This window comes from Plantactinospora sp. WMMB334 (assembly GCF_049179095.1).
Taxonomy (GTDB): domain Bacteria; phylum Actinomycetota; class Actinomycetes; order Mycobacteriales; family Micromonosporaceae; genus Plantactinospora.
On sequence record NZ_JBMHME010000002.1, the window covers coordinates 6,841,214 to 7,302,586 of the forward strand.

Annotated in this window: 392 protein-coding genes, 7 tRNA genes and 9 pseudogenes (1 of these 408 running past the window's edge); 233 read left to right on the forward strand and 175 right to left on the reverse strand. The window is 72.0% G+C overall.

Annotated features, from left to right (window positions below):
- Positions 1 to 381: 381 nt before the first annotated feature.
- From sbnA to ACN27G_RS29700, 11 genes are all read left to right on the forward strand, one after another.
- A complete protein-coding gene (gene sbnA, locus ACN27G_RS29650; RefSeq protein ID WP_421495992.1) occupies positions 382 to 1,365 on the forward strand; it encodes a 2,3-diaminopropionate biosynthesis protein SbnA in 984 nt (327 codons plus the stop codon).
- Between the two features lie 54 nt (positions 1,366 to 1,419).
- Positions 1,420 to 2,436 (forward strand): 2,3-diaminopropionate biosynthesis protein SbnB, encoded by a 1,017-nt coding sequence (gene sbnB, locus ACN27G_RS29655; RefSeq protein ID WP_421495993.1) that lies wholly within the window; start codon positions 1,420 to 1,422, stop codon positions 2,434 to 2,436.
- A gap of 82 nt (positions 2,437 to 2,518) precedes the next feature.
- Complete coding sequence (locus tag ACN27G_RS29660) at positions 2,519 to 3,892, forward strand: XRE family transcriptional regulator (protein ID WP_421495994.1); 1,374 nt, start codon at positions 2,519 to 2,521, stop codon at positions 3,890 to 3,892.
- 1 nt (position 3,893) lies between these two features.
- Positions 3,894 to 4,760, forward strand: a complete 867-nt coding sequence (locus ACN27G_RS29665; protein WP_421495995.1) for an isocitrate lyase/phosphoenolpyruvate mutase family protein — start codon at positions 3,894 to 3,896, stop codon at positions 4,758 to 4,760.
- Positions 4,757 to 5,911 (forward strand): phosphonopyruvate decarboxylase, encoded by a 1,155-nt coding sequence (aepY, locus tag ACN27G_RS29670; protein ID WP_421495996.1) that lies wholly within the window; start codon positions 4,757 to 4,759, stop codon positions 5,909 to 5,911. Before ACN27G_RS29665 ends, aepY begins: the two co-directional genes overlap by 4 nt.
- Entirely contained in the window at positions 5,908 to 6,939 is a 1,032-nt protein-coding gene (locus ACN27G_RS29675; RefSeq protein ID WP_421495997.1) for an NAD(P)-dependent oxidoreductase, read from the forward strand. Before aepY ends, ACN27G_RS29675 begins: the two co-directional genes overlap by 4 nt.
- Positions 6,936 to 8,039, forward strand: coding sequence for a pyridoxal phosphate-dependent aminotransferase (locus ACN27G_RS29680; protein ID WP_421495998.1), 1,104 nt, complete (start codon positions 6,936 to 6,938; stop codon positions 8,037 to 8,039). Before ACN27G_RS29675 ends, ACN27G_RS29680 begins: the two co-directional genes overlap by 4 nt.
- A gap of 83 nt (positions 8,040 to 8,122) precedes the next feature.
- Complete coding sequence (locus ACN27G_RS29685; protein WP_421495999.1) at positions 8,123 to 9,601, forward strand: hypothetical protein; 1,479 nt, start codon at positions 8,123 to 8,125, stop codon at positions 9,599 to 9,601.
- Positions 9,594 to 10,949 (forward strand): hypothetical protein, encoded by a 1,356-nt coding sequence (locus ACN27G_RS29690; RefSeq protein ID WP_421496000.1) that lies wholly within the window; start codon positions 9,594 to 9,596, stop codon positions 10,947 to 10,949. Before ACN27G_RS29685 ends, ACN27G_RS29690 begins: the two co-directional genes overlap by 8 nt.
- A complete protein-coding gene (locus ACN27G_RS29695) occupies positions 10,946 to 11,890 on the forward strand; it encodes a hypothetical protein (RefSeq protein WP_421496001.1) in 945 nt (314 codons plus the stop codon). Before ACN27G_RS29690 ends, ACN27G_RS29695 begins: the two co-directional genes overlap by 4 nt.
- Positions 11,865 to 12,878 carry a hypothetical protein gene (locus ACN27G_RS29700; protein WP_421496002.1) on the forward strand — a complete coding sequence of 338 codons (1,014 nt, stop codon included), beginning with the start codon at positions 11,865 to 11,867 and terminating at the stop codon, positions 12,876 to 12,878. The genes ACN27G_RS29695 and ACN27G_RS29700 overlap by 26 nt, the downstream gene beginning before the upstream one ends.
- On the opposite strand, the gene purD (ACN27G_RS29705) is transcribed toward ACN27G_RS29700, so the two are convergent.
- The 7 genes from purD (ACN27G_RS29705) to ACN27G_RS29735 all read right to left on the reverse strand — a co-directional run bounded on the left by purD (ACN27G_RS29705) (position 12,855) and on the right by ACN27G_RS29735 (position 19,365).
- Complete coding sequence (purD, locus tag ACN27G_RS29705) at positions 12,855 to 14,093, reverse strand: phosphoribosylamine--glycine ligase (protein WP_421497502.1); 1,239 nt, start codon at positions 14,091 to 14,093, stop codon at positions 12,855 to 12,857. The genes ACN27G_RS29700 and purD (ACN27G_RS29705) overlap by 24 nt on opposite strands.
- Before the next feature lie 612 nt (positions 14,094 to 14,705).
- On the reverse strand, positions 14,706 to 15,476 hold the full coding sequence (locus ACN27G_RS29710; protein WP_421495590.1) for a transposase: 771 nt from the start codon (positions 15,474 to 15,476) through the stop codon (positions 14,706 to 14,708).
- 13 nt (positions 15,477 to 15,489) lie between these two features.
- Positions 15,490 to 16,257 (reverse strand): ISL3 family transposase, encoded by a 768-nt coding sequence (locus ACN27G_RS29715; RefSeq protein WP_421497475.1) that lies wholly within the window; start codon positions 16,255 to 16,257, stop codon positions 15,490 to 15,492.
- A 99-nt stretch (positions 16,258 to 16,356) separates the two neighbouring features.
- Positions 16,357 to 17,436: a hypothetical protein gene (locus ACN27G_RS29720; protein ID WP_421496003.1), complete on the reverse strand. Its 1,080-nt coding sequence runs from the start codon at positions 17,434 to 17,436 to the stop codon at positions 16,357 to 16,359.
- A 211-nt stretch (positions 17,437 to 17,647) separates the two neighbouring features.
- The gene (locus tag ACN27G_RS29725) at positions 17,648 to 18,343 is read right to left on the reverse strand and encodes a helix-turn-helix domain-containing protein (RefSeq protein ID WP_421496004.1); all 696 of its coding nucleotides are present in this window, start codon (positions 18,341 to 18,343) and stop codon (positions 17,648 to 17,650) included.
- 636 nt (positions 18,344 to 18,979) lie between these two features.
- Positions 18,980 to 19,225: a hypothetical protein gene (locus ACN27G_RS29730; protein ID WP_421496005.1), complete on the reverse strand. Its 246-nt coding sequence runs from the start codon at positions 19,223 to 19,225 to the stop codon at positions 18,980 to 18,982.
- A complete protein-coding gene (locus tag ACN27G_RS29735; RefSeq protein WP_421496006.1) occupies positions 19,222 to 19,365 on the reverse strand; it encodes a hypothetical protein in 144 nt (47 codons plus the stop codon). Before ACN27G_RS29735 ends, ACN27G_RS29730 begins: the two co-directional genes overlap by 4 nt.
- A 228-nt stretch (positions 19,366 to 19,593) precedes the next feature.
- On the opposite strand from ACN27G_RS29735, the gene ACN27G_RS29740 reads away from it, so the two are divergent.
- From ACN27G_RS29740 to ACN27G_RS29760, 5 genes are all read left to right on the forward strand, one after another.
- Positions 19,594 to 20,457 carry a helix-turn-helix domain-containing protein gene (locus ACN27G_RS29740; RefSeq protein ID WP_421496007.1) on the forward strand — a complete coding sequence of 288 codons (864 nt, stop codon included), beginning with the start codon at positions 19,594 to 19,596 and terminating at the stop codon, positions 20,455 to 20,457.
- Positions 20,454 to 20,657 (forward strand): DUF397 domain-containing protein, encoded by a 204-nt coding sequence (locus ACN27G_RS29745; protein ID WP_421496008.1) that lies wholly within the window; start codon positions 20,454 to 20,456, stop codon positions 20,655 to 20,657. The genes ACN27G_RS29740 and ACN27G_RS29745 overlap by 4 nt, the downstream gene beginning before the upstream one ends.
- A gap of 872 nt (positions 20,658 to 21,529) precedes the next feature.
- Positions 21,530 to 21,593, forward strand: a tRNA-Lys gene (locus tag ACN27G_RS29750).
- Positions 21,594 to 21,706: 113 nt separating this feature from the next.
- Positions 21,707 to 21,961, forward strand: a complete 255-nt coding sequence (locus tag ACN27G_RS29755) for a FitA-like ribbon-helix-helix domain-containing protein (protein WP_092381133.1) — start codon at positions 21,707 to 21,709, stop codon at positions 21,959 to 21,961.
- Positions 21,943 to 22,359 (forward strand): type II toxin-antitoxin system VapC family toxin, encoded by a 417-nt coding sequence (locus ACN27G_RS29760; RefSeq protein ID WP_421496009.1) that lies wholly within the window; start codon positions 21,943 to 21,945, stop codon positions 22,357 to 22,359. Before ACN27G_RS29755 ends, ACN27G_RS29760 begins: the two co-directional genes overlap by 19 nt.
- A 370-nt stretch (positions 22,360 to 22,729) precedes the next feature.
- On the opposite strand, the gene ACN27G_RS29765 is transcribed toward ACN27G_RS29760, so the two are convergent.
- Positions 22,730 to 23,437 carry an SDR family oxidoreductase gene (locus ACN27G_RS29765; RefSeq protein WP_421496010.1) on the reverse strand — a complete coding sequence of 236 codons (708 nt, stop codon included), beginning with the start codon at positions 23,435 to 23,437 and terminating at the stop codon, positions 22,730 to 22,732.
- A gap of 255 nt (positions 23,438 to 23,692) precedes the next feature.
- On the opposite strand from ACN27G_RS29765, the gene ACN27G_RS29770 reads away from it, so the two are divergent.
- Together ACN27G_RS29770 and ACN27G_RS29775 are read left to right on the forward strand one after the other, a co-directional pair.
- Complete coding sequence (locus ACN27G_RS29770; RefSeq protein WP_421496011.1) at positions 23,693 to 24,625, forward strand: LysR family transcriptional regulator; 933 nt, start codon at positions 23,693 to 23,695, stop codon at positions 24,623 to 24,625.
- Positions 24,622 to 25,542 carry a serine hydrolase gene (locus ACN27G_RS29775; protein WP_421496012.1) on the forward strand — a complete coding sequence of 307 codons (921 nt, stop codon included), beginning with the start codon at positions 24,622 to 24,624 and terminating at the stop codon, positions 25,540 to 25,542. The genes ACN27G_RS29770 and ACN27G_RS29775 overlap by 4 nt, the downstream gene beginning before the upstream one ends.
- A gap of 119 nt (positions 25,543 to 25,661) precedes the next feature.
- Here the strand turns inward: ACN27G_RS29775 and bla are convergent, their stop codons facing one another.
- A complete protein-coding gene (gene bla, locus ACN27G_RS29780) occupies positions 25,662 to 26,591 on the reverse strand; it encodes a class A beta-lactamase (protein WP_421496013.1) in 930 nt (309 codons plus the stop codon).
- A gap of 268 nt (positions 26,592 to 26,859) precedes the next feature.
- Here bla and ACN27G_RS29785 point away from each other — a divergent pair, with 268 nt between their 5' ends.
- From ACN27G_RS29785 to ACN27G_RS29810, 6 genes are all read left to right on the forward strand, one after another.
- Positions 26,860 to 27,741 carry an ABC transporter ATP-binding protein gene (locus ACN27G_RS29785; RefSeq protein ID WP_421496014.1) on the forward strand — a complete coding sequence of 294 codons (882 nt, stop codon included), beginning with the start codon at positions 26,860 to 26,862 and terminating at the stop codon, positions 27,739 to 27,741.
- A 56-nt stretch (positions 27,742 to 27,797) separates the two neighbouring features.
- On the forward strand, positions 27,798 to 28,517 hold the full coding sequence (locus ACN27G_RS29790; RefSeq protein WP_421496015.1) for an ABC transporter permease: 720 nt from the start codon (positions 27,798 to 27,800) through the stop codon (positions 28,515 to 28,517).
- A gap of 117 nt (positions 28,518 to 28,634) precedes the next feature.
- Positions 28,635 to 29,525, forward strand: coding sequence for an NAD(P)H-binding protein (locus ACN27G_RS29795; protein ID WP_421496016.1), 891 nt, complete (start codon positions 28,635 to 28,637; stop codon positions 29,523 to 29,525).
- 204 nt (positions 29,526 to 29,729) lie between these two features.
- On the forward strand, positions 29,730 to 30,932 hold the full coding sequence (locus ACN27G_RS29800; protein WP_421496017.1) for a low temperature requirement protein A: 1,203 nt from the start codon (positions 29,730 to 29,732) through the stop codon (positions 30,930 to 30,932).
- A gap of 111 nt (positions 30,933 to 31,043) precedes the next feature.
- Entirely contained in the window at positions 31,044 to 31,649 is a 606-nt protein-coding gene (locus tag ACN27G_RS29805) for a TetR/AcrR family transcriptional regulator (protein ID WP_421496018.1), read from the forward strand.
- Between the two features lie 131 nt (positions 31,650 to 31,780).
- Positions 31,781 to 32,413, forward strand: a complete 633-nt coding sequence (locus ACN27G_RS29810) for a helicase-associated domain-containing protein (protein ID WP_421496019.1) — start codon at positions 31,781 to 31,783, stop codon at positions 32,411 to 32,413.
- A 39-nt stretch (positions 32,414 to 32,452) separates the two neighbouring features.
- On the opposite strand, the gene ACN27G_RS29815 is transcribed toward ACN27G_RS29810, so the two are convergent.
- Positions 32,453 to 33,247, reverse strand: a complete 795-nt coding sequence (locus tag ACN27G_RS29815) for an RNA polymerase sigma factor SigF (protein WP_421496020.1) — start codon at positions 33,245 to 33,247, stop codon at positions 32,453 to 32,455.
- Between the two features lie 361 nt (positions 33,248 to 33,608).
- On the opposite strand from ACN27G_RS29815, the gene ACN27G_RS29820 reads away from it, so the two are divergent.
- Entirely contained in the window at positions 33,609 to 34,802 is a 1,194-nt protein-coding gene (locus tag ACN27G_RS29820; protein WP_421496021.1) for a low temperature requirement protein A, read from the forward strand.
- 49 nt (positions 34,803 to 34,851) lie between these two features.
- Here ACN27G_RS29820 and ACN27G_RS29825 read toward each other — a convergent pair whose 3' ends face one another.
- From ACN27G_RS29825 to ACN27G_RS29865, 9 genes and pseudogenes are all read right to left on the reverse strand, one after another.
- A complete protein-coding gene (locus tag ACN27G_RS29825) occupies positions 34,852 to 35,769 on the reverse strand; it encodes an SMP-30/gluconolactonase/LRE family protein (protein ID WP_421496022.1) in 918 nt (305 codons plus the stop codon).
- A gap of 252 nt (positions 35,770 to 36,021) precedes the next feature.
- A complete protein-coding gene (locus ACN27G_RS29830) occupies positions 36,022 to 36,735 on the reverse strand; it encodes a C39 family peptidase (RefSeq protein WP_421494555.1) in 714 nt (237 codons plus the stop codon).
- 247 nt (positions 36,736 to 36,982) lie between these two features.
- Positions 36,983 to 38,152 (reverse strand): MalY/PatB family protein, encoded by a 1,170-nt coding sequence (locus ACN27G_RS29835; protein ID WP_421496023.1) that lies wholly within the window; start codon positions 38,150 to 38,152, stop codon positions 36,983 to 36,985.
- 153 nt (positions 38,153 to 38,305) lie between these two features.
- Complete coding sequence (locus ACN27G_RS29840) at positions 38,306 to 38,815, reverse strand: hypothetical protein (RefSeq protein WP_421496024.1); 510 nt, start codon at positions 38,813 to 38,815, stop codon at positions 38,306 to 38,308.
- 340 nt (positions 38,816 to 39,155) lie between these two features.
- Positions 39,156 to 41,498 carry an endopeptidase La gene (gene lon / locus ACN27G_RS29845; protein WP_421496025.1) on the reverse strand — a complete coding sequence of 781 codons (2,343 nt, stop codon included), beginning with the start codon at positions 41,496 to 41,498 and terminating at the stop codon, positions 39,156 to 39,158.
- 110 nt (positions 41,499 to 41,608) lie between these two features.
- A complete protein-coding gene (locus tag ACN27G_RS29850; RefSeq protein ID WP_421496026.1) occupies positions 41,609 to 42,697 on the reverse strand; it encodes a hypothetical protein in 1,089 nt (362 codons plus the stop codon).
- On the reverse strand, positions 42,694 to 43,725 hold the full coding sequence (locus ACN27G_RS29855; RefSeq protein ID WP_421496027.1) for a LuxR C-terminal-related transcriptional regulator: 1,032 nt from the start codon (positions 43,723 to 43,725) through the stop codon (positions 42,694 to 42,696). The genes ACN27G_RS29850 and ACN27G_RS29855 overlap by 4 nt, the downstream gene beginning before the upstream one ends.
- Positions 43,726 to 43,902: 177 nt before the next feature.
- The gene (locus ACN27G_RS29860) at positions 43,903 to 44,220 is read right to left on the reverse strand and encodes a hypothetical protein (RefSeq protein WP_421497630.1); all 318 of its coding nucleotides are present in this window, start codon (positions 44,218 to 44,220) and stop codon (positions 43,903 to 43,905) included.
- A 108-nt stretch (positions 44,221 to 44,328) separates the two neighbouring features.
- Positions 44,329 to 44,553, reverse strand: a pseudogene (locus tag ACN27G_RS29865) (Scr1 family TA system antitoxin-like transcriptional regulator); the annotation flags it as partial.
- Between the two features lie 203 nt (positions 44,554 to 44,756).
- Here ACN27G_RS29865 and ACN27G_RS29870 point away from each other — a divergent pair.
- Positions 44,757 to 45,044: a hypothetical protein gene (locus tag ACN27G_RS29870; RefSeq protein ID WP_421496028.1), complete on the forward strand. Its 288-nt coding sequence runs from the start codon at positions 44,757 to 44,759 to the stop codon at positions 45,042 to 45,044.
- Between the two features lie 69 nt (positions 45,045 to 45,113).
- Here the strand turns inward: ACN27G_RS29870 and ACN27G_RS29875 are convergent, their stop codons facing one another.
- Both ACN27G_RS29875 and ACN27G_RS29880 read right to left on the reverse strand, forming a co-directional pair.
- Complete coding sequence (locus ACN27G_RS29875) at positions 45,114 to 45,587, reverse strand: hypothetical protein (protein ID WP_421496029.1); 474 nt, start codon at positions 45,585 to 45,587, stop codon at positions 45,114 to 45,116.
- Positions 45,588 to 45,765: 178 nt separating this feature from the next.
- Entirely contained in the window at positions 45,766 to 46,065 is a 300-nt protein-coding gene (locus ACN27G_RS29880) for a hypothetical protein (protein WP_421496030.1), read from the reverse strand.
- Positions 46,066 to 46,193: 128 nt separating this feature from the next.
- Between ACN27G_RS29880 and ACN27G_RS29885 the strand changes: the two genes are divergently transcribed.
- The 4 genes from ACN27G_RS29885 (at position 46,194) to ACN27G_RS29900 (ending at position 52,313) form a co-directional block, all read left to right on the forward strand.
- Positions 46,194 to 48,440, forward strand: coding sequence for an ATP-dependent RecD-like DNA helicase (locus ACN27G_RS29885; RefSeq protein ID WP_421496031.1), 2,247 nt, complete (start codon positions 46,194 to 46,196; stop codon positions 48,438 to 48,440).
- Between the two features lie 300 nt (positions 48,441 to 48,740).
- Positions 48,741 to 49,709: a trypsin-like serine protease gene (locus tag ACN27G_RS29890; RefSeq protein ID WP_421496032.1), complete on the forward strand. Its 969-nt coding sequence runs from the start codon at positions 48,741 to 48,743 to the stop codon at positions 49,707 to 49,709.
- Positions 49,706 to 51,763, forward strand: coding sequence for a sigma factor-like helix-turn-helix DNA-binding protein (locus ACN27G_RS29895; RefSeq protein WP_421496033.1), 2,058 nt, complete (start codon positions 49,706 to 49,708; stop codon positions 51,761 to 51,763). Before ACN27G_RS29890 ends, ACN27G_RS29895 begins: the two co-directional genes overlap by 4 nt.
- Positions 51,747 to 52,313, forward strand: coding sequence for a CGNR zinc finger domain-containing protein (locus tag ACN27G_RS29900; RefSeq protein WP_421496034.1), 567 nt, complete (start codon positions 51,747 to 51,749; stop codon positions 52,311 to 52,313). The genes ACN27G_RS29895 and ACN27G_RS29900 overlap by 17 nt, the downstream gene beginning before the upstream one ends.
- Positions 52,314 to 52,342: 29 nt before the next feature.
- Here ACN27G_RS29900 and ACN27G_RS29905 read toward each other — a convergent pair whose 3' ends face one another.
- The gene (locus tag ACN27G_RS29905) at positions 52,343 to 52,945 is read right to left on the reverse strand and encodes a class I SAM-dependent methyltransferase (RefSeq protein ID WP_421496035.1); all 603 of its coding nucleotides are present in this window, start codon (positions 52,943 to 52,945) and stop codon (positions 52,343 to 52,345) included.
- 108 nt (positions 52,946 to 53,053) lie between these two features.
- Between ACN27G_RS29905 and ACN27G_RS29910 the strand changes: the two genes are divergently transcribed.
- Complete coding sequence (locus tag ACN27G_RS29910) at positions 53,054 to 53,287, forward strand: cupin domain-containing protein (protein WP_421497503.1); 234 nt, start codon at positions 53,054 to 53,056, stop codon at positions 53,285 to 53,287.
- A gap of 53 nt (positions 53,288 to 53,340) precedes the next feature.
- Here the strand turns inward: ACN27G_RS29910 and ACN27G_RS29915 are convergent, their stop codons facing one another.
- Positions 53,341 to 54,246, reverse strand: coding sequence for a prepilin peptidase (locus ACN27G_RS29915; RefSeq protein ID WP_421496036.1), 906 nt, complete (start codon positions 54,244 to 54,246; stop codon positions 53,341 to 53,343).
- A gap of 536 nt (positions 54,247 to 54,782) precedes the next feature.
- Here ACN27G_RS29915 and ACN27G_RS29920 point away from each other — a divergent pair.
- The 12 genes from ACN27G_RS29920 (at position 54,783) to ACN27G_RS29975 (ending at position 64,664) form a co-directional block, all read left to right on the forward strand.
- The gene (locus ACN27G_RS29920; RefSeq protein WP_421497504.1) at positions 54,783 to 55,343 is read left to right on the forward strand and encodes a hypothetical protein; all 561 of its coding nucleotides are present in this window, start codon (positions 54,783 to 54,785) and stop codon (positions 55,341 to 55,343) included.
- Positions 55,337 to 56,296 (forward strand): hypothetical protein, encoded by a 960-nt coding sequence (locus ACN27G_RS29925; protein ID WP_421496037.1) that lies wholly within the window; start codon positions 55,337 to 55,339, stop codon positions 56,294 to 56,296. The genes ACN27G_RS29920 and ACN27G_RS29925 overlap by 7 nt, the downstream gene beginning before the upstream one ends.
- On the forward strand, positions 56,293 to 56,952 hold the full coding sequence (locus ACN27G_RS29930) for an SAF domain-containing protein (protein WP_421496038.1): 660 nt from the start codon (positions 56,293 to 56,295) through the stop codon (positions 56,950 to 56,952). The genes ACN27G_RS29925 and ACN27G_RS29930 overlap by 4 nt, the downstream gene beginning before the upstream one ends.
- Before the next feature lie 2 nt (positions 56,953 to 56,954).
- Positions 56,955 to 57,758: a ParA family protein gene (locus ACN27G_RS29935; protein ID WP_421496039.1), complete on the forward strand. Its 804-nt coding sequence runs from the start codon at positions 56,955 to 56,957 to the stop codon at positions 57,756 to 57,758.
- Positions 57,748 to 59,592 (forward strand): ATPase, T2SS/T4P/T4SS family, encoded by a 1,845-nt coding sequence (locus ACN27G_RS29940; RefSeq protein WP_421496040.1) that lies wholly within the window; start codon positions 57,748 to 57,750, stop codon positions 59,590 to 59,592. The genes ACN27G_RS29935 and ACN27G_RS29940 overlap by 11 nt, the downstream gene beginning before the upstream one ends.
- Positions 59,589 to 60,491 (forward strand): type II secretion system F family protein, encoded by a 903-nt coding sequence (locus ACN27G_RS29945; RefSeq protein WP_421496041.1) that lies wholly within the window; start codon positions 59,589 to 59,591, stop codon positions 60,489 to 60,491. The genes ACN27G_RS29940 and ACN27G_RS29945 overlap by 4 nt, the downstream gene beginning before the upstream one ends.
- Before the next feature lie 25 nt (positions 60,492 to 60,516).
- The gene (locus ACN27G_RS29950; protein ID WP_421497505.1) at positions 60,517 to 61,386 is read left to right on the forward strand and encodes a type II secretion system F family protein; all 870 of its coding nucleotides are present in this window, start codon (positions 60,517 to 60,519) and stop codon (positions 61,384 to 61,386) included.
- Between the two features lie 33 nt (positions 61,387 to 61,419).
- Positions 61,420 to 61,647: a hypothetical protein gene (locus ACN27G_RS29955; RefSeq protein WP_421496042.1), complete on the forward strand. Its 228-nt coding sequence runs from the start codon at positions 61,420 to 61,422 to the stop codon at positions 61,645 to 61,647.
- Positions 61,648 to 61,651: 4 nt separating this feature from the next.
- The gene (locus tag ACN27G_RS29960) at positions 61,652 to 62,068 is read left to right on the forward strand and encodes a TadE family protein (protein WP_421496043.1); all 417 of its coding nucleotides are present in this window, start codon (positions 61,652 to 61,654) and stop codon (positions 62,066 to 62,068) included.
- Positions 62,065 to 62,634, forward strand: a complete 570-nt coding sequence (locus tag ACN27G_RS29965) for a TadE/TadG family type IV pilus assembly protein (RefSeq protein ID WP_421496044.1) — start codon at positions 62,065 to 62,067, stop codon at positions 62,632 to 62,634. Before ACN27G_RS29960 ends, ACN27G_RS29965 begins: the two co-directional genes overlap by 4 nt.
- A gap of 119 nt (positions 62,635 to 62,753) precedes the next feature.
- Positions 62,754 to 63,155 (forward strand): pilus assembly protein TadG-related protein, encoded by a 402-nt coding sequence (locus ACN27G_RS29970; protein ID WP_421496045.1) that lies wholly within the window; start codon positions 62,754 to 62,756, stop codon positions 63,153 to 63,155.
- Positions 63,156 to 63,170: 15 nt separating this feature from the next.
- Entirely contained in the window at positions 63,171 to 64,664 is a 1,494-nt protein-coding gene (locus tag ACN27G_RS29975; protein ID WP_421496046.1) for a LysM peptidoglycan-binding domain-containing protein, read from the forward strand.
- 31 nt (positions 64,665 to 64,695) lie between these two features.
- On the opposite strand, the gene ACN27G_RS29980 is transcribed toward ACN27G_RS29975, so the two are convergent.
- Positions 64,696 to 65,535, reverse strand: a complete 840-nt coding sequence (locus tag ACN27G_RS29980; RefSeq protein ID WP_421496047.1) for a Rieske 2Fe-2S domain-containing protein — start codon at positions 65,533 to 65,535, stop codon at positions 64,696 to 64,698.
- A 192-nt stretch (positions 65,536 to 65,727) separates the two neighbouring features.
- Here ACN27G_RS29980 and ACN27G_RS29985 point away from each other — a divergent pair, with 192 nt between their 5' ends.
- The 4 genes from ACN27G_RS29985 (at position 65,728) to ACN27G_RS30000 (ending at position 68,669) form a co-directional block, all read left to right on the forward strand.
- Positions 65,728 to 66,789: an NAD-dependent epimerase/dehydratase family protein gene (locus ACN27G_RS29985; protein ID WP_421496048.1), complete on the forward strand. Its 1,062-nt coding sequence runs from the start codon at positions 65,728 to 65,730 to the stop codon at positions 66,787 to 66,789.
- A 72-nt stretch (positions 66,790 to 66,861) separates the two neighbouring features.
- Positions 66,862 to 67,221 carry a nuclear transport factor 2 family protein gene (locus tag ACN27G_RS29990; RefSeq protein WP_421496049.1) on the forward strand — a complete coding sequence of 120 codons (360 nt, stop codon included), beginning with the start codon at positions 66,862 to 66,864 and terminating at the stop codon, positions 67,219 to 67,221.
- A gap of 92 nt (positions 67,222 to 67,313) precedes the next feature.
- Entirely contained in the window at positions 67,314 to 67,835 is a 522-nt protein-coding gene (locus ACN27G_RS29995) for a DUF402 domain-containing protein (protein WP_421496050.1), read from the forward strand.
- Between the two features lie 57 nt (positions 67,836 to 67,892).
- Positions 67,893 to 68,669 carry a crotonase/enoyl-CoA hydratase family protein gene (locus ACN27G_RS30000; protein WP_421496051.1) on the forward strand — a complete coding sequence of 259 codons (777 nt, stop codon included), beginning with the start codon at positions 67,893 to 67,895 and terminating at the stop codon, positions 68,667 to 68,669.
- A 120-nt stretch (positions 68,670 to 68,789) separates the two neighbouring features.
- On the opposite strand, the gene ACN27G_RS30005 is transcribed toward ACN27G_RS30000, so the two are convergent.
- The 4 genes from ACN27G_RS30005 to ACN27G_RS30020 form a co-directional block, all read right to left on the reverse strand.
- Positions 68,790 to 69,374, reverse strand: coding sequence for a pyridoxamine 5'-phosphate oxidase family protein (locus ACN27G_RS30005; protein ID WP_421496052.1), 585 nt, complete (start codon positions 69,372 to 69,374; stop codon positions 68,790 to 68,792).
- Between the two features lie 118 nt (positions 69,375 to 69,492).
- Positions 69,493 to 71,127 carry an alpha-amylase family glycosyl hydrolase gene (locus ACN27G_RS30010; protein WP_421496053.1) on the reverse strand — a complete coding sequence of 545 codons (1,635 nt, stop codon included), beginning with the start codon at positions 71,125 to 71,127 and terminating at the stop codon, positions 69,493 to 69,495.
- A 229-nt stretch (positions 71,128 to 71,356) separates the two neighbouring features.
- The gene (locus ACN27G_RS30015) at positions 71,357 to 72,358 is read right to left on the reverse strand and encodes a LacI family DNA-binding transcriptional regulator (protein WP_421496054.1); all 1,002 of its coding nucleotides are present in this window, start codon (positions 72,356 to 72,358) and stop codon (positions 71,357 to 71,359) included.
- A 199-nt stretch (positions 72,359 to 72,557) separates the two neighbouring features.
- A complete protein-coding gene (locus tag ACN27G_RS30020; RefSeq protein ID WP_421496055.1) occupies positions 72,558 to 74,054 on the reverse strand; it encodes a dihydrolipoyl dehydrogenase family protein in 1,497 nt (498 codons plus the stop codon).
- Between the two features lie 394 nt (positions 74,055 to 74,448).
- Here ACN27G_RS30020 and ACN27G_RS30025 point away from each other — a divergent pair, with 394 nt between their 5' ends.
- From ACN27G_RS30025 to ACN27G_RS30035, 3 genes are all read left to right on the forward strand, one after another.
- Positions 74,449 to 75,825 carry an ABC transporter substrate-binding protein gene (locus ACN27G_RS30025; RefSeq protein ID WP_421496056.1) on the forward strand — a complete coding sequence of 459 codons (1,377 nt, stop codon included), beginning with the start codon at positions 74,449 to 74,451 and terminating at the stop codon, positions 75,823 to 75,825.
- An 85-nt stretch (positions 75,826 to 75,910) separates the two neighbouring features.
- Positions 75,911 to 76,867: a carbohydrate ABC transporter permease gene (locus ACN27G_RS30030; RefSeq protein WP_421496057.1), complete on the forward strand. Its 957-nt coding sequence runs from the start codon at positions 75,911 to 75,913 to the stop codon at positions 76,865 to 76,867.
- A gap of 12 nt (positions 76,868 to 76,879) precedes the next feature.
- Positions 76,880 to 77,767, forward strand: a complete 888-nt coding sequence (locus tag ACN27G_RS30035; protein WP_421496058.1) for a carbohydrate ABC transporter permease — start codon at positions 76,880 to 76,882, stop codon at positions 77,765 to 77,767.
- A gap of 71 nt (positions 77,768 to 77,838) precedes the next feature.
- Here the strand turns inward: ACN27G_RS30035 and ACN27G_RS30040 are convergent, their stop codons facing one another.
- Positions 77,839 to 78,750, reverse strand: coding sequence for a phytoene/squalene synthase family protein (locus tag ACN27G_RS30040; RefSeq protein WP_421496059.1), 912 nt, complete (start codon positions 78,748 to 78,750; stop codon positions 77,839 to 77,841).
- 215 nt (positions 78,751 to 78,965) lie between these two features.
- On the opposite strand from ACN27G_RS30040, the gene crtI reads away from it, so the two are divergent.
- From crtI to ACN27G_RS30075, 7 genes and pseudogenes are all read left to right on the forward strand, one after another.
- Entirely contained in the window at positions 78,966 to 80,456 is a 1,491-nt protein-coding gene (gene crtI / locus ACN27G_RS30045) for a phytoene desaturase family protein (protein WP_421496060.1), read from the forward strand.
- Between the two features lie 110 nt (positions 80,457 to 80,566).
- Positions 80,567 to 81,068 (forward strand): annotated as a pseudogene (idi, locus tag ACN27G_RS30050) (isopentenyl-diphosphate Delta-isomerase); the annotation flags it as partial.
- 267 nt (positions 81,069 to 81,335) lie between these two features.
- On the forward strand, positions 81,336 to 82,262 hold the full coding sequence (locus tag ACN27G_RS30055; RefSeq protein WP_421497506.1) for a MerR family transcriptional regulator: 927 nt from the start codon (positions 81,336 to 81,338) through the stop codon (positions 82,260 to 82,262).
- Positions 82,263 to 82,353: 91 nt separating this feature from the next.
- Positions 82,354 to 83,145, forward strand: coding sequence for a polysaccharide deacetylase family protein (locus ACN27G_RS30060; RefSeq protein WP_421496061.1), 792 nt, complete (start codon positions 82,354 to 82,356; stop codon positions 83,143 to 83,145).
- 138 nt (positions 83,146 to 83,283) lie between these two features.
- A tRNA-Glu gene (locus ACN27G_RS30065) sits at positions 83,284 to 83,356 on the forward strand.
- Positions 83,357 to 83,391: 35 nt separating this feature from the next.
- A tRNA-Asp gene (locus ACN27G_RS30070) sits at positions 83,392 to 83,468 on the forward strand.
- A 104-nt stretch (positions 83,469 to 83,572) separates the two neighbouring features.
- Positions 83,573 to 83,646: transfer RNA gene (locus ACN27G_RS30075), tRNA-Phe, on the forward strand.
- A 142-nt stretch (positions 83,647 to 83,788) separates the two neighbouring features.
- On the opposite strand, the gene ACN27G_RS30080 is transcribed toward ACN27G_RS30075, so the two are convergent.
- Positions 83,789 to 84,286: a hypothetical protein gene (locus tag ACN27G_RS30080; RefSeq protein ID WP_421496062.1), complete on the reverse strand. Its 498-nt coding sequence runs from the start codon at positions 84,284 to 84,286 to the stop codon at positions 83,789 to 83,791.
- Positions 84,287 to 84,478: 192 nt separating this feature from the next.
- Between ACN27G_RS30080 and ACN27G_RS30085 the strand changes: the two genes are divergently transcribed.
- Entirely contained in the window at positions 84,479 to 84,997 is a 519-nt protein-coding gene (locus ACN27G_RS30085) for an SRPBCC family protein (RefSeq protein WP_421496063.1), read from the forward strand.
- A gap of 45 nt (positions 84,998 to 85,042) precedes the next feature.
- On the opposite strand, the gene ACN27G_RS30090 is transcribed toward ACN27G_RS30085, so the two are convergent.
- The 3 genes from ACN27G_RS30090 to ACN27G_RS30100 all read right to left on the reverse strand — a co-directional run bounded on the left by ACN27G_RS30090 (position 85,043) and on the right by ACN27G_RS30100 (position 88,771).
- Positions 85,043 to 87,238 carry an FUSC family protein gene (locus ACN27G_RS30090; RefSeq protein WP_421496064.1) on the reverse strand — a complete coding sequence of 732 codons (2,196 nt, stop codon included), beginning with the start codon at positions 87,236 to 87,238 and terminating at the stop codon, positions 85,043 to 85,045.
- 238 nt (positions 87,239 to 87,476) lie between these two features.
- Positions 87,477 to 88,187 carry a DUF2786 domain-containing protein gene (locus ACN27G_RS30095; RefSeq protein ID WP_421496065.1) on the reverse strand — a complete coding sequence of 237 codons (711 nt, stop codon included), beginning with the start codon at positions 88,185 to 88,187 and terminating at the stop codon, positions 87,477 to 87,479.
- Between the two features lie 194 nt (positions 88,188 to 88,381).
- Positions 88,382 to 88,771 carry a hypothetical protein gene (locus ACN27G_RS30100; RefSeq protein ID WP_421496066.1) on the reverse strand — a complete coding sequence of 130 codons (390 nt, stop codon included), beginning with the start codon at positions 88,769 to 88,771 and terminating at the stop codon, positions 88,382 to 88,384.
- Between the two features lie 171 nt (positions 88,772 to 88,942).
- On the opposite strand from ACN27G_RS30100, the gene ACN27G_RS30105 reads away from it, so the two are divergent.
- From ACN27G_RS30105 to ACN27G_RS30135, 7 genes are all read left to right on the forward strand, one after another.
- Positions 88,943 to 90,304, forward strand: a complete 1,362-nt coding sequence (locus tag ACN27G_RS30105; protein ID WP_421496067.1) for an ABC transporter substrate-binding protein — start codon at positions 88,943 to 88,945, stop codon at positions 90,302 to 90,304.
- A 160-nt stretch (positions 90,305 to 90,464) separates the two neighbouring features.
- The gene (locus tag ACN27G_RS30110; RefSeq protein ID WP_421496068.1) at positions 90,465 to 91,091 is read left to right on the forward strand and encodes a hypothetical protein; all 627 of its coding nucleotides are present in this window, start codon (positions 90,465 to 90,467) and stop codon (positions 91,089 to 91,091) included.
- Positions 91,092 to 91,264: 173 nt separating this feature from the next.
- Positions 91,265 to 91,513 (forward strand): hypothetical protein, encoded by a 249-nt coding sequence (locus ACN27G_RS30115; RefSeq protein ID WP_421496069.1) that lies wholly within the window; start codon positions 91,265 to 91,267, stop codon positions 91,511 to 91,513.
- 321 nt (positions 91,514 to 91,834) lie between these two features.
- Complete coding sequence (locus tag ACN27G_RS30120) at positions 91,835 to 95,038, forward strand: FtsX-like permease family protein (RefSeq protein ID WP_421496070.1); 3,204 nt, start codon at positions 91,835 to 91,837, stop codon at positions 95,036 to 95,038.
- An 83-nt stretch (positions 95,039 to 95,121) separates the two neighbouring features.
- A complete protein-coding gene (locus tag ACN27G_RS30125; protein ID WP_421496071.1) occupies positions 95,122 to 97,809 on the forward strand; it encodes an ABC transporter permease in 2,688 nt (895 codons plus the stop codon).
- A 41-nt stretch (positions 97,810 to 97,850) separates the two neighbouring features.
- On the forward strand, positions 97,851 to 98,852 hold the full coding sequence (locus ACN27G_RS30130; RefSeq protein ID WP_421497507.1) for an ABC transporter ATP-binding protein: 1,002 nt from the start codon (positions 97,851 to 97,853) through the stop codon (positions 98,850 to 98,852).
- An 86-nt stretch (positions 98,853 to 98,938) separates the two neighbouring features.
- On the forward strand, positions 98,939 to 99,667 hold the full coding sequence (locus tag ACN27G_RS30135; protein ID WP_421496072.1) for an ABC transporter ATP-binding protein: 729 nt from the start codon (positions 98,939 to 98,941) through the stop codon (positions 99,665 to 99,667).
- A gap of 77 nt (positions 99,668 to 99,744) precedes the next feature.
- On the opposite strand, the gene ACN27G_RS30140 is transcribed toward ACN27G_RS30135, so the two are convergent.
- Complete coding sequence (locus ACN27G_RS30140) at positions 99,745 to 99,954, reverse strand: BldC family transcriptional regulator (protein WP_007073996.1); 210 nt, start codon at positions 99,952 to 99,954, stop codon at positions 99,745 to 99,747.
- Between the two features lie 265 nt (positions 99,955 to 100,219).
- The gene (locus ACN27G_RS30145; RefSeq protein ID WP_421496073.1) at positions 100,220 to 101,059 is read right to left on the reverse strand and encodes a hypothetical protein; all 840 of its coding nucleotides are present in this window, start codon (positions 101,057 to 101,059) and stop codon (positions 100,220 to 100,222) included.
- 207 nt (positions 101,060 to 101,266) lie between these two features.
- On the opposite strand from ACN27G_RS30145, the gene ACN27G_RS30150 reads away from it, so the two are divergent.
- Together ACN27G_RS30150 and ACN27G_RS30155 are read left to right on the forward strand one after the other, a co-directional pair.
- Positions 101,267 to 102,349: a Glu/Leu/Phe/Val family dehydrogenase gene (locus tag ACN27G_RS30150; RefSeq protein ID WP_421496074.1), complete on the forward strand. Its 1,083-nt coding sequence runs from the start codon at positions 101,267 to 101,269 to the stop codon at positions 102,347 to 102,349.
- 361 nt (positions 102,350 to 102,710) lie between these two features.
- Complete coding sequence (locus tag ACN27G_RS30155; protein ID WP_421496075.1) at positions 102,711 to 102,926, forward strand: DUF3073 domain-containing protein; 216 nt, start codon at positions 102,711 to 102,713, stop codon at positions 102,924 to 102,926.
- A gap of 156 nt (positions 102,927 to 103,082) precedes the next feature.
- On the opposite strand, the gene amcA is transcribed toward ACN27G_RS30155, so the two are convergent.
- From amcA to ACN27G_RS30180, 5 genes are all read right to left on the reverse strand, one after another.
- Positions 103,083 to 103,322: a multiple cyclophane-containing RiPP AmcA gene (amcA, locus tag ACN27G_RS30160; protein ID WP_421496076.1), complete on the reverse strand. Its 240-nt coding sequence runs from the start codon at positions 103,320 to 103,322 to the stop codon at positions 103,083 to 103,085.
- Entirely contained in the window at positions 103,291 to 104,394 is a 1,104-nt protein-coding gene (gene amcB, locus ACN27G_RS30165) for a cyclophane-forming radical SAM peptide maturase AmcB (protein ID WP_421497508.1), read from the reverse strand. Before amcB ends, amcA begins: the two co-directional genes overlap by 32 nt.
- 294 nt (positions 104,395 to 104,688) lie before the next feature.
- The gene (gene purM, locus ACN27G_RS30170; RefSeq protein ID WP_421496077.1) at positions 104,689 to 105,834 is read right to left on the reverse strand and encodes a phosphoribosylformylglycinamidine cyclo-ligase; all 1,146 of its coding nucleotides are present in this window, start codon (positions 105,832 to 105,834) and stop codon (positions 104,689 to 104,691) included.
- Between the two features lie 147 nt (positions 105,835 to 105,981).
- The gene (gene purF / locus ACN27G_RS30175; protein WP_421496078.1) at positions 105,982 to 107,544 is read right to left on the reverse strand and encodes an amidophosphoribosyltransferase; all 1,563 of its coding nucleotides are present in this window, start codon (positions 107,542 to 107,544) and stop codon (positions 105,982 to 105,984) included.
- Between the two features lie 147 nt (positions 107,545 to 107,691).
- Entirely contained in the window at positions 107,692 to 108,045 is a 354-nt protein-coding gene (locus ACN27G_RS30180) for a sterol carrier family protein (RefSeq protein WP_421496079.1), read from the reverse strand.
- Between the two features lie 154 nt (positions 108,046 to 108,199).
- Here ACN27G_RS30180 and ACN27G_RS30185 point away from each other — a divergent pair, with 154 nt between their 5' ends.
- Positions 108,200 to 110,194 carry a carboxypeptidase regulatory-like domain-containing protein gene (locus tag ACN27G_RS30185; RefSeq protein WP_421496080.1) on the forward strand — a complete coding sequence of 665 codons (1,995 nt, stop codon included), beginning with the start codon at positions 108,200 to 108,202 and terminating at the stop codon, positions 110,192 to 110,194.
- Positions 110,195 to 110,355: 161 nt separating this feature from the next.
- Here the strand turns inward: ACN27G_RS30185 and ACN27G_RS30190 are convergent, their stop codons facing one another.
- Both ACN27G_RS30190 and ACN27G_RS30195 read right to left on the reverse strand, forming a co-directional pair.
- A complete protein-coding gene (locus ACN27G_RS30190; protein WP_421496081.1) occupies positions 110,356 to 110,568 on the reverse strand; it encodes a flavin reductase in 213 nt (70 codons plus the stop codon).
- A 75-nt stretch (positions 110,569 to 110,643) separates the two neighbouring features.
- Positions 110,644 to 110,913 (reverse strand): hypothetical protein, encoded by a 270-nt coding sequence (locus ACN27G_RS30195; protein ID WP_421496082.1) that lies wholly within the window; start codon positions 110,911 to 110,913, stop codon positions 110,644 to 110,646.
- Between the two features lie 325 nt (positions 110,914 to 111,238).
- Here ACN27G_RS30195 and ACN27G_RS30200 point away from each other — a divergent pair, with 325 nt between their 5' ends.
- Positions 111,239 to 112,033, forward strand: coding sequence for a helix-turn-helix domain-containing protein (locus tag ACN27G_RS30200; RefSeq protein ID WP_421496083.1), 795 nt, complete (start codon positions 111,239 to 111,241; stop codon positions 112,031 to 112,033).
- Positions 112,017 to 112,196, forward strand: a complete 180-nt coding sequence (locus tag ACN27G_RS30205) for a DUF397 domain-containing protein (protein ID WP_421496084.1) — start codon at positions 112,017 to 112,019, stop codon at positions 112,194 to 112,196. The genes ACN27G_RS30200 and ACN27G_RS30205 overlap by 17 nt, the downstream gene beginning before the upstream one ends.
- A gap of 365 nt (positions 112,197 to 112,561) precedes the next feature.
- Here ACN27G_RS30205 and ACN27G_RS30210 read toward each other — a convergent pair whose 3' ends face one another.
- The 4 genes and pseudogenes from ACN27G_RS30210 to purS form a co-directional block, all read right to left on the reverse strand.
- Complete coding sequence (locus ACN27G_RS30210; protein ID WP_421497509.1) at positions 112,562 to 113,356, reverse strand: 2-phosphosulfolactate phosphatase; 795 nt, start codon at positions 113,354 to 113,356, stop codon at positions 112,562 to 112,564.
- 395 nt (positions 113,357 to 113,751) lie between these two features.
- Positions 113,752 to 116,328: pseudogene (gene purL / locus ACN27G_RS30215) on the reverse strand (phosphoribosylformylglycinamidine synthase subunit PurL); the annotation flags it as partial.
- The gene (purQ, locus tag ACN27G_RS30220; protein WP_421496085.1) at positions 116,325 to 117,008 is read right to left on the reverse strand and encodes a phosphoribosylformylglycinamidine synthase subunit PurQ; all 684 of its coding nucleotides are present in this window, start codon (positions 117,006 to 117,008) and stop codon (positions 116,325 to 116,327) included. The pseudogene purL and the gene purQ, both read right to left, overlap by 4 nt.
- Positions 117,005 to 117,268: a phosphoribosylformylglycinamidine synthase subunit PurS gene (purS, locus tag ACN27G_RS30225; RefSeq protein ID WP_421496086.1), complete on the reverse strand. Its 264-nt coding sequence runs from the start codon at positions 117,266 to 117,268 to the stop codon at positions 117,005 to 117,007. Before purS ends, purQ begins: the two co-directional genes overlap by 4 nt.
- A gap of 378 nt (positions 117,269 to 117,646) precedes the next feature.
- Here purS and ACN27G_RS30230 point away from each other — a divergent pair, with 378 nt between their 5' ends.
- Together ACN27G_RS30230 and ACN27G_RS30235 are read left to right on the forward strand one after the other, a co-directional pair.
- Positions 117,647 to 118,303, forward strand: a complete 657-nt coding sequence (locus tag ACN27G_RS30230) for a S1 family peptidase (RefSeq protein ID WP_421497510.1) — start codon at positions 117,647 to 117,649, stop codon at positions 118,301 to 118,303.
- 171 nt (positions 118,304 to 118,474) lie between these two features.
- Complete coding sequence (locus tag ACN27G_RS30235) at positions 118,475 to 118,984, forward strand: YbjQ family protein (protein WP_421496087.1); 510 nt, start codon at positions 118,475 to 118,477, stop codon at positions 118,982 to 118,984.
- A gap of 122 nt (positions 118,985 to 119,106) precedes the next feature.
- Here the strand turns inward: ACN27G_RS30235 and purB are convergent, their stop codons facing one another.
- The 5 genes from purB to ACN27G_RS30260 all read right to left on the reverse strand — a co-directional run bounded on the left by purB (position 119,107) and on the right by ACN27G_RS30260 (position 126,359).
- A complete protein-coding gene (gene purB, locus ACN27G_RS30240; RefSeq protein WP_421496088.1) occupies positions 119,107 to 120,531 on the reverse strand; it encodes an adenylosuccinate lyase in 1,425 nt (474 codons plus the stop codon).
- Positions 120,532 to 120,806: 275 nt separating this feature from the next.
- The gene (locus ACN27G_RS30245) at positions 120,807 to 122,819 is read right to left on the reverse strand and encodes a sugar ABC transporter permease (RefSeq protein ID WP_421496089.1); all 2,013 of its coding nucleotides are present in this window, start codon (positions 122,817 to 122,819) and stop codon (positions 120,807 to 120,809) included.
- A gap of 129 nt (positions 122,820 to 122,948) precedes the next feature.
- The gene (locus ACN27G_RS30250) at positions 122,949 to 124,274 is read right to left on the reverse strand and encodes an MFS transporter (protein ID WP_421496090.1); all 1,326 of its coding nucleotides are present in this window, start codon (positions 124,272 to 124,274) and stop codon (positions 122,949 to 122,951) included.
- Between the two features lie 5 nt (positions 124,275 to 124,279).
- Positions 124,280 to 124,891, reverse strand: coding sequence for an ArsR/SmtB family transcription factor (locus tag ACN27G_RS30255; RefSeq protein ID WP_421496091.1), 612 nt, complete (start codon positions 124,889 to 124,891; stop codon positions 124,280 to 124,282).
- 175 nt (positions 124,892 to 125,066) lie between these two features.
- Entirely contained in the window at positions 125,067 to 126,359 is a 1,293-nt protein-coding gene (locus tag ACN27G_RS30260; protein ID WP_421496092.1) for an acetyl-CoA C-acetyltransferase, read from the reverse strand.
- A gap of 57 nt (positions 126,360 to 126,416) precedes the next feature.
- Here ACN27G_RS30260 and ACN27G_RS30265 point away from each other — a divergent pair, with 57 nt between their 5' ends.
- The 3 genes from ACN27G_RS30265 to ACN27G_RS30275 all read left to right on the forward strand — a co-directional run bounded on the left by ACN27G_RS30265 (position 126,417) and on the right by ACN27G_RS30275 (position 130,163).
- Positions 126,417 to 127,802: a 3-oxoacyl-ACP reductase gene (locus ACN27G_RS30265; protein WP_421496093.1), complete on the forward strand. Its 1,386-nt coding sequence runs from the start codon at positions 126,417 to 126,419 to the stop codon at positions 127,800 to 127,802.
- Positions 127,802 to 128,845, forward strand: a complete 1,044-nt coding sequence (locus ACN27G_RS30270) for a MaoC/PaaZ C-terminal domain-containing protein (protein ID WP_421496094.1) — start codon at positions 127,802 to 127,804, stop codon at positions 128,843 to 128,845. Before ACN27G_RS30265 ends, ACN27G_RS30270 begins: the two co-directional genes overlap by 1 nt.
- A gap of 445 nt (positions 128,846 to 129,290) precedes the next feature.
- On the forward strand, positions 129,291 to 130,163 hold the full coding sequence (locus ACN27G_RS30275) for a pectate lyase family protein (RefSeq protein ID WP_421497511.1): 873 nt from the start codon (positions 129,291 to 129,293) through the stop codon (positions 130,161 to 130,163).
- A gap of 382 nt (positions 130,164 to 130,545) precedes the next feature.
- On the opposite strand, the gene ACN27G_RS30280 is transcribed toward ACN27G_RS30275, so the two are convergent.
- The gene (locus tag ACN27G_RS30280; protein ID WP_421496095.1) at positions 130,546 to 131,169 is read right to left on the reverse strand and encodes a TetR family transcriptional regulator; all 624 of its coding nucleotides are present in this window, start codon (positions 131,167 to 131,169) and stop codon (positions 130,546 to 130,548) included.
- Between the two features lie 123 nt (positions 131,170 to 131,292).
- Between ACN27G_RS30280 and ACN27G_RS30285 the strand changes: the two genes are divergently transcribed.
- The 3 genes and pseudogenes from ACN27G_RS30285 to ACN27G_RS30295 all read left to right on the forward strand — a co-directional run.
- Positions 131,293 to 131,745 carry an SCP2 sterol-binding domain-containing protein gene (locus ACN27G_RS30285; RefSeq protein WP_421496096.1) on the forward strand — a complete coding sequence of 151 codons (453 nt, stop codon included), beginning with the start codon at positions 131,293 to 131,295 and terminating at the stop codon, positions 131,743 to 131,745.
- A 68-nt stretch (positions 131,746 to 131,813) separates the two neighbouring features.
- Positions 131,814 to 133,028, forward strand: coding sequence for an acyl-CoA dehydrogenase family protein (locus ACN27G_RS30290; RefSeq protein ID WP_421496097.1), 1,215 nt, complete (start codon positions 131,814 to 131,816; stop codon positions 133,026 to 133,028).
- A gap of 281 nt (positions 133,029 to 133,309) precedes the next feature.
- Positions 133,310 to 133,693 (forward strand): annotated as a pseudogene (locus ACN27G_RS30295) (AMP-binding enzyme); the annotation flags it as partial.
- Between the two features lie 51 nt (positions 133,694 to 133,744).
- Here ACN27G_RS30295 and ACN27G_RS30300 read toward each other — a convergent pair.
- The 3 genes from ACN27G_RS30300 to ACN27G_RS30310 all read right to left on the reverse strand — a co-directional run bounded on the left by ACN27G_RS30300 (position 133,745) and on the right by ACN27G_RS30310 (position 137,305).
- Positions 133,745 to 134,377 (reverse strand): hypothetical protein, encoded by a 633-nt coding sequence (locus tag ACN27G_RS30300; RefSeq protein ID WP_421496098.1) that lies wholly within the window; start codon positions 134,375 to 134,377, stop codon positions 133,745 to 133,747.
- Between the two features lie 234 nt (positions 134,378 to 134,611).
- Positions 134,612 to 135,901, reverse strand: coding sequence for a phosphoribosylamine--glycine ligase (purD, locus tag ACN27G_RS30305; protein WP_421496099.1), 1,290 nt, complete (start codon positions 135,899 to 135,901; stop codon positions 134,612 to 134,614).
- A gap of 105 nt (positions 135,902 to 136,006) precedes the next feature.
- Positions 136,007 to 137,305, reverse strand: a complete 1,299-nt coding sequence (locus ACN27G_RS30310) for an adenylosuccinate synthase (protein WP_421496100.1) — start codon at positions 137,303 to 137,305, stop codon at positions 136,007 to 136,009.
- A 127-nt stretch (positions 137,306 to 137,432) separates the two neighbouring features.
- Here ACN27G_RS30310 and ACN27G_RS30315 point away from each other — a divergent pair, with 127 nt between their 5' ends.
- Both ACN27G_RS30315 and ACN27G_RS30320 read left to right on the forward strand, forming a co-directional pair.
- A complete protein-coding gene (locus tag ACN27G_RS30315; RefSeq protein WP_421496101.1) occupies positions 137,433 to 138,464 on the forward strand; it encodes a hypothetical protein in 1,032 nt (343 codons plus the stop codon).
- A gap of 1,057 nt (positions 138,465 to 139,521) precedes the next feature.
- A complete protein-coding gene (locus ACN27G_RS30320) occupies positions 139,522 to 141,261 on the forward strand; it encodes a chromosome partitioning protein (RefSeq protein ID WP_421496102.1) in 1,740 nt (579 codons plus the stop codon).
- Positions 141,262 to 141,273: 12 nt separating this feature from the next.
- Here ACN27G_RS30320 and ACN27G_RS30325 read toward each other — a convergent pair whose 3' ends face one another.
- The gene (locus ACN27G_RS30325; protein ID WP_421496103.1) at positions 141,274 to 141,702 is read right to left on the reverse strand and encodes a DUF3151 domain-containing protein; all 429 of its coding nucleotides are present in this window, start codon (positions 141,700 to 141,702) and stop codon (positions 141,274 to 141,276) included.
- A gap of 295 nt (positions 141,703 to 141,997) precedes the next feature.
- Here ACN27G_RS30325 and ACN27G_RS30330 point away from each other — a divergent pair, with 295 nt between their 5' ends.
- The gene (locus ACN27G_RS30330; protein ID WP_421496104.1) at positions 141,998 to 143,218 is read left to right on the forward strand and encodes a hypothetical protein; all 1,221 of its coding nucleotides are present in this window, start codon (positions 141,998 to 142,000) and stop codon (positions 143,216 to 143,218) included.
- A gap of 64 nt (positions 143,219 to 143,282) precedes the next feature.
- Complete coding sequence (locus tag ACN27G_RS30335; RefSeq protein ID WP_421491308.1) at positions 143,283 to 144,857, forward strand: IS1182 family transposase; 1,575 nt, start codon at positions 143,283 to 143,285, stop codon at positions 144,855 to 144,857.
- A gap of 320 nt (positions 144,858 to 145,177) precedes the next feature.
- Here ACN27G_RS30335 and fbaA read toward each other — a convergent pair whose 3' ends face one another.
- Both fbaA and ACN27G_RS30345 read right to left on the reverse strand, forming a co-directional pair.
- Positions 145,178 to 146,206 carry a class II fructose-bisphosphate aldolase gene (fbaA, locus tag ACN27G_RS30340; RefSeq protein WP_421496105.1) on the reverse strand — a complete coding sequence of 343 codons (1,029 nt, stop codon included), beginning with the start codon at positions 146,204 to 146,206 and terminating at the stop codon, positions 145,178 to 145,180.
- A gap of 132 nt (positions 146,207 to 146,338) precedes the next feature.
- Positions 146,339 to 146,719: a phage holin family protein gene (locus ACN27G_RS30345; protein WP_421496106.1), complete on the reverse strand. Its 381-nt coding sequence runs from the start codon at positions 146,717 to 146,719 to the stop codon at positions 146,339 to 146,341.
- A 137-nt stretch (positions 146,720 to 146,856) separates the two neighbouring features.
- Here ACN27G_RS30345 and ACN27G_RS30350 point away from each other — a divergent pair, with 137 nt between their 5' ends.
- The gene (locus tag ACN27G_RS30350) at positions 146,857 to 147,072 is read left to right on the forward strand and encodes a hypothetical protein (RefSeq protein ID WP_421496107.1); all 216 of its coding nucleotides are present in this window, start codon (positions 146,857 to 146,859) and stop codon (positions 147,070 to 147,072) included.
- Positions 147,073 to 147,082: 10 nt separating this feature from the next.
- Here ACN27G_RS30350 and ACN27G_RS30355 read toward each other — a convergent pair whose 3' ends face one another.
- The 3 genes from ACN27G_RS30355 to ACN27G_RS30365 form a co-directional block, all read right to left on the reverse strand.
- A complete protein-coding gene (locus tag ACN27G_RS30355; protein ID WP_421497512.1) occupies positions 147,083 to 148,681 on the reverse strand; it encodes a glycosyltransferase family 4 protein in 1,599 nt (532 codons plus the stop codon).
- A 224-nt stretch (positions 148,682 to 148,905) separates the two neighbouring features.
- On the reverse strand, positions 148,906 to 150,000 hold the full coding sequence (locus tag ACN27G_RS30360) for an LCP family protein (RefSeq protein ID WP_421496108.1): 1,095 nt from the start codon (positions 149,998 to 150,000) through the stop codon (positions 148,906 to 148,908).
- Positions 149,997 to 150,482 (reverse strand): SigE family RNA polymerase sigma factor, encoded by a 486-nt coding sequence (locus ACN27G_RS30365; RefSeq protein ID WP_421497513.1) that lies wholly within the window; start codon positions 150,480 to 150,482, stop codon positions 149,997 to 149,999. Before ACN27G_RS30365 ends, ACN27G_RS30360 begins: the two co-directional genes overlap by 4 nt.
- Before the next feature lie 115 nt (positions 150,483 to 150,597).
- Here ACN27G_RS30365 and ACN27G_RS30370 point away from each other — a divergent pair, with 115 nt between their 5' ends.
- The 3 genes from ACN27G_RS30370 (at position 150,598) to ACN27G_RS30380 (ending at position 155,744) form a co-directional block, all read left to right on the forward strand.
- A complete protein-coding gene (locus tag ACN27G_RS30370) occupies positions 150,598 to 152,082 on the forward strand; it encodes a 3' terminal RNA ribose 2'-O-methyltransferase Hen1 (RefSeq protein WP_421496109.1) in 1,485 nt (494 codons plus the stop codon).
- The gene (locus tag ACN27G_RS30375) at positions 152,079 to 154,715 is read left to right on the forward strand and encodes a polynucleotide kinase-phosphatase (protein WP_421496110.1); all 2,637 of its coding nucleotides are present in this window, start codon (positions 152,079 to 152,081) and stop codon (positions 154,713 to 154,715) included. Before ACN27G_RS30370 ends, ACN27G_RS30375 begins: the two co-directional genes overlap by 4 nt.
- Positions 154,716 to 154,808: 93 nt before the next feature.
- On the forward strand, positions 154,809 to 155,744 hold the full coding sequence (locus tag ACN27G_RS30380; protein WP_421496111.1) for a DUF368 domain-containing protein: 936 nt from the start codon (positions 154,809 to 154,811) through the stop codon (positions 155,742 to 155,744).
- Positions 155,745 to 155,824: 80 nt separating this feature from the next.
- Here the strand turns inward: ACN27G_RS30380 and ACN27G_RS30385 are convergent, their stop codons facing one another.
- From ACN27G_RS30385 to clpB, 7 genes are all read right to left on the reverse strand, one after another.
- Entirely contained in the window at positions 155,825 to 156,676 is an 852-nt protein-coding gene (locus ACN27G_RS30385; protein WP_421496112.1) for a class II aldolase/adducin family protein, read from the reverse strand.
- A gap of 94 nt (positions 156,677 to 156,770) precedes the next feature.
- The gene (locus ACN27G_RS30390) at positions 156,771 to 157,148 is read right to left on the reverse strand and encodes an ArsR/SmtB family transcription factor (protein WP_007073957.1); all 378 of its coding nucleotides are present in this window, start codon (positions 157,146 to 157,148) and stop codon (positions 156,771 to 156,773) included.
- Between the two features lie 57 nt (positions 157,149 to 157,205).
- Positions 157,206 to 157,745: an orotate phosphoribosyltransferase gene (locus tag ACN27G_RS30395; RefSeq protein WP_421496113.1), complete on the reverse strand. Its 540-nt coding sequence runs from the start codon at positions 157,743 to 157,745 to the stop codon at positions 157,206 to 157,208.
- A gap of 181 nt (positions 157,746 to 157,926) precedes the next feature.
- Positions 157,927 to 158,769 carry an SDR family NAD(P)-dependent oxidoreductase gene (locus ACN27G_RS30400; RefSeq protein ID WP_421496114.1) on the reverse strand — a complete coding sequence of 281 codons (843 nt, stop codon included), beginning with the start codon at positions 158,767 to 158,769 and terminating at the stop codon, positions 157,927 to 157,929.
- A gap of 303 nt (positions 158,770 to 159,072) precedes the next feature.
- A complete protein-coding gene (locus tag ACN27G_RS30405) occupies positions 159,073 to 159,849 on the reverse strand; it encodes a hypothetical protein (protein WP_421496115.1) in 777 nt (258 codons plus the stop codon).
- A 177-nt stretch (positions 159,850 to 160,026) separates the two neighbouring features.
- Complete coding sequence (locus ACN27G_RS30410; protein WP_421496116.1) at positions 160,027 to 160,404, reverse strand: hypothetical protein; 378 nt, start codon at positions 160,402 to 160,404, stop codon at positions 160,027 to 160,029.
- A 215-nt stretch (positions 160,405 to 160,619) separates the two neighbouring features.
- Complete coding sequence (gene clpB, locus ACN27G_RS30415; RefSeq protein ID WP_421496117.1) at positions 160,620 to 163,211, reverse strand: ATP-dependent chaperone ClpB; 2,592 nt, start codon at positions 163,209 to 163,211, stop codon at positions 160,620 to 160,622.
- A gap of 245 nt (positions 163,212 to 163,456) precedes the next feature.
- Here clpB and ACN27G_RS30420 point away from each other — a divergent pair, with 245 nt between their 5' ends.
- From ACN27G_RS30420 to ACN27G_RS30430, 3 genes are all read left to right on the forward strand, one after another.
- A complete protein-coding gene (locus tag ACN27G_RS30420) occupies positions 163,457 to 163,957 on the forward strand; it encodes a cation:proton antiporter regulatory subunit (RefSeq protein ID WP_421496118.1) in 501 nt (166 codons plus the stop codon).
- A 5-nt stretch (positions 163,958 to 163,962) separates the two neighbouring features.
- A complete protein-coding gene (locus ACN27G_RS30425; RefSeq protein WP_421496119.1) occupies positions 163,963 to 165,165 on the forward strand; it encodes a cation:proton antiporter in 1,203 nt (400 codons plus the stop codon).
- A gap of 192 nt (positions 165,166 to 165,357) precedes the next feature.
- A complete protein-coding gene (locus tag ACN27G_RS30430; protein WP_421496120.1) occupies positions 165,358 to 165,789 on the forward strand; it encodes a hypothetical protein in 432 nt (143 codons plus the stop codon).
- Positions 165,790 to 166,210: 421 nt separating this feature from the next.
- Here ACN27G_RS30430 and ACN27G_RS30435 read toward each other — a convergent pair whose 3' ends face one another.
- From ACN27G_RS30435 to dnaK, 7 genes are all read right to left on the reverse strand, one after another.
- Positions 166,211 to 166,849, reverse strand: coding sequence for a DUF4360 domain-containing protein (locus ACN27G_RS30435; protein ID WP_421496121.1), 639 nt, complete (start codon positions 166,847 to 166,849; stop codon positions 166,211 to 166,213).
- 188 nt (positions 166,850 to 167,037) lie between these two features.
- Complete coding sequence (locus tag ACN27G_RS30440) at positions 167,038 to 167,685, reverse strand: DUF4360 domain-containing protein (protein WP_421496122.1); 648 nt, start codon at positions 167,683 to 167,685, stop codon at positions 167,038 to 167,040.
- A gap of 248 nt (positions 167,686 to 167,933) precedes the next feature.
- Positions 167,934 to 168,551 carry a DUF4360 domain-containing protein gene (locus tag ACN27G_RS30445; protein WP_421496123.1) on the reverse strand — a complete coding sequence of 206 codons (618 nt, stop codon included), beginning with the start codon at positions 168,549 to 168,551 and terminating at the stop codon, positions 167,934 to 167,936.
- 576 nt (positions 168,552 to 169,127) lie between these two features.
- Complete coding sequence (locus tag ACN27G_RS30450; protein ID WP_421497514.1) at positions 169,128 to 169,520, reverse strand: heat shock protein transcriptional repressor HspR; 393 nt, start codon at positions 169,518 to 169,520, stop codon at positions 169,128 to 169,130.
- Positions 169,521 to 169,604: 84 nt separating this feature from the next.
- Positions 169,605 to 170,792 carry a molecular chaperone DnaJ gene (dnaJ, locus tag ACN27G_RS30455; protein WP_421496124.1) on the reverse strand — a complete coding sequence of 396 codons (1,188 nt, stop codon included), beginning with the start codon at positions 170,790 to 170,792 and terminating at the stop codon, positions 169,605 to 169,607.
- Positions 170,793 to 170,938: 146 nt separating this feature from the next.
- A complete protein-coding gene (gene grpE / locus ACN27G_RS30460; protein WP_421496125.1) occupies positions 170,939 to 171,919 on the reverse strand; it encodes a nucleotide exchange factor GrpE in 981 nt (326 codons plus the stop codon).
- Between the two features lie 57 nt (positions 171,920 to 171,976).
- Positions 171,977 to 173,869: a molecular chaperone DnaK gene (dnaK, locus tag ACN27G_RS30465; RefSeq protein ID WP_421496126.1), complete on the reverse strand. Its 1,893-nt coding sequence runs from the start codon at positions 173,867 to 173,869 to the stop codon at positions 171,977 to 171,979.
- Positions 173,870 to 174,138: 269 nt separating this feature from the next.
- Between dnaK and ACN27G_RS30470 the strand changes: the two genes are divergently transcribed.
- From ACN27G_RS30470 to ACN27G_RS30480, 3 genes are all read left to right on the forward strand, one after another.
- Positions 174,139 to 175,977: an ABC transporter gene (locus ACN27G_RS30470; protein ID WP_421496127.1), complete on the forward strand. Its 1,839-nt coding sequence runs from the start codon at positions 174,139 to 174,141 to the stop codon at positions 175,975 to 175,977.
- A complete protein-coding gene (locus ACN27G_RS30475) occupies positions 175,974 to 177,689 on the forward strand; it encodes a GTPase (RefSeq protein WP_421496128.1) in 1,716 nt (571 codons plus the stop codon). Before ACN27G_RS30470 ends, ACN27G_RS30475 begins: the two co-directional genes overlap by 4 nt.
- Before the next feature lie 133 nt (positions 177,690 to 177,822).
- Entirely contained in the window at positions 177,823 to 179,052 is a 1,230-nt protein-coding gene (locus ACN27G_RS30480) for a hypothetical protein (RefSeq protein ID WP_421496129.1), read from the forward strand.
- Between the two features lie 137 nt (positions 179,053 to 179,189).
- On the opposite strand, the gene ACN27G_RS30485 is transcribed toward ACN27G_RS30480, so the two are convergent.
- Together ACN27G_RS30485 and ACN27G_RS30490 are read right to left on the reverse strand one after the other, a co-directional pair.
- Positions 179,190 to 179,804, reverse strand: coding sequence for a Uma2 family endonuclease (locus ACN27G_RS30485; RefSeq protein ID WP_421496130.1), 615 nt, complete (start codon positions 179,802 to 179,804; stop codon positions 179,190 to 179,192).
- Between the two features lie 150 nt (positions 179,805 to 179,954).
- Complete coding sequence (locus tag ACN27G_RS30490) at positions 179,955 to 181,490, reverse strand: M28 family metallopeptidase (protein ID WP_421496131.1); 1,536 nt, start codon at positions 181,488 to 181,490, stop codon at positions 179,955 to 179,957.
- 390 nt (positions 181,491 to 181,880) lie between these two features.
- Here ACN27G_RS30490 and ACN27G_RS30495 point away from each other — a divergent pair, with 390 nt between their 5' ends.
- On the forward strand, positions 181,881 to 182,576 hold the full coding sequence (locus ACN27G_RS30495; RefSeq protein WP_421496132.1) for an NUDIX hydrolase: 696 nt from the start codon (positions 181,881 to 181,883) through the stop codon (positions 182,574 to 182,576).
- A 103-nt stretch (positions 182,577 to 182,679) separates the two neighbouring features.
- Here the strand turns inward: ACN27G_RS30495 and ACN27G_RS30500 are convergent, their stop codons facing one another.
- Positions 182,680 to 183,468 (reverse strand): hypothetical protein, encoded by a 789-nt coding sequence (locus tag ACN27G_RS30500; protein ID WP_421496133.1) that lies wholly within the window; start codon positions 183,466 to 183,468, stop codon positions 182,680 to 182,682.
- Positions 183,469 to 183,927: 459 nt separating this feature from the next.
- On the opposite strand from ACN27G_RS30500, the gene pdhA reads away from it, so the two are divergent.
- The 7 genes from pdhA (at position 183,928) to trhA (ending at position 193,927) form a co-directional block, all read left to right on the forward strand.
- A complete protein-coding gene (gene pdhA / locus ACN27G_RS30505; RefSeq protein ID WP_421496134.1) occupies positions 183,928 to 185,112 on the forward strand; it encodes a pyruvate dehydrogenase (acetyl-transferring) E1 component subunit alpha in 1,185 nt (394 codons plus the stop codon).
- Positions 185,112 to 186,101, forward strand: a complete 990-nt coding sequence (locus ACN27G_RS30510; RefSeq protein WP_421496135.1) for an alpha-ketoacid dehydrogenase subunit beta — start codon at positions 185,112 to 185,114, stop codon at positions 186,099 to 186,101. The genes pdhA and ACN27G_RS30510 overlap by 1 nt, the downstream gene beginning before the upstream one ends.
- Before the next feature lie 5 nt (positions 186,102 to 186,106).
- Complete coding sequence (locus tag ACN27G_RS30515; protein ID WP_421497515.1) at positions 186,107 to 187,609, forward strand: 2-oxo acid dehydrogenase subunit E2; 1,503 nt, start codon at positions 186,107 to 186,109, stop codon at positions 187,607 to 187,609.
- 239 nt (positions 187,610 to 187,848) lie between these two features.
- Positions 187,849 to 187,986, forward strand: coding sequence for a hypothetical protein (locus ACN27G_RS30520; protein ID WP_421496136.1), 138 nt, complete (start codon positions 187,849 to 187,851; stop codon positions 187,984 to 187,986).
- Between the two features lie 354 nt (positions 187,987 to 188,340).
- Positions 188,341 to 191,187: a hypothetical protein gene (locus ACN27G_RS30525; RefSeq protein ID WP_421496137.1), complete on the forward strand. Its 2,847-nt coding sequence runs from the start codon at positions 188,341 to 188,343 to the stop codon at positions 191,185 to 191,187.
- A 114-nt stretch (positions 191,188 to 191,301) separates the two neighbouring features.
- Entirely contained in the window at positions 191,302 to 193,140 is a 1,839-nt protein-coding gene (locus ACN27G_RS30530; RefSeq protein ID WP_421496138.1) for an NHL domain-containing thioredoxin family protein, read from the forward strand.
- A 109-nt stretch (positions 193,141 to 193,249) separates the two neighbouring features.
- Positions 193,250 to 193,927 (forward strand): PAQR family membrane homeostasis protein TrhA, encoded by a 678-nt coding sequence (gene trhA, locus ACN27G_RS30535; protein WP_421496139.1) that lies wholly within the window; start codon positions 193,250 to 193,252, stop codon positions 193,925 to 193,927.
- Between the two features lie 154 nt (positions 193,928 to 194,081).
- Here trhA and ACN27G_RS30540 read toward each other — a convergent pair whose 3' ends face one another.
- On the reverse strand, positions 194,082 to 194,348 hold the full coding sequence (locus ACN27G_RS30540) for a DUF6458 family protein (RefSeq protein WP_421496140.1): 267 nt from the start codon (positions 194,346 to 194,348) through the stop codon (positions 194,082 to 194,084).
- 381 nt (positions 194,349 to 194,729) lie between these two features.
- On the opposite strand from ACN27G_RS30540, the gene ACN27G_RS30545 reads away from it, so the two are divergent.
- The gene (locus tag ACN27G_RS30545) at positions 194,730 to 195,293 is read left to right on the forward strand and encodes a SixA phosphatase family protein (RefSeq protein ID WP_421497516.1); all 564 of its coding nucleotides are present in this window, start codon (positions 194,730 to 194,732) and stop codon (positions 195,291 to 195,293) included.
- 32 nt (positions 195,294 to 195,325) lie between these two features.
- On the opposite strand, the gene ACN27G_RS30550 is transcribed toward ACN27G_RS30545, so the two are convergent.
- The 4 genes from ACN27G_RS30550 to ACN27G_RS30565 form a co-directional block, all read right to left on the reverse strand.
- Positions 195,326 to 195,595, reverse strand: a complete 270-nt coding sequence (locus tag ACN27G_RS30550) for a DUF6458 family protein (RefSeq protein ID WP_421496141.1) — start codon at positions 195,593 to 195,595, stop codon at positions 195,326 to 195,328.
- Positions 195,596 to 195,739: 144 nt separating this feature from the next.
- Positions 195,740 to 197,659 (reverse strand): acyl-CoA dehydrogenase, encoded by a 1,920-nt coding sequence (locus tag ACN27G_RS30555; RefSeq protein WP_421496142.1) that lies wholly within the window; start codon positions 197,657 to 197,659, stop codon positions 195,740 to 195,742.
- Between the two features lie 154 nt (positions 197,660 to 197,813).
- Positions 197,814 to 198,941 (reverse strand): PP2C family protein-serine/threonine phosphatase, encoded by a 1,128-nt coding sequence (locus ACN27G_RS30560; RefSeq protein ID WP_421496143.1) that lies wholly within the window; start codon positions 198,939 to 198,941, stop codon positions 197,814 to 197,816.
- Positions 198,942 to 199,140: 199 nt separating this feature from the next.
- Positions 199,141 to 199,779, reverse strand: coding sequence for a septal ring lytic transglycosylase RlpA family protein (locus ACN27G_RS30565; RefSeq protein ID WP_421496144.1), 639 nt, complete (start codon positions 199,777 to 199,779; stop codon positions 199,141 to 199,143).
- A 231-nt stretch (positions 199,780 to 200,010) separates the two neighbouring features.
- Here ACN27G_RS30565 and ACN27G_RS30570 point away from each other — a divergent pair, with 231 nt between their 5' ends.
- From ACN27G_RS30570 to ACN27G_RS30630, 13 genes are all read left to right on the forward strand, one after another.
- Positions 200,011 to 200,559, forward strand: coding sequence for a phosphoribosyltransferase family protein (locus ACN27G_RS30570; RefSeq protein WP_421496145.1), 549 nt, complete (start codon positions 200,011 to 200,013; stop codon positions 200,557 to 200,559).
- A gap of 87 nt (positions 200,560 to 200,646) precedes the next feature.
- Complete coding sequence (locus ACN27G_RS30575; RefSeq protein ID WP_421496146.1) at positions 200,647 to 201,333, forward strand: response regulator; 687 nt, start codon at positions 200,647 to 200,649, stop codon at positions 201,331 to 201,333.
- 29 nt (positions 201,334 to 201,362) lie between these two features.
- Entirely contained in the window at positions 201,363 to 202,451 is a 1,089-nt protein-coding gene (locus tag ACN27G_RS30580) for an ATP-binding protein (protein WP_421497517.1), read from the forward strand.
- A complete protein-coding gene (locus tag ACN27G_RS30585) occupies positions 202,444 to 204,345 on the forward strand; it encodes a DUF4153 domain-containing protein (protein WP_421496147.1) in 1,902 nt (633 codons plus the stop codon). The genes ACN27G_RS30580 and ACN27G_RS30585 overlap by 8 nt, the downstream gene beginning before the upstream one ends.
- 10 nt (positions 204,346 to 204,355) lie before the next feature.
- Positions 204,356 to 204,769 carry a DUF485 domain-containing protein gene (locus tag ACN27G_RS30590; RefSeq protein ID WP_421496148.1) on the forward strand — a complete coding sequence of 138 codons (414 nt, stop codon included), beginning with the start codon at positions 204,356 to 204,358 and terminating at the stop codon, positions 204,767 to 204,769.
- Between the two features lies 1 nt (position 204,770).
- Positions 204,771 to 206,414: a cation acetate symporter gene (locus tag ACN27G_RS30595; RefSeq protein WP_421496149.1), complete on the forward strand. Its 1,644-nt coding sequence runs from the start codon at positions 204,771 to 204,773 to the stop codon at positions 206,412 to 206,414.
- A 216-nt stretch (positions 206,415 to 206,630) separates the two neighbouring features.
- Positions 206,631 to 207,014 carry a DUF485 domain-containing protein gene (locus tag ACN27G_RS30600; protein WP_421496150.1) on the forward strand — a complete coding sequence of 128 codons (384 nt, stop codon included), beginning with the start codon at positions 206,631 to 206,633 and terminating at the stop codon, positions 207,012 to 207,014.
- Positions 207,011 to 208,702: a cation acetate symporter gene (locus tag ACN27G_RS30605; RefSeq protein WP_421496151.1), complete on the forward strand. Its 1,692-nt coding sequence runs from the start codon at positions 207,011 to 207,013 to the stop codon at positions 208,700 to 208,702. The genes ACN27G_RS30600 and ACN27G_RS30605 overlap by 4 nt, the downstream gene beginning before the upstream one ends.
- Positions 208,703 to 208,895: 193 nt before the next feature.
- Positions 208,896 to 209,876, forward strand: a complete 981-nt coding sequence (locus ACN27G_RS30610) for a GDP-mannose 4,6-dehydratase (RefSeq protein ID WP_421496152.1) — start codon at positions 208,896 to 208,898, stop codon at positions 209,874 to 209,876.
- Positions 209,877 to 209,951: 75 nt separating this feature from the next.
- Positions 209,952 to 211,217: an LCP family protein gene (locus ACN27G_RS30615; protein ID WP_421496153.1), complete on the forward strand. Its 1,266-nt coding sequence runs from the start codon at positions 209,952 to 209,954 to the stop codon at positions 211,215 to 211,217.
- 166 nt (positions 211,218 to 211,383) lie between these two features.
- The gene (locus ACN27G_RS30620) at positions 211,384 to 212,682 is read left to right on the forward strand and encodes an LCP family protein (RefSeq protein ID WP_421496154.1); all 1,299 of its coding nucleotides are present in this window, start codon (positions 211,384 to 211,386) and stop codon (positions 212,680 to 212,682) included.
- Between the two features lie 204 nt (positions 212,683 to 212,886).
- Entirely contained in the window at positions 212,887 to 213,834 is a 948-nt protein-coding gene (locus ACN27G_RS30625) for an LCP family protein (protein WP_421497518.1), read from the forward strand.
- 71 nt (positions 213,835 to 213,905) lie between these two features.
- Positions 213,906 to 214,244, forward strand: coding sequence for a rhodanese-like domain-containing protein (locus tag ACN27G_RS30630; protein WP_421496155.1), 339 nt, complete (start codon positions 213,906 to 213,908; stop codon positions 214,242 to 214,244).
- Positions 214,245 to 214,254: 10 nt separating this feature from the next.
- Here the strand turns inward: ACN27G_RS30630 and tnpB are convergent, their stop codons facing one another.
- Together tnpB and ACN27G_RS30640 are read right to left on the reverse strand one after the other, a co-directional pair.
- Positions 214,255 to 215,727, reverse strand: coding sequence for an IS607 family element RNA-guided endonuclease TnpB (gene tnpB / locus ACN27G_RS30635; RefSeq protein WP_421496156.1), 1,473 nt, complete (start codon positions 215,725 to 215,727; stop codon positions 214,255 to 214,257).
- Positions 215,646 to 216,141, reverse strand: a pseudogene (locus ACN27G_RS30640) (IS607 family transposase). The gene tnpB and the pseudogene ACN27G_RS30640 overlap by 82 nt, the downstream one beginning before the upstream one ends.
- A gap of 132 nt (positions 216,142 to 216,273) precedes the next feature.
- On the opposite strand from ACN27G_RS30640, the gene ACN27G_RS30645 reads away from it, so the two are divergent.
- The 3 genes from ACN27G_RS30645 (at position 216,274) to ACN27G_RS30655 (ending at position 219,223) form a co-directional block, all read left to right on the forward strand.
- Positions 216,274 to 217,734, forward strand: a complete 1,461-nt coding sequence (locus ACN27G_RS30645; RefSeq protein WP_421496157.1) for an ATP-binding protein — start codon at positions 216,274 to 216,276, stop codon at positions 217,732 to 217,734.
- A gap of 55 nt (positions 217,735 to 217,789) precedes the next feature.
- Positions 217,790 to 218,233: an ATP-binding protein gene (locus ACN27G_RS30650; RefSeq protein WP_421496158.1), complete on the forward strand. Its 444-nt coding sequence runs from the start codon at positions 217,790 to 217,792 to the stop codon at positions 218,231 to 218,233.
- A gap of 84 nt (positions 218,234 to 218,317) precedes the next feature.
- The gene (locus ACN27G_RS30655; protein ID WP_421496159.1) at positions 218,318 to 219,223 is read left to right on the forward strand and encodes a DUF5926 family protein; all 906 of its coding nucleotides are present in this window, start codon (positions 218,318 to 218,320) and stop codon (positions 219,221 to 219,223) included.
- 89 nt (positions 219,224 to 219,312) lie between these two features.
- Here ACN27G_RS30655 and ACN27G_RS30660 read toward each other — a convergent pair whose 3' ends face one another.
- Together ACN27G_RS30660 and ACN27G_RS30665 are read right to left on the reverse strand one after the other, a co-directional pair.
- Positions 219,313 to 219,831 (reverse strand): cupin domain-containing protein, encoded by a 519-nt coding sequence (locus ACN27G_RS30660; protein WP_421496160.1) that lies wholly within the window; start codon positions 219,829 to 219,831, stop codon positions 219,313 to 219,315.
- 204 nt (positions 219,832 to 220,035) lie between these two features.
- On the reverse strand, positions 220,036 to 221,265 hold the full coding sequence (locus tag ACN27G_RS30665) for an arginine deiminase (protein ID WP_421496161.1): 1,230 nt from the start codon (positions 221,263 to 221,265) through the stop codon (positions 220,036 to 220,038).
- Positions 221,266 to 221,429: 164 nt separating this feature from the next.
- On the opposite strand from ACN27G_RS30665, the gene ACN27G_RS30670 reads away from it, so the two are divergent.
- The 4 genes from ACN27G_RS30670 to pheA all read left to right on the forward strand — a co-directional run bounded on the left by ACN27G_RS30670 (position 221,430) and on the right by pheA (position 224,539).
- Entirely contained in the window at positions 221,430 to 222,167 is a 738-nt protein-coding gene (locus tag ACN27G_RS30670; RefSeq protein ID WP_421496162.1) for a hypothetical protein, read from the forward strand.
- 179 nt (positions 222,168 to 222,346) lie between these two features.
- Positions 222,347 to 222,844 (forward strand): hypothetical protein, encoded by a 498-nt coding sequence (locus ACN27G_RS30675; RefSeq protein WP_421496163.1) that lies wholly within the window; start codon positions 222,347 to 222,349, stop codon positions 222,842 to 222,844.
- A gap of 128 nt (positions 222,845 to 222,972) precedes the next feature.
- Positions 222,973 to 223,572, forward strand: a complete 600-nt coding sequence (locus tag ACN27G_RS30680) for a hypothetical protein (RefSeq protein WP_421496164.1) — start codon at positions 222,973 to 222,975, stop codon at positions 223,570 to 223,572.
- A 10-nt stretch (positions 223,573 to 223,582) separates the two neighbouring features.
- Positions 223,583 to 224,539: a prephenate dehydratase gene (gene pheA / locus ACN27G_RS30685; RefSeq protein ID WP_421496165.1), complete on the forward strand. Its 957-nt coding sequence runs from the start codon at positions 223,583 to 223,585 to the stop codon at positions 224,537 to 224,539.
- 136 nt (positions 224,540 to 224,675) lie between these two features.
- On the opposite strand, the gene ACN27G_RS30690 is transcribed toward pheA, so the two are convergent.
- The 3 genes from ACN27G_RS30690 to ACN27G_RS30700 all read right to left on the reverse strand — a co-directional run bounded on the left by ACN27G_RS30690 (position 224,676) and on the right by ACN27G_RS30700 (position 226,410).
- Positions 224,676 to 225,404 carry an AIM24 family protein gene (locus tag ACN27G_RS30690; protein WP_421496166.1) on the reverse strand — a complete coding sequence of 243 codons (729 nt, stop codon included), beginning with the start codon at positions 225,402 to 225,404 and terminating at the stop codon, positions 224,676 to 224,678.
- Between the two features lie 92 nt (positions 225,405 to 225,496).
- Complete coding sequence (locus ACN27G_RS30695) at positions 225,497 to 225,838, reverse strand: metallopeptidase family protein (RefSeq protein WP_421497519.1); 342 nt, start codon at positions 225,836 to 225,838, stop codon at positions 225,497 to 225,499.
- A 140-nt stretch (positions 225,839 to 225,978) separates the two neighbouring features.
- On the reverse strand, positions 225,979 to 226,410 hold the full coding sequence (locus ACN27G_RS30700; protein WP_421496167.1) for an OsmC family protein: 432 nt from the start codon (positions 226,408 to 226,410) through the stop codon (positions 225,979 to 225,981).
- 174 nt (positions 226,411 to 226,584) lie between these two features.
- Between ACN27G_RS30700 and ACN27G_RS30705 the strand changes: the two genes are divergently transcribed.
- From ACN27G_RS30705 to ACN27G_RS30720, 4 genes are all read left to right on the forward strand, one after another.
- Positions 226,585 to 227,406 carry a hypothetical protein gene (locus tag ACN27G_RS30705; protein ID WP_421496168.1) on the forward strand — a complete coding sequence of 274 codons (822 nt, stop codon included), beginning with the start codon at positions 226,585 to 226,587 and terminating at the stop codon, positions 227,404 to 227,406.
- 50 nt (positions 227,407 to 227,456) lie between these two features.
- On the forward strand, positions 227,457 to 228,713 hold the full coding sequence (gene serS, locus ACN27G_RS30710) for a serine--tRNA ligase (protein ID WP_421496169.1): 1,257 nt from the start codon (positions 227,457 to 227,459) through the stop codon (positions 228,711 to 228,713).
- A 152-nt stretch (positions 228,714 to 228,865) separates the two neighbouring features.
- Positions 228,866 to 229,687: an HAD family hydrolase gene (locus ACN27G_RS30715; protein ID WP_421496170.1), complete on the forward strand. Its 822-nt coding sequence runs from the start codon at positions 228,866 to 228,868 to the stop codon at positions 229,685 to 229,687.
- Positions 229,687 to 230,577, forward strand: coding sequence for an HAD family hydrolase (locus ACN27G_RS30720; protein WP_421496171.1), 891 nt, complete (start codon positions 229,687 to 229,689; stop codon positions 230,575 to 230,577). Before ACN27G_RS30715 ends, ACN27G_RS30720 begins: the two co-directional genes overlap by 1 nt.
- 98 nt (positions 230,578 to 230,675) lie before the next feature.
- On the opposite strand, the gene ACN27G_RS30725 is transcribed toward ACN27G_RS30720, so the two are convergent.
- Positions 230,676 to 231,281 (reverse strand): bacterial proteasome activator family protein, encoded by a 606-nt coding sequence (locus tag ACN27G_RS30725; protein ID WP_421496172.1) that lies wholly within the window; start codon positions 231,279 to 231,281, stop codon positions 230,676 to 230,678.
- A 116-nt stretch (positions 231,282 to 231,397) separates the two neighbouring features.
- Here ACN27G_RS30725 and ACN27G_RS30730 point away from each other — a divergent pair, with 116 nt between their 5' ends.
- Positions 231,398 to 232,327 carry an alpha/beta hydrolase family protein gene (locus ACN27G_RS30730; RefSeq protein WP_421496173.1) on the forward strand — a complete coding sequence of 310 codons (930 nt, stop codon included), beginning with the start codon at positions 231,398 to 231,400 and terminating at the stop codon, positions 232,325 to 232,327.
- Positions 232,328 to 232,374: 47 nt separating this feature from the next.
- Entirely contained in the window at positions 232,375 to 233,586 is a 1,212-nt protein-coding gene (locus tag ACN27G_RS30735) for an ABC transporter substrate-binding protein (protein ID WP_421496174.1), read from the forward strand.
- Positions 233,587 to 233,652: 66 nt separating this feature from the next.
- On the opposite strand, the gene ddaH is transcribed toward ACN27G_RS30735, so the two are convergent.
- Entirely contained in the window at positions 233,653 to 234,438 is a 786-nt protein-coding gene (ddaH, locus tag ACN27G_RS30740) for a dimethylargininase (RefSeq protein ID WP_421497520.1), read from the reverse strand.
- A 106-nt stretch (positions 234,439 to 234,544) separates the two neighbouring features.
- Here ddaH and ACN27G_RS30745 point away from each other — a divergent pair, with 106 nt between their 5' ends.
- Both ACN27G_RS30745 and ACN27G_RS30750 read left to right on the forward strand, forming a co-directional pair.
- Positions 234,545 to 235,003 (forward strand): Lrp/AsnC family transcriptional regulator, encoded by a 459-nt coding sequence (locus ACN27G_RS30745; protein WP_421496175.1) that lies wholly within the window; start codon positions 234,545 to 234,547, stop codon positions 235,001 to 235,003.
- A gap of 82 nt (positions 235,004 to 235,085) precedes the next feature.
- Complete coding sequence (locus ACN27G_RS30750; protein WP_421496176.1) at positions 235,086 to 237,122, forward strand: beta-propeller domain-containing protein; 2,037 nt, start codon at positions 235,086 to 235,088, stop codon at positions 237,120 to 237,122.
- 7 nt (positions 237,123 to 237,129) lie between these two features.
- On the opposite strand, the gene ACN27G_RS30755 is transcribed toward ACN27G_RS30750, so the two are convergent.
- Complete coding sequence (locus ACN27G_RS30755; protein ID WP_421496177.1) at positions 237,130 to 238,236, reverse strand: T3SS (YopN, CesT) and YbjN peptide-binding chaperone 1; 1,107 nt, start codon at positions 238,234 to 238,236, stop codon at positions 237,130 to 237,132.
- Positions 238,237 to 238,388: 152 nt separating this feature from the next.
- Complete coding sequence (locus tag ACN27G_RS30760; RefSeq protein WP_421497521.1) at positions 238,389 to 239,234, reverse strand: alpha/beta hydrolase family esterase; 846 nt, start codon at positions 239,232 to 239,234, stop codon at positions 238,389 to 238,391.
- Between the two features lie 127 nt (positions 239,235 to 239,361).
- Between ACN27G_RS30760 and ACN27G_RS30765 the strand changes: the two genes are divergently transcribed.
- A complete protein-coding gene (locus ACN27G_RS30765) occupies positions 239,362 to 239,973 on the forward strand; it encodes a PadR family transcriptional regulator (RefSeq protein ID WP_421496178.1) in 612 nt (203 codons plus the stop codon).
- A 57-nt stretch (positions 239,974 to 240,030) separates the two neighbouring features.
- On the opposite strand, the gene ACN27G_RS30770 is transcribed toward ACN27G_RS30765, so the two are convergent.
- Both ACN27G_RS30770 and ACN27G_RS30775 read right to left on the reverse strand, forming a co-directional pair.
- Positions 240,031 to 240,285 carry a DUF6457 domain-containing protein gene (locus ACN27G_RS30770; protein ID WP_421496179.1) on the reverse strand — a complete coding sequence of 85 codons (255 nt, stop codon included), beginning with the start codon at positions 240,283 to 240,285 and terminating at the stop codon, positions 240,031 to 240,033.
- Positions 240,282 to 240,893, reverse strand: coding sequence for an NTP transferase domain-containing protein (locus ACN27G_RS30775; RefSeq protein ID WP_421497522.1), 612 nt, complete (start codon positions 240,891 to 240,893; stop codon positions 240,282 to 240,284). The genes ACN27G_RS30770 and ACN27G_RS30775 overlap by 4 nt, the downstream gene beginning before the upstream one ends.
- A gap of 258 nt (positions 240,894 to 241,151) precedes the next feature.
- Between ACN27G_RS30775 and fdhD the strand changes: the two genes are divergently transcribed.
- Positions 241,152 to 242,009 carry a formate dehydrogenase accessory sulfurtransferase FdhD gene (gene fdhD / locus ACN27G_RS30780; RefSeq protein WP_421496180.1) on the forward strand — a complete coding sequence of 286 codons (858 nt, stop codon included), beginning with the start codon at positions 241,152 to 241,154 and terminating at the stop codon, positions 242,007 to 242,009.
- Here the strand turns inward: fdhD and ACN27G_RS30785 are convergent.
- Complete coding sequence (locus ACN27G_RS30785; RefSeq protein WP_421496181.1) at positions 241,999 to 243,039, reverse strand: DUF4192 domain-containing protein; 1,041 nt, start codon at positions 243,037 to 243,039, stop codon at positions 241,999 to 242,001. The genes fdhD and ACN27G_RS30785 overlap by 11 nt on opposite strands.
- A gap of 231 nt (positions 243,040 to 243,270) precedes the next feature.
- Here ACN27G_RS30785 and ACN27G_RS30790 point away from each other — a divergent pair, with 231 nt between their 5' ends.
- Positions 243,271 to 245,097 carry an Hsp70 family protein gene (locus ACN27G_RS30790; protein ID WP_421496182.1) on the forward strand — a complete coding sequence of 609 codons (1,827 nt, stop codon included), beginning with the start codon at positions 243,271 to 243,273 and terminating at the stop codon, positions 245,095 to 245,097.
- 16 nt (positions 245,098 to 245,113) lie between these two features.
- Here ACN27G_RS30790 and ACN27G_RS30795 read toward each other — a convergent pair whose 3' ends face one another.
- Positions 245,114 to 245,623, reverse strand: a complete 510-nt coding sequence (locus tag ACN27G_RS30795; RefSeq protein WP_421496183.1) for a GNAT family N-acetyltransferase — start codon at positions 245,621 to 245,623, stop codon at positions 245,114 to 245,116.
- A gap of 86 nt (positions 245,624 to 245,709) precedes the next feature.
- On the opposite strand from ACN27G_RS30795, the gene ACN27G_RS30800 reads away from it, so the two are divergent.
- The 4 genes from ACN27G_RS30800 to ACN27G_RS30815 are packed head-to-tail and all read left to right on the forward strand — an operon-like array spanning position 245,710 to position 249,348.
- The gene (locus ACN27G_RS30800) at positions 245,710 to 246,600 is read left to right on the forward strand and encodes a fructosamine kinase family protein (protein ID WP_421496184.1); all 891 of its coding nucleotides are present in this window, start codon (positions 245,710 to 245,712) and stop codon (positions 246,598 to 246,600) included.
- A gap of 17 nt (positions 246,601 to 246,617) precedes the next feature.
- On the forward strand, positions 246,618 to 247,706 hold the full coding sequence (gene moaA / locus ACN27G_RS30805; protein WP_421496185.1) for a GTP 3',8-cyclase MoaA: 1,089 nt from the start codon (positions 246,618 to 246,620) through the stop codon (positions 247,704 to 247,706).
- Positions 247,707 to 247,720: 14 nt separating this feature from the next.
- Positions 247,721 to 247,972, forward strand: a complete 252-nt coding sequence (locus tag ACN27G_RS30810) for a MoaD/ThiS family protein (protein WP_421496186.1) — start codon at positions 247,721 to 247,723, stop codon at positions 247,970 to 247,972.
- Between the two features lie 14 nt (positions 247,973 to 247,986).
- Positions 247,987 to 249,348 (forward strand): metallophosphoesterase, encoded by a 1,362-nt coding sequence (locus tag ACN27G_RS30815; protein ID WP_421496187.1) that lies wholly within the window; start codon positions 247,987 to 247,989, stop codon positions 249,346 to 249,348.
- A gap of 145 nt (positions 249,349 to 249,493) precedes the next feature.
- Here the strand turns inward: ACN27G_RS30815 and ACN27G_RS30820 are convergent, their stop codons facing one another.
- Both ACN27G_RS30820 and ACN27G_RS30825 read right to left on the reverse strand, forming a co-directional pair.
- Positions 249,494 to 250,012, reverse strand: a complete 519-nt coding sequence (locus ACN27G_RS30820; protein ID WP_421496188.1) for an SUKH-3 domain-containing protein — start codon at positions 250,010 to 250,012, stop codon at positions 249,494 to 249,496.
- Positions 249,966 to 256,847 (reverse strand): RHS repeat-associated core domain-containing protein, encoded by a 6,882-nt coding sequence (locus ACN27G_RS30825; protein WP_421496189.1) that lies wholly within the window; start codon positions 256,845 to 256,847, stop codon positions 249,966 to 249,968. The genes ACN27G_RS30820 and ACN27G_RS30825 overlap by 47 nt, the downstream gene beginning before the upstream one ends.
- Before the next feature lie 362 nt (positions 256,848 to 257,209).
- Here ACN27G_RS30825 and ACN27G_RS30830 point away from each other — a divergent pair, with 362 nt between their 5' ends.
- Complete coding sequence (locus tag ACN27G_RS30830; RefSeq protein ID WP_421496190.1) at positions 257,210 to 260,494, forward strand: UvrD-helicase domain-containing protein; 3,285 nt, start codon at positions 257,210 to 257,212, stop codon at positions 260,492 to 260,494.
- 74 nt (positions 260,495 to 260,568) lie between these two features.
- On the opposite strand, the gene ACN27G_RS30835 is transcribed toward ACN27G_RS30830, so the two are convergent.
- Complete coding sequence (locus ACN27G_RS30835) at positions 260,569 to 261,348, reverse strand: prepilin peptidase (protein ID WP_421496191.1); 780 nt, start codon at positions 261,346 to 261,348, stop codon at positions 260,569 to 260,571.
- 246 nt (positions 261,349 to 261,594) lie between these two features.
- Here ACN27G_RS30835 and ACN27G_RS30840 point away from each other — a divergent pair, with 246 nt between their 5' ends.
- From ACN27G_RS30840 to ACN27G_RS30850, 3 genes are all read left to right on the forward strand, one after another.
- The gene (locus ACN27G_RS30840) at positions 261,595 to 262,503 is read left to right on the forward strand and encodes an LppU/SCO3897 family protein (protein WP_421496192.1); all 909 of its coding nucleotides are present in this window, start codon (positions 261,595 to 261,597) and stop codon (positions 262,501 to 262,503) included.
- Positions 262,504 to 262,546: 43 nt separating this feature from the next.
- Positions 262,547 to 263,611: an LppU/SCO3897 family protein gene (locus ACN27G_RS30845; RefSeq protein WP_421496193.1), complete on the forward strand. Its 1,065-nt coding sequence runs from the start codon at positions 262,547 to 262,549 to the stop codon at positions 263,609 to 263,611.
- Between the two features lie 207 nt (positions 263,612 to 263,818).
- Complete coding sequence (locus ACN27G_RS30850) at positions 263,819 to 265,090, forward strand: ATP-binding protein (protein WP_421496194.1); 1,272 nt, start codon at positions 263,819 to 263,821, stop codon at positions 265,088 to 265,090.
- A gap of 97 nt (positions 265,091 to 265,187) precedes the next feature.
- On the opposite strand, the gene ACN27G_RS30855 is transcribed toward ACN27G_RS30850, so the two are convergent.
- Positions 265,188 to 265,727 carry a GNAT family N-acetyltransferase gene (locus ACN27G_RS30855; protein ID WP_421496195.1) on the reverse strand — a complete coding sequence of 180 codons (540 nt, stop codon included), beginning with the start codon at positions 265,725 to 265,727 and terminating at the stop codon, positions 265,188 to 265,190.
- Positions 265,728 to 265,810: 83 nt separating this feature from the next.
- Here ACN27G_RS30855 and ACN27G_RS30860 point away from each other — a divergent pair, with 83 nt between their 5' ends.
- On the forward strand, positions 265,811 to 266,356 hold the full coding sequence (locus tag ACN27G_RS30860; protein WP_421496196.1) for a DoxX family protein: 546 nt from the start codon (positions 265,811 to 265,813) through the stop codon (positions 266,354 to 266,356).
- A gap of 434 nt (positions 266,357 to 266,790) precedes the next feature.
- On the forward strand, positions 266,791 to 268,146 hold the full coding sequence (locus ACN27G_RS30865; protein ID WP_421496197.1) for a glycosyltransferase 87 family protein: 1,356 nt from the start codon (positions 266,791 to 266,793) through the stop codon (positions 268,144 to 268,146).
- Between the two features lie 32 nt (positions 268,147 to 268,178).
- Here ACN27G_RS30865 and ACN27G_RS30870 read toward each other — a convergent pair whose 3' ends face one another.
- The 8 genes from ACN27G_RS30870 to ACN27G_RS30905 all read right to left on the reverse strand — a co-directional run bounded on the left by ACN27G_RS30870 (position 268,179) and on the right by ACN27G_RS30905 (position 277,396).
- Positions 268,179 to 268,649 (reverse strand): molybdenum cofactor biosynthesis protein MoaE, encoded by a 471-nt coding sequence (locus ACN27G_RS30870; RefSeq protein ID WP_421496198.1) that lies wholly within the window; start codon positions 268,647 to 268,649, stop codon positions 268,179 to 268,181.
- On the reverse strand, positions 268,646 to 269,905 hold the full coding sequence (locus ACN27G_RS30875) for a molybdopterin molybdotransferase MoeA (RefSeq protein ID WP_421496199.1): 1,260 nt from the start codon (positions 269,903 to 269,905) through the stop codon (positions 268,646 to 268,648). The genes ACN27G_RS30870 and ACN27G_RS30875 overlap by 4 nt, the downstream gene beginning before the upstream one ends.
- A gap of 117 nt (positions 269,906 to 270,022) precedes the next feature.
- The gene (locus tag ACN27G_RS30880) at positions 270,023 to 270,505 is read right to left on the reverse strand and encodes a MogA/MoaB family molybdenum cofactor biosynthesis protein (RefSeq protein ID WP_421496200.1); all 483 of its coding nucleotides are present in this window, start codon (positions 270,503 to 270,505) and stop codon (positions 270,023 to 270,025) included.
- Entirely contained in the window at positions 270,502 to 271,032 is a 531-nt protein-coding gene (moaC, locus tag ACN27G_RS30885) for a cyclic pyranopterin monophosphate synthase MoaC (protein WP_421496201.1), read from the reverse strand. The genes ACN27G_RS30880 and moaC overlap by 4 nt, the downstream gene beginning before the upstream one ends.
- Before the next feature lie 34 nt (positions 271,033 to 271,066).
- Positions 271,067 to 271,681, reverse strand: coding sequence for a hypothetical protein (locus ACN27G_RS30890; RefSeq protein ID WP_421496202.1), 615 nt, complete (start codon positions 271,679 to 271,681; stop codon positions 271,067 to 271,069).
- Positions 271,678 to 272,934 carry a hypothetical protein gene (locus tag ACN27G_RS30895; protein WP_421496203.1) on the reverse strand — a complete coding sequence of 419 codons (1,257 nt, stop codon included), beginning with the start codon at positions 272,932 to 272,934 and terminating at the stop codon, positions 271,678 to 271,680. The genes ACN27G_RS30890 and ACN27G_RS30895 overlap by 4 nt, the downstream gene beginning before the upstream one ends.
- Positions 272,931 to 273,635, reverse strand: a complete 705-nt coding sequence (locus ACN27G_RS30900) for an ATP-binding cassette domain-containing protein (RefSeq protein WP_421496204.1) — start codon at positions 273,633 to 273,635, stop codon at positions 272,931 to 272,933. Before ACN27G_RS30900 ends, ACN27G_RS30895 begins: the two co-directional genes overlap by 4 nt.
- 692 nt (positions 273,636 to 274,327) lie before the next feature.
- The gene (locus ACN27G_RS30905; RefSeq protein WP_421496205.1) at positions 274,328 to 277,396 is read right to left on the reverse strand and encodes an AfsR/SARP family transcriptional regulator; all 3,069 of its coding nucleotides are present in this window, start codon (positions 277,394 to 277,396) and stop codon (positions 274,328 to 274,330) included.
- Positions 277,397 to 278,344: 948 nt separating this feature from the next.
- Here ACN27G_RS30905 and ACN27G_RS30910 point away from each other — a divergent pair.
- From ACN27G_RS30910 to ACN27G_RS30940, 7 genes are all read left to right on the forward strand, one after another.
- Positions 278,345 to 280,624, forward strand: a complete 2,280-nt coding sequence (locus ACN27G_RS30910; protein ID WP_421496206.1) for a putative bifunctional diguanylate cyclase/phosphodiesterase — start codon at positions 278,345 to 278,347, stop codon at positions 280,622 to 280,624.
- Positions 280,625 to 280,726: 102 nt separating this feature from the next.
- Positions 280,727 to 282,166: a glycosyltransferase 87 family protein gene (locus tag ACN27G_RS30915; RefSeq protein WP_421497523.1), complete on the forward strand. Its 1,440-nt coding sequence runs from the start codon at positions 280,727 to 280,729 to the stop codon at positions 282,164 to 282,166.
- A 116-nt stretch (positions 282,167 to 282,282) separates the two neighbouring features.
- A complete protein-coding gene (gene crcB, locus ACN27G_RS30920; RefSeq protein WP_421497524.1) occupies positions 282,283 to 282,687 on the forward strand; it encodes a fluoride efflux transporter CrcB in 405 nt (134 codons plus the stop codon).
- A 126-nt stretch (positions 282,688 to 282,813) separates the two neighbouring features.
- Positions 282,814 to 283,194: a fluoride efflux transporter FluC gene (locus ACN27G_RS30925; protein WP_421496207.1), complete on the forward strand. Its 381-nt coding sequence runs from the start codon at positions 282,814 to 282,816 to the stop codon at positions 283,192 to 283,194.
- Between the two features lie 139 nt (positions 283,195 to 283,333).
- Complete coding sequence (locus tag ACN27G_RS30930) at positions 283,334 to 283,966, forward strand: phosphoribosyltransferase (RefSeq protein ID WP_421496208.1); 633 nt, start codon at positions 283,334 to 283,336, stop codon at positions 283,964 to 283,966.
- Between the two features lie 19 nt (positions 283,967 to 283,985).
- Positions 283,986 to 284,378 carry a zf-TFIIB domain-containing protein gene (locus tag ACN27G_RS30935; RefSeq protein ID WP_421496209.1) on the forward strand — a complete coding sequence of 131 codons (393 nt, stop codon included), beginning with the start codon at positions 283,986 to 283,988 and terminating at the stop codon, positions 284,376 to 284,378.
- Positions 284,379 to 284,635: 257 nt separating this feature from the next.
- A complete protein-coding gene (locus tag ACN27G_RS30940) occupies positions 284,636 to 284,800 on the forward strand; it encodes a hypothetical protein (protein ID WP_421496210.1) in 165 nt (54 codons plus the stop codon).
- Between the two features lie 51 nt (positions 284,801 to 284,851).
- Here ACN27G_RS30940 and ACN27G_RS30945 read toward each other — a convergent pair whose 3' ends face one another.
- Entirely contained in the window at positions 284,852 to 288,544 is a 3,693-nt protein-coding gene (locus ACN27G_RS30945) for a replicative DNA helicase (RefSeq protein WP_421496211.1), read from the reverse strand.
- A gap of 445 nt (positions 288,545 to 288,989) precedes the next feature.
- On the opposite strand from ACN27G_RS30945, the gene ACN27G_RS30950 reads away from it, so the two are divergent.
- Positions 288,990 to 291,563 carry a hypothetical protein gene (locus ACN27G_RS30950; protein WP_421496212.1) on the forward strand — a complete coding sequence of 858 codons (2,574 nt, stop codon included), beginning with the start codon at positions 288,990 to 288,992 and terminating at the stop codon, positions 291,561 to 291,563.
- A 225-nt stretch (positions 291,564 to 291,788) separates the two neighbouring features.
- On the opposite strand, the gene rplI is transcribed toward ACN27G_RS30950, so the two are convergent.
- The 5 genes from rplI to ACN27G_RS30975 all read right to left on the reverse strand — a co-directional run bounded on the left by rplI (position 291,789) and on the right by ACN27G_RS30975 (position 294,292).
- Positions 291,789 to 292,238 carry a 50S ribosomal protein L9 gene (gene rplI / locus ACN27G_RS30955; protein WP_421496213.1) on the reverse strand — a complete coding sequence of 150 codons (450 nt, stop codon included), beginning with the start codon at positions 292,236 to 292,238 and terminating at the stop codon, positions 291,789 to 291,791.
- Between the two features lie 14 nt (positions 292,239 to 292,252).
- Positions 292,253 to 292,492 carry a 30S ribosomal protein S18 gene (gene rpsR, locus ACN27G_RS30960; protein WP_007073789.1) on the reverse strand — a complete coding sequence of 80 codons (240 nt, stop codon included), beginning with the start codon at positions 292,490 to 292,492 and terminating at the stop codon, positions 292,253 to 292,255.
- Positions 292,493 to 292,541: 49 nt separating this feature from the next.
- Complete coding sequence (locus tag ACN27G_RS30965; RefSeq protein WP_421496214.1) at positions 292,542 to 293,093, reverse strand: single-stranded DNA-binding protein; 552 nt, start codon at positions 293,091 to 293,093, stop codon at positions 292,542 to 292,544.
- Positions 293,094 to 293,167: 74 nt separating this feature from the next.
- Complete coding sequence (gene rpsF, locus ACN27G_RS30970; RefSeq protein ID WP_101368798.1) at positions 293,168 to 293,458, reverse strand: 30S ribosomal protein S6; 291 nt, start codon at positions 293,456 to 293,458, stop codon at positions 293,168 to 293,170.
- Between the two features lie 399 nt (positions 293,459 to 293,857).
- Positions 293,858 to 294,292, reverse strand: a complete 435-nt coding sequence (locus ACN27G_RS30975) for a hypothetical protein (protein WP_421496215.1) — start codon at positions 294,290 to 294,292, stop codon at positions 293,858 to 293,860.
- A 192-nt stretch (positions 294,293 to 294,484) separates the two neighbouring features.
- Between ACN27G_RS30975 and ACN27G_RS30980 the strand changes: the two genes are divergently transcribed.
- Together ACN27G_RS30980 and ACN27G_RS30985 are read left to right on the forward strand one after the other, a co-directional pair.
- The gene (locus tag ACN27G_RS30980; RefSeq protein ID WP_421496216.1) at positions 294,485 to 295,264 is read left to right on the forward strand and encodes a deoxyribonuclease IV; all 780 of its coding nucleotides are present in this window, start codon (positions 294,485 to 294,487) and stop codon (positions 295,262 to 295,264) included.
- A gap of 11 nt (positions 295,265 to 295,275) precedes the next feature.
- The gene (locus ACN27G_RS30985; RefSeq protein ID WP_421496217.1) at positions 295,276 to 297,438 is read left to right on the forward strand and encodes a hypothetical protein; all 2,163 of its coding nucleotides are present in this window, start codon (positions 295,276 to 295,278) and stop codon (positions 297,436 to 297,438) included.
- Positions 297,439 to 297,486: 48 nt separating this feature from the next.
- Here ACN27G_RS30985 and ACN27G_RS30990 read toward each other — a convergent pair whose 3' ends face one another.
- The 3 genes from ACN27G_RS30990 to ACN27G_RS31000 form a co-directional block, all read right to left on the reverse strand.
- Positions 297,487 to 298,989: a glycosyltransferase family 87 protein gene (locus ACN27G_RS30990; RefSeq protein ID WP_421496218.1), complete on the reverse strand. Its 1,503-nt coding sequence runs from the start codon at positions 298,987 to 298,989 to the stop codon at positions 297,487 to 297,489.
- A gap of 162 nt (positions 298,990 to 299,151) precedes the next feature.
- Positions 299,152 to 302,064, reverse strand: a complete 2,913-nt coding sequence (locus tag ACN27G_RS30995; protein WP_421496219.1) for a transglycosylase domain-containing protein — start codon at positions 302,062 to 302,064, stop codon at positions 299,152 to 299,154.
- Between the two features lie 200 nt (positions 302,065 to 302,264).
- Positions 302,265 to 302,726 (reverse strand): DUF5318 domain-containing protein, encoded by a 462-nt coding sequence (locus tag ACN27G_RS31000; protein ID WP_421496220.1) that lies wholly within the window; start codon positions 302,724 to 302,726, stop codon positions 302,265 to 302,267.
- Between the two features lie 200 nt (positions 302,727 to 302,926).
- On the opposite strand from ACN27G_RS31000, the gene ACN27G_RS31005 reads away from it, so the two are divergent.
- The gene (locus tag ACN27G_RS31005; RefSeq protein ID WP_421496221.1) at positions 302,927 to 303,559 is read left to right on the forward strand and encodes a PadR family transcriptional regulator; all 633 of its coding nucleotides are present in this window, start codon (positions 302,927 to 302,929) and stop codon (positions 303,557 to 303,559) included.
- Positions 303,560 to 303,594: 35 nt separating this feature from the next.
- The gene (locus tag ACN27G_RS31010) at positions 303,595 to 304,674 is read left to right on the forward strand and encodes an inositol-3-phosphate synthase (RefSeq protein WP_421497525.1); all 1,080 of its coding nucleotides are present in this window, start codon (positions 303,595 to 303,597) and stop codon (positions 304,672 to 304,674) included.
- 64 nt (positions 304,675 to 304,738) lie between these two features.
- Here ACN27G_RS31010 and ACN27G_RS31015 read toward each other — a convergent pair whose 3' ends face one another.
- Positions 304,739 to 305,242, reverse strand: a complete 504-nt coding sequence (locus ACN27G_RS31015; RefSeq protein ID WP_421496222.1) for a methylated-DNA--[protein]-cysteine S-methyltransferase — start codon at positions 305,240 to 305,242, stop codon at positions 304,739 to 304,741.
- Positions 305,243 to 305,494: 252 nt separating this feature from the next.
- Between ACN27G_RS31015 and ACN27G_RS31020 the strand changes: the two genes are divergently transcribed.
- From ACN27G_RS31020 to ACN27G_RS31050, 7 genes are all read left to right on the forward strand, one after another.
- Positions 305,495 to 306,034 (forward strand): TetR/AcrR family transcriptional regulator, encoded by a 540-nt coding sequence (locus ACN27G_RS31020; RefSeq protein WP_421496223.1) that lies wholly within the window; start codon positions 305,495 to 305,497, stop codon positions 306,032 to 306,034.
- Between the two features lie 65 nt (positions 306,035 to 306,099).
- Positions 306,100 to 308,292, forward strand: coding sequence for an MMPL family transporter (locus ACN27G_RS31025; protein ID WP_421496224.1), 2,193 nt, complete (start codon positions 306,100 to 306,102; stop codon positions 308,290 to 308,292).
- Positions 308,293 to 308,370: 78 nt separating this feature from the next.
- Complete coding sequence (locus tag ACN27G_RS31030; RefSeq protein ID WP_421496225.1) at positions 308,371 to 308,895, forward strand: SigE family RNA polymerase sigma factor; 525 nt, start codon at positions 308,371 to 308,373, stop codon at positions 308,893 to 308,895.
- Positions 308,892 to 310,100, forward strand: coding sequence for a hypothetical protein (locus ACN27G_RS31035; protein WP_421496226.1), 1,209 nt, complete (start codon positions 308,892 to 308,894; stop codon positions 310,098 to 310,100). Before ACN27G_RS31030 ends, ACN27G_RS31035 begins: the two co-directional genes overlap by 4 nt.
- 188 nt (positions 310,101 to 310,288) lie before the next feature.
- Positions 310,289 to 311,131, forward strand: coding sequence for a methyltransferase domain-containing protein (locus ACN27G_RS31040; RefSeq protein WP_421496227.1), 843 nt, complete (start codon positions 310,289 to 310,291; stop codon positions 311,129 to 311,131).
- A gap of 124 nt (positions 311,132 to 311,255) precedes the next feature.
- A complete protein-coding gene (locus tag ACN27G_RS31045; RefSeq protein ID WP_421496228.1) occupies positions 311,256 to 311,768 on the forward strand; it encodes a hypothetical protein in 513 nt (170 codons plus the stop codon).
- A gap of 145 nt (positions 311,769 to 311,913) precedes the next feature.
- Positions 311,914 to 313,443, forward strand: a complete 1,530-nt coding sequence (locus ACN27G_RS31050) for a flotillin family protein (RefSeq protein ID WP_421496229.1) — start codon at positions 311,914 to 311,916, stop codon at positions 313,441 to 313,443.
- Between the two features lie 94 nt (positions 313,444 to 313,537).
- Here the strand turns inward: ACN27G_RS31050 and ACN27G_RS31055 are convergent, their stop codons facing one another.
- A complete protein-coding gene (locus ACN27G_RS31055; RefSeq protein WP_421496230.1) occupies positions 313,538 to 314,149 on the reverse strand; it encodes a hypothetical protein in 612 nt (203 codons plus the stop codon).
- Between the two features lie 118 nt (positions 314,150 to 314,267).
- Here ACN27G_RS31055 and ACN27G_RS31060 point away from each other — a divergent pair, with 118 nt between their 5' ends.
- Complete coding sequence (locus ACN27G_RS31060) at positions 314,268 to 314,735, forward strand: Rrf2 family transcriptional regulator (protein ID WP_421496231.1); 468 nt, start codon at positions 314,268 to 314,270, stop codon at positions 314,733 to 314,735.
- On the forward strand, positions 314,732 to 315,472 hold the full coding sequence (locus ACN27G_RS31065; protein WP_421496232.1) for an NIPSNAP family protein: 741 nt from the start codon (positions 314,732 to 314,734) through the stop codon (positions 315,470 to 315,472). The genes ACN27G_RS31060 and ACN27G_RS31065 overlap by 4 nt, the downstream gene beginning before the upstream one ends.
- Before the next feature lie 42 nt (positions 315,473 to 315,514).
- Here the strand turns inward: ACN27G_RS31065 and ACN27G_RS31070 are convergent, their stop codons facing one another.
- On the reverse strand, positions 315,515 to 316,993 hold the full coding sequence (locus ACN27G_RS31070; protein WP_421496233.1) for a CCA tRNA nucleotidyltransferase: 1,479 nt from the start codon (positions 316,991 to 316,993) through the stop codon (positions 315,515 to 315,517).
- A gap of 157 nt (positions 316,994 to 317,150) precedes the next feature.
- Here ACN27G_RS31070 and murJ point away from each other — a divergent pair, with 157 nt between their 5' ends.
- The 7 genes from murJ to ACN27G_RS31105 all read left to right on the forward strand — a co-directional run bounded on the left by murJ (position 317,151) and on the right by ACN27G_RS31105 (position 326,252).
- On the forward strand, positions 317,151 to 318,869 hold the full coding sequence (gene murJ / locus ACN27G_RS31075) for a murein biosynthesis integral membrane protein MurJ (RefSeq protein ID WP_421496234.1): 1,719 nt from the start codon (positions 317,151 to 317,153) through the stop codon (positions 318,867 to 318,869).
- A 595-nt stretch (positions 318,870 to 319,464) separates the two neighbouring features.
- Positions 319,465 to 321,087, forward strand: a complete 1,623-nt coding sequence (locus ACN27G_RS31080) for a protein kinase family protein (RefSeq protein WP_421496235.1) — start codon at positions 319,465 to 319,467, stop codon at positions 321,085 to 321,087.
- 217 nt (positions 321,088 to 321,304) lie between these two features.
- Positions 321,305 to 322,069: an RNA polymerase sigma factor SigM gene (gene sigM, locus ACN27G_RS31085; RefSeq protein WP_421497526.1), complete on the forward strand. Its 765-nt coding sequence runs from the start codon at positions 321,305 to 321,307 to the stop codon at positions 322,067 to 322,069.
- Positions 322,066 to 323,190, forward strand: a complete 1,125-nt coding sequence (locus ACN27G_RS31090) for a hypothetical protein (protein ID WP_421496236.1) — start codon at positions 322,066 to 322,068, stop codon at positions 323,188 to 323,190. The genes sigM and ACN27G_RS31090 overlap by 4 nt, the downstream gene beginning before the upstream one ends.
- Before the next feature lie 183 nt (positions 323,191 to 323,373).
- Positions 323,374 to 324,330 carry a thioredoxin-disulfide reductase gene (trxB, locus tag ACN27G_RS31095; RefSeq protein ID WP_421496237.1) on the forward strand — a complete coding sequence of 319 codons (957 nt, stop codon included), beginning with the start codon at positions 323,374 to 323,376 and terminating at the stop codon, positions 324,328 to 324,330.
- Positions 324,331 to 324,368: 38 nt separating this feature from the next.
- Positions 324,369 to 324,692 carry a thioredoxin gene (trxA, locus tag ACN27G_RS31100; protein WP_421496238.1) on the forward strand — a complete coding sequence of 108 codons (324 nt, stop codon included), beginning with the start codon at positions 324,369 to 324,371 and terminating at the stop codon, positions 324,690 to 324,692.
- 393 nt (positions 324,693 to 325,085) lie between these two features.
- Positions 325,086 to 326,252 (forward strand): N-acetylmuramoyl-L-alanine amidase, encoded by a 1,167-nt coding sequence (locus ACN27G_RS31105; RefSeq protein WP_421496239.1) that lies wholly within the window; start codon positions 325,086 to 325,088, stop codon positions 326,250 to 326,252.
- A 126-nt stretch (positions 326,253 to 326,378) separates the two neighbouring features.
- Here ACN27G_RS31105 and ACN27G_RS31110 read toward each other — a convergent pair whose 3' ends face one another.
- On the reverse strand, positions 326,379 to 327,038 hold the full coding sequence (locus tag ACN27G_RS31110; protein WP_421496240.1) for a GNAT family N-acetyltransferase: 660 nt from the start codon (positions 327,036 to 327,038) through the stop codon (positions 326,379 to 326,381).
- 305 nt (positions 327,039 to 327,343) lie between these two features.
- Between ACN27G_RS31110 and ACN27G_RS31115 the strand changes: the two genes are divergently transcribed.
- Positions 327,344 to 328,660, forward strand: a complete 1,317-nt coding sequence (locus tag ACN27G_RS31115) for a PLP-dependent aminotransferase family protein (RefSeq protein WP_421496241.1) — start codon at positions 327,344 to 327,346, stop codon at positions 328,658 to 328,660.
- Positions 328,661 to 328,668: 8 nt separating this feature from the next.
- On the forward strand, positions 328,669 to 329,697 hold the full coding sequence (locus tag ACN27G_RS31120; RefSeq protein ID WP_421496242.1) for a D-alanine--D-alanine ligase family protein: 1,029 nt from the start codon (positions 328,669 to 328,671) through the stop codon (positions 329,695 to 329,697).
- 252 nt (positions 329,698 to 329,949) lie between these two features.
- Here ACN27G_RS31120 and ACN27G_RS31125 read toward each other — a convergent pair whose 3' ends face one another.
- The 9 genes from ACN27G_RS31125 to rpmH form a co-directional block, all read right to left on the reverse strand.
- Complete coding sequence (locus tag ACN27G_RS31125; protein WP_421496243.1) at positions 329,950 to 330,813, reverse strand: hypothetical protein; 864 nt, start codon at positions 330,811 to 330,813, stop codon at positions 329,950 to 329,952.
- Positions 330,814 to 331,905: 1,092 nt separating this feature from the next.
- The gene (locus ACN27G_RS31130) at positions 331,906 to 332,943 is read right to left on the reverse strand and encodes a ParB/RepB/Spo0J family partition protein (protein ID WP_421496244.1); all 1,038 of its coding nucleotides are present in this window, start codon (positions 332,941 to 332,943) and stop codon (positions 331,906 to 331,908) included.
- Positions 332,944 to 332,970: 27 nt separating this feature from the next.
- On the reverse strand, positions 332,971 to 334,059 hold the full coding sequence (locus ACN27G_RS31135; RefSeq protein ID WP_421496245.1) for an AAA family ATPase: 1,089 nt from the start codon (positions 334,057 to 334,059) through the stop codon (positions 332,971 to 332,973).
- An 837-nt stretch (positions 334,060 to 334,896) separates the two neighbouring features.
- Positions 334,897 to 335,796, reverse strand: coding sequence for a 16S rRNA (guanine(527)-N(7))-methyltransferase RsmG (locus ACN27G_RS31140; RefSeq protein ID WP_421496246.1), 900 nt, complete (start codon positions 335,794 to 335,796; stop codon positions 334,897 to 334,899).
- Positions 335,797 to 335,803: 7 nt separating this feature from the next.
- A complete protein-coding gene (locus tag ACN27G_RS31145) occupies positions 335,804 to 336,484 on the reverse strand; it encodes a protein jag (RefSeq protein ID WP_421496247.1) in 681 nt (226 codons plus the stop codon).
- Between the two features lie 214 nt (positions 336,485 to 336,698).
- Positions 336,699 to 337,751, reverse strand: coding sequence for a membrane protein insertase YidC (gene yidC, locus ACN27G_RS31150; protein WP_421496248.1), 1,053 nt, complete (start codon positions 337,749 to 337,751; stop codon positions 336,699 to 336,701).
- Entirely contained in the window at positions 337,748 to 338,011 is a 264-nt protein-coding gene (gene yidD, locus ACN27G_RS31155; protein ID WP_421496249.1) for a membrane protein insertion efficiency factor YidD, read from the reverse strand. Before yidD ends, yidC begins: the two co-directional genes overlap by 4 nt.
- A gap of 26 nt (positions 338,012 to 338,037) precedes the next feature.
- Positions 338,038 to 338,463: a ribonuclease P protein component gene (gene rnpA / locus ACN27G_RS31160; protein WP_421496250.1), complete on the reverse strand. Its 426-nt coding sequence runs from the start codon at positions 338,461 to 338,463 to the stop codon at positions 338,038 to 338,040.
- A 35-nt stretch (positions 338,464 to 338,498) separates the two neighbouring features.
- The gene (rpmH, locus tag ACN27G_RS31165; protein WP_318399805.1) at positions 338,499 to 338,636 is read right to left on the reverse strand and encodes a 50S ribosomal protein L34; all 138 of its coding nucleotides are present in this window, start codon (positions 338,634 to 338,636) and stop codon (positions 338,499 to 338,501) included.
- 665 nt (positions 338,637 to 339,301) lie between these two features.
- On the opposite strand from rpmH, the gene dnaA reads away from it, so the two are divergent.
- From dnaA to ACN27G_RS31190, 5 genes are all read left to right on the forward strand, one after another.
- Complete coding sequence (gene dnaA, locus ACN27G_RS31170) at positions 339,302 to 341,500, forward strand: chromosomal replication initiator protein DnaA (protein ID WP_421496251.1); 2,199 nt, start codon at positions 339,302 to 339,304, stop codon at positions 341,498 to 341,500.
- Positions 341,501 to 342,241: 741 nt separating this feature from the next.
- Positions 342,242 to 343,375 carry a DNA polymerase III subunit beta gene (dnaN, locus tag ACN27G_RS31175; RefSeq protein ID WP_421496252.1) on the forward strand — a complete coding sequence of 378 codons (1,134 nt, stop codon included), beginning with the start codon at positions 342,242 to 342,244 and terminating at the stop codon, positions 343,373 to 343,375.
- Positions 343,376 to 343,424: 49 nt separating this feature from the next.
- On the forward strand, positions 343,425 to 344,297 hold the full coding sequence (gnd, locus tag ACN27G_RS31180) for a phosphogluconate dehydrogenase (NAD(+)-dependent, decarboxylating) (RefSeq protein ID WP_421496253.1): 873 nt from the start codon (positions 343,425 to 343,427) through the stop codon (positions 344,295 to 344,297).
- 2 nt (positions 344,298 to 344,299) lie between these two features.
- Positions 344,300 to 345,475 carry a DNA replication/repair protein RecF gene (recF, locus tag ACN27G_RS31185; RefSeq protein WP_421496254.1) on the forward strand — a complete coding sequence of 392 codons (1,176 nt, stop codon included), beginning with the start codon at positions 344,300 to 344,302 and terminating at the stop codon, positions 345,473 to 345,475.
- Between the two features lie 109 nt (positions 345,476 to 345,584).
- Entirely contained in the window at positions 345,585 to 346,289 is a 705-nt protein-coding gene (locus ACN27G_RS31190; protein ID WP_421496255.1) for a DUF721 domain-containing protein, read from the forward strand.
- Between the two features lie 67 nt (positions 346,290 to 346,356).
- Here ACN27G_RS31190 and ACN27G_RS31195 read toward each other — a convergent pair whose 3' ends face one another.
- Complete coding sequence (locus ACN27G_RS31195) at positions 346,357 to 346,911, reverse strand: hypothetical protein (RefSeq protein WP_421496256.1); 555 nt, start codon at positions 346,909 to 346,911, stop codon at positions 346,357 to 346,359.
- Positions 346,912 to 347,515: 604 nt separating this feature from the next.
- Between ACN27G_RS31195 and gyrB the strand changes: the two genes are divergently transcribed.
- The 6 genes from gyrB (at position 347,516) to ACN27G_RS31225 (ending at position 355,010) form a co-directional block, all read left to right on the forward strand.
- Positions 347,516 to 349,459, forward strand: a complete 1,944-nt coding sequence (gene gyrB, locus ACN27G_RS31200; RefSeq protein ID WP_421496257.1) for a DNA topoisomerase (ATP-hydrolyzing) subunit B — start codon at positions 347,516 to 347,518, stop codon at positions 349,457 to 349,459.
- A gap of 163 nt (positions 349,460 to 349,622) precedes the next feature.
- Complete coding sequence (gyrA, locus tag ACN27G_RS31205) at positions 349,623 to 353,405, forward strand: intein-containing DNA gyrase subunit A (RefSeq protein WP_421496258.1); 3,783 nt, start codon at positions 349,623 to 349,625, stop codon at positions 353,403 to 353,405.
- A 3-nt stretch (positions 353,406 to 353,408) separates the two neighbouring features.
- Complete coding sequence (locus ACN27G_RS31210; RefSeq protein ID WP_421496259.1) at positions 353,409 to 354,473, forward strand: DUF3566 domain-containing protein; 1,065 nt, start codon at positions 353,409 to 353,411, stop codon at positions 354,471 to 354,473.
- A gap of 173 nt (positions 354,474 to 354,646) precedes the next feature.
- Positions 354,647 to 354,720, forward strand: a tRNA-Ile gene (locus ACN27G_RS31215).
- A gap of 43 nt (positions 354,721 to 354,763) precedes the next feature.
- On the forward strand, positions 354,764 to 354,892 hold the full coding sequence (locus ACN27G_RS31220) for a DLW-39 family protein (protein ID WP_234359542.1): 129 nt from the start codon (positions 354,764 to 354,766) through the stop codon (positions 354,890 to 354,892).
- Between the two features lie 42 nt (positions 354,893 to 354,934).
- Positions 354,935 to 355,010 (forward strand) — tRNA-Ala (locus ACN27G_RS31225).
- A 62-nt stretch (positions 355,011 to 355,072) separates the two neighbouring features.
- Here ACN27G_RS31225 and ACN27G_RS31230 read toward each other — a convergent pair.
- The 4 genes from ACN27G_RS31230 to ACN27G_RS31245 form a co-directional block, all read right to left on the reverse strand.
- Positions 355,073 to 355,441: a tyrosine-type recombinase/integrase gene (locus ACN27G_RS31230; protein ID WP_421496260.1), complete on the reverse strand. Its 369-nt coding sequence runs from the start codon at positions 355,439 to 355,441 to the stop codon at positions 355,073 to 355,075.
- Positions 355,442 to 355,724: 283 nt separating this feature from the next.
- Entirely contained in the window at positions 355,725 to 356,147 is a 423-nt protein-coding gene (locus tag ACN27G_RS31235) for a hypothetical protein (RefSeq protein WP_421496261.1), read from the reverse strand.
- A complete protein-coding gene (locus ACN27G_RS31240; protein ID WP_421496262.1) occupies positions 356,134 to 356,613 on the reverse strand; it encodes a DUF7718 family protein in 480 nt (159 codons plus the stop codon). The genes ACN27G_RS31235 and ACN27G_RS31240 overlap by 14 nt, the downstream gene beginning before the upstream one ends.
- Positions 356,614 to 357,746: 1,133 nt before the next feature.
- Complete coding sequence (locus ACN27G_RS31245) at positions 357,747 to 358,166, reverse strand: hypothetical protein (RefSeq protein ID WP_421496263.1); 420 nt, start codon at positions 358,164 to 358,166, stop codon at positions 357,747 to 357,749.
- 772 nt (positions 358,167 to 358,938) lie between these two features.
- On the opposite strand from ACN27G_RS31245, the gene ACN27G_RS31250 reads away from it, so the two are divergent.
- Positions 358,939 to 359,139 carry a hypothetical protein gene (locus ACN27G_RS31250; RefSeq protein ID WP_421496264.1) on the forward strand — a complete coding sequence of 67 codons (201 nt, stop codon included), beginning with the start codon at positions 358,939 to 358,941 and terminating at the stop codon, positions 359,137 to 359,139.
- A 459-nt stretch (positions 359,140 to 359,598) separates the two neighbouring features.
- Here ACN27G_RS31250 and ACN27G_RS31255 read toward each other — a convergent pair whose 3' ends face one another.
- Positions 359,599 to 359,871 (reverse strand): Txe/YoeB family addiction module toxin, encoded by a 273-nt coding sequence (locus tag ACN27G_RS31255; RefSeq protein ID WP_421496265.1) that lies wholly within the window; start codon positions 359,869 to 359,871, stop codon positions 359,599 to 359,601.
- Entirely contained in the window at positions 359,868 to 360,167 is a 300-nt protein-coding gene (locus ACN27G_RS31260) for a type II toxin-antitoxin system Phd/YefM family antitoxin (protein WP_421496266.1), read from the reverse strand. The genes ACN27G_RS31255 and ACN27G_RS31260 overlap by 4 nt, the downstream gene beginning before the upstream one ends.
- A gap of 947 nt (positions 360,168 to 361,114) precedes the next feature.
- Here ACN27G_RS31260 and ACN27G_RS31265 point away from each other — a divergent pair.
- The gene (locus ACN27G_RS31265) at positions 361,115 to 362,545 is read left to right on the forward strand and encodes an ATP-binding protein (RefSeq protein WP_421496267.1); all 1,431 of its coding nucleotides are present in this window, start codon (positions 361,115 to 361,117) and stop codon (positions 362,543 to 362,545) included.
- Between the two features lie 295 nt (positions 362,546 to 362,840).
- On the opposite strand, the gene ACN27G_RS31270 is transcribed toward ACN27G_RS31265, so the two are convergent.
- Positions 362,841 to 363,251 carry a type II toxin-antitoxin system VapC family toxin gene (locus ACN27G_RS31270; RefSeq protein ID WP_421496268.1) on the reverse strand — a complete coding sequence of 137 codons (411 nt, stop codon included), beginning with the start codon at positions 363,249 to 363,251 and terminating at the stop codon, positions 362,841 to 362,843.
- A complete protein-coding gene (locus ACN27G_RS31275) occupies positions 363,248 to 363,526 on the reverse strand; it encodes a type II toxin-antitoxin system Phd/YefM family antitoxin (protein ID WP_210938980.1) in 279 nt (92 codons plus the stop codon). The genes ACN27G_RS31270 and ACN27G_RS31275 overlap by 4 nt, the downstream gene beginning before the upstream one ends.
- Positions 363,527 to 363,932: 406 nt before the next feature.
- Here ACN27G_RS31275 and ACN27G_RS31280 point away from each other — a divergent pair, with 406 nt between their 5' ends.
- The gene (locus ACN27G_RS31280) at positions 363,933 to 364,238 is read left to right on the forward strand and encodes a helix-turn-helix domain-containing protein (RefSeq protein ID WP_421496269.1); all 306 of its coding nucleotides are present in this window, start codon (positions 363,933 to 363,935) and stop codon (positions 364,236 to 364,238) included.
- A gap of 152 nt (positions 364,239 to 364,390) precedes the next feature.
- Here ACN27G_RS31280 and ACN27G_RS31285 read toward each other — a convergent pair whose 3' ends face one another.
- Positions 364,391 to 365,161 carry a hypothetical protein gene (locus ACN27G_RS31285; RefSeq protein ID WP_421496270.1) on the reverse strand — a complete coding sequence of 257 codons (771 nt, stop codon included), beginning with the start codon at positions 365,159 to 365,161 and terminating at the stop codon, positions 364,391 to 364,393.
- Between the two features lie 295 nt (positions 365,162 to 365,456).
- Here ACN27G_RS31285 and ACN27G_RS31290 point away from each other — a divergent pair, with 295 nt between their 5' ends.
- A complete protein-coding gene (locus tag ACN27G_RS31290) occupies positions 365,457 to 366,494 on the forward strand; it encodes a PIG-L family deacetylase (protein WP_421496271.1) in 1,038 nt (345 codons plus the stop codon).
- A 451-nt stretch (positions 366,495 to 366,945) separates the two neighbouring features.
- Here the strand turns inward: ACN27G_RS31290 and ACN27G_RS31295 are convergent, their stop codons facing one another.
- Positions 366,946 to 367,620 (reverse strand): TetR/AcrR family transcriptional regulator, encoded by a 675-nt coding sequence (locus ACN27G_RS31295; protein WP_421496272.1) that lies wholly within the window; start codon positions 367,618 to 367,620, stop codon positions 366,946 to 366,948.
- A 211-nt stretch (positions 367,621 to 367,831) separates the two neighbouring features.
- On the opposite strand from ACN27G_RS31295, the gene ACN27G_RS31300 reads away from it, so the two are divergent.
- Entirely contained in the window at positions 367,832 to 368,464 is a 633-nt protein-coding gene (locus ACN27G_RS31300) for a DUF4386 family protein (protein WP_421496273.1), read from the forward strand.
- Positions 368,465 to 368,870: 406 nt separating this feature from the next.
- On the opposite strand, the gene ACN27G_RS31305 is transcribed toward ACN27G_RS31300, so the two are convergent.
- Both ACN27G_RS31305 and ACN27G_RS31310 read right to left on the reverse strand, forming a co-directional pair.
- Positions 368,871 to 370,229 (reverse strand): rhodanese-like domain-containing protein, encoded by a 1,359-nt coding sequence (locus ACN27G_RS31305; RefSeq protein ID WP_421496274.1) that lies wholly within the window; start codon positions 370,227 to 370,229, stop codon positions 368,871 to 368,873.
- Between the two features lie 41 nt (positions 370,230 to 370,270).
- Positions 370,271 to 370,588, reverse strand: a complete 318-nt coding sequence (locus tag ACN27G_RS31310) for a rhodanese-like domain-containing protein (RefSeq protein WP_421496275.1) — start codon at positions 370,586 to 370,588, stop codon at positions 370,271 to 370,273.
- 166 nt (positions 370,589 to 370,754) lie between these two features.
- Between ACN27G_RS31310 and ACN27G_RS31315 the strand changes: the two genes are divergently transcribed.
- The 7 genes from ACN27G_RS31315 to katG all read left to right on the forward strand — a co-directional run bounded on the left by ACN27G_RS31315 (position 370,755) and on the right by katG (position 381,106).
- Positions 370,755 to 371,021: a metal-sensitive transcriptional regulator gene (locus ACN27G_RS31315; RefSeq protein ID WP_421496276.1), complete on the forward strand. Its 267-nt coding sequence runs from the start codon at positions 370,755 to 370,757 to the stop codon at positions 371,019 to 371,021.
- Between the two features lie 55 nt (positions 371,022 to 371,076).
- A complete protein-coding gene (gene trxA / locus ACN27G_RS31320) occupies positions 371,077 to 371,460 on the forward strand; it encodes a thioredoxin (protein ID WP_421496277.1) in 384 nt (127 codons plus the stop codon).
- 189 nt (positions 371,461 to 371,649) lie between these two features.
- Positions 371,650 to 371,847 carry a hypothetical protein gene (locus tag ACN27G_RS31325; RefSeq protein WP_421496278.1) on the forward strand — a complete coding sequence of 66 codons (198 nt, stop codon included), beginning with the start codon at positions 371,650 to 371,652 and terminating at the stop codon, positions 371,845 to 371,847.
- 192 nt (positions 371,848 to 372,039) lie between these two features.
- Positions 372,040 to 374,799, forward strand: coding sequence for a cation-transporting P-type ATPase (locus tag ACN27G_RS31330; protein WP_421497527.1), 2,760 nt, complete (start codon positions 372,040 to 372,042; stop codon positions 374,797 to 374,799).
- 91 nt (positions 374,800 to 374,890) lie between these two features.
- The gene (locus tag ACN27G_RS31335; RefSeq protein ID WP_421496279.1) at positions 374,891 to 378,127 is read left to right on the forward strand and encodes an SNF2-related protein; all 3,237 of its coding nucleotides are present in this window, start codon (positions 374,891 to 374,893) and stop codon (positions 378,125 to 378,127) included.
- Positions 378,128 to 378,398: 271 nt separating this feature from the next.
- Positions 378,399 to 378,827 carry a Fur family transcriptional regulator gene (locus ACN27G_RS31340; RefSeq protein WP_421497528.1) on the forward strand — a complete coding sequence of 143 codons (429 nt, stop codon included), beginning with the start codon at positions 378,399 to 378,401 and terminating at the stop codon, positions 378,825 to 378,827.
- Between the two features lie 47 nt (positions 378,828 to 378,874).
- Positions 378,875 to 381,106, forward strand: coding sequence for a catalase/peroxidase HPI (katG, locus tag ACN27G_RS31345; RefSeq protein ID WP_421496280.1), 2,232 nt, complete (start codon positions 378,875 to 378,877; stop codon positions 381,104 to 381,106).
- 57 nt (positions 381,107 to 381,163) lie between these two features.
- On the opposite strand, the gene ACN27G_RS31350 is transcribed toward katG, so the two are convergent.
- From ACN27G_RS31350 to soxR, 4 genes and pseudogenes are all read right to left on the reverse strand, one after another.
- Positions 381,164 to 382,141, reverse strand: a complete 978-nt coding sequence (locus tag ACN27G_RS31350; RefSeq protein WP_421496281.1) for an aldo/keto reductase — start codon at positions 382,139 to 382,141, stop codon at positions 381,164 to 381,166.
- A gap of 214 nt (positions 382,142 to 382,355) precedes the next feature.
- Positions 382,356 to 384,257 carry a PPC domain-containing protein gene (locus tag ACN27G_RS31355; protein WP_421496282.1) on the reverse strand — a complete coding sequence of 634 codons (1,902 nt, stop codon included), beginning with the start codon at positions 384,255 to 384,257 and terminating at the stop codon, positions 382,356 to 382,358.
- A 217-nt stretch (positions 384,258 to 384,474) separates the two neighbouring features.
- Positions 384,475 to 388,956 (reverse strand): HAD-IC family P-type ATPase, encoded by a 4,482-nt coding sequence (locus ACN27G_RS31360; protein ID WP_421496283.1) that lies wholly within the window; start codon positions 388,954 to 388,956, stop codon positions 384,475 to 384,477.
- Positions 388,957 to 389,319: 363 nt separating this feature from the next.
- Positions 389,320 to 389,757, reverse strand: a pseudogene (soxR, locus tag ACN27G_RS31365) (redox-sensitive transcriptional activator SoxR); the annotation flags it as partial.
- Positions 389,758 to 389,888: 131 nt separating this feature from the next.
- On the opposite strand from soxR, the gene ACN27G_RS31370 reads away from it, so the two are divergent.
- Positions 389,889 to 390,083, forward strand: a complete 195-nt coding sequence (locus tag ACN27G_RS31370) for a hypothetical protein (RefSeq protein WP_421496284.1) — start codon at positions 389,889 to 389,891, stop codon at positions 390,081 to 390,083.
- 132 nt (positions 390,084 to 390,215) lie between these two features.
- A pseudogene (locus ACN27G_RS31375) lies at positions 390,216 to 390,464 on the forward strand (YbaK/EbsC family protein); the annotation flags it as partial.
- 243 nt (positions 390,465 to 390,707) lie between these two features.
- On the opposite strand, the gene ACN27G_RS31380 reads toward ACN27G_RS31375, so the two are convergent.
- The gene (locus ACN27G_RS31380) at positions 390,708 to 390,992 is read right to left on the reverse strand and encodes a hypothetical protein (RefSeq protein WP_421496285.1); all 285 of its coding nucleotides are present in this window, start codon (positions 390,990 to 390,992) and stop codon (positions 390,708 to 390,710) included.
- Between the two features lie 424 nt (positions 390,993 to 391,416).
- Between ACN27G_RS31380 and ACN27G_RS31385 the strand changes: the two genes are divergently transcribed.
- Positions 391,417 to 392,499 carry a helix-turn-helix domain-containing protein gene (locus ACN27G_RS31385; RefSeq protein WP_421496286.1) on the forward strand — a complete coding sequence of 361 codons (1,083 nt, stop codon included), beginning with the start codon at positions 391,417 to 391,419 and terminating at the stop codon, positions 392,497 to 392,499.
- Between the two features lie 118 nt (positions 392,500 to 392,617).
- Here ACN27G_RS31385 and ACN27G_RS31390 read toward each other — a convergent pair whose 3' ends face one another.
- Together ACN27G_RS31390 and ACN27G_RS31395 are read right to left on the reverse strand one after the other, a co-directional pair.
- Positions 392,618 to 393,055 carry a SufE family protein gene (locus tag ACN27G_RS31390; RefSeq protein WP_421496287.1) on the reverse strand — a complete coding sequence of 146 codons (438 nt, stop codon included), beginning with the start codon at positions 393,053 to 393,055 and terminating at the stop codon, positions 392,618 to 392,620.
- 118 nt (positions 393,056 to 393,173) lie between these two features.
- Complete coding sequence (locus tag ACN27G_RS31395; protein ID WP_421496288.1) at positions 393,174 to 393,599, reverse strand: CBS domain-containing protein; 426 nt, start codon at positions 393,597 to 393,599, stop codon at positions 393,174 to 393,176.
- Between the two features lie 164 nt (positions 393,600 to 393,763).
- On the opposite strand from ACN27G_RS31395, the gene ACN27G_RS31400 reads away from it, so the two are divergent.
- Both ACN27G_RS31400 and ACN27G_RS31405 read left to right on the forward strand, forming a co-directional pair.
- A complete protein-coding gene (locus ACN27G_RS31400; protein WP_421496289.1) occupies positions 393,764 to 394,393 on the forward strand; it encodes a dTDP-4-dehydrorhamnose 3,5-epimerase family protein in 630 nt (209 codons plus the stop codon).
- A gap of 114 nt (positions 394,394 to 394,507) precedes the next feature.
- Positions 394,508 to 396,358: an Hsp70 family protein gene (locus ACN27G_RS31405; protein WP_421496290.1), complete on the forward strand. Its 1,851-nt coding sequence runs from the start codon at positions 394,508 to 394,510 to the stop codon at positions 396,356 to 396,358.
- A 7-nt stretch (positions 396,359 to 396,365) separates the two neighbouring features.
- Here ACN27G_RS31405 and ACN27G_RS31410 read toward each other — a convergent pair whose 3' ends face one another.
- Positions 396,366 to 398,111, reverse strand: a complete 1,746-nt coding sequence (locus tag ACN27G_RS31410; RefSeq protein WP_421496291.1) for a proline--tRNA ligase — start codon at positions 398,109 to 398,111, stop codon at positions 396,366 to 396,368.
- A 115-nt stretch (positions 398,112 to 398,226) separates the two neighbouring features.
- Between ACN27G_RS31410 and ACN27G_RS31415 the strand changes: the two genes are divergently transcribed.
- A complete protein-coding gene (locus ACN27G_RS31415) occupies positions 398,227 to 399,012 on the forward strand; it encodes an SGNH/GDSL hydrolase family protein (protein WP_421496292.1) in 786 nt (261 codons plus the stop codon).
- 47 nt (positions 399,013 to 399,059) lie between these two features.
- Here the strand turns inward: ACN27G_RS31415 and ACN27G_RS31420 are convergent, their stop codons facing one another.
- Entirely contained in the window at positions 399,060 to 399,671 is a 612-nt protein-coding gene (locus ACN27G_RS31420) for a pentapeptide repeat-containing protein (protein WP_421496293.1), read from the reverse strand.
- A gap of 63 nt (positions 399,672 to 399,734) precedes the next feature.
- On the opposite strand from ACN27G_RS31420, the gene ACN27G_RS31425 reads away from it, so the two are divergent.
- Positions 399,735 to 400,637, forward strand: a complete 903-nt coding sequence (locus ACN27G_RS31425; RefSeq protein ID WP_421496294.1) for a sulfurtransferase — start codon at positions 399,735 to 399,737, stop codon at positions 400,635 to 400,637.
- An 85-nt stretch (positions 400,638 to 400,722) separates the two neighbouring features.
- Here ACN27G_RS31425 and ACN27G_RS31430 read toward each other — a convergent pair whose 3' ends face one another.
- On the reverse strand, positions 400,723 to 402,222 hold the full coding sequence (locus ACN27G_RS31430) for a hypothetical protein (protein ID WP_421496295.1): 1,500 nt from the start codon (positions 402,220 to 402,222) through the stop codon (positions 400,723 to 400,725).
- A gap of 529 nt (positions 402,223 to 402,751) precedes the next feature.
- On the opposite strand from ACN27G_RS31430, the gene ACN27G_RS31435 reads away from it, so the two are divergent.
- Positions 402,752 to 403,729 carry a glycoside hydrolase family 5 protein gene (locus ACN27G_RS31435; RefSeq protein WP_421496296.1) on the forward strand — a complete coding sequence of 326 codons (978 nt, stop codon included), beginning with the start codon at positions 402,752 to 402,754 and terminating at the stop codon, positions 403,727 to 403,729.
- 194 nt (positions 403,730 to 403,923) lie between these two features.
- Here ACN27G_RS31435 and ACN27G_RS31440 read toward each other — a convergent pair whose 3' ends face one another.
- Both ACN27G_RS31440 and ACN27G_RS31445 read right to left on the reverse strand, forming a co-directional pair.
- On the reverse strand, positions 403,924 to 404,511 hold the full coding sequence (locus ACN27G_RS31440; protein WP_421496297.1) for a hypothetical protein: 588 nt from the start codon (positions 404,509 to 404,511) through the stop codon (positions 403,924 to 403,926).
- Between the two features lie 2 nt (positions 404,512 to 404,513).
- Positions 404,514 to 405,776 (reverse strand): MFS transporter, encoded by a 1,263-nt coding sequence (locus tag ACN27G_RS31445; protein WP_421496298.1) that lies wholly within the window; start codon positions 405,774 to 405,776, stop codon positions 404,514 to 404,516.
- Between the two features lie 364 nt (positions 405,777 to 406,140).
- Between ACN27G_RS31445 and ACN27G_RS31450 the strand changes: the two genes are divergently transcribed.
- The 6 genes from ACN27G_RS31450 to ACN27G_RS31475 all read left to right on the forward strand — a co-directional run bounded on the left by ACN27G_RS31450 (position 406,141) and on the right by ACN27G_RS31475 (position 414,855).
- Positions 406,141 to 407,934 carry an HSP90 family protein gene (locus tag ACN27G_RS31450; protein ID WP_421497529.1) on the forward strand — a complete coding sequence of 598 codons (1,794 nt, stop codon included), beginning with the start codon at positions 406,141 to 406,143 and terminating at the stop codon, positions 407,932 to 407,934.
- 4 nt (positions 407,935 to 407,938) lie between these two features.
- A complete protein-coding gene (locus ACN27G_RS31455) occupies positions 407,939 to 411,073 on the forward strand; it encodes a hypothetical protein (protein ID WP_421496299.1) in 3,135 nt (1,044 codons plus the stop codon).
- A 72-nt stretch (positions 411,074 to 411,145) separates the two neighbouring features.
- A complete protein-coding gene (locus ACN27G_RS31460) occupies positions 411,146 to 411,772 on the forward strand; it encodes a TetR/AcrR family transcriptional regulator (protein ID WP_421496300.1) in 627 nt (208 codons plus the stop codon).
- A gap of 90 nt (positions 411,773 to 411,862) precedes the next feature.
- Positions 411,863 to 413,209, forward strand: coding sequence for an acetyl-CoA carboxylase biotin carboxylase subunit (locus ACN27G_RS31465; RefSeq protein WP_421496301.1), 1,347 nt, complete (start codon positions 411,863 to 411,865; stop codon positions 413,207 to 413,209).
- An 8-nt stretch (positions 413,210 to 413,217) separates the two neighbouring features.
- Positions 413,218 to 414,108, forward strand: a complete 891-nt coding sequence (locus ACN27G_RS31470) for a hydroxymethylglutaryl-CoA lyase (protein ID WP_421497530.1) — start codon at positions 413,218 to 413,220, stop codon at positions 414,106 to 414,108.
- A 99-nt stretch (positions 414,109 to 414,207) separates the two neighbouring features.
- Positions 414,208 to 414,855, forward strand: a complete 648-nt coding sequence (locus ACN27G_RS31475; protein ID WP_421496302.1) for an MBL fold metallo-hydrolase — start codon at positions 414,208 to 414,210, stop codon at positions 414,853 to 414,855.
- 81 nt (positions 414,856 to 414,936) lie between these two features.
- Here ACN27G_RS31475 and ACN27G_RS31480 read toward each other — a convergent pair whose 3' ends face one another.
- Entirely contained in the window at positions 414,937 to 415,509 is a 573-nt protein-coding gene (locus ACN27G_RS31480) for a snapalysin family zinc-dependent metalloprotease (protein WP_421496303.1), read from the reverse strand.
- A gap of 214 nt (positions 415,510 to 415,723) precedes the next feature.
- On the opposite strand from ACN27G_RS31480, the gene ACN27G_RS31485 reads away from it, so the two are divergent.
- Together ACN27G_RS31485 and ACN27G_RS31490 are read left to right on the forward strand one after the other, a co-directional pair.
- Positions 415,724 to 417,256 carry an acyl-CoA carboxylase subunit beta gene (locus ACN27G_RS31485; protein ID WP_421496304.1) on the forward strand — a complete coding sequence of 511 codons (1,533 nt, stop codon included), beginning with the start codon at positions 415,724 to 415,726 and terminating at the stop codon, positions 417,254 to 417,256.
- A 47-nt stretch (positions 417,257 to 417,303) separates the two neighbouring features.
- On the forward strand, positions 417,304 to 418,452 hold the full coding sequence (locus ACN27G_RS31490) for an acyl-CoA dehydrogenase family protein (RefSeq protein ID WP_421496305.1): 1,149 nt from the start codon (positions 417,304 to 417,306) through the stop codon (positions 418,450 to 418,452).
- Between the two features lie 29 nt (positions 418,453 to 418,481).
- On the opposite strand, the gene ACN27G_RS31495 is transcribed toward ACN27G_RS31490, so the two are convergent.
- Positions 418,482 to 419,033, reverse strand: a complete 552-nt coding sequence (locus ACN27G_RS31495; RefSeq protein ID WP_421496306.1) for a DUF1697 domain-containing protein — start codon at positions 419,031 to 419,033, stop codon at positions 418,482 to 418,484.
- Between the two features lie 223 nt (positions 419,034 to 419,256).
- A complete protein-coding gene (locus ACN27G_RS31500) occupies positions 419,257 to 420,507 on the reverse strand; it encodes a D-alanyl-D-alanine carboxypeptidase family protein (protein ID WP_421496307.1) in 1,251 nt (416 codons plus the stop codon).
- A gap of 212 nt (positions 420,508 to 420,719) precedes the next feature.
- Between ACN27G_RS31500 and ACN27G_RS31505 the strand changes: the two are divergent.
- Together ACN27G_RS31505 and ACN27G_RS31510 are read left to right on the forward strand one after the other, a co-directional pair.
- A pseudogene (locus ACN27G_RS31505) lies at positions 420,720 to 420,980 on the forward strand (Scr1 family TA system antitoxin-like transcriptional regulator); the annotation flags it as partial.
- Positions 420,981 to 420,993: 13 nt separating this feature from the next.
- Positions 420,994 to 421,116, forward strand: a pseudogene (locus ACN27G_RS31510) (DUF397 domain-containing protein); the annotation flags it as partial.
- Between the two features lie 115 nt (positions 421,117 to 421,231).
- Here the strand turns inward: ACN27G_RS31510 and ACN27G_RS31515 are convergent.
- Positions 421,232 to 422,488 carry a multidrug effflux MFS transporter gene (locus ACN27G_RS31515; RefSeq protein ID WP_421496308.1) on the reverse strand — a complete coding sequence of 419 codons (1,257 nt, stop codon included), beginning with the start codon at positions 422,486 to 422,488 and terminating at the stop codon, positions 421,232 to 421,234.
- Between the two features lie 52 nt (positions 422,489 to 422,540).
- On the opposite strand from ACN27G_RS31515, the gene ACN27G_RS31520 reads away from it, so the two are divergent.
- From ACN27G_RS31520 to ACN27G_RS31530, 3 genes are all read left to right on the forward strand, one after another.
- Positions 422,541 to 423,026, forward strand: a complete 486-nt coding sequence (locus ACN27G_RS31520) for a MarR family winged helix-turn-helix transcriptional regulator (protein WP_421496309.1) — start codon at positions 422,541 to 422,543, stop codon at positions 423,024 to 423,026.
- A gap of 193 nt (positions 423,027 to 423,219) precedes the next feature.
- Positions 423,220 to 425,568 carry an MMPL family transporter gene (locus tag ACN27G_RS31525; protein WP_421496310.1) on the forward strand — a complete coding sequence of 783 codons (2,349 nt, stop codon included), beginning with the start codon at positions 423,220 to 423,222 and terminating at the stop codon, positions 425,566 to 425,568.
- Between the two features lie 228 nt (positions 425,569 to 425,796).
- A complete protein-coding gene (locus ACN27G_RS31530; RefSeq protein ID WP_421496311.1) occupies positions 425,797 to 428,331 on the forward strand; it encodes an ATP-binding protein in 2,535 nt (844 codons plus the stop codon).
- Positions 428,332 to 428,676: 345 nt separating this feature from the next.
- Here ACN27G_RS31530 and ACN27G_RS31535 read toward each other — a convergent pair whose 3' ends face one another.
- A complete protein-coding gene (locus ACN27G_RS31535; RefSeq protein ID WP_421497531.1) occupies positions 428,677 to 429,168 on the reverse strand; it encodes a MarR family winged helix-turn-helix transcriptional regulator in 492 nt (163 codons plus the stop codon).
- A 153-nt stretch (positions 429,169 to 429,321) separates the two neighbouring features.
- Here ACN27G_RS31535 and ACN27G_RS31540 point away from each other — a divergent pair, with 153 nt between their 5' ends.
- Positions 429,322 to 429,906: a YceI family protein gene (locus tag ACN27G_RS31540; RefSeq protein WP_421496312.1), complete on the forward strand. Its 585-nt coding sequence runs from the start codon at positions 429,322 to 429,324 to the stop codon at positions 429,904 to 429,906.
- A gap of 301 nt (positions 429,907 to 430,207) precedes the next feature.
- Positions 430,208 to 431,686: a glutamate-cysteine ligase family protein gene (locus ACN27G_RS31545; RefSeq protein WP_421496313.1), complete on the forward strand. Its 1,479-nt coding sequence runs from the start codon at positions 430,208 to 430,210 to the stop codon at positions 431,684 to 431,686.
- 69 nt (positions 431,687 to 431,755) lie between these two features.
- Here the strand turns inward: ACN27G_RS31545 and ACN27G_RS31550 are convergent, their stop codons facing one another.
- The gene (locus ACN27G_RS31550) at positions 431,756 to 433,216 is read right to left on the reverse strand and encodes a hypothetical protein (RefSeq protein ID WP_421496314.1); all 1,461 of its coding nucleotides are present in this window, start codon (positions 433,214 to 433,216) and stop codon (positions 431,756 to 431,758) included.
- Positions 433,217 to 433,435: 219 nt separating this feature from the next.
- Here ACN27G_RS31550 and ACN27G_RS31555 point away from each other — a divergent pair, with 219 nt between their 5' ends.
- Positions 433,436 to 434,113, forward strand: coding sequence for a PASTA domain-containing protein (locus ACN27G_RS31555; RefSeq protein WP_421496315.1), 678 nt, complete (start codon positions 433,436 to 433,438; stop codon positions 434,111 to 434,113).
- 176 nt (positions 434,114 to 434,289) lie between these two features.
- Complete coding sequence (locus tag ACN27G_RS31560) at positions 434,290 to 435,102, forward strand: PASTA domain-containing protein (protein ID WP_421496316.1); 813 nt, start codon at positions 434,290 to 434,292, stop codon at positions 435,100 to 435,102.
- A 49-nt stretch (positions 435,103 to 435,151) separates the two neighbouring features.
- On the opposite strand, the gene ACN27G_RS31565 is transcribed toward ACN27G_RS31560, so the two are convergent.
- Together ACN27G_RS31565 and ACN27G_RS31570 are read right to left on the reverse strand one after the other, a co-directional pair.
- Positions 435,152 to 435,748: a hypothetical protein gene (locus tag ACN27G_RS31565; protein WP_421496317.1), complete on the reverse strand. Its 597-nt coding sequence runs from the start codon at positions 435,746 to 435,748 to the stop codon at positions 435,152 to 435,154.
- A 119-nt stretch (positions 435,749 to 435,867) separates the two neighbouring features.
- Entirely contained in the window at positions 435,868 to 436,170 is a 303-nt protein-coding gene (locus ACN27G_RS31570; protein ID WP_421496318.1) for a hypothetical protein, read from the reverse strand.
- Between the two features lie 633 nt (positions 436,171 to 436,803).
- Here ACN27G_RS31570 and ACN27G_RS31575 point away from each other — a divergent pair.
- The 3 genes from ACN27G_RS31575 to ACN27G_RS31585 all read left to right on the forward strand — a co-directional run bounded on the left by ACN27G_RS31575 (position 436,804) and on the right by ACN27G_RS31585 (position 438,697).
- Positions 436,804 to 437,685 (forward strand): helix-turn-helix domain-containing protein, encoded by an 882-nt coding sequence (locus tag ACN27G_RS31575; RefSeq protein WP_421496319.1) that lies wholly within the window; start codon positions 436,804 to 436,806, stop codon positions 437,683 to 437,685.
- Positions 437,655 to 437,876, forward strand: a complete 222-nt coding sequence (locus ACN27G_RS31580; protein ID WP_421496320.1) for a DUF397 domain-containing protein — start codon at positions 437,655 to 437,657, stop codon at positions 437,874 to 437,876. Before ACN27G_RS31575 ends, ACN27G_RS31580 begins: the two co-directional genes overlap by 31 nt.
- A 308-nt stretch (positions 437,877 to 438,184) precedes the next feature.
- Positions 438,185 to 438,697, forward strand: a complete 513-nt coding sequence (locus tag ACN27G_RS31585) for a hypothetical protein (protein WP_421496321.1) — start codon at positions 438,185 to 438,187, stop codon at positions 438,695 to 438,697.
- Here ACN27G_RS31585 and ACN27G_RS31590 read toward each other — a convergent pair.
- The gene (locus ACN27G_RS31590; protein ID WP_421496322.1) at positions 438,665 to 439,264 is read right to left on the reverse strand and encodes a hypothetical protein; all 600 of its coding nucleotides are present in this window, start codon (positions 439,262 to 439,264) and stop codon (positions 438,665 to 438,667) included. The genes ACN27G_RS31585 and ACN27G_RS31590 overlap by 33 nt on opposite strands.
- A 254-nt stretch (positions 439,265 to 439,518) precedes the next feature.
- Between ACN27G_RS31590 and ACN27G_RS31595 the strand changes: the two genes are divergently transcribed.
- Complete coding sequence (locus tag ACN27G_RS31595; protein WP_421496323.1) at positions 439,519 to 441,393, forward strand: S8 family peptidase; 1,875 nt, start codon at positions 439,519 to 439,521, stop codon at positions 441,391 to 441,393.
- A gap of 55 nt (positions 441,394 to 441,448) precedes the next feature.
- Here the strand turns inward: ACN27G_RS31595 and ACN27G_RS31600 are convergent, their stop codons facing one another.
- The 5 genes from ACN27G_RS31600 to ACN27G_RS31620 form a co-directional block, all read right to left on the reverse strand.
- A complete protein-coding gene (locus ACN27G_RS31600; RefSeq protein ID WP_421496324.1) occupies positions 441,449 to 442,228 on the reverse strand; it encodes a 3-ketoacyl-ACP reductase in 780 nt (259 codons plus the stop codon).
- On the reverse strand, positions 442,225 to 443,727 hold the full coding sequence (locus ACN27G_RS31605) for a hypothetical protein (RefSeq protein ID WP_421496325.1): 1,503 nt from the start codon (positions 443,725 to 443,727) through the stop codon (positions 442,225 to 442,227). The genes ACN27G_RS31600 and ACN27G_RS31605 overlap by 4 nt, the downstream gene beginning before the upstream one ends.
- Positions 443,728 to 443,804: 77 nt before the next feature.
- The gene (locus tag ACN27G_RS31610; protein WP_421496326.1) at positions 443,805 to 444,611 is read right to left on the reverse strand and encodes a WecB/TagA/CpsF family glycosyltransferase; all 807 of its coding nucleotides are present in this window, start codon (positions 444,609 to 444,611) and stop codon (positions 443,805 to 443,807) included.
- Between the two features lie 22 nt (positions 444,612 to 444,633).
- Positions 444,634 to 445,707, reverse strand: coding sequence for an NAD-dependent epimerase/dehydratase family protein (locus ACN27G_RS31615; RefSeq protein WP_421496327.1), 1,074 nt, complete (start codon positions 445,705 to 445,707; stop codon positions 444,634 to 444,636).
- Between the two features lie 112 nt (positions 445,708 to 445,819).
- Positions 445,820 to 445,902: transfer RNA gene (locus tag ACN27G_RS31620), tRNA-Leu, on the reverse strand.
- A gap of 276 nt (positions 445,903 to 446,178) precedes the next feature.
- Between ACN27G_RS31620 and ACN27G_RS31625 the strand changes: the two genes are divergently transcribed.
- From ACN27G_RS31625 to pknB, 7 genes are all read left to right on the forward strand, one after another.
- Entirely contained in the window at positions 446,179 to 446,964 is a 786-nt protein-coding gene (locus tag ACN27G_RS31625; RefSeq protein WP_421496328.1) for an FhaA domain-containing protein, read from the forward strand.
- A 5-nt stretch (positions 446,965 to 446,969) separates the two neighbouring features.
- Positions 446,970 to 447,452, forward strand: coding sequence for an FHA domain-containing protein FhaB/FipA (locus ACN27G_RS31630; protein WP_421496329.1), 483 nt, complete (start codon positions 446,970 to 446,972; stop codon positions 447,450 to 447,452).
- Complete coding sequence (locus tag ACN27G_RS31635) at positions 447,449 to 448,867, forward strand: PP2C family protein-serine/threonine phosphatase (protein ID WP_421496330.1); 1,419 nt, start codon at positions 447,449 to 447,451, stop codon at positions 448,865 to 448,867. Before ACN27G_RS31630 ends, ACN27G_RS31635 begins: the two co-directional genes overlap by 4 nt.
- 145 nt (positions 448,868 to 449,012) lie before the next feature.
- Positions 449,013 to 450,404 carry an FtsW/RodA/SpoVE family cell cycle protein gene (locus ACN27G_RS31640; RefSeq protein ID WP_421497532.1) on the forward strand — a complete coding sequence of 464 codons (1,392 nt, stop codon included), beginning with the start codon at positions 449,013 to 449,015 and terminating at the stop codon, positions 450,402 to 450,404.
- On the forward strand, positions 450,401 to 451,906 hold the full coding sequence (locus tag ACN27G_RS31645; RefSeq protein WP_421496331.1) for a peptidoglycan D,D-transpeptidase FtsI family protein: 1,506 nt from the start codon (positions 450,401 to 450,403) through the stop codon (positions 451,904 to 451,906). The genes ACN27G_RS31640 and ACN27G_RS31645 overlap by 4 nt, the downstream gene beginning before the upstream one ends.
- Position 451,907: 1 nt before the next feature.
- Positions 451,908 to 453,305 carry a protein kinase domain-containing protein gene (locus ACN27G_RS31650; protein ID WP_421496332.1) on the forward strand — a complete coding sequence of 466 codons (1,398 nt, stop codon included), beginning with the start codon at positions 451,908 to 451,910 and terminating at the stop codon, positions 453,303 to 453,305.
- Positions 453,306 to 453,324: 19 nt separating this feature from the next.
- Positions 453,325 to 455,130: a Stk1 family PASTA domain-containing Ser/Thr kinase gene (gene pknB / locus ACN27G_RS31655; protein WP_421496333.1), complete on the forward strand. Its 1,806-nt coding sequence runs from the start codon at positions 453,325 to 453,327 to the stop codon at positions 455,128 to 455,130.
- Between the two features lie 122 nt (positions 455,131 to 455,252).
- Here the strand turns inward: pknB and ACN27G_RS31660 are convergent, their stop codons facing one another.
- The 4 genes from ACN27G_RS31660 to ACN27G_RS31675 are packed head-to-tail and all read right to left on the reverse strand — an operon-like array spanning position 455,253 to position 458,915.
- Positions 455,253 to 455,903, reverse strand: a complete 651-nt coding sequence (locus ACN27G_RS31660) for an aminodeoxychorismate/anthranilate synthase component II (RefSeq protein WP_421496334.1) — start codon at positions 455,901 to 455,903, stop codon at positions 455,253 to 455,255.
- A gap of 4 nt (positions 455,904 to 455,907) precedes the next feature.
- A complete protein-coding gene (locus tag ACN27G_RS31665; protein WP_421496335.1) occupies positions 455,908 to 456,228 on the reverse strand; it encodes a hypothetical protein in 321 nt (106 codons plus the stop codon).
- Positions 456,229 to 456,234: 6 nt separating this feature from the next.
- Complete coding sequence (locus ACN27G_RS31670; protein WP_421496336.1) at positions 456,235 to 458,109, reverse strand: class E sortase; 1,875 nt, start codon at positions 458,107 to 458,109, stop codon at positions 456,235 to 456,237.
- Positions 458,106 to 458,915: a DUF881 domain-containing protein gene (locus ACN27G_RS31675; protein ID WP_421496337.1), complete on the reverse strand. Its 810-nt coding sequence runs from the start codon at positions 458,913 to 458,915 to the stop codon at positions 458,106 to 458,108. Before ACN27G_RS31675 ends, ACN27G_RS31670 begins: the two co-directional genes overlap by 4 nt.
- Before the next feature lie 226 nt (positions 458,916 to 459,141).
- Here ACN27G_RS31675 and ACN27G_RS31680 point away from each other — a divergent pair, with 226 nt between their 5' ends.
- Complete coding sequence (locus ACN27G_RS31680; protein WP_421496338.1) at positions 459,142 to 459,405, forward strand: cell division protein CrgA; 264 nt, start codon at positions 459,142 to 459,144, stop codon at positions 459,403 to 459,405.
- Positions 459,406 to 459,591: 186 nt separating this feature from the next.
- A protein-coding gene (locus tag ACN27G_RS31685) for a (Fe-S)-binding protein (protein WP_421496339.1) crosses the window boundary here: on the forward strand, positions 459,592 to 461,373 show its 5' portion. Its footprint extends 411 nt past the window's final position; the window shows 1,782 of its 2,193 coding nt (coding positions 1–1,782); the start codon lies at positions 459,592 to 459,594; its stop codon lies off the right edge, out of view.

The following is a 461,373-nucleotide window of genomic DNA, read 5'->3' on the forward strand; positions in this document are numbered from 1 at the left end:
TTCGCGTCCTTCGGCAGCCGCCGGCCACGTCCACAGCCCGGCGTACGAGCGCCTGGCGGGGCCCCACCAGGCCGAACGCGCAACAGACATGGACCGCAACCGACACTGCACTGAATGTCAATGAATTGTCGGAGTCAGCCATGGGGTCTGCCCGACATCGGTTCGCACCCGGTTCGGTGGAGGACGTCAACCACCCAAGCGTCCGCCGCAGGTGAGCCCACCCGCGTATAGGCGCGAACGTGCACCTTCTCCGAAGGAGTTCACCATGGTCCGGGTACCTGACTGTCCCGATCGTCGGTCCGGTGAGGATCCTGCGCCCGCGATAGCCGCCCGCCGGCGCGGAGTGGTCGGCGGGGTCTCGCACGGCGGGTGCGGGCGCAGATGACCGATCCGCTGATCGACCGCATCGAACGGCTCGGTGCGGCGATGCGCCCAACACCGCTGGTCGCGCTGAGGCACGAACGCGTCGATCTGTACCTCAAGCTCGAGTCGAGCAACCCCACCGGCAGCACCAAGGACCGTTCCGCGTACGCGATTCTGTGCGAAGCAGCCCGCGCTGGGCTGATCGCCCCGGGAACCACGGTGGTGGAGTCGTCATCGGGCAACTTCGCCGTGTCGTTGACGACGCCCTGCCGGTACCTCGGGCTGCGGTTCGTCCCGGTCATCGACCCGACGATCAATGTCCCGACGGAGCGATTGCTGCGCCTCGGGTGCGATCGGGTGGAAAAGGTGGTCACCGGCGATGAGCATAGGTTCCTCACCCGCAGGTTGGACGTGGTTCAGCAGTTACGGGCCGAGGATCCCGGCGCCTACTGGCCGAACCAGTACGCCAACCCGGCCGCCGCCTGCGGGCATTTCGAGTTCACGGGCGCCCAGCTGTGCGCGGACCTGCCCACGGTCGACTATGTCTTCGTCGGTGTCGGCACCGGTGCGACCCTCGCCGGGTTTTCCCAGCGCATCAAACGCGACCGCCCGGTAGCGAAGGTGATCGCCGTCGACACTGAAGGCTCGGTGATCTTCGGCGGAGCGGCTGGCCGCCGCCGCATTCCCGGGATCGGGTCGTCGATCCAACCCGGCCTGGTCGAGCAGGCGATCGTCGACGACGTCGTACGCGTCTCGGAACGCGACACCGTCCTGACGTGTCGACGTCTGGTGCGCGACACCGGCCTGTACGTCGGCGGGTCGACCGGCAGTGTGCTCGCCGCCATCGACCAGTACTTCGCCGGATGTCGGGGACGACCCATCGTCGCGTTCCTGTGCGCGGACCACGGCACCGCCTACACCGACACGATCTACGACAAGCGGTGGGTGCGCGACGAACTCGGCCTCGACCTCGCGCCGCAGCTGGCCTCCATATCTTGCTGACCCCGTCCCGCCCAGCCACAGCGAGGAGGACGGCGCGACCAGCGCCGAAACACCATGACAGCAGACTCCGGGGGCGGCCTCACCCTCGTGCGAGGCAACGACATCCTCAGCCAGATCACCGGTCACCGCGCCGACTGCCTGGACGTGATCAGCCGGGCGTACCTCACGCACGCCGATGGCGGCGCCGCGCTTCCGCACAGCGTGTTCGTGCGACCCGACCCGCCCCGACCGGACCGGTTCATCGCCCTGGCCGGGCACTTGGCCGGCGACTTCGGTATCGCCGGCATCAAGTGGATCGCCAGCTTCCCGGACAACGTCGCCGCTGGGCGGGAGCGGACGTCGGCTGTCCTGGTCCTCAACGACACCCGCACCGGCTATCCGATCGCCGTGCTGGAGGGGTCGGTGATCTCCGCGACCCGGACCGCGGCGTCGGCGGTCCTGACTGCGGAGAAGCTCGCCGGCCGCCGCAAGGCCGCCCGGGTCGGGATCGTCGGCACGGGCCTGATCGCCGCCCACGTCTGCCTGTTCCTGACTGAACTGGGCTGGGACATCGGCGGCTACACCCTGCTCGACACCTACCGCGACCGCGCGCAGCAGTTCCGGGCTCGGCTGCTCGAGGGCCGCGCCACGGCGGCGCGGGTGACGACCGACGTCGCGGACCTCTTCGACGAATGCGGCCTGATCGTGCTGACCACGACCGCGAACACGCCGTACCTGCTGGACCCGGCCCTGCTCACGAACTGCCCGCTGGTGCTGCACCTGTCCCTGCGTGACCTCGGGCCGAACCTGATCAGCGTCAGCCAGAACATCACCGACGACCCGGAGCACGCCTTCCGGGAAAACACCTCAGTGCAGGTGGCCGAACGCACGCTCGGCGACCGGGCCTTCCTGTCCGGGACCATCGCCGACGTGCTGACCGGACGGGTCGCCCGCGACGGCCGGCCGGCGATTGTCGCCCCGTTCGGCCTGGGCGTCCTCGACCTTGCTCTCGGTCAGTGGGTCTACCAGCAATGCCAGGACCAGGGTGCGGTCACCACCGTGCCCGGCTTCTTCTCCGACCCGCTCCGCTGACCCCGCAGCCCCATCAATGCCCGACCCAGCGCCGGGACCGCAGTTGCCCCGGCCAGGACCTCAGGAAGGTGGTGTGCCACAGATGCTCGAATCCGACACGCTGCAGGACCCCGGCGTACAGCTGCGCCTGCGCGCGCTGCTGCGCGCGACCGCAAACGACCTGAAACGGCCCGACGAGGTCGCGGACACCGACCTACGGCTACCACCGGGCACCTTCACCCGCCTCGTCGACGGCCACGAGCCGATCACCTGGGAACTGCTCGCCGCCGCCGCTGCGGTCTGGCCGGTCAACGTGCGTGATCTGCTGCCGCTGCACGACGACACGAACCTCGACGTGCGCATCTGCCGGGCCAGCGACTCCACCGCCAGCGAACGCACCATCGCCCGCGGCGGGACCGCCTACTACACCTACCGGGACACCGCGATGTCGCGGCTGGCGTCGTACCGGCCCGAGTGGATCGGCATGCTGTGCACCGTCGGCGACAACTACTGGGACAACCCGGCCGTGCAGTGGAACAGCGGTCACCTGCTCTACCAGTTCACGTACATGGTCGGGAAAGTCAACTACTACTACCGGTGGAACGGCCGCTCCTACTGCATCCCGATGAATACCGGCGACTCGGTGTTCGGGCTGCCGTTCGCACCTCATTCGTTCACCCGCCGTGACGCCGGCGAGCCGGCCCACATCCTCGCCCTCACCTACGGCGGTGACCTTACCGGCGATCCGCAACGGGAACTGGCTGTCCTCGGCGGTGACGCCGCGCAGGCGCTGACCTTCAACGGCGCCGGGCATGGTCAAGCGGCGCTGCTGGCGTCGTTCCTGCAAGCGCGGATGCTCGGCCCCGCCGAGCTGGCTGCCCGCTCCGGCATCGAACCCCTGCGGGTGGACGCCTTGCTGACCGGCAAGGTGACTGCCGCCGTGTCAGAGCTGGCGCCGCTGGCCGCGGCGCTGCGAGTCCACCCGCGCGAGCTGCTGCCCATCACTGCGGACGCGTCCGCCGACGGGGTGGTCGTGCAGCGCGCAGTGGACGCGCGCCGCTGGCAACTCGGCCCGCAGCAGGCACCGGCCTACGACGTCGTGCAACTTGCCGGAGACCGGCTGCACCCGCACACCACGGCCGTCGAGCTGCACCCGCGGTCGGCCGAACCGGACGGGCCGGCGTGGCTGAGCACCTATCAGCACCAGTACGTGTACGTGCTCGGCGACAAAGGCACCCAGATGACCTGGACCAGCGGCGACGGCCAGCATCATGCCGCCCTCGCCCCCGGCGACTCGGTCTACCTCAAACCGCTGGTCCCGGTCGCGTTCTTCCGTGGCGGCCGGCTGCTGGTCCTGCGGATCGGCGGCGCGGTCCGGCCCGACGTGCGGTTCGCGCTCGGTGCCATGGCCGACGACGGCCGGCACCGCTACGTCCGAGACACCCACCTGTGGTACAGCCTCGAAGGGAAACGCTGACGTGAACCGCATCGAGAACAGAGCAGGCACGCTGCGGCAGCTGCTGCAGGGACCGAAGATCGTCCGGCTGGTCGGCGGTCACGACGGGCTGACCGCGAAACTGATCCACCAGGCCGGCTTCGAAGGGGTGTGGGCGTCCAGCTTCGCCGCGTCCGCCAGCCACGGCGTGCCGGACGCGAGCATCCTGTCGATGAGTCAGTTCCTCGACGTCGCGGAGACGATGACCCTCGCCGCCCCGCTGCCGGTCATCGCCGACGGCGACACCGGCTTCGGCGACGCCCGCAACTTCGCCTACGCGGTGCGACGCTACGAAGCGCGCGGCATCGCCGGCATCTGCATCGAGGACAAACAGTTCCCGAAGATCAACAGCTTCGCCGACGCGGCGCAGGACCTGCTGCCGGCCGCGGAGTTCGCCGGCAAGATCCGGGCCGGGAAGCAGGCGCAGACCGGGTCGCAGTTCCTGGTGATCGCCCGCACGGAAGCGCTGATCGCAGGCGGCGACCTCGACGAGGCCGTGGAGCGTGCGCACCTGTACGCGGACGTGGGCGCCGACGCGATCCTCGTGCACAGCAAGAGCGTGCACCCCGACCAGGTGCTGAAGTTCGGCGCCGCCTGGGACCGCGACGTCCCCCTGGTCGCGATCCCCACCACGTACCCGCAGGTCACCGAGGTCGAACTGTTCGACGCCGGCTACCGCATGGTCATCTACGCCAACCACGGCATCCGCGCGACCGTGCGCACCGTCACAGACACGCTCACCGCGCTGCACCGCGCCGGGACGGCCGCGGACCTGGAGGACGGCCTCGCCTCGATGCCGGAAGTGTTCGCGCTGCAGGGAATGCCGGCCGCGTTCAAGGCCACACCGTGACCACCCCGGCAGAGTTCCTCGACGCCCTGGCCGGCGCGGGCGTGCGGCACGTCTCCGGGGTTCCGTGCTCCTACTTCGCCGGGCCGCTGCGGCTCATCGACGATCATCCGGCGCTGACCTACACCCCCGCCGCGAACGAGGGCGGCGCGCTGGCCCTCGCCGTCGGCGCCCAGCTGGCCGGCACACCGAGCGCGGTCCTCGTCCAGAACTCCGGGTTCGGGAACCTGATCAATCCGCTGACGTCGCTGGCCCTGCCCTACCGGGTCCCCGTGCTGGTCATCATGAGCATGCGGGGCTGGCCGCACGCCACGGCAGGCGAACCACAACACCAGATCATGGGCCGGGTCGTCCACGACTGGCTGCACACCCTCGACCTACCGTTCTGGGAGCTCACCGCCGGCGGCGCGGCCTTCGCCGACCTGCTCACCCAGGCCGGCCCCGTACTGGCCGACCACCGGCCAGCGTTCATCCTGGTCGGCAAGGACGCCATCGATACCGGCCGAGCTCCGAAACGGGCCGCCCCACCGGCCGGGATCACCGGGGAGGACCTCGCTCGTGAGATCTGCTCCCAGCTGCCCGGCGGGAATCCGATCCTCGCCACGACCGGCTATCTGTCCCGCGCGCTGCTGGGCACCGGTGACCGGCCCGAGCACTTCTACATGCAGGGCTCGATGGGACACGTCATCAGCGTCGCGCTCGGCGTCGCCCTGCAGAACCCGCACCAGAAGGTCGTCGTCCTCGACGGCGACGGCGCCGCGCTGATGCATCTCGGTGCGCTCGCCGTCGTCGGCGGCGCCCAGCCGCCGAACCTGATCCATGTCGTGTTCGACAACGGCGGCTACGAGTCAACCGGCGGGCAACCGGCACCCGGCCGGGTCGACTTCTGCGCCGTCGCACGGGCCTGCGGCTACCGCACCACGCTCACCGTCGCCGACGAGTCCGACCTGAGCGTCGGCGTCAAACAGGCGCTGACCGCGCCGGGGCCGGTGCTGCTGACCGTGCACGGTGTCACCGGCCGCGCCGGCACCGCGCCACGGGCATCCGAGACCCTCGCCGTTGCCGAGCTTGCCGCCCGGTTCCGGGCCGCCCTGGCGCCCAGCAGGCCGGCCCGAGGCGACCTGTGCCGCCCTGGTGTGGAGGAGGACCGATGACGGTGTTGCCCGCGGTGCTGTACACCGATCCGCCGTGGCTGGTCCCCGACGGGAGACCGGACCCCCACCTGGCCGGGATCGAACGGGCCACGCTCGCCGGCGTGGACCTGCGGTTCGGTCCGCACGACGGCATCCGCTATGCGAACACCGGATCCACCCTGAACGCGGCGGCGACCGGTGTCCAGGTGCTGGTGGTCTACCGGTGCCAGGTGACCCCGGAGCTGCTGGACGCTGCCGGGCCCGGCCTGCAAGCGGTGGTCCGCCAGGGTGTCGGCGTCGACAACCTGCACGCCGAACAGTTGGCCGAACGCGGTATCGCCGCCTACAACATTCCCGACTACTGCGTGGCCGAGGTGGCCGCCCACACCGCCGCGTTCGCCCTCGCGCTCGAGCGGCGCCTGATCCCCCAACACCTCGGCCTGACCAGCGGCACGTTCGACATCTACGCCGGCGGCGTGCCCCGCCGGCTCAGCGACCACACGCTCGGGATCGTCGGATTCGGCCGGATCGGCCGCGCCGTCGCCCGCCTGCTCGGACCGTTCTACGGCCGGACGTTGGTCTACGACCCCTACCTCGGCGCCGACCTGGCCGAAGGGTACGGCGCCAAGGCCGTGCCGACGTTGCTAGACCTGCTGGCCGGCTCGGATCTGGTGACCCTGCACTGCCCCCTCGATGAGACCACCGACGGCATGCTCGACCAGGCCGCGTTCACCGCGATCCGACCCGGCGCGTACCTGGTCAACGCGGCCCGGGGCCGGCTGGTCGACCCGGACGCGCTCGCCGCCGCGCTCGCCGACGGCCAGATCGCCGGTGCGGCTCTCGACGTGTTCAGCCCGGAGAACCCGCACACCGACCCGCGCTGGAAGCCGGTGCTCGAGCACCCGGGCGTGCTGGTCACCAGCCACCGCGCGTTCCTCTCCGCGCAGGCGGAGACGAGCGGCCGGCGCCGGGTCGCGCAGATCGTCCGAGACGTCCTCGACGGCACGCCGGTGCGGGTCGGCACCGTCCAGGCCAGGACCATGCGATGACCGGAGTCGAAATGTCGAGCACCGCCCGCCGGCCGCTGCCGGACGGGGTCGTCGACCTCGCCGCCGGTGACGTCCGGCTGCCGTTCCCGCACCCCGACGGTGTCAGCCGCACCATCGGCCCGGCGGACCAGGCGTACGCGGACACCGCCGGCGACCCGGACCTGCGCAGCCGGATCGCCGCGTACGCGACCGGCACCGCACCGGTGACAGCCGGGCAGGTGCTGGTCACCCCGGGCGCCCGGACCGCGGTGTTCCTCACCCTGCTGCAGGCCACCGGCCGCGACGTGCTGCTGCCGGTCCCGCACTGGGGCAGCTATCCCGCACTCGTCCAGTGCGCCGGCGCTCACCCGGTGGACTACGGCCCGTACCCGGAGGTCACGGCGCTGGAGGCGGCCCGGACCAGCCGCACCGCGATCGTGGTGATCAACAGTCCCCGCAACCCCGACGGCGCGGTGGTGGACGCCGACACCGTCACCGCGGTACTCGGCTGGGCGCACCAGCACGGCATCATCGTGCTGTTCGACCAGGTATATCGCGGGCTGGCCACGCCGACGACACCGTCGCCCCTGGAGCTCACCGACACCCTCGCCCCGCACTGCGTCGTGGTCGACGGGCTCACCAAGAGCCACGCCGCCGCCGGGATCCGGCTCGGCTGGGCGATCACCGGCGACCTGATGCCGGCCCTGACCGCAGTCGCGTCCCATCTGATCGGCGGAGTGTCCACCCGCACCCAGCAGGCCGCTCTCGCCGCCCTGACCGCGCCGGCCGGGACCCGCACCGCCGCCCTGGCCGACCTAGCGGACCAAGTCCGGCAGACCGCCGCCCGGCTGGACGCCATCCCCGGCGTGCGATGCCCGGCCCCGGACGCCGGATTCTTCCTCTTCCCCGACCTGCGCGGCTGGCTGGCGACCATCGCCCCCGGACCCAGGTCCGACGTCACCGCCTGGCTGCGCCACGAGCACGGCGTCGCCGTCGTCGACGGCGCCGCGTTCGGCACCCCAGGCCACATCCGCCTCTCCGCCGCCGTCGACGCGCCGACGCTGGCCACCGGCCTGCAACGGCTCACCGCCGCCCTCACCACCACCTCAGCCGAAACCTGACCCCCGGCCGCCCCCGGCGGCACCCCCGCGCCTTACGGGAAAGGAGAACGGCGTCCGCCTGGCGGCCGACGCCGGCACCTGCCATGACCACACCCACCGCCGTGAAGATCATCACCCGCCCACCGGACCGCAACCAGGCCCTCCTCGCCGAGTTCACCAAGAACCACCTGCGCTACGACGGCGCACCGTTCGCCGGGCTGCTGTCGCCAACCTCCACCCTGATCCCCGCCAGCGCCGCCGCCCGGCTGCCCGAAGACGCCGCTGCCGTGGACCGCTGGTACGAAGGTCTGCTCGACTTGTACCTGGCACTGCTCGACAAGGACCACCCCAGCGACCTGCTCGGCCGAATCGAATGGGGCCTCGACCCCGACATGCGGCGCCTGCAACGCGCATCAGCGCGGCGCCGCGACCGGCCCCGGATCGGCCGGCTCGACTGCGTCGACCTCGGCAGCGACCACTTCGTCACCGAAGTCCAATGGAAAGGCGCCGGGGAAGGCTGGCTCGCCGCCATCGACCGGTCCTACCGCACCGTGTTCCCCCTCGACCCCGCCCATCGCCCGTTCGGGGACCTGGTGAAGGCGTGGGCCGGCGTGTTCGCCGGCGACGGATGCAGTGTCAACACCGGCCGCTGCGGCTGGGGCGACGCCGAACAGTTCCTCAACACCGAACTCGCCCGCCTCGGCACCACCCTCGCCTGGTCGGACTTCGACGCCATCACCACGATGCTGCGCCGCGACGGAGACCAGCTCCTGGTCGACCACGACGGACAGACGCACCCGCTGCACCACCTGTTCCTCGACCGGCTCACCGAAGTGATGCCGGTCGAACTCATCGACGCGCTCGTCACCGCGGCCACCGCTGGAAGGGTCGTGCTCGACACCCCACCGAGCTACCTGTTCAACCAGAAACTGCCGCTCGCGTTGCCGTTCACGCCCGGCTACGAGCAGTACTTCCCCGACACCGTCCGACGAACGCTGATCCCGACGATCATCCTCAACCCCGACCGGCCCGACCTGGAAGCGCTGGTCCCGCACCTGCGGCACGACGACCGCGACACCGTCGCCCACCTCGACTCGTGGGACGCCGTGCTGGACCTGCCCGAGGATCTGCGCGGGCTGCTGGTGCTCAAGTGCGGCTCCATCGACCAGTTCCGCAACCACGGCGGGCAGGGCGTCCACCGGCTCGACGGCAGCCCCGACCAGGCCGCCGCCACCCTGAAGGTGGTCCTCGACCGCGCCGTCGCCCTGGGCGAACCGTGGGTCATCCAGCCCTACCTGGGGCATCGCTGGCAGGTCCCGGCCACGCTGATGTCGCGCCCCGACGAGCTGACCACCCTCGACCTGCACGCCAAGTTCGGCGTCTACCTGCACCTGAGCGAGCAGGCCGGGCCGCCACCGCAGGTCCTCGGCGGTGTCGCCAGCCTCGGCACCACCTGGAAGGTGTCCGGGGCGTCGAAAACCCCCGCATCCGTTGACGACGCCGGCGTCTGGCACGGCGCATTCCGGCACGACATCCGCGTTGAAGCCGGCCCGTCACCGGCAGGAGGGCAGCCCCATGCGTGAAACCCTGTTCCGGGCCGCTCAGCCGACCGGCACCACCGCGTCGGAGGAACTCGTCGGCCAGTTCCAGGACCCTGACCTGACCGCGGCGTGCTGGACGTCGTCGCTGGCCCCGCTTCCTGTCTCCGCCGTTGCCGGGGGTGCCGATCCGGTCCTAATCCTGTGGCCGTACCCGGCAGCGACCGCCGACTGCATCGACCGGGCCAACTGCGCCGACCACTTCGTCCGCGCCCACCCGACCTACCACGTCCTGACCCAGCACAGCCTGGCCGACCCGGCCGCGGCGGCCCTGCTCAAGCACACGAACGTGGTGGTGTTCCTCCCGTTCGAGCAGGCGGTCGCTGACCTTTCCGTCGAGGCCGGCGAGCTGCTGTTCCGCGGTCGCCGCTGCGACGCCGTCATGAGCGAGATGACGCCCGGCTACCTGTGGCGGCACGGGCTGCTCGATCTCGACCCGCAGGACCCGCGATGGCCGGTGCGCACCCCGCTCGTCAACGGGTCCTTGATCGCCGCCCACAAAGCGATCCAGGCGGAGCACTTCGCTAAGTACTGCCGCGGTCACGACGACCTCGTGGCGCTCGACCACCACCGGGCGACCACCGCCGAAGAACTGGCCGGGGCGCTCGAGCAGGTCCTCGCCGAGCACCACAGCGCCGTCATCCGCCCGTTCAGCGCGTCGCAAGGCACCGGCGTCACCTTCACTGCCCGCACGAAGACCCGCCAGCAGGGCACCGCTGCTGTGGCGGACCGGATCCTCGCCGAGATCGGCGCAGCCCTATCCCGCAAGTACGGGGGTACGGATCCGTTCCCGGTCACCGTCAGCCCGTTCGTCACGGCGGCCCGCATCGACGGGTGCGTCACCGACCTGCGCATTTTCGTCGTGTACGACCCGGCCAGCGGCGGTGTGCGCGGCCTGCCCGGCATGGTCCGCCGGGCACAGACTCCGCTGCTCGATGAGGTACCGATCACCGCCGCGTCGGCAATGACGAACCTGAACGCGCCACCAGCCGGCGCCGCGCTGCCAGGCCGGCGGTTCTTCCCCGCCACCTCCCCGCAGATCATGGCCGCGCTCGGCCTCACCCCAGATGCGCTGGTGCAGCTGTGCCAGCACGCCGCCGCGATCTGGGCACACGCGTTCGCCGACGATCACGAGGCGATCGGCGGCGGCGCCGGACCTCAGTTCGCGTACGGCTCGGTCGACTGTGTCATCCGTGAGGAAGACGGCAAGACCGTGCCGATCGAGATGAACGGTGCGAACGTCGGCTCCCACCCGACCGTGCACCCCCGCTGGTGTGACACTTTCGGGGCCGCGACCACGCACGCGCTGACCAACCTGGGACTGGCGCGATGACCACGCCGCTGCTTCGCTCGGCGGGTCTGGGTGTCACCGCCAGCGTGAACACCACCGTCGGCGCGCCCGGACCCACCGCCGTGTTCTCCACCACGCGGCTGCCGGACGCCGCCGGCTGCGAGACGCTGCTGCGCCGCGCCTACCCCCGGCTGCGCCGCCAGAGCGGGTTCAGCAAGGCGATCTTCGTCGCCCCGGGCCCGGACGGTCGGTTCCTCGGCCGGTTCCTGCAGCTCACCGGAGCTGCCGAGACCATGTTCGGGGTCGCCCACGCTGGCCGGGACTGCGTCAACTCCACAGTGGCGGCCTATTCTGCGATCGCCGCCGACGCGACCGCCACGATCGTGAACGCCGATACCGGCCTGGTCGTCGCCGTCAGCCCGTCGCTGTGCTCGGGTTCGGTGGACGTCGAGGTGCGGCCGGCGACGCCGGTGCGGCCCGCCGACGTCGTGCTGGCCACGCCCGGCTGCCCCGGCGTGCTCGCCGTCCGGGTGAACAACCCGTACGTGCTGCTCGACGCTAACGTGGTCGGGTTGAGCGCCCGCGAGCTGCTGGGCCTGACCGGCCCCGCCGACCCCGTACTGCTGCGCCCGGTCACCGACGCCGTCGCCCAGGTCCAGGCCCAGCTCGGCCTCCCCGCCGGCGGTGACCTGCCGAAGCTGGCCGTCCTCGCCGCCGGAGATCGCGACACGATCGCCGCCCGCACCATCTACCACGGCCGCTGGCACCCCGGCCTGCCGCTCACCGGCGCGATCACCTTCCTGACCGCGGCCCTGGTACCGCGGGCGCCGTGGTACCACCGCGACGTGCTCCTGCACGGTTTGCGCCTGCGCACACCGGCCGGCGACATCCGGGTGTCGACCGGCACCGATCAAGGCGCACTGACCAGCTACCACATCCCGGCCCGGGAGGTGACCCGTGACGTCGCCCCGTCCTTCATCTGACCCGGCCAGCACGCCAGCGCTGCACGAGGCGGTCACCGCGGCACACCAGCGGCTCGCCAGCGCCGCGGTGTGCCTGCTCGCCCGCAACGGCACGACGCCGATCGAGGCTGCAGAGCTCACCGGCTTCACCGACACACTGACCCGGCGCGCCGCCACCGTGACGCAGGTGCACTTCGACGACGTGCACGAGCTGTACCTGCCACCGGCCGCCAAGTTGCTGACCAGCTCGGACGTGGTGGTCAAGTTCACTCACGGCCCCTTCAACCGCACCGGCCTGCTCCCGGCGGTCCTCGACTCCCTCGGGGTGCGCCGGGCTGGCCACCCCAGCAGTACCGACCTGCTTTCGCAGCGCAAGAGCCTGGTGAAGCAGCTGATGCTGCGCGACGCAGTGCCCACCCTGCCCTACCTGCTGACGACGGGCGGGACTCGGATCGGCGACCAGCTGGCGCCGCTGCAGGCCGGCGGCGCGACCGAGTTCGTGGTGAAACCGGACGACGGCAACGCCAGCGAGGGAATCCAATGGGTGCCCACCGCCGCAGAAGCCGCCCGCGTGGTCCAGGCCGCGCAGGGCCCGCTGCTCGTCGAGCCGTACACGCGGGGCAGGATCGTCACGGTCGGCTCGGTCACGCTGCTCGGCCGGATCTACACCCTGGCGCCGCTGGAGTACCTCCTCGACGACCGGCCGGTCATGGACGCGGCCTGGAAGAAAGACCCGCAACGCGCCCCGGCCGGACTCGAACACGCAGCCGAGGCCGGGCTCCGCAGGTACGCCGCGACCGTGCATCGCGCGGTCGCCGCGAACGGGCTGTCCCGGACCGACTTCATCCTCGGCGCCGACGGGGCGGTCACCGCGCTGGAGATCAACACGAACGTCGGCCTGGGGCCTGGGCACGATCTGGCGCAGGCGTTCGCCGCGACCGGACTGACCTACGACGACCTGGTTGTCTGCCAGACTGCCGGGAAGCTACCGGGGCCCGGTCAGCGGTGACGGCAGGCCGATGTCGGCCCGCCAGACCGCTCCGTCCAGCGTGACCCGGCCAGCGAGTTCGTACGCCGCGGCCCGGGCCTCATCGAGGGTGTCGCCTGTGGCGGTGCAGCAGATCGCCCGACCGCCGGAGGTCACCAGCCGTCCGTCGCCAGTGAGGCGGGTGCCGGCGTGCAGGTAGCCGGACCCGTCCGCGCCAGTGATGAGGTCACCAGCGCTCGGGCTCTCCGGATAGCCCTTGGAGGCGATCACCACGGTAACGGCGGACTGGTCGTGCCACTGCAGCGGCCCTAGCTCGGCGAGGGTTCCGGTCGCCGCACGGCGGAACAGCTCGGCCGGGCTGGTCTTCAGCAGCGGCAGCAGGACCTGGGCCTCCGGATCCCCGAACCGCGCGTTGAACTCGATGACGCGCGGGCCCTGCGCGGTCAAGCACAACCCGACATACAGCAGCCCGGCGAACGGGGCTTGCCGGTCGGTCATCTCCTTCAACACCGGATACACCACGGTTTGCATCACCTGGGGCACCACATCGTCCGGAACCCAGGTGATCGTGGCGTACGCGCCCATGCCGCCGGTGTTCAGCCCGGTGTCGCCGGTCCCCGCCCGCTTGTAGTCCTGAGCCAGCTTCAACGGCACCGCAGTAGTGCCGTCGGTGACCACGAACAGCGAGATCTCCGGACCGTTGAGGAACTCCTCGACCACCACACGGTCGCACCCAGCGGCATGCGCGACGGCCGTGTCCCGGTCGTCGGTGACAACGACGCCCTTGCCCGCGGCCAGAGAGTCGTTCTTCACCACATACGGCGGCCCGAACTCGTCCAGCGCGGCGGCCACCTCGGCCGCGGTGGTACACGACCGCGAACGGGCGGTCGGTACCCCGGCGGCGGCCATGACCGACTTCGCGAAGGTCTTGGAGCCCTCCAGCTCCGCGGCGCTGCGGGTCGGGCCGAAGCATGCGATGCCGGCGGACTGCACAGCATCGGTGACCCCAGCGACCAGAGCCGCTTCGGGGCCGACGACGACGAGGTCGGCGCGAAACTCCACGGCAGCGCCGGCCACTGCCTCGGCATCCAGCGGGTTCACCGGGAACAGCGGGCCGAGGCTCCCCATGCCGGGATTGCCCGGGGCCGATGCCACAGCGGTGACTCCAGGGTCCGCGGCCAAGGCCGCGGCGAGGGCATGCTCACGGCCGCCAGATCCCACAACGAGAACGCGCATGGCGACATGATAGGGGGCAACCAGAACCGGCAGACGCACCGCGCGGTTGCGGCGGGTGACGACTGCACTCAGTCCGCGCTGATGCTCTGCGCCCCGCCGCGCTCGCCTGCCGCGGCCCGGGGATGAGTTCACCCCGGTCCGGCCGTCGTGGCGCCGGGGCCGCCGGGTCGTGCTCGAAGATCGAGTCTCGTAAGAGTCACATCTACGCTCTGGCGCTGGCGGGAACGGATTCCACCGATCCGGTGAAGCTGTCCGGTGGTTCGACGACGTGCCGGTGCAGAACCGCGACACCGACTGCGCCAGCAGCGGGGAAGGCATCGAGTGTCGCGTCACGGCGGGAACGTCCTGGACATCATCGTGCCGGCAGGAAGAACCGGCTTTGGGTCCGCTTCCTCGCGAGCCGCAGACATCCGTGCCGACGGGTGGGCGCGACGACGCGGGTAGGCCCCCCAGCCGTGGCGTGATGCCGGCGCGACACCGGCCCGCGCTGACTACCTGGTAAGCCGGTCCCGGTCGCGGGCGGCGCGTTGTCGAACCGCGGCCGTGAACGCCTCAGCAGCCTTCGCGCCGAGGGCGTCAAGGAACTCGGTTCTGTCGACGATCTTGTGATGATCAGCGGGCGAGAAGAGCGCGTTTGCGGAGCAGTAAGAGGCCGGCTCGGCCGAACATCTGCCGTTTGATCATCTTGATGCGGTTGATGCTTCCTTCGACGGGTCCCGAGCTGTGCGGCAGGGTCAGGCCGTTGCGGATCGCGTCGATGTCGCGGCGCAGGTTTCGGGCGAATCCGGCCAGCGGTGCCATGGTGTCGTTCTCGGCGGCGGTGATCCAGTCGTCGAGGCGGTCGCCGTGGCGGCTGGTCATCATCACCGCGAAGGCTCGGACATGTTTGACCAGGCGATCCAGGCTCTGGTCGCGATTGCGGATGTCGCGTAGTTTCGCGGCGTCGCGGGAGTCGACCCGGTCGGGGTGGGTCATGATCCATGAAGTGACCTGGCGGACGGTGGGTGGTTTCGGGCCCGGATGTGGGGCGTGCCCGCGACCCTTCCGGAAGCTGCGAAGGTAACGCTGAACAGCGAGTTCGCCGCCTGGGTAGCCTTTCTGCTGAATCTCGCGGAAGAGTTGGGTGGCGTTGCGTTCGCCCTCGTTCCAGCGTTGGTGCAGGTAGCCGGTGAACGGGTCGACCACATGGGTCCGCTGTTCGGTGACCGCGGTGAGGTCTTCGATGCTGCGGGCGTTGGCGAACTTGCGGACGGTGGCCTGGTGTAGGCCGAGCTTGCGTCCGATCGCCGCTTTGGACATGCCCTGAGCGGCTAACTCTTGGACGGCGGTGTAGTTCGCCCGCAGCCGCGTGACGATCTTCTTCTCGGGCAGCGGCTGCACCACTTCTGGTTCGGTGTCACCAGCCGGGCGGCGGTGTTGGCGCTGCGAGTCCAGCCCGGTGGGCGTTGACGGTCTTCTCGATCGCCTGGCCCAGATTCATCCAGAGGTGAAACCGGTCAGCGACCTGCACCGCGTCCGGGGCGCCTTGCCGGGCTCCTTCGCCATAGCCGCCGGCCCGATCCCGGCAGATGACCTCGACCTCCGGATGTTGCCGCAGCCAGGCTGCGAGACTGTCGCCATCGCGGCCGTCGAACATCTCGATCGGGCGGTGGGTGGCCATGTCGATGAGCACGGTGCCGTAGTGGCGGCCTCGCCGGAACGCGAAGTCGTCGACGCCCAGCACTGTCACGGCCCTCGCCGTCGGGTCCGGCAAGGCTTTGACCAGTCGTAACAGTGTGTCTCGTCCGGCCGGCATCCCGAGCACGGCAGCCAGCCGGGCCCCGGCACGGCCTGCCAGTGCCAGACCGATCTCGGTGAGCAACACCCGCAACCCGGGCGTGAAGCGGGCATGCGGGGTGGTCACTCCGTCGACCTGCTCGGCGAAGGTCACCACGGTGCAGGCGACGTTATCGCAGCGGAATCGGCGTACCTGGATCTGAAGGATCACGCCGATCCCGGCGGTCGCAAGATCACGCAGTTGTCGCAGGTAGCGGCCGTGAACACGAGCAGAGGGCTGTTGGCAACCGTGGCATCGCGCGGTCGAGGACAGGACTCGGGTGGAGAGAATGACATCGCCCTCCCTATGCTCAACACCATCGATCAGTAGACCTGACAGATGAGGCAGTAGCTGCTCTACAAGCGAACACGCCCCACATGATCAACGGCTCCCGAATGCTGCCGCCGCAACTGTCCACATCACAAGATCGTCGACAGAACCCGGAACTCATCGTCGAGACCATCCTCGCTTGCGTTGAGGGCATCGTCGCCCCCGCTCGCGGCACCAACGCTGTCGGCGGCCTCCTCCCGGTAGACGAGCAGGCAGGCACGCAGCCCGCTGAGGAAATGCTCGAGCAGGTCTCGGGCCGGACGCTGGGGATCCCAGCGGGGTCACCCTGTCGAGTAACGCAGCGAGTGTCTGCTCGCGGTGGGCGACGTCGATCCGGCGGATCTGCTCGCGGGCGGCGTCGACGCGCTGGAGCAACCCGGCGGGGTCCGGGATACGGCCTTCACGTACCGCGTGGGCCTCGGCGAGCAGGCTGCTCACTGCCTCGCGTGGCGTCGCCGAATCGTCGAGCGTCACACTCACGACGTACGCGGGCACCTCCACCGAGACCGACTCGATGTCGTCGGCGAATGGGAAGACCCCAGCCGGGGCGACGCCGGTCGCGTCGGCGGCTACCTCAGCCGCGGCGACCAGCCAGTGCGCGGCGGCGACGCAGGCCGCTGCGGTGTCGACCGTGGTGAACAGGGCGTCGCTGCCGAGCGGGTGTTCGTGCAGGAGTTGGTCCGCCGCTGTCACCTGGACCGGTGACACGTCCAGACGTTCCAGGGACACCGCCTGTGCCGCCCGGCCGGATAGGTCACCCAGCCCGGCCCGTCCCACGGCGTCGATCTCGGCGCGGACCTCGGTGGTCACCGCCGCCGTCACGCCCGCATCGGCGATCTCGTGGAGCGCGCGGCCGACGGTGTGGGCGTATTCCAGGAGCGGGTCGTAGGACTCGGTCAGTCCACCGTGCGCGTCCGGCAGGTGTGGGGCGCCGATAGCCGCTAATACTCCGCTGAACCCCACGCCACGTTCCTTGTCCAGCAGGTCGCGGATATCGGGGCCGTCGTCGGCATCGATGCGGTGGTAGGTCTCCCACAGCGCCAGCGACAACCCGGTTAGGCCCTCGCACAGCTGCAGCCCAATCGGCTCCATGAGTACGGCCGGCAGCCGGCAGATCGACGTCGCACGGTGGCCGACGCCAGCCGCCCACACCGCCAGCACCGACCCGGACTCCGGATCCAAGGCGTACGTCGTCACCGCACCTCCCGCACCGATTCGCCCATCCTCCCCGGGCACACCGCACTGAATGGTGTTGCAGTGGGGAAGACCAGCGGGCGGATCGGTGCGTCCGACGGATTGCCCTAAAGGATCATGCCCCGTGACGCTGGCGACCGCGTTGGAAACACGCTGCGCCGGGCGGCCGGAAGAGCCCCGATCGAGGACGCCAGGCCCGCAGTTGGACTCAGGTTCAAGACGCGGTACGTGCCCGCTCTGGCCGATGCAACGGGGTAACCGGTGACTCGCTCGCGTCGCTGCACGCGCCGGGTGGGAGGCTGCGCAGGATCAGCGCGAAGCGCGTCTTCGCGTCGGCGTCGGCGTCCTTGAGGGCCTGATCCAACAGCGCCTGGGTTGACAGCCTCGGAGGGGTCGGGGCGTCTCGGTGTTCCCACCCGGAAACGGTCGCGGTGGTCACTCCCAGGTACTTGGCGAATACCCGCACGGTCATTCGCATCGCCTCACGCAGCGCGCGCGTCTCCTGCCCGGTCCACAGGCCCACCGCCAACCCGCATCCACACCCAGTCGCGACGGACGGCGGTGGCGCGTACCGCGGGGTCCGTTGCTCCTCTCGCACCCGAGCAGTCTGCGTCTGAAAGGCCCGGACCACCGCCTCCAGCTGGTCGAACGCCGCCAGCAGGGCACCTGCTGCCCCGCACAGGCGGTCGGCCTGCTGCCAGAACGGGCGGGAAATGTTCTGCCGGCCGATCTCCACGTTGGCGACCGCGCTTCGGGAGTAGCAGGTTCGCCGAGCGAGATCCACCTGTGTCAACTCGGCCGCATCCCGCCAGGCGGCCAGTTGCCGACCAAGGTCCTTGCGCGCCTGGGCCACCTGTGTCCGCGTGATGACTCCTGCTTCCGCAACGAGGGTGCCCCGCTGCGAGGTCACACCCGGCCGCCTCATCCATGCTCCGTCCGCCATGGTCACCGTGCCCTGCGCTCGGCGAGTGAGTAGATTCGTGCACCGTCGGCCACCTGCGGAGTGCTCACCGCGTCCACCGTGGCTGAGGTACGGACGGCCGGGGCTGGGTTGATACCCCAGGCTGCGCGGCGCCCCACCCGGTCAGCACGCGGCACACCTAAATCACCGACGTGACTCCAGCCACCAGCTGGAACTGCCCCTTCGGAAGGTCATACCGCTGCGGGTCGTCCGAGTAGGCCTCGATCACCGACCCGGCGTTACGGCGCCGCCGGCATGGACTCACGTCGCCGCACTGAGCACAAGATCCCGCGCCGTCGTCGCGGTGCTTGCGATACACCAGCACGCACACCGCGTGCACCGACATGCGTAGTGCCACTCGGACGGGCTGCCTGCTGTCCTTGGTTACGACTTCTCCTGCGGGAACAGGGAAAGTCGGCGCATGGCCACGATCCACGGCTATGCCCCTTCCTCTGATCAATGGTCGAGCGGCGGACTTGGGACGCTGCCCGCTTCGTGCCTTGCCGTGACATGGGCGAGGTGCGGTGAGTCGACGTGCGGGCCGCCCACGGACCCAGTCGTGTTCGACTCGTCTGATCGTGGTGATCACCGCCGCGCATTTGGGCCCCGCCAGGCACGCAACGCCGCCACGCGGACCTCGGCATGGCGGGGCTGCGGTTCGACCTGCGGACCGTCCGACCGCAGCTCCAGCCCGTCAAGATCAAGCCATTCGCCATCCGCGGTGTGCTGCCGGTCGCCGATTCTCGGTACCCGCAAGATCAGCGGGCCTGTTCCGTACTTGTAGTCCCGGTCACCGGCCTCGGTCACATCGCCGAGCTTGAGGGTGGTCATTTCGACTGCCCGATCCGCTGACGCGCCAGATCACTCGTCGCGGCGCCGCAATGCGGGCACCATCGATCCTTGGCCTTGAACGACAGCAACCCCGCGAGGTAGCCCACCACCAACGCGGCGATCACGGCGCCGATCAACATGCCGCACCACCTCTGATCTGCTGATCGAACGCCACTGAGGGCATTCGATCTTTGATCGTCAGCCGATGAACCGGCCCCGGTTGCCGGGCACGGTGGCTCGGCGGCTCGGCGCGGGTTGGTCAACTGGCGCCTAACGAATCGCTTACCGACAGAATGGCTTACGCCGGTGGCGTTAGGCAAGTTGTCTGATGCAAGAAGCCGGACGACATTCGCTCGTCAGGGTGTGCCATGCTGTGCGACGTGGCAGCGAGTCCAACGGTCCGACGGCGGCGCTTGGCGCGCGAACTTGTCCGTTTGCGCGAGGCGGCGAACATGACCATCGAGCGGGCCGCCACTTCGGCCGGGATCTCCATGTCGCACCTGTCCCGCGTCGAGCGGGCTCAAGTTGGTGTGCGGCTCCCGGTCGTGAAGATGCTGCTCGCCACGTACGGGGCTGACGCGGAAACCGTCGCCTACCTCACCGAGGTCGCCAAAGCGGCATCACAACGCGGGTGGTGGCACAAGTACGTCGGCTCGATCCCAGAGCAGTACGCCACGTACATCGGCTTCGAAGCCGAGGCGGGCCAGATCTGGAGCTACGACGCCAGCACCATGCCTGGGTTGCTGCAGACCGAGGCATACGCGCGAGCCATGTTCCAGGGCGGCGCGACGCGGTACTCAGACGACGAGATCAGCCGTCGGGTAGAGGTCCGTGTGCAACGTCAGGAGATCTTGACTCGGGATGATCCACCGAAGGTATGGATCGTCCTGGACGAGGCGGTAGTCCGTCGCCAGGTTGGTGGCCCAAGGACGCTGTACGATCAACTGCGCCACATCGCCGAGGTTGCCACGCTCCCGCACGTCGACATCCAGGTCATGCCCTTCGCCGTCGGGGCGCACCCGGGAACGCCGGGTTCCTTCATCGTTCTTCGGTTCGACGAGCCGACCGACCCGCCGGTCGTTTACATCGAGACCATGGCTGGCGACCTGTATCCCGAGAGCCAAGCCGACACCAACAGCGCTATCCTGGCATTTGACCGCCTGCGCGCGATGGCTTTGAGCCCGAATGACTCAACAGCCCTGATCCGCCAGGTGGCAGAGGAGTTGAAATGACCGGTTTCGAGGGCGCCGTGTGGCGCAAGAGCACCCGCTCACAAAACAACGGCGCCTGCCTTGAAGTCGCCCGCGTCGGCGACGTTATCGGCGTGCGCGACTCCAAAAATCCTGATGGCCCCGTCCTGGTCTTCACCCTGCGAGAGTTCGACGCGTTCCTTGACGGCGCGGCCAAGGGCGAGTTCAACGACCTGCTCTAGGCCCAAGCAGCAGCCGCCGCTGCTGAACATGATCACGCGGCCCCACCACGCCGAGGGGCCGTTTTGCGTGTAGGCGGACCTAACGGTGTACGTCGATTCGAAGCCTCATCCGCGAGCGGCACTCCCGAGCGCGGGTGAGGCTTCCAAGTGTGTTCATCTCAAGGCCGCTACGCCCCTCTGACCCGGGTGGCGCCCGGTCGGCCCACCACGGGCGGCGGCGCAGCCTGGCGCTGGGGGCCACCCGCCGGCTGCTATGACCCTGCACGGTCGGCCCGGACTCGACGTCGGTGCCGCACGTGTCCCGAGGCGTCCGACGATCACCTGTCGCCCAGCCAAGGTCACGGTCGCCGCTTGCTGCGATGAGAGCAACCTGCAGTCGTTGTCTCAGGCGGCCGGGGCTGCTGGCAGCAGACTGCGGCCGACGGCTCGCATCAGGTCGCGCATGTTGCCGGCCATCGTCGACGTGGACGCCGCCGCGCCGGGCGTGGAGCCACCCGGACTGAGCCGCCGCCGGGGCGGCCGGGCGCACCTGTCCGCACCACCGCGGTGGCTCAGGCTGCTGCTGTCGCCAACCGACCAGTGCCGAGCTGGCGACCGCACTGCAGCGCCTTGACGCACGTGATGACAAGCGGCTGCGGCATGCCGGCCGGTGGATCGTCACCGACTTCATTCGGCATATGTGAACGTCAGGGCTCGCGGTACCTCGACGGATTTGGTCCCGCTCTCCAGGATTGGCAGAGCGCCTCGCGGACTGATAGCCTGCCCGACAGACGATCACCCCAGGAGCACCCCGCGTCCTATATGGACGCGCACAGGTATCGAACTGGTGAATATCGGCAGGTGACAAGGTTGCCAGGTTGACCTTCTTCTATGTCTCAATGGCAGAGCTGAAGACTTTTAATCCTTAGGTTCGGGGTTCGAGTCCCCGGCGACCCACGGACTTCTCTGAACTGCGGTTCTTGGCCGTGTCGCAGTCGTCATGCGAACCGGTTGATCGAAGCCTCGAGTCTTTCCTGGCGAGCGGGTGATACTGCATGCACAATGAATGCATGGTTGCTCTCCAGATTCGGGACGTGCCGGAAGAAGTACGAGACGCCCTGGCAGCGCAGGCCAAGGCGCGCGGGCAGTCACTCCAGGCGTACCTGCTGGATCTGGTGGAGACCCAGGCTCGCCGGCTGCGCAACACCGCGGCCCTTGATCGCTTCGCCGGCCGATCGGACGGTGCTCGCTCCCTGCCGGGGGAGAGCGCGGCCGAGTTGAATGACCAGCGGGAGCAGCGCGGACCATGGGGAAGCGCCGCATGATCGTCGTGGATGCGTCGGTTCTGGCCGACGCCCTGGTCGACGACGGGCCGGTCGGCGACGCGGCGCGGGCGGAGCTGACCGGAGATCCGCACTGGGCCGCACCGAGCCATCTTCTGGTCGAGGTCATGTCGGTGATCAGAGGCAAGGTCCTCGGTGGGAAGCTCGGCCTTGCCCGGGCTCAGGAGGCGATCGGCACCCTGCCCTCGTTGGTCATCGACGAGGTTGCCATCGCAATGCTGCTCGACCGGATGTGGCAGTTGCGAGGCAGTGTCACGGCGTACGACGCGGTTTACGTCGCGGCGGCGGAGTTGTTGGCCTGCCCACTCGTGACCGGTGATGGTCGGCTCGCCAAGGCCGGCGGCGTCCGCTGCGAGTTCCGACTGCTCGCGGTGTCCTGACGGTGGCCGCCCGAGGATCATCGGCCTGACGCCCTCAGGCCGGACAACCTGAGTGGAAGCGGATCACCTGCGATCGTCGCGGCGTGGTTCGCATGGTGGTACCTCCGGCCCACGCTCGACACGCTGCGCGCCTACGTCGTCGGCCTCGGCGGCCACCTCGACATCGTCGCCCGGATCGGAAACATCCACCTCAACGTGGCATGAATCAGCCCGTCCCTTCGCGGCTTCGCCTAAACGGACGCCACCCAGTTCACCCGATCTACGCTCGCGACCGGGCAGTTCGTAGCGGCAGCGGGTCACCGGCGACCGTCAGCACGGATTTCGCATTCTGATACCGCAGGCCCACCACCTCGGTACAGGGAAATCGCCGTCAGGCAGCGGAGAACTGGGCGTAGAAGTCGCCGGGGTCCCGGACCAGGGCGGCCTTGATGTCGGCACTCCACTTGTCGACGAGGACCTCCGGCGCATCCGAGGCCAGCCCGTCCAGGGTGGCGCGGGCGACGTCGGCCGGGTCGACCTTCGGGCCGTTGTAGCCCGCGCTGAAGTCGGTGTCGACCGCGCCCACGTGGACTCCGGTGACGTGCGTGCCCTGTGCTGCCAGCTCGAGACGGATGCTGTTGGTCATCGACCAGGCCGCCGCCTTCGCGGCCGCGTACGCTCCCTCGCCGGGCCAGGAGAACCAGGACAGGGCCGAGAGGACGTTGACGATCGCGCCGCCTCCGTTGCGGGCCAGCACCGGTGCGAACGCTCGCACCACCGACAGGGTGCCGAAGTAGTTGACCTCCATCTCGCGTCGCACGGTGGCGAGGTCGCCGGCCACCACGTCGACGTGGAAGTCGACGCCGGCGTTGTTGACCAGCAACGTCACGTCCGCGGCGGCCTCGGCCACCGCGCTTACGGAACCGGGATCGGTGATCTCCAGGGGCAACGGTACGGCCCCCGGCACGTCGATCGGCCGGCCGTTGCGCGACGTCGCGTAGACCTTGGCCGCGCCACGTTCGATCAGTTGCTCGACATAGTGCCGCCCGATCCCGCGGTTCGATCCGGTGACGAGAGCGACGGAACCCTCAATCTGCATGACGACCTCCCTGGAGTAGCGGAGCGGCGCCGGTCTGCGCCGCCGGTGAAACGCTAGAACCTGCCATCGGCGTCAGCGTCAAGGCGACGGACAGTGACCCTGGTCACGCACCGACCCGCGCTCGTTCCGGCGCGCCCGGCTGCCGCGAGGTGGCCGGGGGTGTTCCACGCCGGCTCCGTACCGTCGTCGTCGACGATCGATGCTGATCCGTAGTTTCATCGGTTCGGTCATGCGTTTCCGCTATAGGCTCGCCGGGTGGATGTGGTGGCTGCCTGTCGGGCCTTCGTGGCCGTCAGCGGCCACGGCAGTTTCACCTCCGGTGCGGCCGCCGCGGGAATCCCTCAGTCGGTGGCCAGCCGCCGCATCGCCGCCCTGGAGAAACACTTCCGCGCCCGACTGTTCGACCGATCGGCCCGGGCGGTCCGGTTGACGTCGTTCGGGCGGGAGATGCTGCCGACCGCGCGCCGGCTGGTCGACCTCGCCGACGCCATGGCCGACGACGCCGAACGGGCACGGTTGCGCCCGCTCCGGATCGCCGTGCCCGACATCTGCCCGCCGAACCGCCTGGCCGCCCTGGTGGCCGCCGGGCGGCGGCAGCGGATCCATCTGGAGGTACGGCCGGCCGGTCCGGCGGAACGCGAACGACTCTGCCGGACCCTCGAGGTCCGCGGCGGGATCGTCGCGGTTCCGGACGGCACGGCGTCCTGGCGGGTCCCGCTCGGCCTGGCCGCCCGGACCCCCTTCCCGGCGGCGACGGTGTTCCTGGAGACCCTCCGCACCGGCCGGGCCGGTGCACAGGCGCGTCGGCGGATCCTGGTCCAGCCCGAGGACGACGTCGCGCACCTGCGGGATCCGTTGACTCGCGCCGGCCAGTCCGTCGGTCTGGCGCCGGCTCAGGTGACGGTCACGCCGTCCCTCGTCGACGCCGCCGCGCAGGCCCTCAGCTCCCCCGACCTGTTGCTCTGCTCCCGTCAGCAGGCCGAGGACTTCGGGATGCACTGGTGTCCCCTCGCCGCCCCCCGGCTCCACCGCGGATACGACGTCGCCGCCGGCGCCCGCGAGGACCTCGAACAGTTGCGGACGGCCCTCCATCCGGACATCGCGCGATGCCTGGGCGCCTCCGGCGGCCGCCGGAGGTCGGCCGAGGGGCGGACAACGGACAATCCTCCGGCGGGGGAGCCGGGATGAGCGTCTCCGCGGTGGTGCGCGGTGCGCGCGAACTGCTCGACGAGGCGGGGTTGCAGGGGGCGTTCCTGGTCCGCAACCTCGACACCGGCGCCGAGATCGGCTTCGACCCGGACGTCCCGTATCCGGCGGCGTCGCTGGTGAAGGTCCCGCTGGCGGTCGCCGTGCTGGAACGGATCGCGCGGGGGGAGCTCGATCCGGCGACGCCGATCGACATCGTGCCCGGTCGGATCACCACACCCGGGCCAACCGGGCTGAGCCGGTTCCGGCACCCCGCGCGGGTCGCCGTGGAGGACCTGCTCTACCTGAGCACCTCCATCAGCGACGGAGTGGCCGCCGACGCGCTGTTCGACCTCACCCCACCTGCCGCGGTCGCCGCCGAGCTGCGGCGACTGCAGATCGAGGGCATCGCCGTACGGCACCGGATCAGCGACCTCACCGACACGCCGGCGGAACGGCTCGACCCCGACGAGGTGCACCTGGCCCACTCCCTCGCGATCGGCGCCGCGACCCCCGGGCAGGGCCACCCCGTCGCCCAGCTCGACGTCACCCGCGCCAACGCCGGGTCGGCCCGGGCCTTCGTCGACCTGCTGCACGCCCTCTGGCGGCCCTCGGCTATCCACGAGGCCACCGCGGCGCGGGTACGCGGCCTGTTGGCCGGCAACCTGCTGCGGCAGCGGCTCGCGCCCGACTTCACCTCCGACGCCTCCCGCTGGTCCTCCAAGACCGGCACGCTGCTGCACCTGCGGCACGAGGTGGGGGTGGTGGACCACGCCGACGGGCAGTCGTACGCGGTCGCCGCGCTCACCGCCTCCCGGGTGCCCGCCGTCGCACAGCCCGGCAGTGAGGCGACGATGGCGCATGTCGCGCGAACGCTGCACGACCATCTGCGGGCGGGCGCCCTGCCCTGGTGGGGTTAGGCCGACGCGCTGCCCCGGGGACCGGCGGGTTCCCGCCGGTCCGTCCTGGTCCCGCATCCGGTCCGGGCCTTCCCGGCCGCCCCGCGCCGGACCGGCGTGGTCCCGCCACAGCCGACCGGTCACAGGTGGGCGACCACCACCTCCGTCGCCTGTGCGATGAGGGCGTTGTCGTAGCCGGCGTCCTGCTCGTCGCGGCTGGACAGGACGGCGAGGACGATCGGTGCGCGATCCGGCGGCCAGATCACCGCGATGTCGTTGCGGGTGCCGTAGCCGGCGGCCCCGGTCTTGTCGCCGACCACCCAGCCGTCGGGTACGCCGTCCCGGATCAGCCCACCGCCGGTGGTGTTGCCCCGCAGCCAACCGTTGAGAATGTCGCGGTCCGCAGGTTGGAGGGCGTCGGCGACGGCGTACGCCCGCAGGTCTTCGGCCAGGGCCCGCGGAGTACTGGTGTCCCGCTTGTCGCCCGGTGTCGCCTCGTTGAGTTCGGTCTCGTAGCGGGCCACCTCGGTGACCTTGTCACCGATTTCCCGCAGTTCCTTCTCGAACCGCTGTGGACCGCCGAGGTGGCGCAAGAGCAGATTGCCGGCCGTGTTGTCGCTGTACCGGACGGCGGCGTCGGCGAGGGCGCGCAGCGTCATGCCCTCGGCGACGTGCTGCTCGGTGATCGGCGAGTAGGTCACCAGGTCGTCCGCCGAGTACCGGACCACCCGGTTGAGCCCGGCGTCCGTGGTCCCGTCGAGGACCTCGGCGGCGGCCAACGCCTTGTACGTCGAGGCGTACGCGAACCTCTCGTCGGCGCGGTACCGCACCGTCCGGCCCGTGCCGGTGTCGATCGCGTAGATCCCCAGCCGCGCGTCGAACCTGCCCTCCAGCCGGCGGAACTCGCGCTCCCGGTCGGCGGTGGCTGAAGCGGTGGCTGAAGCAGTGGCGGTCACCGCAGGGTCCCCGACCCGCTCCTCTGCCGCGTTGGCGGTGCCACACGCGTTCAGGGTGACCAGTGCCGACGCCGCGGCCACCACCGTCACCAGACGTCGTGTCGGAAAAGCCATCGTCACTCCTCGTCCGTCCCGTAGCGCAGACCGGGGAACCACCGGTCGGCAGGACTCGACCCTGCCAGGAGTACGAAGATGCTGTCGAAGACCGAAGTCGCGATGTTGATGCCGATCCGGCATGGACAGGGGGCGGTGGTGTTCGGCGATCGTGCGGCTTTCCGCTCAGGATCCGCAGGCGCCGGCCATGACCCATGACACCACGTCACATCGACTCGTGACGTGGTTGCACTGACGGGTGGCCGTCTCCGCTGCTGTCATTGGTGGCATGTCCAGCACTCCAGTTATCGAAGTCGAGGGACTGAACGTCACCTTCGGCGACTTCCGTGCGGTAAAGGATCTCTCCTTCGAGGTGCGACGGGGGGAGCTTTACGCGCTCCTCGGCACGAACGGGGCGGGAAAGACCTCGACCCTGGAGACCGTCGAGGGACACCGGACCCCGACCTCGGGCACCGTACGCGTCTTCGGGCACAGCCCACGCGACCGCCAGGTGGTCCGCCCCCGGATGGGTGTGATGCTCCAGGAGAGTGGATTCTCCCCGGATCTCACGGTCGCCGAGTCGGTCCGCCTGATCGGCCGGCTCACCCGCCGCACCGACCGGGTCGACCGGGTACTCGACGTCGTCGACCTCACCGCCAAGGCCGCGACGAAGGTGTCCCAACTCTCCGGCGGGGAGAAACGACGGCTCGACTTCGCCACCGCCGTCTACGGCACCCCAGACCTGATCTTCCTTGACGAACCGACCACCGGCCTCGACGTCCAGTCCCGCGAGGATCTCTGGACGACGGTGGAACGGCTCCGGGAGAACGGCGCGACCATCGTGCTCACCACCCACTACCTCGAAGAGGCGCAGCAGCGCGCCGACCGGATCGGTCTCATGCACCAGGGCACGCTGCGTCGGGAGGGCACGGTCTCCGAACTGACCCGCACCCTGCCAGCCGTCATCCGCTTCTCACTACCCGCGCCGGCACCGGCACTGCCGCTGCAGGCCGTCGTCGACGGCGACGGCAGGGCCGTGATCGAGACCTTCACCCTCCAGCAGGACCTGCACGTCCTGCTCGGCTGGGCACACGAACAGACCGTCGAGCTGCGGGACCTGCAGGCCGGACCCACCCGACTCGACGAGGTCTTCCGCACCATCAGCACCTGAACCGCCGACCGACAGCCGACCACCCGACCACCCGACCACCCGAAGGAAACGCCACCGTGTTCGCCATCGCCCGCAGCGAGCTGATCCAGATCTTCCGCAACCGGCTGGTGCTGGTGACCAGCCTCATCATGCCGGTCGCCGTCAGCGTGTTCTTCGTCCACCGGCACGACGCCTTCACCGCCATCGGCAGCCTCGGCTACATCGCCGCCATCATCGTCTTCACCGTGGCCGCCTTCGGCCTCTACGCCACCACCGTCACCACCCTGGCATCCCGGCGGCAGAACCTCTTCCTCAAACGGCTGCGCTCCACCGCCGCCGGGGACACCGGCATCCTCACCGGCCTGCTGCTGCCCGCCACCGTCCTCGCCCTGGTGCAGGTGACCACTATCCTGACCGCGCTGGCCATGGTCGCCGGTGAACCCGCCGACGCTCTCCTGCTGACCGTCGCCGTCCTCACCACCATGTCCATGATGATCGGCCTTGGCCTGGCCACCGCGGGACTCACGAACTCTCCCGAACACGCCCAGGTCACCACCCTTCCCGTCACCCTCGGCGTGATCTTTATCGCCACCTGGGTGGGCATCACCGGCACCGAGGACCTCACCCTGCTCAAGCGGCTGCTGCCCGGCGGCGCGGCCACCGAACTGACCATGAACGCCTGGAACGGCGGAGTCGCCGTGACCGACTCCCTCCTCCTACTGGCTCCCACACTCTCCTGGGTCGTCGTCGCCGTCGCGCTGGCCACCCGACTCTTCCGCTGGGAACCCCGTCGTTGACCGCCGCACCACGGTCGGCCCGGCCGCCGGTCGTACGCCGGATCGCGGGCGTACACGAAGTATCGGTGCTTCGATGGTCGAGGAAGCTGTGGTGATCAGATCAGAGGGTGGTTCAGGGTGCAGGATCCGAACTCGGCCGGGGTCGACGTGACCCGTGTGCTGGTGACCGGGGTACGCGGCAAGACGGGCAAACCGCTCGCGGAGCTGCTCGTGGCACGGCGCGGCGTCGAGGTGCGCGGTGGCAGCAGCGATCCGTCCACCGTCGGGATCGAGGGCGTCCGCCCCACCGCCTTTTCGTGGGACGAGGCGTCCGGGTGGGCGGCGGCGACCGACGGGGTCGACGCCATCTTCGTGGTCCGGCCGGACCGCGCGGACGCGCCGGAACTCATCGGCGCGTTGCTGGCCGGGACGTCACCCCGGACCCGCGTCGTGCTGCTGTCCGACAAGGACGGTGACCACCCGGGCCCCGACCACCCGGGCTGCGCCGGCTGGGCTCCGCGCGCCGAGCGCACGGTACGCGACAGCGGGCGCCCCTGGACGATCCTGCGGCCGGGCTGGTTCATGCAGGTCCTCACCGACCCGCGCTTCTACCGCGACCAGATTGCCGACACCGGCGAGCTGCCGTTTCCCAGCGGCGGCGCCGCGGTCGCCTGGATCGACGCCCGGGACATCGCGGCCGTCGCCGAGCGGGCGCTGCTCGAGGACGGGCACGCCGGTCGGACGTACCAGATCTCCGGTCCGGAGGCCTTGTCGTTGCCGCGCACCGCGGAGCTGCTCTCGGCCGCGGCGGGACGTCCGGTGATCCACCGCGACGTGACCATCGACGAGGCCGTGGCGGGGTCCGAGGGCTTCGAACGGGAGCTCTCCACGCTGACGTTCGAGCGCGTACGCGCCGGCAGCTTCGCGGAGGTGACCGACACCGTCGAACGCGTCACCGGGCGACCGGCGCGGACGCTGCGGACCTTTCTCTCCGATGCCGCACCGGCGTTGCGGCGTGCCGGCCGTTGACACCGGGGCGGCAGGTCCACGGTCAGCTCAGCTTCCTCGGACCGACACCCCGCTGCCCCAGGTACGCGAGTGTTCTGCTCTGGGCGTCGTACCGCACGGCGTCAACAAAATCGTCCGCGGTCACGCGTGCCAGGACCTCGATGAGCCGGCGGCCATGGTAACAATGGCCCGAAGGCGGGCGAAGTCGACAGAACGGGCGGGGCCATGTCGACAAGGGCGGCGGCGCTGCGGCGTAGGCCGGGGCAACCGCAGCGCCCGACCCTCCTGGAGCTCTTCTTCGACCTGGTGTTCGTCTTTGCCCTCAACCGGGTTTCGCATCGGCTGGTCGAGGACCTCACCGAACGGCGGGTGGTGCTCACCGAAGCCGGTGGTTCGCTGCTCCTGCTGCTGGCCTTCCTGGTGCTCTGGTTCGTCACGGCATGGCTCACCGACCTCTACGACCCACTGACGCCGCTGATCCAGCTGACGGTCTTCACGGCCATGCTCGGCGCCCTGATGATGGCGGTCGCGGTGCCGCAGGCGTTCGGCGATGGAAGCTTGGCCTTCGCCGGCGCGTATGTCGCGATCCACATGTTTCGTGGCCTCGTGATCGTGCCCGCGCTGCGTGGTCACGAAGCACAACGCCGCGCGGCGGGTGTGCTTCTCTGGTTCACGGTGTCGGCGGTGCCGTGGATCGCCGGAGCGGTGCTGCCGGGTCCTGCGCGCGGGCTGCTGTGGACGCTGGCGATCGCCATCGACTGCACGGCGGTACTGCTGTTCTATCCCGCGCCCTGGACCCTGCCCGCGCCACGTCAATGGCCCGTCCTGGCCGAATACATGTCGGAGCGGTACCGGCAGTTCTTCATCATCGCCCTCGGCGAGCTGATCCTGACCACCGGCTCGGCCTACAGCGACACATCCTTCCGCCAGGGCGGAGCCGCCGCGGCGTTCGCGGTCTCGTTCGCCACCACCGTACTGCTGTTTCGGGTCTACCTGTTTCGGGCCGGCCAACTGTTGCCCGAGGCGATCACAGCGGCGTCCGAGCCCGCCCGTCTCATCCGGGAGGTCTTCCTCGCCCACATACTCATGGTGACCGGAATCGTCACCATCGCCGTCAGCTATGAACTCGTCATAAAACACCCGTTCGGCCACACCGACCCGACCTGGATGCTCGTCATCCTCGGCGGGCCGATACTGTTCCTGACCGGCCGCGCTCTGGTCGAACATGCGGTATTCGCCCGGGTCTCCCGCTCCCGGATCATCGGCGCGATCGTGCTCGGCGGCACCTCGCCGGCCACTGTCCTACTGCCGCCGCTGGCCGTGGCCGGTACCACCGTTCTCGTCCTGGCCAGCATCGCCGCCTCGGACACGATCCGAGCCAGGCGACAACCACCCGAAGCGCCGTCACCACCCCGCCACGAACCGTGACAACCAGGCAGCCCTTCTCGGCCCCGGGTGCGCCGCACGGAGCCCCGCTGAGGGGCATCTACGCAGGCCGCCGCCCCGTACGAGTTCTGTACCGAGGAGTACACTGCTCGTATGGGTGGGGATCGCAGGGCCGTCATCGGCCGTCCTCGGGGATTCGACATCGACGAGGCGCTGGAGCGCGCCATGCAGGTGTTCTGGGCGCGCGGCTACGAAGGCGCGAGCCTCACCGATCTGACCGGCGCCATGGGGATCACCAAGACGAGCATGTACGCGGCCTTCGGCAACAAGGAGCAGCTGTTCCGCAAGGCCCTCCAGCGCTACGGGCAGGGGCCCGCCTCCTACGCCACGCACGCGCTGAAGGAGCCGACCGCGCGAGCGGTGGCCGAGGCGTTTCTCCGTGGATCGGTCCAGACCACCACCCGTCCCGACGCCCCCTCCGGCTGCCTGTCCGTGCAGGGTGCGCTGGCCTCCGGCGACGACGGCCGACCCGCGCGCGAGGTGCTCGTCGACTGGCGCAACGATGCCGGCGCGCGACTCGAGGAGCGCTTCCAACGCGCCGTCGAGGAGGGCGACCTTCCCCCGGACGCCAACCCGACGCGACTCGCCCGGTACATCATGACCGTGCTGTTCGGCATCGCCGTCCAGGCCGCCAGCGGCCTCGGCCCCGACGAACTCCAGGAAATCGCCGACACGGCCATGCTCAGCTGGCCACGGTAACGACTGCGGCACCACCACCTGCGGCACTCCCGGATCGCGAGCCGTCGGGTGCGCAGGAGGCGTACGAGATCCGGCATGCCGTTCAGACGGAACAGGTGGGCATGCTCGCTTGCGGGGTGGCGGGTTCCCGGGTGATCGAGACGACGAGCATGTCCTGCCGCACGGTCCTGCTGCAGAACGACCTCACCGCGGTGGTGACCGGCACCCCGTCGGCCAACCTGTTGGCGCTGCTGGACGGTGCGGCGACGCCGGAGTCCCGCAGCGGCGCATGGACCTGGCGTTTCTCGCCGGCCAGCATCCGCGGCGCACTGGACGCCGGAAGCAGCCCGGCGGACCTGCTGGCCGCGATCACCGAGGTGGCCGAGGGCGGCGCCGTGCCACAGACGCTCACCTACCTGATCAACGACGTGGCCCGCCGGTACGGCCGGGTCCAGGTACGCGCGGCCGGCTGCTGCCTGTGCAGCGACGACGAAACCCTGCTCACCGAGCTCCTCAACACCCGCTCGCTACAGGCCCTGCACCTGGTCCGGCTCGCCCCGACCGTGCTCGCCAGCGCGAAACCGCAGGCCGAAACCCTGGCCGCACTGCGCGCCGCCGGCCACGCCCCGGCCGGTCTCCGACTCGACGGGAAGCCCGCGATCGAGATTCCGCGACGACGCCGCGCCGAGCCGTCGCCCACCGGGCCGGGCAGCGCCGGCATGTCCCCCGGGCCGCGCCTGGTTGATTCGGCCGATGTCGCACGCACTCTGCTCGGGGACCGCTGACAGCTCCCCGTCCTGGGCCCCGCCCTCGACTCCGGCGTGTCAGTAGGTGTCGGCGAGTTGGCCGCGGAGTTTGGTGAGGGCGCGGGTGAGGAGGCGGCTGATGTGCATTTGGGAGACGCCGATCTGTTCGGCGATCTGGGATTGGGTGAGGTTGCCGTAGAAGCGGAGGGTGAGGATTTTCTGTTCGCGTTCGTCGAGGGTGGCGAGGGCGGGGCCGAGGGCGACGCGGAGTTCGGCGAGTTCGTATTCGTTGTCGTCGGTGCCGAGGAGGTCGCCGAGTTCGGTGGTGCGTTCGCCGTCGCCGGTGGGGGTGGAGAGGGAGACGGCGTTGTAGGCGCGGGCGCCTTCGAGTCCTTCGAGGATGTCTTCTTCGGTGAGGTTGAGGTGGGTGGCGATGTCGGTGATGGTGGGTGAGCGGCCGAGGGTTTGGAGGAGGGTGCTGTTGGCTTCGCTGATGGCGAGGCGGAGTTCTTGGAGGCGGCGGGGGACGCGGATGTCCCAGGTGCGGTCGCGGAAGTGTCGTTTGAGTTCGCCGATGATGGTGGGGATGGCGTAGCCGGCGAAGTCGACGCCGCGGGTGGGGTCGTATTTGTCGATGGCTTTGATGAGGCCGACGGCGGCGGTTTGGGTGAGGTCGTCGGTGGGTTCGCCGCGTCCGCTGTAGCGGTGGGCGAGGTGGTGGGCGAGGGGGAGCCAGGCTTCGATGGCTTTGTCGCGGAGGGTGGGTCGGTCGGGGTGGCCGGTGGGTAGGGCGGTCATGGCGAGGAGGAGGTCGGTGGCGGTGTCGGTGAGCGCGGGGGTGCGGGTGGTGGTGTGGATGGTGTCGGTTGTCATGGTGGTTCTCCCTGCGCTGTGGGTGGGCGGGGGATGGGTGTCTCGTGTTCGTGTTCGTCGTGTGGTGGTGCGTGGTGGTGTGGTGTGGTGTGGTGGTGGCTGTTCAGGCATCACCTTAGCCCGTTGGTATTGGCTTAGGCTAGCCGAACGGCTGATGTATAAAGGGCTCTTATCTGCTCTATTGCGGACATAACGGCAACGGTCCCGTTGCCCGGCCACCGGTCCCGCCAGCCGAACAGAATTCACGGAACCCACCCGCCCATCGGATTGTGGCGAGATGATTACCGCCTGTGAGTTGGAGGCGGTGTCAGGGCATCCCCGTCCGGGTCCTCCGATCCGGTCGCCGGGGCGGGGAGGCGGCGTGATCCGGCCACGCCGGATCGTCCGACGCTGGCGCCTGGCCCCGTCGGCACTACCTGGCGACGAGCCACGCCACGCCACCTGGCTGGAGCTCTTCTTCGATCTGATCTTCGTGCTGGCACTCGCCGCCGTGCAGGATCGGCTGACCGACGCCGTGCCCGATGTCGACGAGATCCTCCGGACCGCCGGGCTCTTCATGATCGTCTGGTGGGCCTGGCTCGGGCAGGCGTTCTACGACACCCGGTTCGACCCCGACGACCTCCGCCACCGGCTGACCGTGCTGGTCGGCATGGTAGGAGCCGGCATGATGACGGTCGGGGCGCGAGACGCCCCCGACTCCCTGCTGCTGCCGATCGGCTACCTCGTGGTCCGCGGCATGCTGCTCGCCCTCTATCTCCGGGTACGCGCCATCAGCCCCACCACGCGCCACCTGACCACGGTGTACCTCACCGGGTTCGGCGTGGGATGGCTGCTCTGGGCCGCCTCGCTCGGCGTACCGGCGGACTCCCGGCCGGTGCTCTGGCTGACCGGCCTCACCGTCGAACTGGTGACTCCGTGGCTGGGCCGGCGCTGGCTGACCCGCCATCCGGTGCACCCGTCGCACCTGCCCGAACGGATCGGGCAGTTCACGATCATCGTGCTCGGGGTCAGCCTCACCGACCTGATCGGCGCGGTATCGACCTGGCCGTCGCCGGCGGTCGCCCTGGTGGCGGTCGCCGGCTTCCTCATTCCGGCCTCGCTCTGGTGGATCTACACCACCTTCCTTGACGTCGGGCTGGCCGCGTCACGGCTGAGCGCCGGAATCGGCTACGCCGCCCTGCACGGCGCCATCGGCTCCGCCCTGCTGCTACTCGGCTGGTGCCTGGGGCAGGCGGTTCACGAGGCGGAAGCCGGCAACGACCTGCCGGCGATGCTGCGCCTGCTGCTGGCGGTGTCACTGGCAAGCTGGATGCTCGGCGGCCTGGCCCTGCAACGGATCACCCTGGGCGCCATTCCGCCGGTTCGGATGCTGATCGCGGTGGTCGCCATCGGACTGCTCGCCGCCACCGGACTGGTGCCACCGCCGACCGCCGTGATCCCGCTGCTCGCCCTACTCATGATCGGCTACGCCGTCATCTCCAGCCGGCTCATCCGCCGGTTCGGCCAGAGCCAGATCCGACAGGACCGGATCCGACAGAACCAGCAGGGGACGTAGCCGGCGCGGCCGGCACACCGGTCGTCCGGGCCACTGCCGGTCGGCGCGGTCAGTCCCGGAACGGGATGACGGGCAGCCCGGCCACTCCAGGGCTGGCCCGGAAAAGCGCCCCGGCGGCGGGCTCCGGATCCGTCAGGCCCAGCCGCGAGGTGGTGACATAGAGGTCGCGCAGCTCCGGGCCGCCGAAGGTGCAGGCGGTCACCTGGCGGGCCGGCAGCGCGATCCGTACGTCGAGCCGGCCGTCCGGCGCGTAGCGGCGTACCTCGCCGCCGCCCCAGAGCGCGACCCACACCCCACCCTCGGCGTCCAGCGTCAGCCCGTCCGGAGAGCCGTCCGACTCCTCGATCCGCACGAACGGCCGGCGACCGCTCAACAGGGCGGTCTCCGGGTCGTAGTCGAAGACGTCGACGCGCTGGGTCGGGGTGTCGACGTAGTACGCGAGGCTGCCGTCGGGCGACCAGGCGATGCCGTTGGAGATGGTGATGCCGTCGAGGACCCGTCGGGCCTCAAGATCGGCCTCGAGCCGGTAGAGCGCGGCGGCGCCGGGCCGGACGTCGTACGCCATCGAGCCGCAGTAGAAGCGCCCGGCCGGGTCGCAGCCACCCTCGTTCATCCGCAGGTTCGGGTCGGTCCAGAGCTCAGGCAGCCGCCGGACCGGCCGCAGCCCGGCGTCGGTGAGGACGAACCCGCGCTCGACCGCGACCAGGTATCCCTCGCTGCCACGGGGCCGGACCACCGCCGCCACGGTGTCGACGTGATGCCGGGTGACCTGCTCCGTCCCGGGCGACAGCGCCGGTCCTTCGCCCGTCCCGGACGACAGCGCCGGTCCTTCGCCCGTCCCGGACGACAGCGTCAGTACGTCACCGTCGAGCATGTCCACCCACAGCAGCCGGTCCGTGCGCGGATCCCATACCGGTCCCTCGCCGTGCCGGCAGCACGGATCCGTCACCTGCGTCGCGTCCACCACGTCGTGCTCCTCTCGACGACCTCGATCCTGCCCCGCCACACCGCCTGACACGCTCCCGGGGTGCCACCGCCTGCCCGTGGCCGGGGTCCGACGGGTCCGGGCATGGCGGGTCCGGGCATGGCGGGTCCGGGCATGGCGGGTCCGGGCATGGCGAAAGGGCCGGTCCCCGGATGGCGTTCCGGGGGCCGGCCCTTGTCGGGTGTGCGGTGTGCGGTGTGCCCTGTGTGTGGTGTGCTGCGGTGTCGGGTCGGGTTATGCGGAGTAGCCGCGTTCGGCGGCCCAGTTGGCCAGGGCGATGGTGCTCATCCAGTACTCGGCCTGGTCCGGGTTGGCCGGGTCGGCGATCTTGACCTTGCGGCCGTGGTCGTCGTACCCGACAACGGTCAGGTAGTGCCCACCGGCGTACGAGTGCGACATCCCGTCGAGGTCGGTGCCGGTGCCCTTGATGTTCATCACGACCGGACGCTTACCGTCGATGGCGTGCACGATGTCGACCTGGAGCCGGTCCATCTGCTCCGGCGTGACCGTCGGGTCCGGGATCGCCACGGTCCGGTAGCCCTTACCACCGGTGGTGTTGAGGACCCGGGTGGTGTCCTCGGCCGAGTTCGTGCCGGCCTCGGTCGTGCCGAGCCTGCCGGCGACCTCGTCCTGGGTCGGGGTGTGGCCCTGCGCGGTCAGCGCGATCCGGGTCGCCGCCGGAGCGCAGTAGTAGCCGTTCTCCTGCGCCTTGTACTGGTAGTCCAGGACCTTCGACGGGCTGCCCTTGTCGATGTCCCGCATGTCCACGCCCCGCCCGTCGGTGGTGACCGCGGCCGAGGTCGGCGACATCGCCGGTGTCGGGGTGTCCACGGCGATCGCCGGAGCGGCGAGCGCGCCACCGGCCACGGCGAGGCCGGCGATACCCAACGCGGTCCTGCGGATCGGGGTCTCGGTGATGGCCGGAAGCCATCGGCTGACGAACGTCATGATGGTCTGCCTTCCATTCCGGGGATGAGACACACCACCACACACCCACCCAACGGACGGGAAACGGTGACGGTGTGCCGAACGAAACACAGAGACCGCAGCGACGGGGCCTGCTGCTGCGGTCGTACGCCGGTTACAACGACCCCCGGCCCCCGGATGTTCCGCCGACCCGACCCCACCCACCAGCCGATCATGACCGAAAACCCGACACCCGACCACAGACCGGACGCGACGCCTCCAAGCCGGATCAGTGCAGGGCCGCAGCCATCCGCCGCACGGCCTCGGTGATCAGCTCCGGAGAGGCGGCCAGGTTGAACCGGACATACCCGGCACCTCCGGTCCCGAAGAGCGGCCCGGAGACCAGCGCGACCCGGCCGCGCTCCAGGAACACCTCGGCCGGGTCGGCCGGTCCACCGGCCACGCCCTCCGGCATGGCCAGCTTCCGGCAGTCCAGCCAGGCGAGATAGGTGCCCTCCGGCGGCCGGTACCGCACCTCCGGCAGCAGTTCCGCGAGCAGGTCACCGAGAAGGCGTCGGTTCCGGTCGAGGCCGGCGAGCACCTCGTCGAGCCACGGACCGCCGTGGCGCAGTGCGGCGGTGTGTGCGATCACGCCGAGATGGCTGGCACCGTCGCCGGCCACCTTGGGCATCCGGGCCAGGTCGGCTCCGGCCTCCGGTCCGGCCATCGCCACCGCGGCCTTCACCCCGGCCAGGTTCCACGCCTTGGACGCGGAGAAGAGCACGAGACCGCGTGCACTGCCGGGCATCGAGAGGTACGGCCGGAACACCGCCCCCGGATAGACCAGCGGCGCGTGAATCTCGTCCACCACGACGCGTACGCCGTAGCGGTCGGCGAGCTCGATCACCATGGTCAGCTCGTCCGGGGTGTGCACCGTGCCGGTCGGGTTGTGCGGGCTGCACAGCAGGTAGGCGGCGGACCGACCGCCCGCGACCGCCTCGGCGAAGGCGCGTTCCAGGGTGTCCGGGTCGAGCCGGTGCTCCGCGCTCAGCGGCGCCTCCACGATCCGCCGCTCGCCGCCCCAGACGAAACCGAAGAACGGCGGGTAGACCGGCGGATTGATCACCACCGCGTCACCGGGGCCGGTGACCAGCTTCAGCATCTCGACGACCCCGAGCATCACGTCCGGCACCAGCGCACTCTGCTCGACCTGCGGCATCCAGCCCCAGCGTTCCCTCGCGAAACCGGCGAGTGCGGCGGTGTAGTCCGTACCGTTCACCGGATAACCGGTGTCGCCGAGCGCGACCGCCTCGGTCAGCGCCCGGGCGACCGGCTCGGCCAGCGGCACGTCCATCTCGGCGACCCAGAGCGGCAGTACGTCCGGCGGATACCGCCGCCACTTCTCGCTGGTGCGGCGGCGCAGGTCGGCGAGGGAGAGCGTCTGCAAGGGGTTGCCCACCCGGCCACGGTACTTGGCCGAGCCGACTGCCCGGTGGTGCGCGGTCGGGGCCGCACCAACGTGGTCCCACCGGCGCCCCGTCCGCGCGGTCTGGACCGGTGGCTTGCGCACGCGGCCTGTCGAGCTGGGTGCACGAACGGGAGCAACAACCGGCTACGGCATCTGCACGGGATACGAACCGGGGCCGTACGGCATCGAACTCGGCTGCACCGGATAGGTGTCCCGCCGCTCCGCCTGGGCGAACCCGGCGGCCCGGCTGTTCACCTGCGGCCAGCCACCGGCCTCGTGAAAGAGGCGTAGTGCCGTCGCCACGACCTCGGCCAGCGGCTCGTTGGCCTCGATCTCGATGGTGGCTCCCGGCGTGTCGATCCGGACCTTGGTCGGGCTGGCCGGCGAGTCACCCGCCGGCCTTTCCGCCGCCCGTCCCGGAGCCGTCGACGCTGCGGCCGGTACCGGTACCGCGATCGGGGACACCGCCGTCGGGGAGTGTGGCGCCGGAGCCTCCCCGGTCCCGGTCCCAGGCCCGTCCGGCGTCTCCGGGCTGGGTGGCGCCTCCGGCGTCTCCGGGGTGACCGGGAGCTCCGGCGGGGCCGGCTGGGCGGGGACTGTTCCGGCGGACGAGACGGGTCGGGACGACCCGACTCCGGAAAACTCGGTTGTCACCTCGCCATTGTCGGGCCGGGCCGGGCCTTTCCGCCACGCCATCCCGGTCAGCATCCGCCGCCACGACGGCGGTCCGCGACCGGGTTGACGACAGCCGACGGCCCCCGACACCACCGGCCCGGATCGACACCACCGGATCGGGCCGGAGAATCGGCGGCCCGTACGGCGGAGAGATGGAGAACGGGCGTCTGTCCTGCTGGGCATGCATCGCATGGCACATCGAATGCCACGCCGCCACCCCCATATCCATCGCCCCCCGCGGCACAGGTCCCTTGATCAGGGAGCGTCCGGCTCGTCAGGGCGAGCCGGACACTCCCTGATCATGACGGGGGCGCCGGGGTCAGGCGGCGGTTAGGGCCGGGCCGTCGGCGGTGTCGAGCAGGGCCGGGTCGTCCGCCGGGCGCAGGGCCAGGGCCAGCACGTCCGCCACGTCGGCCAGGGTGTGCACGGTCAGCGCCTCCCGTACCTCGGTGGGCAGGTCGTCCAGGTCCGGCTCGTTGCGGGCCGGGACGATCACCTCGGTCAGTCCCGCCCGGTGCGCGGCGAGCAGCTTCTGCTTCACCCCGCCGATCGGCAGCACCCGGCCGGAGAGGGTCACCTCGCCGGTCATGCCGAACTCGGGGCGTACCGGTCGGCCGCTGGCGAGCGAGGCCAGCGCGGTGACCATGGTGATGCCGGCGCTCGGGCCGTCCTTGGGCACCGCACCCGCCGGCACGTGCAGGTGGATCCGTCGCCCGGCCAGCGCGTTCGGGTCCAGCCCCAGCGCTCTGCCGTTCGACCGGAGGTAGGAGAGGGCGATGTGCGCCGACTCCTTCATCACGTCGCCGAGCTGCCCGGTCAGGGTCAGCCCCGGCTCGCCCTCCATGCTCGTCGCCTCGATGAAGAGCACGTCACCGCCGGCACCGGTCACCGCCAGCCCGGTCGCCACCCCGGGCACCGCCGTCCGCTCCGCCGACTCCGGCGTGAACTTCGGCCGGCCCAGATAGCTGGCCAGGTTGCCGGTGTCGACGCGTACCGGATCGTCGGTCGCGGCGAGCGCGACCGCGACCTTGCGGAGGATCTTCGCGAGTGCCCGTTCGAGCTGGCGGACGCCCGCCTCCCGGGTGTGCTCGGCCGCGATCCGGCCCAGCGCCTCGTCGGAGACGCCCACCTCCTCGGCGGTGAGTCCGGCCCGTTCGATCTGCCGGGGCAGCAGGTGGTCCCGGGCGATCGCGACCTTCTCCTCCTCGGTGTAGCCGTCCAGCGTCACCAGCTCCATCCGGTCCAGCAGCGGGCCGGGGATCGCCTCCACCACGTTGGCGGTGGCCAGGAAGAGCACGTCGGAGAGGTCGAGGTCGACCTCCAGGTAGTGGTCCCGGAACGTGTGGTTCTGCGCCGGGTCCAGCACCTCCAGCAGGGCGGCGGCCGGGTCACCGGCATAGCCTGCCGAGATCTTGTCGACCTCGTCGAGCAGCACGACCGGGTTCATCGAGCCCGCCTCGCGCAGCGCCCGGACGATCCGGCCGGGCAGCGCGCCGACGTACGTCCGGCGGTGGCCACGGATCTCGGCCTCGTCCCGGATGCCGCCGAGGGAGACCCGGACGAACTTCCGGCCGAGTGCCCGGGCGACCGACTCGCCGAGGCTGGTCTTGCCGACTCCGGGCGGGCCGCCCAGCGCCAGCACCGCGCCCGAGCCACGGCCGCCGACGACCTGGAGGTTGCGGGCCGCGCGCCGGTTCCGCACCGCCAGGTACTCCAGGATGCGGTCCTTCACGTCGGCCAGCCCGGCGTGATCGGCGTCCAGCACCTCGCGGGCCTGCCCCAGGTCGGTGTTGTCCTCGGTACGCGTGCTCCACGGCATCTCCAGCACCGTGTCCAGCCAGGTACGGATCCAGCCCGCCTCCGGAGACGCGTCGCTGGCCCGCTCCAGCTTGCCGACCTCGCGCAGCGCCGCCTCGCGTACCTTCTCGGGCAGCTCGGCGGTCTCGACCCGGGAGCGGTAGTCGGCCGAGCCGTCCGGCTCGTCCTCGCCCAGCTCCTTGCGGATCGCGGCGAGCTGCTGGCGGAGCAGGAACTCGCGCTGGGACTTCTCCAGCCCCTCCCGTACGTCGGTGTTGATCCGCTCGGTGACCTCCTGCTCGGCCAGGTACGCCTTCACCCAGCCGACCAACAGGTCGAGCCGGGCGGTCACGTCCGGCGCGGCGAGCAGTTCGATCTTCTGTTCCAGGGTGAGCCACGGCGCGTAGCCGGCCGAGTCGGCCAGCTCGGCGAGGTCGGTCATCCGCTCGACCGCGTCGACGACCTGCCAGGCGCCGCGCTGTTGCAGCAGCGACGTCACGAGTGCCCGGTACTCCCGGGCGAGTTCCTTGGCCCGGCCGGCGGGCGCCGGCTCGGTGATCTCGACGGTCTCGACCCAGAGCGCCGCGCCGGGTCCGGGAACGCCGGAGCCGATCCGGGCCCGGGCCAGGCCGCGCGCCACGGCGGCGGGTTCGCCGCTGGGGAGCCGGCCGACCTTCTCGATCGTGGCGATCACGCCGATGGAGCCGTACTCGCCGTCCACCCGGGGCACGGCCAGAAGCTTCTTGTCACCCGTGGCCCGGGCGGCGTCCACCGCTGCCTGGGTGGTCGCGTCCAGGGTCACCGGGATGACCATGCCGGGCAGCAGGACAGCGTCGGTCAGCGGAAGAACCGGAAGAGTTGCCATCACACACCTGCCATCGATTAGTTGAGCTTGTACGACTCAAGTAACAAACGGTGCCCCATGTTCCGGCATGTGACCCAGGACACGGCGTCGATCGCGGCGGAGCCCCGCGATCAGCCCAGCGGTGCCGTTCCGGCGCGGTGCGGGATGAACCACCCCCGGCGGGCGGCCCGGAGCAGCGCGACGTGCCGGTCCGGGGCCGCCAGCACAGCGACGAGCCGCTCCACGGTCTCGGCGACCGCCAGCACCGGCAGGTCGAGCCCGACCGCGATCCGCTGGTCGGTCCAGCCCGAGAGAAGCAGCCCGAGCACGACCAGCTCCCGCCGGTCGAGCGGGCACCGGCCGCGCGGCACCGGGGCGAGCATCGCCACCACCAGCGGTACTCCGCCGGCGGTGCAGCCCAGCACCACCACCCGGAACAGGCCGTCCCGGACGCCCCAGTCACCGGCGGGCCGGTACGCCGCCCGACCGGCGCCCCGCCCGCTGCGGTGACCGGGCCGGATCGGCCGGACGGGCCAGAGGAACGAGACCGAGCCCCCGTCCCCGGGCGCCTGCTGGTCGACCATGGCGAGCAGCGGCGAGCCGGCCGCCAGCAACGGGTGCCCGGGTAGGCCGCAGAGCGGCAGCGGATCGCCACCGGAGGCCAGCACCACCCCGGCCACCGCGTCGCGCACCACCCCGGCCACCGCGCCCAGCGCCCGCAACGGATCGATGCTGGCGGCGATCCGCGAGGTCAGCGCGCCGATCAGGTCCCGCTCTGCGTCGGTGGGATGGTCCCGATCCTCGGTGCTCAGCACCAGCATGCCGACGTGGCGGCGGTCCGGCGCGAAGAGACCGACCGCCAGCCCCTCCCGGAAACCGGCCGGATAGTAGTAGTCGCTCCAGATCGGGAACTCGGCGGCGGGGACCGGAAGGTCGCGGCCGCGCAGCGGCACGGCCGACTCGGTCAAGCCGGCCTGTTCGGCCTGCTCCGTGACCTCCCCGGTGCCGAAGTAGTTCCGGATCCGGTCGTCGTAGCCGGTGCTGACCACCTCGGCGAAACGCTGGCGCCGGTCGTCGAAGAGGGAGAGCCAGGCCGCCTCGAACGGAAGCGCCCGGTGCAGCAGGACGAGCCACTGCGCCGGACGGTCCGCGTCCATCCGGCTCGCACAGATCGCTCTCGCCTCGCGGAAGATGGTGGAGAGCGAGGAGGTACGGGTCATCGTCTGCCCCGGATCAGCGATCGTGGCACGTAGAGGCCAAGCCGGAGCGCGCGGACGGCGGCGAGGGTGCGGGACGGGGCGACGAGCTTGGCCAGAATGTGTTCGACGTGCGCCGCCACCGTGCGCGGGGCGATCACCAGCAGGTTGGCTATCCGCTGGTTGGACCAGCCGTCGATGAGCAGGCCGAGGATCTCCAGCTCTCGCCGGGTCAGTCCGTGCAGGTCGCCGGGGGGCGAGACCAGCACCACGGCGCGCAGGTGGGCCGGGCTCTGCACCGGGCAGGCGAGCACGCTGATCCGGACGTACCGTCCGTCCGGCGCCGCCGAGTCGTCGCGGCAGAGGAACGCCCCGTACGGCTCCCCGTCGGCGAGACGCTCCGCCGCCGCGCCGAGCACCGGCTCCCCGGTCCGGAGCATCGGGTGCTCCGGCAGCCCGGGGAGCGGGAGCACCCCACCGGATCGGGTCAGCACCACTCCCGCCACCGCATCACGGACGACGGTCGAGAGGGTGGCGACCGAGCGCATCGGGTCGACCGCCTCGGCGATCACCGGGGCCAGCAGGCCGAGAAAATCGCGGGCCGCGTCGGTCGGGTGCTCGGGCGACTCGGTGTGCAGGGCCATGATTCCGACCTGGCGGCCGTCCGGGTTGAAGAGCGCGACGCCGATCCCCTCCCGGAAGCCGGCCGGTGCGAAATGCTCGGTCCAGGAGTACATCTCCGAGGGTGGGATCGGGGCGTCCCGGCCCCGGATCGGATCCCCGTCGCGGTCGAGCCCGAGGAGTTCCACCTCCTCGTAGTGCCGGGGGCCGAGCAGGTGCACCATGGTCGCCTCGCCGTAGCCGACGGCACCGAGCGTCTCGAACCTGAGCCGCTCCGGGTCAAGCACCTGGAGCACTCCCGCCTCGTACGGGACCAGCCGGCGCAACACCGCGAAGATCTCCGCCACCCGTTCCTCGGCGCCGGCCGGCGCCGAGGCCAGCCGCTCGACCTGGGCGGCGATCTCCGCAGCGTACGGTGGCAGCTCGCCCACCTGTCAGCATCCCGACCCTCGGCGCATGCGATCGGACGACTCCTTCGGATATCGGCAGTCCTGTCAATCGACAGCACCGGCACAGGTGCGGTTACCTAGGTAAACGCGGGCCGACACCGCAGGACACGCGACGAACCGGAGATGTGAAAGCGGCACCGAGCGACAAAGCAGGCAACCTCACGGGAGCGACGGGACAGGCAGCCTGCGGGCGCACTGGTCGTGGAGGGCGCGCACGCTCCGGCGCGCCCTCCACCCGAATCCGGCCTCCGCCGCTCGGTCCCCCGGCCGATCCGTCCAGACCTCCACGCCCCGGCGCTGCGTCCGGGCGGCGCAGCCCGGCTCCGGCCCGGTGGTCACCGTGACCACATTGGAGAGTGCCGAGACGTTTCCCGCCTCGTCCAGCGCCCGCACCGCCAACCGGTACGTCGTACCCGGCGCCAGCCCGGCGACCGTCGTGGCGGTACGGGGCAGGCGGGCGGCATCAGGTAGACCCATCCCACCACGGTGTCGCCGGTCGGGGTGAGCGACAGCACCTCGTACCGGGAGAGCTGCACGTTGTCGTGGGACGTCGTCACCGGCCAGTCGCTGTTGCCGGGCCATCCGAAGCTCCACGAAGTGGGCGATCTGTTCCTCGGTGCCGTCCACATGCGCCGCTCGGATCAGCGCCTCGGCATACTCTCGGGTCTGCAACAGGCCCGGAACCACGCCGACCTCGAACGAACGGATCTCGGTTGCCCGGCTCTCCAGCCAGATCCAATCGATGAGAGACGAGGCGACGTTGGCCGTAAAGCCGTCCCACCAGCCCTTCTGCCAGGCGTCCTCGGACATCGTCTTGAGGTCTTCCCGGCGCTGCCGGTCGTCGATTCCGCAGATGTCGAGGTAGGCCAGCACCTGCCGGTACTGCCGCCGGTCAGCCCACGCGCCCCGCGCGGCCGGCTGTTCGGGTACGCCGGTTCGCTGCTCCGGGTGGCGCCGCTGCTCACCGTCGGCCGGCGCCGACGCCTCCGGCCCGTGATCGGCGACGGTGGCCGATGACGGCGCTGCCCTTCGACCCGCTGGACCCGCCGACCGAGCCGCCTCCGGGCTGCCCGATGCCCACGCTCTGGCGGATAGCCCACGCCCTGCACCGGCTCCACCGCTCCGACGGCGACCACTGCGCCTGCGGTGCGCGGCATCCCTGCGTTCACCGGCGGGCCGCCCTGCGCGCCCTGCTCGAAGCCTGCGGCGTACCCCTACCGGCGCCGCGCGCCGACATCTTCGACCTCTGGCACGGCATCCTGCTCGTCAGCCCATCACGACCTGGACACCAGAGGCGTTAACGGCGCCGAATAACGCCTCTGGTGTCCAGGTCGATGGCGATCAGACTCGCGTTCGGCGGTGGCGGCCGATCAGGGCTGCGGCGCGGGGCGCCAGCCGTAGGTGAACATTCCGGCGAAGGGGTCGGGGCCGCCGGTCCACGGGTCCAACCCGTCCCGCAACCGGCGCATGTACTCCGTCCGGGTCAGGAATGTGGCACGTCCGCGTCCGAAGAGGTGGATGTCGCCCAGCGGGCAGTCGGGGAAGTCTCCCTCCAGGAGACGGACGACGAACTCGACCATGCCGCAGTCGTAGCGTCGCCAGATGCTCTCGCCCCGCTCGTAGAGCAGCACCGGCCATCGCTCGGGGTCCGGGTCGGAGGCGTCCCAGCAGAGGTTGTCCCCGCTGGAGTCCACCCCCCACAGGATCAGCCGTGGCGCCGTGCCCGCCAGGTCGTGCTCCTTGCGCGACTCCCGCCACAGGACCTCGGCGAACGCCGTGCCGCTGCGCATGTCGTTCCCGTCCCCGTCCGCCGGCTCCGCCCAGGGCTCGGGTCTGCTGATCACGAGATAGTCCTGGATGGCGCCCGAACCGTAGACCTCCTCAGCTCGGCGGTCATGGTACGGCGTCCAGCGGCCCACCTCCACCGCCACCGGCACCCGCCGGCTACACCCGCCACCGGCACCCGCCGGCTACACCCGCCACCGGCACCCGCCGGCTACACGCGTCGCCTGCATCAACCGGCTACACGCGCCGGAGTTCCCCGGTCTCGTCGAAGTCGTGTACGCCGGCGGCGCCGAACTCCGGCTCGACCATCTCGGCGAAGAGCGGCGGCACCGGTCGGCCGGTCGCCGCGTAAAGGCGCTTGATCGCCGCACCGGGGCGGCGGATGTCGTCCAGCATGCCCGGGTTGATCCGGTCGAACTCCGCCTCGATCAGCCGGGTCGCCGTCTCCCCGACCGTCTCGTTCCGGCTCCTGGCGAGCATGACCAGCAGGTCGTGCAGCTCACCGTCGATCACCAGCGCCCGCTCCCCCTCGTCCATGGCCTCACGCTAGGCCGGAGCACGCCGTTCCGGGCGCGGATCGTCGGAGGTGGCGACGGGCGGGACGAGGGGGGCGGAAGTGGCCGGTGTGCAGCGGGGTTGACGCAGCGGTGCTGCATGATGCTCGGATGACCGCACAGGAGGCGCCGGCCGGCGGGCGCCGGCCCGAGGGCCGGCCGGGCGGGGTGGTGCTGGAGGCGGTGCTGGAGCGGATCACCTACGCCAACGAGGAGACCGGCTACACCATCGCCCGGTTCGCCACCGAGCGGAGCGGCCCCGACCTGCTCACCGTGGTCGGCTCGCTGCTCGGGGTGCAGCCGGGCGAGAGCGTACGGCTGGTCGGCCACTGGGGCACCCACCCCAAGTACGGGCGGCAGTTCGAGGTGCGGTCGTACACGACGGTGCTGCCGGCGACGATCCAGGGGATCGAGCGCTACCTCGGCTCCGGGCTGATCAAGGGGATCGGGCCGAGGATGGCCGAGCGGATCGTCGGGCACTTCGGCGTCGACACCCTGCGGATCATCGAGGAGGAGACCGGCCGGCTCGTCGAGGTCCCCGGGCTCGGTCCGAAGCGGACGAAGCTGATCGCCACCGCCTGGGCCGAGCAGCAGTCCATCAAGGAGGTGATGGTGTTCCTCCAGGGCGTCGGCGTCTCCACCTCGCTCGCGGTACGCATCTACAAGAAGTACGGCGACGGCTCGATCTCGATCGTCAAGAACGAGCCGTACCGGCTGGCATCCGACGTCTGGGGGATCGGGTTCAGGACCGCCGACACCATCGCCAAGGGGGTCGGCATCCCGCACGACAGCCCGCAGCGGGTGCGCGCCGGCGTCCAGTACACCCTCTCCGAGGCCGCCGACGGCGGGCACTGCTATCTGCCGGAGCCGAACCTGGTCGCGGACGCCGCCGAGATCCTGGGGGTGCCGGCGGAGCTGGTCCGGGAGTGCCTGGCCGGGCTCGCCGCCGACGAGGGCGTGATCCGGGAGGCGGTGCCGAACCCGAGCAGCGAGGGTGGCACGATCCCCGCCGTCTACCTGGTGCCGTTCCACCGGGCCGAGTCGGCCCTGGCGGCCAGCCTGCTCCGGCTGCTGCGGCACCGGACCGACCGGATGGCCGCCTTCGCCGAGGTGGACTGGGCGAAGGCGCTGGCCTGGCTGCGTACCCGGACCGGCGCCGACCTGGCACCCGAGCAGGAGGCCGCGGTCAGGCTGGCGCTGACCTCGAAGGTCGCGGTCCTGACCGGCGGGCCCGGCTGCGGCAAGTCCTTCACCGTCTCATCGGTGATCAGGCTCGCCGCCGCCAAGGGTGCCAAGATCGTGCTCGCCGCGCCGACCGGGCGGGCCGCGAAGCGGATGACCGAGCTGACCGGGCATCCGGCCGCGACAGTGCACCGGCTGCTGCAACTGCGTCCCGGCGGCGACCCGGCACACGACCGGGACAACCCGATCGACGCCGACCTGATCGTGGTCGACGAGGCGTCCATGCTGGACCTGATCCTGGCGAACAAGCTGGTGAGGGCGGTCGCGCCCGGCGCGCACCTGCTGCTGGTCGGCGACGTCGACCAGTTGCCGTCGGTCGGTGCCGGCGAGGTGCTCCGGGATGTGCTCGGCGCCGAGTCGATCCCCCGGGTCCGGCTGACGAAGATCTTCCGGCAGGCGCAGAAGTCCGGAGTGGTGGTGAACGCGCACCGGATCAACGCCGGACAGGCGCCGCTGCTCGGCGAGTACCCGGACTTCTTCCTCTTTCCCGTCGACGAGCCGGAGGCCACCGCCGAGCTGGTGGTGGAGATCGTCGCCCGGCGGGTGCCGCGCAGGTTCGGCCTGCATCCCCGGGACATCCAGGTGCTCACCCCGATGCACCGGGGGCCGGCCGGCGCCGGCAACCTGAACGTCGCGCTGCAACAGGCGATATCGCCGTACCGGGAGGGCCGGCCCGAGCGCCGGCACGGCGCCCGGGTCTTCCGGGTCGGCGACAAGGTCATCCAGATCAGGAACAACTACGACAAGGGCGCCGCCGGGGTCTTCAACGGCACCGTCGGGGTGGTCACCGGCCTCTCGGTGGAGGACCGGAAACTCACCGTCCGCACCGACGAGGCCGAGGAGATCGGGTACGACTTCGACGAGCTCGACGAGCTGCAACACGCGTACGCCATCACGGTGCACCGGTCACAGGGGAGCGAGTATCCGGCGGTGGTGGTGCCGGTGACGATCAGCTCCTACACGATGCTGCAGCGGAACCTGCTCTACACGGCGGTGACCCGGGCCCGGAAGCTCGTCGTGCTTGCCGGGTCGCGCAGGGCGCTGGCCATCGCGGTCCGCACCGCGGGCACCGGGCGCCGGCACACCGCACTGACCCACCGGCTCAGCCTGCCGTGATCGCGTGTGACCGAGATCACCGATCCGGCTATGAGCGATAGAGCCGTAAAAATGGCGATAAGGGCTGTCGATGCCTTAATAGCCGGCGTCTCCGGCTGATACCTGGCTCGTTTGGACTCTTGCCGAGTCCGATCCGCCGTCGGACACGGTCCCGATGCCCCCTGACGACGGATGGACGACATGCCCAACACACCGGTCGGAGTCGAGGTCTCCGCGACGGACGGCGACGATCTCCGCCAGTTCCGGCCGTCGGGGTTTCCCGGGGTCGCCCCCACCACCGAACGTGCCTGAGTCGCCGTCGTGACGTCGCGCACCTCCTACCTGGCCCGGATCCGTCGCGGCGACGAGCGCGACGCGCTGCACAGCACCGCGTTCCTGATCAGCAGCCACTGGCTGGTCACCGCGGGACACTGCCTCGCCGACCTCAGGGTGGACGACCGGGTGACGGTGATCCTCATCGACGGTGAGACGGCCGGCGCGGACACTGCCGGCGCGGACACTGCCGGCGCGGACACCGCTGGCGGCGGCACCGCTGGCACGCGGACGGTCGACGGGCGGGTGGTCGACGGGCGGACGGTCGACGGGCGGGTGGTCGACGGGCGGACGGTCGACGGGCGGGTGGTTCGGATCGCCGACCGGGACGACCTCGGCCTGATCTGCATCACCGGCCCGCTGCCCCGCGCGGTCGTCCGGCCCGTCCTGGCCAGGGCGGCGGACGACGACGAGTGGCTGGCACCGGCCCGGCCGGCGACCAGCGCCCACCGGTTGCGCGGCACGGTGCTCAACGCCGACCTGCGACACCGCTGCGCCGGCGGGGACGAGATCCAGGCCCTCGAGCTCCGGGTCGACCAGCTTCTCGGCGACTACCGCGGCTACAGCGGCGGCCCGATCGAGCGCCTGCCACCCCCACAGGACCGGTACGCCGCACCGACCGTCGTCGGCATACTCCTCGCGCAGGCGATGAAGCGGACCCGCTCCCGTGAGGCCGCGAACGTGCTGATCGCGGCGCAGGCCGAGGACGCCCTGAAGAGACTGGACGTCCTCGCGGAGGCCCAGCGGCTGGCCCAGGAGAACACCCGGGAGCTGCACCGTGGCTTCGACGCGGACCAGGCCGGCCTGACGCACGAGATCCGGGAACTCGGCGTGATCGGTGACGAGCTCGACGTGATGGTCAGCCGGGGGTTGCTGCGGCGGCGCAAGGCCCGGCGGTTCCTGCACAGGGTCCTCGACCGGACCCTCCGGCACTGGATGGCCAGGAGCAACGCGTGACCGAATCCGTACCCGAGGACGTGACTGACGCCCTGCGGGAGGAATTCGTCCTCGACGGCCTGCTGCCCTGGGCGCTCGTCCGGGCCGAGGCGGCGCTGCGGAAGCCACACCGCGACGCGGCCGAGCTCGGGCTTCTCCGGACCGCGATGATCGCGCTGACCACTCTGGACGGCAAGCGGAACCCGGGCGGGGTCCACCGGCTCGCGATGCTGCTCACCCGGCTCGACCTGCATGCCGAGGCCGAACGGCTGCTCGACTGGACGGCCTGGCGCACCACCCGGGGCAGCGACACCTGGCTGGCCGGCGAGAACGTCCGGGCGATCCTCGCGGCGGCCCGGGGCGACCGGGACCGGGCGGCCCTCCTCCTCGATCTGGCCCTGCGTACCACCGACCGGCTTTCGGTCACCAGCGCGAAGCTCCACGCGAACCTGGCCGTCCTCTGCCTGGAGGCCGGCGAGTTCGATCGGGCCGCCCGGCACGCGACCGTCGCGCTGACCGCCGGCATCACCGCCGACCGCCCCGAGGAGTGGCCGCCGGACCTGCTGGCGAGTGCCGAGTCGAGCGCCATGCTGGCGATCGAACGGTCGGCCACCGACCCACCCCGGACCGCCGAGGAGTTGCGGGACCTTGCCGAGACACAGTTCGCGCTGGCGATGCGGCGCGGGCGCCTGGACCTCGTCGAGTCGGCGATCGAGGTGATGGAACTGGCCAGCCAGCACCTGACGGCCCGGTTGCCGGCCGGGCATCCGGAGGCCGTACGCCTGCGCGCGGGCCTGGCCACCGCCGAGGAACGGTACGCCGGGATGCGGGCGACGAACGCCACCCCCGCCGCCGTCAACTCCACCGCCACCCCCGCCGCCGTGAGCGCCACTGCCGTCAGTTCCGGTGCCCGCCCCGCGGGTGCCTCCGGGTGTCCGGGTGGCGCCACCGCACCGGCTCCGGCCGATGCCGGCGGTCACCCGGTCATCCCACCGGTGCGGGTGGCGCTCCCGGCGGCGTACCACCTGGTCGTCGACCGGTACCTGGACACGGTCTTCCGGTTCGTCTACTACCGGGTCGGCGACCGGCGGCTCGCCGAGAAGCTGACCTCGACCGCCGTTCGAGACGTGCTGCACGGGCTCGACGCGCCTGCCGGCAGGGCGCCCGGCAGAGCGGCTGGACGAACGGCCGGCAGCGCGGGCGGACGACCAGGACGCCGCCGGCCTCCCGCCGACCGGGACCTGGGCCTCTGGCTGATCGGTGCGGCCCGGGGCGTCCTGGCTGACCAGGCGGCCGGTCACCGTCCCGTGGCATCGGCGCGACCACCGGACCGCCCGAGCCGGGACACGGGAACGGAGTTGGTGCACGATCCCGTTCTTGTCGCGCTCCGCCGGCTCGATCCCGTGCAGCAGGACCATCTCGTCCTCAGCTCGCTCCTGTGCCTCTCCGTGGCGGAGATCGCGCAGGTGATGGGGAAGAGCGAGGGCCGGGTCCGGGCCGCGCGGCGCCGGGCCCTCCGGGCACTCACCCGGCTGCTGCCCCGGGCACCCTGGCGGACCAGGGTACGGCTACGCCTGACCCTGCTCAGGCAGATGCTGCACGAGGCATTCCGTCCCGGTCCGTCGCGGCTGCGCGGGGACGAGGACGAGAACCCCCGCCCTGCCGAACGTCCGGACCGCCCGGATGCGACCGGCCAGCTCATGGTGCTCGGCCTCAGCCTCCGGGCGGTTCCGAGCCACGCGCTTCTCGGGCCGGACTCCGACGCCCGGCTCCGGAGCATGCTGCTGGCGATCGCGGGAGGTGCGGTAGCGGCGATGCCCAGAGCCGGAGATGCCGGCACCGGCACCGCGCCGGGTACGCCCACCGGGGGCGGTCAGCCCGGGCTCCGGATCGTCGTACCGGGGCGGCCCGTGATCGGCCGGCTCGCCGACGCCGGCGGCCGGAGGCGGTGGCGACGGCGCCGCGCCAGGAACCGGGACACGGCGGCGGCCCTTCCGGTGGACGCCAATATATTGACGGACGTTTCCGTATCTGGCGCCGAGTGCGTACCGTGGCGCCATGAGGCAGCCCGGTGACCGCGCCCCCGCACCCGGATCGCTGGCGCTGGTACAGAACCTGCTGAATACGGCCGAGATCGCGGCGGGCCGGGACCGGCTGCGTACGATCGCCGAACTCACCGCGTTCGCCAGCGCGCACGGCTCGCCCGGACTCACCTTCACCGACTCGGACGTGACCGAAACCCGACGATTCCGGGAGGCCCTACGGGACGCCTGCCGGGGACACGCCGGCAGCCCACTGCCGGCCGCGTCCGCCGCCGCCCTGCGCTACACGCTCGCCACCTCTCCGCTTCTGCTCACCATCGACGGTTCCGGATCGGCCCGGGCGGTACCGGCGGCCGGGCTCGGCGGCTCGGCGGCGCTCATCGCGACGGTGGCCGCCGCGATCGTCGACGCCGCGACCACCGGCACGTGGCTCCGGCTCAAGGCCTGCGCGGCACACCGCTGCCAATGGGTGTACTACGACCACAGCCCGGGCGGACGCAGCCGCTGGTGCACGATGAGCATCTGCGGCAGCCGGGCCAAGATGCGCGCCTACCGCGCCGGCCGGGCCACCCGATCGGTGTAGGACGGGCAGGCCCGCGCCCATCGCTCCGGTCACGGATTGCGAAGGCGTCGGGCTCGCAGGACGGCGTCGTGGGTGTGGTGCGTGCCTGCCGGGGTGGGGCCCGTTCGGGCACGGGTCTCCTCGAGCTCAACAGCCCACCTGTCGTCGAGGAGCCGGGCGATGTCGTGCGGCTGGTAGTAGTCGTCCGGGTCGAAACCGGGACGAGTAAGCAGGTCCGCGAGATCGTGGGTGGCGAAGAGCAGTGTGCCGCCGGGCGCGAGGGCGGCCAGTAGACCGCGCAGCGCGACGTGGTCCGGCTGGCGTGGCAGCGGGAAGTAGTGGATGGAGACCAGGTCGAACACGCCGGCCGGAGGACGCGTGGCGGTCAGATCGACGCAGGACCACGTCACGCTCCCCGCGACGTCCGCGCCGGCCGCGGCAGCGCGGTCGAGGGCGGTCTGGGAGATGTCGAGCGCGGTGACCTGCCAGCCGCGCCGGGCCAGCCAGCGCGCGTCGGCGCCCTCCCCGCATCCGACGTCGAGCGCCCGCCCCGGCGGCAGGCCGGAGACCTCGGCGACCAGCACGCTGTTGGGGTTGCCGCTGAAGATCTGGTCGCGGGCGCGGTACGTCTCCTCCCAGAACCGTGCGTTCATCGTCCCCCTCCTCCGGCGACCACCCCGGCCTCTGCGACCACCCTGGCCTCTGCGACCACCCTGGCCCGGTCGCTCCGAGTCGACAACTTTTTTTGGGAGAGCCGCAGAATCCGGGTTCACCATGGTTGGCATGGATGCCACTGGCTGTACGTCCTCAACGGGCGGCTGCAAATGATCCTCGGTGACCAGGACTTCGTCCTCGGGGCCGGCGAGGTCGCCGAATTCGACACCCACCTCCCGCACTGGTTCGGCAACGCCGACGCGGGGGCGGTGGAGTTCCTGAGCATCCTCGGTCCGCATGGCGAACGCGTCCACATCAAGGCCAGCTACCGACCCGGCTGAGCCAGCTACCGACCCGGCTCGGCCAGCCGGGCGGGCGATGCCGGCGGCGGGCCTCACAGGTGGGTCAGCGCCAGGGTGCCGAGGGTGCCGAGGACGAGGAAGGGGCCGAACGGCAGGTGGCCGCCCCAGCCGATCCGGCGGGTGGCCAGCAGGGCCAGGCCGCAGAGCGCCGAGGCGCCGAAGGTGAGCAGCGCGCCGGCCACCACGGTCGGCCAGCCGAGCCAGCCGAGCAGCGCGACCGCGCTCAGCGCCAGTTTGGCGTCGCCCAGCCCGAAGCCACGGTGGCCCAGCACGAGGGTGGTGGTGGCGAGGAGCAGTGCCGCGCCGAGGCCGGCCAGCAGGGCCCGCCACCACGGCGCCGCGTCGCCGGCAACAAGCGCCGCCACGCCGAGCAGGGCAAGGGTGCCGGCCGCGGCGGCGTAGCTGAGCCGGTCCGGCAGCCGGTGTACGGCCACGTCCACGAAGAGCAGCGGCAGTGCGCACGCCACCCACCAGGCGTACGCGATCGACTCGATCGGCGGCCGGGCTGCCACGGCCACCGCCGCCACCGCGAGGATCAGGGCGAACTCGACGGTCAACGGCGGTGCGCCGACCCTGCCGCCGCAGCCGGCGCAGCGGGCCGCCGGCGAGAGGGCGCGCAGCGGGCCGGCCGGGCCGATCGGGGTGGCGCAGCGGTCGCAGGCGGTCCGGCGCGGCTGTCCGTACGGTACCGACTCGGCGGCGATGATCCAGCGCAGGGCCGGGGTGCCGGCGAGAAGCGCCGGCCATCTCCGGAGCGGAGGTCGCGTCCGGACACGGTGGGTAACTTCATGATCGCTTGTCGACGATCTTCGCTGCTCGGCGGGCGCCGCCCCGACAGGCCGCACGACCGCCGGACCCGGCTGCCGGGAAGGGGCGTCGGGGCCGGCCACGTCCACCGGAGCCCTCGGCACAGAAGCTGTCAGATCATCGTCATCCATGGCATTTCACTCCGTCGAGCCGGCACAATCGGGACCGGAAGGGTGGTGGACGATCCCCGCCCGTCAGCTATTGATCACATGACATCCATCGGTCGACGTCATCGGATGGCGAGGCCGGCCGACAACGGAGATCGTAACGGTACGTATTCTCGTAAATAGCCCCTGTTGTATCGTCGGCGGTCAGCCTATGCTCGCCATCTGGACGACGCACAACGGTCGGCGATCAGGAAACAAATAGATCTACTGGCAATACCGACACCCAGAATCTAGATCGACTCACCCGAATGTGGATGCAGCGGCGCCGGGCCCGGTCGAGGGCCTCCGGGGCGGAGCGGCCGTGCCCACGTCGCGGCCGGCGGATCGGATCGGCCGGACAACCAGCTCAACTCTGCTGCGGTGGGCGGTCAGCGGCGGAGCAGGAGGAGGCACCGTTGCGGACGCGGCGACTCCGAACGCGGCGGCTGTGGGCGCGGCGGCTGTGGGCACAGCGACTTCGAACGCGGCGGCTGCGGGCGAAGCGACCTCGAACGCGGCGGCTGCGGGCGCGGCGGCCGGCGTACCTCTGGATCGCTCTGCTCGCGGGAGCGCTTCTGCTCGGCGGCACCGCCTGCGGCAACCGGCCGGGGAGCGCCGCGCCGCAGCCCGTCGACGCCGAGCCGGCCGCCAGCGCCGACGCCGGGGCCGCCGAGGCGGAGGAAGCCGCTCTGGCCGCCTACGCCGGTTATCTCGCCGCCGTCCGAAAAGCGGAGCAGGCCGGCGACCCGCTCGATCCACAACTGCGGAAATATCTCGCCGATCCACTACTGACCCGGGTCAGGCTCACCATTCGCGACGCGAAGGAGCGGGGTGCGATGCGTACCGGAAAGCTGGTCTCCGATCCGACGGTCACCGTGGTGGACCTGAGCTCCGATCCGGCCACCGTCTCGATCCAGGACTGCATCGACGCCACCGGCTACCGGTTGGTCTATCGGAAGGACCGCAAGGTCGTGCCGGGTTCCTCCAGCGGCCGGCATCTCGCCACCGCGACCGCCACCCGCTACCCCGACGGCCGCTGGCTGATCAACGCCGGCGCCAGCCACCAGGACCAGCCATGCTGACCCGGCAACCGCTCACCCCGCAGCTGCTGGCCTGGCGGCTGCTGGCCCGGCAGTTGCTGGCCGGCGGTGCCGCGGCCGTGCTGGCGCTGACCGCCGCACTGGCGGTCAGCGGCGGGTCGGCCGCGGCCGACCCCGGTGCGGAGTGCCCGCCCACCCAGGCCAACTGCGACGTCTGGGAGAACGTGCCCGGCGACCCGGGCGACGGGGACGGTGGGACCGGGTCGGGCGACGGCGGCGGCTCCGGCGGCGGCAACCGGGTCTGCGAGAAGGACGACGGCACCCGCGTCCCCTGCTACGACGACCTGCTCGGCTGGTTCAACGCCGCCGACGACTGCTACTACAAGCTCTCCGAGCCGCAGCCTCCGGGCATCCCGCCGGGGATGCGGGCATACCTGCGGACCTGTAGTGGCGGGCCCAGCTCCGAGGAGGTCCTGCTGGCCGCTCCGCCGGCCGGGTTCGACCCGCCCGATCCCCGGCAGATGGCGCTGGACCTCTTCGCCAGCCTGACACTGGAGGCACCGCGGATCCGGACCGCGCCGAGCGGTGCACCCGGGCTGGTCGGGGTGCCGGTCTGGCTGCACGACGCGTCGAGCTGGGACGAGGAGCGGAGGACGGACCGGCAGGGCGGCGTGACGGTCTGGATCGAGGCCATCCCGACGAAGGTCGTCTGGCAGATGGGCAACGGCGAGACGCTGGAGTGCGACTCGGCCGGCATCCCGTTCCGGACCGGCACCCACGACCCACGCCGACCTCCCCCCGACGCGTGCGTCTACGCCGGCTACCCCCGGTCGAGCAGCGGCAGCCCCGGCGGCCGCTACGAGATCACCGCGGTCAAGCACTGGCGGGTGCCGTGGGGCAGCAGCACCGGTGACGGTGACGAGACCGAGCTCACCACCAGCCGCGAGGCCTCGACCTCGATCCAGATCGACGAACTCCAGGTGGTGACCAGGTGACCGTGGCGACCAGTCCGACCACAGGCGCGCCGATCGACGCGCCGATCACACCGCCCCGGATCGTCCGGCAGCGCCGGATGCGTCCCGGCCTGCTCGGCCTCGCCGCGCTGTTGATCGCGCTCGGCGGGCTCGGCGCGGCCTTCGCGATCACCTCGGTGCGCGCCACCGGCAGCTATCTCGCGGTCGCCCGGCCCGTACCGGTCGGCACCGCGCTCACCGCCGACGACCTGGTGGCGGTGCAGGTGGCCGGCGGGCAGGGCCTCGAACCGGTGGCCGCCGACCGGCTCGCCGAGGTGGTCGGCAAGCGGGCCACCGTGGCGCTGACCCCGGGCACCCTGCTGACCATGGCACAGCTGACCGACAAGCCGCTGCTCGGGCCGGGGCAGCAGCAGGTCTCGGTGGGGCTGCGCCCCAGCGAGGTGCCGGCGAAGCGACTCCGCCCCGGCGACAAGGTGCTGCTGTTCAGCACCGCGGGCGACGGTGAGCGGGCCGGCAACGCACCCGCGACCCGGTTCCAGGCCACGGTCATCGACATGGCGACCCCGGCCAGCAACACCGTGGTCCTCTACCTCGCGCTCGCGGCCAGGGACGTACCGGCGGTGGTGGCGCTGGCCACCGCCGACCGGATCGCGGTCGTGCTGAGCGCGGCAGCCTGACCGTGGCCATCGTCGCGCTCGTCTCGGCCAAGGGATCGCCAGGGGTCACCACGACCGCGCTGGCCTGCACCCTCTCCTGGCACCACCGGGTGATCCTCGCCGAGTGCGACCCGTCCGGCGGATCCGTGCTGGCCGGTTACCTTGCCGGGGCGCTGCCCGGTCCCCGGGGGATCGGTGAGCTGGCCGTCGGCGAGCTGCGGGACGGCAACCTGGAGGAGGCGTTCTGGTCGCAGCTCGTCGACCTCGACGCACCCCGGCGGGAACGGCTGCTGCTGCCCGGCGTCGTCGACCCGGCGCAGGCCGGCAGCGTGGTGCCGCTGTGGCAGCGGTTCGCCGACTTCTTCACCGGGCTGGCGGCGGGCCGTCCGGCGTACGACGTCCTCGTCGACTGCGGCCGGCTCCAGGTGGTCGGGCCGCCGTGGCCGCTGCTCCGCGCCGCCGATCTGGTGCTGATCGTCGCCCGGGCCCGGCTGCCGTACCTCGCCAGCACGCAGGCCACGATCCGGGCGATCGAGCGTGACTTCGCCGAGCACCGGGCCGCCACCGACACGCTGCGGCTGCTGCTCGTCGGCGGGGAGCACGGCCGCAGCGAGGTGGGCAAGGCGCTCCGGCTGCCGGTCGTCGGGCACCTGCCGGACGACCAGCGCACCGCCGACACGCTCAGCCACGGCGGGACGGTACGCGCCAACCGGCCGCTGATGCGGGCGGCGAGCGCCCTGGAGGTGCCGGTCCGGGCGGTCCTCGACCGGCGCCGTGCCCGGCTCGGCTGGCCAGCAGCGATCGAGGGGGTGCCCGGTGCGATTTGAGCCCGTCTACTTCGACCCACGCCCGCACGATCCGCACGCCGCAGACGACCCGAACGGCACCGGCCCGGGCGGTGCCGGCCCGAACGGTGCCGGCCCGGGTGGTGGTGGCGGCGCGAACGCGCCGGTCTGGCAGATCGTTCCGCACAACGGGCACCGGCAGGCGTCGGGCGCGGGCAACGGAGCCGCCTCGTACCCGGGGCCGTCGCAGGCCGGGCCGTCGCAGGCCGGGCCGTCGCAGGCCGGGCCGTCGCAGGCCGGGCCGTCGCAGGCCGGGCCGTCGCAGGCCGGGCCGTCGCAGGCCGGGCCGTCGCAGGCCGGGCCGTCGCAGGCCGGGCCGTCGCAGGCCGGGCCGTGGTATGCCGGGTCGTCGTCGCAGACCGCGCCGCCGTATGCCGGGGCGTCGTATGCGGTGGTGCCGCAGCCGCTGACGCCGACCGCACCACCCCGGCCCCGGGTCGACTTCGGGGTGGTCCGGGAACTCCGCCGTGAACTCAGCGAACGGCTCACCCGGTGGCAGCGCGGCCGGGAGTTCAGCACCTCCGAAGAGGACGTCGAACGGGCCCGGCTCGCCATCGCGGTGGTCTCCGGGTACGCCGACTCCACCCGCCGGGCCGGCACCCCGATGTCCGCCGCCGAGGAGCGGATGCTGCTCGACCAGGTCAACGCGGAACTCGTCGGGCTGGGCCGGTTGCAGACCCTGCTCGTGGACAGCTCGATCGAAGAGGTGCACATCCTCGGCTGCGACTCCGTCAGGATCACCCGGCGGGGCGGCGGCGTCGACTGGGCCGAGCCGATCGCCGACAGTGACGAGGAGATGGTGGAGATCCTCCAGGCGGCGGCCCGGCGGGCCGGCGCCACCGAGCGGTCGCTCTCGACCTCCAAGCCCACCCTGGACCTGCAGCTGCCGGACGGCAGCCGGCTGGCCGCCGTCTTCCTGGTCAGCCACCGCCCGTACGCGGTGATCCGCAAGCACAACACCGTCGAGGTGACCCTCGACGACATCGCCGGTGGCCGGGCCGACCTGGACGAGATGCTCGACGTGCTGATCCGGGACTTCCTGCGGGCGGCGATGCGGGCCGGGCTGAACATCATGGTCGCCGGACTGGCCGGGGCCGGCAAGACCACGGTGATCCGGGCCATGATGGACGAGATCCCCACCGACGAGCCGTACGTCCTGCTGGAGGAGAGCCGCGAGTTGCTGCCGGCGCGGCGCGGGCGCAAGCACCGGGCGGTGATGAGCTTCGAGTCCCGGGAGGGGCACGGCGACCGTGGACCGGACGGGCGACCGGCCGGCGAGGTGACGATCGCCGACCTCATCCCGCTGGCGCTGCGGATGGGCGTACTCCGGATCATCGTCGGCGAGGTCCGGTCCCGGGAGATCGTGCCGATGCTCCAGGCGATGACCACCAGCCGGGGCTCGATGTGCACCATCCACGCCCGTACCCCGTCCGGGGTGAGCGAACGGATCATCGAGCTGGCACTCTCGCACGGCCGGGAGATGACCGTCGAGCAGGCCCGGCGGATGGCCGGGAACGCGCTGGACCTGATCGTCTACGTGACCATCGAGGACGAGACGGCGATCGGCGGCCGCAAGCACCGGTTCGTCTCGCACGTCGAGGAGGTCATCGGGGTCGGCGACGGAAACCGGATCACCACGACGACGGTCTTCGGGCCGGGGCCGGACGGCCGGGCGGTCCCCCGCCACCTGCCGGAACGGGTCCGCGAGCAGTTGCTCCGGGTCGGGTACGACGCCCGGCTGCTGACCCGGTACATCGAGGCGGGTACGGGCGCGTGGCGGAGGCCACGACACAGCCTGCTCGGGCGGTCGGCATGACCCTGCCGTCGCAGATCGAGCTGATCGCCGTACTCTCCGGCGTCGCCTGCGCCGCCGGCCTGGTGCTGGTGGTCGTCGCACTGGTCGGCACGAGTCGACCGACCGGGCCGCGCCGTGACTCGGTGCTACGCCGGCTCTGGAACGGCAACGGCACCAACGCCCGGGAACGGCGGGCCCACCAGACGCTGCTGGTCGGTGCGATCGTGGCCGGTGCGGTCGCGTTCCTGCTCACCGGGCTGCCGGTGATCGGCCTGCTGGTCGCCGTGGCGGTGCCGGGCGTGCCGTGGCTGCTCACCAGCGGCCGGGCCGAGCGGCGGGCGATCAACCGGATCGAGGCGATCGGTGAGTGGACCCGCCGGCTCAAGGACGTCTCCAGCACCGGCCAGGGACTCCAGCAGGCCATCATCGGCACGGTCTCGACCGCACCCGAGCAGGTCGACGAGGAGGTACGCCTGCTCGCCGCCAGGCTGGCCGCCGGCTGGCAGGCCCGGGCCGCGCTGCTGGCGTTTGCCGAGGAGATCGGTGACCCGGTCTGCGATCAGGTGGTGGCCGCGCTGATCCTGCACCTGACCGACCGGGGTGAGCGGCTCGGCGACGTGCTCGGGGCGATCGCCGGTGCGGCGGCCGCCGAGGTGGTGACCCGGCGCGAGGTGGAGGCGAAGCGGGCCCAGCCCCGGTTCGCGGTGCGCTTCCTGACCGGGATGACGCTGCTGGTGCTCGCGTACGGGCTGGTGAACCCGGACTACATGGAGCCGTACGGCACCTCGGACGGGCAGTTGGTGATGGTGCTGCTCGGCGCCGCCTTCGTCGCCCTGCTCGCCTGGGTGCGGTCGATGAGCCTGCCGCCCCGGCCGGCCCGCTTCCTCGCCCCGCCGGACCGCGAGGAGGCGCTCCGGTGAGGCGTACGGGTGGGAGGGCGCGGTGATCCTCAACTGGCAGCTCACCGTCGGCGTGCTCGGTGGCGCCGCCGTCGGGTTGGGCCTGTTCCTGCTGGTCCGGGAGGCACTGCCGGCGACTCCGGCGCTCGGCCCGGCGTTGCGCCGGCTGCACCAGCCGGCCGGGCTGACCCGGCCGTCCCGGGCCGCCGGCCCGAACCTCGAGTGGCTGGCCGGGGCGACCCGCTGGCTGCGTCCACCGCAGCGACAGCTCGCGCTGATCGGGCAGTCGCCCGAGCAGTACACGCTCTCGCTGCTGCTCTCCGGGCTGATCGGGCTGGCCACCCCGGCGGTGTCGACCGCGATCCTCTTCGTCGCCGGGATCCGGCTGCCGTTCGTGGTGCCGACCGTCGGCGCGCTCGGCTTCGCGCTGCTCTGCGTTCTGCTGGCGCACCGCAGCGTACTGGGAAAGGCGGAGCGGGCCCGGCGCGAGTTCCGGCAGGCGGTCTGCGCCTATCTGGACCTGGTCGCCCTGCAACTGTCGGCCGCGCACGGGCCGGTGCAGGCGCTGGAGCGGGCCGCCGAGGTCTGCGACGGCTGGGTCTTCGAGCGGATCCGGGAGGCGCTGCGGCTGGCGCAGTTGCAGATGCACTCGCCCTGGGACGAGCTGCGGGACCTGGCCGAGAAGATCGGCATCCCGGAACTCGGCGACGTCGGGGCGATCATGCAGTCCTCCGGCACCGAGGGCGCCCAGGTGCACGACTCGCTGCGGGGCCGGGCCGACTCGCTGCGCGACCAGATCCGGACCGACAACCTCGCCCGAGCCGAGGGGGTGACCAGCCGGCTCGACATTCCGGGGGCGCTGCTGGTCTTCGTACTCGTCGGGTTCGTCCTCTATCCATTCGTCGCCCGGATCTGACCTCGATCCACCGTTCACAGGAGGGAGACCGCGATGTCGATCATCGCCTACCTGCACGTCGCGCTCACCGTACGGATCGCCGAGCTTCGCCGTACCGGTGAGCGGGACCGGGGCGACAGCCCGGTGCCGACCGCCGTCATCATCTTCGGCCTGGTGGCCGCCGCCCTGGCGGTCACGGTCGCCGTGTCGCAGAGCGTCGGTGACTGGATGGACGCCATCCCGGAGCCGGGCGGTGCTGCCGACCCCGCGGCCCCGGAGTAGACCCGTGTCACGGCCGCGCCGGGCGGCCGGTGCGGAGCGGGACCGGGGCGCCAATCCGGTCGAGCTTGCCGTGCTGATGCCGGCCATCCTGATCCTGCTGCTCGCCTCGATCCAGGCCGCTGCCTGGTTCATCGCCCGCGCCACCGCCCTGAACGCGGCACAGTCGGCGGTCAGCGCGCAGCGCGCGTACCAGGCCGAGCCGGGGGTGGGGCAGGAGCGCGCCGAGGACTTCCTCGAGCGGGCGGGCGACTGGCTGGTCGACTGGGAGGTCACGGTGACCGTTCCGGAGCAGGACGACACGCAGGTGGCCGCCACCGTCACCGGGCAGCCGCTCCGGGTCGTACCGCTGATCTCGTTGCCGCCGATCAGCGAGACCGCCTTCGGCACCGTGGAGCGGTTCACCGACGAGGAGACGCAGTGAGCGGCGGGAGAGGAGCGCGGGACCGGGGCCGGGGTTCGGTCTCGGTGGAGACGGCGATCCTCGCCCCGGCCTTCCTCGCCCTGGTGGCGCTGGCCGGGGTCGCCGGCCGGACCGCCGTCGCGCACGAGGCGATCGAGGCCGCGGCGCACGATGCCGCCCGGGCCGCGTCGATATCGCGTACGGCGGGCGACGGCCGAAACGCGGCGCGGGCGGCGGTGCAGAGCCGTCTCGAGGCGGAGGGGCTGTCCTGTTCGGACGATCCCGGGCTGACCTTCGCCGGTACGGTCGACGGGCAGCCGGCCGACTTCGACGACGCCTACGTCGCCGGCCTCGGCACCGACGCCTCGGTGGTGGTGACGGTCACCTGCGACGTCTCCGTACGCGACCTGCGGATGCCGCTGCTGCCGGGCGCCCGGACGTACAGCACCGTCGAGGCGACCTTCGTCTCGCCCCTTGATCGCTACCGCGGCAGAAGCCTAAGTCTCGCCACCCCCCGCCCCGCCACCCCCCGCCTGGCCACCCCCCGCCCCGCCACCGCACCGGGCCCAACGCCGGATCATGCCTGATGCCCCCAACGAGGCAGTGGGGCATCGCGGAGATCTTGACGACTTGTTGTCGTTCCAGCAGCAACAGATCGTCAAGATCTACATCACCTGCCTACGGGGATGGAGGGGATGCGGGGCGGGTGAGTCTGTTCCTTGCGGTGGCGTTGGTGGGCGTACTGGCGATCATCGGGCTGGCGTACGACGGCGCCGGCCAGCTCCGCACGATGCAACGCGCCGACAATCTGGCCGCCGAGGCAGCACGGGCCGGCGGCCAGGCGATCGACCTCGGACAGTTGCTGGTCGACGGGAGCACGCTGCTGGACGAGGCCGCCGCCCGGACGGCCGTCGACAACTACCTGGCGGGCGTCGAAGGCGTCACGGAATGGGACGTGGACTTCGCGCTCGCCGGGGACAACTCCACCCTGACGGTCAACCTCGAACTCGACTACGACACGGTCTTCCTCGACCTGTTCGGCTTCGCCGACAACATCACGGTGCCGGGTACGGCCACCGCGACACTCCTCACCACGACGAACCGCTGAATAGGGGGCATCATCATGCCTGCATCCCGGGCGGCCCGCCGGGCCGGCCAGTTCTGCACCGGAATCGGAGCGTTGATCGTCCTGATCGGACTGCTCGTCGGGGCGCCCCTGGCGCTGCTGGCCCTGGCCGGCAACCCACTGCCGGACCACGTGCCCGGGCTGGACGAGATCGGTACCGCCCTGACCAGCCGCGACGACGGCCAACTCTTCCTGCGGGCGCTGGCCGTCGTCGGCTGGGCGGGGTGGGCCACCTTCGCCCTCTCGGTGCTCGTCGAGATACCCGCCCGGGTCCTGCGCCGGCCGGCGATCCGGTTGCCCGGGCTCGGCCACCAGCAGCGTTGGGCTGCCGCGCTGGTCGGCTCGGTGGCGATGGTGCTGGCGTTCGGGCCGGCCGCCGCCGCTGCCAGCGCTGCCAGCCCTGCCGGCGTGGGACACCTGGCTGCGGATGGGCCGATGGCTGGGAATGGGCGGATGGCCGGGGCGGGGTTCGTGGTCGGGGTGGGCGGGCCGGTCGCCGCAGACGGGCCGGTCGCCGCAGACGGGCCGGGACCGGCCTCCGGACCCGCGCCGCACTGGCTGACCGGCGAGCCAGCCTCCGGACCCGCGCCGCACTGGCTGACCGGCGAGCCAGCCTCCGGACCCGCGCCGCACTGGCTGACCGGCGAACCGGCCTCCGGACCCGCGCCGCACTGGCTGACCGGCGAGCCAGCTTCCGGACCCGCGCCGGAGTGGCTGGTCGGGCCGGCGGACGAGCGAGGGGCAGTGCCGGAGCCGGTCTACCGGGTGGAGCGGGGCGACTACCTGGGTCACATCGCCGGCCGCTACCTCGGCGACTTCGACCGCTATCCGGAACTGGCCCGGCTCAACGAGATCCGCGATCCCGACCGCATCCGGCCTGGCCAGCTGCTGCACCTGCCACCGGCAGCCGAGGATCGGGGCGCCCGGCAGCACGCCACCGGCCTGGTCGCGGTCCCGCCGCCGCCCGGCGGTTGGCCGGAGGCCACACCCGCGGATCCGGCTCCGAAGGCCGAACAGCCCTCGGCACCGCAGTCGGCGCAGCCGCAACCGCCGGCACCACAGCGCGCGCAGCCGCAACCGCCGGCACCACAGCGCGCGCAGCCGCAACCGCCGGCACCACAGTCACCGGTCGCCCCGGGGCAGCCCGCCGAGCCACGCCAGCCCGCCGAGCCACGCCAGCCCGCCGAGCCGGTGCAGACCACCGGCCCGCGCCAGCCGGCCGACCCGCACCAGCCGGCGCATGCCCAGCCATCCGGCGGCGACGAGGGGTTCGGCCCCTCCGGCGGTGGGGAGGCGAACGGTGACACGTACCCGGTCGGCGCGTCCCGGGCCGGGGCGGTGGAGGAACTGAACCGGCCACTCGCGGTCTCTGCGGTGCTTGCGGTGGCCGGCATCGTCGGCGCACAGATCGGGGCGGTCTTCGGACTGCGTAACCGCTCCGCCCGCCGCCCATCGCTGCCCGACGGTGGCCGGCACCGGTCGACCGGATGACCGCCGGATGACCGCTCCTGCCGTCTCAGTGTCAGGGCAGGCGTGTCTGTAGGACGCCGCCGATCACCCGGGTGGGCAGGACCTGCTGGTCGGTGCCGGCCGGGCCGTGTACCACCTCGCCGTTGTCGAGATCGAAGGTGCTGCCGTGCCAGGGGCACGTCACACAGGTCCGCCCGTTCACGGTGGTCACCTCGCCGGCGCCGAGCGGGCCGCTCTGGTGGGCGCACCGCTCCAGCATGACGGTGACGTCGTCGCCGTCCCGGTAGACCACCACCGCGACGTCGTCGACCCGGCGGGTGAGCAGCTCATGCTGCGGGAGGGCGGACATGTCCGCCAGTGCGTGCCAGCCATCCTCGATCAGCCGCAGTTCCGGGACGGCGTGGTTGACACCGGCCCCCTGCTTGTAGGCGAGGTGCCCACCGAGAAACCCGCCGCCGCCGACCGCCGTCAGGCCCACGAGGCCGAGGGTACGGCCGAGACCGTACCGCCCGGTCAGCCGGGCGGCGAGTGAGCCGGCGTACATCGCCAGGCCGACACCGTTGGCGAGCGCATGCACCAGACCTACCCGCTGCTGTTCCCGGGAGAGCGAGGACCAGTCGTTCCATCCGGCGACGACGGCCGGAACCGCGCTGGCGGTGCCGGCCGCCACCAGCGTGGTGGCGGCGCGCCGCTGCCCGGGCATCAGGTCGAGGATGGCGCTGCTGACCCAGGCCCCGATGGGCAACTGCACCAGCGCCGGATGCAACGGATGCCCCAGCCCGACCCCGTGCAGAACGTCGCGGAGCCGCTGCGGCCGGATCGCCGCCGCAACCACGTGCTGGACGCGTTGCGAGGTACGGTCCAGGCCGGTCGCCTGCTCGAGTCTGGTCAAAATGGCTCGCATCGGCGGTAACTTCCCGCCGCCGGGCCCGGGCAAACCTCCGCACCCGCACCGCCGCACCGGTATGCCCGGACGGGTGACGGGCCACGCCCGGTGCGGGTGATGGGCATCCCCGGACAGGTGACGGGCATCCCCGGACGGGTGACCGGCATGGCCGGGGCGGGCCGGGGTAGACCGCCAGACATGCGGATCGCGATCACCGGAGCCACCGGCAACGTCGGCAGCGCGTTGCTGCGCCGATTGGCCGGCGAGCCGGACATCGAGGTGATCGGCATCGCACGGCACTCTCCGGCGCCGGAGGCGGGGCCGCCGTACGACCGGGTGCGCTGGCACGTCGCCGACCTCGGCGACCCGGCCTGCCTGCACCCGCTCGCCGAGCGGCTGGCCGGGGCGGATGCCGTGGTGCATCTGGCCTGGCAGATCCAGCCCGGTCAGCACCGCGCGCAGTTGCGCCGGGCCAACCTCAACGGCAGCCGACACGTCGTCAACGCGATGCTCGCGGCGGGCGTGCCGAAGCTGGTCTGCGCCTCGTCGGTCGGCGCGTACGCGCCCGGGCCGAAGGACGCCCGGGTGAACGAGAACTGGCCGGTCACCGGCATCGGGCGCTCCGGCTACAGCGCAGACAAGGCGGCCGTGGAGGCGATGCTCACCGCCGCCGAGCGGGATTATCCGGTACTCCGGGTGACCCGGCTGCGCACGGCGCCGGTGCTCCAGCACGACGCCGGGGCCGAGATCACCCGACATCTTCTCGGCCGGTTCGCCCCGGTCTCGCTGCTCCGCCCGGGGCGGCTGCCGGCGGTGCCCCGGCATCCTGTGGTGCCCCGACACCGGCGGCTGCGCGTTCAGGTGGTGCACGCCGACGACGCCGCCGAGGCGTACCTGCGGGCCGTGCGCGGCGACCGGTCGGGAGCGTTCAACATCGCCGCCGAACCCGTGCTGGACGGGACGGTGGTCGCGGCGGAGCTGGGCGGCTGGGCGGCACCGCTGCCGCTGGCCCTGCTGCGGCTGTTGAACCGGGCCGCCGGGCGGAGCCGACTCGTCCCGGCGGACGAGGGCTGGCTGGAGCTGGGGGCCGCCGTTCCGCTGATGGACTGCTCCCGGGCCGAGCGGGAGCTGGGCTGGCGGCCCCGGCGGGACGCCCGGGAGGCGCTGCGCGATCTCGTTGCCGGGACAGCCGCCGGTGCGGGGGCCGGCAGCCCGCCGCTGCGGCCGGGCCGCGAGACTTCCGACCGGCGGGCGGCCTGACCCGGCCCGGACCGCCTGACCATTCGGCGGGTACGGGCCGGGCCGACGACTCGGGCTGGCACAGTGGACACCATGGACCGGACCCGGGTGCAGCAGTGGATCGCCGGATACGAGCGGGCCTGGCGTACGCCGGGCACCGAGACGCTCTCGACGCTCTTCACCTCCGACGCGACCTACCTGCAGGGCCCCTACCACGAGCCGGTGGTGGGGCTACGGGACATCTGCACGATGTGGGAGGCCGAACGGGACGGTCACGACGAGGAGTTCGGGATGAGCAGTGAGATCATCGCGGTGGACGGCGACGTGGCGGTGGCCCGGCTCGAGGTCCGGTACGGCACCGGCCAGGAGTTCCGGGACCTGTGGCTCATGACGTTCGCCGGGGACGGCCGCTGCGTCGCGTTCGAGGAGTGGCCATTCTCGCCACCGGCGTGACCCGTCGTCGCGGGGCGGCGGGCGGGCGGCGGGCGGGCGGCGGCGAGAAGGCGGTACGGAGAGGCGGGTCCGTGATGGGCAGCGGAGGGCCGGTGGCGACCGGCGGAGGCGGTGCCGGCGGTGGGCGGCTCGCTCCCGGGGACGCGGTGACGATCCATCTGGTCAAGGCGCCCCGGCCCGACCTCCGCTACCCCGCCTCGGTGCTGGCCGACGACGGCACCCACCTGGTCGTCCGCGCGCCCTGGGGCAAGGCGGCGATCCGGGACATGGGTTTCGTCCGCTTCGAACCGGGTGACGTCTGGACGGAGCACTACTGGCGGGACCGGTGGTATTCGGTCAAGGAGGTGTACGACGCCGGCGGCGCGCTAAAGGGCTGGTACTGCGACGTGACCCGGCCGGCCACCGTCACCGGCCGGGTGGTCGTCGTGCCGGACCTCGACCTCGACCTGTGGACGTCCGCCGACCGGAGTCAGGTGCTCCGGCTCGACGAGGACGAGTTCCTCGCCAGTGGTCTGGAGGAACGCGACCCGGAGGCGGCAGCCCGGGCCCGGCAGGCCCTCGACGAACTCGCCGCGCTCGCCCCCGAGGGCTTCGGCCCGCTCATCGGGCGGTGACCGATCAGGGAGTGATCAGGGGGTGCGCGCGCCGATCCGGACGGGCATGCTGATCCGGTGGGCGTACGAGTTGAGGAAAGCGGCCCGGTGCAGACGATCGTGCTGTCCCGTCCGGAGCGCCGGAACGCGGTGGACGGCCCGACGGCGAGGGCCCTGGCGGACGCCTTCCGGACCTTCGACGCCGACCGGCACGCCTCGGTGGCGGTGCTCTGGGGCGAGGGTGGCACGTTCTGCTCCGGCGCCGACCTGAAGGCGATCACCACCCCGAGTGGTAATCGGGTCGAGCCGGAGGGTGACGGTCCGATGGGCCCGACCCGGATGCGTCTCGGCAAGCCGGTGATCGCCGCCGTCGCCGGGTACGCCGTCGCGGGCGGGTTGGAGCTGGCGCTCTGGTGCGACCTGCGGATCGCCGAGGCCGACGCGGTGTTCGGGGTCTTCAGCCGGCGCTGGGGCGTGCCGCTGATCGACGGCGGCACCGTCCGGCTGGCCCGGCTGATCGGGCAGAGCCGGGCGATGGACCTGATCCTCACCGGCCGCCCGGTGCCGGCCACCGAGGCGTACGAGATGGGGTTGGTCAACCGGCTCGTCGGGCCGGGCGAGTCGCGGGCTGCCGCCGAGGCGCTGGCCGCCGAGATCGCCGGCTTTCCGCAGACCTGCCTGCGCAACGACCGGCTCTCCACGCTGGCCGCCGCCGGCCGGAGCGAGGAGGAGGCGATGCGCACCGAGCTGGCGTACGGGATGAACTCGCTCGCGGTCGACGCGACCGAGGGGGTGGCCCGGTTCACCTCTGGCGAGGGGCGCCACGGCTCGTACCAGCCCTCCCGTCCCCGGTAGCGGCCGCCCGTGGTCGCGCCGGCCGCTACCGGGCCGGGCCGGGCCGCTGTCCGGAGCGAGCCGGCCGCTGACCGGAGCGAACCGGGCCGCTGACCGGAGCGCGCGGGTGCCGGGGCCGTTTCAGGCCGGCAGCGACGGGAGCGGCAGCGGCAGTGCGGGCAGGCCGTCGAGGCTGGTGCCGACATGGTCCTTCCGCTCGCAGTACGCCGCGAACTCCTCGTCGGTCTTCCGGCCGAAGTAGTCGGTGTGCAGCGTCCGCTCCTCCCGGTAGTCCAGCAACGGGACCGAGTAGCCGCAGCTGTCGCTGATCCGGCGCGCGCTGACCAGGATGATCGCCCGCTGTCCCGGCGCACCGTCCTGCTGCGGGAAGTGCCGGACGAGCTCCGGCCACCGGGGGTCGTCCCGGAAGACCGCCTCCCCGCGGCCGTGCACCCGGACGATGGTCGGCGGGCCGTCGAAGGCGCACCACATCAGGGTTATCCGGCCGTTCTCCCGCAGGTGCGCGACGGTCTCCGCGCCGCTGCCGCCGAAGTCGAGATATGCCACGGTCTGCTCGTCGAGCACCGCGAGCGAGCCGGCGAGCCCCTTCGGCGAGACGTTGACGTGACCGTCGGCGCCGAGCGGTGCCGTCGCCACGAAGAAGACCTTCTGGTTCTCGATGTAGCCCCGCAGCCTGCCGTCGATCCGGTCGTAGGTCTTTCCCATGCGCATCCTCCCCCATCTCGGCGGGCCGCCGAACCCGCCGGGTCGCCGCCGGTCAGCGTGGTTAGGAAGGGGCCCTTCCTATACAAAAAACGATAACGGGGGGCCCTTCCTTGCACCGTCAGCGCTGTTCGGTGGGATGTAGCCAGACGGCGGTGTCGGAGGGCAGCAGATCGCCGTCCACCGGCCGGCTGGCCAGTAGGCGGCTCTGGTGCGGCGGGAGCGGTACGGGTGCGGCGGTGAGGTTCACCACGCAGGCGAACCCGGGATCCCGGGCGAAGGCCAGGACGCCGTCCGGCGCCGGCAGCCAGCGCAGTGTCCCGTCGCCGAGGGCCGGGAGGCTGCGCCGGATCCGGATCGCCTCGCGATAGAGCTCCAGCATGGAGTGCGGATCGCTGGTCTGGGCCTGCACGGTCTGGTCCTTCCACGCGGCCGGCTGTGGCAGCCAGGGTGCGGCGGTGGCGCCGTCCGGGCTGAATCCGAACGGTGCCGCGTCACCGGACCAGGGCAGCGGCACCCGGCAACCGTCGCGTCCGGGGTCGACGAACCCGGAACGAGGGAACATCGGGTCCTGGCGCAGGGCCGGCGGGATGTCCTCGACCTCCCAGAGCCCCAGTTCCTCGCCCTGGTAGACGTAGACGGCACCGGGGAGCGAGAGGGAGAGCAGGGCCGCGGCCCGGGCCCGCACCGTACCCAGTTCCAGGTCGGTGTAGATGCCCTCCCGCTTGCTGGCGAAGCTGAACGTGGTGTCCGCCCGGCCGTACCGGGTGACGACCCGGGTCACGTCGTGGTTGGAGAGTACCCAGGTGGCCGGGGCGTCGATCGCGGCGTGCTCGGCCAGCGTCCCGTCGATGCTCTCCCGCAGCCTGGCCGCGTCCCAGGCGCAGCTGAGGAAGTCGAAGTTGAACGCGGTGTGCAGCTCGTCCGGGCGCAGGTAGTTGGTGAAGCGCTGCCGGTCCGGCAGCCACACCTCGCCGATCAACGCGCGCGGCTCGGGATAGCTGTCGGCAATCCGCCGCCAGCTCCGGTAGATGTCGTGCACCCCGTCCAGGTCGTGGAACGGGTGCGGCGTCCCCTCCACCACCTCGGGCAGGGTGGCGTCCTTGAGCAGCAGCGCCGCCGAGTCGATCCGGATGCCGTCCACGCCCCGGTCGAACCAGAACCGGAGGATCTCCTCGAACTCGGCGCGTACCCGGGGGTGGTCCCAGTTGAAGTCCGGCTGCTCGGCGGCGAAGAGGTGCAGGTACCAGTCGCCCGGGGTGCCATCCGGGTTGGTGGTCCGGGTCCAGGTCTGGCCACCGAACTCGCCGACCCAGTCGGTCGGTGGCCGGTCACCGCCGGGACCGCGCCCGGGGCGGAACCAGAACAGCTCGCGCTCCGGCGCACCGGGACCGCCGGCCAGCGCGGCCTGGAACCACGGGTGCCGGTCGGAGCAGTGGTTCGGCACCAGGTCGGCGATGATCCGCAGGCCCTGACCATGCGCCTCGGCGATCAGCTCCTCCAGCTCGGCGAGGGTGCCGAAGACCGGCTCCACCGAGCGGAAGTCGGAGACGTCGTAGCCGGCGTCGGCCATCGGCGACGGATACCAGGGGCCGAACCAGATGGCGTCGACGCCCAGCCCGGAGAGGTAGTCCAGCCGCCTGCGGATGCCGGCGAGGTCGCCGATGCCGTCGCCGTTGCCGTCGGCGAAGCTGCGCGGGTAGACCTGGTAGATCACGGCGTCTCGCCACCACGGGCGGCTGTCTGATCTGGACACGAGTACCTGCTCTCTGGATCGGTCCGCCGACCGCCTGTGTGTGCCTCGTTTCGTGGCGATGACGATACAAACTTGGGTACGCCATCGCAATAATCCGACAGAAGTCTGAAAGATGGCGACTATCCGTGAGCGGGACGCCGAAGAGGCGAAAGCCACCTCCGGACAGGGGAGGCACCCGGAGGGCAGGGGAGGCACCCGGAGGGCAGGGGAGGCGGGCGGGCGCCGGGAGTCAGCGGCCGGGGGCCGGGGCGGTCGAGCCGCGTACCACCAACTCGGGCTCGAAGAGCAGCTCGTCGGTGAGCACCCCGACCCCGTCGATCTGGTTCACCAGCAGGTCCACCGCGGCCTGACCCATCGTCTCGATCGGCTGCCGGACCGTGGTCAACGGGGGATCGGTGCAGGTCATCAGCGCGGAGTCGTCGAATCCGACCACCGAGATGTCGACCGGCACGGTGCGACCCAGCCGGCGGGCCGCCCGGATGGTGCCGAGCGCCATCACGTCGCTGGCACAGATGATCCCGGTCACGCCGCGCTCGACCAGTTTGCTCGCCGCGACCCGGGCCCCCTCCATGGAGAAGCTGGAGCGCTCGACGCACTCCTCGTCCTCGGCCCAGCCGGCGATCTTCGCCATCGCCGCCAGCTTCCGCCGGGACGGCACGTGGTCGGCCGGACCCAGCACCAGCCCGATCCGGTCGTGCCCGAGCGACCGCAGGTGCCCGTACGCCTGCTCGACCGCGACCGCGTCGTCAGTGGAGACGCAGGGAAAGCCGAGCTCGTCGACGCCGGCGTTGACCAGTACGACCGGCAGGCCCCGGTCGGTGAGCCGCCGGTAGTGGTCGTGCGGGGCGTCGGCCAGCGCGTACGAGCCGCCGGCGAAGATCACCCCGGAGACCTGGTGGTCGAGCAGCATCTCCACGTAGTCCGGTTCGGAGATCCCGCCGATGGTGCGGGCGCAGAGCGCCGGGGTGAGCCCACGCTGCGCGAGCGAACCGGTGACCACCTCGGCCAGCGCCGGAAAGATCGGGTTCTGCAACTCCGGGAGGACGAGCCCGACCAGCCGGGCCCGTTCGCCCCGCAGCTTGCTGGGGCGCTCGTAGCCGAGCACGTCCAGGGCGGTGAGCACGGCGACCCGGGTGCTCTCCGAGACACCGCCCCGGCCGTTGAGCACCCGGCTCACCGTGGCCTCGCTGACCCCGGCCTTCCGGGCCACCTCGGTGAGTCTTCTGGTCACGGCCGCGATCGTACGTCAGCCAGCTGCAAAAACCGAACCATCGTCTGCCGTGACTGACCGGGCGGCCGGACACCGTGCCGCCGGACACCGTGCCGCCGCACCCGTTTCCGCGCCCGCGGCGCAGTCCCGCACGGGTGCGCGACCCGTTTCCGCGCTCACGACGAAGCCGTTCGCGCGAGCGCGGCAACGGGTCGCGTGCTCACGACAGCAGGTCGCGGACGGCCGTCTCGATGGCGCGGTGGAAGGTGGGATAGGCGTAGATCATTCCGGCCAGGGTGGTCACCGGCACCTCGGCGTGCACCGCGACCGCCAGGGCGCTCAGCACCTCGCCACCGGCCGGACCGGCCGAGGTGGCGCCGAGCAGCACGCCCCGCCCCGCGTCACCGACCAGCTTGACGAAGCCCTCGCCGCCCACCCCGTGGATCCAGCCCCGGCTGGAGTCGGAGAGCGGGGTGAAGCCGATCCGCACGTCGTAGCCCTGCTCCCGGGCCTGCCGCTCGGTGAGCCCGACCGCGCCCACCTCGGGATCGGTGAAGGTCACCCGGGGCAGCGCCCGGTAGTCCGCCCGCCGCCCGCCACCGGCCGCGCCGCCGCCCGTGCCATCCGCCGCGCCACCTGCCACACCGTCGCCCGCGCCGGCACGGCGCAGGATGTCGTCGATCGCGATCGCCGCCTGGTACATCGCGACGTGCGTGAAGGCGCCGTGCCCGGTCGGGTCGCCGACCGCCCAGATCCCGTCGGCCACCCGCATCCGGTCGTCGGTCTCCAGGAACCGCGTGGTCGGGTCCAGCCCGACCGTCTCCAGGCCGAGCCCGTCGAGCGCGGCCCGCCGACCGGTCGCCACCAGCAGCCGTTCGCCGTGCAGCCGGGCGCCGTCGGTCAGGTGCAGGGTGAAGCCGTCACCGTCGTGCTCGACCCGCTCGGCACGGGCTCCGGTGTGCACCGTCACCCCGTCCGCGCGCAGCGCCGCTCCGACCAGCTCCGACGACTCCGGTTCCTCCATCGCGAGCACCCGCTCGCCCGCCTCGACCATGCCGACCCGCACGCCGAACCGGGCGAAGACCTGGGCCAGCTCGGCGCCGATCGCCCCGCCGCCGAGCACCACCAGCGACCCGGGCAGCTCGGCAAGCTCCATCGCCTCCCGGTTGGTCCAGTACGGCGTGCCGGCCAACCCGGGCAGCGGCGGGATCACCGGCGTGCTGCCGGTGCCCAGCACGACGCCGATCCGGGCCCGGTAGAGCTCGTCGCCGACCTGGACCAGACCGGGGCCGACCAGCCGGCCGCTGCCCCGGACGAACCGGCCGCCCTTGGCGGTGAACCGCTCGACCCCGGCGTCGTCGGTCCAGCCGGCGGTGGCCTCTTCACGGATCCGCCTCGCCACTGTGTTCCAGTCCGGCTCGACGTGTGCCTTGCCGGCCAACTGGTCGACCCGGCGCGCCTCGGCGAGCGCGTTTGCCGCCCGGATCATCATCTTGCTCGGCACGCACCCCCAGAACGGGCACTCGCCGCCGACCAGGTTGCGTTCGATGCCGACGACCGAGAGGCCGGCGGCGGCGAGCCGGCCCGCCGTCTCCTCGCCGCCCACACCGAGCCCGACCACCACCACGTCGACGTCCGCCGTCACGTCCGGTCCCACCGGTCCGTCGGCGGGCGCGCCGCCGTCACCGGCCACCCGCATCCGTTCCTGTTCAGCCATGCCGCCAGCTTTCCCGATCGACCTCCGGGCGACCAGGCGGACCGCCCGGGGTGCGGGGTCGGCTCCCGGTCCGGACCCTCCCGAGGACCCCCTTCGGGTACCACGGAAAGGGTCGAATAGCGGCATCTCGGGCGAGAACCTCACGACCCTGTCCAGTATCGGCCGTAACTAAGTCGTGTCTTTTCAAAATACAATCGAGATCTTGCGGAAATGAGTCGGTCTCGCTACAGTGACCCCACTCACACACTCGACGCCACGCAGCTCCAGGGCCTGGTCACCCGGCAGATCTCGATCAGCGGCACGGCGCGGCCACGGTGATCCGCGGATCAGCACCCGGCGATCCACGGGTCGGCAGAGGTCATGGAGACTCCCCCGTTCCCGAAGGGATGGACAGATGTCCGTACCGCAGCACCGGAAGGCCGCGGCGCTGGCGCTCGTGGCCGGCCTGGGGCTCAGCCTCACGGCGTGTTCCACGAAGAGCAGCGACGACGACAACGCCGGCGGCAAGGTCACCATCACGGTCGACTGCCAGCCGGTCGGCTCCCAGAAGGAGCTGTTGCAGAACTGGAACGACGACGTCGCCGAGTTCCAGCGGCAGAACCCCGACATCGTCGTCAAGAGCGTGAGCGTCGGCGAGCAGTGCAACAACCCGCCGGACTTCACCGCCCGGTTGGCCGGCGGCACCGTGACCGACGTCTTCTACGGCTACATGACCGACATGCAGCAGGTGCTCGACTCCGGGCAGGCGATGGAGATCACCGAATTCGCCACCGGGGAGACGGTCCCGACCTGGGACAGCGTCGACCCGGCGCTCAAGGAGGTCTTCAGCGACGGCGGCAAGCTCTACGCCGTACCCGTGAAGAACTACTCGATGGGCCTGGTCTACAACAAGGCCCTCTTCCAGCGGGCGGGGCTCGACGTGAACAACCCGCCCAGGACGTGGCCCGAGGTCCGGGACGCCGCCAAGAAGATCTCCGCGCTCGGCGACGGCATCGCCGGCTACGCCGAATACAGCGCCGGCAACACCGGTGGCTGGCACTTCACCGCCCTGCTCTACTCGCAGGGCGGACAGATCCTGACCCCGGACGGCAAGAAGGCCGACTTCAACAACCCGATGGGCCGGCAGGTGCTGCAGAACCTCAAGGACATGCGGTACGGCGACGACAGCATGGGCGCCCGCCAACTGCTGCAGTGGGGCGACCTGCTGACCAACGCCGCCGCCGGCAAGGTCGGCATGTTCGTCGGGGCGCCGGACTCCACCCAGGCGATCGTCAGCCAGTTCCAGGGCAGGTTCCAGGACTGGGCGATGGGCCCGCTGCCCGGCCAGGACGGCCCGGCGAAGGCCACCCTCGGCGGCGGCGAGGGCTACTTCTTCAAGAAGGGTCTCACCCCCGAGCAGGTCCGGGCTGGCCTGAAGTGGATCGCCTACCAGAAGCTGACGCCGGGCAAGGGCCAGTTCGACTACGTCCGGGCCAAGCCGCAGAACTACCCGGTCGGCCTGCCCCAGCCGCTGCTCTTCGCGAACGGCACCGAGGCGCAGAAGCAGGAGCTGGAGCTGCGTAAGGCGAACGCGAACGTCGACACCGCGAACTTCGCCGTCTTCGAGGCGAACCCGATCCCGATCGAGGGTGAGCCGCGCAACGCGCAGGCGATCTACGCGGTGCTCGACGGTGCCATGTCCGGGGTGCTGACGAACCCGAACGCCGACATCGACGCGCTGCTCAGGACCGCCGAGGAGAAGGTCAACCAGCTACTGGCCAGCGAGAGCTGACCGTGCCCGGGGGTGGGGGCCGGCCGGTCCCCACCGCCCGCGGTCCGCACCGCCCGTCCGGTCACGTCTCAGGCAGGGAGTTGCGTTGGCGACCACCACCACCGTCCCGGGCACCAGGAATGCCGGGCGTCCCGCGCCGCCGTACGCGGCGGGGCCACGGCGGGCGAGCCTCGGCCGGAAGGTACGGGACAACCTCACCGGGCACGCCTTCCTGATCGGAGCGGTGGCATGCTTCGCCGTCTTCTCCTGGTATCCGATGGTGCGCGGCGTCGTGATGAGCTTCCAGCGCACCCGGCGCGGCGAGACCACCTGGGTGGGCTGGGACAACTACGCCCGCATCCTCGACGACCCCAGCTTCTGGACCGCCTGGCGGAACACCCTCTATTTCACGCTCCTCGCGCTGGTGCTCGGCTACGCGGTGCCGTTCTTCGTGGCGATCCTGCTCAACGAGTTCCGGCACGCCAAGGGCTATCTGCGGATCCTGGTCTACCTGCCGGTGATGCTGCCGCCGGCCTCGGCGCTCTTCCTCTTCAAGTTCTACGCGTACGACCCCAGCGACGCCGGGCTCTTCAACGCGATCCTCAAGGCGCTGCACCTGCCGACGTCGGAGTGGATGCAGTCGCCCGGGATGACGATGCCGGCGATGGTGGTCGCCTCGACCTGGATGAACATGGGCAGCGCGGTGCTGATCTACCTGGCGGCGCTGCAGAACATCCCCGGCGACCTCTACGAGGCCGCCGAGCTCGACGGCGCCGGGATCTGGCGCCGGATCCGGCACGTCACGATCCCGCAGACCCGGCTGATCCTCCTGCTGCTCGCGATGTTGCAGATCATCGCCACGATGCAGCTCTTCATCGAGCCGCTGATCCTGGCCAACGGCGCGGGCGCGGAGGACTCGGCGACCTCGGTGGCGTACCTGATCTACCAGCACGGCTTCTTCCAGAACGACCTCAACGGCGCCGCCGCCCTCGGTGTGATCATGCTGGTGGTGCTGGCCGGCTTCTCCGCCGGCTACCTGCGGCTCACCTCCAAACAGGACTAGGACGGGCCAGACATGGCGCAGGATTCCGGCACCCGCACGCTCGTCTCACACGCCCAGTTGCGGCGCGGGCGCGGCAGGGTCGTCTACTGGACGCTGCTCACCGCCGTCGTGCTGGTGTTCACGCTCGTCTTCCTCGGGCCGCTCTACTGGATGGTCACCGGGGCGCTCAAGTCCGGCCAGGAGATCGCCCAGACGCCGCCGTCGCTCTTTCCCGCCGATCCGCAGCCGCAGAACTACGTCGACGCCTGGAACAACCTGGACCTGGCCAAGCTGCTCTTCAACACGTTCTACTACGCCACCGGCGCGCTGCTCTTCCAGCTCGTCCTCGACACCGCGGCGGCGTACGCCTTCTCGAAGCTCCGCCCGGTCTTCGGCAACGTGCTCCTCGGGATGATGCTGGCGACGCTGATGATCCCGGCGATGGTCCTCATCGTCCCGCAGTACGTGACCGTGATCGACCTGCCGGTGCTGCACATCAACCTGCTCGACTCGCCGTTCGCGATCTGGCTGCCCCTGGTCGCGAACGCGTTCAACATCTTCCTGCTGAAGCGCTTCTTCGACTCGATTCCCGAGGAGCTGATGGCGGCGGCGGTGATGGACGGCGCGACGCCGCTGCGCACGCTCTGGTCGATCATCCTGCCGATGTCGCGCCCCATCCTCGGAGTGGTCTCGATCCTCGCCGTGACGGCGGTCTGGAAGGACTTCCTCTGGCCGAAGCTGGTCATGCCGTCGCCGGAGACCCGCACGGTCAGCGTCGGCATCTACGCCTTCTCCGGCGGCACGCCGATGAACGTGGTGGTCGCCGCCTCGGTCATCGCCGCGATCCCGACCGTGATCATCTTTCTGATCTTCCAGCGGAACATCATGTCCGGCCTGACCACGGGCAGCGTCAAGGGCTGACGGCGGGCAAATAAAGGGCTGACGGCGCCACGGCCAACGGCGCGGCCGACGGCTGTCAGGGGCCGACGGCGTCAGGGGACGGTCGTCCCCGGTACCACCAGCGGGGTGCCGGCCGGGGCCAGCAGGGCCCGGGCGACCTCCACCGCCCGGCGCCGGCGTGGGACCACCGCCCGGCGGGCGAAGACCTCGTAGCCCGCGGCGACGACCTCGTCGAGGATGCCGCCGTAGAGCACGTAGGCGGTGCGGATGCAGGACTGCGAACCGGGGGCGAGCAGGGTCACCCCGGGCGCCGCCGCGGCATAGTGCTGCCGGGCGCGGCCCACCTCGTACTCGATGAGGTGCCGGATGGCGGTGCTGCTCCGCCGGCGCTCGGCGGCGGCGGCCAGGTCGGCCGGGGTGACCTTGAACCTCTCCAGGTCCTCGGCCGGAAGGTAGACGCGGCCCCGGTCCAGGTCCTCGGCGACGTCCCGGATGAAGTTGGTGAGCTGGAAGGCGAAGCCGAGCTGCCGGGCCGGCTCCCGGGCGGCGGCCGGATCGGAGCTGCCCAGGATCGGCAGCATCATCGTGCCGATCGCCGCGGCCGAACCCTCCATGTAGTCCAGCAGGTCGGCGTAGCGGGAATAGCCGGTGACGGTCAGGTCCATCGCCATGCTGTGCAGAAAGGCCGCGAAGTCGACCCGGTGCAGGTCGAAGACCGCGATGGTGTGCAGTACGGCCGGCAGCAGCGGATCGGTCACCGGCTCGCCGCGCAGCCCGGCGAGGAACCGCTCGGACCAGTCGGCGAGCCGGGCGGACCGGAGCGCGGTCGGGAGTTCCCCGGTCCGGTCCACGATCTCGTCGGCGTAGCGGGTGAAGCCGTAGAGGGCGTGCACGTGTCGCCGTTTCCACGCCGGTAGCAGCCGGGTCGCGAGATAGTAGGTCCGACCGTGCCTTCGGTGCAGCTCACGGCAGTGTTCGTAGGAGCTTTCGAGACTCGTGTCCACCGATCCTCCACCGGCCAATCGACGCATGAATCGACGCAACTCGTGGCCATCAGGGTACGCTCGTCCGGTTTCCGGGGCACCGTTTCCCGGGCCGGTCCGGGGTCGATTTCCGGGCCCGTCCGGGGTCAACAAGGGACCTTTTAGTTACAAAAGCGCTAAGAAGCTGTCTTGCTGACCTTGTACCAAGGATGATTGCGGCTCCAGGAGGTGATCAGGTGCGAACCGTACGTGGGCGGACCGACCGGGTGGTGGTGGTCGGTGCCGGGCTCGGCGGCCTCGCCTGCGCGCTGCACCTGGCCGGCGCCGGACGCCAGGTCACGGTGCTGGAGCGCGAGTCCGGTCCGGGCGGGCGGGCCGGCCGGCTCTCCGTCGACGGCTACGAGTTCGACACCGGACCGACCGTGCTGACCATGCCCGACCTGCTCGCCGAGGCGCTCGGCGCGGTCGGCGAGGAACTGACCGACTGGCTCGACCTCGTCCCGCTCGACCCGACCTACCGGGCGCACTACCCGGACGGCTCCACCCTGGACGTGCTGCCGGACACCGCCCGGATGGCCGCCGAGGTCGCCCGGATCTGCGGCCCCCGGGAGGCCGACGGCTACCTGCGGTTCGTCGACTACGCCCGCCGGCTCTGGCAGCTCGAACGCGCCGACTTCATCGACCGCAACCTCGACGGCCCGGCCGACCTGCTCACCGCCAACCTGCTCCGGCTGCTGGCCGCCGGCGCGTTCCGGCGGCTACAGACCAAGGTCGACCAGTTCTTCGCCGACCCCCGGACCCGCCGGATCTTCTCCTTCCAGGCGATGTACGCCGGCCTCGCCCCGCACGACGCGCTCGCCATCTACACCGTCATTTCCTACCTCGACTCGGTCGCCGGGGTCTACTTCCCGCGCGGCGGGATCCACGCGGTCTCCCGGGCGATGGCCGGCGCCGCCGAGAAACACGGGGTACGGATCAGGTACGGCACCCCGGTCACCCGGGTCGAGACGTCGGCCGGCCGGGCGACCGGGGTACGCACCGCCGACGGTGCGGTGGTGCCGGCCGACGTGGTGGTGCTCAACCCGGACCTGCCGGTCGCCCACCGCGACCTGCTGCCCGACGGTGCCCCGCCGCGGCGGCTGCGCTACTCGCCGTCGTGTGTGGTGCTGCACGTCGGGGCCAGCCAGGGCTACCGGGGGATCGCCCACCACAATATCCACTTCGGGCGGGCCTGGCGGCGCACCTTCGACGAGGTGATCCGGCGCGGCGAACTGATGTCGGACCCGTCGTTGCTGGTCACCAATCCGAGCCGGACCGACCCGTCGGTCGCGCCGACCGGCCGGCACGGCTACTACGTGCTCGCCCCGGTGCCCAACCTCCACCGTGGCGCCGGGCTGGACTGGCGCGGCGACCTGCCCCGGCGGTACGCGGACGATCTGCTCCGCACCCTGGAACGCCGTGGCTACGTCGGGCTGGCCGACAGCGTCGAGGTGCTCCGGATCGTCACCCCGGCCGACTGGGCCGACGCCGGGATGGCCGCCGGCACGCCGTTCGCCGCCGCGCACAACCTGTGGCAGACCGGCCCGTTCCGGCCGGGCAACCTGCACCGCACACTGCCCAACGTCGTCTTCGTGGGCTCCGGCACGCAGCCGGGAGTGGGCGTGCCCATGGTGTTGATTTCCGGGAAGCTCGCCGCCGCCCGGGTGACTGGAGGGAGTGGCCGATGACAGCCCACCACGACACACCGCCCGGCGACGACGGCGGCAGGCCGGGTGACGCCGACGGCGACCTACCGGCCGGGGAGGCCGACGCGCCTCCCGCCGACCGCGAGACACACCTGGTCGAACTCGTCGACGAGGCCGGCAGGCCGGTCGGGACGCGTACCGTCGAGGAGGCGCACCGGCCGCCCGGCGAGCTGCACCGGGCCTTCTCGGTGCTGCTGGTCGACCCGGCCGGGCGGGTCCTGCTCCAGCGGCGGGCAGCCGTCAAGACCCGCTTCCCGTTGCGCTGGGCCAACACCTGCTGCGGTCACCCGGCCCCCGGCCAGCCGCTCGACGTGGCCGCCGCCCGGCGGCTGCGCGAGGAGCTCGGCGTCGACGCCGGCCCGCTGACCGAGATCGGCGTGTACCTCTACCGCGCCGAGGACCCCGGCACGGGTCGGGTGGAGTACGAGTACGACCACGTGCTCCGGGGGGACTTCACCGCCGACCGGCCCGTGCTGCCCGATCCGGACGAGGTGGCCGACCTGCGCTGGGTGCATCCGGACGAGCTGCGCGCCGGGCTGGAGGCCGAGCCGGAGGCGTACGCACCGTGGCTGGGCGGAGTGTTCGGCCGGCTCACCGACCCGGCGCCGACACCACCGCCCCCGGCACAGTCGACCGTGCCGTCCGCAGCCTCCGCCGGCACACCGTCCGCAGCCTCCGCCGGCACGGCTTCCGAAGCCTCGCACCGGTCGAGCAACCGCGGTCGGTGGCAGCAGGGCCCGGCCACCGCAGACCAGGAGGACAACCCGGCGGAGCGGTCAGGTGGCCGATGACCGGCCCGGCGACCAGGTGGCCGCAGACCGGCCGAACGACCGGCTGGCCACGGACCGGCCCGGCGACCAGGTGGCCGAGAACGGGCTGAGCGCCGGTGCCGTCGCACGCCGGCTCGGCATCGCCGTCACCACGCTGCGGAGCTGGCACCAGCGGTACGGGCTGGGCCCGAGCCGACACGTGCCGGGTCAGCACCGGCGATACAGCGCCGAGGACCTCGCCCGGCTGGACGTGATGCGCCGACTCACCACCGAGGGGATCACTCCGGCCGAGGCCGCCCGCTGGGCACGGCGGGGCGGCGTACCCGGGCAGCGTCCGCATCCGGAACGCTTGCCGCCGGCCCGGCACGGCGGCGGCGCGGCGATCCCCGTCGGGCGGGCCGGGCCGGCGGCGCACGGCCTGGCCCGGGCGGCGATGCGGCTCGACCCGATCTCGATGCGCGCGACCATCATGGCGGCGATCGAGGCCGACGGTGTCGTCACCACCTGGGAGCTGATGCTCCGGCCGGTCCTGGCCGGCGTCGGCGAGCGTCACGCCACCACCGCCGGATACGTCGAGGTGGAGCACCTGCTGTCCCGCTGCGTGTCGGAGGCGCTCGCGGCGGTGCCCCGGCCACCGGTCGACCGTGCGCCACCCCGGATCCTGCTCTCCTGCGCCGAGGAGGAGCAGCACAGCCTTCCGCTGGAGGCGCTTGCCGCCGCGCTCGCCGAGGCGGGCGTGCACTGCCGGCTACTCGGCGCGCGGATGCCGGTGAACGCGCTGCTCGACGCCGTCGGCCGGACCGCCCCGGCGGCCGTGGTGCTCTGGTCGCACACGGCGGCGACCGGGGACCCGGGCCAGCTCGCCGCGGTGCGGAGCGCCCGCCGGCCGCCGTCGCTGCTGGCCGCCGCCGGTCCCGGCTGGCCGCCGGAGTTGCTGCCGGCAGGGGTACGCAGCCCGGCGACGCTCGCCGAGGCGCTCGCGCTGCTCTTGGATGTACCCGACTTTTCGGGACGGTGATCCGAGTACCGAGCATTCGGGACATCGCTCCCCCACGCACGTCCGCTAACGTGGGGCAGCCGTAACCCGAAAGCCCCTCGGGAGTCGCCGCGTGAGAAGCCGTACGGCGGTCGTCGCCGGTCTCGTCCTGGTGCTGCTGTCCGCCGGTTGCGCGAACGGGAAGCCCACCAGCTCCAGCAGCTCACCGCTGCCCTATCCACCGATCCCGCTGGTTTCCGCCACACCGTCGGTCGCACCGACCACGCCGCCCCCCGCGAAGCCGGCCCGCAAGCCGGCCGCGCGGGCGAGGATCGGTCCGCTGAACACGCAGCGGATGACAGGCGTACGCGCGGTCGCGCTGACCTTCGACGACGGACCACATCCACGGTGGACCCCAAAGCTGCTCGACCAGCTCCGCCAGGCGAAGGTCAAGGCCACGTTCTGCGTACTCGGCGTGAGGGTCAAGAGCTATCCGGCGCTGGTGCGGCGGATCGTGCGGGAGGGCCACACGCTCTGCAACCACAGCTGGCGGCACGATCTGGATCTGGGGTCCCGGAGCACCGGGCAGATCCGGGCCGACCTGCGCCGGACCAACCAGGAGATCCAGCGGGCGGTGCCCGGAGTCCGGATCCCGTACTACCGCCAGCCCGGCGGCAGGTGGACCCCGGCCATCGTCCAGGTCTCCCGGGAACTCGGGATGAAGCCCCTGCACTGGGACGTCGACCCCGCCGACTGGGACGACACCAGCACTCCGGAGATCAGCAAGCGGGTGGCCCAGCAGGCCCGGCCGGGTTCGATCGTGCTGCTGCACGACGGCGGCGGTGACCGAAGTCGCACCCTCGGCGCCTGCCCCACCGTGATCAGCTCTTTGAAGCGGAAGTACGGGATCACCCGGCTGCGGTAAGGTGGTTTGAGGAACTTTGTCCTAGGCGGGATACCGGTTTGGCCGTGCGGCTGGCCATCACGTATGCTTTCCAGGCCTCCGGCGGGGCCGGATGGGAGCACAGCCGCTGAAGTTGTCATGTGCAATGATGGCGGGGCCGCCCTCATCGTCTAGCGGCCCAGGACGCCGCCCTTTCAAGGCGGTAGCACGGGTTCGAATCCCGTTGGGGGCACGACCCCGGCCCAGGCCGGGTCAGCACGTCAGCAAGGTCCTGTGGAGCAGTTGGAGTGCTCGCCGCCCTGTCAAGGCGGAGGTCGCGGGTTCAAGTCCCGTCAGGACCGCCAGCGCTGCTCGCCATGCGACCACGTGTGTGGCGGTCGGCGTTTCGGCGCAGGTTACCCAGCGCGGCGCCGGGTTCGTCGCGCAGGTAACATGAGCCGAGTAACCCGGCCAGGTAGCTCAGTTGGTACGAGCGTCCGACTGAAAATCGGAAGGTCGGCGGTTCGACCCCGCCCCTGGCCACATAGCCTTTCGCCGGGCTATGACAGCGCTGACCAGCAAACGCCGGTCGGCGCTGTCACCATTCCAGCCCCCCACCACCACGCGCGAGTAACCCGTGATCGGGTAGCGTCCGGCCGGCCAGGACAGGCCATCCGCTACCCGATCACCGGACGGACCGCTCGGGCGGTGGAGCCACCTGCCGCCGGAGCCGGGTGAGGTCGTTGGCGAACAGCGCGAAGAGAGCGAGCAGGGCGGCGAGGCCGACACTCACCAGGATCGCGAAGCCGCGCTCGGCGCCCTCGGGCGCCGACACCACTCCGAGTACCGCCGCCGTGATCGCGGCCAGCCCCATCCCGATCCTGCCGACCCGGGCCAGCAGCACCGCCCGGGCCAGCCGGGGCGGGACGCCGTGCCCCGCGTCAAGCCCACGCCGGGCGTACCAGGCGGCGATGGCCAGCGTGCCGGCGCCGAACATCCCGGCGGTGCCGGCGAGCGCCCAGGGCAGCCCGATCCGGTCGGCACCGGTGCGGGCCGCCGCCAGGCCCGCGCGGGCGACCAGGGCGGAGACCAGCACCGCCAGCAGGTATGAGATGACGACCAGCAGCAGCCGGCGCCGGAGCCGACGGCGGTCGGCGTGGAACGTGGCGGCTTCCTGCGGCAACCCGCACCTCCTCCGGTCACCGTCGCCCCGCGCACGCCTGACACGCACCCGGACAACGCTTCCGGTCGATGCTAGATCGATGCTGATCGGCGGGCCACGCGGCGATCGATGATCTACCGCTCGGCGCAGGGATCGACCGTCCACCGCTTGTAAAGGTGCACAGCTCAGCCGTAGCCGGTATGGTCCCGGCCTATGGGACAGGAGACTACGAACGCCTCCGACATCCAGCAGGCCACCACCAGATACTCGGTACGCAGTAGCCTCCGTGTCCCCGGTCCCGCCGACCGGGCGTTCGCCATCTTCACCGAGGGAATCGCCGACTGGTGGGTGAAGGAATACACCTGGTCCGGCCCGCAGAAACTGGCGAAGCTCGGCATCGAGCCCGGTAGCGGCGGGATGTTGTACGAGATCGGCCCGCACGGCTTCCGCACCGACTGGGGCCGGGTGCTCGACTGGCAGCCGCCCCGGCGGCTGGTGTTCAACTGGCAGATCGGCCCGGACCGGGCCCCGGTGCCGGACCCGGCCCGCAGCAGCGTGGTGGAGGCGCGCTTCTCCCCGCAGGCCGACGGCAGCGTCCTGGTCGAGGTGGAGCACCGGGACTTCGACCGGCACGGCGAGGCTGCCGAGGGCTACCGCGAGGCGCTCACCGCCGGCTGGCACGAACTGCTCTCCCGGTACGCCGCCGCCGGAAGCGGCGACGACCAGGACTGACCGGAGACGACCGGAGCTGGGCCGGGCACGAGCTGGGCTGGGCCGTCACCGGGCGGCGGTCGCCTCGGCGCGGGGCGGCTGGATCCGTTCCAGGTCGGCGCCGGCGCCGGTCAGCCACACCTCGACGTCCAGCAGGTTGAGGGCGGCGGCCCAGGGCTCGCCCGCGTCCAGCACGCCGCGCACCCGACGGTCGAAGTCCTCCGGTGCCGGTGGCGGCGGCACCGGCCGGTCGAGCCGGCCGGTGGAGAGTTGTCGGGCGAGATCGTCGTAGCGCCGCCGTAGCCGGCCGGCGAGGTCGTCGAGCGGCCCGGCCGCATCCTCCACATCGGTCAGCCGGGCATGCCCGGCACGGCGCAACCGGGACATCGCGCCGATGTGCAGGTGCTGGCCGGCGGTCAGCGCCGCCTGCCAGTCGATCGCCGGCAGCCGGGGGTCGTCCCGCTCCAGCTGGTACTGCAGGAACGACGCCTCGGCCAGGACCCACGCCTGCGGAGCCGCGTCGACCGCCCCGGCCCTGGCCGTCCGGCCGGCCAGGGCCCCGGTCGCCTCCTCGGCCGCGGCGGCGCTCACGGCCAGATAGCGCGCGATGGACCGGTGCAGTTCGCCGCTGCCGCCCTTCGGCCAGAGCAGCACGCCGGCCAGCACGCCGACGGTGGCGCCGACGACGACATCCAGCAACCGCTCACCGACGATCTCGATCTTCGCCGGCCCGGTCTGGGCGAAGACCAGCACGAACAGCACGGTCAGGAGCGCCTGTCCCCATGCCTGCGGCAGTAGCGGCGCGATCGTGAAGGTCAGCGCCATACTCAGCGGCAGCGCCACCAGCAGGACCGTCCGGGTCTCGCCCGCGCCGAAGAGCAGCAGGGTGCCGGCGGCGGCGCCGAGAATCGTGCCCAGCAGCACGGGCCGTAGCGTCTTGCGGGTGTCGACCGCGGACGTCCGCATCAGGGTGAGGATCGCCAGCAGGACCCAGAAACCGTGGTTGAGCGGCAGGAAACCGGCGATCACCCGCGCGCTGGCCAGGGCGACGGAGACCCGTACCGCCCCCTGCAGGAAGACCGAGCGGGTGGTGAGGTGGAACCGGAACTGGTGCCAGTAGAGCGCCCGGGCGGGCCGGTGCGCGTACCAGAACTCGTCCAGGCCCGGGCCGCCGGACGGCCGGACCGGCGCGCGCAGCCCGGCGACGATCCGGGCGGCGATGCCGAACGCGTGCACGTGGTCGGCGGCGCGCAGCCCCACCGCCTCCCTGCGCAGCTGTGCCGGGGCCGAGTCCGTCGTGGAGACCTCCGGCGGCCGGTCGTAGAGATCCCGTATCCGGGCCTCCAGCTCGGTCAGCAGGGTCGTCTCGACGCGCCCCGCCCCGTCCCGCAGCATCCGGCCGGCGTCGTGCAGGACGGCGGCGGCCTGCCGCAGCAACCCGGCGAGACTCTCGTCCGGGACGTCGTCGCGGACGCCGCCGAGGTCGTCGTCGATCCGGTACGCGTGGCCGAGCAGCTGCCGGAGCAGCCGGTCGCCGTGCCGCATCGCCCGGTCCCGGCGCCCCGCCGAGGCCGGCCGCTCGGTCGGCGGGATCCGGGCCAGACACACCTCCGCCATGGCCTCACCCACCTCCGCCTTCCGCCGGGACAGCTCGGCGCGGTCGACCGGCCGACCGGCGGCCCGCGCGGCCAGCAGGTCGAGATAGCGGGAGACCGCGACGGCCGCCCCGCCCAGCAGGTGCCGGTAGCTCCGCGGCGCCGGATCGGGCCAGAGCAGCAGCTCGGCGATGATCAGCAGGCCGATCCCGAGAGTCACACCGCCGAGCCGGGACGGCAGGCTCCCCGGCTGGTACGGCGGGAACGACGCCGCGATGTAGAAGAGTTGCAGCCCTGTGGCGAGGCTGAGAATCCGTGGTCCACCCACCCCGACGAACGGGATGACGAATCCCACCACCAGCATGCCGGCCGCCGCCACCCAGGTGTCGAACGCGAGAAACGTCCCGACCGTGATCAGGATCCAGGCGACCGGCAGGGTGCCGAGCAGCGCACGGGTCCGCTGCACGGGACTGCCCGGCACCTGCGAGACGAAGCCGGTGGCGAGGGCCCCGAAGAGGGTGTAGAGCCCGAGCAACGGGTTGTCCAGGCCGTACTTGCCGCCGAAGACTCCCGCGGAGGCGACCAGGGCCAGCCGGACGCCCCGGCGGAGCGTCCGGTATTCCGGGTCCCGCCGACGCAGCCGGTCCGCGACGCCGATCCTGGTCATGGGTGCCCTCCGCCGTGCCCGCCCGGGTCGGCCGCCGGGCGGAACACCGACGGAGATCAGGGCGGCGGCGCCACGCAGCCCCCGTGGCCGCCCGCCCTCACCCTCTCACCTCCGGCGGCGCCCCGCCGACGCTTCCGGACCAGGCCAGACCCCGGGGGTACGAACGACGTTTCCGGTCGGCCGGCCGGAGGCCGGGCAGGAGGCGCCGAACCGGGCGATCACGCGGGCGGAAGAACGATCAGGCGGGCGAGAGCGGGGTGGACCGGCCGGAGCGCAGTCCGGTGCCGCCGAGGTTTGCCCGCCGGCCCGCCGCCGCGCCCTGCTCCAGGCCGCCGCCGAGCAACCGGCGGGGTGCTGCCGTACGCAGCCGTGGATACGCCTCGGCGAGGCGCCGGTCGACCCGGTCCGACCGGTCGGCGAGGACCAGTGCCACCGAGGGACCGCTCTCCGGCGCTGCCGTCGCGGCCGCTGCCTCGGCCCGGCGCAGCCGCTCGGCGACCGTCGCCGCGAAGCCGGCCAGCCAGGAGCGGCGGAACGCGGCCGGATGGTCACCCGGCGGCACCGATGCGACGGAGAGCCCGTGCGCGGCCTGGACCAGGAGCGAGGTGAAGAGCACTTCCACCCGCTCCAGGTCGCTGGCGAAGCCGAAGAGGTGCAGGACAAAGCCGTTGCCGCCACGCCGCCGCACGGATCGGCACCGCAGCGCGTCGGCGATCCCGGCCAGCAGACCCGCCTTGTCCAGCGCGTAGGGGGCGGGGACGTCGACGGTCCGGTCGCCGACCAGGTCGGTCTCCGGGTCCCGGGCGGCGAGCAGCGCCCGGTCGACGCCGTAGCGCGCGATCAGCTCGGTCGCCTTCGCGGTGAACGCCTCGGCCTCGGCGGGGGTGCAGGCCCGGTCCTCCGCCTTGGCCAGCAACTTGCGGACCTTGCTGAGCATCGCGTCGGACATGCACCAGAGCTACCACACGGGCGGAGCCACCACACGGGCGGAGCGACCGGCGGGCCGGTCGGCATCGTCATCGGTGGTGGCGGCGGGGGTGGTGGTGGCCCGGACGATCGGATCCGGGCTCGCGGGACAGATGGATCCGCTCTCGCTGGACAAAACGGCCGAGGAACGTGCAAAGATGGGCGTCGATGACAACTCTATCCGGCGCGGTGACGCAGCGTCGCGACGGCGGAGCCGGCGAGGGTGAGCAGGCACTCCGGCAGCTGCCCGTCCGCGAGCGCGGCGCCGAAGAGCGCGGCGCCGGTGTCGCCGTCGGAGTTGGCGTAGGCGCTCACGAACCGGGCCACCCAGCGGGCGTCGTAGCCGGCCTCGTCGATGCCGGGGAAATCGAGCGTCCAGGCACCCCTGGGCACACCGTGGCCGACCATGGTGGCCGCCAGGCACCAGGCCACCTCGTACGCCCCGGCCACGCCGGACCGGTCCACCACCGCGTCGAACGTGCCGACCACCCCGTCGCTGTCACCGGCCAGCGCGGAGGTGAGCACCGCCCTGGCGTCATCCAGCGTCTCCTGCGGAACGTCCGTCACGTGCGGAAGGGTATGCCGACAGGTCAAGCCTCGTCCGACAAACCGCCCGAGTGTGAGTTATTCAGGATGATACCGCCCCTCCGATGGAAGTTGCGGGTCGAGGCGCGGACGCGCGTGTGTGGCGGGCGCGCTAATGTGCGCAACGGATCTCCGGGGAGGAAGGACGACCCCATGCTCGTATTCCGCGGCACCCGCCGCGCAGCTCTGTCCGCCGCCGCGTGCGCGGCGCTGCTGCTGACCGGCTGCGGTTCGGACGGCGAAGGCGGGGCCGAACAGGCCCAGCCGACCCAGGTCCACCTCTACGGCACGGACGGCAACATGCAGAACTCCTTCAAGGCGGAGTTCGAGCAGCCGACCGGTCTACTCAAGGGCATGAAGGGCACGACGCCGCTCACCCCGCTCTCCGAGGACTTCAAGAGCCGGCTGCTGAGGAAGGATCCGAAGCTCTCCGACTTCCTCTACGCCGCCGAGACGTACGACGCCGTCGTGATCAGCGCCATCGCCGCCCAGCTCGCCGGTTCCACCGAACCGGCCCAGATCGCCCGGCAGATCGTCGGGGTCACCACCGGCGGCGAGCGCTGCGACTCGATCGCCGACTGCCTGGATCTCGCCCGGGCCGGCAGGGACGTCGCCTACCGGGGGGTCTCGCTGAACCGGGGTGGCTTCACCGACGCCGGCGAGCCCTCCACGGCCAGCTACGCCACCCTGCACTTCGGCACCGACGAGCAGCTCGACGAGGGCAAGACCGAGTTTCTCGGCGCGGGTGACGAGTCCGCGGCCAGCGTCAAGAAGCCCCCGGCGCCCAAGCGTCAGACCAGGGATGTCGAGGAGGAGAGCGGTGCGCCGCTGAAGCTCGGCGGCCTGCTGCCCCGCACCGGTGACCTGGCGCTTGCCTATCCGCCGATGGGCGCGGGCGCGGCGCTGGCGATCGACGACATCAACGCGGCCGAGGGCGTACTCGGCGAGCCCGTGGAGTGGGTCGACGGCGACGACGGGACCAACCCGGACACCGCGAAGGCGACCGTCGCGCGGCACGTCTCCGCGGGGGTACACGTCATCATCGGGGCCGGCGCCTCCGGCATCTCCCGGGCGGTGCTCCCCGACGTGGTCGCCGCCGGGCTGGTGCTCTTCTCCCCGAGCAACACCGACGCCGGGCTGAGCACCATCGAGGACAACGGGCTCTATTTCCGCACCGCGCCCTCGGACATCCTCCAGGGCAGGGCGCTCGCCGACATGATCCTGCGGGACGGGCCGAGCCGGATCGCCCTGATCGCCCGGAAGGACTCGTACGGCGAAGGGCTCCAGGGCAATGTCCGGGCCGAACTGGAGCGGGCCGGGCACGGTTCGGACGTGCGACTCTTCACCTACGATCCGCCGGCCACCCCCGACGCCCCACCGGTCGACTTCAGCCAGGGCGCCAAGGAGATCAAGCAGTTCGGTGCCGACGCGATCCTGGTCATCGGCTTCGGTGAGTCGGCGAGGGTCATCGAGGCGCTCGCCGCCGCCGGGGTGAACATCCGGCAACCGCAGTAGCCGGCCCGACCGATCCGACCCGGAGCATCCGGCGCCGGGCCGGGTCGTCCGCGGCGGAGTGGCACACTTTCGGGAGTCACCGGGCGGGGCCGTCCGCCTAGCGTTGTCCCCGTGTCCGTCCGGCGGCCCTGCCGGCGATCGGGAGACCGGGAGGTACGACATGAGCTACGACGGTGACCCCAACGTGACCGACGACGTCCTCGCCGAACAGGAACTGCCCGGCGTCGACGAGGAGCAGGGTTTCGGGCCGGCGGTCGACCTCCTGCCGGACCCGCTCCCGCTGGGCCCGGAGGTCGAGGCGCCGCCGCCGGTGACCACCGTCGTCACGCAGTACTCCGGCGGCGTCACCGAGGTCGCCACCGATCTCGACGGCGACGGCTACGCCGAGCTGCTCCAGTTCGACACCGACGGGGACCGGGTCGTCGACCTCAGCTACCAGGACACCGACTCCGACGGCCGGTTCGACACGATCGAACGGGACTCCGACCTGGACGGTCGGGTGGACGAGGTGCTGGAGGACAACAACGGCGACGGCCGGATCGACTCGGTCGTCACCGACACCAACCGGGACGGACTGGTGGACCGGGTGGTCGCGGACGCCGACTTCGACGGCCGGACCGACACCTGGATGACCGACAGCGACTACAACGGCCGGCCGGACGAGATCCGGGTCGACACCGACTCCGACGGCCGGGCCGACCGGCTGATGGTGGACACCGACGGCGACGGCACCATCGACCAGGTCAACTACCAGGACCGGGACACCAACCCGTACGTCGCGAACTGAGGCTCGCGTTCCGGGCTCGACGGCGCGCCGGGGCATGGCCGGGGTCACGCGGGGGTACGTCAGGTGGCACAGTCGGGACGTCGTGTCCGGGAGGTTCTCGTGGGGTGTCCGGGCGGCACGCGGACCGACGGTTCCGGCGTGGCCAGAACTGCAAGCTGACGGAAGGGCAACAGATGAGCGACTCGCAGGAGACCGTCGACACCCGTGGTGACGAACGGATCGAACTGCTCCGGGCGGACGCCAACCAGGACGGCAAGACGGACGTCTGGGTGGTGGACACCGACGGCGACGGTAAGGCGGACCTCTTCCAGTTCGACACCGACGGCGACGGCAAGGTGGACATCACCATGGTCGACGCCGACGAGGACGGCAAGCCGGACGAGGTCGTGGACGGGGACGGAGGACACCCGCCGACCGCCTGACCGGCGGCCACTCCGACAGACCGGCACTCCGACAGACGCCGTGGCGGCGGTTCTCCGGACACGACGATCCGGAAGACCGCCGCCACCGCCTGCCGTCACCCGGTCGGGCGGGCCGCCGCCACCGCCTGCCGTACCGGACGGTGCGCCAGTACCGGGGCGCAACAAGTCGATATCGGTTTGATCATGGCCGGGTCACGAATTCGGCTGTAGGCCAACTCACTGCCTCTCCCGCCAACCTTTCCCGCACGCTCGGGCGCTTCGCAGCCATGAGGGCGACGACGACCGACGCCGCCCGGATCGGCCGTGGGGAGACGCGAGACGATGAGGTTGGTGTTCCGGCGTGCCCGGGCGGCGAAGAGTCTGCTTCTCGCGGCGACCGGGGCGACCCTGATCGCCACCGCCCTGCTCACCGGCCTCGCCGGCTACAGCCGGGAGGTGGTCGACTCCGGCACCGAACGGGCCGTCGCCGCCGCCTCCCCGGAGGAGCGCTCCATCCTGGTCCGCGGCACCGCCGGCGGCACCGGGGCGGAGCTGACCGAGCGGGACGCCGCCGTCCGGGCCCGGTTCGCCGACGGCCTCGGCGGGGTGCCGGTCGCCGTCGCCGGGGCGGGCTACGCCACCGGGCGGGAGTTCTCCGGGCGTACCGGTAATGCCGTGCCGGACGCCCAGGGTCTGGTCTTCGCCCGGGTGGTCTTCCTCGACGACCTTCCCGGGCACGCCCGGCTGACCGGCGGTGAGTGGCCGCGCCCCGGTGAGCGGCCGGTGCAGGCCGCGCTCGCCGAGCCGGTGGCGACGATCCTGGGCGCCGGGGTCGGTGACCTGATCCCGATCACCGACCGGGTCACGGACCGGGTCACCGAGGTGCGGGTCACCGGCATCTGGAAGCCCCGCGACGCCGGGGACCCGTACTGGCGGCTGGTGCCCGAGGTGACCGACGGGGTCGCCGCCGGCTCGGCCACGTACGGGCCGCTGGTGGTCGACCGGGCGGACTTCCTGGACCGCTTCGTCGGCAACGCCTCCGTGGGCTGGCTCGTCGAGCCGGACCTGACCTCGACCACCATCGACTCGCTGGGCCGGCTGGGTGAGGCCGCCGACCGGGTCGGCGCCAGCCTGCCCGCCGAGACCGGGCTCGGCAGCTCCGGCCTGGTCAGCACCGAACTCGGTCAGCTCGTGCAGCGGCTGGAGCGGGCCGGCCTGGTCGGCCGGTCGGCCCTGGTCACCCCGATGCTGCTGGTGGTGGTCCTCGGCGGGTACGCGCTGCTGCTGGTCGCCCTCCTCCTGACCGAGCAGCGCCGGGGCGAGGCGGCCCTGCTCCGCGCCCGGGGTGCCGGCCGGGGTCAGCTCGCCGGCCTGGCCGCCCGGGAGGCGCTGCTCGTCGTCCTGCCGGCCGCCGTCCTCTCGCCGCTGCTCGCCACCGAACTCGTCCGGCTGGCCGACCGTACGCCGGTCCTGGCCGCCGCCGCCCTGCACCTGAACCCCCGGCCCGACACCCGGACCTGGCTGGTCGCCGCGCTCGCCGCGCTCGGCTGCGCGCTGGCGATGCTCGGCCCGGCACTGCGCCGGGGCGGCAGCTACGTGGCCGAGCTCGCCAGCCGGTCCCGGCCCAGCCGGCGGACGATCGCCCAGCGGGCCGGGATGGACGTGGCCCTGGTCGCCCTGGCGGTGCTGGGCTGGCTGCAACTGCGGCAGTACTCCTCACCGCTGGCCGGCGCCCGCCCCGACGGCGCCCTCGGCATCGACCCGCTGCTGGCCGCGACCCCGACGGTCGGGGTACTGGCCGGCGCCGTCCTCGCGCTGCGCGGACTGCCGCCGATGGCCCGCCTCGCCGAGCGGTACGTCGACCGCCGGTCCTGGACCGGCACCATGCTCGGGATGTGGCAGGCGGGCCGCCGGCCGCACGCCGGTCCGGTGCTGCTGCTCGCCCTGGCGGTGGCGGTCGGCACCCTCGCCTGGTGCCTGGCCGCCACCTCGGAGCGGTCCCTGACCGACCAGGCCGACCACCAGGTCGGCGCGGACCTGCGGCTGGTCGAGGCGAGCGGGGTGGCGCCACCGGCCCGGGCCGGCCAGCTCGCCGGGCTGCCCGGCACGGAACGGATCCTGCCTGCCTGGCGGGACGCTCCCCGGCTCGGCACCGAGGGCGTGCAGGCCGGCATGGTCGCGCTGGACGCCGCCGAGGCCGGCCGGGTGGTGCGGCTCCGCGACGACCTCGTCGACGGCGACGCCGCCGGGCTCTTCGCCGGCATGACCGCCGCCCGGGTCGGCGCCCCGGTCGTGGCGCTGCCGCCCGGCACCCGGCGGCTCACCGGCACGATCAGCACCGTCGGCACCGGCGGCGTCGCCCGGAGTACGGTGCGGACCGCGGCGATCCTCGCCGGGCCGCACGGCGGGCACCTCCGGGTCGCGCTCGGCGCGAGCCAGGACGGCAGGCCGCTCCGCTTCGACGTGGAGCTGCCCGGAGACGGCCCGCCGCCGGCACTCGCCGGTTTCGTGGTGGACACCCTCGGCCCGGCCGGGTACGTCGTCGACTGGCGACTCGGCGGCCTGCGTGCCGACCCGGCCGACGGCACCGGTACGCCCGTGCCGCTGGCCGGCGGGGAGCGCTGGCAGGCGGTGGACCGCTCCGGCAACAGCGGGCCGGCGACGGCGGGCCGGAGCGGGCTGGACGTCCGCTACGAGGCCCCGGCGTCGTCGTGGCCGGGCGTCAACTCGCCGGTGTCGTTCGCCGTCGCGGTCGCCCGGGACGCCGGGGCGGTGCCGGTGGTGGCCACCCCGGAGGCGCTGGCCGGGCTGCGGATGGGTGTCGGGGAGCAGAGCGTCCTGGTGCTCGCCGGCGGCGCCGTCCAGGTCCGGGTCACCGGGACGGTCGCCGCGCTGCCCGGCGTGCCGGAGCCCGCCGGGCTCCTGGTCGACCTCCCCTCGCTGAGCACGGTGCTCTTCCACGAGCGGGGCATCGTCGCCGCGCCCGAGGAGTGGTGGCTGGCGACCCGGCCCGACGGGCACGGGGCGGCGGCCGAGGCGGCGGCGGGACTCGGCGGGCTCCAGGTCGCCGACCGGGTGGCGGTGGCCGGGCGCTCCGGCACCGACCCGTACGGCGTCGGCGCCCGCGCCGCCCTCTTCGCGGCCGCGCTCGGCGCCCTGCTGCTCGCCGCGGTCGGCATCACCGTGGACGTCCGGGCCACCGCCCGGCGCCGGGTGACCGAGCTGGCCGTGCTGCACACCCTGGGCGCCGGTCCCCGGCTGCTGGCCCGGTCGCTCCTGGTCGAGCAGGCCTTCCTCGCCGGCATCGGCGTGCTGGTCGGGCTCGGGGTCGGGATCGCGGTGGCGGCCACGATGGCACCGCTGGTCATCCTCACCCCGTCGGCGGAGCGGCCGGTGCCGGCGCCGCTGCTCGACATCGCCTGGCTGCCGGCGGGCGGGACCGCCGCCGTACTGCTGGTGCTGGCGCTCGCGCTCAGCGGGCTGACCGCCGCCACCATGCGGTCGCGGCTGGTCGCGGCCCAGCTCCGGATCGGGGAGGACCGGTGAGCGGAACGGTACGGGGACGGGCGCGGGGGAGGGTGCCCGGCGGACCGGGCCGGTCGGGCCGGCTGCCGGGACCGGTGCGCCGGATGAGGGTCTTCGCCGGCTACCTCGGGCTGCTCGGCGTACTCGGCCTGGTGGCCGCGCTGCTGGTGACCGGTGCGCCCCGGCTGGCGAACGGGTACGCCGACGACGGGCTCCGGCACGACGTACGCGCACTGCCGTACCAGGTGCGTGACCTGACCTTCACCGCGTCGGTGTACTCCACCGAGGGGCCGGACGCCGCGGCGGCGGCCGGGGTGCTCGACCGGTTCCGGACCCGGCTGCCCGGCCCGCTGCCGTCGCTTGTCGGCCAGCAGTGGTTCGCCGGCCGGATCGGCCCGAAGGACCTGGACGTCTCCGGCGAAGCGCCCGCGCTGCGCGGGCTGTGCCGGCCGGAGCTGCCGCTGCGCGGCCAGGCCGGCATCGAGCGGGAGATGCGGATGGTGCAGGGACGGTGGCCGGCATCCACGGGCGGTGTCGAGGCGGTGCTGTCCCGGGAGGCCGCCGGCATCCTCGGGCTGGGCGTCGGCACCGTCGTCGTCCTCACCGGCAGAGGGATCGACCGGGGCTCCGTCCCGATCCGCATCGTCGGCCTGTACGAGCCGATCGACCCGGCCGCGCCGAGCTGGGACGCGATCCGGATCGCCGAGGTGCCGTGCCCGGACCCGGGCGCCGGCACGACGCACCGGGCGCCGCTGCTGACCGACCTGCCCGGGTTGACCGGTGCGGCCCGGCGGCTCGGGGTCACCTACGAGTGGCGCTACCGGGTCGACGAGGAGCGGACGACCACCGCCGACATCCCGGAGGTGCTGGCGGCGGTCGGGGCGAGCCGGCGGACGCCGCCGGAGAGCGGCCTGGTGCTGGCCACCGGCCTGGACACCGCCGTGGCCCGGTTCGACGCCCAGCTACGGGCGGTGCGGGCGCTGCTCGCCGTGGTGCAGGCCGGCATCCTGGCCACCCTCTCCGGGTTGGTCGTGCTGGCCGCCGGCCTCGCGGTGCAACGCCGCCGGGAGGAGTTCACCCTGCTCCGTGCCAGGGGGGCGGCCGCGGTGCAGGTCGGCGCCCGCACCCTGCGGGAGGCGGTCGGCGTGCTGCCGGTCGCCGTGCTCGCCGGCTGGCTGCTCGGCCGGACGCTGCCGGGCCGGCCGGCCGGGGCGGAACCGCTCGGGGTGGCGCTGGTGGCCGCCGGCACCACCCTGGCCATCCCGCTGCTGGCGGTGCTGAGCCAGCGCCGGACAGGTTTCGTGGGGCGCCGGCAGGATCTGGTCCGGCACCGCCCGTCGGCGCGCCGGCTCACCGCCGAACTCTTCGTCCTGCTGCTCGCGGTGCTCGGCGTGGTGCTGCTGCACCGGCGAGGGCTGAGCCAGGCCAGCGGGGTCGATCCCTATCTGGTGTCGGTGCCGGTGCTGCTGGCCGTCGCCGCCGCCCTGCTGGCGCTGCGCCTGGTGCCGTGGCCGCTGCGTCAACTGGGCCGGCTCACCGCCCGGGCCCGTACGGTGGTGCCCTTCGTCGGCCTGGCCCGGGCCGGCCGGAGCGCCCCGGTGACCGTCGGCCCGCTGGCCGTGCTCGTCGTCGCGATCGCCACCGGGGTCTTCACCAGCGTGGTCACCAGCACCGTCGCCGAGGCCCGGGACCGGGTCACCGACCAGGAGGTCGGGGCCGACGCCCGGATCGTCGGCTCGTACTCGGTGCGGGAGACCGCCGACCGGCTCGGCACGCTGCCCGGGGTGGGCGCGGTCAGCCCGCTGGCGTTCGAGGTGGGTCAGCCGCTCCGCTCGCCCAGCCCGAACCTGCTCGGCGGGCGTGACCTCGGGCAGGTCCAGGTGCTGGTGGTGGATGGCCCGTCGCTGGCCCGGGTGGTGGCGACGAGCGGCGTCGACGTCGACCTGCCGCCGACGCTGACCCGACCGGGGCGGCTGGACGGACCGGTGCCGGCGCTGGTCTCCCCGGAGGTGGCCGCGGCCGTCGGCGCCGGGGCGGTCACCGAGGTGCAGGGCCGGCGGTACGAGTTCCGGGTCGACCGGGTGGCGTCGGGCTTCCCGGGGGTCGCGGTCGACTCCCGGCGTTTCGTCGTGCTGCCCTGGCAGGCGATGCCGGTGCCCGAGTTCCAGCCGATCCGGCCCAACCAGTTCCTGGTGGCCGGCGACGGGTTCTCGGTCGACGCGCTGACGGCGACGGTGGACAGCGCCCAGCGGGAGTACCTGGCCGGGGTGGTGGGGCAGCCGGTCGAGGAGGCCAGGCCGCAGACGCCGGTCAGCGTCAGCACCTGGCCGGAGCATCGCCGGTCGCTGGAGCGCAGTGGCGTCAACGCCCTGCTCAGCTTCGCCTTCGGCACCGGGGTGGTCGGGGCGACGGCGCTGGCGCTGCTCGCGGTCGGCTTCGCGGTGCTCGCCGAGGCGCCGGGGCGGGGCCGGGTGCTCTCCCGGCTGCGCACCATGGGGCTCTCCCCTGGGCAGGGCCGGGGACTGCTCGTCTACGAGCTGGTGCCGCTGCTCGGCGTCGCGGTGCTGACCGGTGGGGTGGTCGGCGCGGCGCTGCCCCGGCTGCTCGGGCCGGCGCTGGGACTGGCCGGCTTCACCGGCGGCGTACCGGCCCGGATCCATCTCGACCCGCTGCTGGCGGTCGGCGTACTGCTGCTGGTGGTGGTGGCCCTGGGCATGGCCCTCGGCGTGGAGAGCCTGTTCAACCGCCGGATGCGCCTCGGCGAGGTGCTCCGGCTCGGAGAGGAGAACTGATGGCGGGTCCGGGAGAGCTGATGGCGGGTCCGGGAGAGCTGATGACGGGTCCGGGAGAGCTGATGACGGGTCCGACCGGCGCCGGTGCGGTGCCGGACCTCGCCGCGCTCCAGCGCCGGGCGGCGGAGCGGGCGGCGGCCCGCGCCGGTGGCCGGGACCGGCTGCGTGGCCACATCGTCTGCGACGGGCTGGTCCGGATCTTCAAGACCGAGGGGGTGGAGGTGGTCGCGCTACAGGGGCTGGACCTGGTGGTCGACCGGGGCGAGCTGCTCGCCGTCGTCGGCGCCTCCGGCTCGGGCAAGTCGACGGTGCTGAACATCCTCTCCGGGCTGGACGTGCCGACCGCCGGGATCGCCCGGGTGGCCGACGTCGACCTGCTGACCATGTCGCCGAAGCGCCGGCTGCGGTACCGCCGGCACACCGTCGGCTTCGTCTGGCAGCAGACCGCGCGGAACCTGCTGCCGTACCTGACGGCGGTGGAGAACGTGGAGCTGCCGATGCGGCTGGCCCGGGGCCCGCGCGGCCGGGCGGCCCGCCGCCGCGCGACGGAGCTGCTGGAGATGGTCGGCGTCGGCTACTGCGCCGACCGCCGGCCGGACCAGATGAGCGGTGGCGAGCAGCAGCGCTGCGCGGTGGCGGTCGCGGTCGCCAACGACCCGGAGGTGCTCTTCGCCGACGAGCCCACCGGCGAGCTGGACGAGGCGACCGCGGCCGAGGTCTTCGGCGCGCTGCGCACCATCAACGCCGAGCTGGGCGTCACCATCGTGGTCGTCACGCACGACCACGCCGTCTCGGCCCAGGTCCGCCGCACGGTCGCGATCCGCGACGGGCGGACCGCCTCCGAGGTACGCCGCTCCACCCGGCTCGGCGCCGACGGGGTCGAGGAGCTGGTCACCGAGGAGTACGCGCTGCTGGACCGGTCGGGCCGGATGCAGTTGCCGGCCCCGTTCGTGTCGGCGCTGAGCCTGCGCGACCGGGTACGGCTGAACCTGGAGCCGGACCACGTGCAGGTCCGGCCCGGCACGGACGGGGGACCGGCGTGAACGGCGGCGGGGACGGCAGGACCGGCACGGCGGGGCGGCATCGCCGGGGCCGGGACACGGGTGGCGACGGCGGACGGGGGCGGTCGATGGGCGAGGAACTGGTCCGGGTGGAGGGGGTCGGCCGGGACTATCCCACCGGCGACCGGGTGGTGCACGCGGTGCGGGAGGTCTCCTTCACGGCCGCCCGGGGCGAGCTGGTGGCGATCCGGGGCCGCTCCGGTGCGGGCAAGACGACCCTGCTGAACCTGATCGGTGGCCTGGACCGGCCCAACCACGGGCGGATCCACGTCGCCGGCCACGACGTCACCGCCGCCGGCACCGAGGAGCTGCTGGAGCTGCGCCGCTCCACGGTCGGCTTCGTCTTCCAGTCCTTCGGGCTGATCCCGATCCTGTCGGCGGCGGAGAACGTCGGCGTGCCGCTGCGGCTGGCGAAGCGCCCCCGGGCCGAGCGGGAGGAGCGGGTGACGATGCTGCTGGAGCTGGTCGGACTGGGCGGTCAGGCGGCGCAACGCCCGTACGAGCTCTCCGGCGGCCAGCAGCAGCGGGTGGCGGTGGCCCGGGCGCTGGCGAACGAACCGGCGCTGCTCATCGCGGACGAGCCGACCGGGCAGCTCGACTCGGAGACGGGTCGCTCGATCATGGATCTGCTCCGTGCGCTGGTGCACGCCCGGGGGATGACCGCGCTGGTGGCCACCCACGATCCCACCCTTATCGACCTGGCCGACCGGGTGCTGACGCTGCGGGACGGCCGCCTGGTGGACGGCGGACTGGTGGAGGGCGCGGGCCTGGTCGGGGCGGCCGGAGCCGGGGGCTGAGCGGCACCGGCACCGGCACGCATCAGGGGTGGGACTCGACCGAGCCCCACCCTGATGCGACGTGCGGTCTACGAGTCTCAGTCGCCCTGCCGCTGCTGGGGGATCTGGCCCTGCAGCAGGGCACGAACCTCCGACTCACGGTAACGGCGGTGTCCGCCCAGCGTTCGAATCGCACTGAGCTTGCCCGCCTTCGCCCACCGGGTCACGGTCTTCGGGTCGACACGGAACATCGACGCGACCTCTGCCGGCGTGAGTAGCGGCTCAGGTTCATGCGTACGCGATGCCATCGGTCACTCCTCCACAGGTGCCTATAGACATCGGCCGGGGTCCCGCCGGCCGACGCGTCTCCCATGGTCCGGCTAGTCCCCGATGTCCGACATGGGCCGAACGGCCGAAGGTCCCTGGATGGACGGATGAACAATGACCGAAATATGGCCCTTTTTTATGCCAGAAAAAGACTTAACCGGACGGCCGATTGCCCCTCGTGACGTCGATATTACGAGGGGCATTCACCTGTGCGCGCTCCCACGCCGCTTCCAGCCGCATCGTTCGCTAATTGCAACGCTCCAGTAACTGGACCGCCCGCCAGCGCGCCACGAGCTTCTCGTACGCCTCCGTGGCCGCCTCGGCATCGCCCCGGGAGAGCCCGGCGAGCCCGGCGGCGACCAGCTCCGGCGAGTCGTCGCCGGCCAGCGCCTCGTCCGGCAGCAGGTCGACCAGCCCACCGTAGTCCAGCTCCACCACCGACCGGGGATGGAACTCCTCCAGCCACCGGGCGCCCTCCTCGACCGCCTCGGTGATCGGGGCGTCCCCGACCGACTTGCGCAGCACCGACAGGCCCCGCGAGGCCCGCCGCCGGGCCTTGGAGATCTCGGTCCGGTAGCGCAGCACCCGCCGGTCCGGCCGGGTGGTCAGCTCGCGCTCCTCCGGGGCGACGAAGACGAACCAGCGCAGCGGTATCCCCCAGGTGGCGATCTGCTCGTGCAGCCTCGGCACCCCGTGCTCGAGCACCCGCGCACCGCTGCGCCAGTCCTCCACCACGGCCTTGGCCTGGCCGGCGAGGACCGGCGGGACGAAGGCGTCGGCCAGCACCGGAGGCACGCCGTCCCGTGCGCTCAGCGCCGCCTCGGCGACCCGTACCCGCAGGTTCCAGGGGCAGACCAGCAGCGTGTCGTCCGCCTCCAGGACGTACGCCTCCTCGGGCAGGTCGGGCAGGCGGGTCCAGCCGGCACCCAGCGCCTCGATCACCGCCGTGCGCTGTCGTACCGGCCCCTCCAGGGGGCCCACCGCCCTGCCCTCCCGCACGTACCGGCGCCAGAAAATCTGCCGGTCCCGGTCGAAGGCGGTCAGGGGCTCGTACACCCGCAGGTAGGAAGCGAAGAGCGACGGCACGGCGCGATCCTCCCACGAAACGGAAGCCGGCCGCCGCCGGCATCTCCGACGAACCTTCGGCAACCTTCCCGCCCGCCGGTCGCGGATCCACCCGGCCGGGCGATCGCGATTAGGCTCACACCAGGCCGGCACCATCCCCCGCCGGCACGGGAGCCCCCCTCCCGCCGCATCCCACAAGGATGCCCACCTCCAGATCAGGAGCGAGACATGGACGTATTCGCCAGTACCGACGGTCCGGAATCCGACGGCCACGAGCAGGTCGTGTTCTGCCAGGACAAGCAGACCGGGCTCAGGGCGATCATCGCCATCTACTCGACCGCGCTCGGCCCCGCGCTCGGCGGCACCCGGTTCTACCCGTACGACAGCGAGGCCGAGGCGCTGCACGACGTGCTGGACCTCTCCCGTGGCATGGCATACAAGAACGCGCTGGCCGGGTTGGACCTCGGCGGCGGCAAGGCGGTCATCTGGGGCGACCCGGAGCGGATCAAGACCGAGCCGCTGCTGCGGGCGTACGGCCGCTTCGTCGAGTCGCTCAACGGCCGCTACTACACCGCCTGCGACGTCGGCACCTACGTCGCCGACATGGACGTGATCGCCCGGGAGAGCCGCTTCGTGACCGGTCGCAGTGTCGAGCACGGTGGTGCCGGCGACTCGTCCGTGCTGACCGCCTGGGGCGTCTTCCAGGGCATGCGGGCCGCCGCCGAGCACGCCTGGGGCGCACCGACCCTGGCCGGGCGCCGGGTCGGGGTGGCCGGGCTCGGCAAGGTCGGCAAGCACCTGACCGGCCACCTGATCGAAGACGGCGCCGCGGTGGTGGCGACCGACGTGAACGAGAGGGCGATCGCCTGGGCACGGCAGGCCTACCCACAGGTCGACGTGGTCGCCGACACCGAGGCTCTGATCACCTCCGACATCGACGTGTACGCGCCCTGCGCCCTCGGCGGTGCGCTGGACGACGCCACCGTGCCGGCGCTGCGCGCCTCGGTGGTGGTCGGCGCGGCCAACAACCAGCTCGCGCACCCCGGCATCGAGAAGCTGCTCGCCGACCGGGGTGTGCTCTACGCCCCGGACTACGTGGTGAACGCGGGCGGGGTCATCCAGGTGGCGGACGAGATCGAGGGTTTCAACTTCGACCGGGCCAAGCTGCGCGCGACCGGGATCTACGACACCACCAGGGAGATCCTCCGGCTGGCCGACGCCGAGGGGGTGCCTCCGGCGGTCGCCGCCGACCGGCTCGCCGAGCGACGGATGGCCGAGGTCGGCCGGCTGCGCACCATCCACCTGCGCTGAGCCGGTCCGCGCTGCCGGGGCGGGCCCCGCCGACCGGGGGTAGGGAGTCGGCCGGACCGCCTCCGTACCCCCGGCTGACCGGCGGGCCCGGCCGATTGCCGGATAATCAGGCGGAAAGCATCCTGGACAGGACCGACGGGCCGGCAGGACACAAACAAGTCACTGCCGGGCAGGGCAGGCACTCCTTACTGAGTAGGATGGGACCGACCGTCGATGTCCACGCGACGCGCGGGCACGGACGGTGGTAACCCGAGGTGCCGAACCGGGGCATCCCCATGTACCGTAAGAGCCACGAGAGATGCCTGACGTCATCGGGGCCCGCCTTCGGGCTGCCCCGAATTCTGTGCGAGGGGGTCGAGCCATGGGGCGCGGCCGTGCTAAGGCCAAGCAGACTAAGGTCGCCCGGGAGCTGAAGTATCACTCCCCGAATACCGACCTCGCCGCCTTGCAGCGAGAACTCGGCGGCAGCCGCAAGTCGGACCACGACTTCGACGACGACTACAAAGAGTATGTCGACGACGATGACGAGGACCACGACGCGGACGACGAGCCGGGCAACTGGCCGTCAAGGCGCTGACCTTCACATCTGAGCACGCGGTGTCACCGCGTGCTCACGCGTGTCCGACTACTGCGGGCCGTGCCGCCGATCGGGACGTCAACCGGTAAGGACCTACTGGGGCCGGAGACTGCCTCCGGCCCCGTCGGCGGGTCCTTACCGGTTGGCGGGAGCCCGTCAGCGGGGCCGGTTGTTCCAGTTGTAGAAGGTCGGGATGTTCTCGAAGTGGTTCCAGGCGCAGACGGCGCTGGCACCGTCCCCGGCGGTGGTCGCCTCGGCCCGGAGCCGCCGTGCCTCCGCCGCCTCGCGCAGCAGGCTGGTGAGCCCGTCCCGAGCGCCCAGGACCCGGGCGACCACCGGATCGTGCTGTCCCGCCTCGACAGGCTCAGGCGGCCGTCGGCTCGTGGTCTCGGGCATGGTCCAGAACTCCCTCTAGTAGGCGGATCTTGCTGTTACGGCAGTGGTTGGTCTCCGTACCATCAAAACGCCCGTGCTCGAAGTAGCGGTTGGCCGCGTGCCCGCCCCCGCAGAACCCGAAGTACGGGCAGCGCGCGCGACAGGCCTCCACGCCGGCCAGGAACTCGGCCACCCAGGGCGTCCGCCCGGCCGTGGCGAGAATCTCCCCCAGCGGGGTATCCAGGACGTTTCCGCTGGTGAAGTCACCGTAGTCCGGGTCGGAGAAACCTGCCAACTCGGGAGAGAGCAGCACCACCGAGCCGTCGTGGCCGATGGTCGGAATGGGGTCGAGCCGGCGGGGCAGGAGATCGTCCTCGGCTCCGTCGAGGACGGCTGCGGCGTACCGCAGCGACCATTCGATCTCGCGGACGTGGATCCGGGGGTCCCGGCGCCAGGCGGCGACCAGCTCGGCCCAGAAGCCGCTGACCAGATCGGCCGGGTGGGCGTTGCCCCGGGTGTTGACCCCCTCCGTCTCCTCGATGTTGACGCCGAGCACCTCGCAGCCGAGGTCGAGAAAATAGCCGTAGAGCTCGGTGGCGAGCCCCGGCTCCGGCCGGCTCACCACGCAGAGCGCCGAGTACGGGATGTCGTGCCGGCGCAGCGCGTCGACACCGGCCATGATCCGGTCGTACGACGGCCGGCCACCCCGGCCGACCCGCTCCCGGTTGCGTTCCCGGGGCCCGTCCACGCTGACGCTGACCCGGACCCGGTACGCCTCGAAGAACTCGCACCACGCGTCGTCGATCAGCGTGGCGTTGGTCTGCACGTGGTGCTCGACGCAGGCGTCGAAGGGGGCCAGCAGCGCCGCCAGGTGCTCCCGGCCGGCGGCGAGCGGCTCGCCCCCGTGCCAGACCACCGAGAACCGCCCCTGCCGGGCCCAGCCGTTGACCGCGTCGGCTACCGCGGCGGCCACCGGCACCGCCATCCGGCGGTTCGCCGCCCGGAGCGGCAGATAGCAGTACGCGCAGTCGAGGTTGCAGAGGGTCGTCGGCTGCATGACCACGTAGCCGGGGACCGGGGCGATCCCCCGCATCCCGGAGAACTCCTGTCGATGGAGAGCCATGGCCCCTCCTCCCCCGGTCTGGTGAAATGCCACTCAGGCTAGGTGGCGGTGACCACCCGGGTGAAGTCCTGACCAGGTATGCCGAGAATCACGGGTAGATATCGCGGATGCGGGTTTTGGGTCGCTTCGGCGGCGATACGGCGCCGACGGCGGGCAGCCGGGCGGGCCGGTTCGTCGGCCGGGTGCACGGCACCGCCGGCAACGCCCCGATCTGCGGGATGCGGGATGCGGGCCAGGGCTGCAGGGCGGCCGGGACGGTCCGGATCAGCCCCGGGTGTGCTGACCGATCATGTGCACCTCGCCGGTGCCCTCGATGATCTCGCCGGCCTGCCACGCCTCGACGCCACGGCCGGTCAGGCAGGCCAGCGCGCGGTCGGCGTCCTCGGCCGAGACGATGGCGAACATCCCGACGCCCATGTTGAAGGTGGACTCCATGTCCTGGTCCTCGATCCGGCCCTTCGACTGCACCAGGTCGAAGATCGGCTGCGGCCGCCAGGTCGCCCGGTCGACCACGGCGTCGACGTGGTCGGGGAGCACCCGGACCAGGTTGCCGGGGATGCCGCCGCCGGTGACGTGCGCCAGGGCGCGCACGTCGGCCTCGGCGATCAGCTTGAGGCAGTCCTGCGCGTAGATCTTGGTGGGGGTCAGCAGCTCCTCGCCGAGGGTGCGCTGCTTGCCGAAGTCCTCGATCACGCTGTCCAGCCGCATCCGGCCGGCGCCGAGCAGCACGTGCCGGACCAGGGAGTAGCCGTTGGAGTGCAGGCCGGAGGAGCCCATCGCGATCACGACGTCACCGACCTCGACCCGCTCCGGGCGGAGGATCTCGCTCTCCTCCACCACGCCGACGCCGGTGGCCGAGACGTCGTACTCGTGCGGGCGGAGCACGCCGGGGTGCTCGGCGGTCTCGCCGCCCAGCAGCGCGCAGCCGGCGTACCGGCAGCCGTCGGCGATGCCGGCGCCGATCTCGGCGACCTTGTCCGGCACCACCTCGCCGCAGGCGATGTAGTCGAGCAGGAAGAGCGGCTCGGCGCCGCAGGCGACCAGGTCGTCCACGACCATCGCCACCAGGTCGATGCCGACCGTGTCGTGGATGTCCATCTGCTGCGCGATGACCAGCTTGGTGCCGACCCCGTCGGTGGACGAGGCGAGGATCGGGTTGCGGTATTTCTGCACGTCGAGCCGGAACAGGCCGGCGAAACCGCCGATGTCGCCCATCACCTCGGGGCGCCGGGTGCCCTGCACCTTGGGCCGGAGCAGCTCGACCGCGCGGTCACCGGCCTGGATCGAGACGCCGGCGTCCGCGTACGACACGGTGCGCTTGCGGCTGGACCGCCCCGTCCCCGCCGTCCAGGGCTGATGGGTGCCAGCCGGGCCGCTTCCTGCACCACTGCGCTCGGTCACGTGCGTCACGGTTCTCCCCTTAGTGGTTCTCGCGGCTGGCCGCGTCGGTAGCGGTCGAGGATCGCTCGACTGTCGTGCTCGCCCGGCCGGATGGTCCCGGTCGGGCCGGTCCTGGTCGCCAGCGGCGCCGCCCATCAGCCGCGCCCGGCGTGGTGCCTACGCGTGCGACGGCACGTCGCCGCCGCTGGTACTGCCGACGAAGGGCTGACCGCCGGTGCCACGAGTGGCGGCCTGGACCGCCTCCTCCGCCCCGGCGCCGGCGACCCGGCGGTCGACTCCTTCGAGTACGTGCTTGCCGATCAGGTTCCCCGCCGGCAGCTCGATCGGGTATTCGCCGTCGAAGCAGGCGCGGCAGAGTCGGGTCTTCGGCTGTTCGGTGGCGGCGACGAGACCGGCCAGGGAGACGTACCCCAGGGTGTCGGCCCCGATCGACCGCCGGATGCCCTCGTTGTCGAGCCCGTTGGCGAGCAGCTCCGCCCGGGTGGCGAAGTCGATGCCGTAGAAGCAGGGCCAGTTGACCGGCGGCGAGGAGATCCGGACGTGTACCTCCAGCGCACCGGCCTCGCGCAGCATCCGGACGATCGCCCGCTGGGTGTTGCCGCGCACGATCGAGTCGTCGACCACGACCAGGCGCCTGCCCCGGACGTTCTCCCGCAGCGGGTTGAGCTTGAGCCGGATGCCGAGCTGGCGGAGCGTCTGCGACGGCTGGATGAAGGTGCGTCCGACGTACGGGTTCTTCATCAGGCCGGCGCCGTAGGTGATGCCGGACTCCTCGGCGTAGCCGATCGCGGCCGGGGTGCCGGACTCGGGAACCGGGATCACCAGATCGGCCTCGACCGGGTGTTCCCGGGCGAGCTGCCGGCCGATGGCGACCCTGGCGGCATGGATGTTGCGGCCGGCGATCGTGGTGTCCGGCCGGGCGATGTAGACGTATTCGAAGAGGCAGCCCTTCGGCTCCGGCGCGGCGAACCGGGCCGACCGCAGGCCGTGCTCGTCGACGGCGATCAGCTCGCCGGGCTCGACCTCCCGGACCACGCTCGCCCCGACGATGTCCAGCGCGGCGGTCTCGCTCGCCACCACCCAGCCGCGCTCGAGCCGGCCGAGCACGAGCGGTCGCACCCCGTGCGCGTCACGGGCGGCGTAGAGGGTGGTCTCGTCCATGAAGACGAAGCTGAACGCGCCGCGCAGCGTCGGCAGCACCTCCAGCGCGGCGGCCTCCACCGACAGGTCGGGCCGGCTGGCCAGCAGCGTGGTCACCAGCGCGGTGTCGGAGGTCGAGCCGTCGGAGTCCATGCCCCGCTCGATCGCGTCCCGGGCCAGCTCGGCGGTGTTGACCAGGTTGCCGTTGTGCGCCAGCGCGATCGTGGTGCCGGCCGAGTTTGCCCGGATGGTCGGCTGGGCGTTTTCCCAGGTCGAGCCGCCGGTCGTGGAGTATCGGGTGTGCCCGATCGCCAGGTGGCCGCGCAGGCTCGCCAGCGTCGGCTCGTCGAAGACCTGGGCGACCAGGCCGAGATCCTTGTAGACCACCACGCCCGACCCGTCGCTGACGGCGATGCCGGCAGCCTCCTGACCACGGTGCTGGAGTGCGTAGAGACCGAAGTAGGTGAGCTTCGCCACCTCTTCGCCCGGAGCCCAGACTCCGAACACGCCGCACTCGTCCTGCGGGCCGGGTCGTTGGGGGTCGAGGTCATGGCTCAACCGGCCGTCGCCTCGGGGCACCTGCCGCTCCCTCTGATCTGCTCGGACTCGCCTGTCGCGCGGGTGTTGTCGGAGAACCGTCGACCCAGACAGTGTACGCGAACCGGAGCCGATACAGAGAGCCACGCAATGGCCCCCGTAAGTGACAGATGGTGATGGAAGAGTCAGTTAAAGAGGCAGGTAAGCGGAGATATCGGAACGAATGCCGCTCGTCTCCACCAGGTCCTGGGCGACCGCCTCCGGCCACGACGTCCGCCCGGTCGCCAGCCTGATCCAGGTCACCGGTCCCATCTCCACCAGGTTCGGCGGAGTGCCACGGGTGTGTCGCGGCCCGGCACCGCACTGGACCGCGCCGTAGGGTGGGACCCGGACCTCCACCGCCCGCCCCGGTGCACGGCGCGCCAGCTCGCCCAGCAGGGCGCGGACGGCGTCCCGCAGGGTCGTCCGATCCGGCGTACGACCGGCGTCGAGGTCCGCCAGCGCGGCCGTGACCGCTGCGGACTTATTGTGCGGAGAGGACACGTCGGGACGATACGACCCGGCTTCGTGGCATTTTTCGCCGCCCCTGGGTCGCGCTCGTCCGGTCGGACAAGGCATAGTTGCCGACGGTGTAGTCGTATGGGTTGATCCTCGGCCGGCGACAGGTCGGCGGCGGAGCCCCTGGAAGGCGGTGGACGTGACAGCACACCGACGCGCCTGGATTTCCCGGGCCGGTGTGGTCGTGGCGCTGGCAGCCAGCGCACTATTCGCACTCCCCACCACACCAGCCGTGGCCGACGACCCGACGGTCACCATCACCGGGGTGAACGCCAGCCTCACCTCCGGGCAGACCACCACGCTCAGCTTCAACGTCAAGAACAACAACGGCGGAGTGCTGGGCGGGGACACCTCGTTCAACATCGTCGTGCGCAGCGGCATCAACGAGTTGCAGTGCCAGGGGCGCTGCGACTTCACCGACACCATCGACCTGGGCGCGACGAAGTCATACAGTGTGACGCTCCGCGCCGGGAACGTTCCGGCCGGGCAGAACCGGTCGGGCAATGTCACGATCACCGCCGAGGTCGGTGACGACAGCGCCTCCGCCCAGCGCAACATCACGGTGCGCGGCCCGGAGCCGCCGCCGGAGGTGCAGACCGTCGCCGAGGTCTCGGGGCGGGTCACCGACGAGAGCAGCGGCGACGGGATCTCCGGCGCCAGCATCCGGCTCACCGACGGGAAGGGCCGGGACTTCAACGCCACCACGAGCGGCAGCGGCAGCTACCGGTTCACCGGGTCGCAGAGCCGGGACATCGCCCCCGGAAGGCTCCAGATCCGGGCCACCAAGGACGGCATCACCGACACCATCAGCGTCAACGGTGGCAACGGCGCCCGCCTGAACAACCAGGACATCCAGCTCAGCCTGGCCGGCGCGCCGACCGCCACCCCGGACGCCTCCGCGGAGCCGACCGAGGAGGCCGGCGCCGAGGAGGAGCCGACCGAGGAGGCCGGCGCCGAGGAGAGCGAGCAGGCAGCCCAGGACCCGGCCGCCAACGAGGACTCCGGCGGCGGGCTCGGCTCGTGGGTGCTGATCCTCGCCGGCGGCCTGCTGGTGGCGCTCGGTGTCGGCGCGATCGTGCTGCTGCTGATGCGGCGCAAGGAAGACGACGGCGAGGACGACGAGGACGGTCCGGGGCCACGCACCGCCGCCGCGCGCGGCGGCGGTTACCGGGGCGACGACGACGCCACCCGGATCACGCCCCGGGCCGGAGCGGGCGCCGACCCGACCATGGTCGGCGGGGGCAACCTGGCCGACGCGCCGACCATGATGCACAGCGCCCCACTTGTCGACGACGAGTTCCCCGATCCGTACGGTGCGCCGCTGCCCGGGCCGCAGACGGCCGGTTACGGCGCCGGGCAGCAGCAGGGCTGGGGCGGCAACGGCTACGGCGACCGCCCCGGTTCCGGTGCCGGCGCGTACGGCAACATGCCCGCCTCGGGCGCCGGCTACGGCGGGCCCACCTCCGGTGCCGGCTACGGCAACGCGCCCGGTTCGGGTGCGGGTGGCTACGGCAACGCACCGGGCTCGGGCGCCGGCTACGGCGCGCCGGTCTCCGGCGCCGGCTACCCACCGCACAACGGGGCCGACGGCTACGAGCGCGGCGGCTACGACGAGCCGACCGGGCGCTACACCGGCCGGGGCGGCGCCGACGACTACGGCCCGGCGGCGGACCCGTACGAGACCGGGGCCTACGGCGCGTCGCCCGGCGCCGGTCGCGGCGGCTACGAGCCCACCCAGCAGTATGGCCGGGACGACGACGGCGGCGGCTACGACGCCGCAGGCGGCTACGGCGGCCGGGGCGGTTACGACGACGAGCCCCGCACCGGCGGCGGCTACGACCGGGCCGACGACGGCTACGGCTACGACGACCGGGCCGGCGGCTACGACCAGCAGCAGGGCTACGACGCGGGCCGGGGCGGCTACGACCAGCCGAGCGCGGGTGGGGGCTACGAGCCGAGGCGCGGTAGCTACGACGACCAGAACAGCTACGACGACCGGGGCGGCTACGACCAGCAGCACGGCGGTGGCGGCGGCTACTACGACGACGCACCGCAGGCCGGGCACAGCCGGTCGGGCGCGCCGCAGCAGCCCAGCCGTTCGGAACGCCGCTCCCTCGACTGGCTCGACGACTGAGACAGGTCGCTCGTCCCGACCATCGTCCGGGCGAGCGAGGTGCACGTGGTACACCGGCAGGGGCCGGGTTCGCCGTCGCGAACCCGGCCCCTGTCGCCTTCCCACGTTCGACGCCCGGCGCCGGTCGCCGCCGCCGTTCCGGCGGGATTCCACACCGCGTTTCAGCGGCGCCGGGGCACCCAGTAGAGGATCTGGCCGACGATCAGCGCCGGGTGCTGGTGCGGGAGCGCCTCAAGCGCTCGTTGCAGGTGTACGGCGAGGTACATCATCAGCCCCACCCGGTCACCCTTGAAGCCGACCAGCAGCGCCAGACGTGCGGGTCCGCAGGGCCACGGATCGCCGCAGTACCGGCAGCCGTAGGTCTCCGTCGGCATGTGCCGACCGACCGGGTGGCGGCGCCGCGCCGCGCGTTCGGCGCGAGCCCAGCGCGCCCACGGCCCGATCACGGTCTACACCCGTTCGGCGTGCCGGGCGCGATGCTGCTGCACGGGGGCCAGGTGACCAGCGCGCCCGCCGCGCAGCGCGGGATAGCTGCGGGTCGGACCGTTCCAGCCGTCGCGCCGGTGACGACGCGTGGGGCGGGGCACAGGCGGGGACGTCGGTTCCTCGTACCGCTGCGCGGCGGCCTCCCGGGCGATCCTGGCCTCGGTCGCGGCCCCACGGACCGCGCGACGGAACTCGGCGCGGGTCAGCGGCGGGACCCTCGGTGCGTAGGGCATGGGCACCAGCTCGGCCCCGTCCGGGCAGGGCCACCGCCAGCCGCACCGGCAGTACCGCCAGAGACGGCGCCAGTCGCGTCGGTGCCGAGGTCTGTCCCTGCGTGATCGTCTCATCTCTTGCCCTTCCAGTCCCGCAAACAAATAGAGCGGCCGCGAAGATCCGCCCCGATGGCGGGTCGTCTTGGCAGCGCCGCTGTTATGGCTCCTCCGCCTGATTCCACCCTGGACTGTGACGGCACGGTGACGGAAGATTGCGGCAGGGCAGTAGCAGGCTACAAGCAGGCAGAAGGGCCAGTAGTGGCCCACACCCGGACGGGAGGCGTAGTTGGCCGACACAAACGAGTTCCGCCACCTGTTGCGAAAGCTTCGAACGGAACACGGGATGTCCCAGGATGCACTGGGCGCAGAAGTTCATATCAGTGGCTCTCAGATCGGCCACTATGAGTCGGGCCGGAGCGTCCCCGTCGACGGCATGGCCGGACGATTGGATCAGGCGCTTGGAGCCGGAGGCGAACTTCGGTCCGCAGCCGACCGATCCCGGGGCGAAGCTGTTGCTCCGTGGCTACGCCCATGGGCGGACAACGAAAGTCGCGCGATCGCACTCCGTACATTCGAGCATTCCGTCATACCCGGATTGCTCCAGACCGAGGCGTACGCGCGGGCAATCATCGGAGTCGGGGAGCACACTCCTGAGCAGATCGAGGAGGCCGTCAGGATCCGGCTGGCACGGCAAGCCATGGTGCTTGACCGGCCTGATCCGGCCATCCTGACAGCGATCGTCGGAGAGGGAGCCCTTTGCCCCCGGGGTACGATCATGAAGGCTCAGCTTGAGCATCTTGTGGACCTCGGATGCCGCCCAAACGTCCACGTGCGGGTGGTGCCCTTCTCCGCCGGACTTCATCCCGGGATGGCAGGCGCATTCGCCGTGGCTACCCTGCCCGACGGGACCACGGTGGTCTACCTCGATGCCCTCGGGGAGGGTGTCGTGGGTTCGCACATGCGAGACGTGCGGCACGCCGTCGTCGCCTGGGAGTCGGTCAACGCGCGAGCGCTACCCTGTGACATGTCCCGCGACCTCATCTTGAAAGCGATCGATGATCATGATGCCGAAGTGGCGTAAGTCGTCCCGCAGCAGCAGCAACGCCGGTAACTGCGTTGAGGTTGCCGACAACCTGCCCGGTCGGGTGTTGGTCCGGGACACCAAGGACCGGGCCGGGGGAACTCTGACCTTCGGCCCGGTCGCATGGCGGTCGTTCGTCAATCTGGCGAAGACGCACGGCTGACGAGGATTCACGCCCTTACGTGCGGCAACCCGGTCGGGCACCCGGGGTGGCCTGCCGCCACTCGGGGTGCGCCCTCCGAGCACCCGCGCATACGGTGGGTAACCCCGACCTGGCTCATTCCAGGCGTGCCGGGTGCCGACACGCGCACCGGCCGCCCGGCCGCCCCTCTAGCTCCCACCATGTGGAACGACCTTCAGGAATCTTGGTAAACGATGGTTCGTGGCGAACCATAACTTTCCGAAGATCTTGGGGCTTGCCGCGTCACTACGGCCGCTGCCGACCGGGGCGGCAGCGGAAGTCCGCACCGCGCTACCGGATGTGACGGACAGTAACATCATCGCCTGCACCGCCCGGATGGTCGCCGCTCAGGCCGGTGAGTAGACACCGTTGCGGAGCACCGGCACCACGTCCGAGACGCCGACCTGGACCGCGATCTCGACGTCCTGCCCGAAACCCCGGGTGGTGAGTTCCCGCCCCGAGACGCTGCCCCGGACCGCGGCCGGCACGTCCGGCACGCTGTTCAGCACGGCCAGCGCAAGCGCCGCCTCGACCGAGAGCCCACCGGACACGGTGGAGAGTGCGTCCAGGACGGCCGCCGCACCGAGCTGATCCTCGACGGCGGGCCGGAGGCTGTCGTCCGGCCAGCGTTCACCCGCCGCCACGACCCCGATCGGCGCACTGGTCGAGCCGTACCCCTGGTCGAGGAGCCAGCGCCCGACGGCGCGGGCGTTGCGCAGGCAGGCCGCCACCACCGTCAGCCCGGTGGCGCTGGCGGCGGCACTGATCGCCGAGCCGTTCGGGGAGGGCAGCACCAGCTCCGGTACGACGGGTGCGGCGTGCAGGGCGGCCGGCGAGAGCGACCATGGATGCTCGCGCGTCACGTCGCGGCGGCCGACTGCGGCGACCGCGCCCATCCGGGCGGCGTACTCGGCCGCCTGGGCACCCCAGGGGAAGGGATGCACCCGCATCCCCCGGGCGACGGCCACCTCGACGGAGGTGGTGAAGGAGAGCACGTCGACGACGACCAGCACCGCGCAGACCCGGCTCAGCTCGGCCGCGCCGGCCAGTCCCCAGTCGAGTCTGGCCCCGCTTCCGGGCTGGGCATGGACCGACTCGGCCCGCTGACCAGAGCCACCCGACCCGCCCGAGGATCCGTCCACTTCAGTCACGATGCGGTTCCTCCACCAGGGACACACCGCAGCGCCGCGCGGTCGCGTCAACCCGTCGAGCGCTCCCCGGCATCCGCCCGGGCCGGATCCTGCTCCCCCCGGGCCGGATCCTGCTCCGCCCGGGCCGGATCCTGCTCCGCCTCGGCGGCGGTATCCGGCGCGCCGTCGGCCACCGCAGCAGCATCAGCCGGCGCAGTGTCGGCCACCGCAGCATCAGCCGGCGCAGTGTCGGCCGCAGCGGGCGGGGCGGCCGGAGTAGCGTCTGCCGGAGCCGCGTCCGCCGGAGCGGTACCGGGTCCGGAAGGGGCGGCCTCCGTCTCGGCGGCCGGTGCAAGGCTGGACGGGTCGGCGGCGCTCGGCCCGGTCACCGGTTCGACGGCCGATGCCGGTGCGGCGTCCGCCGCCGCATCCACTCCGGCGCCCGGCTCGACAGTCGGCTCGGTGTCCGACCCAACAGTCGGCTCGGCGTCCGACCCAACAGTCGGCTCGGCGTCCCACTCGGCATGCGGCTCGACGGCAAGCTGTGCCGTGCCGGCCGCCGCCTCGCCGAACAGGCCCGGCAGGGTCGTGCCGTGTGCGGCGCGCAGCTCCGCCAGCCCGATCGTGAACTGGTCGCGGATCTCCAGCTCTTCGCCAGCGGTGTCGGTGACCCCGATGAGGGTCCACGGCACCCCCCGCTCGACACAGAGCGCGGTGAACGCCTTCTCGTGCCCGAGCGGCACCGCGACCATCGCCCGGCCGGCCGACTCGCTGAAGAGGAAGACGAACGGCATCGAGCCGGTGGTGAACTCCTCCGGCAGGGCGATCCGGGCGCCGACGCCGTACCGCAGGGTCGACTCGACGAGCGCCTGCGCCAGGCCGCCGTCCGAGATGTCGTGGGCGGAGCGGAGGTGCCCGACCCGGGTCGCCTCGGCGATCAGCTCGGCGAGGGCGCGCTCGGCCGCCAGGTCGACCCGCGGCGGCACCCCGCCGAGGTGCTGGTGGGCGACCCAGGCCCACTCCGAGCCGGAGAGTTCGAGGCGGGTCTCGCCGAGCACGAAAATCAGGTCGTGGTCGGAGCCGGTGGTCCGGGCGAAGCCCATCGGCACCCGCTGGGTGACGTCGTCCAGCACGCCGAGCACGCCGACGACCGGCGTCGGGTGGATCGCCGCCGCGCCCGTCTGGTTGTAGAAGCTGACATTGCCCCCGGTGACCGGAATGCCCAGCTCGGCGCAGCCGTCGGCGAGCCCGCGTACGGCCTCGGCGAACTGCCACATCACGCCCGGGTCCTCCGGCGAGCCGAAGTTGAGGCAGTCGGTCACCGCGACCGGCTTCGCACCGGTCACCGCCACGTTCCGGTACGCCTCGGCGAGCGCCAGCTTCGCCCCGTGGTACGGGTCGAGCCGGGTGTACCGGCCGTTGCCGTCGACCGAGATGGCGACGCCCAGTCCGGACTGCTCGTCGATCCGGATGATCCCGGCGTCCTCCGGCTGCGCCAGCACGGTGTTGCCGAGCACGTACCGGTCGTACTGCTCGGTCACCCAGGTCTTGTCGCAGAGGTTCGGCGAGGAGATCATCCGCAGCAGGGTCTCCCGGAGCGCCTCCGGGCTGGCCGGCCGGGGCAGCGTCTCGGCCCGGTCCGCCTGCAGCAGGATGAGGTCGGCCGGCTCCCGCATCGGCCGGGCGTAGACCGGGCCGTCGTCCACAAGGGACCCGGGCGGCACGTCGACCACGGGGTGGTCCTGCCAGGTCACCAGCAGCCGCCCCGGCACGGCGGTGCCGTCGGCCGCCGGCCGGGCCGGGGTCACCTCACCGATCGCGCTCGCCGGTACGCCCCATTTTTCGGCGATCCGCAGCACCTCGTCGAGCTTCTCCGGGGCGACGATCAGCAGCATCCGCTCCTGCGACTCGCTGGCCAGGATCTCGTGCGGCTGCATCGACGCCTCGCGCAGCGGCACCCGCTCCAGCCAGACCCGCATCCCCGTGCCCGCGGCGGCGGCGGTCTCGGTCAGCGCGCAGGTCAGCCCGGCACCGCCGAGATCCTGGATGCCGACGACGAGCTGCGCGTCGTACATCTCCAGGCACGCCTCGATGAGCAGCTTCTCCATGAACGGGTCGCCGACCTGCACCGACGGGCGGCGCTGCTCGCTGCCGTCGTCGAAGGTGGCGCTGGCGAGCACGGAGACCCCGCCGATGCCGTCCCGGCCGGTCTTGGCACCGAGCAGCACCACGACGTTGCCCGGCCCGGCGGCGGCCTTGTTCTGCAGTCGCTGCACCGGCAGCACACCGAGGCAGAGCGCGTTGACCAGCGGGTTGCCCTGGTAGCAGGGGTCGAAGACGACTTCGCCGCCGATGTTGGGCAGGCCGAGCGAGTTGCCGTAGGTGCCGATCCCGGCGACCACGCCGGGCAGCACCCGGGCGGTGTCCGGGTGGTCTGCGGCACCGAAGCGCAGCGGGTCCATCACCGCCACCGGCCGGGCGCCCATCGCCAGGATGTCCCGGACGATGCCGCCGACGCCGGTCGCCGCGCCCTGGTGCGGCTCGACGAAGCTCGGGTGGTTGTGCGACTCGACCTTGAACGTCACCGCGAGCTGGTCGGAAATCCGGATCACACCGGCGTTCTCGCCGATCCCGGCGAGCAGCCGGTCGCTCGGCGGCGCCTTCTCGCCGAACTGCCGAAGGTGGACCTTGCTCGACTTGTAGGAGCAGTGCTCGCTCCACATGATCGAATACATCGCCAGCTCGGACTGGGTCGGGCGGCGGTCGAGGATCTGCCGGATCCGGTCGTACTCGTCGTCGCGCAGGCCAAGCTCGGCGTAGGGCTGGAGGTCGCCGGGGGTGGCCGAGGCGTGCGCGACGGTGTCGACGCCGCCCGGGTAGCCGTTCACCGGCAACTCCGCCGGCACGCCCGCCGGCCCGGCCTGGCCGGGCACGGACGGCTCCGGCGGTGCCGGCTGGCCCACGACCTCACTCTGTTCGATCATGCCGGCACTCCCGTGAGGTGCTTGAGGACCGAGGTGAAGAAGCCCAGCCCGTCCAGGGACGGGCCGGTCAGCGCCTCGACGGCGTGCTCCGGGTGCGGCATCAGCCCGACGACGTTGCCGGCCTCGTTGGTGATGCCCGCGATGTCCCGCTGCGACCCGTTCGGGTTGCCGTGCAGATAGCGCGCCACAACCCGGCCGGTCGCCTCCAACTGGTCGAGGGTGCGCTCGTCCGCGACGTAGCAGCCCTCGCCGTTCTTCACCGGGACGAGGATCTCCTGACCCGGCTGGAACGCGTTGGTCCAGGCCGTGCCGGGCGCCTCGATCCGCAGCACCTGGTCGCGGTTGCGGAAGTGCAGGTGCTGGTTGCGGGTCAGGGCTCCGGGGAGAAGGTGCGCCTCGCAGAGGATCTGGAACCCGTTGCAGATGCCGAGCACCGGCAGGCCGTCCCGGGCGGCGGCGGCGATCGACTCCATCACCGGGGCGAACCGCGCGATGGCGCCGCAGCGCAGGTAGTCGCCGTAGGAGAAGCCGCCGGGGAGCACGACGGCGTCGACGCCGTGCAGGTCGGGGTCGTCGTGCCAGAGCGGGACCGCCTCGGCGCCGGCGATCCGGGCCGCCCGGGCCGCGTCGCGGTCGTCGAGCGAGCCGGGGAAGGTCACCACGCCGATCCGGGCGGTCACGGGTTGCCCTCTCCGGCGCCCGCGGCGTCGGCGACCCGGATCGAGAAGTCCTCGATCACGGGGTTGGCCAGCAGCTTGTCCGCGATCTCCCGGGCCCGGTCCAGGTCCGGCTGGCCGGTGAACTCGATCTCGATCCGCCGGCCGATGCGCACGGAGGACACGTCCGTGACTCCGAGCCTCGGCAGCGCATTCGCCACGGCCTGGCCCTGAGGATCGAGAATCTCCGGCTTGAGCATGACGTCGACGACGACGCGAGGCACTGGGCACTCCTGACTGTGTACGCAGTTGGGTGCCGGCCCACGAAAGGGGCGAGCGCAGCCAGCGTACCCGGCCGACCAGCCACTTGACGCACGGGCCGGTCGGTCGACGGACCGGTCGACTCCGGGTGCCCGCCGGAGGGCTCCGGGCGGACCGGAGAGCCGCCGGAGGGGCCGAAACCGGCCGCAGAGGTTCACCCTTGTGAATAGGTGACGAACGGCTTAGCGTGTGGCGTCAAACGTCCGGTTCTCCACTCCGAACGTTGACTGTCCAGATCCGTACGGCGGACATCCCTCCGCCGACGGCGGCTCAACCGACCCGGTGACCCCGGGTAAACCCCCCGGAAGGAGCCCCCCGTGCGTCTTCGCCGAACCCTGGTGATGTTCGCCACCGCCCTGGCCGGCGCGCTCGTCGCGCCGTCCGCCGTCTCCGCCGCCCCCGTGACCCCGTACATCATCGGTGGCGGCACCGTCTCGTCGGCCCCGTGGGCCGCGGCCGTCTTCAGCAACGGCTCGTTCACCTGCTCGGGCACCATCATCGCCGCACGCTGGGTGCTCACCGCCCGGCACTGCGTCAGCGGCACGATGTCGGTCCGGGTGGGCAGCGTCAACCGGTCCTCCGGCGGCGTGACAAGCGGCGTGTCGAGCGCCTACGCCCGCTACGACCTGGCACTGCTCAACCTCTCCACCTCGATCAGCACCAGCTACATGCCGCTGTCCAGCAGCTATCCGCCGGTCAACTCCACCAACTCGATCTACGGCTGGGGCATGACCTGCTACAGCGGCTGCTCGGCGTCCACCACCCTCAAGACCGCCACCGTGCGGGTGACCAGCACCAGCGTCACCGACGCGTACGGCGGGCGGGCGATCCGCAGCAGTCGGATCAACGGCAACGCCTGGCGCGGCGACTCCGGTGGCCCGCAGGTCTACAACGGCGCTCAGGTGGGAGTCGCCTCCACCGCCGACGGGCAGAGCATCCAGAACTACGGCAGCGTCGCCTACAACCGGTCCTGGATCACCTCGGTCGCCGGGGTCTAGTACAGATCCACCCAAACCCTCCTCAGGGGTTCGGCGCGGACGTCCCGGCTGGGTCGGGACGTCCGCGCCGCGCCGTTGGCGGCTCTCCGCGCCGTATCCGGGCGTCGCTGCGGGTATCCGTTCCTCCGCGCTGTTTCCGGGCCCCCGCGCCGTTTCGCAAACTGGGGCGATGTGAACAGCCCTCGCAAAACGGGTGGGGCATGCTCTGCCAGCATCGAAGCTGTGCTGGTCGTGACGACGGATCATCTACCGGGGTACGAGATCCGCGCAGTACTCGGCGAGGTCGTATCTTCCCAGGCCCGGACCCGGAATCCCTACCGGGAAGGGGTCAAGAACCTTCGAGGTGGCGCCTACGATCCCAAGGCGCCCGAGAACCTGACCCGCTGGCGTACCGACGCCGTGCAGAAGTTGGGCGAGGAGGCCACCCGGCTCGGCGCCAACGCGGTGATCGGGATGCGCTTCGACCACCGCGAGGTCGGCGAGATGTGGATGGAGCTCTGCGCGTACGGCACGGCGGTGGTGGCCGTTCGCCAGCCGCCGGAGAAGCCGCCGACCGACCAGCCGAAGGTCGCCGCCGAAACCGCCCACCTCGCCGAGCCGCTGGACTCCGGGGCCATCGCCGAGGCGCCCAGCGCCCCCGACCTCGGCAGCGCCGCCGGCACCCCCACCCCCCGCAACTGATGTGCAAGGAAGGGCCCCCGCTTATCGTTTTCGGTAGAAGAAGGGCCCCCTCCTAACGCACCTCCTGACGGCTCAGCCCGCAGCAGCGGTGTTCGGGGCGGCGGCGGGTCGGAGGAGAGAAGTCAGAGGATCGGGGCCGGGTCGTACGCGGCGGCTTCGGGGTGGGCCGCGACCACCGCGGCGACCCGGTCGGCGACGGCCCTGACCTGCGCGGACGCCGCCCCGGTGAAGCCGGTACGGTCGGCGACCAGCTCATCGATCTCGGCCCGGGTCAGGCCGAGCCGACCGTCGGCGGCGAGCCGGTCGAAGAGATCGTTGTCGGCGGCGCCCTTCTCCCGCATCGCCAGCGCCACCGCCACCGCGTGCTCCTTGATCACCTCGTGCGCGGTCTCCCGCCCGACGCCCCGCCGCACCGCCGCGACCAGGATCTTCGTGGTCGCCAGGAACGGCAGGTAGCGGTCGAGTTCCCGGGCGATCACCGCCGGGTACGCCCCGAACTCGTCCAGCACGGTGAGGAAGGTCTGGAACAGCCCGTCGGCGGCGAAGAACGCGTCCGGCAACGCCACCCGCCGGACGACGGAGCAGGAGACGTCGCCCTCGTTCCACTGGTCCCCGGCGAGCTCGCCGACCATGGACAGGTAACCCCGGATGACCACCGCGAAGCCGTTGACCCGCTCGCTGGACCGGGTGTTCATCTTGTGCGGCATCGCGCTGGAGCCGACCTGGCCGGGCCGGAAACCCTCGGTGGCCAGCTCCTGGCCGACCATCAGCCGGATCGTGGTCGCCAGGCTGCTCGGCGCGGCGGCGGTCTGGGCCAGCGCCGAGATCACGTCGAGGTCGAGGGAGCGGGGGTAGACCTGCCCGACGCTCTCCAGCACCCGCGAGAAGCCGAGGTGCTCGGCGACCCGACGCTCCAGCTCGGCGACCTTGGCCGAGTCACCGTCGAAGAGGTCGAGCTGGTCGGCGGCGGTGCCGACCGGCCCCTTGATGCCGCGCAGCGGATAACGCTCGATCAGGTCGGTCAGCCGCTCGTACCCGATCAGCAGTTCTTCGGCCGCGCTGGCGAACCGCTTGCCCAGCGTGGTCGCCTGGGCGGCGACGTTGTGCGAGCGTCCGGTCATCACCAGGTCGGCGTGCTCGACGGCGAGCCGGGCGAGCCGGGCCAGGGCCGCGACCACCCGGTCCCGGACCAGCTCCAGCGATGCCCGGATCTGGAGCTGCTCGACGTTTTCGGTCAGGTCCCGGGAGGTCATCCCCTTGTGCACCTGTTCGTGCCCGGCCAGTGCGCTGAACTCCTCGATCCGCGCCTTCACGTCGTGCCGGGTGACCTGCTCCCGGGCCGCGATCGAGGCGAGGTCGATGTCGTCCAGCACCCGCTCGTACGCCTCGACCACCCCGTCCGGCACCGGTACGCCGAGATCACGCTGCGCCCGGAGCACGGCGAGCCAGAGCCGCCGTTCCATCCGGATCTTCTCCTCCGGCGACCAGAGGGCGGCCAGCTCGGCCGAGGCGTAGCGGTTGGCGAGGACGTTGGGAATGCCGGTCACCCCGCCATTCTCGACCATCCCGGCATGCGCCGACCGGGCGGGCGAGCGAGCGGGCGAGCGACCCTCGCGGAGAAGCTGGAGCGGGCAGCGGCGGGCTTCGCGGGCGGCGCGGGCGACAGACGCGGCTTGGCCGGATGGCGCCCGGGTCGTCGGCAGGGCGGCAGGGCGGCAGGGCTGCCGGGGCGGCGGCAGGGCCGCAGGGCCGCAGGGCCGCAGGGCCGCAGGGCCGCAGGGCCGCAGGGCCGCAGGCAGGGCGGCAGGGGCGGCGGCAGGTGCTAGTCGGCCCTGCCCGAGCCGGGCGGCTCCGCCTGCGGCGCGGTCGGAAGAGGAGGAGGGTTTGGCGGCAGGGGCGGCGGCCCGGCCGTCTGAGCCGGTGGCGCATACGGCGGGAGCGGCGGAGCGGGCGGCCCATACGGCGGGAACGGCGGACCGGGCGGCGGGAACGGCGGAGCCGGCGGGAACGGCGGAGCCGGCGGGAACAGTGGAGCCGACGAAAACGGCTGGCCGGGCGGCGGAGCCGGCTCCTCCGGCGGCCGGCCCACCCGGATCGCCAGCCGGTCCAGGTAACCGATCTGGATCACGACGAACGCCAACAGGAAGGCGAGGAGCAGCGGAAGCGGCAACACCAGGCTCAGGATGTCGGCGTTCGACGCACCCGGCCGGGACATCGCCATCTGCGCCAGCAGCGGCGCCGGTGCATTTCCCGGGCTGGACGAGACCAGCAGGGGCCAGAACGACTGCTGGGCGTTGAACAACCAGGTCAGCAGGACGGCGGCGGCCAGCATCGGCAGTGCCGGCAGCAGCAGGGTACGGGCGGCGTCGCCACCCGAGCGCCACCTCGGCTGTAGCCCCCGGAACAGCAGGGTGAAGACGAACAGCGCCGGTACGCTGAGCCAGACCGGCGGGATCAGGCCGAGGAACGTGTTGACCAGATCGTTCTCGCTGAGCCGCTTGAAATCGGCGATGGCCAGCGGGCCGATGCCGACGAAAAGCCAGGGTGCGAACGGCAGCAGCAGCAGTTCGCTCCACCGGCCGAGCGGACGCAGCGCGCCGATGCCGAAGCCGGCCAGCGCCGCCAACCCGACCGACACCAGCGCCGATGCGAGCGGCGGCAGCCAGGTGTTGAGCAGGACCCGCAGCGTGTCGGACCCGTTTGGCAGGTCCGGGCTGCCGACCGCGTGTCGCAGCCAGGGAACGGACGCCCAGCCGACGACGACGAGCAGGACGACCAGCGCCGCGACGACGATCCCGAGGAGAAGGCCGGACGACCTGGGCCCAGCGCCGGCGGCCAACCCGGGAGCGCCGACGGGACCGGACATGCCAGCAGGCCCGGGCGGGGCCGGCGATGGCCCGGGCGGCCGTTCCCGCCAGCCGTCGAAGTCGATCCGGGTACGGCTGGCCAGCAGCAGTCCGGTCGCGACGAGCCCGAGCACGCCGAGCATGACCAGCAGCAGCGTGGAGGATGCGGCGGCAACTCCCAGCCGCAGCGTGGCGAAGCCGACCCGTACGACCCCGAGCACCGGCGTGGTGGTGGAACGGTCCGGACCGCCGCCGGTGAGCACCGCCGGCGCGGTGTAGATCTGTAGCGCCACGGCGAGAACGGCCAGGCCGACGAAGCCGGCGACGGTGAGCAGGGCCGGGGCCGGCCAGCGTCCCGGCTCCCGTCGGCGCAGCGCACTCAGGAACGCCGTCGCGGCGACCGCGACCACCAGCCCGAACGAGGTTGCCGCGACAACTCCGATCAGCTCCAACCGTGCGCCGTCCACGGGCGGACCCGGGTCGTTGCGGTGCAGCTGCCAGCCGAGGAAGATCGCGACCGGCGCGTAGGCGGCGACCGGCAGGGCCAGTACGGCCCGGGTCAGCAGCCGGGCCAGCCGGCCGGCCCGGTCGGCGACGAGCGCCAGCAGTGGTGCGACCACCAGGGCGAACGCCAGGGGCAGCAGGGCGAGCAGCAGGGTCAGACCGATCTGGCTCAGGAACCCGTCCTCGAAGATCGTCCGATAGTTCTCGACACCGGCCGACCGTGGCGTCCGGACCAGGTCCTCCTGCCGGAAGCTCGTGAAGACCGTGGAGAAGGTCGGTACGACGTACGACCAGACCAGCGCGACCAGCGCGGGCAGCAGCAGCGCCAGCCCGAGTAGTAACGGGCCCGCCGAGCCGGCGCCGGCCCGCCGGGGCGGGTACTGCGCTCCCTGCCGCAACGGATACTGCGCGCCGGCCTGTTGGGGCGGATACTGCCCGGTGGATGGAAACTGCCCCGTCCCGATCGACCGCTCTGGATAGCCCATTCCCCGCATGCCCCCGCTCGACTCGCCAGGTCATCGCGACCGTATCGATCGTCGCTCCGACGCGCGAGAAAGCCCACACGAACGCTCAGAGGTTGCCGATTCCGGCAATCCCGGATCAGCGGACGCCGCCTAGGGTGCCGCCGCCACCGAGGACCCGGGAGACGACGGCACTCCAGGAGACGACGGCTCGGCGCCGGCTGAGGGCTCGGCGCCGGCTGAGGGCTCGACGGCGGTCGGGGGCTCGGCGGAGAGGTGGCGTACGCCGGGGTCGGCGAGCATGCCGAGCACCGCGACCAGGATGATCCCGGCCGCGACCAGCAGGGTGGTCTCGTATCCGAGCTCCTCGGCAACCGGACCGATCGCGATCTGCCCGAGCGGGATCGCCAGGAACGAGCCGAGCGCGTCGTACGAGTAGACCCGGGCGAGCCGGTCGGCAGGGATGTTCTGCTGCATCGAGGTCTCCCAGGCGACCGCGAACTGCTCCATCGCCACCCCGGCGACGAAGGCGGCGACGACCAGCACGGCAACCAAGGGTGCCCAGGCCAGCCCGACCACCAGTGGCACGTCGGCAAACATGCAGAGCACCCCGACCAGCAGCAGCCGGCGTACCCGCAACCGCAGCGCGACGAGGGCGCCGACCACCATCCCGCCGGTCTGGACGGCGAGCACCAGGCCCCAGGCCGGACGGCCGATGGTCTCGTCGGCGACGGCCGGACCGAGCACGTTGACGGAGCTGGCGTAGGCGAAGTTGAAGAGCAGGAAGCCGAGCACCACCACCCAGACCCAGGAGCGGGCGACGAACTCGGTCCAGCCCTCGCGCAACTCCCGGAACGGGTTGGTCCGTTCGACGGCCCGGCGGGCGAGCGGGGCGACCCGTACCCCGGCGAACGCCAGCCCGGCCAGCGCGAAGGTCGCGGCGTCGACGAGCAGGCCCCAGCCCGGCCCCACGCCCGCGACCAGCACGCCGGCCAGCGACGCGCCGCCGATCATTGCCGCGTTGGTGCCGAGCCGGTTCAGTGCGTTGGCCGACCGGAGCAACTCGGCCGGCACGGTCTGCGGGACGAGGGCGGCGGCGGCCGGCCAGGCGAAGGCGGCCAGTACGCCGTTAAGCGCGCTGAGCGCGACCAGCGCCGGGATCGTCGCGGTACCGGTGAGGACCAGCGCCGCGACCGCACCCTGGGTGGCGGCGGCGAGCGTGCAGGAGACCACCATCACCGCCTGCCGGGGCAACCGGTCGGCCAGTACCCCGCCGAAGAGCAGGAAGAGGACGTGGGTCAGCGACCGGGCGCCGACCACCAGGCCCAGGTCGCGGACGCTGCCGGTGAGGTCGAGTACGGCGAAGGCGAGCGCGATCGGCGCGACCGCGTTGCCGAGCATGGTGGCGGCCCGGCCCATCGCCAGGTAGCGGAACGGCCGGTGCCGCAGCGGCGCCAGGACTGCTTCACGGGTACGCACCGAGTTCACTCCTCCATCCGGAACAGTGCGACGGTGGCGCTCACCCGGGAGGTGCCGGGAGTGCGCGGGGGTTTGGCTGCGGCGTGCAGCCGGGCCGACGCCTCGGCGATGGTGTCGCGGATCTCGGCCCAGGTCTCGGCGTCGACCCAGAACTCGGCGTCGGTGAGGAAGTTGCCGGGTCCGCGGCGGACCTGGGCGGCGCGACGGCGCAGCTCGGCGGCGAGCGCGGCGTAGAGCAGTCGAGGGTCGGGGGCCGCTTCGCCGGCCGTGGCCTCGGGCGTCCCGGCCGCCTGCCCCGGCCGCCAGTCGAAGTCGCGGGACGCGTCGTAGCGGTAACGCTTCGCGGTGCCGCCCCGGATTCGTTCCTCGCCGGCTACCTCGATCATGTTGGCGGCCAGCAGGTGCCGCAGGTGGTAGCTGGCGTTGGCGTGGGTCAGGTCAAGCTCACGGGCGATCTCGGCGGCGGTCAGCGCTGACGCGGTGAGCAGGGACAGGATTCGCAGCCGGATCGGGTGGGCCAGTGCGCGGAGCCGGGCCGTGGCGTCCACCGCCGGATCGCCCTGCGGATCCGGCGTGCCGCCGACGCCCGGCTCCGGGCCATCAACTCCCAAAGACATGTTTGGGAGTGTACGAGCCCCGCACACAACTATCAAACATTTGTTGGGCGGTCAGCTCGACCCCCTCCACCAGGACGACGGCTTCTGGTCACCTGGACACCAGCGGCGTTATGGCCAGGCGATAACGCCTCTGGTGTCCAGGTGAGGATCCGGAGTCGGTCGGCAGTGGGCGGGATCAGCGGTCCAGGATGGCCACCACGCCCTGACCGCCGGCCGCGCAGATCGAGATCAGCCCGCGCCCCGAGCCGCGCTCGGCGAGCAGCTTGGCCAGGGTCGCGACGATCCGGCCGCCGGTCGCGGCGAACGGGTGTCCGGCGGCCAGCGACGAACCGTTGACGTTCAGCTTCGCCCGGTCGATCGCGCCCAGCGGGGCGTCCAGCCCCAGCTTCTCCTTGCAGAACTCCGGCGACTCCCAGGCGGCGAGGGTCGCCAGCACCTGCGAGGCGAACGCCTCGTGGATTTCGTAGTAGTCGAAGTCGGCCAACGCCAGCCCGGTCCGGGCGAGCAGCCGGGGGACGGCGTACGCGGGAGCCATCAACAGCCCCTCGTCGCCGTGCACGAAGTCGACCGCAGCCGTGGCTGACGGGCCGAACCAGGCCAGCACCGGCAGGTGGTGCGCCTCGGCCCACTCCTCGGAGGCGAGCAGCACGGTCGACGCCCCGTCGGTCAGCGGGGAGGAGTTGCCGGCGGTCATGGTCGCCTGCTCGGTGTCGGGCCCACGGTTGCCGAAGACCGGCTTCAGCCTGCCGAGCTTCTCCACATCGGTGTCCGGCCGGAGGTTCTGGTCCCGGGTCAGCCCGAGATACGGCGTGAGCAGGTCGTCGAAGAAGCCGCGCTCGTACGCGGCGGCGAGCCGCTGGTGCGAGCGGACCGCGAACTCGTCCTGGGCCTGACGGTCGACGTTCCACCGCCGGGCGGTGATCGCCGCGTGCTCACCCATCGACAGCCCGGTACGCGGCTCGGCGTTGCGCGGGATCTCCGGCCGGAACGGCTGGGCCGGGCGCAGCCGGGCGGCGGCCTTCATGCGCCCGCCGAGGCTCCGGGCGGCGTTGATCTCCAGCAGGGTCCGCCGCAGTTCCTCGTTGACCGCCAACGGAGCGTCCGAGGTGGTGTCCACCCCGCCCGCGACGCCGACCTCGAGCTGGCCGAGCGCGATCTTGTTGGCGACCAGGATCGCCGCCTCCAGGCCGGTGCCGCAGGCCTGCTGGAGGTCGTACGCCGGGGTACGCGGGTCGAGGCGCGAGCCGAGTACCACCTCACGGGTGAGGTTGAAGTCCCTGGAGTGTTTGAGCACCGCACCGGCGACCACCTCGCCGAGCCGCTCACCGGCCAGGCCGAACCGGGCGATCAGCCCGTCCAGGGCGGCCGCCAGCATGTCCTGGTTGGACGCCTTGGCGTACCGCCCCTGCGACCGGGCGAACGGGATCCGGTTGCCTCCGATGACCGCGACACGGCGTACGGCTGTCATGGTGACACCTCCAGAACGCAGGGTTGTTCATACCTTACCCGCGAGTAGGCTACGACCATGAGCGACAGGTACGCGAGCTTCGCCCATACCGCACCCGGCCGGGCGCTGGTCAAGCGCCTCGGCCTGCCCGACCCGCCCCGGCTGCGCCGGTACCACCCCGGCGATCCGCTGACCCACGGCCCGGTACGCCTCGACGCGGCTCCCGGCGGTCGCCTGGTCGAACCGCTGGCCAAGCTGCTCACCTCGGCCGGCGTCGAGATCTCCGATCCGAACACCACCCCCGTCGGGCCCGACGGCACGGCCCGACCCGACGGTAGCGACGGGGATCGAACGCCGCGCCAGGCCGCCCTCCTCTTCGACGCCACCGGGATCACCGACTCGTCCGGGCTGCGGGCACTCTTCGACTTCTTCCACCCGCTGGCCCGGGCCCTGTATCCGTCCGGCCGGGTGATGGTCTTCGGTACCCCGCCCGAGTCCTGCGCCTCGGTCCGGGAGGCGACCGCCCAGCGCGCACTGGAGGGACTGACCCGCAGCATCGGCAAGGAGTTCCGCCGGGGCATCACCGCACAGCTCGTCCACGTCGCACCCGGCGCCGAACGGGCCGTCGAGTCGACCGTGCGCTTCCTGCTCTCCGGCCGCTCGGCCTACGTCTCCGGGCAGGTGATCCGGATCGGTCCGGCCGAGGTCCCGGAGGTCGACTGGACCCGCCCGCTGGAGGGCCGGACAGCGCTGGTCACCGGGGCCGCCCGGGGGATCGGGGCGACGCTCGCCGAGGTCCTGGCGGCCGACGGCGCCAGGGTGGTCGCGCTGGACGTGCCGGACGCCGGTGACGCCCTCGCCCGGGTGGCCAACGCCGTCGGCGGTACGGCGGTGCAGCTCGACCTGACCGCACCGGACGCGCCGCTGAGGCTCGCCGACCACCTGGCCGACCGGCACGGCCGGGTCGACATCGTCGTGCACAACGCCGGGATCACCCGGGACAAGACGCTCGGCCGGATGACGCCGGACCGGTGGGACTCGGTCCTGGAGGTCAACCTCTCCAGCCAGGAACGGATCAACGACGTGCTGCTGGACCGTGACCTGATCCCGCGCGGCGGGCGGCTGATCGGGGTCTCCTCGATCGCCGGGATCGCCGGCAACCTCGGGCAGACCAACTACGCCACTTCCAAGGCGGGGGTGATCGGCCTGGTGCAGTCGATGGCTCCGGTGCTGGCCGACCGTGGCATCACCGTGAACGCGGTCGCGCCGGGCTTCATCGAGACCCGGCTGACCGCCCGGATTCCACTGGTGATCCGGGAGGTGGGCCGGCGGATGAACAGCATGGCGCAGGGCGGGCTGCCGGTCGACGTCGCGCAGACGATCGCCTGGCTGGCCTCGCCCGGCTCGGCGGGAATCACCGGAAACGTGGTGCGGGTCTGCGGCCAGAGCCTGCTGGGGGCCTGATGAACGAGCAGCCGCAGCCCGAGGACGGGGCCGAAGGGCCGGGCTCAGCCGCCGAGGACGTAGCCGGCAGGCCGGACTCAGCCGCCGAGGACGTAGCCGGCAGGCCGGACTCAGCCGCCGAGGACGTAGCCGGCAGGCCGGACTCAGCCGCCGAGGACGTAGCCGGTGACGTGCCGGCAGGGTCCGAGGTGGAGCTGGCGACGGTGCCGGCCGCCGGGCCGCTCTACCGCCGGGCGGCCATCGGGCTGGCCCCGGGGCTCGGCCCGGCCCGGCGCGCCGGCCGGCTCCCTGCGACCGAACTGCTGGTCCGGGGGGTCGTCGTCGACCGTGAACACCTGGCCGCGTACGACCGGGTGTGCGGATTCCGGCTCTGCGACGCGCTGCCGGCGACCTATCCGCACGTGCTCGCCTTTCCGCTGGCCCTGCACCTGATGAGTGCGCCGGAGTTTCCGCTGCCCCTGGTCGGGCTGGTGCACGTGGCCAACCGGATCACCACGTACCGCCGGATGGACGCGGCCGAGCCGCTGGACCTCTCGGTACGCGCCGTCGACCTGCGCCCGCACGACCGGGGCCGGCAGTTCGACGTGGTCTGCACCGCCTCGTCGGGCGGGGACGTGGTGTGGCGCGGGCTGTCGACGTACCTGCGGCGGGAGCGTACGGCGCGGGAGGGTGCCCGGCGCGACCCGGGTGAGCGTCCGGCACCGCCGGCCCCGACCGGACTGTGGCGGGTGCCGTCCCGGGTGGGCCGGGACTACGCCCGGGTCTCCGGAGACCACAACCCGATCCACACCTCCCGGATCGCCGCCCGGCTCTTCGGCTTCGCCCGTCCCATCGCGCACGGCATGTGGAGCAAGGCACGCTGCCTCGCCGCCCTGGAGGGGCGGCTCCCCGACGCGTACACGGTGGACGTCGCGTTCAAGGCGCCGCTGCCGCTGCCCGGCACGGTAGCCTTCTCCGCCGCCGAGGGCTGGACCTTCGGCCTGCACGACTCGTCGCGCGACCGCCCGTACCTGGTCGGCGAGGCGACCCCGGCGACACCCTGAGCGGGGCCGACCGCCGAGCCGGCCGACCGCCGAGCCGAGCGACCGCCGAGCCGAGCGACCGCCGAGCCGATGGGCCAGGATCGCGGCGTGCCGCCGGCCCGAACCGGACTGATCACCCTCTCTGGCCAAGCCCGACAGAGGGAACATACATCGAGATTTGACATTGACACGGACAGTCCGTATCGATAGTCTTCGTTCGATATCGGAAAGCGCTTTCCAGCAGACCGTCCCCGGTGTGGCCGGCAGCCCTCGGCCGTACCGTCCACTCACCGCTGGCGGCGTCCGCGTCCCACCCGCGACTCGGCCGCCGGGGTGGACCACTTCCGCTCGGAGGTTCCCTGTGTCCAGCACCGAAGCCACCACCCGCGGCACCCGGCGGCTCATCCGGGTCCCGCTGCTCGCCGCGGCCACCGCCGCAACGCTCGCCGCCAGTAGCCTGGTCGCGATGCCGAGCGCCTCGGCCGCCTCGTTCAACCTGGAGGGTTGGGCCACCCAGTGCGGCGGCACCACCGGCGGCGGCAGCGCCTCCCCGGTGACGGTCAGCGACGCCAACGGCCTGATCAGCAACATGCAGGCCAGCGGCGCCCGGGTGATCCGGTTCTCCGGCACCATCTCGCTCAGCGGCATGCAGAAGGTCGCCGCCAACAAGACGATCATCGGGGTCGGCGCCAGTGCCACCATCACCGGCGGCGGGCTCAACGTCGCCAGCGTCAGCAACGTCGTCATCCGGAACATCAACTTCCGGAACTGGAGCGACGACGCGATCAACGTGCAGTATTCGACCAGGGTCTGGATCGACCACAACAACTTCAGCAACGGCTACGACGGTGCCGTCGACATCAAGCGCAGCTCCGACTGCGCCACCGTCTCCTGGAACCGGGTCTTCAGCCACGACAAGTCGTTCCTGCTCGGCCACTCCGACAGCAACTCCGGCGAGGACGTCGGGCGACTGCGGGTGTCGTACCACCACAACTGGTTCGACGGGTCGAACCAGCGGCACCCCCGGGTCCGGTTCGGCAACCCGGTGCACGTCTACAACAACTTCTACCGGGGCAACGGCGGCTACGGGGTCGCCTCGACCTGCAACGCGGGCGTCCTCGTCGAGGGCAACTACTTCGAGAACGTCGACGACCCGTACCACCGGGGTGAGGGCAGCTCGCCGGTCGGCGGCCTGGTCGCCCGCAACAACCACTTCGTGAACTCCGGCTCGGGCCAGACCGGCGGCAGCGTCGCCGGCATCCCGTACGGCTACAGCCTCGACCCGGCCGCCAACGTCAAGTCGATCGTCACCGGCGGCGCCGGCACCGGCCGGATCTGAGCGGCGGCACGGCGTCGGCCGCCGGGCCGACCCGAGCCCACCCGAGCCCGCGGTGACGTCCCGGGTGCTCCGGTCCTCCGAGACCGGAGCACCCGTCACCTTCTTGATCGTCTCCGGCCGGCACGTGGGCGGAGAAGGCGGGGATCCTCAGCCGCCCGTCTCGTGGCCCGGTCGCCCGGCGGGCCGGTGGTACCGACGGCCGGCCAGGGCCTGCCCGGCGATACCGACCCGGGCCAGGGCCAGCAGGCCGGCCAGGACGGCCACCGCCAGACCGCGTCACCGACATCCGGCGCGGAGAGCCGCGGCGACGGTCCGGCGACGCGTGCCGTACCCGGCCGGGCCGGCGCCGGTGTCCGAGCGGACACGGTGGCACGCCGACGCGTCAGGCCGGGAACCCTCCTCGGCCGGGAGCGATGAAGGGTGGTCCCTCCGCGCACAGCTGAGCGGCGAGGGTGTCGGGGTCGGCGTCGGGGTGGTCGGCCAGCCAGTCGGCGACCGACTCCGCGGCACCGACCAGGGCGTACGCCATGACCTCCAGCTCGGCCACCCCGACCTCACGGCCGTCGGCGGCCAGCCCTCGGCCGAGCATTCCCGCCACGACCTCGATGATCCGGTTGCGCATCGCCGCCAGCTCGCCGGCGAAGGGCCGCTCGCCCCGGGCCTGCCGGTAGAGGACCGCCCAGCCGTCGCGGTGCGTCCCGACGAACCGGAAGAACGCCCGTAGACCCCGGTGGAGCCGCTCCTCGAAGGGCAGGTCGGGCACGACGGCGTCGACGATCGCCTCCATCAGCCGGGTCCCCTCGCGATGCAGGCAGGCGATGAAGAGCTCCTCCTTGGAGCCCAGGTAGGCGTAGACCATGGGCTTGGAGATGCGGGCCCCGTCGGCGATCTCGTCCATGCTCGCCGCGTGGAAGCCGCGCCGGGAGAAGATCTTCACGGCGGCGTCGAGCATCTGCTGCACCCGGACAGCCCGGGGCAGCCGCCGGAAGGCGGGCGTGGTGGACACCCTTGTCAGCTTACCTACTCGCACGTAGGGTTACGCACGAGTAACCTGACTGGGTACCCGTCGACGTTGACCGGACGCCGACCGACCAGCGGCAACCACCAGCAGCCTGGAGGGCCCCCTGCCATGACCGACTTCGACCCGGCGACCTTCTTCTCGCTCGAGCCCAGGCAGTTCGCCCAGATCGTGAAGTCCACCCCGGATGACAAGCTGGCCGAGGTGATGAGCAGCGACCTGCGCGGCAAGGTTCTCGACGCGACGTTCACCCGGATGCCGACGCTCTTCCGGGCCGACCGGGCCGGCAACACCAACACGATCATCCACTGGACCGTCACCGGCCGGCCGGACGGCGGCTCCGACACCTACGAGATCGTCATCGAGAACGGGACCTGCCAGGTCTCGGACACCCCGCAGCGGGAGCCGAAGCTGACCCTGACGATGGGGCCGGTCGAGTTCCTGAAGGTCGTCTCCGGGAGCGCCAACCCGGTGATGATGTTCATGACGGGCAAACTGAAGGCAAAGGGCGACCTGGGGCTGGCGGCGAACATCGCCAACCTCTTCGACATCCCGAAGGCCTGACCTCCGGTACGGCATCTTCCCGTACGGACAAAGGACCTGATCCCCGACGAACGAGAGAAGGCGGCGGCGTGAGCGAGTTCTCGCTCGACCTGAACGAAGAGCAGCGGGATCTGCGCGACTGGGTGCACGGCTTCGCCGCCGAGGTCGTGCGCCCGGCCGCCGCCGAGTGGGACGCCCGCGAGGAGACCCCGTGGCCGGTGATCCAGGAGGCGGCGAAGGTCGGTCTCTACGGTTTCGAGTTCATCGCGAACTGCTGGGCCGACCCGAGCGGCCTCTCCCTGCCACTCGCCAGTGAGGAACTCTTCTGGGGCGACGCGGGCATCGGATTGTCGATCTTCGGCACCACGCTGGCGGTGGCCGCGATCTACGGCACCGGCACCCCCGAGCAGCTCCTCGAATGGGTGCCGCAGTGCTTCGGCGACACCGACCGGCCGGCCGTCGCGGCGTTCTGCAGCACCGAGCCGGAGGCGGGATCCGATGTCGCCGCCATGCGCACCCGGGCCCGCTACGACGCCGCCACCGACGAGTGGGTGCTCTCCGGGCAGAAGGCGTACGCCACCAACGGCGGGATCGCCGCCGTGCACGTGGTGACCGCCTCGGTGGAGCCGGAACTCGGCGCCCGGGGCCAGGCCGCCTTCGTGGTCCCGCCCGGCACCGCCGGGCTGGCCGCGACGAAGAAGCTGCGCAAGCTGGGCCTGCGCGCCTCGCACACCGCCGACGTCTTCCTGGACGAGGTACGCGTGCCGGGGCGCTGCCTGCTCGGCGGGCACGACGCGCTGCGTGAACGGCTCGACCGGGCCCGCTCCGGCCAGCGCGGCAGCGGCCAGGCGGCGATGCGTACCTTCGAACTCTCCCGGCCCACCGTCGGGGCGCAGGCGATCGGAATCGCCCGGGCCGCCTACGAGTACGCCCTGGCGTACGCGGGCGAGCGGGTCCAGTTCGGCCGCCCGATCATCGACAACCAGGCGATCGCGTTCCAGCTCGCGGACATGCGGATGGAGATCGACGCCGCCCGGCTGCTGGTCTGGCGGGCGGCCTGGATGGGCCGCAACAACCGCCCGTTCACCGCGGGCGAGGGCTCGATGTCGAAGCTCAAGGCCGGCGAGGTGGCGGTGTCGGTCACCGAACGGGCCGTGCAGATCCTCGGCGGGGCCGGATTCCTGCGCGAGCATCCGGTGGAGCGCTGGTACCGGGACGCCAAGATCTACACCATCTTCGAGGGCACCTCGGAGATCCAGCGGCTGGTGATCTCCCGGGCCATCTCCGGGCGTCAGATCCGCTGACTCGGCGTACGCCGGCTCGCCTCCCGGACCTGGGACGACACACAGCGGAGCCTTCCTTGCCCTCGGATCTCGCGTTTCTGGTTGCCACCCTGACCCGCCGTGGCCTGCTGAAGCCCGGTGCGGCACGGCGGATCGCGGCACAGCTCGGCGCGCTGCGGAACTGGGGCTTCAGCCTCGCCGGGGAGCTGCGCCAGGCGGCCGCCCGGGATCCGGACCGGACCGCGCTGATCGACGAGGAACTGGGTGAGATCAGCTACCGGGAGCTGCTGGACCGGGCCGGACGGCTGGCGTTGTTGGACACCGGCGACCTGGGCCACCTGGACGGCGACGGACTGCTCTTCGTGGACGGCCGCGCGGACGACATGATCGTTTCCGGTGGCGAGAACGTCCATCCCGCCGAGGTGGAGAACCTGCTCGCCGAACTGCCCCAGGTGCGCGAGGTGGCGGTGATCGGCGTGCCCGACCGGACCTACGGCCAGCGGCTGGCGGCGTACCTGGTGCTGCATCCGGGCGAGGTGCTCGACCCGGAGGCGGTACGCGAGTACGTACGCCGCTACCGCGCCCGGTTCTCGGTGCCCCGGGACGTGTTCTTCGTACCGGCGTTGCCGCGCAACGCGACCGGGAAGGTGCTGACCCGGGAACTGAGCCGCTACCACCGGGCCTGACCGCCGTCGGCCTGGCCCGGTGGACCGGATGAGACCCGAGGGCCGGACGGGCTAGACCGATGGGATCTCGTGGACCAGGGCCGAGGCGGTCAGCGTCCTGGAGCGCACCTCGCCGCCGCCGACGGTACGGAGCAGGTAGGTGTGCTTGACGTACTCACCCGGTTCGCCGTCGCCGCACGAGAAGTTGATCGTCGCGCTGCCGGTCGCCGGATAGGTGTCGTAGACCCCGGGCCCGTCGACGGAGATGGTGACCTGGTCGGCGCCGGTCACCTTCCACTCCAGGATCACCGGGAGGCCCGGGACCCGGTTGACATTGGTGCCCTGGTCACACTGCGGCTTCTGCTTGATCCGGTAGTGGTCGATCGTCGGCCCGCCCGGCTTCTTGCCGTGGGTCCCGTTGCCGCCGCCGCTGCTGCTTCCGCCGCCGGTATTGCCCCCGCCGGTGCTGCCGCCACCGGTCTGGCCGCCACCGGCCGGGCCGCCATCACCCGCCGGGCCGCCGGTCGGGGCCGGCTGGCCGGCCGAGCCGTCGCCCGGGGCGCTGCCCAGACCCGCGTCGCCCCCGGCCGGCGCCGAGCTGGCCGGCGGGGTCCGAGCGGGATCGGTCGTCGCGCAACCGGTGGACGCGACGGCGATCGCTACGCCGAGGGCGACCAGGGCCGCCCGAGTCAGGTACCTGTGCATGGTCGCTCCTCTGCCGCAGACTCCCCCGAGGGCCGACGGCCGGGGGTGATCCCACGGTAGGAATCCCGGTGCGACCGGCGAATCACGATTTCGTGCCAGCCACACCGGGCCGGCCGGGTCCGGCTGCCGGCCGGGTCCGGCTGCCGGCCGGGTCCGGCTGCCGGCCGGGATCGGCTGCCGGCCGGGATCGGCTGCCGGCCGGGATCGGCCCGGCGGGTGGCGAGGGCCGGTGGGTCAGTGCACCGGCGGCGCGGTGCGTGCGGGTGCGGCGAGCCGGTCGGCCGCGGCGAGCGCCGCAATGTCGTTCCGGTGGTGCGAATCCGGCAGGCCGACGCCGGCGACCAGCTCGTAGGCGGCTGCCCGGGCCTCGTCGAGATCGGCGCCGAGGCCGGTGCCCGACAGGACCCGGCCGCCGGCGGAGACCAACGCGCCGTCCGGGTCCCGGCGCGCGGTGCCGGCCTGCACGATCCCGGCCCGTTCCGCACCGGTGATCACGTCGCCGGTGCGCGGGGTGCCCGGATATCCCGCCGAGGCGACCACGACGGTGACCGCCGCGCCGGAGCGCCAGCGCAACGGCGGATGCCCGGCCAGCGTGCCGGTCGCGGCCGCGTGCAGCAGGCCGGCGAGCGGCGTTTCCAGCAGCGGGAGTACGACCTGCGTCTCCGGATCGCCGAACCGCGCGTTGAACTCGATCACCCGAGGCCCGTGCGAGGTGATGGCGAGCCCGACGTAGAGCAGCCCGGCGAACGGGGCACCCCGGTGCCGCAGCTCGGCCAGGGTGGGCCGGACCACCGCTGTCATCACCTCGTCGACAGTGCCCGACGGCAGCCACGGCAGTGGGGCGTACGCCCCCATCCCGCCGGTGTTCGGACCGGTGTCGCCGTCGCCGACCCGCTTGAAGTCCTGCGCCGGCAGCAGCGGCAGCGCGGCCTCGCCGTCGGTGACCACGAAGAGCGAGACCTCGGGCCCGGCGAGGTACTCCTCCACGACGACCCGGCCGCAGCCGGCGGCGTGCTCGATCGCCGCCGACCGGTCCCCGGTCACCACCACGCCCTTGCCGGCGGCGAGCCCGTCGTCCTTGACCACGTACGGCGGGCCGAACTCGTCGAGCGCCTGGGCCACCAGGGCGGCGCCCACCCCACTACCGGGGTTCTCCACCGCCCGGGCCCGGGCCGTCGGTACGCCGGCCGCGGCCATCACGTCCTTGGCGAACGCCTTGGAGCCCTCGATCCGGGCCGCCGCGCCGGACGGGCCGAAGCAGGGGATGCCCTTGGCGCATACCGCGTCGGCGACCCCGGCGACCAGCGGCGCCTCCGGACCGACGACCACCAGGTCCGCCCGGACCTCGACGGCGAGCGCCGCCGCCGACGCCGGATCGGTAAGCCGCACCTGCCGTAGTTGCGCGACCGTGGCGATGCCCGGGTTGCCCGGTGCGGCGATCAGCTCTTCGACGGCCGGGTCGGCGGCCAGGCCGAGCGCGAGAGCATGCTCACGCCCACCGCCACCGAGAAGTAGTACGCGCACGGCGACCGATCCTACGCACCCGGCCGGGATCTCCCGCCGCCCGCCCGACGTCTTCCCACCCGGCCGGGATCTCCCGCCGGCTGCCCACCCGGCCGGCGGCGAGGGTTACCGGCGGGGCGGGATCAGTTCGTGCCGGACGATGTTCTCCTCCCGACCGGGGCCGACGCCGACCACGCTGACCCGGGCCCGGCACAGCTCCTCGATGCGGGCCAGGTAGCGGCGGGCGTTCTCCGGCAGCTCCGCCTCGGAGCGTGCCTTGGAGATGTCCTCCCACCAGCCGTCCAGCTCCTCGTAGACCGGCTTGGCGTGGTGGATCGCCGTCTGCGTCATCGGCATGTCGTCGTAGCGCTCGCCGTCGATCTCGTAACCGACGCAGATCGGCACCTTCGCCAGCCCGGAGAGGACGTCGAGCTTGGTGACCACCAGGTCGGTGATGCCGTTGAGCCGGACGGCGTACCGGGCGATGACGGCGTCGAACCAGCCGCACCGGCGTTCCCGGCCGGTGGTGGTGCCGTACTCGGCGCCGACCTTGCGCAGGTGCGCGCCGTTGTCGTCGAAGAGCTCGGTCGGGAACGGACCCGAGCCCACCCGGGTGGTGTACGCCTTCGTCACCCCGATCACCTGGTTGATCGCGGTCGGCGGGATGCCGGACCCGACACAGGCGCCGCCGACGGTCGGGTTGGACGAGGTCACGAAGGGATACGTGCCGTGGTCCATGTCGAGCATGGTCGCCTGGGCACCCTCCAACAGCACCGTCTCGCCCCGGTCCAGGGCGTCCCAGAGGATCACCCGGGTCTCCGCGATGTACGGCCGCAGCCGCTCCGCGTAGCCGAGGTATTCCTCGGTCACCGCGTCGACGTCCAGCGCCTTGCGGTTGTAGACCTTGAAGAGGATCTGGTTCTTCTCCCGCAGCGCGAGTTCGAGCTTCTTGCGCAGGATGCCCGGATCGAGCAGGTCCTGCACCCGGATGCCCATCCGGGCCACCTTGTCGCCGTACGCCGGGCCGATGCCCCGGCCGGTGGTGCCGATCCGGGACGAGCCGAGATAGCGCTCGACGACCCGGTCCAGTGCCCGGTGATGCGGCATGATCAGGTGCGCGTCGCCGGATATCCGCAGCCGGGAGACGTCGACACCCCGCTCGGCCAGCCCGTCGATCTCGGAGATCAGCACCTTGGGGTCGACCACGACGCCGTTGCCGATCACGATCACCGCGCTCGGCGAGAGCGCGCCGGAGGGCATCAGGTGCAGGGCGTACTTCTGCCCGTCCGGGGTGACCACCGTGTGCCCGGCGTTGTTGCCGCCCGAGTAACGGACCACGTAGTCGACCCGGTCACCCAGCAGGTCGGTAACCTTGCCCTTGCCCTCGTCGCCCCACTGCGCTCCGATGAGCACGATCGCCGGCATCTCTAAACCCGCCTCCAGGGGGCTCGGGTGCCAGGTGGCGACCGCGTGGCGAGCCCGAGGTGTCAGGCTAACAAAAAGTGACGACCCGGCCGGCAGGGGCCGGACCGGCGGCAGGAGGCGACTCCCGGTGTACGACGTGGTGATGCTCACCCTGGCCCGCGGTGAGGAGGACTCGACGGGCTGCGGTACGGGCGGCGACTGCTGCTCGTCCGCGACGCCGGCCGGTCGGGCGGACTGCGCGGACACCCCACGCGTACCGGTCCTGGCCTGTGCGGACGCTCTGACCTCGCAGGGCGCCCGGGTCGAGTTCGTGACCGCCCGGTCGGATCGGGAGATCGACGCCGTACTGGCCCGGCTGGACGGCCCGCCCCGGCCGGACGGCCTCGACTGGCCCGACCCGGACGGCAAGACCCGGCTCGTCGTTGCTACCGCAAGTAACGCCCAGTTACGCGCCGTGATGCGTCGGCTGGTCCGCCGGTACGCCCCACCGCCCAGCCGGCGCCCGGCCGACCTCGCCGACAACCGCACCCTGCCCGACCTGCCGGCGATCGGGGTACTGCCCCTGGACCCGAGCCGGTCCGGCGACCCCGGCCGGTTGGCCGGCAGCGGTCCGACGGCCGCTCCGGAGTCGCCGGGTGACCTCGCCGGGCAGCTCGGCCTACCCCGCGCCCCGGCGGCGGTCGCCGCCGCGCTGCTCGACGGTCGCGTCCGCCGCCTCGACCTGCTCCGCAACGACGCCGGCTCGGTCACACTGGACGGCGCGCTGCTCGGTGCCGCCAACGAGGCCGGGACGCCGCTGGCCTGGCGCGGGCGGGTCGAGGTCGACGACACCGTGCTCACCGGTGGGGACGATCCGCTCCTCGCCTGCGTCGTCGGCAACGCGGGCGGCTACGCCGAGCTGACCGGGGTACGCCTGCTCTCCACGGCGGACCCGGCCGACGGTACGGTCGAGGTCGCGGTCGCCCTCCCGGTCCTCGCCCGGTCCCGGTGGGGCCGCCGGACGATGCGGATCGAAGTCCGTCGGGCCCGGGGTCGCGCGGTCGCGGTCACGCCCCGGGATCCGGAGGTGCCGTTCCTGGACGACGGGGTGCCCGGGACGCTGAGCCGGAAGCGATCGTGGTGGATCGAGCCGGGGGCGTGGGCGGTGTACGACCGCTGATCCCCTGTGGAAGGCTGTAGGCGGGGACCTCCGTGCCCGGCCCGATGCCGATCGACGGCATATCCTCGGGCAGTAGGAGGGAGGTAGGTAGGCCGTGGCGAACAATCATGGAGACCGGGTGTACATGCCGGGTCAGGTACCGGCGGCACCGCAGGAGGCCGAGCCGCTCTGGCCGCCGGACGAGATCGTCGCCGAGCCCCGCGACGAGTCCAATCCGATCAGTTGGGCCCCCACCCCGCCACCGCCTCCGGATCCGACGCCGCCCGGCCAGCTGGCCGGAGTTCCACAGCCGGTCGCACACCAGCCCTATCAGTCCACTTCGCCATCCGCCGTCCCGGTCGGGCCGCCGGTGACGCCGGTGGCGTCCGTGCCGCCGGTCGCATCCGTGCCGCCCTCGTTCGGTCCGCCGCCGGTCCAGCACGGACCGTCCGGTCCGGCGACTGCTCCGGGTCCACCGGATCCACACGGTTCTCCGGGTCCACAGGACCCACGCACTCATCCGGGTCCCCCCTCGCCTCGGGTGACAACCGGTGCGCCACTGTCGGCAGTGCCGGTGCAGCCACCGGCACCCTCCGTTCCGGCACCGCCGGTGCCCGGCCCCGGCGGGGTGGCTGGCCCCTCGTCGTCGGCCCCGGTCGCCCCGATCGATTCACCGACCCGGGTCTGGCCCACTGTCGCCCCGCAGAACCAGGGCCGGGCGACGACCGGTACCGGTGAGATCCGCCGCACCGACGCCGGCGGCCGACCAGATCAGGGCGCCGGGACGGAGCCCGCCGGCCGGGGAGGCCCGGAGTCTCCAGACCGCCCGGAATCTCCTTCAGGCCGCCCCGAGTCCCCGGACCGGCTGGAATCTCCGGACCGACCGGCGAACGGTGCCGCTGCACACCCGACCGCCGGCACGGTCGGCGTCGGCGGAGCGGCGGCGGCAAACGGCGATGGTGGTTCCGGGGCATCCGCGTCCGGGCCGAGCGCGGCGGCGAGCAGTCCGGCGCCGGCCGCCGGCAGCACCGATCGGCCGGGCGGGGAGACCGGGCCGGCCGAACCGCGGCAGCCGGACGTGGCCCCCGAACCTGCCCGGGGCAGGGCCGCCCTGCCCGCCACCAGCCGGCCCCGGCCCGACAGCGGCGGCCCGGCCCGGCCGGCCACCGAGTCACCGTGGGCGCAACCGCCGCAGCGGCCGGTCGGCACGCAGCACGGCGCCGCACCGCCGATGACGCCAGACCCCGGCGGCCCGCAGCCGGTCACGCCGCAGCACGGCACGTCGTCGCAACGGGTCACACCGCAACACGGCACGCCGCCACAGCCGGTCACACGGCAACACGGCACGCCGCCGCAGCCGGTCACACCGCAACACGGCACGCCGCAGCCGGTCACGCCACACTCCGGTGCCGGTGCCGGTGCCGGTGCCGGTGCCGGTGCGGATCCGGGCACGGGCTCGGCGCCGCCGGTCGGTCCGTACCCGCCCACGATGTCACCGGGCCCGTATTCGGTGGCGGCGCAGCCAGGGCCGGGCTACCCGCCGGGACCGTCCCCCCAGCCGTATCAGCCGGGCCCGCCGCAGCAGATGCCGCCGGCACCGGTGGCTGCCCAGCCGACCTACCCGCCGCCGACGCCGAACCAGCCCGGGCCGCCGGGTTATCCCAGCCAGCCCGGCTATCCGAGCTATCCGCCCCCGCCGGTACCGGACCCGGCCGGGCCACAGTCCGGTTGGACGCCGCCGGGTCCGGGCGTACCCCCGGGCACCCCGCACCCCGGAGTGACCGAGGTGCCGCAGCAGCCGTACGCCGAGTCGGCCGGAGTGCAGCGGATGCCGCCGCAGCAGCCGGTGGGCCCCTATCCCGACCCGCTCTGGACGCCGGAGGGCAACACCCCGACCGCCGAGGACTTCGCCCGGCGTCGGGCCGTACGCCCCGCCGACCCCGTGGCGCAGATGGGGGTACGCGCGGCGGTGAACAAGACCACCCTCGGCCTGCTGAAGCTCTCACCCGGCCGGCACGAGCAGGAGATCAAGCAGGACATCGAGATGATCCGCCGGAACTTCGGCGGGCTCCGGCAGGTGACCGTCGTCAACCCCAAGGGCGGGGCCGGCAAGACGGTGGCGATCCTGCTGCTGGCGATGACCTTCGGGCAGAAGCGCGGCGGCTACGTGCTGGCCTGGGACAACAACGAGACCCAGGGGACCCTGGGCATGCGGGCCCAGCAGGACTTCCACTCCCGCACGGTCCGGGACATGCTGCGCGACCTCTACCAGTTCAAGGGGGCGCACGGCCGGGTCGGTGACCTGTCGCAGTACGTACGCTCCCAGAGCGAGGGGATGTTCGACGTCCTCGCCTCCGACGAGTCGGCGACCGGTGGTGAGATGCTCACCGCCGCCGCCTTCGCGGAGATCCGCGAGGTGGTCAGCAGGTTCTACAAGCTGATCTTCGTGGACACCGGCAACAACGTCCGGGCCCAGAACTGGCAGGCGGCGATCGACGCCACCGACCAGCTCGTGGTGACCATGTCGGCCCGGAACGACTCCGCCGAGACGGCCGCCCGGATGCTGGACCACCTGGAGCAGAGCGGTCGCCAGCGGCTGGTCCGGCAGGCGGTCACGGTGGTTTCCATGCCGCCGTCCCGCAAGGAGATCGACCTGCCGGCGATCCAACGGCACTTCGCCGCCCGGACCAGGGCGGTGCTGCTGGCGCCGTACGAGCGGCTGATCGACACCGGCGAACCGATCCGGTACGCCCAGCTCTCCTCCGCGACCCGCGACGCCTGGCTCAAGATCGCCGCCGCCGTGGCCGAGGGGCTCTGAACGCGGCCCGGCTCAGGTGCCGGAGAGAGCGTCGCCGGCCGCCGGGTCGCAGTCCCGGAGGAACTGGGCGCACCGGGCCGCCTCGTCGGACTCGCCGATCTCACCGGCCGCCCGGGAGAGCACGTGCAGGCAGCGCAGGAAGCCCTGGTTCGGCGCGTGCCCCCAGGGCACCGGACCGTGCCCCTTCCAGCCACTGCGGCGGAGCTGGTCCAGACCCCGGTGGTAGCCGGTGCGGGCGTACGCGTAGGCGGCGACGACCTCACCGGAGTCGAGTGCCCGCGCGGCCAGGGCCGCCCAGGCAGCACTGAACGTCGGGTGCTGCGCGGCCGCGGTGGCGTACGCCTCGTCGGTGTCCGCGCTGCGCGCGGCGGCGAGCGCCGCCTCGGCCGTGTCGTCGCCGGGCAGCAGGGTCGGCGGCGGTTCGGGCAAGAGGTTCTGCATCGGACCATTCAACCCGGCCGCCGCCGGCGCTGGCGAGCGGGGTATGTCACGCGTGCTGGCTGAACGGCTGAGGCGTCCGTCACGCGTGCGGCGGGTGCGGTTCGGGCGGCCGGGCGGTGCGGTCCCGGCGGAACTGGACTACAAATGAAGATCCGGAGCCTCCCCAGGACCCGGTAGAAGGGAGCCCGGCGACCTCGTGTCGCCGGGCTCTCGCCGGTTTCGTCCGCTCCTGCGGCCGGCGCCCCGGTTCGCACCCGGCGGCCGGGAGGTTGCCGGGCCGGGGCAAGATGGCGGGATGCCCACCCCACCCCCCGCCGACGTGCTCGAACCGCACGACGACACCCTGCACGAGATCGAGTCGCGGACGGAACTGGATCTCCACCTCCGCGGCGGCAGTCTCGCCGGACTGGCCGTGCAGGGGCTCCGGCTGGACCTCGACCCGGTGCCGGACCTGACCGGGGTCGACCTGACCGGCACGCTCTTCGTCGGTTGCCGGTTCGCGTCACGCGAGGTGGAGGCGGAGCTGGTCCGGCGCGGCGCGACCGTGGTACCGGCCTTCGCGGAGCTGCCGTATCCGACGCATCCGCCCCGGCTCTACACCGCCGACGAGCTGGCCGCCGGATTCGGCGCCGCCGGATTCGCCGGGATGTACGACACGGTGGTCTACGAGCACTTCCGCCACCACGGCGGCGCGTTGCCCGAGCTGCGGGAGGCGCTGGCCCAGCGGCTGCACGACCACGCCATCGACAACGCGCTGGCCGACGCCACCCGGTCCTGGCTGAGCCGGCACGGCCCGGCGTCGGTGGTCGGGGTGATGGGCGGGCACGCGGTGCCGCGCGGCACCTCGGCGTACCGGCTGGCCGCGACGCTGGGCCGGGAGCTGGCCCGGGCCGGCCGGCTGGTGGTGACCGGCGGCGGGCCGGGGGTGATGGAGGCGGCCAACCTCGGCGCCTACCTCGCCGAGCGCCCCGCGGCCGACCTCAGCTCGGCGATCGACCTGCTGGCCGCCGCGCCGGACTTCACCGACCACGATCCCTACACGGCAGCGGCGCTGGAGGTCCGGGCCCGGTTCGCGCCGACGGTGCCGCAGCCCCGGAACGGCAACGGCCACCGGGACGACCCCGACGGATGGGCCCGGCGTGGCGGGCTCGCCATTCCGACCTGGCTGTACGGGCACGAGCCGGCGAACCTCTTCGCCGGCCGGATCGCCAAGTACTTCTCCAACGCGATCCGCGAGGACACCATTCTCCGGCTGGCCCGGGGCGGGATCGTCTTCGCCGCCGGCCGGGCCGGGACCGTGCAGGAGGTGTTCCAGGCCGCCACCAAGACGTTCTACGGCACTGACGGCGTCAGCGGCCCGTACGTCTTCCTGGACAGCGCCTTCTGGACCCAGACGTTGCCGGTCGAGGCGCTGCTGCGCCCGCTGCTGGCCCTGGCGCCCGCGGGCGACCTCGCCCGCTCGGTGCACATCACCGACGACGTGCACGAGGCCGTCCGGCTGCTCACCACCGCCTAGGAGACCACTGAATAATCCGGCGTGCCGTCATCCCACTTGATCGGGTTTGATCGATAATGGGTAGGTGCAGGGTCGTTCTGAGTCTGGGCCGCAGTTGTGGGACACGGCGGCGCTGGTTGGGCATCTGGTGCCGGCGGGCAGTGTGTACGCCCTGCTGGCCGAGCATCGTGACGTGTTGTTCCCGGACGGGATGTTCACCGATCTGTTCCCGTCCGGGCGGGGCCGGCCGTCGCTGCCCGGCGCGGTGATCGCCTCGGTGCTGGTGCTGCAGACCCTGCAGGACTACTCCGACCCGGAAGCGGTCCAGGCGGTGCGCTGCGACCTGCGCTGGAAGGTGGCCTGCGGGCTGCCGATCGACCACGCGGGTTTCCATCCCACGACGTTGACGGTGTGGCGGCAGCGGCTACGTGCTTCCGGGCGCCCAGACCGGATCTTCGACGCGGTCCGGCAGGTCGTCGCCCAGACCGGGGTGCTCAAGGGCAAGACCCGCCGGGCTCTGGACTCGGTGGTCTTCGACGACGCGGTCGCCACCCAGGACACCATCACCCAGCTGATCGCCGCGATGCGCCGGGTCCGCCGCGAGGTGCCCGGCGCCGCCGTGGTGATCGCGGAACGCTGTCACTCCCATGACTGGGACGATCCGGGCAAGCCCCGGATCGTCTGGGACGACAAGAGCGCCCGTGATGCTCTGGTGTCGGCGCTGGTCAACGACGCACTGATCGTCGTTGACGCGTTCACCGGCACGAAACTGGACGAGTCCGCCGAGCAGGCCCTGGCCCTGCTGGCGCTGGTCGCCGGGCAGGACGTGGAGCCGGCCGACGGCTCGGACGGCACCGACGGCCGGTGGCGTATCGCCCGCCGGGTCGCCCCCGAGCGGGTGATCTCGGTCGTCGATCCGCAGGCCCGGCACGTGCACAAGACCGTCCATCACCGCCAGGACGGCTTCAAGGGTCACGTCGCGGTCGAGCCGGACACCGGTCTGTTCACCGGCGCTGACCTGACCGAAGCCGCCGGCACGGACAATCATGAAGCGGTGGTCGGGCTGAACCTGCTCGCCCACGACCCCGACCTGAGCAGCGTCGAGGATCTCGAAGTCCTGGGTGACACCGCTTACGGCACCGGTGAGGCCCGAGCCGGCCTGACCGCAGCCGGTCACACCCCGATCATCAAGCCCGCCCCATTGCGCCCCGCGGTCGAGGGCGGGTTCACCATCGATGACTTCACCGTCGACGAACTGGCCGGCACAGTGACCTGCCCGAACGGCCTGATCCGACGACTGACCGCGAAACGCACCGCCACATTCGGCGCCGGCTGCCGCGGCTGCCCGCTACGACAGCGATGCACCACCGCCAAAGACGGCCGCTCGATCAGCCTGCACCCCCATGACCAGGTACTACGCGCCGCCCGCGCCCGATGGGCCAGCAACCAGCATCTGCGTGACACCTACCGCCGGCACCGGCCCATGGTCGAACGCTCCATCGCCTGGCTCATCGGCCCGAAAGGCCGCTGCCGCAAACTGCGCTACCGCGGCACCGCCGCGAACGCCTGGTGGCTGCGCACCCGCATCGCCGGACTCAACCTACGCCGCTTGCTCAACCTCGGCCTCACCCGCCAGCCCACCGGCTGGGCCCTGGCCTGAACCACCCCGACCGGGACTTCCCGACAGCCCACACCACCTCACAAGCTGCCTCAACGACGGGGAAGACAAGCCCGCAGCCCAGCCACGCGCTGTGACCACCGCCGCAAGACGGCCTCTTGAGACACCTTCCCCGTCACCTCCGACCACCGCCTCCCCAAAACCCGGGATTGTTCAGTGATCTCCTAGCCGGCGGACCACCGCCCCGGGCAGCGGGCCGTTGCCCGGGGCGGGCGGGCCGCCGGAGGGTTCCGGTGGGTCCCGGAACCGTGGTGGCGCACCCGCCGCCGGGCGTACTTCCGCCTGGGTTACCTGGACAGCTGTTACCTGGACAGCGTCGTGCCGGTCGAGCGGAGGTGCTCGCACGCCTCGACGACCCGCTGCGCCATCCCCGCCTCGGCCGCCTTGCCCCAGACCCGCGGGTCGTACATCTTCTTGTTGCCGACCTCGCCGTCGACCTTGAGCACGCCGTCGTAGTTGCGGAGCATGTGGTCCGCGACCGGCCGGGTGAAGCAGTACTGGGTGTCGGTGTCGATGTTCATCTTCACCACGCCGTAGTCGAGCGCCTCGCGGATCTCCTCCAGCAGCGAGCCGGAGCCGCCGTGGAAGACCAGGCTGAGCGGCTTGTCGCCCTTGTTGTACTTGGCGCCGACCGCCTGCTGGATCTCGTTGAGGATCTCCGGCCGGAGCTTGACGTTGCCCGGCTTGTAGACGCCGTGCACGTTGCCGAAAGTCAGCGCCGCCATGTAGCGGCCCTTCTCGCCGAGGCCGAGCGCGTCGACCATGGCGATGCCGTCCTCGACCGTCGTGTAGAGCTTCTCGTTGATCGCGTTCTCGACGCCGTCCTCCTCGCCGCCGACCACGCCGACCTCGATCTCCAGCACGATGTGCCCGGCCGCCGCCTCGTCGAGCAGCTGGGCCGCGATCTCGAGGTTCTCCCCGACCGGCACCGCCGAGCCGTCCCACATGTGGGACTGGAAGAGCGGCTCCTCGCCCCGCGCCACCCGCTCCTTGGAGATCGCCATCAGCGGACGGACGAACTTGTCGAGCTTGTCCTTGGGGCAGTGGTCGGTGTGCAACGCGATGTTGACCGGGTAGTTCCTGGCCACCTCGCGGGCGTACGCGGCGAACGCCGCCGCGCCGGTCACCATGTCCTTGACGGTGGGGCCGGAGAGGTACTCCGCGCCGCCGGTGGAGACCTGCACGATCCCGTCGCTCTCCGCGTCGGCGAAGCCGCGCAGCGCCGCGTGCAGGGTCTGCGACGAGGTCACGTTGATGGCGGGGTACGCGTACCGGCCCGCCTTGGCGCGGTCCAGCATCTCGGCGTAGACCTCGGGGGAAGCGATGGGCATGTGAAACGCTCCTTAATAACCGCTCTCGGCCTGCACGGCCACTGTCTGGATGAGTGCGCCCGGACCGCGCTGTCCTCCGTACCGAAGTATCCCGCAGCCCGCTCGCGCCACTTCAACCCACCCGCCCATGACTCACCGCTCGGACCGGCCCGGCCACACGACGCCGATCAGCCAACTCACCACCGCCATCAGGATGGCCCCGTAGAAGGCGGGGAAGAAGCCGTCGATCGAGAACGGCAGGTCGAACAGGTGCGCGATCCAGTCCGTGAGCAGGAAGAGCAGGGCGTTGACCACCAACGCGAAGAGCCCCAGCGTCAGGACGTAGAAGACGCAGCCGACGACGTGGATGATCGGCTTGAGTACCGCGTTGACCACCCCGAAGATGAACGCCACGACGAGGACCGTCAGCGCGTTCTCCAGCGCGGATCGGCCGGTCAGCTCGATGCCGGGCACCACCAGTGTGGTGATCCACAGCGCCAGCGCACCGATCACCAGCCTGATCAGGAAGCCCACCGCCTCATCGTGGCACGCGGCCGGCGGCCGGGCCGGCGGTTTAGCCTGCTCCGGGACCGGGCACCGTGCTCCCCGGTACGGGCCGCCCGGCGAGCCCGTACGGTGGTTGAGGACGCACCGACCGGCAGGAGTAGGACATGGCCCAGCCCGACGAGGACTTCGCTCCCGGCGACCACCTCACCCCCGACGAGCGCGACCCCGAGGCGCCGCCCGCGGACGCCGTGGAGCAGGCGACCGTGGCCGACCCGAGCGTCGAGGACCAGCCGGGAGTCCAGCGCGGGCTGGAGGTCGACGAGTGGGACGCCATGGAGCAGGCCCGGGTCGTCGGCCTCCAGGACGACGACTACCGCTGACCGACCACGACTACCGCTGAATCACCGCCGCCGGCACCGGCTCGCCGCCGGCGGCGGCCGAGGTGTTAGGAAGGGCCCCCGCTTCTACAGAAAACGATAAGCGGGGGCCCTTCCTTTCACCTTCGTCTAGTAGGTGGCGGTAGAGGGTGGTGAGGATGTCGGCCTGGGCGGACCAGGTCCAGGCGGCGAGGAGCCCCGGACGGTCGTAGGCGGCCCGGTACCGCTCGCGGTCGGCCAGCACGGTCCGGACCGCCCGGGCGTAGTCGGCCACGTCCCTGGCCCGGAAGACCTCGCCCTGCCCGGTCGACCGGACGGTCCGGGCCATCGTTTGCACGTCGCTGACCACCAGGGGCAGCCGGGCGTGCGCGTACTCGAAGAACTTGGTGATCAGGGCGATCTCGTGGTTGGGCCAGTGGTGGATCGGGATCACCCCGACGTCGGCACCGGCGAGGAAGGGCACCACCTGCCAGTGCGCCACGTACGGCAGCACGTGCAGCCGGTCGGCGACCCCGATCCGGTGGGCGTGCGCGACGAGCTTGCGGACGTACGGGAGATCGGGGTTGACCACCAGCGCGGTGTGCACGCCCGGCAGCTCCGGCAGCGCGTCGACCATGGTCCGCAGGCCACGCGGCTCGGCGGCACTGCCGCTGTAGACCAAAAGCGGCACGTCGGCGCCGATCCGGCAGAGCCGGCGCAGGTCGGGGACGTTGCCGCCCGCCCCGTCCGGGGCGTGTTCGACGGCGGGCGCGTTCAGCACCACCGCCGGCAGCTCGGGAAGGCCGTGCTCGGCGCGGAGCATCTCGGCGAGCGCCTCGGAGACGGTGACCACGGCGTCGGCGTGCGGCGCGTACTCCCGCTCGTGCGCCCGCATCGCGGGCAGCCAGCGGATGTGCTGCTGCCAGGGGCGGATGCCGGGCAGGAACTCGTGGGCGTCCCAGACCAGCCTGACCGGCCGCCCGGCGGCCAGCGCCCGGACCTTGGCCCGGGCACCGACGCCGAGCATCCGGAAGTCGTTGGCGTGGATCAGGTCCGGAGCCAGCTCGTCCACGACCGGGCCGAACGCCAGCTCGTAGTCCCAGAGCCCCGGTTCGAGCCGGCGCCAGGCCCCGTCGCCCTTGGTGAGCTGCCAGAAGAGCGTGACCGCCCGGTCCCAGGGGTTGCGGTAGCGGCGGGCGTAGAGCGCCCGGTTGTGCATCTTCGTCCGGACCCAGACCCAGTGTCCGGCGAGGTCGGCGAGGACCTGCCGGACCCGGAGCCAGCGTTCCGCCGCCCGGTCACGCCGGCCGGCCCGGGCGGCGAGCGCGAGCTGGGCGCCCCGGAACCGCAGCTCCGCCCGCCAGGCGGCGACCTGCTGGGCCCGGTGTTCGGCGATCCCGTTCGGTGGGTAGCCGAACGGCCAGCGCAGCCAGGCCCGTCGGTACTGGTGCCGCTTGCGGAAGAGCGGCTCCGGCATCGGCAGCAGCCGGACCTGTGCCGCACCGAGCTGCCAGCTCTGCGGCGCCCCGGTCGGCGACCGGCCCAGCAGGATCACGTCCCAGCCGGCGTCCGCCGCCGACCGGGCCTGCTTCTGCACCCGGGAGTCGCCGTGCACGCCGTTGTCGACGAGCATGACGATCCGGCCCGGCGTGCGGCGACCCGCCGCCCCGGCATCGTCAGGTGCCATCGCCCGTCTCTCCGTCCCGCACACACCCCTGATGGACCCGGCGAGTCTACGACCCGACCCCGGCGACCAGGGCGGGACGAGATGACGTCGAGGTGAACACCGGGCGACCAGAGCCGGACCGGAGCCTTACTCGGCAGCGTCCGGCACGACGGCGGCGTCCGGCAGGGCTCTCAGCCGGTCACCCGGTCCGGGTGCCGGGCGACCCAGACGGCCAGCGCGTCCCGCCGGAGCGCGTCGAAGAGGCTGCGGCTCAGCACCGGATCGAGGGTCTCGACCTGGCCTCCCGGCCCTCGGTCGGGATGGTAGGTCCAGCCGATCCCCACCGCGTCGGCCGCCGCCACCGCCCGCAGCGTGCTGAAGAGCTCCGCCGGTGTAGTTCCGTCGAGGTCGAGCGTCAGGTTGCGGCCGAGCGCGCCGACGATCTCCGCGATCCGGAGTGGGTTGACGGCGTTGGCCGGATCGGTGATCTCGTGCAGCAGCGCCTCGGTGAACCGCTGCGCGTTGCGATCGCGGTCGTGCGCGCCCTGGTCCAGGTGGTAGCGCTGGCGGAGCAGGTCCTGCGCGGCGGCGCCGTCGAGCCGCTGGCAGCCGGCCGGGAAGACCCGCGCGGTGTGGTGGGACCGCACCTGCTCCGGCAGGCACACCCGCACCCCGCCGACGGCGTCGGTCAGCTCCCGCAGCCCCGGGTAGGTCAGCGTCGCGGTCGCGTCGAACCGTGTCCCGCTCAGCGCCGTGACGGTCCGCTCGGTAAGCGCGGCCCCGGCCGCCAGGTCCGGCCGGCCGCCGGGCCGGTGGCTGCCGAGGTAGAAGGCGGTGCCCAGCTTCCCGAAGCCGTGGCCCGGCACGTCGACGCCGAGGTCACGGGGGAGCGAGACGAGGTAGAGCCGGCTCCGGTCCGCCGGCACGTGCACCAGCAGCACGCTGTCCGCGCGATGGCCGTTGCTCCGCCCGTCCCCGCCGTCGAGGCCGAGGAGGAGGAAGTTCAGCGGCGCCACCGGCCCGGTCGCCCGGAGTGGGGGCGGCGGCGCGGCGACCTCGGCGGGCGGTGACTCCCCGACCGTACGGCCGAACGTCGGCACCGCCAGCACGCCCAGCACGGCCAGGGCGGCGGCGGTGACCTGGACCACCCGGCGCCGTCGACGTCGGCGTACCACCCGCTGGTCGATCTCCGCGCGCACCGGAGCGGCGTCGGGGGCCAGCGACTCGTGCCGGGCGAACACGGCCCGCAGCTCGTCCTCGATCGGCTGCCGGAGGTCGTCGGTCATGTTCGGGCCTCCACGAATTCGGCACGAAGGGTGGCGAGGGCGCGCGAGATCATCGACCGGACGGTGCCGACGGCGCAGCCGAGCACCTCGGCGATCTCGGCGTCCGGCAGGTCCTCGTAGTAGCGGAGCACCAGCGCCGCCCGCTGCCGCCGGGGCAGCCGGGCCAGCCAGCTCCAGACCTGGTCCCGGTCCGCCGTCGCCTCGGCGTGGTCGACGCGTGCGGCCACCGCCTCCTCGGGCTCGGCGCGCAGCAGCACCCGCCGCACCCAGGAGCCGCGCTGCCAGTCGAGGTACTGGTTGGTCAGCATCCGCCGCACGTACTGTTCGGGCGCGTCGGCGCGGGTCACCCGGCGCCAGTTGAGCTGGACCCGCACCATCGTCTCCTGCACGAGATCCTGGGCGAGATGGGAATCGCCGGTCAGCATCACCGCGTAGCGCAGCAGCGCGGTGAGTCTGGAGTCGGCGAACTCCTCGTACGTCACGGACACCTCCGGCCTCTCCTCCTACAGACGGAAGTACGGACGTGGAAGATTGCCGGCCGGGTGCGGGCGGCAAATGCCGCGACGGAACCGTCGGTGTGCTGTCAGCATGGTCGACGTGTTGATCACCGTGAGCACCACCCACCGACCCGCCACCGACCTGGGCTACCTGCTGGTCAAGCACCCCGACCGGGTGCATGCCTTCGGGGTGCCCACCGGTACGGCGTACGTGGTGTTTCCGGAGGCCGGCACCGAACGCTGCACCGCCGCCCTGCTCCTCGACATCGACCCGCTGGCGCTGGCCGGCGGCCGGAGCCGGCGGGGCCGCCCCGGGCAGGGTTCGGGGACCACCCCGGAGGACTTCACCCTCGGCCGGTACGTCAACGACCGCGGGTACGCCGCCTCCAGCCTGCTCTCCTCGGCACTCTCCACCGTGTTCCGCTCGGCCATGCGCGGCGACTCGAAGGACCGCCCCGAGCTGGCCGCGACGGCGATCCCGCTGGAGCTGCGGGTCCCGGCGCTGCGCTGCCGGGGCGGTGCCGAGCTGGCCGGCCGGCTCTTCACCCCGCTGGGCTGGACGGTGACCGCCTTCCCGATCCCGCTCGACCCCACGCACCCCGACTGGGGTGACAGCCGCTACGTCGACCTCACCCTCACCGGCACGCTCCGGCTCGCCGACGCCCTCAACCACCTCTACGTGCTGCTGCCGGTGCTCGACGACGCCAAGCACCACTGGGTCGCGCCGGACGAGATCGACAAGCTGGTCCGGGCCGGCGCGGGCTGGCTCGCCGCGCACCCGGAGCGCGGCCTGATCACCCGGCGCTACCTGGCGCACCGCCGCGCCCTGGCCGGCGCCGCACTCGCCCGACTGGCCGAGCAGCGGCTCGCGGACGAGCCGACCGACCCGGACACCGTCGTGGAGACCTCCGACGGCGGGGCGGACGAGGAGGCGGGACTGCCGGCCGGTGTCGACCGGCAGCCGCTCGCGGCGCTGCGCCGGGCGGCCGTACTCGACGCGCTGGACCGCTCCGGCGCCGCCCGGGTCCTCGACCTCGGCTGCGGCGGCGGCGCGCTCCTCACCGACCTGGTCCGGAACCGCCGCTACACCCGGATCGTCGGCACCGACGTCTCGACCCGGAGCCTGGCGACGGCCGAGCGGCGGCTGCGGCTGGACCGACTGCCGCCCCGGCAGCGCGACCGGATCAGGCTGTGGCAGTCCGCGCTGACCTACCGGGACGACCGGCTGCGCGGGTTCGACGCCGCCGTACTGATGGAGGTGGTCGAGCACCTCGACCCGCCGCGGCTGCCGGCGCTGGAGGCGGCCGTCTTCGGGCACGCCCGGCCGGGAACGGTGATCGTGACGACCCCGAACGCCGAGTACAACGTCCGCTATCCCGGCCTGGCCGGCCGCGCGTTCCGGCATCCCGACCACCGGTTCGAGTGGACCCGGCCCGAGTTCGCGCAGTGGGCCGGCGCGGTGGGCGCCGGCTACGGCTACACGGTCTCGATCAGCGGTGTCGGCGCCGACGACCCCGAGGTCGGCAGCCCGACCCAGCTCGCCGTCCTCACCCGGACCGGCGGCGTGGAGGGAGGTTTCCGATGAGTACGCTCGACATCCCCGAACTGGCCCTGGTGGCGCTGGTCGGGGTCTCCGGCTCGGGCAAGTCCACCTTCGCCCGCCGGCACTTCGCCGCCACCCAGGTGCTCTCCTCGGACACCTTCCGGGCGATGGTGGCCGACGACGAGAACGACCAGTCCGCCTCGGCCGACGCCTTCGAGGTGCTGCATCACGTCGCCGGCAAGCGGCTGCGCGCCGGCCGGCTGACCGTCGTGGACGCCACCAACCTCCAGCAGCACGCCCGGGCCGGGCTGGTCGCCGTCGCCCGCGAACACGACGTCCTGCCGGTGGCGATCGTGCTGGACGTGCCCGAACCGCTCTGCTGGGAGCGTACGCGGGCGCGGCCCGAGCGGACCTTCGGGCGGCAGGTGATCGGCCGGATGCAGCGGGACCTGCGGCGCAGCGTCGGGCGGCTGGAGCGGGAGGGCTTCCGCAGGGTGCACGTGCTGCGCGGCGTCGAAGAGATCGAGGCCGCCGAGATCCGCTACCAGAAGCTCTTCAACGACCGGAAGGAGCTGACCGGCCCCTTCGACATCATCGGTGACGTGCACGGCTGCCGGGCCGAACTGGAGGCGCTGCTGCTCCGGCTCGGCTGGACCCTGCACCGCGACGATCGCGGGCGGCCGGTGAACGCGACGCATCCGCAGCGGCGTACCGCGATCTTCGTCGGTGACCTGGTCGACCGGGGGCCGGACTCGCCCGGCGTACTCCGGCTGGTGATGGGGATGGTCGGCGCCGGCACCGCGCTCTGCGTGCCCGGCAACCACGAGCAGAAGCTGCTGCGCAGGCTGCGCGGCCGCAAGGTCACGGTCTCGCACGGCCTGGCCGAGACGCTGGCCCAGCTCGACGCCGAGGAGCCGGCCTTCGTCGCCGAGATCTCCGCGTTCGTCGACGGCCTGGTCAGCCACTACGTGCTGGACGGCGGCCGGCTGGTGGTCGCGCACGCCGGGCTCAAGGCCGAATACCAGGGTCGGGCGTCGGGCCGGGTCCGGGCGTTCGCGCTCTTCGGCGAGACGACCGGCGAGACCGACGAGTACGGCCTGCCGGTGCGCTATCCGTGGGCCCGGGACTACCGGGGTGCGGCGACGGTCGTCTACGGCCACACCCCGACCCCGACCCCGGAGTGGGTCAACAACACCATCTGCATCGACACCGGCTGCGTCTTCGGCGGGACGTTGACGGCGCTGCGCTATCCCGACCGGGAGCTCGTCTCGGTGCCGGCCGCGCGGGAGTACTACCCGCCGGCCCGGCCGCTGGCCGCAACGCCGGGGCCGTCACCGGGGCCGTCGCCGGCCGTGACGCCGCCGGAGCCGCCCGGCGTCGGCGCCAGGGACGGTCTCGGGCTGGACCTGCGGGACGTCACCGGGCGTCGGCACATCGACTACGGCTACGGCACGGTGACCGTAGCGGCGGAGAACGCCGCCGCCGCGCTGGAGGTGATGAGCCGGTTCGCCGTCGACCCGCGCTGGCTGCCCTGGCTCCCGCCGACCATGGCACCCTGCTCCACCTCGACCGCCGAGGGGTTCCTGGAGCATCCCGCGCAGGCGTTCGAGGACTACCGGAAGGCCGGTGTCGACCGGGTGGTCTGCGAGGAGAAGCACATGGGCTCCCGCGCGGTGGTCCTGGTCTGCCGGGACGAGGCCGGTCCGGCGGGGCCGGGCGGGGCCGACCGGGTCGGTGCGGCCGCGCCGGACGCCGCCGCACGGTTCGGCCCGGGCGACGGCGTGGTGTACACCCGCACCGGCCGGCCGTTCTTCGGCGGGGCACGGGACCGGGCGCTGCTCGCCCGGGTACGCGCCGCTGTCGGCAGGGCCGGACTCTGGGACGAACTCGGCACCGACTGGGTCCTGCTCGACTGCGAGCTGCTGCCCTGGTCGGCCAAGGCCGGTGGCCTGATCCGCGAGCAGTACGCCCCGGTCGGCGCGGCGGGCCGGGCCGCGCTGCCGGCCGTGCTGGAGGTGCTCGACCGGGCCGCCGGGCGGGCGCTGCCGGTCGCCGACCTGCGGGCCCGGATGGAGCGCCGCGCGACCGACCTCGACCGGTACGTCGGGGCGTACCGCGGCTACGTGCGGCCGACCGACGGCCTCGACGGGGTGACACTGGCGCCGTTCGCCGTGCTCGCCAGCGAGGGCACCTCGCACGCGGGCCGGGACCACGGCTGGCACCTGGCACTGGCCGACCGGCTGCACGCCGCCGACCCGGAGCTGTTCACCCCGACCCGGCGCCGGATCGTGGACCTCGGTGACGAGCCGGCGGTCTCGGCGGCGACCGACTGGTGGCGGGAGCTGACCGCGGCCGGCGGCGAGGGGATGGTGGTGAAGCCGTACGCCGGGCTCGCCGCCCGGGACGCCTCGGGGCGGCTGCTCCAGCCGGGCCTGAAGTGCCGGGGCCGGGACTACCTGCGGATCATCTACGGCCCGGAGTACGCCGAACCGGAGCAGTTGGCCGTTCTCCGACACCGCTCGCTGGGGCGGAAGCGCGGGCTGGCCCTGCGCGAGCACGGGCTCGGGCTGGCCGCGCTCGACCGGCTGGCCGAGGGCGCGCCGCTCTGGCGGCGGCACGAGCTGGTCTTCGCGATCCTCGCCTGCGAGTCGGAACCGGTCGATCCACGACTGTGACCTGACGGGGCCGGCGGCGCCCGTACCGGTAGCCTGAGTGACCGTGGCGGACGCCGTCGGCGACCGGTCGAACGATTCACGGAACGGACTGACATGGCACTGGGCGAACGGGTAGGCCACGTCTTGCGTGGCGCGGCCATCGGCGTGGCCGAGGCGGTGCCGGGGGTCAGCGGCGGGACCATCGCCCTGGTGACTGGCGTCTACGAGCGCGTCATCGCGTCCGCCGGGCATCTGGTGAACTCCGTGCGGTACGCGGTCTCCGACCTTCCGCGCGGGCGTGGCTGGACGCGCACGGGACACCAGGTGCGGCAGGTGCACTGGGATGTGGTGATCCCGCTGCTGATCGGCATGCTGCCTGGCCTGCTGATCGCGGCGAAGGTGCTGGAGCCGCTGCTTGCCGACTATCCGGAGCAGACCAGGGCCGCCTTCTTCGGGCTGGTGCTCGCCTCGGTGCTTGTGCCGATCTCCATGGTCGGCAGGCCGTGGCGCGGTGCCGAAGTGTCAGCCCTGGTGGCTGCCGCGGTGGCCGCGTTCGTGTTGACCGGGCTGCCGCAGGCCACCATCGAACCGCATCCGCTGATCGTGCTGGTCGCGGCGGCGGTCGCGGTCTGCGCGTTGGTGCTGCCCGGGGTGTCGGGGTCGTTCCTGCTGCTGACAATCGGCCTCTACCAGCCGACCATCGACGCGCTCAACGAACGCGACTTCGGCTACCTGGCGATCTTCGCCGCGGGCCTCGTCATCGGCCTGGCGTCCTTCGTCAAGTTGCTCCAGTGGCTGCTCGAACGGCACCGCCGGATCACCCTGGCGGTGCTGGCCGGGGTGATTGTGGGCAGTCTACGTGCGCTCTGGCCGTGGCAGTCCGAGGATCGCAGCCTGCACGCACCCGGCGACAACGTCCCGTCCGTGATCGCGCTGGTCCTGCTCGGAGTCGCCGTGGTCGCGATAATGATCCTTGCCGAGCGCCGCCGGCTCCGCCGGGCCGCCCGGGACCTCACCGAGGAGACGTACGAGACGCCCCACGTGCGCTGACGACACCGGTGCCCAGGTCGATCCCGATCCCGGTGCCGGGCTCACCGGGTGATGCGGCGGGCACGCCACCGGGCGGCCGGTCACACGCTGGTCGCGCCGCCCTGGAGCCGGGCGAGAAACTCGGCGGGAAGATCCGGCAACTCGCCCAGGCGCCCGACCGCGAGCGCCCGGTACGTCAGCCGGGCCGCCTCCTCGAGGTTGGCGGCCCGCTTGTGCGCCAGCTCCACACTGTCGGCCAGCACCGAACAGCCGTGCCGACTCAGGACGAGACAGTTGGTGCCGTCCCGGCTCGCGTCGGCGGCCAGCGCGGCGAGTTCGGTGGTGCCGGGCGGCCGGAACGGAACCCGGGCCACCCGACGCAGGTAGAAGCCGTGGTCGGTGCTGACCAGCCGGATCTGCTCGCCCAGCGCGTCGAGCAGCAGCACGGTCTGCGGGTGCAGGTGCACGATCGCGTTCACGTCCGGCCGGGCCCGATAGGCGGCGAGATGCAGCTCGACCTCGCTGCTCGGCAGGATCCCGTGGCTCGGCGTGACACCCGTCGGCGGCCCGGGTCCATCCCCGGGGACGGCATCAGCGGTGCCGGCGGCCGGGACGGCAGCGACCACCACCGCCTCAGCCGCAGGGCTGGGCGGCACGCGGACCCCGGACGCCCCGGGCACGGCGGCGGACCGGTCCGGGTCACCAACGGCGACCGACCTGGTGGAACCGGCCGGTTGGTCCGGCAGCACCAGACCGTCCGAGATGCGCACCCGCACAAACGAGGTGCGGGCAAGCCGGTCCAGCCAGGTGCCACTGGCGGTCACCCAGCAGGAATCGCCGTCGGGCAGCCGGGCGGACAGGTTGCCGCCGGAGCCGGCCACGAGGCCGGTCCGGACGACGTCCTGTCCGACGTACGCGAGCTGGTCCCGCAGGTCTCCCCGGAGATAGTTCACGCCGACGGCCCGTCCCGCCGCACCGCGTTCTCCGCGACTCGACCGTCTGGCGCCGTCCTGGACAGGGCGGACACCAGACGGGTCGGACGCTGAGTCAGCGAGCCTTCTTGGTGGCTCGCTTACGCGGCGGGGTCAGCAGGTCGGCGATCGTCGCGATCGCCGTCGGCACCAACCGGTAGTAGGCCCACACGCCCCGCTTCTCCCGCTCCAGCAAGCCGGCTTCGGTGAGGATCCGGAGGTGATGGCTGACCGTCGGCTGGGAGAGGCCGAGCGGCGCGGTGAGGTCACACACGCACGCTTCGCCCTCCGGTGCCGACTGGATCAGGCTGAGCAGCCGGAGCCGAGCGGGGTCGGCCAGGGCCTTGAGGACCCCGGCCAGACGCTCGGCGTCAGCACGCTCGATCGGCTCGCCGGCAAGCGGCGAGATCTGAGGCATAGTCATTTCGGCCAACGCAGTTCCCACGTATTCCATCCTTCCACCAGCAGCATCGACCCGCCTGCATATCAGCAGATCCGAATCGGCAAACTTTTAGGCCACAAGGCCGAGGTCAGCCAACGTATAGGCTGCCCGGTACGGCAATCCGGCGGCTCGTACGGCGTCGCCGGCCCCACGATCAACGATAACGGCCACGCCCACCACCTCGGCTCCGACCTCCTGTAACGTCTCCACTGCGGTCAGCACGCTGCCTCCCGTGGTGGAGGTGTCCTCTACTGCCAACACCCGGCGACCACCCACCTCCGGACCCTCGATCCGGCGCTGCAGACCATGCGTCTTGCCGGCCTTGCGGACCACGAAGGCGTCGAGTCGACGCTGCGCCGCCGAGGCGGCGTGCAGCATCGACACGGCGATCGGGTCCGCACCCAACGTCAGGCCGCCAACCGCGTCGTACGTCCAGTCCGCCGTGAGGTCGAGCATGACCCGGCCGACCAACGGTGCCGCCGCGTGATGCAGGGTCACGCGCCGCAGATCGGCGTACCAGTCCGCCTCACGACCTGAGGACAGCACCACCCGCCCGTGCACCACGGCAAGGTCAGTGATGAATTTACGCAGGTCGTCGTGGTCCCCCATGGCGGGTAAGGGTACTGCGCCACGGTGAGAACCGAATGGCCGACCCGGCAGGACAGCCGATCGCCGGGGTCCGACGGTGGCCGATGGGGCGGAAAATCGGCTACTCTCCGCACTGAAACTTGCCCGCGCCCGGACGCCGCCGTTTCGGTGAGCGGCCGGGTCGTCCCGCCGGGTTATCGACTCACGACTCCCTGCGACCGGTGCGACCCCGGGCATCCCGGGCCACCGCCCGCCAGAGGCGCCCCGGCGCGTGACGCATCCCGAAGACGGCCAGCTTGTACTTCCAGTCCGGGACGCTCACCAGGCGGTCCCGATCCAGGTCACGCAGGGCGTCCCGCACCACGTCGTCGGCGCGCAGCCACAGCCACCCGGGCGTCTTCGACATGTCGATGCCGGCCCGGTCGTGGAACTCGGTACGGGTGTAGCCGGGGCAGAGCGCCATCACCCGTACGCCCTTCGGCCGCACCGACTGGGCCACCGACTCGCTGAAGTTGGTCACCCACGCCTTGCTGGCCGAGTACGTCGAGCCCGGCATGACCGGCCCGAAGCCGGCCACGGAAGAGACATTTATCACTGCCCCGTGCCGCCGCTCGGCCATCCCGGGCAGGGCGGCGAGGGTCAACCGCAGCACCGCGTGCACGTTGAGCCGGAGCAGCCGGGACTCGTCCTCGACCGTCGAGTGCAGGAACGACCGGTTGAGGCTGATCCCGGCGCTGTTGACCAGCAGGTCGATCGGCTCCGACGCGTCGGAGAGCCGCTTCTCGACCAGGCCGCACCCCTCCTCGGTGGCGAGGTCGGCCGGCAGGACGTCGACCACGGTGCCGTGCCGGGCGGCCAGCTCGGCGGCGCGGTGCGCGAGCCGTTCGCCATCCCGGGCCACCAGCACCAGGTCGTATCCGTCGGCCGCGAGCCGCCGCGCGAAGGCGGCACCGATCCCGGCCGTCGCACCGGTCACCAGCGCGCGACGCGGCGCGATCCGACTCGTCGCGGGTTCAGGATCGGGCGTGGGGTCGGCTGCTGCCACGGATCTGCTCACCTCGACGACTTCGCTGGCGTACCGGGGCGGTGCCGCCCGGAGCGGTACCGCTTCCACAACGTAGTCGAGGGGCCGGGGCCGGGAAAGACCACCGCCAGCGCTCCCGAGGAGCCGGACCCGGTCCCACACCGCCGACCGGTCCCACACCGCCGACCGGTCCCACACCGCCGACCGGTCCCACACCGCCGGACCCGGTCCTGCACCGCCGGTCGGTCCCACACCGCCCGGCGAGCCCCGGTGCGCCGGATCCCCCGGCGGGCCGCTGCCGGCCGGGGGATCCTGGATGGGCGGTCAGTTCGCCGGAGGGTTCTCCGGCGGCCGGTTGGTCGGCGGGTTGTCCGAGGGCGGGGTGCCCGGCGGCGGGTTCGTCGATGGTGGGGTGCCCGGCGGCGTGCCGGTCGGGGGGTAGGACGGATAGCCCGGATCGGTGCCGGCAGTCGGGTAGCCGGGATCGGTGCCGGCGGCCGGGTAGGCCCCGCCCGGCAGCGGCGGTTCCGCACCGGCCGGCTGCTTGCGGAAGAACTCGTTCGACGCCGGCAGGGCGAGCAGGATGATCGCGGCGATCAGCGCCAGCAGTGCGATGACCGAGCAGATCATGCTGACCGGCTCGCTCCAGGAGGGCAGCTCCGCCTCCAGGCGTCGCTGCACCTCCGCCGCATCCGGGACGTCTCCGGCGGAGCCGGTGCCGGCGCCCATCCCGGAGAACGCGCTGCCTCCGACGCCGAGCCCACTGCAGCAGACACCGAGCCCGGCCACCACCCAGGTGGCGATCCGGGCGCCGTTGCGGCCCTGTGCGTTCAGCAGGCCGAGCACCACCAGGCCGATGGCGATCAGCAACTGCAGCACCGCGCTGAACACGGTGGCGCCGACGATGAAGCCCTCGGCGCCCTCGAGAGAGGTGCCGGCGTACTCCTCCTCGAAGATGGTGGAGATGGTACCGAGCGTGGCGAAGCTGACCGCCGCGGTGACGACGATCAGGGCAGCGGCCAGATACAGCAGGTAACTGGCGTAGGTGACGGTGCTCGGGCGCGGCCTCGCGGTCGGCGCGAAGTTCGCTGGTTCCGACACGGCTCTCCTTTCCTGGCTCGGGATCCCGAGGCGGGGTTCCCGGAGACGGGTGGTGCGGATCGAGTGTTCCCGAAGCAGACTCTTCCCAGATTCCGCACCACCGTATCGGTATCGATCCCGCCGATTGGGGGTGAACCGCCGCCAGTCGCGCGGCGCCGGGGGCGGACGCGGGCTGTTTCAGCCCTGGTCGAGGCGGGTCGCGGCGTACTCCCCCAGGGTGGTCCGGTCCATCAGGCAGCCGCTGAAGGTGGTCAGCTCACCCGGATCGTCGCGCAGCTCCTGCCAGGCCGCGCCGGCCGTCGCCGGATCCAGCCGGTCGAGCAGGGCCGCCGCGTACGCCCTGCCGGCCGCCGACCCGTTCGCCAGCAACCAGGCCAGCCGGGGCCGGACCTCCTCGGCCCGCTCGGGGAGCGCCGCCTCGACGGTGCGGTACGCCTCGGTGGCCGGCAGCACCTGCCCCGCCAGGCCCACCCCGCCGAACGCGACGACGTCGGACTCGGCCAACTCACGCACCGCCGCCGCCAGGTCGTCGCCATGTCCCGGAAACTCCGCCATGCGTCTATGGTCACCCGAGCCGGGCGGGATCGCTCGGCGGCGGTCGGCGCACTGCGCGGAGAGGCCGGCCCGGCCCGCCGGGAAGCGGACCGGACCGGCCTCGTGGTGGTCGGCCCCGGGGACGCGACGTGACGCCCGGCCCCGGGACGCGACATTCAGGCCCGGGACGCGACGTGACATTCAGGCCCCGGAGACGCCCAGCGACTCCGTGACGCTCAGGCCCGGGAGACGGCCAGCGACTCCTTGTTCTCCGCCAGGTCGACCCGGACGGTGTCCCCGTCGCGGACCTCGCCGGAGAGCAGTGCCTTCGCCAGCCGGTCGCCGATCGCCGACTGCACCAGCCGGCGCAGCGGCCGGGCGCCGTAGATCGGGTCGTACCCGTGCTCGGCGAGCCAGCTCCGGGCCTCGTCGCTGACCTCCAGCCCGAGCCGCCGGTCGGCGAGGCGCCGCCGCAGCCGGTCGAGCTGGATGTCGACGATGCCGCGCAGCTCCTGCCCGGTGAGCGAGGCGAAGACGACGATGTCGTCGAGCCGGTTGAGGAACTCCGGCTTGAAGTGCGACCGGACCACCGCGAGCACCGCCTCCCGGCGCTCGTCCTGGCTCAGCGTCAGGTCGGAGACGACCGCCGAGCCGAGGTTGGAGGTGAGGATCAGGATGGCGTTGCGGAAGTCGACGGTACGCCCCTGGCCGTCGGTGAGCCGGCCGTCGTCGAGGACCTGGAGCAGCACGTCGAAGACGTCCGGGTGGGCCTTCTCGATCTCGTCCAGCAGGATCACCGAGTACGGCCGGCGGCGCACCGCCTCGGTGAGCTGACCGCCCTCCTCGTAACCGACGTAGCCGGGCGGGGCACCGACGAGGCGCGCCACCGAGTGCTTCTCGGCGTACTCGCTCATGTCGATCCGGACCATGGCCCGCTCGTCGTCGAAGAGGAACTCGGCGAGCGCCTTGCCCAGCTCGGTCTTGCCGACACCGGTGGGGCCGAGGAAGAGGAAGCTACCGGTGGGGCGGTCCGGGTCGGCGACCCCGGCACGGGCCCGGCGTACGGCGTCGGAGACCGCGGCGACCGCCTCGGCCTGGCCGACCACCCGGGCGCCGAGCGACGACTCCATCCGGAGCAGCTTGGCGGTCTCGCCCTCCATCAGCCGGCCCGCCGGGATGCCGGTCCAGGACGCGACCACCGCGGCGATGTCGTCCGCCCCGACCTCCTCCTTCAGCATCGCCCCGTCGGCCTGCAACCCGGCGAGTTCGCCCTCGGCCCGGGTCAGCGCGGCCCGGAGTTCGGGAATCCGGCCGTAGCGCAGCTCGGCGGCGCGTTCCAGCTCGCCGTCCCGCTCGGCCCGCTCGGCCTCGCCGCCGAGCCGTTCCAGCTCCTCCTTGGTGGTGGAGATCCGGGTGATGTGCTCCTTCTCCAGCTTCCAGCGCTCGCTGAGCGCGGTGAGCTGCTCGCGCTTGTCGGCCAGCTCCCGGCGGAGCCGTTCCAGCCGCTCGGCCGAGGCCGGGTCGGGCTCCTTGGCGAGCGCCATCTCCTCGATCTCCAGCCGACGGACCGCCCGCTCGATCTCGTCGACCTCGGTCGGCCGGGAATCGATCTCCATCCGGAGCCGGGAGGCGGACTCGTCGACCAGGTCGATCGCCTTGTCCGGCAGGAACCGGTCGGTGATGTAGCGGTCGGAGAGGCCGGCGGCGGCGACCAGGGCCGCGTCGGTGATCCGGACCCCGTGGTGCACCTCGTAGCGTTCCTTGAGGCCGCGCAGGATGCCGATGGTGTCCTCGATGGTCGGCTCGCCGACCAGCACCGGCTGGAAGCGCCGCTCCAGCGCCGGGTCCTTCTCGATGTGCTCGCGGTATTCGTCGAGCGTTGTCGCGCCGACCATCCGCAGCTCGCCCCGGGCCAGCATCGGCTTGAGCATGTTGCCGGCGTCCATCGAGCCCTCGCCCTTGCCGGCGCCGACCACGGTGTGCAGCTCGTCGAGGAAGGTGATGACCTGGCCGTCGGAGTTCTTGATCTCTTCCAGCACCGACTTGAGCCGCTCCTCGAACTGGCCCCGGTACTGCGCACCGGCGACCATCGCGCCGAGGTCGAGCGAGACCAGCTTCTTGTCCCGCAGCGACTCGGGGACGTCACCGGCGACGATCCGCTGCGCCAGCCCCTCGACGATCGCGGTCTTGCCGACGCCGGGCTCGCCGATCAGCACCGGGTTGTTCTTCGTACGCCGGGAGAGCACCTGCACCACCCGGCGGATCTCGGCGTCCCGGCCGATCACCGGGTCGATCCTGCCGTCCCGGGCGCTCGCGGTCAGGTCGACGCCGTACTTCTCCAGCGCCTGGTAGGTCTGCTCCGGGTCGGCGCTGGTGACCCGGCGGTCCCCGCCGCGTACCGAAGGGAAGGCGGCGACCAGGTTCTCCTCGGTGGCACCGGCCTGCTTCAACACGCCGGCGACCGCTCCGCCGACCCGGGCCAGCCCGGCCAGCAGGTGCTCGGTGGAGGTGTACTCGTCGCCGAGCGGCCGGGCGATCTGCTCCGCCGCGCCTATCGCGTTGACGAACTCGCGGGCCAGGCTCGGCTCGGCGACACTGGAGCCTCGGGCGGCCGGCTGGTTCTCGACGGCGCGGGCGGCGGCCCGCCGGATGTCGGCCGGGTTCGCCCCGACGGCCCGGAGCAGTCCGGCCGCCGTCGACCCGCCGGTGTCCAGCAGGGACAGCAGCAGGTGCCAGGGCTCGACCGTGGCGTGCCCGCGCTGGTTGGCGGTCGCGACGGCGCCGGTGATGACTTCGCGGCTCTTCGTGGTGAGGCGTTCGGCGTTCATGGGGCTCCCAATACGGTCCGCCGGCCGTGGTACGGGCCGGCATCGGCAGCGTGGCGGGCGGTGACGCCGCCGGCCGGCGACACCACCTCCAGTACTGACGACACAACCAGAGTTGAGTCTATTCCACTCAACTCCCTGGCGGTGACATCTGTCACACCTATCCGGAGCGACGGCCGCCGGCCCGCGGAACCTGGGACGGCCTCACCGGTCCCGCTCCTCGATCCACAGCCGGGTACGGTTGTTACGTGCGAGTACGTGTGGAGCAGACCGCCCTGCCCGGGATCGGCGTACGCCACGACGTGGTGACCGTCTCCGGGCGCCGGCTCGGCGTGGTGACGCACCGCAACGGTCGGCGGGACCTGGTCCTGTACGACCCCGACGACCCGGACTCCTGCACCGCCGACATCCCGCTCACCGACGACGAGGCCGAGGCGCTGGCCGACATCCTCGGTGCCTCGCTGATGCTCGGCCAGCTCTCCGGGCTGCGCCAGCAGGCCGCCGGGCTGCTCACCGAGCAGATCGCCATCCCGGCCGGCTCGATGTACGTCGGCCGGCGGCTCGGCGACACGCAGGCTCGCACCCGCACCGGCGCTTCCATCGTCGCGGTCCTCCGGGAACGCGACGTGATCGCCTCACCCGATCCGACCTTCCGGTTCGAGACCGGCGATGTCGTGGTCGTGGTCGGCACCCGCCAGGGACTCGACGGTGTCACCGCGATCCTCGCCGAGACCGACCCGGACGGCTGAGGCGGATGCACCACACCACAGTCCTGCTCATCGAGGTGGGCGCGCTGCTGCTCGCTCTGGGACTGCTCAGCCGGCTCAGCCGGCGGATCGGGCTCTCGCCGATCCCGCTCTATCTGCTCGCCGGGCTCGCCTTCGGGCACGGCGGGCTGGTGCCTCTCTCGGCCAGCGAGGAGTTCTTCCAGGTCGGTGCCGAGATCGGCGTGATCCTGCTGCTGGTCATGCTCGGCCTCGAGTACTCGGCCACCGAGCTGGTCGGCAACCTGCGGGCCGCGGCACCGGCCGGCCTCATCGACGGTCTGCTCAACGCGCTGCCCGGTGCGGCCTTCGGGCTGCTGCTCGGCTGGGGCTGGATCGGCGCGGTGGTGCTGGCCGGTGTCACCTGGGTCTCCTCGTCCGGCGTGGTCGCCAAGGTGCTCTCCGACCTCGGCCGGGTCGGTAACCGGGAGACCCCGGTCATCCTGTCGGTGCTGGTCATCGAGGACCTCGCGATGGCGCTCTACCTGCCACTGGTCACCGCGATCCTCGGCGGTCAGACCCTGCTCCGCGGTGGCCTCGCGCTGACCGTCGCCGTCTTCACCGTGATGCTGGTGCTGGTGGTGGCGATCCGGTACGGCCACTTCATCTCCCGGCTGCTCTCCGCGCAGGACCCCGAGGCGCTGCTGCTCGGCGTGCTCGGGCTGACCCTGCTGGTCGCCGGCATCGCGGCCGGACTCCAGGTGTCGGCGGCGGTCGGCGCGTTCCTGGTCGGCATCGCGCTCTCCGGGCCGGTGGCGCACAACGCGACGGAACTGCTCTCGCCGCTGCGGGATCTCTTCGCCGCCGTCTTCTTCGTCTTCTTCGGGCTGGTCACCGATCCCCGGGCGATCCCGCCGGTCCTGCTGCCGGCACTGGCCCTGGCCGTGATCACCATGGCCACCAAGGTGCTCACCGGCTATCTGGCGGCGAAACGGGTGGGCATCGGACTGCCCGGCCGGTGGCGGGCCGGACTGGCCCTGGCGCCCCGGGGCGAATTCTCCATCGTCATCGCCGGACTCGCGGTCGCCACCAGTGTGGTCAACCCGGAGCTCGGCCCGCTGGCCACCGCGTACGTGCTGATCACCGTGGTGACCGGCCCGATGCTGGCCCGGCTGCCCGACCTCGCGTGGTTCAAGCGGTGGCTGCGCCGGTCCGCGGCGGGCGGGCCGGCCCCGGCGACCGCGACGGAGTGAGCCGGGCGGCCGTCGTGCTCCACATGTCGGGATCGCTGTCCGGCCAATGCCCCCTAACCGTAACGGGTTGATGAAATGACACATGGCGACTCTTTCGCAGATTGGCGACAGCGCGTTACCGTGTCGCCGCAATAGCCAGAGGTCTTGCGGGGGCCGGGTGCCCGGCAGCCGCGCGAGCGGAAAGGCGGCCCGTTGAGCGTGCAAGACTCAGCGTTCCGGGGCTTTGCCAACCCGGTGGATCCCTCACCCGCCGAGCTGCGGGCGTGGGCCTACGAGCCAGACGCGGTACCGCTGCATACCATGCCGAAGGACTGGGACCTGCTCGTCTCCGGCGACCGGCTGATCAACACCCTGTTCGAGCTGGCCATGGACCGGTCGTGCCCGGCCCGCCGCTTCGCGCTGCACTGCCTCTACATCTATGCGGCGGACGGCATCCGGACCAGGTTCCAGGCCCATCCCAAGCGGCGGCTGCGGAAGCTGGTCGAGCAGGCCGAGCGGATCGGCGACGAGCCGATGACCATCTGGGCGCACAACGCCCGGATGCTCCAGGCCAGGCCGGAGCTGTTCGACTACCACGACTGGTGCGAAGGTGGGCTCGTCCGCCAGGGCCGCCGGCTGAGCTGACCCGCGATGGGCCGGGACCCCCCGTGGACCCCGGGCCACCAGCTACCGCCGGTGCGGAGCCGGGGATGCCCGCATTCGTGCCGGAAGCCCGTGCCACCATGGCCACCGCCGTCCGGCCGGCAACCGCGGCGAAAGTCCGCACCACCGGTCAGGTTACTGACCGGATCGGCCGGGCGCTGTGGAATTCGGCAGCCGGCAGTGTTGTCGGCGGAGCCGCCAGGAAGAGCGGAGCCGCCAGGAAGAGCGGAGCCGCCAGGAAGAGCGGAGCCGCCAGGAAGAGCTGGCGCTCGCACGATCCGTGGACGAGCGCCAGCGGTGATCCTCACGTGAACGGTCGCGACGCCGGCCGGCGAGCACCGTACCGACGACGTGTGCCGGCCTCTCGACAGGTCGGCACCGGGACCTGGTCGGGCGGAGCGGCCTAGTCGCAGTGCAGCCAGTTGAAGTGGTACGTGGTGCTCACGCTGCCGTCGGTGGAGTCCATCATCATGAAGCTGGTGGTCGTCGGCTTCGACGTACCTCGATTCACCCGCAGCTCGGTGTTGATGTTGAGGTAACGGATCTCGCCGCAGGGCGCGTAGGTCAGCTCGGCCATGTCGGTGAGGTCGGTCGTCTGCCAGCTGTCACTGAGCGGGCCGGTGAAGGAGTGCGTCCGGGCGTCCGTCGGTGACGTGCCCTGGATGTAGTAGCTCGTCCGCTGCATGCCGCTGGCGCCGCGTTCGAGGTGGGCGAAGCCGCGGTAGTCGGCCTGCCGGATCGCGTACGTGAAGCCACCGGGGATCTTGACCTCCAGGACGAGCTGACAGTTCTTCCTGAAGTCGGTCGGCGCGGTGCCGGCCCCTGCCTGGGCGAGGTAGTCGCTGTAGGTCACGGTGAAGGCCGTGTTGTCGGGGGCGGTGGCGACCGCCGCGGTGCCGAGCCGGCAGCCCGATCCGTTGACCGTCTTGATCTCGACAGTGATGCGTTCGGACGGCGGGTTCGTGGTGGGCTCGGGGTCGTCGATTGCCGGCATGCCCATCAACGAGGCTGCCAGAGTGCCGATGAGTAGCGCGTGCAGCATTTCCGGTGCTCCCTTCGATCACCGTCGCGCGGGCTGTTGCCCGCGCGGGCTGTTCCCTGCTCCAACCGTCGGTTGGATGACCCTCCCTGCCGGCACCCGCAGGCCGGCGAGCCGGCTGCTCGGGTGCCCGCTTCCCGGGCCGGGACGCCGTGGGCGGAGCCTGCGCGTCCCGACCCGGAGGCACCGCGTCAGTCCTCGTCACATTCCTGCCACGCGAAGTGGTAGATCGTGCTGATCCCGCCGTCCGTGGAGTCCATCGTCATGAAGCTCGTGGTGGTCGCCGGGTTGGAGGTCCCGACGTTCACCCGCAGCTCGGTGTTGATGTTGAGGAAGCGCATCTCGCCGCAGGGCGCGTAGCTCACCGAGGTGAGTTCGGAGGTGTCGGTCGTCTGCCAGCTGTCGTCCAGCGGGCCGCTGAACGAGTGGTTCTTGTACGTCGTCGGCGACGAGCCCTGGAAGTAGTAGTTCGCCCGTGCCACGGCGGACGCACCGGGCGCCAGATATCCGTAGCCGCGGTAGTCGGCCTGGAGAATCGCGTAGGTGAAGCCCTCCGGCACGTGCACCTGCAGGGCCAGCTGGCAGTTCTTCCGGGCGTCGGTCGGCCGTGCCCCCACGCCGACCTGGGCCAGATAGTCGCTGTAGGTCACCGTGAAGGCCGTGTTGTCGGGAGCGACGGCCACCGCCGCGGTCCCGGCCGGACAACCCGAACCATTGATGGTGATGACGTCGATTTCAATCTTCTGGTCCGGAGGCTCTACGGGTGGATCCGTCGGGATGACAATCGGGCCGGCAAGCATCGAGGCAACGAGGCTGCCAATAGCCAGCACACTGATCATGGGTTCCCTCCCGATCGTTGCGATAATGTCGCGCGCGTGGATTAACTTTAGCGCCTTATATTGATCAGCGTCAATATCTTTGTGATGGGTGCAGCTGCGCATGGCGGGAATGACGTGGGCGGTGCCCCGGAAAGCGTAAGGGCCCCCCGGGTCGGCCGATGGACACTACAATTCCACCGACCGCCCCGGGGGGCCTATTTCGCGCTAAACCCGCAAGCCGTCGCCAGGCGACGAGGAGCGGCGTTGGATCAGCACTCCCTCCAACTGAGGTGGTAGACACTGCGCACACTGCCCCGGCTCTGGTCCATCGCCATGAAGCTCGTGCCACTCTCGGAGCCCCCGGCGTCCACCCGCAACTCGGTGTTGACGTTGAGGTTGCGCTCCTGGCCACAGGGCGCGTAGACCAGCCCTGCGGCCCGGTCCGTCGTCTGCCACCCGCCGGTGTACGGGCCGGTGAACTCGTGAGCCACCGAGGTGGTCGGCGAGGTCCCCATGAAGTAGTAGTGCGAGTGCTGCGAGCCGTCGGCCCCCCGCTGCAGGTAGGCGAAGCCCTGGTGGTCCACCTGGGTCACCGCGAAGGTGAAGCCCTGCGGGATCTGCACGCGGAGGCTGAGCTGGCAGTTCTTGCGGGATTCGGTCGGCTTCGCTCCGGCACCGGCCAGAACGAAGTAGTCGCTGTAGCTAATCGTGAAGGCCGTGTTGTCGGCTGCGGTGTTCACCTTGGCCGTCCCCGCGGGGCAGCCCGAGCCGTTGACGGTCTCCACGCTGATGGTGATCCTTTCGTTCGGGACCGCCACAGGCTGGGAGGGTGCCGTCGGGGCAAGCAGTGCCGCGAGTACGCCGCCGACAGCCATCACGTTGGACATGGTAATTCCTTCCGGTCGTCGCGATGCGGTCGCGCCCGCAGCCCACCATAGTCAAGACATTCGTGGTCGTCAATTAAGTAATCATGGTCCCATCCACATTTTCGAGAGGAACGATCATTATCTCGTTCACATTGCAGGCATTCGCGGGGCCACGCCTGGAGCGCGGCGCCCGGGAGCACTACTCGGCACCTCGTCGCCCGCGTCCGCACCGGCCCGCGGCGACAAGAAGCTTCATGACCTCAAGGGTGCGCGACGGAAAGATCCAGGATCCGACCTGGCTCCGGATCCGACGTCACCCGCTATAGACGGTGCAACCTTGGCGGTGATCCCGGGGTAATGGTTTCAGGACGTCTTCTTCCGTCGGATTCCAGGAATCGGACGTAACGTGCGTGAAACACCCGCAGTAATGGTTTTCGGAGCATCCGGTGAGTTGCCGGCGGTAACGCGTCGATTGGTCGATTAGTGACAGCCGGGTCCGGAGCAGAACCCGTCGACCGCCGGCTGGCCGCCGGCGGCCAGCCGGGACGGCGTGTCGGCGCACAGATCAGCCGGACGGCGCGTGCCGGCGCCAGGAGATCAGGCGGACGGGTCGCCGGTGCGGCGGGGGCGCCAGACGACCAGCGCCGTCGACGGGCGGGTGGTCGGCACGAGGTCCCGTCGTGGCAGGCCGCCCAGTGCCTCCAGCTCGGCCAGCCGGCGGTAGGCGGCCGTCAACTCGGCCTCCAACTGGGCCACCCGCTGCTGGAGGTCGTCGACCATCTGCTCCAGGACGATGATCCGCTTGATGCCGGCCAGGTTGACCCCGTCGTCCTGGCTGAGCCGCTGCACCTCGCGGAGCAGGGCGACGTCCCGGGCGCTGTACCGGCGCCCACCGCCCGGGGCACGACCAGGCTGCACCAGCCCCATCCGGTCGTACTGGCGCAGGGTCTGCGGGTGCATGCCGGCCATCTTCGCCGCGACCGAGATCATCAGAACCTTGGCGTCGGACGCCTGCTCGATCGAGACGACGACGTACTCCCCAGCCACCTTGATCACCTCCGCGATGCCAACAGCTCAGTTGAAACGACGCACCCGGGCGTCCAGATGTTCCCGTCCCGCCGCCGGGGTCTGCGCGGCGAACTCCTCCAGCGCCTTGCGCGCCTCGGCCGAGAGCTGCTCGGGGACCACGATCTCGACGGTCACCAGCAGGTCGCCGGCCTGGCCGTCGCGGCGGACCACACCCCTGCCCCGGGCCCGCAGCGTACGGCCGCTCGGCGTGCCCGGCGGCACCCGCAGGGTCACCGGGGCGTCCAGGGTGGGCACCCGCAGGTCCGTCCCGAGCACCGCCTCCGCGATGGTGATCGGCACGGTCAGCGTCAGGTCGTCCCCGCTGCGCCCGAAGAGGTCGTCCCCGCGGACCTTGACCAGCACGTAGAGGTCACCGGGCGGCCCGCCCCGGTCACCGGGCTCGCCCCGGCCGGCGAGCCGGATCCGCTGGCCGTCCGCGACGCCCGCCGGAAAACGGACGGTGAGCGTGCGGGACTTGGTCACCCCGCCGGTGCCCCGGCACTCCGGGCACTTCTCGTCCACGATCGTGCCGACGCCCTGGCACTCCCGGCACGGCTCGGAGAAGCTGAACGAGCCCTGGTTGCGGGTCACCACCCCGGCGCCCCGGCACTGCGGGCAGGTCCGGGGCAGCGTCCCCGGCTTGGCGCCGTCACCGTGACAGGTGTCGCAGACGCCGGGCGCGCGCAGTGTCAACGGCACCGTCACGCCGCGTACGGCATCGTCGAAGTCCAGCATGACCTCGGCCTCGACGTCCCGGCCGCGAGCCGGGCCACGGGTCCGGGTCGGCCCGCCGCCGGAGAAGATCGAGCTGAACAGGTCGGAGAAGCCCGCACCGCCGAACCGGCGGTCGCCGTCGTCCGCACCGCCCGGCTGCCCCATCCCGCCGAAGAGGTCGGAGACGTCGAACGGATAGCCGCCCGGCCCGCCGGACCGGGCGTTGCGGCGGAACGCGCCCGATCCGAAGAGCGAGCGCATCTCGTCGTACTCCTTGCGCTTGCGCGGGTCGGCGAGCACGTCGTACGCCTCGGAGACGGCCTTGAACCGCTCCTCGGCGGCGGTGTCGCCCGGATTGTGGTCCGGGTGCGATTCGCGGGCCAGCTTGCGGTACGCCTTCTTGATCTCGTCAGCGGAGGCGGACCTGGCCACCCCCAGCACGGCGTAGAAGTCCTTCTCCAGCCAGTCTTTGGAACTCATCGGTCCGCCACCTCCTCTCCCCGTGGCGCGGTCGAGGTGCCGCTCCCGGCCCGCCCGACGGACGGGACCCGGATGGCACCTCGACCGCGACCCACCGGTTCACACCCGCTCCGGCTCACCCTGGCCCCTCCGGCGCACCGGCGCGCTCACTCCGGCTCCGGGTCGGCCACCGCGACCAGTGCGGGCCGCAGCAGCGAGTCGTTGACCTGGTAGCCACGGCGCAGCACGTCGACGCAGGTCGGCTCGGTGACCTCGGCCGAGGTCTGGTGCGCGACCGCCTCGTGCTGGTTGGGGTCGAACGGGTCGCCCTTCTCACCGAACGGGGTCAGCCCGAACTTCGCCAGCGCCGTGGTCAGCTGCTCCGCCACCGTGCCGAACGGCCCGACCAGGTCACCGTGCTCGCGGGCCCGGTCCAGGTCGTCGAGTACGGGCAGCAGCGCGGCCAGCACCACCCGGGTGGCCCGGTCCGCGTCCCGGGCCCGCTCCCGGTCCATCCGCTTGCGGTAGTTGGCGAACTCGGCCGTCACCCGCTGGAGGTCCCTGGTCCGCTCGTCCAGATCGGCCCGGAGCGCACCCAGTTCGGCGCCGAGCGGGCCGGGGCCGTCGCCCTCGGCGGTGCCGCCCTCGGCGACGGGCTCGGCCGGGGCGTCCACCACCGGGCCGTCCGTCCCCGACGGCCGCTCCGCCGCCAGTACCTCGGCGAGCTCGGCGTCGTCGACGACCGGAGCGGCCGGGTCCGGTTCTGTGGTGGCGTCCCCGGCCGGGTCGGTCGTCGCGCCGCCGGCCACCTCCGGCCCGCCCTCGACCGACTCCGCGTCGTCCACCGCACCGGCGGCCCCGGTGGAGCCGGTGTCGTCGACCTCGCCGGCCGACAGGACCTGCTCGGCGTCTCCGGCCGGCGGCTCCGGGTCCGGGTTGGGATCCTTCGCCGCCAGCTCGACCCCCTCCGGGGTACCGGCACCGGCCTCCCGGTCGGAGTCCGGGGTGCCACCGGTCAAGTTGATCTTACGGTTGTTCCGGATGACGACGCCCTCCCCGACCGTGCCCTCGGCACGGCCGGCGGGCGTGGAGCCACCCGGCGCCGACCCGGTGGTCTCCGGATCAGCGGCTCGTGGCTTCTCCGTCATACAACTACCTCGATCCGTCGTGCGTACGGCCAGCCCGGGTACGGGAGGAGCTGGTGGTCACTTCTTGTCGTCCTCGTCGACGATCTCCGCGTCCACCACGTCGTCGGCCCCGCCCGGGGTGCCGGTCGGCCCGGCCTGCGGGCCACCCGCACCGGCGGCACCGCCGCCCGCGCCCGGCTGCCCCTGCTCGGCCTGCTGCTGCGCGTAGAGCAGCGAACCCGCCTCCTGGGAGACCTTGAGCAGCTTCTCGTGCGCCGTCTTGACACCCTCCAGATCGGTCCCGCCGAGCGCCGAGCGCAGGTCGCCGAGCGCCTCGTTGATCTTGTCACGCTGGTCGGCCGGAAGCTTGTCCCCGCTCTCGGCGAGGAACTTCTCGGTCTGCCACTGGAGCTGCTCGGCCTGGTTGCGGGTCTCCGCCTCCTCCCGGCGCCGCTTGTCCTCGTCGGCGTGGTCCTGGGCGTCCCGCATCATCCGCTCGATGTCATCCTTCGGCAGCGCGGAGCCACCGGTGATGGTCATCGACTGCTCCTTGCCGGTGCCGAGGTCCTTCGCGTTGACGTGCACGATGCCGTTCGCGTCGATGTCGAAGGTGACCTCGATCTGCGGCACACCGCGCGGCGCCGGCGGCAGGCCGGTCAGCTCGAAGGTGCCGAGCTTCTTGTTGTACGCCGCGATGTCCCGCTCGCCCTGGAAGACCTGGATCAGCACCGACGGCTGGTTGTCGTCGGCGGTGGTGAAGACCTCGGAGCGCTTGGTCGGGATGGTCGTGTTGCGCTCGATCAGCTTGGTGAAGATGCCGCCCTTGGTCTCGATGCCCAGCGACAGCGGGGTCACGTCCAGCAGCAGGACGTCCTTGACCTCGCCCTTGAGCACGCCGGCCTGCAGCGCGGCACCGACGGCGACGACCTCGTCCGGGTTCACGCCCTTGTTGGGCTCCCGGCCGGTGAGCTGCTTGACCAGGTCGGAGACGGCCGGCATCCGGGTCGAGCCGCCGACCAGGATCACGTGGTCGACGTCGGAGACCTTGACCCCGGCGTCCTTGATCGCCTGGTCGAACGGGCCCTTGCAGCGGTCGAGCAGGTCCTGCGTCATCCGTTGGAACTCGGCCCGGGAGAGCGTCACGTCGAGGTGCAGCGGCGCCGACGGCGCACCGTCGCCGCCCGCCGGACCGGCCGTGATGTACGGAAGGTTGATGCTGGTCGTGGTGGCGGCGGAGAGCTCGATCTTGGCCTTCTCGGCCGCCTCGCGCAGCCGCTGCATCGCCATCTTGTCCTGGGAGAGGTCGACGCCGTGCTGGCCCCGGAAGGTCTTCACCAGGTGGTCGATGATCCGCTCGTCCCAGTCGTCGCCACCGAGGTGGTTGTCACCGCTCGTCGACTTGACCTCGATGACCCCCTCGGCGAGCTCCAGTAGCGACACGTCGAAGGTGCCGCCGCCGAGGTCGAAGACCAGGACGGTCTGCTCCTTGGAACCCTTGTCCAGCCCGTACGCCAGCGCCGCCGCGGTCGGCTCGTTCACGATCCGCAGTACGTTGAAGCCGGCGATCTCACCGGCCTCCTTGGTGGCGGTCCGCTGGGCGTCGCTGAAGTACGCCGGGACGGTGATCACGGCGTCGGTGATCCGCTCGCCCAGGTAAGCCTCGGCGTCCCGCTTGAGCTTCATCAGCGTCCGGGCGGAGATCTCCTGTGAGGTGTACTTCTTGCCGTCGATGTCGACGGACCAGTTGGTGCCCATCTCCCGCTTGACCGACCGGATGGTCCGGTCCGGGTTGGTCACCGCCTGACGCTTGGCGACCTCGCCGACGAGCACCTCGCCGTTGCGGGCGAACGCGACGATCGAAGGAGTCGTCCGCGAGCCCTCGGCGTTCGCGATGACGGTGGGCTCACCGCCCTCGAGAACGCTGACGCAGGAATTCGTCGTGCCGAGGTCGATTCCGACCGCACGTGCCATCTTCGCTTCCTCGCTTCGTTACAAGGCAGGTGACGGGCACCGCCCGCAGTGCACCCACCGCAAGTTGAGTGGACCGGACTCAATAGTGCCACGATCTCCGGGAGGTGCAAAGTCGGACTTGAGCCACATCGACGCAACCCCCGCTCGGGTATCGACGAGGGTTTACCGCGATCCGGACAAGGGGCCCGAGAACCGGCGGCCGACGACGCGCTGATCCATAAGCAACCGTGCCTGTTGTCTGTGTTGCAGCGATCGGGCAGTCTTTACCCGTGACGACCCACGGCGAACCGGCCACCGGCCTCGACACGCCCCCGGTCGGTCCAGTCTCCCGCATCGGCGGCACCGGCACCGGCACCACGCCACCGCCGCACGGCGACACCACGCCACCGCCCACCGGCGACGCCGCCGCCGAGCTGCGCTGGGCACTGACCCGGCTGCGCGCCGCGATCGACGTCACCGCCTACCCGCTGACCCTGCCGGGAGCGGACGAGGCCCGCCAGCTCGCGTCGGCACTCCGCGCCCAGCTCGCCGACTATCTGCTGCCCCGGCTCGCCCGGCTCGACGCCCCGCTGCTCGTGGTGGTCGGCGGCTCGACCGGTGCCGGCAAGTCGACCCTGGTCAACAGCCTGGTGCAGGCCCGGGTCAGCAGCGTCGGCGTGCTGCGGCCGACGACCCGGTCGCCGGTGCTGGTCTGCAGCCCGCTCGACGCGGCGTGGTTCCGGCAGGGCGAACTGCTGCCCAACCTGACCCGCACCACCACACCGGGCGACCGGCCGGACACGCTGCACCTGGTCACCGCGCCAGCCCTGCCGGCCGGGCTGGCGTTCCTGGACGCCCCGGACATCGACTCGGTGGTCGAGGCCAACCGGACGCTCGCCGCGCAGCTCCTCGCCGCCGCCGACCTGTGGCTCTTCGTCACCACCGCCGCCCGGTACGCCGACGCGGTGCCCTGGGAGCTGCTGCACACCGCCCGGCTACGCGGGACCGCGATCGCGCTGGTCCTCGACCGGGTACCCCCGGCGGCCGCCGAGGAGGTGACCGCGCACCTCACCGAGATGCTGGCCGCACACCACCTCGACGCCGCACCGCTCTTCGTCCTGCCGGAGACCGTGGTCGACGGCCAGGGGCTGCTGCCGGGGCGGCTGACCGAGCCGCTGCGCGCCTGGTTCGGCCGGCTCGCCGCCGACTCCGAGGCCCGGGCGGCGGTGATCCGGCAGACCCTCGACGGCGCGGTCGGCGCGCTCGGCCCGGCCGTCGACACGCTGGCCACCGCCGCCGACCAGCAGGCGACCGCCGCACAGGCGCTCGACGAACGGGTCCGCGGCGGCTATCGGGGCGCCCGCCGCTCGGTGGAGGAGGCACTGCGGGACGGCCGGCTACTCCGGGGCGAGGTGCTGGCCCGGTGGCAGGAGTTCGTCGGCACCGGCGAGCTGTTCCGCACCCTGGAGGCCCGGGTCGGCCAGCTCCGCGACCGGATCGTCGCGGCGGTGACCGGCCGGCCCGCCCCGAACGCCCAGCTCCGGACCGCGATCGAGTCCCAACTCGTCACGCTGCTGCGCGAGGCCGCCGCGACCGCTGCCGAACAGACCGCCGCGGCCTGGCAGACCCATCCGGCCGGCGCCGCACTCCTCACCCCGGAGCTGTCCCGGCCCGGCGACGACCTGACGGAACGCGCCGAGCGCCTGGTCCGGGACTGGCAGCGCAGCGTGCTGGAGCTGGTCCGCTCCTCCGGCGGCGACAAGCGCTTCGTCGCCCGCAGCGCGGCGTACGCGGTGAACGCCACCGGACTGGCCGTGATGATCGCGGTCTTCGCCAGCACCGCCTTCATCCCGACCGGCCTGGAGGTGGCGGCCGCGGGCGGCACCACGGTCGCCGCACAGAAGGTTCTCGAAGCGGTCTTCGGCGACCAGGCGATCCGCAGCCTGGCCAACCGTGCCCGGTCGGAGCTCCTGGGAATGGTCGACCACCTCTTCGGCGAGGAGGCGGCCCGCTACCTGGCCCGCACGGCGGCGGCCGGTGTCGACGCCAACCACGGCGACGAGCTGCGCACGGCGGCCCGGCTGGTCGGGGAGGCCCGGTCGGCCGGAGGGGAGGCGGCAGCCCGATGACCGACATCCTGGGCAGGGTCCGGGACGCGTTCCGCACCGACCAGCGGGCCGACCCGGACCGGCTGGTCGAGCGCCTGCACGCCGTCGACCGGTTCCTGCACACCGTCGACGGTCACCTTCCCGACGAGCGGCTGGTCGCCGCGCACACCCTCGTCGAACGGGCCGGCACCCGGCTGGCCCTCTCGCTCAACCACACCGTGGTGGCGCTGGCCGGCGCCACCGGCAGCGGCAAGTCCAGCCTCTTCAACTCGCTGGCCCGGTTCGAGATGTCGCCGGTCGGGGTGCGCCGGCCGACGACCGGGGTCACCCACGCCTGCGTCTGGGGGCCGCTGGACGGCGCGACCCGGCTGCTCGACTGGGTGGGCGTACTGCCCCGGCACCGGTTCGTCCGGGAGAGCGCGCTGGACGGCGCGGACGAGGCCGCCCTGCACGGACTGGTCCTGCTCGACCTGCCCGACTTCGACTCGGTCGAGTGGTCGCACCGCACCGAGGTCGACCGGCTGCTCGGCCTCGTCGACCTGGTCGTCTGGGTGGTCGACCCACAGAAATACGCCGACCGGGTGCTGCACCGCGGCTACCTGCGGGAGCTCCACCGCCACCGGGACGTCACCGTCGTGGTGCTCAACCAGGCGGACCGGCTACAGCCGGACGAGCTGACCCGGGTCCTGGCCGACCTGCGCCGGCTGGTCGACGCCGACCAGCTCAGCGGGGTGCCGGTGCTCGCCACCTCGGCGCTCAGCGACACCGGCACGGCACCGCTGCGGTCGGTCCTCGAGCAGGCCGTCGCCGAGCGGCAGGCGGCGCTGCGGCGCCTCTCCGGCGACGTCGACACCGTCGTCGAAGGGCTCGCCGACCTGGTCGGCACCGATCGGGCCGACGACGACGTGGACCGGCCGACGATCCGCCGGCTGATCGACGCGCTCGCCGGTGCGGCGGGCGTACCGGCGGTGGCGGAGGCGACGGAGCAGGCATACCGGCACCGGGCGGTGGCGGCGACCGGCTGGCCGCTGGCCCGGGGGCTGCGGCGGCTCCGCCCCGACCCGCTGCGCCGGCTGCACCTGGGCGGCGGCGCGGACGGGGCTCCGGCGCCCCTGCCGGCAAGCGCCGGGCTCGGCATCGAGCGACCGCCGCTGGCGGCGACCTCGGTCCCGGAACCGAGCGCCGCGCAGCGCTCCGCAGTCGGGCTGGCCCTCCGGGCGGTCGCCGACCGGGCCGGCACGACCCTGCCGGCCACCTGGTCGGCGGCGGTGGCGACGGCGGCCCGCTCCCGGCTGGCCGACCTGCCCGACGCGCTGGACCGCGCCGTGGCCGGCACCGATCTCGGGGTGGAACGCCGGCCGGTCTGGTGGCGGGTGGTCAACGCGGTGCAGTGGCTGGTGACCGTCACCGCCACCGTCGGCCTCGGCTGGCTGCTCCTCGGTTACGCGGTACGCGCCCTCGGGCTGCCGGAACTCGACTACCCGATGGTCGGGGTGGTGCCGCTGCCCACGGTCCTGCTCCTCGGCGGCCTGCTCCTCGGCGCGCTCCTCTCCCTGCTGGCCAAACCCGTGATCAGGTGGGCCGCCCGGCGGGCGCGGTGGCGGGCCGAGGGCCGGATGCACGACGCGGTGGCCGAGGCCGCCCGGGGGTACGTGGTGGCACCGGTCCGCGAGGTGCTGCGCGCGTACGCCGAGGCGCGCTCCGCACTGGCCGTGGCCGCGAAATCCCGATGACCGGTACGCCCCGCCCGCTCCCCCGCTGACCAGCGCCGATCCGCCCGCCGGCCGCGCCGTGCCGCCGCCGGGACCGGCCGGTACCGGCGCGCTGCTGGTGCTGGACCGGTGCCTCCGGGCGTAGGGTCGGTCCATGGCCCCGCCTCGGACCCCCATCGAAGCCGTGCTCCATGCCGCCCGTGACGTGACCAAGCTCGACTGCGCGCTCGACGCCGAGATGCTCGGCACCGCACTGCTCGGCAGCGTCTACGCGATCGCGGAGGAGGACCGCAGCAGCGCCGTCCGGGACTTCGTGAGCGATTTCCTCTCCGCGACCTCCCGTCGACGTACCGCCGCCGCGACCACGATCCGGACGGTCTTCGCGGCCCTGGTGCCGGACGCCGCGGGCGCCGGCGCCGTCAAGCCGGGCGCGCAGGCGCCGTCCTGGTCCGACCAGCTCGGCAAGGTACGGCTGACCGGCAGCTACGCCTACGGCGACGTGTACGGCGACCAGACCTCCTACCTCGCCACCTTCGCCTACGACGACAGCGTGGCCGGCGGACCGGAGCACGCCGTGGTGGCCCTGGTCGACCACAACATCGGCATCACCAAGGACGTCTTCGTGGGCGGTCCCGCCGAACGGATCCTCGGCCAGGTCCGGCAGATGTGTGACGGGGACGCCCTGACCTGGTTCCGCGAGGAGGATCCGGCCCGGCTGCGTGGCGAGGTGGACCGCCACCTGCACATCACCGACGAGCTGGGCGACCTGCCCGGCGAGGGTTCGCTCGCCACCGACCGGACCCTGGTCGGTGCCCGCCTGGCGCTGCTCCCGCCGCCGGCACCGGTCGCCACGATCGGGACGGAGCCGGAGCCGCTCTCGGCGACCGAGCGGGACCGGCTGGTCCGCACCTTCCTCGCCTCGCCGGAGGCGGCCCGCTTCGGGCTGCCCGAGGTCCCCGAGACCGATCTCGCCTCCCTGCACTTCTGTCTCAGCCTGGTGCTCGACCACTCCGCCACGTTCCCGGACCCGGACCCGCTGCGCTGGAGTCCGGCGGTGGCCGGCCTCTTCCTGCTCGACTGGGTGCACCGGCGGGCCGTACTCGACATGGACGACGCCGCGATGCTGCCCCGGGTGGTCCGGAGCTGGTGCGCGTACGCCGCGCGGCGGCGGGGACTGCCGGCGGAGGCGGCGGCCCAGACCGACAGCTCGGTCGAGGAGATGGTGCCGGAGTTCGTCCGGCTCTACACCACCGGTGAGCGGCGCAGCCCGGCGACGGCGGCGGTGGCCCAGCTCATCGCCGACGGCGTGGACCCGGACGACCCGGCGGCGCTGGACGCCTGGATCGAGGCGAACCGGCAGCGTCTGGACGACGACCCGGCGTGACGGCCTCGCCGGGGCCCGCGGTCGGCTCCGTACGCCGGTCGGCCCTGCGGCTCGGTCCTGCCCGGTCGGTCCTGCCCGGTCGGTCCTGCCCGGTCGGTCCTGCCCGGTCGGTCGGGTTCGGCGCTGGGCCCTGCCCGTCAGTCCTGCTCGGCGGGCTGGCCCAGCAGCCGGGCGCGGCGGGCGGTCAGCGCGGGCAGGTCCACCCGGAGCGGCCACGGGTGCGCGGTGCCGAACGGCTCCGTCGTGTAGTGGGTGACGTAGCGGTATTTCCGGCTCCCCGCGTCGAGCCGGAGCTCGGCCAGGGAGATCGTCGGCTTCTCCTCCTCCGGCACCACGATCCAGTACGCCGGCACCCCCGCCCGGGCGTAGAGCGCCCGCTTGGTCTCGGTGTCCCGCAGCGCGGACGTCGGCGAGACCACCTCGACCACCAGCAGCGCGTCGGTGATCGGGAACGGGGTGCGCCGGAGATGCTCCGCCCGGGTCACCACCACGTCCGGCCGGGGCTCGTTGTGCGCGTCGACCGTGGTCGACTGGTCGGTGCCGACCGCATACTCCTCCGAAGGACACGAATCCTCCAGGATGTTGGCGATCCACCGGGCGATGGTGTTGTGGTCGATCGTGGCCGAGGGGGACACGATGATGCTCCCGTCAATCAGCTCGTAGCGCCGGCCGTCATCGGGCAGGGCGTGCAGGTCTGCCGTGGTGTAGCCGTGCGGGCCGGGCCGGTCGAGGGCGATCGGGGCGGCGGTCATCGGACCTCCGGGATCGGTCGGGGAAGCCACGAGGTCAAGGCTACGGGTGGGACGTTCACGGGCGCCACGCTAACGGAGAGCACCGACAGTTTCACGTAACGGCACCGGGGGCGACACGATTGCGCCGCCCCCGTGTCACGGGTCCGTCGGTCAGATCTCGACCTCGTGGTGGTCGTCGTGCAGTCCGCCGCCACCACCGGCCGGCGCCGTGCTGCCGCCGGTCGGGCCGGTCAGCGGCCGGGTGAGGCTGCGGGTGTCGTAGGCGTACGTGATGATCGCGTGCGCGACCGCGTCGGACATCTCGTCGATCGCCTTCAGGCTGACGTTGTCGATGTCGTCGCAGGCCTGGTGATAGCAGGGGTCGTAGGCCTGGCCGGCGGTGCCGCCGTAGACCCGGGCCTCCTCGGCCGTCTTGACCAGTTCGGCACCGGTGAAGAGGCCGCCGGACGGGATGTCGACCCCCTCCGCGATGAACGGCCCGTAGTCGCTGCGACCGGAGAACGGCGTCTCGGCCGAGGCCAGCCGCTGCGACCGGAAGTAGTCGTGGAAGAGCTTCTCGATCGCGCCGGAGCCGGGCGGGCCGGCGGCCGAGCCGGTGCCGGGCGGGAAGGCCGAGTTGTCACCGTCGTAGACGAACCGGACGTAGTTCGGCGAGCCGACCATGTCGAAGTTGAGGTATAGCGCGATCCTGTCCCGCTCGGCCTCCGGCAGGTTGGCGATGTAGTACGTCGAGCCGACCAGGTTGGCCTCCTCGGCGCCCCAGAGCGCGAACCGGACCTTGTTCTTCGTGGGGAACCAACGCATCTGCTCGGCGATCTCCAGCAGTGCGGCGCTGCCGCTGCCGTTGTCGTTGATCCCCGGTCCCTCCGGCACGGAGTCGAGGTGCGCACCGGCCATCACCACGTTGCGGGGGTCGCCCCAGCGCGACTCGGCGAAGATGTTCTCGGTGGTGGCCTGCCCCCGGTAGGTGTCGGTGAAGACCCGCAGGGTGAGACCGTCCGCGACCTGACCGGCCAGCTCCTGGCCGAGTGCCTGCGAGACCCCGACGGCGGCGAAGTCCAGCGTGTACGCGTTGCCCAGCGTCCCGGAGAGGTCGCCCGGGATGTTGTTGTAGATGACCGCCGCGGCCGCGCCGGCCGCCGCCGCCGTGCTGGCCTTCTGCCCGAAGGGGCAGGCGCCACGGCTGATCACGACGATCGTGCCGACGTTGGCCGGGCCGAAGTCCTCGGGGTTGCAGCCCTGGAAGTCGCCGGCCGGCACGCTGGCCGGTGCGGTCACGTCGGCGCTGCCCGAGTAGCTCATGATCCGATGTGGCAGGTCACCCGCGGGAGCCGAGACGCGCTCCAACTCGGACGGTGTGTTGATCAGGAAGGTCTGGAAGTCGAACGCCTGCCGGGTGACCCGGTATCCGGCCTTCCGGAACACCTTCTCCGCATAGTCGACCGACCTGTCGTATCCGGGTGCGCCCGACGCCCGGTTGCCGTTGTTGCGGTCGGCGATCTTCTGCAGCTCCCTGAGATGCTGCTGCACGCCCTTGGCGGTGACCGCCTTGCGCAACACCCAGGAGCCGAGGCTCCCGAGGCCGGAACTCGCCTGTGCCGGCGAGGGCGCCGCCACCACTGCCAGCGCCGTCACGAGTGTGGTGGCCAGCAGGCCACGGCTCCACCGATTGCTGGTGCGACCCACGCTGCCTCCCTGTCGGGTCACCGGGGTTACCGGTCTTATCGAGGGAGGTCAGCATAGCCAGGCGTGCATGGCCGGTGAATAGTCCGGACGAGTGCGCTTACCGGCCGGTGGTGCCGCGACGGGCGGTTCCCCGGGCACCGGTGGCCGGCGGACCACGACCTGGGAGAGCAGGTGTGGCCCGCCGGCACCGCCGGTGACCGGTCTGGCCCCCCGCCAGCCGATCGGGCGGCGGCGCTGACCCGCCGGGCCAGCGCCGCCGGAGGCCGTCGTTGCCGGTCGACGACCTCGTCCGGTAGATCGGTCCCGGCCGGTGGTCCGGAACCGAATCCTTTCTCGTCCTGTTGACGATAACCACTGTGATAGCTTCTCGTCAAGGTGGTGATAATTCAGATGGCAGAATTTCCGCCGTTCGCCGTGACCGTCGACCTGGTGGTCCTCACCGTGCGCGCGGACGACCTCTGCATCCTGCTGGTCCGCCGGGGCGTCCCCCCGCACCAGGGCCGATGGGCGCTTCCCGGCGGGTTCGTCGGCTTCGACGAGGACCTGCCGGAGGCCGCCGCCCGGGAGCTGACCGAGGAGACCGGGGTTCCCGAGCCGGTCGGCCACCTCGAACAACTCGGCACGTACGGCTCACCGAAGCGCGACCCGCGCGGCCGGGTGGTGACGGTGGCGTACCTGGCACTGATGCCGGACCTGCCGCACCCGGTCGCCGGCACCGACGCGGCGGCGGCCGACTGGCTCCCGGTCTCCCGGATCGCCAACGCCCGGCTCGCCTTCGACCACGACGCCATCCTGGCCGACGGGCTGGAACGCGCCCGGGCCAAGCTCGAGTACACCCCGCTGGCCACCGCGTTCTGCCCACCGGAGTTCACCATCGCCCGGCTGCGTACGGTCTACGAGACCGTCTGGGGCAGCCGGCTCGACCCGCGCAACTTCCACCGGAAGGTCACCAGCACCCCCGGGTTCGTGGAGCCGGCCGGCCGGGTCACCGAGGGCGACCGGGGGCGACCCGCCCAGCTCTTCCGGCGCGGTCCGGCCGAGTTGCTGCACCCACCGATGCTCCGCCCGTCCGTGACCCGCCGCTGACCCGCCGCCGCTCCGGCCCGTCCGTGATCACTGCCGCTCCATCAGCCGCGATCCGCCAGGCCGGTCGCCCGGCGGCAACTCAGGGGCCCGGCACCGCGGCGGCTCAGGAACCGGTCGCCGGCAGCGGCGTGCCCGGCACCGGCACCGGCACCGGGGTCGGTGCCGGGGTGGTGGCGGTGCCGGAGGGCGGCGCACCCGTCGGCGTGGGCGATCCGCTCGGCCCGGGCGACGGTGGCGTCCCGGTCGGGCGCTCCGACGACGGCGACGGGAACGGGGATGGAGATGGGAACGGCGACGGCGGGCCCGGGAAGGGGGACGGTGCGGGAGAGGGGGGCGTGGCCGATGGCGGGGAGGGTGCCGGGGACTGGTCCGGCGTGCCGGTCGGGAGCGGCGCTGGTGGCAGTGCCGGCCCGTTCGGGATCTCCGGCCCGTCCGTCGGCGCCGGCCGACCGACCGGCGGCGGGCCCGGCTCCCCCACGGCGGGACCGGGGCGCTCGGCGACGGTGCCGGGCGGGACGGCGAGCGGTCGGGAGCCGGCCTGCCGGGACCGTTCGCCGCTACCGACCGGGCCCGGTTCCGCCACCGGCGGCGCCGTCGGAAGCGGCACCACCAGTGGTGACGCGCCGGCCGGCGGTGGCACGAACGGGGTGGCCTCGGCCGGACGCATCCCGTCGGAGACGGTCGCCGAACCGCTGCCGATGGCCGCCAGGATGGGCAGCGAGGAGGTGCCGGCCAGCAGGGCGACGGTGAGCAGGTAACGGCGGGCCGGACGACCGAGCCCCTCCGCCCGGTGCACGCCGGTCACTCTCCGGTACGCGACGTGCGTACCCCCGGACCGGCGGTGCCGGGCCAGCAGCACCGGAGCCGGCGGCTCGGAACCGTGGTTGGGCACGGGATACTCCTCACGGAAAGGATCTCGGTCGCGTGATTTCGCCGCTACCTACAGTGGCGGAGTAACTCTGTGTTGGCCAGCGTCACACAGCGTGTCAGTGGCCCAGTTTCGGTCACGGTGGTTTCCGTACCCGATCAAATCGGTTGATGTGGTGCGAAGCCGGCGGCGTTCCGGAGACGGCCGAGGCCGACCTGTAGCGGTACCCGGTTGCTCTGCGAATATGGAGCCGACGGCAACGCGGCCGCGACCTTCGCGCACCCCCGCGGCAGGCAGGACGTGGTGCCGGCGCTCGGTGGACCAGCTCGGCCCGGAGCGGCCGGAACTGGTCCGCGCCGCGTGGCTGCCCCTACCGGGGTCAGGCGCGGCAGCCACCCCCGGTCCGGCACCAGCCGGACGGGCGCACGAGCTGCGCGGTCGGGACACCCCCGGTGCCGACGCACGAACGACAGGGAGATAGGGATGGCGAAGGGCGATCCCGCGGGCACGGCCCGCGGCAGGCGAGCCACACCCCGGTCCGCACGGTCTGGCGGCACGTCCCCAGGCACCGGTGACCTGGTGCAACTACTCACGCCCGAGGGCGACCGGATCGACAAGGTCACCTGGTCGGACGGCACGGAATACCGCGTCGACTTCACCGACGAGGAATACCGCGGGCTCTACCGCGACCTGGTGCTGGTCCGCCGGCTGGACACCGAGGCGACCGCGTTGCAGCGCCAGGGCGAGCTGGGCATCTGGGCGAGCCTGCTCGGCCAGGAGGCGGCCCAGGTCGGCTCCGGCCGGGCGCTGCGGCCGCAGGACATGGCCTTCCCGACCTATCGGGAGCACGGGGTCCTCTACTGCCGGGGCATCGACCCGATCATGCCGCTGGGCCTCTTCCGCGGCGTCGACCTCGGCGGCTGGGACCCGAACGAGTTCAAGTTCAACATGTACACCATCGTCATCGGGGCGCAGACCCTGCACGCCACCGGCTACGCGATGGGCGTGAACATGGACGGCCGGACCGGCGGCGACGACGGCGAGGCGGTGATCGCCTACTTCGGCGACGGCGCCTCCGCGCAGGGCGACGTGAACGAGGCCTTCATCTGGTCTGCCGTCTTCAACTCCCCGATCGTCTTCTTCTGCCAGAACAACCAGTACGCCATCTCCGAGCCGCTGGAACGGCAGACCCGGATCCCGCTCTACCAGCGGGCTGCCGGCTTCGGCTTCCCCGGCGTACGGGTGGACGGCAACGACGTGCTGGCCACGTACGCGGTGACCCGGGCGGCGCTGGACAACGCGCGCCACGGTCAGGGCCCCACCCTGATCGAGGCGTACACCTACCGGATGGGCGCGCACACCACCACCGACGACCCGACCCGCTACCGGATCGCCAGCGAGGTCGAGGCGTGGCAGGCGAAGGACCCGATCGCGCGGGTCCGGGCGTTCCTCGGCAAGCAGGGCATCGCGGACGACACCTTCTTCGCCGAGGTGGAGGAGCAGGCCAGGCAGGAGGCGCTGCGGCTGCGCGAGCGGGTGCTGGAGATGCCCGACCCCGAGCCGCTGACCCTCTTCGACAACGTCTTCCCGAACGGCTCGCCCGAGGTGGACGCCCAGCGGGAGTTCATGGCCCGCTATCTGGACTCGTTCGAGGGGAGCGTGCACTGATGGCCACCGAGACCCTCACCCTGGGCAAGGCGATCAACCGCGGCCTGCGCCGCGCCCTGGAGCAGGACCCCAAGGTCGTGATCATGGGCGAGGACGTCGGCAAGCTCGGCGGCGTCTTCCGGATCACCGACGGCCTGCAGAAGGACTTCGGCGAGAACCGGGTGATCGACACCCCGCTCGCCGAGTCCGGCATCATCGGCACCGCCGTCGGCCTCTCCATCCGCGGCTACCGCCCGGTCTGCGAGATCCAGTTCGACGGCTTCGTCTACCCCGCCTACGACCAGATCGTGTCGCAGGTGGCGAAGATGCACTTCCGCTCGCAGGGCAAGGTCCGGGTGCCGATGGTCATCCGGATCCCCTTCGGCGGTGGCATCGGCGCGGTCGAGCACCACTCGGAGTCCCCGGAGGCGTACTTCGCGCACACCGCCGGGCTCAAGGTGGTGGCCTGCTCGTCGCCGCAGGACGCGTACACGATGATCCAGCAGGCGGTCGCCACCGACGACCCGGTCGTCTTCCTGGAGCCGAAGCGGCGGTACCACGAGAAGGGTCAGGTGGAGCTGGACACGCCACTCGGCGACGCGTACCCGCTGCACGCCTCCCGGGTGGTCCGGCCGGGCCGGGACGGCACGCTGCTGGCGTACGGGCCGATGGTGCGTACCGCGCTGGAGGCGGCGACCGCCGCCGAGGAGGACGGTCGGGACCTGGAGGTCGTCGACCTGCGTACCCTCTCCCCGCTCGACCTCGCCCCGGTCTACGAGTCGGTGAAGCGGACCGGCCGGTGCGTGGTGGTGCACGAGGCACCCGGCAACCTCGGCCTCGGCGCCGAGATCGCGGCCCGGATCACCGAGGAGTGCTTCTACTCCCTGGAGGCACCGGTGCTGCGGGTCACCGGCTTCGACACGCCCTATCCGGCCGCCCGGCTGGAGGAGGACTACCTGCCCAACCTCGACCGGGTGCTCGACGGCGTCGACCGCACCTTCGGGTGGTGAGCCGGATGTCACGGGTACGCGAGTTTCCCCTGCCGGACCTCGGCGAAGGGCTGACCGAGGGCGAGATCCTCAAGTGGCTGGTCCAGGTCGGTGACACGGTCGAGCTCAACCAGCCGGTGGTCGAGGTCGAGACGGCGAAGGCGGCCGTCGAGATCCCGGCCAAGTGGGCCGGGAAGATCACCGCGATCTTCCACGGCGAGGGCACGGTGGTCGAGGTCGGTGCGCCGATCTTCGCCGTGGACACCGACCCCGGCGCCGGTGACCTGCCGGAGCCGTCGGCGGCCTCGCTGGCCGCCGTCGAGGTGGCACCCGCCGAGGGCGCCGTCGAGCCCGGCCTGATCGGCGGGCCCGCTCCGGGTGGCCGGACGGCGGTGCTGGTCGGGTACGGCCCACGTACCGGCGCCGCGAAGCGGCGGCCCCGCAAGGGTGCGGCGGCGCCGAACGGGGTACCGGTGGCGAGCCCTCCTGCGGCACCGAACGGGGTGGCGGCGTCGGGCGCGCCGACCGCGACGCCGGCCACCGAGCCGGTACCACCGGCGGTGACTGCCGAGCCGGTACCACCGGCGGCGGCTGCCGCACCGGCGCCCCGGACCGGTGGTACCGCCGCCGCCCCGGGTGCGCTGGTCCTGGCGAAGCCGCCGGTGCGCAAGCTCGCCAAGGATCTCGGGGTGGACCTGCGCACCCTGAGCGGGTCGGGGCCGCTCGGGTCGATCACCCGGGACGACGTACACCTGGCGGCGGCCGGAGCGGCGACGGAGGCGGAGCCGGCGACGGCCGGCACGGGCACCTCGGCACCGGCGTTCGGGCCGGACCGGGAGCAGCGGATCCCGGTCCGGGGCGTGCGCAAGCTGACCGCGCAGAACATGGCGGCGTCGGCGTTCACCGCCCCGCATGTCACCGAGTTCCTGACGGTCGACGTGACCCGCTCGATGAAGGCGCTGGACCGGCTGCGCGGGCGTCGCGAGTGGCGGGACGTCCGGGTCTCGCCGCTGCTGCTGGTCGCCAAGGCCGTGCTGCTGGCGGTCGGCCGTCATCCGATGGTCAACTCAACCTGGGCCGGCGACGAGATCGTCGTCAAAAAGTACGTCAACCTGGGCATCGCGGCGGCGACCGAGCGCGGCCTGATCGTGCCGAACATCAAGGACGCCGGCCGGCTCACCCTGCGTGAGCTGGCGGACGCGCTGACCGCACTGGTGCAGACCGCCAAGACGGGCCGGACGGCTCCGGCCGACATGTCGGGCGGCACCCTGACCATCACCAACGTCGGCGTCTTCGGCGTCGACACCGGTACGCCGATCCTGCCGCCGGGCGAGTCGGCGATCCTCGCTTTCGGGGCGGTCCGGGAAATGCCCTGGGTGCACAAGGGCAAGGTCAGGGTGCGCCAGGTGACCACGCTCGGGCTCTCCTTCGACCACCGGATCATCGACGGCGAGTTGGGCTCGAGGTTCCTGCGTGACGTGGGCGACTTCCTGACCGATCCGGAGGCCGCGCTGCTGGGTTGGACCTGACCCGCACGGCGCCCGCACCAGCTGCGGACGATGCGGCCGGTGTGCCCCGGGTTACTCCCGGGCACACCGGCCGTTTACATTTGCTTACGAAGAACCGTCGGCCAGGTTGCTACTCGACCTTTGATTCTTCGGCTGGTGTTGCAGCTCACCTAATAATCAGTGGCAGCCGTCGCTCGCGCGAGGTTCAATGGACACATCAGACGGCCACCACAACCGAATAAGCCAGGGGGCGCAACACCATGAGCATGATCAACCGGATCCGCAGCCGCCGGGAGACGGCGCGCCGCGAGCGGGCGATCCGGCGGGCACTGCGGGCGAGCAACTCGCCGGCTGTCCGTGACGAGATCCTCATCGCCGCGCAGCGTTACTACGGCTGACCTCGACAGACTCCTCACCTCCTCCGCACCAGATCGACGGCCCGCCCGGAGCGCTCCGGGCGGGCCGTCGGCGTTTCCCGCCCGGGCCACACCGGAGTTCCGTCCCTGCGACACCGCCCGGTACGGTGGGCTCGGTCGTCGACCGACCGGCCGGTAGGAGATGCGCCGAGCAGAACTGGTTCGGCCCGCCCGGACGACCGGTCCGGCGACCCGCGCTGCCCGGGCGGCGCCGGCCTGGACCGGCTACCGTGCGGGAAGCTTGCCCAGCCGGTGTCACGCCGGAGTCGCCGACAACCCGCCGGCGATCGGTGCGCATGACCGGCGCGGCCGACATGTGATGGAGGAGGCGCGCGCATGACGTCCGAGGATCCGCAGCACCCCGGCCGGTGGCCGGACGAGGCTGCGCCGGGCGCCGCAGGCCCAGCCACGTACGGCAATCCCGCACCACACCACGACGACCGGTTCCCGCCGCAGGGCCCCGGTGGTACGACCCCGCCCGCCGATCCCGGCTGGGCACCACCGGCGGCCGCCGGGCGGGCGGGCCCGCCCGCGGCCTGGCACGAGCAGCCGGGCAACATGCCGGGGCATCCCGGGCAACCCGGCTGGGGATCCCCCGGCGACGAGCGTGGCGCGGCCGCGCCACGCCCGGACGGCCCCTGGGGGCCGCTACCCGAGTCCGCCGGAGGCCCCTCGACGGGTCCGGGCTTCCCACCCGAGTGGGACAGTCCGCCGGGACAGCCCGGCCCACCTCGCTGGTCCGGTGCCGGCCAACCCGCCGAGCCGACGAGCGGCCCGCCCGGCTATCCGAACCAGCCCGGCTCACCCGCCGGCCCGTCGGCCCACCCGAACCAGCCGCATTCCCCCGCCGGCCCTCAGGGCTATCCGGACCAGCCCGGCGGCGGTGCTCCGGGCTTTCCCGGCCAGCAGTTCGGAGCGCCGAGCTATCCGCCGGCCGCTCCCGGCAGCCCGGTCCAGCCCTCGTCGGCAGCCCCGGGCAGCCCTGTCCCGTACGCCGACCCGCCGAACTTCTCGCCGGTCAACCGGCCGGTCATCCCCGAGGTCGAGCCGTGGCCGGCGGCCGAGGCATGGGGTTCGGCAGCGCCGCGTCAGGACCCCGGCCGGCCGACAGGTGACCTCCCGCAGCGCCCTGGCAACCGTCCACCCGCCGCCGAGCCGGACGCACCGCAGGGCGATGCGGCGCAGGCGTCCGCCTGGGCTCCCCAGCCGCCGACCTGGTCCACCGGGCCCGGCGAGGCCAGGCCGGGGCCGTTCGAGCCCTCCCGGCCCGAGTTCGACCGGCGCGAACCAGACTTCGACCGCCGCGAGGCCGACTTCGACCGGCGCGAGCCCGACTTCGACCGGCGGGGGCGCGATTTCGACGGCCGCGAACCCGACTTCGACCGCCGCGAGGCCGACTTCGAGCGGCGCCGGGCGGACGGGCCGGCGTACCAGCCCGGGTTGGCACCGGGGATCTCGCCCGGGAACGCCGTGCCGTTGCCGCCGCAGGAGACGCGGATCCCTGGCGCCAGCCTCGCAGCGTCACCGCCGGCCGACTATGCCCCGGGCGACTATGCCCCAAGCGACTATGTCCCGGCCGACTATCCGCCGGGGCCGGGGCCGGGGCGCCAGCAGGCGAACGAGTACGAACCGGCGCCTCGCGAGGCGGCCGGATGGGGCCCGGGGGCGTCCGAGGCGGCTCCACAGTCGCCCGCTGCACCGCCCGGCGCCCCCGCGGTCGTACCACAGCCCCGGACCCCGAGCGATGCGGCGATCGCCGGGCGGGTCTCCGTACCCGGGGTCGCGGGTCGGCAGGAGTCGCCCGCCGAGTCGGACCGACCCACCGGGCGGGCCGTCGCCGGCAGTGCCGCCGTACCGGCGGCGAGCCGGGTGTTGCCGCCGGCCGACCTTCCCTCGGCCGCGGTCCCCGCACCGAAGCCACGCGTGTACGGGCGCCCGGCCGGCGCCGAGGAGCCGGACCGACCGGGCCCCTCGGCGCCGGGCGGCTGGGATGCCGAGCGGCCGGGTCCGGACTCTCCCGGTGGCCGGGACGGTGAGCAGCCGGGTCCGAGCGCCTCGGACGGCTGGGACGGCGACCGGCCCGCGGGCGCGAACCAGCATCGACCCGGACCGACGGTCTACGGTGCACCGCCAGCCCACCCCGGCCGGGATGAACGCGGTGCCGACTTCCCGGACGACCCACCGGCGACCCGGGTCGCCGTGCCGGGCGCCAGGGCACCGCAGGTTGACGCTCCCGACCGTTCCGCAGGTCCCGAGCGTCCCGGCGGCGGGCCGCCCTTCGCCGATCTGATCGGCCCGGGCGGCGGCCCCGAGCAGGGCCCCGGTGGGATCGGTGTGGACGGGTCGGGTCCGGGTGGACCGGCGTCCTTCGGTGGGGACCGCTTCGGCGGACCCGGCCAGGGCGAACCCGACCGGTTCGGCGGACCCGGCCAGGGTGGACCCGACCGGTTCGGCGGACCCGGCCAGGGTGGACCCGACCGGTTCGGCGGAGCGGGACAGTACGACGGTGACCGCTTCGACGGTCGGGGTCCGGTCGGTGCCGGCCCGTTCGGTGCCGCCACCGCGCCCGGCACCGACCGGTTCGGCGGGCCCGCACCCGTACAGCCCGACTTCGGGTCGCCATCCGGCGGGCCGCCGCCCGGATTCGGCAGGACCGGTCCGGCGGGACCGGGATCCGGGCCGGGGCCGACGACCTACGGCGCGCCGGGCAGCCCGGCGCCGTACGGGCCGCCACCGTCTGCCGCTCCGTCGAGTTGGGACGGGCCGTCCCAACCGGAGGGAAACGCCGAGCATGGCCGGTTCGACGCGTTCAAGCCCGAGGCGGCCGAGGCGGAGGCCAAGACCGAGGCCCCGACACCGCAGGTCCGCAACGGCAAGGTGCTGTTCCTGGTACTGGTCGCCGCCGTGCTGTTGCTGGCGATCCCGCTGGGCACGCTCTGGCTGCTCGGCAAGATCGGCAGCGAGGAGGCGGCACCGCCGTTCAACCCGGCGGTGGGTGCCTGTGTCAAGGACTCCGGCGGCACTCCAGTGGTCGCGGACTGTGCCGAGCAGGACGTTTTCAAGGTGGCCTCGAAGGTGACCGACAAGAACGAGTGCCCCGCGGAGACCCCGCAGACCATCGTCATCCCGGAACGGCAGGAAGTGCTCTGCCTGGAATCGGTCGGGACGCCTGCCGGCGGATAGCGGCCCGGCAGATCCGAGCGACGCCTCCCGCCCCCGCCCCCGCCCCCGCCCCCGTCCACCCGGGGGCGGGGGCGGCGGTAACGGCGTCGGTGGCGGCATGGCAGGGTGACGCGTATGGCTACCTCGTCCCGCGTCCGTGCACCCGAGCTGAGGGGCCGCCGGTGGCTCAACACCGGTGGGCGCGAGCTGACCCTCGCCGACCTCCGCGGCAAGATCGTGATCCTGGACTTCTGGACGTTCTGCTGCGTCAACTGCCTGCACGTGCTGGACGAACTCCGCCCGCTCGAGGAGAAGTACGGCGACGTCCTGGTCGTGGTCGGGGTGCACTCGCCGAAGTTCGAGCACGAGCGCGACCCGGACGCCCTGGCCGCCGCCGTCGAGCGGTACGGCGTCGCCCACCCGGTGCTGGACGACGCGGAGATGGCCACCTGGCAGCAGTACGCGGCAAAGGCGTGGCCGACCCTCAACGTGATCGACCCGGAGGGCTACGTCGTCGCCACGATGGCCGGCGAGGGCCACGCCGACGGACTCGCCCGGCTGCTGGACGAGCTGATCGCCAGGCACGGGGCCAAGGGCACCCTGCACCGGGGTGACGGCCCGTACGTGCCGCCGGCCGAGCCGGAGACGGTGCTGCGCTTCCCCGGCAAGGTCGCCGAACTGGACGGCGGAAACCTGCTCGTCTCCGACTCCGCCCGGCACTCCCTGGTCGAGCTGGCCCCGGACGGCGAGACGGTGCTGCGCCGCATCGGCGCCGGTCAGCGTGGCCGGACGGACGGCCCGGCCGGGGTCGCCCGGTTCACCGAGCCGCAGGGCATCTGCCGGCTCCCCGCGCACACCGCCGAGATCGCCGGATACGACGTCGTGGTGGCGGACACCGTCAACCACCTGCTCCGGGGCGTACGGCTGGAGACCGGCGAGGTGACCACCGTGGCGGGCACGGGCCGGCAGTGGCGCTCCACCGTGGACGACCACGCCCACGACGCGCTCGCCGTCGACCTCTCCTCCCCCTGGGACCTGGCCTGGTACGACGACCGGGTGATCGTCGCGATGGCCGGCATCCACCAGCTCTGGTGGTTCGACCCGGTCAAGCGGACCGTCGGGGTCTTCGCCGGCACCACCGTGGAGGCGCTGCGGGACGGTCCGCTGCCGGATGTCTGGCTGGCACAGCCGTCGGGCCTCTCGGTCTCGGCCGACGGCCGCCGTCTCTGGGTCGCCGACAGCGAGACCAGCGCGCTGCGCTTCGTCTCCGACGGGGTGCTGAACACCGCCGTCGGGCAGGGACTCTTCGACTTCGGACACGTCGACGGCCCGGCCGAGCAGGCACTGTTGCAGCATCCGCTCGGCGTCGGGGCGCTGCCGGACGGGTCGGTCCTGGTGGCCGACACCTACAACGGCGCGGTCCGGCGGTTCGATCCGGATACGGGTACGGTCTCGACGGTCGCCGACGGGCTCGCCGAGCCGAGCGACGTGCTGGTGACCTCCACGGGCGAGGTGCTGGTGGTCGAGTCCGCCGCGCACCGGTTGACCAGGCTGGCGCCGGGCGCACTCACCGCGGGCGGCGCCGGCACCGTCACCGGCGACCGGCACCGTACCGAACGGCCGCCCACCGACCTCGCCGCGGGCGAGCTGGCCCTGGATGTGATCTTCGAGCCGCCACCCGGGCAGAAGCTGGACGAGTCGTTCGGCCCCGCCACCCGGCTGGAGGTCTCCGCCTCCCCGCCGGAACTGCTGCTCGACGGCGCCGGGGTGGGCACCGAACTCTCCCGCCGGCTGGTGCTGAACGACGCGGTCAGCTCCGGAGTGCTCCAGGTGGTGGCGCAGGCCGCCACCTGCGACGCCGCTGCGGAGCACGCCGCCTGCCACCTGAGCCGGCAGGACTGGGGGGTGCCGGTGCGGATCACGCCGGACGGCGTACACCGGCTGCCGCTCGTGCTGCGCGGCCTGGACAGCTGACCGTCCGCCGCCGCCCGGCCGGGACGTTCGAAAGGCAACTGGGCAACGTGACCGGAACCACTGCCCGTACACTACCCCTGAGTAACCTACGGTGCCGTAACCTGTTCCTGTGAGTACCTCCGCGCCGATCCGGCTACGCCCCGTCGACCTGGGCAAACCACGGATGCGAGGCTGGCTGCACACGTACGCCTTCTTCGTCGCGGTGGCGGCCGGCGTCGTGCTCTGCGCGATCGCCGCCACCCGGCCCGGCTGGACGCCGCTGATCAGCTGCGCCATCTACAGTGTCACGGTCTGCGGTCTCTTCGGCACCAGCGCGCTCTATCACCGCCGGGTCTGGTCCGAGCGCGGTTACCGGCTGATGCGCCGGATGGACCATTCGATGATCTTCGTCTTCATCGCCGGCACCTACACCCCGTTCTGCCTGCTGGTGCTCTCGGCGACGAGCGCCGCCGCACTGCTACTGGTCGTCTGGTCGGGCGCGGTGGCCGGGGTGGCGATGAAGCTCGTCTGGCCGCACGCCCCCCGGTGGGTCTCCGCGCCGCTCTACCTGGCGCTGGGCTGGGTCGCCGTCGCGGTCCTGCCGGACATCCTGGCCCGGGGCGGGGTCACCGTGCTCGCCCTGCTGGTGGCCGGCGGCGCGGCCTACAGCGTCGGCGCGGTCTGCTACGCGCTACGCCGACCCAACCCCTGGCCCACGGTCTTCGGGCACCACGAGCTCTTTCACGCCTGCACGCTGGTGGCGGCGATCTGCCACCACATCGCGATCTACTTCGCCCTCTTCGCCTGAGCCCTCTCGGCCGGCGCACACCCCTGGACCGCCGCACACCCCTCGGCCGGCGTACACCCCCGGACCGGCGGCACGCTCCTGGGTCGAGCGGCCCTGGGCCGGGGGCCCTGCCGCGGACCGGTCGGAATGGCGCCGCCGCGCCGAGGTCGCGGACTCAGAGCGGACGGCCGGGACGCCGGACCTCGTGGTACTCCTCGACGACCTGCTCCTCCCGGGCCGGCGAGCGGGGATCCACCACCGGAGCGACGACCGTACGGCGGCGGTTCCGCCAGAGGTACGTCGTCATGACGAGCCCGACCAGGCCAGCGAGCATCAGCACCCAGCCGACGACGCTCAGGTTGAGCCAACCAGTCTCGACGTGCACCGCGAACGCGAGGATCGCGCCGAGAGCAATGAGAAAGATGCTTCCACCGATGCCCACTGTGTCGCCCTCCTAGGCTGTCGACTGGTACCGGCCGTACCGGCCACGCGCGCGGTCCGTGAGGGTCGCGGCGCCCATCGACATACCCAGGCGTTTCAGATCCGAATCCGGCAAGCTGGAAGGAGCGTCGCCACCGGTGCCGGACCGGCAGGGCGGGGACGGAACGGGATGGGACGGGGACGGGACGCCGCGCCGGCCGACCCCGGCCGCCCCGGCCCGGCCCGCTGGCCGGCCCCAGCCCGACCTGGCCCAAGCCCGACCTGGCCCGGACGGCGCGCCACCGACCGGAGGGAGAGCATCGTGACGGATACCAGCGTCCCCGGCGCGACCGGTGCGAGCGGGCGGTCGCCCGGTTCCGGAAGGCCGGGTGGCCCGGGCCGGATCCTGGTGCTGCTACGCCACGCGAAGGCCGAACGCCCGGCCGCCGCACCGGACGCCGAGCGACCGCTCACCGCGCGTGGACACGCCGACGCCGCCGCCGCGGGCGCCTGGCTGGGCCACGGCGGCTATCTGCCCAATGCGGTGGTCTGCTCGCCTGCCAAGCGCACCCGGCAGACCTGGCACGACGTCGCGCTCGGCATGGCCGCACCGCCGATCCGCCCGCTCGGCGCCGCGACGGGCCAGGGGCGGTCCGGCACCGCCGACCCGACGACGACCACCGGTGGCGGTGCCGTGCCGGCCGTCCGGTACGACCAGCGGATCTACCACGGGGGCGCGGCGGACCTGCTCGACCTCGTCCGGGGCACGGATCCCGAGGCGTCCACCCTGTTGCTGATCGGGCACAATCCGACCATCTCGGAACTGTCCACTCTGCTCGACCCGGTGCACGCCGACCCGGACGGGTTGCGTACCAGCGGAATCGTGATCCACCGGATCGAGGGCGACTGGACGGAGGTACGCGCCCAGGCCGGGCCGATCGTCAAGTGGCACACGGCCCGGGGCTGAACGCACCGTCCGGGGTTGAGCCCCGGTCGTCGTCAGGTGGGCGGCGCGCTCGGTGGTGGCGGATCCGGCGGCGGTGGCATCATCGCCGTCGGATGCGACAGCCGGTTCTCCTCGACGATCAGGGTCCGTGCCCGCTTCTTGCGGTCCTGCCAGTACCACATCGTGGTGGCCAGCACCGCGACCCCGGCCAGGATGAGCACCCAGCCGACCGCCCGAAGATCGAGCCACCAGATGTTCGCCCTGATGGCGAACGTCAGGATGGCTCCCAGCGTGATGAGGAAAATTCCCGTACCGATGCCCATGTCCGCTGCACTCCCCCGTGCGATGGGTCGTGGGCTTTCACGACAAATCAGGCCAAAGCGCTCCTGGCACCGCCTCAACAATAGCGCGGCGGCCGGGGAGCTATCGCTCCGCCGGCCGCCGGAATCCCGCTTGTCCAGTTCCGGTCAGAAAGCTTCCTCGGGAAGTTCCATCAGGTCCAGGTCGGTGGCCTGCACGATCCGCCGGTCGGCGCCGATCCGGGGCAGCACCTCCCGGGCGAAGAACCGGGCCGCGGCCAGCTTGCCGGTGTAGAACGCCTTGTCCGCCTCGCTCACCTCGCCGCCCAACGCCCGCAGCGCCACCTCGGCCTGCCGCTGCAGCAGCCAACCGACCACCAGGTCACCGACGGCGAGCAGGAAGCGCCGGCTGCTCAGCCCGACCTTGTAGATCGCGCGCGCCTCGCCTCCCTGCGCCTCGGCGAGCCATCCGGTCATGGTGCCGACCATCGCCTGCACCTCGCCGAGCGCCCGGCCCAGGGCGGCCCGCTCCTCCTTGAGCCGCCCGTCACCCGGTTCGGCCGAGCCCTCCGGGCCGGAGGACGTGGCGGCGGAGCCGGAGGAGGCGGAATCGCCGCCACCGGCCTCCACGAACGCCGTGATCTCACCGGCAACCGCCATCAGGCTCGCACCGCGATCCCGGACGATCTTCCGGAAGAAGAGGTCGAGGCTCTGGATCGCCGTCGTTCCCTCGTAGAGGGTGTCGATCTTCGCGTCCCGGAGGTACTGCTCGATCGGATAGTCCTGGAGGAATCCGGAGCCGCCGAACGTCTGCAACGACTCGTGACCGAGCAGCTCGTAGGCCCGTTCCGAGCCGACACCCTTGACGATCGGGAGCAGCAGGTCGTTCACGCCCTTCGCCAGCCCGGCGGTGGCCTCGTCGCCGCTCGCCTCGGCGAGGTTGATCCGGTCCTGCCAGGTCGCGGTGTAGCAGACCAGCGCCCGGAGCCCCTCGGCGTACGCCTTCTGCAGCATCAGCGACCGGCGGACGTCCGGGTGGTGGGTGATGGTGACCCGGGGGGCGTTCCGGTCCGTCGACCGGAGCAGGTCGGCGCCCTGCACCCGGTTCTTCGCGTATTCAAGGGCATTGAGGTAGCCGGTGGAGAGCGTGGCGATCGCCTTGGTGCCGACCATCATCCGGGCGTACTCGATGATCAGGAACATCTGCCGGATGCCGTCGTGCACGTCGCCGAGGAGCCACCCCTTCGCCGGCACGCCGTGCTCGCCGAAGGTCATCTCGCAGGTGTTCGAGACCTTCAACCCCATCTTGTGCTCGAGGTTGGTGGCGTAGACGCCGTTGCGCTCGCCCAGCTCGCCGGTCTCGGAGTCGAAGTGGAACTTGGGCACCACGAAGAGCGACAGCCCCTTGGTGCCGGGCCCACCGACGCCCTCCACCCCGACCGGGCGGGCCAGGACATAGTGGATGATGTTGTCGGTCAGGTCGTGCTCACCGCTGGTGATGAAGCGCTTGACGCCCTCGATGTGCCAGGAGCCGTCGGGCTGCGGGACGGCCCGGGTGCGCCCGGCACCGACGTCCGAGCCGGCGTCCGGCTCGGTGAGCACCATTGTCGCGGCCCACTGCTTCTCGACGAAGAGCTTGGCCCACTTCTTCTGCAGCTCGGTGCCCTCGCGATAGAGGGTGTACGCGAAGGAGGGACCGCCGGCGTACATCCACAGTGGTGCGTTGGCGCCGAGGACCAGCTCGGCGGCCGACCACCAGAGCGCGCGGGGGGCCATCGTGCCGTCCAGGTCGGCGGGAAGGTCCATCCGCCAGAACTCCGAGCCCATCAGCGCCCGGTAGGACTTCTTGAACGGCTCGGGCAGCGGAGCGGTGTGCGTGGCCGGGTCGAAGACCGGTGGGTTGCGGTCGCTCCCGGCGTAGCTGGTCGCCAGCTCCTCGCCGGCCAGCCGTTCGACCTCGGCGAGCACGTCCCGGGCGGTGTCGACGTCCAGTTCGGCGTACGGGCCCGTGCCGAGCGCCTGGTCGACGCCGAAGACCTCGAAGAGGTTGAACTCGAGGTCCCGCCGATTGCTCCTGTAATGGGTCATGTGCCTCTGCTCCCCGGACTCGCGAACACAGGTTACCCGGCAGTAACAGGACCCAATATTACTAGCCGGTAAGTCGCCGGGGAGCACCCGCTCCAGTGACCCGCGCCACAGTGACGGGAAGCCGACGCTGCGTACCGGCGAGGTGGAGCGACCGTCAGTTGTCGGCGGCGCCGACCTCCCAGCTCGGCACCGGCGAGGCGGTTGCCGAGTGCGGGCCCGGGTACTCCATCAGGACCAGCGCGATGTCGTCGTCGAGCCGGCCCCGCACCCACTCGACCAGCGCGGTTTCCAGCGAGGCCAGCCCGTCGGCGACGGTGCCGTGCCCGAGCAGCCGCCAGGCCCGGTCCACGGTGGGAAAGAACTCGCCGTCCCGGCGCGCCTCGCCGAGCCCGTCGGTGAAGAGCAGCAGCCGGTCGCCCGGTTCGAGCCGTTCGACCCGGGGCCGGACCACCGGCATGAAGCCGAGCGGCGGCGCGGGAGCAGGCGGCTCCATCGGGATCACCTGACCGCGACGGAGCAGCAGCGGGGCCGGATGACCGCAGTTGACGATCGTGAGCGTGCCGCCGCGCTCCTCGACCAGGGCCGCGGTGACGAAGTCCTCGTCGCCGACGTTACGGGCCACCGCCCGGTCCAGGTCGGCCACGATGGCCCGCAGGTCGGCCCGCTCGTAGGCCACGTGCCGGTACGAGCCGAGCACGATGCTGGCCAGCCGGACCGCGTCCAGCCCCTTGCCCCGGACGTCACCGATGATGATCCGCACCCCGTACGGGGTGTCGATCGCCTCGTAGAGGTCGCCGCCGATGTCCGCGGCGGCGGTCGACGAGATGTAGTGCCCGGCCACCGCCAGGCTGCCGACCTGCGGGCCGAGCGGGCGCAGCACCGCCTGCTGGGCCACGGAGGCCAGCTTGGAGAGCTCGGCGATCCGGTCGGCCTGCCGCTGCCGGATGACCGCGAAGAGCGACGCGATCGCCGTCGCCAGCACCACGCCGACCAGGTTGACGGTGGTGGCCAGCGGTACGACGTGCCCGCCCCAGGCCAGCAGGGCCGCCAGCGCGGTGGCGAGCACCCCGACCGCGACCACCACCCGCCAGGAGGCGAGGGCGGCGGCCAGGAACGGTGCCGCCGCGACGAGGCCGACATAGTTGACCTCGGATTCGTCCGCGAACTCCAGCACGGAGACGAGCACGAGCAGCACGACGGCCGCGCCGAGGCCGGCGCGGGAACCTTGGCTCAGCGGGCGACGGCCCGGCGGCAGCAGTTGCATGGGTACGCCGAACAGCATGCCTGATAGACGAGCGCGATTGTACGAAGTTGGCTCCTCGTCCGATCGGGTTCTGGCCACCTGGCGCATTCCAGCGGCCCGGATCCGCCGGATCCTGTCGCCGGGTCAGCCAACCGTTGCAGGTCGAATGAACATTCCTGTGATCACTTTGCGCACTCCCCCGGTGACCGCTGCCCCAGCCGGACGGCCGCGATCCGGATCAGTCGAGAACCTCGTAGCGCACGTCGACGGCGCCGAGGTCCAGCGAGGCGATCGCCGCGAAGGCGGCCCGGGACAGGTCGATGCAGCGGCCGGCGACGAAGGGCCCCCGGTCGTTGATCCGCACCAGCACGGAGCGGCCGTTGTCCGGATTGGTCACCCGGACACGGGTGTCGAAGGGCAGGGTCTTGTGCGCGGCGGTCATCGCGTTCGGGTCGAACGCCTCGCCGTTCGCGGTGACCTGCCCCTGGTCGTAGTAGGAGGCGCCGCACGACCCGCTCTGCACCACCCGGGCCGCCGGGGTGGTCGCCGTCCGCTTGGCGGCGGGCTTCTTCGTGCTCGTCCGGGTGCTGCTCGGCGACGGCCGGGAACTGGCCCGGGAGGCGCGGTCCGGTGCCCGGCTCGGTGCCGCGGTGGTCGCCTCGGGGGTCGGGCCGGGCGCTGCCGTCGCGGACCCGGCCGGCGCACCCGGGGTGGTCGCGTCGACCGGGGCCGGCAGCGAGGTACTGGCGACCGGCTCGGTACCGAGCCCGGCCATGCCGGCGGCACCCGCGCCGACCAGCACCACGGCGACCGCGCCGGCCGCCGCCAGGCCGGTCGGCGTCCTGAAGAACCGAGCTCGGGCATGCTTTCCCGCCACGGACCCCTCCTCCTCCTGCAAACCCCAGAGATTCCTCCTCCTGCAAACCCCAGAGATCGGGTCGGACCGTAACGAGGGCGGCACTTCGGAAGTCAATGTGATCATCTGCTTTCGCCCAGTTATGTGACGAAACGTGTAGCCGATCATCCGACCCTGGATGGGTCGGACGTGCCCCCGCGGCCGGGGGCGCCGGAACCCGTTTCGGGGCGCGGATCCCGCAAGATGGTCGGCGTGCGGGTCGAACTGAGGCGGCGGCTGATCGACGCGTTCCGGTGGACCGATCCGGGGCCGGAGAGCACCCACCTGGTCAGCGACGTCTCCGGCTGGTGGCGGGACCCGGCGGTCCTCGCCGGGATCGGTCCGGCGCTGGCCGAGCCGTACCGGGCCGACCCGCCCACCGTGGTGCTCGCCCCCGAGGTGGCCGGGGTGCTGGTCGGGCCGCTGGTGGCGACCGCGCTCGGCGCCGGCTTCGTCCCGGCGCACAAGGACCTCGGCGAGCGGCGGATAGCGGAGCCCACCACCTGGGCCCGGACCGGCGCCGACTACCGGGGGCGCCGGCTGGCCCTCGGGGTACGCGACCGGCACCTCGGCCCCGGCGACCGGGTGCTGATCGTGGACGACTGGGTGGCGAGCGGCGCCCAGCTACGCGCCCTCTACGAGGTCGTCGCCGCACGCGGCGCCACCGCGCTCGGGGCGGCGTGCCTGGTCGCCGCCTGCCCGCCGGAGGTGGCCGCGGAACTCCGGCTCGACAGCCTGCTGAGCCCGGCCGACCTGCCCTGAACTCCGGCACAGCGGTGGCGCCGATCTCCACACCTTGTTCACCACGCGATCCAGGTTCCCGCACGCCGGCTTTCTACAGTCAGGGGCATGACGGAACGCCGGATCCTGGTCGTGGAGGACGAGCGCACCATCGCCGAGTCGGTCGCCGTCCGACTGCGGGCCGAGGGCTTCGTGGTGGAGATCGCGCGGGACGGGCCGGGCGCCGTCGAGGCGTTCCGGCGCGGGCGACCGGAGCTGGTCGTACTCGACGTGATGCTGCCCGGCTTCGACGGCCTGGAGGTCTGCCGCCGGATCCAGGCCGACCGGCCCGTACCGGTGCTGATGCTGACCGCCCGGGACGACGAGACGGACCTCCTGGTCGGGCTCGCCGTCGGCGCGGACGACTATCTCACCAAGCCGTTCTCGCTGCGCGAACTCGCCGCCCGGGTACACGCCCTGCTGCGCCGGGTCGACCGGGCGGCGAGCGCGGCGCGCAGCGGTGCCGAGGTCCTCCGGATCGGGAACCTCGAGATCAACCAGGCCGAGCGGCGGGTACGCCGGGACGGCGTCGAGGCGCACCTCACGCCGACCGAGTTCGACCTGTTGACCCACTTCGCCAACCGCCCCCGGACGGTGCTGCCCCGGGAACGGCTGCTCGCCGACGTCTGGGGCTGGGCCGACGGCTCGGGCACCCGCACCGTCGACAGCCATGTCAAGGCGCTGCGCCGCAAGCTCGGCGCCGACCTGATCCGCACCGTGCACGGCGTCGGCTACGCGTTGGAGGTACGGCCGTGACCAGCTTCTGGACCGGCGTGAACCGGACGATGGACATCCTGCCCCGACCGCTGGACCCGATCTGGTCGATCAAGCTGAAGCTCGGCATCCTGATGGTCGGTTCGGGTGCCGCCGGAATGACCGTCTTCATCATCGGCATCGGCTGGCTGCCGCCCTGGACCACCGGCACGGCGGTGGTGCTGGCGCTGCTCACCTCGCAGGTCCTCGCCCACGGCATGACCTCGCCACTGCGCGAGATGACCACGGCGGCCCGGGCGATGGCCCGGGGGGACTACACCCGGCGGGTCCGGGCCAGTTCCCGGGACGAGGTCGGCACCCTGGCCGCCGCCTTCAACCAGATGGCGGGGGACCTGGCCGAGGCCGACCGGCGCCGCCGGGAGCTGATCGCGAATGTCTCGCACGAGCTGCGTACCCCGATCACCGCCCTGCAGGGCGTGCTGGAGAACATCGTCGACGGCGTGGCCGAGCCGGACCTGCCGACGCTGCGGGTCGCGCTGGTCCAGACCGAACGGCTCGGGCATCTCGTCGCCGACCTGCTCGACCTCTCCCGGCTGGATGCCGGGGTGCTGCCGCTGCGCCGCGAGGACGTCGACGTGGCCGAGTTCCTGGACGAGGTGATCCAGCAGGCGTCGGTGACCGCGGCCGGCGCCGGGCGTGACGTCCGGTTCGAGGTACGCCAGCACGACGCGCCGCTGACCGTGCAGGCCGACCCGCGCCGGCTGCACCAGGTCTTCGCCAACCTGCTGGACAACGCCGCCCGGCACAGCCCGCCCGGCGGCACCGTGCTGGTCACCGCCGGACAGGTCGGCGACGAGCTGCGCTTCGACGTGACCGACGAGGGCGAGGGCATTCCCGAGCGCCTCCGGCCGGAGGTCTTCGAGCGCTTCACCCGGGGTGACCGGACCGGGGACGGCGGCACCGGACTCGGCCTGGCGATCGCCCACTGGGTGGTGGAGTTGCACGGCGGCCGGATCGCGGTCGCCGACCGCCCCCTGGTCGACTCCGGCACGCCCGACGCCGCCGGTTCGCCGGTCGGCTGCCAGATCCGGGTGAGCCTGCCGATGGTCGCTCCCATCTCATCCGGGCCCGCACTACTGAGGGAGCACAAGAATGGGTAGCGACCCGAACCCGACCCCGTCCGGAGCCGCACCGGCGCCGTCCGACGCACACCCCGCCCCGGCGACCGTGCCCACGCAGCCGGGCACGCCGGCCACCCCCGTCCACCCCTCCCCGCCGGCCACCCCCGTCCACCCCTCCCCGCCGGCCACGCCGGTCCACCCCTCCCCGCCGGCCACGCCGGTCCACCCCTCCCCGCCGGGCACGCCGATGCCGCGCCTTCCGGCCTGGGTCGGCAGCGGCTGGACAGCACCGGCCGGCAGCACGCCGTCGTGGATCTCGAAGCGCTGGCCCGGACCTGCCGGCGGGGCGAGCCGGCCGGTGCTGATCGGGGTGGCGGTGGCCGCGGCGGTCAGCGCGGCGAGCCTCCCCCTGACCCGCCCCGGAGTCGGCTGGCTGCTCGGCGGAGTCGCCGGAACGGCGGCCCTGGCGATCGCCGCCCGTCCCGGCACGGGACCGGCAGACGCTCGACCCGCCACAGCGCCGGCGGCCGCCCCCGGGCCGACCCCGTCGACCGGGCCAGCACGGGTCCCGACCGGTGGCTGGCGCCGGATCGGCTGGACCCGGCCGCTCTGGGCGGCGGCGATCGTCGCCCTGCTCGGCGTCGGCGCGATCCGGTCGGCGGGCTGGCTCTTCGCGCTCTGCCTGCTCACCGCCGGCTGCACCGCAATGCTCACCGTCGCCGACGGCCGGTCGGTACGCGGGCTCCTGCTCTCCACCATCGTCCCGCCGACGGCGGTGTTCCGGTCGATCCCGTGGCTGGTCAGCGGGCTGACCCGGCCGGCGGGGTCGGGCGGCGGCCGGCCCGTGGGGCGTACGCTGGCCAGCCTCGCGGTCTCCCTCGGCCTGCTCGTCGTCTTCGGCCTGCTCTTCTCCTCCGCCGACGCCGCCTTCGCCCGGCTGCTCACCTCGTGGCTGCCGGAGCTGTCGGTCCCGACGCTGCTCCGCTGGATCTTCGTCTTCGGGGCGGTCGGCGCCGGCCTGCTCAGCGCGGCCTACGTGCTCACCGCCCCGCCGGACCTGCCGCCCCACCCGCTCCCACCGAAGCGCCGGCTGCGCCGCACCGACTGGCTGCTGCCGGTGGTCGCCCTCGACGCGCTCTTCGCCGGTTTCGTCGCGGTCCAGATCACCACCCTCTTCGGCGGCTCGAAGCACGTGCTGCGGACCGCCGGCCTCAGCTACGCCGAGTACGCCCGCCGTGGCTTCTGGCAACTGCTCGCCGTCACCGTACTGACCCTGCTGGTGATCGCCGCCGCCGCCCGCTGGGCCCCCCGGGAGAGCCGCACCGACCGGACACTCGTCCGGGCGCTGCTCGGTGGGCTGACCCTGCTGACCCTGGTGGTGGTGGCCTCGGCACTGTTCCGGATGGATGTCTACGCCGACGCGTACGGCGCGACCCGGCTCCGGCTGCTGGTCGCGGTCTGCGAGGTCTGGCTGGGCCTGCTCTTCGTGCTGACCGCGCTGGCCGGGGTGCGGCTGGCCGCGGGCTGGCTGCCCCGGGCGGCGGTCGGCACCGCGGTGCTCGCCCTGCTCGCCCTCGCCATGGCCGACCCGGACCGGCTGATCGCCGAGCACAACGTCGACCGGTACGAGCGCACCGGCCGGATCGACGTCTCCTACCTCTCCACGCTCTCCACCGACGCGGTGCCGGCACTGGACCGGCTGCCGGAGCCGGAGCGGACCTGCGCGCTGCGCAGGATCAGCCTCGACCTGCCCGCCGACGACTGGCGCGAGACCAACCTCGCCCGGAGCGAGGCACGGCGGATCCTCGCCCGGCGTCCCCCGGACGCCCTGCGGACCTGCCCCCCCGACCGGATGGTGAGGGCGGCCGGCGTGGACGGTCGGAGGGCGTCGGCGGTCGGTGCGGAACGCTTGACATTCCTGGCCGGCCGGTGAGACTGCCGGGGTGACCAACCCCGTCGATCCGCAGCCTGCGCCGGTGCCGCGCCGGCCGCAGCCGCGGGTCCGGGTGGTGCTGGCCGAGGCGGCCCGCGGCGACACCGGCGCCGAGCGGACCCGCGCGGAGCTGACCCAGCAGACCCAGGTCGGCGAGGCGCTGGTCCGCGGCCTGGTCCGCGCCCAGCTCGCCCTCGCGCTGCGACTCTCGCTGGTGGTGGCGATCGGGCTCGGCGGCCTGCCGCTGCTCTTCGCCATCGCCCCGGAGGTGGGCACGGCAAAACTTGTCGGGATCAACCTGCCGTGGCTGCTGCTCGGCGTCGCCGCCTTTCCGTTCCTGGTCGCGGTCGGCTGGGCGTACGTGCGGCTGGCCGAGCGGAACGAGCAGGACTTCACCGACGTGGTCCAGCGGCCGGAGCGCTGAGGTGGCCAACCCGTACACGATCCCGGCGATCATCGCGGTCACCCTGGTCACGGTCGGGATCGGCTTCTACGGGTTGACCCTGGCCCGGACCACCTCCGATTTCCTGGTCGCCTCCCGGATGGTCAGCCCGACCTGGAACGCGGCGGCGATCGGCGGGGAGTACCTCTCCGCCGCCTCCTTCCTCGGCATTGCCGGCCTGATCCTCAAGTACGGCGTGGACGTGCTCTGGTATCCGGTCGGCTTCGCCGCCGGCTACCTGGCGCTGCTGCTCTTCGTGGCCGCACCGTTGCGCCGGTCCGGCGCGTTCACCCTGCCCGACTTCTGCGAGCTGCGGCTCGGCTCCCGGCGGCTGCGCAAGCTCGCCACCCTCTTCGTCGTCTTCATCGGCTGGCTCTACCTTGTCCCGCAGTTGCAGGGGGCGGGGCTGACCCTGAGCACCGTCGCCGGTGGGCCGTACGAGCTGGGTGCGCTGCTGGTCGCCGTGGTGGTCACCGCGAACGTGGCGCTGGGCGGGATGCGGGCGGTCACCTTCGTGCAGGCGTTCCAGTACTGGCTCAAGCTCACCGCGCTGGCCGTACCGGCGATCTTCCTGGCGTTGCAGTGGCAGGCGGACGCCCGGCCGCCGGTGACCCCGGAGGGTGGCTCGGTCTTCCCGGCGGCGACCACGGTGGTGGTCGAGGAACCGGCCCGGCTGACCCTGCCGGACGGCACGTCCCGGCAGGTGCACCCCGGCGAGGAGCTGACGTTCGCCGCCGGCGAGCCGGTGCCGGAGATCTCCAGCGTGGACGCGGCGCACGGCCTCGACTGGCTGTTGCCGAGCACGGCCGGCGACGACGACCGGGGCCTCTTCGCCACCTACTCGCTGATCCTGGCGACCTTCCTCGGCACGATGGGGCTGCCACACGTCCTGGTGCGCTTCTACACCAATCCCGACGGCGCGGCGGCCCGGCGTACCACCCTGGTGGTGCTGGCCCTGGTCGGCGCCTTCTACCTGCTCCCCACGCTGTACGGCGTGCTCGGCCGGATCTACACCCCGCAGTTGCTGCTCACCGGGCGGACCGACGCGGTGGTGGTGCTGCTGCCCGGCGCGGCGCTCGGCGGCGGCCTGACCGGGCAACTGCTGGCCGCCCTGGTCGCCGCCGGAGCGTTCGCCGCCTTCCTCTCCACCTCCTCCGGGCTGCTCACCAGCGTGGCCGGGGTGCTCTCCACCGACGTGCTGGGCCGTGGCTCGGTACGCGACTTCCGGCTGGCCACGGTGCTGGCCGGGACGGTGCCGATGCTGCTCGCGCTGAACGTCTCGGGGCTGGACGTCTCCCAGGTGGTCGGGCTGGCGTTCGCGGTCGCCGCGTCGAGCTTCTGCCCGCTGCTGGTGCTCGGCATCTGGTGGCGTGGCCTGACCGACGCCGGTGCGGCGGCCGGGATCCTGGCCGGCGGCGGCGCGGCGATCGGCGCGGTGCTCTTCACGGTGGTCGGGCCGGATCTGACCGGCTGGCCGGCCGTGCTGATCGCGCAGCCGGCCGCCTGGACGGTGCCGCTGGCCTTCACGGTCATGGTCACCGCCTCCTGGGCCACCCGGCGCCGGACCCCGACCGACGTCGCCGCCACCATGCTCCGGCTGCACGCCCCCGAAGCGCTCCGCCTGTAAGGAAGGGCCCCCGCTTATCGCTTTCCGTTGCAGAAGGGCCCCCGCCTAACTCCGCCGGCACCCAGCGCCGAGCGGCGTGACCGGGGTCACTGGGCGCAGCCACCGGCCCGTTCGGCGCAGGCGGCGACCGAGCTCCGGATCGCTGCTTTCCGATACTCCCGCCGCTCCATACGGTGCGCGAAACTCCCCTGCCCCTGCAAAGGTGGTGAGAACAGCATGTCTACGGATACTCCCGCGCCGGCCAGCGCAGCCCCGGACCGGTACGTCGCCGCACAGCGATCGGACGAGTTCGCCGGCCTGCGCAAAGCGCTGCGCGGATTCGTCTTCCCGATGACCGCGGCGTTCTTCCTCTGGTACGCCCTCTACGTCATCCTCTCCGCGTACGCCCGCGACTTCATGAGCACGAAGCTCGTCGGCAACATCAACGTGGCCCTGGTCTTCGGCCTGTTGCAGTTCGTCTCCACCTTCCTGATCGCGTGGTTCTACTCCCGCTACGCCGAGCGGAATCTCGACCCGACCGCCGACCGGATCCGTGCGGAACTGAGCGACGTGCCGGACGGGTCGACCACGGTGGACGAGTCGAAGGGAGCGGCGTCATGAGCCGCGACGTCCTGGCCGGGTTCGTCCTGGCCGCCGAGGCGGGGGACAACACCGCCCGCAACCTGACCATCACGCTCTTCCTGATCTTCGTCGCGGTGACCCTGGGCATCACCGTCTGGGCCAGCCGGCAGACCAAGACGGCCACCGACTACTACGCCGGTGGTCGCTCCTTCTCCGGCTTCCAGAACGGTATGGCGATCGGCGGCGACTACATGTCCGCCGCGTCGTTCCTCGGCATCGCCGGCATCATCGCGCTCTACGGCTACGACGGGTTCCTCTACTCGATCGGCTTCCTCGTCGCCTGGCTGGTGGCCCTGCTGCTCGTCGCGGAACTGCTGCGGAACTCGGGCCGCTACACCATGGCCGACGTGCTGGCGTTCCGGATGCGGCAGAGGCCGGTCCGGACGGCGGCGGCGGTCTCCACGATCACCGTCTCGATCTTCTACCTGCTGGCCCAGATGGTCGGCGCGGGTGCGCTGGTCGCGCTGCTGCTCGGCATCCGGCCGGGCACCACGTTCCTCGGCATGGACGCGGACGCGGCGAAGATCGCCACCATCATCATGGTCGGCGCCCTCATGATCATCTACGTCACCGTGGGTGGCATGAAGGGCACCACGTACGTGCAGATCGTCAAGGCGTTCCTGCTGATGAGCGGCGCCCTGGTGATGACGATCCTGGTACTGGCGCACTACAGGTTCAACCTCTCCACCCTGCTCGGTGACGCGGCGAACGCCTCCGGCCAGGGTTCGGCGTTCCTCGAACCAGGACTGCGGTACGGCGTCGAGGTGGCCGGTGACGCCACGAAGACCTTCTACAACAAGGTCGACCTGCTCTCCCTCGGCATCGCCCTGGTGCTCGGCACCGCCGGCCTGCCACACATCCTGATCCGCTTCTACACCGTGCCGACCGCCAGGGCGGCCCGGAAGAGTGTGCTCTGGGCGATCGGCATCATCGGCACGTTCTACCTCTTCACCCTCGCCCTCGGCTTCGGCGCGGCGGCGCTGGTGGGCCAGGAGGCGATCAGGGCACAGGACGCGGCCGGCAACACCGCCGCGCCGCAGCTCGCCCAGGCGCTCGGGGTCGACTTCCTCGGCGGCGAGGTGGGTGGCGCCGCCCTGCTCGCGATCATCGCGGCGGTGGCCTTCGCCACCATCCTCGCAGTGGTGGCCGGGCTCACCCTGGCCTCCTCGTCCAGCCTGGCCCACGACTTCTACGCCAACGTGGTCAAGGGCGGGCAGGCGTCGGAGCGGCAGGAGGTCAACGTCGCCCGGATCTCGGCGCTGGTGATCGGCGCGATCTCCATCGTGCTCTCGATCTTCGCGCAGAACCTGAACGTAGCGTTCCTGGTCGCCCTGGCCTTCGCGGTGGCGGCGTCCGGAAACCTGCCGGCGATCCTCTACAGCCTGTTCTGGAAGAGGTTCAACACCTCCGGCGCGGTCTGGGCGATCTACGGCGGTCTGATCAGCGCCGTCGGGCTGGTGTTCTTCTCCCCGGTGGTCTCCGGGGCGGCGACCTCGATGTTCCCGGACCAGAACTGGCAGTGGTTCCCGCTGTCGAACCCGGGCATCATCTCCATCCCGATCGGCTTCCTCTGCGGCTGGATCGGCACGATCATCTCGAAGGAGACCGACGAGCAGAAGTACGCCGAACTGGAGGTGCGCTCCCTCACCGGCGCCGGCGCGCACTGACCCCCACGGGGGCCGGACAACATCGGAGCTGCGCACCGGACCGGGCAGCCGGTCACTCTGCGCACGTCCCGTACGACGGATGGTGCCGGGCGGTCGTCCCGCCCGGCACCATCCGTCCCAGCCGTCCCACCGGCCGGACTCCGGCAGGGTCCCTGGGCCAGCCGGAGATCAGCATTCTGGGTACGCTGACTGTATGGCGGTAGCCCAGCGCTTCGGAGCGGAACACCGGATCCTCGTCACCGGCGGCGCCGGTTTCGTCCCTTCCCACCTGGTCGACGCACTCGTCGCGCGCGGCTGCACCGTGGTCGCGGTGGACAACTTCGTCACCGGATCGAAGGAAAACGTCGCCCATCTCGCCGACCATCCCCGGTTCACGCTGGTCGAGGCAGATGTCTCGGACGGGCTTCCCGAGCACCATCCGGCGATCGCCGAGCGCTTCGACGCCATCATGCATCTGGCGTCGCCGGCCAGCCCCACCGACTTCGCCAGCCTGCCGATCGAGATCCTCCGGGTCGGGTCGCTGGCCACCCTGCACCTGCTCGACCGGGCGGTCGCCGACCGGGCCCGGTTCATCATGGCCTCCACCTCCGAGGCGTACGGAGACCCGCAGGTGCACCCGCAGGTCGAGACCTACTGGGGCAACGTCAACCCGATCGGCGTACGCAGCGTCTACGACGAGGCCAAGCGGTTCGCCGAGGCGAGCACGATGGCGTACCACCGCTACCACGGGCTCGACGTCGGGATCGTCCGGATCTTCAACACCTACGGTCCCCGGATGCGCCCGGACGACGGGCGGGCGATCCCGACCTTCATCACCCAGGCGCTGCGCGGCGAGCCGCTGACCGTGCACGGCACCGGCGCGCAGACCCGCTCCATCTGCTACGTCAGCGACCTGGTCCGGGGGATCCTGCTGCTGCTCGACTCCACCGAGACCGGCCCGATCAACTGCGGCACCGAGCACGAGGTGTCGATGCGCGAGCTGGCCGAGACGATCGCCGCGCTGACCGGAAGCCGCTCCCAGGTGACCTACATCACCCGCACCGCCGACGACCCGGAGATGCGCCGCCCGGATCTCACCCTGGCCCGGGAGCGACTCGGCTACGAGCCCGAGGTCACTCCGGCCGAGGGGCTGCGCCGGACCATCGAGCACTTCAGTCAGCGGTTGGCGGGCTAGCGCAGGATACCGGGTCCGTGCCGGCCGGGCTGTGGCACACAGCGGTTTCTTGGTTCCGCTACGTACCCTGAGGGCATGTTCGCAAGTCCTCCCCCGAACGCGACGAGCAGTGTCCAGCGGATGACCGCCGGCGGATCCGCCGGTCGGGCGTCGGTGCCCGGCCCGGGTCGGACCGGCGGGTCGAGCCGGATCTCCGGCCGGGCCCAGGTCTCGGACATACCCGGCCAGGCCGGACCGTACGGTCCGCCGACCGGCCCCGGTGGCGGTGGCCCGGGCGGTCCGTCCGGTCCGGGAGGGCCAGGGCTGCCCGGCTCGCCCGGCCGGCGCGGTCCACGGCCCCGTTGGGGCCGGATCGCCCTGGTCGTCGGCGTCGCGGTGCTGGTGCTGGGCCTGCTCGCCGGCGGTGGTCTCTGGCTCTACGTCAGAGGGCTCGACAACGACCTGGCCCGGACCGACCCGTTCGCCGAACTGGCCGGCGGTCGCCCCAAGTCGGTAAGCGGCGCGCTGAACATCCTGATGGTCGGCAGCGACTCCCGGGACCCGGACGCCCCGGTCGACCAGGCCAGCAAGTGGCGGGCCGACACCATCATCGTGATGCACATCCCGGCCAGTCACGACCGGGCCTACCTCGTCTCGATCCCCCGGGACCTCTACGTGCCGATCCCGGAGAGCGCCGGGGCGGAGTGCGGCAGCGGCGAGCGCCGCAAAATCAACGCGGCCTTCGCCTTCGGCGGCCTGCCCCTGGCGGTACGCACCGTGGAGTGCTTCACCGACGTCCGCATCGACCACGTGATGGCGATCGACTTCGCCGGCTTCAAGGAGGTCACCGACGCGCTGGGCGGGGTCGACCTGAAGGTGGAGCGCGACATCACCTCGATCCACAAGCCGTACCGGAAGTTCTCCAAGGGCGTCAACCACATGGACGGGACGGAGGCGCTGGACTGGATCCGGCAGCGCAAGCAGTTCCCGGACGGCGACTTCGCCCGGATGCGCCACCAGCAGGAGTTCCTACGCGCCCTGATGGACAAGGCGGTCAGCACCGGCACTCTGGGCAACCCGGCCAAGCTGAACGCCTTCCTCAAGGCGGTCACCGGCGCGGTCACCGTGGACGAGGGCTTCTCCCTGGTCGACATGGCCGTCCAGTTCCGCAACCTGCGCGGCGAGAACCTCCGGTTCATCACCAGCCCGCACAACGGCAGCCAGACCATCAACGGTGAGTCGGTGGTGGTGTCGGACCGCGAGAAGGCGCTCTCCATGTACCGCGCGATGGCGGCGGACACAATGGACGACTGGGTCGCCGCCAACCTCTCCCCGACACCCACGCCCGGCAACGGCGGCTGAACCGCCCGGCATCGCCCGGCACGGCAACCGCACGCGCACGTTGAACCGCGACGAGCGCGCACCCGTAGATGAACAGGAGCAGGTAACGTAGTTAACTCGGGGCGACTGGCGGGTGTCCGTACCATGTCACGGCGTCCCGCCCCTCACCCCTGATCCTGGAGCAGGCATGCCGGTGCAGTCCCGCCGACGTCCCCCACGGCCCGCCGCGCCGGTCCCACCGCCCCGCGCGAGCGCCTCCGTGGCCGCCGCCACCGCCGTCGACGACCGGGAGGGCATCGACGACCGGGAAGGGCCGACCCGAAAGGGCGGGAAGGGGCCGACCCGCAGCGACGGGAAACGCGCGGGAGGCAGGGACGGGGCCGGCACGACCGCCGCCCGGCGCCGCAGGGCTCCGCTCTGGGCCCGCCTCACCCTGGTCTTCGGCGCCGTGCTGATGCTCTCCAGCGGCGTGGCCATCGTCGGCATGCAGGTGGTGATCGACCAGGCCACCAGCACCATCCAGCAGAAGAACCTGCTCGGCTCGGCGGGCAAGTCCGCCGCCGAGGGCGGCGAGGACCTCGAGGGCCCGATCGACCTGCTACTGCTCGGCATCGACGCGCGGGCCCGACTGGACGACGACAACGTCCGCGCCGACACCATCATCGTGCTGCACATCCCGGCCAGCCACGACCAGGCCTACCTGCTCTCCATCCCCCGCGACACCGAGGTGCAGGTGCCGGCCTTCAGGACCAGCGGGTACACCGGCGGCACCGCCAAGGCGACCGAGGCGTTCTACCACGGGGCACAGAACGGCGGCGGGCTCGCCGGCGGCGCGCAGTTGATGGCGCAGACCATCAACAAGCTGACCGGGATCAGCTTCGACGGTGCGGCGATCATCAACTTCAGCGGCTTCAAGAAGATCATCGACGCCCTCGGCACCATCCCGATGTGCGTGCGTCAGGAGGTCGAGTCACACCACATGATGCTGGTCGACGGCAAGCCGATGTGGAACCACGACGCCAAGAAGACCAGCGGGGTCAAGAAGCCGGTGGTGCACAGGAAGGGCTGCCGGCAGATGGAGGGCTGGGAGGCGCTCGACTACTCGCGCCAGCGCTACGGGCTCACCCACGGTGACTACGACCGCCAGCAGAACCAGCAGCAACTGATCAAGGCGATGGCCAAGAAGGCGATGTCCGACGGGGTGACGACCGACCTGGGCAAGCTCCAGCGCCTGATGAAGGCCGCCGGCGAGGCGCTCATCCTGGACACCGGCGGCACGCCGGTCGCCGACTTCATCTTCACCATGCGCGGGCTGGCCGCCAACGACCTCGTGCTGCTGCGCACCAACGACGGCAACTTCGCCGGCAACGGCAACGGCCGGGAGACACTCAAGCCCATCAGCCAGCAGATGTTCGCCGCGGTCAGGGCGGACCGGCTGGACGAGTTCATCATCAGCAACCCGGAGGTCCTCGCACCGACCAGGTAGCCGCCATCAGCGGATCCGGCAGGGAAAATCGCAAAAGCCACTGAACGCGCAAACCGGGCCCCTAGCCTGAGATGAGAATCACTCAGCCGGGTCGGGGGAGGCGTCACGTTCACACCCAAGCGGTCGACTCCCGGGCGACGGACCGGGCAGCGGCGTACGGCGCCCACCTGGGCGAAGGTGGCGATCGGGCTCGGCCTCACCCTGCTGCTGATCTCCGGGGCCGGTGGCGCCGGGCTGCACGTGCTGGCCAACCGCTACGACAACAGCGTGATCAAGGAACTGCTCCTCGACCCGGCAGCCCGGGGCGACCGGGGCGACGTCACCGGCCCGCTCAACTACCTGCTGGTCGGCTCCGACGAGCGCCCCAGCGCCGACCCCGGCGCCGACCAGCGGTCCGACACGATCATGATCGCGCATCTGCCCGCCGGCCTGGACCGGGCCTACCTGATCTCGGTCCCCCGGGACCTGCTGGTCGAGATCCCACCGGCCCCGGCCAGCGGCTGGCCCGGCGGAGCAGACAAGATCAACTCGGCGTTCCAGTACGGCGGCGGTGGCCAGGGCGGCACCCGACTGCTCTCCGCGACCCTGACCCGGCTCACCGGCATCCGGTTCGACGGCGCCGCTCTGGTCAACTTCGCCGGCTTCCAGCGCGCCATCGACCTGCTGGGCGGGGTGCGGATGTGCGTCGACACCCCGGTCCGGTCGATACACACCCGGCACGAGTTCACCGCCGGCTGCCACCAGATGAGCGGCGCGCAGGCGCTCGACTACGCCCGCCAGCGGTACGACCTGCCCAACGGCGACTTCGACCGGCAGCGGCACCAGCAGCAACTGCTGCGGGCGATGATGGACAAGGCCACCACCTCGGACATGCTGCGCAACCCGGTCCGGCTCGACCAGGTGATCCGGGCCGTCGGCTCGTCGTTCACCGTCGACACCAACGGCATGCCGCTGGAGGACCTGATCTTCGGTCTGCGCCGGATCCGCTCCGACGCGCTGCGCGGGATCCAGCTCCCGGCCCACGCCGAGACCATCGACGAGGTCTCCTACGTCCTGCTGGAGGAGCCGGCGGACACGCTCTTCGACTCGCTGCACGCGGCCGACCTGGACACCTGGGCACACCAGCACCCGCAGTGGGTCAACCGGCTCTAGCCCGCTCCAGCCCGGTGACCGGTCCGCTCCAGCCCGGTGGCCGGCCCGGCGGAGGTCTACCCTTGGTAACCGTGTTCGCAGCCAACCTTCCCTCCGTGACCGCCGCCGAGGTCCCCGCCGACGCCTACCTCCTCGACGTACGGGAGGCGGACGAGTGGGCGGCCGGGCACGCACCCGGCGCCCACCACCTGCCGATGATGGAGGTGCCCGCGCGGATGTCCGAGATCCCCGCCGACGGCGACGTCGTCGTGGTCTGCCGCTCCGGCGGCCGGTCCGCACAGGTCGTCGGCTACCTGATGAACAACGGTTGGGACAACGTCCGGAACCTCGACGGCGGGATGCGGGACTGGGCCGCCGCCGGCCGTCCCGTCGAGAGCGAGGGCGGGCAACCACCCGCCCGCGTCATCTGACCGTTACCTCTCAGTGCGCTTTAGCAAGCACACGGTTGGTAGTCCCGCCTTGCGGTGGGACGGTCCCGGTCTGACCGACTGGCGTCGTGCCGGGTTGACGCTTGACGGCCACCTGCCCCGCGGGCAGGGTCTTACGGTCGGCTCCACGTCCATTCCAGCCTTGCGGCTGTGGGTGTCCGGCCACTCCGGCACCCGCGACGTTCACGAGCAGGGCGAGGTTCCGGGCCGCGTTCGCATCGCGGTCCAGGGCCAGGCCGCACTCTTCGCATACGAACGTTCGGATCCGCAGCGGCAGTTTGGCTTTCACCGCACCGCAGTCCGAACAGGTCTTACTCGATGGGAACCAGCGGTCGGCCAGGATCAGCCGCCCGCCGTTCCATCCGGTCTTGTAGGTCAACTGCTGTCGGATGGTGCCGAACCCGCAATCGGAGATGGCCTTGGCGAGCCGGCGGTTGCGGACCATCCCGGCCACGTTCAGATCCTCGACCACGATCATGCCGTATGCGCTGGCGAGAGATGTGGTGAGCTTGTGCAGCCCGTCCCGACGCAGGTTCGCCACCCGGGCATACGTCCGGGACCGGTCCCCGTTCGCCTTCCACCACCGGTTCGAACCCGTCTGCCCGGTACGCCGGTCCGGGCCGACCCGGCGGGACACCCGACGCGACAAACGCCGCAGCCGCCTCGCCGCACCGGCCAGATGGCGTGGATTGTCGACGACCTCACCGGTCGACAGCACCGCCAGATGACTGATCCCGACATCGACACCGACCACCGCCGCCGGCCGGCCGGGCGTGTCGATACGCCGGTCAACCTCGCAAGCGAACGACACATACCAGCGTCCACCGTCGAGCCTCACGGTCGCGGACAGGATCCGGGCCGTGCCGGCGTCGACACGGCGGGCCAGTTTCCGAGCCGACTCGTGCAGCTTGACCGTCCCCAAACGGGGCAGCGTGACGTGTTTACGGTCCGCCTCGATCCGGATCGCGCCGGTGGTGAACGTGACCGACATGCCGGTTTTCCGCTTCGACTTGAACCTTGGGAACCTGACCTTCGGTCCCTTGCGTTTGCCGGACTTCGAGTCCCGCCACGCGTCCAGGCCGCGCACCAGGTTCCGGATCCCGGACGCGTACGCCTCCTTCGAGTTCTCCGCCCACCACGGCGCCACCTCAGGCTTCGCCTGATTCCACGCCTTCCGCAGCGACGGCAGGGTCCACGACACGTACGGGGTCAACTGATTCCCGGTCAGGCCGTACGTTTTCTCCGCCGCCCGCTGATCCAGCTGGGCCTTGATCAGGGCGAGTGCCCAGTTGAACGCCTTCCGCGACGCACCCGCGTGCGACGCCAGACCGCGAACGTGCGCCGGGGTCGGGTCAAGCGCGAACCGGTACGCCTGGTTGACGATCACCGCGGGTCCGTCTCGATCGCCTCGACCGCGCGGCGGGCACGGTTCGCGGCAGCGCGTCGGCCGTAGAGCCGGGCGCACAGCGACGTCAGGATCTCGGTCACGTCGCGGACCAGGTCGTCATCGACCTCGGCCGGGCGACCACGAGTAGACGGCGGCCTTGAGCGGACAGGGCGGCCTCGACGTATTCGGCGCCGAAGCGGGCGAACCGGTCCCGACTTCGGTCACCACCCGGTCCACGCCGAGCTTCTGGCCGGTGGCCCACACGGTCACCCGGGCGACCTGCCGGTCCAGATCGGCCTTCTGATCAGCCGACGACACCCGGGCGTACACCACCGTCTGTCCGGCGCCGCCGGGCGCGGCGGTGACCGGTTCACCCACCATGATCAGCCGGCCGATTCGATAGGTGGGAACGGGCAGCGTCCCGGCCGCGTACTGCCGCCGAGCGGTGATGTACGCGATGCCGGTCGACGCAGCCCACTCCTTCAGGTTCACGGGAGTATCATGGCTGCTTCAAGGGCGCCAAAGATGCACGACACGCACAGCAGCTAGCTACCCCCGTCCGGGAACGCGGAGCGTGAACCCGGGGGACTGCCGAAACAGACGCCGAGAAGGCAGACTCGGGGCATGCCGGTACGCCCCGATTACCCCCGCCTCGTCGCCGGCCACGCCAGCGTGCTGGAGATGCTCAACGCGGGCGAGGTGGGTCTTCCGGTCCTCAACCGCCTGCTGCTGGTCGGCGCCGAGGCGCTCGACGTACCCGGGATGTCGTTCGTCGAGTTCGGGCCGAACGGAGGCCGGGTGGTCGCCGCCCACGGCGAGCTGGCCTGGGCGGTCGGCCTGCCGATCCCGATCCTCGACCAGCCGTCCGACGACCGGCTCTGCGGCCCGGGGGTCCGGGCGATGAGCGTCGACGTCCTCCCCCCGGACCTCGCCGAGGAGCTGGACGGGCGCGGCCTGCGGCACCTGCTCGCCGCCCGGGTCGAGATCGGCGGGCTCACGATCGGCAACGTGTACGCGATCTACCCGGACGCCGAGCGACCCGACGACCCCGAACACCGGTCGGTGCTCGGCTTCCTGGCCGCCACCGCCGCACACATGTACGGCGACCAGGCCGGCCTGCCGGTGCACGGCGACGGTACGGCGGTCGCGGCGCTCGCCGACGGCCTGGCGGTGGTCAGCCGGGACGGCACCGTCCAGCTCTGGAACCCGGCCGCCGAGCGGGTCACCGGGCTGCGCTCGGCCGACCTCCTCGACCGGCCGCTGCCGTTTCCGGTGCCGCCGCCGGGCCAGGTGGTCGACCACCGGCTCCCGGACGGCCGCTGGCTCAAGGTCAGCTCCGGCGAGCTGCCCGGCACGGCGGCGGCCCGCGTGGTGATCTTCCGCGACAGCAGCGACCAGCACATCCGCGACCACGACCGGGATCTCTTCGTCGCGGTCACCAGCCACGAACTCCGTACCCCGGTCACGGTCATCAAGGGGTACGCCGACACGCTCGGCACGCACTGGGACTCGCTCTCCGACCCGGAGCGGCGGCAGGCGGCCGGGGTGATCGGCCAGCGGGCCGGTGAACTGGCCCGGCTGGTGGACCGGCTGCTCGCCACCACCAACGACGCCGGCCCGGTCGGCGGTTCCCCGCCGGTCCCCTTCGACCTGGTCGACACGTTGCGGGCCGCCGCCGACGACCTCCCGGCCGAAGTGCGTTACCGGCTGGTCATCCGGCTTCCGGAGCACCTGCCGAAGGCGCTCGGCGACCGGGCCAGCATGGCCACCGTGTTGACGGAGCTCACCACCAACGCCGGCAAGTACTCTCCGGAAGGGTCGCCGGTGCTGCTGAGCGCCGAGGCCGACCGGCGTACGGTGGCGTTCCGGGTGAGCGATCGAGGAATCGGGGTACGTCCGGAGCATGTGGAGCGGGCCTTCGAACGGTTCTGGCAGGGCGAGACCGGCGACCGGCGTCGCTATCCCGGCGCCGGCCTGGGGCTCTACCTCGTACGCCGGATCGTCGAGCGACAGAATGGCTGGGTTTCACTGCGCCCACGCGACGGCGGCGGTACGGTCGCAGAGGTGCGGCTGCCCCGAGGCTGAACCGAGGTCGCCCGGTGGCGCCCCGCCCCGGTGGTCCGCCGAGGAGGCACCTGGATTGTCGCGCATCTCGACCGAGCGATCATGGTGCCTGCTGGTGCCGCAGCACGCCCAGGGTGCCCGTACCGCCCGGCACCGCCTCGGCGCCGAACTCGACGGCACCGTCCCGCGGGCACTCGTCGCCGACGCCGAGATGGTCGCGGCCGAGCTGCTCGGCAACGCCGTACGCCACGCGGAGCCGCTGCCCGGCGGCATGATCCGGCTGACCTGGCTGCTGCGTGCCGGCCCGAGCGTCAACTCGATCGAGATCCGGGTGACCGACGGCGGCGCCGTCGGCCCGCCCCGGGTCCGGCAGGCGGGGCCGGACGCGACGGACGGTCGCGGGCTGCACCTGGTGGCCGCGCTCGCCACCGAGTGGGGCGTGGAACGCGACGGGCTCGGCCAGAGCGTCTGGGCCCGTCTGGCCCACCCGGTCGGCCAGCGGCTCGCCGCCGTCCGGTGACGCCACCGCCCCCGAGCAGGCTGACCCGCCGGTGGCCGCGACCGGTCCCCCGCGTCCGGCCGGTTGGGCCTAGGCTGTCTCGTCGTGGGTAAGCGTCGAAAGAGTTCCCGGTCCGGGGTGGCGGACGCCAGCGGTGCGGGCCGGGCCGAGAAGCGGCAGAAGATCCGGGACGTCTTCGTCCCGCGTCCCTTCGAGGGGTTGACCGACGAGCCGGAGTGGATCGCGCTCCGCGAGCTGGTGCCGGCGGCCTCCGCCCCGCTCACCCTCACCCCCGGCCTGGTTGAGGAGTACGGCGACCGGCCCGTCACCCTGGCCACCGTGCTGCCGATGGCCACCCCGGCGATCACCAAGCCGGACGGGCGGATCATGATCGGTCTGCAACGGCACGTGCAGTCCGGCGACGTCTCCCGGGACCTGGCCGAGGCGCTGCTCTGCGCACTGCGGACCGAGCCGGGTGGCACGGTCTCGGTGCCGGCGCTGCCCGGCGAGGGTCCCCGGCTGCCGGACGTCCTGGTCGACGGCCCGCTCGACATCACCATGCACGAGGGTTTCGAGTTCTGGCTCGACCCGGGGGCCGACGAGGACCCGAACGTCAAGGCATCCCTCGAACGCGCCAACGCCTCGATCTATCCGACGGTCCGGCTCTCGGCCGCACCGGCCGCGTACTGGTGCCGGGTCAGCGACAAGAGCCACGTCCGGTGGGTGCTCCCCGACGACGAGGACGCCGCACTGGACACTCTCTCCCGGCTGAGCGCGGCCGGCGAGCTGACACTCGGCGCGGAGACGAAATTCGCCGGCATGTTCCGGGCGCACGGCCGGCTCGTACCCGTCTGGGACCTGCCCCGGGACGCCGCGCCGGAGTCCTGGGAGGCCCCGCTCGCCGACTTCGCGAAGCGGTACGCCGCCGCCCTCGCCGACCCGGCCCCGCTGGACGCCGCCGGGCGCCGGGCGAAGCAGGGGCTGCTCGGCCGCCAGCTCACGCTGCGCTAGACGGGTGCACCGGATCTTGACGACTTGTTGCGGCTGGGACAGCAACAAGTCGTCAAGATCTGACAGAGTCAGTCGGGCTGGTCAGGAGTTCACGAGGTGATCAGGTCCGTGCGGTAGTCGGGGGCCAGCCGAGCCGCGCGCTGGCGGCGCTCGTCCTGTTCCTCTGCGCTGAGCGGTGGTGGCGCGGCGTCGGGGGCGTCGACCCGGTCACCGACCTGGCGGAAGTACTCGTCCTGGCCGGCCGGGGTGCACATGCAGAGCAGGCGGGCCGGCCGGTCGAAGCTGTTGCGGAAGAAGTGCGGTGCGTTGGCCGGTATGTTCACCGTCTCGCCGGCCCGCGCGACGACCTTCTCCCCACGGAACGTGAACTCCACCGCGCCGTCGAGCACGGTGAACATCTCCTCGAAGTCGTGCCGGTGCGGCGGTGGGCCGCCGCCCGGCGGCACCCGCATCTCGATCAGGCAGTAGCGGCCGGCGGTCTGGTCCCCGCCCACCAGCACCGTGTAGATGCCGCCGGCTATCGCCAGGTGCACGAGGTCGGAGTCGCCGGGGCGCACGTGCAGGAGTTCGCGTGCCGGGTCGTCGGGTGGCACGGCTGAGATCGACATCTGCAATCCCCTTCGGTCAGGTCGGGCGACAACTGAGCGGTTCGTCCGTGTCCGCACGGATACCCATCCAGGGGTACGGCAACCGCGGGACCGCGCTCGCCGCCGCCTGGGCGATCGGGGCCGCCGCGACCCGTCAGCACCATGTTGATGATTCCGGCTCGCACTGGCCCGCCGCGGAGCGGCGGCCGGGACGGGTTCGTGCCGTCACACCGACGGTGGGTTCCCGGCCGCCGGACGCAGCGGCTCGCGGACGAGCGGACAGGACATGCAGCGCGGACCGCCCCGGCCCGAACCGAGTTCGGAGCCGGCGATCCGGAGCACCTCGATGCCGGCCCGTTCGAGCTGCGCGTTGGTCTCGACGTTCCGCTCGTAGGCGACGCAGAGCCGGGGCGCGAGCGCCAGGGTGTTGTTGCCGTCGTCCCACTGTTCGCGTTCGGCGGTCACCGGATCGAGACCGGTGTCGATCACCCGCAGGGTGTCGAGGTCCATCGCGTCCGCCGCCGCGCGCAGGAACGGCGCCGGCCCGTCGAGCTGGATCCCGCCGTCGTCGCCGGCCACCACCGTGTACGCCGAGAGCGTGTGCGCGATGTTCGGATACATCAGTACCGCGTCGACGTCGACCATCGTGCAGACGGTGTCCAGGTGCATCGTGGCGCGTTCCTGGGCGATCGGCACCACCAGGATCGTGTGGGCCAACCCCGCGTCGAAGACCCGGCGGGCCAGTCGCTCCGCCCCGGCCGGTGTGGTGCGCTCGCCGACCCCGACGGCCAGCACCCCGGGGGCGAGCAGCAGCACGTCTCCGCCCTCCAGATGCTCCAGCCCCGGACCGTAGACGAAGGGCGTACCGGCGAACCGGGGATGGTGCCGGTAGATCGCGTCGGTCAGGCTCGTCTCCCGGCCGCGGGCCGGCATGGCGAGGCTGGTCACGGCGGCGTGGTCGCCGATCCAGGTGGACGAGTCGCGGGTGAAGAGCAGGTTCGGCAGCGGGTCGATCACGAAGTCGAGCCGGTCCATAAGCCGGTAGACCAGGCCGCCACCGCGCCCGCCGAGCCGCAGCTCCTCGTGGGCGAGGCCGGCGATCAGCACCCCGGCCAGGGCGGCCGGATCGAGGTACGAGAGGTGCTCGGCGACCCGCCGCCGCAGCGTGTCGCCGAGTCGGGCGTCGTCGAGGACCCGTTCGGTCAGTTCGGCCCGCGCGTCGGCGACGGCCAGCGTCTCGGCGAGTAGGGTTCCGATGTAGAGCACTTCGACGCCGCGCTCGGTCAGCGCGGCGGCGAAGGCGTCGTGTTCCTCCTGCGCCCGCCCGACCCACGGGATCGCGTCGAAGAGCAGCGAGCCGTTGTTCCGGGGCGTGAGTCGGGCGAGTTCAGGTCCGGGACGATGCAGAAGCACAGTGCCGAGACGGCCGACCTCGCTGTCCACGAAATGGCTCATCAGAGCAGCGTAGGCCAGGAGTTGGCACCATCCGGGAAAAAGGGCTTCGGATGAATGGGGCATTCATCCGTACTCACTCCGGCGCTTCAACTTGCCGCCCCCCGGGTCTGGCCACGTACCGTAGTGAGGAGATAACTTCGAGGGACCTTTTGCCGGAGGTCACGATGACTGTCTTCTCTGCACGCTCAGCGGTTCCGTCCGCCCGGGCCCTGCCACCCGCACCGGTCAACCAACCCCCCACCCTGGACGCCGTCCGTCCCACCCCGATGGAGTGGGCCCGTCGGCGTCGCGCCGAGCGGGGCGCCCGCCGGATCGAGGCGGCCGGAGCGCGCGCGTTGAGCCGGCTCGACCATCTCGGCCCGTCGTGGCACGTGGTCGAGTGGCCGCGCACCGAGTTGACCCAGTCCAGCCTGCTCGACCTGGACGACCGGTCCCGGGACGAACGCGCCGGCTTCCTCGCGATCGGCCCCAGCGGCCTCTTCGCGGTCACCGTGGCCGACCACGGCCGGTCCCGGGTCCTGATCGCCGGGGATGTCGTGCAGATCAACGGCAAGCGCCCGACGTACGTGTCGGACGCGCGCCGGGACGCGAAGCGGGCCGCCAAGGCGCTCTCCAACGCCGTCGGCCTGACGATCCCGGTCACGCCGGTGCTGACCTTCGTCGGCTCCGGCGTGATCAGCGTCTACGGACTGCCCAAGGAGTGCCTGGTGGCGACCCACCGGGAGCTCGACCGGCTGCTCGTCGCGGGTGGCAACCGGATCAGCGCCGCCACTGCGGAGAAGCTGTCCCGGGTCGCCCAGTCCCCCGCCACCTGGTTGAACGCGCCGTACCGCTCGGCGGCGGACTACCGGTGGTACGAGGAGGGCCGAACGGCGGCTGACAAGCCCGCCGGACGCCGGTAGCGTTCCCGCCGACGCCACCCGTCGGGCGGCGCCCGACCGCCGCCCGGGGGCGTGGCGGACGGGTCACCGGGGGCGGGGGGCTGCGGGACGGCCCCGACCGGCCGGTGGATCACGGGAGTCGCGGCTCCCCGCGTCCACCGGCTAGCGTGGGGCGTGCGGTGCGGCATATAGGAGGCGCGGTGGCCCACGTCGAACTCTCGATCTCGGAGGCGTTTCCGACGCCGGGGGCCTCGTCGCTGCAACCCGGGCCGACCGGTTTCGACAACGCCGACGGCTCCGGTGGTGTCGACGGTTTCACCCGCTGGTCCGAGACCGTGTCGACGGCCGCCGAGCCGTGCCTGCTGATCGACCGGGACACCGTGATCTCGGCAGTTTCGTCCTCCGGCTGCCAACTGCTCGGCCTCGGCAGCCCGATCAGTGTGCTGGGCCGGCCGCTGCTCGGCAGCGACCTGCGGCTGCTCGACTTCACCGCCGCACGGGGCGACCTGACCGAGCAGGACGTCGAGAGGATCCCGCCGCTGCTCGCCCTGCACTCGGGTCGGCTGGCCCGAGGGCTGCTCCGGGTGCGCTGCCCCGCCGACGACGACCAGGCTGACGCCACCGTCGACGCGATCTCGACCCCCGTCCTCACCGACGGCCTGGTCGCCGGTTCACTCACCTTCTTCTCCGAGGTGTGACGGGCCTCCGGCGCCGAGGTGTGCCGGGCTTCCCGACCTGAAGCGTGGTCGATCACCCCGACGCCCTACCATGGGCGGGCCATCCGCCGCACCAGCCACGGCAGCCGTCTATGCCCGAGGATCCGGCCGTGCTCCGTCTTCCGTCTTTCCTCCCCGCCACCGGCGGTTCCCACGCCGTCGGCGGTTCCCACGCCGTCGGCGGTTCCCACGCCGTCGGCGGTTCCCACGCCGTCGGCGCCCTGCTCGGCTGCCTGGCCCTGGCCGGCTGCCTCGCCGTGACGGCCTGCGGGGTGCCGCCCGAGCTCGAGGAGCCGCCGGCCACCCCCACCCGGGCGGCACCCACCCCGACGGCCACCGCAAGCGGGCCGCCCTCGTCCGTCCCGACGCTGCCGCCGTCGCCGACGCCGAGCCCCACCGCGCTGGTCGCCTGCCCGGGGGGCCGGCCGAGCCAGGACCAGGTGACCGCGCTGCTCCGCCGCTCCGCGAACCTGCCCCGCTCCGGCCGGGTCACCTTCCAGACCGGGCCGCTCTGCGTCGAGGACTGGCAGTACAGCGTCGTGACGGTGGCCGGCCGGGAGCCGTTGCAGGCGGTGACCAGGGGCCGGCCCGGCAACCTCCGTCTGGTCACCGCCGGCACCGACGTCTGCAACATCCCGGTCCGTACCGAGGCACCGCCCGCGCTCCGGTCGAGGGCGTGTGACGCACCTCCGCCGGTCACCGGTTTGTAGGATGTACGGTATGCCCGGAACGCCGCCGACCCGCTTCGTCTACCTGGGGCCCGAGGGGACCTTCGCCGAGCAGGCGTTGCGGACCATCCCCGCCGCCGAGCGCGGCACGCGTACCCCGGTCCGCAGCGTGCCGGAGGCGCTGGACGCGGTCCGGGCCGGTGACGCCGATGCCGCGCTGGTGCCCCTGGAGAATTCCATCGGCGGCGTCGTGGCGGTGACCCTGGACGAGATGGTCGACGGCGACCCTCTGGTGATCACGCGCGAGGTGGTGCTGCCGGTCGAGTTCGTGCTCGCCGCCGCACCGGGCCGGAGCATCGCCGAGGTGCGGACCGTGGCCGCCCATCCGCAGGCGTCGACCCAGTGCCGGGGCTGGCTCCGTGACCACCTGCCCGACGCGGCCGTGGTGGACGTGCTCTCCAACGCCGCCGCGGCGGCGGCCGCCGCCCAGGGGCAGCAGGACGCGGCGGTCTGCGCGCCGATCAGCGCCGGCCGGCAGCGGCTGGCCGTACTGGCGGACAAGATCGCCGACCACGACGACGCGGTGACCCGGTTCGTGCTGCTCGGCCGGCCGGGTCCGCCGCCGCCCCGGACCGGCGACGACCTGACCTCGCTCGCCGTCTACATCGCGCACGACCGGGTCGGCGCGCTGCTCGCCGTGCTGATGGAGTTGGCGGTACGCGGGGTCAACCTGACCCGCATCGAGTCGCGCCCCACCGGCGAGGCGCTCGGCCGGTACGCCTTCTTCCTCGACTGCACCGGGCACGTCGCCGACGACCGGGTCGGTGAGGCGCTCCAGGGACTGCGCAGGATCTGCGCCGACGTGCGCTTCCTGGGGTCGTACCCGAGGCACCGCAGCAGCACGGCGGCGGCCGAACGGCCGGTCCCGGCGCCGGCCGGGCTCTCCGACGTCGACTACGCCGACGCCGCCGCCTGGCTGGCTCGGCTCCGCTCCGGCGAACTCTCCTGATCTCCCGGCCACGAGGGGCGTCACGCCGGTCGTCGCGGACCGGCCGGGAGGCCGGTACGGCTGGTTCTGAACCGGAGCCTTCAGACGCGGGGGCCGGGGGCGCCCCCACGACGCCTCCGGCCCCGGTCGTCTCAGCTCAGTCCAGCAGTTGGTTGAGCAGTCCGCCTCCGCCGCTCTGCTCCTGGCGGCCCGCGCCCTGGATCGGCGGCTCCTCCGACGGCTGCACGATCACGAAGCCCTGGCCGGCGAAGCTCATCGTGAACGCCTCACCGGTGCGCCGGCCGAGCAGGGTGCCGAGGCCGAGCTGCTCGGCCCGGTGGTAGCCGGTCTGCAGGCTCGCCGACCAGGCGACCGCGGCCTGCGGGTCGACGTAGGTCGGCGCGTCGACGTTGAGCACCACCGGGGTCCCCTTGGTGGTGATCGCGATCCGGCCGTAGCCGGAGAAGACGCAGTTGAAGAGGCCGGACGAGGACATCATCCCGGCGCCGCCGACCATCTTGATGTCGTAGTTGAGGGTGGAGTCGAAGGCGAGCACGCTGGAGCCGTTGATCGAGAGCGCGTCGCCCGGCTCCAGGTCGATGAGATGCACGTCGGCGGCGTAGTCGGCGAGAAAGACGTCACCCCGACCGCTGACCTTCATCAGCGGGACGCCCTCGCCGGTCAGCTTCTGCTTGAGAAACTTGCCGAGCCCGCCCGAGCCGAGCGCCTGGAACTGCACCTGCCCCTGGTACGCGACCATGGAGCCGACCCGGGCCATCGCCTCGCCGTTGAGTTCGATCTTCAGCATCTTGGAGTTCTGCAGCCGCATGCCGGGCTGGTGGGACTCCTTCTCCAGGTTCTCTGCCGAAAACAGCGCGCTGCGCATAACTTCCTCCTGAGGGTGGAGGACCGAGGGTAGGCAACCTCCGCAACAGGTCAGGCCGTGATCGGGCCGGGTCAGGCCGTGACCGGGCCAGGTCAGCCCCAGCCGAGGTCGTGCAGCCGGTCGTCGTCGATGCCGAAGTGGTGGGCGATCTCGTGCACGACCGTGACCGCGATCTCGTCGACGACGTCGTCCTCGGTGTCGCAGATCCGCAGGATCGGCCGACGGTAGATGAGGATCCGGTCGGGCAGCACCCCGGCGTAGTCCCAGCCGCGACTGGTCAGCGCGTGACCCTCGTAGAGGCCGAGCAGCTCGGGACCGTCCTCCGGCGACTCGTCCTCGACCAGGATGACCACGTTGCTCATCAGGTTGAGCAGTTCCTCCGGCACCTCGTCGAGGGCCTCGGCGACCAACTCCTCGAAGCGCTCGCGGCTCATCTCGACCGGCACCGCCCAATTGTGCCGCACCGGACGCGGCGCGCCACCGCCCCGCCGGGACCGCGGTGGTCAGGGCCGGTGGCGTACCGGGAGTCGCCGTGACCACCGCGACCGGCGGAAGGTGGGAGACTCCGCCCGGATCAGGCGGAGAGGCGGGCGTTCAGCGAGATCTCGGCCCCCGGCGAGAGCAGCCGGGAGATCGGGCAGTTCGCCTTGGCGGCCTCGGCCAGCTTGTGGAACTCGGCCTCGTCGATCCCCGGTACGTCGCCGACCGTGTCGAGGTCGATCCGGGTCACCGTCATGCCGGCGTCGGTCTTGTCGAGGTGCACCGACGCGGTGGTCTCGACCGCGGCCGGCGTGAAACCGGCGTCGGCGAGTGCCTTGGAGAAGGCCATCGAGAAGCAGCCGGCGTGCGCCGCCCCGATCAGCTCCTCCGGGTTGGTGCCCTCGCCCTCCTCGAAGCGGGACTTGAACGAGTAGTTCCCCTGCAACCCGCCCTTGCCGGTGCGGATGTTGCCGGAACCTTCGGTGAGATTGCCCTGCCAGCGGGCGGATGCGGTGCGGATAGGCATGGTGACGACGCTAGCCGAAAGCCACCGGTGGCGCGACGACCCCCGCCCGGGTGGCCGCGACGACCCCGCCGGGGGAGGCGGACAGCGGCCGGCGCCGGTGGCGCCCGACGACAGGACCGATCATGGGCGCTGTGCCATCATCGACCCAGGAGCCCGCCGTGGAAGGGATCAACGATGCCCGACGACGTCTCCATCCCCCGGCAGGACGGATCCGTCCCCCGCCAGGACGGAGCGCCTCGCGCGGCGGGTCACGGCAACGGCGGAGAGACCACACCGGAGGGTGCCAGCGTCGTCTCGTGGGGCGGCGGGCGTGCCCGTACCGGCCGGCGGGGCGGAGCGCTGCTCTCCCGGCTCGGCCGGGACGCCCGCCTGGTGCCGGTGGTCGGCGCCGTCGGCGCGGTGGCGCTCTTCGCCTCCCTGCTCGGGGACTGGGCGGTCACCACCATGCCGGCCGAGAACGTCCCGTCCGAGACTCCCATCACGCTGGGCAGCGGCGTGGCGGACATGTCGGCGTTCGGCACGGCGTACCTGGTCGGGGTCTTCGGGATGGTCGGCTGCCTGGCGCTGGTCTTCTTCGGCTCGCCCGGCGTACGCCACGACGCGCGGGTCGCCGGCCTGGCCGGAGCCGGCGTGACCCTCGGCGTGCTGCTCGCCACCACCGGCACGCTGGACACCCTCGGCGACCGGTGGCAGGTGTACGGCGAGTTGGAGGGGATGACCATCGAGTACGGCCAGGGCCTCGTCCTGGCGTACGCCGGCACCGGCGCGCTCGGGCTCGCCCTGCTGCTCGCCGGCCGCTTCGTCCGGCGGCCCGCCGCCGACGCCGCACCGGACGTCGGGCCGGAGGTGTCGGTCGGGCCGGCGGCGCCGGAGGAGTCCGACTGGCCGTGGCGGCGCCCCCGGGCGGCCCGCGCGGCGCAGCGGCCCGAGGGCGACGACGGCCTGCCGCCGCCGATCGACCTGACCGTGACCCCCACCAAGCCCTTCACCCGCTGAGCCGTATCTCGATACACCCGCCCGGGTGCGCACCGGTAGGCTCGGTTCCCGTGATTGACCTGCGTCTGCTCCGCGACGATCCGGATACCGTCCGTGCCAGCCAGCGTGCCCGCGGCGAGTCCGAGTCCGTGGTCGACGACCTGCTCCGGGCCGACGAGGAGCGGCGGGCGGCGGTCGGGCGCTTCGAGGCGCTGCGGGCCGAGCAGAAGCAGCTCGGCAAGCGGATGCCGAAGGCCGACCCGGCGGAGAAGGCCGGTCTGCTCGCCCGGACCAAGGAGCTCTCCGCCGAGGTGAAGGCGGCCGAGGCGGCGGTCGGCGCGGCCGAGGCGGCGCTGCGCCGGGCGCAGTACGCGATCCCGAACGTGGTCGAGCAGGGTGCCCCGCCCGGCGGCGAGGACGACTTCGTGGTGCTCCGCGAGGTCGGCGCCCGGCCCGCGATCGAGAACCCGCGCGACCACCTGGAGCTGGGCGAGGCGCTGCGGGCGATCGACGTCGAGCGCGGCGCGAAGACCTCCGGCAGCAGGTTCTACTACCTGACCGGGGTCGGCGCACTGCTCCAGCTCGGCCTGCTGCAACTCGCCGTCGCCCAGGCCGTCGAGCACGGCTTCGTCCCGACCATCACCCCGTCGCTGGTCAAGCCGGAGGCGATGGAGGGCACCGGTTTCCTCGGCGCGCACGCCAGCGAGGTCTATCGGCTGGAGGCCGACGACCTCTTCCTGGTCGGCACCAGCGAGGTGCCGCTGGCCGCCTACCACTCGGGGGAGATCCTGGACCTGGCCGGACCGGTCCGGTACGCCGGCTGGTCGTCCTGCTACCGCCGGGAGGCCGGGTCGTACGGCCGGGACACCCGGGGCATCATCCGGGTGCACCAGTTCGACAAGGTCGAGATGTTCTCCTACTGCCGCCCGGAGGAGGCGCACGCCGAGCACCTCCGGCTGCTGGGCTGGGAGGAGGAGATGCTGGCCAAGGTCGAGCTCCCCTACCGGGTGATCGACGTGGCAGCCGGCGACCTGGGCAGCAGCGCGGCCCGCAAGTACGACTGCGAGGCGTGGGTGCCGTCGCAGGGCCGCTACCGGGAGGTCACCTCGACCTCCAACTGCACCACCTTCCAGGCACGGCGACTGAACGTGCGATACCGGGACGAACAGGGCAGGCCGCAGGCGGCGGCCACCCTGAACGGCACCCTGGCCACCACCCGCTGGCTGGTGCCGATCCTGGAGAACCACCAGCAACCGGACGGCTCGGTACGGGTCCCCAAGGCCCTCCAGCCGTACGTCGGCGGCCGGGACGTGCTCGAACCGAAGTGATCTCCCTGACGGCGAAGAGCATTCACACAAAAGTCATGGAGCGACCGCGGTAGGTGAGATACGGTTGCTGCCCCGTCACCGCCGGCAGACCCCGGCAACAGCAGGGTCCAGCGGTTGACCAGCCCGGCGGGTCGCGGGGTGGAGGAGGAGCCATGCCCCGACCCGGGTTGCCGAAGCTGATCGCCACCGACCTCGACGGCACGCTGGTGCGCACCGACGAGACCGTCTCCGCGTACACCCACGAGGTGCTGGACCGGGTCCGGGCCGCCGGCATCCCGGTGGTCGGCGCCACCGGGCGCGGGCCGCGGCTCGCCGAGCTCACCCGCAACGACATCCGGGCCGCCGACTTCCTGGTGATGGCGGGCGGTGGCCGGGTGGTCGACCAGACCGACCCGGCCGGCCCGATGATCCTCCGGGACGAGCGGCTGCCCGGTACGACCCTCGCCGACCTGCTGCACGCCCTGGAGGCCGAGGTCGGGCCGCTGACCGTGATGGTGGAGGCGCTGGACGCACCCGGTGCCCCGCTCTGGGGTGACTTCGACGCCACCTGGCCCTACCAGGACCGGTTCGAGGCACGGCCCCGGCTCGACTGCCTGACCGGCGACGTCATCAAGGCGTTCGCCCGGACGCCCGACCACGACGTGGACACGCTGCTCGACACGGCCCGCCGGATCGTGCCGGCGGGGCAGGCGTCGATCACCCAGGCCGGCCTCGGTTTCATCGAGATCTGCCCGCCGGGTGTGGACAAGGCGAGCGGGCTCGCCGTGGTGGCCCAGACGCTCGGCGTCGACCCGGCCGAGGTGCTGGTCTTCGGGGACATGCCCAACGACCTGCCGATGTTCGAGTGGGCGGGCTGGGGCCGGGTGGCGGTCTCCAACGCCCACCCGACCGTACGCCGGGTTGCCGACGAGGTGACGCTGCGCAACGACGACGACGGGGTGGCGGTCTACCTCGATCGACTACTCTCGCGTTGATGGGACGACTACCCCGGCTGGTGGCCACGGATCTCGACGGCACGCTGCTGCGCGCCGACAAGACGATCAGCCCGCGTACGGTCGAGGCGCTGGCGCGGATCTCCGCCGAGGGCGCGGACGTCGTCCTGGTCACCGGCCGGCCGATCCGCTGGCTCCAGCACGTCTACGAGCAGCTCACCGAGCCGCTGCCGACGATCTGCGCCAACGGCGCGGTGGTGTACGACCCGGTCGCCGACCAGGTGCTCCGGGCCGACCCACTCGCTCCCGAACTCCTCGCCGAGGTGGTCCAGCGGCTCCGGGCCGAGGTGCCGGAGGTGAGCTTCGCGGTGGAGATCACCGACAGCCGGGAGTTCCGGCACGAGCTGGCCTATCCGCTGAACTGGGAGCACGGCTACCCCAACATCCGGAGCCTGGAGACCGCCACGGACCTGCACGCGGTCCCGGCGGTGAAGCTGCTCGCCCGGGCCGCCGGCCAGGATCCGGACGCCTTCGTGGAGGTGGTGGCCGGGGCGCTGGCCGGACTCGCCGAGGCGACCCACTCGTCGTACAGCGGGCTGATCGAGATCTCGGCGGGCGGGGTGACCAAGGCGGCCGGGCTGGCCTGGCACTGCGCCAGGCACGGGGTGGACCCGGCCGACGTGGTCGCCTTCGGGGACATGCCGAACGACGTGCCGATGCTCACCTGGGCCGGCCGGTCGGTGGCGGTGGCCAACGCCCACCGGGCCGTACTGGAGATCGCCGACGAGGTCACGGCGGGCAACGAGGAGGACGGCGTCGCGGCGTACCTGGAACGGCTGCTCGACACCGACCGACCGGACCCGACGGCCGGCCGGCCGGGCGCCACAGCCGGTCCGGACGTCCGCGCAGGCGGGCGGACCGCCCCGGCCTGACCGGCCGGTGTCCCGACGGCCGGCGGCGGCGTCCCGGCCGGCGGCCTTACGGTCCGGTGTCCCGACGGCCGGCGGCCGATTCGACCGGTGGGCGGGGCCTACAGGTACTGGCCGGGGCCGGGGCCTTCGCCGGGGTGCCCGGGGGTGCTGCCCGGCATGCCCGGAAGGGGAACGCCGGGGGCCATCGGCAGGGCCGGGCGTCCACCGGACCGCATCTGTTCCAGCTGCATCCGGGCCGCCATCTGCTGGGCGACCAGCGCCGCCTGGATGCCGTGGAAGAGCCCTTCCAGCCAGCCGACCAGTTGGGCCTGGGCGATCCGCAGCTCGGCCTCGCTCGGCGCCGCGCCCTCGCCGAACGGCAGGGAGAGCCGCTCCAGCTCCTCCCGCAGCTCCGGGGCGAGCCCGTCCTCCAGCTCGACGATCGACCGCTGGTGTATCTCGCGCAGCCGGTGCCGGCTGGCGTCGTCCAGCGGCGCGGCCTTGACCTCCTCCAGCAGCTGCTTGATCATGCTGCCGATCCGCATCACCTTCGCCGGCTGCTCGATCAACCGCGACGGGTCCTCGCCGGGCGTCTCGCCGTCCGTCGGCACCGTGCCGACCGGACGCCCGTCCGGGCCGACCACCAGCACGGTGCCACCGCCGGCACGGTTGCCCGCCTGGCTCGGGTCGTCGTTGTTCTCCTGGGCACGTGGCACGTCGGTCATCTCCCCATCTTCCCGCAACGCAGTCACCGGCCGCTCGGCGCCCACCCGGGGCCGCCACCTGCCGCTCCTACCCCTCGTAGGTGGAGACGACACCGGCGCGCCGTACGGTCGGTGCCATGACCGAGCGCCACCATGACGTGCGACCGGATGCGGCGGGCGACTCGGCCACCGTAGACGCCCCGGCCCCGGCCGGCCACCGGAGCCACGACCCGCGCGCGGTGCTCGACCGGCCGGCACCGCCGCCCGACGCCGAACTGCGGTACGGCGCCGACCCCGAGCACGTCGCCGACCTGCGCCAGCCCGGGCTGTCCGCCGGTCCGGCCCGGCCCCTGGTGCTGGTCGTGCACGGCGGCTTCTGGCGGGCCGAGTTCGACCGGCGGCACACCGGGCCCCTCGCGGCCGACCTGGCCGACCGCGGATATCCGGTGGTGCAACTGGAGTACCGCCGGACCGGGCAGCCGGGCGGGGGGTGGCCGGGCACCCTCGACGACGTCGCCGCCGGACTCGCCGCGCTGCCCGCACTGGCCGAGGCCGCCCTGCCGGCCGGCCGGATGGCCCCGGGCCCGCCGATCCTGCTCGGGCACTCCGCCGGTGGTCACCTCGCGGTCTGGGCCGCGCTGCGGGCCCCGGCCCGGGTACGCGGGGTGCTCGCCCTCGCCCCGGTGCTGGACCTCGCCGACGCCCACCGGCGCGACCTGGACGGCGGCGCGGTCGCCGCCCTGCTCGGTGGCGGTCCGGCCGACGTACCGGACCGGTACGCGGCCGCCGACCCGGTCCGCTCGGGCCCGCCCGGGACACGGACCTCGATCGTGCACGGGACCCTGGACCGGCAGGTACCGGTGGAGCAGAGCCGCCGGTACGCGGCGACAGCGGCCGGTGGGCCCGGCGTTGACCTACGCTTTGTCGAGCTGCCGGAGTGTGAGCACTTTGCCGTGATAGACCCGCTGTCCCGCGCGTGGCCCGTGGTCCTGGCCGAGCTAGATTGGCTAGCTGGATCATCAGCTGGATCGTCAGGCGGAATTGACGTGGCTTCGCCTTCCCGGTAGAACCCCGGGGGAGCTGCGATCTCCAACGCCGCCCCCGGGAGGAATCCGTGTCGCAGATGGACCGCAGACGAGCGCTGAAGTTGCTGGGATCACTCGGCGCGTTCGGCGCTACCGGCCTGGCCGCCGCGTGTGGCCGGGCGGACGGCGCCGAGGTCGAGGAGCCGATCAGCGACGAACCGGTGCGGATCGGCATGATCGTGGCGCAGTCCGGCGTCTACAAGCCGATCGGCGACGAGATGCTGCGAGGCTTCCAGCTCTATCTCGACCTGAACGACCAGCGCCTCGGCGGACACCCGGTCGACCTGGTCGTCGCCGACGAGGGGGAGACACCCGAGTCCGGCGGGGCAGCCCTGGACCAGCTCGTCAAGAAGAACGTGCTGGCGCTCACCGGGGTGGTCAACTCGGCGGTGCTGCTCGGCATCCGCGACGGGGTGGAGCAGGCCAAGATCCCGCTGATCGCCTCCAACTCCTCCCCGTCGACGTTGCAGAGTGTCGTCTACATCTGGCGTACGTCGTACATCAACGACGAGCCCGGCCGGGCACTGGCGCCGTACGTCAAGGAGCGGGTGCCGGCCAGCGGCGAGGTGGCGATCGTCGCGCCGGAGTACGACGCCGCCGTCGACTCGGTGCAGGGCTTCCGGCAGAGCTTCGGCGAGTCCGACCCGCGGATCGCCGCGCCGGTGATCTGGACGAAGTACTACCCGGGCAAGCCGGCGCGGAACGCCTACGCCTCGCACATCACCCAACTGGTCAACCGCGATCCCGACGCCATCTACTGCTTCTTCTCGGGTGACTCGGCGGTCGAGTTCCTGAAGAAGCTGCGCCTGGCCGGCTACCGCAAGCCGATCTACGCGCCAGGCTTCCTGACCGAGGGGCCGGTGCTCGACCAGCTCAGGACGCGTGAGGCCGATGGCATCGTGACCTCCCTCAACTACTCGGCCGACCTCAACAACGCGGCCAACCGGCGGTTCGCCTCCGCGTTCCGCAAGGCGCACGGTTCGACCCCCACCACGTACGCGATGGCCTCCTACGACGCCGCGCAGGTGCTCGACAAGGGGATCCGGATCGCCGGCGACAACCTCAACCCGTTGCAGCTGAACCTGGCGCTCGGCCGGATCGGACAGATCGACAGCCCACGCGGCCCGTGGCAGTTCAACCAGCCGCGTACGCCGCAGCAGAAGTGGTATCTGCGCGAGGTGCAGCTCGACGGGCAGGTGCTGTCGAACGTGCTGGTCAGCGAGCTGGCGACACTCGGCTGAGCGGCGGTACCGCCGCGCCGGTGGGGTCGTACCGCCGGTGGGGTCGTAGCGCCGGGGCGGGCACGGTCAGTCGCGCAGTTCGGCGACGCAGCACTTGACGCTGCCGCCGCCCTTCTTCAGCTCGGAGAGCTCGACCGGGACCGGGAGGTAGCCGGCGGCGGCGACCCTGGCCGCCATCCCGTCGGCCTCGCTGTTCAGCACCACGTGCCGGCCGTCGCCCACCAGGTTCAGCCCGAACGCGAAGGCGTCGACCTCGTCCGCCACGACGGCGTCCGGGAAGAGCTGGGCCAGCACGCGCTGGGCGGCGACCGAGAAGGCCGGCGGGAAGTAGGCGATGTTTCCGTCGTCGAGCGCGGCGAGCGCGGTGTCCAGGTGATAGAAGCGCGGGTCCACCAGGCGTAGCGAGACGACCGGGCGGCCGAGTGCCTCCTGCGCCTCGGCGTGCGCGGCCGGCTCGGTCCGGAAGCCGTGGCCGGCCAGGATCAGTCCGCCGTACGCCCGCGGCAGGTAGGCGAAGTCGCCCTCGCCCTCGTTGATCTCGGCGGGTGCGACGAACCGGGCGCCGGTCGCCTCGTGGAGGGCCCGGTGCGCCGCCGCCTCGGCGGATCGCTGCGGATGCCGGAACCGGGCCCCGTAGACGGTGCCGTCCACGACGAAGGCGCCGTTGGCCGCGTAGACCATGTCGGGCAGGCCGGATTCGGGGGCGAGTTCGTGCACCGTGTGCCCGAGCCCGAGCAGGGTCTCGCGCAGTCCGTACCACTGTTTCACGGCCAGCTCGGAATCCACCGGGGTGGCGGTGTCCATCCACGGGTTGATCGCGTACTCCACGGCGAAGTACTCCGGCGGGCACATGAGATATGTCCGCTTTCTTGGGATCCTCGGCTGGTTCACGGATCCAAGGGTAGGTAGGGTGCAAGTTTACTAACAGCCACAACTGTTGCCTGCGAGAGGCGGAACGTTGCAGATCGACGGCGTGGATCAGCGAATCATTGCGTCACTTGCGGCTGACGCCCGATCGTCGTACGCGGAGATCGGGAGCCGGGTCTCGCTCTCCGCCCCCGCGGTGAAGCGGCGGGTCGACCGGCTGCGGGCGGCCGGCGTCATCCGGGGATTCACCGCCGTCATCGACCCGGCCGCGGTCGGCTGGAACACCGAGGCGTTCGTGGAGCTGTTCTGCACCGGCCGGACGACCCCGACCCAGATCACCGTGGCGACCCGGCGGCATCCCGAGGTGGTCGCCGCCTACACGGTCTCCGGCGAGGCCGACGCGCTGGTCCATCTCCGGGCCGCCGACATCGCCCACCTGGAGCAGGCGCTGGAACGGCTCCGGGCCGAGCCCTTCGTCACCTCCACCCGGAGCATGATCGTGCTGTCCCGCCTGGTCGAGTCGCCGACCGTCGTCCCCGCCCCGGACTGACCACCCCGCCCCGACCGGCCGCCGGGGTGACCACCTGAGTGACGTTCGGGAACGTGGACGCGGGCCGGCGCGTCGAACCGGCATGACATCCGGACGGGGAACTCGACCCGGTGCCGTCGTCGGCACCGCACTCGTCGCCGTTCTGGCGCTGACCGGCGGCCTGCTCACCGGCTGCACCGCCGAGCCCGATCCCGCGCCGGCACCGCCGCCGCGGCGCGACGGTGGCGTGCCGGCCGGTGGGCTCCGGCTCGTCGCCTTCGACTCCTGCGCGGACGCGCTGGCCGGGCTCAGGTCCGCCACGAAGGCGTACGTCGGGCCGTACGGCATGGCCGGCGGCGGGGCGTACCCGCAGTTCCGGGCGAACGACCTGGGCGGTGCCGAACGGGCCGCCGCCGGCGCCGATGCGGCGGCCAACCGCGACACCGTCCCGGCCGGACCCGGTTACTCGGGGACCAACACCCACGAGGCCGGCGTGGACGAGCCGGACATGGTCAAGACCGACGGCCGGCGGATCGTCACGGTCGACCGGGGCACGCTGCGGGTGGTCGACACGGCGAGCCGGCGGCTGACCGGCACGCTGAGGCTCGACTCCGACCCGAACGTCGGCTGGGCCCCCGCCACCGACCTGCTGCTGCACGGGGACCGGGCGCTGGTGCTGGTCGCCGGGCACGGCATGATGGAGCCGGCGGTGGCCCGGCGCGCTCCCCGGCCCGCCGTGCCGCCCGCCGACGAGCAGGGCATCGCCGGCCCCCGGCTGATCCTGGTGGGCCTCTCCGGTGCCCCGAGGATCCTGGGTGAGTACCGGATCGACGGCGCCCTGGTCGACGCGCGCCAGGTGGGCCGGACCGCCCGGGTCGTGGTCCGATCCGCGCCCCGGATCGACTTCCCGATGAACAAGGGAGCCGGCCCGGTCGACGAGAAGAAGAATCTCGCCGCCAACCGGAAGATCGTCGACCAGACCCCGATCGACGCCTGGCTGCCGCGCTACCGGACCAGCACCGGTGGGCAGACCAGCAGCGGACAGGTCGGCTGCGACCGGCTCAGCCGCCCGGCCGTCTACTCCGGCACCTCCCTGGTCACCCTGCTCAGCTTCGATCTCGGCGCCACCGCCCTCGGCGACGGCGACCCGGTGAGCGTCGTCGCGGACGGCGACACCGTCTACAGCAACGGGTCCCGGCTCTACATCGCCAGCGACCAGCGTTGGCGGGTGCTGCCGGCGCTGACCGCCGCGGACCGGGCCCCCGACCCGAAGGACGAGCAGACCGAGATCTACCAGTTCGACACCTCCGGCCCGGGCCGGCCCCGGTACGTCACCGCCGCCTCCGTGCCCGGCTGGCTCATCAACCAGTACGCGCTCTCGGAGTGGGACGGGCACCTGCGGGTGGCCACCACCAGCGGCCGTACCTGGGGGCAGAACCCGAAGTCCAGCTCCGCCGTGTACGTGCTGCGGGCCGACGGGAAGACGCTGGCCGAGACCGGCCGGGTGACCGGGCTCGGCAAGGGCGAACGCATCTACAGCGTGCGGTTCGCCGAGGGCGTCGGCTACGTGGTGACCTTCCGGCAGACCGACCCGCTCTACACCGTCGACCTGCGGGATCCCGGTGCACCTGAGGTCACCGGCGAGTTGAAGATCACCGGGTACTCGTCGTACCTGCACCCGATCGGGGGCGGCCGGTTGATCGGGATCGGCCAGGAGGCGAACCAGCAGGGGCGTACCGAGGGCACCCAGGTCTCGCTCTTCGACGTCTCCGACCTGAGCAGGCCGACCCGGATCGCCCAGCACCACGTCCGGTACGGCCACTCCGAGGCCGAGTACGACCCGCACGCCTTCCTCTACTGGCCGGCCACGAACACCCTCGTGGTGCCGGTGACCACCTACGAGCCGCGCGGCAGCGACGGCAAGGTCTGGCCCGGCGGCGGAGCGCTGGTGCTGCGGCTCGGCGACGGCGGTTTCGCCGAGACCGGCCTGGTCGAGCACGCCGAGGCGCAGACGACGGAGACGAGCGGGATGATCCGCCGGTCGCTGATGGTCGACGGAGTGCTCTGGACGGTCTCCGACGGTGCCATCAAGGCGACGGACCCGGCCACGCTCGCCACCCTCGGCGTCATCCGGCTGTAGACGGCGGTTACAGGTACATCCCGGTCCGGTGCTCACCGGGGTCGCGGTGCGGTGGCTTGTCACCCTCCCCGAAGAACCGCCGGCCGCCGAACTCGCCGTGCAGCCGGTCGTCCAGCTCGTCGGCGAGCCCGGTCATCACCTGCACGGCCAGCATCAGGTGGGTGGCCTGGAAGTTGCGGCCGAAGACCGGGATCGAGGCCCAGACGGTGTCGTTGGTGCAGTAGAGCCGGCCGATCGGCATCCGGTTGGTCAGTTCGGAGAGCTTGACGTACAACTGCTCGGTCGGCTCGACCTCGGTGAGCACCGGCGAGAAGACGTCGACCAGCGGAGGATTGTCCCGGACCCGGACGAAGACCATCGCCGAGCCGGCCCGGATCCCGATGTCGCCGTCGGAGTCGACCTGGAGCTGCTCCGCCGACGACTTCAGCATCGCCGAGACCACCGTGCGGACCCGCTCGTCCAGGGCGAGCACGTCGTTGCCGCCCTGCGAGGCCCGGGCCGCCGCCAGCGCCTCGTCCAGGTCGAGTTCGAGGGTGGCGTCGGCCGCGAGCTCGGGCCGGGCCGTGCCGAGCGGCTCGACCGGGATCGGCTCGTCGGACTCGTCGTGCACCAGGAAGACGAGGAAGGCCGGGTGCGGTGCCCCGTACACGTCCCGGAGGGTCCGGGAGACGGTGGTGGCGAGCCGGACCGCCTCGGCCCGGCTGGCCCGCATGCCGAAATACTCCCCGGAGCCCTCCACCACGCCGGGTGGCGACCAGCCGAGCGCGATCATGTCGGCGATCGCTGCCCGGTCGAGCCGGTAGCCCTGCGGCAGGGCGGAGTTGCCCACCGCCCGCAGGTCGACCTGGTCGCCCTCGCCGACCTCGATGCTCACGGAGTAGACGGCGTCCCCGGTGCCGGAGGCGGTCGGATCGAGGGTCAGGGCGATCCTCGCGCCGATCGGCAGGCCACGTAGCTCGCCGGCGAGCGCCCGGGCGAACTCCTGCCACGCCTCGGTCACCTTCACCCGGAGGTCCGCGGTGGTGGGCTCGTCCAGGAGGATCGACTCGTGGTGCTCGGCCGGCCCCCTCTCGGTCACGTCGTCCCTCGGTACCTCAGGGTTGTCAGCCGCCATGATCGCCTCCGTCCGTCAGGGCACCGCACACCCTACCCAGCGGGCCGGGGTGGCCGGGATAGTGCGGACCCCGATCAGACACTAGTAGGCGTCCTTCCGGTTGCCCGGAGGGCTGTTCCCCCGTGCGACAGCCCTCCGGGCAACCGGGAGATTCAGGAACGACGGGGGTTGGCGGTGAAGAACTCCCACATCGCGGCGGTGGCGTCGACCGCCGCCCGGTAACCGCTCGGCGCCGGCCAGGCGTGTCCCATGTCGTTCACCGTGTAGTCGACGACCTGGCTGCCGTCCGGACAGGTGCTGGTCGTCCGGTTCACCGTCTTCGCCGCGTCGACCCAGGCCGGTTGCCCGATGGTGCAGTCCAGGTTCTGCTGCCAGCGGCTGAGCCCGGCGTAGATCCGGGAGGCGATCCGGTCGTCCCGGCCGACAAAGGTGATCACCGAGACCGGCCGGCCGGGCTTGTAGTTCGGGTCAGAGGCGGCGGGACCGCTGGAAAAGGCCCCGCTGACCGGCGCGATCGCCGCGAAGATCTCGGGTGCCTCGACGCCGAGCGCGTACGCCAGCTCGGCGCCGGAGGAGAAGCCGGTCGCGTACACCCGGCCCGGGTCGACCGACCACTCGCCGACCAGTCTGTCGACCAGCGCCCGGACGAAGTTGACGTCGTCGCCCTGCTCGGCCAGCCGGCTGAACTGCCTGTTGAGAGCCTTCGGATAGGCGACCAGGAAACCCTCGGCGTCGGCGCGCGCGTCGAGGCCGCTGATCTCCCGCAGCCGCTCGACGCTCTGGTCGGTGCCGTGCAGCGCGACCACCAACGGGGTCGGGGTGCCGGGACGGTAGCCGAGCGGGGCGTGCAGCACCCAGCTCCGCTCGCCGCCGGCCCGGTCGAGGGCCAGGGTGTGGTCACCCGGGGCCGGGGAGACGGCGGGCCGGGCCCGGTCCGGGCCGGACCCCGGGCCGGTGTCGCCGTCCGCGCCGCAGGCCACGGCGCCGCCGAACACCATCGTCAACGCAATCATCGTCAGGGCCGATCGTCCCGCGCTCCGCATCAGTCCCCCGTTCGATCCGCAGCTTCCTGCCATGAGACTATGTCAAAGTTGACATAGTCTTGTCGAGTCGAGGGATAACGGTTTGGCTACCGCCAGCGCACTGGGTTACGCCCTGCTCTGCGCACTCCATCGGGGGCCGCTCACCGGATACGAGCTGGTCCAGCGGATGCGCAAGCCGATCGGCTACTACTGGACCGCCCAACAGAGCCAGATCTATCCCGAGTTGGCGCGGCTGTCGGCGAGCGGGCTGATCGAGCACGACGCCGAGCCCGGCCCCGGGCCACGGCAACGCAAGACCCACCGGCTCACCGCCGCCGGCCAGGAGGCGCTGGCCGCCTGGCTGGTCGAGCCGCCCGCGGCCCGGGCCTTCCGGGACGAGGCGATCCTCAAGACGTACGCGCTGGCGGCCGCCGATCCCGACAAGATGCGGGAGTTCTATCTCGCCGAGGCCGAGGCGTTCCAGCGCCGGCTCGACGCCTTCCAGGAACAGCACGCCGATCTGGTCTCCCGACGCGCGGACGATCCCCGGCATCCGCAGTTCGGCGCGTACGCCACCCTGGAGCTGGCGCTGGCCGGCACCCCGCCGCGGATCCGGTGGTGCCGCTGGATGGCCGAGCGGATGACCGAGCTCGCCCGGCTGCGCCGCGAGGCCGCCCAGGGTCCGCCTGGGGAGATGTCCTGGGAGGTGTCCTGACGCCGCCCCGTGCTACGGCCCGGCGGCGCTCCGGCCTGTTGCCGGTCGGCGCTCCGGCTACGAGTCGGCGGCGGAGTCCCCGTCCGCCGGCCAGCGGTCGGCGAGTGCGGTGAGACCGGCCGCCGCGACCGCCGGGTCCGCGCCCCGACCGACCGCGACCCCGAGCAGGTACGCGGTGACCGGCGCACCGGGCCGCAGCACGTTGTGTGCCACGTCCCGGGCCAGGTCGAGCACCCGTGGCACGTCCACCTCGGCCGGGTCGAGGTGAAGTTCGGCACAGGCCGCCGCCACCCAGCGGTCCATCGCGTTCATCGGATCCACTCCTCTGCCCGGCGTACGTCGTCCTCAGTGTCGCAGTCGAACCAGGGTGGTGGCCCCGCCCCCCGCCACGTCACCTCGGTCACGGTCAGCTCGGCGATCAGGGCGCGCATCGACGTACCGGTGAGGACGCCGTTGCGGCCGGCGGCGAGCCGGGCCACCGCGGCACGCAGCGGCACGGGCCGCCAGACTCCGCAGAGGAACTGCGCCCGTCCGGCCTCGTCGACGAAGACCACGCCGTCGGCTCCGGAGGCCAGCGAGAGCGCGGTGCGGAGCTGCCGCACCGCGTCGGCGGTCAGCAGCGGCAGGTCGGCGGCGAGCAGGGCGACCGCGAGCGGAGGAACAGCGAGCGGAGGAACAGCGAGCGGAGGAACAGCGAGCGGAGGAACGGTGCTGGCAGCGGGAAGCTGGGCGAGGCCGGCGGCGAGAGCGGCGACCGGTCCACCACCCGGCGGCTGTTCCCGGGTCGCCCGCACTCCGGGCGGCAGGCCGACGGCGGCGCCCACCACGATCCGGGGGTCGGCGTCCGCGACCGCCGCGAGAACCCGGTCCAGCATCGGGAGGCCCGCCACCGGCAGCGCCGGCTTGTCCGCACCACCCATCCGGCGGGCCGCCCCACCGGCCAGCACCACCGCGGCGAACCCCGCATCTGGATCGGGCACGGCACCCGAGCCCGACGCAGCACCCGGGCCCGGGCCCGCACCCGGGCCGGCGCCCGGGCCGGCATCCGAGCCCGAGCCGGCCCGTGAATCAGGCGCGGCGCGTGAATCGGGCGCGGTCGGCGGTCGCGTCGCGGTCATCCGGTAACGGTAGCCGGCTTGACCGTGGCGACCGGCCGGCCGCGAGGCAGGATGGTGAACATGGGACGAGCCAGTGGTCGGCGGAGCGTGCTGCGGATAGACCTGGACTCCGCCGGGGCCGGCGGTCGGCTTTCGATACGCCGGCAGGACAGTCTCGCCGCCGAGGAACCGTTGGAGATCCGGGTGGGTCCGGCCGGGCCGAACCGGCGCGCGCCGCTGGCGGTCACCATGCGGACCCCGGGCGACGACATCGACCTGGCGGTCGGCTTCCTGCTCACCGAGGGGATCATCCGGACCGCCGAGGACGTGCGCACCGCACAGCTCTGCGCGGGCACCGACACCCCGAACACCTACAACGTGGTGGACGTCGTCCTCGCCGACGGCGTACCGGCGCCGACCACCGATCCGGCCCGGAACTTCTACACCACGAGTTCGTGCGGGGTGTGCGGCAAGGCCAGCATCGACGCGGTCCGGACCCGCTCCCGGCACGACGTGTCGACGGATCCGCTCACCGTGCCGGCGCGTACCCTCGCCGACCTGCCGGACCAGCTCCGGGCCGCCCAGCGCGGCTTCGACCGTACCGGCGGGTTGCACGCCGCCGGCCTCTTCACCGCCGACGGGAAACTCGTCGCGCTCCGCGAGGACGTGGGCCGGCACAACGCCGTGGACAAGGTGATCGGCTGGGCCGCCCGGGAGCAGCGGTTGCCGCTGGCTGGACACCTGTTGCTGGTCTCCGGGCGGGCCAGCTTCGAGCTGACCCAGAAGGCGTGGATGGCCGGCATCCCGCTGCTCGCCGCCGTCTCCGCGCCGAGCACCCTCGCGGCCGAGCTGGCGACCGAGGCCGGGATGACCCTGGTCGGCTTCCTGCGCGGCGGCACCATGAACGTGTACGCCGGGGATGCCCGGGTCACGGTCTGATCGCGCCGGGCCAGTCGTCGAGTACGGAGGGGGCGATCCCGGCCTGTAACGCCTCGGCGAGAAGCTCGGCGAAGGAGTAGCCGGGCTGAGCCTCCAGCGCACGTTCCACCGCCACACCGGCCAGCGCGCCCAGGCCCGCCCGCCAGGCGGCGAAACCGAGCAGGCTTGCCGGGGCGGGCACCAGATCGGGTTCGGCGCGACGCAGCACGTCCGTCCAGAGCGCCAGTTGCCAGTCCTCGCCGCCGGTCCGCTGCCAGGCGTCGTCGCGGACCGGCAGATGGACCAGGAGCAGGCTGAGCCAGGCCACCTCCTCGTCGGTGAGCTGCCCACCCGTGCGATACCGGTGCAGCGCCCCGCGTACCGCCGAGCGGCCGGCCCGGCGCAGCGCCCGACGGCCCATCAGGTCACCGGGTGGAGCCTTCTCCAGCAACGCACCGAGGCGGGCCTCCGCCCTCCTGGTCGCCTCCCGCATCGCCTCCCGGGCGGCACCGTCGACCGGGGCGAGCTGCCGGACCAGGGCGTCCCGGTCCGGGAGCGCGACCTGCCCGGCGTAGGTGGCCGCGGCGGCGAGCTGGCTGGTCGAGGAGTCGAACGGGCGGCCCTCCGGCGGGCAGCATCCCGGGTCGCCGCAGAGCTGGGACCAGTAGCGGTCGCCGGTCACCCGGAGCGCTTCGAGCACGGGCAGGCTGACATTGCCGAGCGCGGCGATCACCGCCTCGACCATCGGGGTGACCCGGGCCGGTTCGCCGTACCCGATCACGGTCGTGGTCTCGACACCCTGTCGGGCGACGACCGCCGCGACCTGTTCCGCGGCCCCGCCCGCTCCGGCGGCGGGCTCGCTCCCGGCGGCGGACCCGGGGCCGGCGGCCGGCTCGGGCAGGTCGCCGCGGGCGACGAAGACCACCCGGTTGCCACGCAGAGCGATCACCACCACGCTGTCGGCGGGATGGAAGCCGAGGAGGTAGGGGACCGCCGCGAGCAGGTCGGCAGTCGAGCGGACGGAGAGGAGGGTCCGATCGTTCGAGGTCATGCGGGGCAGCCTGGCCACGGCGCATCTGGTCCGGGGGCCCGGCTGTGGACGACACGCCCGACTTTCCACAGTTACCCGCAGTAGTTTTCCTGCTGGTCCGGGAACCGGCTCCCGCTGCGGTCGGGACGAAATTTCACGAGGCGGCTGAAAGCCGGCCGGGGAACCGGACCACTGTGGGCGGTTGACGCAGGGCCGGACCGTGCTGCGCCGCCGGCATAGAATCCTCATTCGATGGGTGGGAGTCCGGCTCCGCTTGGTGCGGTGCACCTCGGGATCGACGTGGGCACGTCGAACACGGCCGCCGCGCTGCGCGGCCGTGGCCAGGAGATCCGGCCGGTCCTCTTCGACGGTGCACTCCTGCTGCCCTCGGCGGTCTTCGTCGACGGCGACACCGCGCTCGTCGGACTGGATGCCCGGCACGCCGGGGCCACCCGGCCGGCGCTCCTGGAGCCCAATCCCAAGCGTTGCATCGACGACCGGTTCGTGCTGCTCGGCGAGCAGGAGGTCCCGGTCGAGAGGCTGCTCGCCGCGATCCTGGCCCGGGTGCGCGACGCGGCCACGCAGCTCGCCGGCCCGGTGGATGCGGTGACACTGAGCTACCCGGCGACCTGGGGAGCCCGCCGGCTCGCCACCCTGACCACCGCCGCGCGGCTCGCCGGCCTGCCCACTCCGACGACGATCCACGAACCCGTCTCCGCCGCCGCGCACTTCGTGCGGCTGCCCGAGGTCGAGCTTGCCGAGGGGCAACCTGCGCTCGTCTACGACCTCGGTGCGGGCACCTTCGACGCGACCGTGATCCGGCGGACGGGAGACGGCTTCGACGTCGTCGCCAGCCAGGGGCTCTCCGACGCCGGAGGGCTCGACATCGACGCGGCGATCATGGCGTCCGTCTCCGCCAACCTCCGGCCCGACGACGACGGCTGGCGCTACCTGCGCCAGCCGCGTACCCCTGCCGACCTGCGCAACCGCCGGCTCCTGACCGACGGCGTGCGGGCGGCCAAGGAGATGCTCTCCCGGACGTCGATGACCTCGATCTACGTGCCGGTGTTGGATGCCGAGGTACCGCTCGGCCGGGAACAGTTCGAGACGCTGGCCCGGCCGCTGCTGGATCGGACGGTGGCGGCGACCCGGGCCGTCCTGCGGGATGCGCACGTCGCCGAGGAGGAGCTGTCGGCGATCCTCCTGGTCGGCGGCTCGACCCGGATCCCGCTCGTCGGCACCCTGCTGCACCAGGCGTTGGGCCGCGCGCCGGTGGCGCTCGACCAACCGGAACTCGCCGTCGCCTACGGTGCGGTGGCCCACGGTGCGGTGGCCCACGGCGCGGTCGCGGTCGACCGGGCGATGCCGGTCACCCGAGGGCTGCCGGCCGGCCAGGCGGCACCGGGCGGCCGGGCCGCGCATCCCGCCACCGCGCCGCCGCGGCAGCCTGCGGCAGTACCGCTGCGGGCAGGGCAGCTGGGAGCAGTGCCGCTGCGGGCAGGGCCGCGGGGCCGCTGGCGGTGGAGCGGCGCCGGGTTCGGGCGGTGGAGCGCCGCCGGGCTCGGCCTGCTCCTCGTCGCGGCGATCGGCGTCGTGTACCAGCTCGGACCCTGGTCCGATCGGAGTCCGACCGGTCCGGCGGACGCGTCGACCTCACGGTCGCCGTCATCCACCGGCGCATCGACCCCGACCTCGCCGACGCCGGGTCCGTCGACCGCCGTTGCCGACGCGGTGCCGGCCGTACCGGCGCCGTTCGTCGGAGAGTGGATCGGGAAGGTCAGCCAGCCGGGCGGCGTGGTGACGTCGTGGAGCGTGTCGGTCACCTTCCGGGCCGGTTCGGACGTCGGTACGTTCCGCTCGTCCTCGCTCGGCTGCCGGGGCACCCTCACCGTGGTCGCGCCCCGGCCCACCGAGCGGGAGATGCACCTGCGCCAGCGCACCACCAGCGACCCGAAGTCGATCTGTGTCGACGCGGCGGACTGGACGCTGATCGCCCTGGACAACGGCAAAATCGACATGTTCTGGCAGCAGTTCGGCAACCCGGTCAACGCCGCGACCGCCACGCTGAGCCGTTCCTGAGCCGCCGCCGGCAGGATCAGGTGTGGAACCGCTGGCCGTGCAGTTCCACCGGCCCCTGCCGGGTGCCGGGGCGCGGCCGCAGCTCGACGCTCAACTCGACAGCGGAGAGCACGTCGTAACCGGCGCCGCGCAGGCAGCGCAGCGCCTCGACGTTACGGGACTGCGGCATCACGGTGAGCCTGGCGAGCCCGCGCCCCCGGGCCTCCTCGGCGACCTGCTCCAGCAGTGCCCGGCCGATGCCCTGGCCCCGCAGCCGGGCGGTCACCACCACCGGTTCGACCCGGCCGACCCGACCGTCCATGATCAGGCCGATCAGCCCGACCACCCCGGCGTCCTCCCGCTCCGCCACCCACACGCCGGAGAGGTCCAGCCGGGTCAGGTACTCCTCGAACGCCGCCCCGGGATCGGCGCCACCGTAGCCCGGATCCTCGTACAGCTCGCGGTGCTGCTCGGTGAGCTCGGCCCAGAGGCGCCGGCCGGCCCGATGGTCGGCCGGACGATACGGTCGGATCGCGGTGGCGGCCACGCCTCCATATCTACTCCGGATCGCCACCCGGCGCGACCCGGTTGGCCGGAACACGGACGGCCGGCCCGAGCGGTTACGTTGCCCAGATGGACCTGGCCTACCTCCGGGCACATCCCGGGCAGCTCCCGCTCTTCCTCACCCATCAGCGGATCCGGGAGACGCCGGTCTCCGGGGGCGACATCTGCGCCGCCACCCGGCTCACCCTGGACGACGGCAACTCCGTCTTCGCCAAGTCCTGGCCGGAGGACGCGGCGGAGGGCGTACCCGAGAATTTCTTCGCGACCGAGGCGGCCGGCCTGCGGTGGCTGCGCGCGGCGGATGCCGTGCCGGTCCCGGAGGTGATCGTGGCGCTGCCGGACCTGCTGGCGCTGGAGTGGGTGCAGCCGGGCGACCCCACCCCGGCGGCGGCCCGCCGGTTCGGCGCCGGGCTGGCCGCGCTGCACCGGGCCGGCGCCGACAGCTTCGGCGCCACCTGGCCGGGCTTCGTCGGGGCGCTGCCGCAGGACAACACCCCGTCGGCCGGCCCGTGGCCGGGCTGGTTCGGCGAGCGCCGGCTCGCGCCCTACCTGCGGCGGTCGGTCGACAACGGCGCGCTCGCCGCGGCCGAGGTCACCCTCGTCGAGCGGGTGATCTCCCGGATCGGGGAGTACGGCGGCAGCGAGCCACCCGCCCGGATCCACGGTGACCTGTGGCCGGGCAACGTGCTGTGGGGCGCCGACGGGCGGGCCTGGCTGGTCGACCCGGCCGCACACGGCGGGCACCGGGAGACCGACCTCGCCCAGCTCGCCCTCTTCGGCGGCGCCCCGCAGCTGGGGACGATCCTGGCGGCGTACCAGGAGGTCTGGCCGCTCGCCGACGGCTGGCGGGAACGGGTCCCGGTGCACCAGCTCCACCTGCTGCTGGTGCACACCGCGCTCTTCGGAGCCGCGTACCGGGATGCGGTAGCTCGGGCCGCTCGCGCCGCACTGTCGGTCTGACGCGATACCGTCGAGCGATGAGCATTCCCGTTCGATCCGGCGGACCGCCTCGATCCGGAGGAGCACCGGACCGGACGCCGGCGGACCGGCCGCAGGTCGGGGCGCTCGTCGACCGGTACGGCCGGGCAGCCACCGACCTGCGCGTCTCGCTCACCGACCGGTGCAACCTGCGGTGCACCTACTGCATGCCGGCCGAAGGGCTGCCCTGGCTGCCGAAGTCGGAGGTGCTGACCGACGACGAGATCGTCCGCCTGATCGGCGTCGCCGTACGCCTGCTCGGGGTCACCGAGGTCCGGTTCACCGGCGGCGAGCCGCTGGTCCGCCCCGGGCTGCCGCGGATCGTCGCCGCCGTCGCCGCCCTGGCACCCCGGCCGGTGCTCTCGCTGACCACGAACGGGATCGGGCTCGACCGGCTCGCCGGGCCGCTGCGGGCCGCCGGGCTCGACCGGGTCAACGTCTCGCTGGACACCCTCGACCCGACCCGTTTCACCGAGCTGACCCGCCGGGCGAAGCTGGACGACGTGCTGGCCGGGCTGGCCGGGGCGGTCGCCGCCGGGCTGGCGCCGGTGAAAATCAACTCGGTGCTGATGCGCGGGATCAACGACGGCGACGCACCCGACCTGCTCCGCTTCGCCCTGGCCCGCGGCTACGAGCTGCGCTTCATCGAGCAGATGCCGCTGGACGCGCAGCACGGCTGGGACAGGTCGACGATGGTCACCGCCGAGGAGATCCTCGCCGCGCTCCGGGCCGAGTTCAGCCTGCTGCCCGATCCCGCCGAGCGGGGCGGCGCCCCGGCCGAGACGTGGTTGGTCGAGGGCTGGACGGACGCCGCCGGCCGGCCGGCCCGGGTCGGCGTGATCGGCAGCGTCACCCGGCCGTTCTGCGGCGACTGCGACCGGACCAGGCTCACCGCCGACGGGCAGGTGCGCAACTGCCTCTTCGCCAGCGACGAGTCCGACCTGCGGGCCGCGCTGCGCAGTGGCGCCTCCGACGACGAGCTCGCCGACCGGTGGCGTACGGCGATGTGGGGCAAGCGGGCCGGGCACGGCATCGACGACCCGTCCTTCCTCCAGCCGGCCCGGCCGATGTCGGCGATCGGCGGCTGATGATGTCGTCGTCCATGCCCACCCTGGTCATCCGCTACTTCGCCGCCGCACGGGCCGCCACCGGGGTGCCCGAGGAGACCGTGCCGGGCGGCGTGCGCAGCCTCGACCAGCTCACCGGCGAGCTGGCGCAGCGGCACGGCGCCCGGCTCGGCACCGTACTGGAGATGGCGAGCTTCCTGGTCGACGGCGTCGCCTGGCACGACCGGCGGGCCCCGCTGCCGGCCGGTGCGACGGTCGACGTGCTGCCACCCTTCGCGGGCGGCTGAGGGAGCGGCGGCACGTGCTCGCGGTGCTGGGCTTCGTCGGGACGTTGGCGCTGGTCACCGGCCTGATCCACCTCTACCTCTGGAAGCGGCTGGTCCGGGACACCACCCGGCCGGGGCGGTGGCGCCGGGCCGGTGGGGTGGCGGCGCTGGTGCTGGCGCTGCTCACCCCGGCGACGCTGGTCGGCACCAACCGGGGCTACTACTGGCTGGCCTGGCCGGGCTATCTCTGGCTCGCCGTGATGTTCTACCTGCTCGTCGTGCTGGCGGTGCTGGAGATCCCGATGCTGGCCGCCCGGCTGGCCCTGCGTTTCCGCCGCACCGGATCCGAGGCGGTGGGAGCGGATGGCGGTGCCGTAGCGGTCGAAGCCGGCGTCGTGCCGGACGGGGCCCTGCCACTGGACGCGGGAGCCGTGCCAGGCAGGTCTGCGCAGAGCGGGGCCGTGCCGGGCGGGGCGTCCGGCGCACCGTCCGGGTCGACAGCGGCGGCGGGGACGCCACCGGCCGTGCCGGCGGTGCCGCCGTCGGCGCCGGATTACGATCCGGGCCGCCGGTTGCTGCTCGCCCGGGGCGCCGCCATCTTCGCCGGGCTGACCGCCACCGGCATCGTCGGGTACGGCGTCCGGAGGGCGTTCGGCCCACCGGAGATCGACCGGGTCCGGATCCCGCTGGCGAAGCTGCCGCGCGGCATGGACGGCCTGCGGATCGCCACCGTCTCCGACATCCACATCGGACCGCTCGCCGGCCGGGCGCACACCGAGCGGATCGTGGCCATAATCAACCGGCTCGACGCCGACCTGGTGGCGGTGGTCGGCGACCTGGTCGACGGCACCGTCGGCGAGCTGGGCGACGCCGCCGCACCCCTGCGCGACCTACGCTCCCGGTACGGCAGCTTCTTCGTCACCGGCAACCACGAGTACTACTCCGGGGTGGAGGAGTGGGTGGTCGAGCTGGACCGGCTGGGGCTGCGGGTGCTGCAGAACCGGCGCGCGGAGATCCTGGCCCGGGGCGGTGCCCTCGACCTGGCCGGCGTGAACGACCCGACCGGCGACGACCTCGGCTTCGCCGCCGGCCCCGACTTCGACGCCGCGCTCGGCGGGCGCGACCCGGGCCGGCCGGTGGTGCTCCTCGCCCACCAGCCGATCAACGTGCACGAGGCGGCGAGGCACGGCGTCGACCTGCAACTCTCCGGGCACACCCACGGTGGCCAGCTCGTGCCGTTCAACCTGGTGGTCGGCCTGCAACAGCCGGTCGTCTCCGGGCACGCCACCGTCGACGGCACCCAGCTCTACGTCACCAACGGCGCCGGCTTCTGGGGGCCGCCGGTCCGGGTCGGCGCGCATCCACAGGTAACCCTGGTCGAGCTGCGCTCGGCGTGACAGCGCCGAGATCCGCCTGGTCCCGCTGGCCGGCACCTACCGCGCCCGGTGCAGTAGCGGCGATCCCAGGGGGCAACCGCCGACGAATGGGAGACCCACCTCGTCGACGAGGCAGAGGCGCGCCCCTGCACATTCGGAAGGACCGTCATGTCCCTAGTTGACCTGTTCCGTAATCCGGTGGGCCGGGCCCCTCAGGCGCGACCCCCATGATCAGGCGCTCCAACGCCGAGTCCCTTGGACCCAACCTAAGGACCGAGGCAGCCACAAGATACAGGGTGCTATTTTCATCGATCGCTAGAAAAAACTCGCCCTGACCGTATTCTCCTAACGGAAACAAAGTGTGACCAAGCTTCTCTGAGTGAGCCCAAAATCTATCCTCCTCCCCGACCGCAAGTTCCGGATCGAACTCAAACGACTCCCGCCAACAATCAACTCCTGGACCGCCGGAATCGACGTGGAGTCCACCAAACTCTCGTAGGAACTCCTCTGCCGCCGCATGCCAGGTAAAACCTCGCATCGCCAGCCTCCATCGACTGAGGTCGACCCTGCGCCCCGGAATCCATCCAGCGCGTCGGAGATCACTCTCTACCCCTCGAACGAATCGAGGCACGATAGCGTTACCCCGCTCCCTTGAAATCGATGTCGAAGTGTTTAACAAGGGCACTACAACTCGGGCATGGCCCAATCAGCTTCTGAAAATTCTTGTTCACCCTCGTACGTCCCAAGGTGGCCGCAGCTGAAGCCCCCCTTGGGTCAAGGCCAGCGTCTAGAGCCTCCGTCAGGCATTGCACTAAGCCGCAGCCTCCGTGATTAACCCCGCGCTCACCGACCGGGATGGAATCCAAGATTCCCTGGACGGTGGGGTGCACTCGTCGGTTGCCCGCCCCTCCGTCGCTGTACGCCACGATCGGATTTCGTCCAGAGACCTGCAAACCTTCAATGACCTGTGGTCGTTGGGATCCTGGAAGATCCGCGACGGCCTCCGCTTCTGCACGGACTGCATCGACGACCTCGCAGTTGTGTACGAGTACCGCCGTGTCGCCGGCCACCACATAGTACGTGTGAATGTTCGCGATGGTGAGGTTGTGGACGCGGTGGGTCTGGGTGTAAGGGCGTACGGCCTGGACCTGGACCCAGGTGCCGGCTGAGGTGCGGAGCCACTGGCCGGGGCGGAGGTCTCCGGCGTCGACCCACTGCTCCACGTCCGCCACCCAGAACGGGTGCCCGTCGGTGGCGACGAGGGTGCCGGACCCGTCACCGGAGGCGCCATCGCTGTCGATGGTGATCTCGACGAGGTGCTTCACTCCCTCACCGACGACGACACCGGCGACCTTCTGCACGGTGGTGACACCGGTCTCCGGATCGGTCGCCATGACCTGGTCGCCGACCTCGACGTCCTCGATCGGTTCGGCGGACCCGTCGGCCATCACCACCGTCGTACCGGGGACGAAACTGTTCCGGACGCACGACGCTCCCTCAGCGGCGTCGTCGCCCTGTCTGGCCGCCGGGGCGGCAGCCTCGTCGGCCTGTTTCGTCGCCGCCTGTGCCAGATCGTCGACCTGGGTGGCGGCAGCCGCAGCGGCCTCGTCGGCCCTGGTGAGGACCCGTTGGGCCCACTTCATCTCGTTGAACCAGCTCATCACCGCCCGGCCGGCCCGCCAGATCGCCTCGCCGATCTTCTTCGCCTTGAGGATCTTGCCCCAGGGCAGGCTCCCGACCACCGCCATCGCACACGCGCCGATGTCACCCTTCATGACACAGTCGCGGATGTCGTTGAGGCCGAGGACCTCCATCAGGATCTGCCCGCCGGCCCCGATCACGACGTCGAGCAGGGTCTTCTCCTTGACCTTCTTCGCCCGCTCGACCTCGTCGCGGCTCGGACCCGTCGGCTTCTTCTTCCCCGGCACCGGGGTCTTGTTCCGGTCCTTACCCGACGTCTTGTTCGGCGTACGCGGATGGAACGTGACCTCGCAGTCCTCGTCCACACACGCCCGCAACCCCGACGGGTCGGTGAACGTGACAGGCGAGTTGTTCGAGTAGGCGTACCCGTGCATCTGCTGCGGATCGCCCGGGTCGATGATCGGGTCCACCGAGATGAACCGGCCGGTGGCCGGGTCGTACTCCCGGGCACCCAGATGCGTCAGCCCGGTCGAGGAGTCCATGGTCCCGCCTACGAACCCCCGCTCGCCCGCCCACACCGACGGCTGCGCCCCACGCGGCGACCCGTACGGGGTGAACTTCCGCCGGGTCACCGCCGACGTGGCCGCGTCCACGCTCGCCTGCGCCGTCCCGTTGTGGTCGGCCAGCAGGAACGTCACCTTGTTCGACGGCGTACGCACCGCCGCCACACCCGAGTAGTAACGGGTCCCCGACACCGCCGACGTCGCCCGGTTCAGGGTCAGCTCCGTCGACCCGAGATACAACGTCACGCTCGACGGATCACGCCGGATCAACCGGCTACCGCTCGCGTCGTACAGGAACTCGGTGACCTTGCTCCCCTCGGTCACCTTCTCCAGCCGGCCCTCGGCGTTCCACTCCAGGACCTGCTCGGCCCCGCCGCCGATCCGCCGGCTGACCATGTTCCCCGACGCGTCGTAGGCGTACTCGTCCAACCGCTGCCCGCCTGGCAGACCGCCCGACGGCGGACCACTCGTCGTCACCGACCCCAACGTGTGCGGCTGTGCCGCACCCGCCGCCGGATACGTGTACGACGCCGTCACCGCCAGCGACGGATCACCGCCGACGGCATCGTGCTGGGTTTCCGTCAGCCGGTTTCCGACCCGGTCGAAGGTGTAGGAGTGCCAGTACGGATCCGGACCACCCACCGTCGACGTCGACGGAGCGGCGGCACACTCGTCCGTCCCGGTCCACGCATCCGTCATCCGCCGCAGGTGGTCGTAGCGGAAACACTGGTTGTCGGTCACGGTCGACTGCTCGACACTCTTGATCTGGAGAATGTTGCCGGCCGGGTCGTACCGGTAGCTGGTGTCGTCCACCCGGTTCGGCGGGAGCAGCCGGTCGGTCACCACCCTCGCCAGCCGACGTGTCCCTTCCTCGTAGCTGAGGGTCCGGTAGATCTCCTTACCGAACGCACCGAGCGTCTGCCGCAACGGCTCCCCGTACTCGGTGTACGTCGTCGACTGGAGATAGCGGGCCAACCCGGTCACGCTGACCGGCATGTCCAGCCCGTCATAGCCGTAGGTCACCGTCTCCGCGGGCAGACCACCCTTGCTCGGGTACGAGTTCGTCCTCGGCAGCCCGGTGTTGGCCGTGTACGTCGCGCCGAAGATGTACGTACCGGCAAGCGCCCCCTCCCGGGCCGGGATCGTGTACGTCGTGCCGGTCGGCTGGTATCGCACGTTGTAGCCGTTGACCGCGGTGACGTAGGCGTCAGAGCCGATGTAACGGGTCGAGGATGTCGGCAGGCCGAGCTTCAACGTGTCGTACGTCCAGCCGGCCAGGATCGTGCCGGTGACGGAACCGTTCCGCAGGGTGGTGGGCCGGCCCAGCTCGTCGTAGGTGTGCGCGACGGTCTGCCCACGGGAGTCGGTCGCCGACACCACCCGGTTGCCGTCGTCGTGGCGCGTCGTGGTCGTACCCCTGTCCGGGTCGGAGGTGCTGGTGACCCGGCCGCGCAGGTCGTAGCCGTACCGCCAGGTGTTACCGGCCGGGTCCCGGATCTCGCTCAGCCGGCCGAACCGGTCGTACCCGTACGTCGTCGCGTCGTACGCGCCGGTGGGCGTGTCGGCCTGATACTGGCGCAGTTCGGTGGTGCGGCCGTGAGCGTCCCTGATCGTGGTGGTGGCGGTCCCGCCGTTGGGTGGGTCGACGTGCACCCGGTCACCGCCGTAACTGGTGACCGTGCGGGTCTTCTCCACCCCGAAGCTGTAGAAGATCTCGTTGGTGGGCCGCCCCATCCCGTCGTACCGGTTGACCATCTGGGCCGGGATCAGGTTGTCGCCGACGTAGTCGAACAACTCCCGCGACGGCGCCTGGTCGTTGTGGTACGCCGAGTTCTGCTTCCACGCCAGACCGCGGGTGTCGTAGAAGACGTCGGTCAGGATCCGCCCGCCGCCCGCGGCCGGCTGCTGCGTCTGGCGCAGCCGCATCGTCCCGTCGTAGATCTCGTGGCCGGTGCGGTAGGAGCCGTCCTCCTTCAGGGTCTCGGTCGTGACGACGACCGGCACCCCCGCCGCGAGCTGGTAGCCGAACCTGCTGTTCGGAACGTTCGGGAAATCACCCTTGGCCCGCCCGGGAAGCCACACTCCGGTGAGCCGGCCCAGCGGGTCGTACGCCAGGTCGGTGCGGGCGCCGTTCGCGTCCACCTCGGCCGTGGTGACTCCCCAGGCGGGCTCCAGATAGGTGGTGCTCCGGTGTCCCTTCGGGTTGGTCGTCGTGATCTCGGTGACGAGCCCGTCCTGCGCCGGCGTGTAACTCGTGGTGGTCCGCTGGCCGTAGACGTCGTACGAGTCGGTGACCCGGCCGTACGCGTCGAAGACGGACCGGCCGGTGACCGCGTACCGCGGCCCGGAGGCCGGCCACTCCATCAGCTCCTCGATCCGGGTCACGTCGCCCTTTTCCGGCGCCGCGCCGTGTGTCGTCGACCCGTCGTAGTACATCCGGGTCTCGGAGACGAGGTCGGCGGGTCGGTTCGGGGTCGTCGCACAGTCGACCGCGACCTTCTCGGTTCGCGTGACCGTGTTGAGGATCCACCTGCCGGTGTTGCGGGTGTACTCGTGCCGGGTGCAGAAGTTGTCGTCGCTGCGGGTGGTGTCCCCCAGGTCGTTGGTCCGGATCGGAATCCCGTACTCGTCGAAGGTGTGCTGCACCTCGGTACGCCGCCACGTGCCGTCGGAGAGCAACGAGCGGGACCGCACGGCGCTCAACTGCGCCACTGTGGCGGTGAGATCGGTGGTGCCGGTCCGGGCACGGCGGGCGGTGACGGCACCGCGCCACGGCGTGTTCAACGTCGCCGACTGGAGTGTGCCGCCGTTGCCCGAGTAGTAGAGCGTTTCGCGGGCCATGCCCTGGAAGTCGGGCAGGTCGTCGATGGAGCCGTTCTCGGAGTCCCTGACCTGCACGCTACGGGTGCCGCCGGATCGCCGATCGCCGTGCAGGCCCCGGAAGTAGAGCGTCTCGGTGAAGGAGATGGGGTCGGGGGCGACACCGACCCTGGTGCGTACCCGGGCATAGCCGCGCCATTGGCTCCAGGTCCGGTGCGTGGACTTGGTGAACTCGCTGTCGTCGTAGGCCCAGGCCGGACTGTCGACGAACTCGTAGCGGGTCTCCTTCGGCGGCTGGTCGGTGGACCGGTCCTGCTCGACCACCCTGGTCGCCACGTACTTGTGGAACCAGTCCAGCACCGGTTCGGTCTCACCCTCCGGTTGCCAGTAGACCGGGTAGCAGCGCATCCCGTTGGTGTCCTGCGCCGGCGGGAGCACCACCGTGGGATAGCCGATGCACTCCCGCTGCGAGTAGTCGACACCGATCGTCGAGCCGGTCTCGGTGTCGACCCGTACGATCCGCCGCCGGGTGATCGCCGGAACGCCCTCGTTCCGGTCCACCCGGTTCTGCATGAGGTCGCCCTCGAACGTCACCGACGGGGTGGACAGCGTCCCGCCCACCTTGCCGGTGCGGGCGATCCCGGCCAGCCACAGCGCCGGGCTCGTGCCGTCGCCGGTGCCCGGGAACCCGTGCGTCAGCGTCCAGGTGTTGACGTCGCGGTTCCCGGATCCGATGCGCACCTGGGTGGTGATCGCGGTCAGCCGCTTCCGGCTCCAGAACGTCGGCGAGTGGCGGCCGGTGCATGCCTCGCCCGAGTTGCAGTTCTGGTCGACCGGCACGTCCGGCCAGCGGCTGGCGTTCGCCTCGGTGAACCTGCTCGGCGCACAGTCGAAGTTCGCATCCGGCAGACACCGTTCCTGGGTGGTGAAGACGACCCGGGCCGGCGCCGGCGTCGCGTACTCCTGGCCGGCACGGAGGCCGTACTCGATCCGGTCCAGGTAGCCACCACGCTCGTACTGCACGCCCGTGGTCTTGAGATTCCGGCCGTAGTGGTTGCTCTCCGGCACGTAGTAGAGGGCCATGGAGTTGGCGCGCGGGTCGACCACATGGTCGAGGTTCCACCGCCACGCCTGCTGGCACGACGAGGTGTCGAACTGGCTGGTGTGGCAGGGCTCGCCACCGTGGTTGCCGAAGACCGGCAGCGTCCAGGTCGATCTCGTCTCCGGACGGGCACTGCTCCAGTTCGGCAACCGGTTACGGCCGAAGTAGTACTGGGTCCCGTCGGTCGTGGTGATCCGCCAGTGCTCCCCGTCGTTGTCGCCGTTGGACGCCCCGGACAGCAGCTCGATCCGGGAGCCGTCGTCCTCCGCCATCCGCCAGGCGCCCGACGTGTCGTCGCGGACCAGTTCGGTGGTCCGCCCGTTCAACGACAGCGTCGCGTTCCACGACGCCCAGCACTGGTCCCCGGTCTTCACCGTGTTGTTCGCGCCCGAGCCCATGTCCTCGGCGCACGGCTTGTACCGCCGCTCGACGTAGCCCGGCCAGTAGTCCCAACCCTCGCCGACCCAGGACGGCTGGTTGTTGGTGGAGACCATCCGGCCGTCGACACTGCCGGACGAGTAGCCGAGCGTGATCTGCGGCGCCGGCCCACCGGCCGACGGCGGCAGCTCCAACGGGTACGACCAGCCGAAGTCGCCGGAGGAGCCGCCCGCACTCCACGAGCCGCTCGGGGCGAGAGCCGTCGCGGCGAAGCTGCCACCCGTCCCCGACGCCCCCGCCAGCAGCGCCAGTACGGTCGGCGGCGCGCCCGCACCGAGCGCGGTGGCCCCGGCGAGCGTGACGTCGACACCGGCCGTGGCCCGTCGTTGGTCGTTGCGGGTGGGCAGGACGGTGTGCCGCTGGCAGCCGGGCTCGTCAGGGCTGGTGAGCACGCAGCCGGGCATCTGCACCAGGCGCAGCCGGCTCGACCAGTCGGCGCCGTACGCCTCCCGGAAGCCGCCGTACTCGACCTCCACCCTGACCTGGCCGGGCCGTCCGTCGCCACTCTGCACGGTGAACAACAAGCCCTGGATCGCTGCCTCGGTGGCCTGCTGGCGGCTCCGCACCTCCACCCGCACCAGACCCGGCCCGGCCACGGCGTCGGCGCCGCGTCCCTGCTCGGCCGGTGCGGCTCCGACCCTGACGGGTGTGTCACCGGCGCGCGCCAGCCGCGTCGTGGACAGCGTCGCCGTACCGGCCGATGCGTCCGGCCAGTCCGTGTGCCGAGCTGTCGCAGAGGGAACGGTGGCGGTCTGCGGCCTCGGCGGCGGATCGAACGACCTGCCCGGCACCGAGGCTTCCTGCTGGAGTTTGGGCAGTTCAACCGCCTCGGCGGCGCGCGCCTGCAGCGGTGTGAGCATGCTGCCCACCATGACCAGCGCCAGTGACGGCACGAGCCGGCGCACCAGCCGACGCCGGTCGGCGTGGGCCCGTCGGCGGGCGCGTGGAAGAGTCACGAATCGACCGAACATGGAGCCCTCCCCAGTACCCGCACCGGCCGGTATCGACGCGGATGATGATCGCTACCGTACGAGTTGTGGCCGTCACCGACAAGAGACGGCTGTCTCACTCCCGCTCGATGCCAGGCTTGCGCCGGTCCCCCGGCCATCGCCAGCGCGGGAACACGCAGGTGGTGCAATCACGACGGTGATCTACCCGGCGGCTGTCCGGTCCGGCAGGGTCCTGGAATCGTCAGCCCGTCGGGCGGCACGCATCCGCCACCCGGCACGGCCGGGCCGGGCACGTCCGGTGGCGGGCGGGAAATCACACTCGCGCGTGGCGACAGGCGCTCACGTACCGGATCGTGACAGGATGCGGCGTGTCTCCGTTGCGCGCCGCACCCGCTGACGGCCCCCTCTCCACCGCCGTGCCCTTCGTGGCGGACCTGCACATCCACTCGAAATACTCCCGGGCGTGCAGCCGCGACCTCACCATGCAGAACCTCGCCTGGTGGGCCCGGCGCAAGGGAATCAGCCTGCTCGGCACCGGTGACTTCACCCACCCGGCCTGGTACGAGCACCTACGCGAGACGCTGCACCCGGCCGAGCCCGGCCTCTACCGGCTCAGCCCGGAGGTCGAGAGCGACATCGCGCGCCGGCTGCCACCCCGGCTGGCCAGCGCCGCCGAGACCAACCCCATGCGGTACGCGCTCAGCGTCGAGATCTCCACCATCTACAAGCGGGACGACCGTACCCGCAAGGTGCACCACCTGATCTACCTGCCCGACCTGGAGGCGGTGGCCCGGTTCAACACCGCGCTGGGCCGGATCGGCAATCTCGGCTCCGACGGCCGGCCGATCCTCGGCCTCGACTCCCGGGACCTGCTGGAGATCACCCTGGAGGCGAGCCCGGACGGCTACCTCGTCCCGGCGCACATCTGGACCCCGTGGTTCTCCGCGCTCGGCTCGAAGTCCGGCTTCGACGCGATCGCGGACTGCTACGCCGACCTCGCCGAGCACATCTTCGCGGTCGAGACCGGACTCTCCTCCGACCCGGAGATGAACTGGCGGGTCTCCAGCCTGGACCGCTACCGGCTGGTCTCCAACTCGGACGCGCACTCACCGCCCGCGCTGGCCCGGGAGGCAACCGTCTTCGCCACCGCGCTCGACTACTACGCGGTGCGGGAGGCGCTGCGGACCGGGGACGGGTTGGCGGGCACCATCGAGTTCTTCCCGGAGGAGGGGAAGTACCACGCGGACGGGCACCGGCTCTGCGGGGTCAACTGGGAGCCGGAGCGGACCCGGCAGGCGGGCGGGCGCTGCCCGGAGTGCGGCAAGCCGCTCACGGTCGGCGTACTCAGCCGGGTCGAGGACCTGGCCGACCGGCCGGACGGGCACCGGCCGACGAACGCGCCGCAGGTCACCCACCTGATCCAGCTCGCCGAGATCCTCAGCGAGATCAACAAGGTCGGTCCGAAGTCGAAGACGGTGGAGGGGCAGCTCAACACCCTGGTCGCCGGGCTCGGCGCCGAGCTCGACATCCTCACCGTCACCCCGGTCGACGAGATCCGCCGGGTCGGCGGCGAACTCCTCGCCGAGGCGATCGAGCGGCTCCGCCGGGGCCAGGTACGCCGGATCCCCGGCTACGACGGCGAGTACGGCGTCATCACCCTCTTCGAACCCGGCGAGCTCCCCTCCGGCGGTGCCGGGCGCTCGGGCGGGACGGGTCACACCGCCGCCGGTCAGGCGGGGACGCTCTTCGAGGACGCGCTCTTCGACGTACCCGTGCCGAAACAGCGACCGCCCGCCGAGCCGGCGGCAGCCGCACCGTCCCCGGCGGGGCGCGCGGCCCGGCCGGCGCCCGCCGCCCCGGCGGAGCCGCGCCGCCGCGCCCGACCCGCCACCCCGGCGGCCGGGCCGCCGCCACCGCTCGCCCCGCCCCCCTCGCCGCACGAGCCGTTCGAGCCGATGCTCGCCGGCATGGAGGAGGTCGGCACCGGGCTGCTGGACCGGCTCGACGCGATGCAGCGGGTCGCCGCCTCCGCGCCCGGCGGGCCGCTGCTGATCGTCGCCGGCCCCGGCACCGGCAAGACCCGCACCCTCACCCACCGGATCGCCTACCTCTGCGCCGAGCTGAACGTCTTTCCGGAACACTGCCTGGCGATCACCTTCACCCGGCGGGCCGCCGAGGAGCTGCGGCACCGGCTCGACGGGCTGCTCGGGCCGGTCGCCGAGGACGTCACCGTCGGCACCTTCCACTCGCTCGGCCTGGCCATCCTGCGGGAGAACGCCGGCGCCGCCGGCCTGCCGGACGACTTCCGGATCGCCGACGACACCGAGCGGGCGACCGCCCGGTCGGAGGCCGGCGACGACGACGCGGCGTATGTCAAGCTGCTGCGCGGCGCCGACCTGGTCGACCTGGACGAGCTGGTCAGCCTGCCGGTGACGCTGCTCCGCGACGACCCGGAGCTGGTCGAACGCTATCGGGACCGGTGGCGGTGGATCTTCGTGGACGAGTACCAGGACGTGGACGCCACGCAGTACGAGCTGCTCCGGCTGCTCAGCCCGGCCGACGGCAACCTCTGCGCGATCGGCGACCCCGACCAGGCGATCTACTCGTTCCGGGGCGCCGACGTGGCGTACTTCCTGCGCTTCTCGCAGGACTTCCTCGACGCCCGGCTGGTGCGGCTGACCCGCAACTACCGCTCGTCGGCGCCGATCCTGGCCGCCGCCGTGCAGGCGATCGCGCCGAGCAGCCTGGTCCGGGGCCGCCGGCTCGACCCGGCCCGGCTCGACCCGGAGGCGCCGCTGGTCGGCCGCTATCCCGCGGCCTCCGTCGCGGACGAGGCCGATTTCGTGGTACGCACCGTCGACGAACTCGTGGGCGGTCTGTCGCACCGCTCCTTCGACTCGGGCCGGATCGACGGTCGGACCACGAACGTCTCCTTCTCCGACATCGCGGTGCTCTACCGCACCGACGCCCAGGCGGCACCGGTCCTCGACGCGCTGGCCCGGGCCAACGTCCCGGTGCAGAAGCGCTCGCACAACCGGCTGCGGGACCGGCCCGGGGTGTCGGTGATCGCCCGCGAGCTCCGGCACGCCGACGGGCTCGGCGGCTCGGTCGCCGCCCGGGTACGCCTGGCCGGCCAGGTGCTCGCCGAGCGGCACGCCACCCCCACCCTGGACGCCACCGGCGGGATCGGGCCGGACGACATCTGGACGGCGGCGGACCTGCTCACCCCGCTGGCCCGGCGCTGCGGCGACGACCTGGAACTCTTCCTGTCGCAGCTGGCCACCGGCGCCGAGGTGGACGCGCTCGACCCGCGCGCCGAGGCGGTCACCCTGCTCACCCTGCACGCCGCCAAGGGGCTGGAGTTTCCGGTGGTCTTCCTGCTCGGCTGCGAGGACGGGCTGCTGCCGATGCGGTTCCCCGGCACGACGCCGACCGACGACGAGGTGGCCGAGGAACGCCGGCTCTTCTTCGTCGGCCTCACCCGGGCACAGGACCGGCTCTATCTCAGCCACGTCGGCCGGCGGCTCCGGCACGGCAAGGAGCGGGAGTGCGTGCCGTCGCCGTTCCTCTCCGCCGTCGACGCCGGGCTCTTCGAACGCCTCGGCGACGCGGTCCCCCGCCGCCCGAAGGACCGCCAACTCCGGCTGCTCTGAGCTGTGCCGGCTGCGGCGATGCCGGTTAGGAAGGGGCCCTTCTACAACAGAATGCGATAAGCGGGGGCCCTTCCTTATCCCACGACGGCGGCGAGCGCGCCGATGAGCATCGCCGGGCCGTGCGGAAGGTGGTCGCGGCGACCGATCCGGCGCAGCCGGAGCAGAACGGCGGCGTAGCCGCTGGCCAGCAGCAGGCCGGCGAGGAGGCCGGCGAGCGCCGTGCTCCACCCGTACCAGCCGGTGGCGAAGCCGATCCCGAGCGCGAGCTTGGCGTCGCCGGCACCGAGGCTGCCGGGCGAGAGCAGGACGAGCCCCAGGTACACCCCGGCGGCAGCCAGCGCGCACGCCGCCGCGACCGCGTACCGGGGAAACTGGGCGGCGGCGATCGTCGGCGCGCCGAGCAGGAGGGCGAAGCCGCCCGCCGCGGGCAGGGTGAGCCGGTCGGGCAGCCGCCGTACCGCCACGTCGACGAAGCCGGCGACGATGCCGAAGCCGGCGATCCAGGCGTATGCCGGCAGTGGCAGGACGAGGAGGAGATCGGGCGAGGTGACCGGGGTGGCCGGGGTGTCGACGTCGACGGCCCGGGCGGCGAGGGCGGCGAAGACGATCGCGGCGACAAGTTCGACCAGGCCGGGGCGCGGGCCGAGCGGATGCCGGCAGTGGGGGCAGCGACCGGTCGGCGGCAGCGCACCGAGCGGGTTGCGCAGGGTGGGCCGGCCGACCGCCGCCGCACCGCAGGACGGGCAGTCCCGCCGCCATGCTTGGCCGGCAGGTGCCGCGTACCGGAAGATCCGTCCGCGCAGCACCGGACCGGCCAGGAGTCCGACGATTCCTCCGGCCAGTCCTGCGATCATCGGCACGCCCGCCGTCACGACCCGCCGCCCCGGCTGCTCCGCCCAGTGTCCGTAGCCGCTCCCATAGCCGTTTCGTCCAGCCGTGTCGCGTAGCCGTTTCGCGTCCGTCGGTCCGTGCTCGCCCGGCGGGAGATTGGCGCGCTTCCGGGAGGTGGGCCCGTTGGGGGGTCACGCTACGGTGACCTCAGCAGTCCCGTCTCAGGCGAGTGGCGAGCCTCTCACCGATCCGTACCAGGAGGACAGTCGATGGCCAACTACGGACCGCCCGGCGGGCCGGGGTACGGCTCGCCCTCGCAGCCGTGGAACGACCCGGACCGGCGAGGCATCGACGAGTACGGCCAACCGGTCGACCCGTGGGGCGATCAGGACCAGTCCGGCGGCGCGGGCCACTGGGGCGGTGGGCAGACGTCGGCCCCACCCGGCGGCCCCGGTTCCCCGGTGAGCCACCCCGGCTACCCGGCCGGATACCCGGCGGCGCCCGGGCCCGGCCCGGCGCCGACCTCCGGCCCGCCCGGGGGCGGCTACCCGCCGACCCGGCGGCACGACGTCGGGTCGGCCCCGGCGCCGCACCGCACCGGCGGGTCCGGGCCCTTCGACCAGCCGCAGGCCGGCTGGACCGCATCCGACGACGACCCGGTCTGGGCGACACCGGTCCCGGACCCGTCGTGGTCCACCTCGGCTCCCGACCCGATGCCGAAGGGCGGCGGCAACCGTACCTTCGCCGCCCTCCTGGTCGGGCTGGCGGTGCTGGTTTTCGCCGGCGCGGCGGTCGGCATCTATCTCTTCAGCCGCGAGGATCCGTCGTCCGAGGCCCAGCCACCGGCGAGTGAGCAGACCGAGGAGCCGGCCTACGAGCCCAGCGCCCCGGCCGAGCCGGCGGCACCGACCACCGCCGCCGCCGAACCGTCCACCGACGCCCGGTTCGTCAAGGCCGGACAGTGCGTCCAGAACGAGGGTACGGAGGCGGCGCCGAAGTTGGCGATCACGAACTGCGCGCCGCAGACCTACGAGGTGCTGGCCCGCTACAACGGTGCGACCACCGGAGCCACGGACGCCAAGGCCAAATGCGCCCAGGTGCAGAACTACACGAACTTCTACTTCTTTAACAGCGACCTGGACGAACTGGACTTCGTGCTCTGTCTTCGGAAACGATAGCCGTCGGGGTATCCGCACCCGGCCGGCCCGACCCTGGAGAAGCATGTCGACTTACGGAATGCCCGCCGGAGGGCAGCCCGAGGACCCGAACCGGCCGCCCTCGGGTCCACCGGCCGGTGACTCTCCACCCGCCCCGTCACCGGACGACCAACCGGCGCAGCCCGGCGATCCGTCGGTCTCCGGCGCCGGTTCTCCACCGACCTCCGGCGCTGGCTACCCGCCACCGGCACAGCCGGGCTACCCGCCACCGGGAGGTCCGGGATATCCGGCGCCGGGAAGCCCGGGTTACGCGGCGGCAGGCGGTTACCCGGCGGGCACCGGTTATCCGCAACCGGGCGACGCACCGACCGCGCAGTGGGGCCAGCCACCCGGCAGCGGGGCGGGGCCGGACCCGCAGTGGGGCCAGCCACCCGGCAGCGGTTGGCCGGGCCAGCCCGGTTATCCGGGAGCGGCCGACCAACCACCGGCGCCTCTGCCCGGCTACCCGGGAGCGGCCGGCCAGCCACAGTCCGCTCCGCCCGGCGCCCCGTACGGCAGTCCCTACCAGCCCTCGGGTGCTCCGTACCAGGTCTCCGGTACCGGCGCGCCGCCGTACGGCGGAGCTGGCGCGGGCACTGCGCCCTACGGCGGGCCCGGCGGACCGTACGGCGGGCCCGGCGGACCGCCGAAGAAGGGCAGCGGGCTGACGATCGCCCTGATCGTCGGCGGCGTCGTGGTGCTGCTGCTGCTCTGCGCCTGTCTCGGTGGCGTGCTCTGGTGGGTGGTCGATCGGTCGGGCGACGACTCGGGCCCGGGCATCGGTGCGCCCGGACCGGCCAGGTCGACCCCGGCGGCTCCCAGCCGGCGTCCCACCACGCCCTCGGGCTCGTCCGAGCGCTACGTGGAGGGCGACTGCCTGGTCAACGACGGCACCGACGACGATCCGGAAATCCGCAAGGTGCCGTGCGGGCCGAACACCTACGAGGTGCTGTCGCGGATCCCGTTCAGCACCGATCGGAACGACTGCAAGAACGACCCGATCTTCGCCGCGCCCGAGTCGGACGCCAGCTACGTCCACGACGACTCGCTGGATCTGGGCGACTATGTGCTCTGCCTGAAGCGGCGCTGATCTCGCTGACCTGTACCGACCAGAATCGGTAGGCAAAACTAGGGCCGTCTAGCATCCACGCTAGACGGCCCTAGTTTTGGGTCGAGAGCACTCCGATTCCGACCCTCACCCACGCGGGTTCCCGGCACGACCGCTCCGGCGCGACACGACTGCACCGATCTACGTATGTCTAGCGCCGGGGCTAGACGGCCCGATACCGTGCGATACGTGGATCCGGTCCGCAACCCGTACGCGCCCGGCGCCGGTCAGCGCCCGCCCGAACTCGCCGGGCGGGGGCGCGAGCTCGAGGTCTTCGACATCGTGCTGGAGCGGATCGCCCGGGGTCGCCCCGAACGCAGTCTGGTCCTCACCGGCCTGCGCGGAGTCGGCAAGACCGTGCTGCTCAACACCCTCCGGTCCCAGGCGATCAACCGGCTCTGGGGCACCGGCAAGATCGAGGCCCGGCCGGACCAGTCGATCCGCCGCCCGGTGGCCGCCGCCCTGCACATGGCCGTCCGCGAGCTGGCACCCCGGCACCGGGCACCCGACCGGATCGACGACTTCCTCGGCGTACTCAAGGCGTTCGCGCTGCGCGCCGCGCCGGGCGGATCGGGTGGGAGCGGCCGGAGCGGGTCGGCGACCCGGCTGCGGGACCGGTGGCAGCCCGGCATCGACGTACCGGCGGCGACCGGCCGGGCGGACTCCGGCGACATCGAGATCGACCTGGTGGAGCTCTTCACCGACGCGGCCGAAGTCGCCGCCGATGTCGGCACCGGCATCGCGGTCTTCCTCGACGAGATGCAGGACCTCGGTCCCGAGGACGTCTCCGGGCTCTGTGCCGCCTGCCACGAGCTGTCCCAGCTCGGTGCGCCGCTGATCGTGGTCGGTGCCGGGTTGCCGCACCTGCCGGCGGTGCTCTCCGCCGCCAAGTCCTACTCGGAGCGGCTCTTCCGCTACCAGCGCATCGACCGGCTGGACCGGATCGCCGCCGACCAGGCGCTCTGCGCCCCCGCCGCGCGGGAGCAGGTCGAGTACGAGCCCAAGGCGCTCGACCTGCTCTACGAGAAGTCCGGCGGCTACCCGTACTTCGTCCAGGCGTACGGCAAGGCCACCTGGGACGCCGCGCCCCGGTCGCCGGTGACCCCCGCCGACGTCCGGGTCGCCGCGCCGGAGGCCGAGGCCGAGTTGGCGGTCGGGTTCTTCGGCTCCCGGTTCGAGCGGGCAACTCCGGCGGAGCGCGAGTACATGCGGGCGATGGCCGCCCTCTCCCGGGTCGAGGCGCCCGACGGTGAGGGCGGGGACGGCAGCGGCGCTCGGGACGACATGGACGCCGCGGTCCTCACCTCCGAGATCGCACGATCGCTCGGCCGCAAGCCGGCCAGTCTCTCGCCGGCGCGGGACGCGCTCATCAAGAAGGGCCTGATCTATTCGGGCGAGCGTGGCACGGTGGCGTTCACGGTCCCGCACTTCGGCCGGTACCTGCGCACCCAGCCGGTCTGACCACCGACACCGACCGCACCGACCGGAGGCGCGCCGCTCACCGCCACTCTCCGCCGTGACCCGCGTGGCGGATCAGAGCGGCGCGCACGGCGGCGGATCAGAGCTGCGACCAGGGTGGCGGGAATGTCACCTCGCCGGTCGGCACCGGGGCGTCGGAGCCGTCCACCGACGGCAGCACCAGCGCCTGCCACGGGTCACCCAGCCCCGACCACGGGCTGGTCAGCTCGAACCGGGCGGCCGGGAGGAAGCCGAAGCGGCGATAGTAGGCGGGGTTGCCGAGCACCACCACCAGTCGCTCGCCGAGTTCGGCGGCGGCGTCGAGCGCGGCCCGGACGACGTCCTGGCCGTAGCCACGGCGCTGCCGGGCCGGCCGGACCGCGACCGGTCCGAGGGCCAGCGCCGGGAAGCCGTCGGGCCAGACCTCGACCCGGCTCAGCAGGGCGTAGCCGACGAGCTCCCCATCGACATCGGCGACCATCGACAGCTCGGGCAGCCAGGCGTCGCTGACCCGCAACGCCTCGACGAGACGCACCTCCGGAGGCAGCCGGCCATCCGGAGCCTCGAACGCCTCGGCCACGAGTTGGCGGATCGCCACCGCGTCGGCCGGGCCCTCCGGCCGGAGCCGCACAGTCGTCACAGCTCGCGACGGTACCGCCACGGCGCCACCCAGTCTCCCACTTCGACGGGTGAAAGACGGTGCGAACGGGTAAGACTTGACGCATGAGACCGGTACGCACCGTGGCCCGCACCCTGTTGAGCACGATCTTCGTGGTCAGCGGCGCCCGCGCCGTGACCAATCCCGAGTTGTACGTGGAGCGGGCGAAACGGGTGGCGGGCCGGGTCACGCCGGTGTTGCAGGGCATCCACGAGGGGATCCCGACCGACCCGCAGAGCCTGGTCCGGGTCAACGGAGCCGCGCAACTGCTCGGCGGGCTGATGCTCGCCACCGGGCGCTTTCCCCGTCCGGCCGCCGCCCTGCTGGCCGGAACGCTGGTGCCGACCACCCTTGCCGCGCACCCGTTCTGGGAACACGACGATCCGGCGGAGCGGCGGACCCAACAGATTCACTTCATGAAGAACCTCGGACTGATGGGCGGGCTGCTGCTCGCGATCTCCGACACCCAGGGCCGGCCCAGCCTCGGCTGGCGGGCCAGCCACGCCGTGGGCGGCGGCCGCCGACGGGTACGCCGGGCGGTGCGCGGTGCGCGACGGGACGCACGGATCGCCGTACGCTCCGCGACGGTGGCCCGGAAACTTCCCGGCTGACCCGCGAGGCGGCGCCCGGCTCGGGGCCGGCGGCGGCGCGCCCAGGGCTGAACAGTGGATGTCGCCCGGCTGACCAGCGGATTTCGGCGGGACTACCGGAGGTGGCAGGATCGACGATCGGGCCACGCTCCATGCCGGACATATGCTAGTTTCACCTGACCGAGCAGCTGTGAATCGCCCGAACCGTACTCCCTGCGTTAACGCGGTGGAAATGTCGCGAACCAGTGTGGGATCGGACACGGTCGCATAACGCAGGAGGCACTCGAGTGACCGACCGTTCTAGGCTCTGCAAAGGACCTGGGCGGAAGACCGACATGTGGTACGGGGGTGGCGACGCCATGCCGGCGACCGTCGAAAGACGGCTAGGCCGCCTCGCCCCAGTCCGCCGTTTTGTTCGTGGGATCGACCGTCGGACAGTCGTACGGGTCGGCATCGTGGCCGTGGTCTGCTACGCCGCGTGGCTGGCCATCGCCGCTTTCGGACGGCCGTACAACTTCTTCGACATGAAGATCTACCACGGTGCGGTGGTCTGGTGGGCGGGCGGACACGAGCTCTACGACTTCATCGCACCCAGGACCACCCTCGGCTTCACCTATCCACCCTTCGCCGGCCTGGTCATGCTGCCGATGGCGGCCATCCCGCTCGGCCTCGCCGGCTGGCTCAACATCGTCGCCAGCGTCGGCGCCCTCGCCGTCGTCCTGGCGGCGCTGCTCAAGCCGATCACCGACCGGCTCGGCTGGTCGCTCTGGTTCGCCCTGGGCATCGCCGTTCCGCTGGCGGTCGCCATCGAGCCGGCCCGGGAGACCCTCGGCTACGGTCAGGTCAACCTGCTCCTCTTCGGCCTCGTCATGGCCGACCTGGTGGCGCTGCGCTGGCGCGCCCGGCGCGGCAGCCGGGTCCGGGCGAGTGACGGACCGCTGCGCCGGCTCTTCTTCAGCGGCGCCTGGGCCGGCGTCGGCATCGGGCTGGCCAGCTCCATCAAGCTCACTCCGGCGCTCTTCGTCGTCTACCTGCTGCTGACCCGCCAGTGGCGGGCCGCGATGACCGCGATCGGCACCGCCCTCGCCGTCACCGTCGGCACCTTCGCGGTCGCCGGCCGCGAGTCGACCACCTACTTCATGTCCGTGCTCTGGCAGACCGAGCGGGTCGGCGCGGCGGACATGACGCCGAACCAGTCGCTGGCCGGGGTGCTCGCCCGACTGTACGACTCGATCGAGACCCCCACCCTGCTCTGGTTCTCCTTCGCGATGCTGCTGCTGGCGCTCGGCCTCTCCCGCGCCTCCCACTCGCACGCCGACGGTGACGAGTTGACCGCCTTCACCCTGGTCGGGCTCACCACCAACGTGATCAGCCCGATCTCCTGGTCGCACCATCTGGTCTGGGTCATCCCGGCGATCCTGGTCCTCGCCGACGCGGCGAGCCGGCGCCGGGCAGCCAGCCGGGGCCCGGGGCGCGGTTCACTTGCCACGTCCGGCTCCGGCCCGGCCGGAATGACCGGGCTACGCACGCCGATCTGGTTCCCCACCCTGACCGGTCTCCGGCACGCTACGGCGGCGATCGGGCTCTACCTGCTCTTCCTGATCTCGCCGATCTGGCCGTACGAGCACCAACTGCCGGAAGTGTCGCACTACCAGGACGGCTTCTTCGGCGCCCTGATGGAAAACTCGCTGGCGCTGGCGATCATCGTGCTGGTCGCGGCGCTGCCGTGGCGGCCGGGTGCGGAGCCGGCCTTCTATTCCGAGCACGCCCGCTTCGACCGGCGGCTCGGCACCGCCAGCGGTCAGCGGTAACTCGGGCGCCAGCCGGCGGCAGCGCACGAGGGTCAGGGGCAGTTCACCCATTCCTCGGTGCCGTCGGCGAAGAGCTGCCGCTTCCACACCGGCAACCGCGCCTTGACCTCGTCCACCAGTCGGGCGCAGGCTGCGAAGGCCGCTGCCCGGTGCGCGGTGCTGACCGCCGCCACCAGCGCCACGTCGCCGATCTCCAGCGGACCGAGCCGGTGCGAGACCGCCACCGCGTGTACGTCCGGATCGGCGGCTATCTCGGCCGCCACCTCCCGCAGCACGTCGGCCGCGCTCGGGTGGCCCTCGTATTCCAGCCGGAGCACGGACCGGCCGTGGTCGTGGTCGCGTACCACGCCCTGGAAGGAGACCACGGCTCCGGCGGCGGCGTCGGCGACCACGGACTCGTGGAAGGCCACGTCCAGCGGTGTGGTGCCGACCGCGGTGTGCAGCCGTCCGGCCGGCGGTGCGGCGGCTCCCCGGTCGACGGCCGGTTCGCTCCGTACGCTCATCTCGCTCCTCCCTGGACGCGTTCCCCGGGCAGCAGGGGCAGCGGCACCAACGGCACCATGTCACCCGGCTCGCCCCCGGTGCCGGGGGCGATGACGGCGAACCCCTGCGCCCCGGCCAGCCCACGCAGCATCGCCGAGCCGACGTGCCGGACCGGAGTGGCGGTGTTGTCGGCGGCGTCGACCCGGACCAGCGCCAGATGCGTGTGGTCACCCCGGCCCGGCACCGGCTCGACGAGCGTCACCCGGGGCAGTTCCGGCATCGCCCGGCCACGCAGCCCGGCCAGCAGCGGGGCGACCAGGGAGACGACCGAGACGATCGCCGACTGCGGGTTGCCGGGCAGCCCGGCGACGAACCGGACCCGACCGTCCGCCCCGACGACCCGGGCGAGCAGCATCGGGAAACCGGGACGGACGGCGACGGTGTTGACGACGTATTCGGCGCCGAGCTCGCGCAGGGCCGGATGCAGGTGGTCCACCGGCCCGTGCATGGTGCCGCCGGTGCTGCAGACCAGGTCGGCCCCGGCCAGCCCCCGGCGCAGCGCGTCGACGTGTGCGGTCAGGGTGTCGGCGACCGGCCCGACGACGTCGGCGGAGGTGATGGTGCAGCCGTACCGGCGCAGCCAGGCGGGGACGGCCGGGCCGAGCGAGTCGCGTACCCGGCCGTCGCCGGGCCGGCCGGCGGTGAGCAGCTCGTCACCGAAGATGATCACGGCGGCCCGGGGCGCCCGGCGGACCCGGAGCGTGTCGTAGCCGCAGGAGGCGGCCAGCCCGATCACGCCGGGGTCGACCGGGGTGCCGGCCGGCAACAGCTCCTCGCCCGCGTGCGCCTCCTCGCCCGGGGTGCGCCACTCCGGCGCCGCCCGCAGCGTGCCGGCGACCAACCCCTCGGCGGTACGCGTCGACTCCTCCACCCGGAGCACCCCGGCCGCACCCTCCGGCACCATCGCACCGGTGGCGATCTCGACGGCCGTGCCGTCGGAGGTCAGTGGCGGCGGGGTGCTGCCGGCGAGGACCCGGCCGACGATCCGCCACGGCGCGGCGCCACGCACCGCCCAACCGTCCACGCTCGACGTCGGAAAGGCCGGCAGGTCGGTGAGGGTGGTGAGCGGCTCGGCCAGGGTCTCGCCGTCGGCCTCGGCGACCGGCAACTCGACGGGTTCCGGTGCGGCGGCGGCACCGGCCTCGTACACCCGGGACCGGGCCTGCGCCCAGTCGAGGGTCGGCGGCCCGGCGGCGACGGCGGTCTCGGTGCTCATGCCGCCCGGCCCGTCGGATGTCCGGCCGGCTCCTGGCCGCTCCTCACGTTCACCGTCCGAGCCTATCCCCGGGGTGCGACGCCGCGCCGGGTAGTTCGGTCGGGCAGGGCAGTTCAGTCAGTCGGTACGCGGGTGGTCGCCGCCGCGGAGTTGGTCGACCGCGTGCCGCAGGATCGGCCCGAGTACCGCGAGCCCGTCCTTCGCGCCGCCGGTGGAGCCGGGCAGGTTGACCACCAGCATCCGGCCGACGACGCCGGCCAGCCCCCGGGAGAGTGCCGCCGTCGGGACCTTGTTACGGCTATGCGCCCGGATCGCCTCGGCGATGCCCGGGATCTCGTAGTCGAGCAGCGCCCGGGTCACCTCCGGAGTCCGGTCGGTCGGGCTGATACCGGTCCCACCGCTGGTCAGCACGACGTCGACACCGTCGGCCGCCGCCCGGCGCAGCTCGTCGCCGACCGGATCGCCGTCACGGACCACGACCGGCTCGTCGACCTCGCAGCCGAGGTCGGCCAGGCCGGCGACGAGCAGCGGGCCGCTGGTGTCCGCGTACACCCCGGTGGCGGCGCGGTTGGAGGCGACCACGACGCGGGCCCGGATCACGGCCGGTCCGCCGGTCGGGTCCAGTCGCCGGTCTTGCCGCCCTCCTTGCGCAGCACGCGTACCCCCTCGATGCTGGCCGCCGGGTCGACGGCCTTGACCATGTCGACAAGCGCGAGCCCGGCGGTGGCGACGGCGGTCAGCGCCTCCATCTCGACGCCGGTCCGGTCGGCGGTCCGGACCGTCGCGGTGATCTCGACGGTGTCGTGGCCCGGCTCCAGGTCGACGCTGACGCCGTGCAGTGCGATCGGATGGCAGAGCGGGATCAGGTCCGGGGTGCGTTTCGCGCCCATGATGCCGGCGAGCCGGCCGACGGCCAGGGCGTCACCCTTGGGCAGCCCGTCCCGGCGCAGCAGCTCGACCACCTCGGCCGTGGTGTGCAGCCGGCCGGCGGCGACGGCCCGGCGCACCGAGACCGGCTTGGCGGCGACGTCGACCATCCGGGCCGCCCCGGCGGCGTCGACGTGCGTGAGGTGCGCGGGATCGGCGTGCGTGAGGTCGGCGCGGGTCGGGTGCGCGGGCTCGGTCACGCCGCGAGCCTATCGGGCAGTGCACCGGGAGCCGTCAAGATCCTCCACGAATGCTGCGCACTCGGGGAAGCAGGTAGGTCAGTAATCCCACGGCGAAGAGGCAACCAACCGCGACCACCTCTCCGGCGGTCGCGTGCTCCCGCATGACCACCGCCCACCAGTAGTAGCGCAGCTCGCCCGACGGGTAACCGAACACCATGCAGACGACGGTGTACGCCACGACGGGGAGCCAGATCAGGTGCGCCCGCCCGAACCGGGTCATCGCCAGCCCCACGGCCAGGTAGAGCAGAACGTTCCGGGTCACCGCCGGCCACCGCACGTCCGTGCCGGCAAGCTGACCGAGGTTCGCCGCCAGTGTGGCGATCCCAGCCCAGCCGACCGCCCATGCCAGGCGGGCCGCCACCGCCCGGGGCGGATCGGGCAGCGGCAGTCGGGCACCGTTGACGCAGGCGACCGCAGCGCCCACCGCGGCGATCGCCGGCAGAAGCAGCATCACCGACACGGGGGTGAGGAGCCGGATGAGCCCGAAGTCCTCGATCCTCGTACGGGCAAGAACAGTCGACGCTGATGCCACAAGGATCATGACCCCCGACGCGGGCCGGGTGCGGTGCACCGCCGCCCAGCCCCGTACCGTCAGCCAACCGCTCACGTCAGGGGCACCACTTCACACCGCTCGAAGGCGTCCAGGGCGGTCCGCACCTCCTCCGGGGTGAGGATCCGGTGCTCCACCGGAGCGTAGTCGAGTTTGTCACCCGCGAGGTGCAGCCAGGTGCCGAGCAGGGAGAAGAAGACCGTCCAGAAGCCTTCCGGCGTGAGTCCCCCGGTCATCCACGCACAGTGTCCGGGCTCGATGAGGAAATAGGCCGCGTCCTCGGTGGAGTATCGACCCTTTTCGTAGACGTCAGCCGGCAACCACAACGATCTGACACCCTCGCCGCTGGCACGGTAGCTATGGCTCTGCTCCACCACCCGCTCTGGCACGTAGGCCGTATATCCACCGCGTAACGCGGCCTGGGTGAGGGTACGGATCCGGGAGTTGACCAGGTCCGCGTAACGGCGGTGCTCGTCGTACACGCAGATCTGCGGCTGGGTACCCTCGCAGCGCGTGGGCGGCCGGGCGTCGGGCAGTTTCCGGTTCGCCGGCAGCACCGTCGGCGCTACCGCGATCGTCACCACGGCGAGCGCCGCGGCGCCCACGCCGGCTCCGGTCGGCCGGCGCCATCCTGAGCGCACCGTCACAGGCATGATCAGGAACAGCAGTGCTGTCGTCAACAGCACGGCCGCCTGGCCGCCGAGATAGTCGGGGTTGTAGACCCGGCCGAGTTGGGTCACGGTGGCACCGCCCAGCGCCAGTAGCCGGAACCTCGGCTCGGCGTCGAACGCGTCGCTGACCACATAGCTCAACAGATAGCCGGCGGCGGCACCGGCCAGTCCCGCGAGGAGCGGAGTCGAGAAGCGCCCGATCGCCGATCCGATCGCGGCGAACCACAGAATCGCGGCGCACTGCACCAACGCGGCTCCGAGGAGCATCGTCCAACCGGCGCTCGGCCGCCACACCTCCCCGATCAGGATCCCGATGGCGATGACCAGGATGTGCAGGGCGATCAGCGGACCCGCGCACCAGAGCGTGGCGCGCAGGTAGACCCGTGCCGGCCGGGGCACCGAGACCACCAGATGGACGTTGCCGGGTCGGGACAACCGCGCGGCGTCCACCGCCGCCGCGCCGGCGGCGAGGGGGCCCAGGAGAAACAGCGAGATGGCGAACCAGTCAACCGTCCACAGGCCCTCGCCCCGCCACGGCATGCCACGCATCAGGAAGATGGCCGCCTCGACACCGATCGCCGGGAGCAACAGCCACGGCCCGACGAGCGTTCGCAGCGCGTAGCTCACGTCGGCTCTCATGCCGAGTCTCCCATCAGGCCCGCGATCGCCCTCTCCAGGTCGGTGTCGCCCGCGGCGTCCGGCTCGGCCAACCGCTCCAATCCGGGTACGTCGCCGTCGTACACCACCGCACCCTCGTTGAGCACGATCACCCGGTCGGCCAGCCCACGTACGTCCTCGACGAGATGTGTCGCGACGAGGACGATTCTGTTCCGGCCGACCTGGCCGATGGTCTGACGCAGCCCGATCCGCTGCCTGGGATCGAGGCCGACGGTCGGTTCGTCCAGCAGCACGAGCGCGGGATCGTGTACGAGGGCGTGCGCGATGCCGAGCCTGCGACGCATGCCACCGGACAACTCACGTATCCGGCTGGAACGGCGGTCACTGAGCCGCACCTGGTCAAGCGCGAGTTCCACCGCCTCGAACCGGCGCTGCCGGGGAACCCGTTGCAGCCAGGCCACGTAGTGCAGAAATTCCTCGCAGGTCGCCGGGCCGGGCAACTGTGGCTCCTGTGGCAGATACCCCAGTCCCTGCCCGCCGTCGGTCTCCAACCTGACCGATCCAGATGTCGGCCGATCCACTCCGGCCGCGAGCCTGAACAGCGTCGACTTGCCGGCTCCGTTCGGGCCGACCAGGCAGGTCACGCCCTCGACCACGGTGAGGGAGATCGGACCCAGCGTGAACGCCCGCCGATAGACCTTACACATGTCGGCGAGGACCAAACGACTAGCACCCATGTAGAAAGTCTCCAGACAGGGCCGCGTCGGCACCGATCGCCGCGCCGCATGATGCGACGGCAGCCGACCGGCGCCGACGTTGCCACGGACGAGGCGAGAGCAGGCCGTGAGCTCACGGCCTGCTCTCCTGCGGGGACACCGGGTGTTTGGCGCAGCCAACTCTCCGTGTCACAGTCGATTGCGACGCCGGTTCTTTGCCCAGTCCAAGAAGCTCGTGCCGGTCACGCTCCACCCCTTCTACATATACAGATCTGGCTACATATACAGATCTGGTTCGCGTGCGCCCGCTTGTCAATGACGTCTGAATTTTTTCCCGCGTCGTCGACACCGCTGCACGACGACCCGGTGCGTACGATGCGACGCACGCCGAGCTAGAGCTAGATAGTTTCGTTTCACCTCATTCTCGAACGATTCGTAATCGCGTTCTCGGCAGACCGGAAGGACACTCAGCGAAGGAACGGGACCTCCGCGGTGACGTGCCGTCGGTGCGCTTCGGCCGTCCTACGGCGGTGCCCGTTCCTTCACCTGTTGCGTTATGCGATGATCGGGGGGCGATCACCGCAGTCGGCCCTCGCCTTCCAGGCGATCCCCATGGCCAACGGGAAGAACCTATTTCGGCCGGCGATAAGGACTCGATAAGGGGTCGATACGCGGCGGGCATGCACCAGTAAAAACGATCAACAAGGCACTGAGAGCGTCGGTCTGCCGAGCCGGCGCTCGACTTCGAAGCGTTCGGGGACACCCATCCTGGAGAAGATCGCCAGTGCCCGCTGCCAGTGCCGGCGGGCCTCGGCTTCGTCGCTCGACTCAAGGTGGCCGGCGAGCGCCGCCAACGCCCGCCCCTGTTCGTAGGGGTGACTGATCTCGGTCGCCAGGTCGAGCGCCTGTCGATGAGCCTCGGCGGCCGCCGCCACCAGTCCCGCCGCCATGAGCGTGAGCCCCAGATCGTTGAACGCCTCCGACTGCGCGTCACGTTCGCCCGCGTCGGCCGCCAACGTGATCGCCCGACGGTGGAGTTGCAGCGCGTCGTCGACTCGGCCCAGGTGGCGACACGCGCAGCCGAGCCCGTTGGTCGCGCCGGCCTCACCCCGCCGGTTACGGATCCGATTCCGCAGCGCGAGCGAGGCTTTGATCAGGCGTCCGGCCTGCCTGAATTGCCCCATCCGGAGACGTATTCTCCCGAGGTTCTCGAGGTACAGGGCAACCGCGAAGCTCTTCCCCGTTTCGATAGCGAGGAACAGAGATATGCGCTGAACGCGCAGCGCCTCCTCACACCTCCCAAGCAGCATCAGCGACAGCCCCATATTGGTGCCAATGCCAATAATGCCCGCCCGCTGCGCCTGTCGATAGATTTCGACAGACTCGACGAGGCGCCCGATCCGGGTATAGACAACAGCCAGGTTGGTACGGCTGCCCCACGCCCCGGTCGTGTCTCCGGCGATGTGATACAGGTCGATCGCCATGCGCAGGTGCCGGATGGCCGTCTGGTAGTCGGCGAGTTCGAGGTACGCTGACGCCATGTAGTTGTGCATCGTCGCAGTGGCCACATCATCGCCCAGACGAATAGCCGCCGTCAGGCCGAGGCGATGCGTCTCGATGATCTCCTCCGGATAGCCGCAGGTGTAGTAAAATCGCCAGGCGTGCCGGGCGAGCTGCCACGCGTATCCGGCATGGTCAGTTTCGGTGGCGAGACGGATCAGCTCTCGAATGTTTCTCCGTTCCGCCTCCATCCACTCCGTATCCGGTGCGACCGCCGCAACGAGCTCGGCACGCAACGGTTCTCGCGAGACCCGCGATCGGCGGTGAAACGACAGCTCGAGCCGCTCTGCGACCACATTGGCTGCGCACAGGTAGTAGTCGAGCAGTTGGCTGACCGCCGTTTGGCGTTGAGCTGCCGAATCGGTAGCGACGGCTAGGTCGGCCGCGTACCGGTGCAGCAGATCATGTAGCCGGAACCGTCCGGCACTCGGTTCCTCGACAAGATGGTGATCAACCAATTCGGACAAGGCCAGTTCAGCATCCGGCAACGACAGTCCGGTAAGTGCCGCCGCCGCAGTGGTCTGAAAGAGCTCGCCGGGATGGAGACCCAGCAGTCGAAACATCCGGCGCACCGGTTCTCGGAGCGGTTCGTACGACAACGCGAAGGCGGCAGCGACACTCAGGTCCTCTGCCGAGATCTCACCGAGCGCCTGACTGCTCCGGTCCAGCCGGTGCGCCAGATCCGTCACCCGCCAGCCCGGCCGATGTGCGAGACGGGCACCCGCCAGCCGGACCGCCAGCGGAAGGTAGCCACATCGTCGTACGACCGACGCGGCAGCTTCCGGCTCGGCCCGAATCCGGTCCCGTCCAGCGGTCGTCGCCAGCAGATCCACGGCCTCACCGGGATCGAGCACAGGCAACGACTCGGGCAGGACACCGTCGATCCCCAGCAGCCGCCGGCGGCTGGTCACCAGTACCAGTGCGCCGGGCGCGGACGGTAGTAGCGGCTCGAGCTGCTCCCTGCTGGCTGCGTTGTCCAGGAGCACGATGACTCTCCGGGAGACGAGTTCCGACCGCCACAGCGTGATGCGGTGATCGAGCTCGGTCGGAATCCGCCTGGCCGGTACGCCGAGTTGCCGGAGCAGGGTCAGCAGCGCGGCGGCAGGCTCGATCGGGTGGGCGCCGCTGTGCCCATGGAGGTCGATGAAGAGCTGCGCGTCGGGGTAGCGGCCGGTCAGCCGGGTGGCCAGCTGCACCGCGAGGGCGGTCTTGCCGATCCCGGCCATCCCGTTTATCACCCGCACCACGGGTGAACCCGGATCGGCCTGCTCCACCGTCTCCGTCAACCGGCGCACCGTCTCGGTCCGCCCGGTGAAGTCGGCAAGCGCCCGCGGCAGCCAGCACGATGGCACCGCTGCCGGCGGATCAGGCGAAGCCAGAGAACCTTCGTTCGCATCGCCGGCCCTGCTCGACAGGCTGGCTTCGGCCGGTGGGGCAGACATCGGAAGTCGGTCCGGAGCAGGGTCGCGATTGAGCACCATCCTGTGCAGCTGCTGTAATTCGTCGCCAGGCTCGATGCCGAGCTGGTCGACGAGTTCCGACCGTGCGACGGCGAACGCGGCCAGGGCGCCAGCCACGTCGCCATCCGCGTACAGGGCCCGGATCAACAGTGCATGACCGTGTTCGCGGAGCGGGTTGGCCCGCAGATGCTCACGGAGCAACGGAACGGCGAGGCGAGGTCGTCCCGCGCCCAGGTACAGCGTCGCGCGTTGCTCGACAAGGTTGAGCCGCTGCGCCAGGACCATCGCCCGGCGTGCCGACAAGACCGGCCCAAGCGGCACTCCCGGCAGCACCGATCCCCGCCACCGATCCTCGGCGCTGTGGAACAGGCCGTCCGCGCCGGACAGGTCCCCGGTGTCGAGCGCCTCGCCGGCCTGCTGACACTCCGTTTCGAAGGCGAGCAGGTCGACATCCTCGGACCGTATCCGGAACTCGTAGCCGGGACCGCATCGGCCCAGCAGACCTCTGGTCGCATCTGCCCGGTCCAAAGCCCTTCTGAGGCGTGCCGCGTAGCCTCGGGTGTTCGCCACGGCGGATGAGGGTGCCGCGTCGGGCCACAGCTCGTCGATCAGCTCCTCGAGCGTGGTCATCCGTCCTGGCCGGATCGCCAACATCGCCAGAACGGCCTGCTGTTTGGGCGTGCCGAGCGGCAGGGACACTCCACCGGCGAGTACCTGCGTCGGCCCGAGAAGCCGAACCTCGATCATGTAGGCGCCCCAAGACATACAAAAAGGACGAGCTGCCAGGTGACCCCCCGCAGTCTACCGAAGGACGTACAGATACATTCACCAACGCCTTTCGAAGGCCCCGGAGTCGAGCCGCGCCGATTTCGTCCGTGACGATGCCATCCCCTGCGGCTCACCGATGGGCGCCAGAGGGGTCAGAACTCAGGGTCAGCGAACCGACACGAAGCGAGTTCTACCAGGTCATCCGATGGAGACAGATAACTGGCACACCAAGACTTGTCACATCGGCCTGCCGACCACGTTCCAGCGAACCGCAGCACAGCCACACAAAGAGAGCCTGTCGATCGGCACCCGGAGCCATTCATCAGCAGGGGCGACATGAGGGTGAGCCGCAGGGTACGTAACGACGCAGACAAGATTGTCGATCATCGCCACTCAGTTTCCATACATGGACAGAACGTAGCGAATGTGGCGAACCTTGGCTAATAGTGAGCATAGCGACATTTTTTATCTCTATCTGCACCACTCTCCGCTTAAGCTGCTCTCATCAAACGAACCGATTGACCGCAACGGATTACCGGCATCCGGTAGCCCGGGAGCAGCCACAACATGAATGGAGAGCGATCATGCGCGGACACACCTGGGAGTGACGCAGGTGTCGCCGGAAGGCGACTGAACGTAGTCTGACGAGACGCGCCATCCGATGTCCGAGGAACGGTTGTGACTCGTCCTGCCTCACATGACACTGGGACCGACCGGCTGTGGCTGGCTGTCGGTCCCGTCGTCGTTTTCGCCATCATTTCGGCCGCGATCTGTATACATATGGTCATTCGATCGAATTCTGCGAGCGGCTCCAACCTCCAGACGGCGGCGACCCTGGTTGCGCTCGTAGCCGTCGGGACCGCCGCAACCGTAAAAATCCGCATACGGTCCAGTACGCACGGCTACAGCTGGATCGAGGTCGCCTTCATGATCGGCCTTGTGGTGGCGCCCGCACCGTGGGTCGTGCTGAGCACCGGCCTTGGCGTCGGCATCACCTGTGTCATCACCAAACGAGCCAAGATCAAGGCTATATTCGCGGTCGCCAAGGAGATGACCCTGGTCAGCGCCAGCGGCTTGACGCTCTTCCTCCTCGGACACCACGGCGGGACGGATTTCTCCGTGGCGGACCTGCTGGGTCCGCTCGCGGTCGCATACCTGGTGAGCGTGGTGCTGGACGAGCTGCTGACTCTGCCGGTCATCGGCCTGGCCACAGGCACGAAGATCGGTCACCTCTTCAGGGAGGACTGGGATCTACGGTTGGCCGGCCTCGTCGCCCGGTTCCTCCTCATCCTGGGCACACTGGCGATCCTCCAGGCAGACAACCGGCTACTCGCGGCAATCCCTCCCCTGATCCTGAGCCTTCACCTGGCGTACTCGGGACGCATCCGGGCCCGCACAGAACAGCAGGCATGGCAACGTCTGGCCCGGGCGACCGACGCGCTCAACGCCGTAGACCTCACCACCGTGCTGGGCACGGCGGTGACAGGCGGCGCGGAACTCTTCTCCGCCGACGAGGTGGAGATCGAGCTCACCGACGTGGGCAGGTTGGTCAGGGGGACGGCCACGGCGGTCACCCACGACGGATCGCCCAGCCACGTCGCAGACAGCACCGACCTCGTTATTCCGGTACCCCTGGAGGGGCACGACGGCAGTCACATCGGGATGCTGCGGCTGCGCTTCCGTGGCCCGGTCAAGCTCTCCGAGCGGGAGCGCTACACCCTGCGTACCTTCGCCTCGGCGCTCTGCACGGCGGTCCGCAACGCCTCCGCGTACGCCGAACTGAACCGGGTGGCCGAAGAGCACGCGCACGCCGCCGCCCACGACGCGCTGACCGGCCTGGCCAACCGGCGGCACCTGCTGGAACGGGGCGCCGAACAGCTCGGTCAGCGCCGCACCGAGGGTGTCGTCGCGCTGCTGTTGCTCGACCTCAACCACTTCAAGGAGGTCAACGACACTCTCGGGCACGCCGCCGGGGACCGGGTGCTGGTCCAGGTGGCCGAGCGGCTGCGCACCGCCGTACACGGCCAGGACCTCGTCGCCCGGCTCGGCGGGGACGAGTTCGCGGTGCTCTTCCACGCCCTGCCGGCCCCGGCGGTCGCCGCGCACCGGGCCGAGTCGCTGCTCAACGCCCTGCACGAACCGATCGAGCTGGACGGGATGCGGATCAGCGTCGAGGCCAGCGGCGGCATCGCGGTCGCGCCGAGCAGCGGCGGGATGACCGAGCTGCTCCGCCGTGCCGACGTGGCGATGTACCAGGCCAAGCGGGCCGGCCGGCGGATCGCCACCTACGCGCCGACCCGGGACACCGCCGACCTCGGGCGACTCTCGCTCGGCGGCGACCTGCCCCGGGCGGTGGCGGACCGCGAGTTCACCGTCAACTTCCAGCCGATCGTCGACCTGCGCAGCGGCGAGGTGGTCGCCGCCGAGGCGCTCGCCCGGTGGCGGCACCCGGCCCGGGGCACCATCGACCCGCTCCGGTTCCTGGAGACGGTGGAACGCTCCGGCCTGCTCCCCGCGTTCGCCGAAGCCGTCCTCGACCAGTCGCTGATCGCCGCCACCACCTGGCGGGAGGCCGGTTTCGACCTGCCGGTGGCGGTGAACGTCTCTCCGCGCAGCCTGCTGGACGCCCGGTTCCCCGGCTCCGTACTCGCCCGGCTGCGCGCGCACGACCTGCCGCCGGACCGGCTGGTACTGGAGCTGACCGAGACGCTGACACTCAGCCAGCTCGAGGTCGTCGACCAGGTGCTCGGGCAGCTCCGGGACGCGGGGATCCAGCTCGCGCTGGACGACTTCGGCACCGGCTACTCGTCGCTGTCGGTGCTGTCCCGGATCCCCGTACACGAGTTGAAGATCGACCGGGCGTTCGTGACCGCAATGGACACCTCGGCCGAGGCGGTCGCCGTGATCCGGTCCACCGTCGACCTCGGCCGCAGCCTCAACCTGATGGTGGTGGCCGAGGGCGTGGAGAGCGAGCCGCAGCGGCGCGCCCTCTGGGAGCTGGGCTGTGTCGCCGGCCAGGGCCACCTCTTCGCCCGGCCGATGCCGGCGGCCCGGCTGCTCGTCGCGCTGCAACAGGGCGCCGGTGGCCGACCCGGCACGCTCGCGCCGGCCCTGCACGACGAGGGCGCCGTGGTACGCCTCTCGCCCGGCCGCCGCCCCGGACCCCGCCGCATGGAACGCCTGCCACACCCGCACCTGCCCGCCTGAGCACCGTGCGGGGCCGGATGGTCTGCCAGACTTGCCCGGGTGAGTGACACGGACGAACTGGACACCGGGCGCCGGGCCCAGCGGCACCGCGGCTACTGGCGCCTGTGCCCCCGGGGCTACTGGCATCGGGCCGACCGGGCGGCCGGTGGGCTCGCCGCCGACCTGGTGCTCTATCTCTTCTCCGCCGGGTTCGCCGCCGTCACCGCCGCCACCTCCACCCTGCTGCCGCACCGCGCCTGGGGCGGCGTCGCCGCCGCCGGCTTCCTGGTCGCCGCCGTCGCCGTGCTCGGGCAGCTCCTCCTCAGGCATTGCCGGCCCGGCTCCCGGCTGGCCGGTACCGCCGCCCGGGGCGTGCTGACCGCCCTCACCTGGGCCGCCACCGCCCTGCTGCCGCTGGTCCGGCAGGCCGCCGAACGGGCCGGCGGCCGGCTCGACCGGGCCCAGGAGGAGGTGCTGGTGATCGAGCACGCCGGAGCCCGGCTGCTCGACACCGGCACGCCCTACCTGGGGCGGGACGCCATCGCCGCGCTGCCGGGAGGCGAGCAGCTCCTCGGCTACACGCCGTACCAGCCGGGCATGGCGCTCTTCGGGCTGCCCCGGGCGCTGGCCGGCACCGCGTGGTGGACCGACGCGCGGGTCTGGTTCGCCGTCGCGACCGCCGTCGCGCTCGGCCTGGCCGTGCTGCTGCTCCGCCGCCCGTCCAGCGCGGGCGACACCAGCGCGGACGACACCGGCGCAGGCGGCGACACCGGCGGTGCCGGCCCGGCGACGGCAGGGCAGCCGTCGGGGCAGCCGTCGGGGCCGGTTCCGGCCTGGTGGCGGCAACGTGCTGCCGCCCGGGACGCCGCGCTGGTCCGGGCGGTGCAGCTCGCGACCGTACTGCCGGTCTGCGCGCTGACCCTGGCGACCGGCGGCGACGACCTGCCGGTCCTGGCCCTCTGCCTGCTCGCCCTGGCCTGCGCCGCCCGGGACCGGCCCGTCGCCGCCGGGCTGGCGGTCGGGCTGGCCGCCGCGCTGAAGCTCTTCGCCTGGCCGGTCGCGCTGGTACTGCTGGTGCACGCCGTCGCCCGGGGCCGGCGGACCGGGCTGCGGTTGGCCGCCGGGGCGCTCGGCCTGCCGATCGTCGCGCTCGTCCCCGCCCAGCTCGTCGACTCGGCGGCCCTGGTCGAGAACGTGCTGCGCTTCCCGCTCGGCCACGGTCTGGTCAGCAGCCCGGCCGCGTCACCGTTCCCGGGCTATCTGATCGCACAGACGCTGCCCGCCGGCCGGGTGGTCGCCGCCGCGCTGCTGGTCGCGGCCGGAGCGCTGATCGCCGTCCTGCTCGTCCGCCGTCCGCCCCGCACGGCCGAGGCCGCCGCGCTCTTCTGCGGGTACGGGTTGCTCGCCGCGATCCTGCTGATGCCGTCGACCCGGTTCGGGTACCTGCTCTATCCCGTCGCCCTCCTCGGCTGGGTTCCCGCGCTCCGCCTCGCCGCCCCGGCCGGCGCGCCCGCGCCCGCGTCCGCCCGGCCGAACAGCCCGACGGCGGCGACCATCCCGTGAACCCGCCCCGCCCCGACGGGCCCGACGAGCCGAGCGGGCCCGACGCGCCGGACGAGGCCGACGCGCCGGACGAGGCCGCCCAGCCGGGTGCACCGGTCGAGCCCGACGAGCCGGACGTGCCGGTCACGCCGGCCCGGCCGGGCTGGGAGGTCTTCGCCGTGGTCGCCCTCGGCGGGGCGCTCGGCTCGGCCGGCCGGTACGGACTCGCCGTCGCCTGGCCGCACGCCACGGCCGGCGTACCGTGGGCGACCCTGGCCACCAACCTCACCGGCTGCGCCCTGATCGGGCTGCTGATGCGGTTGGTCACCACCCGTGCCGGGGTGCACCGGCTGGTCCGACCCTTCGTCGGCACCGGGATTCTCGGCGGCTTCACCACGTTCTCCACCTACGCGGTGGAGACCCGGGGACTGCTCGCCGCCGGCCGCCCCGGGGTCGCCACCGGCTACCTGCTCGGCACCCTCGCCGGGGCGCTGGTCGCCGTACGCCTGGGAATGTGGGCGGCGGATCGGCTGCGCTCGTGACCGGCGGAGGGGAGCCGGCGATGCCGACCGGCGGAGGGGATCTGGCGATGCCGGACGACGCAGGCGATCTGACGATGCCGACCGGCGGAACGGAGCCGCGATGCTGACCGGGACGGCGGAGCCGCGATGCTGACCGGGACGGGGCTGACCTGGCTGATGGTGCTGGTCGGCGGGGCGGCCGGCGCGGTCGGCCGGTTCACGGTCAACTGGCTGGTCGAACGCCGCTCCCGTCCCGCGCCCCGGGCGACCCTGGCGGTCAACGTCGCCGGCTCGCTCCTGCTGGGCCTGCTCGCCGGCACCGGCGCCGCGCTGCCGGGCTGGCTCGGGGCGCTGGTCGGCACCGGCTTCTGCGGGGCCCTCACCACCTGGTCGACGTTCGGCTACGAGACGGCGCACATGCTCGGGAGCGGGGCGGTCGGGCGCCGGCAGGCACTGCTGAACGTGCTGACCACCCTCGCCGCCGGGCTCGGCGCCGCCGCCCTCGGCTGGCAGCTCGGCAGCCTGTGACCGGCCCCAGCTGAGCCTGTGACAGGCTCACGTGAGCCCGTGCCCAGTGTCCTGGTGATCGTCAGGGTGGCACTCCCCCTCCACGAGTTTTCTGCGCCGTCTCCGGGCGGAGTGCGCCGGCAGGGCGTAGACCTGAGACATGAACGCGACCTATCGGGATCGGGCGGAGGCCGGCGCCGTACTCGCGGACCGGCTCTCGGCCGCCGGTGACCCCGGCGTCGTCGTCCTCGGACTGGTCCGGGGCGGCGTGCCGGTCGCGGCGGCGGTGGCGCAGCGGCTGGGCGCGCCACTGGACGTGCTGGTGGTCCGGAAGCTCGGCCTGCCGGAGGCACCCGAGGTGGCCTTCGGCGCCGTCGGCCCGGGCGGACTACGGGTACTCAACGAGGAGATCGCCGGCCGGCTGGACGGGGCGGAGGTGGAGGCGGTGGTGCGGGCCGAGACCGTCGAGCTGGAGCGCCGGGAGAGGCTCTACCGGGCGGACCGGCCGCCGCTGCGGCTGGACGGCCGGACCGCGGTGGTCGTCGACGACGGACTGGCCACCGGCGCCACCGCCCGGGCCGCGGTCGGGGTCGCCCGGCAACTGGGCGCCCGGCGGGTGGTGCTCGCGGTGCCGGTCGGCGCGCCGGAGGCGTACGCGGTGCTCAGCCGCACCGCCGACGAGGTGGTCTGCCCGGAGCGGCCGGCCGACTTCGGCGCCGTCAGCCGTTACTACGACGACTTCCACGAGGTGCCCGACGCCGAAGTGGTGGCCGCGCTGTCGGGAAGTGGGTGAGGCGACCGGGTACCGTCGAGTGATGCAGATGACCTGTCCGAAGTGTCGTGGCGACATGCGCCAGTACGAGCGCAGCGGCGTCACGGTTGACCAGTGCACCGAGTGCCGTGGCATTTTCCTCGACCGGGGCGAGTTGGAGAAGCTGTTCGAGGCCGAGGCCAACTGGAGCCAGCAACAGTCACCGGCACGGCCCGCAGCGGCGCCCGGTGCCGGCTACCCGCCTCCGCCCCCACCGCCCCCGCCCGCGCACCAGCCTGGCTACGGAGGTCCGAGCCACGCACCGCCACCACCGCCACCCCCGCCCGGCCACGGCTATCCGCCGGCACCGGCGTACGGGCAGCCGCACTACGGCTACCACGGGCACTACCGGCACAAGAAGCGGAAGAGCTTTCTGAACGAGTTCTTCGACTGATCCACACCGCCGGCAGGCGTTCCGGATACCACTCGGGCTGCCGCCGGCTGACGGGTCTTCGCCGGATTCCCGTGCCCAGGCAACGAACCGCGCGCCGACGGGCGGGCGGGTGTCCCGGGGTGCGGGGATCTGTGCTCTGCGGGAACGTCACGCCGGAAGGTGGTGGGTGGGCGGCACGGACGGACCCCGGGCGGCGGGCAACCGCGCTGCCCGGGCCGGGGCAACGGGGCACGCCTGGCGACGGGGCCGGTCGGGCGGTGGGCGACCGCGCTGCCCGGGCGGCGGGCTTGCGGCAGCGCGCGCTCGGCTCGGCGTACGACGGAATCACCGCAACCGTCGACGGCCTCGCCGACGCCGACCTGCACGGCTACGTGGCCACCCAGGGACACGTGCTGGCGGTGCCGGGTCCCCGCTGCTATTGATCTTCGCTGCCTGGCTGGGTCGCGGCCCGCCGGCGACCGTTGCCGGGCTGATCAGACGATTGCCATGTCGACGAAGCGCGAGAGGTGGAGCTGTGCCGCCACCGTCACCGTGTCCGTCGGCCCGTTCCGGTGCTTGGCGACGATGAAGTCCGCCTCGCCGGCCCGGGGTGACTCCTTGTCGTAGTAGTCGTCCCGGTGCAGGAGTATGACGACGTCCGCATCCTGCTCAATCGAGTTGTGCGCGGCTATTCCGTTCGCGATGAAGTTGTGGAGTCCCAGCACGGTCGCGTCGTACACTTCACGCTCACCCACCGGCTCGACAGAACGCACCTCGTCCCAGAAGACGTCGTTGGTGGCGTGCAGCTCCAGATCCGCACGGTCCAACACCCGGGCAACCTCGGCAAGCCGGGCACGGCTCGGTGCCCGCTTCCGCAGTGCGCCGCCGCAGGACCGGGTCTGCGTCGATGCCGCGAACGCCCGATGTGTCATGCCACGTTCGGTAAGCGTTTCCCGAACCCGGTCCCACACCTCACGTGGCACGGTGTCGACATCGGTATTGCTTCTCGTCGCCCGGATGGCCGCGAGAAGCCGGTCGCATGCCTGTGCCCGTTCGCCGTACACCCCGATCTCGCGTAGGAAACGAAGCTGGTCATCGCGCCCGGGGACATCCAGCGTGTACCGCGCCCGGTGCTCTTGCACTGAAATATCTCTGATTCGTGCGGTGATGCCGTACCTCAGTAGCAGTCGGGCGATGTCCTCGAGCATTCGGTGACTGGTGGAGGCGTAGTACACCCGCCCACATCGCTCAGCCTTGTCGACCGTCACCGAGCCGCCCGTTGCCCAGAGGTGCCGGAGGAACAAGGTGATCTGCTCCTTCGGTAGAGCGAAGACCTCGGAGGGCACGAACTTCTGGTGCGACCGCAGCCCGAACAGTCCAAGACCATCCAGCCACTCGGCGACAGGGTTTCGGCGCCCCCGGGCAAGGCGGTAGGGAGCAGGAAGGCGCAACGTGGTGACACGGGCCGCTGCGTGGTCGTCGCGAACCGCCGTGATGCCGAAATCTCCGGCCGCGGCCGCCACGGCGGCGAGATTTTCCTTGTCGCGGGTGGCATACCGGATCGGCTGCCTGCGGACGAAGGATCCATCGCCGAGGAGGTGCGCAAGCATGATCACCCGCGCTTCCGGCCACGGTCGAACCGCCAGAGGAGCCGGTATGTGCCGGGGCGTGGCAAGCCGGGAGCCGGCCGTCAGCTGCCGCAGCGGAACCCACCCGTCGAACGTCAGGAACGGGTGGTTTGCGGTCGCCTCGATCTGCTTGCCCGAAGCAAGGGTCATCCGGTAGACCTGCTGAATCCCGCTGGGGAATGCGTGGGTCAGGGTACGGGCCACATACCTCAACTTCTCGTCCAGTGCCCAGACAGGGATCCCTCGTACGCCGTTCGTCAACAGCTCTCCGAGGGTGACTTCGGCGTTCGTGTCGGCGCGGATGAGACGGGTTTCGGCGGTCAGGCACCCGGATTCGCGCAGATCGGACAACTGCGGCCGCTTGTCGGTACGCTGTTCCGGCCCACGGTTCAGCTGGCTGACCGCGATCACCGGACACTCGACCTCCTTGGCCAGCAGCTTCAGCCCCCGGGACAGCTCCGCGACCTCCTGCTGACGGCTCTCGGTGCGCTTCGGTGAACTCATCAGCTGGAGGTAGTCGACCACGATCATCTTGAGGTCGTGCCGCTGCTTGAGCCGGCGGGCCTTCGCCCGGATCTCCATCAGGTTCATGTTGGGGGTGTCGTCGACGAAGAGCGGCGCCTCGCTGATCTCACCCATCCGGCGGGCCAGCTTGGTCCAGTCGTCGTCGGAGAGCTGCCCGCTGCGCAGGACGTGCAACGGCACCCTGGCCTCGGCCGAGAGGAGCCGCATCACGATCTCGACCTTGCTCATTTCGAGCGAGAAGATGGCGCTCGCGCAGTTGTGCCGGATCGCCGCGTGCCTGGCGAAGTCCATCGAGGCCGTGGAGTTGTGGGTCGGGATCATCGACCGGCCGGCGAGATAGAGGTGGTCGGCGTTGTCGACGGTGACGCAGCGGACCGGAACACTCGGCACCTGCCGGACGTCGACGATGTATCGACTGCCCGTGGGGTGCGGGCCGACATCTCGGCGCCGTGCGGCGTACGCCTCCCGCTTCCGACTCAGCCGCACGATGTCGTCGCGCGCGCTGAAGTCCAGGACGTAGGCGGTCGAGGACTCCTCCGAACGTCCGCGAACCCGCCGCTCGGTCATCGTGCAGTGGTGCCCGAGGCTGACAATTAGCTCGTACACATCGAGTGCGAGCCGGCGGGACGTCGCGGCGAACCGCAGATCGCCGGTCGGGGCGACCGTGCCGTCGGTGTCCATCAGGCCGGCGAGCAGAGCCTGCCGCTGGGCTTTCGAGGCCCTCAGGTACCCGGCAGGAACATGCTTGTCGCCCAGCACACCCACCGCCCGAAGGGCCGCGCCGCCCTCTCCGTCGCCGAGCCACACGCCCAAGGTGTAGGGAGGGACGGGCAGCTCGCGCTCAGGAAGGTCCAGAGGCTCGCAGTTCTGCACGGCGTGGTTGGCACGCCCGTCCGTGCCGACCCGTATCGACGTCGCGATCTCGGCGGTGGTGTGGACCTGACTGTGCCCGGCCGTCGTCTCGGCGGTCGTCACTCCGCCGGCACGGTGACCGAGAGCGGCGATCGATGCCCGCCGCGGGTACGTCGACCGCACCTCGGCGAGGTGCCGCCGATGAGCCCGGGTGGTCGTCTTCCACAGGTGTTCGGCATCCGCCACCAGCACGGAGCCGTCGGAGAACTCGACCTCGTAACACGGCCGGTCGTGCATGACGTCGAAGGCATCGGTGACCGTGGTCGGTCGGCCGTCCGCGCCGAGCAGCTGGTCTCCGACACCCACTTCCCCCATCGTGGTCCACCCGCTCGGGGTGGGCAGCGGGGTGTCCAGCGCGAGGGCCTTGCCGAGACCCGGTCGACCGGCCACGATCACCAACTGCCCGGGATGCAGCCCGTTGAGCAGCCGATCCAGGTCGGTGAAGCCGGTCGGCACGCCGGTCATCACGCCGCCCTGCGCGCCGACCGCCTCGATCTCGTCCAACGTCGGCTGGAGCATGTCGGCGAGCACGGCGAAGTCCTCGCTGACCCGGCGCTCGGTCACGTCGTAGACGGCCTGCTGGGCCAGATCCACCACGTCGTCGACGTCCCGCCCGCCGCCGGACGACGAGCCGTAGCCGAGCTGGACGATCCGGGTGCCCGCCTCGACCAGGCGGCGCAGCACGGCGCGCTCGCCGACGATCCGGGCGTAGTAGGCGGCGTTGGCGGCCGTCGGCACGCTGGCGATCAGGGTGTGCAGGTAGGGCGCGCCACCGATCCGGGCCAGGTCGCCGGAGTCGGCGAGAGCGGCGGCGACGGTGATCGCGTCGGCGGGCTCACCCCGGCCGTAGAGGTCGAGGACCGCGTCGAAGACGGTCGCGTGCACCGGCCGGTAGAAGTCGTTGGAGCGGAGGATCTCGACGACGTCGGCGATGGCGTCCTTGGAGAGCAGCATGCCACCGAGCACGCACTGCTCGGCGGCGATGTCCTGCGGCGGGGTCTTGTCGAACTGCCCGTCGCGCGGCGGCGGGGACCCCGTCGACGGCGCGGACGGCCGCGACTCCCCGCGGCCGTGGTCGGTGACCGACACGGATCTCCCCCTCCGCCATACCGGCTGGCTCACAGCGAACCGCCGACGTACGACATTTCTGACCGCCGACGTGCCGACACGTCCCGCCCCGACCCCGCTGCGGGCCGGACCGGCCCCTGCCCGGTTGGCTCGGCCGGGGGATGCCGGGACGGGGGGCAGGGTCAGGGCGCAACGATACGGACGTCGAGGTCAGCGGCTCAACCAGGCCGGTGGACGGAGCTCGGGACAACCTGTGGACTGCGCTCGGCGGGGTGTGCGCGGCCCTGTGCACAGGCTGTGGACAGGGATTGGGGACGGTAGCCTGGGACAACCCTGACCTGCGTCGACTCGGTCCCCAGCTTGTGGAGGAAAGAAACAGGTCAAATTCGGGCTACCGGGACGGCGTATCATCGGACAACGGCAATCCTGGGTACGGCTACTCACGAACGACGTGCCGGACTCCTCGCGATCGGCTTACCAGAAAGGTCACGCCTCGGCTGTGGACCATCGGGATCGGGGGCGGGGTGAGCTCGCCCGACACGAGTGGCAGGACAGTGGCGCCCGGAGCGACCCGGCGACGCCCTGGCCGAGCGATCCTTATGCGCGCCCCGGCGGCACCTACCGCACCCCGAGCCGCCGCCGGGCCCGGCACCGCGGCGCGCCGGACCCCACCGACGACTACACGCCCTCCTGGGCCCGGGAGTCCACCGAACCGCTCCGGCCGAGCGTCTCCCCGGCATCCGCCGAGACCTCGGCATGGGTGGCGGCCTCCGATCCGGATCGCCGGGTCGGAGGCCGCCACCACCGGGCCGACCCGCCGACCGGACCGTCGACCGCGGGCACCCGGTCGCCGGGATCCCCGGGCCGTCGGATCGGCCCGGAGGTGACCTGGGACAGTACCGGTGAATACTGGCACGGTCCGGGCGCGGCGGGCGACACCGCGGCGGGCCGCGCGAGCGTCGGCGGCGACAACCCGTCCACCGACAACCCGCCCACCGACAACCCGCCCACCGACGGCTGGGCGACCGACAGCCGGAGCACCGGCAGGCGCGGGGCGCGCCGGGCCGGCGGCGAGCGGCGCCGGGACGAGACCGACCACTGGGCCGCTGCCGCCCCGACCAGCGGATGGATCGCGGCGGCACCCACCACCGGCGGGTGGTCCGACGCCCCGACCAGCGGCGGATGGATGGCCGACGCCCCCACCTCGGGCGCGTGGAGCGCGGCCGCGCCCACCACCGGTGCCGGCGCGCCGGGCGAGCCGCCCGACGACCGTTACCCGGCGTCCAGGCGCGGCCGGCGGCGCCGGTCCGACCCGGATGACGACCCTACGGCAGCACCCACCTCGGGCTGGGGGGTCAGGGCCGGCGACGAGCCCGCGCCGGGCGCTACCCGCGGCGGCCGACGGCGGCGGCCCGACCACACCGAGACCACACCGAGTTGGCTGGACCGGGCCGAGGGGTCGGGGTCCGCCGGCGGGCCGGGTGACGGTGACGGCGACGGCCGGACGTCCGCCGCAGCGGCCGGCGCGGAGCCGCGTACGTCCGGGCGTCGACGCCGCGCCGAGCCGGCCGGATGGCGGCCCGAGGATCCGCCGGGCGGCGAGGCGCTGTCCGGCGGTCGACGGCGGTCCCGGCACGCCGCCGACGAGCCGACCGAGGTCGCGGCGCCACCGCCGGAGCCGACCCCGTCGGCCGGGCCGGCGGAGACCGGGAAGTCAGGGGCGACCGCCCGGTGGATCGGGTCGTCCGGTGCGGCCGGTGGCGGGGCCGGCCGCCGTGCCCGAGGCACCGACCCCTCGCCCCGCTCCAGCGGCTCCGGCGGCACGAGCGGCCGGGCCGGCCGGCCGGTACGTGAGCCGGATGCCGAGCCCGTGCGCCGGAACCGGGACTCCGCCGGACCGGTACGCGGAAGCACCGAGGACCGCGGCGGGCGGGCCCGGCACGCCGATCCCGGCACGCCGGGCCGCGGTGATTCCGGACCGACGCCGGGGTGGCGTGATCCCGGACCGTGGGAACGGTTCGGAGACACCGGCATGCTCGACCCTGTCACCGACTCCGAACCGCCGGACACCACGGCCGGGCGCCGCCGGGACCGGTCGACCGGCAGCGAACGCTGGAGCGGCCCCGCCGACACCGGCCGCTGGGACCGTACCGACCCGAGCGGGTGGGACAGGTCCACCGATACCGGCCACTGGGACCGGTTCACCGACACCACCGAGTGGCGACACGGCGAACTCGCCGGACTCACCCGCGAGGGCGACACCGGACGGGAGAGCGCCGTCGACGGCGCATCCGGGGCGGCTGCGGGCCGGGCCGCCGAGCCGGAGACCGGAGACGCCTTCTGGTCCGGTACCAGGCTGGCCGGTGACGACCCGCGCTGGATGGGCATCCCGGACTCGGCCCCCCGCTCTCCGGCCGTCGCGTTTCCGCCGCCGGCCCGGCCCGCGACACCCGCCCGGCGGCAGGGCGATCCCCCGCCGACGCCCCGGCGACGGGCCGAAGCGGCACCGGCCAGCGGCCGTGCCGGCGTGGCGGACCGGACCGGCGTGGAGGGCCGTGCTGGTGCGGCGGGCCGTGCTGGTGCGGCGGGCCACGCCCGGAGCGCCGGCGGTGCGGGCACGAGAGCCGGGCGGCGACCGTCAGGCGCCAGTTCGCCGCCGTTGACGACCAGGACGGGCCGACCCAGTCCGCTCAGCCGGCGACTCGAAGACGATCTGCTCGATCCGCAGCCCAGCGGCCCGCTCACCGCCGTCCTCTACACCGCCGCCTGGTACGCGGTCGCCGTGCTCGGCATCTTCGTCTGGGTACTCACGCTCGACGCGAGCGTGCCGGTGGACTGCGTACCCGGCGTCTCCGGCGACTGTGAGTCGGAGCGGTCGCAGGCGATCTCCGCGCTGCTGGACGGGGTGCCACGGTTTCTCGCCGCGCTCGCGACCGGTCTGGTGGTCGCCGCCCTGGTGCGCTGGTTCAACCGCACCTGGCGTGCGGTGACGGTGGGGCTCGCGGCCGCGGTCGTCGGCGGCGGGCTCTCCACAGTCATCTTCAGCGCGATCAGCGGCCAACCGATCGGCTGAGTGCCGGCCCCGACCCGGCCCCGGCGGACCGGGAATCGCGGTGCCGCACCGGGGAGGGACACCGGGAAGGCCCCTCCCGGCACCGCGAGAATCCCATTGACACCGCGAAGATTCCCTCGTTACCGGGCAGCGGCGGACGAGTACCGGAGAGAACTCCGGGGTGCCGCCCCCGGCTGGGACGACACCCCGGAATCTGTCTTTCTCCTGCCCGGCTCGGGCAGCCCGTTACTTGCCCGGCACGACCTTCAGGTCGAACCGCGCGGTGACCTCCGGGTGCAGCTTGACCCGTACCTGGTGGCTGCCGGTCGCCTTGATGGTGCCGGGCAGTTCCAGCCGGCGCCGGTCGAGCGAGGGGCCACCGGCCGCCTTCACCGCGTTGACCACGTCGCCGGGTGTCACCGAGCCGAAGAGCCGCCCGCCGTTGCCGGCACGCGCGGTCAGGTTGACGGTGAGACCTTCGAGCTGGGCCTTGACCTCGTTGGCGTGCCCGAGGTCCCGGATCTCCCGCGCCTCGCGGGCCCGCCGGATCACCGTCACCTGCTTTTCGGCGCCCTTGGTCCAGGTGATCGCGAAGCCCTGCGGCAGCAGGTAGTTGCGGCCGTAGCCGTCCTTGACCTCGACGATGTCGCCGGGGCTGCCGAGGCCCGACACCTCCTGAGTCAGAATGATCTTCATGTCGGCGCCTCCCCTCAGCGGGCCGTGGCCGTGTAGGGCAGGAGCGCCATCTCGCGGGCGTTCTTGACCGCACGGGCGATCTGGCGCTGCTGCTGGGAGGTGACCCCGGTCACCCGCCGAGCGCGGATCTTGCCGCGGTCGGAGATGAACTTGCGCAGCAGCGCGGTGTCCTTGTAGTCGATGTAGGTGATCCCGTCCTTGTCGAGCGGGTTCACCTTCTTCTTCGGCTTGCGCAGTGCCGCAGCCTTTGCCATTGCTCTTGCTCCTGGTGTGCGATCCCGGGTGCTGTGTCTCCGCACCCGGTCAGAACGGGGGCTCGTCGTCGAAGTTTCCGCCGCCCGAACCGGACGAACGCGAGGAGGCGGGAGCCGCCGTGGCCCACGGGTCGTCGAAGTTTCCTCCGCCGCCCTGACCACCGCCACCGCCACCGCCGCCACCGGAGGCACCGAACCCGCCGCCACCGCCACCGGAGCGCGACATCTTCTGCACCTTCGCCGTGGCGTACCGCAGCGACGGGCCGATCTCGTCGACCTCCAGCTCGATGACGGTGCGCTTCTCGCCCTCGCGGGTCTCGTAGGACCGCTGCCGGAGCCGGCCCGAGACGATCACGCGAGCGCCGCGCTGCAGCGACTCGGCGACGTGCTCGGCGGCCTGGCGCCAGACGGTGCACGAGAGGAAGAGCGGCTCGCCGTCCTTCCACTCACCGGACGCCCGGTCCATGAACCGGGGCGTCGAGGCGACCCGGAACTTGGCGACCGCTGCGCCGGAGGGGGTGAAACGCAACTCGGGGTCGTCGGTCAGGTTGCCGATGACCGTGATGGTGGTATCTCCTGCCATGACCATCTCCTCGCGCACTCATCAGTCCCTGACAGGCTGCCAGAGCAGTACGACAGGGCCGATGAGGCTGATCCGGGCGTGCCGGAAACGCGTCAGCGCGTCTCCGGCCGGATGACCTTGGTGCGTAGCACGGACTCGTTGAGTCGTAGCTGCCGATCCAGCTCGGCCACCGCCGCAGGCGTCGCCTGCAGGTCGATGACGGCGTAGATCCCCTCGGCCTTCTTGTCGATCTCGAACGCGAGGCGCCGACGACCCCACACGTCGAGCTTCTCCACCGAGCCACCCGCGGTCCGGATCACGTTGAGGTACGTGTCGAGCGACGGGGCGACGGTGCGCTCCTCGAGGCTTGGATCGAGGATGACCATGATCTCGTAATGACGCAAGACGTGCTCACCTCCTCTGGGCTAGCGGCCACGGTCCTTCCGTGGCAGGAGGTCATGCGTCGTTGCCGCGCGGTCTCCGGGGGTTCCCGTCGCGCCACGGACAACCTGAGCAGAATACCCGGTCTGCCGGCGCCGGGCCTCGCCGGACCCCGGCCTCCCCGGATTCCCCGGCGCCGACGGGCCGCCGACGACGCCGACAGCGAAGGCGGGACAGCGACACCGACAGCGGCCGGGGAGCGGGAAGAAGCCTCCCGACGGCCGTACGACCGGCAGGAGGCTTCTTCGGCGCAGAGCCGCGGGGCGCATCCCGTCCGCATTCTTTGGGTGGGACCTGGGGAGGAACGACCACACCGATGAGTTGGACGGAAGGCGCCCCGCGGAGCCTATTGTATTGTCATCTTACGCGACAACGGTCTGTGTTGTGCGCTGAGCGAAAATCGCCCGAATTGCCCCTGCCGAAACTCCGACCACACAGACGGTGGCGACCAGCGCCAGCAGGGGTCCCGGCCCGGTCGGCCGGGACGGCTGGGCCGGACGTACCAGGATGGCGGAGCCCCCGCCGGGTCGGTCGGGCGGCGGAGGGTAGCTGCCCGGCGCGACGCGATGCGGCGCCTCGGCGCTCCGTGGGTCGGCCACATCGGGACCATGCGGCACCGACCCCACCTCGATCCGCCCCACCGATCCGGCGGGGAATATCCGGGCCGGTGCGACCGCGGTCGCGGGGGAGGGCGCCCCCGGCGCGGCGACGGCCACGCCGGACAGCAGCGGCGGCGTACCCGCGACGAGCGCGGCGACCGCTACGGTGGCGCGGCGGCGGCGCAGCGACAGGGCCACGGCTTCCCTCTTCCGGCACAGTTCGTGGTTCGACCCGGCCCCGGAGACCGGGCGAACGGATCTCACCTGGAGAAACGATTCACCCGCCGCCCGGTAACGCGGGCCCGGGGCGCCGGTGCGGCCACACCGACCCGCGGGACGCGGGTACGCCCGTCCCCGCCGGCACGACCCGCGCGACGTAGGCTCGCCTCCATGCGTATCGGAGCCCATGTCGACGCCACGGATCCGTTGGAGGAGGCGGCCCTCCGGAAGGCGGACGCGGTCCAGTTCTTCCTCGCCGATCCGCAGAAGGACTGGAAGACGCCGCAACCACGAACCGACGCGGACCAGTTGCGCGACTCCGAGGTGGACATCTACGTCCACGCGCCGTACATCATCAACCTCGCCACCACCAACAACCGGATCCGCATCCCGAGTCGCAAGCTCCTGCTCGGCCACGCCAGGGCCGCCGTCGCGGTCGGCGCGAAGGGCCTGATCGTGCACGGCGGGCACGTGACCGCGGGCGACGACCTCGCCACCGGCTTCGCCAACTGGCGGAAGGCGTTCGCCCAGGCCACCGAGGCCGGCGGGCACGGGCTCCCGGTGCTCGTCGAGAACACCGCCGGTGGCGACAACGCCTGCGCCCGGAGGTTCGACAACCTCGCCCGGCTCTGGGACGCCGTGGGCGAGTACGGCGTCGGCTTCTGCCTCGACACCTGCCACGCCCATGCGGGCGGGGAGGACCTGCTGGACATCGTCGACCGGGTGCTGGCGATCACCGGCCGGATCGACCTGATCCACGCCAACGGCTCCAGGGACGCCTTCAACTCCGGCCGTGACCGCCACGACAACCTGGCCAGCGGCACGATCGACCCGCAGTTGGTGGTCGCGGCGGTCCGCGCGGCCGCCGCGCCGGTCATCGTCGAAACTCCAGGCGGGGTGGTCGGCCAGGCCGCGGACATCGCCTACCTCCGCGATCACCTGGGCCGGTAGGGACGGGATCGATGTCGACGGACCAGTCGAACGCCGCCAGCGAGGCGACGTCACCGGAGACCGCCAGCGAGACGACCGTGCCGGCCACCGCACCGGGCGACATCACCGGACCGGACCAGCCCACCGGGAGTGTCGAGGACAGGGCGGAGGGCAGGGGCCCGAAGGACGAGGCCACCGAGGAGAACGCGACGGGGGAGGACAGACAGAAGGACGAGAACAGGCAGAAGGACGCGCGGGAAGACGACCCCAAGGCCGAGGACGCCGAGGCCAAGGACGCCGAGGCCAAGGACGCCGAGGCCAAGGACGCCGAGGCCAAGGACAGGGAGGCGGAAGGAAAGGAGGACGGGGGAAAGGATCCGGCGAAGGAGCCGACCGCCGACGCGGAACCGGCGAAACCGGCGGACCCGTTCGCCGCGTTCGCGCCGGCACCGGAGCTGATCCCGGGCCGGCTCCGGCGGATCGGCCGGGCGGTCGGCCGGCGGTTGGTCCACGAGTGGAGCCTGGCCGGGCTCGGCGCGCTGGCCCTGGCCGTCCTGATGACCTGGCCGACGCTCCGCTATCCGCGCCACACCCTGCCGCAGGACTACTGGGACCCGACGCTACAGGCGTGGCAGGTCGCCTGGTCCGGGCACATCCTGTTGACCAAGCCCGCCCAGCTCTGGCAGAGCAACGCCTTCTTCCCGGAGACCTGGACCTTCGCCTTCTCCGACACGCTGCTCGGGTACGCACCGGCCGGCATGATCGGCCAGGGCCCGGAGGCGGCGATTCTCCGCTACAACATCCTGTTCGTCCTCGCCCACGCGCTCGCCACCGTCGGGGCGTACGCGCTGGTGCGGCAGCTCGGCTCGGGCCGGATCGGCGCGGCGGTCGCGGGGATCAGTTTCGCGTACGCGCCCTGGCTGCTCGGTCAGGCCGGTCACCTGCACATTCTCTCCAACGGCGGCATCCCGCTCGCCCTGGCCATGCTGGCCCGGGGGCACGGCTGGTCGCTGCGGCACGGCTACCGGCCCGACCGTCGCCGCTCCGGCTGGGCCTTCGCCGGTTGGGTGGTCGCCGCCTGGCAGCTCAGCCTGGGCTTCGGCATCGGCCTCGTCTTCGCGTACGTGCTGGGCCTGATCGCGGTCGTGGTGCTGGCGAGCTGGCTGGTCCGGCGGATCCTGCGCCGGCCACGGCAGCCGTTCGGGATCCGACTGCTGCTCGCCGACTTCTGGGGCGGTGCGGTCTTCGTCGCCACCGGCGCGCTGCTGGCGATCCCCTACTTCAAGGTCGCCGACCTGCACCCCTACGCCCGGCGGACCGCCGAGGATCTGCACAACTACTCCCCGCCGCCGGGCGGCTTCCTCACCGCTCCGCCGGAGTCGCTGATCTGGGGGGACCTGCACGAGCCGGTCCGGGCCGGGCTGCCCGGGTTGCCGGAGACCACCCTGCTGCCCGGTTACGCCCTGCTGGCGCTCGCCGGTGCCGGCCTCGTCCTCTCGATCTGGACGGTACGTCAGCGCCTGCTGCTGCTCGCCGCCACCCTCGTCGCCGGGGTGCTGGCGATGGGCACCCGCTTCTTCGGCGGCACCTTCAGCTACCTCCCACTCTTCGATCACCTGCCCGGCTGGGACGGCCTGCGTACGCCGGGGCGGCTGATGCTCTGGGTCACCCTGCTGCTCGGCGTGCTCGCCGCCGGCTCGGTCGGGGCGTTCGCGGAGCGGGCCCGGCAGATCTCGGCCGCCGAACGGATACCGCCCCGGCCGGGTCCGTTCCTCCGCCTGGTCACCCTGCTGCCGGTGGCCCTGGTGCTCGCCGAGGGGCTCAACACGACTCCGCATCCGGTGGTGCCGCTGCAACCGGCGGCGATGCGGGTCGAAAACGGCCCGGTCCTGGTGCTGCCGTCCGACCAGAAGACCGACCAGCACGTGATGCTCTGGTCGACGAGCAAATTCCAGGACATCGTCAACGGCGGCAGCGGGTTCACCCCGCAGCGGTTGGCGGAGGTACGCGAGGTGACGGCGAACTTCCCCGACCAGGCGAGCATCGACTACCTGCGCACCATGGGTGTGCGTACGGTGATCGTGCTCCGGGACCGGGTGGCCGGCACTCCGCTGGAGGCCACCGTGGACCTGCCGGTCGACACCCTGGGCATCAGCCGGGAGGACGTCGGGGAGACCGTGGTCTACCGGCTCTGATCGGTCGCCGCCCCCGTCTGGACAGCCCCCGGGATCGTCGGAAGCTGTTCAGGCGCTGGCGGCGGGTGCGGGTGCCGGTGTGGGCCGGCCCCGGATCCGGCGCAGCCATCCCGCGTCCGGAGCGCCGTCGTAGACGCCGCCGTCGGGGTCGTCGGGATAGGTGCTCCGGACCGGGTCGTGCTCCGGGTGCAGGATCTCCCGGATGATCAGCACGCAGAGCACCACGACGGTGGTCAGCCGGAACGTGGCGGCGAGCACGAAGACGCCCTCCGGAAAGACCTGCTTCCCGCCGGCGACCAGCAGTTCGCCGTAGAAGGCGAGGAAGTAGCCGACCTCGGCGAGTTGCCAGGCGAGGAAGGCGCCCCAGCGCGGCCGGGCGAGCACCACCAGCGGCAGCAGCCAGAGGTTGAACTGCTGCGACCAGACCTTGCTGAAGATCAGGAAGGCCGCGACCATCAGGAAGACCAGCGCGGCCAGCCGGGGGCGGCGGCGTGCGAAGAGCGCCAGCGCACCGATGCCGAGGAAGGCGAGGGTGATCAGGGCGTACGAGAGGGTGTTCAGGGTCGGGATGTTGTCGCTGAGCCACTGGAACGGCCCCCGGTCGCCGGGACTGCCGCTGTTCCACTTGGTGTCCAGGTAGCGACCGATGTACCAGAGGGTGCCCCAGTCGATCGCCCGTTCGCTGTTGAGGTCGAAGAAGCGGCGCCAGTTTTCCGGATAGAGGATCGCCATCGGCAGGTTGACCGCCACGATGGTGGCGATCGCCGAACCGATCGTCACCAGCATCTGCCTGACCCGGGCGGTACGCAGCCCGAGCAGGAAGAGTGGCCAGAGGACGAAGAGGGGCCAGAGTTTGGCCGAGGTGGCGAGCCCGAGCAGGATTCCGGCGGCCAGGGGTTGTCGTCTCGCCCAGGCGTACATGCCGATCGCGGCGAGCCCGATGGCGAGCAGGTCCCAGTTGACGGTGGCGGTGACCAGCAGCGCGGGGGAGAGTGCGAACATCGCGGCGTCCCACGGCCGGCGGCGGCGCAGCGCCAGGATCATCGCCACGGTGGCCACCGCGAGCGCACCGAGGACCAGCGCGTTGAGGTTGTAGAACCACTGCGCCTGGTTGATCTCCGGCCGGTCCGCGCCGATGTTGTGCACCGGCAGGCCGAGCGCGCCCATGAAGTAGCCGGTGACCACCGGATACTCGACGGGGTGGTCCCGGTAGGGGACCTTGCCCTCGTGCAGCCCTTCGGCGTAGTAGAGCGCCAGCACGTCGGTGTAGCAGAACCGGGTGTACTGGACGTTGTTCTGCCAGGCGCCGTCCTGGCAGGGCGACTTCTGCACCCAGTGCAGGGCGAGGGTGAGGCAGGTCAGCGCCAGCACGATCCGGGCCGCGGTCCAGAACCGGCCGCTCGCCTGGGTGCCCCGCCGGTTGGCCCCGCTGGCATGCTCGCCCAGCGGGCCGCCGATGACCTCCGAGAACCCCCGGACGAAGCCGTCCGACCGGGACGGGTGGTCGGCGTTTTCAGGTTCGTCGATGCCAGCCGGCGACTGCGCGCTCATGAACAGGCATCCTGCCGTACCGGACGGGGTTCCGTCCCCCCGGTCCTCCGTGTCGGCGGGGGAAGTCGGAAACGCGGCCGGCGGCCGGGTCGCGGGACCCGGCCGCCGGCCGCATCGATCGAGCTGTCTCAGTTTCCGGGTACGCGGGGCGCCGCCCGACGGCTAGCCGCCACCGCCCCGGCCGTTGCCACCACCGCCGCCATCGTCCTCACCCGGCGGGATGTCGGGGTTGCCCCCGCCGGGATTACCGCCACCGGGATTGCCACCACCGGGGTTACCGGCGCCGGGGCAGAGCAGCGGGTTCGGGTTCGGGCCCTGGCAGAAGGGGTTGTCACCGCCGGGGCCGCCGTTGCCACCACCGGGCGGCGGAGGCGGCGGCTCCACCTTCTTCTTGCCGTTGCCCGCCTCCTTGTCGCCCATCTCCCGGGCGTCCGGCAGGGGAAGCGCCGGCTTGCCCTTGAGGGCGTCACTCATGAAGCGCTGCCAGATGTCGGCCGGCAGCCCGCTGCCGCCGATGTTCTTGCCGTTCTTGTCCTTGATCTCGGGCTTCTTGCTGTCCTTGCTGCCGACCCAGACCGCGGTGGCCAACTGCGGGGTGTAGCCGACCATCCAGGCGTGCGCGTTGAACTCGGTCTTGTCGTATTCCCAGGTGCCGGTCTTGCCGGCCTCTTCCCTGCCCTGCAGGTTTCCGTTGCTCACCTTCGGGATGTTCTTCAGCACCGAGGTGACCTGGTCGGCGACGTCCTTCGCGATCCGCTGCTTGGGGTCGAGCTTCGCGCCACCGATCTTCTTCCACTGGCCGGTGTCCGGGTCCTGCTGCTCGATGGTCTTGACGAAGTGGGCCTTGTTGTAGACGCCGCCGTTGGCGAGCGTGGCCAGCCCGTTGGCGTGGTCGAGCACCGTGATCGGGTACTGCCCGTACGCCACCACGTTGAAGAACGGGTCCGGGGCCAGATCCTCCGGCTTCTCCTTGGTCAGGTCGTGCCACTTCGGCGGGATGTCCTTGGTCTCCCACATCGTCCGGACGCCGGCCTGCCGGGCCATCGCCAGGACCTTCTCCGCGCCGATCTTCTCGGTGAGGTGGTAGAAGGGCACGTTGTACGACTTGATGGTTGATTCCTTCAGGGTGCAGGACTGGTCGCAGGTCTTCCGCACGTCGCGGCCCGCGTTCTGCACCTTGATCTCGGTGTCCTTCACCGTGAACGGCCGGGCGTCCCAGATCGACTCGATCGAGACGTCCTCGGCGATCCCGGCGGCCAGGGTGTAGACCTTGAAGCTCGATCCCGGCGGGTGACCGCCGCTGATGGTGCCGGCCGAGTCGGTGTTCAGGCCGGCGTAGTCGTAGTCCGCGCCGCTGTCGCCGCCGTAGTAGGCGCGTACCTCACCGTTCTTCGGGTCGACGGCGACCAGCGCGGCCATCAGGTTCTTGGGCTGGTCGTAGACCTCTGAGCCCTTCTTGCGCTGGGCCGCGGCCTCGGCCGCCTTCTGCATGTCCCAGTCGATGGTGGTGATGATCTTGTAACCCTCGTCCCGGAGCGCGTCCGAGCAGTTGGACTTCCCGTTCGCGGCCGGGCCGAGGGTGCAGAGGCCGCGTTCGGCCATCTCCAGCTTGACGTAGTTGACCACGTTGCCGGCCGGGGTCTTCACCCCGAATGCCTCGTTGGCGCTCTTGCGCGCCAGCACCTTGGGGTAGGTGAGCTTGGCCCGCTCCTCCGCCGCCAGCCAGCCCTTCTCGACCATGCCGTCGAGGACGTAGCCCCAACGCGCCTTCGCGTCCTCGGGATTCTCCGCCGGGTCGTAGCCCTTGTGCCCGGTGACCTTGTCTGCCTGCGGCTGCTTGATCACCGCGGCCAGCACCGCGCCCTCGGCGACGCTGAGCTTCGCCGAGGGCTTGCCGAAGTAGGTCTGCGCCGCGATCTCGATGCCGTACGCACCCCGGCCGAAGTAGATCGTGTTGAGGTAGTGCTGCATGATCTCGTCCTTGCTGAACTCGTCGTTCAGCTTCGAGGCGAGGATCGCCTCCTTGACCTTGCGCTGGTAGCTGTCATCCTGGAGGTTCTCGTACGCGTTGCGGGCGTACTGCTGGGTGATGGTGGAGGCACCCTGCTTGCTGCCGCCGGTGAAGTTGTTCCAGGCGGCCCGGGCGATGCCGACGTAGTCCACACCGTCGTGGCTGTAGAAGTTGCGGTCCTCGGCCGAGGCGACGGCCCGCTGCACCTCCACCGGGATCTGCTTGATCGTGACGATCTGCCGGTTTTCTTCGCCGAGCTTGGCGATGGGATCCTTCTTGTTTGCGGCGTAGATGGTGGTCGCGAGCGGCAGCGGGAGCTGGTCCGGCATCGGGACGCTTGTCGAATACCATGTCCCGGCCACCACCCCACCGCCGGTGAGCATGATCAGCACGGCGAAGCCGGCGATCAGCAGGTTCATCCGCTTGCGCTTCTTGGCCCGCTTCGCGGCCGCCGGGTCGAGGGCACCGCGACGGCCCCGCCGACCAGCCGGTCCGTCCGGATCGTCCGGCCCACCGGGGCCGGCCGGCGAGACGGGTACGACCGCCCGGCCGACCCGCGCCCGGCCGGCGGCGCCGTTCGCACCGCCGCCACTGACCGAGGCGCTTCCGCTCACCGAGGCGCTGCCGACGCTGGCCCGTCCGCTGGAGGCCCGTCCGGCGCCGTAGCCGCCGCCCGAGCCCGGTGCGTCGGGGACCGACGCGCTGCCCACCCCGGCCCGGCCACCGACGCGGGCCCGGCCCGGGCCGGCGGCGGATCCGACCGAGGCCGACCCGGAGGCGGGCGAGACGGGCGCGGCCCAGCCACCGTCCACGGAGGCCCGACCCGGCGGTGTGGCCCGGCCGGCCGAGGCCCGACCGCTGGCCCCGGCCCGGCCCGATGCCCCGCCGGCCCGGCCGCTGTTGGCGGGCCAGCCGCTCCGGTCACCGTCGGAGGAGCGGCGGGCGGCTCCCGGGTCGTCCCGGGACGGGCGCTGGTATGGATCGTCCGCTGCTCCGTGGTCGCCGTCCGCGCCCGGGTACTGGGCCCGACCGCGCGCGGAACTAGGATCGCCGTACGAGTTCATTTGTCACACCCTGCCGGTCGCGGTGATGGCCACTCGCGCCACCACCGGGTTGCCGTGAGCTGGAACACGCCCCGCCGGACGTCGACCCTGCCGAAGTCCAGATGGCGCGATATCGGAAAAAACCGGACTTATCCGGTTTGCTGAGAAGAACTCGTCCCGTCGGCGGGGGAAGCTCCCGTGGGCCGGGGGACGAGTCGCGGTCACCGGCGCGCCTCGCGCCTTCGTCTGACCGCTGGGCCCGCCGCGGCCGCGGCGGCGGCGGACCCGGTGTCGACACCGAGGCCGTCGTCACCGGAGACGCCGTCCCGGCCGAGCAGGAACTGCTCGACGAGATGGTTCCAGTCGCAGCCGCGGCACACCTCCACCACGTAGACCTGGAACTCACGCAGGGTCATCGCCAGCACCGACAGCTCCGCTCGGGTGCGCGCCTGGCCGGCGGACTGCTTGAGCTCATCGCCGTAAATGTAGTTGACGTGGGTCAGATTTTCGCGCCGGCAGACCGGACAGAGCGTCTCGGTCGGCTCGCCATGGAACCGGGCAGCGTTCTTGAGGTACGGCGAGGCGTCGCAGACCTCGTACGTCCCGACCCGACCCGAATGCACCTCACGCAGCAGCGCTCGCTTCTGTAGCGAGTAGTCGACGACCTGGCGCTGCGAACGCATGGGCAGAAGAGTACTGGGTCCGGCCGGACGAGGCGACCGCCCTTACGCACTGTGATCAACCCTCTCCGTTGAGGGGTTTGCACGGTTGCTCCGGAGGGTCTACCGTGCGATGTATCGGCCCGATACATCGAGCCGGTGAACGGGCTCCCAACGGCGGGCAGCCTCGGGAGGTCCGGGCGGGAGACAGGGAAGGGGCGCGCATGCTTGAGCTCGCCATTCTCGGCCTCCTGCAGGAGTCCCCGATGCACGGCTACGAGCTCCGCAAGGAACTCGCCGCCAAGCTCGGGGCGATCCGGGCGGCGATCAGCTACGGCTCGCTCTATCCGACCCTGCGTCGGTTGCAGGCCGCCGGCTGGATCACCGAGGCGGCCGAGACACCGGCCGGCGCGGAGGAGATACCCGCGCTGACCAGCCGTCGAGGGCGGGTCGTCTACAAAATCACCGCGGAGGGCAAGGAACGGTTCGCCGAACTGATCGCCCAGACCGGTCCAGAGAGTTACGAGGACACCGGGTTCGGTGTGCACTTCGCGTTCTTCGCGCGTACCGACCGGGCGACCCGGCTCCGGATCCTCGAGGGCCGGCGCCGCAGGGTGGAGGAGCGTCGTGAGGGCCTGCGCGACGTGTTGAGCCGGGCGGCCGAACGGCTCGACGCGTACACGCTCGAACTTCAGCGTCACGGCCTCGACGCCTGCGAGCGCGAGGTCCGCTGGCTGGAGGAGCTCATCGCCAACGAGCGCTCCGGCCGGACCCCGGATGGGTCCACCCCGGGCACCGCCCCGGGTCCGTCAGAAGAGAAGATCCCGCCTCCGCCTGGGAAGTCCAGGAACGAGTAGGAGCGGCCGTGATGAACACAAAGGAGGCAAACGCGATGGGCTCCGTCCGCGTCGCCATCGTCGGTGTGGGTAACTGCGCCTCGTCCCTGGTCCAGGGCGTCGAGTACTACCGCAACGCCGACCCGGGTGACCGCGTCCCGGGTCTCATGCACGTCACCTTCGGCGACTACCACGTCTCGGACGTGGAGTTCGTCGCGGCGTTCGACGTCGATGCCAAAAAGGTGGGCATGGACCTCGCGGAGGCGATCGTCGCCAGCGAGAACAACACCATCAAGCTCTGTGACGTGGCGCCGACCGGCGTGCTCGTGCAGCGCGGTCCGACCCTGGACGGGCTGGGCCAGTACTACCGGGAGATCGTCGAGGAGTCCGACCGCCAGGCGGCCGACGTCGTCGCGGCGCTCCGTGAGGCACGGGTCGACGTGGTGGTCTGCTACCTGCCGGTCGGCTCCGAGGAGGCCGCCAAGTTCTACGCCTCCGCCGCGATCGAGGCGGGCTGCGCCTTCGTCAACGCGCTGCCGGTCTTCATCGCCTCCGACCCGGAGTGGGCGCAGAAGTTCACCGACGCCGGGCTGCCGATCGTCGGCGACGACATCAAGAGCCAGGTCGGCGCGACCATCGTGCACCGGGCGCTGGCGAAGCTCTTCGAGGACCGGGGAGTCGAGCTGCTCCGCACCTACCAGCTCAACTTCGGCGGCAACATGGACTTCATGAACATGCTGGAGCGCAGCCGCCTGGTCTCCAAGAAGATCTCCAAGACCCAGTCGGTCACCTCCCAGATCCCGCACGAGATCAACAAGGGCGACGTGCACATCGGGCCGTCGGACCACGTGCCGTGGCTGGACGACCGCAAGTGGGCGTACATCCGGCTGGAGGGGCGTTCCTTCGGCGACGTACCGCTCAACGCCGAGCTGAAGCTCGAGGTCTGGGACTCCCCCAACTCGGCCGGCGTCATCATCGACGCGGTCCGGGCGGCGAAGATCGCCCTCGACCGGGGCATCGGCGGACCGATCCTCTCCGCGTCGAGCTACTTCATGAAGTCGCCGCCGGAGCAGTACGCCGACCACGACGCCCACCAGGCCGTCGAGGACTTCATCGCGGGCACCATCGAGCGCTGAACCCGGTGCTACGGGCAGCGGGGCCGACCGGTCTGGTGCGGTCCCGCTGCCGTCTGCCCGGGGATCAGCCCCAGGCGAGTTGGAAGGCGACCCGCGCCTCCAACTCCAGCAGCTTCCGTTTCCGGGGCAGACCGCCACCGAACCCGACGAGTTTGCCGCCGGCCCCGACGATCCGGTGACAGGGCACGATCACCGGGATCGGGTTGCGGTTGCAGGCCACCCCGACCGCCCGGGCCGCTCCCGGGTCGCCCAGGATCGTCGCCACCTCGCCGTAGGTGCGCGTCTCGCCGTACGGGATCTTCGACATCTCGGTCCAGACCGCGCGCTCGAACGTCGAGCCCCGGCGTACCGAGAGCGGCACGCCGAACTCGGTCAGCTCGCCGGCAAAATACGCCAGCAGTTGCCCGACCGCCGCCGCCAGCCCGGCCGCCTCCGGATCGGCCGCCCGGGACGGCGCGGTGACCGGCATCGCATCCTCCACCGGCCCGAAGCGCACGCCGCAGACGCCGACACCGTCGACCGCGACGGAGAGCTCCCCGATCGGGGAGTCGAGCAGACTCCAGCGCATCCACCCATTCTCCACCCCACCGACCGGGGCGGCCGCCCCGGCAGCCCCGACGACGCACCCGCACCCGGCCTCCGCACGGCCGCGCCCGTGATCGGGGAGCATCCTGCTCGCTCCCACGGGTAGAACGCTCCCCGATCACCGAAACCGGCCCGGGGCGGAGTGAGGGATGTTCAGTTAACCGGCTCACATTCTGACCGATCGGTTAGTTCCTGACCGATCGGTCAGGCAGGCTGGGGCACGGAGGTGAGCGGGATGGCACGCGGCAGGACCCGTGACGAGATCCTGGCGGTGGCGGCCGGGCAGTTCGCGCACGCCGGCTTCAAGGGCACGTCCCTGCACGACATCGCGGTCGAGGTCGGCTGCTCGAAGGCGACCCTGCTCTACCACTTCGACAGCAAGGAGGCCATCCTCCTCGCCCTGGTCGCACCCGCCGCCCAGGATCTCGCCCAGCTCGACGCCCGGCTCGGTGCGCTCGACGCCGACGCCGCCCGGGAGGCCGCCATCGACGGCTTCGTCGACCTGGTGGTGGCGTACCGGCGGGAGGTCGCGCTCATCTACCACGACCTGCCGTACCTGCTCGACCATCCCGCCTTCGCCGACCTGCAACCGGCGACCGCCCGGCTGGTCGCCGCCTTTGCCGGCCGGTCGGCAGACCCGGCGGACGAGATCGCCGCCCGGGTCCTGCTCGCCGGGATATCGGCGGTCGTCATCGACTGTCCCGACGACGACGCGGCCGAACTCCGCGCGGCGCTGGTCCGGGTGGCCCGCCGCGCGCTCCGCCCCGACACCTGAGCACGGACCACCACCACCCCTGTCCCGCCGGGGCACGGATTACGACGACCAAGGAAGCGACGGACATGGCGACACTCCTCTACCGACTAGGCCGGGCCTCGTTCCGGCGCCGCCGGCTCGTGGTGGTCCTCTGGCTCGTCCTGCTGGCCGCGCTCGGCGGGGCGGCGGTGGCGTTCATGGGCCCGACGTCGACGAACTTCACCATCCCCGGCACGGAGTCACAGCGGGCGATCGACGCGCTGAAGCAGGAGTTCCCGGAGGCGAGCGGCGCGACCGGCACCATCGTGGTCGCCGCGCCCGAGGGCCAGCAGCTCGGCACACCACAGCACCAGGCGGCAGTCGCCGAGCTGGTACGCGAGGCCGGTGCGCTGCCCGGCACGGTCGGCGCGCTCGACCCCTTCACCACCGGGGCGGTCTCCCGGGACGGCCGGTACGCGCTGGTCCAGGTCCAGTTCGCCGAGCAGGCGGACGAGGTCACCGACGAACAGCGCGAGGCGTACGAGGAGAGCGGCTCGGCGGCGACGGCGGCCGGCCTGCGGGTCGAACACGGTGGCGAGGTGATGTCCAGCGTGCCCGAGATCGGCTCCACCGAGGGCATCGGCGTCCTGGTCGCACTGGTGGTGCTGGTGGTGACGCTGGGCTCGCTGGTCGCGGCCGGGATGACCATGCTCAACGCGCTGATCGGGGTCGCCGCCGGCATGGCCGGGCTGTACGCGCTGAGCAGTACGGTCGAGCTGACCAGTACCGCACCCGTGCTCGCCCTGATGCTCGGCCTCGCGGTCGGGATCGACTACTCGCTCTTCATCACCTCCCGCTACCGGCAGAACCTGCTGGAGGAGTTGGCACCCGAGGAGGCGGCGGGCCGGGCGATCGGCACGGCCGGCTCGGCGGTGCTCTTCGCCGGGGTCACCGTGATCATCGCGCTGGCCGGACTGGCCGTGGTCGACATCCCGTTCCTGACGATCATGGGTCTGGCCGCGGCCGGGACCGTGGCGGTCGCCGTACTCGTGGCGTTGACGCTGCTGCCCGCGCTGCTCGGCTTCGCCGGGCGGCGGATCCTGCCGCGCCGGCTGCGCCGGGGCGGGCCGGCCGTGGCGTCGGCGGCCAGCACCGAGGGCTTCGGGTTCCGCTGGGCCCGCCTGGTCATCCGGCTGCGGATCCCGCTGATCCTGGTCGCGGTCCTCGGCCTCGGCGCGCTGGCGCTGCCCGCCGCGGACATGCGGGTCGCGCTGCCGGACCACGGCACCGCGCCGCACGGTACGCCGGAGCGCGAAGCCGCCGACCTGATCACCGAGGGCTTCGGGCCCGGTTTCAACAACCGCCTCGCGCTGGTGGTCTCCAGCGACTCGGCCCAGCGGACCGCCACGGTCGCCCAGGAGGTCACCGCCGCCCTCCAGGGCACCGAGAACCTGCTCGCGGTCAGCCCGCCGAACCCGAGCCGGGACGGGCTCACCATGCTGCTGGCGGTGATCCCGACGACCGGCCCGACCGATCCGGCCACCGAGACGCTGGTGCAGCGGATCCGGGACAGGGTCGAGCCGATCGACGGCACCGACGGCACCGAGGTCGCGCTGACCGGCCAGACGGCGGTCGGGATCGACGTCTCGGCGAAACTCGCCGGCGCGATGCCGTGGTACCTGCTGCTCGTGGTGGGCCTCTCGGTGCTGCTGCTGATGCTGGTCTTCCGGTCGCTGCTGGTGCCGCTCAAGGCGGCGCTCGGCTTCCTGCTCACCGTCGGCGCCACCTTCGGGCTCACCGTGCTGGTCTTCCAGCAGGGGCACCTCAGTGACCTGGTCGGGCTGGACACCCCGGGGCCGCTGGTCAGCTTCCTGCCGATCCTGCTGATCGGCATCCTCTTCGGGCTGGCGATGGACTACGAGGTCTTCCTGGTCTCCCGGATGCGGGAGGACTTCGTGCACGGCGACACCCCCACCCAGGCCACCGTCAACGGGATGGGGCACGGCGCCCGGGTGGTGACCGCCGCCGCGCTGATCATGACCTCGGTCTTCGCCGGTTTCGTCCTGCTCGACGACCCGGTGATCAAGTCGATGGGCTTCGCCCTGGCGATCGGGGTGGCGATCGACGCCTTCGTGGTGCGGATGACGATCGTGCCGGCGGTGATCTCGCTGCTCGGCCGGAGCGCCTGGTGGCTGCCGGGCTGGCTGTCGAGGCTGCTGCCGAACGTCGACATCGAGGGCGAGCGGCTGCGCCGGCACCTGGCGGACCCCGAACCGGAACGCGTCCCCGCAGGGGTCTGAGCCGCAGGCGTCTGAGCCGTCATCCGGACGAGGCAAACTTTTCCCGGTCCCCGGCGTCGTAGCAGCGGGAGGTGTGTCGTGGGCCGGGCGTCCGAGCGAGAGTTCACCGCATTCGTCCAGGAGCGGGGCGACGTACTGCTGCGCGCCGCCCAGGCGCTCACCGGTAACCGCCACGCCGCCGAGGACCTGTTGCAGAACGCGTTGGCGAAGGCGTACGCCAGGTGGCCCCGGATCCGGGGCGACGCGGAGCCGTACGTCCGGCAGATTCTCTACCACGACCAGGTGTCGGCCTGGCGGCGGCGTGGCCGGCGGGCCGAGGTGCCGCACGCCGAGGTGCCGGAGCCGGTCGGTGCCGGCGCGGAGCACGACCACGACACGGCGGTACGCCTGATGCTGCGGGACGCGCTGCAGATGCTGCCACCCCGGCAGCGGGCGGTACTCGTACTGCGCTATCTGGAGGACCAGACCGTCGAGCAGACCGCCGCCGCACTCGGTTGCCGGCCGGGGACCGTGGCCAGCCAGGCCTCCCGGGCACTGAGCAAACTCCGGGAACTCGTGCCGGAGTTCGCGGAGTTGACGGAGCGGGTGGAGGCGGTCAGATGAGCGAGCACGCGGAGCGGCTGCTGCGGGAGGCCGTACACGAGTTGGCCGGCAACCCGCAGCAGTCGCCGGACCTCGCGGCCACCGCTCTGATGCAGGGGCGGCGGATGCGGCGGCGGCGGCAGGCGGTTGCGGCGGCAGCGGCCGCCGTCGCGGTCGGTGCCATCGCGGCACCGTACGTCTGGCTGCGGCCCGACCCGGCACCACCGCCCCTCCCGATCGGCTCGGTGCCCACGGCGACCGCCTCGCCGAACCGGTCGGAGGGCTGGCGGGACGGGCCCGTGGCACTGCCGGGCGGCGCCCTGGTGCTCAGCGTCCGTTCGTCGGTGCGGGACGAGCCGACCTGGGTGTACGACCCCGCCCGCCGCCGCTTCGTCAGCATCCCGGCCGAGTACACCGGGGTCCAGGTGGCGCCGCGCGGCATGTTCGCGGCGGTACGGCACAGTGGTCGCCCGGCCGAGGTCGGGCTCTACCGGATCCGGACCGGCGACGTGCGCTGGTATCCCACCGGCAACACGGTGCTGGCCACCGAGTGGTCGTCGGACGGCAGACGACTCCTGGTCACCCTTTTCGACAAGAAGACCGGGACATATTCGATCGGGCTGCTCCCCCCGGACGGTGGGACCCTCCAGCGGCACCGGGTGAAGGCGTTCCCCCTGGCCTGCGGCACCGCCTGTCGCTTCACCTGGCTCCCGAACGGCAAGGAGGTGGCTCTGGGCGGCGTCGCTCCGGGGACCAGCCCGCCGGGGTCGCTCGGGCGCACGCGGAACGGGCCGCAGGTTTTCATGGCCGACAACGGCATCCCGACCCGGACCCTGGGCGTCGAGGGTGAGGTCGCCGGAGTGTCGGCCTGGTCGCTGGACGGCTCGCTGGTGGTGGTATCGGGCGGCAAGCCAGGGCTTCCGGGCGAGGCGCCGACCCCGCAGGGCCTGGCGCGGACGGCCCAGGCCGGCGGGGGTGCGCCCACGCGGTTCGGCACGGATCCACCCGCCCGACTCGTCCATGTGGAGACGGGAAAGGTGCTACGGGAGATGCCGACCGCCCAGGTCAGCTGGATCGGCCGCGACCGGCTGCTCTACCTGGACGACAGGGTCCGCCCCGGCCGGCTCACCGCGATACTCGTCGACACGAAGGGCACCGAGATCGAGCGGGCCGAGCTGCCCGCCGGCCTGACCGGCGACGACGAGATCGTCGTCGCGGCCAGCTGAGGATCGGTAACGATCCGGTACGCACAATGCCCGCGGAGCAGGTTCTGCCGTCCGTCACGGACCGCGAGCGGCTAGTGTCGCACGGACGTCCGGCCGTGGTGGGTGCGGTGAACCTGGCCCCGATCCGCCGCCCACCGGCCGGCGTCCGGATGCTGCGGCCGGACCGCACCGGCCGCTAGCGTGGTGGGATGGACCTCGATCCCGCGCCCCGCACCGATCCCGCGCCGCACATCGACCCGGTACTGCACAACCGGACGGCCTGGGACCGGCAGGTCGAGATGGGCAACGAATGGTCGCGTCCGGTCTCGGCGGAGACGATCGCCCGGGCGCGGACCGGTGACTGGTCCGTCGTACTGATCGGCTACGAACCGGTGGACCGGAGCTGGTTCCCGGCCGAGCTGGCGGGGGTGCGGACGCTCTGCCTGGCATCGGGCGGCGGTCAGCAGGGGCCGACCCTGGCCGCCGCCGGTGCCCGGGTCACGGTCTTCGACAACTCACCCCGGCAGCTCCAACAGGACGAGATGGTCGCCCGGCGCGACGGTCTGGAACTGCGGACGGTCCTCGGCGACATGCGCGACCTCTCCGCCTTCGCCGACTCCTCCTTCGACCTGGTCTTCAATCCGGTCTCGAACCTGTTCGTCCCCGAACTCGCCCCGGTGTGGCGGGAGTGCTTCCGGGTGTTGCGCCCGGGCGGCGCGCTGCTCTGCGGTTTCGTCAACCCCGACGTCTACCTCTTCGACCACGAGGCGTTGGAGCGGCGGGGCGAACTGGTGGTGCGGCACCGGCTGCCCTACAGCGACCTCACACACATCCCGGCGGATGAACGCGGGCGCATGCGGGGTGCGGACGTGCCGCTGGAGTACAGCCACACGCTGGCGGAGCAGATCGGTGGGCAGCTCGCCGCCGGGTTCGTCGTGGTCGGCTTCGCCGAGGCGCCACACCACTCGGACGCGACCGCCGGCTGGCTGCCCGGCTACTTCGCGACCCGGGCGGTCAAGCCCCGCACCGATCCCCCCGCACCGGCACGCTAGGCGGACGCCGCCGCCCGGCCGGGCATCACGGTCAGGGTGCCGACGCCGGACGTCAGCGCCGGCATCCTCGTCGTCGGACGGCGCGGCCACCGGTCGGGTTGCCCGGGCCGGTTACCTTACAGTCGTGGCAGCGGGGACTCTGATCTTCCTCATCATCGGCGGCGCCGGTGTCGCGGTGCTGGCGCTCGCCCTGCTCGGCACCGAGTTGGTCCACCTCGGCAACCCGGACATCGAGGGCCCGATCAGCCTGGAGGCGATCGCGGGTTTCGCCGGCGTACTCGGCTTTGCCGGAGCCGTCGCCAACGAGGCGCTCGGCGGGCACAGTCCGGCCCAGGTCGCGGCCGCGGGCGGCCTGGGCGCGCTGGCGGCGGTGCCGGCCGGCTGGCTCGCGGCCCGGATCTCCCGGGCGGCCCGCAACATGCGGACCGATGCCACCCCGACCCGCAACGACCTGGTCGGGGCACTCGGGGTGGTCGTCACCCCGATCCCGGAGGCCGGCTACGGCGAGGTGCGGGTCCGGGTGGGTGGCCATCCGGTGAAGCTCAACGCCAGATCCGAACGGCCGATCGCACTCGGCGCACAGATCTTCGTGGTCGAGGCCCTGACCGAGACCAGCGTCCTGGTCGAGGCCTACTGACCGAGACCAGCGTCCCGACCGGAGCTGACGACCGGGACCGACCCCGCCGGCCGGGCGCCACCCACCCTGCCGGTATTCACCCCCTCACACACCACCCCCACGTCGACCGCGCACGTCAAGAACACGATCCGAAATGGACGGTGTCATGCTGATCCTCGTCGCCATCGGCGGAGCAGTGCTCCTGGTCTTCATCCTCATCCTCTTCGTGCTCTCCCGGATCAAGGTCGCCGGGCCGAACGAGGCATTCATCGTGACCGGCCGCAAGGGCCGGACCACCCAGAGCGCCGACGGCAGCCGCTCCACCGACATGTCCGGGCAGAAGGTGGTGCTCGGTGCCTCGGTCTTCGTCCTGCCGGTGGTGCAGAAACTCCAGTCGCTCGACCTGTCCAGCCGGCGGATCGACGTCAGCATCAAGGGCGCGGTGAGCAAGCAGGGCATCCGGACCGAGCTGCACGGCGTCGCCATCGTCAAGGTCGGCGGCACCGAGGACGCGATCCGCGCGGCGGCACAGCGGTTCCTGCACCAGCAGGACGAGATCGACAGCTTCACCCGCGAGGTGCTCGCCGGTGCGCTCCGGTCGATCGTCGGCCGGCTCACCGTCGAGGAGGTCATCCGGGACCGGGCGGCCTTCGCCAGCGCGGTCGCCGAGGAGGCCGAGCACTCCATGACCAACCAGGGTCTGGTGCTGGACACCTTCCAGCTCCAGGACATCCTGGCCGAGGGCTCCTACCTCCAGGACCTGGGCCGGCCGGAGGCGGCCCGGGTGCTCAAGGACGCGGCCATCGCCGAGGCGCGCGCCCGGCAGGTCGCCGAGCAGGAACGGCTGCTCGCCGAGGAGAAGATCGCCGAGGCGAACCGGAACCTGGCCCTGAAGCAGGCCGGCATCCAGGCCGAGATCGACGCGGCCAAGGCCCAGTCCGCCGCCGCCGGTCCGCTCGCCCAGGCCGAGCGGGACCAGGCGATCCTCACCGAGCAGCAGAAGGTCGCGGAGCGCAACGCCGAGCTGAAGCAGCGGCAGCTCGACACCGAGGTCCGCAAGCCGGCCGACGCGGCACGATACAAGGTGGAGCAGGAGGCGGAGGCGGCCCGCAACGCGGCCGTGCTCGCCGCCGACGCCGAGCGGCAGGCCACCATCGCCGCCGCCCAGGCCGCCGCCGAGCAGTCCCGGCTGACCGGTGAGGGCGAGCGGGCCCGCCGGGCGGCACTGGCCGAGGCGAACGCGATCGAGGGTGCCAAGGAGGGCGAGGCCGAGCAGCGCCGGCGTACCGCCATCGCCGAGGCGGTCGAGCGGGAGGGCCAGGCGGACGGCGCGGCCATCCTGGCCCGGGGCCAGGCCGAGGCGGAGGCGATGTCCCGCAAGGCCGAGGCGTTCGCGGCGTACGGCGAGGCGGCCGTGCTCGACCTGCTGGTCAAGGTGCTCCCGCAGGTGGTCGAGGCGGCGAGCGCTCCGGTCGGCGCGATCGACAAGATCACGGTGATCTCGACCGACGGCGCGTCGTCGCTGACCAAGTCGGTGGCGGCAAACGTGGCCCAGGGGCTCCAGCTCGGCAGCGACCTGACCGGGGTCGACCTGACCGGGCTGCTCGCCCGGCTCGGTGCGGCCCGGAACGGCGACGACCAGGTCGTCGACGGCACGCTGACCAACGGCGGCAAGGCGGTCGAGCCGAAGAGCTGACCACCGGGAGTACGGCGGCGGCCCGGCCCTGGAGCGCAGGCTCCGGCGCCGGGCCGTCGGCGCGTCCGCCCCCGGTCCGGCAGATCCGTTGTGGTCAGCCGGACCGGGTGTAGGACGTGGTGTAGACCAGGGTCTGCTGCGTCAGCCCGGTGCCGGTGCAGGTGTAGCCGAAGGGCTCGGACGAGGCGGTGAAGTGCCGCCATGGGCCGGCCGTACCGTCGCCGACCCGCAGTCGCACCTCGGCGTCGGAGCGTACGTCGGCCAGTTCGACCCGGTCACCGGCGACCTGGTAGCGGTAGGTGACCGTGCCGCGCAGCTCCAGCACGACGTCCCGGCCCGCGTACCCGCTCCGGTAGGTCGTGCCGGTGCCGTAGTCGACGGTCCCGGTCCCGTCGGCGCCGAGCGAGAGTGCCGAGCCGGCGCCGGTGAAACTCAGCTCGCCGATCCCGGGCACGTCGACCTGCTCGGTGTGCGAGCTGACCCGCCACCGGCCCACCAGGCAGCTCCGCGCGTCGGCGGGTGCCGAGGTGCCCTCCGCCGTCGGCGATGCCGCGCCGGCGCCGGCCGGTTCGCGTCGCCCGCCGTCGGCACCGGAGCGAAGCGCCAGGACGACCCCGATCGCCACGACCAGGACGACAAGCGTCGAGCCCAACGCCACGATCGGCACCAGGAAGGAACGGCTGCCCGTTCCGCCCGGGACTGTCACGGTCACCTCCCGCCGCCGGTAGACAGTGAACGCTAATCGACGGCGGACGCCACCGGCAGCGGACGCGCGTGCCTTGACAACCCGCGGAGTGATGTAACAGAGTTTGTTACATCCACGGATGGCGAGCACGGGGAGTTCCTTCCACACGATGTCGGCGAACAGCAGACTCACCATCGGCGCGCACGCGCTGGCGTGGCTGGCCCTGGCCCAGCGGCGCGGTCGGCCGGTGCTCACCTCTGACGAGGTCGCCGCGAGCGTCCGGACCAACCCGGTGGTCATCCGGCGTCGCCTCGGCGAGCTGCATCGGGCCGGCCTGGTGGACGTGCGGCGCGGCGCGGGCGCGGGCTGGAGCCTCGCACGCCCCGCGGACCGGATCACCCTGCTCGACGTCTACACGGCCGTCGAGCACGATCCGATCTTCGCGATGCACCCGGGCGAGCCCAACCCGGAGTGCCCGGTCGGCCGGGGCATCCGCCCGGCGCTGCACGCCGTCTACGGCGACGTCGAGGCGGTGCTCCGTCGCCGACTGGCGGGCACCTCGATCGCCGCCCTACTCGACCAGATAATGCGGACGGAGCGGGAATGACCGACGGCATCCGGTATCCGGTCGTCGAACTACGGCAGTACACCCTGCACACCGGTGCCCGGGACGCGCTTGTCGACCTCTTCGACCGGGAGTTCGTCGAGCCGCAGGAGGCGGCGGGGATGGCGGTCGTCGGGCAGTTCCTGGACATCGACGACCCGGAGCGGTTCGTCTGGTTACGCGGATTTCCCGACATGCCCCGCCGGGCCGAGGCGCTGCACCGCTTCTACGGCGGTCCGGTCTGGCGACGGCACCGGGACCAGGCGAACGCGACGATGGTCGACTCCGACGACGTCCTCCTGCTCCGGCCGACGGGTGCCCGGGACGGCTTCCCGGCCGCCACCGCCGTGCGACCGCCGGTCGGGACCGCCCGGCGTCCCGCATCGTCGGTCGTGCTGGTGACGCTCTGCCACCGGAGCACGCCGGTCGACGACGCCCTCACCGGGTACCTGGACCGGGAGGTCCGGCCGGCACTCGCCGAGAGCGGCGCCGCCCCGCTGGCCCGCTTCGAGACCGAGTACGCCGACAACACCTTCCCCGCGCTCCCGGTCCGGACCGGCGAGCACGTCCTCGTCTGGTTCTCCCGCTTCGCCTGCCTCGACCACCTGCACGACCACCAGCGCCGGCTGGCCCGGTCCCGGCACTGGCAGGCGACCGTGCTGCCCGGCCTCACCGGTCTCGGCGTGACGGAGCTGCGGCAGGTGCGCCTGGCCCCGACCGCCCGCTCCGCGCTGCGCTGAGCCGCGCGGCCTGGTCGACCGCCCGGGACCGGGTGACCCGGTTCAGTCCAGGACGCCCTGCCCCCGGGCCCAGCGCAGCAGCTCGGCCTCGGCCTCGGCCCGGTCCAGCGGGCCGCGCTCCAGGCGGATCTCCTTCAGGTGCCGCCAGGCCCGCCCGACGATCGGCCCCGGCGGCACACCGAGCAGCTCCATGATGGCGTTGCCGTCGAGGTCGGGCCGGACCCGGGCGAGATCCTCCTCCGCCTGGATCCGCGCGATCCGCTCCTCCAGCGCGTCGTAGTCGGCGGCCAGGGCGGCGGCCTTGCGCCGGTTCCGGGTGGTGCAGTCGGAACGCGTCAACCTGTGCAGCCGGGGCAGCAGCTCACCGGCGTCGGTGACGTACCGGCGGACCGCGGAGTCGGTCCACTCGCCGCGCCCGTACCCGTAGAACCGCAGATGCAGGCCGACCAGCCCGACCACCTGGCCGGTCACGTCCTTGGGATAGCGCAGCGCCTTCATCCGCTGCTTCGTCATCCGGGCGCCGACCACCTCGTGGTGGTGGAAGCTGACCCGGCCGTCCGGCCCGACCGCCTTGGTCGCCGGCTTGCCGACGTCGTGCATCAGCGCCGCCATCCGGAGTACGAAGTCGCAGCCGCCCTCCTCCAGCCGGATCGCGTTGCTCACCACGGTGAGGGTGTGCTCGTAGACGTCCTTGTGCTGCGCGTGCTCGTCGATCTCCAGCTTCAGCCCGGAGAGTTCCGGCAGGAACCGGTCGGCGAGCCCGGTGTCGACCAGCAGCCGCAGCCCGGTGACCGCGTCGGCCCCGCAGAGCAGCTTGGTGAACTCGTCCCGGATCCGCTCCGCGGTGATCCGGTCGAGGTCGGCCGCCATCGCCCGCATCGCCTCCCGGACGGCGGGATGCACCGCGAAGCGCAGTTGCGCGGCGAACCGGGCCGCGCGGAGCATCCGCAGCGGGTCGTCCCCGAACGACTCGGCGGGGGTCCCCGGGGTCCGGATCACCCGGTCGGCGAGGTCGGCCAGCCCGCCGTACGGGTCGGTGAAGTCGTGGCCGGGCAGGCTGACCGCCATCGCGTTGACGGTGAAGTCGCGCCGCCGCAGGTCGTCGGCGAGATTGTCGCCGTACCGGACGACCGGGTTGCGGCTGACCTGGTCGTATGACTCGGCCCGGAAGGTGGTGATCTCCAGTCGGAGCCCGGCCCGCTGTGCGCCGATGGTGCCGAACTCGCGCCCGGTCTCCCAGGTCGCCTCGGCCCACCCCTTCAGCAGCCGCAGCGTCTCGTCCGGATGCGCGTCGGTGGCGAAGTCGAGATCCTCGCCGAGCCGGCCGAGCAGGGCGTCCCGGACCGAGCCGCCGACCAGGTGCAGCTCGTGGCCGGCCCGGGCGAAGCGCCGACCCAGTTCGTCGGCGACCGGCGAGACCCGGAGCAGTTCCGCGACGGCGTTGCGCTGGGCAGCGCTCAGGGCCGACCGGTTGGCGGACGGCGTGACGCGGGCGTCGTGCGGGGCGGATGTTTCGGACATGGGATCGCCAGCGTACTGAACTGGTCGGCAGCGTCCGGCACCGGCCGGGCGGCACCAGCGATCGCACCGCCCGGCACCGGTCGGCGGTGACCCGGTTGACTATGGTTCCAACAGTGCCGGCGGGTGCCCTGCCCGTCGTACCCCCTGGGAGGCTGACATGGCTGGCGGGCTGTACCGCAGCGCGAACGCCATGCCCGACGGCGTCCCGCCACCCCAGGACGGCGCCACGCTGATCTCGACGGCGCCGATCATCGAGAGCACGAACCCGCCGCCGGAGACCGCCGGCAGCGCCGCCGGCAACAGCGCGATCATGGCGATCGGCAGCCTGGTGAGCCGGGGTGCGGGCTTCCTGCGCACCCTGATGGTGACGGCCGCGCTCGGTGCGTTCGCCGTCAACGATGCCTACGCCACCGCGTTGATCATCCCGCAGATGGTCTACGAGTTCCTGCTCGGCGGCATCCTGACCAGCGTCCTCGTGCCGGTGCTGGTACGCCGCCGCAAGCTCGACGGCGACGGCGGCCAGGCGTACGCGCAGCGCCTGCTCACCCTGGCGGTCTTCGCCCTCGGGGTGGCCGTGGTCTTCGCCATGATCGCCGCGCCGCTGCTCACCGAGATCTACGCGGGCGGCCGGGGCGACGACTACCAGACACTGGTCACCAGGCTCTCCTACCTGCTGCTGCCGATCATCTTCTTCTCCGGCCTCAGCGCCCTGGTCGCCGCCGTGCTCAACACCCGTGGCCACTTCGCGGCACCGATGTGGACGCCGATCCTCAACAACCTGGTCATCATCGCCGCCTGCGCCCTCTACATCGCGATCTACGGTGCCCGGGTCATCGACCCGGCGCAGATGGGTCCGGGCCGGATCCTGCTGCTCGGTGGCGGGACCCTGCTCGGGATCGTGGTCCAGGCCGTCGGCCTGCTACCGGCGCTGCGCCGGGTGGGCTTCCGCTGGCGGTGGCGGTTCGACTTCCGGGCGCTGGGCCTGCGCGAGCTGGGCCGGCTCGGCGCCTGGATGTTCTGCTACGTCGCGGTCAACTCGGTCGGTCTGATCGTCCTGTTCAACCTGCTCAACCAGGTGGAGGGCGAGTCGGCCGGGCCGGCCATCTACAACAACGTCTTCCTGCTGCTGATGATGGCGCACGGCATCATCTCGGTCTCGATCATCACCGCCCTGATGCCCCGGATGAGCGCCGCCGCCGCCGACGGCCGGTTCGGGGACATGACGGCCGACCTGTCCCGTACGGTCCGGACCGTCACGGCGGTGCTCGCACCGATCGCGGTCTGCTACGCCGTACTCGCCGAGCCGATCGCGGTGACGCTCTTCGACTACGGCGCGGCCCGGGGCGACGCCGGGGCGATCTCCCCGGTGCTGCTCGTCGCCGCGCTCGCGCTCATCCCGTTCGCGGTGAGCCAGGTCTTCACCTTCGCGTTCTGGGCGTTGCCGGACACCCGGATGCCGGCCCTGATCAACATTCCGGTCGTCCTGCTCCGGATCCTGGTGCAGGTGCTCGTCTTCGTCGCCTTCTCCACCTCGGTGCTCGCCGCCGGGATGATGATCGGCAACGCGGTCTCGTACGCCGCGGCGGCGGTGATCTCCGTCTGGCTGCTGCGCCCCCGGATCGGCCGGATCGGGCTCGGCGCGGTGCTCAACACCTTCGGTCGGGTGCTGGTGGCCGCCCTGGGCGCGGCCCTGATCGGCCTGCTGGTGGTCGTCGTGCTTCCCGGCGAGGCGCTGGAGAACCGCTGGTTGGGCTTCCTGGAGGTGGCGATCGGCGGTACGGCGATCGGCGCCACCTATCTCGGGCTGGCACTGCTGTTGCGGATCCGGGAGATCACCGACGTGGTCGGTCTGGTCCGGCGCCGGCTCGGCCGGTGAGTACCGGTCCATTCCGAAGCGGTCCATTCCGAACCGGCGGACCCGGGACCGAACCCGGTGGCGCGGGCTGGGGACATTCCTGTGGAAAACCCGGCGCGTCCCGGCCCGACCACTGGACACGGGCTGTGGACAACGCCGCGTCAGGATCGACTGACCAACTGTCACGACCGGCCACGACCCGACGGCGCCAACCCGGCGGGTGGTCGGGGGACGGTTTCCCCGCGAGGACCCCGATGCTCCCGACACGGCGCGTCGGGCATACTTCCGGCGCACAGGGGAAGGCGCCGGGTGCCCGCCGACGACCCGGACGACAAGAGTGCCGGACGGTGGTCGCGGGCCGGCACACCGGCCCGGTAGCAAACTGGTGAAATTAACCTATACATTGCTTAAATGCACAGGCCATCACCATGGCTGAGAGCGGGCGATGCAGCGCACTACCCGGCAGATCCGCCCAGCGGGTCGGCACCGGGCCGGAAGCTGACGTGTCGGGGATCAGTCAGACCCGGGTAAGGTCGCTCTCGACGGGTGCGGCGAGCGCCTAGGCTGGGAGTGCCGGTGGCCGTCCGATTTCCTTCGAGGCGGAGCGGGAAACCAGATGCCTAGCAGCACGGGTCCATCGATCGAGACGATCACCGAGGGAGGACGGGTGACCCAGGTCGGCGAAGGTCAGGAGGCGGACGAGGCGACCCCGTCCGTAATGACCTTCGGTGCGCCCGCCGTCGGTGAGGTCCTGGCCGAGCGGTACGAGCTTGCCGAACACATCAACGACGACAGCGCCGGCCGCCAGGTGTGGCGCGGCGTCGACGTCATACTCCGCCGCCCGGTGGCCGTCGTGCTGCGCTATCCCGGAGGCGATTCGGCGAAGGAGATGCTCCAGGCCGCGGTGGCGGCCAGCCGGGTGATCCACCCCAATCTGGTCGGCGTCTACGACGCGATCGACGAGGAGGACCGGGCGTACGTCGTCCGCGAGTGGGTCGACGGTCACTCGCTGCGCGAACTGGTCGCCGAGGGCGTCCTCGACCCGGCGCGGGCCACCAGCATCGCGCACGCCGTCTCCGGGGCGATCGCCGCCATCCACGCCACCGGCATGGTGCACGGCAATCTGCACCCGGGCACGGTGATGGTCGCCGACGACGGCCGGGTGGTGCTCGCCGACGCGCGCACCGACGGCGCGGACACGCCCGAAACCGACGTACGGGCGGTCGGCGGCATCCTCTACTACGCGCTGACCGGCCACTGGCCGCACGCCGAGGCGTCCCTGACCGCCGGCTCCACCCGGCGGTCCCGCTCGCCGCTGCCCGACGCGGTACGGGACGCGAGCGGCACGATCGCCGCCCCCCGTCAGGTCCGGGCCGGTGTCCCCGCCTACCTCGACGACCTCACCATGGACCTGCTCGACGCCCAGCTCGCCGTGCCGTCCTCGGACGTCCTCGCCGCGGAGCTGGGTCGGCTCGACGCCGCCGCCGAGGAGCACTACCTCGACAGCGGCCCGCTCCGCTTCACCTCCGGCGACGACAGCGGTCCCGACCCCTCGACACCGAGCAACCGCAGGATGCTGATCGGGATCGCCGCCCTGCTCGTGGTCGCGCTGGTCGGGCTCTCGCTCGGCATCAACGCGCTGGTCGGCGACGGAGGCGCGGCCGACGACCAGGCCGGTCCCGCACCCAGCACGCAGCCCAGCAGCCAGCCCGCGGTCGCGGGCGACCCCGAGCCGGCCGCCACTCCCCGCAAGCTCGCCCTCAAGGGCGACCAGGTCCGGGTGATCGACCCGGGCGGCACCCGGAGCGAGCTGGACGGCGCGGAGAAGGTGGTCGACGGCGACGCGAACGAGGGCTGGGAGACCGAGACCTACCGGAGCAGGTCGAACTTCGGCAACCAGAAACCCGGCATGGGCATCCTCGTCAACCTGGGCGAGCCCCGGGAGGTCACCAACGTGCAGGTGCAGTTCTCCGACAGCGGCGTCTCCGCCGAGCTGCGCTGGGGCACCAGGGACTTCCCGGCGACCGGCAGCGGCGACAAGGATCTGATCGAGGCGTACAGCAACCGGATCGGCAACGCGTCCGAGAAGACCGAGGGGGCGAACGTCTCCTTCAGCCAGTTCACCCCGGGCCAGAAATACCAGTACCTGCTGCTGTGGATCACCGACCTGCCGGAGACCGAGCCCGGTTCCGGCAGGTACAAGATCGGCGTCCAGGAGATCACGGTCCACAGCCGGTGACCTGCCGGTCGTGCCGTCGCGTGCACGGTTCGGCTATCGTGCGGCAATGACCGGCGGGCGGGGTTCCGACGCGGTCGGCCGGGTCGTCCCGGCCGACCGGACCGACGACGAGCCGCCCCCGCGTCCCCGCGCGGCCGGGACCGGAGACGATCGGGCGGACGGCCCGCCGACCCCGGCGAGCAGCGGCACGGTGCGGCGAACGGGACCGGACCGGGCGGTGCCGGCGGTCGGGGCGGTGTCGCCGGGCGATCCCGAACGCAGCGACGCGGAACTGCTCCGGGCACACGTCGACGGCGACCGGGACGCCTTCGCCACCCTCTTCCACCGCCACCGCGACCGGCTCTGGGCGGTGGCGCTGCGTACGGTCGCCGACCGGGAGGAGGCGGCGGACGCCCTCCAGGACGCCCTCCTCTCGGCACACCGGTCGGCGGCCCGGTTCCGGGGCGAGGCCGCGGTCACCACCTGGCTGCACCGGATCGTGGTCAACGCCTGCCTCGACCGCATCCGCCGCCGGCAGGCCCATCCCACGGTGCCGCTGCCGGAGAGCAGCCGGTCGGACGACGCCGCGCGCTGGCAGGGCGGTGTCGAACCCGCCGCCCCGACCACCGACCACGACACGACCCTCGTGGTGCGGCAGGCACTCGCCGAGCTTCCGATCGAGCAGCGGGCCGCCCTCGTCCTCGTCGATCTGCAGGGCTATCCGGTCGCCGAGGTGGCCGAGCTGCTCGGCGTCGCCGAGGGCACCGTGAAGAGCCGGTGCGCGCGGGGCCGGGCCCGGCTCGCGGTGCTGCTCGGCCACCTGAGGACGGGCGGAGACGATCGCGACCGCGCCGTGTCCGGCGCCGAGGTGCGCCCGGTCACCGGCGGGAACCCCGGGCCAGCTCCGGGCGTCCGATCAGGGTCGAGTCGGCTCGGAGCGGGCGATCGGGAGCCCCGGGGCCGAGGCCGGGCTCGGCACCACCAGGACCAGGAGGAATCGTGACCGGGGGCCAGTTCGGGGAGGTCGATCTCGACCTGCTGGCCGACTATGTCGGCGGCGCGCTCGACGGCACCTCGGACGAGAACGAGGTCGCCCGCCTGATCGCCGAGGACCGGTCCTGGGCGGAGGCGTACACGGAACTCACCGCCGCCGTCGACGCCGTACGCCTCGACCTGGCCGGCTGGGCCGCGGAACCGACTCCGATGCCGTCGGCGGTGGTCGACCGGCTCACGGCGGCACTCGGCGACGCGCCCCCGACCGCCGTCCCAGCCTCCCCGGACGACCTCGGGAAGCCGTCGGACGATGCTGGAAGGCCGTCGGACACGGCTGGGAAGCCGTCGGGTGGCGACCGGCCGAGCGGCCCGACGCATCCGGCCGGCCGGCCCGGCCCGATCGGTCCCGGCGTACCCGGGCGGGCCGGCGGCGGCTCCGGCAGAGCGGGCCGGCGGCGGCGCTGGATGCGCCGGCTGGCCGGGCCGGTCCTGGTCGCCACCGTCGTCGCCGGTTTCGGCGGGTTCGCGGTCGGCCGTCTCGTCACCGCCGGGGAAGGGAGCAACTCGCAGACGGACACGGCGGCGGGCGCCGCCGAGGAGGCCGCCGCGCCCCAGGTCTTCGGCTCCGGTCCGCCCCGGGTGGTGCTCGAACCCTCCGCCGAGCGGATGCTGGCCACCGGCACCGACTACACCCCGACCTCCCTGCCCGACACCGTCTCGGGCCTGACCAGGCAGGCCGTTCCGGGCGCGTCGGCCAGCCGCACCCCGCCACCGGCGAGCCCGAGCTCCCCGCCCCGGCGGGAGAGCGCCGGACCGGCCGCCGGGACGACCACCCCTCCGGACAGGGCAGCCGCGGACCAGGCGTGCTGCCAGCCGATGCGGGCGCAGAGCGGGCTGGAACGGCTGAGTGACCGTTCCGCGCTGGCCGAGTGCCTCGACGTGATCGCGGCGACCCACGCCCAGGGCCCGGTCGCGGTCGAGTTGGTCGACTACGCCACGTTCGAGGGCCGGGCCGCCCTGGTCGTCGTCTTCACGGATCGCTCGGGGGCCCGCTGGGCGTGGGTGACCGGGCCGCAGTGCGGCTCCCCGGCCGCCGGTGCCGACGTCACCTATCAGACCCGGGTAGGGTGAACAGCGCCTCATCGGCGCGTTTCGTCGACGCAGTGACGTGACCCACCGGATGACCGGCTCGGGAATCCCCGGTTCGTACGATGACGTTCTGGCTTGCAGGTGCCGGTGCCGTACGCGGCCGGCGCTCGGACCGCCGTCGGCGCCTGGCGCCGGCGGCGCTGAGACACACATCGGGAGACGGCAGTGGACGAGGTCCGCAACCTCATCATCATCGGCTCGGGACCGGCCGGTTACACCGCGGCGGTCTACGCGGCGCGCGCCAATCTCACACCGCTGGTCATCGAGGGTGTGCAGTCCGGTGGTGCCCTGATGACGACCACCGAGGTGGAAAACTTCCCCGGCTTCGCGGACGGCATCATGGGCCCGGAGCTGATGGACTCGATGCGCAAGCAGGCCGAGCGGTTCGGGGCAGAGTTCGTCACCGACGACGTGACCCGGGTCGAGCTGGTCGACACCGGCGTGCCGGCCTCCGGCGCGACGAGCACGGTCTACGTCGGCGAGACGGCCTACCGGGCGAAGGCGGTCATCCTGAGCACCGGTTCCGCCTGGCGGCCACTCGGCGTGCCGGGCGAGCAGGAATACCTCGGCCACGGGGTGTCGTCCTGTGCCACCTGTGACGGCTTCTTCTTCCGGGGCCAGGAGATCGTGGTCGTCGGTGGTGGCGACTCGGCGATGGAGGAGGCGACCTTCCTCACCAAGTTCGCCAGCAAGGTGACTATCGTGCACCGCCGCGACGAGTTCCGGGCCAGCAAGATCATGGCCGACCGCGCGCTGGCCAACGACAAGATCCACGTCGAGTGGAACAGCGTCGTCGAAGAGGTGCTCGGCGACGACGGCAAGGTCTCCGGCGTGCGGCTGCGCAACGCCCACACCGGCGAGGCCAAGACGCTCGACGTCAGCGGCGTCTTCGTGGCCATCGGTCACGACCCGCGCAGCGAGCTCTTCCGGGGCCAGGTGGAGCTGGACGACAGCGGCTACGTCAGGGTCGACGCACCGAGCACCCGGACCAACATCCCCGGGGTGTTCGCCGCCGGCGACCTCGTCGACCACACGTACCGCCAGGCGATCACCGCGGCCGGCACCGGCTGTGCCGCCGCTCTCGACGCCGAGCGGTTCCTCGCGACGCTCGAAGAAGACTGATTGTCAGACGCACGACAGCAACCCCCCGAGGAGGACTAGTGGGAGCAACGAACGCCGTCACCGACGCCAACTTCGCCAGTGACGTGCTGCAGTCCGACACGCCGGTACTTGTGGACTTCTGGGCCGAGTGGTGCGGACCGTGCCGCAAGGTCGACACCCTGCTCGAAGAGATCGCCGGCGAAATGGGGGACAAGGTCCGCATCGTCAAGCTCAACATCGACGACAACCCGGAGACGGCCCGCGCCTACCGGGTGCTGTCGGTGCCGACCCTGACGATGTTCAAGGGCGGCGAGCCCGTGCAGTCCATCGCAGGCGCGCGTCCCAAGAGCGACCTGATCAAGCTCATCGAGACGGCCCTGTAGCCGCCGCACCGCCATGCCGGCGCGCCCGCCTCGTACCCCGGGGAGCGGGCGCGCCGGCTTTCCGCCGCCGCGTGCCGGCACCCACCACCGTCGGCGGTCACGACGGAGATATCCCCAGCTCCGGAGGGGGTTGGACCGATCGCGTACGGTCAACAACGGGCGGGCGCGGGAGTGTCACGGTACGCTCCGGAAGCGTTCCTTCTCGCCGAGGGTGGGCCGGCGCCACCCGACGCGGATCCGCCCCCCGGCCGTGCGACCGGCAGTCGGGAGCAGCAGAACCTCCGCCGCCGCCGGAGCAGCACACCGTCGGCCGCCGGACCGGTCGCCGACGCCGTTCCGGCATCGCCCGCCCATCGGGCAGAGCAGCCGCCGCCAGACAGAGGGAGGTCGTCCGTGCGTCCGATCCGACGTGGTGACCGGGGACGTGCGGTCACCGAGATCCGAGCCGTCCTGGTCGGCCTGAACCTGCTGCCCGCCGGTGGCCCGCCCGGCGCCGACGAGTTCGAGGAGGAGACCGAGCGCGCGGTACGCGCCTTCCAGCAGGACCGAGGGCTCAGCGTGGACGGCCAGGTCGGCCCGGAAACCTGGCGCGCGCTGGACGCCGCCCGCTGGCGCCTCGGCGCCCGCACCCTCTACCAGGCGATCCCCGACCCGCTGATCGGCGAGGACGTCCGCACCCTCCAGGAGCGCCTGCTGGAGATGGGCTACGACGTGGGCCGCGCCGACGGCGTGTACGGGGCCCGCACCGCCCGCGCCGTCGCACAGTTCCAGCGCGAGGTCGGCCTCTCCCCGGACGGCGCCTGCGGCCCGCAGACCATGCACGCGCTGCGCCGGCTGGGCCGGAAGGTGGTCGGGGGTCGGCCGACCCTGCTGCGCGAGTCCGACGCGTTCCGCCAGTCGGGCCCGAACCTGGTCGGCAAGGTCATCGTCATCGACCCGGGTCACGACCCGTTCGATCCGGGCTTCGTGGTCCAGGACGGCGCGATGCGGTGGACCGAGGCGGACCTCGCCTACGACCTCGCCGCACGGCTGGAGGGCCGGCTCGCCGCCGCCGGCATGCGGGTGCACCTCACCAGGGGTCCGGCACCCGCCGCGCCCCTGGCCGACATCGACCGGGCCGAGCTGGCCAACGAGCTCGGCGGCGACCTGCTCATCTCGCTGCACATCGACGGGCACGCCAACCCGGAGGCGGACGGCGTCGCCACCTACCACTACGGCACCTCCAACGGGGTGACCTCGACGGTGGGTGAACGGCTCGCCGGGCTCGTCCAGCGGGAGATCGTCGTCCGGACCGGGCTGCGCAACTGCCAGACCCACGCGAAGACCTGGGAACTGCTCCGGCTGACCCGGATGCCGGCGGTCCGGGTCGACGTCGGCTACCTCACCTCGCCGACCGACCGGGCCCGGCTGATCGATCCCCGGTTCCGGGACCGGATCGTCGACGCCGTCGTCGCGGCGGTGCAACGGATGTACTTCCCGGTCGAGGAGGACGTGCCGACCGGCTCGATCGACGTCAGCGAGCTGCGTGCCGTGGTGGCGGCGGGCGCCGCCCTCGACTGAGGCGCCGGCTCCCAGCCGCTGCCCGCGCCGGCTCCCAGCCGCTGCCCGCGCCGGCTCCCAGCCGCTGCCCGCGCCGGCTCCCAGCCGCTGCCCGCGCCGGCTCCCAGCCGCTGCCCGCGCCGGCTCTCAGCCGACGGCCGAGCGGGTGGCCGGACGGACCGGGCGGAGCAGCCCTTCCGGGCTCATCGAGCCGAGCAGCTTCTCCAACGCGTACTCGACGTCGGACTTCCAGGACATCGCGGTGCGCAACTCCAGCCGCAGGCGGGGGAAGCGCGGATGGGGTCGTACCGTCTTGAAGCCGACGGAGAGGAAGTAGTCGGCCGGGGCGACGCAGCCACCGGCGCCCTCGCCCGCATCGCCGAACTTCGCGTCGCCGAACGCCTCGATCGCCTTGATCCCGCGCTTCGTCAGGTCGCGTGCCACCCCCTGGACCAGCATCCGGCCCAGCCCGCCACCGGCGAAGGCGGTGACGATGTGCGCGGTGGTCAGCAGCGCGGCGTCCGCCGAGACCGGGGAGGTCGGAAACGCCATCGACCGGGGAACGTAGGCGGGCGGGGCATACATCACGAATCCCGCGGGCATACCGTCCACGTATGCCAGCTTTCCGCAGGAGCCCCACTCCAGCAGCGTCTGGGAGACCCATGCCTCCTTCTCCAGGCCCGGGTCGCCCGCCTCGCGTGCGCGTCCGGCCGCCACCGGATCCAGCTCCCAGTAGACGCACTGGCGACACGGCCGAGGCAGGTCTTCCAGAGTGTCGAGGGTCAGACTGACCAGACGTCGCGACATCGGCGCATCCCCACAAATCATCCTTGGAGGCCCAAGACGGCAAATGTCGCCATCTCCGGCCCCTACCCCCAACGAGTGATCGTACGCCGGAACATCCCCGGTGGGGAGAGGACCGGTCGACTACGCACCGTTCCGCCCGGTCAGCCGTTGGCCGGCCGGGTCGGCCGGTCCGCCATGTGGACCAACCGCTGGTCCGAGGGCCGAGGTCGGGTGAACCGGACTAGGATCGATCGACGAGCGCCGACCGGCGGAGTTGCCGGCCGACTCCCGACACCGCACCAGGAGCGCAGCGAGGAGGCAGCCTGATGACCGGCACCACGCTCGACGACTACACGGACCGGTACGCCCGGCGCGTACGGGGAATGACCGCGTCGGAGATCCGCGCGCTGTTCGCCGTCGCCAGCCGTCCGGAGGTCGTCTCGCTGGCCGGCGGTGCCCCCTACATCGCCGCGTTGCCACTCGACGCGGTCGGCGAGATGCTCAACCAGCTCGCCGCCGACCAGGGCACCAGCACCCTGCAGTACGGCATCGGCCAGGGCACGCTCGAGCTTCGGGAGCGGATCTGCGAGGTGATGGCGCTCTCCGGGATCGACGTCGGCTGCGGCGCCTCCCCGGAGGACGTGGTGGTGACCGTCGGCGGCCAGCAGGCGCTCGACCTGATCGCCCGCCTCTTCCTCGACCCGGGCGACGTCGTGCTCGCCGAGGGACCGACCTACGTCGGTGCGCTCGGCGTCTTCCAGAGCGCACAGGCCCAGGTGGTGCACGTGCCGATGGACGCGGACGGGCTGATCCCCGAGGCGCTGGAGCTGGCCATCGCCGAGGTCGCCCGCTCGGGGCGGCGGGCCAAGTTCCTCTACACGATCCCGACGTTCCAGAACCCGGCCGGCGTGACGCTCACCGAGGAGCGGCGGGAGCGGGTGCTCGACATCTGCGAGCGGGCCGGCCTGCTGGTGGTGGAGGACGACCCGTACGGCCAGCTCGGCTTCGACCGCGAGGCGCCACGGCCGCTGCGGGCCCGCCGCCGCGACGGCGTCTTCTACCTGAGCACCTTCTCCAAGACCTTCGCGCCCGGGCTGCGGGTGGGCTGGATCCTGGCCCCGCACGCCGTGCGCGACAAGCTGGTCATCGCCAGCGAGGCGCAGATCCTCTGCCCCAGCGCCTTCGCCCAGGCTGCCGTCACCACCTACCTCGCCACCATGCCGTGGCGGCAACAGCTCAAGATCTACCGTGAGGTCTACCGGGAGCGCCGGGACGCCCTGCTCGACGCGCTCGCCGACTACATGCCGGCCGGCACGAGCTGGACCGAGCCCGGTGGCGGTCTCTTCGTCTGGGCGACCCTTCCCGACGGCCTGGACGCCAAGGCGATGGTGCCCCGGGCCATCGCCGCCCGGGTCGCCTACGTCCCCGGCACCGGCTTCTTCGCCGACGGCACCGGCGCCGGGCACATGCGGCTCAACTTCTCGTTCCCGCCGCCGGAGCGGATCCGTGAGGGCGTGCGCCGGTTGGCCACCGTGATGGAGCAGGAGGCCGCGATGCGCGAGGTCTTCGGCACGGTGGCGGCACCGTCCCGCAGCCGGCGGGGGCAGGCCGGCGCGGACGTGCCAGGTCCCGACTTGGCATGATCTCCGGCATGGGTACGCACTCAGCCGACGATCCCCTGCACGCCGCCGAGTGGCCGGAGCTCGTGCCAGAGCTCACGACGGAGCTGCGCGTGCTGGTGCTCGCCGGTGGCCTGTCGTACGAGCGGGACGTGTCGCTCAAGTCCGGCCGCCGGGTGCTCGACGCCCTCCGGTCGGCCGGGGTGGAAGCGGAGCTCCGGGACGCGGACGTATCCCTGCTCCCGCTGCTCCGGGACGACCCCCCGGACGCGGTGGTGATCGCCCTGCACGGCTCGACCGGCGAGGACGGCTCGCTGCGCGGCGTGCTCGACATCTGCGACGTGCCGTACGTCGGCTGCGACGCCCGGTCGTCCCGGCTCGCCTGGGACAAACCGTCCGCCAAGGCGGTGCTCCGGGAGAGCGGCATCCCCACCCCGGACTGGGTGGCGCTGCCGCACGACCGCTTCTCCGAACTCGGCGCCGTGGCGGTACTGGAGCGGATCGTGGAGCGGCTCGGCCTGCCACTCATGATCAAGCCGGCCCAGGGCGGGTCGGGCCTCGGCGCCGCGGTGGTCCGGGACCCGGCGGCGCTGCCGGCGGCCATGGTCGGCTGCTTCGCGTACGACTCGACGGCCCTCGTCGAGCGCCACGTGTCCGGGATGGACGTGGCGGTCTCTGTCGTCGACCTGGGCGACGGTCCGCAGGCCCTGCCCGCCGTCGAGATCGTTCCGCGCAACGGCGTCTACGACTACGCCGCCCGCTACACCGCCGGACTCACCACCTGGCACGCCCCGGCCCGGCTGTCGGAGGCCGCGGCGGCCCGGGTGGCGGAGACCGCCCTCGCGGCCCACTCCGCGCTCGGCCTCCGGGACCTGTCCCGGGTGGATCTGATCGTCGACGACACCGACCGGCCGCACGTGCTGGAGGTCAACGTCTCGCCGGGGATGACCGAAACCTCGCTGCTGCCGCTTGCCGTCACGGCCGCCGGTCTCGACTTCGGCAAGCTGCTCCGTACTCTGGTCACCCGCGCCTCCCGGCGGCGAGATCCCGGCCGCCCGTGACCGGCCGGCCCGGCCGGTAGCGGGTCATCCCGCCGGCCTTCGGCCTCCCGAGGTGGCTGCCGGACCACGCGGTCCGGGGGACCGCATCTCCCCGCCCGCCCGTTCGTCTTCCCGGCCCGACCGGTCGTCTTCCCGGCCCGACCGGTCGTCTCAGGTCCGGTCGGGCCGCTGCGGTTCAGGTTGCCATCCGTGCGCTGTTACGGGTGTCGGGTCACGATGCGAGATTCGACCTTCGGGTGGCCGCGCCCCGGTCTAGTGGGTCCGGATGGCCGGATCCTCGGGCGCCTCCGGGCCGGCAGCTGGGCGGCTGCTCTGCACCGTCGCCCCGGTCGCCGTCGCCCCGGTCGCCGTCTCCGTCTCCTCCCCCGCCGTCTCCTCCCCCGCCGTCTTCTCCGTCACCGTTTCCCGCGGAGCCGTCGACACGGGCCGGGGAGCTGGGGCGTCGAGGGCCGCCTCCACCGGCGCGACGGTCGGACCGTCGTCCGGGACACCCACGGGCGGTTCCGCATCGATCTGCTGGGCCAGGCTCGACGGCGCCTGCCATTGGATGCGAGGTGGTTCCGCGAGCGGGCGTCCGCCGAACTCGGCGAGCCAGGCTGCCACCATGGCCAGATTCTCCCGCCACTGTGCTTCCGGAATCGGGGGCAGGATGTCGTCCCAGAGGGAGAGGAAGGTGCCGCGCAACTGGAGCCGACCGTACGGCCGGGCCAGGAACCACAGGTGCAGGTGGGCCGCACCGTCACCCCAGCGGTTGACGTGCACCCTGGCCACCCCGTCGAGCGACCGTACGGCACGCTCGAGGCGCACGGTCATCACGCCGAGTTCGGCGGCGAGCAGGTTGGGTAGGTCACCCAGATCCAGATGCGAACGTGATTCGAGAATCAGCACCATCGGCAGACCGGTCGGCCGATCCATGGCGCGTACCCGCCAGCGTTCGCTGACCCAGATGTAGGCGTCGTCGGGAGCATTGCAGGAGTGGCATTCGCTGGAACCTTCGCCCTTGCGCGGGGGTTCGACCGCTACGGGCTCGTCGAGTTGCTTGACCCGGAACTCGCCCTCGAAGGGGAACGAAGGCCACCTGGTGAAGTCCGGTACAGCGGGAGGGGTGTGGGGCACGAGGCTGACCCTAACCGAGTTCGGCACCGCTGTCCCTACCCTGTTTCGACCACCGATTCTGACCGTCGGAACAGAGCCGTCCGGTCCCGCCACGGCGCCTCCGACGACCGCTCCTGCTCCGTCATCCACAGGCTCACACCGCGCGCCACGCGCTGTTTCACGTGAAACGGGGGTGCCCTGTGGACAACTCCTGTGGATTACCGCGCCAGGTTGCCGGGCGGGCTGCGGAGGCGCCTCGGGTGGGCCACCGGGCCTCAGGAACCCCCGGCTCGGACAGACCCCAGTTGTCCGGAGCCGGCCGCAATCTGCCAGCGCTCGTCCCTCATGCCCACATCTCCATGCCCCCGTCCCTACGCCCCTGTACCCATGTCCTTCTCCTGGGCTGGGGTCCGGCGGTGGGACAGCCTCGTCGGAGCCCGGACCTGCCGGACAGGGGGAGTGCTGGCTGGTCCGGTCCGTCGGCCGCGGACCGGACGGCGCCGCCCGCCGCGAGAGCATGCCGACCGCCCACGACGTTCCTGGGGTGGTGGGGGCGGCCGGCCGCCCCCGGGATCGAGCACCGGGCGGAATGCTGCTGAACGCCTCCGACCGAGACGGGCCCGGCTGCGATCGAACCGCGTCCACCCGGGTGCCCTGGGCCCGACCACGTGCCCCAGGCGCGGCCGGGTGCGTCGGCCCAGCCGCTGCTTCTCAGCCCAACCGCTGCTTCGAGTGCGACCGCCGGCCGGGCAGGACACTGGCGCCCCAACTTCACCGGCTTTCACCGCCGTGCTTTCACCGCCGTGCTTTCACCGCCGTGCTTTCACCGCCGTGCTTTCACCGCCGTGCCTTCACCGCCGTGCCTTCACCGCCCGGCGCTTGTCGCCCGGATGCGCCCCCGCCTCGGTCCGGCCGGCTGGTGGTGGCGCGCGGACGGGCCACCCACCCCGCCAACCGCATGTCGCCGTTTCACGTGAAACCACGCCACGGTCGCCTCGCAGCTGCGGAACGGCAATGGCCACGGGTCCCGGCAGTCCCGGGCCGTGGCCATTGGTGGTGCTGTCCGAATCGCCTTCCGCCACGTATCGCGCGGAAGCGGTCCGGCCGCGACGATCAGGTCGACCCGTCGGCCTCCGCCTCGGTACCCGTCATCCCGATCAGGCCGACGATCCGTTCGAGGTCGTCCACGGTGGCGAACTCGATCGTGATCTTCCCCTTGCTGCGACCGATGTCGACCTTGACCCGGGTGTCGAACCGGTCCGAGAGCCGGTCCGCCAGATCGTTCAGCCCCGGAGCGTGTACCTTGGGGCGCCGCTTCGCCGGATTGGGGCGGCTGGGCGACGACTCGGCGAGTTTGACGACCTCCTCGGTGGCTCGTACGGAGAGCCCTTCGGCCACGATCCGACGGGCCAACTCCTCCTGCGCGGCCAGACTGTCGAGACTGAGCAGCGCCCGAGCATGTCCCGCCGACAGCACCCCGGCTGCCACCCGCTTCTGCACCTCTGCCGGCAGGTTCAGCAGCCGGATGGTGTTCGAGATCTGTGGCCGGCTGCGGCCGATCCGCCGAGCCAGCTCCTCGTGCGTCGCGCCGAACTCCTCCAGCAGTTGCTGATAGGCCGCCGCCTCTTCCAGAGGGTTGAGGTTGGCCCGGTGGATGTTCTCCAGCAGCGCGTCCCGGAGCATCGCGTCGTCCCGGGTGTCCCGGACGATCGCCGGGATCGACTCCCGGCCGACCGCCTGTGCCGCGCGCCAGCGCCGTTCGCCCATCACGAGTTCGAACCGCTCGTCGGCAAGCTGGCGCACCACGATCGGTTGGAGGAAGCCGACCTCCTGGATCGAGAGCTTGAGTTCCTCCAGGGCCTCCTCGTCGAAGACCTGGCGTGGCTGCTTCGGGTTGGGCACGATCGCGTCGAGCGGGATCTCGGCGAACCGGGCACCGGGCACCGGTGCCAGCTCCGGCTCCTCCGGCTCCTCCGGAACGGCGGGCACCGGCACCGGGGCGGACCAGGAGGCTGCGCCGGACGCGGCAGCCCCGGCCTCCGGCCTGGTGGCCGGCGGCTCCGCCGTCGCCACTCCGGCGGCCGACTCCGGTCCGGTGGGAATCAGCGCGCCCAGACCTCGACCCAGCCCGCCCCGCGGACGGTTCTTCATGTCACGCCTCCCGACGCATCAACCGAGCTATGCATTGCGGCCAACAGACTCTTTGACCCCGCGCATCGCAATTTCCTGGGCCGCCTCGAAGTAGCTCGTGGCACCCCGCGAACCGGGATCGTAAGTCATCACGGACTGGCCGTAGCTCGGAGCCTCCGACACCCGCACGTTGCGCGGGATCACCGCCTGCAGCACCTTGTCGCCGAAGTGGTTCCGGACGTCCTGCTCGACGGCGTCCGCCAACCGGGTCCGCCGGTCGTACATGGTGAGCAGGATTGTCGAGACCTCAAGGGTCGGGTTCAGGTGCTGCCGTACCAGGTTGATGTTGTTGATCAGCTGGTTGAGACCCTCCAGTGCGTAGTACTCACACTGGATCGGGATCAGCACCTCCTGGGCGGCGACCAGCGCGTTGACCGTGAGCAGGCCGAGGGAGGGCGGGCAGTCGATGAAGACGTAGTCGAACTCGGCCGGATGCCCGGCGATGGCCCTCGCCAGGCGCGACTCACGGGCCACCACCGAGACGAGTTCGATCTCGGCGCCCGCCAGGTCGATGGTCGCCGGGACGCACCACAGGTCCGGGATGCCCTCGACCGCCTGCGCCACCTCGGCCAGCGGGACGTTGTCGATCAGGCAGTCGTAGACGTCCGGTACGCCGGCGTGGTGGGGCACGTTGAGCCCGGTCGAGGCGTTCCCCTGTGGGTCGAGGTCCACGACGAGGACACGGTTGCCGTGCAGCGCCAGGGCCACCGCCAGGTTGACCGTGGTGGTGGTCTTGCCGACGCCCCCCTTCTGGTTCGCGACACACATGATCCGTGGCCGGTCCGGACGCGGCATCGTCACCTCGCCGCTCGGGTTCAGGATTTGCACAGCGCGCATTGCCTCCATTGCCAACGGGGGGTCGTCCTGTTCGCGCGTCGGTGTTTCACGTGAAACGTACGCGTCGGACTCGGCGTCCTCGGGGAAGGGTTCCGCCGTCGCGTGCGGCGTGTCGGGCGGCGGCTCGGACCGAGACTCGGCGCCTCCGCGATCATCCGGCTGGGCCACCTCCATTCGCGCCGGCGGCTGCGGCGCGGCCGAAACGACCGGTGCAGCCTGACCGCCACCACGCCGGGCCACCGGCGGCACCGGTTCGTCGGCCGGTGCCGTGAACGTCGGCGTGGTGGCCCGGCCGGTGGGCCTCCGGTGGTCCGGACCGCCCTCGGACTGCTCCGGCCCCGGATCGCGCCTCGACTGCCGGGGGAGCTCCTCGGCCGGCCCGTGTGCCGCTGCGTCCGGAGCGAACGGAGAGCCCGTCTGGCGGTAGCCCGGCCCACCGTGCTCCGGTGCCCCGGACGGTGGCGTGACCCTGGCCGTGCCGCGGCTCGGAGCGCGCGACGGGGTCGGGTCGTAGCCGGCCGGTTGGCCGTCGGGCTCATCGGCTTGGCCCGGCGGCCGAGCCCGACCACTGGCGGACCAGCCCTCGTATTCGGTTTCACGTGAAACATCAGCGCCGGCGGAGTGATAGCCCCCGGGGTCCGTCATTCCTGGATCGTCGTACCTACCGTTGTCATGCACCGTGTCATCCCTGCCAACTTCGGATGGTGTCGGCCCCGATCAGCGCCCATGCCCGCGCTTCAGGGCGTAGTGTGTGCGGTCCGGCGAGAAGCAGCGGAAGCCTGAGGGTGCCACCGGCTGCCCGGTCTACACTATCGACGCGCGGTCAGCCTACGGCCGCTGGGCAACCAGGGCCACGGCTGTCCGCAGGTTGAAAACCGTGCCGAGTCGAAACGCGACACAGAAACCGCGTCTGGTCAGCAGATTCAGGGATTTTCCGGCCGGCAAGAAATTGTGCCCTCGTCGGGGTGCCCGGCAGCCCGGACCGGTGGCTGGACGAAACCGAACGGGAGCGTACCCCGGGTCGGATCGGGGCGGCACCCGGAAGGCGGGACTGCGCGCGGGGCGACGGCGGGAAGGCTAGCCGCGTCGGCCGCCCGCCGCGCGCGGCGGCGTGGCGGCCGGAGGACGGGTGCGCTCCCGTACCACCTCGACCACGGTCGCCGGCGGGTCGACCAGCCCGACACCGGCCAGCCGGACGGCCGGCGGCGAGCCGCCGAGTCGGCGTACCGCCTCGGCATGCCGCGCCACCTCCTCGGCGGCGCTGGCTCCCTTGAGCGCCAGCAGCCGCCCGCCGGGCACGGCGAGCGGCAGGCACCAGCCGGCGAGCCGGTCGAGCGGCGCCACGGCCCGCGCCGTCACGACGTCGGCGGGCACCTGAAGGTCGTCCGGAAGGTCGGCCAGTTCCACCGGTCCGCCCGGTCGGTGCGGAGACGCGTCGGTGGACCGGCCGCCCCTGCCGGCCCGACGCGCGCCGCGCCGGGCGCGCCGGGCGGCGGTCAGCTCCTCGGCGCGCGCCCGTACCACGGTGACCGTCTCCCCGAGATCGAGCGCGCTGACCGCCTCGGCCAGGAAGGTGGACCGGCGGGCGAGCGGCTCCACCAGCGTGACCGCCAGGTCCGGTCGGGCGATCGCCAGGACGATCCCGGGCAGCCCGGCGCCGGAGCCGACGTCCACGACCGAGGAGCCGGCCGGGACGAACTCCGCCATCGCGGCGCAGTTGAGCAGGTGCCGATCCCAGATCCGGGTCGTCTCCCGGGGGCCGATCAAGCCGCGTACCACCCCGGGGCCGGCGAGCAGTTCGGCGTACGCGGCCGCGAGCGGAAGCCGGTCGGCGAAGAGGGTACGGGCCGGGGCGACGAGGTCGTCCGGCAGCGGTACGGGCGGAGGATCGACGGGGTCCGGGCCCGTACCGGCCCGCCCAGGCAACGGCCCGGGCGGTGGGGCACCACCCGGGCCGGGATCGGATCGAGGCGTCATCGACCGCTCAGTCGACCGGCCGTACGACGATCCGGCGGTTCGGCTCGACGCCCTCCGACTCGCTCTCCACCCCGCTGATCGCGTTGACCACGTCGTGCACGCACTTGCGCTCGAAGGCCGACATCGGCTCCAGTCGGACCGCGTCGCCGTGCTGCTTGACCTTCTCCACGGCGTTCTTCGCCACGGCGGAAAGCTCCTTGCGCCGGTTCGCCCGGTAGCCGCCGACGTCCAGCAGCAGCCGGCTCGGCGAGCCGGTCTGCCGGAACACGGCGAGCCGGGTCAGCTCCTGCAGCGCCTCCAGCGTGGCACCGCGCTGCCCGACCAGTGCCTGCAACCGCCCGCCGACCACCTCGACCACCGGCCGCCCGCTGGAGACCAGCTCGTCGATGTCGCCGTCGTAGTCGAGGATGTCCAGCAGTCCTTCGACGTAGTCCGCAGCGATCTCACTCTGCCGGAACAGGTCCTCGTCGCTGGTCGCCCCGGCCGGCCTGCCGCCGTTGCCGGACTGGCCGGCCTCGTCGCCGTCCGCGTCGTCCTCCTGGTCCAGACCGGCGTCCGCGCTCTGTCCGGCAACCGCAGCGGCCTCGGTGGTTTCGGCTTCCGCGGACGAGCCCGCCGGCAGGTCCGGTTCGGTGTCGCCGATCGGCTGCTCGGCACGCGGGATACTGGTGTCGGTCACGGGTCTCATCTCCGTACTCTCTCGGCCGGACCGTAACGGTCCCGCTGGTTTCCCGGGCCCGGCGGGAGATCGCCGAGTGCCACGGGCACGTCTGCGCGGGCAACGATGCCCGTCGTCACGGGGCGCGGCGGACTCCGGTCCGGCGCCGACGCTGGTGGTGGCAGCACGGGCCGAAGTCCTACCGGGTCACCGACCGACAGTTACGGTACGGTGACCCTTCGCGTCAACCCTGACGCTTCGCCGGTCGCCCCTTCTTGGGGTTGACCGGCTTGGCGCCCGGCTTCGGGGCCAGCGCCTTGGTGTCGACGGCCGGCTTCTCCGGCTGCGCGCCGTTGGCCTTGGACCGGCCGAACCGTCCCGCCGGCTTCGCCGGCTTGCCGGGCTGCACCGGGTTGCGAGCGTCGGTGCTGCGCCGGGAGCCGGTCGCGGTGGTACGCCGAGGGGTCGACTCGCCCGGCTTCGGCAGCCGGCCCGTGGTCGCGGTCGGCGGCGGCGGGTACTTGCGCAGCACCCACTGCTGCTGGCCGAGGGTGAAGAGGTTGTTGGTGACCCAGTAGATGACGACACCGATCGGGAAGATGGCGCCGGAGACCAGCAGCGAGGCCGGGATGCCGTAGAGCATCAACCGCTGGATCATGCGCTGCTGCGGGTCCTCGGCCCAGCCGGTCTTGAGGATCATCTGCCGGCTGGTCAGGTAGGTGGTGGCGATCATGATCGCGACCAGGATGCCGGCCAGGATCTTGACCGAGGTGCCGTTCGCGTTCAGCAGGGCCAGGTCCGCCGGGCTGGAGCCGAACTTGGCGGCGATCGGCACGTCGAAGAGCCGTGCGTGGGTCGCGCTCTCGAACTGCTCGACCGTCCAGCCATACAGGGTCTTCTGCCCGTTAGCCGGATTGAGCCGGCGCAGCACGTGGAAGAGGCCGATGAAGACCGGAGCCTGCAGGAAGATCGGAAGGCAGCCCATCAGCGGGTTGGCCTTCTCCTTCCGGTAGAGCTCCATCATCTCCTTCTGGAGCGTCTCCCGGTCACCCTTGTGCTTCTCCTGCAGCGCCTTCAGCTGGGGCTGGAGCGCCTGCATCGCCCGCTGCGACTTGATCTGCTTGACGAAGATCGGAAAGAGCACCACCCGCAGGGTGACCACCAGGAAGACGATCGCCAGGATCCAGGACCAGTTGGTGCCCAGGACCGCGTTCTCCGAGACTCCGACGGCGTCCCAGGCGGAGTGCCAGAGCAGCAGGACCCACGAGATCGCCCAGTAGATCCAGTCGAGACTCAATTCGGGGCTCCAGTCACATCGGCGTGGCGGTGTGCGCCCGGCTCCGGCACCGGGTCATATCCACCGGGGTGGAAGGGGTGGCAGCGCAACAGCCGCCGGACCGCCAGGAAGGCTCCCCGGATCGCACCGTGCCGCGTGACCGCCTCCAGGGCGTACGCGCTGCACGACGGGTAGAACCGACAGCGGGCCGGCAGCGCCGGGCTTATCCAACGACGGTACGCGACGATGGCTCCGGTCAGCACTCGGGCACCGAGTGTCATCCCACGCGCACGGGCGGAGGAGTCCGTCATCGGTGCCGCCGGGAGGGCTTCCGGGGAGCCTGCGATGCCGCGATGGCGGCGTCCAGGTCGGCGCCGAGCGCGGCGTAGGAGGCCCCGGCCGCGGCGGGTAGCGCGCGTACCACGATCGTGGTGCCGGGCGGCAGGCCCGGCAGCCGATCGCGGACGAGGTGGCGCAGGCGGCGGCGGACCCGGTTGCGGACCACCGCACCGCCGACGGCCTTGGAGACGACGAAGCCGGCCCGGGCCGGCGCGGGCTCCTGCCGCGCACCGGCATCCGGGGCCGGCTTCGGTGTCGTTTCGGTCATCGGGGAGACGGGTACGGCGGCGGGATCGAGGTGGACCACGACGGAGCCTCGGTTGGCACGTCGTCCACCCCGGATCGCTGCGGCGAAGTCACTGCTGCGCCGCAGTCGCTGTGCGGCCGCCAGCACGACTGCCTACATCCCCGGACCGGCCCCGCCAGCCGTCAGGCCGACAGGCGGGTGCGACCCTTGCCGCGGCGGGCCGAGATGATGGCGCGGCCAGCCCGGGTGCGCATGCGCAGCCGGAAGCCGTGGGTCTTCGCGCGTCGGCGGTTGTTCGGCTGGAAGGTGCGCTTGCTCACGTCAGGCTCTCCGTCGTCCTACGCCCCGGTCGTGTGAGAGCGGGGTCGTGTGATTGTCTGGCGTCGACCACCGGGCGGCCAGATGCCGTCCGGCAATCAGCACCGCCCAGGAATCAGCCACGGCCCGTGTCGGGCCGCAGTCAAGTCTCTCCCACCCTAGCAGAGGGCGACAGAGCAACCGTTGGAGCCTACGCAGCCCGACAATGGCCGTCAAACGTCTTAGCCGCCCCCGGGCTGTTCCGCCGAGGGCGGGCGCGGCGGCGGTCGCGACCCGGCCGACGGGGGATTTCGCTGATGTTGACAAGGGTGTTGACAGGCGTCCGGCCGGCCGACGGTTGATGGGGTGTGGACAACGCTGTTAGCGTGCCCGATTGCACGTCAGCGTCAAGGGGTGGGGATGCCGCTGACGGGCAAAACCGGACAAGCTCGTCGATCGTTCGACAGATGAACCCGCGTCAACGCCGGTCGGGCCGGGGGCAGACGACACGGACGCCCGGCCGGGCGACACAATCGGTCGATACACAGGCTGTGGATAACCTGTGGACGGCGCCGGCGACCGCCGGACGCCGCGTCGTACCTGTTCGAGCACGGTTAGCAAGCCTGGAACGGTCGACTGGGACGGCAACGGCGGCCGGAGACGCAGAGGCGATGGGGGTGGCGCGACGGTGGCCGACACGATCGACCTTGGCGCGGTGTGGGCGGCGACGACCGAGGAGCTGGCCGACGAGATCATTTCGGCTCAGCAGCGCGCCTACCTCCGGCTGACCCGCCTGCACACGATCATCGAGGACACCGCGCTGCTCTCCGTGCCGGACGCCTTCACCCGGGACGTGATCGAGACGCGGCTCCGCCCCGCCATCACGGAAGCCCTCTCCCGTCGCCTGGGCAGGGCGGTCCAGGTGGCGGTCACCGTGCGCTCGCCCGGCGACGGCCCGACCCGGCCCGCCGGTGCCGGCTACCCGGCCGGGCCGGACACCGGGCTCGCCGGCGCCCCGGCCGAGCCGGGCCCGGGCAGCGCGGACGGCTTCCCGTTGGAGGGCCTCCCGGGTCAGATCGGGACCACCGGCGGATACCAGGACACCCCGCCGGACGGGTACGCCGCACCGGCCGGGTACGCCGGGCCGACGGATCCGTCCGGCGGCCACCCGGACCCGTCCGGCGGCTACGGCGATCGCGAGCCGGCGGCCGGTCATGGCGCCCCCGATCCGCCGACCGGCTACGGCAGTCCGGATCCGCCGCTCGGTTACCGTGCCGAACCGCTCCGCTTCCCGAACCCGACCGGCCACGGGTATCCGGCGGAGCGGCCGGATCGCGAGTACCCGGCACGACCGGATCACGAGCCACCGGACGGGCCGGAGCACGACGTACCCGGCAACCGCGGCGTCGGGCCGGACCAGCCCGCCGGCCGCAAACCCCCGACTTTCACCGGCTCGGCCCAGGTGCCGGTCGACGGCGCCGGTCGACCGCCCGGCCGACCCGACATCCCCCGGCCCGACGCCCCCCGCACCAACATGATCCCGTCCAGCCGGGACGGCCAGGAGACGCTCTTCAGCGCGCCGTATCCGGAGCCCTACCGGCCGACCGCGCCGCACCAGGATCGACGGGGTTTCGAGGAACGAGGGCTCGACACCGGCGAACTCGGCCGGTTCGGCGCCGACCACCGGCCGGCGGATCACCGTTACCACGACGCCCGGGACGCCGGCGGACGACTCGGGCCGGGACGGGACGGCGGCACCGACAGCGGGCCGGGGCGGGGGACCGCCGCCCCCTCGCACCGGCCGGGTGTCCGGGACGACCGCCGGCCGGGCGGCGTCGGCGGCGCCGGGGACGTCGGCGGCAACCGGCTCAATCCGAAGTACATGTTCGAGACCTTCGTGATCGGCTCCTCCAACCGGTTCGCCCACGCCGCGTCGGTCGCGGTCGCCGAGTCGCCGGCAAAGGCATACAACCCGCTCTTCATCTACGGCAGCTCGGGGCTGGGCAAGACGCACCTGCTGCACGCGATCGGCCACTACGCCACGACGCTCGGCAACGCCCGCTCGGTCCGCTACGTCTCGACCGAGGAGTTCACCAACGACTTCATCAACTCGCTCCGGGACGACAAGACCAGCGCGTTCCAGCGTCGCTACCGGGACGTCGACATCCTGCTGATCGACGACATCCAGTTCCTGGAGAACCGCGAGCGGACCCAGGAGGAGTTCTTCCACACCTTCAACACGCTGCACAACGCCAACAAGCAGATCGTGATCACCTCGGACCGGAAGCCGAAGGACCTGGCGACGCTGGAGGACCGGCTGCGTACCCGCTTCGAGTGGGGCCTGCTCGCCGACATCCAGCCGCCCGACCTGGAGACCCGGATCGCGATCCTGCAGAAGAAGGCGGCACAGGAGCGGCTCTTCGCCCCGCCGGACGTGCTGGAGTTCATCGCCTCCCGGATCGCCAACTCGATCCGCGAGCTCGAGGGCGCGCTGATCCGGGTCACCGCGTTCGCGTCGCTGACCCGGTCTCCGGTGGAGCTCTCGCTGGCCGAGGAGGTGCTCCGGGACTTCATCCCGGACGGCTCCGGCCCGGAGATCACCGCGGACCAGATCATGGTCTCCACCGCCGACTACTTCGGGGTCAGCCTGGAGGACCTGCGCGGCCAGTCCCGGTCCCGGGTGCTGGTGAACGCCAGGCAGGTGGCGATGTATCTGTGCCGGGAACTGACCGACCTGTCGCTGCCCCGCATCGGTCAGGCCTTCGGCGGCCGGGACCACACGACGGTGATGCACGCCGACCGGAAGATCAGACAGCAGATGGCGGAACGCCGCTCGCTCTACAACCAGATAGCCGAGCTGACGAACCGCATCAAGCAGAACACCTGAGGTAACCGGAGAGGCCGGCGAGGGCCGGGTAGGGGTCGCGTCGGCCCGTACCCGGCCCTCGGTCGTACGCCGGTCGTCGGTCGGTCGTACGCGGCAGCGGCGTGTCGTACCCAGGCTGTCCACAGCCGGTTGTCCACCGACGGTGGATAACTCCAACCCGCTTCGACCGGGCAACCCACAGGTTGTGGACGGAGCCTGGGGAAACGTGTGTGGACAGTTACCTGGAGTCACTGACTTCTCCACCGACCGGGCGGCACTGTGCACGACGTGTTGAAGGTTCTGGGGACAGCGCCCGTCGATCTCTGGCAGGCTGTGCCCACAGATGGGGAAAAGCCGGTGGGTAACCCGGTGGACGGCCGGTGGACAACGGTGGAAAACCTGTGAGTCGGCGGCGCCTGTGGACCGCGAAGCCACTTTCCGCACCGGTCCTCCACACCCCGCACACCTGTGGACAAGCCTCTGACCTGCGCGAAGGTGACTTCTCCACAGTTTGCACAGCACCGATGAAGACGATTGAGTTATCTCTTCAAGAGAACAAAAACCAATCATCGGCGTTGGGCATCCTGTGGAGTCTTTTGATCCGTCGTACCCACAGGTCAGGATCTGCCGAAGGACCGGGGTCGGGCGCACAGCCGATGCGGCCGGGGCCTAAGGTGCGATGCAGACCCGCACGGTTGGCGGGGCCGGAAGGCGGCCGCCGGCATGAGACAGTTGTCGCTGACGTCGATCCGGAGGCAAGGCATGAAGTTCCGCGTGGAGCGTGACGCGCTCGCCGACGCCGTGGCGTGGACCGCGAAGAGTCTCCCCAACCGGCCCTCGGTGCCGGTGCTCGCCGGCGTCCTGCTCCGGGTCGGTGAGGGCGGCCTGCACGTCTCGGGCTTCGACTACGAGGTCTCCAGCCAGGTCACCGTCGACGTGCAGAGCGAGGCGGAGGGTGCCGCGCTGGTCTCCGGGCGGCTGCTCGCCGAGATCACCAAGGCGCTGCCGGCGAAGCCGGTCGACATCGCCGCCGCCGGAGCACACCTGGAGCTGGTCTGCGGCAGCGCCCGGTTCACCCTGCCGACGATGCCCGTCGAGGACTACCCGACCCTGCCCGAGATGCCGGGCAGCGCCGGCACGATCGACGCCGCCACCTTCGCCGCCGCGGTCGGCCAGGTCGCGATCGCCGCCGGCCGGGACGAGACGCTGCCGATGATGACCGGGGTACGCATCGAGCTGAACGGCTCGACCCTGGCGATGCTCGCCACCGACCGCTACCGGCTGGCCCTGCGCGAGATCGACTGGCGGCCGGACGACCCTGAGGTCAGCATCAACGCGCTGGTGCCGGCCCGGACCCTGCACGACACCGCCAAGGCCCTCGGCCCGCTCGGCGGTGACGTCACCATGGCGCTGTCGCAGGGCGCCGCCGGTGAGGGGCTGATCGGCTTCGCCGGTGGCACCCGCCGGACCACCAGCCGGCTGCTGGACGGCGCCAACTATCCGCCGGTGCGCTCCCTTTTCCCGGCCAGCTCCAACGCCGAGGCCCGGGTCTCGGTCGCCGCGCTCACCGAGGTCGTCAAGCGGGTCTCGCTGGTCGGCGGCCGGACCACGCCGGTGCTGCTCAACTTCAGCTCCGACGGCCTGGTCGTCGAGGCCGGCAGCACCGAGGAGGCCCGGGCGAGCGAGGCGATGGACGCCACCTTCAGCGGCGAGCCGCTGACCATCGGCTTCAACCCGCAGTACCTGATCGACGGGCTGCAGAACCTCGGCTCGGCGCTGGCCGTCTTCTCCTTCGTCGACGCCTTCAAGCCCGCGGTGATCTCGCCCTGCGGCGAGGACGGCGAGATCGTCCCCGGCTACCGCTATCTGATCATGCCGATCCGGGTCACCCGCTGAGTGGACCGGTTCCGGCAGGAAAGCCCACGCGATTCTGGAAGGAACGTTCATGCAACTCGGCCTGATAGGCCTCGGCCGGATGGGCGGCAACATGCGCGACCGACTGCGCGCCGCCGGGCACGAGGTGATCGGCTTCGACCAGAATCCGGCACTTACCGACGTCGCCAGCCTCGCCGAACTGGCCGAGAGGCTCGCCGCGCCCCGGGCCATCTGGTTGATGGTGCCGGTGCAGTACACCGAGGCGACCGTCGACGGGCTGATCGAGGTGCTCTCGCCCGGCGACATCGTCATCGACGGCGGTAACTCGCGGTTCGCCGACGACCTGCCCCGGGCGGAGAAGCTCGACCGGCACGGCATCGGCTATCTCGACGTCGGCGTCTCCGGCGGCGTCTGGGGGCGGCAGAACGGCTACGCCCTGATGGTCGGCGGCGACGAGCAGCACGTGGACCGGCTGATGCCGATCTTCGACGCGCTCAGGCCCGAGGGCGAGTTCGGCTTCGTGCATGCCGGACCGGTCGGCGCCGGGCACTACGCCAAGATGGTGCACAACGGCATCGAGTACGGCCTGATGCACGCCTACGCCGAGGGCTTCGAGCTGCTCACCGCCTCCGAGCTGGTGACCAACGTGCCGGGCGTCTTCAAGTCCTGGCGCGACGGGACGGTGGTCCGCTCCTGGCTGCTCGACCTGCTCGACCGGGCGCTCGACGAGGACCCTGACCTCTCCGATCTCAGCGACTACACCGAGGACACCGGCGAGGGGCGGTGGACGGTGGACGAGGCCGTCCGGCTCGCCGTGCCGCTCAATGTCATCACCGCCTCGCTCTTCGCCCGGTTCTCCTCCCGCCAGGACGACTCGCCGGCGCTGAAGGCCGTCGCCGCGCTTCGGCAGCAGTTCGGCGGGCACGCCGTCCGCAAGAACTAGCCGTGTACGTCCGCCGGCTCGAACTGGTCGACTTCCGCTCGTACGAGCGGGTCGGGGTGGACCTGGAGCCGGGTGGAAACGTCTTCGTCGGCCCGAACGGGGTGGGCAAGACCAACCTCGTGGAGGCGCTCGGATACGTGGCGACGCTCGCCAGCCACCGGGTCGCCACCGACGCCCCGCTGGTGCGGGCCGGCGCGGCGACCGGGGTGCTCCGGTGCGCGATCGTGCACGACGGCCGGGAGCTCCTGGTCGAGCTCGAGATCGCCCCCGGCCGGGCCAACCGGGCCCGGTTGAACCGCTCGCCGGCCCGGCGGGCCCGGGACGTGCTCGGCGCGCTGCGGCTGGTGCTCTTCGCCCCGGAGGATCTGGAGCTGGTCCGGGGCGATCCGGCCGAGCGGCGGCGCTACCTCGACGACCTGCTGGTCACCCGGATGCCCCGGTACGCGGCGGTCCGCGCCGACTACGAGCGGGTGGTGAAACAACGCAACGCACTGCTGCGTACCGCCTATCTGGCCCGGAAGAGTGCCGGAGGGCGGGGCCGGTCGACCCGCACCGACGCCGAGCAATCCGCCGGGGGCGGTGGCGACCTGTCGACCCTGGCGGTCTGGGACGCCCATCTGGCCCGGCACGGCGCGGAACTGCTCGCCGGGCGGCTGGAGCTGGTCGCCGCCCTGGGGCCGCACGTGACCAAGGCGTACGACGCGGTGGCCGCCGGCCGGGGCGCGGCGGGGATCGCGTACCGCCCGTCGGTGGAACTGGCCGACCCGGCGCCGGACCGCCCGGCGCTCGAGTCGGCCCTGCACGCCGCGCTCGCCGAGGCGCGGCCGGCGGAGGTCGAGCGCGGCGTGACACTGGTCGGCCCGCACCGCGACGAGCTGACCCTGACCCTCGGCACGCTGCCGGCCCGCGGCTACGCCAGTCACGGCGAGTCCTGGTCGTATTCGCTGGCGCTCCGGCTCGCCGCCTACGACCTGCTGCGCGCCGACGGTGTCGAGCCGGTGCTCGTGCTGGACGACGTCTTCGCCGAGCTGGACAGCGGCCGCCGGGAACGCCTCGCCGAGCTGGTCGTCGGCGCCAGCCAGCTCCTGGTGACCTGCGCGGTCGCCGACGACGTGCCGCAGGCCCTGCGCGGCGCCCGCTACGAGGTCGCGGACGGGCAGGTGCACCGTGTCCACTGAGCCGGAGCCGCGTGGCCCGGCGGATCCCCCGGCCGCCCACCGCGCCGGCAGGAACGATCGCGCCGGCAGGAACGATCGCGCCGGCAAACACGATCACGGCGGCACGGGGGTGGGCGCCGGCAAGCGCGATCGCGCCGGCAACGACGCACATGGTGCCGAGGCCGCACGCGGCGGCAATGGCGATCGCGGTGCCGGGCCCGCACACACCGGTTCGCCGACGACCGACGGCGAGCACGGCGAGCTGGCCGGGCCGGCGTTGGCCCGGGCGGTCCTCGATGCCGCGCTGGCCCGGCGGAAGGCGTCCGGCCCGCGTCGGCGTACCCCTGGCGGGGCCGACCCGGAGGCGGAGCCGGCGGCCGACGGCGCGCCCGGCGAAACCGGCGGTGCCGGCTCAGGCGCCGGCCGGGCGGGCGGGCAGCGGCGTCGGCCGCGTGGCTACTCCGGGCCGGGGCCCGACCCCCGGGATCCGCAACTCCTCGGTACGGTGCTGGCCCGGCTGGTCAAGAACCGGGGTTGGCAGCAGCCGGCCGCCGAGGCGACGGTCTTCGGTGCCTGGGAGCGGGTGGTCGGCGCCGAGGTGGCGAAGCACAGCCGCCCGGTGAAGCTGGAGGACGGGGAGCTGGCGGTCGAGGCGGAGTCGACGGCCTGGGCGACCCAGCTCCGGCTGCTCGCCGCGTCGCTGCTGCGCCGGATCGGGGCCGAGGTCGGGCACGGGGTGGTCCGCCGGCTGCACGTGCACGGCCCCACGGCGCCGTCCTGGTCCCGGGGCCCCCGGCGGGTACGCGGACGTGGCCCCCGGGACACCTACGGATGAGCGCCGCGCCCGTCCGGTGCCGGCCGGCTCTGGTCGGTCCCCGGGGGCCCTGTCTGCCTGGACGGTCTCAGGAGTCGGCGTAGACGGCGAAGCCGCGTTCGGCGCAGCGGCGGTAGAAGCCGGCCAGCACCGCCAGCTCCGAGCGGGGGAAGCTCCACTGCGGCGGTGCCCCCGAATCGTCGCGCAGCGCGTCGAGCCGGCCGTCCAGCCAGCGCAGTTGCTGGTCGGCGAGGCGGCCGTCGGCGAGCGCCGCCCGCAGCACGGCACTGACCGTGTCGAAGGTCACGATCTCGCCGTGCTCCCGGTGCCCGTCGACGAAGCGCTCCAGACCGCCGGCGATCCAGGCACAGCCGTCCGGGTCGATCACCGGATCCTCGTCCTCGGCGGCCGCCTCCGTGGCGTAGAGCACACCGTCCAGGCCGAGCAGCAGATCGACCAGCTCCGTGTAGGCGGTCGCCCGGACCGAGCCGTTCTTGGCGATGTACCCGGCGAGCGCCGCCGTCGGCGCCGCCACCTCCGGGTCGTCGGCGAACTCGCCGAAGTCGACGAACTCGGCCGGAGCGACCGGATCGTAGAAGCGGCCGGTCCGCGGCCAGCGCACCGCGACGTTGTCCAGCCCCATCGGGCGTCACCTCTTCATGCACCTGACGAAACCGGTCGTTCGGGGCGCCCGATGCGCCTACCGGGCATCCCTGGCCACGGAGCTTACTTCCGGCGTCGCCAAGTTACGGCACCGCGCACCCCTCGCGCGACCCCCGATCCGGCAGCCCGCCCGGCACGGCCGCCAGCACCGGTCGGGACCGGGCCGCCCCGGCGGCGCCGCGCCGCGGAGCGTGCGGGCCCCCGGACGGTACGACGCGTGCCGGAAACCGCCCCTGATTCGACCCCGTGCCTGTGGGGGGAGTCGCGGGAGCGGGGTACGGCCGCCTATGGAGGTCTGAGACCGCCTCGCAGGGGTGCCGCATACCCAATATGTCTTCTCGGCACAGTAAGATTGACGGTGAGACGACGACACGGTGTGGTGCAGGGATCCGGGCCAGGGCGGTCCGGGCCGGCGCCGCGCCGGGTCCGAGCCGATCGCGATCCGTGGGCAGCCACGGCGACCGGCACGTTCGACCGTACCCCGGAATGTTTCGTGGTGCCGGCCCACGTGCCTGTCGCGGGCCGCCCACCAAACCCGCGTCCCCGCGCCGACCGGCGCCGGGCGGCGCGAGAAAGTGGCCAAGGTGGCAGCGCAGAAGAAGCAGGAGTACGGCGCCGAGTCGATCACCGTCCTGGAGGGGCTGGAGGCCGTTCGCAAGCGGCCCGGTATGTACATCGGATCGACTGGTGAGCGCGGTCTGCACCACCTGGTCTGGGAGGTCGTGGACAACGCGGTGGACGAGGCGCTCGCCGGCTACTGCGACACCATCGAGGTGGTGCTGCTCGCCGACGGCGGCGTCCGGGTCACCGACAACGGCCGGGGTTTCCCGGTCGACCTGCACCCCAAGCTGAAGAAGCCGGGTGTCGAGGTGGCGCTGACCGTGCTGCACGCCGGCGGCAAGTTCGACGGCAAGGCGTACGCGGTCTCCGGCGGTCTGCACGGCGTCGGCGTCTCGGTGGTCAACGCGCTCTCCACCCGGATGTTCGTGGAGATCCACAAGGACGGGTACGTCTGGCGGCAGTCCTACACGAACTCCAAGCCCTCTCCGCTGGAGAAGGGCGAGACCACCAACACCACCGGTTCGTCGGTTGCCTTCTGGCCGGATCCGTCGGTCTTCGAGACCGTCGACTTCGTCTTCGAGACGATCTACCGGCGCATCCAGGAGTACGCCTTCCTCAACCGCGGCCTGACCATCCAACTGCGCGACGAGCGGGTGCAGGAGGGGGACGGCAAGCCACGTGAGGTCACCTTCTGCTACAAGGGCGGCATCGCCGACTTCGTCCGGCACCTCAACGCCTCCAAGAACCCGATCCACAAGACCGTGGTCGAGTTCGGCTCGGAGGAGGAGGGGATGTCGGTCGAGATCGCCATGCAGTGGAACGAGTCGTACGGCGAGTCGGTCTACACCTTCGCCAACACCATCAACACGCACGAGGGCGGCACCCACGAGGAGGGCTTCCGCGCCGCGCTGACCAGCGTCGTCAACCGGTACGGCACCGACAAGAAGCTGCTCAAGAGCGACGAGAAGCTCTCCGGCGAGGACATTCGGGAAGGGCTCGCGGCGATCATCTCGGTGAAGCTGACCAACCCGCAGTTCGAGGGACAGACCAAGACCAAGCTCGGCAACACCCCGGTGAAGAGCTTCGTGCAGCGGGTCTGCAACGAGTGGCTGGTCGACTGGTTCGACCGCAACCCGGGCGAGGCCAAGCTGATCATTACCAAGGCGACCCAGGCCGCGCGGGCCCGGATCGCCGCGCAGCAGGCCCGCAAGCTGGCCCGGCGCAAGTCGCTGCTGGAGTCCGGCTCGATGCCGGGCAAGCTGGCCGACTGCCAGTCCACCGACCCGCGCGAGTCCGAGGTCTTCATCGTCGAGGGTGACTCGGCGGGCGGCTCGGCCAAGCAGGGCCGGGACCCGCGTACCCAGGCGATCCTGCCGATCCGGGGCAAGATCCTCAACGTGGAGAAGGCCCGGATCGACCGGGTGCTGAAGAACAACGAGGTCCAGGCCCTGATCACCGCGCTCGGCACCGGCATCCACGACGACTTCGACATCGAGAAGCTGCGTTATCACAAGATCGTGCTGATGGCCGACGCCGACGTCGACGGCCAGCACATCCAGACGCTGCTGCTCACTCTGCTCTTCCGGTTCATGCGTCCGCTGGTCGAACTGGGGCACGTCTACCTCGCCGCACCGCCGCTCTACAAGATCAAATGGAACCGCAAGGGCGACGATGCCCAGTACGCCTACTCCGACCGGGAGCGGGACGGCCTGATCGCGCTGCGCCAGCAGAAGAAGCCGAACGCCAAGCCGGACGACATCCAGCGGTTCAAGGGTCTGGGCGAGATGAACTACCCGGAACTGTGGGAGACCACGATGAACCCGGCGACGCGTACGCTGCGCCAGGTCACCCTCGACGACGCGGCAACCGCCGACGAGTTGTTCAGCGTGCTGATGGGCGAGGACGTGGAGGCGCGCCGCTCGTTCATCCAGCGCAACGCCAAGGACGTGCGCTTCCTCGACATCTGACGGCGGCCGGTGGTCCCGACGTCGGTCGGGCCGGACGGGTCAGGACCGCCCCGTCCGAACGGCCGACCGGGGCCGCCGTTCCACACAGTTATCCACAGCTTCCACGGTTTCCACAGCCGTTATCCACAGCGGATTGCGGCATTGAGTCTGATAAGGGTTGACAGTGACGGATACTCCCGAGTCCTCCGCGAACGAGTCGGAACAGGAGGCGATCGCCGCCGTCGTCGCGCACGACCGGATCGAGCCGGTCGGGCTCGAGGTGGAGATGCAGCGCTCCTACCTCGACTACGCGATGAGCGTGATCGTCGGGCGGGCGTTGCCGGACGTACGGGACGGGCTGAAGCCCGTACACCGCAAGATCCTCTATGCCATGTTCGACTCCGGCTACCGCCCGGACCGGGGCTACGTGAAGTGCTCCCGGGTGGTCGGCGACGTGATGGGGCAGTTCCACCCGCACGGTGACTCGGCGATCTACGACGCGCTGGTCCGGATGGCCCAGACCTGGTCGCTGCGCTACCCGCTGGTCGACGGCAACGGCAACTTCGGTTCGCCAGGTAACGATCCGGCTGCGGCGATGCGCTACTGCGTGACCGGAAATGCCCGGATTCGTACCGCCGAGGGAACGCTCCGTATCGACCAGATCGTTCCCGATGCGGCGCCCAGCTCCGAGACCGACATCGACCTCAAGGTCCGGGACCGCAACGGCGACCTGGTCCGAGCCTCGAAGTTCTTCCACTCCGGCGAGCACCCGACGTTGCGGCTGCGCACCCGCGAGGGCTACGAGCTGACCGGTACGCACAACCACCCGGTGCTCTGCCTGGTGCAGGTGGCCGGGGTGCCGACCCTGCTCTGGAAGCTGCTCGCCGAGGTCCGCCCCGGCGAACGGGTGCTGTTGCAGCGGACGGTGCCGGACGAGATCGGCTACCCGATGCTGGAGCACGTGGAGGCCGCGGTCCTGGCCGGCGTGTTCGTCGGCGAGGGCTGGGTCTCGGCCGACCGGGCCGGGTTCCACAACGTCGACCGGGAGTTCTTCGTCCGGGTGCTCGCCGCCTACGACCTCGCGGTCGGCGGTCACCGGTACGTCTCCGAGCGGGTGATCGCCTCCGGCAGCGTGTTGCACGAACTCGACGTGCCGGACCTGACCGAGCTGCGTCGGAGCCCGCTCGGTGAGCTGGTCGGGGCGCGGAGCGCGGCGACGTTCGTGCCGGAGTTCGTCTGGCAGGGGCCGGCGGCGGTCAAGCGGGCCTTCCTCCAGGCGCTCTTCGAGGGTGACGGCTCCTCGTCGCTGCTGCCCCGCAACACCATCCAGATCTCGTACTCGACCCGCAGCCAGCGGCTGGCCCGCGAGATCCAGCAGTTGCTGCTCGAGTTCGGCGTCGTCAGCCGACAGTGCCGGTACGACGACGGCGAGATCAAGATCGTGGTGACCAACCGGCGGGACGCCCGGCGCTTCGCGCAGCAGGTCGGCTTCCTCGGCCGCAAGCAGGCGACGTTGGAGTCCGAGCTGGCCACCGTGCCGGCCACCAGCACGGCGCTGTCCAGCGACCACGTGCCGTACGTCGGCGACTTCATCCGGGAGCACGGCGCGCGGCGCCGGACCGAGCGGGACTGGCTGCGCCGGCACAACGTCGACCGGGTCGAGCGCTGGGAGCGGGACCGGGCCGAGATCGCGGCCCGGATCACCGAGCGTGAGGTGCTGGACGTCGTCGAGCCGCTGGTCGACGGCCGGTTCTACTACGCCGAGGTCGCGGAGGTGACCGATGCGGGTGTGCAGCCGGTCTACAGCCTGCGGGTCGACACGGAGGACCACTCCTTCGTCAGCGACGGGTTCGTCAGCCACAACACCGAGTGCAAGCTCGACCCGCTGGCCATGGAGATGCTGCGGGACATCGACGAGGACACCGTCGACTTCCAGAACAACTACGACGGCCGGGCCAAGGAGCCGACGATTCTGCCGTCGCGGATCCCGAACCTGCTGGTGAACGGCTCCGAGGGCATCGCGGTCGGGATGGCCACCAAGATCCCGCCGCACAACCTGCGGGAGATCGCCCAGGCCGTGCAGTGGTGCCTGGAGCACCCGGACGACGACGAGGCCAGCACGCTCGACGCGCTGATCGGGATCGTCAAGGGTCCGGACTTCCCGACGCACGGGCTGATCGTGGGGACCACGCCGATCCAGGAGGCGTACCGGACCGGGCGCGGCTCGATCCGGATGCGTGCGGTGGTGGAGGTCGAGGAGGACAAGAAGGGCCGGACGAGCCTGGTCGTCACCGAGCTGCCGTACCAGGTCAACCCCGACAACCTGGCGGAGCGGATCGCCGAGCTGATCAAGGAGGGAAAGCTCGCCGGGATCGCCGACATCCGGGACGAGTCCTCCGGGCGTACCGGTATGCGGATCGTGCTGGTGCTCAAGCGCGACGCGGTCGCCAAGGTGGTGCTGAACAACCTCTACAAGCACACCCAGCTCCAGGAGACCTTCGGCGCCAACATGCTGGCTCTGGTCGACGGGGTGCCGCGCACGCTCAACCTGGCCCAGTTCATCCGCTACTACGTCGACCACCAGATCGACGTGATCCGGCGGCGGACGGCGTACCGGTTGCGCAAGGCCGAGGAGCGGGCGCACATCCTGCGTGGTCTGGTCAAGGCGCTGGACGCGCTCGACGAGGTCATCGCGCTGATCCGGCGCTCGCCGACGGTGGAGGAGGCCCGGCAGGGCCTGATCCAGCTCCTCGACATCGACGAGGTGCAGGCGACGGCGATCCTGGACATGCAGCTCCGCCGGCTCGCCGCCCTCGAACGCCAGAAGATCATCGACGAGCTTGCCAAGATCGAGCTGGAGATCGCCGATCTCAAGGACATCCTGGCCAAGCCGGAGCGGCAGCGGAGGATCATCTCCGAGGAGCTCGGCGAGATCGTGGCCAAGTGGGGCGACGACCGCCGGACCAGGATCGTGCCCTTCGAGGGCGAGGTCTCGATGGAGGACCTGATCGCCCGCGAGGACGTGGTGGTCACCATCACCCGGACCGGGTACGCGAAGCGGACCAAGGTCGACCTCTACCGCTCGCAGCGCCGGGGCGGCAAGGGGGTCAGTGGGGCGACGCTGCGTCAGGACGATATCGTCAGCAACTTCTTCGTCTGCTCCACGCACGACTGGATCCTCTTCTTCACCAATAAGGGGCGGGTCTACCGGGCCAAGGCGTACGAGTTGCCGGAGGCCAGTAGGGTGGCGAGAGGCCAGCACGTGGCCAATCTGCTCGCCTTCCAGCCGGACGAGCAGATCGCCCAGGTGATCGAGATTCCGGACTACCAGGTGGCGCCGTACCTGGTCCTGGCCACCAGGAAGGGTCTGGTGAAGAAGACGAGGTTGGAGGAGTTCGATTCCAACCGCTCCGGCGGCATCATCGCGATCAACCTCCGCGACGAGGACGAGCTGGTCGGGGCGGCGCTGGCGGGGCCCGAGGACGATCTCCTGCTGGTTTCCAAGAAGGCACAGGCGATCCGGTTCGGCGCCACCGACGAGGCGCTCCGGCCGATGGGTCGGGCCACCTCCGGCGTGATCGGGATGCGGTTCACCGACGACGACGTCCTGCTGGCGATGGAGGTGGTCCGCGAGGGCATGGACCTGGATGTTCTCGTGGCGACCAACGGGGGGTACGCGAAACGTACGCCCATCGAGGAATACCCCGTGCAGGGTAGGGGAGGTAAAGGGGTGCTGACCGCGAAGATCACCGAGCGCCGCGGCGGTCTGGTCGGCGCGGTCGTCATCAGCCCGGACGATGAGCTGTTTGCCATCACCAGCAACGGCGGCGTGATCCGGACTCCGGTGAAGCCTGTACGCCGAACGCGTGACCGGAACACAATGGGGGTCAAACTGATGGACCTACCAGATGGCGTGACCATCGTGGCGATTGCTCGCAATGCCGACGAGCCTGACGAACAGGACTAGTTGATGACGGAGACACAGGCGAAGTCGGGGGCTGCGGGGACCTCGGCCAATCCGGTCGACGAGGAGGCCGCCTCCGGCGGCGCCGCGACCGGACGCGCGGCCGTCGGCCGGGCGATGGTCAGCGCCGACACGCCGTCCCCAAAGTTCACCCGGGCGCCGGGCATGCCGCCGCCACCCGACCAGCTTCCCGAGGAGCCGGCCGCTGCCTCGGCGGGTGCGGCCGAGGGCGGCTCGCCGGCGTCGGGCACGGCGGAAGCCGCGACTGCCGCGACGTCTCCGGCGGCGACCGGCTCGGCGTCTCCGGTCACCGGCACGAGCCGGCCCGGCCAGGTCGGCAAGGCTGACTCGACCACGACCGGCCGGGTGGAGCAGCCCGGTTCGCCGGACCGTACCGAGCGGCTGCCGGGCCGGTCGGACCGGCCCGGTTCCGCGGGGAGCACCGGCGCCGAGGCGACCCAGCCGATCTCGGGTGGTGCTTCGCCGGGCGCGTTCCGGCCGGGCCGGGCCGGTGGCGGATCCCCGTCCGCCGGCACCAGTCGGTTCGGCCTCGGCGGTCCGGCGGCGCGGCCGACCACCGGAGGTCCCGCCGGCGCCGGCGCTGGTGCGGCCGGAGGGCCCGCCGGGGGCGCCGTCGGTGCGGCCCGGGTGACAGAGGCCGTTCGGGCCGCCCGGAGCACCGTCAGCTCCGCCGCCTCCCGGGGGCCCCGCCGGGCCCGGCTGAACCTGAAGCGGATCGACCCCTGGTCCGTGATGAAGTTCTCCTTCGCGGTCTCGCTGGTGCTCTTCATCGTGGTGATCGTCGCAACCTCGGTGCTCTATCTGGCGCTCGACGCGATGGGCGTCTTCGACAGCGTGAACAGCACGCTGACCGACATGATCAGTGCGAGTGGCGGGCAGGGCGGCGACACCTTCCAGATCACCGCCCGGGGCGTCATCCTCACCTCCGGCCTGATCGGCCTGGTGAACGTGGTGTTGTTCACCGCGCTCGCCACCCTCGGTGCGTTCATCTACAACGTCTGCGCGGACCTGGTCGGTGGGGTCGAGCTGACCCTCGCCGAGCGGGACTGAGCGGACGGCAGCAGGCTTCCGGACGCCGGGGCCGCCGCCGCAATGCGGTGGCCCCGGCGTCCGTCGTTCCGGTATGGTCGGCGTCGTGCCTGGTGGGCCGGGTGTCATTCCGACCCGGCGCCCCCGAGTTGGGGACGGCGCGACGGGTACGGTAACCTTGCTCGTCGCAACGGGGGGCTATAGCTCAGTCGGTTAGAGCGCAGAGCTGATAACTCTGAGGTCGATGGTTCGATTCCATCTAGCCCCACTTCATACCGTCCGACGGCTCGTCGAGCGTAAGGATGCGTCCCATGTTGAAGAAGATCCTGCTCGTTGTCGGCGTCGTGGGTGTCGCGGCCCTCGTCTACAAGAAGGTCAGGGAGTCCAACGACGAGCGTGCCCTCTGGCACGAGGCCACCACCGCTCCGGATCTGCGGTAGCTCCGCCGGACGTCGCCGCCGAGGCCGCGTCGTCCTGCGCCCGGGGCCGTAGCTCAACTGGCAGAGCACTGCCTTTGCAAGGCAGGGGTTAGGGGTTCGAGTCCCCTCGGCTCCACCATCCAATGCCCTGACCAGGCGCAACGCTTGATGCAAGATCATCGAGTACAACGTCAGTACAACCTAGCCTTGATCTTGGTTCGTCGCGTCGCGGTTCGACCGGGCTGACGCCGAGCGGAGAACCGAGCCGACCACGCCTCGGGGACGCTCCCGCTTCGGCCACCAGTGCACGTAGGTCTCCAGCGTGATACGCAGCGTCTTGTGCCGGAGTAGCCGTTGCACCTCCTGCGGTTCGGCGTGGTTCGTGATGAGCGTGGTGGCGAAGAAGTGCCGCAGCGCATGGAAGCCGCCGTTTTCCTTCGGCCAGCCCGCCGCGTCCCGCCAACCGGCCCACTCTCGGGACCAGGTCCGATCGGTGAACGGGTTGCCGTGGGTGGTGGTGAAAAGCAGCGGCACCGACCGCCGGACAGGCTCTCCGGTGGTGAGGTCCACGAGGTTGACCGAGGCCGGCGGAAAGTCGCGGGTGTGCTCGGTGAGGACCTGGGCGACGACAGGGTCTAGTGCCGCCTCCGGCTGGCCTTAGGCTCCAGGATGGCCGAGGCTCCCTCCGGTGCGATGCGGACCGTGGGTAGTTGCGCAGGACCATCCCGCCACCGACGACCCGGGCAAGCCGAGCAGACCGCAGCCCAGCGGGTCGACGGCAGGCGGAATGGGTAGCAGTCAGAGCATGGACAGGGTGTGACTGGACTTACACGGCATGCCCAGCAAGTTGTGGCTATGACGCCTCAGCGAGCTGCAAGCTCGGATCAAGCGGTTGAATGTTGTAGGCGAAGTGTTCGCCGATCTCGAAGGTCCGGCCATGAGCAACGGACATTGAGTCGTAAACCATGCCTACCGATACTTCTTCGGACATCTTGTCCGCTTCGGTGTCGGTGGATGCCCCGTCGGTCTGAGCGCCTACAACCAGGAAGACGAAGCCCTGCGCTGCCGATTCACGGCGGATAGCCACAAGAGCTGGTGGACGGCAGCGTATGAAGACTCGCTCCAAGACATCGCTCATCGAGACCTCATCCAGCGTGACCACAACATCCTGATCCCGCGTGCATCCGTGGTCAGCCAAGACTGCCCGGAAGGCAGGATCGCCTAGCCGGCGGGCAAACTCGAACGCAGCTTCGCGTTCTCTGTTACGCTCCGTCACCTTGCCACCTCCGGTAGTTGTCTTCCCACTCATCATGCATCACTGTGAGGGCGTCTAGATACCCCTTGCTCACTACAACCCACGGGTCAACCAGGGGAATATCCACGATCTTCTGATGCCCGATAAGATCATTTCCGTCTTGATCAAACTGATGCCGGTGGATAAATCCTAGGCAGCAATCGATGCGGGCGACATCCCTCCACTTCTTCCCGACAAGAGTTGTCTGATTTATGGCGAAATCTACCACCTGTCCTTTGTAGATTTTTTGTCGCACAGCGATGCGGTGTGGATCATTAGGTTCGCCAGTCGGATAAATATGGAAGACATTGGGAAGCTCGCATGCCTCGTCAGGAGGCGGATAGTAACGATCTTTCTTGGGCCGGATGGCCATGTTGACTATGCGACGAGCGATGCGCCCCCCGCGCACCTTGATGGCCTTACGTCGCTCTCCTCGCTTCCTTCCCATGGGCGTTGACGGTAGCCGTGATCGACTAAACGTGTCTACGCCCTCACGTCCAGTAGATGCCGACCATGTCCGGAATCAGACAGCGGAAACCGATCAATGCGATCTTGCTTGATAGATCATCAAGCGCGCCCACGCCCGGCCCGTCTATGTGGTCGGACTGGAGTGAGCACGGTTTCGAGATTGTCCATTGACGACTACTGTTGCCCGATGGACCAGGCTCCGCTTGATCACCCCGATGTCTGACTGTTGCTCAGCCTGCTCGCCATGGCTCCTCCGGCGGAGCACACGAAGCGGAGCGAGCTTTGGGCAAGCTATGCCCGGGCTCACCCAGGGGCCTGGCATGACGAGACGTACATTATGGAAAAACTCGGCATCTGGCCACGATTGCTACGCGAGCGGAACGACTGGGACGATGTCCTACGGCTTTCGGCCTACTGCCTCATGTTCTTCGACGTCGAGGAACAAAGTGAACTCTGTGTGATGCTGGATCGGGTTGTAGGTGCGGAACTTAGACCCTCCAAGCCGGGTGTGCAGTAGGCCGACGATGGCTCCGCTCGATCAACGAAGTAGCGTGGCGACTTTACGTCATGGTTGAGCCTCAACGGCGTGAAGGTCGTGGGTGACTAACCGAGTGACCATTGACTCGGACGCCGACGGACAGACCTGGACGACAGCGGACCATCACGGCAGGTCAGTCGGCGTATGAAGGCAGCTCACCGAGCTGTGATCATTCCTTCACACCGAAGCGGTCTCCTTGGCGTCGGGGGCGAGGTGGCGGCGGCCCACACCGCCGCTCCACCACCGACAACCCAACCAGCGCCAATCCCCTCCCCTGACCACCCGGTACCCGCAAAACAACATGCGATCAACGATCCAACTCGGGATCTTGTCAAGCATCAACTGGGACGCAGGTGTAAAGCATCTGCCGGGACACGACAGTTCTACCAACGTGTCCACTGCCGAGACGTTCTCTTTAGGATCAAGGCGCCGCGCAAGCGCGGCGCGCCCGCCCGCGCTCGGCCTGCTGGCGGCCTCCGGCCGGCATCGGCCGGCGCGGTCGGGCACTGACGGTCACGAGCGCGAAGTCCTCGACCCTGGGCGAATCCGCCTGCTCATCCGGATGACCCGCCCCATCAGTCCGGTAACGCTCGGGCTACCTGGTCCAGTAGACCTTGTGCCCCAGCCCTGACGGCTACGTCGGGGCTAGCGAGTAGCTGTCGCAACATCATCCGGTACCGAATCCGGTCCTCCGGAGCGGCACATGACAGCTCATAGAGGTGCCCGCTCAGGCAACCGTAGAGGTGATCGGAGGTCTCTCCCTCAGCCGACGCCCAGGCGGCGGCGAACAGGCGTAGCGCCACCACATCACCGCGCCGCAACAACGCCTCAGCGGTGGCATCGATAACCGCCGTGTCGCCGATGTCGAGCAACAGCCGACCCAACGCCGCGTCGACCTCCAAACTCCCGGCGAACGCGCTCAGCTCGCGACCAGCGTCCGCGCGATCCGACCACGCGGCGGATCGGGACAGCCGTAGAAGTTCGTCCACATCCACGAAGGGATCATGCAGTGCGCGCGACCTCGCGTGGAAGATTCGGCGCCTCCCGGAGGAGGAAGGCCGTGACGATCGCGAGGGTGGCCGGCCGCCGTCGGGGTTGCGGCGCTCGCTGCCGCGCCGCTTCGCGGCTTGCCACCGGAGTACGTAGTCCAGGCGCGCGGTAACCCGGCGCCACGGCAAACCGCCCCGGCCCGAAGGCCGGGGCGGGAAGCCGTACGACGCCGGCCGGCCGCGCCCTCCGAGGCGGGCCATTCACGGGCCATAAGCCGGTGCCGTAGACGGTCACCAGCGGGGGAGTACCGGGCACTACCCGCCGCTGACCAGGCACTCCGGACAGACCGGGGCAGCCGGAAACGATCTTCCAAACTGTGTGTTGTCAAGGAGGTTCTTCAGCCTGTCAATGATCGATCTGCACAACTTGTTCCTCACCCGCTCGAACTCTTCTCGACACGCACAGCAGAATTTTTTCCTCCACAAGGTTGGAGTTGAGAACTGCCTGGCCGACGCAAGGTTCAGCAACCTCTCACAGGCATCATCCACAGCTTGTCCACCGGTCGATGCACAGATTGGGGATAGCAGTGCACAGGTTGTCCCGAAGCTCGTCCACCGCACGAGGCGGCTCCTGTCACACCTGGCATTACGCTGCTCGATAGCAGGGCGTAGTTACAGCCATGTAAGTCGAAGGCCCCCGGGGGTGGAGCCCCGGAGGCCGTTGCTCGACTGTCCGTCCAGTCCACTGCACGTCAACCGGAATGAGGAATGCCGAACGATGACCAGCCTACGACGTCGCGCTCAGGACACGCGGCCCGAAGCCGCCGAGTCCACACCCACATCGCTGCCGCTCCGGTGGGTAGTGATCATCGCCGTCTCGACTGGCGTCGGTCTCGCCGTCGGGACCGCCGCAGGGTTGGTCGCCGGGATCACCGTCGGCATCGCGCTCGCAGCTCTCCTACACAAGGTGCTTTCGTAGGAGCCAGGGCCGGCTTGGCTGTACAGCCATTCATGCAGCCAAGCCGGTCGGCCGGCCACGCCGAAGCTCGACGCTGCCAGACGCGGCGGGCCGGTCGACGAGGACGCGACGATGCCGGCAACAGGTTTGATCTTTGCGTGGCGGAGGTCGGGGTGGGGCTTTGCAAGATCAACTAGTACAGCTTCAGTACAAGTGACTGTCGCAAGCAGTGGGAAGTGCCGAGAGGCGCCGAGGGATGCGGTGCAGGCCGGGATCTCGATCGGTCCGTTTCGCGTTGATCTTCCGGGCGCCTGCGCTTTAGGGGTTCGAGTCCCCTCGGCTCCACTTTGATGTTGGATGCGAACCGCCGGGTCCTGATGAGGGCGGCGGCTCGCATGCTGTTCACTCTCGTTCGCGGGCGGAAGGCTGAAACGCCGGGACCGCCGATCCGTGTAGGCGGGATGCCGCGAAGGGCCGCTTCTACTTGTCAAGATAGTGGCCGTGGCAGGCGGCGATTTCCAGGTCGCCGCCACGGACGCGGTAGATGAGCCGGTGCTCGTCGTTGATGCGGCGGGACGACCATCCAGAGAGCGGGCCTTTCAGTAGCTCGGGCTTGCCGAGACCGGTCCCGTGCGGATCCCGTTGAACGTCGAGGATCAGTTTGCTGATGCGGCGGGCCATCTTCACGTCCCGGCGTAACCAGCCGTCGTAGTCCTCCCATGCGTTGGGCGTGAAAGCGATGCGCAAGCTCATGCGGCTTCCTTGCCTGGTGTCGGAGAGTAGGACCTCGAGTCGAGCGGATGCTCCTCGAGTAGGCCGGCATCGGCTTGGGCGATGCTCTCCAACAGTCGGCGGGCGTTCGAGGCGGAACCGAGAACATGCAGCGTCTCGTTCATAGCGTTCCACTCATCGAGCGAAACCATGACGACGGCCTTGCCGCCGCCGCGTGGGATGATGCACTCCTCGGCATCATCGATTACCGCATCGACCACGGCGGCGAGATTCTTGCGAACGTCGCTGATCGTCAGCACCTTCATCTTGACCCCCACGAGCAGAACGTACGACTGAACGTACGTTTGATGGTACATCAAGGGTACGGCGAGCGAGAGGTGGATCGGGCGCGTGGGGCGTTCACTCGGTGTGTTGACGAAGCTGGCCGAGTCGAGGGGGAGGGCTAGGCAGCGGGTGAACGGGCAGACTGTACCGCCATACGCGACCGGCACAGGGCTGAGCCCGGAGCCACGAAGGCGTACGGCGCGGCCGGTGTTCGTGTCCGACGGGCTTCGATGAGCGTCACCCGATCCCTCCTCACGTCCGTGACCTGGTAGCACTCAGCCGTAGGGGGTCGCCGGCAATCGTCGCGGTGTGGTTCGCATGGTGGTACCTCCGGCCCACCATCTCCATCTGCGCGACGCCGCAGGCGACTGAGGTTGCCGCCTCACCCCTGTGGCTAGCCTCGGTCTCTCAATGAGTGATTGATCTTGGTGTTGTGGGTGCGACTGGCGGTGCTTCCGCCGGTAGGCATGGCTTGCGCCCGACGCGTGGCCGGGTTCCTCGAAGCTGTTGCAGGGGCGGGGATTGTGGTCGCGGCAGGCTGGTCAGCGTTGCGGCTGTCGGCCGACTGATCTTCGCCAAGAGGAGGAGCACTGGGGTTGAGCAGTGAGCGAGAATCCGACGCTGGCCTCTGGTGTGAAGTTCTCGCCAGCTGGACGACAGGTGGGATCGGGAAGGTAGCCTCCGGGCCCAGTGATCCGGAGCGACTGTTAAGGAGCCGAGTCATCCTGTCGACCTGCTCCTGGCTTGTCCCATGGTGTTCCACTTCAGCTTGGTGGCGACCCTGGCGAGCGTGAGCAACTCGTCCGTGCGGTAGAGGGCGCCGGCCGCCGACGGCGTAGCGATTGAGTCTGCGGGGACATATAGCCGTAGCGACTCCCCGGTTTAGGTAGACTGCTCCGAAGTAAGATTGGATCTAGCTTCGGAGGGTCGATGTTCATACATGGAACTCGACCTGCTCACCAAACAGCTTGATCATGTAACGCGCACTGGCGAGAGTCGTTCTGTCGCTATCCGCGGACGGCGGCAGGTGGGCAAGTCGCGGCTGGTGCAGGAACTGTGCGACCGTGTCGATCTGCCGTACTGCTTCTACACAGCGGTCAAGGGCGCGTCGAGCATCGAAGCTGTCGGCTCCTTCCTCGGCGCCTTGCGCGACTCGTCGCTGCTCACCCCTGGCGGTCGTGACCTTCTGCCGTCCCAGCCGACGGCCGGTGGATGGGGAGACATGCTGCGGGTCCTGGCGGCTGTCTTGCCCGACACGCCAAGCGTGGTCGTCCTCGACGAACTGCCCTGGATCTCCGAGCAGGACGCGACGTTCGACGGGCATCTGCAGGTTGCCTGGGACCGGCTCATCTCCAGCAAACCAGTGCTACTACTACTGCTCGGCAGTGATTTGCACATGATGCGGCGGTTCACCGAGTACGACCGGCCGTTCTACGGCAGGGCCACGAACATGGTCCTCGGCCCGTTCAATCTTGCCGAAACCGCCGCCGTGACCGGACTGAGTGGAGCGGACGCAATCGATGCGCAACTGATCACCAATGGGTTGCCCGGTGTCGCCCTGGAGTGGTCCCCGGGAACGCCCCCCGCCGATTTTCTGAGGCAAGAGATCTCCAACAGGACTTCAGCGTTGTTCACCGTCCCCGAACAGTCCTTGGCGTCTGAGTTTCCCGCCCCGGACACTGCCCGGCGCATTCTGGAAGCGGTCGGTGGGACAGGTAGTCGCACCTTCAGCAACATCGCCGCTGCCGCTGGTGACCGCGGCGGCCCGGTCAGCTCCGGCACCCTGTCCCCGCTGCTCCACCGGCTCGTCGAGGAGAAACAGATCCTCGCCGTGGACAAGCCGCTGTCCACCAAGCCCAGCAAACTGGCCCAGTATCGGATCGCGGACAGTAACCTGCGCCTGTACCTGGCCATTTTGCGCGACGTGCATCAACTGGTTCTGCGCGACCGGACAGCGGCCGCCCGCGCGACCCTTGATAGTCGATGGTCCGCCTGGCGGGGAAACGCCGTCGAGCCGATCATCCGCGATGCGCTCGCCATCGCCGCCGGCGCCGGCGGCCTACCCTGGAGCGACACGTGGGAAGTCGGCGGCTGGTGGAATCGGCAGTCCAACCCGGAGATCGATCTTGTCGGAGCTGATCGTGCGCCGATCGCCTCCCGCATTGCGTTCGCCGGCTCCGTCAAGTGGCAAGACGCCCCGTTCGACCGGCACCATCTCGACGAACTGCGACGCCACGCCCCGGTGATTCCGGGTTTTCAGCCCGGGATCAGCGGCCTGGTCGTCGTCAGCCGCTCCGGAGCCGACCTCCCGGCCGAGGCCGCGGATGTCATCTGGGGACCTGATGACATCGTCCAGGCCTGGTCGGTCTGATGCTGTCCGAGGTTGCGACGGGCGCGATGTTCTCCGTGTGGTCGAACCGCACTGGTGGTTCGCGGTCGGGCCGGAATCATCGGCTGCACCCAACCCCATGAGATGGGCAGGTTCAGTGGTAGCGGGTCACCGGCGACCGTTTGGGTGTGGTTCGCATGGTGGTACCTCCGGCCCACCCGAAACGGATACCCAAACGGAGGGGTGCAAGGTGGCAGAAGCGCAGGCCATGGTCGATGCCGTGGCCGCACTGCCGGGCGGCGGCCGGAACCTTGCACCCGGGTGGTGGATTCGTGGGTCAGTTCTGGCCAGGGCTTGCTACGGGTAGTCCTGCTTCTTTCGCGCATTCGAGCAGCCGCCGGTCGTAGGTGACGAAGGCGGTCAGTGCTGCGCCGGACTCGTTGGTCAGCACTTGGGCAGTGGCCAAGTGGATGGCATCGAGGCTGCGGAGCGTCGGCTCGGCGAACGCGGCTGCGGTCGCGCGGATCGTACCGTCGATCTCCAGTCGGAAGAGCCGTCCGACGGCGGCCGGCACTCCGATCAACGCTTGCGGAGCTGATCGGCGCAGCGCTCTGGGCACTTCCACCTCGACGAGAGCGGAGGAGACCAGCGGCACGTCGTCGTGCTTGTTCAGCCAGGAGACAAGGTCGGCACTGCACATTTCCTGCCGAACCAGCTTGACGACGGCAGCTGAATCGAGATAGATCACCAGCGCTCCTCGTCACGCATCGCGGCGAGGGAGGCGGCCACGTCCACCTCTTCGTCACCGAGTTTTGGCGGAAGTGGCACAGAGCCACCGCCGGTGGGGGCGACGGCTCGTCCTGCCGCTACCAGCTTGGCCAGAATCGACCTGTCGTCGCCTACCGGAACAAGTCGGGCGATCGGGTGTCCGCGGTCGGTGATCTCGACGGTCTCGCCGCCACTTACCCGAGCCAGAACCTGGCTCGTGTTCTGGTTCAGCTCCCGGACACCGATGCGTTCCATGCACACGAGTGTAGAACTAGATGTTCTACGTTTCTAGCTTCTGGCGTCATCTGGGCTGCCGGTCCGCCGACCAGAGAGGTCGACGAGGTCCAGGCCATGGTGACTGGCCCGGCTGCCGGCGGGTGGCGTCGGAATCATCGCGCACGGCCCGGGGTCCGTGAGCCGGGCAAATTCAGGGTCAGTGGATCGCCTGCGATCGTGGCGGTGTGGTTCGCATGGTGGTACCTCCGGCCCACCAACCGACGATATCCAGCCTTCGACCTGCGCCTCTCGGTTCGCATGCTGTCCCGAGGTATAGGCTGAGCTATAGCTGGACCATGCCTCATGGCCCCGCCGGTCGCTGGGCGATCAGAACGACCAGCGACGTCCGCGACTGGTTGCGGACGCTCCCGTCAAGGGAGGGCTGATGAGCGACTTCCATGACTGGGACGACATCCGTGCCGAGTTGCACGACGGGGACGACGATGCGCTCGATGTGGAGCGCGCCCGCACCGAGGCGTGGATCAGCGCGTTCCACCTGGTTGAGGAACGTAAGCGTCTCGGGCTCACCCAGCGGCAAGTGGCCGAGCTGATGGGGGTCACGCCCGGCCGGGTCAGTCAGATCGAGAACGGGGATCTGGAGGCCAACGAGGTGGCGACCCTGAGTCGGTACGCGGGCGCCCGGATGCGGATCATCTTCGATTACGGCGGCGACCTTCGGCAGATCGCCTGAGCCCGTGCCGGAATTGGCACGAGCCCGATGTGATCTTGCAGGTTCCGTGGGCAGTCACGTACTACGGTCATGGTTTGCTGGAAGGCCAGCGAGCCCGACCTACCTACCCACTACCGATGGTGCCGGGACCGAGGACCGGAGCGTCGGACGCGTCATCCCTCACCTCCCTTGGCCTCCCGCTTCTCTATCAGTTTCCTGATTTCGCGGAACGCCTCGTCCCTCCGAAAATTGTCCGGCCATCCGAACGCCCGGTACAGTTGCCGTGCGTATTGAACGTCCAGAGTGCTGTACCCCCAGTACGGATCGGTTTGCGCCAGAACTTCCTCCTCGCTCAGCTCCACGCCCTGTTCTTCCGGAACCACGTCAAGCGCTCTGACCTCTATCATCTCCCGACCCGGGCAGGGAATGAGCTCCAGCCTCCGGTATTTATCCTTCAGGTCCTCGAAGTACTCTCTGAGATCCTGCTCGAAAGAGTCACACCGAAGCTCTTCCTCGACGACCGTGCCTTCTCGCAGGTTGAGGAAAAGGGTTCGGCCGCCACTTTCGTAACCCTCCGCGAAGACGAAGATGTGGTCGGGAACGGAGTCTTCATCCCCTGACCAGAGGTACTCCTGCTCCGCGAATCGGGCGCTGTCGAACGTGCTGTAGTCGAGTAGGTGCGACTTGTAGTGGATGTGCCCTGAACTGTCGCCGTGATCTGACGTGCGACTACCCAGGTACGGAAGGTTCCTCAGAACTTCGACGGTGAAATCAGACTTGAAGCCGGCACAGTTCTCGGGCGTGTAGCTGGGCCATCCTCCCGGCGGCGGCATCACAAGATCGTCGGGGTCACGATGCAGGGTCGTCAGAAAGGTCAAGAAATCCAGTACGATTGCGGCTGTCTCGGAGGCGGAGTAAATCGGACGATTTTCTTCGTCACTCATTCGGTGTCCCTTGTTGCGACAGATTTCCACAGTGCTCGAGTGGATCTTAATGCTGCCGGTCAAGGGCTTCGCGTGGCCGGTCGACCCGTTGCGCCCGCTCCGGTTCCATCCAGCGCCATCTCTGGTGCCGGCCGGATCCTCCGCACTCTGCGGTCTGGCTCACCTCCGGTTCACCCACGACCACTGATACCCATGGGGGTATGCTTGAGAGGTGCGAAGCCGCCCGACAAATCCGGCCATCGGCCGACCTGAGCAGCGCCCCGATCTGACTCGAGACGTCGAAGGTGTCCTCGCCGTGGTCGCGCACCCGGACGACGAGTCGTTTGCGCTGGGCGCGGTGCTGGACCGTTTCGTCGCCTGCGGGATTCCCGTCTCGGTGCTCTGCTTCACCCATGGTGAGGCGTCCACCCTGCACGGCCGCGCCGGCAACCTGGCCACCATCCGCGACACGGAGCTGCGCGCGGCCGCGGCGGTACTCGGCGTCGAGTCGGTGGAACTGCTCGACTATCCCGACGGTCAACTCAACCGGCAGTCGCTGGATCACCTGGCCGGGCACGTCCGCCGGCTGATCGCCGCACAACACCCCAGCCACCTGATCGTGTTCGACACCGGCGGGGTCACTGGCCACCCCGACCACCAGCAGGCCACCCGGGCCGCACTCACCGCGGCCCACGCCACCGGCCGCACCGTGCTGGCCTGGACGCTGCCGCATGACATCGCCGACCGGCTCAACGACCAGTTCGGCACCGCCTTCGTCGGACGGCGGCCGGACGAGATCGACGCGCGGCTCAGCGTCGTCCGCACCCGCCAGCGGCGGGCGATCACCGCCCACCGTAGCCAGTCGCTGCACAACCACGTGTTGCACCGCCGCCTGGCGCTGCTGGGTGACCGTGAACACCTGCGCGTGCTCTATCAGCCGAACCAGGGAGACCCGCACATGTCCTACGCATACACCACCCGCCTTCCGCAGCCGTTCTCCGTCGCCGTCGTGGACCGGGTCCGCGCCGCACTGAAGGATCAGGGTTTCGGCGTGCTCACCGAGATCGACGTCCGGGCCACCCTGGAGGCGAAGCTCGGCGTGACCATGGAGGACTACCTGATCCTCGGCGCGTGCAACCCACCGCTTGCGCACCGCGCCCTGGGCCTCGACCGGGAGATCGGGCTGCTGCTGCCCTGCAACGTCGTCGTCCGCGCCGACGGACCCGACGCCACCCTCGTGCAGGCGTTGGACCCGCAGACCATGGTCCAGGTCACCGGCCGAGCCGAGCTCAAAGCGGTCGCCGACGATGCCGCCGTCCGGCTGCGTGCCGCCCTGGACCAGCTCAGCAGCTGAGCGCCGAACGGACCGAAGGCAGCCGACCGCCCCCGGACCCCCGACCTGGCTCAGGACGCTGCGATCTTGGCGATGCCGGGATCGTGACCTGGGGTGTCGTGGGTTTGTTGCGGCGGATATGCGCACCAAGCCGGGCGCTCAGGGGCCGCAGAGAGGCGGTGTCTCCAGCGTGCACACTAATGCCGAGTTGAGCGAGCGTCGTGGAGGATGTGAGTCGTGGACGCTCGATCGACCTTGGCGAACCGGCTCTCCGTCTCGATCGGCTTCGACCCCGGTGGGAGCGCACCGCGACGGTCTGCGCCTTACAGAGGTTGCCGCGGATGTCGTGGGAACCGAGGCGGCGGTACCCCGCCCGAGGCTCGCCGAGTGGTGGAGGCACCGTCCTTCTCGGTGCGGCTCTTGGGGAAAGGACCTGCCGTGCAGAGGGCCGCGCGACGGTCCGTGAGCGTGGCTAGGCGGAGGCTCTCAGGGGCTCGAGGGCGGCCAGGACGAGGTCGAGGCCGAAGGTGAACTCCTCCGCCGGGTCGTAGCCGGCAGCGACGAGCGCCGCGGCCGACTCGTTGAGGTAGGGGAACTCCTCAGGAGAAAGCTGGGGCAGGAAGACGTCCTCGGTCATGTTCGCGAGCTCGTCGGCGGTGTCGAACGGCAGACTGGCTTCCTGCAGGGCGAACCCGTAGACGTAGCTGTCGAGCAACCAGTTGGCGTGCGTCGCCATCACGACCGAGAAGCCGGCCCTGCGTAGGCAGGCGGTGACCGCTTCGCGGTGGCGCAGGTTCGCGGGCCCCGGCGATGTCCGCGACTCCATCAGGCCGATCGCCCACGGGTGGCGTGCGAGAACCTGCCGGGCTGATGCCGACCGCCGTCGCATCGCCGACTGCCAGTCGGTCTGCTCGGGCGGGAGTTCGATCTCCTCGAACACGACATCGATCATGGCGTCCAGCAGCTCTTCCTTGCTGGCCACGTAGTGGTAGAGCGACATCGCGCCCGCGCCGAGCACGCCGGCCAGCCGGCGCATACTCAGCCCGTCGACCCCCTCGTGGTCGGCGAGCCGGATCGCCTCGACCACCACCCGCTGCTTGCTCAGCCCTGCGTCCGACGCGGCCTGGTGTTGCTCCCTGGCGGCCACGGGTCTCCTCGCTCCCTCGCACGGCTTGACAATCGTACGTCGTACGGCCATAGTACAGCGTACGACGTACGGTGTACGAGCCATCGTGGACCAGCTTAGGAAGCCGGAGAAGCCTCGAATGAGTGCGGCAGCGACAACGACGGGTACCACTCCGACCCGAGCGCTCCGAGAGCGGGTCGTCGGCGCGACGGCGATCGCGTTGACAGCGTCGGTGGCGATCCAGAACGCGGTGGTGGTCTGGGCCGGAGCGCCCGCCTACGGGGACCCGATCAAGGAGGTGCTCGCATTCCACGCAGAGCACCGGTTCGCGGTCGCGATCGCGGTCGGCTTGGAGGCGCTGAACCTGCCGCTGTTGCTGGGGTTCGTGACCGGTCTCCACGGGCTTGTCGGGCGCCGCGGGGGTGCGGGCGCGGACTGGTCGCGCCTCGCGGTCGCCGCGGGCGCGACTCTCTCGGCCGTCTTCGCGCTCTACGCCGTTCTGTGGAACGGAGTCGTGCTGTCCGCCAGCGAGCTCGCTGAGCCGAGCCCGGCGTTCGAGCTCGCCTGGCAGCTGCATGCAGCAGCGTTCGCGCTGGCACTGCCGGCGCTCGGCACCACCTTCATCGGCGCTGCGCTGGCGGCGCATACGAGCGGGCTGACACCGCGGTGGCAGCGTCTGCTCGGAGTGGCCGGGGGAGCCCTGCTGCTCGCCGCCGGGGCGGCCAACCTCGCGATCGCGGACGGCTCGGCGTTCCTGTTCGTGGGAATGCCCGGCTACGCCGCCTGGCTCGTGTGGCTGCTCGCGACCGGCGTACGGCTGATGCGCGCTCGAACAGCCGACCGTTCCAACAACGCGTCGGCCTAGGACGAGGAAGAACCAGGGCCCTGTCACACCCGGATGTTCATGCCCGCAAGCAGTTCGCAGAGTCAACGCGGACCCGGCCGCCCTGCGCCCGGTTCTCGAAGGTGAGATCGGGAAAACTGCCGGATTTCCCGGGCGTGGCGGCCGACCGCCCGCGTTAGCCCAGGCCCGGCACGAGCGTGCCGACGAGCGCGGACAGCCGGACCCCACTGCGGCGGCACCCGATCCGGGACACCGAGGGCGACCGCGCCCCGGATGCCCGGCCCGCGACCTAGCGCGCACCGACGCGAATCCGCAGATAGTCGACGCGACACGATGCGGATGGACGAACGGATGCCTTGGTAACGCCTGGATGATCTGAGTTGCGATAGACAGACATCCTACGGCGTATCAGGCACCCGTTCGGTGGTCATGCGGCGCGGACGGGTAGCCCCGATGTCGCGGCGTTGGTGAAGTCGTCATCGACGACGACGACGTGACGGCCGGTGGCGGCGAGCAGGGAGGCGGCGATGGCGGCGCGGTAGCCGGCGGCGCAGTGCACCCATACTTCGCCGTCGGGAACCTCGGCGAGGCGGTTGGGCAGATCGTGCAGGGGGATGTGGACGGCGCTGTCGATGCGCGCCTCGGCGGTCTCGAGACGGCGGCGGGTGTCGAGGATGACGATGGGGCGGTGATGGCGGACCTGGGCGAGGTCGGCGAACGTGGCCCGGGGGAAGGACTCAAGGGGGTGGTCGCCGGTCCAGGTGGCGGGGTCGCCGGTGGCGTGGGCGGCGGGCCGGTCGACGCCGATGCGGACGAGTTCGCGCTGGGCTTCGGCGATCTGTTCGGGAGTTTCGGCGAGCAGGGTGAGCGGGGTGCCCCACGGGATGAGCCAGCCGAGGTAGGTGGCGAAGCTGCCGTCGAGGCCGAAGTTGAAGGTGCCGGGGACGTGTCCGGCGGCGAACGCGACGCGGTTGCGCAGGTCGACGATCCATTCGCCGTCGGCGAGGCGTTTGCGGATCTGCTCGGCGTTGGCCCGCTCCGGTGTGCTCAGGTCGGGCGCGGCGGGACCCGAGCTGTTGGCCGGGGCCATGTGCGCGTAGTACGCGGGCCACGCGTCGAGCCCGGCGAGCAGGGCGTCGACGAAGTCGTCCTCGGCCTGGGTCAGCACCGGGTTGGCGCGCTTCTCGGCTCCGATGGTCGAGGCGGAGGCGTCGGACTGGGTCGCGGAGCAGAAGCTGCCGAACCCGTGGGTCGGGTAGACGCCCGCGATCTCGGGTAGCTCGCCGGCCAGCCGGTGGGCCGAGCGGTACTGGTGGTGGACCAGGTCGTGGGTGTGCGCGGGGCCGAGCAGGTCGGGACGGCCGACGGAGCCGTACAGCAGGGAGCCGCCGGAGAACACAGCCACCGGTTGCCCGTCGGCCTCCAGGGCGTAGGACAGGTGGGTGAAGGTGTGTCCGGGGGTGGCCAGCACCCGTACCCGCAGGGTGTCGCCGACGGCGACCACGTCGCCGTCGCGCACCGCGACCCGGTCGAAGGTGACCGGATCGTCGGCGTTGATGTGGTAGGCGGCGCCGGTAGCGCGCGCGAGGGCGTAGCCGCCGGTGACGTAGTCGTTGTGGATGTGCGTCTCGAAGACGTGCGTGATCGTCACACCCTCGGCGGTCGCGAGGTCGAGGACACGGTCGATGTCACGCTGCGGGTCGACGACGAAGGCGTGTGTGCCGTCGTGGACGAGGTAGCTGCGGTCGCCGAGGGTGGGTGTGTCGATGGGCAGGACACGGAACACGGTGTGGACTCCTTCGCGCAGGTGGGAGAAGCGGGCTGGGGTCAGACGGCGGCTCGGCCGCGCGTGATCGGGTAGCCGGCGCGCTGCCAGGCGGTGGTGCCACCGGCGACCGACCATGCGTCGATGCCCGCGCGGTGCAGGTGGTCGGCCGCCATCAGGCTGCGGTTGCCGGTCGCGCAGATCACGTACACCGGCACGCCGCGCGGCAGGTCACCGGCGCGGGCGGCAAGCCGGCCCAGTGGGACCGGTTCGGCTCCGGGCACGTGCCCGCTGGCGTACTCGAACGGTTCACGGACGTCGATGACGACGGCGCCGTCGCGGTGGCGGGCGGCGAACGTGGCCAGATCGACCTCGCGCATAGCTGACTCCTTCCGATCACATACCCCAGGGGGTATCCGTATCCGACCATAGCGCGCGGGCCGCGGCGGTCGTCAACCCCCCTTGTTCGGGCGACGTCCAGACCGCCCGGCCGCGGCGGAATAAATACCCCCAGGGGTATCGTTGAGCGCAGAGAAGGAGGGCGACATGCATCTCGACGAGGCCGGCAACGCCGACGTACGCCGGCGACTGCGCCGGGCGGAGGGCCAGCTGCGGGGCGTGATCGCCATGCTCGACGACGGACGCGACTGCACCGAGGTGCTGACGCAGCTGGCCGCGGTCACCCGCGCCCTGCACCGCGCCGGCTACGCGATGCTCGCCGACGGCCTCGAGCAGTGTCTCAGCGCGCCGGCCGACGGCGAGCGCAAGGAGACCGTGGCCCGGCTGGAGAAGCTCTTCCTGTCCCTGGGCTGACCGCAGCGCACGAATCCGGCGCCGGCCCGGCCGGCGAGAAGGGGAAAGAACAGCCATGAGTACGACTGCCCTGACGATGGACACCTTCGAGAAGACCGTCACCGGTGGCGGCATCGTCCTGGTCGATTGGTGGGCGTCCTGGTGCGGCCCGTGTCGCCGCTTCGCCCCGGTCTTCGAACAGGCCAGCGAGCGGCACGCCGACATCGTCTTCGCCAAGGTCGACACGGAGGCCGAGCAGCAACTCGCGGCTGCGGCCCGGATCTCCTCGATCCCGACGCTGATGGCGTTCCGCGACGGGATTCTCGTCTTCTCCCAGCCCGGCGCGCTACCGTCCGCAGCGCTGGAAGAACTCGTCGCCGCCGTCCGCGGCCTGGACATGGAAGAGGTTCGCGGCAAGATCGCGCAACAGAGCGGCAGCGGCGAACCGGCAGCGGCATGATGCCGGTGACCGCCCACCCACCGTCGTTCACCTGCTCGCCCAGCGGGCCCGAGCTGCCCGGACGGGCGGCGGAGAGCGGAGGCCATCCGGTCCTCAGGGTCGGGACGCTGGCCCCTGTCCGGCGACGAGGCAGCGGCACGAGACTCGAGAGAGAGGACCGGATCAGCCGCCCACGGAAAGAAGTCGGGAATGCGCCCTGCGCCGAAGTGCATCATCGACCGGACGCGTCCCTGCGGGGCCTGCATCGCACCGAGCCCGCAGGAGTGCCCGTACGCCTACCTGCTCGATCCTGACGAACTCGCCGCGGTGGTCGCTGCCGGCCGGGCCGGCGCCGACCGGCCGCCGACCACCCACGTGCCGTCCCGATCCACGGCGGCAACGAGTTGATCAACCTGAGAGGGCTGATGGCGGCGGCGATACCACCAGCACGCCGGCAACTCGGGCCGTCAGGGCACACCGCCTCTGTCCGCCGAGGCCGCCACCGATGACCGCCGGAACGCGACGCTCTCGGCGCGTGGTTACCGCAGGGACCCGGCCAGGACTTTCGGCCACGGCGAGGGAGAGATGGTGACCACCTCGGTGTCCCGCTCCGACACCACTCACCACGGGCTGGCCGCTCACGAAGTCGTGCTGCTCCTGGAGACCGATGCTCGGAATGGCCTGGGCAGTCAGGATGTCGCGGAGCGGCTGGCGCGGTTCGGGCCCAACAGCCTGCCCGCGGTCCAGGGCGACGGGTTGTTGCTGCGAGTCGCCAGCCAGTTCCATCACCCGCTGATCTATGTGCTGCTCGCCTCGGCCGCGATCACCGCGGCGCTGCGCGAGTACGTCGACTCAGCCGTGATCCTGGGGGTGGTGCTGATCAACGCGATCGTGGGTTTCATCCAGGAGTCCAGAGCGGAGGCGGCGCTGGAAGGGCTGCGGTCGATGGTGCGTACCCGGGCCACGGTGATCCGCGACGGCCGCCAGCGGATCGTGCCGTCCGAGCAACTGGTACCCGGCGACCTGGTGCTGCTCGAGGCCGGCGAGAAGGTCCCCGCGGACCTGCGGCTTGTCCGGCTGGCCGAACTGCGGATCAACGAGTCGGCGCTGACCGGTGAGTCCGTCCCGGTGAGAAAGGACGAGATCGTCCTGCCCGATGCGGTACCGGTCGCCGACCGGCGCAACATGGCGTACTCGGGAACGCTGGTCGCCGGCGGTAGCGGCACCGGGATCGTGGTCGCCACCGGCGCCGAAACCGAATTGGGCGAGATTCACCGTCTGGTTGGCGCCGCGGAGACCCTGGCCACACCGCTGACCCGCAAACTCGCCGAGTTCAGCAGGATCCTCACCGTAGGCATCGTCGCTCTGGCCGGGGCCACGTTCGCCGTCGGTCTGTTGCGCGGCTATGACGCGGTGGAGACGTTCACCGCCGCCGTCGCGCTGGCCGTGGGTGCGATCCCGGAAGGGCTCCCGGCGGCGGTCACGATCACCTTGGCCATCGGCGTGGCCCGGATGGCGCGGCGGCGGGCGGTGATCCGCCGGCTGCCCGCGGTGGAGACCCTTGGCGGCACCACGGTCATTTGTACGGACAAGACCGGAACGCTGACCGAGAACCAGATGACGGTGCGGGCGGTGTGGACGCCAGGTGCTGCCTACGAGGTGACCGGCTCCGGATACGCGCCGGACGGCGCCGTGAGAACCGGCGGCGGCGCGTCGGCGTCCCTGGACGGCGACCAGGCGCTGCGCTGGTGCATGCTGGCCGGTGCCGCGTGCAACGACGCGACACTGAATCGCGAGGACGGGCGGTACGAGATTCTCGGCGACCCGACGGAGGGCGCGATGCTCGTCGTCGCCCGCAAGTCCGGAATCGCCGCCGACTACGTCGGAGAACGTCTCCCACGGGTGGCGACCATCCCGTTCACCTCCGAGCGGGGCTGGATGGCCACGCTGCACCGCGACAGAGGCCATGACCGCGACAGAGGCCATGACCGCGACAGAGGCCATGACCGCGACAGAGGCCATGCGTCCGCAGACCACGTGGTTCTGGCGAAGGGAGCCGTGGAGCGGGTGCTGGACCTGTGCGGCGCTCAGCTGGACGCCGACGGCACCAGCGGGCCACTGGAGCGCCAGGCCGTGCTGGACGCAGCCGACGACCTCGCCGTTCGCGGACTACGTGTGCTGGCCACCGCCATCGGCCCCACCACCGGGCCGGTCGGGTTCGAGGAGGACGAACGGCCCGGCGGCATGGTTCTGGTCGGGTTGCAGGCCATGTTCGACCCGCCTCGACCGGCCGCCGCCGCTGCGGTCGCCGCCTGCCGCACCGCCGGCATCGCGGTGAAGATGATCACCGGGGATCATGCCGCCACCGCGACCGCCATCGCCGGGCAGACCGGCCTGCTCGACCCGGAATCGGCCGGCGACGGTGCCGTGTTGACCGGGACGGACCTCGCTGCGCTACCCGCCGAGGACCTGCCGGATGCGGTGGACCGCGCGGTCGTGTTCGCCCGGGTGTCGCCGGAGCAGAAGCTGCTGTTGGTCGAAGCGTTGCAGTCGCGCGGCCACGTGGTCGCGATGACCGGCGACGGGGTCAACGACGCTCCCGCCCTGCGGCAGGCCGGCATCGGTGTGGCCATGGGTGCCGGCGGCACCGAGGTGGCCAAGGACGCCGCCGACATGGTGCTCACCGACGACGACTTCGCCACCATCGAAGCGGCCGTCGAAGAAGGCCGGGGCGTGTTCGACAACCTCGTCAAGTTCATCACCTGGACGCTGCCCACCAATATCGGCGAGGGCCTGGTCATCCTGGCCGCCATCGTGGCCGGCGCCGCGCTGCCGATCCTGCCCACCCAGATCCTGTGGATCAACATGACCACCGCGGTCGCGCTCGGCCTGATGCTCGCCTTCGAACCCAAGGAGGCCGGCATCATGACCCGGCCGCCACGCGACCCGGGACAGCCGCTGCTCACCCACGCCCTGATGCTGCGGATCCTGCTGGTCTCCGCACTGTTGGTCGCCGGATCGTGGTGGCTCTTCCACTGGGAACGCAGCAGCGGCGCAACGCTGGCCGAGGCCCGGACCGCGGCGATGAACCTGTTCGTTGTGGTGGAGGCCTTCTATCTGTTCAGCTGCCGCTCCCTGACCCACTCCGCCTGGCGGATCGGCCTGTTCTCCAACCCGTGGGTCACTGCCGGCATCACCGTCCAGGCGGTCGGCCAGCTCGCCATCACATATCTGCCCAGCATGAATACCCTGTTCGGCACCGCGCCCATCGGCGCCGGCGTGTGGCTGCGCATCCTGGGCATCGCGGCGGCGGCCAGCCTCGTGGTTGCCGTCGACAAGCGCCTCCGCAGGCCAACGTGACGGTCTGTACGATCGCCGGACGGACGTGGGATACCGCATCACCGCTTCTCCGCACGTCCAGGGTTGCCGCAGGTTCGGGCGAGAGGTGACGATGGCGAAGCTGGTCCTGTCTCCGGACGAGGCGGTTGTCTGCGAGTTGGTGGGAGTTCGCGTCTTTCTTCAAGCGCGAGCAGTGCTCCTCGACGGAGAGATCGTCAACCCCACGGTCGGCCCGGCCGGGCAGGCGGCCGGCGGGGTTCGGGACGGCGGGGTGGTGACCGGCGAGCTCGTCCCGGGGGCGGAGCCCGCCTTGAACGGCTCCTGCACCTGTGCCGACGCGGAGTGCGTACATCTGGTCGCGCTGTTGCTTGCCGTTCAGCGGGACGACCGGGCGATGGACCCACCGGCACCGGCGCAGCGGCGGCCGAAGGCCGGCCGATGGGAGTCACGGCTGTCGGCGTGGGTGCGTGACCTGGCCGGGACGCCGCTGCTCCCGCAGCCCGAGGAGCCGGGGATCGGCCTGCAGTTCGAGCTGGTGGATGCCTACGTTCCGCGGGTACGCAGGACAGGGCGGCGAATCTCGATGCGTCCGGTTCTGCCGGGTCGTAAAGGGTGGGTGCGTACCGGAATCAGCTGGCACTCGCTCGGCTACGCCGGGGGACGGTCGCCGGACCTGGAGCATCACCGCCGGCTGCTCACCGAGATCGCCACACTTTCGGGCTCCCAGGCGCGCTACTACAGCAGCGCCAGCGCGAACATCTACCTCGACGAGTTCGGCAGCCGGCGGATCTGGGACCTGCTGGCAGAGGCACAGGAATCCGGCCTGCCGTTGGTGCAGTACGGCAAGAACGCCCGACCGGTGGTCGTGGCAAGCCGCCCGGCGTGGGTGTCGATGCAGGTGGACAGCGTCGACAGTGACCTGTCGCTGCAAGCCGTGCTCCAGGTCGACGGCGTGCCTGTCGACCTGGAGCGCACCCTCTTCGTCGGCGAGCCGGCGCACGGCCTCGCCTCGTGGGGTGCACGCGGCACCGCGGAGGCGGCGGAGCCGGTCTGGCGGCTGGCTCCGCTGGCACGTCCGTTGCCGCGTACGGCTCGTAAGGCCCTGACGGCACCGGGTATCCAGATTCCCGGTGAGCAGCGGGAGCGGTTCTTCGCCGAGTTCTACCCCGACCTGGTCCGGCAGATGGAGGTCGTGCCGGCCGGCACAACCGTGAGTCTGCCTCAGGTGAGTGCTCCGGCCCTGACCGTGACGTTGAGCGCCGAACGCCCGCATCAGCTGCGGTTGCGCTGGGAATGGGTGGTCGAGGTCGGCGGTGGGCGGCACGGTGAGCCGCTCTGGTCACCGAAGCTACCGGACGAGCAGGCAGATCTCGTGCGGCGGGTGGCTGATCTCGCCGGGCCCCGCGTGCCCGCTCTGCTCGAACCCGGTCCGATGGGTCCCCGGCTCGCCGCCGAGTCGGTGCTGAACGGTGACGCGATGATCCATTTTCTGGGTACGGTGCTCCCCGAGCTGGCCGCCCTCGGAGTGGCCGTGATCGAGCCGGACGACTGGGATCTGCAGGAGAGCGACGCGGCGCCGGTCATCACGTTCACCGGTGCCGCGGAGATCGGCGAGCAGGACTGGTTCGATCTGTCGGTCCGCGTCGAGGTGGGCGGTGAGCAGGTCGACTTCGAGGCGCTCTTCGTCGCGCTCGCCCGGGAGCAGGAGTTCCTGATCCTGCCCACCGGTGTCTACTTCGGCCTGGACCGGCCCGAGTTCCAGCAGTTGCGCGTTCTGATCGCCGAGTCCCGCGAACTCACCGACAGCCCACCGGGCATGCTGCGGGTCGGCCGGTTCCAGGCCGGCGTCTGGGACGAGCTGGGCGAACTGGGCGAGCTGACCGGTCAGGCGGCGGATTGGCAGCGCACGGTGGCCACGCTGAGCCGGGCGGGTGTGCTCCTCGACCAGTCGGTACCCAGCGAGGTGCACGCCGAGTTGCGCCCGTACCAACAGGAGGGCTTCCGCTGGCTGGCCGCACTGCACGACAACGGCCTCGGCGGCATCCTCGCCGACGACATGGGACTCGGCAAGACGCTGCAGGCGCTCGCCCTGCTGTGCCATGCCCGCAAACATGGCCGCTTCCTGGTCGTGGCGCCGGCCAGCGTCGTGCACAACTGGGCGGCCGAGGCTGCCCGTTTCACCCCGGACCTCGACGTCCGGGCGATCACCTCGACCACGGCCCGGCGAGGTGCCGGCCTGGCGGAGGCGATCGGGCAGGCGGAGGTCGTGGTCACGTCGTACACCCTGTTCCGTCTGGAGTACGACGACTACGCGGTGCTCGACTGGGCCGGCCTGGTGCTCGATGAGGCGCAGTTCGTGAAGAATCCGCAGTCGCAGGCATACAAGTGTGCCCGCCGCCTCCCGGCACCCTTCAAGGCCGCCATTACCGGGACGCCGATGGAGAACAACCTGGCCGAACTGTGGGCACTCTGCTCGATCGTGGCACCGGGTCTGTTCCCCCGGCTCGATCGGTTCACCGACTACTACCGCCATCCGATCGAACGCGAACGGGACCAGGACCGGCTGGCTCAGTTGCGCCGCCGGATCCGCCCGCTTGTGTTGCGTCGCCGCAAGAGCGAGGTGGCCGCCGAGTTGCCGGCCAAGCAGGAACAGTTGATCGAGGTCGATCTGTCGCCCGGCCATCGCAGGGTCTACCAGCGTTACCTGCAGCGGGAACGGCAGAAGGTGCTCGGCCTGCTGGGCGACATGGAGAAGAACCGTTTCGAGATCTTCCGCTCGCTGACGTTGTTGCGGCAGGCCAGCCTCGACGTGGCGATTGTCGACGAACAACACCGCGCGATCTCCTCCACCAAGCTCGATCTGTTGGTGGAGCAGGTCACCGACATCGCTGCGGAGGGGCATCGCACCCTGGTGTTCAGCCAGTTCACCCGCTTTCTCGGTAGCGCACGCGACCGGTTGGAGCAGGCGGGCATCACCTGCGCGTACCTGGACGGCACCACCCGCGATCGGAAGCGGGTGGTCGAGGATTTCAAGACCGGCACCGCGCCGGTCTTCCTGATCAGCCTGAAGGCCGGCGGGTTCGGCCTGAACCTGACCGAGGCGGACTACTGCATCCTGCTCGACCCGTGGTGGAATCCCGCGACGGAGGCGCAGGCGGTGGACCGGGCTCACCGTATCGGGCAGACCCGCACCGTGATGGTCTATCGCCTGGTAGCGCGGGACACCATCGAGGAGAAGGTGATGGCGTTGCAGGCGCGGAAAGCCGAACTGTTCGCCGGGGTGATGGACGGCGGAGAATTCGCCTCCGCGGGGCTCACCGCCGCCGACATCCGCGAACTCCTCGGTTAGTAGGGGCAGCCGCCGTTTTGGAACGCGGCGGGCAGTCGCAGGTCCCGCCCGGCTACCGGCCGGGCCGGAGCGGCAGGGAACTGGGCGGACGCGTGTGGTCGCCGCGCCTTCGGCGTGGCGGGGTACCGGGCGTACCAGAGGACTGACGACCGGGTGGGCAGGCGGAGGCTCCGTTGCCGGGTGGCCGGGTGATGTTCGGCCCATAATCTTGACTCATTCCAGAAAAGTGGCCAGACTTCACGGCGTGCCCCAGCCCCTGGATCTCCACCAGATGCTGCGCGGGGCCGCGTTGCGGGTGACCCGTCCTCGGCTGGCCGTGCTCAACGCGGTGCACGCGCATCCGCACGCCGACACGGAATCGATCATCGGTGCCGTTCGCGGCGATCTTCCGAACGTCTCCCACCAGGCCGTCTACGACTCGCTGCACGCACTGACCGCCGCCGGGCTGGTGCGGCGCCTCCAGCCATCCGGCTCGGTGGCCCGCTACGAGGCGCGGGTCGGCGACAACCACCACCATCTCGTGTGCCGGTCCTGCGGTCTCATCGCCGACGTCGACCGCGCCGTCGGTGAGGCGCCCTGCCTGAGTGCCTCCCACCCGACCACCTCCGGCCACGGCGGCTTCGCCGTCGACGAGGCCGAGGTCGTCTACCGGGGGCTCTGTCCCGACTGCACCACCAGGGGAAACTCCCGAAACTCCTAATCTGCCGACCCCGTCATCCCGATCCGCCACGTCACGGAAGGAACCCGATGTCCGAGAACCACGACGCCGTCGTACACGACGCGGAGGCGGGCAGCGAGTCCCGCTGCCCGGTCGCGCACGGACGCGCCCCGCACCCCACCCAGGGTGGCGGGAACCGCGGCTGGTGGCCGAACCAGCTCAACCTGAAGATCCTCGCCAAGAACCCCGCCGTGGCCAACCCGCTCGGCGACCAGTTCGACTACGCCGAGGCGTTCAACAGCCTCGACCTCGCCGCCGTGAAGCGGGACATCGCGGAGCTGCTGGCGACCTCGCAGGAGTGGTGGCCCGCCGACTTCGGCCACTACGGCCCGTTCATGATCCGGATGGCGTGGCACAGCGCCGGTACGTACCGGATCAGCGACGGCCGGGGCGGTGCCGGCGCCGGGCAGCAGCGTTTCGCGCCGCTCAACAGCTGGCCGGACAACGGAAACCTGGACAAGGCGCGCCGCCTGCTCTGGCCGGTCAAGAAGAAGTACGGCCAGCAGATCTCCTGGGCCGACCTCATGATCCTCACCGGCAACGTCGCCCTGGAGTCGATGGGCTTCAGGACCTTCGGCTTCGCCGGCGGCCGTCCCGACGTCTGGGAGGCCGACGAGGACGTCTACTGGGGGCCGGAGACCACCTGGCTCGGCGACGAGCGCTACACCGGCGACCGTGAGCTGGAGAACCCGCTCGCCGCGGTGCAGATGGGCCTCATCTACGTCAACCCGGAGGGCCCGAACGGCAACCCGGACCCGATCGCGGCGGCGCGGGACGTCCGGGAGACCTTCCGCCGGATGGGGATGAACGACGAGGAGACCGTCGCCCTGATCGCCGGCGGCCACACCTTCGGCAAGACCCACGGCGCGGGCACCGCCGACCACGTCGGTCCGGAGCCCGAGGCCGCCCCGATCGAGGAGCAGGGGCTGGGCTGGCGGAACAGCTTCGGCACCGGCAAGGGCGGGGACACCATCACCAGCGGTCTGGAGGTCACCTGGACCACCACGCCGACGAAGTGGACCAACAACTTCTTCTGGAACCTCTTCGGGTACGAGTGGGAGCTGACCAAGAGCCCGGCCGGCGCGCACCAGTGGAAGCCCAAGCACCGCGCCGGTGAGGGAACCGTCCCCGACGCGCACGACCCGGCGAAGCGGCACGCCCCGGGCATGCTCACGACCGACCTCGCGCTCCGCTTCGACCCGGTCTACGAGCAGATTTCGCGACGGTTCATGGAGAACCCCGACGAGTTCGCCGACGCGTTCGCGCGGGCCTGGTTCAAGCTGACCCACCGCGACATGGGCCCGATCCAGCGCTACCTCGGCCCCGAGGTCCCCGCCGAGACGCTGGTCTGGCAGGACCCCGTCCCGGCGCTGGACCACGAGCTCGTCGGCGTCGACGACGTCGCCACCCTCAAGACCCGGATCCTCGCCTCGGGGCTGTCGGTGTCGCAGCTCGTCTCCACCGCCTGGGCGTCGGCGTCGACGTTCCGCGGCGGCGACAAGCGCGGCGGCGCGAACGGGGCGCGGATCCGCCTCCAGCCGCAGAAGAGCTGGGAGGTCAACAACCCCGACGAGCTGGCGAGGGTGCTGCACACCCTGGAGGGCATCCAGCAGTCCTTCAACGCCGCCCAGACCGGCGGCAAGCGGATCTCCCTCGCCGACCTGATCGTGCTGGCCGGCTCGGCGGCCGTCGAGCAGGCGGCCCGGGACGCCGGTCACCCGGTCGAGGTCCCGTTCACGCCGGGGCGCACCGACGCGTCGCAGGAGCAGACCGACGTGGAGTCCTTCGCCGCGATGGAGCCGACCGCCGACGGGTTCCGCAACTACCTCGGCAAGGGCGTACGACTGCCCGCCGAGTTCCTCCTGGTCGACAGGGCGAACCTGCTGACCCTGAGCGCACCCGAGATGACGGTCCTGGTCGGTGGTCTCCGCGTCCTCGGCGCCAACTACCAGCAGTCGCCGCTCGGTGTCCTCACCAGCGCCCCCGGGGTGCTGACCAACGACTTCTTCGTCAACCTGCTCGACCTGGGCACGACGTGGAAGCCGACCTCCGAGGAGGCCAGCACCTTCGAGGCTCGTGACCCGGTCACCGGTGAGGTCAGGTGGACCGGCAGCCGGGTCGACCTGGTCTTCGGGTCGCACTCGGAGTTGCGCGCCCTCGCCGAGGTCTACGCGAGTGACGACGCACGGGAGAAGTTCGTGCAGGACTTCGTCGCCGCGTGGGTCAAGGTGATGAACCTCGACCGGTTCGACCTGGTCTGAGCCCCGAGTCCGTGCCGTCCAGGCCGGCCCACCCGGCCGGCCTGGACGGGGGACGGCTCAGAAGCCCTCCGGCGCGTGCGGCACGTAGTGCTGGCCGAGCCGGTGCAGCGCCTCCTCGTCGAGCGTCACCTCGACCGCGGCGACCGCGTCGGTGATCTGCTCCGGCCTGGTCGCCCCGACGATCGGCGCGGTCACCGCCGGCTGGTGCAGCAGCCAGGCGAGCGCGACCTGCGCCCGGGACACGCCGAGCTCACCGGCAACCTCGGCGACCGCGCCGACCACCCGACGGTCGGCCTCCTCGGCCTGCCGGTAGAGGGTGCCGCCGAACCGGTCGTTCTCGCTGCGGGTGGTGGTGGCGTCCCAGTCCCGGGTCAGCCGGCCCCGGGCGAGCGGGCTCCACGGCAGCACCCCGACGCCCTGGTCCAGGCAGAAGGGGAGCATCTCCCGCTCCTCCTCCCGCATGATCAGGTTGTACTGATCCTGCATCGAGACGAACCGCGTCCAGCCGTGCAGGTCGGCGGTGTACTGCGCCTGCGCGAACTGCCAGGTCCACATCGAGGACGCACCGACATACCGCACCTTGCCGGCCCGGACGAGGTCGTGCAGCGCCTCCATCGTCTCCTCGATCGGCACCTCGGGGTCGTAGCGGTGGATCTGGTAGAGGTCGATGTAGTCGGTGCCGAGCCGGCGCAGGCTCTCGTCGACCTGGGTGAGGATCGCCGCCCGGGACAGCCCGCCGCCCTTCGGCCCGGGGCCCATCCGGCCGTGCACCTTGGTGGCGATGACCACCTCGTCGCGGCGGGCGAACTCGCCGAGCAGCCGCCCGGTGATCTCCTCGCTGCTGCCGAGCGAGTAGACGTTCGCCGTGTCGAAGGTGGTGATCCCGGCCTCGATCGCCTGCCGGAAGAAGGGCCGCGCCTCGTCGAGCCCCATCGACCAGGCGTGGGTGCCGCGCCGCGGGTCGCCGTAGGTCATGCAACCGAGCACGATGGCCGACACTTCCAGTCCCGAGCCGCCCAGGCGTACGTACCGCATCAGTTCTCCTCGCCGCGTCCGTGGCCGCGCGTCACCGTGGCCGCGCCTGTCACCGGCGGGTTGTCGATCACCGGCCCTTCCGCAAGGTACCGGCGGGCGGGCGTACGCGAAACCCGTGCCGACCTCGGCGGCGTGCCCCTCCGGCACGGCAGGGCGCCCCTCCCGTGCCGGAGGTCCGGCCGGAAGGGGCGCCTCGTCGAGGTTCAGTCGATCGTCATCGGGTGACGGTGAAGGCGATCCGGCCGAGGGTGTCCTCGATGCCGGTGAAGCCCTCACCCGGGTTGAACTCGTCCTCCCCGAAGTCGACGTCGATGTCGTCGGCGGTGCCGCCGATCCCGTCCGGGCCGACCCCGAACATGACCGGGAAGTTGCCGCCCTGGTCCATCAGGTTGGGCTGCTCGTTGAACTGGTCGACGTGCCAGTTGCCGAAGAAGTGGCCGGCCTCGTGCGCGGTGACGTTGCCGACGGCCTGACCCACGAAGGCGATCCGGTCGCTCTCGGCGGTCAGGTAGGTGTTCAGCGACGGGTCGTCGCCGGTCGGCTCGCTCAGCACGTCGAGCAGGACCAGTGCCGAGTCCTCGGTGCCGAAGTTGCCCGGGTCGATGTACTGCGCGATGCCGATGGTGGGCACCCCCGACTCGGCGATGGTGCCGCCGACGATGACCCGGCTGACGTTCGCCTGCCCGAACGGGTCGGCGTGGTCCCGGCTGTTGAGGATCCGGATGTCGAAGCGGGGGTTGAGACCGCTGTGGACCATGTCGTGGCGCAGGTTCTCCCGGACCTCGGCGACGATCGCGTCGATCACCGCGTCCTCGTCGGCGGCGGTGAGGCCCCACCGGCCGAGGAAGGCCCGCATCGGGCTGAGGGTGCGCACGCCGGGCCCGCCGAACATGGCGGTGTTGATCCGCGCGCCGTCGAAGTCGAGGAAGAGGGTCTGCCGTGGCTGCTGCCCCGGCCGGTACGCCTCGACCGTGATGTCGTACATGCCGTCGCCGAGGCTGACGCCGACATAGTGCCAACCGGCCTTCGACGCCACGTGCTCGGTGACCGCGTTGCCGCCGCCCGGCAGGGGGCTGTTCGGCGGGTAGAGGGCGGTGGCGTCCTGCGCGGAGCCGTGCACCTCGCGGCCGTCCGGGTCGAAGACCGTGATCTCGGCGGCCGAGCCCTCGACCGAGGCGCCGAGCACGTCACCCGGCCGGAGCCGTACCGCGAAGAAGTCGGTGTCCTGGTCGGCGGTGGAGATGGTGACCTGGTAAGGGCCCTCGCTGCCGGCGCCCCCGCCGCTGCCCGAGTCGAACGGGTCCTCCGGCAGGGTCGGGAAGCCGATCACCGCCACGTAGTAGGTGCCGTCCGCCGCGAACTGGTGCACCAGGAGGCTGTCCAGGCCCTCGGGGCTGTCGTCGTTGAGGTCGATCAGCTCGCCGTCGGCGGTGTAGAGCAGCACGACCGGGTCCAGAGCGCCGGTCGGGGTGTCGATGTCGACGGTCAGCGTCCGTCCGGCGGTGCCGGTCACCTCGTAGAAGTCGAAGTCACCGCTGCCGGTGCCGTCGCTGCCGTGCGGGCCGTCACCGATCTCCGCCGAGGTGGTGACCGCCTGCCGGTCCGCGCCGACACCGGTCTCGCCGGCCAGCGGGATGGCGCCGTCGTCCTCGGGGTTCGGCTCGATCTCCTCCGCCTCCACCTGCTCCGGGGAGAGCGTGCCGAGGATCCGCAGCCGGTTGTTGTCCCTGCCGCCCGTACCGAAGCCGGCGATCCGCTGTGCGGTGGCCGGGCTGTCGTTGCTGCCGCGTACGCCGGTCGGCTCCTCCTCGTCGGCGAGCATCGGCGCGGCGGCGGCCGCCCGCTGCTGGGCCCGCAGGCCGGCCCGTTGCGCACCTTTCTGGGCCAGCCAGTTCCGCCAGCCGACGTGGTCGGCCTCTGCCGGGTCGGGCAGCAGTGCGAGGTACGGGTTCGGTCCGGACGGCTGCTTCGCGGCACCCGGCTTCAGCTTGACGAGGCTGGCCGGCGGTGCGGCGGTGGTGCGCTGGTCCGACCCCGGCCGGGCCTGTGCACCCGTGGGTGTCAGGACCGCGGCCACCAGCGTTCCGGCAGCCAGCATCGCGATTGGTCGACGCATGTATTCCCCTCCGTCGTGCCATCGATCGGTGGCCCCCGCCACCAGATGGCTATCGTGACGCTACTGATCTCGAAGGGAAATTAATAGAAGGAGCGGGATATCTAACTACATTGCTAGACACGGTCACGGGGACCCGTGACCGTGCCGAAGATTCGATCGTGCCGTACCGGAGCGGCTTCTGGATCGCGAAGCCGATCGTCCTGATTGGTCGGACGGCCTAGCTGTCGGCCGGGGCCGCGTCTCCGTGACCGTCGGCGGCCGGTGGGGTGATCAGGCGGCCCACGGCGGTGTTGGTGAGTGTCGCGCTCAGTGCGCTGCCGGCGGCGATTCCCCAGCCGACCGGCCCGAGCGGGGTGCAGCCGAAGAACTGGCTCAGCCCCGGCGTCTGGATCACCCCCGCGAGTACCGCCACCGAGACGGCGGTCGAGGCGAGCACGCTGCGGCTCGCCCCGCCGTCGAGCACGGTCTGGCCGAGCTGCGTGCCGACCAGCGAGGCGAGCGCGACCGTGCCGGCCCGGCGGCGGGTGCCGGTGTAGCGGGCCAGCGTCCAGCCGGTGGTGGCGCCGAGGGCCGTGGTACCGGCCCGCAGCGCGATCTCCCGGCTCAGGGTGGCACCGAGGGACGTCTCTGGGCCCTCGGTGAGCAGGCCGTCCATCCGGTCCGGCCGGGGCGCCCGGACCGCGATCGCCATCGCCGGTGCCAGGTCGGTGAGAAGGTTGACCAGCAGCATCTGCCGGCCGTTCAGCGCCGACCGGCCGGTCAGCGCGGCGGTGAGCACGCTGAACGCGATCTCGCCGAGGTTGCCGCCGACCAGGATGCTCAGGGCGTGCCGCACCGAGGACCACATGGCGCGCCCCTCGACCAGGGTGGCGATGATCGTTTCGAGCCGGTCGTCGGTGACCACCAGGTCGGCGGCGGCCCGGGCGGCCGGGGTGCCCCGCTGGCCGAGCGCGATGCCGACGTCGGCGAGCCGGATCGCGGGCGCGTCGTTGGCGCCGTCGCCGGTCATCGCCACGGTACGGCCGCACTTCTGCAACGCCTGGATGATCCGCACCTTGTGCGTCGGCGTGCACCGGGCCACCACGTCGGTCCGGGCCAGCCGCTCGGCCAGCGCGTCGTCGTCGAGCCGGTCGAGTTCGATGGCGGTGACCACCCGCTGGGCGGTGCCGTCGGTACTGATGATCGCGGCGATCGCCTCGGCCGTCGCCGGATGGTCCCCCGTGATCATGATCGTGTGTACGCCGGCCTGCCGGATCCGCGCCACCGCCGGGGCGGCGCTCTGCCGTACCCCGTCGGAGAGGGCGAGGAAGCCGACGAAGGTCAGCTCACCGACGTCGTCCTCGCCGACGGTGTCGCCGGGCAGCTCGCGCTCGGCGACCGCCAGGACCCGCTGGCCGGCACCGGCGTGCTGGTCCAGCACCTCCCGGAGGGCCCGGCTGCCGGCCTCGTCCAGGGCCCGGTCGCCGTCCGACCGCCGTCGCCGGGTGCACCGGGGCAGGATCGTCTCCGGCGCACCCTTCACGCTGAGCAGGTGGCGACCACGGTAGCGGCCGACCGTGGCGTGGTAGCCCCGGGAGGGCTCGAACGGCAGCGCGTCCGCCTGCTGCCAGCCGTGGGCCCGGGTTCCGGTGCCGACGCCGGCCCGCCGGGCGCCGGTCAGCACCGCCCGGTCGGTCTGCTGGCTGACCTCCTCCGGCCGGTCGGCCGCCGGGGTGGCCCGCAGCGCCACCCTGAGCACCGGACGCAGCGGCTTGTCCAGTGCGTCCAGGTCGGCGTACCGGTCGCCGTCGCCGACGCCGGCCAGCATCAGCTCGCCCTCGGTCAGGGTGCCGGTCTTGTCGAAGCAGAGCACGTCGACCCGGCCGAGTGCCTCGATGGTGCGCGGGTTGCGCACCAGTGCGCCGTGTTCGGCCAGCCGGCGGGCGGCGGCCAGCTGGGCGGCGCTGACCAGGAACGGCAACCCCTCCGGCACGGAGGCGACCGCCAGGTTCGCGGCGGTGCCGGCCGACTCCACCAGCGGCACGCCCCGGAGCAGCCCGGCCCCGGCGACCGCCACCGCCGAGCTGGCGGCGAGCGGGATCGACATCTTGGTCAGCCTGCCGAGCCGGGCCTCGACGCCGCTGGTCGGGGCGGACTCCCCGGCCAGCGCCATGCCCCGGCCGACCTCGGTCTCCGCGCCGGTCGCCACCACCACGCCGACGCCGCGGCCGGCGGCGATCGTGGTCCCCTCGTAGAGCATCGACCGGCGGTCGGCGACGGCGGCGGCGATCACCGGCTGACTGGTCTTCGCCACCGGCAGCGACTCGCCGGTGACCGAGGACTCGTCCGTCTCCAGGCCGTCCGCCTCCAGCACCCGGCAGTCCGCCGGAACCGCGTCGCCCGGCTCAAGCAGCACGATGTCGCCCGGGACGAGCTGGTCGGCGGTCACCACCCGTTCGGCACCGTCCCGCCGGACCCGGGCGGTCACCGCCGACCGGGAGAGCAGTTCGGCCAGCGAACGTTCGGTCGAGACCCGGTGCGCGGCGCCGATCAGCGCGGTCAGCCCGATCACGCCGCCGACGAGTGCGGCGTCCGCCACCGAACCGACCGCGGCGGAGAGCCCGGCACCGCCGGCCAGCACCGGGGTGAGCGGGTTCGCCAACTCCTCGACGAACGCCCGGGGCAGGTCGACACCGTCGGTCGGACCGGCCGCCGCCGGCCGGCCGCGCCGACCGGCCTCCTCGCCGGGAAGCCCCGCCTCGTCGGTGCGGAGCCGCTTCAGCACGGCCCGCACCGGCATCAGGTGCCACGGCGTCGGCGGCGCGGCGGCCGAGTCACGCCGCCGGGGCAGCCGACCCGCCCGCCAGACGCCGTTCCCGATCGCCAGCCCGGCGGCGGCGTTCACCGGCGCCATGGTCCGGCCCGGCAGTCGCGCCGGGGCCGAGGTGAAGGCCGCCAGTGCGCCCAGGCCGCTGCCGGCACCGGCCAGCGCGATGCTCTGCCGGGCCACCGTGCGGGCCGTGCCGGCGGCCTCGACCACCAGCGCCGCCACCGCCAGGTCGGCGCCGACGAGCAGGTGGGCGCCCCACGGCGGTGGCTGGTCGGCGTGCCACACGCCCAGTCCGCAGTCGGCGGCGGCCAGCGCCCGAGGGTCGGCGGAGACGAGGGCGACCATGGCGCCGTCGCGCTGGAGCGACCGGATCGACGCCGCGAGCCGTTGCCCGCCGGGAAGATGACCGTCGGCGAAGTCGTACTCCTCCCCGTCGGGGCCTCCGTCGGCGGCGACCAGCAGGCGCAGGCCCGCCCGCCGGGCCGCCGCCGGCAGCGCGTCGACGCCGGGGGCGGGTTCGGCGGCCACCCGGACGACGGCGGCGAGCGCCCCGCCGCTGGTCAGGCCGAGCAGGCTGCCGCCGTCGGCGCGGAGCCGGGCGATCTCCTCGGCGCCCGCGCCGGCGGGCAGGCGCAGCGCGTCGAGCGGACCGAGGCTCCAGCCGTCGGCGTCGCGTACCCGGTCCGGCGCGTCGGGGTCGAAGAGGTCGAACGCCCGGGTCGCCGCCTCCTCGGCGTCGGCGCCGGGCAGTGGTGCCAGGTCGGTGAGGACGCCACGGGCGGAGCGCAGCGTGGCGGCGTCCAGCACCAGCACGTCGAGGCGTTCCAGCTCGCGCAGCACGCTGCGGTCCATGGCGATCACACCCCGGCGGGCGAGCAGCCAGCCGAGCCGGGCGGCGTACCCCTCCCGGCCGGCGACGGCCGCGCTCGGGATGCTGGCCAGCGCGAGCGCGGCCGCGCGTTTCCGCCCGGCGAGGGAGAGCAGGGCGGCTCCGGCGACGGTGCCGGACTCCAGCACCCGGGCGAGATACCGCTCGACCGGACCGTCAGGTTTCGGCCGTGGCCGCTCGTCCGGCGGCGGGACCGCTCGGGCCCGGTCCGGGGTGCCGGCGAGCATCGGCTCGGCCTCTTCCCAGGCGGCCAGCTGCGCCCGGGCCTCGCCCCACTGCAGTACGCGCTGGGCGCCGTCGAGCGCGATTCCCGCCCAGCCGCCGGTCAGGCCCTGCGCGAGCACGGTGGCCAGGGGCAGCCAGGAGTTGGCCCGGTGGTCGCCGCCGAGCCCCCGCCCGGCCAGCTCGTGCAGCTTCGGGTGCAGGTCGACCGCGCGCAGCAGGCCGGCGAGTTCCCCCGGAGCCCTGGTGAACGGCATGATCCGGACCGCCGCCGAGAGTCCGAGCCCGAGCGCGTCGGTGGCGATCCGGGTCATCGCGCGCCGGGTCCGCGGGCCCTCCTCGGGGGGATGCGGTTCGGCGCAGTCCGGGTCGGGCTCCCATCCGTCGGTACGCTCCACGGCGGCGATCGTCGCGGTCAGCTCCCGCACCCGGGGACCGGTCGGGGCGACCGCCACCACCACCCGCCCGGAGGGGGCGTTGACCCGGGCCCACTCGACCCCGGGCAGCCGCTGCAGCGCCTCCTCGATCCGGGCGGCCAGCCGCTCGCCCCCTGGCTGTGCCACGCCGTGCACCTCGATGTGGTGCCGGCCCGGCCGGGACCAGACGGCGCGGCGCCGCAACCCGGCGGCCCGGGCGGCGCGGGCGGCCATCGACTCCGCGTTGTGCGCGACTCCGGCGACGAGCTGCGGCACGCCGCGCGGGGAGAGGGCCTCGGGCAGGGCGGGCAGGTGGACGCGACGCAGGTCCACCCCGGGAAGTCTCAGCCCGAGGGGGGTCATCGACCGGAGCCGCCGGCTGGCCGGCCGCTCCGCCGCCGGGCGGTGCGGATGTCGCTGACCGCACTCGGGTACCGCATGTTTCACCCTCCCAGCCGTTTCCCAGAGCCGTGGATCGGCCCTGCGTTCCCGGTCAACGGGGCCTTATGCCCGCTTCCGGCGGCAATTCCCCTACCGCCGTCGAATCGGCCCCGGCCCGGGTCAGGCCCGGGTCATGGCCGGGTCGGCGGCCCCGGCCGGGGTGCAGGCGGCGCCCTCGGCGCAGGTCCCGCCACCGGCGGGCCCGCCGGACGGAGCGCCGGGGCGGTCGTGGGCTGTCTCGTCGGCGGTGTCGTCGGGTGCGGGTGCCGGTCCGGTGAGGCCGGCGAGCAGGTGGCGCGGGCCGGGACCGGTGCGGGCCAGCACGTCGTCGGGGTTGGAGAGCGCGCACCGGTCCAGCGAGAGACAGCCGCAGCCGATGCAGTCGGCGAGGTCGTCGCGGAGTCGTTGCAGGGCGACGATCCGCTCGTCGAGCTGGCCACGCCAGTCCGACGAGAGCCGGGCCCAGTCGGCCCGGGTGGGTGTGCGCTGCCCGGGGAGGCTGGCCAGCGCCTCGCGGATCTGGGCCAGTGGCACGCCGACCCGCTGCGCGAACCGGATGAAGGCGACCCGGCGCAGGATGTCGCGGCCGTACCGCCGCTGGTTGCCGCTCGTCCGTGTGCTGGTGATCAGCCCCTTGGCCTCGTAGAAGTGCAGGGCGGAGATGGCCACGCCGCTGCGCTCGGCGAGTTGCCCGACGGTGAGGGTGTGTGCGGGTTCGGTCACCGGTCGAGACTATCCCGAATACCTCAACCAATGTCCAGGTTCCTCGTGTGTCCCCGGTCGGCGCTACCCCGACCGGGCGACTTCGGCCGACATGCGAAAAATACTCTGCTCCGCTGCCTAGGCTCGAAATCATGATCTACATGGCTCTGGCCGCGATGATGTACGTCTGCGGCTTCGTCTTCCTCTACGGTGTCGTCCGGCTCGCCGTGCGGCACGGCATCGAGGACATCGGTGCGCGCCGGCAGCGGGCCGCCGAGGCGCCGGAGCAGGCCCGGCTCCGGGAGCGCACCCTGGTGCCGGAGAACGCCTTCCTCGCCGGGAGCTGACCCGCTCCCCGCCGGTGGGTGCGGCGGGGCCAACCCTCGCCGACCGGGCGGGACGGTCGGTGTGAGGATCACGGGCGTGATGGGTATCCTGAGGACGGAACCCGCCCGGACCCGCCACGACCTGCTCGCGCCGACGTACGCAAGGCGAGCTTCGCGCCGATGGCCGAGGCCGTCGAGTTGGCCGGGATGGAGCACGGCGGGATCACGCCGATCGGGCTGCCCGGGTCATGTCCGGTCCTGGTCGATCCGAGGGTCGTCGACACCCCGTACGTCATCATCGGGTCCGGTGTCCGGCACAGCAAGGTCGCCCTGCCCGGGGGTGCGCTCCGGCTGCTGCCCACCGCCGAGATCGTCGAGGGGCTGGCCCGGGAGGCCGGCTGACGGCCGCTCCGGCCCGGCGGTGGAGTCCGGCCCGGCAATGGCGCGGTCCGGCCAGCACACCGGGCATCCACAGTGGACCACCCGGACCTGACCGGTGCCGGAGACGAGGCGTACCTGTCCGGGGCAGTGGTGTGGCGGTTCGGTCACCGGCGGACGCAGGGCCAGCGCGCACGGCAGGCAGAGCGTGGTCTCGCTCATCCGGTGGCCCACCCGGTGCGTCCCGCCAACTCGCAGGCCATTCTGCTAACCACCCCCGTCGAGCGGGCCTCCGTCGACGGGCTCGGTGCCGGTCGCACGTGCCGATGAGGCCGCGCGGCTGTCGATGTCTATCACATCGACGTCCGGCCGTGTGGGTACGAATGGATCGTTCACCATTTCCAGATAGGCGCGCGCCGTTGCCAGGGCCCGGCAGTCCGACAGTTTGCAGATGGGGCAAAGGCCGTTGGCGCGGGGCCAGTGCTCGATCATGATCAGCCGGGCGGAGAGCGCCATTCGGTTGCGTACCCGGCGGGCGGCGGAACCGGTCATGGCTGGCCGCCGCGCCTTCGGCGCCCTCCCCGGCCGCGTACCGGACCCCTCCCGCGCACGAGCCGCCTCCTGAGCTGCCTGGAAAGGTGCGGCGGCCGCCGGCACGACCGCCGCACCCGGTGGGGCGCTGCCCGCTTCCCAGGGGGAAGAGAGCGGGCCCGCGCCCCGGTCCGCGTGGACCGATCACGGGCCGACCCAAACCCGTTGAGATCGGCCGCGTCATACCCGCGGGCCGTGGAGCCACCGTCCCGGCGCCGGTCCCGAGGTCATCCCGGGCTTACATTGCGGGCCCGGAAGCGGTAGAACATTGACCGGTGCCATTTGAAACGGAAGCGATCCACATCCCCACATTCCCGTAACCAGAGAACTACCGATAGTAGGCGCGGTTTTCAGGTGTTTTCCGGAGCGCACAGGCGGTAGACGGATGGATCACGTCGGCGCAAGGCTGAGGGTGGCGCGTACGGACGCCCACGTCACCCTGACCCAGATGGCGGCCCGCACCAACTACAGCAAGAGTCATCTGTGCAACGTCGAGCTCGGCAAACGGCCGGCAACGCCGGACCTGATCCTGGCCTACGAGCGGGTGTTGGGAGACAGCGTGAACCGCAGAGGTGCCCTCGCGCTCGCCGCGACCGTCGTCGCCTCCGCCGCCGTCGCCGATCTGGTCCAGCACGGGTTCGCCGCCGCCATCGGCCCACGGCGGGACGTGGACGAGTGGGTCGCCCGGGCCGAGGCGTACGGGCAGGACTACATGTCACTCGGTGCCGCCGAACTACAGGGCCGGCTCGCCGCCGATCTCGTCGTGCTGCAACAGGAGTTGGACAGCCCGCACCTGTGGGGCGTGGCGGCCCGGCTGATGACGGTGCACGGCAAGACCCTGCCCGACAACGACGGGGGCCGGGGAGCCATCCGGTCGTACGAGATGGCGGCGGTCGCGGCGGACCGTTCCGGCGACCTGGAGACACGGGTCTGGGTACGCGGCCGCGCCGCGCTCGCGCTGGCGTACGAGGGGGCGCACCTGCCGGTCGCCGCCCGCTTCGCCGAGCAGGCGGTGGCGCTCGCCGACCGCCCGACCCTGGGGCGGCTCAACGCGTTGACGGCACAGGCGCATGTCGCCGCCTGCCGCGGGCAGGTTACGGCCGCACTGGCCGGACTGGACGATGCCCGGCGGCTCTTCGACGCCGCTGGCAGCTCCGAGCAGATCTCCGACTTCGCGGTGCCGCCGTGGCGCTTCCACACCTTCGAGTCGATGCTGCTCTCCCGGCTCGGTCACCCGGCAGCGGTGGCCGCGCAGGAGGCGGCGGACCGGACCCGGCCGGCCACCCTTCCCCGGTTCGCCACCCACATCGAGCTGCACCGGGGACTGATGATGGCGTCGGCCGGGGACGCGGCCGCCGGCCTCGGGTACGCGCGGCGGGCGCTGGACCGACTGCCGCCGGAGCGGCACAGCCTGTCGCTGCGGCTGATGCTGGCCGAGGTGGAACGGGTGGCCGGCGCGGCGGTGTGACCTGCCCGCAACCCGTCCACGAAGTGATAGATATCAATACTGTTGCACGTGAAACGGTGCTGCGTCGCGAATTCCGCCCCGCAACCCGGGTGCCGAGATCGCCCGTCCCCGCGCCGGGTCACACCCCGCCGAGCTGCTCCCGGACCTGCCGCTTGAGTCGGGCCAGGATGGCGTTGCCGCCCCGCACCCGCAGCGGGCTGATCGCCTGGGCCAGACCCATCTGCTGATAGAGGTCGTCCGGCACGGCCAGCACCTCGTCGGCGTTCGCCCCGGCCAGCCCTTCGGCGAGGATGCCGGCGAAGGCCCGGGTGGTGGGCGCCTCCGGCGGGCAGTCGAACCAGGTGGTCACCGTGCGGTCGGCGGCCACCTCGGCGCGGAGGAAGAACGCCGTCTGGCATTCCGGGACCTGTTCCATCCCGGCGTGCCCGGTCAGCTCCGCCGGTAGCGGCGGCACCGCGTCGGAGAACTCCAGCAGCATCTCGAGGACCACGTCCCGGGGGGCGGCGGCGAACTCCGCCACGATCTCGGCGAGCTTCGGTGGCATCGACTGCGGCATGGCCCCAGGCTACCGAGACGGCTCCGGCCCCGGTCAGCTTCCCCGGCTGACGCGCGCCCGGCCGATGCGTGGCCCGGCGGATGCGTGGCCCGGCTCGGGCAGTCGCCGGCTCCGGTCGTCAGCGGCCCGCGGTGGTCTCGCCGACCTCGCTGAACGCCGTCGCCCGCCCGGTCCGCATCGCCAGGTCGCCGAGGGAGACGATGCCGACCAGTTGGCGGTCGGTGTCACAGACCAGAATCCGGCGTATCGCCCGCTCCCGCATCAGGGTCGCGGCCTCGGCGGCGGTCGAGTTCTGCTCGATCATCACGATCTCCCGGGAGGTCACCGAGCCGATCGTGGTCTGCCGGGCGTCCCTGTTCTCGGCAACGGCCCGGATGACGATGTCGCGGTCGGTCAGCATGCCGAAGAGGCTCGATCCGTCGGTGACCACCACGTCGCCGATGTCGGCGTCCCGCATCGCCCGTGCGGCCTCGTCCAGAGTCGTGGCGACGGGAAGGTAGACGATCTTTCTGGCCATCACGTCGCGGACCCTGACGTCAGTCACGGTGTGCCTCCCGAACCCCCGGTCTGCCGATACCACCTGCTACCCCCTGGCCGGCACGCTGACACCATGTCGGGTTTCCGATCGGCCACTCCGGGTTGCTGGGCGGTATCGTGCGGTTGGCCCGATAAGTCGGAGGGGGCCACGCGATTGTGGAGGTGTGACCAGTGAAGGTTACCGAGCTGTCCATCCCCGGAGCCTGGGAGTTCCTCCCACAGCAGTTCTCCGACGACCGGGGCAGGCTTCTCGTCTGGTACGACGCGGCGGCCTTCGCCGACGCCCTCGGCTTCGACCTCCCCGTTGCCCAGGCCAACCAGAGCGTGTCCCGCAGGGGTGTGATCCGAGGGGTGCACTGGGCCGACGTGCCGGTCGGCCAGGCCAAGTACGTCTACTGTCCGCGCGGCGCCGTCCTCGACATCGTGGTCGACCTGCGGGTCGGCTCGCCGACCTTCGGCCAGCACGAGGTGACCCGGCTGGACACCATCGACAACCGCGCCGTCTACCTTGCCGAGGGGCTCGGGCACGCCTTCGTGGCGCTGGAGGAGGAGAGCATCGTCAGCTACCTCTGCTCCGCCCGGTACGCTCCGGCGCGCGAGCGGATCGTGCACGTGCACGACGAGGAGCTGGCACTGCCCTGGCCGGCCGAGATCGATCCGATCCTCTCCGAGCGCGACGCCCACGCACCCACCCTGGCCGAGCTGCGCGCCGCCGACCTGCTGCCCCGGTACGACGAGTGCCAGCGGTTCTATCAGGCCAGGTGCGCGGGGCATCGGGGCGGCGCGGCAGCGACTCGCTGAACGGGCGGCCGGCATCCCGCGACGAGGACGGGATCCCGCGACACCGCACCGCACCGCACCGCACCGCACCGGACGCTGTTCCGCGGCGTGGCCGCGTCGCTACCGTGAACCTCGATGGAGACGACGTGGATCAGCATCGACTTCGGTACCTCGAACACGGTCGCGATGCTGTCGGTCCCGGGCCGGGAGCCGCGACCGCTGCTCTTCGACGGGTCGCCGCTGCTGCCGTCGGCGGTCTACGCCGGACCGGACGGTCGGCTGGTCGTCGGCCGGGACGCCTGGCACGCGGGTTCGAGTAACCCGGCCGGCCTCGAACCGTTTCCCAAGCGGCACATGCACGAGGAGAGCCTCCTGCTGGACGGGCGGGTGGTTCCGCTGGTGGCGGTCGTCACGGCGATCCTGCGGCACGTCTCCACCGAGGCGGACGGCGTGCTCGGTCACCACGTCGACAGCGCCGTGCTGACCTGTCCCGCATCCTGGGCGGGGAGCCGGCGGGGACGCCTGGAGGCGGCCGGCAGGAGTGTCTTCGGCAGGGTGCGCCTGCTCGCGGAGCCGGTCGCGGCGGCTCACCACCACCTCTCCCGGATCCCGGCCACCGCCCCCGGCCATTTCCTGGTCTACGACCTCGGGGCCGGCACCTTCGACGCCTCGGTGGTGCGCCACACGCCCGAGGGAGTCGAGCTGCTGGCCTCCGCCGGGCTCGACGACGCGGGCGGCCTGGACATCGACGCGGCCGTCGTCGACCATCTCGGCGACATCCTCGCGGCCCGCGATCCGGACCGCTGGGAGCGGCTCGGCCACCCGCGTGACCGGGCAGACCGGCGGGCCCGCCGGCACCTGTGGGACAGCGTACGCACCGCCAAGGAGGTGCTGTCGCGTACCGCGACGACGCTGGTGCACGTGCCGTCGTTCGACGACGACCTGCCGCTCGGGCGCGAACGGCTCGACGCGCTGGCCGGTCCGGTGCTGGAGCGTACCGTCGCGGTCTGCCGGGACCTGTCGGCCGCCGTCGACGCCAGCGGACCCCTGCGCGGGATCTTCCTCGTCGGTGGCGGAAGCCGGATGCCGCTGGTCCAGACACGGCTGCACCAGGCGTTCGGAATGGTCCCGACCGGAATCGAGCAGCCGGAACTCGTCGTCGCCGAGGGCGCGCTGGCCAGCGCGGTGCTGCGCGACGCCGACGGGCGGTTGCCGACCGGCACGACCGCGGCGCAGGGCCGGCCGGGCACGGACGGGACCGCCGCGCAGGGCCGGCCGGGCACGGACGGGGCCGCGGCGGACGTCCGGCCGCCGACCGGAGGCGAGCCCGGGCGGATGCGGCCGGCACCGACGGCCCTGGGCCGGCCGTGGCCGCTGCGCGCCGGTCGGCACGGTCGCTGGATCGGCGCCGTCGTGGTGCCGGTGCTGATCGCTGCCGGGCTGTGGCTCGGGTTGCGCGAATGGTCGCCCGCCGGCCGCGTCGAGCAGGTTCCGTCCCGGTCGGCCGCGACGCTGGCCGGTGGCCCGACTCCCTCGGCGACCCCGACACCCGGCCCGAGCCCGGTCGTGGACCCCTGCCTGGTCGGTACCTGGGAATCCACGAACTACTCGATCACCAACTACATCGACCGGGTACCGACGACCTTCACCAGCTCCGGCGGCACGGTGAAGACCATCCGGGCGGATGGTTCGTTCGTGCACGACTACGGTCCGAGCGCTCCGCGGACCGCCCGGATCGGCCGGGACCGGTGGCAGCAGCATGTCACCGGCACCATCTCCGGACGGATCCGGACCGTCGACCGGACCATCCTCTACTCCGCGCTGGTGGCGAAGGGGTCGAGCCGGTTCGTCCTCAACGGCCGCGACCGCGGATCCGACCGGTTGACGGCCCATCCGGCGCCCTCGACCTACCTCTGCGACGGGGACGCCTGGACCGAGTACACCGACGACTACCGGATCGAGTACGCCCGGCGCCCGGCTGGCTGACCTCGGGCTAGCGCGACGGGGTGAGCAGGTCCCGCAGCTCCGGGGCGGGCAGCTCGGTGCGCTCGCCGGTGGCCCGGTCGCGCAGTTCGACGTACCCGTCGGCCCAGCGGCGGCCGACCACGACGGTGCGGGGGATGCCGATCAGCTCGGCGTCGGCGAACTTCACCCCGGCCGAGACGTGCGTCCGGTCGTCGAGCAGCACCCGCAGCCCGCGCCCGGCGAGCTGGCCGGCCAGCTCCAGCGCCGCCGCCACCTGCGGCCCCTTGCCGGCGGCCACCAGGTGTACGTCGCAGGGCGCCACCGCCGCCGGCCAGACCAGGCCCCGGGCGTCGTGGTGCTGTTCGGCGACCGCCGCCACCGCCCGGGAGACGCCGATGCCGTAGCAGCCCATCGTCGGCCGGATCGGCCTGCCGTCCTGCCCCAGCACGTCGACCCGGAACGCGTCGGTGTAGCGGCGGCCGAGCTGGAACACGTGCCCGATCTCGATGCCCCGGCGGATCGTCAGCGCCCCGGGCCGGCAGGCCGGACACGGGTCGCCGGCCCGCACCTCGGCCGCCTCGACCGTGCCGTCCGGGGTGAAGTCCCGCCCGCAGACCACGTCGGTGGCGTGCCGGCCCGGCTCGTTGGCACCGGTCAGCCAGGCGGTGCCGGTGGAGACCCGGGGATCGACCAGACAGCGGATGCCGAGCTTGGCCAGCACCTGCGGACCGAGGTAGCCGCGGACCAGCTCGGGCCGGTCGGCGAAGCCGTCGAACATCGACACGGTGGCCGGGCTCACCGCCGCGCCGAGCCGCTTGAGATCCACCTCGCGGTCCCCCGGCACGCCGACGACCAGCAGCTCCGGCTCGTCGGTGCCCGGCCGGCGCAGCTCGACCACCACGTTCTTCAGAGTGTCGGCGGCCGTCCAGTCGCTCCGGCCGCCGAGCCGGCGGTCGTTGGCGAGCGCCACCAGTGACTCGATGGTCGGCGTCTCCGGGGTGTCGTGCACCTGCGCCGGCGGATGGGCGTGCACGTCGCCGGCGGGCGCCGGCGGGGTGGCCACCGCCTCGGTGTTGGCGGCGTAGTCGCAGGCGGTGCAGCCGACGAAGGTGTCCTCGCCGACCTCGGTGGCGGCGAGGAACTCCTCGGAGGCCGAGCCGCCCATCGCGCCGGAGGTCGCCGCGACGATCGTGTAGGTCAACCCGAGTCGGTCGAAGATCCGCTGGTACGCCGCCCGGTGCCGGTCGTACGCCGCCGCCAGCCCCGCCCGGTCCACGTCGAAGGAGTAGGAGTCCTTCATCAGGAACTCCCGCCCGCGCAGCAGCCCGGCCCGGGGCCGCGCCTCGTCCCGGTATTTCGTCTGGATCTGGAAGATCGAGACCGGGAAGTCCCGGTAGGAGGTGAAGGTGTCCCGGACGAGCAGAGTGGCCATCTCCTCGTGGGTGGGGCCGAGCAGATAGTCGGCGCCCCGCCGGTCGGTGAGGGTGAAGATGTCGTCGCCGTACTCGGTCCACCGGCCCGTCGTCTCGTACGGTTCCCGGGGCAGCAGGGCCGGGAAGAGCACCTCCTGGCCGCCGATCGCGACCATCTCCTCGCGGACGACCTCGGTGACCCGGTCCAGCACGAGCCGGCCGAGCGGAAGCCAGGTGTAGCCGCCCGGGGCGGCGCGACGGACGTAACCGGCCCGGAGGAGCAGCCGATGGCTCGGCACCTCCGCGTCGGCCGGGTCCTCGCGCAGCGTACGCAGAAACAGCGTGGACATCCGTAGCAGCATCCGGGCAGCCTAGACCCGGGCTGGGGAGCGGGGCACCGCGTTTGCCGGCCCGGGCCCGGCTGACAGACTGGCGCCGGGTTGGCGAGAGTGGGTAGTAGGGCAAGGGGAGGCGCGAGTGCGCTGGCGCAACTTCGTGGCGGTGGGAGACAGCTTCACCGAGGGACTGGACGACCCGTACCCGGACGGCGGTTTCCGGGGCTGGGCCGACCTGGTGGCCGCGACGCTGGCCGCCGGGGCCGGGCCCGACTTCGGGTACGCCAACCTCGCGATCCGGGGGCGGCTCTTCGACAACATCGTGGCCGAACAGGTGCCCACCGCGCTCGACATGCGCCCCGACCTGGTCAGCTTCGCCGCCGGTGGCAACGACGTGCTGCGCCGCAGTTGCGACCCGTACGCGCTGATAGCGCGCGCGGACCAGGTGATCGGGGAATTCCGGGACACCGGTGCGGACGTGGTGCTGTTCCGGTTCGCCGACGTGATGGCCCGGCTGCCCGGCCAGCGGATCGTCGCACCCCGGGTGACGGTGCTCAACCGGGGCATCGGCGAGATCGCCGACCGGCACGGTGCCACCCTGGTCGACCTCTACGCCGACGACGCCTTCGGCAACCCGGTGCTCTGGAGCGCCGACCGGCTGCACCTGTCGGCGGCCGGGCACCGCCGGGTCGCGGCCCGGGTGCTGACCGCCCTCGGCGTCTCCCCGGACGAGAGCTGGCTGGTGGTCCCTCCCCGGCCGGCGCCGACGCCGTGGCTGGCGGCCCGGGGCGCGGACCTGCGCTGGATGCGGCAGTACCTCGCCCCCTGGGTGCGGCGCCGCCTCACCGGCCGTTCCTCCGGCGACACGATCACGGCCAAGCGGCCGGTGCTGGGGCCGTATCCGCAGCGGCAGTCGTCCGTGGACTGACTGTGCACGCGGCGGGTTCGCTCCCCGTCGGCGCCGGTGTGGCGGGCTCAGCCGACCTGGAAGCCGAGGGCCTGGGCGAGCACGATCGTCTGGGTCGGGTCGACGATCGCGCCGGAGCGCTCGACGGTGGTCGGGTCGAGCGTGCTGAGGTCGCTGCCGCGCAGGTCGCACCGGACGAACCGGGCCGCGCGCAACTGCGCACCGGAGAGGTCGACGCCGGTCAGGATGGCGTCGGTGCAGTTGGCGCCGGTCAGGTCCGCCTCGCGCATCCGGACCCCCTGGATGGTGACGCCGCGCAGGTCGGCGCCGGAGAGGCCGACGAAGGACCAGTCCCCGCCGAGCACGGTCAGCGGCCGGACCGCCGACTCGGTGAAGGTGCTGCCGACCAGCTTGCAGCCGGCGAACTCGGCCTCAAAGAAGTTGCACCGGGTGAAGGTGCAGCGCAGGAAGGCCGAGTCGGTGTGCCGGGAGGCGTTGAACCGGACGTTGCCGAAGGCGCAGTTGGTGAAGCTGGAGCGCCGCACGGTCGCCTCGGTCAGGTCGACGTCGAAGAACTCGCAGTCGACGTACTCGTGTTCGACGAACTCGTCGCCGTACCAGTCGTCGCGCCGGAAGGTCCGACCCTCGTGTCGTACGCCTGTCCGGGTCGGCTCCGCCATGTGACGACGGTAACCGAGACGAGCCGGCCACCTCCAGCAGGCGCCCGGCGTACGGTGGGGATCATGCCGATGCCGAGCGATCCCGCACCGAGCCTCCAGGGTTACGCCGACCCGCAGCGTCTGGTCACCACGGAGTGGCTGGCCGAGCACCTGGGCCAGCCGGGCCTGGTGGTGGTCGAGTCGGACGAGGACGTGCTGCTCTACGAGACCGGGCACATCCCCGGCGCCGTCAAGGTCGACTGGCACCTGGAGCTGAACGACCAGGTGACCCGGGACTACCTCGACGCCGAGGGCTTCGCCCGGCTCTGCGCGGCCAAGGGGATCGGCCGGGACGACACGATCGTCTTCTACGGCGACAACTTCAACTGGTGGGCGGCGTACGCGCTCTGGGTCTTCACCCTCTTCGGCCATCCCGACGTGCGGCTGCTCGACGGCGGCCGGCAGAAGTGGGTCGCCGAGGGGCGGGAACTCACCCGGGAGAAGACCGAGCGGCCCCCGGCCGACTATCCGACGCCGCAGCGCGACGACGCGCCGATCCGGGCGTACCGGGACCAGGTGCTGGCGCACATCGCGGCCGGCCGGCCACTTGTCGACGTCCGCTCGCCGAAGGAGTACACCGGCGAGCTGACCCACATGCCGGAGTACCCGCAGGAGGGGGCGCTGCGCGGCGGGCACATTCCGGGCGCGCTGAGCAAGCCGTGGAAGTCGGCGGCGAACGACGACGGCACGTTCAAGGGCCCGGACGAGCTGCGGGCGATCTACGCCGACCAGCTCGGGCTGGCGCCGGACGACGACGTGGTCGCGTACTGCCGGATCGGCGAGCGCTCCAGCCACACCTGGTTCGTGCTGCGGCACCTGCTCGGCTATCCGAGGGTGCGCAACTACGACGGCTCGTGGACCGAGTGGGGCAACCTGGTCCGGGCGCCCGTGGTCAAGGGAGACCAGCCGGGCACGCTCACCCCCTGACCGGGTCCGCGCCGGTCGGGCCGGGCGGAATCCGCCCCGGCCGCCCGTTAGCCGTCCGGCCGTCCGTCGGCCGTCCGGCCGTCCGTCAGCCGACGGGGACGACCCGACGCACGGCCACCAACCCGGGTACGTCGATACGCTGCCGTATCGCCCAGCTGCCCGGTTCCACCCGGAGCACCGCGTCGGGCTGACCGACGTACAGCCGGTCGCCGGAGGGTGGGGCGGCGAGTCCGCGTACCTCGGCCGCGGTGGACCAGCGCGGGGCCCTGCCGCGCGTGTAGCCCGCCAGGCCGACCACCTCGCGACCGGCCCCGACCAGCACCATCCCGTCGGCGTGCGCGGTCGAGGCGGCCGGCGCGGCGTCACCCGGGGCCGCGCCGCCCGCCCCGGTGCCGCCCGTCGGCGGGTCGAACCGGAAGCTCTCCAGCACGGTGAGTCCTTCGGGATCGATCGTGGCCAGTGCTCCGCTGCCGGTGTCCGCCACGTGGAGCCGGGTGCCGTCCGGACTCAGCGCGATCGTGTGCCCCGCGGCCGGCTGCTCCCCGTAGGGTGCCGGCAGGTCGACGCAGAACGCCCAGCGCTCGGTCAGGTCGAGGGTGTGCACGAAGGCGTGCACGTGCGGAGCGTCCTCGCGGGCCCCGGCGGCGCCGTCCCCGCCCTCGTCCCCGGCGCCGTTCGCGGCGGCGATCCGGTCCCGGGTGTGCACGTGGTCCGGCTGGTGCGTGTAGAGCGTGAAGAGTCGTTTGCGCACCGGATCGTAGACCGCCTGCCGGCCCTCGCCGCGCATCTCCTCCTCGGTGCCCTCCGGCACCACGGCCTTCACCCTGGTCAGCAGCGGTTCCACCCGCCCGGAGGCGATGTCGACGACCCGTACCCGGTAGCGGTCCGGCGCGGTCGGCGGCAGGTGGTCGAGGACGAAGAGCGCCTGCTCGGCGGCGTCGAACGCCTCCGGCTCCAGGTTGCCCGGCAGCTCCAGCCGGCGGCGCTGGCCGGCACCGTCGGCGATCACGATCGTGGTCCGCTCCCGGGGCCCTGGCCGGTACGGCGTGTGCCCCGGCCCGGCGTCGTCGGCGAGCGCCACCAACCCGCCCTCGGGCGAGGTGGCCCGGACCGCGAGCGCGCCGGTCAGGGTGCCGGCGCTGACCGGCGCGCCGTCCGGCAACCGGTGCGCCGTCAACCGGGTCGTCCCGGCCGACTGCTCGGCCCGGACCAGCCGGCGGCCGTCGCCGCTGATCACCGCCGGAGCCGGTTGGACCAGCAGTCGCCCGGTCGCCGCCTGCACCACCGCCAGTTTCCCGCCGGCCAACTCGACCACGAGCGCGTCCGGTGGCCCCGGCTCGCCGCGTCCACCGGCCCGCTCCCCGGCCCGCTCCCCGGCCCGGAACTCGCAGCCGGCGCTCGCCGAGACCGCACCGAGCCCGGCCGCTCCGGCGAGCGCAGCCCCGGTCAACCGCAGCACATCGCGCCTCGTCGCCGGGGAACGCCGGGGCGTTGTTCCGTCGGGTCGTGCCGCCGCGCCGTAACCCGCCGCGCCGTAACCCGCCGCGCCGTACCCCGTCGCGCCGTCGCGCGCTGTCCTCGTCATGCCGGGTTGAGGCACGGCACCGGCGGCCGGTTCCCCGGTCGGCTCCGCGGATGCCAAAGATCTTGGCAATCTCTGGTTCGCGGTTCGCGGCGAACCACAGATTGCCCCCCGGCTGCCGGAGTCGAGAAGGTGTGACCGCCTCCTCACGACGGGTCTGTCACCTTCGGTCGAAGTCGCGAACTCCGTGGGCGACTACACCCATGTTCGTCTGTGCCCCTTTTTGGACGAGTCGGTTCGAATGATGGCGCAGCCGTTCACGTTCGATTACCAAAGTGTTACTGCTGCGGCGCTGCCCGGCGCCGACCGGCCAATCGGAGCCCGCACCGGAGCACTACAGGGGGCGGACGCGCCCCGGGGCACCACGGCATGAACCGTCGTACCCGCCACCAGAAGCCTCGTGAGGAAGGACGAGACCTTGACAACCCAGCAGGGCACCAGCTCGGTCACCACCATGAACCACACCGCACATGAGGTATCGACGTCCCGTCGACGATCTCTCCGTCGCGTCGTCATCAGCACCCTGGCCGCAGTGTTGCTGATCCCCGTCGCCGCCGTCGAGGGCGCGACACCGGCCAACGCGGCCACCAACCAGTTCCGAGGCATGAACTGGGCGAGGCAGGGCGACAACTTCACCACCGGCCGGCTCGTCCCCCATGGCCTGAGCATCAACGACAGCAACGCCACGGTGCGGGCCAAGGCCAACGCCCTCTACGACGACATGGCCGCGATGGGCGTCAACACCGTCCGGCTTCCGATCAACACCCACACCGTGGCCGACGGCTGGTGGAACAACTACCGGGGCGCCATCGACGCCGCCACCGGCCGCGGCTTCAACGTCATCCTTGCCTACTGGGAGGACGGCGCCGCCTCCGGCGGCCGGGTCACCAACTCGTCCGCGTTCCACTCGATGTGGACCACGGTGATCAACGCCTACGGCGGCAACAGCCGGGTCTACCTCGAACCGATGAACGAGCCGCACGGTTACTCGTCGCAGGAGTGGCGCGACGTCGCAGTGCGTTGGCTCGACCGTCACACCGGCGCCAACCGGGGCCGGGTGCTCATCGGCGGCACCGGCTACAGCCAGGACCTGCGGGACGTCTGCAATGACAGCCGCCTCAACGGCACCCTGCTCTCCATCCACCACTACGCCTTCATGTACGGCACCAAGGACTACTGGGGGTGGCGCAACCACTTCGAGGAGCGCCTCGGCAACTGTTCGTCCCGCGCCGTGCTGACCGAGTTCGGCGCCCCGATGGACAACGGCCTGAACTACGGCTCCAACGCGGGCACGGAGAACTTTGTCAACTACATCCGGGCGATCACCGACACCACACGCTCGCGGAGTATTGGTGGCGCCTACTGGCCGGCGACGGGCGGCAAGCCCACCGGCAGCTCCGGGTACGACTGGTATTCGATGTTCTCCCTCAGCGGCAGTGGCACCAACCTCAATCTGAGTGTCCGCAACAACTCCGGCCGCGACCGCGTCCGGTACGGCTGGGGCCTCTGATCGGTGGTAGGACCACCTGTCGCACCGGCACCCGCACCAACCAGCTGTTCCCGATGGTCGTCGACGGCGTGACGTACCGCCCCGCATAGACTGTGGATCCGCGGTACGGCCCGCACGCCCCCGGTACCGAAGCTCGTGTCCGGTACCGGGGGCGTCATCGTTTCAGAGCCTCGGGCGCGACCGGTGGAGTTTCGTCAGGAAACGGGTGAGGTGCGGATCGAAGCGGGCGGGGTCCGCGTCACGCACCTGCCGGCGCGGTGAGCGTCCAACCGATCCATGATCGCGTTGGCGATCTGCTCGGCGTCCAACGTCTCCGAGTCGAACGTCACGTCGGCCGGGATCGTCGGCAGCAGCTTCCGAAAGTGGCGGTGCCGGGAGCGGTGGAACGTCGGATCGCGGGACAGTACCCGTGCCGGGTCGGCCCGTGCGCGTGCGAGGGTCACGGACACCGGGGCGTCGATGACCACCCAGAGCACGGTGGCATCGACCGGCAGTGTGCGGGTCAGCGCGCCGCGCTCCTCCTCGGTGTGGAACGGGCCGACCGCCAGGACGTACTCGACGTCGGAGCGCATCCACTGGCCGACGAGGGCACCGTGCGCCTCGTGCGCCGCGAACCACAGACCGACCCTCGCCGCGCCGGGCCGCCCCACCATCGCCGCGACGTCGTCGACGTCCGCCACCACGACCGTACGGCCGCATCTGGTCAGGCGATGACAGAGCGCGTCCGCGACGGTGTTCTTGCCCGCCGCGATCGGGCCGGTCAGGATCACGAGCTGAGTCACGGTTATGAGCCTGTCACACCGCTGAACCTGCTGTCGCGCCGTGCCCCACTGCGGAGAGTGTGCCAGGAGGCGGCGGTGACCAGGGCGAAAACGGCGGCGGCGGCGTAGAGCACCGAGGGAAGCCCGGCAGCGGAGCCGAGGAAGCCGGCGCCGACCGCGCCGACCGGGGCGGCCAGCATCCCGACCGTACGCTGGGCACTGCCGACCCGGCCGAGCAGTGCGGCGGGGACGTTCTTCTGCCCGTATGCCGACCAGAGCGCGTTCCAGATGGCGGTGCCGGCGGAGAAGACGGCGAGTGCGACGGCGCCCGGCACCGGATGCCGGGCCAGTGCCAGCGCGACGAGCGCCAGCGTCTCGACCACCAGCACGCAACGCAGGCCGGCCAGGGTGCCGAGCCGGGCGGCGACCCGGCCCGCGCAGAGTCCACCGGTCAGCGCGCCGAGTATCGCCGCCGACATGAAGAGCCCGTAGCCGGCGGCGGGCACCGCCAGCACCTCCAGCGCGTAGAGGACGATGATCGCGATCAGGCCGCTGGTGGCGAGGTTGGTGATCGCGGTCAGCAGGGTGATCCGGCGCAGCGTGCCGTCCCGCCAGATCCACCGCAGCCCATCCCCGGCCGCACGCCAGGCGGTGGCACCGCGCCCGGCGGTGGCACCGCGCCCGGTGGCGGCGGCGCTGCTTCGGGTCGGACCGGTTCGCAACCCTCTCGGGACCCGCAGGGTCAGCGCCAGCAGCGCGGCGAGAGCGAACGTCACGGCGTCGACGGCGAACGGCAGGGCCGCCGAGATCGCGAAGAGCACCCCGGCCAGTGGGGCGCCGACGAATCCGCCGGCCACCGCCGTACCCGCCTGGAGCCGGCCGTTCGCGGCGGCGAGCCGGTCGGCGGGGACGATGCCGGGGAGCAGCGCGAACGCGGCGGCGTCGAAGACGGTGCCGAGGGTGGCGAGCAGGAACGCGCAGCCGACCAGCACGGCGATCCCGGCGTCGCCGGTGGCGACCAGCAGCGCGAGGCCGGCGACCAGGGCGGCGCGCAGCCCGTCCATTGTGGCCATCGCCCGCCGCCGGTCCCACCGGTCGGCGTAGACGCCGCCGACCAGGCCGAAGAGCAGCGGCGGGAGCTGCCCGGCGACCACCACCGCCGCGGCGGTACGCGGATCCCGGCTCGCCGACGCGGCGAGCAGCGCCAGCGCCGGGGTGCGCAGCGCGTCACCGAGCCGGGACACCACCGTGGCCGTCCACAGTGACCAGAAGCCACCACCCGGCATGACCACCTCCGCACCGCGCCGCACCGAATCGTGTCGAGAGTGACCGACCGGCACCGGATCCGCCTGACCGGCCCGAGGCTGCGGCCTCGATCGGGTCGAGAGTCAAGTCGCCCATCCGGCGACCGCCCGGGAAAGTCGGCGGGAGTGCGGGAAAGTCGGCGGGAGTGAGTGCGGGAAAGTCGGCGGTAGTGCAGGACGCGAGGTGTCGTGCCGGGCCGGTACCGTGAGCGCCGTCACCCGGCGCGCGGGGCGTGCGGCGCCGTTATCCGCGGGCGGGCGTGCGGCGCCGTGACCGGATCGGCGTGCGGCGCCGTCACCGGGCAGGAGTAGAGCACCGTTACGGACGGGAGTGGGCGAGAAGATCGTGGACCGTACCTTCCAGGTCGACCTCCGTGGCGTGGTCGACCTGCTCAGCCACCACCTCTACGGCAGTCCCCGGGTCTATGTCCGGGAGTTGTTGCAGAACGCGGTGGACGCCATCACCGCCCGCCGGGCCGTCGAGCCGGGTGCGCCGGCCGTGGTCCGGATCGAGCCGCCGGAGCTGACCGGGGACGGCACCCTGCGGGTGCACGACACCGGCACCGGCCTCACCGAGGAGCAGGTGCACGAGTTGCTGGCCACCATCGGCCGCAGCTCGAAGCGGGACGAGCTGGGCTTCGCCCGTCACGAGTTCCTCGGGCAGTTCGGCATCGGCCTGCTCTCCTGCTTCCTCGTCGCCGACGAGGTGCGGGTCCGCACCCGGCACGGCGACGAGCCGACGGTGCTCTGGACCGGTTACTCCGACGGCCGCTACCGGGTCGGGCCGGCCGCCGCCGACGCGCAGCGCGCCGAGCCGGGCACCACCGTCACGATCGTCCCCCGGCGCGGCGCCGAGCAGTGGCTGACCGGGCCGACAGTGACCGAGCTGGCCCGCCTCTTCGGGTCGCTGCTGCCGATCCGGGTCAGCGTCGGCGACGTCGAGACGACCGCCGGGCCGCCGCCGTGGTCGGCCGCCGCCGGCAGTTCCCCCGCCGCCCGCCGGGAGAACCTCCTCCGGTACGCCCGCGAAGCGCTCGGCTTCACCCCGTTCGACGTCGTACCGCTCTCGGTGCCGGAGGCGGGGCTGACCGGGGCCGCGTTCGTCCTGCCCACCCCGGTCAACCCGGCGGCCCGGCCCGGACACCGGGTCTACCTGAAGCGGATGCTGCTCACCGAGGGCGCCGACGGGCTTCTTCCCGACTGGGCGTTCTTCGCCCGCTGCGTGGTCGACTCCACCGAGCTGCGCCCGACCGCCAGCCGGGAGGCGCTCTACGAGGACAGCCTGCTGGAGGCGACCCGGGAGGCGCTCGGCGACCAGCTCCGGGGCTGGCTGGTCCGGCTGGCCGGTAACGCGCCGCGCCGGCTCGCCGAGTTTCTCCAGGTGCACCACCTCGGGGTGAAGGCGCTGGCCCTGCACGACGACGAGATGCTGCGGCTGGTCGAGCGCTGGTGGCCGATGGAGACCAACACCGGGCAGACCACCCTGGCCGAGTTCCGCGAGCGGCACGGCCTGATCCGCTACGCGGCGAGCATCGACGAGTTCCGCCAGCTCGCCGCGGTGGCGGCGGCGCAGGACCTGGCGGTGGTCAACGCCGGATACACCTACGACACCGAGATCATCGAGCGGTTGCCGGCGGTGGACCGGTCGGTCCTGGTGGAGCGGCTGGAGCCGGACGACCTCACCACCCGCTTCGACGCCCTCGACCCGGCCACCGAGCTGGCGCTGCGGCCCTTCGTCGTCGCCGCCCAGCGCGCCCTGGACCGGCTCGGCTGCGAGGTGGTGCTCCGGGCGTACGCCCCGGCGTCGCTGCCGGCACTCTATGTCGTGAGCCGGTCGGCGGCCTTCGAGGAGCAACTCCGCTCGACCCGGGAGCGGGCCGACGAGACCTGGGCCGGGGTGCTCGACGCGCTGGCCGCCTCCGGCCCGGCGGAGCGACCGCAGCTGGTGCTCAACCACCGCAACCCGCTGGTCCGCCGGGTCAGCGCGCTCGGCGACCCGGAGCTGATCGGGCTCGCCGTCGAAGCCCTGTACGGCCAGGCGCTGCTGCTCGGCTACCATCCGATCCGCCCCGCCGACGCCGCCCTGCTGAACAGCTCGTTCCTCGGCCTGCTCGGTCGGGCCGTACCGGGACAGGAGTGAGGCGATGACGTCCGGCACCGACGAACTCTGGCGTACGCTCGACCGGGTCGCCGAGATGCCCTTCGGCAGCGGCCAGATCGCCGCCACCGAGCAGTTGCTCCGGCAGGTCGACGCCGCCGGTGACGAGCGGCTGGCCTTCGTCGCCCGGATGCTGGCGACCAGCGCCTACTACTACGGCGGCGAGCCGGCCCGGTCCTTCGTCAGCTTCTCCTGGTGCCTGGCCGACTTCGACCGTAACCCGCAGCCCTACCACCGGCAGTACGAGCACAACCTGCTCTGGTATTTCAAGCACATGATCAGCGCCCTGCTCTACTTCCCGGAGATTCCGCTGGACCGGACCAGGGCGGTGCTCGACGACATGGAGCGGCGTTACCGGGACGGCGGCCACAGCCTCCAGGCGGTCTACAAGCAGCGGCACCAGGTCGCCCTGCACGTGGGCGCGACCGACGAGGCCGCCGAGTGGTACAGGCGGTGGACCACCACGCCCCGGGACGACCTCTCCGACTGCGCCGGCTGCGACCCGACGGGCCAGATCGGCTACCTGAACACCCTGCGCCGCTACGAGGAGTCGGTGGCGCTGGCCGAGCCGGTGCTCGCCGGCCGGTTGAGCTGCACCGAGCAGCCGCAGAACGTCCTCGCCGCGCTGCTGCTGCCGTACCTGCACACGGGGCGGCGGGAGCAGGCCCGGGACGCGCACCTGCGGGCGTACCGCCGGCATCGGGCCAACCTGGCGGACCTGTGGAACATCGGCGACCATCTGGCGTTCTGCGCGGTGACCGGCAACGAGGCGCGAGGGCTGGAAATTCTCGAACGGCACCTGGAGTGGCTGGACCGGGCGCCGTCGCCGGGCGACGCGATGGCCTTCGCCGCCAGCGGTGCGCTGCTGCTGCACCGGCTGGCCGCCGAGGGGCACGCCGAGCTGGCCGTGCGCCGCCGGGAGTTCGGAGATCGGCCGGCGACCGAGGTGCCGGTGGCGGTGCTCGCCGACGAGCTGGCCGGGACGGCCCGGGAGCTGGCCGTCCGGTTCGACGCCCGCAACGGCAGCACCGCACAGTCGGCTTTCGTCGCCGAGGTGCTCGCCCGGGAACCGGTCGGGGACTACCTGCCACTCTCCGCGACCGCGCGCAGCCGCCCCACGCCCGGCCCGAGACCGACCGGCCCCGGCCCCGGCACCAGCACCAGCACCAGCACCAGCACCGGCAGCGGCACGAGCACCGGCACCGGCAGCGGCAGCGGCACGAGCACCGGGAGCGGCAGCGGTGAGGGTGCCGCGGATGGTGCCGGCGGAGCTGTCCGGACCGCCGCCGGGCGCGCCGCCGGCCGGGCGGCGACCTCCCCGCCGTCCCGGCCCGAGGTGCCGGCGGACGCCACCGCCGAGCAGCTGCTCGACCTGGTCGACGCGGCCTGGCGCGGTGAGCGCGACGACGAGATGCTCGCGCTGCTGGCGGTCTTCGACGAACGTTTCGCCGGGCAGCAGCAGGAGCCGGGCGTCGTCGCCCGGCGGGCCGAGTTCCGGGCCGTCGAGCGGCAGGTGGACGGCGACCTGGACGCGGCGGTGGTGGCGAACCGGGAGGCGCTGGCGCTGCACCGGCAGATCCCGGATCCGCACCGTGCGCAGGTGGTGGCGGGCCGACTCGGCGTACTGCTGCTGCTCTCCGGCGAGCCCGAGGAGGGTTTGCCGCTGGTCGAGGAGTCAGCCGACTACCTGATGGCGCACGGCGACGCCTGGCACCGGGCGGCCGCACAGGACCGGTTGGCGATCGCCCTCGCCGAGCGGGGCCGGGGCGACGAGGCGGTGGCGGCGGCGGACCGGGCGGCGACCGAGGCGGCCACGGCCGGCGACCGGCACCTGGTGGCCAGGGTCGCGTTGACCAGGCTCCGCGTCCTGGAGCTGCTGGGCCGGCGGGTCGAGATCGGCACGGCGGCGCAGCATGCCCGGGAGCTCTACGACGAGCTCGGCCTGCCCGAGCACGCCGCGATCGCCAGCCTCGGCTACGCGGGCTCCCTCGACGATCCGGCACAGGCGGTCGCCGCGTACGACGACGCGGTGCGACTCGCCACCGACAGGCTGGCGCTGCCGGCCCGGACCGGTCGGGCTCGGGCGCTCGTCGCCGCCAACCGGCCGGCCGAGGCGGTCGACGACCTGGTGGAGGCGGTGGCACTCTGCGCCGAGCGCGGCATCACCGACGGCGTGGCCTACCTGCGCTGGGAGCTGGCCGACGCCTACCGGCGGGCCGGTCGTCCGGTGGAGGCGGCCGAGGCGGCGGAGGAGGCGGTCGGCGAGCTGGACCGGCTCGGCCGGCAGGCGGACGCGGACCGGTGCCGGCACCTGCTCGCCGGCATCTACCGCTCGATGGGCGAGGAGGGTGCGGCCCTGGCCCTGCTGGACCAGCTCGCCGAGAACCTGGACGGGCCGGACAACCTGCCCGCCCGGGCCGGTGTGCTGGAGGAGGCCGGCGACCTGCTCTACGCCCAGGACCGGGACAATCTCGCCGCGCAGCGGTTCGGCGCGGCGGCGACGGCGTTCCAGCTCGCCGGGCTGCCGCTCGACGAGCTGCGGGCGCGCCGCCGGGAGATCTCCGCCCAGCACTGGGCGGGCGATCCGGCGGCGGCGCTCGCCGCGCTGGCGGCCGCGGACCGGGTGGCGGCGGCGCTACCGGACGACGTCGGCGCTCCGGACGGGGCCGACCCCCTGAGCGGAGCGGGCACGCCCGGTGGATCCGGAACGCCGGACCGGGAGCGCGCCCAGCAGCCGGATCAGCAGGATGCCGAGGTCGGTGCGGCGGTGCGCTGGGAGCGGGCGATGCTGGCCGACGCGGCGGCCCGCGCGCTGGTCGGCGCGGACCGGCCGGAGGAGGCGCTGGCCCGGCTGGACGGTGCCGCCGACGCCCTGCGGTCGATCCAGGCCTTCGGCGAGGCCCTCCTCGTCGACCTGCTCACCGGCGAGGTGCTGCTCCGGCTCGACCGCCCGGCCGAGGCCGAGCCACTGCTCCGGGCCACCCTCGGGAGCCTGCCCGAACACTCCGACGCGGTACGCCGCACGGCCTGGCTGCTCGGCGGCGCGCTCGCCGCGCTCGGGCGGACGACCGAGGCCGACGCCCTGCGCGCCGAATACGGCCTCGACAGCGACGACGATTAGCCGGCCCGGTCGTGCCGTGGTGCACGCCACTTGGCGGGCGGCAGGAGATTGACAGCTGACTAGGCTGGGCGGGTGACGGTGGAAGAGCAGGTGCTGGCGGCGGCCGACGCCCCCGCCAGTGGCGTACGGCGACGGCGTTCCCGTCGCGAGGAGATCCTGGAAATCGCGGTCGGCCTCTTCGCGGCGCGCGGCTATCACGGGGTCTCGATGGACGACATCGGGTCGGCCGCCGGGGTGACGGGTCCGGCCCTCTACCACCACTTCGCCGGCAAGGAGGCGATGCTCGTCGCCGCGCTGATGCCGGTGAGTGACGGGCTGCTGGCGGGTGGCCGGCAGCGGGTCGCCGAGCATCCGGAGAACGCCCGGGCCGCGCTCGAATCACTCATCGACTTCCATGTGGAGTTCGCCCTGGCCAACCCGGCGGTCATCGCGCTGCACCTGCACGAGCTCGATCGACTGCCGGAGGAGCCCCGCCGGCAGATCCGCCGGCTCCAGCGGCTCTACGTCGAGGAGTGGGTCGGGGTGCTGACCGCGCTGCACCCGAAGCTGCCGGCCGGCGAGGCCCGGGTGCTGGCGCACGCCGCGTTCGGCCTGATGAACTCCACGCCGTTTCTCGGTGGCGAGGTCGACCGCCAGCGCCGGGCCGCGCTGCTGCGCGCCGCTACCCTGGCCGCACTGTTGGCCGACCCGGACGACTGAGCCGCACTCCCCGCGCTTCACGTCGCCGCGTCGGCGCACGACGGTCCGCCAGCGCTGTCGGACCGAGTACCGAGAGGTAGAGAACTCAACATGATCGAGTCCCTGCTCGTCGCGAACCGTGGCGAGATCGCCCGCCGGATCCTCCGTACCGCCCGACGACTCGGGGTGCGGACCGTCGCGGTCCACTCCGAGGCCGACGTCGACCTGCCGTTCGTGCGCGAGGCGGACGAGGCGGTCTGCGTCGGGCCGGCGAATCCGGCGCAGAGCTACCGGAACGCCGAGGCGATCATCGCCGCCGCCAAGTCGACAGGTGCGCGGGCGATCCACCCCGGCTACGGCTTCCTGTCGGAAAACGCGGACTTCGCGCGTACCGTCGAGGCGAACGGCCTGGTCTGGGTCGGGCCCGGCGCCGACGCGATCACCGCGATGGGTGACAAGATCAATGCTCGTAACCTGATGGCCGCAGCCGGGGTGCCGGTCGCGCCCGGCACCACCGACCCGGCCGCCGACGCCGACGCGGCGCTCGCCGCAGCCGAGGCGATCGGCTTCCCGGTGATGGTCAAGGCCGCCGCCGGTGGCGGCGGGATGGGGATGGCGGTCGCCACCGACCCGGCGGGCCTGCCCGGCGAGTACGAGAAGGTGCGCACCTTCGCCGAGCGGATGTTCGGGGACGGCTCGGTGCTGATCGAGCGCTACTTCCCCCGGGTGCGTCACGTCGAGGTGCAGATCCTCGGCCTCGCCGACGGCCGGATGGTGGCGCTCGGCGAGCGGGAGTGCTCGGTGCAGCGGCGCAACCAGAAGCTGGTCGAGGAGTCGCCGTCGCCGGCCGTCGACGCCGCGCTGCGGGAGCGGCTGCTCGCGGCGGCGGTCCGGGCCGGCGAGGCGGTCGGCTACCGCAACGCGGGCACCGTCGAGTGCCTGCTCGACGCCACCACCGGGGAGTTCTTCTTCCTGGAGATGAACACCCGGCTCCAGGTCGAGCACCCGGTGACCGAGCTGGTCCACGGCATCGACCTGGTCGAGGAGCAGTTGCGGGTCGCGGCCGGCCTGGCGCCGACCTTCGACCCGGACGCGCTGGCGCCGCGCGGGCACGCGATCGAGCTGCGGGTCAACGCCGAGGACCCGAAGCGGTTCCTGCCCGGCCCGGGTGCGGTGACCGCGTGGACCGAACCGACCGGCGAGGGGGTGCGGGTCGACTCCGGGTACGCGCTCGGCACCACCGTCACGCCTTTCTACGACTCCCTGATGGCGAAGCTGGTCGTGCACGGCGCCGACCGGGCCGAGGCGATCGACCGGGCCCGGTCGGCGGTGGCCGGCTTCGAGATCGCCGGCCCGAAGTGCAACCTGCCGTTCTTCGCCGAACTCCTCGACAATCCCGAGTTCCTCGGCGGCGACTACGACACGGGCATCGTCGCCCGGATGCGGGCGAAGAAGTGAGCGCCGACCTGCCGGCCGCGGTCTCGATCCGGGAGGTCGGGCCCCGCGACGGCCTGCAGAACGAGGACCCGGTCCCGGCCGACGGCAAGGTACGCCTGCTCGACCTGCTCGCCACCACCGGCGTACGCCGGATCGAGGCGGTCTCCTTCGTGCACCCGAGGGCGATCCCGCAGATGGCCGACGCCGACGAGGTGTGGGCGCGGGCGACGAGGGCGCCGGGCGTGCGCTACTCGGCACTGGTGCCGAACTCGAAGGGCGCCCAGCGGGCGCTGGCCGCCGGCTTCACCGAGATCGAGGTGGTCGTCTCGGCCAGTGACACGCACAACCGGCGCAACGTCAACCGCTCCACCGCCGAGTCGCTGGACGACATCGCCGGGCTGATCGGCCTGCTGCACGACGCCGGGGCGACCGCCGAGGTGATCGTGGCGACCAGCTTCGGCTGCCCGTACGAGGGGGACGTCGACCCGGCCCGGGTGGCCGGGATCGTCGACCGGGTGGTCGCCGACGGTGCGGACCGGATCGCCTTCGGCGACACCACCGGCATGGCCACCCCGCGACGGGTACGCGAGCTGGTCACCGCCGTCCGCGACCGGCAGCCCGACATCCCGGTGCTGCTGCACTTCCACAACACCCGGGGCACCGCGCTGGCAAACCTGCTCACCGCGCTCGACCTCGGCATCACCGAGTACGACGCCAGTGTCGGCGGCCTCGGCGGCTGCCCGTACGCCCCCGGGGCGAGCGGCAACGTCGCCACCGAGGAGGTCGTGCACATGCTGCACGACATGGGAGTCGACACCGGCATCGACCTCGGCGCACTCCTCGAGACGGCGCGCTACGCCGAGCAGCTCGTCGGCCGGGAACTCCCCTCCGGCGTCCTCCGCGCCGGCCCCCGGACGTAAGGAAGGCATGTAAGGAAGGGCCCCCACTTATCGCATTCTGCATAGGAAGGGCCCCCTGTTAACGGCTCACGGAGCGGCAAACCGGGATACGCTCGGCCAATGCGGTTGATCAAGTACACCCATGCGTGCGTACGGCTGGAGGCGGACGGACAGTCGCTGGTGATCGATCCGGGCATGTGGACCGAGGCCGAGGCGCTGGACGGGGTCGACCACGTGCTGATCACGCACGAGCACCCCGACCACCTCGACGTCGAGCGGCTCAGCGCGGCGGTGGCCACCAACCCGGCGCTGCGGATCCACGCCCACGCCGACGTCGCCGGGAAGGTGAAGGAGCTCGGTCCGGCGCTCGTCCCCGTCGCCACCGGTGACGAGTTCGACGCGGGCGGGTTTCCGGTCCGGGTCGTCGGCGGCGACCACGCCGAGATCTACCAGGGGCTGCCGGGCATCCCGAACCTCGGCTACGTGATCGACGTCGGCACTGCCGGTGGTGGCCTCTACCACCCGGGTGACGCCTTCTTCGTCCCGGATCTGCCGGTGGCGACGCTGCTGGTGCCGACGAGTGCACCGTGGTTGAAGGTTTCGGAGTCGCTGGACTTCGTCCGGGCGGTCAAGCCGCGGCGGGCCTACTCGATCCACGACGCGCTGCTCAGCGAGCGCGGGGCACCGATCGTGGACCGCTGGTTCGAGCAGAAGGCCGAGACCGAGTACGCCCGGATCCCACCCGGCCGGTCGGTCACCTTCGACTGACGGCGATCCTGGCTGCGAACATGACCGGAGGGGTCGGCATCGTGCCGACCCCTCCGCACGTGGTGTCCGCTGCCCGGCCGGTCAGCCGATCGGCGCGAGTACCGCCGGCCAGCTGTCCGGGAAGACCTCGCCGCCGACGCTCTCGGCGCGCTCGGCCCCGACCCGGGTGCCGGCGAAGAGCTGGGTGACCCGGCTGGCCTCGGCGCTGCTCGGGTACGGGTTGGTGCAGCTCGTGCCGGCGCTGCCGCCCGACATCAGCAGCGAACAGTTGCCGTTGTAGTTGTCCGGCAGCCCGAGGATGTGCCCGATCTCGTGCGACATGATCCGCAGCGGGCTGTACTGCTGCGCCTGCCGGGTGTCGATGTAGACCCGCCCGTTGCCGAGGCTGGTCCGGATCGCGTACGAGCCACCGCCGGTGATCTGGTAGATCCGCAGGTTGTTGCCGCAGTTGGCGCTGAGGGTCAGGTTCGAGGTGGCGTTGTTCCAGATCGAGGCGGCCTGGTTGGCGATGCTGACGTAGCTGGGTGCCTGGCTGGTGTTGTAGCAGATGGTCATGGCGGCGGAGGCGGGCGCGGGGTTCGCCAGCGTGACGCCGAGGGTGGCACCCGTGGTCGCGACGAACGCGACGAGTAGCCGGCTGATGCGTGAGGTCATGGCTCACTTCTCCGATCCGGAAGGTGTGTCGGGGGTGGGAGCAGAGTAATTGACGGCCGTCAATTACACCATCCTGTCCGGATACGTAGCCTTTCGGTATGACCCTCCGTCGACTGGCCCGGACGTGCCGGGATGCAGTAACCTAACGATCGTTCAGGTCATATCGCGCCATGCCCGGCAGGCAGGCGGGCGCGTACCGGACGAGGGGGGCGGCGTGACACTCGACGGCGAGGCGCTGGAGCAACTCGGCAAGCGGGTCCGGGCCGGCGGTGCGGAGAAGTACCACGCCGCCAACGCGGCCCGGGGCAAGCTCTTCGCCCGCGAGCGGATCGCGCTCCTGGTCGACGAGGGATCCTTCGTCGAGGACGGGCTCTACGCCAACGCGCTCGCCGACGGGCTCCCCGCCGACGGGGTCGTCACCGGTGCGGCCAGCATCGACGGCCGGCCGGTCTGCCTGATGGCCAACGACTCGACGGTCAAGGCCGGGAGCTGGGGCGCCCGTACGGTCGAGAAGATCATCAGGATCATCGAGCGGGCGTACGCCTCCGGCCTGCCCATGGTCTACCTGGTCGACTCGGCCGGCGCCCGGATCACCGACCAGGTCGACCTCTTCCCCGGCCGGCGCGGCGCCGGAAAGATCTTCTGGAACCAGGTCCGCGCCTCCGGCTCGATCCCGCAGGTCTGCGCCCTCTTCGGGCCGAGCGCGGCCGGCGGGGCGTACATCCCGGCCTTCTGCGACGTGGTGGCGATGGTGGACGGCAACGCCAGCATGTACCTCGGCTCGGACCGGATGGTCGAGATGGTCACCGGGGAGAAGACGACCCTGGAGGAGATGGGCGGGGCCCGGGTGCACTGCGCCGAGTCCGGGGTCGGGCACTTCCTCTGCAAAACCGAGGCGGACGCCCTCGACGTGGTCCGCCGCTACCTGTCGTACCTGCCGGCGAACTGGACGCAGCCGCCGCCGGCCGCGCCCGCCGTCGCCGCACCGACCAGTGTGGACCTCGCCGGGCTGGTGCCGGCGAGCGAGCGGCAGGCCTTCGACATGCGGCGGTACGTCAAGGGCCTGCTCGACGCCGACTCCTTCCTGGAGATCCAGGCGCTCTGGGCGAAGGAGCTGACCGTCGGCTTCGGCCGGCTCGACGGCCAGGTCGTCGGCGTGGTGGCGAACAACTCGATGTTCAAGGGCGGGGTGCTCTTCGTCGACTCGGCCGACAAGGCGACCCGGTTCGTCCAGCTCTGCGACGCGTTCAACGTGCCGCTGCTCTTCCTCTCCGACGTGCCCGGGTTCATGGTCGGCACGGCGGTGGAGAAGCAGGGCATCATCCGGCACGGCGCCAAGATGATCACGGCGATCAGCGAGGCGACCGTACCGAAGATCTGCGTCGTGGTCCGCAAGGCGTACGGCGCCGGGCTCTACGCGATGGCCGGCCCCGGCTTCGAGCCGGACGCCACCATCGCGCTCCCCACCGCGAAGATCGCGGTGATGGGCGCCGAGGCGGCGGTGAACGCGGTCTACGCCAACAAGATCGCCGCGATCGCGGACCCCGACGAGCGGGCGGCCTTCGTCGCCGAGCGCCGCGCCGCCTACGAGCAGGACATCGATCTCGTACGGCTCGCCAGCGAACTGGTCGTCGACGCGATCGTCGAGCCGGGAGACCTGCGGGCCGACCTGGTCCGGCGGTTCGCCGCCGCCCGGGGCAAGGACCGCGGCTTCTCCCGCCGCCGGCACGGCGTCACGCCCGTCTGACCACCGGGTGACCGACCACCCCCCGACCGACGACGATGGAGGAACCCATGGACTTCCGGCTCAGCGAGGAGTACGAGGCGCTGCGATCGAGCGTGCGTTCCTTCGCCCGCGAGGTCGTCGCGCCGGTGATCGCCGAACACTACGAGCGGCACACCTTCCCGTACGAGATCGTCGCGCAGATGGGCAAGATGGGGCTCTTCGGCCTGCCCTTTCCGGAGGAACACGGCGGGATGGGCGGCGACTACTTCGCGCTCTGCCTCGCCCTGGAGGAGCTGGCCCGGGTCGACTCCAGCGTGGCGATCACCCTGGAGGCGGCGGTCTCGCTCGGCGCGATGCCGATCTACCGGTTCGGCACTCCGGAGCAGCGCGCCCGCTGGCTGCCGAAGCTCGTCACCGGGGAGGCGCTGGCCGGCTTCGGGCTGACCGAGCCAGGCTTCGGCTCGGACGCCGGTGGCACGGCGACCCGGGCGGTGCTGGACGGCGACGAGTGGGTGATCAACGGGTCGAAGGCGTTCATCACCAACTCCGGCACCGAGATCACCAGCCTGGTCACGGTCACCGCCGTCACCGGCACCAACCCGGACGGCTCCAAGGAACTCTCCACCATCATCGTGCCCGCCGGCACGCCCGGCTTCACCGTCGCGCCGGGCTACTCCAAGGTGGGCTGGTGCGCCTCGGACACCCACGAGCTGACCTTCGACGACTGCCGGGTGCCGGCGGAGAACCTGCTCGGCGAGCGGGGCCGGGGCTTCGCCCAGTTTCTGCGGATCCTCGACGAGGGGCGGATCGCCATCGCGGCACTCTCGGTCGGCCTGGCCCAGGGGTGTGTCGACGAGTCGGTCCGGTACGCCCGGGACCGGCATGCCTTCGGCCAGCCGATCGGCAACTTCCAGGCCATCCAGTTCAAGATCGCCGACATGGAGCGGCGGGCACACACCTCCCGGCTGGCGTACCACGACGCGGCGGCCCGGATGCTGGCCGGTGAGGACTTCAAGCGGCACGCCGCCATCGCCAAGCTGCACGCCAGCGAGTGTGCCGTCGACAACGCCCGGGACGCGACCCAGATCCACGGCGGCTACGGCTTCATGAACGAGTTCGCGGTGGCCCGGTTCTGGCGGGACGCGAAGATCCTGGAGATCGGCGAGGGCACCTCCGAGGTGCAACGCATGATCATCGCCCGTGACCTGGGCCTGTAACCGCTCGTGACCTGGCCCGTAGCCCTCACTCAGCCGCCCGCCGCCAGGTCGACGAGGGCCCGGACGGTCCGCCAGTTCCGGGTGGTCGAGGCGACGCCGAGCCGCTTCTCCAGGTAGGCGTTGCTGAACCTGCTGCGGCCGTACCCGTCGGGATAGTGCAGGTAGACGTCCCGGCCGGTGTCGGCGAAGCGGAACTCGGCGGTCTCGCCGCCCGGCACCGACAGCTCGGCCGCCCGGTCGGCCTCCGGCGGTTCCGCCAGGAACGCCACCAGCATCTTGACCTCCTCCGGCTGCCCGGCCGCGTACGGGTTGCCGCCGGTCAGCCCGGCCAGCTCCGGGCCGGAGCGGACCATCACCGCAACGTCCAGATCCAACTCGTCGGCAAGGGCCCGCCGGATGTCGCCGGCCAGCCGTTCCGGCCCGGCGCGGTCGTCGGCTCCGAACACCACGTTGCCGCTCTGCAGGTAGGTCCTGACGTCGTCGTGGCCGAGATCGGCGGCGATCCGGCGCAGGTCGGCCATGCCGATCCGGTTACCGGAGCCGACGTTGACGCCGCGCAACAGCGCCACGTAGCGGGTCATCCGCACTCCTCCGACCGGGCCGGCTGGTTCCTGGCGTCACCAAGGCTAGTCGCCGAGGACGTCACCGGGACCAGCGGCGGAGGCGACAGCACGCCCCAGCGGCCGGGCCGCTGGCAGCAGGTCGCGAGCTCAGGATGGTTGCCGCACCAGCGGCCGTGGCCCAGCGGCTAGCGGCTGTGTCCTAGCGGCTGTGTCCTAGCGGCTGTGTCCTAGCGGCTGTGGCCTAGCGGCCGTGGCCGTGGCTGTGCGCACCGCGTCGGCGTCGGCGTCGCAGCAGGAGCAGGGTCAGCAGGGCACCGACGAGCACGGCCGGGGCGCCCGCCATCAGCAGCCAGCCGGGACGGGTGCTGTGGTCCTGGCCCACCGGGGTGGCCCCGGCGACCGGGGACGCGACCTGGTTGTGGGAGTCGGCCTGTCCTGGTGCGACGAGTTGGCCGACGCCCGCGTCGGCTGGCAGCCCGAACCCCCAGTCGAGGAGCGCGGCGCCCTGCTCCCAGCCGCGCTGCGGCTGCGACTCCGCGCCGAGCAGGGTGACCAGCAGGGTACGCCCGTTCCGCTCGGCCGCCCCGACGAAGCTGTGCCGGGCCAGGTCGGTGTAGCCGGTCTTGCCGCCCAGCGCGCCGGGATAGCGGTGCAGCAGTTGGTTGTCGTTCCAGATCGGGAAGCCCTTGGTGTTGTTCGCCGCCTGCGCCGGCACGTTGGCGATCTTCGTGGCGGCGTACGTGCGGAAGTCGGGGTGCGCGAAGCAGGCGCGGGCGATCAGCGCCAGGTCGTACGCGCTGGTGTACTGGCCCGGACCGTCCAGCCCGGAGGGTGTGGCGGCGTGCGTCTGGTACGCGCCCAGCCGCTTCGCCTCGGCGTTCATCGCCGCCACCCCGGCGGCCAGCCCACCGGCCCCGCCGCCGAGCCGGGCCAGCACGTTCGCCGCGTCGTTGCCGGAGTTGAGGATCAGGCCCAGCCAGAGCGTCTCCACCGTGTAGCGACCGCCGCGGACCAGCCCGACCGCCGAACTGCCCGGCTCGAAGTCGAGATCCGACTCGGTCACCTCGACGACCTGCTTCGGATCCAACCGGGGGAGCACCGCCGCCGCCAGCAGCAGCTTCTGCACGCTCGCCGGCACGCCGTACTCGTGCGGGCCGCAGCCGCCGAGCACCGCGCCGCTGGTCAGGTCGGCGACCAGCCAGGAGGTGGCGGTGACCTTCGGCGGCTCGGCGGCGCCGGGCGGGGCGACGAGCCCGGCGGTGGCCAGCGCCGGACCGCCGACCGCCGCCTTCGCCGGGTCGAGTGGTGGCGGCGCGGGCCGGGTCGGCCGGGCCACCGGCGGGTTCGGCGCCGGACACGGCCGGAACGGCGTGCCCGCTGCCGTCGGAGTCGGCGTGCCCGCTGCCGCCACTCCCGGCGGTCCGGCCACCGTGGTCGACGGCAGCAGCAGGACGGCACTGACCACTCTGAGTACGAGCAAACCCCGAGCCATACTCCGGAGAGTAATCGTCGTCACACGTCCGGGTGGAAGTTTCAGATATCGGGTACCGGTAAGTCCGGAAATGTACTCTCGTCTGCCTCCCACGACTCCGTCCAGGAGGGATCGGCGTCGCCGGACTCGCCGATCCGGGTGTCGCCGCCGGCCGGCTTCGTGCCCCGGCGGAACTTGCCGGAGGCCGTGCTCGGCCCGGCCCCGGTGCTGCCGTGGTTCCGGCACTGGGTCGGCGTCGAGCAGGAGGCGATCGCCGTCCGTTGCTTCGAGCTGTCGGTGATCCCCGGCCTGTTGCAGACCGCGAGGCGTACGCCCACGCGCTGCTGCGCAGTGGCGGGCTGCTCACCGCCGAGCAGGTGGAGCAGCAGGTCGCCGCCAGGCTGGCCCGGCAGGAGATCTTGTCCGGGCCGAACCCGCCGCTCTTCACCGCCGTCGTCGACGAGCGGGTGCTGCGCCAGTCGGTCGGCGGGGCCGGGGTGATGCGGGGTGGCGGGCAACCTGCCGGGGCTCGTCGGGGTGCGGGACAGCAAGGACCCGACCGGCCCGGTGCTGCTCTTCCCTCCACCCGCCTGGCACTCGTTCCTACCTACCGTCACCACCACCGGATAGCCAACCAGCCGCGCTCGGCCCAGATCTTGACGACTTGTTGCGGTTAGGACGACAACAAGTCGTCAAGATCCACGACGAATAGCGTTCGGGGTCGGGGCCGTCGGTCGGGGGTTGGTCAGGATGCGGGCGGCCGGTCGGCGTTCCGGGTGAGCAGCAGGGCGAGGGCGGCGATCGTGACGCAGACCGTCATGCCGGCGAAGAGGGGTACGGCGACGTCCCGCCCGCCGAGCCCAATCAGCGGCGCGGTCACCCCGGCGAGGATGCCCTGGAGGGTGCCGAGCACCGCCGACCCGCTACCGGCGGCCCGTCGTGCCCGCTGGAGCGCCAGCGCCGTCGCGTTACCCATGATCATGCCGAGCCCGACGAAGAAGAGCAGCAGCGGCGCGACCGCCACCGCCCGGCCGAGCAGCCCGGCGAGGGTCACCGCGAGCAGGCCGGCGGTGCTGACCAGCATGCCGGCCAGGCCGAGCCGGAGCAGGAGCGCGGGGCGGACGACGCCCCGGCCGACCAGCCGGGCGTTGACCGCGCTGCTCAGGGTGGCGGTGAGCGCACCGGCGGCGAAGGCGACGGCGGACTGCCGGACGGTCAGGCCCAGGACGTACTGGAGGAAGAAGGGCGACGCGGCGATGTAGCAGAACAGGGCCGCGAACCCGAACCCGAACGCGAAGATGTAGCCGAGATAGACCCGGTCGGTCAGCAACGACCGCGCGGTGCTCAGGGTGGCGCGGAGCCCGCCGGCATGCCGGCGCTCCGGCGGCAGGCTCTCCGGTACGCCGACCAGCGCGACCAGGAGGGTGAGCAGCAGTCCGGCGGCGAGGGTGCCCCAGACGGCGCGCCAGCCGGCGGCGCTGGTCACCACGCCACCGATCAGCGGTGCGGTGATCGGGGCGATGCCGCTGAGCGCCATCAGGATGCCGAACATCCGGGCGGCGGCCGGCCCCTCGGCGGTGTCCGAGATGACGGCCCGGCCGACGACCACCCCGGCGGCGGCGCTGAACCCGGTGACGAAGCGCAGCGCGGTCAGCGTCTCGAGGGTGGGTGCGAAGGCACAGGCGGCGGCGGAGGCGGCGCAGACGGCGGTGCCGACGAGGATGAGTGGTCGCCGGCCGTAGCGGTCGGAGAGCGGGCCGAGGACGAGCTGCCCGAGCGCCAGCCCGATGACGAACGCGGTCAGGGTGAGCTGGATCCCGGAGGGGTCGGTCCGGAACTCGTCGGCCATCCGGGGAAAGGCCGGCAGATACATGTCGATGCCCATCGGCGGCACGAAGGCCAGCAGCACCAGGGCGGGGAGCAGCAGCCGGCGCGCACCGGTACGCGACCGGGGCGGCGGCGTCGGGCTGGAGTCTTCGGTCCGGGTGGGGGCGGAAGTCACGAACGTCAAATTACTATAACTATATAACTATGGCTAGCGGTACCCTCGTGAGATGAAACGAGTGACCATGGCGGACGAGACCGTCCTGCGGCAGGCGAGGACACTCGTACCGGTTCTGTACCAGCTGGGTCGGGTGATGCGGCTACAGGGCGTCGACGAGGCCGGGCTCGGCCAACTCCCCCCGTCGGAGTTGGAGGTGCTCCGGTATGTCGCGGAGTCCCCCGGCGTCTCGGTCGGCACGCTCGCCCGCGACCTGGGGCTGCACGCCAGCAACGTCAGCGCGACCGTCCGCGCCCTGGTCGCCCGCGATCTGGTACGCCGCGAGCCCGACCCGCACGACCGGCGGGCCGTACGGCTGCACGCGACAGTCGACGCGGCGCACGGCTCGGCCCGGGTCGAGGAGTCCTGGGCACGGCTCTTCGCCGACGCCCTGGCGGAACTCGACGACGACCAGCGGGCCGCGGTGACCTGCGCCGCACCCGCGCTCGGCGCACTCGCCGACCGTCTCCGGGCGCGCCGCGCCGCCGAACGGAGCTGATCCTTTCCCGACCTGGGCCGGCTGTTGACCGGGGCCGGTTGTCGACGGGGATCGGCTGCCGGCCCGGGGCCCGCTGCCGGCCGGCGTACCGGATCGTCGATTCTGACCGGATAGGGGCTGACGTCCGGATGCCCAGGGTGTTTGCATGTGCGCCGAGGGCGACCAGCCCGGGTCGCGTGGGGAGGTTCGGGGCATGTTCGCAGTGTTCGGCCGGTCGATGTGGCGGTGGCGCTGGCCGGTGCTGATCTGCTGGCTGGGGCTCACCCTGGCCGGGGCGATCCTGGGCGGGCAGGTCTTCGACCGGCTGGTCGAGACCGACAACCTGCGCCCGGACGCGGAGTCGCAGCGGGCCGACCGTCGGATCGCCGAACTCCTCCCCGAGGGCCCGATGGTGGTCGCGATCGTCCGGGACCGTGACCCCTACGACCCCGCCCTGGTCGCCAGCGTCCAGCGGGTACACACCGACATCCAGGCCGTACCGGGGGTGCGGGAGGTCGAGGACCTCTACAACGCGGCGGGTGGCCGGATCGGCGCCGACAACCGCAGCACCCTGGTCCGGGTCGAACTCGTCGACGGGCTCCCCACCGAGCGGCGGGAGGAGACCGAGGACCGGGTGGCCGCCCTGCTGCGGGAGATCGACGCCCCACAGGTGCTGGTCGGCGGCGAGGAACTCGCCGAGCGGGCCTTTGCCGAGCAGGCGATCGACGACGCGGTCGTGGGGGAGTCGGTCGCGCTCGGCGTACTCCTGGTGGCGCTGGTGGTGATCCTCGGCGGCCTGCTGGCCGGCGTGCTTCCGCTGCTCGGCGCGCTCGCTGCCGTCGCGGTGACCCTGCTCGGGCTCTACGGACTCAGCGCGGTCACCGGGGTCGGCGAGTTCACCGTCAACGTGGTCACCCTGCTCGGCATCGGCCTGACCGTCGACTACGCGCTGCTGCTGATCGCCCGGTTCCGCGAGGAACGCGCCGTGGCACGCCCCGGGGAACGTGCTGCCCGGGACGACGCGGGTGCCGCGGCCGGGGATGCGCCGGACGCCTCCGACCCGGTCGACGCGCTCGCCCGGACGATGGCGACGGCCGGCCGGACCGTACTCGTCTCCGGGCTCGCCGTCGCGGCGGCCATGCTCGGCCTCTACGTCTTCGCCGAGCCGCTGCTCGCGGCGATGGCGCTCGGCGGTGCGCTCGCGGTGACCCTGGCCACCCTTGCCGGCCTCACCCTGCTGCCCGCGCTGATCGCCGTCGCCCACCGGCACATCCCCGAGCCCGGCGCCCACACCTGGGTGCGCCGGAGCCTGGCCGCCGCCGCCCGCCCGCTCCGCCGGATCGTCCCGGTCCGCCCCGCGCCGCCCCGCCGCCCCGGTACCCGGCCCGGCAGTCCCGGCAGCCGCACGGACAGCCCCGGTATGCTCGCCCGGCTCGCCGGGTATGCGCAGCGTAGGCCCGGCCTGGTGGCGTTCGGCGCCTCCGCCGGCCTGCTGCTGCTCGCCCTGCCCTTCCTGGCCGGCGCCAACCTCGCCAACTCCGACGCCCGGGCGCTGCCCCGGCCGATGGAGGCCCGGCAGGTGCACGACGTGTTGCTGCACGACTTCGAGGCGGGGCGCGCCGCCCCGGTCACCGTGGTGGTGGCGGCGGACCCGGCCAGCGCCGAGGTCCGGGACCTGATGAACGAGCTCAACACCCTGCCCCAGGTGATCAGGATGCAGCCCCGGCCCGACGTGCCGGGCGCGGCGCTCGTGATCGACCTGACCCCGCACGGCGCGACCGGCGGGCCGGAGTCCCGCGACCTGGTACGCGCGGTACGCGCCCTGGACCAGCCGCTGCCGTTGCTGGTCGGCGGGCCCGCCGCCGAGCTGGTCGACTACCGGTCCTCGGTCGCGCAGCGGCTGCCGTACGCCGTACTGGTGCTGCTGCTGGTCACCACCGTGCTGCTCTTCGTGCTGACCGGCTCACTGGTCGTGCCGGTCAAGGCGCTGGTGATGAACGTGCTGACCCTGCTCGCCACGCTCGGCGTCCTGGTCGTGGTCTTCCAGTGGGGGGTGGGCGCCGCCCTGCTCGGGGTGGAGTCCTGGGGGGCCATCGACCTCACCACCCCGGTGCTGCTCTTCGTCTTCGTCTTCGGGCTGTCGATGGACTACGAGGTGTTCCTGCTCGCCCGGATCCGGGAGGAGTGGCGGCGCTGGTCCGGCCTGCGTACGCCCGCGGCCCGGGTCCGGGGCGGCGAGCGGGCGGTGCTGGCCGGCATCGTCCGGAGCGGCCCGGTGGTGACCTCGGCGGCGGTCTGCATCAGCATCGTCTTCCTCGGCTTCCTCCTCGGTGACCTGACCGCGGTCAAGGAGATCGGCTTCGGCATGGCGGTGGCGGTGCTGCTGGACGTCACCGTGGTACGCGGGCTGCTGCTGCCGGCGGTGATGAGCCTGCTCGGCGAGTGGAACTGGTGGGCGCCCGGCCCGCTGCGCCGGCTGCACGAGCGGTTCTCCGGCGACGGCGCGCGGCCCGGCACCGGGTCCGTCCCGCCGGCCCCGGTGCCGGTCGCCGCCGAACCGTGACCGCGGCGTGGTCGCGACCGCGGCTGCGGCGTCGTCGCGACCGCGGCTGCGGCGTCGTCGCGACCAGACACGAACGTCCGACCTCTGCGGATTCGTCACGTTCTGTTGATCATTCGATCACCGCCCGAAACGTCTCATCAGTAATCTGTCGGATATCTATGTCCAGTTCCGTCGGTACCTCGACGCTTGCCTGCCAGGACCGCATCGAGGTGCGTAGTGTTCCTGCCCATGACACCGGATCATGGTGCTGACCGGATCCCGGGTGGCTTCAGCGACGTGCTCCGCCGGTGTCGGCTGGCGGCCGGGCTGACCCAGGCCGAACTCGCCGAACGGGCCGCCGTCGGGATCCGCACAGTCCGTGACCTGGAACGGGGCCGAGCGTCGCGTCCACAACGGACAACCGTCGAACTGCTCGCGGCGGCGCTGGGCCTCGCCGGCCGGGACCGCGCCGACTTCGTCGCCCTGGCCAGGGGGCAGGGCGCGCCGGGGGTGGAGCTCGGTGCCGTCCCGGTGCCGCCAGGCCCGCACCTGCCCCGGCGCGGCTTCGGACTGCCGGAGCCGGGTGAGCTGATCGGCCGGGACCGGGAGGTGGCCGACCTGGCCGCGATGCTGACCGAGCATCCCCGGATGGCGCGCGGGGTGGTCAGCCTGGTCGGCCTCGCCGGGGTGGGTAAGACCGGGCTGGCCCTCAAGGTCGCCCGGGAGGTGGCCGGAGCCTACCCCGGTGGCACCAGCGGCATCGTGATGATCGACGGCTCCACCGAGGCGGACGTGCTGTCGGTCGTCGCCACGGTCTTCGGGGTGGGCCGGGCCAGCGAACTCGCCGAGCGCTTCTCGGACACGCCGTCGCTGCTGCTGGTGGATGCCGTGGAGCGGGCTCCCGGCGCGGCCGCCGAGGCGCTGAACCGGCTCGCCGAGATCGCGCCGATGCTCCAGGTCCTGACGACGGGCCGGCACCCGGTCGGGCTCCCCGGCGAGCAGGTCCGGCCGGTCACCCCGCTGGAGGTGCCGCCCGCCGACGCACCGGCCGACCTCGCGCTGGTGGCCGACTATCCCGCCGTCGCGCTGCTGCTCGCCCGGCTGCGCCAGATCGGTCGCGAGCCGCCGCAACCCGACGAGGTGGGTGCGCTCGTCGAACTGGTACGCCGGCTCGGCGGGCTTCCCCTGGCGATCGAGCTGGCCGCCGCGCACGGCCGGGTCCTCAACCTCAACGAGATGCTCGACCGGTACGGGAACCGGCTGCTCGACCTCGGCATCCCGCCGGTGGGTCGTGCGGCGGTGGCGACGTTGCGGGATGCCGTCGCCGCGAGCTACCGGCTGCTGGAGGCGGACGAGCGCGCCGCACTGCGCCGGCTCTCCGTGCTGCGCAACCGCTGGTCGGTGGAGCTGGCCGAGGCGATGCTCGTCCCAGATCCCGCCCTCACCGGTGATCCGGTGCGGCTGCTGGACCGCCTGCTGGAGCACGGGCTGATCGGCGCCCGGGGCACCGGGCCGCTCCGGTTCCGGGTACTGGACGTGGTGCGCGACTTCGCCGCCGAACGCGCCGCCGCCCACGGCGAGCTGGCGGCGATCCGCCGCCGGCACGCCTCGGTCTTCGCCCGGCTTGCCGCCCGGGTGGCGCCGGACCTTGCCGGTGCCCGCATCGTCGAGGCGGTCGGCCGGCTCGACGAGGTGGCCGGCGACATCTGGACCGCCCTGGCGTACGCGGCCAACGACGATCCGCACACCGCGTTGTGGCTGGCCGGGAACCTCGCCCGCTGGTGGCGCTACCGGGGACGGGACGTGGCCGGCCGGCAGTGGCTGCGTCGGCTGCTGGACGATCCGCGTACCGGTGACGCCGATCCGGCGGTGCGGGCGTGGGCACAGGTCGGTGTCGCGCAACTCGCCCAGGAACACGGTGCCGGGCCGCAGGAGTTGCCGGCCGCCGAGGCGGCGGTGTCGACGTTCCAGCGGCTCTCCGACGCCTCGGGTGAGCTGGCGGCCCGGAACGTGATCTGCGGGATCTGGACCGCCCTCGGTGGCCACGACGAGGCGCGGCGGCACGGCGAGGCGGCGTTGGAGCTGGCCACCCGTACCGGCCGGGTCCGGGACATGGCGGTGGCACAGAACAACCTGACCTGGCACGAGATCCGGGTCGGTGACCTCGGCGCGGCCCGGCGCCGGCTGGCGGCGGTGGACCGGCTCGCCGGGGAGTGCGGTGAGGAGCGGCTCCGGGTACTCGCCCGGGCCAACCTGGCGGAGGTGGCCCGCCTGGAGGGCCGGTACGCCGACGCGGTCCGGCAGGGCCGCCGGGTGATGGTGGCCCTGGCCGACCTCGGCGATCCCGGACACCGCCGACGGGTGCTCGGCACGGTCGGGCTCGCCCTCGCCCAGGAGGGCCGGATCGACGAGGCGACGGCGGTCCTCGCCGAGCTGCGCAGCGGAAAGGCGGGCGACGACGTCGGAGGGGCCGAGCTGGAGTCGGGACGCGCACGGCCGGACGAGTTCGCCGTCCGGGACGACGGGATGTGCGCGCTGATCGAGGCGACCCTGGCGATGCAGCGGGGCGACCGGGAGTGGGCGGCCGAGTGGTACGCGGCAGCCGTGCAGGCCTGCGCCGGGTCCCGGGACCTGCGGGACGTGGCGGAGGCGCTGGTCGGACTGGTGGCGAGCACCGACGAGCCGGCGCACCGGGCGGCGGCGCTCAAGCGCCTGGACCAGGTGTGCCGGGAGGGTGCGATCGTCCTGCTGCCGCAGGAGCGGGCACTGCTCGGCTCGGTCTGAACAGCGCGGCTCGGTCTGAACAGCGCGGCTCGGTCTGAAGCGGCTGCGGGGCGATGCCCGCTGAACCGGCGGTGCGGAACGCGCCACCCCGGGGGCGTGGCGCGAGCGGGACAGCCCCCCGACAGAGCCCCTCACAGATCCACGCCCGCGCCACGTCCCCGGAGCCCCCCGGCTGCCTGAAGATTAACCAGCATCCACTGCCCGTTTTATCCGTTCAGTGCATGAAGTGGCGATACGAGGGTCGGTTCTGCCGGTCTTTCTGCCGGTGATCCCCGAAAATGCGGTTATCCCGTTCGGGTGATGATCGCCGGGTTCGCGGCGTTGCCGGCGGACCGTGGTCACGGCTCAACGGGGCGTGGTCGCCCCGGCGGTGTCCGCTCCGGTGCTGGCCGCGCTGCCGGTCTCCGCTGTGCCGGTCTCCGCGCTGCCGGCGGTGGCGCCGGGATGGACCGCGTCCCGGACGATGCGCAGCGAGTCGAGCAGGCTCTGGAGGGCGGCGGGCTCCAGTTGACCGATGAACCAGTCCTGGATCAGTTTGATGTGTCCGGGAAGCGTCTCGTCGAGCCGCGCCATGCCGGACTCGGTGACCACGGCGTACGCACTGCGCCGGTCGGAGGGGCAGGCGCGGCGCTGGAGCAGGCCGTCGCGCTCCATCCGGTCGACGACCCGGGTCACGCCACTGGTGGAGAGCGAGGTCTGGGCGGACAGGTCGGTCATCCGGAGCTGATGCTCGGGCGAGCGGGCCAGCCGCATCAGGACCTCGAACTCCACCGTCGACAGCCCGTGCTCCTCGAACTGGGCGGCGAATCTGGCGGCGAGCCCGGCGTACACCTCCATGACCAGGCCCACGGCCGTGATCCGGGCGTCGTCGTACAGGTTCTCGGTCACGAACCGATCGTAGCAGTCGTTGACAGAGGGAATATTGCTCGAACTATAGTTGCTTCGTCAGTCATCGGTCCCACAACCTATCTCCTGGGAAGGCCATCTCTCATGACCAGCAGCGCCGAATCCGCCACCACCCGTACCTGGGAGGGGCTGACGATCCCCACCGCCGGCAGCTACCTGCTCGACCAGGCGCATAAGCGCGTCGGCTTCATGGCCCGGCACATGATGGTGAGCAAGGTGCGCGGCCAGTTCCGTGAGGCGGAGGCGACGATCACCGTGGCGGAGAACCCGCTCGAGTCCTCGGTCTCCGCCACCATCCAGGCCGCAAGCATCGACACCGGCCAGACCGACCGGGACAACCACCTGCGCAGTGGCGATTTCCTCGAGTCCGAGAAGTACCCGACGCTGGAGTTCCGCAGCACCGGCGTGAAGTCGCACAGCGGGGCCGAGTTCGTGCTCGACGGCGAGCTCACCATCAAGGACGTCACCCGCCCCGTCGAGTTGACGGTCGAGTTCGAGGGCGCCGGACGCAGCCCGTACGGCCAGGACATCTTCGGCTTCACCGCGTCCACCGAGATCGACCGGGAGGACTTCGGGCTGACCTGGAACGTCACGCTGGAGACCGGCGGCGTGCTGGTGGGCAGGAAGATCAAGATCGAGATCGAGGGCGAGGCCGTTCGTCAGTCCTGACCCATGAACGACGGATCGGTCGGTTGTCGCCCCGGGCGGCCGACCGGTCAATTCACACCACGGGAGCCCCGGTTACCGATCACATGGTGACCGGGGCACCTCGTTGGGTAATGCGTCCATGGCAGGGGGCACCCGCTCGTGTGTAATGGTGGACGCAGCGCCGCTGGCCGCTCACGCTGGGCCCGCGACGCTGTGGTTGTGGCCACGTGTGCGCGGCGCTCCTACGGTAGTGGTTCGAACGGGCTCCGGGTGGGCATGGCTCCCGGAGTGCCGAGACAGCGCCTCGCGGCGGGGAGGATAGATGGGCCAGGACGTGTCGGAGGTCCCCTTCACCCGGGAGGACCGGATCAGATACCGGCAGAAGGTACGCCGGTGTCTGGACGTCTTCGCGCTCATGCTTGACGACTTCGGTTTCGACGCCGACCGGCCGACCACCGGCCTGGAGATCGAGCTGAACCTGGTGGACGCCGACGCCGAGCCCGCGATGCGCAACGCCGAGGTGCTGGACAACCTCGCCGATCCCACTTTCCAGACCGAATTGGGCCAGTTCAACCTGGAACTCAACGCCCGGCCACGCCTGATCGAGGCCGCCGGATTCGCCGACTACGAGCAGGATCTGCAGGAGAGCCTCGGCCGGGCGGAGGAACTCGCCGCCAAGTCCGACGCGGCGATCATCCTGATCGGCATCCTGCCCACGCTGACCCCCAGCCACCTGGTCCGGGACAACCTCTCCAGCAACGAGCGCTACCGGGTGCTCAACGACCAGATCGTCGCCGCCCGGGGTGAGGACATCGAACTGGACATCCGTGGTGTCGAGCGGTTGCAGACCCACACCGACTCGATCGTCTCCGAGGCGGCCTGCACCAGTCTCCAGTTCCACCTCCAGGTGGCACCGGACAGCTTCGCCGACTACTGGAACGCCTCGCAGGCGATCGCCGGGATACAGGTCGCGCTGGGCGCCAACTCGCCGTTCCTGCACGGCCGCCAGCTCTGGGCCGAGACCCGGATCGCCCTCTTCGAGCAGGCCACCGACACCCGCCCCGACGAGCTCAAGGCCCAGGGCGTACGCCCCCGGGTCTGGTTCGGCGAGCGATGGATCACCTCGATCTTCGACCTCTTCGAGGAGAACGTCCGCTATTTCCCGCCGCTCCTGCCGATCTGCGACGAGGAGGATCCGGTCGAGATCCTGCACAACGGCGGCGTACCCCGGCTGGCCGAACTCCGGCTGCACAACGGCACCGTCTACCGGTGGAACCGACCGGTCTACGACATCATGAACGGTCGGCCGCATCTGCGGGTGGAGAACCGGGTGCTGCCGGCCGGGCCGACCGTGGTCGACATGCTGGCCAACGCCGCCTTCTACTTCGGGCTGGCCCGCGACCTCGCCGAGGGCGATCGGCCGATCTGGAGTCAACTGACCTTCAGCGCCGCCGAGGAGAACTTCCACGCGGCCGCCCGGCGGGGCATCGACGCCGTCGTCGCCTGGCCCCGGCTCGGCGAGGTACGCGTCACCGAGCTGGTGCTCGACGTCCTGCTCCCGAGGGCGGCCGCCGGGCTGGACCGGTTCGGTGTCGGTGCCGCGCACCGGGACCGGCTGCTCGGCATCATCGAACAGCGTTGCCGTACCGGCCGCAACGGCGCGGTGTGGCAGGTGGAGACGGTGCACGCCGCCGAACGCGGCCGGGGGATGGACCGCTCCCAGGCCCTGCACCACATGCTGCGCCGGTACGGCGAATTGCAACGGACCGACGAGCCGGTGCACACCTGGCCGGTCGACTGACCCCCGGGCCGGTCAGCGTGAACGGCCGGGCAGCGGAGGTGGTGGCTGGTCAGCGGAGGCGGTGGCTGGTCAGCGGGAGCGGCGGCCGAGCTTGCCCAGCCTGCTTCCCTTCGGCCTGTCCCCGCCGGCCGGCTCGGCGGGCTCTGCCGTCCCGGCCGGTTCGGTCTCGTCGGCGGCATCGTCGGCCGTGGCTGCCCCGGACGCGCTGGCGACCCCGGACGCGCTGGCGACCGGAGTGGGCCTGCCGGCCGTCCCGGAGTCCGGTCGCCTGCTGCCGGAGCCGGCGGTCGAGCGTACCCGGAAGGTGTCGGCCTCGTCGGCGCTGCGCCGCGCCCCGCCGGTCGGCTGACCGGGCAACCGCCCCCGGTCGCTGTCCGCGGTCGCCCCGGCGTCGCTGTTGCCGGACCGGGCGGTGGCACCGGCATCCTGCGGCTCGGTCCCGGACGGCTCGGTCCCGGACGGCTCGGCTCCGGACGGCTCGGCTCGCGAGGGCTCGGTCCCGGAGGGCTGGGCCCCGGAGGGCTGGGCCCCGGAGGGCTGGGCCCCGGAGGGCTGGGCCCCGGAGGGCAGCGGGTCGGAGCGGGAGTCCGGGCTGTCGGCCGCCTGCGCGGCCAACGCCTCCGAACGCTGCGCCAGAGCCGCCACCAACGCCGACCCGGCCAGGCCGGCGACGACGGCGTACGGCGCCATCAGGTGCGCCGACACCTGCTCGGGACGGATGCCGACCAGTCGGGGAGCCGCGAAAAAGTAGGCGACCGCCACCAGCAACGGCCCGCTGATCCCCGAGATGGCGGCCCCGACCCGGGTCACCGGGGTACGGGCCGCCGTCCGGGCGGCGAGCGCCCCGATCACCAGTGCCGAACCGAGCGACAGCGCGGCCCCGGGCCAGTAGAAGTACTCGCGGAACCAGTAGCGCTCCCCGTCGGAGGTGAGCTGCCAGACGCCGAGTTGGGCGGCGCCCAGGCCGCGACCGGAGAGTACGCCGTCGACGACCGCGATCACGGCGAGCGCCCAGAGCCAGCAGACCGTACCGATCACGTTGCGGGCGACGGCCGGTGACGAGATCGCCCAGATCGCCATCACCAACCCGAGCACGACCCCGAGGACGGCGTAGCCCGCGGCGACGGCCTGCGGGGAGGTGGTGTCGACCGGCACCGCCGCCCGGGCGGGCACGGCGACCAGCAACACCGTGATGAGTGCGCCGATCGCGCTGGAGACCGCGAGTGCGGCGCGCCAGACGAAGGTGGCCAGGTTCGGCGGTGGGTCTCCCGTCGGGGCGGCCGGTGCGGTGGATTTCCGGCCACCCGCACCGAGCCGGTGTGCGCAGATCGCTCCGGCGACGGTGGAGGTGGCGGCCACCCACGCGGCCCAGGTGAGACTGGCGACCCAGGCGGCCGCGCTCGTGCCGCCGGCAGACGGCAGCCAGGCGATGATGCCGAGTCCGTAGCCGAAGCCCAGTTGAGCGGCGCCGGCACCGGCGCCGACGCCGATCGCCGTCGCGACGGAAACTCCCCAGCCTCGTGCGGCCATGCGGGGCAGCGTAGCGTCCACCGGCGGTTGCGGCGAGCCGCAGACCGGGGCGCAGCGACCCCGACACGGACCGTGGCCGGTTGCATTCCGGTGGCCGGTCCACCGATGCTGTCGGGCAGCACACTTCCACCGGCCGGATGTGTCCACCGGCCGGACGTGACACCGGCGCGACTCCGACGCCGGGCGGTGAGGCAGGGTCTCCATGACGGATGAGGCTGTATGACGGATGAGGCTGTGGCGGGACCTCCTGGCGGCGACCACGGTCCCTCGAACCGGACGGGTCTGTACGTCGGCGCGGCGGTCGGGCTTGTTCTCTGCGCCATCGTCGGTGCCCTCGGCGGTTACCTGCTGGCCGGTGGCGGCGACGACCGTGACACGCAGGCCGGGCCGCAGGGCCCGACGCCGACGCTGGAGTCGTCGAGTACACCGCCCCGGACAACGCCGAGCCGGACCCCCGGCCGCCGGCCGAGCAGCAGTGCCCCGGCGCCGGGGCAGATGGTGCTGCCCGACGTGGTCGGGAAGGATTTCGAGGAGGCCCGGGACGAGTTGCGGCGCATGGGGCTCGGCGTGCAGTTCATCTTCGGCAGGGCGGGCGACGACCGTAGCGTCGCCAGCACCAATCCCCGGGCCGGGACGGCAGTGAAGCGGGGGATCACGGTCCGGGTCACCGTGGTGGGCGCACCGCCGGACGTGGTGGTGCCCGCGCTCACCGGACACTCCTGCGACCAGGCCGCCCAACGCCTGGTCGACGACGGCCTCTATCCGGCGTACCCGACCGGCCGGAAGGGCGAGGTACGCAGCCAGGAGCCGGCCGGTGGGACGGTGCTGCGGTGGAACGAACGGGTGGCGCTGTACTGTTCCGACTCTTCCGGCCCGTCGGTGCCGCCCTCGCCCTGACGGAATCCGCCCTGACGGGTTCACCGTGGCGGGGTTCGCCGCAGTGGGGTTCGCCATGGCGGGAGCTGCCGGAGGACCGGACACGCCGGAGCCGCCGGACGATGGCTGCGGGGATGCCGGCCGGATAGATTTGACGCTGTTCGCCCCGGTCACATCCGCCGGCGAGAGGACAGGCCATGGCCGACGACCCGCAGCAGCCTCCGGAGGGTCCGGGCACGCACGGAGAGCGGGGCGGAGGCGACGAGGAGCCGCCGGCCGCCGCCGGGGACGTCCCGCCCGGTGACGCTGGCGGGCGTGCACGCGACGACGCGACCCGGATCAGCGGGGCGCACGGCGACGCGCCCCAGGGCGACGCCACTTGGATCGGTGGGCAGCCGCAGGACGGTGCGGCGGACCGTACCCAGCCGGTTCCACCCCGGTCGCCGGCATGGTCGGGCCGGGCCGGAGTGCCTGCCCGGGGTCCGGAGCCGGCCGGGCCGCCACCGGCCGGCTGGGGCTATGGCGAGGAGGCCGACGACCGGCGCTGGTGGATGCCGATCCTGGTCGGGACCGTCGCGCTGATCCTGCTCGGCATCCTCGTCGTCGCCGGCTGGTTGATCGTCGACTCGGCCCGGCGCGACACCCCCACCCCACCCTCCCCGGCGGTCACCAGTCCGATCGCGCCAACCAGGCCGACCACCCCGCCGCCGACCACCACCGCCGCGACCCCGAGCGCCACCGCGACCGCCGCCGGTCCGGTCGTGCTGCCGCCGCTCGTCGGGCTCCAGGTCGACGAGGCGGTCGAGTCGCTGGAGCGGCTGGGGCTGGTTCCCCGGATCGAGACCCAGGTATCCAGCCGGCCGCCGGGGACCGTGCTCGACACGGATCCGTCGACCGGCACGCAGATCGAGCCGGGCGGCGAGGTGATCCTCGTGGTCGCCGCGCCGCCGGCAGCGCCGACCGGCACCTCCGGTCCTCCCGGCCCGATCCAACCCACCCCGGGCGGCTGAGCGCCTGCCGGGCGTCCGGCCCGCCCGGGGAGCGGAACGCGGGACGGGCTCACCAGTAGCGGCGTCTGCTGCCCACCATGACCAGCCCGACGACCGAGATGACCAGGCCGGCCAGGCCGGAGTACGCCAGCGATCGCTGATAGCCCGGCGGCGGACCGTGGGTGGCCGGCGCCGGCCCGGCCCGCTGCTCCTCGGATCCGCCCGGCTGTCGCTGCGGTACGTCGGCAGCCCACCGGGGGCCCGGGTCGTCCGGGTGTCCGGCCCGACCGGTCGGTACGGTGGGCTCCGGCGTTTCCGGACCACCCTGGGCCGGCACTCCGCGCCAGGCGCCGAGGCGGCGGCTCGGCCAGCGACGGTCGGCCCCGGCGGAGAATGCGGAGCCGGTCGCCCCGTCAGGCTGCGGCTCGGATCCGCCGGATAGCCCGGGTCCGGGCTCGGGCTCGCCGGGCCGGGGTTCGACCGTCATTCTCGCGGGCTCGGCAGGCGGCGGCGCCGGGTTGGCGGCCGGGTGCCGCAGGGACAGTGGTCGGTTGCCGCCGGCGCTGCCCACGCAGCCCGGCAGGCCAACGGTGATCAGGATCAGCAGCACACTGACCCGCATGCTCCGGTACGTCGTCCGGTCCCGGTCGGAGGGGTCCTTGGCCATCGGCGGCTCCCAGGTTCGGGCGGCCCTCGACAGCGTGCGGGTTGGTCAAAGCCATGGGTGGATGAGCCCAGTCTAGGGCTGCTACCGGGAGCGGGGCCGGACGTTCGCCGAGATGCGGCTCAACCGACCCGGACGCGTGCGGTGAACGCGCTGGAGTTGGTCCGCATCGGCCGCCGGGCCTGCGGATGGTTGTGCCGTCCGGCGTTGGGTTGCAGGTGTCGCAGCCCGTTGATCTGGACGAATATCGACCGCCGCTCGACCGCGTCGCCACTCGCGTTCAGCTCGTAACCGTCGAGCCAGATCCAGCCGTGGTAGGTCGGCCAGTCATGGGCCCGGATCACCCGGAAGTAGATCGGTGCGGCGAACTGGACGCTCGCCGAGCGGGTCACGTGGAGTACGTCACCGGAGCGGGGAAGATGCACATCTGCTCCTGTCCGACTGGCGCCGGGGCGGGCCGGCGGAAGTGGCGGGCGGGGGTCTGGGGGAGGGTCCTGGACCCGGAGGTCCGGAACCGGCGCGGCGGTTCGGTGCTGCGGACGTCGGTGCTGCGGACGTTCGGACTCGTGCCGGAGCGGCCCGGCTGGGGCGTCGACCGGGTCGATGCGTCGTTGCCATCACACCAACCCGGCCGACACCTGTCGACTCCGGGACGCGCCAGCCGCCGTAGCGGCCCTGGCATACAGCGGCGGGGGCTCTTACCCCGGAGCGGGGCTTCGTGCCGTACCGCCGGCACGACCGTCACCCCGGCCAGGCGAGAATGGGGGAGCATTGCGTCGCCTGACCGAAGGGAGACGCTGCGTAGCCCGAGCCATACGCACAGGGTGCATCAAGAACATGATCAATGCAAGTTGCAGTTTGCCTTTTGCTCCGGGATGGCGACAGCGGGCCGTCCGGCGCTTGATACCCCGGTCCTGGAGGCGGCAGACTGGAGCCGTTTCGGCAGCTGCGGCCGACAGTCTCTCGCTCCATCCGCCGCGAATGGACGCCCGCCCCGCCCGCCGGGCGAAGATCCGGCGGCAATCCGACTTTTCCATTGACTTACCGGAGGTGATCCGGTGACCGAGCGCCGGAGCCCGACCATCCGCCGTCGCCGGCTCGGAGCCGAGCTGCGCCAGCGTCGGGAGAAGGCCGGAGTCACGATCGAGGCCGTCGCCGAGTTGCTGGAATGCTCCGCGTCCAAGGTGTCCCGGATCGAGACCGGGCACACCACAGCCACGGTCCGCGACGTGCGGGACATGCTCGGCATCTACGGCGTGACGGGTGCCGAGTGCGACGAGCTGATCCAGATCGCCCGGGAGGCGCGCCAGAAGGGCTGGTGGCATCCGTACAGCCCGGTGCTCGCGGGCGCGTACGTCGGGCTGGAGGCGGCGGCCGCCTCGGTCCGGGCGTACGAGCAGCAGACCGTTCCGGGGCTGTTGCAGACCGAGGAGTACGCCCAGGCGATGATCCGGTCCGCCCGGCCGGACTGGGTGGCCGAGGAAGTCGACCAGCGGGTCCGTGTCCGGTTGGGCCGTCAGTCGTTACTTGACCCGGACGATCCGATCGATCTGTGGGTGGTGCTCGATGAGGCGGTGATCAGCCGGCCGGTGGGCGGCGACGCGGTCATGCGGGCCCAGTTGGAGCGGCTGGTGGAGGCCGCTGACCTACCGAACGTCACGCTCCAGGTCCTGCCGTTCGATGCCGGTGCGCATGCCGGCATGGACGGCACTTTCACCATCCTCGGCTTCCCGGAACCGGGTGATCCGGACGTGGTGTACGCCGAAAATGCCACGGGCGGGCTTTTTCTGGAGAAGCGGGATGAACTACAGAAATACATATTTATCTTCGATCATATCCGCGCGGCAGCCCTGCGCCCGGAGGAGTCCGTCGCGCTGATTTCGAAGTTGGCAGAGGAGCCATTGTGGAAGTGGAGACAAAGGGGTACCGCGTCGACCTGAGCGGGGCAGCGTGGCACAAGAGTTCGCGTAGCGGACCCAACTGTGACAACTGCGTCGAGGTGGCCTTCGCAGGCGGCGCGATCGCCGTACGGGACTCGAAGAACCCGACCGCCCCCGCCCTGATCTTCACGCCCGACGAATGGGATGCGTTCGTCGGCGGCGCCAAGGACGGTGAATTCGACCTGGCCTGACGGCCGTCGGATTCGCCAATCAGTTCAGCGCGGTCATCCGGTCGGCGCCATGCCGGCCGGGTGGCCGCGCCTGTCATGGCGCAGTCGGTCGCGCATCCGATACCGACCGCCGACCGCTGACCGCCACGCGCCACCCGGCCTCCCCGCCACCCCGGGCAGCCCGGACATCCCCACCTCCCCGGGCACCCTCCCGGCCTACCCGTCGGCCGTCGCCGGCGCGCGGCCGGGTCGTTGTACCCGATGGCGGAGTCGGTCCACCGACCACCGCCGCAGGGGGTCCATAACCGGATGAGGCAGGGGCGAGGCGGATGACGATCGGATCGGAGAATCTGGGCAACGGTTCGGCCAAGCCGGAACGGCTCGGGAACAAATACCGGGGCGCCCGCCGGGACACCAGCACCACCACGGAGGAATCGTCGGTCGGCACCGACCTCGGATCGCCGGAGAGCCTGTCGCCGGGCCGTGTCTCCGATCTGGGGGCGGGCCGTGTCTCCGACCTGGGGCCGGGCCACGCGTCGAACCCGGGCGCGAGCCACTCCTCGGAGCTGGGCGGGATGCTACCGGCGGCGAGTCCGCCGGAGCGCGTACCGAAGCTTCCGTCGCTCGACATGGGCGGGTTGACCGAGCCGGTCTTTCCGCCGGCCGGCTGGCCGGACGTGCCCTCCGAGCCGCTCGTCGACCATCCACTGCTGCGCGGGCTGCTGATGGAGCTGCCGCCGAAGGGCAGCATCCCCGACTCGCTCTGGCTCGACCGCTGGTTCGAGGCCGCCCGGGCGATCCTCGAACTGCTATACGTGCAGGACGCCAGCCGTACGCGATGACCGCGACCGGACGGTGACCGCGCGTTCGACCAGGCGGCTGTGCCGCAGGGCGTGCCGTACCCCGATCATGCCGACCGCGAGCACCGCCGCGGTGAGCACCACACCGATCATGCCGGGACTGGTCAGCGGCACCAGACCGGTCGCGGTGACCAGCGCCGGCAGCATGACCAGGCCGGTCACCTGCACCGGCAGGGCGATCATCGGATGGGCGGCGCCGGCCCGCAATGCCGGCGGGGCCGGTGTCTCCGGCGCGGCGGAGAAGGCGCCGGCCCCGACCCGGAGCCACCACAGCCGGCGTACGGTCAGCGCCGCGACGACCACCGCGGGCACCGCCGGCAGCGCGAGCCCCGTCGCGGTGCGGTCGGCGAGCGTCGGCTCCGTCGCGACCAGCCCGACCAGCAGCACCCCGGCCAGCCCGGCCAGGCCGGCGCCGACCAGCGCGAGGAGCAGGCCGGTACGGCGGCGCAGCGCCCGCGCGGCCGTCAACCGGGGCATCCCCTCGACGACGAGGCCCGCCACCAGCCAGACGGTGGCGATCGCGAGCAGGATGGCGAGATCGGTGTCCATGACGACAAGCCTTGCCCGGTTTCCGTTCCGGCGGATCCGGGCCCGCCCCCAGCGGTGCCCGGAGAAGGCACCCGTAGGGGTACCCGGGCTCCTCCCGACCACTCGCAGAGACGGCCATCTTTCCATGGTGATAGAAGATTCGGGATCTACTGTTTTGCACGGCTCCTGACTAATCTCAGCTCGATCGGTTTGTGCTGACCCGTGACTCAGGACGGGGCGGGCGGTCGTGCGCCGATCGGAGGGGAGGAGGGGAGATGAGTCTCCCTCGCAGGTTCGTAGTCGTCGGAGTGTCCACTCTGGCCATGATCGCGGCGGCGGCGGCGCCGGCCGCGGCCGTGCCACCGGAAGGCAGCATCCGTGGTGCCGGCAGTGCCGGCGCCATCGCCGACAGCTACATCGTGGTCTTCAAGGAGAACACGGTGGCCCGGGCAGACGTCGCGTCGAAGGCCGGCGGCCTGGTCGGCAGGCACGGCGGCACGATGCGCCGCACCTACGGTGCCGCGCTGCGTGGCTTCGAGATCACGACGTCGGCCAGGGCCGCGCGCCGGATCGCCGCCGACCCGGCGGTGGCGTACGTCGAGCAGAACCAGACGGTCCGGATCACCGGCACCCAGCCGAACCCCCCGTCCTGGGGGCTGGACCGGATCGACCAGCGGAACCTGCCGCTGAACAGCTCCTACACCTATCCGAACACGGCGTCGAACGTGAACGCGTACGTCATCGACACCGGCATCCGGTACAGCCACAACGAGTTCGGCGGCCGGGCGGTGAGCGGGTTCGACGCGATCGACGGCGGCAGCGCCGACGACTGCCACGGGCACGGTACGCACGTCGCCGGCACGGTCGCCGGCACGTCGTACGGGGTGGCCAAGAGCGCCCGGATCTACGGCGTACGGGTGCTGAACTGCTCCGGCCAGGGCACCAACGCCCAGGTGATCGCCGGCATGGACTGGGTCACCGCGAACGCGGTGCGCCCGGCGGTGGCGAACATGAGCCTCGGCGGCGGTGCGTCCAGCGCCATCGACACCGCGGTCAACAACTCCATCAACGCCGGCATCACCTACGTCGTCGCGGCCGGCAACGGCAACGCGCTCGGCATCCGGCAGGACGCCTGCAACTACTCGCCGGCCCGGGTGCCGAACGCCATCACCGTCGGCGCCACCTCGAACACCGACGCGGCGGCGAGCTTCTCCAACTACGGCACCTGCGTCGACATCCTGGCGCCGGGTGTCGGCATTACCTCCGCCTGGTACGACAGCAACACCGCGACCAACACCATCAGCGGTACGTCGATGGCGTCGCCGCACGTGGCCGGCGCGGCGGCGATGGTGCTCTCGGCGAACCCGTCGTGGTCGCCGCAGCAGGTCCGGGACCACCTGGTCAGCAACGCCACCCCCGACGTGATCAGCAACGTCGGCACCGGCACCCCCAACCGGCTGCTCTACGTGGTCGCCGACGGCAACCCGCCGGCGAACGACTTCTCGGTCTCCGTCTCGCCGACCAGCGGCTCGACGGCGCCGGGCGGTTCGGTCACGGCGACGGTCGGCACCGCGACCACCGCCGGTGCGGCACAGTCGGTGACGCTCTCCGCCGCCGGCCTGCCGGCGGGGGCGACCGCCACGTTCAGCCCGGCGACGGTGACCTCGGGCGGCTCGTCCACGGTCACCATCGCCACCGCGACCGGCACCGCCCCCGGGACCTATCCGGTGACCGTCACCGGCACCGGCACGGGGGTCAGCCGGAGCGCCACCTACACGCTGACGGTGACCGGCGGCGGGAGTGGCTGCTCCGGCAGCAACGCCACCGACGTCTCCATTCCGGACACCAACGTCAACGTGACGAGCAGCATCACCATCTCCGGCTGCAACCGCAACGCCTCCAGCTCTGCCACAGTGGAGGTCAACATCGTGCACACCTACCGCGGTGACCTGGTCATCGACCTGATCGCCCCGGACAACAGCGCGTACCGGCTGAAGAACAGCAGCATCTTCGACGGCGCGGACAACGTGAACGCGACGTACACCGTCAACCTCTCCTCCGAGGCCGCGAACGGCCTCTGGCGGCTCCAGGTGCGGGACGTCTTCCGCGGCGACACCGGCTACATCAACACCTGGTCGCTCACCCTGTGAAAGGAAGGGCCCCTTCATATCGTTTTTTGTATATGAAGGGGCCCTTCTTCACGTCTCAGAGCGTACGCAGGTGGAAACCACCGTCCACGTCGATCACCTGGCCGGTGCTGAACGGGAGCAGGTCGGTGGCGACCGCCACGACGGCCCGACCAACGTCCTCCGGCTGCCCCCAGCGCCGGATCGGGGTGAGACCCTGGTTGAGGATGAGGTCGTCGTAGCGGGCCTTGACCGGGCCGGTCATGTCGGTCTCGACGATGCCGGGCCGGATCTCGTAGACGTTGATCCCGTGCTCGGCCAGCCGGGCGGCGTAGAGCTGGGCCGTCATCGCCAGCCCGGCCTTGGTGACGCAGTAGTCGCCCCGGTTCACGCTGGCGGTGTAGGCGCTGATCGAGGAGATGACGACGATCTTCGGTCGCGTGGTCCGGCCCTCCGCCTGCTGCGCGATCATCGTGTTGGCGACGAGCTGGATCAGGAAGTACGGCCCCTTCAGGTTGATCTCCACCAGCCGGTCGAAGGACTCCTCGCCGGCCTCCAGCAGGTCCGCCCGGACGTTCGGGGCCACCCCGGCGTTGCTGACCAGCAGGTCGATCCGGCCGAGGGCCGAGGTCGCCTCGTCGACCAGGCGTCGCCGGTCGTCGGGGCGGGAGACGTCGGCGCGTACCAGGTGGGCCCGGCCGCCCCGCGACTCGACCTCCTTGCCGACCTGGGCCGCCGCCTCGGCGTTGCTGGCGTAGTTGACCACGAGGTCGTAGCCGGCGCCGGCCAGCGCCAGCACGATCCCCCGGCCGATCCCGCGCGAGCCGCCGGTGACGATCGCCACCGGACGCCCGGTCACGCCGGCACCTCCGGCCCGACCCGGCCGGCCGACGTCCCGGCGGGGCTGGCCGACGTCCCGACCTGCCCGGCTGACGTCCCGACCTGCCCGGCTGACGTCCCGGCGGGGCCGGCTGACATCCCGGCCGGGCCGAAGAAGGTGTAGTACGGCTCGTCCCGGGCCACCCGCTGGAGATGGAGGGCCAGCTCGCGGGCGTGGTAGTCGCCCCACATGCTCGACTCGCCGTTCGGCACCCGCTGCCCGGCCGGCACGTGGTCCCAGCCGTTCGGGCGGTGGTAGACCGAGTGCAGCAGCAGGCCCTGGTGCCGGGGGTCGGTGCTCAGGTATGGCTCGCCGAAGAGGGTGTCGGCGACGGTGAGCCCGGCCTGCCAGTACCGCCGACCCTCCTCGGTCCGGCCGGCCCGGTCGAGGATGCGACCGAGCCGGAGCAGCCCCTGCGCGCCGATCGCCGCCGCCGAGGAGTCCACCGGCTCGTGCGCGTTGTACGGGTCGGCCGGCCGCTCGACGTGGTCGCCGAGCCGGACCAGCCCGGGCGCCCCGGTGTCCCAGTACGGCACCCCGTCGGCCGGAGTGGTGGTGAGGTAGAAGTCGCAGGTGGCGGTGGCGGCGCGGAGCAGCATCGCCTCGACGGCGTCCCGGCCGCCGTACGGGGCGAGTTCCTCGTCGGGCAGGACGGCGAGGAACTCCAGCTGCTCGGGGAAGCCCAGCATCGCCCAGGAGAGTCCCCGGGTCCAGGTGCTGAACGGTGAGTACCCCTGCTGGGTGCTGGGGCAGCGGTAGCTGCCGTCGTTCACGTTGAAGATCGACTCGTGGGCGGTGCGCCCCGGTACGTCGTAGCTGTCCCGGCCCTCGCCGTAGTAGATGTTCCACCGGGCGGTGTTGCCGGCGTGCTCCAGCAGCCGGCCGAGCAGCGAGATCCGCTCGTCCCGCTCGCCCATCAGCACGTGCCCGAGCAGGTGTGAGACGGCGAGTGCCCGGCAGGAGCGGATGGTGTCGACGAAGAGTGACTGCGGGCCGTTGAACGAGTAGATGTAGCCGGTGCCGTCCGCGGTGCTCCGCCAGCGGGCCGCCTGCACCGCGCCGGTCAGCTTGAGTGCCAGCTCGTAGAAGTCGCGTTCGGCGCGGTCGGCCGGGATCCGCCCCTCGTTCATCAGCCGCCACAGGTTCCCGTACGTGCTGACGTTGTTGAACCCGTGATCGTGTACGCCGATGTGGCTGACGTGGCTGGCCATCACCGCGACGGTCTGCTCCCGCCCGGAGTCGAGGAAGCGCCGCTCGCCGGTGGCGTCGAACTGGAGCAGCGCGGAGCCGTACTGGAAGCCCTGGGTCCACTCGGTCCAGCCCCGCGCCGTGTACTGCCCCTCGACGGTGAAGACCGGCGAGGCGGTGCCGGGCGGGCAGGTCTTCTCGATCGAGTCGATCTTCTGGGCCGACGCCTCCCAGAGCCGGTCGATCTTCGGTAACAGCGCGGACGGGGTCAGCCCCTGGTCGATCCTCATCGGGTCAGCATAGGAAAGCGCTATCCCGAAACGCCAGTGCCGACGGTCGAGCTGGGCGGGCGGAGCTGGGCGGGCGATCAGACGGCGAAGCTGGCCGGCCGCTCGGTCGCCGGGGTGGGCGGCCTCGGCCGCCAGACGCCGAGCCGCTGGGCGGTCAGCCGGGCCACGTACGCCGGGTTGAGCACCATGTAGCGGTGGAAGAGCCGCCTCGGCTCCAGGCCGAACCGCCAGAGCCACTCCAGGCCGACCCGCTGCATCCACGGCGGCGGCTTGCGGAGCAGGCCGGCGTGGTAGTCGAAGGCCGCCCCGACCGCCATCAGCGGCATGTCGAGCAGCGGCCGCATGGCGTACGCGAAGACCTCCTGCCGGGGGCAGCCGAGCCCGACCAGGACGAGCCGGGCCCCGGAGTTCCGGATCCGGTCGGCGATCTCGGCGTCCTCGCCGGCCTGGACGGCCCGGAACTTCGACGACTCCATCCCGGCGATCTTCAGGGCCGGGAACATCCGCTCCAGCTCGGGGACCAGCCGGGCGAGCGTCTCGTCGGTCGACCCGTAGAGGTAGACCGGCATCCCCTCGTCGGCGAAGCGGGCCAGCACGCTCAGTGTCAGGTCCGGGCCGTAGACCCGCTCGGCGAGCCCGGCGTGGTGCAGCAGGTTGAGCGCCCACCGGACCGGCTGCCCGTCCGGGGTGACCACGTCGAAGGCGTTGAGCCGGGCGTTGTGCGCCGGGTCGAGGACCCCGGTCATCACCCCGTGCACGGCCAGCGCGGTCAGCGCCAGCGGGCGGCGCTCCCGCCCGGCGGCCACCACCTGCTCGGTCGCGGCCTCGTAGTCGACCGCGTCGACCAGGACGCCGAGGACGTTCCGCTTTCCCCGCGAGATCACGCCTTCTCCCTGCCGTTCCCGCTCACGATTGGGGCACCCACTTGTCGACGTTGGCGGCGTAGATCTCCTGGAGGATCATCGGCACGTCGTAGATCTGCTTCCAGTCGGGATAGTCGCGCTGGAACGCGGCGTTGGAGCCGATCCACCACTGGTGGTCGCCGACCCGGTTCGCCTCGCGGTACTCGGTGATCATCTCCCGGCCGCTGATCTGCTCGGCCAGCGCGAACGCCTCCAGGTGGGAACAGTTCGAGTGCCGCCCGCCGCCGAGGTTGTAGACCGCCGCCGAGCGGGGCGCGCGGAAGAACGCCTCGAAGGCCGCGACCACGTCGTGGCTGTGGATCGCGTCCCGGACCATCTTGCCCTTGTAGCCGAAGATCTTGTATGTCCGCCGCTCCATGTTGCAGCGCATCACGTAGCCGAGGAAGCCGTGCAGCTCGGTCGCGGAGTGCGCCGGCCCGGTCAGCGTGCCGCCCCGGAAGCAGGCGGTCTTCATGCCGAAGTAGCGGCCGTATTCCTGCACCATCACGTCCGCGGCGACCTTGGAGGCGCCGAAGACCGAGTGCATCGAGCCGTCGATCGACATGTCCTCCTTGATGCCCTCGTAGTAGGGATGGTCGGTCGCCAGCTCCCAGCGGGTCTCCTGCTCGACCAGCGGGAGGCTGTTGGGCCGGTCGCCGTAGACCTTGTTGGTGGAGCAGTGGACGACCGGCGCCTCGATGCAGTGTTCGCGCACGTTCTGCAGAACGTTGAGCGTGCCGCCCGCGTTCACGTCGAAGTCGGTGAACGGGTCGCGCAGCGCCCAGTCGTGCGACGGCTGCGCGGCCGTGTGGATCACCACCCCGATGTCGCGGCCGTAGCGCCGGAAGATCGCCGCCAGCGCGTCCCGGTCGCGGATGTCGACGTCGTGATGCGCGTACGCGGCACCCAGGTCACTGGTGAGCCGCAGCACGTTCCAGGCGGTCGAGGCCTCCGCGCCGAAGAACTGCCGGCGCATGTCGTTGTCGATGCCGACGACGTCCAGGCCGAGCCCGGCGAAGTGCCGGACCGCCTCGGAGCCGATCAGACCGCCGGATCCGGTCACCAACGCGACTGTCACACGTCACTCCTGGGTCGCCCTCGGGGTCAAAACTCCCGGAGCATAGCGCGGAGGCGCCTTTGCCCCGATATGAACGAGGGGCCCCGTGTCACCACGGAGCCCCTCGAAGCGGTGGGGAAGGGGGGAGTTGAACCCCCACGCCCTTTCGGGCACACGGACCTGAACCGTGCGCGTCTGCCATTCCGCCACTTCCCCGTGCGAGGTGTGACCCGCGTCGCCCCGGTGCCTCTTCCGATGAGAGGCCGGGCCAACCCGGCTCATCCCCGAACGCGCCACAGGACGATAACAATCGTGTCCGGAGCCCGCTCTTCGGCATGTGCCGGGACATACTACGCTGTCCCTGTTGCCGCCGCAGGCGTTGCCGCCCGCAGCGGATGGAAGAGTAGCACGACTATCCCGGCCACTGAGGAGAGGCCGGTGCAGGGCGGCCGAGCGGCGTGCGAGCCGCACGTGCGGCGGCCGGATACCATCATGTCCTCGGAACCCGAGGAGGAGCCGGTGAGCGTGCTGCAACGCTTTGAGAAGCGTCTGGAGGGCCTGGTCGAGGGGGCCTTCGCAAAGGTGTTCAAGGGGGTCGTGCACCCCGTCGAGATCCTCAACGCGATGCAGCGGGAGGCAGAGGCGCACAAGGCGATCCTCGCCGGCGGGCGCACTCTGGTGCCGAACCGCTACGTGATCGATCTCTCGCCGTACGACCACAGTCGGCTGGCGCCGTACGCCGCCGCGCTGGCCCAGGAGCTGGCCCAGTCGCAGGCGGAGTTCATCGGCGAGCAGGCGTGGACGGTCTACGGCGACGTGATCGTCGAGATCGAGCGCGGGGACGGCCTCGACACGGGGATGTTCCGGGTCACCGCCGAGGTCTACACGGGCGGCGACGTGGCGCCGGTGCACCAGTCGCCCTACGACCAGCAGGGCGGCTACCCGCCGTACGACCAGGGTGGCGGCTACGCGCCGCCCGGGCAGGGCGGGGGTGGCCGCAACATCCGGCTCGTCTCCGGTGACGGCCGCACCTATCCGCTGCAGATGGGCTCGACCGTGATCGGCCGGGGCGACCAGGCGAACCTGCGGCTGCCGGACGTCGGCATCTCCCGCCGGCACGCCCGGCTCGACTTCGACGGCGCCCAGGTGGTGCTGACCGACCTCGGGTCGACCAACGGCACCATGGTCAACGGCCAGCGGGTCTCGGCCGTGGCGCTCAACCCGGGCGACATGATCCAGCTCGGCACGACCACCCTGACCTTCCGCGTGGACGGCTAATCACCTTGCCCCCATTCGTCATCACCGTTGCCCGGATCGGGTTCATCGTCCTGCTGTGGATCTTCGTCTTCACGGTGGTCGGGGTGATCCGTCGGGACCTCTTCGCCGGTGCGAGGTCCAGCCGCCTCGTCGCCGCGCCACGCGGGGTGGGGGCCGCGCTCGGGCAGCAGAAGCCGGCGAAGGTCAAACGGGGCCGGGCCGCCCACCAACTGGTCGTCACCGGCGGCCAGCTCGCGGGCACCCGGATAACGCTCGGCGAAGCACAGATCACCATCGGCCGGGCGGAGGACTCGACCCTGGTGATCACCGACGACTACGCCTCGGCCCGGCACGCCCGGCTCGTGCCGCGCAACGGGCAGTGGTTCGTCGAAGATCTCGGTTCGACTAACGGGACCTACCTCGATCGCGCTAAGGTCACCGGACCTACCCCCGTCCCCCTCGGCGTGCCGATCCGGATCGGCCGCACCTCTCTCGAATTACGGCCATGACTCTGACCCTGCGTTACGCGGCGCACAGCGACCGCGGGCTGATCCGAGACGGCAACCAGGATTCCGTCTATGCCGGGCCACGGCTACTCGCCGTGGCCGACGGCATGGGCGGGATGGCCGCCGGTGACGTAGCCAGCAACATCGTCATCGGTGCCATGGCCCCGCTCGACGAGGACGTCCCCGGTGACGCCCTCGTCGACGCGCTGCGTTCGGCCGTGGACACCGCCAACCAACAACTACGCGACACGGTCGACGCCAACCCGCATCTGGAGGGGATGGGCACCACCCTGACCGCGCTGCTCTTCTCGGGCAGCAAGATCGGCATGGTGCACATCGGCGACTCCCGTGCCTACCTGCTCCGCGACGGCGAGTTCGCCCAGATCACCAAGGACGACACCTACGTCCAGATGCTTGTCGACGAGGGCCGGATCAGCCTGGAGGAGGCGAGCAGCCACCCGCAGCGGTCGCTGCTCACCAGGGCGCTGGACGGTCGCGACATCGACCCCGAATACTCCGTCCGCCAGGTGCTTCCCGGCGACCGCTACCTGATCTGCAGCGACGGGCTATCCGGCGTGGTGAGCGCGGAGACCATCGCCGACGCGATGCGCGACATCAAGGATCCGCAGGCCTGCGTCGAGCGGCTGGTGCAGCTCGCCCTGCGCGGCGGCGGCCCGGACAACATCACCGTGATCATCGCGGACGCCAGCGACCAGGACATCCTGGAGGCGGCCCCGATCGTCGGCGGTGCGGCGTCCCGGGACCGCGGCATGGCGACCTCGGCCGACGACTCGACGCCGGCCGCCCGGGCCTCGGCGCTCTCCCCGCCGCGTCCGGCCAGTCCGGAGCCGGCCGAGTCGGAGCCGGGCGGCGACGACGACGCCGAGCGTCCCCGCCGCCGGCCGCTGCGGACGGCGGTGCTGGTCGTGGCCCTGATCGGGGTGGTCGGCGCCGGCCTCTGGTTCGGCTGGGACTACACCCAGCGGCAGTACTACGTCGGCGCGACCGACGACGGCCAGCTCGCGGTCTTCCAGGGCATCCCGGGCCGGATCGCCGGGCTCGACCTCTCCAACGTGCACGAGACCAGCGCGACGAAGCTGGAGGACCTGACCGCCGCCGCCCAGGAGCAGGTGAAGCAGGGCATCCAGGCCGAGGACGAACCCGACGCGGTCCGCCGGCTCGCCGAGCTGACCAACGAGGACCCGGACAATCCCAATCTGAAGCCGCTCTGCCCGCCGACCCCCACGCTGGGCGCCGTCACCCCCACCCCGAGCCTTTCCCCGACCCCGTCCGTCCCGACTCCCACCCCCGGCCTGACCGTGCAGGCGACCGCCACCCCGGCGGGCACGCCCGACGCGCCACCGTCCGACCCGATCCCGCCGGTCACCGACCCCGCGGGCTGCCGGTCGATCGAGTGAGCGTCAGCTCCGACGAGCCGAGGGAATTCACGTGACCGCCCCGCCTGGATCGGCAGCGACGCCCGCACCAACGGGCGAGCTGCCGCGTGTCCGCGTCGCCGCCCGGTCCAGGCGGAACGCCGAGCTGGCCCTGCTGCTGCTCGCCATGGGCGTCTCGGCGGCGTACGCGGCGACGGTCGAGGCGACCCTGCTCGACCGGGTGACGCTGGACTTCTGGGTGCCGGCGGCCTGCCTGACCGGTGTCTTCGTGGCGATCCACGTGGTGATCCGCTTCCTGGCGCCGTACGCCGACCCGGTGCTGGTGCCGGCGGTCGCCCTGATCAACGGGCTCGGCGTCGGCTTCCTCCGCCGGCTCGACCTGGCCCGGGCCGCCCCCGACGAGCGGGTCGACTTCGCGATCTTCTCCGGCACCGGAGGACGGCAGCTCGCCTGGACCCTGCTCTCGGTGATCCTCGCCGCCGGGCTGCTGGTCCTGGTACGCGACCACCGGGCGATCTCGCGGTACGCGTACACCCTCGGCCTGGCCGGCATCGTGCTGGTGATCATCCCGACGGTGCTGCCGGCCCGCTACTCGCAGGTCAACCCCCAGTCGGACGCCAAGCTCTGGATCAGCGTCGGCGGGTTCACGATCCAGCCGGGCGAGTTCGCCAAGCTGATGCTGCTGGTCTTCTTCGCCTACTACCTGGTGCGCAAGCGCGAGGTGCTCTCGCTGGCCAGCCGGCGCGTCCTCGGCGTCGACTTCCCGCGCGGCCGGGACCTCGGGCCGGTCGTGGTGGTCTGGCTGGTCAGCCTCGGCGTCCTCGTCTTCCAGAAGGACCTCGGCACCTCGCTGCTCTACTTCGGCATGTTCGTGGTCACCCTCTACATCGCCACCGAGCGGGTCAGCTGGCTGATCATCGGTCTCTTCCTCTTCTTCGGCGGCGCCTTCACGGCGTACTTCCTCGGCAGCACCGTCGGCGGGCCGTTCGCGAACTTCTACACCCGGGTCGAGATCTGGCTCGACCCGTACGGCGACCCGTACGGCGCCGGCTGGCAGCCGCTGCAGGGGCTGCTGGGACTCGGCACCGGCGGGCTCTTCGGGACCGGGCCGGGCGGCGGGCAGCCGACCGAGATTCCCGAGGTGCACAACGACTTCATCTTCGCCGGCATGGGTGAGGAGATCGGCCTCTTCGGGCTCTCCGCCCTGCTGGTGGTCTACCTGCTGATCATCGAGCGGGGGCTGCGCGCCGCACTGGCCGTCCGGGACTCCTTCGGCAAGCTGCTCGCCGGTGGGCTCTCCTTCACGCTCTGCCTGCAACTCTTCGTCATCATCGGCGGGATCAGCAGCCTGATCCCACTCACCGGCCAGACCACCCCGTTCCTCTCCGCCGGTGGCTCGTCGCTGATGGCGAACTGGCTGCTGGTCGCGGCCCTGCTCCGGATCTCCGACGCCGCCCGCCGGCCGGTCGACGCCACGTCACAGGCCCGGCCGGGCGGGGCGCCCGCGGGCCCGCCGGTCCAGTTGCACGGCGCGACAACGGAGGTGATCAGGCCGTGAACGCACCGCTGCGCCGGGTCGGCATCGTCGTGATGGTCCTTTTCGGCCTGCTCTTCGTCAACCTCAACTGGGTGCAGGCATACAAGGCCGACGAATACCGCACCAGCGACTACAACGGCCGGGTCCAGGTCGCGGAATACGAGCGCAAGCGCGGCATCATCGAGGCCGGCGGCACCCCGCTGGCGAGCAGCCGGGAGACCGGCGGCAAGCTGAAATTCCTGCGCACCTACCCCAAGGACGAGCTCTACGCGCACGTCATCGGCTACAAGCCGGTCAACATGGCCGCCACCGGCATCGAGAAGAGCGAGAACGAGTTCCTCGCCGGCACCAGCGACCAGCTCTTCGGCGACCGGGTGCGGGACCTCTTCACCGGCAACCAGACCGCCGGCGGCAACATCCTGCTCACCCTCTCGCCGCGGGCGCAGGAGACGGCGTACCGGGAGCTGACCGAGAACCGCAGGGGCGTCACCAAGGGCGCGGCGGTGGCGCTCGACCCGACGACCGGGGCGATCCAGGCGCTGGTCTCGATGCCGAGCTTCGACCCGAACCCGCTCGCCGACCACGACACCGAGCAGGCCCAGGCCGCGTACGACAAGCTGGACGCCGACGAGGACGGGCCGCTGAAGAACCGGGCCCTCGCCGAGACCTTCCCGCCCGGCTCCACCTTCAAGGTCATCACCTCGGCCGCCGCCCTGGAGAACGGCTACACCCCGGAGACCCGGATCCCGGCCGGATCGAGCTACCTGCCGCCGACCGCCGGCACACCGATCCGCAACGCGGCGTCGAGCATCTGCCCCGAGGCCCAGGTGACGCTGACCGAGGCGCTCACCGAGTCCTGCAACACCGGCTTCGCCCAGCTCGGCGTCAAGCTGACCGCCGACGTCCTCAAGGCGGAGGCCCGGCAGTTCGGCTTCGAGGACGACGAGCTGGCCGTGGGCCGGCTGAACGACGGCGGCCAGAAGGTCGCGGCGAGCCGCACCGGTGAGATGACCGCACCCGGCGGCAACGACGACCCGCCGCAGGTGGCGCAGTCCTCGATCGGCCAGAACAACGTCCGGATGACCCCGTTGCAGGGCGCGCTGGTCGCCGCCGCGGTGGCCAACGACGGGCGGCAGATGCGGCCCTACCTGGTGCAGCAGCAGCTCGGCCCGGACCGCACCACCGACTACTACACGGCGGTGCCGCGACAGCTCCGCGAGCCGGTCAGCGCCGAGGTCGCCCGGCAGCTCCAGGAGATGATGGTCAGCGTGGTGCAGAACGGCACCGGCACCAACGCGAGGATCAGCGGCTACCGGGTCGGTGGCAAGACCGGCACCGCCGAGACCGGCGGCAACAGCGACGACCACGGCTGGTTCATCGGCTTCGCGATCAACGACGACGGCAAACCGGTCTCGGCGGTCTGCGTCTTCCTGGAGGCCGCCGGCTCGGGCGGCAGCGCCGAGGCGGCCCGGATCAGCCAGCAGATCATGCGGGCGGTCATCGCCGACCGGGGAGGCCGCTGAGATGCTCAAGCCCGGAGTCCTGCTCGGCAACCGGTACCGCCTCGACGAGCGGATCGCCGGTGGCGGCATGGGCGACGTGTGGCGGGGCACCGACGAGGTGCTCGGCCGGACGGTGGCGGTCAAGATCCTGCTGCCGGCGCTGCTGGACGAGCCGGGCTTCGCCGAGCGGTTCCGGGGCGAGGCCCGGACGATGGCCACCATCAACCACCCCGGGGTGGTGGACGTCTACGACTACGGCAGCGACCAGCAGATCGCCTTCCTGGTGATGGAATACGTCGAGGGCGACGCGCTCTCCCGGACGCTGGGCCGGGTCGGCCGGCTCACTCCGGCCCGCACCATGGCGCTGGTCGCGCAGGCCGCCGACGCCCTGCAGGCGGCGCACGACAAGGGCATCGTGCACCGGGACGTGAAGCCGGGCAACCTGCTGGTCCGGCCGAACGGCACCCTGGTGCTCACCGACTTCGGCATCGCCCGCTCGGCCCTGGTCGGCCAGCTCACCGCCGCCGGGTCGGTGCTCGGCACCGCCTCCTACATCTCCCCGGAGCAGGCGGCCGGCGAGGTCGCCACCGCCTGCTCCGACGTGTACGCGCTCGGTGTGGTCGCGTACCAGTGCCTCGCCGGCCGGCGTCCCTTCGAGGGCAACAGCGCGATCGAGATCGCCATGAAGCACGTCCGGGAGACTCCCCGGCAGCTTCCCGGCGACATCCCGCCGGCCATCCGGGCCATTGTCGAGCGTTCGATGGCCAAGGATCCGAAGGCCCGCTGGCAGACCGCCGCCGAGCTGGCCGCCGTGGCCCGGCAGGCCGCCGCCACGACCGGGATGTCGGGCCAGCCCGGCCGGCCGGTCGCCGCGCTGCCGCTGCCGCCGCAGCGGCCCGGCCAGCCGCCCGCGCCCCCGCACGGACCCACCTCGGTGCCGCCGGCCCCCCGGGTGCCGCCGGCCGCCGCCCGGGTGACCCCGCACTCGCCGGCCGTGCCGCCCGGCGCCGCCGCCCGGGTCAGCCCGCACTCACCGGCGGTGCCGCCCGGTGCCCGCCCGCCGGCCGGTGCGGCGGTCGGACCGGCCGGCTACAACCGGGGCGCCGCCGCCGTGCCGCAGCCAGCCCGGCCCCGCCCGGAGGCCGCATACTCGTATCCGGGGCGCCCGGCCGCACCGCCGCCGTCGCCCGGAAACCGCTCGTTGCTGATCGCGCTCTTCGTCGTGCTGGGGCTGTTGGTACTGATCTGCTCGGGCGTGATTGCCTTCAGGTGGAGAGAGAACCTCGACAACAGCAGCAGCATGCCAGCGCCGCAGGCGGCGATATCAGAGCTGCGGTCGGAAGCCGGACGCGACGCGCCGCGCGGCGCGCCGTACCGTCAGGTGGAGCGGACCGCGTACCCCGACGGGGTGACCAGATGAGCGAAGGACGACAGACGAGATGACGGCGCAGGCCCGCCTGCTGGGTGGCAGGTACCAGGTCGGCGAGCTGCTCGGTTACGGCGGCATGGCCGAGGTGCACCGCGGGCGCGACCTCCGGCTCGGCCGCGATGTCGCGATAAAGATGCTTCGGACGGATCTGGCCCGGGATGACACCTTCCAGATGCGTTTCCGCCGTGAAGCGCAGAACGCCGCCTCGCTGAACCACCCGGCGATCGTCGCCGTCTACGACACCGGCGAGGAGATCGCGCCGACCGGCGAGACCCTGCCCTTCATCGTCATGGAGTTCGTCAACGGCCGCACCCTCAAGGAGGTGCTCGCCGCCGAGGGCCGGCTGATGCCCCGCCGGGCTCTGGAGATCACCGCGGACGTCTGCGCCGCGCTGGAGTTCAGCCACCGGCACGGCATCATCCACCGGGACATCAAGCCCGGCAACGTGATGATGACCCAGACCGGCCAGGTCAAGGTGATGGACTTCGGCATCGCCCGGGCGCTGGCCAGCGGCGCCACCACGATGACGCAGACCAGCGCGGTGATCGGTACGGCGCAGTACCTCTCCCCCGAGCAGGCCCGGGGCGAGGCGGTCGACGCCCGCTCCGACGTCTACGCGGCCGGCTGCGTGCTCTTCGAACTGCTCTGCGGCCATCCACCGTTCGTCGGCGACAGCCCGGTCAGCGTCGCGTACCAGCACGTCCGGGAGGATCCGCCGTCACCGAGCGACCTCAACCCGGACGTCACCCCGCCGATCGACGCGATCGTGCTCAAGGCGCTCTCGAAGAACCCGCTCAACCGCTACCAGAGCGCGGCCGAGATGCGTGCCGACCTGCTCCGCGCGGCCGCCGGCCGGCCGGTGATGGCCACCCCGGTGATGCGCGAGGACGAGACGATGGCGATGTCGCACACCGCCACCACCCGGCAGATCCCGGCCGGCGCGGGCCGGCCGATGCCACCGGCCCGGGTCGGCGACGCCCGCCGCCGCAGGGCGTCCGCCTGGGTGATCGCCACCCTGAGCGGTCTCGGCGTGCTCGCGGTGATCGCCCTGGTCGCCGCCCTGATGCTCAACCGGGACGACGGTGCTGGCGAGGCGACCCCGGTCGAGGTGCCGAACGTGGTCGGTCAGACCCAGGAGGCCGCGGAGAACTCCCTGCGGCAGGCCGGCCTGACCCCGAAGACCGGCCCGGCGGACACCAGCGAGAGCTGCACGGTGGGTCAGGTCAGCGCACAGAATCCGGAGCCGCCCGCCACGGCCGCGCCGGAGAGCGAGGTCGAGATCCGGGTCTGCGAGGGCCCCGGCACCGTGGCGATCCCGGCCGGACTCGTCGGCAGCACCTTCGAGTCCGCCAAGGCCCGACTCGAGGAACTGGACCTGAAGGTCGACCGCAAGGACGTGGACAGCGACCGGCCCGAGGGCCAGGTCACCAAGGTCGACCCGGCCGAGGGCCGGAAGGTCGCGCCGGAGAGCACCGTGGTGGTCGAGGTCTCCAAGGGCAACGTCCGCGAGGTGCCGCGGGTGCTCGGGCTCGACGAGGACGACGCGCGGGACCGGCTGAAGGACGCCGGCTTCAAGGTGCAGGTCGTGGACGGTGAAGCGGTGCCACCCGCCGAGGCCGGCGAGGTGACCGGGCAGAACCCGCGCGCCGGGGAGAAGCGGGTACGCGGCACCACCGTGACGATCACGGTCAGCGTGCCGCAGGAGGAGGACGAGGACCCGCCGCCCACCCCCACTCCCACGCCCACCGACGACGGCGGAGGTGGCGGGCTCTTCCCACCGCTGAACCAGCCGGCGACCCGCTCCGGAGAACGCTGACCCGGTGACCCGTCGCCGGCGTGCCGTCCCCGGACGCCGGCGAACGGGTGGGGGCACCGCACGGTGCGTCGGCGAGTGCCGGGTCAGACCGTGACGGGCGAGCGGGTCGTCGGCGAGCCGCGTCAGACCGTGACGAAGGCGGCCCGGCGCCGGGCGTCGACCTCGGCGGCCAGCGCCGGTGCCCGGTCCAGCGCCGAGGGGAGGCCGCAGCCGGCGAGCCAGTTGGCGAGCATCAGGTGGCCGCCCTCGGTCAGCACCGACTCGGGGTGGAACTGCACGCCCTCGATCGGCAGGTCGCGGTGGCGCATCGCCATCACCACACCCGATCCGGTCCAGCCGGTCACCTCGATCTCGGCCGGCAGGGTCTCCGGCAGTACGGCGAGCGAGTGGTAGCGGGTGGCGGTGAACGGATCCGGCAGCCCGGCCAGCATACCCACGCCTCGGTGCCGCACCTCGGAGGTCTTGCCGTGCAGCAGCTCCGGCGCCCGGGTGACCGTGCCGCCGAACGCGGCGCCGATCGCCTGGTGGCCGAGGCAGACGCCGAGGATCGGCAGCCGGCCGCCGTACTCGCGGATCACGTCGAGGCAGATGCCGGCCCGGTCCGGCGTACCCGGGCCGGGGGAGAGCAGCACCCCGGCGACGTCGAGCCGGCCCACCTCGGCGACGTCGATCTCGTCGTTGCGGTGCACCTCGCAGTCGGCGCCGAGCTGGCCGAGATACTGCACGAGGTTGAAGACGAACGAGTCGTAGTTGTCGATCACGAGGACGCGCATCGGCCTACCTGGTCGGGCTCGGGGGCGGGGTGTTGTTCCGGGTGGTGTCGTAGGGCAGGTCGTGCTCGTCGCCGGGCGGCTCGTCACCGACGCCCGGCGCCTCGTCGCCCCCGGGCTCGTCGCCCCCGGGCTCGTCGCCCCCCGGCTCGTCGCCGGGCACGCCGCCCTCCTGTGTCACCTGGACGTCGTCGAACGGCAGCAGCGGCTCGGCCCACGGAAAGACGACGTACCAGAGCAGGGCGAGCGCGCTCGCCGTGATCAGCAACGAGCCGATCAGCTTGCCCGGCACCCCGAACGGCAGCCTGCGCCAGATCCACGCGTACATCGCCGGTCAGCCGCCCAGCTCGGCCGGACGGGCGGCCCCGGCCGCCTTCGGCTCGGTGCGCACCAGCTTGGCGTGCACGATCAGCCGCTGGTAGTTGTCGAACTTCGGGTTGCAGGTCGTCAGGGTCAGCATCGCCGTCGTCGGCTTCGCCTTCGGTTTGCCCGGGACCGGTGCGACCACCTCGACCTGGGTCGGCTTGACGATCCGGGTCTGCGACACCTGGTAGACGAACCAGGTGTCCTTGGACTCCACCACGATCGCGTCGCCGTTGTGGAGCTCGTCCAGCCGCCAGAAGGTGGCCCGGTTACGGTGGCCGGCGACCGAGAAGTTGCCGACCCGGCCGGGCAGTGCGCTGCTCGGGTAGTGGCCCGGGGCGTACCGGATGTCCTTCTGGGTCACCCCCTCCACCACGATCCAGTGCTTGTCCAGCTTGGGGATGTAGAGGCCGGCGATCGGTTTGCCCTGCACCGGCTTGCTCGGCTTGGGCGTGGCGGTGGCGCCGGGGGTGGGGGTGGGGCCGACCGTCGGATCCGGCTCGTCCCACTGCTGGGCCAACTGCTGACCGAGGTCGTCCTGATGCGCGTTGACGATCGTCGACTTGCCCCAGACCTCGTACGCCGCGAAGAGCAGGACGACCAGGCCGAACGTGATCAGCAGCTCGCCGGTGCCCCGGATGGCGGTCCTGATCCGGGAACCGAGCGACGGCCGGGTCAGCTCGGAGTAGACGCTCCGGTAGCCCTCCCGGGTCTGCTCCGCCCGGAGCCTGACGACCCGCTCGCTGCGTCGTGGACGCTGCTCCGGGTCTTCCCCGCCCGTCTCGCCGTCCCCGCCGTCCATCGCTGCCGGCCGGGGCGGGATCGCCCCGATCAGCGTGGTGGACTCGATGTCCGCCTGGCTTGGCGTGCCGGCGGAGCGGAGCTGCGGTAGTGCCGTGGTGGCGTCGTCCGAGGCGGGACGGCCCGGTCGCGGAGGGATCGGCGCGGTGGTCTCGGCATCCGGCGAGGTGACCTTCGGCATGAGCGCGGTCGGGGAGTCCCCGTGGCCGGCCCCGTTCGCGCGGTCGGCCCCGTTGGTGTGGCCGGCCCCGTTGGTGTGGCCGGCCCCGGTGGCGTGGTCGGTCCCGTGTGCGTGGCTGGACGTACCGCCGGGGCTCTGGCGGAGATCGCCGAAGGCGGTCGTGGCGGATGCCCAGGGGTTCGGCTCCGCAGCCGGGCCGGTCGGCCCGGACGGCCCGCGACCGGCACTGCCGGGCGGACCTGCCGCCCAGGCGCTCTGACCGGTGGCGGGACCTGGTTCCCAACGGCTGCCACCGTCCGGCTCCCGGAACGTGGCGGAGGAGGCCGCCTCCCGCCGGTCCGCCGGGGGACGGGCCGTCCGGTACTCCGGTTCGACCGGCAGGCGTCCGGAGCCGACCGGCGGGTACGGCTCGGGCTGGCGGCGTGCCGGGTGGTGCCCGCCCCGGCGCTCGCCGGGCGAGGCCGTGTGGCCGGGCGAGGCCGTGTGGCCGGGCGAGGCCGTGTGGCCGGACGAGGCGGGGTGGCCGTAGGGACGCGGCTCGGGTGCGAAGGAAGCCGGGTTGGCCTGGCCGGCAGCCGGGCGTGGTGCGGAGGCGCCGGTGGGAAGGCCGATGGTGTCCTCCGTGCCCGGCGACGCGGCCACGGGCGGGCGCGCCGCGCGCCCGGGTGCCGGCAGGACGTGGTCGACGACGATCCGCATCCGCCCGCCGGCCGGCTCGGTCGGCTCCGGTCGCGGCGTCGGGTCGGTCGCCGTGGGCTCCTCGGGCTCCGGCAGCCGGGGGATGAACATGGTCGCGTCGTCGCCGTCCGGCGCGCGGTGCCGGCCGTTGCGGGCAGGCGTCGGGTCGCCGGGCACCGGGCTCATCCCGGGACCTTGGCCGACCGGAGCCCGCCCGGACCGTCGTACGCCGGCATGGTCACGCTGGGCTCGACTGCCTCGCGGTATCCGAGCTGGTAGTGGGTGACGGCGTTCTTGAACAACCGGACCCCCTCGGATTCGGCGAGCGCTCGTTGCAGGGCGGCGGGATCGCCGATGGCGGTGATCTGAAACGGCGGTGAGAAGTTTTGGCCGTGCAGGAGCAGAGTGTTACCCACGCAGCGTACCGCGCTGGTGGAGAGGACGCGTACGCCCATGATGGTCATCGCCTCCGCACCGCCGGCCCAGAGCGCGTTGACGACGGCCTGTACGTCTCCCTGGTGCACCACCAGGTCGTCGTTGCTGGCATCGCCGGTCGCCATGCCGTCGCCCTGCTGGGGCGCGTCGTCGAGTTCGACGGTGATCCCGGGGCCGGTCAGTGCGGTGAAGCCGGCGGCCTCCCGGCTGGCCGCGGCCCGGTCCCGCTGGGCCGCCACCCGGTCGTCGGAGCCGGCGAGTGCCTCGGTCTGGCTCTCCACCCGGTCACGCAACGCGGCGGCCCGCTGCTGACCGGAGGCCACCTGTTCGCGGCGGTCCTCGATCAGTTGGGCGAGCTCGGGCCGGCGGTCCTCCCGCAGCGAGGTGCCGCCGGCGGTGGTGGCCGTGGTGGTGAAGAGCAGCCCGGCGGCAAGAGCGATCAGGGGTACGCCCACCGACCATCCCGGGCGGCGCTCGGCCGACCGCCGGGGCAGCAGACCCACGACGGCGCGGCGCAGCACCTTCCGCCAGGAGGCGACGCCGGAGGTGTACTCCATCGAGCCTTCCCCCTTACGATCATGCCGTTTTGATAATTATGTCCCAATGGCGGGAAATTACTCGCGCGATCCGGGCGTTCGACCTTCCGTACCCAACTGCCGGGGTCCGTGGCCGGAACGGGTTCTCGCGACTACGCTAGCTGTCGAACATTATTGGCCATGGACCGTCGCCCTTGCGTCCGGTTGTCAGGCCGGACGAGGATCACCACCCCCTCAGGAGAGCGCCGTGCCAAAGTCTCAGGTACGTAAGAAGAAGGTGTACACCCCGCCGACGGACGTCCGTCCCACGTCCACCGCGGCGACCCGCAAGCCTAGCCCGATCTGGCTGCCGGCCACGGCGGTCGCGCTGATCGTCTTCGGGATCGGCTGGCTGGTGGTCTTCTACCTGTCGGACATGGAATACCCCGTCGCCTCCTGGCGGTACTGGAACCTCGCCATCGGCTTCGGCGCGATGGTCGGTTCGCTGGGCCTGCTCTCCCGCTGGCGCTGACCGCGACCGCATCGCACCCCGCCCCCACCCGCCCTCTCGGCCGGCGACGGGTGACCGTGCTTGCGAGGATTGTCACGTTACCACCGAGTAACCTCGCCGCGTAGGCTGCAACACATCGCCGCCCCGGCTCGTGTAGCGCCGGTCCGGCGGAGACGGGTCAGGCAGCAGGACGGGGAGGCCAACAGCATGGGCAGCGTCCAGATCGTCACCACGATCCTCGCCGCCGCCATCACCGCGGTCGCGGTCTGGCTGGCGACGCGCGCGGTGCTGCGGATGACCGCCGTGATCCGGGTCGGCCAGCCCGATCCGGGGCGCTTCACCGACCCGGGCGTCCGGGCCCGGAACATGCTGGTCGAGACGGTCGGCCACACCCGGATGCTGCGCTGGAGCGTGGTCGGCGCCGCGCACTGGTTCGTGATGGTCGCCTTCGTCGTCCTCTCGCTGCTGGTGCTCGAGGCGTACTTCGAGGTGGTCACCCCGTCCGGCGGACTGCCGCTGATCGGGCACTGGATCGGCTACGGCCTGGTCACCGAACTGATCGGGATCCTCGGCACGGTCGGAATCCTGGTGTTGATCGGCATCCGGCTGCGTAACCGGCCGGGCAACCCGGCCCGCCGCTCCCGGTTCACCGGCTCGACCATGTGGCAGGGCTACTTCGTCGAGGCCGTGGTGCTGGCCGTACTGATCTGCGGTTTCCTGATCCGCGGCTTCAAGGTCGCCACCGACCACTTCGACTTCCCGGCCTGGGCCACCCCGGTCAGCCATGCCGTCGGCGGGCTGCTGCCGGACTGGGAGGCGGGCACCAGCGTCATCGCCCTGGTGAAGATCGCCATCTCGATGACCTGGGTGATCGTCATCTCACTGAACGTCACCATGGGTGTCGCCTGGCACCGCTTCGCCGCCTTCCCCAACATCTTCTTCAAGCGCGACCCCGGCCGGGCCGGCTCCGGGCTCGGCGCGCTGCGCCCGATGACGAGCGGCGGCGAGCCGCTCGACTTCGAGGAGGCGGATCCCGAGAAGGACCAGTTCGGGGTGGCCCAGGTGGAGCAGTTCACCTGGAAGGGCCTGCTGGACTTCACCACCTGCACCGAGTGCGGCCGGTGCCAGTCGCAGTGCCCGGCCTGGAACACCGGCAAGCCACTCTCGCCGAAGCTGCTGGTGCTCTCGCTGCGCGACCACGCGTACGCCAAGGCGCCGTACCTGCTGGCCGGCGGCGGCAGGGACGCCACCGGTGAGGAGAAGGCGACCGAGGCCCAGCTCGCGCACGTCGACGTGCTGGCGATGGCCGAGGCGAACCGCCCGCTCATCGGTGGCGCAGAGGAACAGGGCGTGATCGACCCGGACGTGCTCTGGTCCTGCACCACCTGCGGCGCCTGCGTCGAGCAGTGCCCGGTCGACATCGAGCACGTCGACCACATCGTGGACATGCGGCGCTACCAGGTGCTGATCGAGTCGAGCTTCCCCTCCGAGGCCGGCGTGATGCTGCGCAACCTGGAGAACAAGGGCAACCCGTGGGGTGCCCCGCCGAACACCCGGGAGGACTGGACCAGGGGTCTCGACTTCGAGGTGCCCCGGGTGGGTGAGGCCGAGGACTTCGAGTACCTCTTCTGGGTCGGCTGCGCCGGCGCCTTCGAGGACCGGGCCAAGAAGACCACCCGGGCGGTGGCCACCCTGCTGCACGAGGCCGGCGTCGACTTCGCCATCCTCGGCGAGGGCGAGACCTGCACCGGCGACCCCGCCCGGCGGATCGGCAACGAGTTCGTCTTCCAGATGCTCGCCCAGCAGAACGTGGAGACCCTGAACGAGGCGTTCGGCGACCGCGAGCCGGCCAAACGCAAAATCGTCGCCACCTGCCCGCACTGCTTCAACACCCTCGGCAACGAGTACGGCGAACTGGGCGGCCAGTTCGAGGTCGTGCACCACACCCAGTTGCTCGCCCACCTGGTCGCCGAGGGTCGGCTCACCCCG

Excerpts from the sequence above, each read along its gene's own strand:
- ACN27G_RS29760 (WP_421496009.1), top strand. The coding sequence starts at position 21,943 with ATGGGGAAGCGCCGCATGATCGTCGTGGATGCGTCGGTTCTGGCCGAC.
- ACN27G_RS30980 (WP_421496216.1), top strand. The coding sequence starts at position 294,485 with ATGCGTATCGGAGCCCATGTCGACGCCACGGATCCGTTGGAGGAGGCG.
- ACN27G_RS31335 (WP_421496279.1), top strand. The coding sequence starts at position 374,891 with ATGGCGAAGCTGGTCCTGTCTCCGGACGAGGCGGTTGTCTGCGAGTTG.
- ACN27G_RS30810 (WP_421496186.1), top strand. The coding sequence starts at position 247,721 with ATGCCCACCCTGGTCATCCGCTACTTCGCCGCCGCACGGGCCGCCACC.
- ACN27G_RS31000 (WP_421496220.1), bottom strand. The coding sequence starts at position 302,726 with ATGCGTTCGCAGCGCCAGGTCGTCGACTACTCGCTACAGAAGCGAGCG.
- ACN27G_RS29955 (WP_421496042.1), top strand. The coding sequence starts at position 61,420 with ATGTCGATCATCGCCTACCTGCACGTCGCGCTCACCGTACGGATCGCC.
- ACN27G_RS29925 (WP_421496037.1), top strand. The coding sequence starts at position 55,337 with ATGCTGACCCGGCAACCGCTCACCCCGCAGCTGCTGGCCTGGCGGCTG.
- ddaH (WP_421497520.1), bottom strand. The coding sequence starts at position 234,438 with ATGTGCCCGCCGGAGTACTTCGCCGTGGAGTACGCGATCAACCCGTGG.
- ACN27G_RS29785 (WP_421496014.1), top strand. The coding sequence starts at position 26,860 with ATGTCCAGCACTCCAGTTATCGAAGTCGAGGGACTGAACGTCACCTTC.
- ACN27G_RS30325 (WP_421496103.1), bottom strand. The coding sequence starts at position 141,702 with ATGCAGAACCTCTTGCCCGAACCGCCGCCGACCCTGCTGCCCGGCGAC.
- ACN27G_RS31025 (WP_421496224.1), top strand. The coding sequence starts at position 306,100 with ATGGCGACACTCCTCTACCGACTAGGCCGGGCCTCGTTCCGGCGCCGC.
- ACN27G_RS30150 (WP_421496074.1), top strand. The coding sequence starts at position 101,267 with ATGGACGTATTCGCCAGTACCGACGGTCCGGAATCCGACGGCCACGAG.
- ACN27G_RS30375 (WP_421496110.1), top strand. The coding sequence starts at position 152,079 with ATGAGTACGCTCGACATCCCCGAACTGGCCCTGGTGGCGCTGGTCGGG.
- ACN27G_RS29740 (WP_421496007.1), top strand. The coding sequence starts at position 19,594 with ATGCTGTGCGACGTGGCAGCGAGTCCAACGGTCCGACGGCGGCGCTTG.
- ACN27G_RS29800 (WP_421496017.1), top strand. The coding sequence starts at position 29,730 with ATGTCGACAAGGGCGGCGGCGCTGCGGCGTAGGCCGGGGCAACCGCAG.
- ACN27G_RS29675 (WP_421495997.1), top strand. The coding sequence starts at position 5,908 with ATGACGGTGTTGCCCGCGGTGCTGTACACCGATCCGCCGTGGCTGGTC.
- ACN27G_RS31005 (WP_421496221.1), top strand. The coding sequence starts at position 302,927 with ATGCTTGAGCTCGCCATTCTCGGCCTCCTGCAGGAGTCCCCGATGCAC.
- ACN27G_RS31495 (WP_421496306.1), bottom strand. The coding sequence starts at position 419,033 with ATGACCCGCTACGTGGCGCTGTTGCGCGGCGTCAACGTCGGCTCCGGT.
- ACN27G_RS31660 (WP_421496334.1), bottom strand. The coding sequence starts at position 455,903 with ATGCGCGTCCTCGTGATCGACAACTACGACTCGTTCGTCTTCAACCTC.
- ACN27G_RS30270 (WP_421496094.1), top strand. The coding sequence starts at position 127,802 with ATGAACGAGCAGCCGCAGCCCGAGGACGGGGCCGAAGGGCCGGGCTCA.
- ACN27G_RS30610 (WP_421496152.1), top strand. The coding sequence starts at position 208,896 with ATGGCGGTAGCCCAGCGCTTCGGAGCGGAACACCGGATCCTCGTCACC.
- ACN27G_RS31010 (WP_421497525.1), top strand. The coding sequence starts at position 303,595 with ATGGGCTCCGTCCGCGTCGCCATCGTCGGTGTGGGTAACTGCGCCTCG.
- ACN27G_RS31255 (WP_421496265.1), bottom strand. The coding sequence starts at position 359,871 with ATGAGCTTGCGCATCGCTTTCACGCCCAACGCATGGGAGGACTACGAC.
- ACN27G_RS31325 (WP_421496278.1), top strand. The coding sequence starts at position 371,650 with ATGCGCCCTGCGCCGAAGTGCATCATCGACCGGACGCGTCCCTGCGGG.
- ACN27G_RS31535 (WP_421497531.1), bottom strand. The coding sequence starts at position 429,168 with ATGGAGGTGTACGCCGGGCTCGCCGCCAGATTCGCCGCCCAGTTCGAG.
- ACN27G_RS30530 (WP_421496138.1), top strand. The coding sequence starts at position 191,302 with ATGGCTACCTCGTCCCGCGTCCGTGCACCCGAGCTGAGGGGCCGCCGG.
- ACN27G_RS29830 (WP_421494555.1), bottom strand. The coding sequence starts at position 36,735 with ATGACGTTCGTCAGCCGATGGCTTCCGGCCATCACCGAGACCCCGATC.
- dnaJ (WP_421496124.1), bottom strand. The coding sequence starts at position 170,792 with ATGAGTTCCAAAGACTGGCTGGAGAAGGACTTCTACGCCGTGCTGGGG.
- ACN27G_RS30115 (WP_421496069.1), top strand. The coding sequence starts at position 91,265 with ATGAGCGACTCGCAGGAGACCGTCGACACCCGTGGTGACGAACGGATC.
- ACN27G_RS31675 (WP_421496337.1), bottom strand. The coding sequence starts at position 458,915 with ATGGAGTACACCTCCGGCGTCGCCTCCTGGCGGAAGGTGCTGCGCCGC.
- ACN27G_RS29755 (WP_092381133.1), top strand. The coding sequence starts at position 21,707 with ATGGTTGCTCTCCAGATTCGGGACGTGCCGGAAGAAGTACGAGACGCC.
- ACN27G_RS30330 (WP_421496104.1), top strand. The coding sequence starts at position 141,998 with ATGCCCACCCCACCCCCCGCCGACGTGCTCGAACCGCACGACGACACC.
- ACN27G_RS30285 (WP_421496096.1), top strand. The coding sequence starts at position 131,293 with ATGACCGACTTCGACCCGGCGACCTTCTTCTCGCTCGAGCCCAGGCAG.
- ACN27G_RS30875 (WP_421496199.1), bottom strand. The coding sequence starts at position 269,905 with ATGAGCACCGAGACCGCCGTCGCCGCCGGGCCGCCGACCCTCGACTGG.
- ACN27G_RS31130 (WP_421496244.1), bottom strand. The coding sequence starts at position 332,943 with ATGAAGAACCGTCCGCGGGGCGGGCTGGGTCGAGGTCTGGGCGCGCTG.
- ACN27G_RS30495 (WP_421496132.1), top strand. The coding sequence starts at position 181,881 with ATGGCAGAATTTCCGCCGTTCGCCGTGACCGTCGACCTGGTGGTCCTC.
- ACN27G_RS30995 (WP_421496219.1), bottom strand. The coding sequence starts at position 302,064 with ATGAACTCGTACGGCGATCCTAGTTCCGCGCGCGGTCGGGCCCAGTAC.
- gnd (WP_421496253.1), top strand. The coding sequence starts at position 343,425 with ATGCAACTCGGCCTGATAGGCCTCGGCCGGATGGGCGGCAACATGCGC.
- purD (WP_421497502.1), bottom strand. The coding sequence starts at position 14,093 with ATGCGCGTTCTCGTTGTGGGATCTGGCGGCCGTGAGCATGCCCTCGCC.
- ACN27G_RS30990 (WP_421496218.1), bottom strand. The coding sequence starts at position 298,989 with ATGAGCGCGCAGTCGCCGGCTGGCATCGACGAACCTGAAAACGCCGAC.
- ACN27G_RS29990 (WP_421496049.1), top strand. The coding sequence starts at position 66,862 with ATGGACCGGACCCGGGTGCAGCAGTGGATCGCCGGATACGAGCGGGCC.
- ACN27G_RS29690 (WP_421496000.1), top strand. The coding sequence starts at position 9,594 with ATGCGTGAAACCCTGTTCCGGGCCGCTCAGCCGACCGGCACCACCGCG.
- ACN27G_RS31670 (WP_421496336.1), bottom strand. The coding sequence starts at position 458,109 with ATGAGCCCGGTGCCCGGCGACCCGACGCCTGCCCGCAACGGCCGGCAC.
- ACN27G_RS31540 (WP_421496312.1), top strand. The coding sequence starts at position 429,322 with ATGACCAGCAGCGCCGAATCCGCCACCACCCGTACCTGGGAGGGGCTG.
- ACN27G_RS29885 (WP_421496031.1), top strand. The coding sequence starts at position 46,194 with ATGACCGCACAGGAGGCGCCGGCCGGCGGGCGCCGGCCCGAGGGCCGG.
- ACN27G_RS31240 (WP_421496262.1), bottom strand. The coding sequence starts at position 356,613 with ATGGGAAGGAAGCGAGGAGAGCGACGTAAGGCCATCAAGGTGCGCGGG.
- ACN27G_RS30560 (WP_421496143.1), bottom strand. The coding sequence starts at position 198,941 with ATGCTGTTCGGCGTACCCATGCAACTGCTGCCGCCGGGCCGTCGCCCG.
- ACN27G_RS30985 (WP_421496217.1), top strand. The coding sequence starts at position 295,276 with ATGTCGACGGACCAGTCGAACGCCGCCAGCGAGGCGACGTCACCGGAG.
- ACN27G_RS30695 (WP_421497519.1), bottom strand. The coding sequence starts at position 225,838 with ATGAGCCGCGAGCGCTTCGAGGAGTTGGTCGCCGAGGCCCTCGACGAG.
- ACN27G_RS30550 (WP_421496141.1), bottom strand. The coding sequence starts at position 195,595 with ATGGGCATCGGTACGGGAATTTTCCTCATCACGCTGGGAGCCATCCTG.
- ACN27G_RS30775 (WP_421497522.1), bottom strand. The coding sequence starts at position 240,893 with ATGGGTGGTGCGGACAAGCCGGCGCTGCCGGTGGCGGGCCTCCCGATG.
- ACN27G_RS30020 (WP_421496055.1), bottom strand. The coding sequence starts at position 74,054 with ATGGCTGAACAGGAACGGATGCGGGTGGCCGGTGACGGCGGCGCGCCC.
- ACN27G_RS31520 (WP_421496309.1), top strand. The coding sequence starts at position 422,541 with ATGAAACGAGTGACCATGGCGGACGAGACCGTCCTGCGGCAGGCGAGG.
- ACN27G_RS30300 (WP_421496098.1), bottom strand. The coding sequence starts at position 134,377 with ATGCACAGGTACCTGACTCGGGCGGCCCTGGTCGCCCTCGGCGTAGCG.
- ACN27G_RS30390 (WP_007073957.1), bottom strand. The coding sequence starts at position 157,148 with ATGGAATACGTGGGAACTGCGTTGGCCGAAATGACTATGCCTCAGATC.
- ACN27G_RS31390 (WP_421496287.1), bottom strand. The coding sequence starts at position 393,055 with ATGCCGCAGTCGATGCCACCGAAGCTCGCCGAGATCGTGGCGGAGTTC.
- ACN27G_RS30515 (WP_421497515.1), top strand. The coding sequence starts at position 186,107 with ATGTCACGGGTACGCGAGTTTCCCCTGCCGGACCTCGGCGAAGGGCTG.
- ACN27G_RS30035 (WP_421496058.1), top strand. The coding sequence starts at position 76,880 with ATGGCGCAGGATTCCGGCACCCGCACGCTCGTCTCACACGCCCAGTTG.
- ACN27G_RS29685 (WP_421495999.1), top strand. The coding sequence starts at position 8,123 with ATGACCACACCCACCGCCGTGAAGATCATCACCCGCCCACCGGACCGC.
- ACN27G_RS31140 (WP_421496246.1), bottom strand. The coding sequence starts at position 335,796 with ATGACGCCTCGATCCGATCCCGGCCCGGGTGGTGCCCCACCGCCCGGG.
- ACN27G_RS30580 (WP_421497517.1), top strand. The coding sequence starts at position 201,363 with ATGGACATCCTGCCCCGACCGCTGGACCCGATCTGGTCGATCAAGCTG.
- ACN27G_RS29870 (WP_421496028.1), top strand. The coding sequence starts at position 44,757 with ATGACGGCGCTGCCCTTCGACCCGCTGGACCCGCCGACCGAGCCGCCT.
- ACN27G_RS31530 (WP_421496311.1), top strand. The coding sequence starts at position 425,797 with ATGACACCGGATCATGGTGCTGACCGGATCCCGGGTGGCTTCAGCGAC.
- ACN27G_RS29850 (WP_421496026.1), bottom strand. The coding sequence starts at position 42,697 with ATGACCCGTACCTCCTCGCTCTCCACCATCTTCCGCGAGGCGAGAGCG.
- ACN27G_RS30910 (WP_421496206.1), top strand. The coding sequence starts at position 278,345 with ATGATCGGCCTTGTGGTGGCGCCCGCACCGTGGGTCGTGCTGAGCACC.
- ACN27G_RS30445 (WP_421496123.1), bottom strand. The coding sequence starts at position 168,551 with ATGTCCAACGTGATGGCTGTCGGCGGCGTACTCGCGGCACTGCTTGCC.
- amcA (WP_421496076.1), bottom strand. The coding sequence starts at position 103,322 with ATGCCCGAGACCACGAGCCGACGGCCGCCTGAGCCTGTCGAGGCGGGA.
- ACN27G_RS31455 (WP_421496299.1), top strand. The coding sequence starts at position 407,939 with ATGACGTCCGGCACCGACGAACTCTGGCGTACGCTCGACCGGGTCGCC.
- ACN27G_RS31500 (WP_421496307.1), bottom strand. The coding sequence starts at position 420,507 with ATGGCTCGGGGTTTGCTCGTACTCAGAGTGGTCAGTGCCGTCCTGCTG.
- ACN27G_RS31250 (WP_421496264.1), top strand. The coding sequence starts at position 358,939 with ATGACCAGCCTACGACGTCGCGCTCAGGACACGCGGCCCGAAGCCGCC.
- murJ (WP_421496234.1), top strand. The coding sequence starts at position 317,151 with ATGGCTGGCGGGCTGTACCGCAGCGCGAACGCCATGCCCGACGGCGTC.
- ACN27G_RS31420 (WP_421496293.1), bottom strand. The coding sequence starts at position 399,671 with ATGGCGGAGCCGACCCGGACAGGCGTACGACACGAGGGTCGGACCTTC.
- ACN27G_RS30380 (WP_421496111.1), top strand. The coding sequence starts at position 154,809 with ATGGCACTGGGCGAACGGGTAGGCCACGTCTTGCGTGGCGCGGCCATC.
- ACN27G_RS31665 (WP_421496335.1), bottom strand. The coding sequence starts at position 456,228 with ATGTACGCGTGGATCTGGCGCAGGCTGCCGTTCGGGGTGCCGGGCAAG.
- ACN27G_RS31220 (WP_234359542.1), top strand. The coding sequence starts at position 354,764 with ATGTTGAAGAAGATCCTGCTCGTTGTCGGCGTCGTGGGTGTCGCGGCC.
- ACN27G_RS31115 (WP_421496241.1), top strand. The coding sequence starts at position 327,344 with ATGACCGGCACCACGCTCGACGACTACACGGACCGGTACGCCCGGCGC.
- ACN27G_RS30555 (WP_421496142.1), bottom strand. The coding sequence starts at position 197,659 with ATGACCCATTACAGGAGCAATCGGCGGGACCTCGAGTTCAACCTCTTC.
- ACN27G_RS30520 (WP_421496136.1), top strand. The coding sequence starts at position 187,849 with ATGAGCATGATCAACCGGATCCGCAGCCGCCGGGAGACGGCGCGCCGC.
- yidD (WP_421496249.1), bottom strand. The coding sequence starts at position 338,011 with ATGACACTCGGTGCCCGAGTGCTGACCGGAGCCATCGTCGCGTACCGT.
- ACN27G_RS29900 (WP_421496034.1), top strand. The coding sequence starts at position 51,747 with ATGAGGCAGCCCGGTGACCGCGCCCCCGCACCCGGATCGCTGGCGCTG.
- ACN27G_RS31635 (WP_421496330.1), top strand. The coding sequence starts at position 447,449 with ATGACTCTGACCCTGCGTTACGCGGCGCACAGCGACCGCGGGCTGATC.
- ACN27G_RS31020 (WP_421496223.1), top strand. The coding sequence starts at position 305,495 with ATGGCACGCGGCAGGACCCGTGACGAGATCCTGGCGGTGGCGGCCGGG.
- ACN27G_RS30895 (WP_421496203.1), bottom strand. The coding sequence starts at position 272,934 with ATGAGAGCCGACGTGAGCTACGCGCTGCGAACGCTCGTCGGGCCGTGG.
- ACN27G_RS31355 (WP_421496282.1), bottom strand. The coding sequence starts at position 384,257 with ATGCGTCGACCAATCGCGATGCTGGCTGCCGGAACGCTGGTGGCCGCG.
- rplI (WP_421496213.1), bottom strand. The coding sequence starts at position 292,238 with ATGAAGATCATTCTGACTCAGGAGGTGTCGGGCCTCGGCAGCCCCGGC.
- ACN27G_RS30085 (WP_421496063.1), top strand. The coding sequence starts at position 84,479 with ATGGGACAGGAGACTACGAACGCCTCCGACATCCAGCAGGCCACCACC.
- ACN27G_RS30120 (WP_421496070.1), top strand. The coding sequence starts at position 91,835 with ATGAGGTTGGTGTTCCGGCGTGCCCGGGCGGCGAAGAGTCTGCTTCTC.
- pdhA (WP_421496134.1), top strand. The coding sequence starts at position 183,928 with ATGGCGAAGGGCGATCCCGCGGGCACGGCCCGCGGCAGGCGAGCCACA.
- ACN27G_RS30105 (WP_421496067.1), top strand. The coding sequence starts at position 88,943 with ATGCTCGTATTCCGCGGCACCCGCCGCGCAGCTCTGTCCGCCGCCGCG.
- ACN27G_RS30615 (WP_421496153.1), top strand. The coding sequence starts at position 209,952 with ATGTTCGCAAGTCCTCCCCCGAACGCGACGAGCAGTGTCCAGCGGATG.
- ACN27G_RS29815 (WP_421496020.1), bottom strand. The coding sequence starts at position 33,247 with ATGACAACCGACACCATCCACACCACCACCCGCACCCCCGCGCTCACC.
- ACN27G_RS30800 (WP_421496184.1), top strand. The coding sequence starts at position 245,710 with ATGGACCTGGCCTACCTCCGGGCACATCCCGGGCAGCTCCCGCTCTTC.
- clpB (WP_421496117.1), bottom strand. The coding sequence starts at position 163,211 with ATGAACGCCGAACGCCTCACCACGAAGAGCCGCGAAGTCATCACCGGC.
- ACN27G_RS29765 (WP_421496010.1), bottom strand. The coding sequence starts at position 23,437 with ATGCAGATTGAGGGTTCCGTCGCTCTCGTCACCGGATCGAACCGCGGG.
- ACN27G_RS30245 (WP_421496089.1), bottom strand. The coding sequence starts at position 122,819 with ATGGGCTATCCAGAGCGGTCGATCGGGACGGGGCAGTTTCCATCCACC.
- ACN27G_RS29915 (WP_421496036.1), bottom strand. The coding sequence starts at position 54,246 with ATGGATGACGATGATCTGACAGCTTCTGTGCCGAGGGCTCCGGTGGAC.
- ACN27G_RS30395 (WP_421496113.1), bottom strand. The coding sequence starts at position 157,745 with ATGGGGGACCACGACGACCTGCGTAAATTCATCACTGACCTTGCCGTG.
- ACN27G_RS31545 (WP_421496313.1), top strand. The coding sequence starts at position 430,208 with ATGGGCCAGGACGTGTCGGAGGTCCCCTTCACCCGGGAGGACCGGATC.
- pheA (WP_421496165.1), top strand. The coding sequence starts at position 223,583 with ATGCCCGGAACGCCGCCGACCCGCTTCGTCTACCTGGGGCCCGAGGGG.
- lon (WP_421496025.1), bottom strand. The coding sequence starts at position 41,498 with ATGGCAACTCTTCCGGTTCTTCCGCTGACCGACGCTGTCCTGCTGCCC.
- ACN27G_RS30275 (WP_421497511.1), top strand. The coding sequence starts at position 129,291 with ATGCCGAGCGCCTCGGCCGCCTCGTTCAACCTGGAGGGTTGGGCCACC.
- katG (WP_421496280.1), top strand. The coding sequence starts at position 378,875 with ATGTCCGAGAACCACGACGCCGTCGTACACGACGCGGAGGCGGGCAGC.
- ACN27G_RS30790 (WP_421496182.1), top strand. The coding sequence starts at position 243,271 with ATGGGTGGGAGTCCGGCTCCGCTTGGTGCGGTGCACCTCGGGATCGAC.
- ACN27G_RS31465 (WP_421496301.1), top strand. The coding sequence starts at position 411,863 with ATGATCGAGTCCCTGCTCGTCGCGAACCGTGGCGAGATCGCCCGCCGG.
- ACN27G_RS31480 (WP_421496303.1), bottom strand. The coding sequence starts at position 415,509 with ATGACCTCACGCATCAGCCGGCTACTCGTCGCGTTCGTCGCGACCACG.
- ACN27G_RS31120 (WP_421496242.1), top strand. The coding sequence starts at position 328,669 with ATGGGTACGCACTCAGCCGACGATCCCCTGCACGCCGCCGAGTGGCCG.
- ACN27G_RS31035 (WP_421496226.1), top strand. The coding sequence starts at position 308,892 with ATGAGCGAGCACGCGGAGCGGCTGCTGCGGGAGGCCGTACACGAGTTG.
- ACN27G_RS30860 (WP_421496196.1), top strand. The coding sequence starts at position 265,811 with ATGAGACCGGTACGCACCGTGGCCCGCACCCTGTTGAGCACGATCTTC.
- ACN27G_RS30750 (WP_421496176.1), top strand. The coding sequence starts at position 235,086 with ATGACATCCGGACGGGGAACTCGACCCGGTGCCGTCGTCGGCACCGCA.
- ACN27G_RS31605 (WP_421496325.1), bottom strand. The coding sequence starts at position 443,727 with ATGAGGATCGACCAGGGGCTGACCCCGTCCGCGCTGTTACCGAAGATC.
- moaA (WP_421496185.1), top strand. The coding sequence starts at position 246,618 with ATGAGCATTCCCGTTCGATCCGGCGGACCGCCTCGATCCGGAGGAGCA.
- ACN27G_RS31340 (WP_421497528.1), top strand. The coding sequence starts at position 378,399 with ATGCTGCGCGGGGCCGCGTTGCGGGTGACCCGTCCTCGGCTGGCCGTG.
- ACN27G_RS31490 (WP_421496305.1), top strand. The coding sequence starts at position 417,304 with ATGGACTTCCGGCTCAGCGAGGAGTACGAGGCGCTGCGATCGAGCGTG.
- ACN27G_RS30905 (WP_421496205.1), bottom strand. The coding sequence starts at position 277,396 with ATGATCGAGGTTCGGCTTCTCGGGCCGACGCAGGTACTCGCCGGTGGA.
- ACN27G_RS29985 (WP_421496048.1), top strand. The coding sequence starts at position 65,728 with ATGCGGATCGCGATCACCGGAGCCACCGGCAACGTCGGCAGCGCGTTG.
- ACN27G_RS30355 (WP_421497512.1), bottom strand. The coding sequence starts at position 148,681 with ATGCTCGTCGACAACGGCGTGCACGGCGACTCCCGGGTGCAGAAGCAG.
- ACN27G_RS31265 (WP_421496267.1), top strand. The coding sequence starts at position 361,115 with ATGGAACTCGACCTGCTCACCAAACAGCTTGATCATGTAACGCGCACT.
- fbaA (WP_421496105.1), bottom strand. The coding sequence starts at position 146,206 with ATGCCCATCGCTTCCCCCGAGGTCTACGCCGAGATGCTGGACCGCGCC.
- ACN27G_RS30715 (WP_421496170.1), top strand. The coding sequence starts at position 228,866 with ATGCCCCGACCCGGGTTGCCGAAGCTGATCGCCACCGACCTCGACGGC.
- ACN27G_RS29945 (WP_421496041.1), top strand. The coding sequence starts at position 59,589 with ATGACCCTGCCGTCGCAGATCGAGCTGATCGCCGTACTCTCCGGCGTC.
- ACN27G_RS31310 (WP_421496275.1), bottom strand. The coding sequence starts at position 370,588 with ATGCGCGAGGTCGATCTGGCCACGTTCGCCGCCCGCCACCGCGACGGC.
- ACN27G_RS30440 (WP_421496122.1), bottom strand. The coding sequence starts at position 167,685 with ATGATCAGTGTGCTGGCTATTGGCAGCCTCGTTGCCTCGATGCTTGCC.
- ACN27G_RS31380 (WP_421496285.1), bottom strand. The coding sequence starts at position 390,992 with ATGACCGGTTCCGCCGCCCGCCGGGTACGCAACCGAATGGCGCTCTCC.
- ACN27G_RS30095 (WP_421496065.1), bottom strand. The coding sequence starts at position 88,187 with ATGTCCGACGCGATGCTCAGCAAGGTCCGCAAGTTGCTGGCCAAGGCG.
- ACN27G_RS30025 (WP_421496056.1), top strand. The coding sequence starts at position 74,449 with ATGTCCGTACCGCAGCACCGGAAGGCCGCGGCGCTGGCGCTCGTGGCC.
- ACN27G_RS31065 (WP_421496232.1), top strand. The coding sequence starts at position 314,732 with ATGACCGACGGCATCCGGTATCCGGTCGTCGAACTACGGCAGTACACC.
- ACN27G_RS31565 (WP_421496317.1), bottom strand. The coding sequence starts at position 435,748 with ATGGCCAAGGACCCCTCCGACCGGGACCGGACGACGTACCGGAGCATG.
- ACN27G_RS31555 (WP_421496315.1), top strand. The coding sequence starts at position 433,436 with ATGACGGATGAGGCTGTGGCGGGACCTCCTGGCGGCGACCACGGTCCC.
- ACN27G_RS31370 (WP_421496284.1), top strand. The coding sequence starts at position 389,889 with ATGATCTACATGGCTCTGGCCGCGATGATGTACGTCTGCGGCTTCGTC.
- ACN27G_RS30845 (WP_421496193.1), top strand. The coding sequence starts at position 262,547 with ATGTCGACTTACGGAATGCCCGCCGGAGGGCAGCCCGAGGACCCGAAC.
- ACN27G_RS30435 (WP_421496121.1), bottom strand. The coding sequence starts at position 166,849 with ATGCTGCACGCGCTACTCATCGGCACTCTGGCAGCCTCGTTGATGGGC.
- ACN27G_RS31060 (WP_421496231.1), top strand. The coding sequence starts at position 314,268 with ATGGCGAGCACGGGGAGTTCCTTCCACACGATGTCGGCGAACAGCAGA.
- ACN27G_RS29745 (WP_421496008.1), top strand. The coding sequence starts at position 20,454 with ATGACCGGTTTCGAGGGCGCCGTGTGGCGCAAGAGCACCCGCTCACAA.
- ACN27G_RS29975 (WP_421496046.1), top strand. The coding sequence starts at position 63,171 with ATGCCTGCATCCCGGGCGGCCCGCCGGGCCGGCCAGTTCTGCACCGGA.
- pknB (WP_421496333.1), top strand. The coding sequence starts at position 453,325 with ATGACGGCGCAGGCCCGCCTGCTGGGTGGCAGGTACCAGGTCGGCGAG.
- ACN27G_RS30870 (WP_421496198.1), bottom strand. The coding sequence starts at position 268,649 with ATGAGCGTACGGAGCGAACCGGCCGTCGACCGGGGAGCCGCCGCACCG.
- ACN27G_RS31315 (WP_421496276.1), top strand. The coding sequence starts at position 370,755 with ATGCATCTCGACGAGGCCGGCAACGCCGACGTACGCCGGCGACTGCGC.
- ACN27G_RS31590 (WP_421496322.1), bottom strand. The coding sequence starts at position 439,264 with ATGGACACCGATCTCGCCATCCTGCTCGCGATCGCCACCGTCTGGCTG.
- ACN27G_RS30575 (WP_421496146.1), top strand. The coding sequence starts at position 200,647 with ATGACGGAACGCCGGATCCTGGTCGTGGAGGACGAGCGCACCATCGCC.
- ACN27G_RS30930 (WP_421496208.1), top strand. The coding sequence starts at position 283,334 with ATGAACGCGACCTATCGGGATCGGGCGGAGGCCGGCGCCGTACTCGCG.
- ACN27G_RS30720 (WP_421496171.1), top strand. The coding sequence starts at position 229,687 with ATGGGACGACTACCCCGGCTGGTGGCCACGGATCTCGACGGCACGCTG.
- ACN27G_RS29905 (WP_421496035.1), bottom strand. The coding sequence starts at position 52,945 with ATGAACGCACGGTTCTGGGAGGAGACGTACCGCGCCCGCGACCAGATC.
- ACN27G_RS29775 (WP_421496012.1), top strand. The coding sequence starts at position 24,622 with ATGAGCGTCTCCGCGGTGGTGCGCGGTGCGCGCGAACTGCTCGACGAG.
- ACN27G_RS31280 (WP_421496269.1), top strand. The coding sequence starts at position 363,933 with ATGAGCGACTTCCATGACTGGGACGACATCCGTGCCGAGTTGCACGAC.
- ACN27G_RS30410 (WP_421496116.1), bottom strand. The coding sequence starts at position 160,404 with ATGGCGGAGTTTCCGGGACATGGCGACGACCTGGCGGCGGCGGTGCGT.
- ACN27G_RS30190 (WP_421496081.1), bottom strand. The coding sequence starts at position 110,568 with ATGCCGACGGAGACCTACGGCTGCCGGTACTGCGGCGATCCGTGGCCC.
- ACN27G_RS31080 (WP_421496235.1), top strand. The coding sequence starts at position 319,465 with ATGCCTAGCAGCACGGGTCCATCGATCGAGACGATCACCGAGGGAGGA.
- ACN27G_RS30670 (WP_421496162.1), top strand. The coding sequence starts at position 221,430 with ATGACTGTCTTCTCTGCACGCTCAGCGGTTCCGTCCGCCCGGGCCCTG.
- ACN27G_RS31475 (WP_421496302.1), top strand. The coding sequence starts at position 414,208 with ATGCGGTTGATCAAGTACACCCATGCGTGCGTACGGCTGGAGGCGGAC.
- ACN27G_RS30485 (WP_421496130.1), bottom strand. The coding sequence starts at position 179,804 with ATGACCGCCGCCCCGATCGCCCTCGACCGGCCCGGCCCGCACGGCTAC.
- ACN27G_RS30525 (WP_421496137.1), top strand. The coding sequence starts at position 188,341 with ATGACGTCCGAGGATCCGCAGCACCCCGGCCGGTGGCCGGACGAGGCT.
- ACN27G_RS30230 (WP_421497510.1), top strand. The coding sequence starts at position 117,647 with ATGTTCGCCACCGCCCTGGCCGGCGCGCTCGTCGCGCCGTCCGCCGTC.
- ACN27G_RS31560 (WP_421496316.1), top strand. The coding sequence starts at position 434,290 with ATGGCCGACGACCCGCAGCAGCCTCCGGAGGGTCCGGGCACGCACGGA.
- ACN27G_RS29805 (WP_421496018.1), top strand. The coding sequence starts at position 31,044 with ATGGGTGGGGATCGCAGGGCCGTCATCGGCCGTCCTCGGGGATTCGAC.
- ACN27G_RS31445 (WP_421496298.1), bottom strand. The coding sequence starts at position 405,776 with ATGCCGGGTGGTGGCTTCTGGTCACTGTGGACGGCCACGGTGGTGTCC.
- ACN27G_RS31640 (WP_421497532.1), top strand. The coding sequence starts at position 449,013 with ATGGGCGTCTCGGCGGCGTACGCGGCGACGGTCGAGGCGACCCTGCTC.
- ACN27G_RS30755 (WP_421496177.1), bottom strand. The coding sequence starts at position 238,236 with ATGGCGGCTGACAACCCTGAGGTACCGAGGGACGACGTGACCGAGAGG.
- ACN27G_RS31070 (WP_421496233.1), bottom strand. The coding sequence starts at position 316,993 with ATGTCCGAAACATCCGCCCCGCACGACGCCCGCGTCACGCCGTCCGCC.
- ACN27G_RS30360 (WP_421496108.1), bottom strand. The coding sequence starts at position 150,000 with ATGACCGACGACCTCCGGCAGCCGATCGAGGACGAGCTGCGGGCCGTG.
- ACN27G_RS30840 (WP_421496192.1), top strand. The coding sequence starts at position 261,595 with ATGGCCAACTACGGACCGCCCGGCGGGCCGGGGTACGGCTCGCCCTCG.
- ACN27G_RS31625 (WP_421496328.1), top strand. The coding sequence starts at position 446,179 with ATGTCCTCGGAACCCGAGGAGGAGCCGGTGAGCGTGCTGCAACGCTTT.
- ACN27G_RS30005 (WP_421496052.1), bottom strand. The coding sequence starts at position 69,374 with ATGGGAAAGACCTACGACCGGATCGACGGCAGGCTGCGGGGCTACATC.
- ACN27G_RS30155 (WP_421496075.1), top strand. The coding sequence starts at position 102,711 with ATGGGGCGCGGCCGTGCTAAGGCCAAGCAGACTAAGGTCGCCCGGGAG.
- ACN27G_RS30135 (WP_421496072.1), top strand. The coding sequence starts at position 98,939 with ATGGGCGAGGAACTGGTCCGGGTGGAGGGGGTCGGCCGGGACTATCCC.
- ACN27G_RS31525 (WP_421496310.1), top strand. The coding sequence starts at position 423,220 with ATGTTCGCAGTGTTCGGCCGGTCGATGTGGCGGTGGCGCTGGCCGGTG.
- ACN27G_RS31040 (WP_421496227.1), top strand. The coding sequence starts at position 310,289 with ATGGACCTCGATCCCGCGCCCCGCACCGATCCCGCGCCGCACATCGAC.
- ACN27G_RS30090 (WP_421496064.1), bottom strand. The coding sequence starts at position 87,238 with ATGACCAGGATCGGCGTCGCGGACCGGCTGCGTCGGCGGGACCCGGAA.
- ACN27G_RS31425 (WP_421496294.1), top strand. The coding sequence starts at position 399,735 with ATGCCGATGCCGAGCGATCCCGCACCGAGCCTCCAGGGTTACGCCGAC.
- ACN27G_RS31015 (WP_421496222.1), bottom strand. The coding sequence starts at position 305,242 with ATGCGCTGGAGTCTGCTCGACTCCCCGATCGGGGAGCTCTCCGTCGCG.
- ACN27G_RS31550 (WP_421496314.1), bottom strand. The coding sequence starts at position 433,216 with ATGGCCGCACGAGGCTGGGGAGTTTCCGTCGCGACGGCGATCGGCGTC.
- ACN27G_RS30645 (WP_421496157.1), top strand. The coding sequence starts at position 216,274 with ATGCCGGTACGCCCCGATTACCCCCGCCTCGTCGCCGGCCACGCCAGC.
- amcB (WP_421497508.1), bottom strand. The coding sequence starts at position 104,394 with ATGCGGGGGATCGCCCCGGTCCCCGGCTACGTGGTCATGCAGCCGACG.
- ACN27G_RS30700 (WP_421496167.1), bottom strand. The coding sequence starts at position 226,410 with ATGCCTATCCGCACCGCATCCGCCCGCTGGCAGGGCAATCTCACCGAA.
- ACN27G_RS30255 (WP_421496091.1), bottom strand. The coding sequence starts at position 124,891 with ATGTCTTTGGGAGTTGATGGCCCGGAGCCGGGCGTCGGCGGCACGCCG.
- ACN27G_RS30660 (WP_421496160.1), bottom strand. The coding sequence starts at position 219,831 with ATGTCGATCTCAGCCGTGCCACCCGACGACCCGGCACGCGAACTCCTG.
- ACN27G_RS31430 (WP_421496295.1), bottom strand. The coding sequence starts at position 402,222 with ATGACGAGGACAGCGCGCGACGGCGCGACGGGGTACGGCGCGGCGGGT.
- ACN27G_RS31585 (WP_421496321.1), top strand. The coding sequence starts at position 438,185 with ATGACGATCGGATCGGAGAATCTGGGCAACGGTTCGGCCAAGCCGGAA.
- ACN27G_RS29680 (WP_421495998.1), top strand. The coding sequence starts at position 6,936 with ATGACCGGAGTCGAAATGTCGAGCACCGCCCGCCGGCCGCTGCCGGAC.
- ACN27G_RS30835 (WP_421496191.1), bottom strand. The coding sequence starts at position 261,348 with ATGATCGCAGGACTGGCCGGAGGAATCGTCGGACTCCTGGCCGGTCCG.
- ACN27G_RS30125 (WP_421496071.1), top strand. The coding sequence starts at position 95,122 with ATGAGGGTCTTCGCCGGCTACCTCGGGCTGCTCGGCGTACTCGGCCTG.
- ACN27G_RS29880 (WP_421496030.1), bottom strand. The coding sequence starts at position 46,065 with ATGGACGAGGGGGAGCGGGCGCTGGTGATCGACGGTGAGCTGCACGAC.
- ACN27G_RS30260 (WP_421496092.1), bottom strand. The coding sequence starts at position 126,359 with ATGACAGCCGTACGCCGTGTCGCGGTCATCGGAGGCAACCGGATCCCG.
- ACN27G_RS29695 (WP_421496001.1), top strand. The coding sequence starts at position 10,946 with ATGACCACGCCGCTGCTTCGCTCGGCGGGTCTGGGTGTCACCGCCAGC.
- ACN27G_RS31285 (WP_421496270.1), bottom strand. The coding sequence starts at position 365,161 with ATGAGTGACGAAGAAAATCGTCCGATTTACTCCGCCTCCGAGACAGCC.
- ACN27G_RS30130 (WP_421497507.1), top strand. The coding sequence starts at position 97,851 with ATGACGGGTCCGGGAGAGCTGATGACGGGTCCGACCGGCGCCGGTGCG.
- ACN27G_RS31195 (WP_421496256.1), bottom strand. The coding sequence starts at position 346,911 with ATGGGGCTGGACAACGTCGCGGTGCGCTGGCCGCGGACCGGCCGCTTC.
- ACN27G_RS30450 (WP_421497514.1), bottom strand. The coding sequence starts at position 169,520 with ATGATCTCGGTCGCGGCGAAGATGGCCGGCATGCACCCGCAGACCCTG.
- ACN27G_RS31210 (WP_421496259.1), top strand. The coding sequence starts at position 353,409 with ATGACGGAGACACAGGCGAAGTCGGGGGCTGCGGGGACCTCGGCCAAT.
- dnaN (WP_421496252.1), top strand. The coding sequence starts at position 342,242 with ATGAAGTTCCGCGTGGAGCGTGACGCGCTCGCCGACGCCGTGGCGTGG.
- ACN27G_RS29730 (WP_421496005.1), bottom strand. The coding sequence starts at position 19,225 with ATGACCACCCTCAAGCTCGGCGATGTGACCGAGGCCGGTGACCGGGAC.
- ACN27G_RS31405 (WP_421496290.1), top strand. The coding sequence starts at position 394,508 with ATGGAGACGACGTGGATCAGCATCGACTTCGGTACCTCGAACACGGTC.
- ACN27G_RS30350 (WP_421496107.1), top strand. The coding sequence starts at position 146,857 with ATGGCCCAGCCCGACGAGGACTTCGCTCCCGGCGACCACCTCACCCCC.
- ACN27G_RS30785 (WP_421496181.1), bottom strand. The coding sequence starts at position 243,039 with ATGACCTCGAACGATCGGACCCTCCTCTCCGTCCGCTCGACTGCCGAC.
- ACN27G_RS30205 (WP_421496084.1), top strand. The coding sequence starts at position 112,017 with ATGCCGAAGTGGCGTAAGTCGTCCCGCAGCAGCAGCAACGCCGGTAAC.
- bla (WP_421496013.1), bottom strand. The coding sequence starts at position 26,591 with ATGGCTTTTCCGACACGACGTCTGGTGACGGTGGTGGCCGCGGCGTCG.
- ACN27G_RS30585 (WP_421496147.1), top strand. The coding sequence starts at position 202,444 with ATGGGTAGCGACCCGAACCCGACCCCGTCCGGAGCCGCACCGGCGCCG.
- ACN27G_RS29860 (WP_421497630.1), bottom strand. The coding sequence starts at position 44,220 with ATGGGTCTACCTGATGCCGCCCGCCTGCCCCGTACCGCCACGACGGTC.
- ACN27G_RS30725 (WP_421496172.1), bottom strand. The coding sequence starts at position 231,281 with ATGACCGACGTGCCACGTGCCCAGGAGAACAACGACGACCCGAGCCAG.
- ACN27G_RS30925 (WP_421496207.1), top strand. The coding sequence starts at position 282,814 with ATGCTGACCGGGACGGGGCTGACCTGGCTGATGGTGCTGGTCGGCGGG.
- ACN27G_RS30620 (WP_421496154.1), top strand. The coding sequence starts at position 211,384 with ATGCCGGTGCAGTCCCGCCGACGTCCCCCACGGCCCGCCGCGCCGGTC.
- ACN27G_RS30665 (WP_421496161.1), bottom strand. The coding sequence starts at position 221,265 with ATGAGCCATTTCGTGGACAGCGAGGTCGGCCGTCTCGGCACTGTGCTT.
- ACN27G_RS30140 (WP_007073996.1), bottom strand. The coding sequence starts at position 99,954 with ATGGCATCGCGTACGCATGAACCTGAGCCGCTACTCACGCCGGCAGAG.
- sbnB (WP_421495993.1), top strand. The coding sequence starts at position 1,420 with ATGACAGCAGACTCCGGGGGCGGCCTCACCCTCGTGCGAGGCAACGAC.
- ACN27G_RS30605 (WP_421496151.1), top strand. The coding sequence starts at position 207,011 with ATGAGCCGCGACGTCCTGGCCGGGTTCGTCCTGGCCGCCGAGGCGGGG.
- ACN27G_RS29660 (WP_421495994.1), top strand. The coding sequence starts at position 2,519 with ATGCTCGAATCCGACACGCTGCAGGACCCCGGCGTACAGCTGCGCCTG.
- ACN27G_RS31385 (WP_421496286.1), top strand. The coding sequence starts at position 391,417 with ATGGATCACGTCGGCGCAAGGCTGAGGGTGGCGCGTACGGACGCCCAC.
- ACN27G_RS31350 (WP_421496281.1), bottom strand. The coding sequence starts at position 382,141 with ATGCGGTACGTACGCCTGGGCGGCTCGGGACTGGAAGTGTCGGCCATC.
- ACN27G_RS31145 (WP_421496247.1), bottom strand. The coding sequence starts at position 336,484 with ATGAGACCCGTGACCGACACCAGTATCCCGCGTGCCGAGCAGCCGATC.
- ACN27G_RS29735 (WP_421496006.1), bottom strand. The coding sequence starts at position 19,365 with ATGTTGATCGGCGCCGTGATCGCCGCGTTGGTGGTGGGCTACCTCGCG.
- ACN27G_RS31410 (WP_421496291.1), bottom strand. The coding sequence starts at position 398,111 with ATGCTGCTACGGATGTCCACGCTGTTTCTGCGTACGCTGCGCGAGGAC.
- ACN27G_RS30265 (WP_421496093.1), top strand. The coding sequence starts at position 126,417 with ATGAGCGACAGGTACGCGAGCTTCGCCCATACCGCACCCGGCCGGGCG.
- rpsR (WP_007073789.1), bottom strand. The coding sequence starts at position 292,492 with ATGGCAAAGGCTGCGGCACTGCGCAAGCCGAAGAAGAAGGTGAACCCG.
- dnaK (WP_421496126.1), bottom strand. The coding sequence starts at position 173,869 with ATGGCACGTGCGGTCGGAATCGACCTCGGCACGACGAATTCCTGCGTC.
- ACN27G_RS30480 (WP_421496129.1), top strand. The coding sequence starts at position 177,823 with ATGGCCCCGCCTCGGACCCCCATCGAAGCCGTGCTCCATGCCGCCCGT.
- ACN27G_RS30110 (WP_421496068.1), top strand. The coding sequence starts at position 90,465 with ATGAGCTACGACGGTGACCCCAACGTGACCGACGACGTCCTCGCCGAA.
- trxA (WP_421496277.1), top strand. The coding sequence starts at position 371,077 with ATGAGTACGACTGCCCTGACGATGGACACCTTCGAGAAGACCGTCACC.
- ACN27G_RS30195 (WP_421496082.1), bottom strand. The coding sequence starts at position 110,913 with ATGCCCTACGCACCGAGGGTCCCGCCGCTGACCCGCGCCGAGTTCCGT.
- ACN27G_RS30690 (WP_421496166.1), bottom strand. The coding sequence starts at position 225,404 with ATGCGCAGCGCGCTGTTTTCGGCAGAGAACCTGGAGAAGGAGTCCCAC.
- ACN27G_RS30310 (WP_421496100.1), bottom strand. The coding sequence starts at position 137,305 with ATGCCGGCGATCGTGCTCATCGGAGCGCAGTGGGGCGACGAGGGCAAG.
- ACN27G_RS31360 (WP_421496283.1), bottom strand. The coding sequence starts at position 388,956 with ATGACCCCCCTCGGGCTGAGACTTCCCGGGGTGGACCTGCGTCGCGTC.
- ACN27G_RS31650 (WP_421496332.1), top strand. The coding sequence starts at position 451,908 with ATGCTCAAGCCCGGAGTCCTGCTCGGCAACCGGTACCGCCTCGACGAG.
- ACN27G_RS30770 (WP_421496179.1), bottom strand. The coding sequence starts at position 240,285 with ATGAACGCGATGGACCGCTGGGTGGCGGCGGCCTGTGCCGAACTTCAC.
- ACN27G_RS30510 (WP_421496135.1), top strand. The coding sequence starts at position 185,112 with ATGGCCACCGAGACCCTCACCCTGGGCAAGGCGATCAACCGCGGCCTG.
- sbnA (WP_421495992.1), top strand. The coding sequence starts at position 382 with ATGACCGATCCGCTGATCGACCGCATCGAACGGCTCGGTGCGGCGATG.
- fdhD (WP_421496180.1), top strand. The coding sequence starts at position 241,152 with ATGGGACGAGCCAGTGGTCGGCGGAGCGTGCTGCGGATAGACCTGGAC.
- ACN27G_RS30475 (WP_421496128.1), top strand. The coding sequence starts at position 175,974 with ATGACCGACATCCTGGGCAGGGTCCGGGACGCGTTCCGCACCGACCAG.
- ACN27G_RS30705 (WP_421496168.1), top strand. The coding sequence starts at position 226,585 with ATGCCCGACGACGTCTCCATCCCCCGGCAGGACGGATCCGTCCCCCGC.
- ACN27G_RS31595 (WP_421496323.1), top strand. The coding sequence starts at position 439,519 with ATGAGTCTCCCTCGCAGGTTCGTAGTCGTCGGAGTGTCCACTCTGGCC.
- ACN27G_RS31110 (WP_421496240.1), bottom strand. The coding sequence starts at position 327,038 with ATGTCGCGACGTCTGGTCAGTCTGACCCTCGACACTCTGGAAGACCTG.
- ACN27G_RS30760 (WP_421497521.1), bottom strand. The coding sequence starts at position 239,234 with ATGGTGTTCGGCGGCGCCGTGGCCTGCGGCGCGGACGGCGACACCGGC.
- ACN27G_RS30730 (WP_421496173.1), top strand. The coding sequence starts at position 231,398 with ATGACCGAGCGCCACCATGACGTGCGACCGGATGCGGCGGGCGACTCG.
- ACN27G_RS30425 (WP_421496119.1), top strand. The coding sequence starts at position 163,963 with ATGCACCACACCACAGTCCTGCTCATCGAGGTGGGCGCGCTGCTGCTC.
- grpE (WP_421496125.1), bottom strand. The coding sequence starts at position 171,919 with ATGACGGAGAAGCCACGAGCCGCTGATCCGGAGACCACCGGGTCGGCG.
- ACN27G_RS30600 (WP_421496150.1), top strand. The coding sequence starts at position 206,631 with ATGTCTACGGATACTCCCGCGCCGGCCAGCGCAGCCCCGGACCGGTAC.
- ACN27G_RS31050 (WP_421496229.1), top strand. The coding sequence starts at position 311,914 with ATGCTGATCCTCGTCGCCATCGGCGGAGCAGTGCTCCTGGTCTTCATC.
- ACN27G_RS31275 (WP_210938980.1), bottom strand. The coding sequence starts at position 363,526 with ATGGAACGCATCGGTGTCCGGGAGCTGAACCAGAACACGAGCCAGGTT.